Origin of the sequence: Rhodothalassium salexigens DSM 2132, assembly GCF_004341375.1 — a bacterium.
In the GTDB taxonomy this organism is placed as follows: Bacteria; Pseudomonadota; Alphaproteobacteria; order Sphingomonadales; family Rhodothalassiaceae; genus Rhodothalassium; species Rhodothalassium salexigens.
Window position 1 is genome coordinate 113,168 of the sequence record NZ_SLXO01000001.1, and the last position, 455,070, is coordinate 568,237.

The following is a 455,070-nucleotide window of genomic DNA, read 5'->3' on the forward strand; positions in this document are numbered from 1 at the left end:
CGCACGCTCGCCCACGCCGATCTGCGCGCCGGGCGCCTGGTGCGGCCGTTCCGTCACACCCAGTCGGTGGGCTTCGCCTATTTCATGGTCTGCCCGCGCGCCAAGAAGGACATGCCCAAGGTGGAAACCTTCATGAACTGGCTGCGCGTGGAGGCCGGTCACGATTGGGCCTACGAGATCTGACCGCGGCGCCGGCCTTGTCGCGCGTCCACTGCGCCCGGTGGTCGCGCCTGTACCGATCCGATGATCGCCAGCCGCCCCTTGGCGGCCGCTGGGGGGCGTGCGCGTCGCCGCCCGGCGGCTTGGGCGGCTGCGCGCGGTGCCAGCGGCAGGGTGCCCCGGGGGCCAGGGGAGCGCCGCGGCGGGAAACCGCGGCGCCCTGGTTGGTTAGTCGTCGGCCTCGGCGGTGGCTTCCGCCGGCGTCCGGTAGCGGTCGACGATGGTCGAGAAGAACAGGCTGTTCATGAACAGCTTGGACGTGCCGAGCATGGTCGCCCGGAAGTTCGGGTTGTCGGCGTAGAGGCTGACCGCGCCCTGGCCCATGCGCCGGTGCACCATCATCGGCGTGCCGGCGATCTCCGACTGGCGCCGCTCGGAGGCATAGCCCGAGACCAGCGGCGCGTCGGTATAGCGCGCCACCGTGGCGATCGGGCTGTCGGGCACGCGCAGGGTCTCGGCCGTGTTGCGATGGCTGGTCAGGTCGCTGTCCAGATAGCCGAAGCCCAGCGGGTGGGTGATATCCACCCGGGTCGCGAACAAGGCGCCGCCGATCACGTGGCGGGCGTTCTCGATCGCCAGATCGGCATAGGCGAACGGCTCGACCTCGGCGGTCGGCTCGCCGTTGGTGTCGGTCTCCTTGGCCGGGAAGAGCACATCCTCGGCCCACTGCGCACCCTGGCGCGAGGCGACCAGCGTGCCGCCCTCTTGCACCCATTGCTTGAGCCGCCGGGTATCCGCGTCCGACAGGCCGACGCCATAGCCGCCGGGCAGCACGATGTGGGTATAGCGGTCCCAGTCGAGCCCGCCGAGCTGGTCCTTCTTGCGCAGCGTCACCGGCATGCGCATGCGGTAGTCGAGCTGATACCACACCTCGCCAGCGTCATAATTGGCGATGCCGTCGTCGTGCAGCAGCAGCACGCTGGGCTTGGTCACCACCTTGAAGCTGTCGCGCCCGCCAAGGTCGGCGCCCGGCGTCGGCGTCCGCCCCGAGGTCACGGCGTGGACCCGGACGCCGTCTTCACCCGCCACGGTCGCCGCGATTTCGTGCAGGCGCTCGGCCGACACGCTCTGGCGCGCCAGGGGCACGAACACCGCCCCGCGCTCGAAGTCGACCACGCCGTCGCTGGTGTCCACCGACACCGGGCGTAACGCGGTGCGCGCGATGGCGCCGGCGTCGAGGAAGCGATAGAGCGCACGCGGCGCGTAATAGGGCGTCCACTCGAACATATAGCCATAGGACGACATCGGCGGCGCGTCATAGCGGGGGAAGGCCGGCTGGTCGATCGCGGTGCCCAGCAGGTCGTCGTCGAACCGGCGGCCGAGCGGCGCATAGGCCAGGTCATACGCTTCGGGCAGCGTCCAACCCGAAACGTCGTAGAAGACGTTCTCTTCGAACTCGGTCGCGGTGTCGAAGATGCCGGCGATCATGCGGTATTGCGGCTGGGTCAGCGGCACCACATAGGCCTCGCCCGCGCGGTAGCGGGTGTCGTCGACGGTCACATCCTCGGCCAGCGCGTGGACGCGGATGTCGTGGCGCTTGAGCACGTCGAGGAAGTGATAGGCGCGCGCCGCATCGCCCGGTGCTGCGAACACGAACGCCCGGCGGTCGTCCTTGCGCCCGGCCTCGACCGCGCTGTCGAAGAAGTCGCGCTGGAAGCGGTGCAACTCGGTGCGCTGGGCGATGGCCCCTTCGACCGTGGTCAGCGAGGTGCGGAAATGGGTGCGGATATTGTCGGCATAGGTGCGCAGGCCGTTGGGGCTTTCGATCTGGCCGCCGCGCGCCGCGCCGATCTCGAACAGAAAGCCCACCGAGCCGTTGATCTGGGGATAGGTCGAGCCCTTGCCGATGTAGAAGTTATCGAAGCCCTCCTCACCGAAATAGAGTTTCGCCTCGCTGTCCAGGAAACCCACATGGCTCTTGGCGATCTCCACCGCCAGCTCGCGGGTGCGCGGCAGGATCAGCGGATTGATGCGCGCGGGGATGCCTGGGTGGAAGTAGAAGGTCGAATTGGTGCCCATCTCGTGATAGTCGGCGGTCACCTGCGGCTTCCACTCATGCCATTTGGCCAGCCAGGCTTGCGATTCCGGCTGGGTCTGCAACAGCCATTGCCGGTTCAGATCGAACCAATAGTGGTTGACCCGCGCGGTGCCCCAGAGCTGGTGCTGTTGGTGGGCGGGGTCGGTCACCGGCACTTCGCTGCCATAGCGCCACACATGGTTGATGCGCCGGCTGTGGCCATCGGGATTGAAGATCGCGGTGATCAGCAGCACCGAGCGGTCGAGCATCGCGTCGATCGCGTCGCCTTCGGCGGCCGCCAGATGGTAGAGCATCGGGATCGCCGCATCCATGGCGGACGATTCCGCGCCGTGGACGCCATAGTTGAGCCACACCACGGCCGGGTTGTCGCGCGCGATGGTGCGGCTGTCGGGGTCGGTGCGCTTCAGGTGGGCGGCCTTGATCTCGTCGAGGCGGGCGTGATTGTCGGGCGAGGTGACCTGGAAGAACAGGATCGGCCGGCCCTCATGGCTGTAGCCCGCGGTTTCCACCGTGATCCGGTCGGAGCGTTGGGCTAGGTCGCGCAGATAGGCGACCATGGCGGCGTGGCGCACCGGGCGCTCGCCCAGGCCATAGCCGAAGGCGCTCTCGGGCGTCGGCACGGCGGCGTCATAGCGCACGCCTTCGACCTGGAAATAGTCGATCGGTTCGGCGACGGCAGCGCCGGTGGCGCCGGCAAGCGCCAGCGCGCCAGCGGCAAGCGCCGGCTTCACCCGTGCCATCGCCCGCAGGCGCGGTCGGAAAAGGGGTATCGGCATGGGGGCGTTTCTCCCTGTATCGTTGAAGCGCGGTCGAGCGGCCCCCGAGCAACCGGGAGGCTGAGGGGGCCGAGGTGGTCCCGACCGGCGCGGCTTGTGCAGCGCGCTTCGGGGGCCGAGCGCAGCGTTTGTTGGTGTTCGATCTCTAACACCGGCGGACGGGCAAGGACAAGTTGGCGCACCGGCCCCTGGCGCACGGGCATTTCGTTTAGCGGCTGGGCGTTGATGGGTTGGCCGCCCGACCGGTCGGCGGTTATGATAAAGTTGCGGCGGCCCATCGCGGCCGCCCGGTCGGATCGCGGAGGCGCCGAGCATGGATAGCACCGGGTTCGAACGACGGGTGGCGATCGCCGCGCGGCTGATGACCTTCGTCGCGGTGTTGGCGTCGACCATCGGCGCTGGCCTGATGATCATCATCGGCCTGAAGGAAACCCTGTTGGCGATCCGCTTGCAGGTCGCCGCCGACGGCGACGCCTTGCCGGCGGGGGACGCCACGGCGATCCATCTGGTGACCGCGCTCGACCGGTTTTTGATGGGCGTGGTGCTGCTTTACTTCGCCTATGGGATCTATCTTTTGTTCGTGCGTCCCGAGCGCAGCAGCGTCGAGATGGGCATTCCGCGCTGGTTGCATGTGGAGGGGATCGACCAGCTCAAACAGACCCTGGCCGAGGTGATCATCGTGATCCTGTTCGTGTTGTTCCTGCGCGTGGCGTTGGAGACGTTCATCGCCCAGGGGCCGGATATGTCCTGGTCGGAGATGCTCAAGCTGTTGACCCTGCCGGTGTCGATCTTCCTGCTCGCCGCCGCGCTCAAGCTGGCCGAGTTGCATCCCAAACCGCGGACGGCGGCGCGCCCGCCGGGGCTTGACGGTGGCCAGGGCGGGAGCGCGCCGCCGAGCCCCGGCGGTCAGTCCAGGTCGCCCGAGAGCCAATAGCGCACAACTGGCCACCTGTCCGCTGCCACGCGCAGGCGGCCTAGGGCGCCGATGAGCTGCGGCGGATCGCGCGGGGGCGCCGCGTCGGCGGTGCTGGCGGCTGCCGACCCTGGCGACCCGAGGCCAGCCGGCGCGCCGCCCGTGGCCCGATGGTCCGCCGCCTGGTCGCTTTAGTCGCCCATGCCAGACCGCCGCGCCGACTCGTCGCGCTTGGCGCGTGGCCGCGACATCGCCCACGACCTGGCGTGCATCGATCAGGATCGTCGGACTTGCCAGCATTTTTGAAGGCGCTCCTGGACCCACAAGCGGTTGATTGTCCGGTCTTCGGGGTTTGCACCGCCCGGTCGCCCGCCGGTCTTCTTGATGACCGTCAATCGGACCCGGGCGGGCATGCCCCAGACTGGACCGGCCAGCATCGCTTTGGGGAGATGGATGCTATGGAAGATGTCGTCGTCACCGCGGTCGCTCGCTATATGAAAAACGTGCATGGCTATCGCGCCGAAGCGGAAGCGACCCGCATTCAGGCCTTTTGTCGGCAATTGGGCGACCGTCAAGAAGTGGAACACTGGGGCCAGGTGAAACGGGCCCTCTATGATATGAGCCGCAGCCGTGCCGTTGTGCCTCCGCAATCGACGGCGGTCTGACGGGCGACGCGGTTCGCCATGATCCACAGGGCTTGGGAGCCGACAACGGCCCCCAAGCTCCTGTTTACCGCCACGACGGTCAAGAGCAGCGGGCATAAGCCGATCTGGGCCGAAAGCGCCGGGCGTCAGGTGGGGGCGCGCTATGGCACGCGGCCGGGCGGGCCGGGGTGCCGCGCGCGGCCGTGGCGCCGGCCTCTGCTCGGGCTCGCGTGCCGGCCTCTCTCTTGACGGCGCGCCGCTCTCGTACCGACGCGCCCTCTTACCGGCCCGCTCTCTTACCGGCCCGCTCTCTGACTGGCCCGTTGGCGGCGACCCTGGGAGCCTCGTTGCTGTCCGTCCTCTTGACGGCCGGCCTGACCGCGCCGCCTTTCCGGCTTGCCTCGCCGGGGGAGCGCACTCCGACGAGGCCGGTTCAACTGACGCCGGTTCAGGCCGCCTTGATGTGGATCTTGCGTTCGTGTTCCTTGGCCGCCGTCGATTTGGGCAGGGACACGGTCAGGACACCGTTTTCGAACCGGGCTTCAACCTGATCCTCGTTCACATCGCAGGGCAGGGCGACGCGCCGGTAGAAGGCGCCGTAGCGACGTTCCACATGGCGATAGTCGCGCGCCTTGTCTTCATGGCTGTCGACCCGCTCGCCGCGGATCATCAACGCCCCGTCGGTCAGGGTGATGTCCACGTCCTTGGGGTCCATGCCCGGCAGGTCGACGCTGATTTCGACGCTGTGTTCGGTCTCCATCACGTCGAGACGGGCCAGGTCGCGACCGGCTTCGTCGAAGCTGGAAAGGCTGGTCGACGGGAAATAGGTGTCGAACAGGTCCTCCATTTCCTGGCGCAGATTGTCGAAGGGATGAAACAGCGACCGCCGCTGCGGGACACCGCCGCGACGACGGACGGGAAGGGGGCTGGCTTCGTTCATCGGCTTGCTCCATTCATCGACTGGCTTCGTCGTCTGGTGCCGGGCCGCCTTGGCCCGACAGGCCCAATGTAGTGCCATCGAGCGGCGGTCGATTGACGGTCATCAACGGCGCCGGGCGAGCCCGGGTCTGCTGTCGTGCCGGTCTTCCGCCGGCCGGTCCGCCGCCCGGCGCCGCGGTCGGTCAGACGCGCGCCGCGCGCCCCAGGCGCAGGGTGTCGTCATCGGGATCGTCGGCGGTCTCGGCCGGCTCGGTCAGACACAGCGCTTCCAGTGCCGCCGGGTCGCGCAGCACCACCAGATCCCATTTCGGCGTGTCGATCACCCGTCGCGCCCGTAACCGGGTCAGGCAACGGCAAACGGTTTCGGTGGACAAGCCCAGATAGTCGGCGATATCGCGCCGGGTCATGGCGATGCGGAGGGTCGGGTGGCGGTTCTGGCCGCGATAGCGTGCCGCCAGGTCGAGCAGGAACCAGGCGACGCGCTCCATGGTCGGTTTGCGGCCGATGATCGCCAACTGGCGATAGGCATGGTCGAGCGCTGCGTGGGTGGCCCGCCACAGGTCGCCGGCGACGCGCGGGTCCTGGGCCAGCAGCGCATCGAGGCGCGCGCGCGGCCAGATGCGCAGCGTGGTCTGGCAGGTGGTCTCGGCGGTTTCCAGATGTCGACTATGGTCGAGCAGCCCGATCACATCATTGGCGAGTGCAAAGCGGGTGACATGTTCGCTGCCGTCGAGGTCGGTGCGATAGGTCTTCACCGCGCCCGACAGCACCTGATAGACACTGGTGCAGTGTTCTTCTTGCCCATACAGCACGGCGGCGCGGGGATACTCGCGCACCACGGCGGGCCCAAGCCGATGGTTGACCAATTGGCTCAAAGCGAGCGGGGTCGAGGCAGCGGCGGTTTTGCCTGAAACCGACGTGCCATAACAAATTTTGTCATTTTGTTTCATTTTCGTCCCTGCATTGCTCTCGGTTGAAAAGCAATCTCAGGATAAAGTCGTTTATCGCTGCGATTATGGTGGCGATGTTCGTTTATGGTGTATAAAATATGAACGAGGTGGTCTGCGCGCACACAGGGCGGGCACAAGGGACGGCCGGTGGCGAGGATTGCCGGTGGCAAGGTCGGCCATCCGCCGGACACGGCGATCAGCCGCTGCCAACGGTCGGAGGCAGGGATCATGGCGGCCAACCGCGCACAGCGCATCCTGGTGGTCGATGACGACGATCGGCTTTGTCGGCTGATCGCCGACTATCTGGGCGACGAGGGCTATCGGGTGGACGTGGCCCGCGACGCCGCCGCCATGTGGCAGGCCTTGGACGAGGCCGATTACCACCTGATCACCCTCGACCTGGCGCTGCCGGACGAAGATGGCCTATCGGTGGCGCGCGAGCTGGGCCGCCGGGCGCAAACGCCGATCATCATCGTCAGCGGCAAGGGCGATGTGGTCGATCGGGTCGCGGGGCTTGAGGTGGGCGCCGACGACTATATCGCCAAGCCGTTTCACATGCGCGAGATCCTGGCCCGCATCCGCGCGGTGCTACGGCGCAGCGCGCCGACGTCCGCCCCCGATGGCCCGGCCGAGGTCGAAGCGCCGGCGCGCGGGCGGCGGTTGCGGTTCGACCAGTGGGAGTTGGACCTGGATCTGCACGAGCTACAGGCCGCCGATGGCTTGCAAGTGGGCTTGACGGCGATCGAGTACGACCTGTTGCTGGCGTTTCTCAACCGTCCGCAGCGGGTGCTCACCCGCGACCAGTTGATGGATCTGACCCGCGGGGCGACCTGGGAGCCCTATGACCGGACCATCGACAGCCTGGTGGCCCGGCTGCGTAAGAAGCTGTCGGCCAAGAGTGCCGCACACGACCTGATCCGCACGGTTCGCGGCACCGGCTATGTCTTCAATGGCCTGGTCCAGCGGATCGGCCGCCCGGTCGAACCGTCTGCAGGACGTCCCTGACCGCGGCATCCAGATCGGCCCGGCTGAACGGCTTGAGCAGGATCGGAAAGGGCCGGGCGAGGGGGTTGGCGGCCTCGGCGGTCGGGCTTTCGCCGCCGGTATCGGCGGCCGGGCTCAGGTCCGGCGGGGCATAGCCGGAGATCAGCAGAACACCCAGCGTCGGCAGCATGGCCCGCGCCTTGTTGGCCAGGGCCACGCCGCCCATGCCGCCGGGCATGACCACATCGGTGACCAGCACATCGGGTTGCGGTGGGTCGGCGAGGCGCTCCAGCGCCTCGGCGGCATTGGCGGCCTCGCACACCGCGAAGCCCAGATCTTCCAGTTGCGCGGACGTGATGCGCCGCACCCGGTCGTCGTCTTCGACCAGGAGGACGCGTTCGCTGCCGCCTTGCGGGCCGAGGGCCGCCCGGTCGTCGTCGGCCGTGGGCAGTCTGTCGTGTCGGGGCAACAGGATGTCGACGCTGGTGCCGACGCCCGGCGTGCTGGCGATCCGCACATAGCCGCCCGATTGGCGGGCGAAGCCGTAGATGCTGCTGAGCCCGAGCCCGGTGCCGGCGCCTTCGCGCTTGGTGGTAAAGAACGGCTCGAAGGCGCGGGCCTTGATTTCGGGCGTCATGCCGACGCCGGTGTCGCTGACCCGCAGGCGCACCAAGCCCGGGGTCGATGACGGCCTCGCAGCGCCGGTCCGGCCCGGACCGCGCCCCGCGCCCTGGCTCTGGCCCTGATCCGGACCTTGGCCCTTGCCCTGGCCCATGTCCTGGCCCGTGCCCGGATCCTGGCCGCCATCGTCATTGCTCGGCTCGACCGATGTGGACACGGTCAGCGTGCCACCGTCGGGCATGGCGTCGCGGGCATTGATCGCCAGGTTGATCAGCGCGTTGCGCACCTGCGCGGGGTCTGCCTTGGTCCATGGCGGCACCGCCGACAGAACCGTCTCGACGGTGATCGCCTCGCCAAGCGTGCGCGACAGAAAATCCGACAGGGTGGCCACCAGGGTGTTCAGGTTGACCAATTCCGGGCGCAGCGATTGGCGTCGGCCGAAAGCCAGCAGATTGCGGGTCAGCTTGCCGCCCAGGTCGGCCGCTTCCCGGGCATCGGCGACGCGCCGGGCGAGCCGCGCGTCGAGATCGAGCCGCTCGGACAAAAACTCCAGATTGCCTTGGATGACGGTCAACAGATTGTTGAAATCGTGGGCGATGCCGCTGGTCAACTCGCCGATCGCTTCCATCTTGCGGGCCTGTTCGCTGTCGGCCTCCTGGGCCCAGCGTTGGGTGATGTCCAGGCCGGAAAAGACGTAATAATTGTCGACCGCGTCGGCGCCGTGCATGGGACTGACCGACCAGGCGAGCCGGATGCGCAGGCCGTCGCGGGTCAGCCAGACCGATTGGAAGCGCTGGACATAGCCGCCTTGGGCGTCGGGGTGGAAGGCTGCGGCCATGGTCGCGGCTTCGTCGGGCGGCAGCAGCAGGTCGGCCACGCGCCGGCCGCGCAGCGCGTCGAGGCGGTAACCGGTGAGCCGCTCGCAGGCCCGATTGGCGTGGACGATGCGCCCCGCCGCGTCGATCAACAGGATCAGCGCCTCGACCGTCTCCAGGATCGCCGCGTTCAGATCGGTTTCGTCGCGGAGCTTGCGCTCCGTCTCCACCTGATCGGTGACGTCGCGTTGGATGCCGATGAAATGGGTCAGGGTGCCGCTCACGTCGCGGACCGGCGAGATCTGGAGCGCATTGATGAACACGCGGCCGTCCTTGCGCCGGTTTTCGACCCGGACGTCGGCGGTGCGCCCCGCGCGCACCGCGCTGCGGACGTCGTCCAGGGCCGCCTGGTCGCCCAGATCGGCTTGCAGGAAGCGCGGATTGCGCCCGATCATCTCATCGGCGGGATAGCCGGTGATGCGCGACAGGGCGGGGTTCGCATAAATGATCGGATTGTCCGGCAGGCGCGGGTCGGTGATCATGATGCCGGTATCGGTCGCCTCGACCGCCCGGGTCAGCAGTCGGACCGGCATATCGCTCAGCTCGTCGGTCGCGGCGGCGTCCATGGGGGCTGCCTCCCGCCTCGCTTGGGTCGGCCAGCGATACCAGGCGGCCGCGATCACCAATGCCGACGCGACGATGCGGTCGATGGCCAGGTTGCCGTCGCCATGCCAGACCGCGCCGCCCCACAACAGGGCCAGAACCAGCGCTGCGACCCACAACGGCACCGGCAGCGGACGCGGCCGCCCGCGCGGCACCGCCAGCACCGCCAGCAGATAGGGAAAGCCATTGGCCGCGTAGGCCGGCGGGCCCACCAGGTCGAGCGCGAAGGTGGCGAAGATGGTCGCCGTACAGACCGCCCAAAGCGACAGGTGCCGCCACCGCCCGACCCTGGTCTGGCGTGGCGGCTGGATCGGTCGATCCCGATCGTCGGTCATGGCTCAGATGTCCCCCATGCCGGCTGGCGCAACCAGCCAGCGCGCGGTGTACATGGCCACCTTGTCGGGGACGGTCGCTGCCAAACCAAGGGCGCGAAGCGTTCGGTGACACGCGAAACGCGTTGACCGGGGCCGGGTTCGCGCCGGCCGTTCCAGCCTTACGCCACAGGCTATGGCGGTTGATTGACGGCCGTCAACAGGTGGCCGGTTTGGGCGCCTATGCTGGCGGGGCAAGTCTCGACCCGGGCGGTGGGCGTCCACCGCCGCCGGCGCGCCGCGAGATTCCAAAACGCCGCGAGATTCCAAAACCAAGACCAAAGGACGGACCTCGATGCCACAAGCAAAGACGAGCGCCACTGCCGAGAATAAGAAGACCGCCCCCGGTATGCCCGACATGTCGACCATGTTCGACAACAGTGCCATGCTGGAGATGGGCACCAGCCAGATGCGCACGATGACCGCGATGAACGGTAAATTGCTGTCAGGCTGGGTGAGCATCCAAGAGGAATTGGCCGAATTCGCTCGCCAGCGGCTGCAAAAGGACATGGACTTCCAGCACGCGTTGGAGACCTGCGCGTCTCCGGGCGATGCGTTCCAACTATATTCGTCGTTCATGCAGAATGCCATGCGCGAGTATTGGGACGAAGCCACGAAGGTGGTCAGTCTGGCCGCACGCAACGGCTTCGACAGCTATGGCGCGGCCACCAGACCGGCGGGCAAGCCGAACGGCAAACCGGCCGAGCCGAAAGCCGCCGAGTAGCTGGCCACGACCGGGATCACGCCCCACCGCGCGTCGGCTTGGTGGCGATCGCCAGATCGCCGGTCGGCGGCGGCGCGGCCCGCTTAGCGGCCTCGGGATCGGCTTCGGGACCGGCACCGGCCTCCGGGCCGGCCGCGCTCATGGTCTTGGCGGCGGTCTGGTTGGTGGCGGCTTCGTTGGCGGTGGCCTCTGGAGCACCGGTCTCTGGACCACCGGTCTCTGGGGCGCCGGTCGGCGAGATCCCAGGCGGCGCGGCCTGCAAGGCAGTGATCATCCGCTGCATGTGACCGATCAGAGCCGCCCGCTGCGGCTCATCCAAATCGCCCAATGCCGTGCGGTTGACCGCCTCAGCCGCGCCGAGCGCGGCGGTTTCAAGCGCTTTCGCGCGCGGCGTCAGGCGAACCCGTTGCACCCGCGCGTCGGCCTCGTCCCTGGTGCGGACGATCAAGCCGTCGCGCTCCATGCGCGACAGCGTGTTGGCCATGGTCGCCTGCTCGATGTCCAGGCGCTCGACCAATTGGCGCTGGGTCAGCCCCTCTTCGCGCCACAGTTCCAGCAGCACCGGAAACGTGCCGGGGCTGAGCCCCAAGGGCTTGATCCGGGCGTGCAGATGGCGCGCAAACAGCCGCGCCAGATGGTTGGCGAGATACCCCGCCGAGCGATCTTTTTCAAACTCCATGGTCCCATTCCAGCATTGAATAGCGAGCTATTCAATGATATATAGCTTGCTATAGAAATGTCACGACACGGAGGATCAACGATGCTCAAGACACTCCACGCGGTCGCCGGTGCGTTGGCGCTGGCGACCATCTGCACCTTCTGGGGCGCGACCGCGATCACCGAGGCGGCCGGGGCGACGGCGGCGGTGGTGATGGTCAAGACCTGGATACCCTGGGGCTTTTTCGTGCTGATCCCGGCGCTCATGGTGGCCGGCGGGTCGGGGTTCCGGCTCGGCCAGGGCTGGCGCGCCGGGCTCGTCGAGGCCAAGCGCCGGCGCATGCCGATCATCGCCATCAACGGCCTGGTGATCCTGGTGCCGTCGGCGCTGATCCTGTCGATCCGCGCCCAGGCCGGCCAGTTCGACACGCTGTTCTATGCCGTTCAGGGGGTCGAGTTGCTGGCCGGTGCGGCCAACATCGTGCTGTTGGGCATGAACATGCGCGACGGCCTGCGCCTGCGCCGGCGCGACGCCGTGCTGGCGCAAGCGGGGAGGGGCTGACCATGACCCAGACAATGGAACGCGCGCCCCGCTCTCGGGGCTTGGCACGGGTCTTGGCGCTGGCCTCGGCCACGGTCTTTACGGGCTTTCTGGCTGGCTGCGGCGCGCCGCACCTGCACACGGTGCGCGAGGCCAAGGCGGAGTTGGTGGGCCAGGATGTGGCCGTGCTCGAACAGTGCATCGGCGAGCCGTTGCTGGCCGATTGGACCCAGGGCGGCGGCGTGCGCTACGCCTATTCCTCGGCCCAGATGCGCGACGATGGCGGCCTGTTGCTGTCCGAGCCGGTGCCCGACGAAGCCGACCGCGAGCGCGCCTGCGTGTTCACGGTCCATGTGGACGGCGACGGCCGGATCACCGCGGTGCGCTCGAAAAACCACGCCGGCTGGGGCTTCGGCAGCATCAAGGCGTGCTCGCGCCTGGTCCGCGAGTGCGTCGAGGACGACGACCTCTATTGAGCCGCGGCGCCTTGGCGCCGGCTATTGCGGCCACGGTCAAACAAACGGGGGCGGCACCGGGTGCCGCCCCCTCGTTTTGGTGGTGAACCGCTGGTCGCGCGGCGTCAGGCGCCGGCCACCGCCCAGGTTTCGTTGGCGTGCTTGAGCAGGTCGGGCTCGGTCTTGCAGCGCTTGATGAAGTCGGCGACCTCGGGGCTGCGCCAGCCGCGCTTGTAGGACTCCCAGGCTTCCAGGATCGTCTGCCGGCGCAGGTCGCCCGGCGCGAAGGGCAGGGCGTTCAACAGCTTGGCGCGGCCGTTGGGGACGATCAGCATCATCGCCTGGGGGCTGTCCAGGCGTTGCTGGATTTCCGATTCGATATCCCAGGGGTAGATCGACAGCCGCGTGGTGTCCTGGCCATGGACGCGCGCTCGCGCTTCGAGGGCTTCGACCGTGCGCTGCCAGTCGTCGGCGTCGGGTGCCATATTGGCCCAGTCGAACGCCGCCCGGCCGATGCGCATCAACGGGCCGGTGACGAAGGCGTGGCAACCGATCTCCACCGCCTTGTCATAGGCCGCCACCGCCTCGTCGAGATTGTGGCGCGTGGGCACGAACACCCATTCCGCCGGGATGCCGCCTTCGGCCAGCAGCTTGAGCGCGTTGGTCGCCTGCTCGAACGTGGCCGAGCCCGGGCGCATGCGCGCATGGGCTTCGGGCGTGCCGCCGTCGACCGAGATCTGGGCGTTGTCGACCCGCAGGTCTTTCAGCCGTTGCACCGCCTCGGCGTCGATATACTGGCCGTCGGTCTCGATCTTGAGCGCCGCGCCACCCTTGTTGAGGGTTTCGAAAATGTCCCACACATGGGGCACGCCCATGGGCTCGCCGCCGCCGAAGGCCACATAGGGGATGCCGGCGTCGACAATCTCCTGGGCCACGCGCACGGTCTCGTCGCGGGTCAGTTCGTCCGGCCAGCCCTTGTCGGGGCCCGACTCTTCGCAACACGCCATGCAGCGGCCGCTACAGCGGTTGGTCAATTGCCAGGCGATGAACAGGGGGGCGCTGAAATCTTCGATCGTGGCTCCGGGAAGCATGGGCTAGCGAACCGTCCGTGAACTAAGGGTGGGCACCAAAAGGGGCGTACAAAGACGAAACAGCGCCGGCCGGTGCGCATCGGGGGCGACGGCTTGGGCGCTGGCATGGGGGGATCGGCGCGCGGGTGCGCTGCGATGATCCTGCACCGTCCCGGCGCCTTGTGGCAGCGGTCGTTCAGGCGACCGGCGCGGGGGACGAGAAAGTGGCACCGCCGGCGAACCGGCGGTGCCGAACGATCCGGATCAGGTGAACCGGATGTAGGGTTGGGCCATAACCTGCTCCGAGACGTCTTCCATCTTCGGAGTTTCCCAGGTCATGCCGTCCCGCGAAGCGGCCGGCTGGTCCTTGCGGGCCTCGTCCAGCGTATTCGCGGTTTGGGTCACAGTGCTTTCGCTCATTGCAAAGCTCCTTTTTTGCACTCGGTGCGGGGCACCGCCAACGCCCGCCAGGCATTGGCCGTGGCATGGTCGGCATTATCGCCGGCGGCCTGTTCGACTGCCGACAACAGTGCCGGATTTCGCCAAGCCTGACGGTAGTTTAGCCAAGCGTCCGCCAGGCTGTCCAGGCGGATGTCGGCGACGATGTAAGGCAACGCCGCCAACGCTTTCACTTGGCCATTCGGAAGCACGAGCAAGGTCGCCGGTGGCTCTGCGAGACACTGGCGCAGCCCGTCTTCCATCCGGAACGGGAGATAGCAAAGCTCCATCCCCGCGTCGCCGGACTCCGCCTCCCGCTCCAAAATGGACCGGAAGAGAGTGTATTGCTCGTCCGTGGGTTCGAGCTTGCGCCAATTGCGCGCCGCGTTCCCGATGCGCATCAAGGCGCCGGTGTTGAACCGGAACGCGCCCAATTCCCGCGCCCGGGCGATCGCGGCGGGCAATTGGGCGATGTTCACCCGGGTCGGCGCGAAGGTCACTTCCAGCGGCAGGCCCGCCGCGCGCACCGCCCGACAGGCGTCGTGCACCTTGTCGAGCGAGGCGCCGGGGCGTTGCCGCGCATAGATCGCCGGGTCGTCGGCGTCGAGGCTGATCTGGATCGAGCGCACCGGCAGGTCGGCCAGGCGCGCTGCGGTGTCGGCGTTGAAGCGCTGACCGTTGGTTTCGATCTTGAGCTGCACCCCGGCGCGGCCCAGGCGTTCGGCCACCTCCAGGAAGTGAGGCACCACCATGGGCTCGCCGCCGCACAGCATCGCATAAGGCACGCCCTGGTCGATGATCTGGTCGGCCAGGTTCAGCGCCTCGTCGCGCGACAGTTCGCCCGCCATCACCTTGCCCGGTGCGCTTTCGGTGCAGCAATGGATGCACGCCAGATCGCAATCCCGGGTCAATTGCCAGGACACGAACAGAGGCGCGCCGAGGCGCTGGATCTGTTGCGGGGGGGCGTTGTGGCCGGCGTCGGCCATGGGGGTCCTCCGTTCGGTCACAGGCTGAGGCCGAACAGCGGCTCGGCCAGCAGCCCCAGGGTGAACAACACGGTGGTCACCACATAGGTGCGCACGATGGCGCGCACCGCGGGCACAAAGGCGCGCGGGCTTTGCCAACTGGTCCGCGCCCGTTGCAGGCTTTGATAGAGCAACGGCAGGGCGATCAGGGCGGCGGCACAGGCGAGCGGGAACAGCCCCAGCGCCACGCCGAGGGCCACCACGCACAAGGCCGCCAGGGCCATGCCGTTGTAAACCCACACCGCGCGCTCGCGGCCCATGCGCACCACCAGATTGCGTTTTCCGACCAGCCGGTCCTGGTGATAGTCGGGGATCGCGTTGGTGACGGCGAGCGCCATGATCAGCAAGCCCGGCACCAGCGAGGCGAGCAGCGCGGGGCCGATCACCGCCCAGTCCATGGTGCGCGCGTGCAGGTGCAGGCTGCCCAACACCATCAACGGCCCATAGGACAGCGCGATCACCGCTTCGCCGAGCCCGCGATAGACCCAGCGAATGGGCGGCCCCACATAGAACGCCGCCGCCATGCCGCCAAGCCCGGTATAAAGCAGGATCGGCCAACCGGCGATGGTGGTGAGATAGATACCCACGGCCAGCGCCGCTGCGAACGCGGCGAGGCCCAGATAGAGCACCATCGGCGACATGGGCGGCAGGTCTTCGGGATCGAAAACCCGGTCGGTGCCCATGCGGCTGTCGAAATACTCGTTGAAGGTCTCGACCCCGATCACCGACAGCAGAACGCCGCCGAGCCCGATCCAGAACATGTCGGGCCGGAACACATCGACCATACCATGGGCCCAGGCGGCGCCCAGCAAGTACGGCAGCAAACCGGCATAGAGGAAGAAGCGATAGCGGATCAGGCTGGCCAGCCGACCCACCCAGACCGCCGGTCCACCCGCCGGCCGGGTCGCCACAGAGGCTTGATCAGTCATGAGCCGTTACACATAGATCCATTTGTGCAGGTCGGCGGTTTTCTCGGGGTCCTGTTCCAGTTCCTCGACGAACTCCGCCACCTTGGGGTTCTGCCAGGCGCGCTGGAAATTGCCCCAGACGTCGGCCAGGCTGTCCTGGCGCAGGTCACCGCACACGAAGGGCAGGGCGTTGATCAGCTTGACCAGGCCGTTGGGCAGCACGATCAACAGGGCGGCCGGGTTCTTGACCCGCTCGCGCATCTCGCTCAGCAGCCCCTGTTCGTGATAGTGCACGCGCAACAGGCCGCCATATTCGATCCGCTTCATGTAGAGCGTTTCGAAATATTGTTTGTACTGCTCATCGCTCGGCACCAGCTTGTGCCAAGTCTTGACCGCGTTGCCGGTGTACATGGTCCGGCCGGTATAGAAGCTGTGCGCGCCCAGTTCATAAGCCAGGTCGACCGCCTGGCCGATCTCATGGGTGTTGAACTTGGTCGGCGAATAGTTGATCTCCAGCGGCACATTGGCTTCGACCAAGTTGCGGATGCCTTCGACCACATGGTCGAAATCGCCGCGCACGCGCATCTTGTTGAAGGTCTCGCGGCTGGCGCCGTCCATGGACACCTGCACCGACTTGACGTTCAGATCGTGCAGGCGCCGGCACGCTTCCTTGGTCAGATAGTGGCCGTTGGTTTCGATCTTGAGCTGCGCGCCACGGCCGGCGGCATATTCGACGAACTCGAAAAAGCGCGGATGGACCATGGGCTCGCCGCCCGACAGCGAGATGTAGGGCACCGACAGATCGATCGCCTGACGCAGCACGTCGAACACCTGCTCGTCGTTCAACTCGTCCTTGAACGCCTTGCCCGGCCCGCTTTCTTCGATGCAGTGCAGGCAGGCATAATTGCATTCGTTGGTCAGCTGCCACGCCAGATAGAGCGGGGCGCCGAGCGTGCCCGACGTGGTGACGCCCGGGGTCGAGACCTCGACCTTGGCGCCGTCCGTCGGCTGGGGAGAGACATCATCCATCATATCAGCCTTCGACCAGGCCCTGGTCGCGCAGTTGCTGGGTGAAATCGGCCGCTTCGCGCGCCAGTTGGGCGGGGTCTTGGGCGGCGAATTCCGCTTGCAGCCGGGCCGGGATGTCGCCTTCCGCGGTGCCGGCGTCGATTTCGCGGATCACCGCGGCAGCCGTGGGGTTGAGGGTGAAGACTTTTTCCGACCGGGTCTCGAACAGCACGCCGCCGAATTTTTCTTGCCGGAATTTAACGTATTTCGCCAGTTTCATAGCACCGTCCATCGGTTGGGTCAGGGTGGTTGAGCTTGGTCGAGACGGAGCCGCCGAACTCATCTCACAGTACAAGGGTTTGCGCCGACGACGCAACAGCTTCCCCTAGCTGCCGTTGGGCCGCTAGAGCCTTGATATCGATCAAAGAGGGCCGGGGAGCAATTGTGGCACGCGGCCGCATTCCGGGCTTGGGGCGACGCCAAAGCGGCGCGGGTCCGGGCCGCCGGCTCAGAAATTCCGCCGCAGGGCGAAGAAGACATTACCGGCGTCTTGCAACTGGCCGAAGAAGCTGTCGTTGCGGGCGCCGAAGAACAGGTTGGCGCCGCCTTCCACCAGCCATTGGTCGGTGATCTTATAGCCGGCGCGCAGCCGCACATGGCCGTCCTTCTGGTTGGGGCTCCAGAAGGTGAACAGGGACAGCGTCAGCGTCTGGTTGAGCGCCTGCTTGGTCATCCGCAGGGTCAGCTGATGGCGGGCGCGGTCGGCGAACGGGCTCTCGGCGTCGATGAACGCCGGCAGGGCGGCGCGCAGGGCGGCCACATCGGTGTTGATCTCGGTATTGACCTGGGCGCCCACGGTCAGATTGGGCAGCCACTCCCATTCATAGCCGATAAGCGCGCGCCACTGGCTGTTCGGGGTGGTGAAGTCGGTGCCGCCTGGGTCTTCGCGGCTGTGGTAATAGGCCATCTCGGCGCTCAGGATGCCGGCGCCCACGGGCCCGCGCAGGCTGGCGCCATAGGCCGCGAGTTCGGGGAAGCGAAAGCCGCCGGCGGGCGTCAGCCCCTCGGGGTTTTTGTAATAGCCGCGAAAGGCATAGGCCGCCACCTCGAAGGCGCCCACATTGCGATAGAGGCGAAACGCCAGTTCGTCGTCGCCGAACCAGTCGTCGCGCGGCACCGGGCGCACCGCCCGGCCGCCGCCCACCAGCGCGTCGAGGGCGGGATTGTACAGCGACAAGCGCTCGCCGGTGATGAAGCGGTTGGGCTCGAAGCGCGGCATATAGACCATGTCCAGATTGGCCAGGCCGCTGAACAGCGACACCCGCACGGCGTCCGACGGCGCCTTGAGATACTCCGTGTCGCGGCCGATGAAGAACGACACGAAGTCCTTGGGAAACAGGTCGTTGAGAAACACCAGATCGCCCACCCCCCAGGTGAGGATCTGGCGGCCGACCTTGACGTCGGCGAAGTCGAGCGGGCGCAGCAGGATGTTGGCGGTGCGCAGATCGACGACGCCGCGCCCGCGCTCCAGATCGATGCTGCGGTCGCGGGCGATGGCGTCGCCCAGGAAGTCGACGGTCAGATTGAGCGTCGCCGGCCCGGTGTACCAGGTGCCGTCCAGTTGCAGCCGCGCCTCGCCCATGGCGAACGCATCCTGGCGCGGGTCGTCGGCCAGCCGCACCGCCGCCCGGGTTTCGGCAAAGCCGGTGACGCCATCCAAGATCCGCCCCCAGACCCGGTCGACCGGCGACGCTGCGTCGGTGGTCTGGGCCGCATCGTCGGCCGCCGCCGGGGCGTCGGGTCGGCCCAAGCCGGCCGGCAGTGCCGGCGGCGTCTCGGCGCGTGGGCTGGCGGGCTTTGCCGGCGCCGCCAAGCCCGGCGGCAGCGCCGGTCCCTCGGCGCTGGTCTCGCTTCGCTCGGCGGTCTCGCGGTTTGGGTCGGGCGGCGCGGCGAGCCCCGGTGGCAGCGGCGGCGGGTCGGCCAAGGCCGGCGCTGACACCAGCGCCGGGGCCGAGACCAGGGCCGCCCCGAACCCCACCACGAGCCCCGCGCCGGCAAGGCGTCGCCGGAGACGGCACGGACAAAAGCGGCGGCGGGTCGGCATGGCGGGCGATCCTCGGTCTTGTGGTCGGCGCCGCGTCGGGGCGGGGTTCGGGGCGGCGTCGGGGCCATCGGCGGCGGTGAGGGGGGGGCCGCCCGCTCCGTCCCGTTGCGGTGTCGTTTCCGCCCGACCGGTTGGCTGCGCGGGTCGGGTGCCGGTCTGGGGAGCCGGCGGCGCGGGGGGAGCGGACGGCGCCCGCCGCTCAGCGCAGATGCTGGCGCGGCGGGTTGCGCAGATAGCGTTCGGTGAAGACGTCCTGGGGCAGCCCCACATCATAGGCGACGCTGGAATAGCGCATCACCGTTGCGCCGCCGATCTGGCTGTCGGCCATGCGCGCGCGGGTCACCGTGGGGTGGCCGTCGATGGTTTCCACCTGCTCGACCGTATAGGTGCGATAGACCTTGCCCTGGCCGTCGAAATACTCGGTCTTCACCGGCAGGAACGTATCCTTGTGAATATAGTTGCGGTAGCGGGCGAATTCGGCCTTGGACGGGTCCTTGGGCTCGCTGTCGACCACATAATAGGTGTCGGTGGTCTGGGCGAGGCTGTGGGTGTCCTCGCGCGGGCCGCGGCCCGACACGTCCTCATAGAAGAAGTGCGAGCCCACGAAGCTGGTGCGTTCGTCCGACGCCGCGATGCGCTTCACCAGGTCGAGGGCGGGCAGATAGAGCCAGCGGTCGTCGTCGGCGCCCACATGCTTCCAGACCATGAACACCGTGCCGTTGACGTCGGCGGGGCGGCTGAAATGCACGTAGAAGCGCTGTTCGCCATTGTCGCGGTCGTCGATATCGGTGCGCAGGATGGTGAAGTCGCGGCTGCGCTCGCGCCCCTGGGCGTCGGTGATCGACATGTGCACCCGGGCCCGGCCGTCGGGGCCTTGATAGTAGGACGCGGCACTGGCGCGGTCGACGATCGCTTGCGCGTCGGTCAGGTCTTGCGCCACGGCGCCGGGGGTCAGGCCGCCGGGCAGGGCAAGGGCGGCCACGAAGGCCGCGCCAGCGATGGCGTGGGCGGCGGCGAGCGGTCGGCGGAACAAGCGGGTCATCATCGTCAGGCCCTCCTTTGCGCGGGTTGGCTGGCGGGGGCGTCGGCGAACAGCCACCGCCGGAACAAGGTGATCAGCGCCGGCAGACCGATCAAGGTGGCGATCCCGGCACAGACCAGAATTGCCGAGATCAGCGCGCCCACGGTCTGATACGGCACCAGGGGCGCGGCCAGCAGCGGCGTGAAGCCCGCCCCGATGACGATCACATTGCGGGCGATGGCGCGCGCCGGCTCGCCGAACACATGGGTCAAGGCCGCGTGCCAGTCGCCCAGGCGCTGCTGGATCTGGCGGCTGCGCACATTGAAGTGGATGGCATAGTCCACCGCCAGCCCCAGGCTCAGCGACGACAGCACCGCCACCGGCATGTCATAGGCTTTGCCCACCAGCCCGATCACGCCATAGATCAACGCGATGGTGACGGTCAGCGGGACCATGCTCAACAGCCCCCACAAGGGCGAGCGGAACAGCAAGGTCATCAGGATCAGCACCGCCACGAAGCCGCCGGTCAGCGCCTTGGCCATGCCGGCGACCATCTTCTCCTGCCACACCACATTGATGTAGGTGAGCCCGAACCAATCATGGTCGAGCGCACGGGGCGGCGGGTTCTGCGCCATATAGGCTTCGGTGGCATCGACCACCGCGCGCATATGGGCATTGTCGCCGCTGGTCAGTTGCAGCCACACCACCGCTTGGCGATAGTCGGGCGTGACCAGCTTGAACAGGTCCTGCGGGCGGTGGCTGTTCTGGAAGGTGATCAGCGTCTGCGCCACCCCGCCGGCGCTGTCGGGGATGCGGAACGCCTGGTCCTCGCCGCCCAGCAATTCCCGGTGCACGGTCTTGACGATATCGGGCAGCGCGTTGGTCTTGCCCACATCGTCGCGCGCTTCGAGGGCCGCTTGCAACTGCGCCACATAGCGCAGGACGGCGGGGTCCTTGAACACGTCACCGGCTTGAGCGGCGCGCTCGACCGCCATGGCGGCGTCTTCCCACGCCTGCCAGTCGGCGTCGCCGGCCGCAGCCTGGGCGTCGGCCACCCAGCCGGCCAGGTCGTCGAGCAGCGCCTGCGGGTCGGTCGCCGTTTCCGTCTGCTGGTCCAGGCGCTCGGCAAGCCGCCGGGCGGGGGCGCTGTCGAGGGCGGCGAGGCGCTCGCGCAGGTCGCCGGCGACGCTCGCCACCGTGCGCGGCTCGGCCGCGCCCAGGTGCAGATAGGCCATATAGGTGCCGCCGAAACGCTCATTGAGCGCGCGGTCGGCGACGCGGATTTCATGGTCGGCGCGGAACCATTTGACCGGGTTGTCGTTGATGGCGATCAGGCTGATGCCATAGCCGGCGACCGCGACCGCGGCGACGAACAGCGCCAGCACCAGCCGCGCCCGGCGATAGGCGACCCCGCCCACGCCCTGCAACAGCCGGCCGAGCCAGCCGATATGCTCGGGGTGCGCGGCGACGTCGGCGGCGTCGCGGCGGAACCGCTCGAACGCGCGCTCGGGCATCAGCGCGATATAGGCCGGCACCAGGGTCACCGTGGCGGCCCAGGCAAAGATCACCCCCAGCGCCACGAAGATACCGAACACCTGCACCGGCGGGATCGGCGTGATCGCCAGCGAGGCGAAGCCCGCTGCGGTGGTCAGGGTGGTGAACAGCATCGGCCGCCACAACTCCTCCATCACCGCGCGCACGGTTTTGCGCCGATCGCCGATCTGGGGATAGCGGTCGTGGAAGTCTGACAGGATGTGCACCGCGTCGAGCACCGCGATCGGCATCACGAAGATCGGGATCATCGACGACATGATGTGCACGGTCTGTCCGGTGGCGATCAACAGCCCCATGGCGCCGATCACCGACACCATGGCGACCACCATCGGCGACAGCACCAGGTTGAGATTGCGGAAGAACAGCCACATCAGCAGCAGGATCAGCGCCATGGCCGCGGGTGCCGAGATCGCCATCTGCTTGAACATCTCGACCCCGAACTGGTCCTGGGCGATCGGCAGGCCGGTGATGTGATAGGTGGCGTCGCTGTCGAAGCCGGCGATCCGGTCGCGCAGGGCGGCGGCGACCCGGTAGCTGTCGTTCTTCTCGCGGATCGGGATATAGAGCGCCAACGCCCGCCCGTCGCCCGACACCAGCGTGTCGTCGAGCATCGGCAGGGCGAGCGCCTTGTCGCGCACCGCCTGGGCCGCTTCCGGCGTCTCGGGCGCTGCCGGCATCAGCCAGTTGAAGCTGACCGAGCCGAGCCCCGCCTGGTCGATATTGTCCACCTTGTCGGGGGCGATGATGTCGGCTGCGATCACCCCGGCCGGCCCGTCCTCCTCGTCCCAGGTCAGCGTCTCGGCGGCCTGCGACAGGCGATAGACCTCGCCCAGCGTCTTCGGGTTGAAGACGCCTTGGGGGTGGTCTTCCTGGACCACCCCGACCACGATCAGATCGTTGAGCGAGAAGGCCGCCTTCATGCGGTTGTGGAACAGGCGCACCGGCTCGTCGTCGGCCAGCATGTTTTCAGGATCGGTGTCGATCTTGAGGCCGTGGAGCGCCGGGACCGCCTGCGGCCAGATCGACGGCACGGCGGTGAGCGCGATCAGCACGACGCTCAGAAACGCCGCCAGCCCCATGGCGCGGCCGGGGCGGGACATGGCGGCTTCGGACATGGTGACCATGGAGACCTCCGGGGTCGGGGAGCGTTGGGGCTTGGGCGACGGTCAGGAAAACGCCTGGCCCGGCTTGATGCCCAGGGTTTTCAGAACCCAGGCGAGCGGGCAGAAGCCGGTGAACGCGGCCTGGAGCATATTGAGCCCGACAAAGCCGGTGAGCGCGAACCACCAGGGATGGTGCAGCAGGCCCAGGGTCAGGCTGACCAGCACCATGGTGCCGGCGAAGGCAATCACATAACGGTCGATATTCATCGTCTGTCCTTTCGCTCGCGCCGTGGCGCCACGTCTGGTTGGCCAGATAAAGTCTGGACCGCCAGACCCGGCCCGCCTAGCGGCCCGGTCAAGTCTCGGTAATCGCGTATATGCGTATATACGAATATAAGGCCCGCCCACAAGAGGGCTTGATGGCACCCAGGGAGGGCGGCGCGACCCGCAGCCGACAGAGGCCCGCCCGCCGGCGTCGGTGGATGGCGTCACTTGCGCGCGCCATTGCAGCAGGCGTGACGCTTGGCCGGGCAGGCCGCTGCCTGGTGTCGCTGCACCCAAGCAACCGGCCGCCAGGATCGAGCCCCTGGCCGGTCGACCTGGCCATGGCACCGAAACCGGCGACCGTCGGACGGCCACTCCGACACGGTCATGGCGAGCGGAAGCGACGCCATCCACGGACGGGCGCTTACCCCGGACACCGCCGCCTGCAAGGCGGCCCGTCATCGGTTGGGGCGTTTAGCGCTCTTGATGAGCGCGGGGGGGGCGGCGGTCGGTCGCTCAGGCGGTCGCTTCGGCGGCCTCGGCCGGGGCGCAATAGAGCCGGTAGAGGGTCTCGATCACCTGGCGCGCGGCGGCGCTGTCGAGCGAGTAATAGATGGTCTGCCCGTCCCGGCGCGGGGCGACGATGCCGTCGCGCCGCAACAGCGACAGGTGCTGCGACACCACGGTCTGGCGCACGCCGAGCAGGTCGGCCAGGGCGCCGACGCTGCGTTCGCCGGTGACCAATTGGCACAGGATCATCAACCGGTGCTCGTTGGACAACAGGCGCATCAGGTCCGCCGCGGCGCGCGAGGACTGTTTCATCTCGTGCATATTCATGATTGCGAATATATGGTGCCGGACGGCGTCGGGCAAGCCATTGTGCGGCGCACCGCCGGTCAGCCCTCGCTTTGGCCGGGCGGTTGGGCCGTGGGCGGGGGGGCAATCCAGCCATTGACCCGCGCCCAGGTGCCGGCAACGCCGCCGGCCTCGTCGACCAGCCAATAGCCGTCATGGCCCGCAGCGGTGATGCAGGCGTGGTTGGGCAGGATGCGCACCGGCTGGCCCGCGGCCAGCGCGCCGGCGAGCAGTGTGGCGGGCAGGGCGCCGCCGCCGCGCCGGGCGACGAGCCCATGTTCCTGGGACACCGCGGTCACCACCACGTCACCGTCGCCCAAGGGGGTGCCATGGGCGTCGCACAGCAGCCCATAGCCCTGGTCGTCGGCTTGGGGACCGGTCGAGCGATCCTTCGAGAGCGCGAGCGCGCCGGCGTCGACGAACAGCCGGCCGGTTTCGCGCTGGTGCTGGACCACGCGGGCGAGCACCGACAGGGCGATGCGCGCGGGCTGGGCCACGCCATTGCCGCACTGGGCCAGGTCTTCGACCATGGCGACGCCGGCGCACAGGCTGTCGATGCCGGCGAGGTCGGCGGCCCGGGCCTCGGCCAACACCGGCGACCCGCCCAGCGCGCGGTGGCGCACGGTCCAGCCGTGGCGGGTCAGATGGTCGGCGGTCGCCGCGACGCCGCCGGCGATGCGGGCGACGAGCGCCTGGCGCGCCGGGCGCTCGGCCAGGTCATAGGTGCCGCCGCCATAGCCGTAGAGCCCGACGAGGTCGAGCGCGCGGGCCTGCCCGAGCACGCCCAACAAGTCGCCAAAGCGCGGGCTGTCGGGTTCAACGCCGCCGCGATGGCCGTCGATATCCAGTTCGATCATCGCGCCCAGGCGGACCCCGGCGGCTTGGGCCGCGGCGTCCAGTTGGGCGGCATGGGCGGGGTCGTCCAGCAACAGGGTCAGGGACAGGCCGTTGGCGACCAGCGGCGCGAGCAGGGCGGCCTTATGGGGCGCGAACGGCGCCGTGTACCACAGATCGCCGAGCCCGGCGGCGACACAGGCGGCGGCTTCGGCGGGCGTGCTGACCGCAGCACCGGTGGCGCCCAAGGCGCGCAGACGGGGCACGACGGCGGGCGCCTTGAGGGTCTTGAAATGGGGCCGCCAGGTGACGCCCAGCGCCCGCGCGCGCGCCGCCATGGCGCCCAGATTGGCGTCGAGCCGGGCGGTGTCCAACAGCAGCGCCGGCGTCGGGATCTGGTCGAGGGTGCGGATGGGCATGGACATCTCCGGCAACGGACGGCGGTCGAGGGCTTGCGGCTCGGCGCCCGGTCCCGGCGAGCATGGCGATACCGGCCCCGGCCGCCAGCCAAGGATGCCGCCGGGCGCGTGGCGCGGCCGGCGACGGGCTGGCGTCGCGTCGCTCTTTGTCCGGGAAGAGGGGGCCGGGCAAGGGGCGTGGGCACCCGGCCGGGGGCGGCTATTCCAGTTCGACCACCTCGACCTCGCCCTTGCCGGTGCCGGCGAGCGCCAGCCGGCCGTGCTTCATCTTCAGCGCCTCGTCGCCATAGATGCGGCGCCGCCAGCCCTTGAGCGCCGGCACGTCGGCCTCGTCGTCGCGCGCGATCGCCTCCACGTCGGCGGCGCTGGCGATCAATCGGGCCGCCACGCCCGACTCTTGTGCACGGATCTTCAAGAACAGCTTGAGCATGTCGGCGATCGGCGGCGTCTTGTCGGCGATGCGGCGTTTCTTTTCCACCCGCGGCAGGTCGTCCTCGGGCGTCTGGCGGCCGCGTTCGAGCGCGTCCATCAGCTCGCGCCCCGAGCGGTTGCCGGCCAGTTTGCGGCCCAGCCCGCGCACCGACGCCAGCGCTTCCTGGCTCGCCGGCGGTTCGGCGGCCAGTTCCAGCAGCACCTCGTCCTTGGCGATGCGGTTGCGCGGCTGGTCGGCGCGCTGCGCCTCGCGCTCGCGCCAGGCCGCCGCCTCGCGCAGCATGCCGAGGAAGCGCGGTGCCGTGGTCCGGGTCTTGATCCGGCGCCAGGCGTCTTCGGGCTCGACGCGATAGGTGGCCGGGTCGAGCAGGGCGTCGACCTCTTCGCTCAGCCACGACGCGCGGCCGTTGCGGCCCAGTTCCTCGGCCAGCCGGTGGTAGATGACCCGCAGATGGGTGACGTCGCCGAGCGCGTAGCTCACCTGGCGTTCGGTCAGCGGCCGGCGCGCCCAGTCAGTGAACCGGGCGGATTTGTCAAGGCTGTGGCGGGCCAGCTGGTTGACCAGCGACTCATAGCCCACCTGGTCGCCATAGCCGCACACCATGGCCGCCAACTGGGTGTCGAACAGCTTGTTGGGCAGCGTGCCGGTGGCCTGGTAGACGATCTCCAGGTCCTGGCGGCAGGCGTGGAAGACCTTGAGCGGCCGGCCCTTGACCATCAAAGACCAGAACGGCGTGAGGTCGAGCCCCTCGGCCAGCGGGTCGATGGCCTGGGCCTCGGTCTCGTCGGCGACCTGGATCAGGCACAGTTTGGGCCAGTAGGTGGACTCCCGCATGAATTCGGTGTCCACGGTGAGAAACTCGGCCTCGCTCAGGCGGTCGCACAAGGCGACGAGCGAGTCGGTATCGGTAATCAATGTGGAATTGGCGCGTGTCATGGCAACGGTCTAACCCCGCCGACCCAGGCTTGCAACGGCCTCGATGGTGCATCGGCGAGAAAGGGGACAAGACCCGCCGGGCGCGCCGGCCGGCCGCGACGCTTGACAAAAGCCGGCCGGCCATGCGCTTTAGCGGCGCTCGTGCGTGTGCCTCGCTCCGCCCGTGGGTCGGCGCGCGCCCCTTGCCTTTTTCATTGTCCGTGACCGACCGACCGTCCAGGAGAGAGCGCCCGTGCACGCCTATCGCACCCATACCTGCGCCGAGCTGACCAAATCCCATGTGGACGCTGCCGTGCGTCTGTCCGGCTGGGTGCACCGCAAGCGCGACCACGGCAATCTGTTGTTCGTGGACCTGCGCGACCATTACGGCATCACCCAGTGCGTGCTCGACGTGGACGCCGACGCCTTCAAGGCGGTCGAGGCGATCCGCTCGGAAAGCGTGGTGACGATCACCGGCAAGGTGGTCGCGCGCTCACCCGAGACCGTGAACGCCGACCTGCCCACCGGCGAGATCGAAGTGTGGATCAAGGATTTCGAGGTCCAGTCGGCAACCGGCGACCTGCCCATGCCGGTGTTCGGAGAACAGGAATACCCCGAAGACATCCGCCTGCGGCACCGCTATCTCGACCTGCGCCGCGAGACCATGCACAAGAACATCGTGCTGCGCAGCCAGATCATCCGCTCGATCCGCCGGCGCATGGAAGACCAGGGCTTCATGGAATTCCAGACGCCGATCCTGACCGCGTCGAGCCCGGAAGGGGCGCGCGACTTCCTGGTGCCGAGCCGGCTGCACCCGGGCAAGTTCTATGCGCTGCCCCAGGCGCCGCAGCAGTTCAAGCAGCTGATCATGGTGTCGGGCTTCGACCGCTATTTCCAGATCGCGCCGTGCTTCCGCGACGAGGACGCGCGCGCCGACCGCAGCCCGGGCGAGTTCTACCAGCTCGACGTGGAAATGGCCTTCGTCACCCAAGACGATGTGTTCGCGGCCATCGAGCCGGTGATGGCGGGGCTGTTCAAGGAGTTCACCGACCGGCCGGTGACCGACACGCCGTTCCCGCGCATTCCCTATCGCGAGGCGATGCTGAAATACGGCACCGACAAGCCCGATCTGCGTAACCCGCTGGTCATCGAGGACGTGACCGAGGTGTTCCGCGACGGCGGCTTCGGCCTGTTCGCCAAGCTGATCGACAAGGGCGCGGTGGTGCGCGCGATCCCGGCGCCGGGTGCGGGCGCCAACCCGCGCAGCTTCTTCGACAAGATGAACGATTGGGCGCGCAGCGAGGGCCATGCGGGCCTCGGCTACATCAATATCAAGGACGGCGTGCCGGGCGGCCCGATTGCCAAGAATCTGGGCGAGGAACGCCTGGCCCAACTGCGCGAGCAGATGGGGCTTGGGGACAATGACGGGGTGTTCTTCGCCGCCGGCGCCGAGGCCGACGCCGCCGCCCTTGCCGGTGCCGCGCGCACCAAGGTGGGCGAGGATCTGGGCCTGATCGACGCGGAGCGCTATGCGTTCTGCTGGATCGTCGACTTTCCCATGTACGAGTACGACCCCGACACCAAGACGCTCGACTTCAGCCACAACCCGTTCTCAATGCCGCAAGGCGGGCTCGACGCGCTGGAAACCAAAGACCCGCTCGATATCCTGGCCTATCAGTACGACATCGTCTGCAATGGCATCGAGCTCAGCTCGGGCGCGATCCGGAACCACCGGCCCGACATCATGTACAAGGCGTTCGAGATCGCCGGTTATAGCCCTGAGGTGCTCGAAGAGCGCTTCTCGGGCATGCTCAACGCGTTCAAGTGCGGCGCGCCGCCCCACGGCGGCATCGCGCCCGGCGTCGACCGGATCGTCATGCTGCTCGCCGACGAGCCCAATATCCGCGAGGTGATCCTGTTCCCGATGAACCAGCGTGCGGAAGACCTGATGATGGGCGCGCCCAACACGGTCGACCTCAAGCACCTGCGCGAACTGCACATCCGCGTGGTCGAGCCGCCGAAGAAGACGGCGGCGCCGAGCGAATAAGGCCGCGACCGACCGCCGCCGGCGTATCGAGGCGAACCGATGGCCCGCTTTCGCACCTTCGAGCCGCGCCCGTCGAAGGCCCTGATCTGGGCCTATCGCGGCTGGCTCGCCCTGGCGCTCGGCTATTGCCTGGCCAATGTCTGGCTGCCGATCGTCTGGGCGCAGGGGGCGGGGCAGGGGCTGTGGCTCGTGGGCCTGTTTCTGGCCCTGTCCATGCTGTTGACCGCGCTCGCCGCGCGGTCGGTCGGCCTCGCCGTGCGCGGCGCGGTGATCGTGGTGCTGGGCTTCTTCGCCCTCGGGCCGCAGGAGGGCGCGCCGGTGGTCTCCGCCGGGCTGCGTCTGCTGAGCAACCAGGGGGTCTATGAAGAGGCGCTCGCCGCCCACGCCTTGGGCGCGCCGGTGCGCTGCGATTGCCTGTTCACCAACGCCGCCGGCGCGCCGGTGGCGGCGTTTCGCTGGCGGCGCGGGTTCGGCGCCTGGGACGGCATCGCCCACGACCCCGACCGGGCGTTGACCGCCGCGCCGATCCGGCGCCTCCGCGACCGCGCCGCCAATCCCGGCGACCAAGCCGGCCCTGGCGAAGAGGGCGGGACGCCGGCAGCGAGCCAGGCACCGGCCAGCCCGCTCGGCGGGGCGCTGCTGGCGGTGCGGCCGGTCTTTGGGCCCTGGGTCTATGTGGTCGTCGCCCGCGACCGGCAGCCCGCAGGCGGGGCTGTCAAACCTTGAGGCCGGCGCGTGTCGCCGCTAGACTTTCAGTTATCCAGCCAAGACGGGGAAACCACCATGGACCCATTGACGGTGTCTTCCGAAACCGTGGAGTCGTTCCACCAGACGCCCATCGGCGGCATGGTCTGGTGCGCGGATGTGGTCGCCTTGTTGTTTGGTCCGGCAGCCTTCGCCCGCGATCATCACGACGGCGGCAGCGGCGGCCATATGGGCGGCGGGCTAGGCCATGTGGGTGGCTTTTTGATGGGGCATTGGTTGTGGCTGATCATCCTGGCGCTGTTGCTGTGGGTGGTGGTGGCGCTGGTCGGCCGCGGACGCCGGGACACGCGCGGCCAGGACTGACCGCGGTCCGGGGCCGGGGCTGACCCGGCGCCGGCCGCCCGATCCGAAGCGGGCCTGACCCGCCGGTCGCCCGATCCGAAGGGGGCCCCGATCCGAAGGCAGCCCCGCCCCGAAGGAGGGGCCGCGCGCCGTCCGTCCAGCCAAGGTCCTGCCCGCCATGTCGCAATCGTCGCCCACCGTGCCCCAATCAGCAGCCCATGCCGGGTTCGTGCATCTGCGCGTGCACACCGCCTTTTCGCTTTCCGAAGGGGCGATCCCGATCAAGGCGCTGGCCGAGGCGGTGACCGCCGACGCCCAGCCCGCCGTGGCGATCACCGATACCAACAATCTGTTCGGCGCGCTGGCGTTTTCCCAGACCATGGCGGGCAAAGGCGTGCAGCCGATCCTGGGTGTCACCCTCGGCCTGGAAAACCCGCAGATCGCGCCCGACCGCCACGGCCGCAAGCCGGCGCCCGACCCGCTGGTGCTGCTGGTCCAGAACCAGGTCGGCTATCGCAATCTGATGAAACTGGTGTCCAAGGCGCACCTGGACAGCGGCGACATGGACCCCGCGCACATCGCGCTTAGCGATCTCGACGGTCTGACCGCCGGCTTGATCGCGCTCACCGGCGGCGCGGCGGGGCCGGTGGGCCACCTGTTGCAGCAGGGCCAGGACGTCAAGGCCGAGCGGCTGTTGCTCGACCTGGCGCACCATTTCCCCGGTCGGCTGTATGTGGAGATCCAGCGCCACGGCCTGGCCTGCGAGGCGGCGACCGAAGAACGCTTCATCGAGTTGGCCTATGCCCATGACCTGCCGCTGGTGGCCACCAACCAGGCGTTCTTCCCCGACGCCGAGATGTACGACGCCCACGACACCCTGCTGTGCATCGCCGAGGGGCGCTATCTGCGCGAGACCGAACGGCGCCGGCTGACCCCCGACCACCGGCTGAAGACCGCGCGCGAGATGCGCCTGTTGTTCGCCGACCTGCCCGAGGCGGTGGACAACACGCTGGTGATCGCCCGGCGCTGCGCCTTCAAGGTGGCGCCGATCGACCCGATCCTGCCCAACTTCACCGAGGGCCAGGGCATTTCCGAGGCCGACATGCTGCGCAGCGAGGCCGAGGAGGGCCTGCGCCTGCGCCTCGCCACCCATGTGTTCACCGACGACATGGACGAGCCGGCGCGCGCGGCCGCCGCCAAACCCTATTGGGAGCGCCTGGAGCACGAGCTCAAGATCATCAACCAGATGGGCTTTCCGGGCTACTTCCTGATCGTCGCCGACTTCATCCAGTGGGCCAAGGACAATGGCATCCCGGTGGGGCCCGGGCGCGGCTCGGGGGCCGGCTCGCTGGTTGCCTTTTCGTTGCGCATCACCGATCTGGACCCGCTGCGTTTCACCTTGCTGTTCGAACGGTTCCTGAACCCCGAGCGCGTGTCGATGCCTGACTTCGACGTGGACTTCTGCCAGGACAAGCGCGAGCGGGTGATCCACTATGTGCAGGAGAAATACGGCCGCGACCGGGTCGCGCAGATCATCACCTTCGGGAAGTTCCAGGCCCGGATGATCCTGCGCGATGTGGGCCGGGTCGCCGAACAGGCGTACCGCGAGACCGACAAGCTGTGCAAGATGGTGCCCAACAACCCGGCCAATCCGGTGACCTTGCAAGAGGCCATCGACACCGAGCCGCGGCTGGCCGAGGCGATCCGCACGGACGAACAGACCCGGCTGATCGTCGACCGGGCGCTCAAGCTCGAAGGGCTCTACCGCCACGCCTCGACCCACGCCGCCGGGGTGGTGATCGGCGACCGGCCGCTCGACGAGCTGGTGCCGCTCTACCGCGACCCGCGCTCCGACATGCCGGTGACCCAGTTCGACATGAAGTGGGTCGAACAGGCGGGCCTGGTCAAGTTCGACTTTCTCGGCCTCAAGACGCTGACCGTGCTGGCCCGGGCGGTCGATTACATCGCCGAACGCGGCATCAAGGTGGACCTGGATACCGTCCCGCTCGACGACCCGGCCAGCTTCGCCATGCTGTCGGCGGGCGACAGCGCCGGCGTGTTCCAGCTTGAAAGCACCGGCATGCGCAAGGTGCTCAAGGGGCTCAAGCCCGACAAGTTCGAGGATATCATCGCCATCGTGGCGCTTTATCGGCCCGGGCCGATGGACAATATCCCCACCTATATCGAGCGCAAGCACGGCCGCGAGGTGGTCGAATACCCCCATGAGATGATCGCCCAGGTGCTCGAAGAGACCTATGGGGTGCCGATCTATCAGGAACAGGTGATGCAGATCGCCCAGGTCATGGCCGGCTATACGCTGGGCCAGGCCGACCTGCTGCGCCGCGCCATGGGCAAGAAAAAAGCCGAAGAGATGGACAAACAGCGCCAGATCTTCGTCGCCGGGGCGGCCGAGCGCGACGTGCCCGAGAAGAAGGCGCACGAGATCTTCGACCTGTTGGCCAAGTTCGCGGGCTATGGCTTCAACAAATCGCACGCCGCCGCCTATGCGCTGGTCTCGTACCACACCGCCTATCTCAAGGCCAATTACCCGGTCGAGTTCATGGCCGCGATCATGTCGCTCGACCTCAACAATACCGACAAGCTGGGCCAGTTCCGCGACGACGTGCGCCAGATGGGCATCGAGCTCAAGGGCCCCGACATCAACAAGTCCGGCCGCCACTTCCGGGTCGAGCCGGTCGACGACGCGATGGACGCCGACGACCCGCGCGCGGGCCTCGGGATTCGCTACGCGCTCGCCGCCATCAAGGGCGTGGGCGAGAAGGCGGTCGAACAGATCGTCGCCGAACGGCGCGCCAACGGGGCCTATAAGGACCTGTTCGACTTCGCCGAGCGGGTCGACCCCAAGCTGATGAACCGCCGGCAGTTGGAACAACTGGCCGCCGCCGGCGCCTTCGACAGCCTGAACGCCAACCGCGCGCAGGTTGCCGCCAGCGCCGAGATGCTCATGCGCCACGCCGCCGACGCGGCCGAACGGCGCAGCTCGGCGCAGGTCAACCTGTTCGGCGAGGCCGCCGACGACAGCCGGCCGCCCTTGCCCGACATGCAGCCCTGGCTGCCCATGGACCAGTTGACCTACGAACTCGGCGCGATCGGCTTTCACCTGTCGGCCCATCCGCTCGACAGTTATGACGAAGCGGTGCGCAGGCTCGACGCGGTGGCGGCGGAGGATGTGCTCGCCGGCAAGGTGCAGGGCGAGACGCTGCCCATGGTCGGCGCCATCGTCGACTTCGCCCAGCGCAAGAGCCGCAAGGGCAAGCCGTTCGGCATTCTGACCCTGTCGGACCGGACGGCGAAGTATGAGGTGATGGTGTTCTCCGACATGCTCGACGGCGCGCGCACCCTGGCCGAAGCCGGGGCGCCGTTGCTCGCCAAGGTCGAGACCCGGCGGCGCGAGGATGACGACATGGTGCGCCTGAGCGCCAAGGCGTTGCAGCCGCTCGACGACGCCATCGCGCAGAAGGCCGCGACCTTGAAGGTCTATCTGACCGAGACCGACCCCCTGGCCAATCTGGCCGAGTTGTTGGGCCGCTATCGCGGCGGCCGCGGCAAGGTGCAGTTGATCCTCGGGCTCGACGGTCAGCGCGAAGCCGAACTGGAACTGGACGGCGGCTATAAGATCGCGCCACCCTTGCGCCAGGCGCTGGCTCATATGCGCGGCGTCGTGGAAGTGGAGGAGGTCTGAGACCCATGGCGATGTCGGCGGTATCGGGACAGGACGGGCGGCCCACGGTTGAGACCGATCCGGAGGCGGAGCCCAAGAGCGGAGCGACAACCGGGCGGGCAGCCGGGCAGGTGGCAGGGCCGGTCCCGGCGCTGCCGGCTGCCTCGCTTCTGGTGGTGCGCGACGGGCCGGCGGGGCTGGAGGTGCTGATGCAGACGCGCGCCGCCGGGCTGTCGTTCGCCGGCGGACTGATGGTGTTCCCCGGCGGCCGGGTCGACCGCTTCGACGGGCCGGGCATCGAAGGCTTTCGCCGCGGTGGCGTGCGTGAGCTGTTCGAGGAGACCGGCCTTCTGCTCGCCCGCCCGCGCGGCGCCCAGGCGCCGGTGGGCGAGGCGCGGCGGCGCCAGGTGGCCCGGCGCTACCGCGACCGGGTCAGCCGCAAGCCCGGCCTGTGGCGGCACATGCTGCGCCGGGAAGGGCTGGTGGAGGGGTGTGCCACCGGTCTGGGCGATCTGGTGGCGTTCGCCCATTGGATCACTCCTGAGCCGGTGCCCAAGCGCTTCGACACCCGGTTCTTTCTGGTCCGGGCGCCACGCGGCCAGCGCTCCAGTCCCGACGGCGCCGAGGCGGTCGCCTTGCAGTGGCTGAGCCCGCACCGTCTGCTCGACGCCTGGGCGCGCGAGGAGGCATTGCTCATGTTCCCGACCCGGCTGATCCTGACCAAGCTGGCGCGCGCGCGCACCGTGGCCGAGGCCTTGGGCCTGGCGCGCGCCAGCGTCGACGCGGCGATCCTGCCCAAGGTGATCTCACGCGACGGCCGGCGCACCGTGACCATCCCGGCCGACGCCGGCTATGGCGTCACCGAGGCCAGCCATCTGGACGCCGAATTGCGCGTCCGCCGGCGCTGGTGACGGCTGCGGCCGGCAGCCGCTCAGCCTAGGGGTCCGGTCGTCCCGTGCGCGTCCGGTCCGGCACCGGGGTTGTGTACCATCGGGATCGCCGCCACTTAAGGCTTGCAAAGCGATCGGGCGACGGGTAAGACCGCGCCCGCGAAAGCAATCTCACACGCAGGGTTCGGGCCCGCCGGGGGAGACATCCCCGTCCGGCCCCTCCGGTGTCCATGGGATCGACCCATGGATCGCTAACCCTGCGGCGGATCAACCGGAAAAGGAGACAGGATATGGCCCTGCCCGACATTTCCATGCGCCAGCTTCTGGAAGCCGGCGTGCACTTCGGCCACCAGACCCACCGTTGGAACCCGAAGATGGCGCCGTTCATCTTCGGCGATCGCAACCGCGTTCACATCATCGACCTGTCGCAGACCGTGCCGCTGTTCGACCGCGCGCTGCGCGAAATGCGCGACGTGGCCGCCAATGGCGGGCGCATTTTGTTCGTCGGCACCAAGCGCCAGGCCGCCCCGGTGATCGCCGAGACCGCGCAGCGTTGCGGCCAGTACTTCGTCAACCACCGCTGGCTCGGCGGCATGCTGACCAACTGGAAGACCATCTCGCACTCGATCCGCCGCCTGAAGACGCTGGACGAGCGCTTGGGCGAAAGCGAAACCGGTCTGACCAAGAAGGAACGGCTTGACCTGACGCGCGAGCGCGACAAGTTGGAGTTGAGCCTGGGCGGCATTCGCGAGATGGGCGGTCTGCCCGACATGATCGTGGTCATCGACACCAACCGCGAAGATCTGGCGATCAAGGAAGCGCGCCGGCTGAACATCCCGGTGGTCGCGGTGGTCGACACCAACTGCGACCCCGACGGCATCACCTTCCCGGTGCCGGGCAATGACGATGCCAGCCGGGCGATCCGGCTGTATTGCGACCTGATGGCGGCGGCGGTGCTCGACGGCCTGCAAGAGTCGCTGCGCGCGCAGGGCATTGACCTCGGCGAGACTGACGCGCCGGTGGCCGAAGAGGCGCTGGCGCCGTCGGACGCCGCGGGCGACGGCGCCGCGGCCGCGCCGGCCGACGCGTCCTGATCGAACCACGGTCGGGGCGGTGCCCCGACCGTGCCGGAGCAAGCGGATTGAAGCGGTCGACCGGCTCGGCAGCGCTCAGGCGCGCGGCCGGCGGTCGAGACACAAGGACGATTGAAGATGGCTCAGATTACGGCGGCAATGGTGAAGAGCCTGCGCGAAAAGACCGGCGCGGGCATGATGGACTGCAAGAAGGCGCTGGCCGAAACCGACGGCGACGTGGACGCCGCGGTCGATTGGTTGCGCACCAAGGGGCTGTCGCAGGCGGCCAAGAAATCCGGGCGCGCGGCGGCCGAGGGCCTGGTGGGCCTGGCGGTTGACGGCACCCGGGGCGCGCTGGTCGAGGTCAATGCCGAGACCGACTTCGTGGCCCGCAACGAGCAGTTTCAGGGCTTCGTGGAAACCGTCGCCGGCCTGGCGCTGGCCGAGGGCGGCGACATGGACGGCTTGAAGGACAAGCCCTATCCGGGCAGCGACCGCACGCTGGGCGACGAGCTGACCCACCTGATCGCCACCATCGGCGAGAACATGGAGCTGCGCCGCGCGGTGCGGGTCGAGGTGGCGCAGGGCGTCATCGGCAGCTATGTGCACGGCGCGGTCAAGGCCGGCACGCTCGGCAAGATCGGCGTGCTGGTGGCGCTGGAAGGCGACGCGGCCGAAGACAAGATGCAGGAGTTGGCCAAGCATATCGCCATGCATGTGGCGGCGACCAACCCGGCGTCGCTCGACGTGGCCGATCTCGACCCCGAACTGGTCGAGCGCGAAAAGCAGGTCCAGCGCGACAAGGCCGCCGACAGCGGCAAGCCCGCCGAGATCATCGAGAAGATGATCGAAGGCCGGATGCGCAAATTCTACGAAGAGGTCTGCCTGATGAAGCAGATCTCGGTGGTCGACGGCGAGACCAAGATCGAAAAGCTGATCGAGCAGGCGGCCAAGGATGCCGGCGCGTCGATCACGCTCAAGGCCTATGTCCGCTACGAGCTGGGCGAGGGCAAAGAGAAGAAGGAAGACGATTTCGCCGCGGAAGTGGCGGCGGCTGCGGCCGGGTCCTGATCGCCCCGCCGGATCGTTCCGGGCCCGGTGACCTTGTCGCCGGGCCTTTTTCATGGCTGACCCGCCCGCGGCCGGGTCGCAACCCGCTGTCTGGCGGGCGCGATTGAGTGTTGGCAAGCCGCGGAGAACCTGACTATTGTGCGCCACTTCTTGAGCCAGGGGGGCTAAGGCCATGACCGAACCCGAACCGGTCCGACGCGTTCTGATCAAATTGTCCGGCGAGGCCCTGATGGGCGACCAGCAATATGGGATCAGTCCGGCGACGGTGAACCGGGTGGCCGAGGAACTGATGGCCGCGCACGATGCCAATGTGGAGATTTGCGCCGTGGTCGGCGGCGGCAACATCTTTCGCGGCCTGGCCGCCGCCGCCAAGGGCTTCGACCGGGCGTCGGCGGATTATATGGGCATGCTGGCCACGGTGATGAACGCGCTCGCGGTTCAGAACGCGCTCGAAAAGCTCGGCGTACCGACCCGGGTGCAATCGGCGATCCATATGGAAAGCGTGTGCGAGCCCTATCTGCGCCGCCGGGCGATCCGGCATATGGAAAAGGGCCGCATCGTCATCTTCGCCGCCGGCACCGGCAACCCGTTTTTCTCCACCGACACGGCCGCCGCCCTGCGCGCCGCCGAAATGGGCTGCCATGCGGTGTTCAAGGCGACCCAGGTGGACGGCGTCTATACCGCCGACCCCAAGACCGACCCGTCGGCCGAGCGCTATGAGCGGCTGACCTATATGGATGTCCTGCGCGACGACCTGAAGGTGATGGACGCCAGCGCCATCTCGCTGTGTCGCGAAAACGGGATTCCCATCTATGTGTTCTCCATCGAGGATCAGGGCGAACTCGGCCGGGTCCTGCGCGGTGAGGGGACTTGCACGATTATCGGAGAGGAAGTGGCAGCATGAGCGGAGCGTTCGACAAAAAAGACCTGAAACGGCGGATGGACGGCGCGGTGGACGCGCTGAAGCACGAATTCTCGGGCCTGCGCACCGGCCGGGCGAGCGCCAGCCTGCTCGACCCCGTAACGGTGACCGTCTATGGCAGCAGCATGCCGATCAACCAGGTCGGCTCGATCACGGTGCCCGAGCCGCGCATGCTCGCCGTCCAGGTCTGGGACCAGAACAATGTCGGCGCGGTCGAGAAAGCGATTCGCAATGCCGGCATCGGTCTCAACCCGATGATCGACGGCCAGACCATCCGGGTACCGGTGCCCGAACTCAATGAAGAACGGCGCAAGGAATTGACCAAAGTTGCGGGCAAATATGCCGAACAGGCGCGCATTGCCGTGCGCAACGTGCGCCGTGACGGCATGGAGGGCCTGAAAAAGTTGGAGAAGGATGGCGAGATCGGTGAAGATGACGCCAAGCGGCGTGCCGACGAGGTCCAAAAAATGACCGATTCCACCATCAAGGAAATCGACAGCCTGCTGGAAGCAAAAGAAAAGGAAATCATGCAGGTCTGACGATCGGGTCTGAGGATTGAGTCTTAGGATTCTGGCGCCATGTTGCACGCCAAGCCCCAAATCGAAGCCAGCGTCGCACAGCCGCGCCACGTTGCCATCATCATGGACGGCAACGGACGCTGGGCGGCGCGCCGCCGCCTGCCGCGCGCCTTCGGCCACCGTCAAGGCGCGGAAGCCGTGCGCCGGGCGGTGCGCGCGGCGGTGCGCCAGGGCGTTTCGGTGCTGACGCTTTATGCCTTCTCGTCCGAGAACTGGAAGCGGCCGCCCGACGAGATCGACGATCTGATGGGGCTGCTTCGCCACTATCTGCGCCGCGAGGTGGACGAATTGGACGCCCAGGGCGTGCGCGTGCGGGTGATCGGCTCGCGCGATCGGCTGTCGGCCGATATCCTGTCGCTGATCGACATGGCCGAGCGGCGCACTGCGGCCAACGGCACCATGCAACTGGTGCTGGCGCTGAATTACGGCGCCCAGGGCGAGATCGTCAGTGCGGTGCGCTGCATCGCCTCGTCGATCGCGCGCGGCGAAATGACCGCCGACCAGGTCACCGAAGAGACCGTCGCCCGGCATCTGTTCACCAACGATCTGCCGGACCCGGATCTGATCATCCGCACCAGCGGTGAAAAACGGCTGTCCAATTTTCTGTTGTGGCAGTCGGCCTATGCCGAGTTGGAGTTCATGGACGTGCTGTGGCCCGACTTTCAGGAAAGCCACCTCGATTCAGCGATCGAGGATTTCCGCACCCGCGACCGCCGTTTCGGCGCCCGATCCTGACCCCGCCCCGGACGCCCATGGCGCACCGTCTTTTCCAGGGTCTGTTGCCCCGCATCCTGTCGGCTTTGGTGCTGATCCCGTTGGCGTTGGGCGCGGTCAGCGCCGGCGGGCCGATCTTCGCCGCCATGGTCGCGGTGGCCGGTCTGGTCATGGCGACCGAATTCGCCCGCCTGTTCGCCGACGCCGGCTGGACGGCGCGCGGGCTCGGGCGCTTCTACCTGCCGCTCAACATCGCCATCGCGCTGGCGCTGCCGGCGTTGACCTGGGGCGGGCTCGAAGGCCAGGCGCTGGTGGCGGTGGCCGGGGGCGCCGGTCTGGTGGTCCTGCTGGGCTGGCTGTTCGACCGCACCGGGCCTGTTTGGGGCGGCGTTGCCGGGCTTTATGTCTGGCTGCCCTGTTTCTGTCTTGCCTGGATGCGTGGGCAGGAGGGCGGGCTTGGCTGGGTGGTCTGGGCATTCCTGCTGGTCTGGGCCACCGACATCGGCGGCTATTTTGCCGGCAAGCTGATCGGCGGGCCCAAGCTGATGCCCCGGGTCAGCCCGAACAAGACCTGGGCCGGGGCGGTCGGCGGTCTGGTTTGTGCGGCGGCGAGCTCTGCCGTGTGCGGTTGGGTCTTTGAGGCGTTGCCGCTGTCCCTTACCCTTGGTATGAGCCTGCCACTGGCGGCGTGGAGCCAGCTGGGCGACATGGCGGAAAGCGCCATCAAACGCCGGTTCGGTGTCAAGGATTCGGGGCGGTTGATCCCCGGCCACGGGGGTATGATGGATCGGGTCGACGGCTTGGTCTTCGTCACGCCGGTCCTTGCCGCCACGATCCTGTTTCTTTGAGCCAAGGCAGCACACAGCGATGAAAGACAGCAATCCGAGCCACGCACCGAAGGCGGTCACCATTCTGGGCTCGACCGGCTCGGTGGGGGCGAACACGCTGGACCTGATCGGCCGCGACCCGGATGCCTACACGGTGGTCGCCCTGACCGCCAACGAGAATGTGGCCGCGCTGGCCGACCAATGCCGGCGTTTCCGTCCGCAGATGGCGGTGATCGCCAACCCCGAGCGCTATGGCGACCTGGTCGCCGCGCTCGATGGCACCGGCATTGAGGTGCGCGCCGGCGCCGACGCGGTGATCGAGGCGGCGAGCCTGCCCGCCGACTGGCTGATGGGCGCCATCGTCGGCGCCGCCGGGCTCAAGCCGACCATGGCTGCGGTCGAACGCGGCACCACCGTGGCGCTGGCCAACAAGGAATGCTTGGTGTGCGCCGGCGAGTTGGTGACCGCCGCGGTGGAGCGCTGCGGCTCGATCCTGTTGCCGGTGGATTCCGAGCATAACGCCATTTTCCAGGTGTTCGACTTCGACAAGGCCGACGACGTGTCGCGCATCCTGTTGACCGCGTCGGGCGGGCCGTTCCGCACCCGCGCGCGCGACAGCCTGGCCCAAGTGACGCCCGAGGAGGCGGTCGCCCATCCCAACTGGTCCATGGGCGCCAAGATTTCGGTCGACAGCGCCACGATGATGAACAAGGGCCTGGAACTGATCGAAGCCTATCACCTGTTTCCGGTGCCCGAGGAGCGCATCGAGATCGTCGTCCACCCGCAATCGATTATCCATTCGATGGTGGAATATGCCGACGGCTCGGTATTGGCCCAGCTCGGGTCGCCCGACATGCGCACGCCCATCGGCTACACCCTCGGCTGGCCCGAGCGGATCGCTACACCGTCGCCGCGCCTTGATTTCGCCACGCTGGCCCGGCTGGATTTCGAAGCCCCGGACCCCGACCGGTTCCCGGCCCTGACCCTGACGCGCGACGCGCTGCGCGCCGGCGGCAGCGCGCCGGCGGTGATGAACGCAGCCAATGAGGTGGCCGTGAAGCATTTCTTGAACCGCACGCTGAGTTTCCTCGGCATCACCGACGTGGTTGCCGAGACGCTGGCGGCCATGCCGGCGCGGCCGCTGGCCGATTTGGACGATGTGATCGCCCTCGACGCCGAGGCACGGCGCCGGGCCGAGGAAGCCGTGATGCGGCGCGCCTGATCTGCCGACCCGCCCCAAACGCCCCTAGGAGCCGTCGCCCATGGAAGCCGACACGCCAGGCCTGCTGTACACGCTGGGCGCCTTTGCGCTGGCGCTTGGCGTGCTCGTGTTCATCCACGAGTGGGGCCACTACTATGTGGGCCGCCTCTTAGGGGTGGGGGCGGAGGCCTTTTCGATCGGGTTCGGGCCGGAGATCGCCGGCTGGACCGACCGTCGCGGCACTCGCTGGCGGGTCAGCCTGATCCCCTTGGGCGGCTATGTGAAGTTTGTCGGCGACATGAACCCGGCGAGCGTGCCCGACGCCCGCCAGTCGGCGGAAGACGCGCCGCCGGACGCCTTCCACACCAAGGCGCTGTGGCGACGGGCGCTGATCGTTGGCGCCGGCCCGGCGGTCAATCTGGCGTTTGCGGTGCTGATCTTCGCCGCCACCTTCTGGATCAACGGCCAGAGCGTCAATCCCGCGATCGTCGAGGATCTGGTGCCCGGGTCGGCAGCCGAAGCCGCCGGCATCCAGCCCGGCGATCGGATCGTCGCGGTCGACGGGGAGCGCATCGACCGCTTCACGGAGTTGAACCGGCGGGTGCGCATCAACGCCGGCACGCCCATGTCGGTGACCGTGCTGCGCGCCGGCGACCGGCGCACCCTGACCATCACGCCCGATCGGATCGAACGCGAGGATCGGTTCGGCAACCGCTACACCATCGGCCAGTTGGGCATTTATCGCCAAGCCACCGAGCAAGTGCGCCAGCTGTCGCTGCCCATGGCGCTGGTGGAAGGGGTGCGCGAGACCGGGCGAACCGCCCAGACCATGTATGTGGCTCTGCGCCAAATCATTCTCGGGCTGCGGCCGGTGGAGGATCTGAGTGGACCGGTCAAGATTGCGCAATATTCGGGCCAGCAACTTTCGCTTGGTGCCGAGACCTTCATCTTGTTCATGGCGTTGATCTCGGTCAATCTCGGGCTCGTCAACCTGCTGCCCATTCCGGTTCTTGACGGGGGGCACCTGCTCTTTTACGCCATCGAAGCGGTCACAGGGGGGCCGGTCCCGCCTCGGGTGCAGGAATTGGGCAATCTCATCGGTTTGGCGCTGGTGCTCAGTCTCATGCTCCTGGTCACCTGGAACGACGTTTCATCGCTATAGCGGCGGTCGCCGGGCATTGCGGCCGGTTTATCAATTGGGGGTTTTCTGCCGTGTCATTTTTTTGTCGGCTTGCGGCCTGGGGGGTGATCCTGGTGGGCTTGGGCGTGGTTGCGCCGCGCGCTGTGCCGCCGGCCAACGCTCAGACACAGACCGGCACGATCTCGCGCATCGAGGTGGTCGGCAACCAGCGCATCGAGGCGGGTACGGTGATTTCCTATCTGACCGTGCGGCCGGGCGACCGGTTCGACCCGCAGCGCCTGAACGACAGCCTCAAGGCGCTGGTCAATACCGGGCTGTTCGCCGACGTGGCGTTCCAGACCCGCGGCAGCGTGCTGGTGATCGCGGTCGAAGAAAACCCGATCATCAACCGCATTCGCTTCGACGGCAACGACAAGCTGGACAATGACGAGTTGCAGGAAGAGGCGCAGTTGCGCCCGCGCCAGGTGTTCACCCGCGCCAAGGTCCGCGCCGACGTCCAGCGGATGCTGGAGATCTACCGCGCCAAGGGCCATTTCGCGGCGATCATCGAGCCCAAGATCGTGTCGCTGTCGCAAAACCGGGTCGACCTGGTCTACGAGATATCCGAAGGCCCCAAGTCCAAGGTTCGGCGGATCAACTTCATCGGCAACAAGGCGTTTTCCGACGGCGAGTTGCGCGGCGAGATGGTCTCGGTCGAGGCACGCTGGTGGAAGCTGTTCACCTCGTTCGACACCTATGACCCCGACCGGCTGGCGTTCGACGCCTCGGAGCTGCGCGGCTTCTATCAGGATCAGGGCTATGCCGACTTCCGGCTGATCTCCCAGGTTTCGGAACTGACGCCTGACCGCAAGGATTTCATCGTCACCTTCGTGGTCGACGAGGGCGAGATCTACACCTTCGGCAACATCGAGGTGGAAAGCGAGATCCGCGACATCAATCCGCAACTGTTCCGCGGCTTCTTGAACATTCGCGAAGGCGGCACTTTTTCGGCCAGCGGGATTTCCAACAGTGTCGACAATCTGACCAACGCCGCCGGCGTGCTCGGCTTTGCGTTCGTCAACATCGCCGTCGACCAGACCCGCAACCGCGAAGACCGGACCATCGACGTGAAGTTCACCGTCGAGTCCGCGCCGCGGGTCTATGTGGAACGCATCGACGTGCGCGGCAATGTGCGCACGCTCGACCGGGTGATCCGCCGCGAAATGCGGCTGAGCGAGGGCGATGCCTTCAACCTGTCGAAGCAGGAACGCTCGCGCCAGCGCATCCAGCAACTGGGCTTCTTCCGCGAGGTGGAGATCGAGCAACTGCCGGGTAGCCAGAACGACCGTATCGTCCTCGACGTGTCGGTGCAGGAGGAGGCGACCGGCAGCGTCAGCCTCAGTGCTGCCTTCTCGTCGTTCGCCGCGTTCTCGTTCCAGTTCGGGTTGCAGCAGCGCAACTTCTTGGGCAAGGGACAGAATCTGGCGTTCAACTTCTCGATCTCGGCCTTGTCCACCAACACCAGCATCAGCTTCACCGAACCGTGGCTGTTCGGGCGCGAACTGCGCGGCGGGTTCGACATCTTCCGCACCGATATCAACAACACCGTGCGCGGCGTGCGGATCTCGGCGTTCGAGCAGACCAGCTACGGGCTGACCTTGCGCGCCGGCCTGCCGCTGACCGAATATGTGGGCCTGGGCGTCAACTACACGATCCGGTCGGACGACATCACGCCGCGAACCACCGGCGATGCGGTGTTCAACCTGTTGCTCAACCAGCAATCGGGCGATTTCCTGACCTCGCAGTTGGGCTATAATCTGGTTTACAACACGCTCAACCATCCGATCCGGCCGACCCGGGGCACGCGCGCCACGTTCAGCCAGAACTTTGCCGGTCTGGGCGGCGATATCACCCGGCTGACCACCCGCTTCGATTATGACCGGTTCACGCCGCTGTGGTACGGCTTCGTCTTCCGGCTTGGGCTCGAAGGCGGCTTTGTCGAAGGTCTGGGCCAGCCTGTGCGCACCCAGGACGCCTTCTTCATCGGCGGTCCGCGCATTCGCGGCTTCGATAACTCGGGCATCGGTCCGCGTGAGTTGCTGGTTGACGACGACGGCACCGTTTTGGATTCCAGCCGGCAATTCCCGCTCGGCGGCAACGCCTTCTATCTGGGCACGGCGGAATTGTTCCTGCCGCTTGGCGAAGGCGCGCGCGAGTTGGGCGTTCAGGCCAGCGCGTTTGCCGACGTGGGCTCGTTGTGGGATACCGATTTCGAGGAGTTCGCGACGACGCAGCAACAGCTCAACGCGCTCAACTTCGCGGACAGTTCGCAGCCGCGGCTGGCGGTCGGGTTCGGGGTCTCGTGGGAGTCGCCGTTCGGGCCGTTCCGCATCGATCTGGCGTGGCCGATCCTCAAACAAGAGAATGTGGACAACACGCAGACCCTTCAATTCAACGTGGGAACCTCTTTCTGATGACACGGATACCTTTTCTGACGACAGCCTTTGCCGTCCTGATGACCCTGGTGGCCGGCGCCGCCGCCGCGCAAGACACGCCGGTGGCCCGCATCCTGGTGGTCGACTTCCAACGGGTGAACAATGACAGCCTGGTGGGCCAGGATATCGCCGCCCAGATGCAAAGCTTCCGCGTCGACATGGAAGGCCGGCAGCGCGAATTGCAGGAGGCGCTGCGCTCCAAGGTGGAAGAGCTGCAAGCCCAGCGGAACATGCTCAGCGAAGAGGTGCTGCAAGAGCGCGTCCAGGGCATCCAGCAAGAAGAGCAGGCCGCCAACCAGGAAGTGCGCGACCTGATGAACCGCGGCCAGAACGCCATGCAGCAGGCCCGCCTCGAAGTGCGCCGGGTACTGCGCCCGATCATCAAGGGCATCATGGAAGAGCGCGACGCCACCATGGTGCTGGACAAGAATATCGTCAGCCAGCACGTCTCGGGCCTCGACGTCACCACCGCGGTGATCGAACGCCTGGACGCCGAAATGGCCAGCTTCGACGTCAACCTGCCCACCAAGGGCGAAGGCGGGAACTGACCGCACACCCGCGCCGATCCGCCCGGGCCGGACCGACCCCGGCGGATCGGCGGCGTCGAGACCGTTGATTGACGGGGCTGGGACGGGGCGTCCGGCCCCGTAGCGCGTTCCAGGCCGCCCGCCGCCGTTGGCCGCGTCGGGTCCCCAGCCCCTCGGGGCCCCCCACCGGTCCCCTGTGCCAGATAAGGAGAATAACGCCATGTCGCAGACCCTGGAGGTTCTGGAGATTCAGCAGGTGTTGGAACACCTGCCGCATCGGTATCCGTTCCTGCTGATCGACCGGCTGGAAGACATCGTGCCCAGCGAAAGCGCCACCGGCGTCAAGATGGTCACCATCAACGAGCCGTTCTTCCCGGGCCACTTCCCCGGCGCGCCGGTGATGCCGGGCGTGTTGATCATCGAGGCGATCGCCCAATCGGCGGCGGCCCTGGTGGTCCACAGCCTGGGCGACGACGGCTTTGGCCGGCTGGTCTATTTCATGACCATCGACAAGGCCCGGTTCCGCAAGCCGGTGCATCCGGGCAGCGTGCTCAAGCTGCACGTGCAGAAAGAACGCCAGCGCCGCGATGTCTGGCGCTTCGCCGGCACCGCCACGGTCGACGGCACGACGGTTGCCGAAGCGGTGATCTCGGCCATGCTGCTGCCCAAGGACGCCGCCGAGGGGTAAGCCCGCCGCGCCCGCGGCGTGGCGATGACCGGACAAAAAAGGCCGCGCCCGGAGACACCGGGCGCGGCCTTTGGTTTGACCGCTTGGCGGTGCGGTTGGCGCTCTTGGCTCAGCCGCGTTCGTGGATCGGCTTGATGTCGCGCCGGGTCGGCCCGGTGTAGAGCTGACGGGGCCGGCCGATGCGCTGGCTCGGGTCCTCGATCATCTCGTTCCACTGGGCGATCCAGCCCGAGGTGCGGGCGAGCGCGAACAACACGGTGAACATGCTGCGCGGGAAGCCCATCGCCTTGAGGATAATGCCCGAATAGAAGTCCACATTGGGGTAGAGCTTCTTCTCGATAAAGTATTCGTCTTCAAGGGCGATGCGTTCAAGCTCGCGCGCGGTTTCGAACAGCGGGTCGCTGACGCCCAGTTCGTCGAGCACCGCATGAGCGGCTTTCTGCATCACTTTGGCGCGCGGGTCGTAATTCTTGTAGACCCGGTGGCCGAAGCCCATCAGACGGAACGGGTCGTCCTTGTCTTTGGCCTTGGCGATGTAGGTCTGGATCTGGTCGGGCGTGCCGATCTCTTCGAGCATTTCGAGCGCCGCCTCGTTGGCGCCGCCATGGGCGGGGCCCCACAGGCTGGCGATGCCGGCGGCGATGCAGGCGAACGGGTTGGCACCCGACGAGCCGGCCAGCCGCACCGTCGACGTGGACGCGTTCTGCTCATGGTCGGCATGGAGCGTGAAGATCAGGTCCATGGCGCGTTCCAGCGTCGGCGAGGGATGGTAGGTCTCGCACGGCACCGAGAACATCAAGTGCAGGAAGTTGGCCGAATAACTCAGATCGTTGCGCGGGTAGGTGAACGGCTGGCCGATCGAGTATTTATAGGCCATCGCCGCGATGGTCGGCATCTTGGCGATCAGGCGATAGCTGGCGATCAGCCGTTGCTTGGGGTCACGGATGTCGGTGCTGTCGTGATAGAAGGCCGACAGGGCGCCGACCACGCCGACCATGATCGCCATCGGGTGGGCGTCGCGGCGGAAGCCGTTGTAGAAGTTCTTCAGCTGTTCATGGACCATGGTGTGATAGGTCACGCCATGGACGAAGTCTTCTTTCTCCGACGCGGTCGGAAGGTCGCCGAACAGCAGCAGATAACAGACTTCCATATAGTCGCACTGTTCGGCCAGTTGCTCGATCGGATAGCCGCGATAGAGCAATTCGCCCTTGTCGCCGTCGATATAGGTGATCTTGGATTCGCAACTGGCCGTCGAGGCAAAGCCCGGGTCATAGGTGAACATGCCGGTCTGGCTGTACAACTGGCGGACATCGAGTACCGCCGGGCCTACCGTTCCCTCGCGATAGGGTAGGTCGGCGCTGGTGCCGTTGGACCCGTTGAGCGTGTAACTCTGAGACATTCCCTTTCTCCTTACCTAGAGACCCCATCGGGGGTCGGTCGGCATGGCGCTGCACCCGCCATGCCGGGCAGTCAGCCGGCCGCGGCGTCGCGCAGCCGGGCCAAGGTCTCCTCGCGTCCGAACACCGCCAGCACCTGAAACACGCTCGGGCTGACCGTCGTGCCGGTGACCGCGGCGCGAACCGCCGGGGCGACCTTGCCGACCTTCAACTCTTCCTCCTCCGCAAAGGCCCGCACGGCAGCGCCGAGCGCGTCTTCGTCCCACGTCTCGACCGCATCGAGGCGCGGGATCAGCCGCCCCAGCATCGCCCGGGCGGTGTCGTCCAATTGGCGCGCCGCCTTGTCGTCCGGGCTCAGCGGGCGGCGGCCGGTATAAACCGTCGCCGCCTGGGCCAGATCGACCAGGGTCTTGGCGCGCTCCTTCAGCCCGGCCATGCCGGCGGTCAGGCGTGTGCGTTCCCGGTCATCGATCTTGCGATCGATATGGGCCTCAAGGGACGGCGTGACCAGGGTCAGCAACCGGTCGTCGTCGCTGGCCTTGATATAATGGGCATTAAGGCTTTCCAGCTTGGCGGTGTCGAAGCGCGCCGCGCCGCGTCCAATGGCGTCGAGGCGGAACAGCGCCTGGGCCTCGTCGCTGGAGAACACTTCCATGTCGCCATGGCCCCAGCCCAGACGCATCAGATAGTTGCGCATGGCCTCGGGCAGGAAGCCCATGTCGCGATAGGCTTCGACGCCGAGCGCGCCGTGGCGCTTGGACAGCTTCTTGCCGTCGGGACCGTGGATCAGCGGGATATGCGCGAACACCGGCACCGCCCAGCCGAGCGCCTGGAACAGCTGGCTTTGAATCGCCGCGTTGGTCAGATGGTCGTCGCCGCGGATCACGTGGGTGACGCCCATGTCATGGTCGTCGACCACCACCGACAGCATATAGGTGGGCGTGCCGTCCGAGCGCATGATGATCAGGTCGTGCAAGTCGCTGTTGGGCACCGTGACCCGGCCTTGCACCGCATCCTCGATCACCGTCTCGCCGTCGAGCGGGCAGCGAAAGCGGATCACCGGCGCGACGCCCTCGGGCGCCTCGGCCGGGTCGCGGTCGCGCCAGCGGCGGTCGTAGCGCCACGGCTTGCCGGTACCCTCGGCGGCGGCGCGCATGGCGGCCAGCTCGTCCTGGGTGGCGTAGCAGCGATAGGCGCGGCCCTCGGCCAACAGGCGCTCGGCCACCTCGGCGTGGCGGTCGCGGCGGCTGGCCTGGCTCACCGCTTCGCCGTCCCAGTCAAGCCCGAGCCAGGTCAGGCCGGCGAAGATCGCGTCCTTGGCTTCCTGGGTCGAGCGCTTGAGGTCGGTGTCCTCGATGCGCAACAGAAACTTGCCGCCATGGCCGCGGGCGAACACCCAATTGAACAGCGCCGTGCGAGCGCCTCCGATATGCAGGAAGCCGGTGGGCGAAGGCGCGAAACGGGTAACGACGGACTGTTCCTCGGTCATCGTACTGCGATATACTCTTGAATTGTCGGGATCCTGGCGGTTTGGCGGCGCCTGCGTTCCCGGCGCGTTGGACTGGCCGGTGCGTGTCGCCGCCGGGGCGTCCTAGCACAGCCCGGACGATGAAACAAACGCCGCGGTGCAGCATGTGTTGCCGAAATCCGGTGTTTCTCAAGACTTTTCGCCATTATTTCGTGTTTTCAATAGTTTAGCTTTGTGGTTCCCGGATACCGCATCGGCCCCAGGGGGCAACTGTGTTCAGGGTTAGAGGCGAATGGGCTCCCGATGTCGGATCATGGCGTTGAGTATGACGAGGAGCTGTCGGGCGATGGCGATTAGAATGGTCTTTGGCGCTTTGCCAGCGGCCCGCATGCGATCTCGCATTGCGATGAGGGTTGGGATCCGGCGCGAGGCGCTTAGGGCTGCGATGTAGAGGGCTTCGCGGACCTTGCGTCGGCCGCCCCAGATGCGTCTGGTTCCGCGCCAGGTTCCGCTCTCCCGCGGGTGCGGTGCGAGGCCGGCCAAGGAGGCGATCCGGCGGCGACAGAGGGTGCCAAGTTCGGGGAGTTCGCCGAGAAGCGTTGCCAGCACTGTTGGGCCGATGCCCGGAACGGCGGCGAGCAACCGGGCCTGTTCGGAGAGTTCTTGATTGGCCGCGATCAGGGCGGCGATCGTGCGGTCCATGTTGGCGATGCGTTGGTCGAGGAGCGCGATCATCGCTTCGATCTCACTTAAGATCGCAGGCTGGCCGGCATTGTGACGGCGGACCTTCTCGGCTTTGCGCATTTCAACCAACTGCTTGCGACGGCGCAGGAAGTCGGCCAGCCGCATGCGATCGGGATCGGGTGGCGCCGTGGCTTCGAGGGGTAGCATCCGCCCCATCTCAGCGAGAATGCGGGCATCGACCCGGTCGGTCTTGGCCAGCACGCCGAGAGCTCTGGCGAACTCTCGGGCTTGCCGTGGATTGACCCGCGCGAAGCGAACACCGCGGCTGGCGAGTGCCTCGATCAGGGTGCCGTCGCAGCCGCTCGTCGCCTCGAAGACGACAAGTGCGCCGTCCCCCCAGGATGCGATCCATCGCGCAATGCCTTCAGGCGTATTCTCGATCCTCGCCGTCGCGCCGGACGGCAGGACGTGCGTATCGATCCAGCCGCGTGCGAGGTCGCAGCCGATGACGGTTTGTGGCATGGTTAAGGCTCCTGTCCATGTCGTGCGGGATCGGGGCCAGCCGTCCCAAGCAACTGTTCAGGTTGATCGTTACGTGGAAGGGACCCTTGCTCCCACACGGGCTCATCGGCCCTGGGGGGGGACGGGCTCCCTTCCACACCTGCGATGCTACCTCATCAACAACAGACAGGGGGGGCGAGCCAGGGGCGGTCGGCGTGACCGTTTTCAGACCGTCGCGCCGGGCCCGGATGGCTTGGTCCCCGCTGTCGTCGAGGCACCGCGAACGGAGCGACCATGGCCCAGGGCAGGCAGGGGTTCAGCGCCGCCGACCGGATCGTTGCCGCATTGGCGCGCGATGCGCGGCGCTGGCGCGCCGGGCTGGCCCTGGCGGTGGCCGCTCAGGCGCGGCGGGGGCTGTTATGGGCGCCGGTGGCGCTCGGCGGCGGCGTCGCGGTGTATTTCGCGCTGCCGGTCGAGCCGCCGCTGGCGCTGACCCTGCTGGTCTTGGCGGCGGCGCTGGCCGGGGCGGTCCTGGCCGGGCCAGAGCGGCGCCCGTCGGCGCTGTTGCTGGTGCTGATGGCCGCAGGGCCCGCCGTCGGTGCCTGGCGCACCGCGCAGGTGGCGGCACCGGTGCTGAACCGCGAGACCGGCGCGGTGGTGGTGACCGGGCGGTTGCTGGCTCAAGGCGTCGACGCGGCGGGCGTCCGGCGCCTGACCCTGGCGCCCGACCGGCTGGGCGCGTTGGGCGACGCCGCGCGGCCGGCCCGGGTGCGGGTCTCGGTGCGCACCGAGGCGCCGCCCTTGCGCCCCGGCGACCGGGTGCGCCTGACCGCCGTGCTGGCACCGCCGCCGGGCCCTGCGGCCCCCGGGGCGTTCGACTTTGCCCGCCAGGCCTATTTCGCCCGCCTCGGCGGCGTCGGCTACGCGGTTTCGGCGGTCGAGCGGCTCGACCCGGGCGATCATCGGGCAGGGCGCGCCGCCTGGGGGCCGCGCGGACGGGCCTGGCTTCAGGGCTTGCGCGAGGGCGTGGCCAGCCGGGTCCGCGCCGTGGTGCCCGGCGCCGAGGGCGGCGTGGCGGCGGCCTTGTTGACCGGTCTGCGCGGCGGCATCCCGCCCGACACCGCCGAGGCGTTGCGGGTCGCGGGGCTGGCCCATCTGCTGGCGATTTCGGGGCTGCATGTGGGGTTGGTGGCGGCCGGGCTGTTCTTCACCGTGCGCGCCGGGCTCGCCTTATGGCCATGGTTGGCGCTGCATTGGCCGATCAAGGCGCTGGCGGCGGCGGTGGCGTGGGCCGGGGCGGGCGGCTATGTGCTGCTGGCCGGGGCGACGGTGCCGACGCTGCGCGCCTTTATCATGGTCAGCCTGTCGCTGCTGGCGTTGATGGCCGGGCGGCGGCCGATTTCGCTGCGCCTGGTGGCGGTGGCGGCGCTGGCGATCCTGGTCGCGCGGCCCGAGGCCCTGGTCAGTGCCGGGTTTCAGATGTCGTTCGCGGCGGTGGTGGCGCTGGTGGCGGTCTATGACCGCGCCGGCCCGGCACTCGCCCGCTGGCGCCGCGATGCCCCGCCCGGGCGGCGCTTGGCGCTCTATTTCCTGGCCGTGCTGCTGTCGACCCTGGTGGCCGAGCTGGCGATCGCGCCATTTGCCGCCTACCAGTTCCAACGCCTGGGCTTCTATGGCCTGGTCGCCAACATGGTCGCGGTGCCGCTGATGAGCCTGGCGATCATGCCCTTGGCGCTGGTGGCGCTGGTGCTCATGCCGCTGGGCCTCGACGCATGGGCGCTGCGGCCCATGGGCTGGGCGGTGGGCGTGGTGCTGGACACCGCAGCGGCGGTCGCCGCGTGGCCGGGTGCGGACATCGGCGTCAAGGCGTTCCCCGCCGCCGCTCTGGGGCTGATGGCGCTCGGCGGGTTGGTGGCAGCCTTGGGCGGCCAGCGCGCCCTCATGGTGCCCGCGGTCGGATTGGCGGCACTGGGGCTCGCCTGGGCCGCGAGCGCCGGCCGGCCGGACCTGTTCGTCGACCGCGAGGCGCGGCTGGTCGCCTGGGTCCATGACGGCCGCTTGTGGCTTAGCCACCCGGCGCGCGGCGCCTATGATCGGGAGCAATGGCGGCGGCTGTCGGGGCTCGGCGGCCGGCCGGGCGCGGGCCGCGACCGCGCCATGGCCGACGGCATCGGCCATGGTCTCGACCTGCGCTGCGACCCCTTGGGCTGTGCCGGACGCCTGGACGGGCTGCGGGATGCAAGACCGGGGGGATTTGGCGGCGGGCGCTGGATGGCGATTGCCTTCGACCGGGCGGCGCTCGCCGACGATTGCCGGCGCGCCGACGTTCTGATCGCGCTGGTGCCGGTGACCGGCAGCGCCTGTCCGGCACCGCGTCTGGTGGTCGACCGCACGGCGATCCTTGCCGCCGGGGCGACGGCCATCGACCTCGACGCCGAGCCGCCGCGCCTGGTGACCGCCGCCGGCGTGCGGGGCTTGCGCCCCTGGGTGCAGCCGCATCCGGCGCGGTCGCAGTGACCGGCGCGGGCCTCGGTCAGTCGGTACCGGGTTCCCTGCCGCTGTCGGGCGCGGCGTCGTTTTGCCGCTCGGCCAGTTCGACCATCACTTCGTTGCGTTTCAGAAACGGCGGCGTCCAGGGCGGGTTATAGAAGGCGAAGGTTGGCGGACCGGCGGTGTCGAGCCCTTCGCGCTTGAGCCACGCCATCAGCCGGTCGCGCTTCTCCGCCAGGGTGCTTTCCCAGTTGAAGCCTGAAAAGCGCAGCACCGCCACCCGGCGCGGCTGCAGCCGGCGCAGCTCGACCCGGCGCGAGCGCGGTTTGGGCAGGCTGGCCATGTCATAGCCCGGCGGCATGACGAACTGCACCCGCCAGCGCTCGGTAGCCGCCACGTCGGGCACGTCGGTGGCAGCCGAGGCCGGGCTGGGGGGCAGGCTGGGAGTTTGCAGCACCGGCGCGGTCATGGCGATTTTCTCCGACACCTGGTTGCCGCCGAAGATATAGTCGGCGAGGGCGCGGAAGCCGTCGCCCGCGGCTTGCGAGCGGCCGCCGCGCGCGTCCACCTCGGCGACCAGCAGATCGCCATAGCGGCGGATTTCGATGGCGCCGTCGGCAGCGGTGCGTTCCACGGTATAGTCGGGCGTCGGCGTCTCGGACATGGCACAGCCTGCAAGCGTTGCGACCAGAAACAGCAGAAAAGAAAAGCGCATCGGGATAAACCTCTTTTAACCCTTTCTTCAGGTACGCGGAAAGGGGTGGATCGGACCCGTCGCCTGGCGGTTTTGGCGATGATCGCGCCACGCCCGGGCGTGGCCGCTGGCCTCGGCAGGGTCCTTGAACCCCACCGCTGCGCTGGCTATGACAGAGCGCGCAATCGACGACCGACACGCCGTCTGGCGCACCCTGTCCGGCCCGCGACCTAGAACGACCCCAGAACGACTCTCGAACGACCCCCAACGATCCCAAAGGAGCTTGGCCCATGGCCGCCATCATCGACATCGTCGCCCGCGAGATTCTCGACAGCCGGGGCAATCCCACGGTCGAAGTGGATGTCTTTACCGAAGACGGCGGGTTTGGCCGGGCGGCGGTGCCGTCGGGGGCGTCCACCGGCGCGCACGAAGCGGTCGAGCGGCGCGACGGCGGCCCGCGCTACAAGGGCAAGGGCGTGACCCAGGCGGTCGAGGCGGTCAATGGCGAGATCTTCGACGCGCTGAGCGGCCTTGACGCCGCCCAGCAGGTGGAGATCGACCAGGTGATGCGCGACCTGGACGGCACGCCCAACAAGAGCCGGCTCGGCGCCAATGCGATCCTGGGCGTCAGCCTGGCGGTGGCGCGCGCCTCGGCCGACGGGCTCGGCCTGCCGCTCTATCGCTATCTGGGCGGGCCGATGGCGCGGGTGCTGCCGGTGCCGATGATGAACATCCTCAATGGCGGCGAGCACGCCGACAACCCCATCGACATCCAGGAATTCATGATCATGCCGGTGGCCGCCAGTTCGCTGGGCGAGGCGGTGCGCATGGGCGCCGAGGTGTTCCACACCTTGAAGGGCCAGTTGAAGGACAAGGGGCTGTCCACCGCGGTCGGCGACGAAGGCGGCTTCGCGCCTGCGCTCAACTCGACCCGCGCCGCGCTTGACGAGATCATGGCCGCCATCGCCGGCGCCGGCTACAAGGCGGGCGAGGATATCGTCCTGGCGCTCGACGCCGCGGCGACCGAGTTCTACAAGGACGGCCGCTATGTGCTGGCGGGCGAGGGCGCGACCCTCGATGCGGGCCAGATGGTCGACTATTGGGCCGACCTGATCGACAGCTATCCCATCGTGTCGATCGAGGACGGCATGAGCGAGGACGACTGGGACGGTTGGGCGGCCTTGAGCCAGCGCATCGGCGACCGCTGCCAACTGGTCGGCGACGACCTGTTCGTCACCAACCCTGCGCGGCTGGCCCAGGGCATCGAGCGCGGCGTCGGCAATTCGATCCTGGTCAAGGTCAACCAGATCGGCACGCTGACCGAGACCTTCGAGGCGGTGGACATGGCGCACCGGGCCGGCTTCACGGCGGTGATGTCGCACCGCTCGGGCGAGACCGAGGACAGCACCATCGCCGACCTGGCGGTGGCCACCAATTGCGGCCAGATCAAGACCGGCTCGCTGGCGCGCTCGGACCGGCTGGCCAAGTACAACCAGTTGATCCGCATCGAAGAAGAGCTGGGCACGGCGGCCCACTATGCCGGCCGCGCGATCCTCAAGCGCTGACCCAGACGCACAGCCCGGTCGCCCCGTTTCGGGGCGGCTCGGCGGGCGCTGCGGCCGCGCCACCGGGCGGCGCGCGGTCGGTCAGTGCAGCCGGCTGCCGTCGGGCACCGAATGGTCGGGGCGGACCAGCGAGATCGCGCCGGTGGCGTCGGAAAAGCCCAGAACCAGCACTTCCGACATCCACTTGCCGATCTGCTTGGGCGGGAAGTTCACCACCGCCGCCACCTGGGTGCCGACCAGCGCTTCGGGCGTGTAATGCTCGGTAATCTGCGCCGAGGTTTTGCGCCGGCCGATCTCGGCCCCGAAATCAACGATCAGCTTGATCGCCGGTTTGCGCGCCTCGGGGAAGGGCATCGCCTCAACCACCGTGCCGACGCGGATGTCGACGGCGAGAAAGTCATCGAACCCGATGGTCGACCGGGCGGTGTTGGATCGATCGTCTGCCATTGTTTTCTCCCGCGACTCAATGCTTCTCGCCGCTGGCTGATTGCGGCGGTTCGAGTCGCAATGATCGTTTTCCCGATGGATCGCGGCGTCTTTTCGTTGACGCGGCGATTCGCTTGTGATTCGCTAGGTCCATGATGCGTTTGAGGTCGATCAATCCCCGTTTGGTGCGCGCCCTGCCGGCTGCGGTGGCGCTGTTGGTGCTGGCCTATTTTGGCTATCACGCGCTGCACGGCAAGTATGGCTTTTTCGCCTATTCGCGCCTGGTTGAAGAGCATGCGCAGTTGAGCGCCGAGGCCGAGCGCCTGATGGCCCAACGGCGGGCGTTGGAGGCCAGGGTGGCGCTGATGCGCCCCGACCGGCTGGACGCCGACTGGCTCGACGAAGAGGCGCGCCGTTCGCTCGGTTATCTGCACGCCCAGGACGTGGTGGTCATCGAGCGGTAACACGCTCCCGAACGATCGTTCGGCGCATCGGCTTGCATCCCCGGCCCGGCTCTGTTTTAACGCAATAATAAGAGGCATGGCGGCGACGTCCGCCGGCGTGCCCAGATCCAGTTGGGGACAGTGCCATGGCCAAGACACCCGCCAAATCCGGTAGCCGGGGTTCCGCGTCGTCGCGGGGCAAAACGGCCCGGAGCGAAACGCCGGCGCGCTACGACGCCAGCCATGACGAGATGATGGACTTCTACCGCCAGATGCTGCTGATCCGGCGGTTCGAGGAGAAGGCCGGCCAGCTTTACGGCATGGGTCTGATCGGCGGGTTCTGTCATCTTTACATCGGCCAGGAAGCGGTGGTGGTCGGCCTGCAATCGGCGCTCAAGGACGGCGACCAGGTGATCACCGCCTATCGCGACCATGGCCACATGCTCGCCTGCGGCATGACCCCGCGTTCGGTGATGGCCGAACTGACCGGCCGGGTCGGCGGCGCCTCCAAGGGCAAGGGCGGCTCCATGCACATGTTTTCGGTCGCCCAGGGCTTCTATGGCGGCCACGGCATCGTCGGCGCGTCGGCGCCGCTCGGCACCGGCCTGGCCTTCGCCCAGAAATACAATGACACCGACAATGTGACGCTGACCTATTTCGGCGACGGCGCGGCCAACCAGGGCCAGGTCTATGAAAGCTTCAACATGGCCGTGCTGTGGAACCTGCCGGTGATCTTCATCATCGAGAACAACCAGTACGGCATGGGCACGTCGGTCAAGCGCGCCTCGGGCCAGACCGACCTATACAAGCGCGGCGAGAGCCTGGGCGTGCCCGGCCGGCTGGTGGACGGCATGGACGTGCTGGCGGTGCGCGCGGCGGCCGAGGATGCGATCGCCCATGTGCGCGCCGGCAAGGGGCCGTTGCTGCTGGAACTCAAGACCTACCGCTATCGCGGCCATTCGGTCTCCGACCCGGCCAAGTACCGCTCCAAGGAAGAGCTCAACGAGTATCGCGAGCACCATGACGCCATCGAGATGGTCAAGGCGCAATTGCTCGACGCCGGCGCGGTCGGCGAGGACGATTTGAAGGCGGTCGACAAGGAGGTACGCGGCGTGGTCAACGACGCCGCCGACTTCGCCCAGAACAGCCCCGAGCCCGACCCGTCGGAGCTTTACACCGACGTCCTGGCCGACGCCTGACGGCCCCGCCCGGTGGCCCGCCGCCGGGCCGGTTGCGGCCGGCCGATGGCGCGGACCCCCAAGGCGCCCCTGACAATCGAGAGTGCCCATGCCCAAAGACATCACCATGCCCGCGCTCAGCCCCACCATGGAGGTGGGCACGCTGTCGTCCTGGAAGGTCGGCGAAGGCGACCGGGTCGGCCCCGGCGACGTGATCGCCGAGATCGAGACCGACAAGGCGACCATGGAAGTGGAAGCCATCGACGAGGGCACCATCGCCCGGCTGCTGATCGACGCCGGCACCGAGGACGTGGCGGTCAACACGCCGATCGCCGTGCTGCTGGAGGAGGGCGAGGACCGGAGCGCGCTCGACGGCTACACGCCCGGCGGCGGCGCGCCAGCCCCGGCGCCCGCGGACGCCAGCGCCGAGCCCGCGCCCCAACCGGCTCCGCAATCGCCGTCCCCGGCGCCGACAGCAAGCGGCACGCCCGGCCCGATCCAGACCCCGCAGCCGGGCGAACGCCCCACCGGGGATGCCGACCCCGAGCCCCCCGCCGGCACCAAAATGAAGACGCAGACGGTGCGCGAGGCGCTGCGCGACGCCATGGCCGAGGAGCTGCGCCGCGACGGCCGGGTGTTCCTGATGGGCGAGGAAGTGGCCGAATATCAGGGCGCCTATAAGGTCACCCAGGGGCTTCTGGACGAGTTCGGGCCGAAGCGGGTGATCGACACGCCGATCACCGAATATGGCTTCGCCGGCGTCGGCGTCGGCGCGGCGTTCGGCGGCTTGAAGCCGATCGTCGAGTTCATGACCTTCAACTTCGCCATGCAGGCCATCGACCATATCATCAACTCGGCGGCCAAGACGCGCTACATGGCCGGCGGCGAGATCGGCTCTCCGATCGTGTTCCGCGGCCCCAATGGCGCGGCCGCGCGCGTCGCCGCCCAGCACAGCCAGAACTTCGCCGCCTGGTACGGCGCGGTACCGGGCCTGATCACCATCGCGCCCTACAGCGCCGCCGACGCCAAGGGGCTGCTCAAGGCGGCGATCCGCAACGAAAACCCGGTGGTGTTCCTGGAAAACGAGATCCTCTATGGCGACCAGGGCGAGGTGCCCGACTGGGACGACTGGGTGCTGCCGATCGGCAAGGCGCGCACCGTGCGCCGGGGCGCCGACGTGACCCTGGTCAGCTATTCCATCGGCATCCGCCACTGCCTCAAGGCCGCCGAGATACTCGCCGGCGAAGGGCTGGAGGCCGAAATCATCGACCTGCGCACGATCCGCCCGCTCGACATCGACACCGTCGTGGCGTCGGTCAAGAAGACCAACCGGCTGGTGGTGGCCGAGGAAAACTGGCCGCAGTTCGGCGTCGCCTCGGAGGTGTCGGCGCGGGTCATGGAGGCGGCGTTCGACCATCTCGACGCGCCGGTGTCCCGGGTCGCCAACGAGGACACGCCGACCCCTTACGCCGCCAATCTGGAGAAGCTGTGGGCCATTGACGCCGAGCGCATCGTCGCCGCCGCCAAGGCCGTTTGCTACCGGGACTGAGGCTCAAGGCGGTGCGGCGCGCGCCCCGTGCCGTTGCCGCGCTGACGCCGGCCCCAAGACGCCCGACCCACGCCGCCCGCCCGTCGCCCAGGGAGTGACCGAGGATGCCCATCGAAGTTTTCATGCCCGCGCTGAGCCCCACCATGGAGGTGGGCACGCTGTCGTCCTGGCAAGTGAAGGAGGGCGACAGCGTGGCCCCCGGCGACGTGATCGCCGAGATCGAGACCGACAAGGCGACCATGGAGGTGGAGGCCATCGACGAAGGCACCGTCGGGCGCCTGCTGGTCGCCGCCGGCACCGAGGACATCCCCGTGGGCCGGACCATCGCGCTGCTCCTTGAAGAAGGCGAGGACGCCGGCGCCCTCGACGGCTACGACACCGCCGCCGGGACGCCCGGTGGTCCGGGCGCCGGCAGCGCCGCGGATGGGCGGGGCGACCAGAACGGGCAGGGCGACCGACCGGCCCAGGCCGAGGCGCCCGCCGCTGTCTCGTCCGCGTCCTCACCGGCCCCGTCGCCCGCCCCGGTGGCGGACGACACCACCACCGCAGGGCCAGCGCCCACCGACCGCCGGGGCCGGCGGGTGTTCGCCTCGCCGCTGGCGCGCCGGATCGCCCGCCAGCGCGGCGTCGACTTGGCGACACTGACCGGCAGCGGCCCGCGCGGCCGTATCGTCCGCGCGGATGTGGAGGCGGCCGAGCCCGCCCAAACCCAGCCCGCAGCGGCCGAGGCCGGGCCCGCTGCGGCGCCTGCGCCGGCGGCCAAACCGGCGGCCGGGGAGCCCGCCGACGCGATCCTGCCGCCGCCCGCCGGCGTGCCCTATGAGGAGGTCAAGCTGTCGGGCATGCGCAAGGTGATCGCCCGGCGCATGACCCAATCGAAGCAGACCGTGCCGCACTTCTATCTGACCGTCGACGTGGGCCTCGACGAGCTGCTGGCGACGCGCAAGGCGCTCAACGCCAAGCTCGACGCGCGCGGCGTCAAGCTGTCGGTCAACGACTTTCTGATCAAAGCGTCGGCGCTGGCGCTGGTCCAGGTACCCGACGCCAATGTGCAATATGCCGGCGACACGCTCTACAAGTTCACCCGCGCCGACATCTCGGTCGCCGTGGCGGTCGACGGCGGCCTCATCACGCCGGTGATCCGCGACGCCGGCACCAAGGGCCTGGCGACCATCTCGGCGGAGATGAAGGACCTGGCGGCGCGGGCGCGCTCGGCCAAGCTGGCGCCCGAGGACTATCAGGGCGGCACCTTCTCGCTCAGCAATCTGGGCATGTTTGGCATCCGCGAGTTCGGCGCGGTGATCAACCCGCCGCAAGGCGCGATCCTGGCCGTGGGGCAGGGCGAACGCCGTTTCGTCCCCGACGCCGACGACCAGCCGGTGGCGCGCACCATGATGACCGTCACCCTGGCGGTCGACCACCGCGCGCTCGACGGCGCCATCGGCGCGCAATGGCTCGCCGCCTTCAAGGCGCTGGTGGAAGACCCGATGATGATGATGGCGTGAGGGGCACCCCGCCGCGGTGCTGAGGCGGCAGCGCGCACCAGGGCAAACCGCCACCGCCGCCCGACCCTACGAGGAGACAAGCCATGGCCACCGACCGTTACGACCTGATCGTCCTGGGCGCCGGCCCCGGCGGCTATGTGGCCGCGATCCGGGCCGCGCAACTGGGCATGAAGACCGCCATCGTCGAGCGCGAAAATCTCGGCGGCATCTGCCTCAACTGGGGCTGCATCCCCACCAAGGCGCTGCTGCGCTCGTCCGAGGTCTATCATCACCTGCACCGGCTGAAGGATTTCGGCTTGCACGCCGACAATCCGGGCTTCGACCTGGACGCGGTGGTCAAGCGCTCGCGCAGCGTCGCGGGCCAGCTCAACCGGGGCGTCGGCCACCTGCTCAAGAAGCACAAGGTGACCACCATCATGGGCACCGGCCGGCTGACCGGGCCGGGCACGCTGAGCGTCGAGACCCAGGACGGCACCCAAACGCTCGCCGCCGCCCATATCCTGCTCGCCACCGGCGCGCGGGCGCGCGAGCTTGACCATCTCAAGGCCGACGGCGAGCGCATCTGGACCTACCGCCACGCCATGACGCCCAAGGCCATGCCCAAATCGCTGCTGGTCATCGGCTCGGGCGCCATCGGCATCGAGTTCGCCAGCTTCTACGCCGACATGGGCGCCGAGGTGACGGTGGTCGAGGCGGTCGACCGCATCCTGCCGGTGGAAGACCCCGAGATCAGCCAGTTCGTCGCCAAACAACTGACCGCGCAAGGCTTGACCCTGCACACCGGCGCCAGCGTCGACGCCCTCACGGCCACCCGCGACGCGGTCGAGGCGCGGATCACACTTGCCGACGGCACCACCGAGACCCGGCAGTTCGACCGAGCGATCCTGGCCATCGGCATCGTCGGCAACACCGAAGGCCTGGGGCTTGAAGACCTGGGCGTCCGGGTCGAGCGCGGCCATGTGGTCACCGACCAATGGGGGGCCACCGGCATCGACGGCGTCTGGGCCATCGGCGACCTGACCGGCCCGCCCTGGCTGGCCCACAAGGCGAGCCACGAAGGCGTGGCGGCGGTCGAGCGCATGGCCGGGCTTGAGACCGCGCACCCGCTCGACACCGACAACATCCCCGGCTGCACCTATGCCCGCCCGCAGGTGGCCAGCGTCGGCCTGACCGAGAGCCAGGCGAAGGACGCGGGCTATGAGGTCAAGATCGGCCGCTTCCCGTTCATCGGCAACGGCAAGGCGATCGCGCTCGGCGAGCCCGAGGGCCTGGTCAAGACCGTATTCGACGCCCAGACCGGCGCGCTGCTCGGCGCCCATATGGTTGGCGCCGAGGTCACCGAGTTGATCCAGGGCTATGTGATCGCGCGACAGTTGGAGGCGACCGAGGAAGACCTGATGCGTACCGTGTTCCCACACCCGACGCTGTCGGAGATGATGCACGAAAGCGTGCTCGACGCCTTCGGCCGGGTCATTCACTACTGAGCGACGGGCGGCGCGGTGCGAGGTGGGGCGGCGATGGCCGGCGATCCACGGCGGTCAGGGCACCGTTAAACAGGGTTTTTTCTTGATCTTGTTGCCTTTCAGGAATGCGGTTAACATAACGTTAGGATTTAGCTGGCGCTGCAGCGGCCGATGACGCGACCGATGAATCAAGGACTGCGGAGTGACGGGTTGGCCAAGGTATAGAAGCGGTGGCTAGTCGTGCCACCGACGCGCAGGGGAGACCGGGCATGGGGGCAGATCGCGTGCCGATGCCGCAGCATGAGGGAGAGGCCGTCGGACCACGGACGACCTCTGCGCCGCAGACGCCTGACCAGCCGATAGCCGCCGATCCGCTGGGCGGGGCGGAGTTGGAGAGCGTTCAGCGGCAGGACGATCACGCCGAACTTGCCGCCCGGTTGGGCGAGGCATTGCAGGCCCGCGACCGGTTTCTGGCCAATATGAGCCATGAATTGCGCACGCCGCTGAACGCGATCATGGGGTATTCCGACTTGCTTCTGGCGGCCGACCTCAGCCCGCTGGATGCCCAGCAGCGCATCCATCTGGAGACGATCCACCAAGCCAGCCAGCACATGCTCAATCTGGTCAGCGACATTCTCGATTACGCCAAGGCCCAACAGGCCCGTCTGGGGTTGCGCTGTGGGGACCATCGGGTCAGCGACCTGGTGGACTATCCGCTGCGCTTGCTGCACGGTTTCGCCCACGATCGGGGCGTGACCATCGCGCTGGAAGGCGGCGGCGATCTGCCGGTCTATTGCGACCTGACCCGGGCCCATCAGGCGGTTTCCAACATGCTGTCCAACGCCATCAAGGTGTCACCACCGGGTGCCGTCGTCAGTCTGGTCATCGCCGCCCGGCCGGAGACCGGCGAGGTCCTGATCGCCATTCGCGACGAAGGCCCCGGGATGACGGAAGCGGAGATCCAACAGGCGCTCGAACCGTTCGTGCAACTGGAACACCCGCTGAAGAAAACCATCGCGGGCACCGGCCTCGGTCTGCCCTTGTCGGTCGAATTGATGCGGCTGCACGGCGGCACCTTGACGGTGCGCTCGGTACCGGGGCGGGGCACCGAGGTTCGGTTGACCTTCCCCTCCCGCCCCGCGTAGACAGGCGCTGGCAGCGCCCCGACTCTGGCGGCGGCCCGGATTGCAACCGGGCGCGCTGCCCCTTGCGCGGCTGTGTCACTTGCGCCCGCGCTGTCAACGGCTAAGTCTACACCTCATGACACCGGCCCGACCCCGTCGCCGCGCCAGCACGAAGGACCCGTCCCATGACCACGGCCAAGCCGACCCCCGATCGCCAGCGCCCCGATCCCCGGACCCCCGACCGCAAGCCCAACTGGCTGCGGGTCAAGGCGCCGATCTCGCGCGAGTATGGCGAGACCCGGCGGCTGATGCGCTCGCTCAAGCTCAACACCGTGTGCGAGGAAGCGGCGTGTCCCAATATCGGCGAGTGTTGGAGCCAGCGCCATGCCACGGTGATGATCCTGGGCGACACCTGCACGCGGGCCTGTGCCTTTTGTAACATCAAGACCGGCCTGCCGAATCCGGTCGACCCGGACGAGCCGGCCCATGTCGCCGAGGCTTGCGCCGACATGGGGCTCAAGCACATCGTCATCACGTCGGTGGACCGGGACGACCTGCCCGACGGCGGGGCGCAACACTTCGTCCGGGTGATCGAGGCCCTGCGCCGGTCGAGCCCCGAGACCACCATCGAGATCCTGACCCCCGATTTCCGCCACAAGCCCGGCGCCATCGAAACCGTGGCCGAGGCACGCCCCGATGTGTTCAACCACAATCTGGAGACCGTGCCGCGGCTGTATCCGACGATCCGGCCGGGTGCGCGCTATTTCCACTCCTTGCGGCTGTTGCAGCGGGTCAAGGAAGTGGCCCCCGACGTGTTCACCAAGTCGGGCATCATGGCCGGTCTGGGCGAACAGCGCCTGGAGGTGCAGCAGGTGATGGACGACATGCGGTCGGCCGATATCGATTTCCTGACCATCGGCCAGTATTTGCAACCCACCAAACGCCACGCCCCGGTCGCGCGCTATGTGAGCCCCGACGAATTCGCCGACTATGAGCGGCTGGCGCGCTCGAAGGGCTTTCTCATGGTCTCGGCGAGCCCGTTGACCCGGTCGAGCTATCACGCCGGCGACGATTTCGAGAAGTTGCGCGCCGCGCGCGAGGCCAAGCTCGCCCAGACCGGCCAGGCCGCCCCAGGCGCCCAAGCCGCGAAGACCGCGGCGGCCGCCGAGTAACCGGCCGGCGGCCGGGGCGGGGAGGGCGCCAATGGTGCAGTTCCGCCGCCGCAGCGCGCCGTCGTCCCTGCCGCTGGGCGGCTGGCGGGCGGCGCGCCTTGTTTTGCCGCTGCTCATGGTGACCGCGACCCTGCTGGCGCTCGACGCCTGGGTCGTCGGCTGGGTCAGCGCGGGCCTCGACGACCCGCGCCGCGCCCGCCGGGTGCTGCTGGCCTCGGCGCTGGGGTTGGGCGTCCTGGCCTGGACGGTCGACCGGCGCCCCCGGGCGTCCTGGCTTGCCCTGTTCGGCGGCATCGCGCTGTTTTTCGCCGGCCTCAAGGTTGCCGGCTTCGCGCGCCCCTGGCTCGACGTCGGGTTGGCGCTGGGGCTGGCGGCGGTTGTGGGGCTCGGGTCGGTGGCGGTGTTGCGGCTGGTCATCGGCCGCGGCGATTGACCGCGCCGGCGCCGGGCCCCAGGCCGGGCATCTCTAAGCGTCTGTCGAGGCTTGGGGAACGCTGGCAGCGTCGCGATGTCGGTTCGCCTTGACGCCGGCGCCGGGGCCTTCTATGTCACCGGCCATGCCGCGTCATCGTGAACGTCGAGTCTTACCCCACACGCCGGAACAGCTCTTCGATCTGGTGTCCGATGTGGAGAATTACCCGGACTTCGTGCCCTGGGTGGCCGGGGTGCGTATGCTGGACCGCCGGGACGACCTGATCGTCGCCGATCTGGTGGTCGGCTTTCGGATGATCCGGGAAAGCTTCCGGTCTCGGGTGACCCTGGAACGGCCCCATCACGTCCATGTGGACTATGTGCGCGGGCCGCTCAAATATCTTTACAACGACTGGCGTTTCCGCCCGGTCGACGGCGGCACCGAAATCGACTTCGAGGTCGATTTTCAGTTCAAGTCGAAGATGTTCGAGCGGCTGGCCGGGGCCCTGTTCACCGAAGCCGTGCAGCGCATGGTCTCGGCCTTCGAGCGCGAGGCGCGGCGCCGCTACGGCCGCAACAGCATCTCCAGCGCCACCTGAACGGTGGCCAGCCGCACCGCCGTGCGGCCCCGGTCGCCGAAGCGGTGCTCGGCGGTGCGTGTCGCCGCGCCCGAGCGCGCCAGGGCGAACCACACCAGCCCCACCGGCTTGGCATCGCTGCCGCCGCCCGGCCCCGCAACCCCGGTGACCGCCACGGCCATCTGCGCCCGGCTCCGCGCCAGGGCGCCCTCGGCCATGGCGCGCGCCACCGGCGCCGACACCGCACCGTGGGTGGCGATGAGATCCGCCGGCACGCCCAACAACTCGGTCTTGGCGGCGTTGGTGTAGGTGACGAAGCCGCGGTCGACCACCGCTGACGAGCCCGGGATCTCGGTCAGCAGGCCGGCGATCAGCCCGCCGGTGCAGCTCTCGGCGGTGGCGACCATGTGGCCCTGCGCGCCGGCGTCGGCCACCAGCCGGGACGCCAGGTCGCGCAACGGGGCCGGGAACAGGCTGTCGGGGAGCGGGCGATCGGCGGTCATCGGCGGCGCGCGCTCACAGGCTCGGCAGGCCGAGCGTCAGCCCCAGGGCGAGCACCAGCAGCCCGGCCACGGTACCGGCGAAGGCGTCGTCGACCATGGCGCCGACACCGCCCTTCAGCCGCCGGTCGAGCGCGCGAATGGGCCACGGCTTGGTGATGTCGAACAGGCGGAACAGCGCGAACGCCAGCACCAGCCCCTCCCAGCCCATGCCGCCGGCCAGGAACGGCAGCGGCAGCATGGTCAGCCATTGGCCGACCACCTCGTCGATCACCACCTCGGGCGCGTCGTCCCGGCCGGTGCTGTGACCGTGCAGGCCGGCGGCCCACAGGCCGGTGATGAACACCACCGCACAGCCGGCGAACAGCAAGAGCGGCCCGCCCCAGGTCAACAGGCCCCAGCCGAGGCCCACGGCCACCGCCGAGCCCCAGGTGCCCGGTGCCGGGCGCAGCTTGCCGACCCCGAACAGGGTGGCGATCAGCTTGGCCCAGCGAACTTCAAGATCATATCTCATTGGCTACATCCGAAACACGCCGAACCGGTCGTGGCCGACCGGGGCGTTGAGGCTGGCAGACAGCGACAGGCCGAGCACGCGGCGGGTGTCGGCGGGGTCGATGACGCCGTCGTCCCACAGCCGCGCGCTGGCGTAATAGGGGTGGCCCTGGGCTTCATAGCCGTCGCGGATCGGCGCCTTGAACGCCGCTTCGTCTTCGGCCGACCAGGCTTCGCCGCGCGCTTCAAGCCCGTCGCGCTTGACCTGGGCCAGCACATTGGCGGCCTGTTCGCCGCCCATCACCGAGATGCGCGCATTGGGCCACATCCACAAGAAGCGCGGCGAATAGGCCCGTCCGCACATGCCGTAATTGCCGGCGCCATAGGACCCGCCGATCAGCACGGTGAACTTGGGCACCCCGGCGGACGCCACCGCGGTGACCATCTTGGCGCCGTCCTTGGCGATGCCGCCATTTTCGTACTTCCGCCCGACCATGAAGCCGGTGATGTTCTGCAGGAACACCAGCGGGATGCCCCGTTGCGCGCACAATTCGACGAAATGCGCGCCCTTCAAGGCGCTTTCGCTGAACAGCACGCCATTGTTGGCGACGATGCCCACCGGATAGCCATAGAGGTGCGCGAAGCCGGTGACCAGCGTGGTGCCGTAGAGCTTCTTGAACTCGTCGAAGCGCGAGCCGTCGACCAGCCGGGCGATCACCTCGCGCACGTCATAGGGCTGGCGGGTATCGGCCGGGATCACGCCATAGATCTCGGCGGGGTCGTAGGCCGGCTCTTCGGCGGGCTGGAGCGCCAGATCGACCGCCTTGCGGTGGTTGAGGTTGGCGACCGCCCGGCGCGCCATCATCAGCGCCTGGGCGTCGTCCTTGGCCAGATGGTCGACCACGCCCGAGATCCGCGCGTGCACGTCGCCGCCGCCCAGATCCTCGGCGGTCACCTGCTCGCCGGTCGCCGCCTTCACCAGCGGCGGGCCGCCGAGGAAGATCGTGCCCTGGTTCTGGACGATGATGCTTTCGTCCGCCATGGCGGGCACATAGGCGCCGCCGGCGGTGCAACTGCCCATGACCACGGCGATCTGCGGGATGCCCGCCGCCGACATATTGGCCTGATTGTAAAAGATGCGGCCGAAATGGTCGCGGTCGGGGAACACCTCGTCCTGGCGCGGCAGGTTGGCGCCGCCCGAATCCACCAGATAGACGCAGGGCAGGCGGTTCTGTGCCGCGATCTCCTGGGCGCGCAGATGCTTCTTGACGGTCAGCGGATAGTAGCTGCCGCCCTTCACGGTGGCGTCGTTGCACACCACCATGCACTCGGTGCCCTCGATGCGGCCGATGCCGGCGATCACCCCGGCTGCCGGCACGTCCTCGCCATAGACCTCATGGGCGGCGAGTTGGCCGATCTCCAGGAACGGCGAGCCGGGGTCGAGCAGGGTGGCGATGCGGTCGCGGGGCAACAGCTTGCCACGGCCCAAATGTTTCTCCCGCGCGCGCTCGGGCCCGCCCTCGGCGATGCGCCCGGCCAGGGTCTTCAGGTCGTCGACCAGGGCGCGCATATGGGCGGCATTGGCCTCGAACGCGTCCGACGAGGGCGACAGGGCGGATTTCAACACGGTCATGGGGGCTGCTTTCCGGGAATTCGACGTTTGCCGGCTCAGGTCTACGTCATCCACGGCAATGAGGAAAGACCACGCCACGCCGATCGGCCGGCGGCACGCCGATGCGGGCCCGTCCCTGGCACGGCGCTTTACAAAAAATTTATTGTCACGCGGCTTATTCTACCGGGGGCAGTGATGTGTCAGGGCGTCAAGTCGCCAGGGGCGGTTCGTCGGGGTCGGGCCACGCGCGGGGCGACCGGCGGTTCGGGATAATGGCCGTCGTTTGAGGGGGAAGGGCATGATGAACTTTGTGTTGGACGGGTTTTCCGGGCGGGCGCGCGGCGGGGCCGGGCGAGCGGGCTCGGATCGCTGGTGCTGGGCGCATCTTGCGCACGACGGCCGGTTCGTCGAGGTGAGCACTGGCTTGTGCACGCTATTGCAACGGGAGCGTGCCGGTTTGATCGGCCTCGACCAGCGCGCCCTGCTGGAGTCCCAGGTGGTCCAGGACGCCGAGCCCGACGCGGTATGGGCCGAGATCCAGGCCGGCGTGGCCAAGCGGGTGGATTGGTGCTGGACGGCCGGCGATGGGACGCGCCGGTGGGTCTGCGCGGATTATTCGCCGTCGCCAACGGGGCGCGGCGGGGTCGAGATGATCGTTTGGGACGTGACCGAGCGGCGCGAGCGCGAACGGGCGGTGGCGATGCGATGGGAGGCGATCACCGCGGGCATCGCGATGATCGAATTCGATACCCAGGGCAATATCCTGGCGGCCAATGACACGTTTCTGGGGGCGGTCGGCTATGACCGCGACGAGGTGGTCGGTTGTCACCATCGGATCTTTGTCGAACCGCAGATGCGTGAGAGCGCCGACTATGCCGATTTCTGGCGCCGACTGGGCAGCGGCCAGCCGTTTTCCGACCGGTTCAAGCGCCAGCGCAAGGACGGTCGCCCGATCTGGATCCGGGGCAGCTACACGCCGGTTCGCGACCTCGACGGTCAACTGACCGGCGTGGTCAAGCTGGTCGCCGACGTGACCGACGAAACGCTGCGCGCCCTGTCGTTCGAGAGCCAGGTCGCCGCCCTGCATCGATCCATGGCGGTGGCGGAATTCTCCATTGATGGCACGATAGAAACCGCCAACACCAATCTCCTGTCGCTGCTCAGCTATGAGGCGTCGGCCCTGGTTGGACAGAGCGAGGCGGTGCTGGTCGGCGACGACGATGGTGGGCGCGCGGCGTTGGCCGACCTGTGGCAGACCTTGCGCAGCGGCGACCATTGGACCGGCGAGGTGGCGCGGCGAACCTGCGACGGCGGCACTGTCTGGCTGCAGGTGAGCTACAACCCGGTGGCCGGCGAAAGCGGTCAGATCGACAAGGTGGTCTTGGTCGCCAGCGATGTGACCGCCCAGGTGGCGGCACGCCAACGCGCCGAACGCACGGCGGCGGACCTGGAGCGCAAGCTGACCCACATCATCGCCGCGATCGGCGACGTCTCCGGGCGGTCGGACGGTGCCGCCGATGCCTCGCAGCAGGCCGAACACACGGTTCAGTCGATGGCCGGCGCCGCCGCCGAGATGCGCCAGGCGTTCGACCGCATCGCTCACAGCGTTCAGCAGTCGTGCAGCACGGTGGAGCAATCCATGGCCGACAGCGCCGCCGCGCGCGCGTCGAGCGACGCCATGGCCGAGGCGGCTACCGCGCTGACCGGAATTGTCGACATGATCCAGGCCATCGCGTCGCAGATCAACATGCTGGCGCTCAACGCGACGATCGAATCCGCCCGCGCGGGCGAGGCGGGTAAGGGTTTCGCGGTGGTCGCCGGCGAGGTCAAGCGTCTGGCCGGTCAAGTGGGCGGGGCGACCGAGCAGATCACCGAAGTGATCGGGCGGCTGCAAGCCTTGGCCGGCGACGTGGTCGCCACGCTGGAGCGGATGCGCGGCTCCATCGAGGGCGTCGGCAGCCATTTCGAGGACGTCAACGATCTGGTCGTCGCCCAGACCGCGGCTACCCAGGAGATCGCCGACAATATGCACGCCACCGCCGCGGCGGTGAGCCATATCAAGGACAGCCTGTCGACGATCTCGTCGGCGGCCGTGCAAGCGGAAAGCCGGGCACAGGAAGGATTGGCGGTTTTCAAGCTCCTGCGCGACCAATCCCTGGCTTGATCCGTCGGCGCTCCTGCGTATGGAGCGAGTATTGCGCGCCGGGCGGCCGACGCCGCCGCTCCGCTTGCGCCGCCCATGGGCCCCGAACGCCGCGCCTGGTTGACCAGGCTTGCCGCCCCCAACGGCGGTGTTGCGCGCTGCCGCCAGGTGGCGCGGCAATCCCTGGGCGCCGGTGGCCGGGGTGTGGCCCCGCTTTGTGGTCTGGCGCCCAGGGTCGGCGGCTGGGTGGCGCGGCTGCGGGCGCAAGGCCGAACGCGGGCAAGGGCTGCCTTTTCCGCCCATCCTAGTTTGCCGCACCACCAACAGCCAGCGGGGCTCGGGTCAGTCGACGAGGAACAGGGCGGTCAGGGTGGGCTGATCGGGCAGGCCGGTGGGTCGCAATTGGGCTTGCTCTTGCACCGCCTTGATCGCTTCGCTGGTCGCGGCGTCGTACTCGGTGTTCACGGCGCCGTCATAGAAACCGCGCTGCTTGAGTTTTTGTTTGATGCGCCGGACGGTCTCGGCATAGACCGACACCGCCTCGCCGCCTTCGCCCAGGGTGACCGAGGGGCTGAAGGCGGTCAGCCGGTCATTGCCCATCAGCGCGACCACTTGGCCCACCGCCTGGTGGAACGGGCGGTCCTCGACCCGGCTACAGTAAGCATCCACGGCGAGCAACAGCGACGTCACGCTGTGCCAGCCCATCAGATCGTAGGTCTCGGTCTCGGCCTGGTTGAGGCCGGTCACATAGCCGGCCACCCAGCCTGCATAGACGCCGAACTGAACCGATTTTTCCCCCAATGTTTCTTGGAATTCGGAACAGGCCATGTTGCCGGCGCCTTTTACGGCGAAACGGCCGTCGGCGTCGGAGAAGCCGGCCGCCGAGGGCGCGACAAAGGCGAGACAGGCGCACAGGGCCAAGCCCTTGGCGTGCGCGGACAGAGTGGCCAAACGGGGCATGCAAATCTCCTGAGGGAAGGACACGAAAAGGCCGGGATCATTGGAACGATCCCGGCCCGCCTTGTCGAGGTCCGAAGCAGCGGCAGCGACGGCAATCGACCGCCGCTGTCCGCCGCCGGTGCAGGCTCAGTCGCGTCGCATCTTGCGCCGGGCTGCGAAGGCGGCGCCGAACAAGCCGAAGGCGAGCAGAGCGTTGGTCGCCGGGGCCGGGATCAGCGCACGGTCGATGTAATCCTGCAAAGCGGAGACGCGCGCATTGCCCGAGAACTCGCCAAACGACGAATTGGTCACCCCGTCGCCGTCGGCGCCGATCGGAATGCCGGCGAGCGTGATGCCGTCGGACGTGATACCGAAAGACGTGATGCCGGCAATCATGCCGTTGATGAAGCTCGGTCCGCCGGAATCGCCGGGCGCGGTGTTGACCTCGTCCGGGCCAACGCCAAGCTGCTCAAGTCCCAGGGGTGGAAAGCCGAATGCCTGGTAAAGCTGATCGGTGGCGCCGAAGGCGTCCCGCTCGGGCGTGCCGTCGTCGAAATCGAACCACAGCACCGTGTCGGGATCGCCGATGCCGAAATCGAAAAAGAAGTCGTCGAAATAGTTGCGCCCGGCGCGCAGATCGGGGGTCAAAGTCGATTGGCCAATGGTGCCGCCGGTGTCGCCGGTCCCCGTCGTGCCCGATCCGACGATTTCGAACTCCGAACCGCGGTCATCGCTGCCCCGGAAGATGTCATAGGTCTCGACCAGGGAAGACGGCGTGGTCGTAAGGTTGAGCACGGCGACGTCATTGCCCCCGAGTAGGTTACCGGTGAAATCTGGATGCACCTGCCAAGGGCTGATGCCGTCGATGAAGTGCTGTTCGATGGTTGCCGTCCCGGTGACCGGGTCTTCCACCAGGAACGTCGCCAAGGCACTGTTGAACTGAATATCGGTGTTGCTGCTGCCGGCGACGCAGTGTCCGGCGGTCAACAGCTTGCGCGCGCCGATGCGCGAGCCGGTACAGCCGGCGCCGGGGATCAAGCCGTTTTCATCGCGGACGAAGCTGCCGTCGGGATTGCGGTTGAACAGGAACAGGCCGGCAACGCCAGAATACTCACCCGGGGTAACCCGCAAATCTTCCGGATTGACGGGCGTGGCGCCGGTAAGCGTCGTGGTGCCTTGGGTCACAATGCGCGAACGAACCTTGTTGACGTCGACGTCTAAAGGCGCACTGATCGTGGAGGCCGACGCCGTCGCTGTGGCGCAAATCGCTGCCGTGGACGCCAGCAAACCGAGCTTCAGTAGCTTTGTGAGCATATGCTCCCTCCCAAAATGATCATCTCTGCCGCGCTGGGCGCGACGGACAATATGCGACGGAACGGCAGCCGCATTCCGCGCTGGAGGTCGCTAAGCAAACATTATGCCGAGCTGCTATGTCATTGAAAATAAGCCAAAAGATGGTCTTGGCGCAGGCCTCGGAAGGGCCCCTGTTAACTATGCTTTACAGTCTTGTTGCAACCACGCCCGGATCGTAAAAAAAAGTGACAGTGTTGTAAAAAGAACGACTCACACGCTATACGGGATTTTTGCCGCGCCATGCCGTCAACGCTTGCAGGTCCAGTGCGCCCCCAGCCCGGCCCCGATGGAATCCGGCGTCCGCCAGCCTCGCGCGGCTGCGCCGGCTAGCCGAGAAGCCCGCCGGCCTTGTCGCGGGTTGCGGTCGGCAATGTGGCGTCGGTGGCGAGCGCCCGCAACGCCTCTCGGTCGCCGTCGGTCAGGCTGCCGGGGGCGAACTCCTGCATCAAGCGGTAACAATCCACCAGTGCGCCATTGCTCGCCAGCGCCTGACGCAGCAGCGGCACGCCCTTGGCCGGACCGCCGGTGCGGAGGTGGTATTCGCCCATCAACATCAGCGCCGTCGCCAGATCGGGCGTCCGTTTCAGTACCCGGTCGAGCGTGGCGCGCGCCGCCTCCAACTCGCCTTGGGGCAGGGCCAGACGGGCGAAGTCAACCATCACGCTCAGGGTGTCGGAGCCGCCCTGAACCAGCGCCTGGTAGAATTTGAGCGCCTTGTGATAGTCCCGGTTGGCTTCGAGCAACCGGGCGATGACGATGAACGCGCGCTCGAGCATCTCAGACGGCATGCGTTCGATGGTCGACAGGGCGGCCTGGGTTTCCTTCTGTCGGTCGGCGAGCATCATCGCCGCGGCATACGCCTCAAGCACGAACGGATCGAAGGGCAGCCGCTCATAGGCGCCGGCAGCCGCGGTGGCGGCCGCTTCGATCCGCGCCTGCGCCAGCAATGCCTTGGCAAGGGCGGCCTGAGTGCGCGCGTCGCCGGGGTGCGAGGTGGCGGCGGTTTCGGCCAGGGCGAGTGCGGCATCGGCACGGTCGAGGCGGATCAGATCGTCGACCACCATGACCAGCAGAAGCCCATTGTCCTCTGCGCCGCGGCCGGCGGCCAGCAGATGATCGACCGCGCGCGTCTGGTCGGCCCGTTCGAGCAACAGCGATGCCAGATGGTAGTGGATCGGCGCCTTGTCGGTCGCCATGTCGAGCGCGCGGTGGATGTCGGCGAGGCCGGCCTCCTGGTCGCCGGCCCAGAACTGGCTCAATCCGCGTTGGGAAAGGGCCTCGGCACTGTCGGGACGGGCCTCGAGCAGCCGGTTCCAGACGGCGATCGCGGCGTCATACTGGCCCGCCTGTTGGTGATTGAGTCCGGTCAGAAACTCGGCTTTGAAGGTGTCGGCATCCATGAGCGAGGGTCTCCCGTTGGCGGCGCATGCTGCCTGATCCCGCGCCGGCCGGCCCGTGTCAATGGCTGTGGCATGCGGCGATCGTCGCGGCCGCCAAACCCAGGCTCCCTGAACCTTGCCGGTTCAAGACCGGCGTTGCGCTCGCCCCGCCATTGCGCCACCTTATGCCTCAAAGCCAATGGGGTGGGAGACATGGCGATGCTTGGCCGAGGCTTGTGTCTGATCTTGGCGGCGTCTTTGGCGGCCTGTTCGACGGCACCGATCACCGGGCGGTCGCAGTTGAACGTGCTGCCCGAGGCCCAATCGGTGACCATGGGGCTCGACGCCTATGAACAGATCAAGCGCCAGACACCGATCTCGGGCGACCGGGCGGGCCAGGCGCGCATTCGCCGGATCGGCCGCGATATCGTCGCCGCCGCGCAGGACTTCGACCCCGGCTATGACTGGGAGTTCACCCTGTTCAAGGACGACAGCGCCAACGCCTTCGCGCTGCCCGGCGGCAAGGTGGGCGTCAATACCGGCCTGTTCGACGTGGCGCGCACCGACGGCCAGTTGGCCGCCGTGATGGCCCATGAAGTGGCCCATGCGCTCGCCAAGCACGGCTCGGAGCGGGTCAGCCAGCAGATGGTCATGCAGGGCGGGCTGGCGGTGCTCGCCGGCGCCACCAAGGCGTCGTCGGAAACCGCCGCGCTGATGGCCCAGGCGGCGACGCTCGGGGTCGTGCTGCCGTTTTCGCGCACCCAGGAGAGCGAGGCCGACCATATCGGCCTGATTTTCATGGCGCGGGCGGGCTATGACCCATCGGAAGCGGTCGACCTGTGGCGCAACTTCCGCGACGCCGGCGGCGAGCGCCCGCCCGAGTTCCTGTCCACTCACCCAAGCCCCGACAACCGCATCGCCCGGCTTCAGGCGCTGTTGCCCGAGGCGTGTCAGGTCTACCGTGACCACAACGGCCGGCGCTGCGCGGCGGACGCGGCCGCCGCCGGGCGCTGACGCCGGCCGCGCGCTCAGCCAAGCGGCGGGCGCGCGTCCGCCACACCGAGCGCCGCTTCGAGCGCCCGGCCCAGGGTCAGCAACCAATCCTCGCGGAACAGCGGCCCGGTCAGCGAGACATTGTGGGTCGTGCGCACCTTGGGCGCGTCGGGGTCTTTGGGGGCACCGAACAGCCCGCGCGGCGCCCGGTCCACAAAGCCGGCGCGCAGGCTGAGCGTCGGGTGGCCGGTGAAATTGCCGATCACCAGCAGGCTGGCGGCGAAATTGGGGTGGATCAGCGCGTCGACCCGCTCGAACCGTTCGGCCATGACGCGCATCACCCGGCGGCGCAGCCGGTCGGTCTGGATCATGTCCACGGCGGAGAAAAACCGGATCGTTCGGAAGCCGTTGGGCCAGGCGCGGTCGTCCTGCCAGCGCAAGCTGTCGTCGCGGTCGCTGAGCGTCAGCTCCTCGAACGCGGCGGCCGCCTCGGCGGTGACGATCCGGGTCAGCGCACCATAGGGCAGGTCGGGCAGGCGCACCTCGCGCAGGGTCACACCCAGGTCGCGCACCGCCGCCAGCGCCGCGCGGTCCACGTCATTGGCGCCATCGGCCTCGAACCAGGCCGGGTCGTAGCCGACCACCAGCTCGTCCACCGGTCGATCGCGGTCCCAGCCGAACGGCATGTCGAGACTGGACGGGTCGGCACGGTCGGCGCCGTTCAGGATCGCCAGCACATGGCCGGTGTCCTCGACCGAGCGGCAGATCGGCCCGACCTTGTCGAGCGACCAGCACAGCGCCATGGCGCCGGCCCGGCTGATCCGGCCGAAGCTGGGGCGCAGCCCGGTGGTGCCGCATCGTTGCGATGGCGAAACGATCGAGCCCAGGGTCTCGGTGCCGATGGCGAAGCCCACCAGCCCGGCGGCGGTGGCGCTGGCCGAGCCGGCCGACGAGCCCGACGAGCCCTCGACCGGGTTCCACGGGTTGCGGGTCACGCCGCCGAACCAGATGTCGCCATAGGCGAGCGCGCCGAGCGTCGTCTTGCCGAGCAGCGGGCAGCCCGCGGCGTCGAGCTTGGCGGCCAGGGTGGCGGTGTCGTCGGCGATGCGGTCGCGATAGGGCGTCGCACCCCAACTGGTGCGAAGGCCGGCGGTGTCGGCCAGGTCCTTGAGCCCATAGGGCACGCCGTGCAGCGACGAGCGCACCCGGCCGCGGGCCAGGTCGGCGTCGGCCCGGTCGGCCTGGGCGCGCGCCAGGTCGGCGGTGACGGTGACGAAGTTTTCAAGGTGCGGGCGGTGGCGCTCGATGCGCTTGAGGTAGATTTCCACCAAGGCGCGGCTCGACAGCTCGCCCGCCCGGATCCAGCGTGCCTGCACATGGGCCGGCGCGAACGCCACGTCGTCGTCGGCTGTGGGCAAGGCCGGCCGGGCCGGCTCGGCGCCCTGGACGCCGCCGCCGGGGCTTGCATAGGCGCGGTCGGGCAGGCGCGGGTCGAACACCAGCGCGGGCGCCAAGTCATTGGGGTGGTCGAGCGCGCGCAGGGCGGCGAGCCCGTCCACCTGGGCCTGGATGGTGTTGAGGATCTGCTCGCGCTCGTCGGCGGTGTAGCGCAGATCGTGCAGCTTTTCGGCCTGGGCCAAGGTCTCGGCGGTGATGCCGCTTCGCGCGCTCTGCGCGGCCGCTTCCTCGGCCGCCGCGCGGCTGAGCCCGGTGGCGCCGGCGGCGGTGACGGCGGCGGCCGCCAAGCCGCCGGACAGCAAGCCCCGGCGGGTCGTGGTGGTGTCGGTCATGGCTCCCTCCCTGATCGTGTCCTTGTTTTGCGACTATTGCCAACCACGCCCGCCTTGGCCAGTGCGGGCCACCGACCTTGGCCTCTGAGGCCGGGTTTTGCGGGCCCCGTCCGACCCCGGTTGTGGCGGACCCCGGCGGCCCTGGCCTGGCGCGGCTGGCGGTCGGTCGTTGGCGGTTCGGCCCGGCCCGTCGCGCCTTTTAAGCGATGACAGGGAACAATCCTGACGCTAATATCTGGGTCGCGTTTGGAGTGTGTTTTGCTCCCGAACCCGTCGACGACCGTGCCGCCGGCCCCCATGCACTAGGGGTGCGCGCATCCGTCGATCTCCCGTCCCTACGCCAGACAGTCGAGGAACCCCACCCATGTTGCTCAGACCCGCCGTGCTCGCGGCGTCGCTGTTGTTCACGGCCGCCGCGACGCTCCCAAAGGCGGCCGCAGACACCGCGCCGCAGATCGACCTGGAATACGAGAAATTCACCTTGGACAATGGCTTGCGGGTCATCGTTCACGAAGACCGCAAAGCGCCCATCGTGGCGGTGTCGGTCTGGTATCATGTGGGCTCGAAGGACGAACCCGAAGGCAAGACCGGCTTCGCCCACCTGTTCGAGCATTTGATGTTCAACGGCTCGGAGAACTATGATGACGAGTTCTTCAAGCCGCTCGAAGACGTGGGTGCGACCGGTTACAACGGCACCACCAGCTTCGACCGCACCAATTACTTCCAGAACGTGCCGACCCCGGCGCTGGACCTGGCGCTGTGGCTCGAATCGGATCGCATGGGCCATCTGCTCGGCGCGGTGACCCAGGAGAAACTCGACCAGCAACGCGGCGTGGTTCAGAACGAAAAGCGGCAGAATTACGACAACCAGCCCTATGGCGACCTGTTCCGCCTGCTGATGGATGGCCTGATGCCGTCCGACCACCCCTATCATCATCTGCCGATCGGCTCGATGGCGGACCTGGACGCCGCCTCGCTCGACGATGTGAAAAGCTGGTTCACCCAATACTATGGCGCCGCCAACGCGGTGGTGGTGCTGGCCGGCGACATCGACGCCGCCGAGGCGCGGGCCAAGATGGAGACCTATTTCGGCGACATTCCCGCCGGTCCGCCGCTGACCAAATGGCAGGCCTGGGTGCCCGAGCGCACGGTCAACACCTATCAGCTGGTCGAGGACGAGGTGCCCCAGCAGCGCGTCTACCGCTTCTGGGTCGCGCCGCCGCGCACCGACCGGCGCACCAAGCTGTTGCAACTGGCCACCGACGTGCTCGGCGACGGCAAGAACAGCCGAATCTACAAGGACCTGGTCTATGACCGGCAGATCGCCACCGGCGCCGGCAGCTTCTTGCTGGAAAACGAACTGACCAGCGTGGTCGGCGTGATCGTCGACGTGAAGGACGGCGAGGACCCGGCCGAGGTCAGCGCCCGGCTCGACGAGATCATGGCCGAGTTCCGCGCCGAGGGGCCGAGCCGTGCTGAACTGGCGCGCGCGGTCACCAAGATCAACGCCGCCGTGGTGCGCGGGCTTGAACAGGTGGGCGGCTTCGGCGGCAAGGCGGTGACCCTGGCCAGCGGCGAGATCTATGCCGGCGACCCGGATTTCATCGAAACCGAACTGGCCTGGATCAACAATGCCGAGCGCGACGAGGTGCGCGACCTGGCGCGGCGCTGGCTTGGCGACGGGTTCCACCAGATCACCTATCTGCCCTATGACGATTTCACCGTCGCCGATAGCGGCGCCGACCGCTCGGCCCTGCCCGAGGTGGGCGACACCCCGGACCTGAGCTTCCCCGAGGTGCAGCAGGCGACCCTGTCGAACGGGCTCAAGGTGGTGCTGGCCGAGCGCCACGCGGTGCCGGTGGTGGAGATGCGCCTGCAGGTGGACGCGGGCTATGCCGCCGACCAGGGCGCGCCGCTGGGCCGGGCCAGCTTCGCCATGGACCTGATGGACGAGGGCACGACGCGCCGCTCGGCGCTCGACCTGGCCGCGCAGTTGGAAGACCTGGGCGCCGAGCTGTCGACCGCGGCCGGCCTGGATGCTGTCACGGTGTCGCTGTCGGCGCTCAAGGCCAATCTCAAGCCGTCGGTGGAGTTGATGGCCGAGGTGGTCGCCGAGCCGGCCTTTTCCGAGGCCGAAATCGCGCGCAAGAAGCCCCAGCGGATCGCCGCCATCGGCCAGGAAATGGCCCAGCCGATCGGCTTGGCGCTGCGCGAATTGCCGCCGCTGCTCTATGGCGAGGATCACGCCTATGGGGTGCCGTTCACCGGCTCGGGCACGCCGCAGTCGGTGGCGGCGCTGACCCGCGCGGATCTGGTCGCGTTTCACCGCACCTGGGTGCGGCCGGACAATGCCACGCTGTTCGTGGTCGGCGACACCACGCTCGCCGACATCCAGCCGATCTTGGAGCGGGCGTTCCGCCGCTGGCAGGCGCCCGACGCGCCCAAGCCCACCAAGACGCTGTCGCAGGTTGCCTTGCCCGACGCCCCTCGGATCTTCGTGGTCGACCGGCCGGGCTCGCCGCAGTCGTTGATCCTGGCCGGCCATCTGGCACCGGCGCCCGACGCCGAACGCGACGTGGCGATCACCGCCGCCAACCAGATCGTCGGCGGCAGCTTCACCGCGCGCATCAATATGAACGTGCGCGAGGACAAGGGCTGGGCCTATGGCGCCAGTTCGTTCCTCTACAGCGCCCAGGCACAGCGGCCCTACATGCTCTACGCGCCGGTGCAGGCCGACAAGACCGGCGATTCCATCGCCGAGATCCTCAAGGAGTATGACGCCTATCTGGGCGACCAGCCGCCGACCCGGGAAGAGTTGACCCGCGCGGTCAACAACAATACCCGCTCGCTGCCCGGACAATACGAGACCGCCGGGGCGGTGTTGGGCAGCCTGGCGGCCAATGAGCTCTATGGCCGGCCCTATGACCATGCCGAGCGGCTGCCGGCGCTGTGGCGCGCGCTGACCACCCAAGGCGTGCAGGAAACCGCGCGTCAGGTGATCCAGCCCGAGCGTCTGACCTGGCTGATCGTCGGCGACAAGGATGTGATCGCCGCCGAACTGGCCGAGTTCGACCTGGGCACGGCGCAGGTGATCACCCCGGCGGGCGCCGAGCCCGCCGGCGGCAACTAGGCGCGGTTGCGCGGTCGGTCGGGTGCGCCCGCGGGCCACCAGGCCGGCCGCTGTCCACCGCGCCCGATGCGCCCCGGTCCGCCCTTGGTGTGTCGGGCCCCGCGCTGGACAATTCCCGCCCCGGCCTGCCGGGCCCCGCACTGAGACCGACCCCACCCCGGCCTGTCGGGTCCCGCGCTGAGACAAATCCCACCCCGGCCTGCCGGGGTGGGCTTCGTTTTGCCGCCGGGTCAGTGACTTGACCGGGCAGGGCCAGCCCCTAGAGTGGGCCGGCCCTGACCATCCCCGCCCCAACCCCCGGAGGTGAGCGTCCATGGATTTCGCCCTGTCGGAAGAACAGCGTTTGATCGTCGACACCGCGCGCGCCTTTGCCGCCGAGCATATGGCGCCCCACGCCGCGCGCTGGGACGCCGACAAGGTGTTTGCGAAGGACGCCCTGCGCGCCGCCGCCGATTTGGGCTTTGCCGCCGTCTATGTGGATGCCGACAAGGGCGGGGTCGGGCTCAGCCGCACCGACTGCGCGCTGATCATGGAACAACTGGCCTATGCCTGCCCGTCGACGGCGGCTTATCTGTCGATCCACAACATGGCCGCCTGGATGGTCGCCGAGTATGGCACGCCCGAGACCGTCGCCCGGCTGGTCCCCGACCTGGCGTCCATGGCGCGCTTCGCCAGCTACTGCCTGACCGAACCGGGCGCGGGCTCGGATGCCGCCAGTCTCAAGACCCGGGCCGAGCGCGACGGCGACGACTATGTGCTCAACGGCGCCAAGGCGTTCATCTCCGGTGCCGGGCCGGACGGTTCGGACGTTTATGTGGTCATGGCGCGCACCGGCGCGGGCGGGCCCAAGGGCATCACCGCCTTCGTGGTCGACAAGGACACGCCGGGCCTCAGCTTCGGCGCCCAGGAACGCAAGCTCGGCTGGCATTCCCAGCCCACCGCCCAGGTCAATTTCGACGATTGCCGGGTGCCGGTGGAAAACCGCCTGGGCGCCGAGGGCCAGGGCTTCGCCATCGCCATGGCCGGGCTCGACGGCGGCCGGCTGAACATCGGCGCGTGCAGCCTGGGCGGCGGCCAGTTCGCGCTCGACACCGCGCTCGCCTATGCCCGCGAGCGGCGCCAGTTCGGCCAGGCGATCGCCGACTTCCAGGCGACCCAGTTCAAGCTCGCCGACATGGCCACCGAGTTGGAGGCCGCGCGGCTGCTGCTCTACAAGGCCGCCGACAAGGTCAGCCACAAGGCCGCCGACGCCACCGCCTTCGCCGCCATGGCCAAGCGCCTGGCCACCGACACCGGCTTCAAGGTCGCCAATGAGGCGCTGCAACTGCACGGCGGCTATGGCTATCTGATGGACTATCCGATCGAGCGCGTGGTGCGCGACCTGCGCGTGCACCAGATCCTCGAAGGCACCAACGAGATCATGCGGGTGATCGTCGCCAAGCGCTTGCTGGGCTAGGCGGCGTGGCCCCCTCGGCGCGGGTGACGGTACCGTCAAGTCCGCCGGCAGCGCCCATGGATCGCCGCGCCGCCTGAGGGCGGCTCGCGATGACCGCAGACGATGGGACCAACCAGGGCCGGCGGCCAGCCGAGAGCCGGTGCCGGGGGATGGTCATGCGCCGGCGCAGCATCGGCTGCCAAGGCCCCAAAAACCGGCCAGAAACCGCCCGCACCGAAACCGGCCCCAAACGCGGGCGCCCCCCACCGAGCCCGGGCGGGATCGCGGGCCGGCGGGTGGCAGCGGTTGGTTAGACGCCGTCGATGAGGCGCGCGGCCTGGGGCGCGAAATAGGTCCAGATACCGTCACAGCCGGCGCGCTTGAAGCACATCAGGGTCTCCAGCATCACCGCGTCCAGGTCGAACGCGCCAGCCTGGGCCGCGTGCACCAGCATCGCGTATTCGCCGCTCACCTGATAGGCGTAGGTGGGCACCGCGAAGCGCTCCTTCACCCGGCGCACGATGTCCAGATAGGGCAGGCCGGGCTTGACGATCACGCTGTCGGCGCCCTCGCGGATGTCGAGCGCCACTTCGCGCAGCGCCTCGTCGGTATTGGCCGGGTCCATCTGATAGGTGCGCTTGTCGCCCGACAGCTTGGCGCCCGAGCCCACCGCGTCGCGGAACGGCCCATAATAGCAGGACGCATACTTGGCCGCATAGGCCATGATCTGCACGCCGTGATGGCCGTTCTTGTCCAACTCCTCGCGGATCGCGTTGACCCGGCCGTCCATCATGTCCGACGGCGCGACCATGTCCGACCCGGCCTCGGCCTGGACCAGCGCCTGGGCGCGCAACACCTCGACGGTCTCGTCGTTGAGAATCCGCTCGCCGTCCATCAGCCCGTCATGACCATGGTCGGTATAGGGGTCGAGCGCCACGTCGGTGATTACGCCGATATTGGGCACCGCCGCCTTGATCCGCCGGGTGGCGGTGTTGACCAGATTGTCGGGGTTGAGCGCTTCTTCGGCGCGTGCGGTGCGCCGGTCGTTGGGCGTCTGCGGGAACAGGGCAATCGCAGGGATGCCCAGTTCCGCGGCCTCGGTCGCCGCATAGACGGCGTTCTCGACGGTCAGCCGCTCGACGCCCGGCAGGCTTGCCACCGGTTCGTTGCGGTCGGCCCCGGTGACGAAGACCGGCCAGATCAGATCGTCGGTGGTCAAAGTGGTCTCGCGCACCAGGCGGCGCGACCAGGGCGTCGCCCGGGTCCGGCGCAGGCGGGTGAGCGGAAAACGGGGGGAGGGGGTAGCGGGCATTGCGAAACACTCTTGGAAAGGATGACGCGGGGGGCCGCGCCGGTCTATAACGGCGGCCAGACTAGGCGCACCACTGCGGCAAAACAATGGGGAGAGACCAGCCATGAATACCGACCTGGGCCACTTCATCGGCGGGCATCATGTGGCCGGCACGTCCGGTCGCCGGGGCGATGTGTTCAATCCGTCCACGGGCGAGGTGCAGGCGACCGTCGCCTTCGCTGCCCGCGCCGAGGTGGAAGCCGCCATCGCCGACGCCGAGACGGCCTTCGCCCACTGGTCGGCGACCCCGGTGGTCAAGCGCGCCAACACGATGTTCCGGTTTCGCGAGTTGGTGATGGGCGAGCAGGAGAGCCTGGCGCGTATGCTCGCCTCCCAGCATGGCAAGGTGTTCGCCGACGCCATGGGCGATGTGCGCCGGGGCCTCGACGTGATCGATTTCGCCTGCGGCATCCCGCACTTCATGAAGGGCGAGTATTCCAATAACGTCTCCACCGGCATCGACCTTTATTCCATGCGCAAGCCCCTGGGCGTGGTGGCGGCGATCACGCCGTTCAACTTCCCGGCGATGATCCCGATGTGGATGGTCGGCGTCGCCATCGCCTGCGGCAATGCGGTGGTGTTGAAGCCGAGCGAGAAGACCCCTGGCGTGCCGCTGCGTCTGGCCGAATTGATGGTCGAGGCCGGCGCGCCAGAGGGCGTGCTGAACGTGGTCAATGGCGACAAAGAAGCCGTCGACACGCTGCTGGAGGACCCGCGCGTCAAGGCGGTCAGCTTCGTGGGCTCGACCGATATCGCGCGCCACGTCTATGCCACCGGCACCGCCCACGGCAAACGCGTCCAGGCCATGGGCGGGGCCAAGAACCACATGATCGTGCTGCCCGACGCCGACATGGACCAGGTGGTCGACGCGCTGATCGGCTCGGCCTTCGGCTCGGCGGGCGAGCGCTGCATGGCCAATCCGGTCGCCGTGCCGGTGGGCGACGACCTGGCCGACGCGCTGGTCGAACGGCTGGTGCCGCGCATCCAGGCGCTCAAGATCGGCCCGTCGCTCGACGCCGAGATGGACTTGGGGCCTTTGGTCACCGACGCCCATTGGCAGCGCGTCAAGGGCTATATCGACCTGGGCGTGGAAGAGGGGGCCGAACTGGTGGTCGACGGCCGCGACTATCGCGTCCCGACTCAGGGCTATGAGAAAGGGTTCTATATGGGCGGGTCGCTGTTCGATCGGGTGACGCCGGCGATGACCAGCTACCAGGATGAGATCTTCGGCCCGGTGTTGCAGATCGTCCGCGCGGCCACGCCCGAAGCGGCCGTGCGCTTGCCGAGCGCGCACCGCTATGGCAATGGCACCAGCATCTTCACCAATGACGGCGACGCGGCGCGCGAATTTGCCGACAAGGTGGAGGTGGGCATGGTCGGCATCAACGTGCCGATCCCGGTGCCGCTGGCCTTCCACACCTTCGGCGGCTGGAAGGCGTCGGCGTTCGGCGACATCAACCAGCATGGCGAGGCCGGGGTGCGCTTCTTCACCAAGACCAAGACGGTGACCAGCCGCTGGCCCGGCGGCATCCGCGGCGGTGCCGACTTCACCATCCCCACCGCCTGAGCCACGGACAGACGGACCCGCGACCATGACCATCCTGATAACCGGCAGCAGCGGCCATCTGGGCGAAGCCTTGATGCGCCTGTGCGCGACCCGCGGCCTTGCCGCCCGGGGGCTCGACGTCAAGCCGGGCCCCTATACCGACCTGGTCGGCTCGATCGACGACCGCGCGGTGGTCGCGCGCGCCATGGCCGGCGTGCGCGGCGTGCTGCACGCGGCGACCCTGCACAAACCCCATGTGGTCACCCATGCGGCGCAGGCGTTCGTCGACGTCAATGTCTCGGGCACGCTGGCCCTGTTGGAAGCCGCGGTGGCGGAACGCGTCGCCGCCTTCGTCTTCACCAGCACCACCAGCGCCTTCGGCTCGGCGCTGACACCGGGGCCGGAGGCGCCGGCGGCGTGGATCACCGAGGACGTGATCGGCGCGCCCAAGAACATCTACGGCGCCACCAAGACGGCGGCCGAAGGCTTGTGCCACCTGTTCCACCGCCAGCACGGGCTCGCCTGTGTGGTGTTGCGCACCTCGCGCTTCTTTCCCGAACAAGACGACAACCGCGCTCACCGCCTGGCGTTCGACGACACCAATCTCAAGGCCAACGAGTTCCTGCACCGCCGGGTCGACCTGGAAGACGCGGCCGAGGCGCATCTGCTGGCCCTGAGCTGCGCCGGCGAGATCGGTTTCGACCGGCTGATCGTCTCGGCGACGCCGCCCTTTGCGCGCGCCGAGGCCCAGGCCCTGCGCCGCGACCCCACCGGCGTGGTCGCCGCCCATGTGCCGGCCTATCGGGCGGTTTACCAGCGGCTTGGCTTTCGCCTGCCCGACGACATCGCGCGCGTCTATGACAATGCCCGGGCGCGCCGGGTGCTCGGCTGGCGGCCGCGCTACGATTTCGCCCGCGTGGTCGCGCAACTGGATCGCGGCGAGACGCCGGGCAGCGCGCTGGCGCGCGCCGTGGGCGCCAAGGGCTATCACGACCAGGTGTTCGCGGACGGGCCGTTCCCGGTCAATTGAAAGTCGCGCGCCCGGCGCCGTTCCTGCTTGACCGCGCGGATGCTGGCCCCAAGCGTTCGGGCGATCTCGCGATCCGGGCGTCCGGCCTTGATCTCGGCCAGCATGGCGCTGCGGCGCAGGGCGATGAACACCCCGAACGCCGACGGCACGCTGATCGTGCCGCGCGCGTCGGTGCTGTCCAACAGCCGGCGATGCTCGGCCTCGGATAGCGACAGGTCATACTTGGCGTTGAAGCGGCCGCGATCCTGCGAGATGTAGATGTTGGCGCCGCTGTGGTCGAGCACGAAGCGGAAGAACCGCTCGAACCCGGAATTGTTGGACACCTCGGCGGCGGCGAACGGCAAGGCCGAGCGCACCGCCACCGGGTTCTTGTCGCAGAAGGTCACCAGCATCTCGAACGCCTGCGTTTCCGGCGCGGGCAGCCCCCGGAACAGTGTATTCAAGCCCCGACAATCATTGCTCATTTGGTTGAATCTCTTGGTACGGATGATGTCATCCGCGTATTCATCGCATTAAATGAAATAAAAGCTTAGCGATGAACGGTTCATCCATATTAGGGATTCGCGCATCGGTTCAGGGTGGCACCCGCGTTTCGGGTTTTTCGATCACGATTATCGGCCCCGGGGCGTTTTTCACCCTTCCTGTACGGAGACCGATATGAGCACTTACAGCCTTACCTGCATCAACGACACCGAAAGCACCTGGACCTTCGGCTTGTTTCAAAAGCTGCCGAATTTCGAGGGCCTGGTGTCGTTGGCCTGGAAACGCTCGGCGGTGCCCCCCAAGGGCCAGGCGATCCTGCAATGGGACGTGGTTTTCAACGTCTCGATCACCGACTACAAGCAGACCAACGGCGTCGGGGTTTACACCTCGGAGCAGGTTCTCGACACCAATCTCGGCCAGGTCTGGGAGTGCCAGTTCGTCGACGGGTGTCAGCAACTGGTGCCGGCGGCCGACCAGTCGGGGGTCACCGGCGACGAGCTGCTGATCCGCAATCGGTCGGGCCGTCTGGGCAATCTGGGCGTCGGCATGTCGGGCAGTTCGGCGGTGCTGCAACCCGATGTGGAGGATAACGCGTCGGCGCAGTTCGTGGTCAAGCCGAAATACTATCTCGGTCTCTTCAACCGGTTGAAGAAGGGCGAGGTGATCAAGTCCAATGTGGCAGTGGGGCCGATTAACCTGGTCTATGGCTCCGGGCGCACCGAGATGACCGCGACGGCCGCGATGGCGGGGGCGACGATCTCGTTGACCCACGACTGATCGGCTGATCCGGTCGGCGGCGGCATCCTCCCCCCGGTGCCGCCGCCCCTCTGGCGTTGTCATCGGCTGTCCGCGCCCCAATCTCGTCACAATGTCCCGGCACCTGCCGGTGACGGTTGCAACCCAAACGGTAGGACGCGCCATGACGGGAGTGAAAACGACAGTGATGGCCCTGGCCTTGGCCTCAATCCTGTGGTCGCCGAGCGCCGCGCGCGCGATCGACGATGGCGCGATGGCCGTCTTCGACGCGGTGATCGACGCGGCGCCTGCGGGCTATCGTCAGTTGGACGAACCGGACGACGACCCGCTCGAAGCGCAGCAAGAGCAGCTTGAGGCCCGGTTGGCGGAAGACGACAACCGGGACACCCGCTTGGCGCTGGTGCGTGTACTGCGCGACCGGGGCAAGGCGAAGAAGGGCCTCAAGGTTCTGAGTCCGTTGCTCGAAGCCGCGCCCAATGACGAGGCGTTGCAGCAGGTGCGCAACGATCTGATGGTCACCTGGGTGCGCAATGCCGGCGTGTTCGGTAAGATGCGTGCCGGCGGCCGGTTCAAGGAGGCGTGCGAGGCGGATCTGGCGCGCGATCCGGAAAACGGCACCGCGCTGTTGTGTCTGGCGCGCTATTACGAGAACGCGCCTGCGGTCGCCGGCGGTTCGCAAGACCAGGCCCGCGCCTTGCTCGACCGGCTCGAAACCGTCGACCGCCACGGATATTGGATGATGCGCGCCGAACTGTTGGGCGATGAGGATCTTGACGCCCGGTCGGCCGCCTATGCCAAGGCGATCGCCGCGCGCCCCGACCGCCAGGCCATGCTGTTCGCCGCCAAATGGCACATCAAGCAGGGGGTGTTCGGCGATGCCTTCACCTATCTCGCCCGGGTGCTCGACCAACAGCCCGACAACCGCATGGCGCTCTACCAATTGGGGCGGACAGCGGCCCGCTCGGGCGACCGGCTCGCCGCCGGCGAGGCCGCGCTTTTGCGGTTTCTGGCCGGCCCGACGCGGTTGCGCGGCGACGACTATCGCGCGCGGGCCCATGCCTATCTGGGCTATATCTATGGCCGGCAGGGCGATGTGGGCGCGGCCAAGCGCGCGTTCGACCGGGCGCTAGCGCTCGACGACAAGCTGGCCATCGCTGCGGAAGGCCGGGCTCGGCTGGCTCGTCAGGGCTAACCGCCACGGCCGAAGGCCGGACCAGCCGACCAGACGACGGATGCCCCGGGCGACGGATCGCCCCGGTCGGCGCAGCCGCGGCCACGCCGGCGCTGGGCGTAGCGGCGCCGGTCGCCTAGTTGCGCAGGCGCGGGCCCAGATCGTACATGTCGCCCTGCAACGCACCGAACATGTCGGGAACGTCGGGATGACTGACCGGCCGGCCGCTGGTGTCGGGCAACAGGTTTTGCTGGCTCACATAGGCGATGTAGGTGGTCTCAGCGTTTTCGGCCAGCAGGTGATAGAAGGGCTGATCCTTGGCCGGTCGCATGGCCTCCGGGATCGCCTGATACCATTCCTCGCAATTGTCGAATTCGGGGTCGACATCGAAGATGACGCCCCGGAACGGAAACAGGCGGTGTTTGACCACTTGGCCCAGAGAAAACAGGATCTCGCGGGTGATGATCGGCGTATCGGCTGAAACCATGACGGCGCCCACTCTTCTCTTGTTGACACGCAGGAGCGACAAACGGTGATCGCTGTCTCGGCTGCGAATGCGACCGCTTCCCCGTACCCAGGGTAGGGACGCATCGCCCCAGTTAAAAGAGATGGCGTTTAAGAAATCGTGGCCGAGCGGTCGACGGTGTCGGCCGCGCCCGCGTCGGGGCGCTTCAGGGCCGGTCAGAACCCGGCGTCGTCGATATCGAGCGCGCTGCGGTCGTGGCTTTCAAGAATCGCGGCCTGCGCGTCGGCGCGCGGGATTTCCTGGGCGGCGAAGAAGCGCGCGGCCGCCAGTTTGCCCTCATAGAACGCCCGGTCGCCCGCCGCCGGCCCGGCGTCGAGGGCGGCGGCGGCGACCAGCGCTTGGCGCAGCCACATCCAGCCGATCACCGTATGCCCCATCATGTCCAGATAGGGCGTCGAGTTGGCCAAGGCGGTGGCCACGTCGCCCCCAGCGGCCAGCCGACCGAGGTCGGCGGTGATCAGCGCCGCCCGGCGCGCCAGCCGCGCCAGGGCGTTTCGCAGCGGCGCCACCGCGTGGACCGCCTCGGCCGCGGCAAGCGTCGCCTCGATCTCCGCCATCAGCGCCTTGAACGCCGCCCCGCCGTCGATCATCGCCTTGCGCCCCAGCAGGTCGAGACCCTGGATGCCGTTGGTGCCTTCGTGGATCGGGTTGAGACGATTGTCGCGATAGAGCCGCTCGACCGGGTAGTCGCGGGTGTAACCATAGCCGCCGAGCACCTGGATCGCCAATCGGTTGGCGTCAAGGCAGTACTCCGACGGCCATGCCTTGGCAATCGGGGTCAGGATGTCCAAAAGCCGGACCAGCGCGGCGCGCGCTTCGGCGTCTTCGGTCTGGTCGCGCTGGTCGATCAGGCGGGCGCAGTGCAGGGTCAGAGCCAAGGCCCCTTCCACATAGACCTTCTGCTGCATCAGCATGCGCCGCACGTCGGCGTGTTCGATGATCGCCACCGGCGGGCTCGCCGGGTCCTTCTGATCCGGTCGCCGCCCCTGGGGTCGGTTGCGGGCATAGTCCAGGCTGTAGAGATAGCCGGCATAGCCCATCATGGTCGCCCCAAGGCCGACGCCCACCCGCGCCTCGTTCATCATGTGGAACATGTAGCTCAGGCCCTTATGGGGCTCGCCCACCAGTTCGCCCACGGCGCCGTCTCGTTCACCGAAGTTCAGCAGGCAGTTGGTGGTGCCGCGATAGCCCATCTTGTGGTTCAGCCCGGCCAACGCCACATCATTGCGCGCGCCGACCTGACCGGCGTCGTCCACATGGTGTTTGGGCACGATGAACAGCGAGATCCCCTTGACCCCCGGCGGCGCGTCGGGAAGGCGGGCCAACACCAGATGGACGATGGTCTCGCTCAACTCGTGGTCGCCGCCCGAAATCCACATCTTGGCGCCCTTCAGGCGATAGCGGCCCGCGCCCATCGGCTCGGCCCGGGTGCGGATGTCACCCAGCGACGACCCGGCCTGGGGCTCGCTCAGGCACATGGTGCCGAAAAATCGCCCTTCTAGCATGGGTTGTAGATAGCGCGACCGCTGATCCCGATTGCCATGGACGCTCAAAAGGTTCGCGGCGGCGATGGTCAGAAACGGATAGGCCGTGGTCGAGGCGTTGGCGCCGGTGAACAGGGCGGCGCAGGCTTGGGCGATGGTCCAGGGCAGGGCCATGCCGCCGTCCGCTTCGTCGCGATGGGCGGCCATGAACCCGGCGGCGACATAGGCATCGAGCGCTTGCCCGATTTCCGGGATCATGTGCACGCGCTGACCATCGAAGCGCGGTTCTTCGGCGTCGGCCTTGGCAGCATGGGGAGCGAATTTGTCGAGCGCCAGGCGCTCCGCCGTATCGATCACCGCGTCGAAGGTGTCGCGGCCGTGATCGGCGAACCGCGGGTAGCTGGTCAGCGCCTCGGCGTCGAGCACTTCGTAGAGCTGAAACGCCAAATCGCGCCGATTGACGATACGATCCATTTACCCTTCCCCTGCTATAACGTGCCCGCCATGGTTGTTTCGCCGTATCTCCCTGTGGTCGCTTGCCATGGTCTCGCTAAAGCTTCAAGTTTTTCAGTTTTTTGCCCGCGCTCTTGAGGGGGTTCCCATTCGAGAGTCGGGCCAGTGCGGAGGTTGCCGCCATGCAGCCTTGGACCAACAAGCCCGGGGCAAATGCCCAGCCGGCTGATTCGTTCGATTTCCGGCGCCTGTCGATCGACGAGGGCCGTCGCCATCCCGCCTTTGCTCTGATCGGCGAAAGTTACGACATCTGGCGCACCTTGGCGACCGCGGCCGGCGTGCCGCTGAGTAGCGCTGCGCGTCCGACGGTGTTCGCACGCCTGTTGCCGTTTACCGCGTGGATGACCGTCATCGACGACGGCGCGGACTTCGAATGGGTATCGCTCGGCGACCTCCAGGTTAATCACTTCGGCCGCGATATCGCCGGGCTGCGGATGTCCGAGGTGGTAGAGGTGCCCATGGACAGCAGCCGATTGGTGGCCGTGCACCGCACCGCGGTATTGGAGCGGGACGCGGTGTTTCTTCTGGCGCATCTCGACGATCAGGGCACGCACTACGAATGGGCGGGCGTGTTGTTGCCCTTGGCCGATGCTGCCGGCCGGGTGACCGACCTGCTGGGCGTCAGCAAAAGCCTCAACCGGCTGGAACGGCCGCGCGACGCGCTCGACTGAGCCAACCGGGGAGGGGCGCAGTAGCCATGGCTGGCAAACGGCGTCGCACCGCCCGCGCCCCCTTGCAAATCCGACCACGACGGTTCACATTGTCGGCGAAGAGACGTTCCTAGGGGAGCCCTTCGGGGCTGAGAGTCCGCCGGCCGCTTGCGGAAGCCGAGCGGAGACCCTTTGGACCCGACCAGGTTCGCACCTGCGGGGGGAAGGAACGGCCGCCCGCGTTGGTTGCCGGTGGGGGCTTGAGGGCTCCAGCGCCGGCGGCGCTGTGCGACCGGCCCGGCTGCCTCCCCCCGCCCTCGCTGCCAGAAGGAGGCCGCCATGCCCGACGATCCGCGCTCAACCCCCGACGACACCGACCAGTTTCATGTAACCACCGGTCCGATCCCGGGCAGCCGCAAGGTCTATCTGGAAAAAGACGGCCTGCGCGTGCCGCTGCGCGAGATCGCGCTGCACGAAAGCGCCGGTGAGCCGCCGGTGCGCGTCTACGACACCTCGGGCCCCTACAGCGACCCCACCGCCCGGATCGATATCGAGCGCGGTCTGGCACGCCTGCGCAGCCCCTGGATCGAGGCGCGCGGCGACACAGACGCCTATGACGGCCGCCAGGTCAAACCCGAAGACAATGGCCACGCCGCGGGCAAGACCTTGGCGCGTGAATTTCCCGCCGTGCCGCGCCCGCGCCGGGCCAAGGCCGGCCACCGGCCGACCCAGATGGCCTATGCGCGCGCCGGCATTGTCACGCCCGAGATGGAATTCATCGCCGTGCGCGAAAACGCCAAGATCCAGGGAAACCAGCCGGTCTATGACGATGGCGAACCCTTCGGCGCCGATATCCCGCGCGAGATCACGGCCGAATTCGTGCGCCAGGAGGTGGCCGCCGGCCGCGCCGTGATCCCGGCCAACATCAACCACCCCGAATCCGAGCCGATGATCATCGGCCGCAACTTTCTGGTGAAGATCAACGCCAATATCGGCAATTCGGCGGTGTCGTCGTCGATCGCTGAAGAGGTGGACAAGATGGTCTGGGCGACCCGCTGGGGCGCGGACACGATCATGGACCTGTCCACCGGGCGCAACATCCACAACACCCGCGAATGGATCATCCGCAACAGCCCGGTGCCGGTGGGCACGGTGCCGATCTATCAGGCGCTCGAAAAGGTCGGCGGCGTGGCCGAGGACCTCACCTGGGAGGTGTTCCGCGACACGCTGATCGAACAGGCCGAACAGGGCGTCGATTATTTCACCATCCATGCCGGCGTGCGGCTGCCCTACATCCCGCTGACCGCCAAGCGCGTCACCGGCATCGTCAGCCGCGGCGGCTCAATCATGGCCAAATGGTGCCTCGCCCACCATACCGAGAGCTTCCTCTACACCCGTTTCGCCGAGATCTGCGAGATCATGGCGGCCTATGATGTGAGCTTCAGCCTCGGCGACGGCCTGCGCCCGGGCTCGATCGCCGACGCCAACGACGCCGCCCAGTTCGCCGAGCTCAAGACCCTGGGCGAATTGACCCAGATCGCCTGGGACCATGACGTCCAGGTGATGATCGAAGGCCCGGGCCACGTGCCCATGCACAAGATCAAGCAGAACATGGACAAGCAGTTGGAGGCCTGCCACGGCGCGCCGTTCTACACCCTCGGCCCGCTCACCACCGATATCGCGCCCGGCTACGACCACATCACCAGCGGCATCGGTGCGGCGATGATCGGCTGGTTCGGCACCGCCATGCTCTGCTATGTGACGCCCAAGGAACATCTGGGGCTGCCGGACCGCAACGACGTCAAGGAAGGGGTCATTACCTACAAGGTGGCCGCCCACGCCGCCGACCTGGCCAAGGGCCACCCCGCCGCCCAAGCCTGGGACGACGCGTTGTCGCGCGCGCGCTTCGAGTTCCGCTGGGAGGACCAGTTCAACCTGTCGCTCGACCCCGAGACCGCGCGTCGCTACCACGACGAGACTCTGCCCAAGGAGGCGCACAAGGTGGCGCACTTCTGCTCCATGTGCGGGCCGAAATTCTGCTCCATGGCGATTTCCCAGGAAATCCGCGACTTCGCCGCCGCCAATCCAGGTGCCGGCGACGCGAATGCGCCGGCGATGAGCGCCGAAGAAGCACGCGCCGGCATGGCGGAAAAGGCCGACGAATTTCGCCAGAGGGGCGGGCGTTTGTATCTCGACAACAGCGGGCCGCGCTGACCCGGCCGGCACCGCCGGTCCGCCCCATGGGCCTGGCCACCAGCCAGCAACCGTTCGATCGACCGCATCGGGAACTCCCCGGTGCGGTTTTTCGTTGGAACGGCGCGGTCTGCGTCGAATGGGCGCCGGCCCAGGCACGGCCGGTCAGAGCATAGCGCGCGCCGGGTCGGGCACGCCGCGTCGGTAGCAATGTTACGGCCCGCGCCGCCAACCCATTTGAAGCTTCTACCTTCCTGGGCATTTGTGGCAAGTTAAGGAAAATGACCCCCTCAACGCGATCCGACCCGACATGCTGCAACAACCGAGTAACCGCTGGCTTTTGGAGCACTGGCTATCGCTACGCCCCGATGGCGCCCTGGTGCCGCCCAAATCCGCGTTCCGCCCCGAAGCGTTCGTCGAGCGGCGGTTGCTGCCCTATATCTCGGTGATCGAACTGGTCGACGACAGCTTGGCGATCGTCCGTCTTGCCGGGACCGCGCTGCGCGAACGCTATGGGTGGGAAACCACTGGACGCAACTTCTATGAACTCTACGACCCGCAGGTGCGGGCCCGGACCGCGGCGGTGCTGCGCCAGGTATTCGATTTTCCTTACGTCCAGGTGACCGAGATGAACCAACACCGATCCGACGCACCGGACTTGGTTACCCGGGTCGAAACCCTGACCTGTCCGATGCGCAATGACAGCAACGGCCGGCCGATCCTGCTCAGTTGCGAAACCGCACTCTATGACGACCCGTGGCTCGACGTGCGCGCGTCCGAGGTCAAGGTGGATCGTCTGGAGGTGTTGTCGCGTCGGTTCGTCGATGTGGGCGCCGGCGTGCCCGAAGCCGCACCGCCGCCGCGCCCAAACCGCGGGCCGACCCCAAAGGCGCCCCCCGAAGCGTCGCCCGAGGCGATTCCCGATGGGCCGATGCACCGACGGAGCCAGCAAGCCGATTGACCACGCCGGGCGTTTTGCCGGGCGGGCGCTAGGCCTGTTGCGCTGAAACGATCATTTCTGGCGTTAGATCAAGGGCCTCGGCCAGCCGCTTCAAGCGTCGCTCGACCATATCGCCGCTCAACGCCGCGATCGCCGGGTCGAGGCGCAACGTCAATGTCTGAGCCGACCGCTTGAGGCCGCTCTGGCGCAAGACCGGCTCGGTACCGCCGGATAGCCGCTGCGCCAGCCGCAGGGCGAGACCGAGCAAGCGCGCATAGCTCACATCGTCGTCGCTCAGCAAACGCCGGCAGGTGCGCGCCAGTCCGGTCTCGGCCGAGCCGCCATAATTGAGCAGCAGCGCCATGGCGATCAGAGCCCGGCCGCGATGGTCGATGCCCACGAAGCGGCCATAGAGCACTTCCATCACCGCGCGCTCGGCACGAAAGTCGGGGTGGCCGCGCCACGAGATGTCGGCCAGCAAGCAGGCGGCGAAGCGCAGGCGTCGGTGTTCGTCGTCCTCGACCACCGCGCCGGCGGCGAACACCGGGTCAAGCCAAGTCATCAGCGTCTCGGCATGGAGCGGGAAACGGCTGACCGTTTCGGCCCATTTGCGGCATTCGGACAGAAACGGGTCTTCGGCCTGAAGGGCCGGCGGCAGACGATCGAACACCAGACCCTCGCGCAGCCCGAACGACGACGTGACCAGGCGATCGGGTTTCATGCGGTCCAACGCCTTGGCCAGGATCAGCGCGGCGGTGGGCAACACGTCCAGCCGCCGTTGCGAGATCGCCTCGGTCCCGCGCAACCCCTCAGGATGCTGGCGCGACAGGAGGTGGGCGAAGTCGCGCGCGGTGCGGCCGGGCAGGGTGTAGCCGTGCAGGATTCCCAGCGGCCAGCGGTTCTGCGCCATATGCAGCCGCGCGATCGCCCGCCAGGCCCCGCCGACGATGTAGAAGTCGCCGGCCTGGCGCGCCGACAGCCATGACACGCCGTCAAGCGCCTCATCGATCAGCCGTGCCTGAGCCGCCATGTCGTCGCCCACATCGCCGATCAGGCGGACCGGGCCAATGGGCAGGGTGACCCGGTCGGTCAGCCCATCCGCGCCCGCGACGCGCATCAATTCCAGGCTGCCGCCGCCCAGGTCGCCGACGATGCCCGTCGCTTCGGGCGTCCCGGCGATGACGCCCAGGGCGGCCAGACGTGCCTCCTCTTCGCCCGGGATCACGTCGAGGGCGATCTCGGTCTCGGCCCGCACGCGCTCGATGAACGCCGCGCCGTTGCTGGCCTCGCGCACCGCGGCGGTTGCCACCGCGACCACCGCTTCCACCTGCATCGGCCCGAGCAAACCAGCAAACCGGCGCAGGGCGGCGACGGCGGCGGCCATGGCGTCTTCGTCCATGGCGCCGGTTTTCCCGACCGCCCGGCCGAGCCCGCACATGGCCTTTTCGTTGAACATCTGCATGGGGTGGCGGCGCAGCGCGTCGAACACCACCATGCGCACCGAATTGGAGCCGACGTCGAACACCGCGATGCGCCCGGGCACCGGGGCCGCGTCGCCGCGTCCCCGCGCGGCCCCCGGAACCGGTTGGGTGGCCACGCCATCGGCGGCGTTGCGCAGCGTATCGAGCATCAGCCGCGCCGCTCCCGATGGGCCGCAGCGCCGCGCAGCATGACCTCGGCCGGGCGCTCTTGTTCGAGGGCCGAGCCGCGCCCCGACAGGGACGGATTGGTCATGAAGAACTCGTGCGCCGAAAAACCGTCGCCCGAGGGTTCGCAGCGCTCATAGACGCCATCGGCGGTCAACAGCCAGCTTTGCCGGTCGTCCTTGAGGTTGGCGGCCATGACCTGGCCGACGATCTGTTCGTGGACGGTGGGGTTCTCGATCGGCACCAGCGATTCGACCCGGCGGTCGAAATTGCGCGGCATGAAGTCTGCCGACGAGATATAGCAGCGCGCATTGGGTCCGGGCAGCGGCTCGCCATTGGCGAACACGGCGATGCGCGAATGCTCCAAAAACCGGCCGACGATGGATTTCACGCGAATACGCTCCGACAACCCGTCGATGCCCGGTTTCAAGCAGCAAATGCCGCGCACCACAAGATCGATTTCGACCCCCCGGCACGATGCCTCGTAGAGTTTGTCGATGATCGTGCTGTCGACCAGCGCGTTCATCTTGGCCCAGACGGCGGCCGGCAACCCGGCTTCGGCATTGGCGATCTCGCGGTCGATCTCCTCGATCAACCGGTCGCGCAGACCGAAGGGCGACATGGCGATCTTTTCCAGCCCCTCGGGCTCGGCATAGCCGGTCAGATAGTTGAACATCCGGGCGGCGTCGCGCGCCCACGCGCCGGCGGCGGTAAAGAAGCTCAGATCGGTATAGATGCGCGCGGTGACCGGGTGATAATTGCCGGTGCCATAGTGCACATAGCTGTTGAGCGTGCCGCCCTCGCGCCGCACCACCAGCGACACCTTGGCATGGGTCTTCAGATCGAAGAAGCCATAGACCACCTGGACGCCCGAGCGTTCCATCTCGCGCGCCCATTTCATGTTCTGTTCTTCGTCGAAGCGCGCCTTGAGCTCGACCAGGGCGGTCACCGACTTGCCGGCCTCGGCCGCCTCGCACAACGCTTCGATGATGCGCGACTGGCTGCCGGCGCGGTACAGCGTCTGCTTGATCGCCACCACCGCCGGGTCGCGGGCCGCCTGGACCAGGAATTCGTGCACCACGTCGAACGATTCATAGGGGTGGTGGACGACGAAATCCTTGGCCCGGATGGCGCGGAAGATGTCGCCGCCCTGTTCCTTGACCCGCTCGGGAAAGCGCGGGTTGTAGGGCGTGAAGCGCAGGTCGGGCCGGTCGTCGACCACCAGTTGGTCCAACTCCTTGACGCCGAGGATGCCGTCGATGCGCACCACCTCGTCATGGGCCACGTCCAGATTGCGGGTCACCATGCGGCTCAGATCGTCGGGCATGTCGGCCGATATCTTCAGGCGGATCACCCGGCCGCGCTTGCGCCGCTTGAGCGCCGACTCGAAGACCCGCATCAGGTCCTCGGCCTCCTCCTCGATCTCGATATCGCTGTCGCGAATAACCCGGAACACGCCGGCGCCCTGGACCTCATAGCCGGGGAACAATTGTTCGACGAACAGGCGGATGATCTGTTCCAGGCTGATGAACCGGCCGTGGCCGCCGGGCAGGCGCACAAAGCGCGGCAATTGCTCGGGGATGCGCACCAGCGCCTGGATTTCCGCCTCGTCGCTGTCGCGGCGCAGCGACAGGGCGAACGAAAAGCCCAGATTGGGGATGAACGGAAACGGGTGCGCCGGATCGATCGCCAGCGGCGTCAGCACCGGCAGGATCTCGGTCAGGAAATGCTCTTCGAGCCAGGCGTGTTCGGCGGCGGTCAATTCCTCGGTGGTGACCAGGCTCAGCCCGGCCTTGCGCAATTCGGCGCGCAATTCGCGCCAGATCGACTGCTGACCGTCGATCAATTCGCCGGCGAAAGCGTCGATCTTGGCCAGTTGCTGCGCCGGCGTCAGACCGTCCGCCGACACCACGTCGATCTGGCCGTCCACCAGCCCTTTCAGCCCGGCCACCCGGACCATGTAGAACTCGTCCAGATTGGAGCCCGAAATGGCCAGGAAGCGCAGCCGCTCCAGCAGCGGATGGGTGGGATTGCGCGCTTCATCCAGCACCCGCATGTTGAACTGCAGCCAGCTCAGTTCCCGATTGCTGTATTTTTCGCGATCGGTCATGGCGGCCAACCGGGCGCGGATATCGGCGCCCGGGTCGGCCACGCGATCGCGCTCGGGGTCAGACTCGGGCGCACCGGGCTTGCCGGCAGCGGGAAGCGGGGGCGTGGGGCGGTCGTCGGCCATGGTTTTCGTCGTTCTCCGTTTCTCGCTCGGGCTCCGTTTCTCGCTCGGGCTGGGTTTCTCGCTCGGGTCCGCGCGGCGATCAGCCGGCGTCACGGACCTGGCCCAGAATCCGGGTTGCCAGGGGCCGGGTGATCGACCGGCCCTCGCGCAGCGACGCCTCGTCGAGGGCGGCGACCAGGCGCCGGGCGGCATCGAACGAGCGGTCCATATGGGTCACCAGATAACTGATCACCGGCGGCGCCACCCGCAACTGCCGGTCGGCGAATTGTTTGACCAACACGGCGGCCAACAGCCGGTCATCGGGCATGCCCATATCGGCCACCGGCACGGTAGCCAGGCGCGAGCGCAGGTCGGGCAGGGCCACGGGCCAGCGCGCCGGCGCCTCGCGCCCGGTCAGCATCAGATGACCGCGCTGTTCGCGCACCACATTATACAGATGAAACAGCGCCGTTTCATCCACCCCGCGATCGGCATCCTCGACCAGCACGGCGGGCGGTTCGTCGCCGAATTCGAAATCCACATAGAGATCGAGCGGGTCGAGCGTGCGCGCGCCGGCCCGCTGCGCCCAGACCTGAGCCAGATGGCTTTTGCCGCTGCCCGGCGGGCCGACCAGGGCCAGCGCCGGGCCCGGCCAGTCGGGCCAGGCGTCGACCAAGGCCACCGCCGCCTCGTTGGGTGGGGCGACCAGGAAGTCGGCCTGGCCCAGCGCCGGGCGGTGGGGCAGGGGAAAGGTCAGTTGCTCGGCTGTGGTCATGGCTTCGCCCTCCACGCGCCGTCGGTGTCGCGCGCGCCGGCGGTACCAGGCTCGTCGGGCGCGGGGTCGGTCTGTGACGGGTCGCTTTGGGCCGCCGCCGGCGCGGCCGCCGTCGGGCCCGCGCTCGGCCGGTCGGATCGGCGCCCGGTGGCCGGCCCGGCCGCTTCGGCCTCCTGCAAGTCGGTGAACTGGTCGACGGTGAAGCGCACCAGCACGCCGATCACCGCGGCGGCCGGCACCGCGGCCAGGACGCCCACGAACCCGGCCACCTCGCCGCCCGCGAACACCGCGAACAGCACCCATACCGGGTGCAGGCCGACCCGGTCGCCCATGATCCGCGGCGTCAGGAAGGTGCTGTCGGCCACCTGCACCACCACATAGACCAGAAACACCAGAAACAGCGCCAGCGGGTCGGCGCCGTACTGACCCAGCGCCACCAGCATGGCGATGCCGGCCGCCGCCACCATGCCGACGAACGGCACCAGCGCCAGAATGCCGGCCAGCAGCCCCAGAACCAGGGCATAGTTCAGCCCCACCAGCGACCAGCCCGCAGCATAGAGCACCGCCATGGCGGTCGACACCGTGATCTGGCCGCGCACGAACCCGGACAGCGCCCAATCGATCTCGCGCCACTGGTCCTCCACCGTGGCCCGGTAGCGGATCGGCACCAGCCGGTCCAACTGGCGGCCGATGCGGTCATAGTCGCGCAACATGTAGAACGCCACCACCGGCGAGATCAGCAGCAACGAGGCGAGCGAGAACAGCGCCACGCCCTGGGTCACCAGGCTGCCGGCGATCTGGGTCGCCTGGTTCAAGCCGCGCTCCACCAGGGTTGACACGAACCCCTGGGTGCCGGCTTCGAGGTCGATGTCGAGCCGCATCGACAGGTCGGCGAGCGCGTCGTCGAGCATCGGCCGCAGCTTGGACAGCGCTTGGGGCAGTTCGCTCACCAAGCCGATCAGCTGCGACTGTAACAGCGGCCACAGCGCCACCAACAGCCCCAGACCGCCGAGGAAAAACACCGCGATGATCGCGAACGCGGCCACGCCCCGGTGGATGCCCGCCGCTTCCAAACGGTCGGCCAGCGGGTCGAGCATATAGCCCACGGCGAGCCCGAAGATAAACGGCAGCAGGATGCCGCTGGTCAGATAGACCATCGCCAGGAAGGCCGCCAGCAGCCCCCAGGGCGCCCACCGGAACAACCGGTCGGTGCGCAGGGTTTGGTCGCCGGTGGGGGTGTCGCTCATGGCCGCGTCTCCGCGGCCTCGGTGGCGCCGGCCAGGGCGATCGCATAGCCGCGCGGCCCGGACACCAGGCGCAGGCCCGAGTCGGCGGCGGCGCTGCGCAGCTTGGCCTCGCTGCCCACGAAGCGGATCGTGAACAGCGACACCGGCACGCCCACGCGCACCACCTCGACCCGTTCAACGAGCGGCGTCTCGACCAGGCGGCGGCGGATTTCCTGCCATTCGGCGAGCGACTTGGCCGGCACCGACACGTCCATCTCGAAGGCTTGCTGGGCGCTGGCCCGGGTCTGACGCGCCCAGTGCGCGTCGATCCGGTCATAAACCCGCTGTGCAGCGCGGCCGAGCAGTTCCGCTTCGGTCTCGTCGGGGGTGGCGACCACGCGGCCATGTCCGGCAGCGCCGCGCGGCCAGGTGCTGAACTCATAGTCCACAACCCGCCGGTCGAGGCGATAGTCGCGGCCCAACCGCGCGCGCGCCAGCACCACATGCTCGACGCCATAGCGCTGCGCCAGATCGTCGAGCGCGCCGCCGTCGACCGCGTCGGCGCGGGCGGCCGGCAGGCGCCGACGGTCACCGGCGTCGCCGCGCGCGAAGCGATAGGGCACCAACCGGTTGCGCGCCAGATCGGACGCCAGTGCCGCGGCCCACGGATTGCCGTCGCGCCACAACTCCACCGCCCCGGCGCGTTCCAGCAAGGGCAGCACCAAGCGCGGTTTGGCCTCGGCCTGGGTATAGGCGACGCCGGCCCGATCCAGCCGCTCAGTCACCGCCTCGGGCGAGAACGACACCGCCACCGTGGCGATATAGCGGGTGGTGGAAAAGCGTTCCTCGACCACCGAGACCGACGAAACCAGCCCGCGCAGCGCATCGTCGTCGGGCGCCGGCACCCGGCCTTCGTCGCCGGCGGCCACCAACCGGTCGACCAGTTGGCGGAACGCGGCGCGCCGGGCCTGGACGAACGCTTGTTCGCGGGCGCGCTCGGCGGTGCGCGCGGTGACATCCAGATCGATCCCGGAGACGGTGAAAAGCCCGCTGCCTGCGCGCTCTGCGTGGGCCGCGGGGGCGATGCCAAAACCGGCCGCCAAGCTCGCCATCGCCAATGCCGCCAGCGCAACCGCCGGGGCGCCAGGAACCAGCGTGCGCCATGACCAGATCATCGGTTGCATCGCCGTCATCCTTGCCTTCGCCATGCCATCCCCAAAAGAACAAAACCAGCACAATAAAACAAGCCCGCGCCGCCGCTCGCCGCCCCAGCATCGCGCCATGGCCCAGTCAATGGCCCAGTCAAGCGGGCGACCGTGGCAGGGTCGTGACAACCAGCCACGATCGGCGGCCCGGCCTAAGCGCGTGGGGCCCGCCGCCTCGCGCTTGCGCCCAAGGCCCGGCGGCGGTAGAGACCGGGCATCATGACCGATAGCCCCTCGTCTTCTTATACCTATGCGGGCGCCGGCGTCGATATCGACGCCGGCGCCGCTCTCGTCGACCGCATCAAGGGTGCGGTCGCCGCCACCCGGCGCCCCGGCGCCGACGCCGATCTCGGCGGTTTTGGCGGTTTGTTCGACCTCAAGGCGGCGGGGTTCTCGGACCCGATCCTGGTCGCCGCCACCGACGGCGTGGGCACCAAGCTCGACATCGCCATCGCGCTCGACCGCCACGACACCATCGGCCAGGACCTGGTCGCCATGTGCGTCAACGACCTGGCGGTGCAGGGCGCCCAGCCACTGTTTTTCCTCGATTATTTCGCCACCGGCAAGCTGTCTGTGGACGCGGCGGCGGATGTGGTCACCGGCATCGCGGCGGCCTGTCGGGCCACCGGGGCGGCGTTGATCGGCGGCGAGACCGCCGAAATGCCCGGCAGCTATGCGCCCGGCCGCTATGACCTGGCGGGATTCGCCGTCGGTGCTGCCGAGCGCGGCCGGTTGCTGCCGCTCGACACCATCGCCCCGGGCGACGAGCTGGTCGGGCTGGCGTCGTCGGGCGTCCACGCCAATGGCTATTCGCTGGTCCGCCGGCTGGTCGCCGACAGCGGTGTGGACTGGCACGCGCCGGCGCCGTTCGACGCCACGCGCAGCCTCGGCGAGGCCCTGCTGACCCCGACCCGGCTTTATGCCCTGAGTTGCCTGTCGGTGCACCGCAAGGGGCTGGTCAAGGCGCTTGCCCATATCACCGGCGGCGGCTTGATCGAGAATCTGCCGCGGGTGCTGCCCGCCGGGCTGACCGCCGCCATCGACGCCAGCGCCTGGACGCTGCCGCCGGTGTTCGCCTGGTTGCAGGAAACCGGCCGTATCGCGCCGCTGGAAATGGCCCGCACCTTCAATTGCGGGCTCGGCATGGTGGCCGTGGCGCCGGCCGGCCAGGGCGCCGCTTGCGCCGCCGCGTTCGAGGCCCAGGGCGAACAGGCATGGGTGATCGGCCGCGTCGAGGCGGCGCCGGACCCGGCCGCCAAGGCGCGCTGTACCATAGCCCTGCCGGCCGGCCATTGGGGCCCGGGCGAGGCGGTCACCCTCGGCGCGGAGGGCTGACCGGACCATGGCGCATCTCTCTCTCGGCATTCTGATCTCGGGACGCGGCAGCAACATGGCCGCCTTGATCGAGGCGTGCACCGACCCCGCCTATCCCGCCCAAGTGGCGGTGGTGATCGCCAATGTGGCCGACGCACCAGGGCTCGACAAGGCGCGCGCCGCCGGCATCGAGACGGTGGTCGTCGACCACAAGGCCTATGACAACCGCGACGCGTTCGAGGCCGCGCTCGACAGCGCGCTCAAGGCGGCCCGGGTGGACCTGGTCTGCCTGGCCGGCTTCATGCGGCTGTTGAACGCCGATTTCGTCAAGCGCTGGCGCGACCGCATCGTCAATATCCACCCCTCGCTGCTGCCCGCCTATAAGGGCCTCGATACCCACGCCCGGGTGCTGGAGGACGGCGTGCGGGTGACCGGCTGCACGGTGCACTTCGTGCGGCCCGAAATGGACCATGGGCCGATCGTCATCCAGGCGGCGGTACCGGTGCTGCCCGACGACACGGTCGGGCGGCTGGCTGCCCGGGTGCTCGAACAGGAACACCGCATCTTCGTCGAAGCCGTGCGCCTGATCGCCAGCGGCCGGGTGCGCGTCTCGGGCGACAAGGTGCTGATCGAGGGCAGCGCGCCCGAGACCGCCGTCCTGGTCAACCCGCAGATCGTCTGACGCCGGCGCGATGCCGCCGGGCGGCGCCTTCGGACCCCGGATGATGGACGAAAAAAAACGGCCGCCCGAGTTGGTCTCGGGTGGCCGCTTTTGTCGGTCGATGACCGCTGTGGGTCAGCCGGTGATTTCCAGGTCCGAGAAGAAGAAGCGGATTTCCTGAGCGGCGTTCTCGGCGCTGTCCGAGCCGTGCACGGTGTTGGCTTCGATATTCTCGGCGAAGGTGCGGCGGATGGTGCCGTCTTCGGCGTCGACCGGGTTGGTGGCGCCCATCACGCGACGGTTTTCAGCAACCGCATTGTCGCCTTCGAGCACCTGCACCACCACCGGGCCCGAGGTCATGAAGCTGACCAGGTCGCCGAAGAAGGCGCGCTCCTTGTGGACCGCATAGAAGGCTTCGGCCTGTTCCTTGGTCAGTTGCAGGCGCTTTTGCGCGACCACGCGCAGGCCGGCTTCTTCCAGCATCGCCAGCACTTTGCCGGTGATGTTGCGGCGCGTGGCATCGGGCTTGATGATCGACAGGGTGCGTTCGGTCGCCATGGGGGAGTTCCTTCGGAAAACGGGAAAACAAATGATCGGGCCGGTGTATAGGGCGCGCGCGGATCGGTCGCAAGGGGCTGCGGGCGCACCGGCGGCGGTTTTTGGGCACTGCCGGCGGGCGTTTCCTGGGGGCTGCCCTTCGGCGATCGATCATGCTAAGTCGCGCCCCATGCTGCACATCAACGGGCTTACATACCGCATCGGCGACCGGGTTCTGCTCGACAACGCCACCGTCGCCATCCCCGCCGGCCACAAGGTCGGTATCGTCGGCCGCAACGGCACCGGCAAATCGACCCTGCTGCGCCTGATCATGGGCGAGTTGGAGGCCGAGGGCGGCGAGATCAACATCCACCCGCGCGCCACCGTGCGCATGGTCGCCCAGGAAGCGCCCGACGGGCCGCAGTCGCTGCTCGACACTGTGCTCGCCGCCGACCCCGAGTTGACCCGCCTTGAGGCCGCCGCGCGCACCGAGACCGATCCGCACCGGCTGGCCGAGATCCACACCCGCCTGGCCGACATCGACGCAGCCGCCGCGCCGGCGCGCGCCGGAGCGATCCTGTCCGGCCTCGGCTTCGACGCCGAGGCGCAGGCGCGCGCCTGCCAGACCTTCTCGGGCGGCTGGCGCATGCGCGTGGCGCTCGCCTGCGCGCTGTTCACCGCGCCCGACCTGTTGCTGCTCGACGAGCCGACCAACTATCTCGACCTTGAAGGCGTGATGTGGCTGGAGACGTTCCTGAAGACCTATCCGCGCACCGTGCTGGTGGTCAGCCACGACCGCGACCTGCTCAACAGCGGCGTCGGCCACATCCTGCACCTGTGGCACGGCCGGCTGTCGCTCTATACCGGCGGCTATGACCGGTTCGAGGCGCGCCGGGCCGAGGCCGCCGAACAGCAGGCCCAGTTCAAGGCCAAGCGCGACGCCGAACGGCGCCGCCTGCAAGCCTTCGTCGACCGTTTCCGCGCCAAGGCCAGCAAGGCGCGCCAGGCGCAGTCGCGGCTGAAGATGCTGGAACGGCTGAAGCCTGTGCAGGGCATCATCGAAGACGAAACGACGCCGTTTACCTTCCCCAAGCCCGAGCCCCTGTCGCCGCCGATCGTGGCGCTCGAAGACGTGGCGGTGGGCTATGCCGCCGACCGGCCGGTGCTCAAGCGGCTCAACCTGCGCATCGACATGGACGACCGGATCGCGCTGCTGGGCAAGAACGGCAACGGCAAATCCACCTTCGCCAAGCTGCTGTCGCGGCGCCTCAAGCCCATGGACGGGCGCATCACCACGCCCAAGACGCTCAAGGTGGGCTATTTCGCCCAGCATCAGTTGGACGAGCTACGCCCCAAGGCGACGCCTTACGACCATATGCGCGACTTGATGCCCGAACACCCCGAGGCCCGGGTGCGCGCGCGCCTCGGCGCGTTCGGCTTTTCCGCCGACAAGGCCGACCGGGCGGTCGAGACCCTGTCGGGGGGCGAGAAGGCGCGGCTGTTGTTTTCGTTGATGGCGTTCAACGCGCCGCAATTGATGATCCTCGACGAGCCCACCAACCATCTGGACATCGACAGCCGGGCCGCCTTGATGGAGGCGATCAACGCCTATGAGGGCGCGGTGCTGCTGATCAGCCACGACCGCTATCTGTTGCAGGCCTGCGCCGATCGCCTGTGGGTGGCCGAGGGCGGCGCGGTGCAGCCGTTCGACGGCGACCTCGACGACTATCGCGCCCATTTGCTCGACCGGCGCTCGGGCTCGGGCGGCGGGCGCAAGACCGGCTCGCCGCGCCATGCCGCCCGGCGTAAGTCGGCCGAGGCGCGCACCCGGCTCGCGCCGCTCAAGAAGCGCGTCGCCGAGGCCGAGGCCGAGCACGCCCGGCTCGCCGCCAAGCGCGAGAAGGTGGAAAAGGCGCTCGCCTCGCCCAAGCTCTACGACGGCTCCGACCCGCAGGCGGACAAGAAGGCGGCGATCCTGCGTGGCGAAGCGCGGCAGTTGAAACAGGCCGAGGACGCCGCCGAGGAGGCGTGGCTCGACGCCCTCGAAGCGCTCGAAGCAGCCGAGGCCGGGACCGTCGCCTGAGCCGCTCGGGGCCGCCGGCTCTCTCTGGCCAACGCGGCTTTGGGCAACGGGGCTTAGGACCGCGCGCCGCCGCCGCTCCTCTCGCGGCGCGCGGCGCTAATAGTCCCAAGACCAGCGGATCGACAGATTGTTGTCGAGGTTCGAGCGCAACTCGGTGGCCAGCGACAGGGTCGGCGTGATGTCCACTTCGACCCGGCCGGTGCTGTCGCCGCTCGCCGACGTGGTCAACTCCACATAGATGTTGTCGGTCAGATACTTGCCGCCGGTGACCGTGGTCGCGCCGCCGTCTTCTTCCGAGGCGCTGCCAAGGGCCAGCCGGTCGAGCCCCAGGCCGCGCCGGGTGGTGTCCATAAAGCCGGCGCCGCCCGACTGGGTGAGCGCGGCGACCGCCTGGGCCAATTGCAACGCCTCGAACGGGCTCAACTCGGTGACCGAGGTGCCGAATAACACCCGCGACAGGATCTCGTCTTCGGGCAGGGTGGGCGTCGACGACAGCGCCAGACGCGGCGCCGACGCCGGACCGGAGATGGTGATGCGCGCGGTCAGGTCGCTTTCGCTGTAGACCGCCACCAGATCCAGAATGGGATCGATCTGTTCGCGCCCGTCGAACGAGATGCGCCCGCGGGTCAGGTCGAACACCTTGCCGGCGAACTCGAAATTGCCGCGCACCAGGGTCGCGACGCCGCGCACGATCGGGGTTTCGGCGCTGCCGGTGACGGTCAGGTCGCTGCGCCATTCGGCCTCCAGCCCCTTGCCGCGCACGAACAACTGGTTGGGCGCCGTGATCGTCAGGTCGAGGTCGACCGGTAGCGGCGGCGCGGCGGTGTCCTCCACCGCTGCGGGGTCGCGCAACGCGACCGGCGTGTTGATCTCCTCGACGTCGAGCGTGACCACACCCGCCGGCAGGGTGTCGGCGATGACAAAGTCCAGATTGTCGATGGCGAGGTCGCCCGACAGCCGCGCGCGGCCATTGTCCTTGACCAACGAAAGCTGGCCCGAGGCGGTGGACTGCACATCGTCCATGCGCACCAGCGTGGCGCGCTCAAGCGTCACCGACGCCTCGGCCGGCATCCCCCCGTCCGCCGTCAAGTCGACATGGCCATGGGCCTCGACCCGGCCGTCGCCACCGTCGCCGGCTTCGAGGCGGTCGAGACGCACCGACCGGCCGGCAAGCGTCAGCCGCGCATCCAGGTCGGTCAGGACCGTGCCGGTGGTCGCGGTCTCGAACCGCCCGGCGCCCAAGCGCGCCGAGCCGTCGAGGCGCGGGTCGGCCAGGCTGCCCGACAGGGCCAGGTCGACCGCCAGGTCGCCGGCCAGGTGGAGCCCGGCCCCCGGCACCAACGCCCACAACGGCGCCACCGGGCCCGACAGGCGCACCGTGCCGTCCAGGTCGTCGGCGTCGCGCACGGTGAACGCCAGGTCCGGGCCCGTGAACGCGGCGGGCAGGGTGGCCTCGGCCCGGCCATCGAGACCGCCGCCGGACAGGGTGGCGTCGAGCCGGGCGTCGTCGGTGGTCATCGCGGCGTCGAGGGCGAGCGCGACGGGCTCGGTCTCGGGCGCGTCCGGGCGCGGCAGGAGCGGCGCCAAATCCGCCAGCGACAACTGCGCGCGTGCGGCCGGCCCGCCGTCTTCCGCGCCGAGGCGGACGCTGCCGCTGGCCCGTCCGGCCACCGGCCAGCCGGGCAGCACGGCGCCGAGGGCGGCCAGCGGCAGGGCATCCAGGTCCAGCGCCGCCCGGTTCTGCGCGGCACCGAAATGGGCTTCGGCGTCGAGCGCCCCATCGCCGAGCGTCAGCCGCGCGGGCGCCAGGCGCAGCCCGCCGGCGCCGCTTTCCACCACCCAGGGCTCGACCAGGCTCAGCGCCTGGTCGCCCAACCGGCCGTCGGCGGCGAGGCTTACGCGCAGCGTCTCGCCGGGCGTCACGACGCCGTCGAAATCGAGCGTGATCGGTCGGGCGGCGCGGCCGTCGAGGCGGCCGTCGAAGCGGGTGACGCCGCCCTCGACGCGGCTTTTCAGGGTCAGGCTGTCCAGATGCCACAGGCCGGCGGTCAGCGCCTCGACGGTGGCGTCCACATCGGCTTCGGGGCCTTGAGCGCCCAACAGCACCTGGCCGGCCAGGTCGGCGGCGCGCAGGGTCAGGATCTGGTCGTCGGCCAGCGGCAGTTGCAGCCGCTCGGCCGTCAGGTCGAGCGCGATGCGCTGCACGCCGTCGACGCCGTCAAGCGCCACATCGGCGCGGCCCACGCCGTCCCCCCGCCCCGGCGCCGAGATCGCGCGGCTGGTGTCCGCGTCGCCGTCGCCGAGGCCGTTGGTGCGCAGGCACAGGTCGCCGGTCACCGGGGCGCCCGGGGGCAGGGCCAAGGCGCCGTCGAGCGTCACCCGCGCCAGGGCACCGTCGATCCGGTCGAGCGCGAACACGCCGTCCGCGCGCCGGCCGCCGTCGAGCGTCAGGCGCAGCGGCCCGGCGTCGCTGTCGGCGGTCAGCGCGGCGTCGAGGCGCGGCCGGCGCACCACGTCGCGCGCCGAGACGCTGAGCGCCACGTCGCGCACCGCCAGCCCCTGCACGTCGAGCCCGGCAAGCCCGGTGGCCGCCGTCACGTCGGGCGAGGCGGCGGCCCCGGTCACCCGCCCGGCGACCGCCAGACCGCCGTCGAGGGTCAGATCGGCGCCGCCCACCAGGGCCGCCAGATCGTCGAGCGTCAGCCGATAATCGAGCGCCAGGGTCTGCTCGGCGGTGATCGCGCCGCTGGCGTCGACCCCCAGCCCGGCGCCCGAGAGCCGCGCGGTGTGCAGCGCCACCCGGCCGTCGGGCGTGCGGCTGGCCGCCAGGTCGAGCCTGGGTGCCGGGCCCAGCAGCGTGTCCGCCGGGCCGATCCCGAGGCCCAGGTCGCGCGCCACCGCTTGGGCGCCGAGGTCGAGGGCCGCATCGGCGTCGGCGCGCTCGGCCCGGGCGTCGACGGTGACACCGCCGGTCAGGGCGAGGCCGGTGGCCGGGGCCAGCGCGCCGAGATCGTCGGCGGCCAGTTGTGCCGTCGCGTCGAGCGCGCCGGTGGCCGGCGACACCTGCCCCCGGGCCGAGAGAGCGAGCCCGGCCAAGGCCGCGGTCAGGCGTTCGACCGTCAAGCGGCCGTCATCGCCGTCCCACACCGCCGCCGTGGCGACGGTCAAGCGCTCGTCCACCAGCGCAGCACCGGCGGCGTCGGCGACCCGAAGGTCGGCCACCAGATCGGCCTCGGCGCGCCAGCTTTGCCCGCCCCGGTCTTCGGGGCCATCGCCGCTGCCGATGCGCGCGGTCAGCCTGGGTGCGGTCAGGCGCGCGGCTCCAGCGGCCAGCGTCTCGGTGCTGAGCGTGGCGTCGAGGCGCGGCGCGGCGACGGTGCCGGCGGTCGCCACGTCGAGCGCGAAGGGCGCGAGGCTGACCGCGTCGCCGGCGAGCGCGGCGAGCGGCGCCAGGTCGGCCGAGCGGACGCTGAGCCGGCCGCCGTCGAGCCGGTCGAGGGCGTCGGCGCGGACCGGCAGCGCCAGATCGAGCCGGGCGCTGCGCGCGTCGAGCGCCAGCGTCAGGCGCCGCCACACCGCGCGCGCGTCGGCATCGGCGGGCTCGGGCGCCATCAGGGCGAGGCGCAGGCCGAGCTTGGCGCCGAGCAGGTCGCGCAGCTCGGCGGGCGCCCAGCCGGCGGTCAGCACACTGCCGTCGAGGCGCGCGCCGGCCCGGTCATGGGCCAGATTGGCGGCCACCACCGGCCGACCGTCCAACTGCGCGGTCAGCCGGCCGCGCCAGTCGGCGACCGGGCCGGCGCCGCTTACCGCCAGCGTGACGCCGTGGCGGGGCAGGCCCAAAAGCGGCCCGATCACGCCGTCGCGGGCCAGGGCCAGGTCAACCGCGACCGCCAGATGCCCCGCCGCGCGGCCATAGTCGAGGTCGATATCGATGCGGTCGGCGTCGCTGGCGAGCGGGCGCAGCGACAGCCGCAGGGTGTCGCCGGCGTCGAGGCCGAGCCCGACCCGGGCGTCGAGGCGGGCGGCGTAGGGCGTTTTGGCGTCGCCTGGGTCGCCGGCGCTGCGGTCGGGGGCGGCCGGGCCGGGCAGGGTCAGTCGGTCGACGCGCACCCGCCGGGCGTCGATGGCCACCGGCAGGCGCGGCAGGGCCAGCGGGCCGGCGTCGGTGTCAATGTCGGGGGCGGCCTCGGCTTCGCCCTCGGGCAGCCGGGTGAGCGCGATCGCCTCGGCCGACAGGCGGCGCACCGCCACCGTGCCGTCGAGCAGCCGGCGCGGCGACCAGGCCAGGCGCAGCGCGCGGGCGTCGAGCCAGACGCCCCGATCGTCGGCGACGCGCAGCCGGTCGACGCGCAGGGTGGCGAACAGCGAGCCGCCGAGCCCGTCGATATCGAGCCGGGCGTCGGGCGTGCTCAGCCGGGTTTCCAACTGGCGCGCCAGCCATGCCTTGCCCGGCCCGGTTTCAAGGGCCGCGACTGCGCCCGCCACGGCCAGCAGGGCGGCGCCGCCAAGCCCGCCGAGCGTCCACAAGCCGCGCCGCAGCCAGCGGCGGGCCGCGCCCTGCGACCGGCGAGCGGAAACGGGGGGCTCTGCGGGGTCGGTACGGCGGGCCATCAGAAGCTTTGTCCAATCGAGATGTAGAACTGCACCCGGCGATCATCGGGGCCGGGGTTGATCGGCGTCGCCACGTCGAAGCGGATCGGGCCGAAGCTGGTATAGTAGCGCACGCCGAGCCCGGCGCCGGCCTTGACCGAGCCGAAACCGGGTAGGGTGTCGTCATAGACGTTGCCGGCCTCGACGAACGGCACCAGCCCGAAGGTCTCGGCGAAGCGCCAGCGCAGTTCGAGCCCGGCCTCGGCCACCGAGCGCCCGCCCACCGGGTCGCCCTCGGCGTCCTTGGGGCCCACGTCCTGGAAGCCGAAGCCGCGGATCGACCCGCCGCCGCCGGCGAAGAAGCGCCGGTTGGCGGGGATCGTGTCGGTGTCGGCGCCGACCAGACTGCCAAGCCGGGTCCGCGCCGCCACCACCCAATGCGCCGCCGCGTCCAGCGGCCAATAGGCGCTGGCCAGGATCTCGTTGCGCTCGAAGAAGAAGGTGCTGCCACCGACGCCCAGATTGGGCGCCGTGCGCACGGTGACGCGATAGCCGTCGACCGGGTTCAACAGGCTGTCGGTGCCGTCGTAGCGCGCGTTGATCGGCAGCGCGGCCAGGCCGAACTGGTCGCGCACGCCGCTTTGGGTGATGTCGGAATAGGTCAGGTCCGCCGACGCGCCGATCGACCAGCGGCGGGTCAACTGCCGGTCGAGCCCGACGCCCACGGTCGCCGTGCGCTCGGTGAACGCGTCGGTGTCCTGGCGCTTGAAGCCCAGATTGGCAAGCAGCGACTGGTTGAGCCGGCGGAAATGCGGCTTGGTAAACTCGGCGGTCAGCGCCTGGCTGATCTGGGCGCCGCGTCCGGTCAGCCGCAGCCGCTCGCCGGCGCCGAGCCAGTTGCGGTGTTCCCAGGTCACGTCGGCCTCGAAGCCGGTGGTGGTGGCATAGCCGGCGCCGGTGGAGATGGTGCGGTGTTGCGCCTCGGTGGCGGTCACCACCATGGTCGCCGGCACCCGGTCGCCGGCCGCCCGCGCCACGCGCTGGCCCGCCGCCTGGCCGGCGGCGGTGTCGGTGCCGGCGTCGGGCGTCTTCGTGGGCGCGGCACCGGTGCTGTCGCCACGGCCAGTCGCAACGGGCGAGCCGCTCCCGGCGGCCCCGCCGCCGCCGTCGTCGGGCCCATCCTGGTCGGCCCCGGCCGGCGTGTCGGGCCGGCGTGCGTTGACCTCGATCAGGTCGAACAGGCCGGTGCGCGACAGCCGGCGCTGGTAGAGGTCGGCCTGGTCCTGGTCATAGACCGCGCCGGGCTGCCAGGGCTTCAGCCGGTCCAGATAGGCCGGGTCGATGCTGGTCAGGCCGTCGAAGCGGGTGGCGCCGAACGCCGCGCGGGGCCCCGACGCGATGCGATAGGTGACGGCGAGCGTGCGCACGGCGTGGTCGACCACCACGTCGCGCCCGGCCACCTCGGCGAACGGATAGCCCAATTCGGGCAGCGCGCGCGCCAACCGGCCCTGGCTGTCGATCACCGGCTTGGCGAGCGCCGGTGCATCTGCCTTGACGGTCAGGCGTTGGCGCAATGCAGCTACAACCTCGTCCGGCGGCCGGGTGTCGCCCTCGAACGCCAGAACCGGGTCGGCATAGGCATAGCGTGGCCCCGGGGCGACGACGATCTCGGCCACCGGCCGGCGCTCCTGGCGACGCACCCGGCCGGTCAGGCGGGCACCGTAATAGCCCTGCGACCGCAGCACGCTCGACAAGGCGTTAAGGTCGTCGCGCAGCCGCGATTGCAGCGTTGCGAAGGACAATAAGCGCTCCGATCGCTGCCTTTGCAAAGCGGACGCGGACAAAAGCTGCTGTTTTAGGCCAATGTTCTCGACACCCTGCAACTCGAACCCGTAGCGAAATCCGCGCGCTGAGCTGTCGTCCCGGGACGCTTCGCGTGCCTGGGTGTTGCTCTTTGCCCGGGTCTGGGCCTGGGTCTGGGTCTGCGTCTGGGCGGCGGGTTCGGGGCGGTCGGCGCCTCCGGCACAGCCGGCCAGCAGCAGCGACAGGGCGAGCCCGGCGCAGGCCACGGCAGGGGAAGAGGGCGCCCGGGCCGGGCCGGGCCGACGGTGATCGGCACGGGAACGGCGAGACGAAAACAACAAACAGGTCACGCGGCAGCTTGCTCCAACAACCACTGGGCAGCCCGGGTCAGCGCCGCCCCGGTATCGCCCGGCGCCCAGCCGAGCGCGCGGCGGGCGAGGGCGTTGTCGATCCGGGTCGGGTGGCGCACCAGGCGCACGCCTTCGATGGGCGCTTGGGGTGGCTTTTTCGTGACCGAGGCGAGACCGGTGTCGAGGCGCGCGAACCCCGCCGCCAGGGCATAAGGGATATGCCGGCGCGGCGCGGGCGCGCGGGCCAGGGGGGCCAGGTGCGCGGCGATCTGGTCATAGGTCCAATGCTCGCCGCCCAACAGGTAGCGCCCGCCCGGCACGCCGCGCTCGGCGGCCAGCAGATGCCCCTGCGCCACCGCGTCCACGTCGACCAGGTTGAACAGGCTGGCCAGGCTCGCCGGCGGCGGCGCGAACAGGATCTGCGCCAGCATGGCGCTCGGCGGCGTGCGCCAGCGGTCGCCGGGGCCCACCGGCACCGTGGGATAGACGATGCGTACCGGCGCGCCGTCGGCGGCCAGCCGCCGGGCGGTGCGCTCGGCGCGCCATTTGGAGCGGCAATAGGGCCCGGCGAGCGCCTCGGCCTCGGGCAGCGGGTCGTCCTCGCGCACCGGCTCGGGGCTCGGGTCGCGCCAGCCGCGCAAGATCACCTCGGTGGAGGTGTGGACGATCGCCTCGGCACCGGCGGCGGCCGCCGCGCCCAACACGGTCTCGGTGCCTTGGGCGTTGACCGCCTCATAGGCCGCCGGGTCGGGCACCCACAGGTGCGACAGGGCGGCCAGGTGAAACACCCGGCGCGCGCCCGCGACCGCTTGCGCCACGGCGGCCGCGTCGGTGACGCTCGCCTGCACCCACTCAAGTTGCCCGGCCTGGTCCCGCTCCGGCGCCTGGGGGTCGAGCACGCGCACCTGCCAGCCGGCGGCCAGCAGGTCCCGGCACAACAGACTGCCGATGAAGCCGCTGCCGCCGGTGACCAGCGCCAGACCAGGGCGCCGATCCGGCGCGGTCATGGTATGTCCACCGTGTCGGGGGCGGGCACATAGTCGGTGAACGGCGCCTGGCGCATCCAGATATTGACCGCCCACTTCTCGCCCTCGGTCACCGGGCAGCCGGCGTGGAAGGCGTGGTCATGGGGCAGCACGGTGTCGTCGTGGCAGAGCTGGAACATCAGCAGCCGACCCGGGCGCGGCGCCACCTCCAGGTCGAGCAGCGGAAATGCCGTGGCGCCGCCGGCGGCGACCTCGTTGAGATAGGCGAGCCCGGTCATCAAGCGCTGCCCGCCGGCGGTCCAATAGCGCCGGCCCAGCGCGGTGAACGGGTCGAAGCTGTCATAATGAGCCTTGTACTCGGTGCCCGGGGCGTAATGGATCAGTTGCAGCGGCTCGGCGTGGATCGGCGGCAGGCCGGCTAAGGCTGTCACCCGGTCGCGCAGGCGGCCGGCCTCGGCGCTGTCGCCGTCGCGGATATAGTGCACGCTGTTGGTGCGGCTGTCGTGGCGCACATCCTCTTGGAGCCCGGCGACGGTGGCGCGCTGCATGCCCGCACCGCCGAGCGCGATCAACGCCGCGCACGCCTCGGCCGACAGAAAGTCGTCGATGACGAAAACCAGGGGGTCGGTATGAAGGATCGTCCCGCCCGCGCGTTCGGCGGCGGCGGGATCGCCCGACAGGGTCAAGGCCATGCGCGCTTTATCCTCTACTGCACCTTTGCCGGCGCCGCGCTGGCTGCGCCGGTCAGGGCCGCCCGGTCGTCAAGCGGCAAACGTTTAAGCCCCTATCATAGCCCGACGCGATCACCAAATGCCGGTTGAGTTGGGCCGCCACCGTGGCCCCCGACAAGCCCGGCAAGGCGCCCGCCACCAGCGGCGTCACCCGGCCCTGGCCCGAGACATGGGCGACCGCGGAGGGCGTGGTGTCGACGCCCGCCCAACCGGCGCAGAACAGCGCATAACGCATCAGCCGCGGCGGCCCGGCGGCGATCAGGCCGCCACCGGGGGCGGGGGTCAGATTGTCGGGCGGGAACGGCAGGGGGACGTGCGTTTCCGCGCCCGGGAGCTTAGCGCCGGCGGTCTCGGTGTCCGGGGTCTCGGTGCCAGGGGCGGCGGCGCCAGGCTCCTGGCCCGACCTGTCCGGCGACACCAGGCGCAGCCGCCGGGCCCGGGTCTCGGCGACCGCCAGGCGTCCGTCCGGCATGCGCACCACACCGTTGGCGAACACGAACCGCTCGGGCGTCCGCACCAGCCCTTCAGGCCCGGCGATGGCAAGGCGCGCGCGGGGCAGTTTGAACACATCCTCCAGACCGCGCCGCCAGCCGTCGCACGCGCCATGGTCGAGCGTCACCGCGACCCGGTCAGGGCCCAGGGCGACCACGTCATTGGCCCGGCATAGCCCGGGATGGTCGAGCGTCCAGGCCGGGACCAGCCGGTCTGCCGCGATATCGAAGGCCCGCAGCCGGGGCGCAATCGCGGCACCGGCCGCTGCCGGGGCGTTGGCTCGATCGACCACGAACAGCCGCCGCCGGTCGGCGCTGAGGGCGATGCCGTGCGGACGGACCGGGGCGGCACCAGCCAGCGGTTCCAGCGTCAGCGGCCCGGCCCGCTCCAGGTCCGCCGCGCGGAGCCGATAGAGCGCCCCTTGGGTTTGCGCCCGGCCGGTTTGGGCCAGCTCGTGCGCCACCGCCCGGCGGTCGAAGGCCGACAGGTAGAGCCAGCCGGCGACCGGGTCGGGCGCCAAATCCTCGATGCCGGTGATCGCCCGGCCGGTGGTCGCGTCGACTAGATCGAGCGGGTGGCAGTCGGTGACGGCGGCGCCTAGGCGCAGATCGGTGGTCGGGCGCAACACCAGCCCGGCACCGACGCCCGCCGCCAGCACCAAAACCAACGCCAGCGCGCCGAGCCGCCAGGCCCGGCGGCGCGTTCCACGGTCCATCGGCCCTGTCATCAGGCGGCCGGCGCGGCGTAGGCCCATTGGTCGATGAACCGACCCCAGCGCGCGCGGATGCGGTCCTGCAACTCCTGGGGCATGGAGAAGACGTTTTTGCGATAATCGGCGACCGAGGCCAGATAGGCTTCGTAGCGCGGCCGGTCGGCGTCGAAGCCGTCGAGGCCCAGTTGCCCATAGAGCCGCGCCAATTGGGCCAGCGGTTCGGCGGCCAGATCGTCATAGCGCATCTCGACGAAGCGCTCGGGCGGCAGGTGCGCGGTGTCGGCGGCCAGCTTGTCCATCATCCGCTCATAGGTGGCGAAGACCACCTCGTCGATATCGACCGCGTCCCAGGGCTGAAGCGCGAACTGCTCGAACAGCTTTTGATAGAAGTTCCGCATCGACACGAACACCTTGTAGGGGTTGCGGTGGATGTGGACGAACTGCGCCTCGGGCCACATGGCGTCGAGCAGGTCGGCGCGCGCGGTATAGACCGGGTTCTTGATGATCAACCGGGTCTCGGGCTGGGCGATCTGGAGCTTGAGATAGAGATAGCGCAGCGTCTTCTGCCAGCGCGCGACGGCGGCTTGGTCGACGCCGTCGAAGAACACCCCCTCGGCCAAGAAGGCGTCGAAGCGGCGCGGGAAATAGAGCCCGTGATAGAAGCTGAGCGGCGTCATGTTGGCGAGCGCCAGTTCGTCCTCTTGGGGCGAATCGCTATCGACGCCGATATTGTCGATATAGCGGTGCTCGGGCAGCGCCTTTTCAAGCAAGGGGCTCACCAGGTTGCCGAGCAACAGGAAGTCCCACGGCAGGCCGGTGGCGAACGGCGACACATAGCCGAACTGCGGCGCCTTCGACAGGATGTTGTAGAGATGGGTGGTGCCGCTGCGCCAGTGGCCGAGGATGAAGATCGGCGGGCGTTCGACCGTTCCGGGGCGTTTGGCCGCCACATAGGCGCGCTCGGCCAGGCTGAACGGCCAGCGCCCGAGCGTCGCTAAGGCGGCGACGGTCACCTGGGGCAGGCTGCGCGCTTCGGGCGCCCCGGCCAGGGCGAGCACGCGCGCCAGGGTCGCGGGGTTGGCGCCGCTCAAGGGGTGGGACAGGCGACGGGGGCTATCGGACACGGCGCTGCGACCTTCCAGATCGGGTGGGCGAGGGTGGGCACGCTCGGCTGGCTAGCCAATTCTCCGCGCCAGCGCAATGCACCGACCGCAAGGTGCAAGGCAAATCATCTGCCCCCGTCCAACGCCAAAGCCGTCGCCCGCGACCCTCGTGGGCTTGCCGAACATGCGCCCCGGCGGTCGCCGGGACCACCATGGGGCCGGCCGCACCCGGCCAAGGGCAGGCGCTTTCGGTAAACCGATCTCGGCTTGATAGTCCTGCGACCAGTTATTATTCTCAAGCTAAATTGAAGGAAGGAAGAAAATGAAAGCGTCAATGGGGTCAATTCTCATGGCTGCTGCCTTGTTTGGCTGGCAAGAGCCGGCTTTGACGGAGCCCAGTGATCCGACAAAGCCCTTGCAAAAAGGCGCTGCCATGCGGGAGCGATTTGCCAACTACGCCCAAACCAATTTTATCGCCGAGCCTGTCTCCGCCCTAGAGGCGCTGAAAAAGGATGGCTGGGACTTTTTCATCAAAAAAACACCAGAAATATTTTTTACGGAAGACAGTATTGTTACAAATAAAAATCAAATTAAATAATTGGTATTTGAAAAAGAAAAATCAAATGACAGTTTTTCTTTCAACATCTATCTTATTTTTTTGGTTGAAAATGGCCTCATAACGATGGCCGATAGTGAGGCATTTTATAAAAGCGGGAATTTTTGTTCTGATAAAGAATTATTTTGCTGGAGATTATTTGAGAAAAGAGAACATATTTTCTCTGCACTAAGGTCTTTTAAGAAATGTACCTCCGGCTTCGATGGGGTTGTCAATTTAATGAAGAGAGGCGGATTCATTTTTGATGAAACGTCATCGAAAGAGAAATTTGATGAAATTTTTAATATTGTTGAGAAGACAGGTGAGATTCCCGAAGAATTATTGCCAACAAAAATGGCCGTATTTCTGATACCCAAATACCCAAAGGACTCATTGTCTGGCAAGCTTGGGGGAAATGCCGTTCCAGCAAGAGGGGCAATAATGATTCTGAATCTTGAAGGTGGCGATTTTTATGTGTTCAATGATCCGAAAAAATTGAAGTGAAAGGGCATAGGGCTATACTAGAGCAGATTAAAGGTGTTTTGGGAAAAATGTCTTTGCAATAAAATGTGTCCCGCCAGGCACCTTCGAGGAAGTTTTTCTGATAGGTGGTCATGTCATGGGGCTGCCATCGCTTCGCCTTCATCTGCGGGGCGCCCGCGCCGGCGGTTCCGTTAACCCGCACCGGCGGTTCCGTTAAAATGCCAGGGTCAATTGGACCGAGCCGATGCGGTTGCGCCCGACCTGGCCCTGGAATTCGCGGCTTTGCCACACATGGGTCGCCGAGGCCATGGCCGCCCAGCCGAACAGCGGGAAGGTGAAGGCGATGCCCGCCTCGCCGGTCCAGACCCAGGGCTTGCGGTCGACCGACGGGCCGTCGTGGAACAGGTTGCCGTCGAGGAACATGGTGCGCGCCACGCCGCGCCCTTGCAGGCCGCCGAACACCATCCAGTCGAGCCGGTCGCGGGGCGCAAAGTGCAGCGACAGCCCCGACAGGCCGGTCTGCATGCGCAACGGCAGGTCGCGCTCGGGCAGGTAGGAGCCGATGCGCACCAGGCCGCCGACGCCGCCCTCCACCGTCACCGTACCCGCCGAGGCGCCGGCGCGCGGCACCAGGTCCATATCGACCCAGGGGGTGTCAATCAGATCGACGAACCAACTGCGCCGATACATCGCCTGGATCGCCGGCTCGTTGCGCAACTGGTTGCCCCAGCCCCGGGGCCGCGGCGCACCGACGATGTCGTGGACGAAGCGTTGCGCCTCGCCCGCCAGCGCCCACGGGCCGACCACGCCGAGGCTGAGCGTCAGCGCCTCTTCAACGCCGGGGCGGTGGCTGGTCACCGACAGGTCGGCGTGCAGCCAACCGGCGAACGGCCGGTCGCCGGGCTGCGGCTCGGTCACCGTGTAGACCTCGGGTGTGTACATCTGCTGGGCGATGGCGACCGCATAGGCGCGGTCGGCGGCGCTGTCGGCCAGCGGCGTCAGGCGCCCCAGCCAGGCCAGCCAGCCCGGCTCCAGGCCGCGCGGCAGCCCCAAGGCCGCGCGCACGCCATTGGTATAGTGGCGGTCGCCGCTTTTGGCGTATTTGTCGTTTTCCGACATGCCTTGGAGATAGTAGCGGTCTTCGGCGTCGGGGGCGGGCTCGCTATCGCCGGCCACCGCCGGACCGGCCCACAAGGTGCAGGCGGCGGCCAGCGCCAGGACAAGGCCGCGCCAGCGCGGCGGATCGCAAGACCGACGGGGCATCGGCATCGGGGCAAGGGAACGCAGCATGGGCTCAAACTCGGCATACCGGCCGTCCGGCCGTCGGGCCGTTGGGTGCGGCCGGGGCAGGGGGCGGTTGTGGGCGGCGGATGCGCGGACTATAGGCACCGACACGCCACACGAGCAAGGACGGCAATGTGACGATTTTGGGCATCTTCATGGCGCTTTCGGGCGCCGTTCTGGGCAGCTTTTTCGGCCTCTTGGCCCATCGCTGGCCGGTCGGGCGCGCCGACCTTTTCGGCCGCTCGCGCTGCGACGCGTGCGGTCGGACCCTGACCGCCATCGACCTGGTGCCGCTGGTCAGTTGGCTGGCGCTCGGCGGGCGCTGCCGGCGCTGCGGCGCGCCGGTCAGCGGCTTCTTCGCCGTGGTCGAGGCCGCGGCGGCGGCGGTTGGCGCGGCCGCCGTGGCGATCGCCGAGGTGCGCGGGCTGGGGGCGGCCGGGCTGGCGGCCACGGCGATCTTCGGCTGGGCGCTGGTGGCGCTCGCCGCCATCGACTGGCGCCACACCCTGCTGCCCGACGCGCTGACCCTGCCGCTGCTGGTCGCCGGGCTGGCTTATCAGGGCTTGTGGGGACCGTTGGGGTTGCCGCTGTCGGCCGCCACGGCGGCGGTCGCCGGCATCGGTCTCTATGGCCTCGCCGAGGGCTATTGGCGCTTGCGCGGGCGCGAGGGGTTGGGGCTGGGCGACGTCAAGCTGCTGGCCGCCGGCGGCGCCTGGCTCGGGCCCTTCGGGCTCAGCCTGGCGCTGTTGATCGGCAGCCTGGCCGGCTTGGCGTTCATCGCCGCGCTGGCGGGTTTGGGCCGTCTGCGCGTGTCGGCGACCACCCAGATCCCGTTCGGACCGTTCCTAGCCGTGGGCTTGTGGACCGCCTATGCCCTTGGCCCCGCGCCCCTCATGGTGGCCGGCCCGGGCGCGTTTGCGGCAGCGGCGGGCGCCGGCGACGCTCAGGCGGTGCGCACGATGGTCTTGCCAACCGGGAACAAGGCGGCGCCGGCCAGCTTGATATGGGCATAGGCGAACGGCAGGCCGATGATGGTGATCGCGCACACCATCGCCCAGAACAGATGCCCCAAGGCCAGCCACCAACCGGCGAGAAGGAACCACACCAGATTGAGCAGCGGGTTGAAGGCGCGCAGGCCGAAGCCGTCCGTGTCGACCATGGTGCGGTCCACCGCCTCGGTCCCGAACGGCCATAACGAATAGAGCCCAAGCCGGAACGCCGCGGCCGCCCAGGGCAGGCCGACGATGGTCAGGGCGAACACCAACGCCGCCGTCCACCAGCCGAGCGCCGACATAAACCCGCCTAGCAAAAGCCATAAAACGTTCAATATAAAAGCCATGAGGCCGCGTCTCCCGCGCTGTCGTTATATCATATCGATATAGAAATTCTGCGCCGGCCCCGCAAGGCCCAGGGGGGCGACAGGCTGGACCGGGCGGCGGCTTGCCAGGGCTGGCCGGGCGGCGCCATAGTCCGAACACGGGGGACGGCGGTGCCGTGGAGCAACGTCAAGCAGGAGCGACCATGACCGGATCATCGCCGCCAAAACCGCGTGTGGAAATCACTGAAGACCCTGGCGAACGACGCGGCAAGCTGGGGCTGGCTCTCGGCGCCGGCGGCGCGCTTGGCTGGGCCCATATCGGCGTGATCCGCACGCTGATGAAGGCCGGCATCCTGCCCGATATCGTCACCGGCTGTTCCATGGGCGCGGTGGTGGGTGCGTGCTATGCCGACGACCGTATGGACCATCTCGAAGAGGTCGCCGCCGGGCTCGGCCTGTTCGACATGATGCGGCTGATCGACATCCGGTTCGGCAAGGGCGGCTTCCTGGGCGGCGACCGTATTCGGGAAATGATCGACGAGCCGTTTCGCGGCAAGACCATGGACCGGCTCAAGCGGCCGTTCGCGGTGGTGGCGAGCGACCTGTGCACCGGCGACTGCGTGGTGCTCGACCGTGGCCCGGTGGCCGAGGCGGTGCGCGCCTCGATCGCGGTGCCCGGGGTGTTCCGGCCGGTGGTGCGCGGCGACCAGATCCTGGTCGACGGCGGCATCACCGAGCCGGTGCCGGTCAACCTGGCCCGGCGCATGGGCGCCACCCGGGTGATCGCGGTCGACGTGATGGGCGACTATCCCGGCCGGGTACGCCAGTTGCGCCTGCGCGAAAAGCTCGACCAGCAGAAGGTGGACACCGCCTCGGTGGCCCAGGCGGCCTATGGCCTGCTGTTGACCCAGTTCGACGAGGCCAGGTTGACGATCCAAGACCCCGATATCGTCATCCGGCCGCAGACCGGCCACATGAACGCGGTGGATTTCCTGAAGGTGGAGGAACTGGTCCAGGAAGGCGAGGCGGCGGCGACCGACGCGCTCGCCGCGCTGCGCGCCATCGCCGCCGCCTGAGACGCCGCCCGACCCGCCGCCTGACCCCGGGAGCGGACCGCCGACCTGACCCGCGACCCGAGCTGTGCGGCCCGGGCCGTGGGCGCCTCAGCCGCGCTCGGGCAGCCGGATGGTCGCTGCCGCCTGGGCCGCAATGCCTTCCTCGCGGCCGGTGAAGCCAAGCCGCTCGGAGGTGGTCGCCTTGACGCTGACCCGGTCCACGGGCAGGGCCAAGATCTCGGCCACGCGCGCCTTCATGGCGTCCTTGTGCGGGCCGATCTTGGGCCGCTCGCAGATCAGCGTCACGTCCACATGGGCGATGCGGCCGCCGCGCGCGGCGACCAGCGCTGCTGCATGGGCCAGGAACTTGTCCGACGCCGCGCCGCGCCACTTGGGGTCGCTCGGCGGGAAGTGGGTGCCGATATCGCCGTCGCCGAGCGCGCCCAGGATCGCGTCGGTCAGCGCGTGCAGGCCCACATCGGCGTCGGAATGACCCTTGAGCTTGGCGTCGTGGGGCACCTTGACGCCGCACAACATGGCGTGATCGCCGGGTTCGAAGGCGTGCACGTCGAAGCCGGTGCCCAGGCGCACGTCGGTCAGCAGGGCGGCGTCGGCGCGGGCGAAATCATCGGGGGTGGTCAATTTCACATTCTCCTGTGCGCCGGCGACCAGACGAACCGGCCGGCCGGCGGCCTCGAAAATCGCCGCGTCGTCGGTCATCTCCTGGCCCGCTGCGGCGTGGTGGGCGTCCAGGATCGCGGGGTAGGGGAAGGCTTGCGGGGTCTGCGCGCGCCACAGCCCGGCGCGCGGCACCGTGCGCTGGATCACCGGGCGCTCGGCATCGCCCGGCGCCTGGGCCTTCAGCGTGTCGACCACCGGCAGGGCGGGGATGGCGCCGGTCTCGGGCGTCAGCGCGGCCAGGGTGCGGCCGATCAGGTCGGCAGAGACGAAGCAACGCGCCGCGTCGTGGATCAACACTGCCCCGGGTGCTGCACCGGCCAGCGCGTCGAGACCGTGGCGCACGCTGTCCTGGCGCGACGCACCGCCGGCCACCGGCTCGGCTAGCCCCAGATCGCCGACCGCCTGGTCATAGAGGTCCCGGTCGTCGGGATGGATCACGCAGACCACGGTGTCGACCGCAGGGTGGGCCAGGAACGCCTTGACCGAACGGCGCAAAACCGTCTCGGCGCCGACCCGGCGGTATTGCTTGGGCAGGCCTTCGCCGGCGCGCCGGCCGCGACCGGCGGCGACGATCAGGGCGGCGATGGGGCGGTGGGCGAGGAAGGCGGGCAGCGTTTCGGGGTTTTCCCGGGCAACGGGCTCTGGCATAAGGGTGCTCAATTTCCAGGCAACGAAAACGACAGAAGGGATCAGGCGCCCATGACGGCGATGCTGTCTCCTATACGCATAGGGCCGGTGGAGATCAAAGAGCCCGTGATCCTGGCGCCCATGTCCGGGGTGTCGGACCTGCCGTTCCGCCGCCAAGTGAAGAAGTATGGCACCGGGCTGTTGGTCACCGAGATGATCGCCAGCCAGGCGATGATCCGCGCGACCCGGGACTCGCTCGCCAAGGCCCGGGTGCTCGACGAGGAGCGACCCTGTTCGGTGCAACTGGCCGGCTGCGAGGCGCGCGTGATGGCCGAGGCCGCCCGGCTCAACGAGGACCTGGGCGCCGACATCATCGACATCAACATGGGCTGTCCGGTCAAGAAGGTGGTCAACGGCTTTGCCGGCTCGGCGCTGATGCGCGACCTGCGCCACGCCGCCGGGCTGATCGAGGCGGTGGTCAAGGCAGTGGACGTGCCGGTGACGCTCAAGATGCGCACCGGCTGGGACCATGACAGCCGCAACGCCCCCGAGCTGGCGCGCATCGCCGAAGACCTGGGCGTGCAGATGCTGGTGGTTCACGGCCGCACCCGTTGTCAGCTTTATCGCGGGCGGGCCGACTGGGACTTCATCGCCGAGGTCAAGGCGGCGACCCGGTTGCCGGTGATCGCCAATGGCGACATCGTCACCGAAGCCGACGCCGCCGCCTGCCTCGCCGCGTCGGGCGCCGATGGGGTGATGATCGGCCGTGGCACCTATGGCCGGCCGTGGTTCGTGGGCCAGGTGATGCACTATCTGCGCACCGGCGAAACCCGCGCCGACCCGCCATTGGCCGAGCAACTGGCGGTCATCCTCGACCATTACGACCATATGATCGAGCATTATGGCCCGATCGTGGGCGTGCGCATGGCGCGCAAGCATTTGGGTTGGTACGTCAAGGGGTTGCCGGGCTCGGCTAAGGCGCGCGATGAGCTCAACAAGCTGTCTGACCCGGCGCGGGTCAAGGACCGGCTGCGCGCCTTCTTCGGCCCCCATGTGGAGCAGGCGGCGGCGTGAGCCCGATCGCCCCCGGCCCGGACGACGCCAGCGCCGGCACCCCGCCCGCCGACGCGCCGGCACCCGATGGCCACCCCGTCAACGCTCAAGGCGCCGCCCCCCCACGCGTCGAGGCCCAGGCCGGCGAGCCTGACGCGCGGGCCCCGTCCCTGGACCTGGCCGAAATCTTGGACATTCTGCCGCCGGCGACCCTGGTGGTCGACGGCGTCAACCGCATCCGCTTCGCCAATGACGCCGCCGAACGGCTGCTCGAACGGTCGCAACGGCGGCTGGCGCGCTGCCGGCTGGAGGATATCGTCGGGCGCAGCGGCGCGCTGGTGGGCCTGGCGGCGCGCGCCCGGGTGTCGGGCGGCGGCGTCATCGGCGAGGCCGACATGACCCTGCCGAGCCGCGACGACGTGCGCATGAGCGCCCAGGCGGTGGCGGTCGACGGCGCGCCGGGCCATGTGGCGATCTGCATCACCCAATGGGCGTTCGGCACCCGCGACGACCGCCGCCGCGAAGTCCAGGGCGCGGCCCTGTCGGCGCGCGGCCTGGCGGCCATGCTGGCGCACGAGATCAAGAACCCCTTATCGGGCGTGCGCGGCGCGGCGCAACTGCTCGAAGCCAGCGCCCACGGCGAAACCGCCGGGCTGCCCGAATTGATCATCGCCGAGGTGGACCGCATCCGCGCCCTGGTCGACGAGTTGGAGACCTTCACCAACCCCGCCTTCGCCGAGGCCGGGCCGGAGAACATCCACGCGCTGCTCAACCATGTGCTCGACCTGGCACGCGCCGGGGTCGCCGCCGATGTGGCGATCCAGACCCGTTTCGACCCGTCGCTGCCGCCGGTGCTGGGCCAGCGCGACCGGCTGATCCAGGTGTTCTTGAACCTGATCAAGAACGCCGCCGAGGCCGCCGGCGCGCACGCCGGTGGCGACGCCCGGATCACCCTGACCACCGCCTATCGTCCGGGCTATGCGATCCGCCCGCGCCAGGGCGAGCTGGCCGGCCGCCGCGCCTTGGCGCTGGAAATCACCGTCGCCGACAACGGCCCCGGCGTGCCCGAGCACCTGATCGACCATATTTTCGACCCGTTCGTCAGCGACAAGGCACAAGGCGGCGGGCTCGGCCTCGCCGTCGCGGCCAAATATGTGGCTGACCATGACGGCCTGATCGAGTGCCGCAATACCGAAACCGGCGCCTTGTTCCGGGTGCTGCTGCCCTCGGCACCGCTCGACCCCGCTGCCCCCAGCGACAAGGATCAAGCCCCGTGACACCCGCGTCCGATCGACCCGCCGCCCCCCCCGTCGTCGGCGATCCGGTGCGCCCCCGCCCCGGCGGCGCGCCGTGCATCCTGGTCGCCGACGACGACCGCGCGATCCGCACGGTGATCGACAAGGCGCTGGCCCGCTCGGGCTTCGAGGTGCGGCTGTTCGGCACCGTGCGCGCGCTCATGCAGGCGGTCGAAACCGGCGCCGGCGATGTGGCCGTGCTCGACGTGGTGATGCCCGACGGCAATGGCCTCGACATCCTCGAAACCCTCGCCCAACGCCGCCCGGACCTGCCGGTGGTGGTGATCAGCGCCCAAAACACCCTGGCCACGGCGGTCAAGGCCACCGAACGCGGCGCCTTCGACTATCTGGCCAAACCGTTCGACATCAATGATGTGACCGCGGTGATCGGCCGGGCGCTCGAACAGGGGGGCGGACCGGTGGCGGGCGGCCCCGGCGGCGGCGACGAGTTGCCGTTGCTCGGCCGGTCGAGCGCCATGCAGGCGCTCTATCGGGCCATGGCGCGGCTGATGGCCACCGACCTGACCGTGCTGATCACCGGCGAGTCCGGCACCGGCAAGGAACTGGTCGCCCAGGCGCTGCACGATCTGGGCAAGCGCCAGGCCGGCCCGTTCGTGCCGGTCAATCTGGCGGCGATCCCCAAGGATCTGATCGAAAGCGACCTGTTCGGCCACGAAAAGGGCGCCTTCACCGGCGCCGTGCAGCGCGCCCAGGGCCGCTTCGCCCAGGCCGAGGGCGGCACGCTGTTCCTCGACGAGATCGGCGACATGCCGCTCGACGCCCAGACCCGGTTGCTGCGCGTGTTGCAGCAGGGCGAATATACCCGCGTCGGCGGCGCCGAGCGCTGCCGCACCGATGTGCGCGTGGTCGCCGCCACCAACCGCGACCTGACCCGGCTGATCCGCGACGGCGGCTTTCGCGAGGATCTGTTCTACCGGCTCAATGTGGTGCCGCTGCGGGTGCCGCCGCTGCGCGACCGGCTGGAGGATATCGAGGAACTGGCCGGCCATTTCCTGGCCCGCGCGGTCGACGACGGCCTGCCGCGCAAGCGCCTCGACGACGGCGCCGTCGCGGCGCTCAAGCGCCACCGCTGGCCGGGCAATGTGCGCGAGCTTGAAAACCTCATGCGCCGGCTCGCCGCGCTCTACCCCCAGGATGTGCTCGGCGCCGACGTGGTGGCAGAGGAACTGGCCGAGGCCAGCCCGGCAGTGGGGACGGCCGAGACCAGGGACGCCGAGGCCATGGGGCTCGGCGACACGGTGCGCACCCATCTGGCGCGCTATTTCGCCTCCCATGGTGACGGTCTGCCGCCGCCGGGGCTCTATGCCCGGGTGCTCGCCGAGGTCGAGGCGCCGCTGATCGAACTGGCGCTCGGCGCCACCCGGGGCAACCAGTTGCGCGCCGCCGAGATCCTCGGGCTCAACCGCAATACCCTGCGCAAGAAGATCCGCGCGCTCGATCTGTCGGCGACCGACCATCGAGACGGTTGACGACCGTGGCACCCTGGCGGCACTGTTGTGTTTATGTAACAGTACCGAAGGCCGGGGCGCCGCACCCGCGCGGCCCGGCCCGCACGGGCCGCCGCCGGGACGCCCGACCTGCTAAGACCGACCTGCTAAGACCGGCCCGCTGAGACTGGCCTGCTAAGATTGGCCCGCTGAGGAAGGAACCGCGCACCTTGGATCATTGCACCGCGACGCGGAGCGCGTTGCCGGCTTCCGCCAGCGCCGCCGCGACCACGCCGGAACGCACCGGGCCGGCCGACCGGTCGCTGGGCGCTCGCCTGCGCCGCTGGCAGGTGGGCCTGCCGCTGGAAGCGACCCTGGCGGCGTTGGCGCTGCTGTCGGGGCTGGCTACCTATGCCGCCATGTCGAGCCAGCCCGACCCAGGCAATCCGCAGACCGATCTGGTGTCGACACTGTTGACGCTCGACCTGCTGCTGCTGTTGCCGCTGACACTGTTGATCGGTCGTCGCATCGTCAAGGTGTGGGTGGACCGGCGCCAGGGCTCGGCGGGGTCTCGGCTGCACGTGCGCATGGCGGTGCTGTTCTCGGCCATCGCCGCGGTGCCGCCGGCGTTCATGGCCCTGGCCTCGGCGCTGTTCCTGCAGTACGGCCTGGAGGCCTGGTTCAGCCGCAATGTGCGCGACACCGTGCACAACAGCCTGGCGGTCGCCGAAGCCTATATGGAGGAACACCGCGAGGGCTTACGCCTCGATATCTCGCTGATGTCGTCGGATCTGGACAGTTCCACCTTGTGGCTGCAGGAAAACCCCGACGTGCGCATGCAGCAGTTCATCCGCCAGCAAGCGCTGGCGCGGTCGCTGTCGGAGGTGATCGTGTTCTACGGCACCGGCGACCAGCGCGGCCGGGTGCTCGCCAAGTGGAACCAGCAAGGCCTCGACATCGCCACCAACCGGGTGCCTGAAGACCTGCTCGCCTATGCCGAGACCGGGCGCCTGGTGGTCGCCACCAACACCAACGACAACAAGGTGTTCGGGCTGATCAAACCCAACGCCATGGCGGACGTGTTCCTTTATGCCAGCCGGCACATCGACAGCCGGGTGCTGAACCATGTCTCCAAGGCGCGCTCGGCGGTGGAGAAGTACGCCAATCTGGAGGGCAGCCGCAGCGGCCTGCACCTGCAGTTTAACATGATTTTCGTCACCGTGGCGGTGGTCTTGATGCTGGTCGCCATGCTGATCGGGCTGTTGGTCGCCGACCGCCTGGTCAACCCGATCTCCAACCTGGTGGGCGCCGCCGAACGGGTGCGCCGGGGCGATCTGGCGGCCCGGGTCGGCGGGCGCATCGGCGACGACGAACTGGGCATGTTGAGCCGCGCCTTCAACCGCATGACCCGGCAACTGGAACAGCAGCAGACCCAGTTGGTGGACACCAATCGCGAACTGGACGAACGCCGCCGGTTCCTCGAAGCGGTGCTGGGCGACGTGTCGGCGGGCGTCATCGGCCTGCGCGCCGACGGCACCATCCACCTGCCCAACCGCTCGGCCTGCCAATTGCTCGAAAGCGACGCCGAGACCCTGGTGGGCGCGCATCTGGGCGATGTGGTGCCGGAAATGGCCGGGCTGCTCACCGACGCCCTCGACGCCCGCGAGTGCACCGCGCAAAGCCACGTGACCGTGGAGCGCGGCAGCGGCGAGCGGGTGCTGCTGGCGCGCCTGACCGTGCAAAACCAGGACGGCACGGTGCTCGGCTTCGTGCTCACCTTCGACGACATCACCGATCAACTGGTCGACCAGCGCAACGCCGCCTGGGCCGACGTGGCGCGGCGGATCGCCCATGAGATCAAGAACCCGCTGACGCCGATCCAATTGTCGGCCGAGCGGCTCAAGCGGCGCTTCGGTGCCGCCGCTGCCGGGCAGGGCGACGCGCCGGCCCGCGACACCGATATCATCGAGAAATGTACCGGCACGATCATCCGCCAAGTGGACGATCTGCGCCGCATGGTCGACGAATTCTCGTCGTTCGCCCGCATGCCCGCGCCACGTTACGAACCGACCAATGTGGCCGAGGTGGTGCGCCAGTCGGTGTTCCTGCAGGAAGTGACAACGCCCGGTATCGCGCTGACGCTGGACAAGCCCGAGGGCGCGGTGATGCTGACCTGCGACGGCCGGCTGCTGTCGCAGGCGTTGACCAACATCATGAAAAACGCCGCCGAATCCATTTCCACCCGGATCGCGCGCGACAAGGAAGCCGGCCGCCAGCCGGCCAAAGGCGCGATCCATGTCTCGCTGTCCCAGGACGAGGGGCTGACGATCCTGCGCGTCGAGGACAACGGCCTCGGCCTGCCCAAGCAGCGCAACCGGCTGACCGAACCCTATGTGACCACGCGCGCCAAGGGCACCGGCCTCGGCCTGGCGATCGTCAAGAAGATCGTCGAAGAACATGGCGGGCGCCTGTTGCTGGACAACCGGCGCGACGGCGGCGCCAGCGTGCGACTGGAAATCGCCCACGCGGCATTGCATAAGCGCATCGCCAAGGCGGCCGAGGATCGCGGCGAGACCAACGACCCCCCCGCGACACCCGGCCGCTCGGAGCCCCCGCGCGCCGGGACCGCGCGAACCGACACCCGAGCCGAGTCCGCCGGGCCCGCGACCCAGCCGTCCGAGCCCGACGCCCCATCAGTAGAGAGGCCCCGCCCCCACCATGGCGCTTGATATTCTGGTCGTCGACGACGAAGCGGACATTTGCGATCTGGTTTCCGGCATCCTGGAAGACGAAGGCCATCAGGCGCGGACCGCCGCCAATTCCCAGGAAGCCTCGGCCGAAATCGTCAGCCGTCTGCCGAGCTTGGTGATCCTCGACATCTGGTTGCAAGACAGCGAGATGGACGGACTCGCCCTGCTCGAATGGGTCAAGCATGAGTATCCCGACTTGCCGGTGGTGATGATCTCGGGCCATGGCTCGGTGGAAACGGCGGTGGCGTCGATCAAGAAGGGGGCCACCGATTTCATCGAAAAACCGTTCAAGTCGGACCACTTGCTGTATGTGGTCGAACGCGCGAGCGAGGCCGAGCGGCTGCGCCGCGAGAACGCCGAGCTCAAGCGCCGCGCCGGCCTGGACCTGGAACTGCTGGGCCAGTCCTCGTCCATCAACACGCTGCGCCAGGCGATCAACAAGGTGGCGCCATCGAACAGCCGGGTGCTGATCCAGGGCCCGCCGGGCGCCGGCAAGGAAGTGGCCGCACGGCTGCTGCACGCGCGCTCGCGCCGGGCTCAGGCGCCGTTCGTGGTCGCCGCAGCGGCGAGCATCGAGCCCGAAGGCATGGAAGAGGCGCTGTTCGGCATCGAGGCCGGCGGCCGCCTGGTCAAGACCGGCCTGTTCGAACAGGCCAATGGCGGCACGCTGTTCTTCGACGAGGTCGCCGACATGCCCGGCCACACCCAGGCCAAGATCCTGCGCGTGCTGACCGAGCAGACCTTCGAGCGGGTCGGCGGCAACCGGCGCGTACAGGTGGACGTGCGCGTGGTCAGCGCCTCCAACCGCGATCTGCGCAGCGAGGTCGCCCATGGCCGCTTCCGCGAGGACCTGTTCCACCGGCTGAGCGTGGTGCCGATCGCGGTGCCGGCGTTGGCCGAGCGGCGCGACGACATCCCCGGACTGGTGGAGCACTTCCTCGACCTGATCGGCCAGACCGCCGGCCGCGCCCGGCCGCGCGTCGACGACGCCGCCATGGCCGCGCTCCAGGCCTATGAATGGCCCGGCAATGTGCGCCAGTTGAAGAATGTGGTCGAGCGGATGTTGATCATGCTCGGCGACGCGCAGGATGAAATCACCCTGGAGATGCTGCCGCCCGAACTGGCCGGCGACAGCGCCGACCTCTTGCGTCCGGACCATGAAATGTCGATCATGACCGCACCTTTGCGGGAAGCGCGCGAGGCCTTCGAGCGGGAGTATCTGCGTATTCAGATCAATCGGTTCAGCGGCAATGTGTCGAAGACCGCCAGCTTTATCGGCATGGAACGCTCGGCCCTGCATCGCAAGCTCAAGACGCTGGGGCTGACCGGCGTGATCCGCGGGCGCGACGCCTGAGCCAGCCCCGGCGCGGCCCTCGACCGGCGCGCCGGGCAGGGCCGGGCCAGCAAGCGACACTCTCAGAAAGCCATCCGTCATGAAAATCATCGTCTGCGGCGCCGGGCAGGTGGGCTTCAACATCGCCCGGCACCTGTCCGACCAACAGCACGACGTCACGGTCATCGACCGGTCGGGCGACTTGATCCGCAAGATCCAGGACAGCCTCGACGTCCAGGCGATCGAAGGCTATGCGAGCGATCCGGCCCTGCTGGACCAGGCCGGCGCCGAGGACGCCGAATTGCTGATCGCCGTCACCTGGTCGGACGAGGTCAATATGATCGCGTGCCAGGTGGCCGACACGCTGTTTCAGGTGCCCACCAAGATCGCCCGGGTGCGCAACCAGGCCTATCTTCAGCCCGCCTATAGCGACCTGTTCACCCGCGACAGCATGCCCATCGACGTGATCATCTCGCCCGAACGCGAGGTGGCCGAAGCGATCTTCCGCCGGCTCGAAGTGCCCGGCGCGTTCGACATGATCGCGCTCGCCGAGGGCGCGGTGCGGGTGGTTGGCGTCATGCTGCCCGAGGATTGTCCGATCCTGCTGACGCCGCTGCGCCACCTGACCGAACTGTTCCCCAGCCTGAGCATGCGCACCCTGGCGATCCGGCGCGAGGAACGCATCTTCCTGCCCACCGGCGACGACCATTTCGAGGCCGGCGACTCGGTCTATTTCACCGTGCCGCCCGATAGCGTCGCGCGCGCCATGGACACCCTCGGCCACAAGGAACAGGAAGCGCGCCGCATCATCATCGCCGGCGGCGGCAATGTGGGGTTGTTCCTGGCCCAGATGATCGAGGACCGCGCGCCTTATGTGAACGCCAAGGTGATCGAAAAGGACGAGGATCGCGCCGGCGCGGTGGCCGACGCGCTCGACCGCACGGTGGTGCTGCACGGCGACGCGCTCGACATGGACATCCTGCGCGAGGCCAATGTGCGCGCCACCGAAACCATCGTCACCACCGCCAATGACGACGAGACCAACATCCTCTCGGCGCTGCTGGCCAAGCGCCAGGGCTGCGACCGGGCAATCGCCCTGGTCAACAACCCGGTCTACAGCCCGCTGGTGGGCTCGCTCGGCCTCGACGTGGTGGTCGACCCGCGCGAAACCACGGTCAGCCGGGTCCTCCAACATGTGCGCAAGGGCCGCATCCGGGCCGTGCAAAGCCTGTGGGGCGGCGCGGTCGAGGTGCTCGACACCGAGGTGATGGAGACCTCGCCCCTGGCCGGCAAGACGGTGGAGACCGGCAAGCTGCCCGATGGCGTGATCGTCGGCGCCGTGGTCCGCGACGGCCGGGTGCTCGCCCCCGATCCCGACACCGAGTTCCAGGCCCATGACCGGGTGATCATGCTGGCCGAGCCCAAGGCGGTGTCCAAGGTCGAGCAATTGTTCTCGGTTCGGCTTGAATTCTTCTAGACGGACAGGGGAGCGGCCACCGTGCGCCTTGGACAGATCGCCCAGATTCTGGGCTGGGCCTTTCTTATTGTCGCCGGCGCCATGGTGCTGCCGCTGCTCGACGCGCTCTTGGGCGGGCCCGACCTGGCGGCGGGCTTTGCCGGCGGGCTGGTCGGTGCGGCGGCGGTTGGCGGCCTGGTGCTGGTGGCGTTTCGCGGCGTGACCAGCGGCGTGCCGGGGCGCAGCCGCCGGTTTGCGCTGGCGATGCCGGTGCTCGCCTTCGCCACCGTGCCGGCGGTCGCCGCGCTACCGCTGCTGCTCAGCGGTGTCGCCGGGCCCGGAACCGGCTATTTCATGATGGTCTCGGCATTCACCACCACCGCAGCGACACTGGCGCCGGCCGGCCAGTTGGCCGACCCGGTGCTGCTGTGGCGCGCCGAAATGGCGTGGCTCGGCGGCTATGCGGCGTTGTTGATGGTCGCCGCGGTGCTCAGCGTGCTCAATGTGGGCGGCATGCGCCTCACTCAAAGCGGCGTGATTCGCGGCGAAAGCAACAATCTCACCGGCACGCTGGTGCATGTGGCCGCGCCGCTGGCCTGGATCTATGTGGGCTTTACCGGCATCGTCTGGGTGGCGCTGTGGGTCGGTGGCGCCGGCCTGCGCGGCGGGCTGATCGGCGCGTTTCAGGCGGTCGCCACCGCCGGTTATCCCATGCCGGGCCCCGACGGGCCGGGCACCGCCATGACCGGCGGCGCGATCACCAGCGCGGTCGGGCCGCTCTTGCTGTTGGCCACCTTCCTGGCCGGCACCAACCTCACCTTGTTGTGGCGCATGTTCGAGCGCGCGACCTGGCGGGTTTGGCTGCGCGACCCGGAAATCCGCGGCTATGCGGGCTTGGTGTTCGCCGCCACCGGGCTGTTTGCGGTGTTGCTCGGCGACGGCGAGGGCGGTTTTGCCGGTTGGCTCGCCCGGCTCGACCGCGCGCTTACCCATGCGGTGGCGGCGATCTCGACCACCGGGCTGCCCGACGCCGCCTTCCTGCAGGACCGGCCGGCGGTCGGGCTGCTGATGGCGGTGCTGGCGCTCACCGGCGGCTGCACGGCGTCCACCGCCGGCGGCTTGAAGGTCATGCGCGTTCTTCTTCTGTTCCGTCAGGCGGACCTGGAATTGCGCCGTCTGGCGCACCCCAACCGGGTGTTCCGCCTGCGCTATGCCGGCCGGGCCATCGACCGCGACCGAGACTTGGGCGGTGTTTGGCAAGCATTTCTGGCGATCCTCGGTGCGTTTTCCATCGCCTCCTTGGTATTGAGCTTCACCGGGCTCAGCTATCGTGAGACCGTCGCCGTGGTCATCGCCAGCGTCGCGACGGCTGGCCCGATCGCCTTTTCCATCGACCCCGGCTGGGCCGGGTTCGGCGACCTCGACGGCCTGCAACGCGCCCTGGTGTGCGTGCTGATGATCGCCGGGCGGGTGGAACCGGCCCTGATCGCCAGTTTCTTCATCCGCCGCTATTGGCAAGCCTAACCGACCCGTATGCGGGCCTTGGGGTTGTGCCACCCCCCGGCCATGCGCATATTGAGACGGGTGTGGGATCGGTGGCTGCACCTGCTGCGGCGTGGTGTCCCCACAAGCCCCGAAATGACTGGGCAAAGCGACCGAGAACGATTAAAGTTCCCGAAAGAGCAACAAAAAGAAGTGCGACGAGTCATGTCCGAAAAATCACAAAATCTACAAGACGTGTTCCTGAATGCGGTGCGCAAGCAGAAAACGTCTGTCACGGTCTTCCTCGTCAACGGGGTCAAGCTTCAGGGCTTCATCACCTGGTTCGACAATTTCTGCGTGTTGTTGCGCCGTGATGGGCAAAGCCAGTTGGTGTACAAGCATGCCATCTCAACGGTGATGCCCGCCGGCCCGGTGCAGTTGTTCGAGCCGGAAAAACCCGATGAATGATCCGGTCGTCGCGCGCCGCATGGCCGGCCGCCAGGATCGGCCTGCAACGACGCGGCGAACCAACCCTTCATGGCGCTGAAAAGTTTTCTTCCCGATAGCGACGCCCCGGTGGCCGATGTCACCACCGGGGCGCGTGCCTTGATCGTTCATCCCTATCTCAAGCACGACACCGGCGCGCCTGGCGGCGCTGGCTTGCGCTCGCCCGACGCCCGGCTGGCCGAAGCGGTGGGCCTGGCCGCCGCCATCGCGCTCGACGTGGCCGACACCCGGCTGGTGGCGCTCGACCGGGTGCGGCCGGGCACGTTCCTGGGCAGCGGCAAGGTGGACGAACTGGCCGCCCTGGTGGCCGCGGCCGAGATCGAACTGGTGGTCATGGACACCGCGCTGTCGCCGGTGCAGCAGCGCAACCTCGAACGCGCGCTCAAGGCCAAGGTGATCGACCGCACCGGCCTGATCCTGGAGATCTTCGGCGAACGCGCGCGCACCCGCGAGGGCGAGATGCAGGTGGAGCTGGCCCATCTGGGCTATCAGCGCAGCCGGCTGGTGCGCTCCTGGACCCACCTGGAACGCCAGCGCGGCGGCTTGGGCTTCATCGGCGGCCCCGGCGAAAGCCAGATCGAAGAAGACCGCCGGCTGATCGACGGCCGCATCGCCAAGCTGCGCCGCCAACTGGCCGGCGTGACCCGCACCCGCCTGCTGCACCGCGCACAGCGGCGCAAGGCGCCCTATCCGGTGATCGCGCTGGTCGGCTATACCAACGCCGGCAAGTCGACGCTGTTCAACCATATGATCGAAGGCAACGGGGTTTTTGCCGCCGACCTGCTGTTCGCCACCCTGGACCCGACCATGCGCGGGCTCGACCTGCGCCCGGGGCGACGGGTGGTGCTGTCGGACACGGTGGGCTTCATCTCCGACCTGCCCACCGACCTGATCGCGGCGTTCCGCGCCACCCTGGAAGAGGTCACCGCCGCCGACCTGATCCTGCACGTGCGCGACGTGGCCCACCCCGAGACCGAGGCCCAGCGCGCCGACGTGCTCGCCGTGCTGCGCGACCTGGGCGTCGACCCGGGCGAGGAGCAGGGCCCGCCGATCCTGGAGGTGGCCAACAAGATCGACCTGCTCGACGCCGACGAGGCGACACGCTGGCAGGCGACCGCCGAGCGCGGCGACACCGGAACCGACGCGGGCACGCCCGGCGTGGCGGCGGTATCGGCGGCGACCGGTGCCGGCCTCGACGCGCTCGCCGACCGGATCGACGCGATCCTGGGCGCCGCCGACACCGTGGTCGAGGTGACCCTGGAGCCCGGCGACGGCGAGACCCGCGCCTGGTTGCACCGCCATGGCGATGTGCTCGACCAGCGCAGCGACGATGACGGCCGCCAGCATCTCACCGTGCGCATCGACCCGGCCGACCGCGGCCGCCTGGAAAAACGCCTGTCGGGCGCCCGGGTCGAAAGCTGAGGGCCGAGGGCTGGGGGCTGCGGGCTCTGAGGGCCGAAGACCGAGGGCCGAGGGCTGAGGCGGCGCCCTCGGTGCGACCGGTGCCGGCCGGGCACCCGCCGCCGCCCTCGGCTATCCCCGCACGGACTATCGCGCTTCTTCGGTCTCTACCTTCACTTCGCTGTGCAAGGTCCGGTGAACCGGGCACTTGTCGGCGATCTCCATGAGCTTGGCGCGCTGGTCGTCGCTCAATTCGCCTTCGAGCGCCACCTGGCGCCGGATCAGGTCGACCTTGCCCGACCGGGTCTCGCAGTCGGCGCAATCCTGGGCGTGGATCTTTTCGTGGTGCAGGCGCACCGACGCGCGGGTCAGCGGCCAGCCCTTGCGCTCGGCATACATGCGCACGGTCAGCGTGGTGCAGGCGCCGAGCCCGGCGAGCACCAGGTCATAGGGCGACGGCCCGGCATTGTCGCCGCCCATGGCCTCGGGCTCGTCGGCGAGCAGCCGGTGGCCGGCGGCGTTGACCACCTGGGTCAGCCGCCCCGGCGCCGCCTCCGACACCACCACATGGTCGAGCGACGGCTGCAGCGGTCCGGCGAGCGCCGGCGTGTCGAGCCCGTCCACATAAGCCTGCGCCCAGGCGACCAGCGTGCGCGCCACATAGGCGGCGTCTTCGGCACGGGTCAGAAGATGGTCGGCCTTGTCCAGCGAGATGAAGCTTTTGGGGTGCTTGGCGTGGCGGAAGATCTCGCTCGCATTCTCGATGCCGACCAGATTGTCGATCGGCGAATGAAAGATCGCCAGCGGCTTCTTGAGATTGGCGACCCGGCTCGCCTGGTCCTGGCTGCGGATATCGTCGAGGAACTGGCGGCGGACCCGGAACGGCCGGCCGGCGAGCGTCACCTCGGCCTCGCCGGCCTGTTCGATCTCGGCCACCTTGTCGGCGAAATGGTGGCTCACATGGGCCGGATCGAAGGGCGCGGCGATGGTGGCGACCGCCTGGACCTCGGGGATGTCGCCGGCGGCGGCAAGCACGGCGGCACCGCCCAGGCTGTGGCCGATCAGGATCTTCGGCGCCGCCAGGGTCTCGCGCATATGGGCGGCGGCGGTCAGCAGATCGTCCACGTTGGAACTGAAATTGGTGCTGGCGAATTCGCCCTCGCTCATGCCGAGCCCGGTAAAGTCGAAGCGCAGCACGGCGAGCCCCATGGCGGTCATCTCGCGGGCGATCCGGCTGGCGGCGAAAATGTCCTTCGAACAGGTGAAACAATGCGCGAACAGGGCATAGCCGCGCGGCTTGCCCACCGGCAGGTCGAGCCGGGCGGCCAGCTCGCCCTGGCTGCCGGGAAAGGTGATTTTCTGCGAACGCATGGGGCGCATACTCCTGACTGGGGTCGGCGAGGGCGGCCGGGTTGACACCGCCGACGCGACAGCCACCGCTTGGCGTGGTCGTCGCGGCCGTTATGATGGGCGGCAACGATAACAGGCGCACCGGCACACGCAACGCGGGCGCGCCCAACGGGGGAGGGCTGCCATGGGCGGACCACTAGCCGGCCTGCGGGTCGTCGAGATCGCGAGCTTGGGCCCGGGGCCGTTCTGCGCCATGATGCTGGCCGATATGGGCGCCGATGTGGTGCGTATCGACCGGCCGGGCAAGGGGTCGGCGGGGTTTTTGCCGCTCAAGCCCGAGGCCGATGTGCTCAACCGCAGCCGGCGGTCGGTCGCCCTCGACCTCAAGTGCGCGGCCGGCGCGGCCGCGGCACTCGACCTGATCGCCGAGGCCGACGCCCTGGTCGAAGGCTTCCGCCCCGGCGTCATGGAGCGCCTGGGCCTCGGCCCCGACGCCTGCCTGGCGCGCAACCCGGCGCTGGTCTACGGGCGCATGACCGGCTGGGGCCAGACCGGCCCGCGCAGCCACACCGCCGGCCACGATATCGACTATATCGCGCTGTCGGGCGCGCTCGCGGCGGTGGGCGAGGCGGGCGGCGCGCCGGTGCCGCCGCTCAACATGGTCGGCGATTTCGGCGGCGGGGCGATGCTGCTGGGCTTTGGGCTGCTGGCCGCGCTTGTGTCCGCGCGTTCGACCGGGCAGGGCCAGGTGGTCGACGCCGCCATGGTCGAGGGCTCGGCGCTCCTGATGGCGCCGGTGTTCGGCTATGCCGCCCAGGGCTTCTGGCGACCCGAACGCGGCGCCAATCTGCTTGACGGCGGCGCGCCGTTCTACGCCGTCTACGAGACCGCGTGCGGCGGCCATATGGCGGTCGGCGCGCTCGAACCGGCGTTCTTCGCCACCCTGGTGGCCATTCTGGACGTCGCCGACCAGGAGGCGGTGCAACAGCAGTACAATCCGGCCACCTGGGCGGCCATGCGGGCGCTGTTTGCCCAAACCTTCCGCCGCCGCGACCGGGCCGCCTGGACCGCCTTGTTCGACGGCTCGGACGCCTGTGTGGCGCCGGTATTGCGCTACACCGAAGCGCCCGCCGACCCGCACAACCAGGCGCGCGGCAGCTTCGTCACGGTCGACGGTGTGGTCCAGCCTGCGCCCGCGCCACGGTTCAGCGCCACCCCGGCGGCGGCGCCCAAGCCGGCGCCCAAGCCCGGCGCCGACACGCTCAGCGCGCTCAGCGACTGGGGCTTTTCGGCCGAGCGCATCGAGGCCCTGGCGGCGGCGGGCGCGTTCGGCGCCGACCCCGTGGCGCCGGCGTCCTAGCGGCTCGACCCGTCATGGTCGCGCGAACAGGTCACGCACAGGGGCGTCGCCGGATCGAGGTCGAGCCGGCGCACGTCGATGGGGTCGCCGCAGTGCAGGCAATAGCCGAACTCGCCCTCGTCGATGCGCGCCAACGCCGCCTCGATGCGGCGCAGGGCGGTGCGCCGGCGTTCGGCGACCGCCGACGACATGGCCTGCGCCGCCAGCGCGTCCATGCGCGACAGGCGGCCGACCCGGCTCTGGTCCAGCTCGACGGTCTCGCGGCTCTCGGCCGAGGCCGTGTGGTCGGCTTCGATCTCCGACTTCATGCGCATCAACAGCTCCTCAAAACGGGCCAAATCCAATTTCCGCGACATAAAATAAGCCTCTTTTGGCCAATCGTGAACGATAGCGCATGTTCGCATCCACTTCCAGACCTGAAACCGGGGCCTGTGCGGAAGGATCGAAAAACCATTTCACCGTGCAAGACCGGCACCCGACGGCGAGCCCCCGGTGCCGGTCGCCCCGACCCTAACCAGCGGAGGTCCCCATGGCCACCACGCCCTGTCTGATCGCCCTCGACCAAGGCACCACCAGCAGCCGGGCCATCGCCTTCGCGCCCACGGGCGAGATCCTGGCCCAGGCGCAGCGCGAACTGCCGCAACACTATCCGCGCTCGGGCTGGGTCGAGCACGACGCCGAACGCATCTGGGCCGACAGCCTGGCGGTGTTGCAGGAAACCGTGCGCGCCGTCCGCGCCACCGGGGCGGTGCCCGCCGCCCTCGGCCTGACCAACCAGCGCGAGACCGTGGTGGTGTGGGAGCGGGCGAGCGGCCGGCCGATCCACCGCGCCATCGTCTGGCAGGACCGGCGCACGGCCGAGACCACGCGCGCGCTGCGGACCGCCGGCCATGAGGACTTGGTGGCGGCGCGCACCGGGTTGCTGCTCGACCCCTATTTCTCGGCCTCGAAGATCGCCTGGGTGCTCGACCAGGTGCCGGGCGCGCGGGCGCGGGCGCGGGCCGGCGAGCTGGCCGCCGGCACCATCGACAGCTTCCTGATCTGGCAGCTGACCGGCGGCCTGCACGCCACCGACATCACCAACGCCTCGCGCACCTCGCTGTTCGACATCCACCGCCGCAGCTGGGACGAGGAGTTGTGCGCCCTGTTCGACGTGCCGGTCTCGCTGTTGCCCGAGGTGCGCCCCAATGCCGGCGATTTCGGCCACACCCGGCCCGACCAGACCGGGCTCGACCTGGCGATCACCGGCAGCGCGGGCGACCAGCAGGCGGCCGCCATCGGCCAGGCGTGCCTGGCCCCCGGCACGGTCAAAAGCACCTATGGCACCGGCTGCTTCCTGTTGCAGAACACCGGCGCCGCCCCCCAAGCCTCGGCGCACAAGCTGTTGACCACCATCGCCTTTCAGGTCGGCGACCGGGTCGACTATGCGCTCGAAGGGTCGATCTTCGCGGCCGGCGCGACGATCCAGTGGCTGCGCGACGGCTTGCGGCTGATCGCCTCGGCCGGCGAAAGCGCTGCCCTGGCCGCGCAACTGCCCGACAATCAAGGCGTCTATCTGGTGCCCGCCTTCACCGGCCTGGGCGCGCCGCACTGGGACGCCGAGGCGCGCGGGCTGTTGGTCGGCCTGACCCGCGATACCGGGCCGGCACATCTGGCGCGCGCCGCACTCGAAGCGGTCGCCTACCAGACCCGCGACCTGGTCGACGCCCTGGCCGCCGACTGCGGGGCGCGCGCGCAGACCATCCGCATCGACGGCGGCATGGCCGGCAATGACTGGTTCGCGCAGTTCCTGGCCGATGTCCTGGGCACCACCGTCGACCGCCCGGCGGTGACCGAGACCACGGCCTTGGGCGCGGCCTTGCTCGCCGGGGTCGGCGGCGGGCTGTTCGACAGCTTAGACGACGCCGCGCGCGCCTGGGTTTCCGAGCGCCGCTTTACCCCCGCCATGGCCGCGGGCGAGCGCGACCGGCTGCTGGCCGGCTGGGATGCGGCGCTGGCCCGCGCCTTGACGCCGCCGGCCTAAGCCGCCGCCGCCAGGGCCTGGTCCAAGTCGGCGCGCAGGTCGGCCTCGGCTTCGAGGCCGATGGACAGGCGCAGCAGCCCGTCCGACAGGCCGGCGCGGGCGCGCGCCTCGGCATCCATGGCGCGGTGGGTCATGGTCGCGGGGTGGGCGATCAGGCTTTCCACGCCGCCGAGCGATTCGGCCAGGGTGAACAAGCGCACCGACGTGCCGACAAGGCGCGCCGCCGCCAGCCCGCCGGCCAGGTCGATGCTGATCATGGCGCCGGGGCCGGCTTGCTGGCGGCGCACCAGGGCGGCGTCGGGGTGGTCGGGCAGGCCCGGATAGTGGACCCGCGCCACCGCCGGGTGCTGCGCCAGCCAGGCGGCCAGCGCCTCGGCGCTCGCCTGGGCTTGCGCCAAGCGGGCGTAGAGCGTGCGCACGCCGCGCAGGGTCAGATAGCCGTCGAAGGCGCCGCCGGTCAGCCCCAGGCAATTGGCCCACCAGGCATAGTCCTCGGCCGCCGCCGCATCGGCGCTGATCAGCGCGCCGCCGATCACGTCGGAATGGCCGTTGATGTATTTGGTGGTCGAGTGCACCACATGGTCGGCGCCGTGGGCGAGCGGGCGTTGCAGCGCCGGCGACAGGAAGGTGTTGTCCACCGCCAGCGCCGCGCCCACGGTCTGCGCCACTTCGGCCCAGGCGGCGATATCGGCCAGCCGCATCAGCGGGTTCGACGGCGTTTCCAGAAAGATCAGGTCGACGCCCGCGCCCAACTGGCCGGCGTCGGCGCGGGTCTGGTCGATATAGACCACATCCAGATGGCCGCGCCGGCGCTTGGCTTCCATCAGCCGGTAGGTGCCGCCATAGCAGTCATGGGGCACGGCGACCCGCGCGCCGGCGGGCAGGGGCGCGAGCAACAAGGTGATCGCCGCCATGCCCGAGGCGGTCACCGCCGCCCCGGCGCCGCCTTCGAGCGCCGCCAACGTCTCGGCCAGCACCGCGGTCGTGGGGCCGCCCGAGCGGGCATAGTCATAGTCCGGCACCGTGCCCCATTCGGTGAAGCGATAGTTGCTGGACAGGTGCAAGGGCGGCACCACGGCGCCGAAACCGGGGTCGCGGGCGATGCCGGTGTTGATCGCCCGGGTCCGCCCCGACCAGCCGTCCCGCGCCGCGCCGCCATGGCCGGCGGCGGGGCGGTGAGAGGCGGCGGATGTGTCGGTAGCGGGCGTGCCGGTGGCCGCTGTGTCGGTTGCCGGGGGGACGCCCGGCGCGCGGAGATCGTCGGTCATGACGCGGCGGCGCGCGCCGGGGCTTCGGCCGCCAGCACCTCGTCGAGGAACTGGCCGAGCAGATGGTTCATCTGCTCGGGCTCCTTGAGAAAGGCGTCATGGCCATAGGGCGTGTCGATGACGCAATAGCGGCTCGACCCCTTGGTGCGGGCGGCCAGGCAGACCATGGCGTCGGGGCTGACCAGCCGGTCGGTGCGCGCGGCGATCAGCAGCGTCGGCACGTCGATCGCCGCGGGGTCGACCCGGTGCCGGTCCAGGCTGTCGGACAAGGTCAGGAACCGTTCGGCGGCCATCACCTTGCAGAACGCCTCGCCGCGCGCGATCAGATACTCGCAGACGTCGAACGGGTCGCCGGCGTGCGCGCCCTGGGCCGTACAGTCGAAGCGCTGGTCGAGTTCGTTGGCCGCGCGGTAGGTGGTCATGGCCAGTTGCCGGGCCAGCGCCAGGCCGCCTTCGGGGTCGCCATGGTCGAGGCCGAAGCGCACCATGCGCCGCTGGATGCCGCGCCAGGCGGTCGCGGTGGCGTCCGGGCGGTGGGCGGCCGAGATCACCGCCAGCCGTCCGAGCCGGTGGCCATGGTCGGCGGCGAAGGCCAGGCCCACCATGCCGCCATAGGACGAGCCGATATAGGCCGCCAGACGCTCGACGCCGAGGCCGTCGAGAGCGGCGGCAAGCGCGCGCGCCTGGTCGTTGGTGGTGATGGTGGTGGCGGTTTCGCCGGCATTGGGCAGCATGTCGAACGACAACATGCGCACGGCATCCAGGTCGACGCCGCCGCCCGGGCGCGCCACTTCCGCCCACCAGGCGGTGGGGGCGTTGGCGCCGGCGTCGCGGGCGACCACCCGGCCGGCGGAAATGCCGCCGGCAACCGCCACCAGGGGCGCGTCGTCGGCCACCTGCGCCCCGCGGGTGATGCGCAGGGTCAGCCATGGCTCGCTCAAGCGTTCGCCGCTGTCGAGGGTGAAATCGGCGGGCAGGGGCAGGGTGACGTCGCGGGCGACCCAGTTGTGCTGCGTGGTTGCGCCCGGGGCTCTGGCCATCGCGCCCGATCCGTCCCCGGTCATGGTCCGGCGCAGATCGCCGTGGCGAATGCCGGTATTGGCCGAAGCGGTATCTGTCGAGATGTCCAGGGTCATGCTGTCCTCCGCGCCGACGAGCCTTGTCGCTCTCAAGACTCTGCGGAGTAAAGCGCGAGACGGGGTGTCTCTATCGCCTCATCTCTCGGGTCGCGCCGCCTGGCGCTTCCGCAGGAGTTGGCACCTTTCCGATCCACGACCCGCGTCGGCTTGGCGGTATCGCTCCGGTGGTTGCCCCGGCGTCAAAGGGCCCGTCCCTCAGCCGGTCTTGATGAGCATTACAAGGGGTACGTGATTCTGGCCGCTGGCGTCAAGCGCCCATGGGCACAGCATCTGCCCAAGGGCGCTGGTCTGCGCCGAGACCGACCGCAGGGGCCGACGCAGCTTAAGCCACGCCGCCTTGGGGCGGCGCGGCGCGGCATGGCAAGCGCGGTGTTGTGTGGGAGGGGAGCGGTGCGTTCAGGCGGCGCCGGCCTGGGCTTCGCAAGCCGCGCGGATGGCGCGCATATTGTCGCCATAGACCGCCGGCTGGTCGACCGAACCGCCCTTGAACACGGCCGAGCCCGCCACCAGCACGTCGGCGCCGGCGGCGACCACCTGGCCGGCGGTCTTGGGCGAAATGCCGCCGTCGACCTGGATGTGCACCGGCCGGTCGCCGATCAGGGCGCGCAGCCGGGCGATCTTGTCCACCTGGGAGGCCAGGAAGGACTGGCCGCCGAAGCCCGGATTGACCGACATCACCAGCACCATGTCGATCTTGTCGAGCACATAGCGCACCGCCTCTTCGGGCGTCGCGGGGTTGAGCGCCACGCCCACCTTGGCGCCGCGCTCGCGGATCTGCGCCACCAGCCGGTCGAGATGGTCGGTGGCCTCGGCGTGGACGGTCAGCATGTCGGCGCCGGCGTCGACGAAGGCGTCGACCAGCGGCTCGGGCGGCGCGATCATCAAGTGCACGTCCATCACCGTGCGGATGTGCGGGCGCAGGGCGGCGCAGACCGCCGGGCCGATGGTCAGATTGGGCACGAAATGGCCGTCCATCACGTCCACATGAACCCAGTCGCAGCCCTGGTCCTCGATGGCGCGACACTCGGGCCCCAAGGCCGCAAAGTCGGCCGACAGGATCGAAGGCGCGATCTTGACGCGGCGGTCGAAGGTGGCGGTCATGGGCGGTCTCCGCTGCTGGGTTGCGCGTCGAGCCCGCCGGAGAAGACCCGGCTGGCGCGGATATCGGCGGCGTCGATGGCCGACAGTGCGTCGGCGTCCACCGGCCCTTGGGCGGTCTCGAAGATGCGCTTTGCCTGACGCAGCCGGGCGCGGTCAAGCGCGTTGCGCAGCGATCGGGCGTTGGCGAAATGCGGCTGGGCGCGACGCAGCGCGATATACTCCGCCAGCGCCGTCTCGGCCGCCGGTGTCAGATGATAATTCATGTCGTCGAGCATGTGGCGGGCGATCGCGAACAACTCCTCCTCGCCATAGTCGGGGAAGTCGATATGGTGGGCGATGCGCGAGCGGAAGCCGGGATTGCTGGCGAAAAACTTGTCCATGCGGTCGCCATAGCCGGCCAGGATGACCACCAGGTCGTCGCGCTGGTTTTCCATCACCTGAAGCAGGATCTCGATCGCTTCCTGGCCATAGTCGCGCTCGTTCTCGGGCCGGTAGAGATAATAGGCCTCGTCGATGAACAGCACGCCGCCCATGGCCTTCTTGAGGATTTCCTTGGTCTTGGGCGCGGTGTGGCCGATGTATTGGCCGACCAGGTCGTCGCGGGTCGCGGTGACCACATGGTCGCGGCGGATATAGCCCAAGCCGTGCAGGATGCTTGCCATGCGCATGGCCACCGTGGTCTTGCCGGTGCCGGGATTGCCGGTGAAGCTCATGTGCAGGGTCGGCGTGTCGTGGGCGAGCCCCAGACGCTGGCGGGCCTTTTCAACCACCAGAAGGGCGGCGATCTCGCGCAGCCGCTGCTTGACCGGCTTGAGCCCGATCAAGTCGCGGTCCAGTTGGTCGAGAATGTCCTGCACGCCGCTGTCGGCCATTTCCCGGCGCAGGTCGACCGCGGTTTCGCGCGGGGGTTCGGGCGACGTGTCGGGCAGGGCGGTCTCGTCGGTCATCGGCTGGGGCATCCTGTGGTCGGGGGCGGTTCGGATCGGGGCAGTGCGGGCCGGACCGGGCCGGACCGGGTCAAACGATTTGGCGCTCCGGGCGATCTGGAGTGGCCCGGCGATCTTGGGGGACCGCCGGCGCATTTGCCCGCCGTCCTGGACGGCGGGTGCCTCCCCCTGCCGCGCTGGCAGGCACGCGACAGGGGGAGGGCGGGTGTCGCTGCGGTTTCTGGGCGTTACTGGGCGTTTCTGGGCGCTACTGGTAACGCTGGCCCGCCGGGCGGTCGGCCGAATAGGGGAAGGTGGCGTAGCGCATCTTGCGCCCTTCCATCTCCATCCGGTTGAGCCGGAAGCCCGGCTCGTCGGTCGGCCGGTTGACGATGAAGCTGAGCTTGACCGACTCCCAACCGTGGGTGGCGTCGAACGCGACCACACGGATGTAGCGATCGCCATAGGCCTTACGGCACGCGGCGAGTTCGGTCATCAGCGCCGCCGCGTCCGGATTGTCGAACATGGGATGGCCCCACATGTCCCAATAGGTGTTGCGCGGGTGCGGGTCGTCGGTGAACTCCAGGCTCACCGCCCAGCCATTGTCAATGCAATACTGGACCTGCTTGGTGATCTGCTCGTCGGTCAGGTCGGGCAGGAAGGAAAAGGTACCTTGGGTAACGCGCATCTGCCGTTCTCCAGATGAAGGGGAAACCGGGCGCCGGCACAGGCCTGAGCCTCGCCGGCGCCGCACGGATTGACGATCAGGCCGAAGCGGTCGGCGTGGGCACGAAGTCGGGCGTGTCGGTCGAGGTGTAGTCGAAGGTCACGTCCTTCCAGACCTCAAGCGCCTGGGCCAGCGGCTGGCAGTGGCGCGCCGCCGCCTGGAGGATTTCCGGGCCTTCGTTGAGATAGTCCCGACCCTCGTTGCGGGCCAGCACCATGGCTTCGAGCGCCACCCGGTTGGCGGTCGCACCGGCTGCGATGCCCATCGGGTGGCCGATGGTGCCGCCGCCGAACTGGAACACCGTGTCTTCGCCCAGATGATGCAGCAGCTTGTGCATCTGGCCCGCATGGATGCCGCCCGAGGCCACCGGCATGACCTTGTTCAGGCTCGCCCAGTCCTGATCGAAGAACAGGCCGTTTTCCAGCGCCATGGGGTTAAACTCCTCACGGCAGATGTCGTAATAGCCCTTGGTGGTCGCGGGATCGCCTTCGAGCTTGCCGACCACGGTCCCGGCGTGGATGTGGTCGACGCCGGTCAGGCGCATCCACTTGGTGATCACCCGGAAGCTGACGCCGTGGCTCTTCTGGCGCGTGTAGGTGGAGTGACCCGCCCGGTGCAGGTGCAGGATCATGTCGTTCTTGCGCGCCCAGTTGGCCATCGACTGGATCGCCGTATAGCCGATCACCAGGTCGATCATGATGATGCACGAGCCCAGTTCCTTGGCGAATTCGGCGCGCTCGTACATCTCCTCCATGGTGCCGGCGGTGACGTTGAGATAGGTGCCCTTGACCTCGCCGGTCTCGGCCTGCGCCTTGTTGACCGCCTCCATGCAATAGAGGAACCGGTCGCGCCAGTGCATGAACGGCTGCGAATTGATGTTCTCGTCGTCCTTGGTGAAGTCGAGGCCGCCCTTGAGCGCCTCATAGACCACCCGGCCATAGTTGCGCCCCGACAGGCCGAGCTTGGGCTTGACGGTCGCGCCGAGCAGCGGCCGGCCGAACTTGTCGAGCCGCTCGCGCTCGACCACGATGCCGGTGGCCGGGCCCTGGAAGGTCTTCACATAGGCCACGGGCAGGCGCATGTCTTCCAGGCGCAGCGCCTTCAACGGCTTGAAGCCGAACACATTGCCGATGATCGAGGCGGTCAGGTTGGCGATCGAGCCGGGCTCGAACAGGTCCAGGTCATAGGCGATATAGGCGAAGTACTGGCCCTCGGCGTTCGGCACCGGGTCGACGCGATAGGCCTTGGCGCGGTACTTCTCGGCCGCGGTCAGCCGGTCGGTCCACACCACGGTCCAGGTGGCGGTGGAGGATTCGCCGGCCACCGCCGCCGCGGCTTCGATCGGGTCGACGCCGTCCTGCGGCGTGATCCGGAACAGCGCGATGATGTCGGTATCGCGCGGCTCATAGTCGGGTACCCAATAGCCCATCTGGGCGTACTTCAGGACGCCGGCCTTGTAGCGCTCGGCGCCGGTCACCGGGGTATCGCTGGAACCTTCCATGGGTCTCTTCCTATGCTCTGTCGAGAGGGGAGGGGCTCAGGCCGCGGCACCGACCGAAATCTGCGGGTCGAGGGCGCCGTCAGCATATCGCTTGGCCATCTGTTCGAGCGACAGCGGCTGGATCTTGGACGCCTGGCCGGCCGCGCCGAAGCGCTCGAACCGGTCGCGGCACAGCGCCTGCATCTCGGCCATGGCCGGGATCATGAACTTGCGCGGATCGAACTCGGTGGGCTTGTCCTGGGCCAGCTTGCGCATGGCACCGGTCATCGCCATGCGGCAGTCGGTGTCGATATTGACCTTGCGCACGCCGTGGCGGATGCCGCGTTCGATCTCTTCCACCGGCACGCCGAAGGTCTGGGGCATCTCGCCGCCATGGGCGTTGATCAGGTCTTGCAGATATTGCGGCACCGACGACGAGCCGTGCATCACCAGATGGACGCCGGGCAGGCGGCGGTGGATTTCCTCGACCACGCGCATGGCCAGCACCTCGCCGGTCGGCTGCTTGGTGAACTTGTAGGCGCCGTGGCTGGTGCCCATGGCGATCGCCAGGGCGTCCACATGGGTGGCGCGGACGAATTGCACCGCCTCGTCGGGGTCGGTCAGCAACTGGTCCTCGGACAGCTTGCCCTCGGCGCCGTGGCCGTCTTCCTTGTCGCCCATGCCGGTCTCCAGCGAGCCGAGGCAGCCCAACTCGCCTTCCACCGACGCGCCGACCCAGTGCGCCATGCGCGCCACCCGGCCGGTGATGTCCACATTATAGTCGTAAGATGCCGGCGTCTTGGCGTCGGCTTCGAGCGAGCCGTCCATCATCACCGAGGTGAAGCCGCCTTGAATGGCGCTCAGGCAGGTGGCCTCGTCATTGCCATGGTCCTGGTGCAGGCAGATCGGGATGCGCGGATACTGCTCGGCCAGCGCGCCGACGATCGCCCGCAGCATCACCGTGCCGGCATAGTTGCGCGCGCCCTTGGAGGCCTGCAGGATCACCGGCGCGTCCACTTCGGCCGCGGCCTGAAGGATCGCCAGACCCTGTTCCATATTGTTGATGTTGAAGGCCGGCACGCCATAGCCCTGCTCGGCGGCGTGGTCCAGCAATTGTCGCAAACTAATCAGCGCCATAGCGCGTCTCCTTTCGGTCCTGTCTCATATCCCTGGGGCAGGGCGTCGGGGTCTTGTCACCGCCGTCAGGCGGGCGTCTTGTCGGCCTCCAGCCGGGCGCGCCGGCCGCGTTCGGCCAGCCGCCGGATCATCGGCGTGAGGATCAATTGCATGGCCAGGTCGAGCTTGCCACCCGGGACCACAATCGAATTGGCGCGGCTCATCCAACTGCCCTGGATCATCGACGTGAGGTAGGAGAAGTCGATGCCCTTGGGGTCTTTGAAGCGGATCACCACGACGCTTTCGTCGGCGGTGGGGATCCACCGGGCGACGAACGGGTTCGAGGTGTCGACCACCGGCACGCGCTGGAAGTTGATGTCGGTGCGGGTGAACTGCGGGCAGATCACGTGCACATAAGAGTGCATCCGGCGCAGGATCACGTCGCGGATCGCCTCGGTGGAATAGCCGCGCGCCGCCTTGTCCCGGTGGATTTTCTGAATCCACTCCAGATTGATCACCGGCACGACGCCGATTTTCAGGTCGGCATGGGCGGACACGTCCACATGGTCGGTCTTCACCGCGCCGTGCAGGCCCTCATAGAACAACAGGTCGCTGCCCGGCGCCATCTCCTCCCAGTCGGTGAAATGGCCCGGCGGCACGCCGTAACACTCGGCTTCGTCGGCCGAATGCACATAGTGGCGGGTCTTGCCGGCGCCGGTCTCGCCATAGGCGCGGAACACCGCCTCCAACTCCTCCAAACAGTTCGCCTCGATCGAAAAATGGCTGAAGGTATGGTCGCCGGCCTGGGTGCGCCGGGCCAGTTCGGCCTTCATGTCGGCGCGGTTATAGCGGTGGAAGGCGTCGCCCTCGATCGACACGGCGGTGACGCCCTCGCGCCGGAAGATCTGATCGAAAGCGTGCTTGACCGTCGAGGTGCCCGCCCCGGACGAGCCGGTGACGGAGATGATGGGGTGCTTTACCGACATGAACGCTCACTCTTAAGGGCTGGGCAGAGGGGGGATCGGGCGGCGCCGATTATTTGCGGAACAGACCGCGCTCGCGGAACAGCGGCGACACGTCCTGCACCAAACTGGGGTCGGCGTGATATTTTGCGATCCGATCGATCTTTTCCCGCGAACCGAATATGAGCGGAATCCGCGCGTGCAAATGATCGGGCGCAAGATCAAGGATCGGTTCCATGCCGTCGGTGGCGCCGCCGCCCGCCTGTTCGGTCAACAAGGCGATCGGCGCGGCCTCATAGAGCAGGCGCAAGCGGCCCTTGGCATAGCCCGGCCGGCTGTCGGCGGGGTAGAGGAAGACGCCGCCGCGGGTGAAGATGCGGTGCGCGTCGGCGACCATCGAGGCGATCCAGCGCATGTTGAAGTTCTTCTGGCGCGGTCCCTCGGTGCCCTCCAGGCAATCGTCGACGAAGGCGCGCACCGGCGTCGCCCAAAACCGGTAGTTGGAAGCGTTGATGGCGAACTCGCTGGTGGTCGGCGGGATCGCCAGCCCCTGCTTGACGCACTTGAAGGTGTCGTCGCGCGGGTCGAGCACGAACAGGTCGACGCCCGCGCCCACGGTCAACACCAGCGCGGTGTGCGGGCCATAGATCACATAGCCCGCCGCCAGTTGCTCGCGCCCGGGGCGCAGCAGGCTGCCGGTCGGGTCGCCGGGCTTGGCCGGGTAAAGCGAGAAGATCGTGCCCACCGACACGTCGACGCGAATGTTCGACGAACCGTCGAGCGGGTCGACGGCGACGGCGATCGTGCCGTCCTCGGCCAGGGTCTGGACCGTTTCTTCTTCTTCCGACGCGAAATAGGCCACCGGCGCCTGAGCCAGCGCGTCGCGCAGCAGGTCGTTGGCGCGCACATCGAGGGTGGTCTGGGCGTCGCCGTCGGCATTGGCCGCCCCGGTGGCATCGCCGAGCGCACCGGCCAGCGGCCCCTGGGCGACCACATGGGCGATGTCGCGGCACGCCTGGCCGACCTGCGACAGCGTCCGGGCGACCGCCGCGCGCGACGAGTCGGTGCCCGCCCAGTCGGCCAACCAGGCATCCAGGCTGAGCATCCACGGCGCGCTCGGGCGGGCGAGGGGCTGCTGGTCGGTCATCGGCGGTCACCTCCGGCTTGTGATGGTCTCTTGTGTCTTGTCATGACGGTCACACATTCGCTACGAAAAGGAAATTCAATAATCCCGAACCAGCATAAAGAGAATCTATGTCCGATCTCCGGGGCCTTTCATTCCGCCAGTTGCGCGCGCTGGCCGCCACCATCCACACCGGATCGGTGACCAATGCGGCCAAGCGGCTGTCGGTGACGCCCCCGGCGATTGCCGCCCAACTCAAGGGGTTGGAGGACGCGGTTGGGGCAGCGCTTTATGTGCGCGGGCCCGATGGGCTTGAACCGACGCCGGTCGGGCGCGAACTGATCGCGGCGGCGAACGAGATCGACGCGGTGGTCAGCGGCTGTGCGCATCGCATCGCGGCCTTGAACGCCGGCGCCGAAGGCTCGCTGGATCTGGGCGTGGTGTCCACCGGGAAATATTTCGCGCCCCGGCTGGTGGCGGCGTTTCGCGAGGCCCATCCGGGCATCCATGTGCATCTGTCGATCGGCAACCGGGGCGAGCTGCTCGAAGCGCTCTACCGGCGCGAATACGATCTGGCGATCATGGGCCGGCCGCCGGCCGATCTGGCGGTCGAACGCGACGTGCTGGGCGAGCATCCCTATGTGCTGATCGCACCGCCCGGTCACCGCCTGGCCGGGCGCCATGACGTGACCGCCGAAGACCTGCGCCACGAGGCGTTTCTGACCCGCGAGGAAGGCTCGGGCACGCGCAGCCTGACCGCGGCGTTCCTCGACGGCGTCGGCGACGGCTGGGCGTTCGACGTCTCCGAGATGGGCACCAACGAGACCATCAAACAGGCGGTCATGGCCGGCCTGGGCATGGCGATCATTTCGGCGCACACGGTCCATACCGAACTCGCCGACGGCAAGCTCGCCACCGTGCCGCTGCCCGGCCTGCCGATCATGCGGCACTGGTTCCTGATCCGGCGCACCGACCGCGAGGCGACCACCGCCACGCGCATCTTCCGCGATTTCGTGGTCCGCCATGGCGGGTCGTTCTTGCCCCGCCTGCCGGCCCCGGCCCCGCCGCCGAGCGACACCGAAGGCGCCGCGCCGACCGAAGCGCAAGGGGCGGCGAAGAGCGCCTGACCCGCCCGGGGTCTCGGCTGGGAAATCCCGCCGTCGCCGCCGTACGCGCGCACGGCGGCGGGATCGGTGGTTGCCGCCTCAGCCGGTGGCCGAAGCGGCGGACCGGCTTAGCGGTCGAGGTCGACCGGCGGCAGGGGCGCGCCCTTGACCCACGGCGCACCGGCATCCATCAGCGCGGTCTCCAGCGCCGGGATGGTCTCGCCGCGCAGCGTCTCGATGCGCGCGCGCAAGCCCTCGAACTGGGCCAGCGCCTCGTCGAACACGGCGCTGTGGGTCGCGGTCGGGCCATAGGTGGAGCGCGCCGTGCCCACCAGCACCTTACCCAGCCGTTCGGCCACGCTCGGGCCCTGAAGCGCCCCCACTTCCGCGCGCGCCTTGTGGCCGCTCAGACCGGCGTCGATCTCGTAAAGCTCGTCACGGATCTCGGCCCATTGCGCGTCCAACTCGGCCGGCGCGGCTTCGGAGCGCGCGATCGCGGTCTTGATCAGACCCAACCGGTCTTCGAGCAGACCGACCGCCTGCATGGCGCCGGTGACGCTGCGCTGCAGGGTGCTCAGGTCGCGCCAGAAGGCGACCACGGCCTCAGGCTCGGCGCCGTCGAGCGCGCCGTCGCGCAGCCGCTCGACCGTGAACGGCTTGGGGCTGACCAGTTGCTTGGTCTTGCCGTCCACGCGCGCCACCAAGGACACGGTGTAGTCGCCCGGTGCCGCCAGGAAGCCCTTGGGCTCGCGGTCGGGGTAGGAGGCCGGGGTGCCGATGGCGGTCTGGGCGGGGAAGCGCAGGTCCCAGCTGACCCGGTGGAAGCCCTTGGACGTGGGCCCGGCGACCCGGCGCACCACATTGCCGTCGGCGTCGCGGACCACCAGCCAGATCTCGGGCGTCTGCTCGCGCCGTTCCGCCTCGACCGCGTCGAAGCCGGGGAAGGGCACGTCCTCGCCGGCCTCGACGAGCGGCTTTTCGCGCGCCTGGCGCTGCTCCTCGCGGGTTTCGAGGCCGTCCTTCAGATAATAGGTGAAGGTGGCGCCGAACGGCGGATTGGGTGCCCGGAAGTAGCTGTGGCCCTGGCTTGCGCCCTCGGAGAAGCCCAGCCGGTGGCGCTCGATGTACCACCAGGCGCGGCGGCTCGGCGGGAACAGGAGCGCGTCCTCGTCTTCCAGATCGTCGGCTTCCACGTCGCGCAGGAAGGCATAGTCGTCGAGGATGAACATGCCGCGCCCGAAGCTGGCGCCCACCAGGTCGGTCTCGCGCTCCTGGATCGCCAGGTCGCGGAACGCGATCGTCGGCACGCCGCCGTCGAGTTCGACCCAGGTCTCGCCGCCGTCGACGGTGAAGAACAGGCCGAACTCGGTGCCAGCGAACAACAGGTCGGCATCCTGGCCATCCTGGACCACGCGCCAGACCAGATGCTTGTCGGGCAGTCCCTCCGCCAGCGACGTCCAACTGCGGCCGCGATTGGTGCTCTTCAGCAGATAGGGCTTGAAGTCACCATATTTATGGTTGTCGAGCGCCACATAGACGGTGTCGCGGTCGTGGCGGTCGGCCTTGATGTCGTTGACGAACGCGGTCTCGGGCACGCCGGGCAGGTCGCTGACCTCGATCTTGCGCCAGCGCTTGCCGCCATTGGTGGTCACCTGGATCAGCCCATCGTCGGTGCCCACATAAAGCAGGTCCTCATCGAGCGGCGATTCCGCGATCGACGTGATGGTGTTGTAGTTGGACATGGCGAACATGTCCCATGGCGCATCCCACGACCATTGCCGGCCCATGAAGGGCAGGGTCATCGGGTCCTGGTCGCGGGTCAGGTTGCCCGACAGGGCGGTCCAACTGTCGCCGCGGTCGTCCGAGCGCCACAGCCGCTGGCTGGCATAGTAAAGCCGGGTCGGCTGGTGGGCGCTGACCTTGATCGGCGCGTCCCAGTTGAACCGTTCGGGCGGCTCGCCGTCCTTGGCCTGGGGCTGGATGTGGACCAACTCGCCCGTGGTCCGGTCGACGCGCACCAGATTGCCCTGTTGCCATTCCGAATAGACGATGTCGGGGTTGCCGGGCTCGGTGGCCGGCTGGTGGCCGTCGGCGAACAGGTTGATGAACCAGTCCGAATTGGTGATGCCCTGGATGTCGTCGGTGCGCGACGGGCCGCCCTGGGTGTTGTTGTCCTGGGTGCCGCCATAGAGGGTGTAGAACGGTTCGGTGTCGTCGACCGCCACCTTGTAGAACTGGGTCACCGGCAGATTGTCGATGAAGCGCCAAGTCTTTTCGCCGTCATGGCTTTCATAGACGCCGCCGTCCGAGCCGACGAGGATATAGTCGGGGTCGTCGGGGCGGAACGCGATGGCGTGGTCGTCGCCATGCTTGTACTCATTGTTGATCGGCCGGAACGTCTTGCCGCCATCATCCGACACCTGGGTGGTGGCGTCGACCAGATAAAGCCGGCCCGGGATGTGCGGGTGGGCGTAGAGTTCCTGGTAATAGTGCGGACCGGTGCCGCCCGACACGGTGTCCGACTGCTTTTGCCACGACGCGCCGCGGTCGGTGGATTTCCAGATGCCGCCCTTGCGCCGGTTGGTCTCGATTGCGGCATAGACGATGTCGGGGTTTTCCGGCGCCAGCGCCAGGCCGATCTTGCCCAGATTGCCGGTCGGCAGCCCTTGGGTCAGCTTCTCCCAGGTCTCGCCGCCGTCCTCGGACTTGTAAAGCGCCGTTTCCGGCCCGCCGCCCATATAGCTGGCCACGGTGCGGTGGCGCTGCCAGGTGGCCGCATACAGTCGGTCGGGGTTGCGCGGGTCCATGACCACGTCGGTAACGCCGGTCCAGGGCCCCGCCGACAAGACCTGCGTCCAGGTCTCGCCGCCGTCGGTGGTCTTGTAGAGACCCCGGTCGCCGCCTTGCGACCACAGCGGGCCCTGCGCGGCCACGAACACGGTGTCGCCGTCGTCGGGGTGGACGACGATGGTCGAGATATGTTCGGACGTTTCCAGACCCATATTGGTCCAGGTCTGGCCGCCGTCGTCGCTGCGATAGACGCCGTCGCCGAAGCCCACATGGCGCCCGCCCACATTCTCGCCGGTGCCGACCCAGACCCGGTGCGGGTTGCTGGGGTCGAGCGTCACGTCGCCGATGGAATAGACCGGCTGGTCATCGAACAGCGGCGTCCAGGTGGTGCCGTTATTGACCGTCTTCCACACGCCGCCCGAGCCCACGGCCACATACCAGGTGGACACGTCTTGGGGGTCGATGGCGATGTCGGCGATGCGCCCGGACATCAGCGCCGGGCCGATATTGCGCACCTCGACGCCGGCGAAGGTCTTGGACGCCATCGCCCCGTCGGCCGCCGCCGCTTGCGGCTGGCCCGGCGCGGTGGCGAGCACCAGCCCCATGGCGGTGGAGAGGAGGAAACGTTTCATTGGTGTGTCGGCTCCCTGCTTTTTTGGGACGGCGCCGGCTGGGGCTCGGCGTGTCCGCTCGTTGGATTTGGTCCCTCTGAGGCAGTCGTTCAGCCGCCCACGGTCCAGCGTCGACGGCGCGTCGCCCAAACGGCCGCCGGAACGGTAGCCGGGCGGCAGCAAGGCGAGCAAGAACAATGGCCGTACAACCAACGCCCCAAGAGCCCCCCAGGTCAGCACAAAACCGCCGCTCAAGCGCAATTTTCCATGCCCCGGACGACCAATCGGCGAGCCGGGCGCTAAACCAAAGCACGAGCGCTCGGGCCGCCTTGAAAAGGGCGCCGCGGTATCCGGCCGGCGGTGCCACGACCTCTAGGCGACCAACGTCGACGCTCGACCGTGCAAAAGGGCGTATCGTCGCCCAATTCGCGGGTCTCGAACCCGTCGCCACCCGGTTGCCACACCGGGCGCGGCCATACCGCGATCCACCGCCGGGCTGCGATCGAAAACCGAGGGGACTTCAGGGCCGGCACGGCGACGGGTTTCGGGTTTCGATATCCGTCTCAAACTCCATCCATCTCGAACGCCAATACCGAAAGGGCGCATAATTTATATTATGCAAAATTCTTTACGCGACCCGGTGCACCAATTCACACCTTCCGTGACGGGTTTGTGATCGGCGTTCCGTCGATTGGGTCTTGCCGAGGTTGCCAGACGGCTTATCTGGCTCTTGGTTAAACAGTGTTCACTCCGGATCTGTTGGATGTATGCGTCACCATGGTTCGCACCGCTTTCCCTCGACTGCCCCTATCCCTGTTGTTCGCCGGCCTGATGGCCGGTGCGATGTCCACCGCCGCCGACGCGGAGCGGCGCTCGGACCGGGCCAACACACCGCGCATGGACGCCGCCGAGCGCGACACAATGGTTGCGCGCGACGCCCGCGTGAGCCGCGACGCCCCCGCCGGCCCGAGCCTCTATGGCGCGATTCAGGCCGGCTATGCCGATGCCAAGGCCATCGCCCAAACCGGTCCGGACGATCTGAATGGCGTCATGATCGGCGCGCTCTTGGGCTATGATTTCGGCCGCGTGCGGGTCGAGGCCGACTACGCCTATCGCGGCTTGAGCTTTCCCACCGACGGCGTGCCCGACAGCCTGTTCGGCCCACCGCGTCCGTCCGACGCCATCGATGTGCATACACTGATCGCCAATGTGGCGGTCGACCAGCCGCTGACCGACCGGGTCGAAGCCTATGCGCTCGGCGGCGCCGGGGTCGCGTTCGTCAACGATCTGGGCCCGGCCGAACAAGCCTTCACCTGGCAGGCCGGCGGCGGGCTGGTGTTCAAGCCGCGCGCCCACCTGGCGCTCGACCTGGGCTATCGCTTCCAGCGCACCGAGACCTTAGGCGTCGGCAGCCGGATCGAAACCCACAATGGCGTGGTGGCGGTCCGGCTCTATTTCTAACCGACTGATTCTAAACGACTGAACGCCCAAAGATTGGAAGACGACCAACAAAAAAGCCCGGTCGCTGACGATCAGCGGCCGAGCCCGATGTCTTGTGGCGCTTGAGGATCTTCAGGTCCCCCGGCGCCCGTGACCGTCGAAGGTCAGGCGCCGGGAGGACCCGCAGATATGCAGCCGGGCGTTCGATAGCGCCCGATCAGGCGCCTTGACGCGCCTGCGGACGGTTACCGCCCTGGCCCTGGCGGCCCCCGCCGGGGCGACCGCCGCCCTGCCCGGCGCGGCTGCGTTGGCCGTGGCCGGCTTTGGCGCCACCCGCATGACCGCCACCATGGGCCGCCTTGGCGCCCCCGTGACGGGCGCCGGCCTTGCCCGCGGCCTGGCGCGGCCGGCTGCCGGCGCCACCCTGGCCGCCATTGCTGCGACCGCTGCGGCCGCGACCGCCGCCGCCGGGGCGGCCCTTGCCGCGCCCGCGTCCGCCGGCGCTGTCGCTGACCGCGTCGGGGCCCTGACCGTCGTCAAGCAGGGTTTGGCCGGTCAGCCGCTCGATATCGCGCAACAGCGCGCGCTCGGCCGGATCACACAGCGCGATGGCGGTGCCGCTGCGCCCGGCGCGGCCGGTGCGGCCGATGCGGTGCACATAGACCTCGGGCACTTCGGGCAACTCGTAATTGACCACCAGCGCCACGTCGTCCACGTCGATGCCGCGCGCCGCCACGTCGGTGGCGACCAGGATCGGCGTGCGCCCGGTGCGGAACGCGCGCAGCGCCCGGTCGCGCTGGTTCTGGTTGCGGTTGCCGTGGATCGCGCCGGCCGACAGACCGGCCTTGACCAGATGGTCGCAGACCCGGTCGGCGCCGCGCTTGGTGCGGGTGAACACGATGGCCCGGCCCTTGGACGCAGCAGCCCCCTCGCCGTTCAGCAATTCGACCAGCCGGGTGCGCTTTTCGCTTGCCGGCACGGCCAGCGCCTGCTGGTCGATCCGGTTGGCGGGTTGCGCCGCCGGGGTGATCGCGATGGTCTCGGGATCGGTCTGAAACTCGTTGGCCAACGCCTTGATCGGCTTGGGCATGGTGGCCGAGAACAGCACCGTCTGGCGGGGCTCGGCGACCTGGCCCAGGATGCGCCGGATCGCCGGCACAAAGCCCATGTCGAGCATCTGGTCGGCCTCGTCGAGCACCACGATCTCGGTGTCGTCGAGCTTGACCGCGCCGGTGCCCATGAAGTCTTCGAGCCGGCCCGGGGTGGCGACGATCACGTCGGGGCTGGCGTTGAGCGCGCGCAGCTGCGGGCCGGCCTTGGCACCGCCCACCACCAGCGCCGAGCGCACGCGCAGGAACTTGCCATAGGTGCGGAACGCGTCGGCAATCTGCGCGGCCAGTTCACGGGTCGGCGCCAGGATCAGCGCACGCGCCTTGCCCGGCCCCATACGCCCGGGCTCGCGGGCCAATTGGTCGAGCAGCGGCAGCACGAAGGCGGCGGTCTTGCCGGTGCCGGTCTGCGCGATGCCGAGGACGTCGCGGCCCTCCATCAGCGCAGGGATCGCGGCGGCTTGCACCGGCGTCGGAGTTTCATAACCGGCAGCGGCCACGGCGCGTTGAACGGGTTGGGCGAGGCCCAGATCGGAAAAAGTGGTCAAAGCGTTTGCTTTCGTCAAAACGACCGCAGCCGGGGCGCCGATCGACACGGCACCGCACGCGCAACGCGGTCTATCATCAATGTTTGGAAGCCGGCGTAGAACAGCTGCCCGGTTCGGGTCCGCCGGAAGGCGGGGAGGATCGGCCCATTGAGGGTCTGACCGGGGGTCCGGTCCGCCGATAGCCTCGCATGGTCGGGCGCCTTCCGCGATGGTGTCTGCGGCCCACGCGCGCCCTGGCAATAGCGCCTTTCACCATATCGGCGCGCGAAATGCAAGCTTTATGTTCGATACGGTGAGTGCCACGGCCAGCCCGGTCGGTGGCCGGTCGGGGGCCGGGCGGCGGCTGGGCGGGTGTCGCGCCCGGGCTCAGCGCGTGGCCGCTTGTTTCAGGATCAGCCGGCCGTCGCGCACCTCATAGCCGTCGAGGGCGTTGAGAAAGCTTTGCCCCAACAGCGACTGGCCGAGCGCCCGGCCGTGGACCAGCGCCGGCACGTCGCGCACCACGATGTCGCCGACCCGGATGGCGTCGAGGCGCACCGGCGCCACCGCCACGGTGCCATTGGCGGTCTGGACCCGGCCGGTGAACGCGGCGCGCGGCGGGACCATGCCGATCCGCCGGGCGTCGGCGGGGCTCAACACCACCAGGCTCGCGCCGGTGTCGACCATGAACCGCAGCGGCGTCCCGCCGACCGTCGCGCGCACATAGAAATGACCGTCGGCGGCGCGCTCGAACGCCCGCGCGCGGTCCGGGCCGGCGTCGACGCTGTAGCCCTGGCCGGTGCCCAGATTGGCCGACACCCGGTCGCCGACTGCGCCGAGCTCGCGCCGGAAAGCGTAGCCGCCGGCGAGCACGGCGACGATCGCCAGCCACACCAAGGCGGGCCGGGCGAAGGCGCCGAGCGGCCGGCCGGCGAAAAACCGGCTGGCCATCAGCACCGCGAACCCGCCCCAGGCGAGCACGAAGACCAGCACGCCCAGGGACGCGCCGGCCAGCGGCCCGGTGAGGAGCCAGGCGCCCAGGCCCACGAGCGCCAATGGCAGCAGCCATCGGGGCATCCCGCGCCGGCCCGAGCCACGGCCGGTTTGCTGCCCACCGGTGTACCGGTCGGTGTGCCGGGGGGCGGACGACCACCCGGTGCGCGGGCGACGGTCCGCCCCGGCTTCCGGTGCGCGGTCATCGCTGGCGTTGCGGGCGCGCCGGCGGTTCTCGTCGCCGGCCGGGGCGCGTGCAGGCGCCGGGCCATCCTCGGGCACGCCGTGGCGCGAGCGCTTGTCTCGATCGGTCATCGGCTACCTCTCCCCGCGCGGTCGTCGCGCGCTCAGATCTCCAGCACCAGCCCGTCATAGGCCGGCTCGACCCCCGGCGGCAGTTGGGCCGTCAAGCTGGCATAGTCGAGCCATTGCGACAAATGGGTCAGATAGGCGCGTTCGGGCGCCACGGTGGCGATCCAGTCGAGCGTGCGCGCCAGATGGGCGTGGCTCGGGTGCGGCTTTTCCTGCACGCAATCGACGATCCAGATGCGCACGCCCGCCAGGGCCTCGATGCTCGCCGCGGGCAAGGCGTGGACGTCGGTGGAATAGGCGAAGTCGCCGACCCGCAGGCCGAGCGACTGGATCGGCCCATGGTCCTGGACGAACGGCACGATCTCGATATCGCCGATGGTCACCGGCGCCGACGACGCCATCGGCACCGCTCGCGCGATCGCGGGATAGCCGCGCTTGGGCTCGAACGCATAGGCAAAGCGCCGCGTCAGCCCGGCCAGCGTCTCGGGCGCGCCATAACACGGGATCTCGGCGCCCTGCGCGCGGTAGTAGCCGCGCAAGTCGTCGAGCCCGTGGGTGTGATCGGCATGGTCGTGGGTGTAGACCACCGCGTCGAGCCGGCCCACATGGGCGTCGAGCATCTGTTCGCGAAAGTCGGGGCCGGTGTCGACCACCAGCGTGGTGGTCTCGGACTGCACCAGGATCGACGGCCGGCGGCGCCGATTGCGCGGCTCAAGGGGGTCGCAGACGCCCCAGTCAAGCGGCGCGCGCGGCACGCCCGACGACGTGCCGCAGCCCAGAACCGTAACCTTCATGAGCCGCCGATATGCGCCAGCGTCGCCGCACCGGGCGGCGTGGCCCGGGTGAACAGGCGAAAGAAATTCTCCGCCGTGGTGCGCTTGATCAGGTCCAGATCCTGGTCCTTCAAGTCGGCCAGATAGGCCGCCGTGTCGGCCACGAAGGCGGGTTCGCAGCGCTGCCCCCGGTGCGGCACCGGGGCCAGGAACGGCGCGTCGGTCTCGACCAGCAGCTTGCCAAGCGGCGTCAGCCGCGCCGCGTCCTTCACGTCATAGCTGTTCTTGAACGTGACGATGCCCGAAAACGAGATGAAGAAATCATGTTCCAGCATCTGTTCGGCGAACTGCGGCGTGCCCGAAAAGCAGTGGATGACGGCGCGGAACGGTCCCTTGGCCATTTCTTCCGCCATGATCCGCGCGGTTTCGGCCTCGGCGTCGCGGGTGTGGACGATCACCGGCAGGCCGCTGCGCCGCGCCGCGGCGATATGCTTGCGGAAGCTGCGTTCCTGGGCGTCGCGCGGGGCGTTGTCGTAATAGAAGTCGAGCCCGGTCTCGCCGACCGCCACCACCTTGGGATGAGCGGCATAGTCGACCAGGGCGTCTTCGGGAATGTGCGCCTCGGCCTCCGCCTCGTGCGGGTGCACGCCCACCGAACACCACACATCGTCATGGGCCGCGGCGATGTCGCGGATCGCCTCGAACTCGGAGATCTTGGTGTTGACGGTCAGCAGGGTGGCCACGCCGGCGCGCCGCGCGCGCTCGATCGTGCCCTCAACATCGTCGGCCAAGCCTTTGTAATTCAAATGACAATGGCTATCGACCAGATAGGGTTGCGCGGTCATACGCCCGCCTCCACCTCGATCCGCGGGAACACGCCCTGGGGTTTGGCGATGGCGATACCCGGTGTCAACCGATGGCCGGCGCCCAAGCGCTCGAAGCGGCGGTCATCGGCCCCCTGCCCCAGTTGGTCGAGCAGCGAGGCGGCGGCCTCGGGCACGATCGGCTGCATCAGGATGGCGATCTGGCGCACCGCCTCGGCGGTCACATAAAGCACCGTGGCCATGCGCGCGGGGTCGGTCTTCTTGAGCGTCCACGGCGCCTGGGCTGAGATATAGCCGTCGCCCGCCGACACCCGCGCCCAGATCGCTTCAAGCGCCAGGTGCGGCGCCTGGGCGTCGATGTGCGGGCGGACATCGTCGAGGGCGCCATCCACCTGGGCCAGGAAGGCCAGATCGTCGTCGGTCAGCGGCCCCGGTTCGGGCACCGCGCCGGCGCAATTCTTGTGGATCATCGACAGGGTGCGCTGGGCCAGATTGCCGATACCGTTGGCCAGGTCGGCGTTGCAGCGGCCGACGAAGCCGTCGGTGGCGAAGTCGCCGTCATTGCCGAACGGCACCTCGCGCATCATGAAATAGCGCACCGGGTCGCGGCCGAACCGCTCGACCAGGTCGAAGGGGTCGAGAACATTGCCCAGCGACTTGGAGATCTTCTGGCCTTCCTTGGTCCACCAGCCATGGGCGAACACGCGGTGCGGCGGCTCCAGCCCCGCCGCCATCAGAAACGCCGGCCAATAGACGGCGTGGAAGCGCAGGATGTCCTTGCCGACGATGTGCAGCGCCCCGGGCCAGAAGCGGTCATAGGCGCTGCCCGCCCCGGTTTCGGGATAGTCGAGCGCGGTCAGATAGTTGGTCAACGCGTCGATCCACACATACATGATGTGGCCGGGCGCGTCGGGCACCGGCACGCCCCAGTCGAAGGTGGTGCGCGAGATCGACAGGTCGCGCAGGCCCCCGGCGACGAAGCTGCGCACCTCGTTGAGCCGGCTTTGCGGCTTCACGAAGTCGGGCCGGCGGTCGTAAAGGTCGAGCAGCGGTTGCTGCCATTTGGACAGGTCGAAGAAATAGCTCTCCTCCTCGACCCATTCCACCGGCGCGCCGGTGGGGGCAAGCAGGCTGCCGTCCTCGGCCTTGGTGAGTTCGCTTTCGGCGTAATAGGCCTCGTCGCGCACCGCGTACCAGCCGGCATAGCTGTCCAGATAGATGTGGCCATTGTCGGCGATCCGGCGCCACAGGTCTTGAGCCGCACGCTTGTGGCGGTCTTCGGTGGTGCGGATGAACTGGTCGTTGGAGAAGTTCATGGCGTCGAGCAGCACCTTGAACCGCCCGGACACCCGGTCGCAGAACGCCTGCGGGTCGACGCCCGCCTGCGCGGCCGATTTCTGCACCTTCTGCCCGTGTTCGTCGGTGCCGGTCAGAAAGAACACCTCGTGGCCGTCAAGCCGCTTGAACCGGGCCAGCATGTCGCAGGCCAGCGTCGTATAGGCATGCCCGATATGGGGCACGTCGTTGACGTAGTAGATCGGCGTGGTGACGTAGAACGGGGTCTTGTCCGCAGACATCGGCTCGGGCTTTCCGGGCTTAGAGGAACCAAACGATCGGTGGCGCCGACCGGGGTGAAGGGCGGCCGGGCATGGGGTGCCCGCGCAGCCACCGCAGGGGCAGACACCAGCCGGACCGGGCCGCCCGGCCGGGCCGGCAGCTATGCGTCACCGACGACCAGGCCCCGGGTGCGGCCAGGTAGCGGGCGCGGCCGGGGGCGTCAGGCCCGCCGGCCGGCGGCGGTCGCGGCCAGCGTCTCCAACAGCGCCAGGATCACCTGCCCGCGATCCAGATACACCCGGTCGGCGCGCGCGATCAATGCCCCTGCCTCCTCCCACACCGCGACCCAGCGATCAAGGGGCGCGGCGGCGGCCAGCCGGGTCATCGCCGCGGCCTCGCCCGCGACGATCTCGGCCGGGGCCGCGCCGCGCGCGGCGGTGCGCACCATGCGCCCGATCCAGTCGGTCAACAACCGGGTGAAGGTGCGATAGGCCGCATCGGCGGCCTTGCCCGACAATTGCCGGGCGAGCCCGTGGGCGGCGACCCGGTCGAGCCGGGGCAGCCCGGCCAACAGGCCCACCATGGCGCGATAGACGTCGAGCCCGCCGGCCGCGTGCAACGCCAGCGCGCGCCCCGGCGCACCCTCGGACAGCTGCGCGAGCGCGCGGCGGTCGGCGTCGTCGAGGTCGGGCAGATGCCGGCTGAGCACCGCCACCGTGTCGGCCACCGACAAGGGCTTGAGCGGCAATGCCCGACAGCGCGAGCGGATCGTCGGCAACAGCCGTCCCGGCGCGTGGGCGACCAGGAACAACACGCTGTCGCGCGGCGGCTCTTCGAGCGTTTTTAGCAGCGCGTTGGCGGCCGAGCGGTTCATCTCGTCGGCGGCGTCGACGATGGCGACCCGCCAGCCGCCTTCGGTGGCGGTGGCGGCGAAATGGGCCTGGGCCCGGCGCACATCGTCGACCACGATCTCGTTGCGCAGCGCCTTGCGCTTGTCGTCCCAGGCGCGGTCGATGACGCACAGATCGGGGTGCGCGCCCGCCGCCACCCGGCGAAACACCGGATCGTCGGGCGCCAGCCACAGGCCGTCATGCGCGCCCCCTGCCCCGCTTGCCGGCTCCCCGTCGGGGGCGGTCGCAGGCGGCAGGTCGTCACCGAACAGCCCCGGCCCGGCCGCGTCCGGCGCGGTGCCGCCCGGCGGCCGAGCCAGCAGCCAGCGCGCCACGCGATAGGCCAGCGTCGCCTTGCCGATGCCCTGCGGCCCGCTGATCAGCCAGGCATGGTGCAACCGGCCGCCAGCGACCGCTTCGCGCAGCGCCGCCTCGGCGGCGCCGTGGCCGACCAGCGTCTCGGCCGCCGCCGGCGACGGCGCTGCCGGGGCGTCTGCGGCGGCCGGCCTAGTCATGGTCGAGGCCGAAGCGGCGGGCCACGGCGTCGATCACCGCAGCGGTGACAGCCGCGGCCGGCTGGCCCGCGTCGACGACCCGGAAGCGCTGCGGTGCAGCCGCCGCCAGGTCGCGAAACGCCGTGTTGATGCGGTCGTGGAACGCGCCGTCGAAGCGTTCGTAGCGGTCGGCGTCGCCCCGGCCGGCGGCGCGCGCCAGCCCGGTCCTGGCCGGCAGGTCGAGCAGCACGGTCAGGTCGGCCACCTCGCCGGCGTTGGCGAGCGTATGGATCTGGCCCACCGTCGCCACCCCCACGCCCTGGCCCACGCCCTGATAGGCCAGGCTCGATTCCACATAGCGGTCGGACACCACCCAGGCGCCGCGCGCCAGCGCCGGGCGCACGGTGTGCGCCAGATGCTCGTGGCGGGCGGCGGCGTGCAACAGCGCCTCGGTCATCGGTTGCCAGCGGTCGACCGCGCCCTCGACCAGCAGCGCCCGGATCGCCTCGGCGCCCGGCGCACCGCCGGGCTCGCGCGTCGCCACCACCTCGAAGCCCCGGTCGCGCAGCCACGCCACCAAGGCCGCCACCTGGGTCGACTTGCCGGCGCCCTCGCCGCCTTCCAGGGTGATGAACCGGCCCCGGGCCGGCCCCGGGCCTGGCAGTTCGGAGGGCTCGGACGGCGCCGGGGTGTCGTGTCCCGGCGTCGCGTCTGGATGACCGGCGGTCACTCCTGGGTCGAGGCGCCGAACACGATGTATTCGAGCGCCGCCTTGACCTTGCCGAAGCCGCTGATCGGCGCCACCGCCTCGCCGGCGACCACCGGCACGGTCAGCGGCTCGCGGTCGGAGGTGGTGACGGTGAGGGTGGCGAGCGGCTGGCCGGGCTCGATCGGTGCCGGCACCGGGCCGTCATAGGCCAGCGTCACGGTCATGTCGTTGCGCTGCTTGCGCGACAGGGTCAGGGTGATGTCCTGTTCCACCACCAGCGGCACCTTGGGCGACTGACCGAGCCAGACGGTGGCGTCCTCGACCGTCTCGCCGGCCTCGAACAGGGTGTAGGTCTGGAAGTTGCGGAAGCCATATTCCATCAGCCGGCGGGATTCCCGCGCCCGCTGGCTCTGGCTTTCCAGGCCCGACACCACCAGGATCAGCCGCCGGTCGTCGCGCTTGGCCGAGGCGGTCAGGCCATAGCCCGCCGCGTCGGTGTGGCCGGTCTTGAGCCCGTCGGCGCTGTCCGACATGCGGAACAGCAGCGGGTTGCGGTTATACTGGGTGATCGGCTCGCCGGTGCGGAAATCCTTGCCATAGGTGAACTCGGTCTCGCCGTAGAAGCGATAGAGCTCGGGGAAATCCTCGATGGTGGCGCGCGCCAGCGTCGCCAGGTCGCGCGCGGTGGTATACTGGTCCTCGGCCGGCCAGCCCGAGGCGTTCTGGAACCGGGTGTTGGTCATGCCCAACTCGGCGGCCTTTTCGTTCATCCACTGGGCGAACAGGTCCTCGCTGCCGGCCACCGCCTCGGCCGCCACGGTGCACGCATCATTGCCCGACGACACGATGATGCCGTGGATCAGGTTGTCGAAATTCACCTCCTCGCCTTCGCGCAGGAACATCAGCGAGGCTTCCGAGCCCGCCCAGCGCTTCCACGCGTCGGTGGACACGCGCGCGGTGTCGTCGAGCGCGATGGTGCCGGCCTTGATCTGCTCGAACAGCAGATAGACGGTCATCATCTTGGACATGGAGGCCGGCGGAAACGGCTCGTCGGGGTCCTTGGCGAACAGCGTCGTGTCGGTCTGGGTGTCGAGCAGGAAGGCATGGGCCGCCGGCGTGTCGATGGTCTGGGCGTGGGCCGGCGTCACGGCCGCAGCCCAGGTCAACACCAGCCCGGACAGCATGGCGGACAAGCAAAGCGGCAAGCGCGCGAAAAGGGGCATCGGCATCATCCTATGGAATCGGTGAACACGCGGGCGCTGTAATAGCCCTGGTCGTACAGACGGTCGAGGGTCCGGGCGGCCAAACTGCGCCCATCATAGGGTCCCAATCGAACCCGATAGAAACGCCGCCCGTCCAGCCACACTTTTTGTATATGCGCCCGACCGAAGCGCGCGACCGCATCGCGCAGGCGGCGGGCATTGTCCAGACTGCTCATGCTGGCGATCTGGACGAAGAACGGCCCGCCGACCCCGGCGGGCGCCGGCACCGCGTCGGCGACCCGGCGGCTGTCGGCGGGCTGGCCGTTGGCGTCGAGCACCTGGACCCGCACCCGGGCGGTGCCCTTCTGCTCGAAGCCCAGAAACTGCGCGGCGCGGCGCGACACGTCGATGATCCGGTCGTCGACGAACGGGCCGCGATCATTGACCCGCAAGCGCACCGAGCGGCCGTTCTCCAGGTTGGTGACCAGCACGATCGACGGCATCGGCAGCGTCCGGTGGGCGGCGGTCAGCTTGTTCATGTCGAAGCGTTCGCCATTGGCGGTCGACCGGCCGTGGAATTTGGGCCCATACCAGGACGCCAGCCCGACCGCATCATAGCCCGGGTCGACGCGCGGATAATACCACACGCCGCCGATCTGATAAGGTCGGCCGACCTTCTGGTTACCGGTGCCACGGGTGTCGGGGGCCGGCACCGGCCCGACCGGGGCCGAACCGCCGGGAAACTCCACGCCCACGCAACCGGCCAGCAAGCCCGCCGCCAAGGCGACCGCCGCCCACCGGCGGGCGCCCCGCCCACGGCTCTGGCGACCGCAGGGACGTGGCTGCGGCCCCGGTGTGGCCCCGCCGGTCTCAGCCATCGCTGCCGCAACCATCGCCGCAGCCCCGGTCGCCGCCGCGCCGGCGCGCGCTTGTCTGACGCTGGTGTTTTTGGCCGTCATGCCCCGCCCGTCATGCCTTCGGATACTCCCACACGGGCGCCCTGCCCGCGCGCCGGCCTCGCCTGCCGCCCAGCCCCGGTCGGTGCCGCCCTCAGCGCAACACCGGCCACAGCTTGTCCGACAAGAGGCCGACACCGAGGGCATACTTGAACGCGGCATTATAAGCCATGGTGGTGCAGAAATTCTGATAGACCAGCCAGCCGCGCTCGGGGCGGTCATCGTCAACGATCAAGGCTGCGGCCAGATTGCGCCCCGGCAGGTCGCTGCCATCGGCCTTGCGCACGCCGATCTGTTGCCACTGCTCGATGCGCAGCGTCTGTTCCAGGCTCTTGTAGCGCGCGCAACGGCCGGGGGCCGGCGCCTGGTCAAGCTTGGCCGCCGCCGTGCGCACACCCGCCGGCACCTGCACCGCCCGGCCCCAGGTGATGTCCGAGCGCCAGCCCGAACGCGCCAGATAATTGGCGATCGACGCGAACACATCGGCCTGCGAGGTCCAGATATTGCGCCGGCCGTCGCCGTCGAAATCCTCGGCCAGGCGCAGATAGGCGCTGGGCAGAAACTGCGGCTGGCCCATGGCGCCGCCATAGGAGCTTTTCATCTGATCGAGGGTCGCATAGCCCTGGTCGAGGATCTCCAGGGCGGCGAACAGCTCGCGCCGATAGAAGCCCGAGCGGCGCGGGTCGTAAGCCAGCGTCGCCACCGCGTCGAACAACCGATAGCCCGGATCGACCAGGCCGTAATTGGTTTCCATGCCCCAGATCGCGGCGATGAAGCGCGGCTGGACATTATAGGCGGCGGCCACCTCGCGCAGCAGGTCGCCATGCTTGGCGGCCATCTCGCGGCCCTTCTCGATCCGCCAGTCGGAGACCCGCTTGTCGAGATATTGCTGGTAGGTCTCGACGAACTCGGCCTGATTGCGGTCGCGGCGCACCACCCGTTCGAGTTGCTGCACATCGCCCAGGGCGGCGTCGACCACCGCCTGGGCGATGCCACGCTTGGCCGCCTCGGCGCGCACATCGGCCAGCCATTGCTGGAAACTCGGCCGGCCGTCGCCCGGCGCATCCGCCGACGGTCCGGTGGTATCGGCGGTAGCGTCGGCTTCGGACGCGACTTTAGGGCCAGCTTTTTGGGCTTGGCCGGTTTCGCCAGGCGCGGCCTGAGCTTCGGTCTCGGCCCCGGTGTCGGGTGTGCCCTCAGCCGGCCCCTCAGGCGCGGCGTGTTGGGGGGCCGCCCAGGCTTCGGCCGGGCCTGACGGGACCGGGCCGAGGGCAAGGCCGGTCAACACGGCGAACAGCATAGCGGGCGAACGGGTCAAACGCATGGGCATCGGGCCTTGATCATCCTTTATGGGGCATGGGCGAGAACCGGGCGCCAATTTGGACTGACGGGCCGGCGATGACAAGACGCCGAAAGCCGGTTTCACACGGCGGGTGCCGTCGCCCGGGGCCACCTGACGCCGGCGATGCGGCAAGATGATGGCGGACCTTTACGGCCGGGGCCCGGCTGGGCTAGATCGGGGGGTCTTGGATGGGTGGCAGAGTGGTCGATTGCAGCGGTCTTGAAAACCGCCGAGGCGCAAGCCTCCGTGGGTTCGAATCCCACCCCATCCGCCATACGCCCCCGCCCGTTGAGGGCCATACTGCACGCACAGGGACTTGACAGATCTATCGCCACGCTCGCCGCGCGCTGCGACGGCGCTCGCGACGCGTGCTAGCGCCGATCCGGGGCCATCGTTGCGGCGGTGTGCCGGCGCCGCCGCTGATGCGGCGAAATGGATCGACCGCACCGCCCAGGCGACGCACCGGCAAGGCGCGGGGCCGGCCCGGTCAGAGCGGGCCGGCCCCGGGCGATTTGTTGGGATGACCTGCGGTCAACGGTGCCGCCTCAGGCGCCGCCGGTCCACATGGTGGTGTAGAGGCCATAGACGGTCAGCCAGCCAAGGCCGAACAGGGCCAGTCGGCCGACACCCAGGTCACCGACGGACACCCGCCGCCCGGGCTCGGTGCCGGCCTGGAGAAAGCTGAGCGCCACGCTGGCCATGAAAACGCCAATCATCGACGATGCCGCGAACGCCAAGTTGATGGTAATCGTCCAGACCGTGATCGGCGGGCTGAACAACCCGATCACCGGGAACACCGAGACGAACGGCCAAACTGCGAAAACCGGAACCGCCAAGCTCCATTTGATGATGTGCGGGACATCGATGTGCGAGGGTTGCGCCACAAAAGCCTCCTTGATTGAAAGGCCTTGGAGCTAATGGGTGCGGCGCGACAGCGGCATGTGGCAACCCAACCCAGCGGCAGGCTGCCGCAGCGCGCGCACGGGTCCGTGGCAGGGCGTCGCCCTGAGGACTTGCACGCGGTAGGTGCATGGGCGGTCGTGCCGTTCACATAAATTTACGGTTTTTTCTTGATCCTTGCGGTCGAGTTTTTTAAGGCAAAGCGGGTAAAAACAAAGCCGACAGGCAGCCGGGCCGCAGATTGCCCAGGCTGTAGCGAAGGACACGCGATCTCCCGCATGCCGCGAGCGGAAGGAGCCGATGCTGTCGACCTCAACGCCAAGCGCACCCGGCGACAAGCCGAGGGCCGAGCCAGAGATCCCGGCAGCCGTTCTGACCCGGCTTCGGGCCCTGGCGGCCCATATGCCTCAGGCATGGGTGGCGTTGCTCGACGCCGACGCCCGCCTGTTCTGGGTGTCGGGACCGCCCGCGCTGTCCGCCTTATCGCCCGCCGCCGAGGCCCTGCCCGCTGAGTTGCCCGTTTGCCTGCGCGGCGGCGATCGAAAGGCGCTTGGCAAGGCGGCCGCGGCGGTCATCGGCGGCACGATGCTGCGCGAACAGGTGACCCTGTCGCTGAGCGATTCGGCCGGCGATGCGACGGGCCCCACCGTCTGCCTTGAGGCCCATCTCACCCCGGCGGGCGCGGAAGCGCCCGACCGGGCGGTGCTGGTCGGCCACGATATCACGGCCCAATTCAGCGAAATCGGCCGCTTTCGCGAACTCGCGGAAAAGGCCGCAGAGGGCATCGTGGTGCTGAGAGATGATGAGGTTCTGTATGCCAATCCGCGCATGGCCTCGATGTTGGGCATGAGCCGCCCGGAAGATGTGCAACGCCTGCAATCGGTCAGCCATTTCGTGCATCCCGACGACCGCGCCGAGGTGATGGGCAACATCGCCGACCGGATGACCGGGCGTCGGGTCACGGCGGCGCCTTACGATTTCCGTTTGGTGAGCGATAAAGGCCGCTGCCTGTGGGTCAATTGCCACGCCGAGACGATCCTGTCCTGGCCCGGCGGGCCGGCGATCCTGGCCAGCTTCGTCGACGTCACCGCCCGGCGCGATGCCGACCGCGCGCGCACCGAGACCGAGTTGCTGTTCCAGCGCATTTTTGAATTGTCGCCCGAAATCATCACCCTGACCCGGTTCGAGGACGGCACCTATCGCTTTATCAACGATACCTTCACCCAATCACTCGGCTATCGCCGCGAGGAGGTGATTGGTTTCACGCCAGACGACATCGGCATCTGGTCGCCGGACAATCCGCGCGAGCGGTTGATCGCCTGCCTGCTCCGGGATGGCACGGTCCAAGACCTGTCCATGCGCGCACGCCGACGCGACGGCCAGATCCTGGACCTGTCGGTATCGGCGACGACGCTCGACTATGAGGGCGACACCTATATTCTTCTGGTCGCCCACGACGCCACCGAACGCCGCCGCCAGGAACGCCAATTGGAAGCCAGTCGCCAGCACGCCGAGTTGGCCAACCGCGCCAAGTCGGAGTTTCTCGCCAATATGAGCCACGAACTGCGCACGCCCTTGAACGCGATCATCGGGTTTGCCGAGGTCATGCAGACCGAAGCGTTCGGCCCGCTGGGCACCCCTCAATATCGCGACTACAGCAACGACATCCTCAATGCCGGCCGCCATCTGTTGTCGATCATCAACGAGATCCTCGACCTGTCCAAGCTAGAGGCGGGCCACCTGGCGGTCGATACCCTACCCGTGCCGGTCGGCGGTGTTTTCGACACCTGCGTGCGGTTGATCGGCGAAAAGGCGCAACAGGCCGGTGTGCGCGTTTCGGTCAAGCCGCACGATCCCGGGCTCGACGTGCTGGCCGACCCGGTGCGGCTCAAGCAGGTTATGCTCAACCTGCTGTCGAACGCGGTAAAGTTCACGCCATCGGGCGGTCGGGTGGAAATCCGCGCCGCCGCCGTCGACGACGAAATGGTCGAAATCCAGGTGGCCGATACCGGCATCGGCATGTCGAAGGCGGACCTGGCCCGGGCGATGACGCCCTTCGGCCAGGTGGACTCGTCGCTCAGCCGCCACCACGAGGGCACCGGCCTCGGCCTGCCCCTGGCCCGCGCGCTGATCGATCTGCAACACGGCACCCTGCACCTGGAAAGCGAACCGGGCATGGGCACCACCGCCACGGTCCGGCTGCCGACGCTATCGGAAAAAACCGTCGAAACCCTCAAATAAAGCGCGCGGGCCGAACACGCCAAGGCCCGCGCGCGGCGGCCGACAGGTCAGCGGGACATCTCCCGGTCGAGCGTTTCAAGCGCGGTTTTGACCGTCTCGGTCGCTGTGCGGATGTCGTCCATCGCCGTGATCACGCCGCTTGCCCCCTTGCCCGCGCCCTTCGAAGTGGTCACCGACTGGTCGACCAGGTCGGTGATCCGGTCGGCCATCTGGTGGCTGTTCTTGGCCAGCGCCTTGACCTCGCCGGCGACGACCGCGAACCCGCGCCCCGCTTCGCCGGCCCGCGCCGCCTCGATGGTGGCATTCAGAGCCAGCAGGTTGGTCTGTTTGGCGATCGCCTGAATCTCGCCGGTCAACTGGCTGATCTGGGTCGACAGATCGGCCATGGCGTCGACCGCCTGGCGGATCGCCTGGACCTGCTCGACACCGCTTTCCACCACCGTCACCGCTGAACGCGCGTCGTCGAGCGTCGCCCGCGTTCGCTCCAGCAAGGTCTCCAACAGATCGGACCGGCGCTTTTCGGTGTCGATATCGAAGGTGGAGCCGCAGGCGCGCAACGGGTTGCCGTCGCGGTCACGGCGCGTGCCGCACAACGCTCGCACCCAGATAAACTCGCCGGTCTTGCGCCGCAGTCGATAGCGGATGTCGAATGGCGTCCGATCGGTCTTGTCCATCAGGTGGGCGGCGAAGGCGGCCTCGACACGTTCCTTATCGTCAGGATGAAGACTATTGGAAAAAGAGCTGAATTCATTTGGGAAATCGGTTTCATCACGATAGCCCAGCATACGCCGCATCTCCGCCGAATAGGTGGTCTGAGGCTGCCCCGGCGCCAGCCGGGTTTCGTCCAGGATATGGTCGAACAGCCCGACACCCGAATGTTCGAAATAGAGACTAAGCTGCTCGTCCAAGAGACGACGGTCGCGGGCCAGCGTCTGGACGCGTTCGACCAGGGCACGGCTGCGGCCGTCCAGGGTGGCCAGGTCGGGGGACTGGCCGTCGAACAGTGCGTCGAGCACCGCCGCAAGGTCGGTGGAGACGGATCGATCGGACACGGCAACGGCTCCGCATGTATGGTTAAGCTTCTCTAAGGCTGTGCCGAAACGATCCCCGACAAGGGTTAAAAAACTTCTTAAAACAAGCTGGGCACCCCCCGCGCCGGCGGTCGAGACGGTACCGGGCGGCGGCGCCAACCGCACGCCGCCCGGCCCAAAGCCTGGATCGCCGGGGGCCGTCGGTCAGAACCGGTAGCCGACGCCGAAACCGAAGATCCACGGGTTGATGTCCACGTCGGCGGTGATACCGCCGCCATTGATGCTCACATCGGTGTCGAGGAACAGCCGCTTGACGTCCAGATTGACCATCCACGGCCCGCTGATCTGATAGTCGAAGCCCGCCTGGAGGGCGGCGCCGACGCTGGTGTCGGCGTCGATGCTGGTCACCGCGCCGCCGGCGGCGTCCTCGTCGATGAAGAAGGTGACGTTGATGCCGGCGCCCACATAGGGCTTGAACCGCTTGGTCACCGGCAGGTGGTACTGCGCGGTCAGCGTCGGCGGCAGCAGCAGCAATTCGCCAAGCGGCACGTCGCCGAGCGCGGTGCCGGTGGCGGTCACATCGTGCGGGGTCACCGCCGCGATCAGTTCGACAGCCAGGCGGTCGGTGAAGAAATAGCTGAAATCGAGCTCGGGCATCACCGCGGTCTCGATATCCACCGAGCCGCCGATGGGGTCGATGTCGGCGCCCTCGTCGGGCTCGACGACGATGCCGCGGGCGCGGATGACGATATCGCCGGCTTGGACGAAGCTGTCCTGGGCCAGGGCCGGACCGGCCGACGCGGTGATCGCCATGGACAGGGCACAGCCGGCAAGCGGCCAGAAGCGTGAGAGGAACATGGGCAAGGCACTCCGTATGTCTGTCGCTGATGCTTTCTGCCTAAAGGTCTTAGGCCGCACAGCGTTGATATACATCAAGCTTAAAACGTGCCCTGCCCTTTTTCGACACAGCCATGGCGGGAATCCGGCCGCTGTTGCGTGCGGGCAACGCTCGCGCGCGCGACGGGCGCCGATCGCAGCCCGCAGCAGGGCTTTAGCGGTCGCGGCGATAGTCCGTGAGCGCCGGGCCAAGCGCCTGTTTCAGCGGATCGAGCCACGGCTCGAAGCGCTGCCAGGCTTCCAGGCCGTCGGTGTTGATCGGCTGGCGCACCTGCTCGGAACTGGCGGTGCGCACCGCCCGGCGGGTCTTGTGGAAGTCCACACAGGCGGTCTCGAACGGCAGGCCGCAGAAGTCGAGCAGCCGGCGCACCTGGCCTTCGAGGTCGGCGACCACATCCTCGTGCTGGACGCGCAGAATGCGCCCGGGCAGCACCCGGTCCCAGTGGTCCATCAGATCCACATAGCCACGGTAATAGCGGCCCACGCGCTCCAGCCCGTAGGTGAACTCCTGGCCCTCGGCGAACAGTTGTTTGAAGCCAGAGAAACAGCAGGCCATGGGGTGGCGCCGGGCGTCGATGATCTTGGCGTTGGGCAGGATCAGCGCGATCAGCCCCAAGTGACGGAAATTGTTCGGCATCTTGTCGGTGAAGAAGGGCGCCGAACCGCGGTGGACGCGGGTTTCGTCCAGATAGGCGCGGCCGAGTTCGGCCAGTCGGTCCGCCGGCAGGTCGTGGAGCACGCGCGGATAGGGGCTGTCGGCGGTGATCCGCTGGCGTTTGCGCAAACCGTGCGACAGCGACAGAATCGACGCCAGTTCCATGGTGCCGTCGACCGCGGAGTGCGAGGCCAGGATCTGTTCGATCAGCGTCGAGCCGGCGCGCGGCAGACCGACGATGAAAATCGGATCGGGGGCGGGATCGCCTTGGCCGGCGCGGCTCTCGAACAGCTCGGCCGTGCAAACCGCCGCCTGGGCGGCCAGTTCCTCGTCCATATGGTCGATCCGGTACTTGCTCTGCGCGCGCTTGAGGGCATTGGCGCGGTCGTAATACTGGAACGACGTCTCATAAGCCCCTGCATCTTCATGCGCTTTTCCGAGCGCGAAGCCCAGGTGCACGCGGTCGGACCAGCCCGTCTCGGGGTCGGCCTCAAGCGCCGCCATGCGCGCCATCTCGGCGTCGGTGAAGCGATAGGTCTTGAGGTTGGCGAGGCTCCAAAAGGCGTCGCCATGGTCGGGCTTGGCGGTATACGCGGCGCGATAGGCGGTCACCGCCTCATCGGTGCGGCCGACGGTCTTGAGCGCGTGGCCCTTGGACATCCAGGTCACCGGGTCGTCGGGCACCTTGGCCAGCACCTTGTCGAACATGGCGAGGGCGGTGTCGGTGTCGCCGGCGATCTGGCTTTCGATGCCGAGGCTCGACTGAAACACCGGGTTGTCGGGGTCGCGGTCATAGAGGATGCGCGCTTGCGCCAGGGCGGCGTCCACCTTCTGACGCTTGCGCAGCACCTTGATATAGTCGAGCCGCACCTGGGTGTTGTCGGGGTCGAACTCGGCCGCGCTTTCGAGCAGAAACTCGGCCTCGTCGAGGGCGTTGAACCGCTCGCCGATCTCGGCCAGCAGGCGCATCGCCTCGATATGGTGCGGGTGGCGTTGCAGGAAGTGGCGGCACAGCGTCTCGGCCTTGCCCAGCTTGCCCTCGTGCAGGAAGCTGGTCACCGAGACCAACTCGCGCGGCAGGGCGGCCAGGCGCTCGGCCTGTTGCTCGGCCCAGCGCGCGCGGCCGGTCTGGCCGGCGGCGGCGAACAGGCGCGCCTGCTCGCGCCACGCCGCCATCAGGCCCGGATTGGCGGCTGTGGCGCGCTCATAGGCGGTCAGCGCACCGGCCGCGTCGCCGCGGTCGCGGCGCAGATGGCCGTCTTCTTGGTGAACGCGGCCCGATTGCGGGCTCAGCATCTTGAGCTTGGCCAGCACCGCGGCGGCCTCGTCGTAGTGCTTGAGAAAGCGCCGGGCCACCGCCTGCACATAGAGCGCTTCGGTGTCGTCCGGGCGTTCGGCGAGTACGGCCGCGGCGGCGGCGTCGGCCTCGGCCGGGCGGCCGGCCTGCAACAAGTGGCGCGCCTGGGCGAGCGGGTCAGCGTCGGCGGCGGGGCGGGCGGCGGTCTCGGGCGTCACGATCTGCTGTCTCCTCAGCGCGTTGGGCGAGCCGATGGCCTCCTTGGACGGTCGATGCATCGCCGAACCGCGCTCATTGTGTAAACCGCGGGTCTTTCGCGGCCAAACCGGATCATCCCATGCGCCGGCTTGATCGGCAAAGGCTGTCGTCGGCTGAAAACCCAAAAGGGCGTTAGAACGAGAAAGGGGCGGCCCTGCTCAGGCCGCCCCCGGGGATTATGGGGCGCGTCGGACGCCCGGCAAGGATCAGAAGTCGTAGCCGACCCGCAGGCCCCAGGTCCGCGGCCGGTTGGTGAAGATCCGCGGGATATCGTCCTGGGTGGAGATGAACAGCTCGGCCCGGGTGTCAGTGAGATTCTGGGCGAACAGTTCGGCCCGCCAACGGTCCTTACGGATACCGGCCGACAGGTTCCAGGTGGCGTAATCGTCCATCTTGCGCCGTTCGGCCAGCACGATGTCGCTGAACGCGCTCGACGAATAGTTCACCTGGGTCTGCGCATGCAGTTGGTAGTCACCCATGAACCAGGTGTAGCGGGCGCGGATATTGCCCTGGAAATCCGGCGCCGTCGACAGCTCGCTGCCCACCGGGGCAATGGCGATGCTGCCGGTTTCGGCCAGGTCGGTCAGCTCGGTGTTCAGGTACGTGAACGCGCTGCTGACGGTCAGGCCGGTGGTCACCGCCCAGGTCAGGTCGCCTTCGAGACCCCAGATCTCGGCATCCGCCGCATTGTCGTTGAAGGTCAGGTTCGACCCGACGACTTCCGGGGCGAACACCGACGCCTGGATGTTGTCCCACTTCATGAAGAAGGCGGCACCGTTGAACCGGACATTGCGGTCGAACAGGTCGATCTTCCAGCCCAACTCATAGTTGGTCAGTTCGTCGGTCTCGAACGCGCACGGCACGGTGTTGGTGGTCGACCCCGGCGCACACCCGCGGTTCAAGCCGCCGGGGCGGAAACCTTGCGACCAGGTGAAGAAGAACAGCAGGTCTTCGGTCGGCGTGAACGTGGTGCCGGCCTTGAAGATCACGTCCTTTTCCTCGGCCGGACGGAAGCCAGCCAGGGTTTCATCCAGATTGTTGCCGCTGTCGGAATCGCCGCCATCGCCGGCCAGATTGCCGAAGGCGAAGTTGGACGAGCCGACCAGGCTGACGTCGATGTCGAACCAGCGCGCGCCGAAGGTCACATCCCACAGACCCGGCACCACCTCGAAGGTGGCCTCGCCGAACACGGCGATCTGTTCTTCGGTGCGGGTGATATCGTTGAAGAAGGCGACGCCCGGATCCCGCGGGTTCGGGTCGATGGTGGTCGCACCCGGCAGCGGCGCGTTCTGGGCGAACCCGCGACGACCTTCCTTATCGAGCACGAATTGCGAGCCGAAATATTGGAAGTTGCCCCGGTCCTTCAGCTTCAGATCATCGTAGAACACGCCGAAAGTGGCCTTCAGGCGATACTCATCGGGCGTGTTGAAGCGCAGTTCGTGGGTGTTCTTGGTGATATCCTGCAGGTTCTGCGCACCCAGATTGGGCGCCTGACAGGTCCCCGAAGGATCGACGCCGGCATCCGGGTAGGTCACCGCCAGATCACAGATGTAATACGGGATATAGGGGCCCACATTGGCATAGCCGGTATAGTCGACCACCTGATCCACATTACGGTCCAGATAGCCACCGGTATAGACCACTTCCAGGAAGTTCAGGCGTCCGGTCAGCGTCCAGGCAGTGTTATGCCACTTCTCGTTCAGTTCGTCGGAGGAGAAGCGCTGCACGTCCAGATCGCCCACCGCCGGGTCATAGTCGAACACACCGTCGGCATCGAGATTCTGCCGCATGTGGACCACTTCCAGATCCCACTGGTCGGTGATGAACCACTTCCCGCTCAGGCGCAGACCGCGATAGAGCGCATCGTTGAAGTCATCCTCGACATATTCGGTGTTGCTGGCTTCGAGGAATTCCACGTCCGACAGGTCGGCGCCCGCCTGAAAGCCGGTGCGGCCCGGATTGAAACGCGGATTGACACTCGGGTCGAGCGTCTTGGTGCCGGCCACATTGTCGATATAGCCGCCCTGACTGTCATTGAACAGCGCCAGCCGGAAGGCCAGTTTGTCCTCGACCACAGGGGCGTTGATATAGGCTTCCTGCTTGTTGCTCATCTCGCCGTCTTTGGTGGTCGAGACGGTGGCGCTGAAGCCCGCTTGCCACTGGTTCATCACCGGCTTCTTGGTGATCAGGCGCACCGTGCCGGCCTGGGAACTGGCGCCAAAGAGCGTGCCTTGCGGCCCGGGCAGCACCTCGATCCGCTCCAGGTCGGTGGCGTAGACGTCCAGATTGCGCCCCGGCATGGTCACCGGCTGTTCGTCCAGATAGAGCGCCACATTGGGCGTCTTGCCGTTGGCCCCGGACAGATAGACCGGGAATGCACTCGACCCCAGTCCGCGCACGGTGATGAGCTGCTGACCCGGCCCACGACCCTGCGCGGTCACATTGGGGAGTTGCTGGAGATAGTCGGTGAAATTGCTGATGCGCAAATCTTCGAGTTGCGCGGACCCAAGCGCGGTCACGGTGACCGGCGCATCCTGCGTAGTCTGAACCCGCTTCGTCGCAGTAACGACGATTTCCTCGACTTGGCCATAAGCGGCAGTGCTGCCAAACGTGCCAGTAAGGGCGGCAAGTGCGGCCACCGAGACCGTACTTTTCCTAACCATTCGCAATCCTTTCTTAGCGTTATTGCTTCGCGGACCGCCTTCTATGAGCGAACGAGCGAGATTGCACGGACTTTTTCAATCTGACGCCACAAACCGCGCAAAAAAACGTCGCGGTGTTGTATTTATGTGACCCGTGACACACCGCCCCACCCCGACCAGCGACGGAAACGCGGATACGACGGCCGAATCGCCCCTCCCTGCGACCGCGGCCCGGCTGCGAAGCAACCGGGCAATAAACGGATGGATCTCGCCCGCCGAACGATAGAAGCGGCGTGGCTGCCGACCGTGTGGCGACAAATGGGCGTCATCCTCATTATTATTCTGCGCTCTTATACAAAAATCATATTCTATCGAGGCGCCACTATCAAGTGTCTAACCCAATCCTTTCTCATGTCAGCAATTGTATGCAAGCGTAACGATCTCTGGGCCGACACGTATCGCTGACGTGAAACCGCTGCCGCGTCCCCCTTGCGCCACCGCTTGGCCGCCCCTGATCCACCGCCGGGGACGCGGGGCATGGACATAGAAACGGGGCGACGCCATTTGGGCGCCGCCCCGCTTCGCATCGCTGCATCGGCCGCGTGTGCTGCCTGCTTAGAAGTCGTAGCCGACCCGCAGGCCCCAGGTCCGCGGCCGGTTGGTAAAGGTCCGCGGGCTGTCGTCCTGGGTCGAGATGAACAACTCGGCCCGGGTGTCGGTCAGGTTCTGGGCGAACAGCTCGGCGCGCCAGCGGTCCTTGCGCACCCCGGCCGACAGGTTCCAGGTGGCGTAATCGTCCATCTTGCGCCGCTCGGCCAGGACGATGTCGCTATAGGCGCTCGACGCATAGCTCACCTGGGTCTGGGTGTGCAGTTGATAGTCGCCCACGAACCAGGTGTAGCGCGCGCGCAGATTGCCCTGGAAGTTGGGCGCGGTGGACAGCTCGCTGCCCACCGGCGCGATGGCGATGCTGCCGGTGTCGGCGAGCGCGGTGATCTCGGTGTCGAGATAGGTGAACGCGCCGCTGAGCGTCAGCCCCTGGGTCACCGCCCAGGTCAGGTCGCCCTCGATCCCCCAGACCTCGGCATCGGCGGCATTGTCGTTGAAGTTGAGGTTCGAGCCGACGATCTCGGGCGCGAACACCGACGCCTGGACCTTTTCCCAATCCATGAAGAAGGCCGCGCCATTGAAGCGCACGGTGCGGTCGAACAGGTCGATCTTCCAGCCCAGTTCATAGTTGGTCAGTTCGTCGGTGGCGTAGGTGCACGGCACCTCGGTGTCGGGCGAACAGCCGCGGTTCAGACCGCCGGGGCGGAAGCCCTGCGACCAGGTAAAGAAGAACAACAGATTGTCGGTCGGTGTGAAGGTGGTGCCGGCCTTGAAGATCACGTCCTGCTCTTCGGCCGGGCGGAACGCGGCCAGGCGCTGGTCGAGATTGTTGCCATTGTCGGAATCGCCGCCGTCGCCGGCCAGATTGCCGAACCCGGTGTTCGACGAGCCGCGCAGGTCCACGTCGATGTCGAACCAGCGCGCGCCGAAGCTCACGTCCCACAGGCCCGGCACCACCTCGAAGGTGGCCTCGCCGAACACCGCGATCTGTTCTTCGGTGCGGGTCACATCGTTGAAGAACACCACGCCCGGGTCGCGCGGGTTGGGATTGATGGTGGTCGCGCCGGGCAACGGCGCGTTCTGCGCGAAACCGCGTCGGCCTTCCCGGTCGAGCACATATTGCGAGCCGTAATAGCCGAAGTCGCCCATGTCTTCGAGCTTTAGATGGTCGTAGAAGGCGCCGAAGGTCGCCTTCAGGCGATAGTCTTCAGGCGTGTTGAAGCGCAGCTCGTGGGTCTGTTTCCGGACCGACTGAATATTGTGGGTGTTGAGATTGGGCGGCTGACACGTCCCCGACGGGTCTTGACCGGCTTCGGGATAAGACACCGCCAGGTCGCAGATGTAATAAGGAATATAGGGCCCCACATTGGCATAGCCCGTATAGTCGATCGACTGGTCCACATCGCGGTCCAGATAACCGCCGGTATAGACCATCTCCAGAAACGCCAGGCGCCCGGTCAGCGTCCAGGCGGTGTTGTGCCATTTTTCGCCCAACTCGTCGGCGGTATAGCGGCGCACGTCCAGATCGCCGACCGCCGGGTCATAGTCGAACACGCCGTCGGCATCCAGGTTCTGACGCATATGGGTCACTTCCAGGTCCCAGGCGTCGTTGATGAACCATTTGCCGCTCAGCCGCAGGCCGCGATAGAGCGCGTCGTTGAAGTCCTCTTCCACCAGGTCGGTGTTGCTGGCGTCCAGAAACGTCACATCCGACAGGTCGGCGCCGGCCTGATGGCCCGCATTGCCGGGCAGAAAGCGCGGGTTGACGCTGGGGTCGAGCGCCTTGGTCCCGGCCACATTGTCGATGTAGCCGCCCTGGCTGTCGTTGAACAGCGCCAGCCGGAAGGCCAGTTTGTCCTCGACCACAGGGGCGTTGATATAGGCTTCCTGCTTGTTGCTCATCTCGCCGTCTTTGGTGGTCGAGACGGTGGCGCTGAAGCCCGCTTGCCACTGGTTCATCACCGGCTTCTTGGTGATCAGACGCACCGTGCCGGCCTGGGAACTGGCGCCAAAGAGCGTGCCTTGGGGCCCCGGCAGCACCTCGATCCGCTCCAGGTCGGTGGCGTAGACGTCCAGATTGCGCCCCGGCATGGTCACCGGCTGTTCGTCCAGATAGAGCGCCACATTGGGCGTCTTGCCGTTGGCACCCGACAGGAACACAGGAAAGGAACTGGACCCCAAGCCGCGCACGGTGATGATCTGCTGGCCCGGCCCGCGCCCCTGCGCGGTCACATTGGGCAGCTGCTGGAGATAGTCGGTGAAGCTGGAAATCCGCAGGTCCTGCAACTGCGCCGCCCCCAGCGCGGTCACGGTGACCGGCACATCTTGCGTGGTTTGCACGCGCTTGGTGGCCGTCACGACGATCTCTTCGACCTGACCATAGGCGCTGCCGCTGCCAAAGGTACCGGTAAGCGCAGCCAGCGCCGCCAATGAAATGGTTCTTTTTTTGATCATAAAATCTCCTTTCTTATCAGTATTTTTAGGCACCCGCCCTCTATCTTCATGAAGCGGAGAATGCACGCCCTTTTTTATTAGCGATTTCTTATTTTATAGCTTAAAAATAGCAATTTATATTTATTTGTTCATCCGGCTTGGTTAACCGCCTCAAGCCATAGCCCGCCACACGGCCGCCGCCGTCCGACGGCGAAGGCCGACAAATCGCCGTCTTGTGCGGTGTTGGCGAGGGTCCGGCAGGCTCTGGCGACTGCCATGCGGGACCGCCGACCGGGCGGGCGCCTTGATACGTCCATGCGCCACCCGCCTTACGGCCTGATAAACCCCGACCGTCAACCCCGACTTGTAGAAATGCTTTAGAAAAAGCCTTGTCACACAGGGCGGTTGCGACTCATGACCCAGCAATTGTGGCAAACATGACACAGTCGGAGGAAATCACGCTGCGGGCTGGTCTTAAGAGCGTGCTAACCGCGTGACAGCGGCCGGCCTCCTCGCTAGCCTTTGATCCGTCGCAGGCGATTTGCGGACTGGAGCGCTGCCCAAGTTCAGGGAGGCATTGCGGCAATAAAAGGGCCTCAAGAGCCCATATAACGATAATCACATTGTCGGGTGGAAGCGTCGCTTTCACCCGGCTTTGTTTGTCGTTTCTGCCAAGTGTGTGACGCAGGCGCCCGTCAGGCGAACACACCGCGCAGCGAAAACCAGCCCTGGGCCAAGCCGGTCAGATAAAGCGCAGTCACAACCGCCGCCACCAGGGTTGCCACCAGCGCCTTGGGCAGCAGGTGCGGGCGCACCGGCGCGCCGGGCTCCGCCCCCGCGACCGGGGTCACGTTGTCGTCTTCGTGGCGCGCGGTGACGCCGAACGGCAGGGCGGCGAAGAACGCCACCCACCAGACCACCGTGAACACCACGATCCCGCTGGCAATCACCGACCGCCCTCCCCGGCCTCAGGCCTGTTCCAGTTCGACCAGCGTGCCGCACATATCCTTCGGGTGCAGGAACAGGACCGGCTTGCCATGGGCGCCGATCTTGGGCTCGGCGGGGCCCAGGATGCGCGCGCCCTGTGCCACCATGCGGTCGCGCGCGGCGGCGATGTCGTCGACCTCGTAGCAGACATGGTGGATGCCGCCGGCCGGGTTGCGCTCCAGGAATTTGGCGATCGGCGAATTGTCGCCCAGCGGGTGCAGCAACTCGATCTTGGTGTTGGGCAGGTCCACGAACACCGTGGTCACGCCGTGGTCGGGCTGGTCCTCGGCCGGCGAGACCTGCGCGCCCAAGGTGTCGCGATAGGTGGCGACCGCCGCGCCCAAGTCCGGCACCGCGATGGCCACATGGTTGAGCCGTCCGATCATGATCGCGTCTCCCCTATATCTCTTCCTCTTCGAGGATGATCACCCGCACGTCCACGACGCTGTTCTTGCCCCGGGCATTGCGGCATTCGCGGCGCACGGCGATGCGCACCGCCTCGGCCACCGCCGCCTCGTCGTCGCGGCGCTTCTTGGGCATGCCCTTGACCGCGCGCTCGGCCGCGTCGAGCAGGCCGGTCTCCAACGAGCCACCGCGTTCATAGCGCGGCAGCCCGCGGACGACGATTTCGGGCTCGCCCAGCAAGTCGCCGGTCTCGTCGAGCAACACGGTCAGCACCACATGGCCTTCCGCGCCGATCTTGCGCCGGTCGTTGATGCCCGGATCGCCGCTCGGCACCAGGGTGGTGCCGTCGAGATACTGAAAATCGGTGGCGATCTCGTCGACCACCCGCGCCTCGCCCGGCGCCAGCCGGATCGCGCGGCCATTGGCCGAGTGGATCGCGGTTTCGACGCCCTGAGCCTTGGCGAAGCGCACATGTTCGCGCAGGTGGCGCGGCTCGCCGTGCACCGGCACCGCCACCTTGGGCCGCAGCCAGCGGTAGAGCTCGGTCATCTCCGGCCGGCCGGGGTGGCCCGAGACGTGCACCGCCGCGTCGCGTTCGGTGATCACGTCGATGTCGCGGATGGCCAGGCGATTGACCAGCGCGCCGACCGACTTTTCATTGCCCGGAATGACCTTCGACGAAAAGATCACCAGGTCGCCCTTGCTCAGCGACAGGTCGCGGTGGTCGCCGCCGACGATCCGCGCCAAGGCGGCGCGCGGTTCGCCCTGACACCCGGTGCAGCAGATCAACATCCGGTCGGCGGGCACGTCGGCGCCCTCGGCCGGCGTCAACGGCGCCGGCAGCCCGTCCAGATAGCCCAACTCGTCGGCGACCCGCCAGATCCGGTCCATGGACCGCCCGGCCAGCACCAATTCGCGCCCGGTGTCGCGCGCCACCTCGGCAATGCTCTTCAAGCGCCCGGCGTTGGACGCGAAGGTGGTCACCACCACCCGGCCCGAGCGGCCCTTGATCACCTCGGTCAGGCCCGCCTTGACCGTTGCTTCGCTGCCCGAGGCTTGGGCGTTGAACACATTGGTGCTGTCGGCCATCAGCGCCAGACAACCGGCATCGCCGATCTCGGCCAGCCGGTCGCCCGGGGTCGGCGCGCCAATGGGCGGCGCGTCATCGAGCTTCCAGTCGCCGGTGTGGAACACCGTGCCGTGGCGGGTCTGGATCGCCAGACTGTGGGCCTCGGGGATCGAGTGCGCCACGGGCACGAAGCGCAGGCTGAACGGCCCCAGGTCGAGCGGCTGGTCGGGCGAAATCAGCGTCAACGGCGCCTCGTCCATCAGCCCGTGTTCGATCAGCTTTTCGCGGATCAGCGCGCCGGTGAACGGCGTCGCATAGATCGGCACCCTGAGGCGCGGCCACAGATGCGCGATGGCGCCGATATGGTCCTCGTGGCCGTGGGTGATGACGATGCCGTCGAGCGCGTCGCGGCGTTCCTCGATAAACGCCGGTTCGGGAAAGATCAGGTCGACGCCCGGCACGCTTTCGCCGGTGAACGTCATGCCGCAATCGACCACGATCCAGCGCCCGTCCAGATGATAGAGGGCCATGTTCATGCCCACCTCATCGGTGCCGCCAAGCGGCAAAAAGATCAAATCGCCGCGTTCAAAACCGTCTAATGATGCCATGTGTTCAGGATACCGCCGGGGCTGTCACATTGCGTTCGTAGATCAAGCGCAGCCCGTGTAGGGTCAGATCGCCGTCGACCGCGTCGATGGCGTCCGTCCGATTGAAGAAAACCCGCGCCAGTCCGCCCGTGCCGAGCACGCGCATCTGCGGGTCGTGTTCCTGGCGCAGCCGGTCGACGATGCCTTCGAGCAGGCCCACATAGCCCCAGTAAATGCCCGATTGCATCGCATCCAGCGTGGTGGTGCCGGTGACCCGACTGGTCGACGGCTCCTCCACCGCGATGCGCGGCAGCTTGGCCGCCGCCTCGTGTAACGCCCAAAGCGACAAATTAATGCCCGGCGCGATCACCCCGCCCAGATAATCGCCGGTCTCGCCGATCACGTCAAAGGTGGTCGCGGTGCCGAAGTCGACGACGATCAACGGCCCGCCGTAAAGCTGGTGGCCGGCGACCGCGTTGACCAGGCGGTCGGCGCCCACCTCGCCCGGATTGGGCACCCGCACGCCGACGCCCAGGTCGACCCGCTCGTCGCCGACGATCAACGGGTCGCATTGGAAATAGTCGACGCACAGGCGCACCAGATGGCGCTGCACCGGCGGCACCACGGTGGCGAGGATCGCGCCGTTGACGTCCGCCGGGTCCAGATCGGCCAGCCGCATGAGCTGCGAGATCCAGACTGTATATTCGTCCGACGTGCGCTGCACCACCGTGGAAATGCGCCACTGGCGGACGATGGTCTTGCCGTCCAGCAGCGCAAACACCGTGTTGGTGTTGCCGGCGTCGATGGTCAGCAGCATCGCCGCCTCAAAGCCCGAACGCGCGCGACGCGTTGGCCGCGGCGGTGTTGAGCGGCCCGAACAGCAGCAGCGACAGCGGCGAATTGGCCACCGCGGTGGTCAAGATCACGCCCTTGACGCCGCGGTCGCGCTGCGGCTCGAAGCTGGCTGCCGGCTCGTCGAAGAACATCAGCTTGACCACCCGCAGATAATAATAGCCGCCCACCACCGACGCGATCATGCCGATGACCGCCAGCCACACCAGGCCGGCGTCGACCACCGCCAGGAAGGCGGTGTACTTGGCCCAGAAGCCCAGGAACGGCGGAAAGCCCAGCAGCGAGATCATCAAAATGCCCATGGCCACGGCGAGCGCAGGCCGGGTCTTCACCAGGCCGGCCAGATCGGCGATGTCTTCGGAATATTTCTCGTCCTGGCGCATGCACAGGACGACGGCGAAGGCGCCGGCGGTCATGGTGATGTAGATCGCCATGTAGTAGATCACCGCCTCGCGGCCGGCCTCGCCGCCGGCGGCCAGGGCCGCGAGCACGTAGCCCACATGGGTGATCGACGAATAGGCCAGCAGCCGCTTGATGTTGGTCTGGACCAGCGCGAGCCCGGTCCCGACCACCATGGACGCCACCGCCAGGAAGATCGCCACCTGTTGCCACTGGTCGATCATGTCGTCGAAGGCACCCATGGCGATGCGCACGAACAGCGCCATCGACGCCACCTTGGGCGCCGCCGAGAAGAACGCGGTGACGCTGGTCGGCGCGCCCTCATAGACATCCGGCGTCCACATGTGGAACGGCACCGCCGAGATCTTGAACGCCAACCCGGCGAGCACGAACACCAGACCGACGATCAGGCCGATATTGCCGGCCGCCCCGTCGCCGGCCGCGATCGCGGCGATGTCGGTGAACGCGGTCGAACCCGCGAAGCCATAGACCAGCGAAATGCCGTACAGCAGCATCCCCGACGACAGCGCGCCGAGCACGAAATATTTCAGCCCCGCCTCGGTGGAGCGCGCCCGGTCGCGCGCGAAGGCGGCGAGCACATAAAGCGCCAGGCTCTGCAACTCCAGGCCCACATAGACGGTCAGCATGTCGGTGGCCGAGACCATGATGAACATGCCAAGCGTCGACAGCACGGCGAGCACCGGATATTCGAACCGGTCCAGGTCGCGCTTGACCAGATAGCCCCGGCTCATCACCAACACGCCGGCGCTGCCGACGGCGATCAACACCTTGGTGAACACCGCGAAGCCGTCGAGCAGCAGCATGCCGCCGAACGCCTCCTGCACGCCGGGCGCCTGGTCCGACGACCACAAGACCGCCGCGCCGGCCAGCACCACCAGGGCCACCGACCCGGTCCAGACGGTCGACAGGGTCCGTTTGCCGCCATAGACGCCCACCAGCAGGAGCGCCATGGCGCCCACGGCCAGCAGGATTTCCGCCACCACCGGTGTCACAGTCAGCGTTGCCATCACTCAGCCCCCTCGCCCGCAGCGGCGGCCGCGGCCTCGGCCGCCTGCTCCGCCTCGCGCGCGCTTTCGATCGATCGTTCATAGGCCGTGATGGCCGCCTCGTGCTCGGCGAGCAGATTGTCGACCGTCGGCCGCATCACGTCGAGCACATTGTTGGGGAACACACCCAGCCACAACACCACCGCCGCCATCGGCACGAACAGGCTTTTCTCGCGCCAGTCCAGGTCAGCCAATGCCTTGAGGTCGGCCTTTTCCAGCGGCCCGAAGAACACCCGGCGATAGAGGTAAAGCATGTAGACCGCGCCCAGGATGACGCCAAGCGCCGCGACCACGGCGATCAGGCTGTCGCGCTGGAAGGCGCCCATCATGGACAGGAATTCGCCGATAAACCCGCTGGTCCCCGGCAGGCCCAGCGACGCCAGGGTGAAGATCATGAACACCGTGGCATAGGCCGGCATATTGTGCGCCAGGCCGCCATAGCGGGCGATCTCGCGGGTGTGCAGCCGGTCATAGACCACGCCCACGCACAAGAACAACGCCGCCGAAACCACGCCGTGGCTGAGCATCTGGAACACAGCACCATCAAGGCCCTGATGGTTAAACACGAACAGGCCGATGGTCACATAGCCCATATGGGCGACCGAGGAATAGGCGATCAGCTTCTTCATGTCGGTCTGCGCCAGGGCGACCAGCGAGGCATAGACGATGGCCACCATGGACAAGGCGAAGATCAGCCAGCCCAGTTCGACCGAGGCGACCGGAAACATCGGCAGCGAAAAGCGCAGGAAGCCATAGCCGCCGAACTTCAACAGCACGCCGGCAAGCAGCATCGACCCCGCGGTCGGCGCCTCCACGTGGGCGTCGGGCAGCCAGGTGTGCACCGGCCACATGGGCATCTTGACCGCGAACGACGCGAAGAAGGCGAGCCACAGCCAGGTCTGCGCCTCGGGCGGGAAGCGGGTCTGCAGCAAGGTCGGGATGTCGGTCGTGCCGGTGGTCGCGACGATATAGAAGACCGCCACCAGCATGAGCACCGAGCCCAGGAAGGTGTAGAGGAAGAACTTGAACGCCGCATAGACGCGCCGCACGCCGCCCCACACCCCGATGATCAGGAACATCGGGATCAGGCTGCTCTCGAACATCAGGTAGAACAGCACCAGATCGAGCGCCGAGAACACGCCGATCAGCAGCGTTTCCAGGATCAGGAACGCGACCATGTATTCGCGCACCCGATGCTGGATCGAGGTCCAACTGGCCAGGATGGCGATCGGCACCAAAAACGCCGACAAGACCACGAACAGCATGGATATGCCGTCGACGCCGAGCTTGTATTGGAACAGGCCGCCGAACGGGCTGTAGGTCTCGACGAACTGGAAGTCCGCTTGGGATGCGTCGAAATTGATCCACAGCAGGACCGCCAGGGCGAAGGTGAACAGCGACGCGTAAAGCGCGGTCGCCCGGATGTTGCGCGCGACGATCTCCTCGGGTCCGCGCAGGAGCAGGATGATGCCCGCGCCCAGCAGAGGCACGAACAGCATCACCGACAGGATGGGCCAATCGAGCATGGCTCAGAAGCCTCCGCTGTAAAACGCAATGTAGGACACCAGGATGACCACGCCGATCAGCATGGCGAAGGCGTAGTGATAGACATAGCCCGACTGCACCCGGCGCATCCGCTTGGCGCCGGCGACCAGCGTCCGCGAGACGCCGTCGGGCCCAAGCCCGTCAATGGTCTTCTGGTCGCCGCCGATCCACAACAGCCGGCCAAGCGCGAATATCGGCCGGACGATCAAGGCCCGGTAGAGCTCGTCGAAGTACCATTTGTTGAGCAGGAACTGATACAGCCCCTTGGCCGAGGCCGCCACCTGCCCCGGCAGCTGCGGCGAGCGGATGTAGAACAGCCAGGCCGCCCCAAGCCCCAGGGCCATCATCGCGGTGGGCAGCCACTCGACCCATTTGGAGACGTGGTGCGCCTTGTCGACCACATCGTGCTCGCCCTGGACGATGCTGCCGGCCCAGAATGCCAGCCGGCCGTCGCCGACGAACCAGTCCTGGAACGCAAAGCCCGCGAACACCGCGCCGCCGGCCAGCACGAACAGCGGCACCAGCATGACCATGGGGCTTTCGTGGATGTGGCTCATCACGTCCTTGGACGCGCGCGGCTTGTTCTCGAAGGTCATGAACATCAGCCGCCAGCTGTAGAAGCTGGTCATGAACGCGGCCGCCACGCCCATGACGAACGCGAACAGCGACCCGCCCACTTCGCCGGCATACGCCGCCTCGATCACGATGTCCTTGGAATAGAAGCCCGAAAAGCCGATCAGCCCGGGAATGCCAAAGCCGGTCAGCGCCAGGGTGCCGACCAGCATCAGCGCCCAGGTGGTTCGCAGGTGCGGGCGCAGGCCGCCCATCTGGCGCATGTCCTGTTCGTCCGACAGGGCGTGGATCACGCTGCCCGCCGACAGAAACATCAACGCCTTGAAGAAGGCGTGGGTGAACAGGTGGAAGATCCCGGCGCCATAGGCACCGACGCCGAGCGCGAAGAACATATAGCCAAGCTGCGAACAGGTCGAATAGGCGATCACCCGCTTGATGTCGTTCTGCACCAGCCCCACGGTGGCGGCAAAGAACGCCGTCGCCGCCCCGATCACCGTGACCACGGCAAGCGCGTCGGGCGCGGCCTCGAACAGCGGGCTCATGCGCGCGACCAGGAACACCCCGGCGGTCACCATGGTGGCGGCGTGAATGAGCGCCGACACCGGCGTCGGGCCTTCCATGGCGTCGGGCAGCCAGATATGCAGGATCAACTGCGCCGACTTGCCCATGGCGCCGACGAACAACAGCAGCGCCACCAAGGTCAGCGCCGGCACGTCATAGCCCACGAAGTCGAGCGTGGTGCCCTTCACCGCGTCCACATTGGCAAAAATGGTGTCGAACTGCACCGAGCCGAACAGCAGGAAGGTGGCGAAGATGCCCAGCGAATAGCCGAAGTCGCCGATCCGGTTGACCACGAACGCCTTGATCGAGGCGGCGTTGGCGCTCGGCTTCTGGTACCAGAAGCCGATCAACAGATAGCTCGCCAGACCGACGCCTTCCCAGCCGAAGAACATCTGCACCAGATTGTCGGCGGTCACCAGCATCAGCATGGCGAAGGTGAACAGCGACAGATAGGCGAAGAAGCGCGGCTTGGACGGGTCGTGGGCCATATAGCCCACCGAATACCAGTGCACCAGCGCCGAGACGCCGTTGACCACCACCAGCATCACCGCCGTCAGGGTGTCGACGCGCAAGGCCCAGTCGATGGCCAGGTCGCCGGACTGGATCCAACTGCCCAGCGTCACGGTGTGGAAGGCGTCGGGATTGCCCGAGACCTCGAAGAACAGCGCCACCGACAACAGCGCCGACACGGTGACGAAGCTTGACGTCAGCAGCATCGAGCCCCGGTCGCCGAGCGATTGGCCGGCCAGACCGGCGGCCAGGAAGCCGGCCAGCGGCAGGAAGACGATCAGTTCAATCATGGCGGCCCCCTACCCGTTCATCACGTTGATGTCTTCGACCTCGATACTGCCGCGATTGCGGAAGTAGACGACCAGGATCGCCAGGCCGATGGCCGCCTCGGCCGCCGCCACCGTCAACACGAACAGCGCGAAAACCTGGCCCACCAGATCGCCCAGATAGGACGAAAAGGCGACGAAATTGATGTTCACCGACAGCAGGATCAACTCGACGCTCATCAGGATGATGATCACGTTCTTCCGGTTGAGGAAGATGCCGAAAATCCCGAGCATGAACAGGATCGCGGCGACGGTCAGATAGTGTGCGAGGCCAATATCCATGGCGCGCCTCTCCGATTACCAACAGACAGGGCGGCGGGAGCGGGTTGCTGGGCGCGGGCGCGCCTCAAATACCCTCGCCCGTCTTGACTTTCTTGATCTCGATCGCGGTTTCCGGCGACCGGGCCAGTTGCTGGGCGATGTTCTGGCGCTTGACGCCGGGGCGCTTGCGCAAGGTCAGCACGATGGCACCGATCATCGCGGTCAGCAGGATCATGCCCGCAGTCTGGAACACGAACACATAGTCGGTATAGATCAGCTGGCCGAGCGCGCGGGTGTTGGTGACATCCTCGGGCGTCGGCTGGCGCAGGTTGCCGGCCATCTCAGGGGTCAGCACCCAGGTGCCGACCACGAACACCAGTTCCGCCGCCAGCACCGCGCCGATCAACACGCCGATGGGGAAATAGCGCAGAAACCCCTCGCGCAGCCGGACGAAGTTGATGTCCAGCATCATCACCACGAACAGGAACAGCACGGCGACCGCGCCCACATAGACAATGACCAACAGCATCGCCAGCAACTCAGCGCCGAGCAGCACGAACAGCCCGGCCGAGTTGAAAAAGGCGAGGATCAGAAACAGGACCGAGTGGACGGGATTGCGGGCGGCAATCACCATCACGGCGGACAGCACCGTCACGCTGGACAGCACATAAAAGACAATCGCAGTCAAACTCATGGGCGCAGGCCTCGTGAAGGCGGCGGGGAGTCGCGCGGAGCCGTTTGAAAAGGCCCCGGCGGGGTTCTAGCGGTACGGCGCGTCGGCGGCAAGGTTGGCCGCGATCTCGCGTTCCCACCGGTCGCCGTTTTCCAGCAGCTTTTGCTTGTTATACAGCAGTTCTTCGCGGGTTTCGGTGGCGAACTCGAAATTTGGCCCTTCAACGATCGCATCCACCGGACACGCCTCCTGGCACAAGCCGCAATAGATGCACTTGACCATGTCGATATCGTATTTGGTGGTGCGTCGGCTGCCGTCTTCGCGCGGCTCGGCCTCGATGGTGATCGCCAGCGCCGGGCAGATCGCCTCGCACAGCTTGCACGCGATGCAGCGCTCCTCGCCATTGGGATAGCGCCGAAGCGCGTGTTCGCCCCGGAAACGCGGGCTCAACCGGCCCTTCTCATACGGGTAGTTGAGCGTCGTCTTGGGCTTGAACATATACCGCAACGTCAAGCCCATGGCCTTGATGAATTCCAGCAGGAACAGGCTCTTGATGGAACGGTCCAGAAACGCCATGGCAGCCTCTCTCTTCGACCTCGCACCGTGCCCCCCACGCCCGCCGCCGGCGCGCGCCCCCTGGGCATCGCGGGCGGCCCCGGCATGGGGCCCATGGCCTCGGTCTCAATCCCGCCCCTGTACCCCAGGCGGCGGACGATGGCGGGGCCACTGCACCGGCCCCGGATTTCGGTCGTCATTGTCAGGCCAGGACCGGCGCGCACCCGCCCCGATCCCGGCCGCCTGCGGTTCAGCCGGCGGTCCCGGTCAGCAGTGCAACGCCCGAATAGACGAACACGCCAAGCAGCGACAGCGGCAGAAACACCTTCCAGCCCAAGCGCATGAGCTGGTCGTAGCGATACCGTGGCACGCTCGCCTTGACCCACGCGAAGCAGAAGAAGAACAGGCAGATCTTCAAGAACATCCACACCGGCCCGGGGATCATGTCGAGCGCCGGCACCGGCGCCATCCAGCCGCCGAAGAACAGCACCGAAATCATCGCGCACATGAGCAGGATGTTGGCGTATTCGCCAAGCCAGAACAGCGCGAAGGTCATCGACGAATATTCGGTCTGATAGCCGGCGACCAGTTCGGCCTCGGCCTCGGGCAGATCGAAAGGCGGCCGGTTGGTCTCGGCCAGTGCCGAGATGAAGAAGATCACCGCCATGGGCAGAAGCGGCCAGACGTGCCAGCGCCAGAAGCCGCCGGCCTGGTTCATCACAATGTCGCTCAGATTGAACGACCCGGTGAACACGATCACGGTCACCAGCACGAAGCCGATGGACACCTCATAAGACACCATCTGCGCTGCCGAGCGCAGCCCGCCCAGGAACGCATAGCGCGAATTGGACGCCCAGCCCGACATGATGATGCCATAGACGCCCAGGGACGACACCGCGAAGATATAAAGAACGCCCACATTGATGTCGGCGAACACCCAGCCCTCGTCCCACGGCACCACCGCCCACGACATCAGCGCCACGGTGAACGACAGGAACGGCGCCAGCAGGAACACGCCCTTGTTGGCGCCGGCGGGGATGATGTTTTCCTTGATGAACAGCTTGAGCGCGTCGGCAAACGACTGCAACAGGCCGAACGGGCCGACCACATTGGGGCCGCGGCGCAACTGCATGGACGCCCAGATCTTGCGGTCGGCATAAACCGCGAACGCCACCGCCGTCATCACCAGCGTAACCAGCAACACCATGCCCGAGGTCTTGAGCAGGATTTCCGCCTGCGGCTCGGACAGCGCCAGGGTCGCCATCATCCAATTCTTGAAACTCTCAACCATCGGTGCCGGTCGCTCCCTGTTCGTCGGCGGCGCCATACTTCAAGGCACTGCACTCGGCCATGGTCTTCGACGCCCGGGCGATCGGGTTGGTGCGATAGAAATCCGTCACCACCGGCGCGATCGGCCCCGCCTCGACGGTGCCCTGGGCGCCGAACTCGCCCCACTCGGCGGTCGGCTTTTCTTCCAGCACCGCCATGTGCGGGCAGCGCTCATAGATCGCCTGGCGCAATTGGGTCTGGTTGTCATAGGGCAGCTTGTGGCCCATCACTTCCGACAAGGCGCGCAGGATCTTCCAGTCTTCGCGCGCCTCGCCCGGCGGGCTGACCGCGCGGAAGCCTTCGACCACCCGGCCCTCGGTGTTCACATAAAGGCCGTTCTTCTCGGTATAGGCGGCGGCGGGCAGGATCACGTCGGCGGCCTTGAGCCCGGCGTCGCCATGGCTGCCGATATAGACCGTGAACGCCTTGGCCGCGCGGCTCAGGTCGACCTCGTCGGTGCCCATCAGGAACAGCGCCTTGACGCCGCCGCTCTCGGCCGCGTCAAGCAGGCCCGCCGCGCCCTCGGGCGTGGTCAGGCCCAAATCCAGCGCACCGACCCGCGCGGCCGCCGTGTGCAGCACATTAAAGCCGTTCCAGTCGTCGCGCACCAGGCCGTATTTCTCGGCCAGGTCGCGCGCGCGCTTGAGGATCTCGGCGCCGTCGTCGCGCACCAGCGCGCCTTGGCCGACGATGATCATCGGCCGTTCGGCGGCTTCCAGGCGCTTCGAGAACGGGTGCTTGCCCTGGCGGATCTGGGTCAGGATCGCGGCGTCGTCGCCCAGTTCCTCGACCGGATAGGTCAGATCGGCCTCGGGCCCGATATGCGCCACCTTCAGGCCCGAATGGCGCGTCGCCTTGAGCAGCCGGGCGTTGATGATCGACGCCTCGTGGCGCGGGTCGGTGCCGACCAGAAGGCACAGATCGGCCTGTTCGATCCCCTCGATCCCGGTGTTGAACAGATAGCCCGCGCGCACGCCGCTTTCGAGCTTGGTGCCGTCGGGCCGACCTTCCACCTTGTCGCTGCCAAGCGCGGCCAGCAGGTCGCGACACGCCGCCATGCCCTCCACATCGTTCAGGTCGCCCATGATGGCGGCGATGTCGCTGCCCTTGAGGCCCTTCAGACGCTCGGCGATGGCGGTGAACGCCTCGGCCCAGGTGACCGCGGTCAACGCGCCGTTCTTATTCACATAAGGACGGTCGAGCCGGCGATATTTGAGCCCGTCATAGGCGAAGCGGGTCTTGTCGGAGATCCACTCCTCGTTCACCGCCTCGTTGAGCCGCGGCAGGATGCGCATCACTTCGGTGCCCCGGCTGTCGACCCGGATCGACGAGCCGACCGCGTCCATCACGTCCACCGAAGGCGTCTTGGTCAATTCCCACGACCGGGCGGTGAACGCATAGGGCTTGGAGGTCAGCGCGCCCACCGGGCACAGGTCGATCACATTGCCCTGGAGCTCGCTCTTCATGGCGTGCTCCAGATAGGTGGTGATCTGGGTATCTTCGCCGCGATAGATGGCACCGAGTTCGGTGACCCCGGCCACTTCCTCGGCGAAACGGATGCAGCGCGTGCAGTGGATGCAGCGGGTCATGATCGTCTTGATCAGCGGGCCCATATGCTTCTCGGTCACCGCGCGCTTGTTCTCGGCGAAGCGGTTGGTGCCCAGACCATAGGCCATGGTCTCGTCCTGCAGATCGCACTCGCCGCCCTGGTCGCAGATCGGGCAGTCGAGCGGGTGGTTGATCAGCAGAAATTCCAGCACGCCCTCGCGCGCCTTCTTCACCATCTCGGTGTTGGTGCGGATGGTCATGCCATCGGCCGCGGTGATCGCGCACGAGGCGATCGGCTTCGGGCTGTTCTCCATCTCCACCAGGCACATGCGGCAGTTGCCGGCGATCGACAGCCGCTCGTGATAGCAAAAGCGGGGGATTTCGAACCCGGCCTCTTCGCAGGCTTGCAGGACCGTGGTCCCCGGTTCGACCTCCACCTCGATGTCGTTGACGGTCAGTTTCGGCATTGGCGATTGCCCCTCGGCTCAAACCCCGTCCCGGCCGCGCTCGGCGGGCCAGTCGGAGAAAGCGAAAATCCACAAGGCGATCAGGTTGACCACGGGGATCAGGAACAGCAACGACCACGGCCCGGCAAAGCCGGCGCGGCTGACCACCCGCCAGATCGGCGGAATGATCAGCACCAACACGATGGCCAGTTGCACCAGTCCCGACATGCCCGCGCCTCCTTGTCCTATTCCGCCGCGACGGCGGACGCCGCGGTATAGTGGTCGATCCGACGCTCGATCTCGTCGCGGAAATGGCGGATCAGCCCCTGCACGGGCCAGGCCGCCGCGTCGCCGAGCGCGCAGATGGTGTGGCCTTCCACCTGCTTGGACACATCCCACAGCATGTCGATTTCTTCGCGGCTCGACCGGCCCTCGGCCATGCGGTTGACCACCCGCCACATCCAGCCCGCGCCCTCGCGGCACGGCGTGCACTGGCCGCAGCTTTCATGCTTGTAGAAATAGCTGATGCGGGCGATGGCGCGGACGATGTCGGTGGATTTGTCCATGACGATCACCGCCGCCGTGCCGAGCCCCGACTGCACTTCCTTGAGCGCGTCGAAATCCATCAGCACGTCGTCGCACACCGATTTGGGGATGCACGGCACCGACGAACCGCCCGGGATCACCGCCAACAGATTGTCCCAACCACCACGCACCCCGCCGGCGTGCCGCTCGATCAGCTCCTTGAGCGGGATCGACATGGCCTCTTCCACATTACACGGCCGCTCCACATGGCCCGAGATGCAGAAGATCTTGGTGCCGGCGTTGCGCTCGCGCCCGAACGAGGTGAACCAGGTGGCGCCGCGCCGCAGGATCGTCGGCACCACCGCGATGGTCTCCACATTGTTCACCGTGGTGGGATAGCCCCACACGCCCACATTGGCCGGGAACGGCGGCTTGATGCGCGGCTGGCCCTTATTGCCCTCCAGGCTTTCAAGCAGCGCGGTCTCTTCGCCGCAAATATAGGCGCCGGCGCCCTGGTGCAGATAAAGGTCGAAATCATAGCCCGATTTGGCGGCGTTCTTGCCCAGCAGGCCCTTGTCATAGGCCTCGTCGATGGCCGCCTGAAGCCGTCGGGCCTCGGCCTGGTACTCGCCGCGGATATAGATATAGGCGTGCGGCGCGCGCATGGCGAAGCCGGCGAGCAACGCGCCCTCGATCAGCTTGTGCGGCTCGTGGCGCATGATCTCCCGGTCCTTGCAGGTCCCGGGTTCGGATTCGTCGGCATTGATGACCAGCGTGTTGGGCCGCGCCGGATCGGGCTGTTTGGGCATGAAGCCCCATTTGACCCCGGCGGGAAAGCCGGCGCCACCACGCCCGCGCAGACCCGCCGCCTTGATCTGTTCGACGATCCAGTCGGGCCCATTGGCCATCAGCTTGGCGGTGCCGTCCCAGTCGCCGCGCTTGCGCGCCGCGTCCACCTGCCAGCCCTGGAAGCCGTAGAGATTGCGAAAGATGCGATCCTTGTCGTCAAGCATGGTCGGCGGTTCCCCTCTCGCCGCTGTGTCCCGACGGGCTGCGGGTGAACACGTTCAGCCCCAGCCCGATAATCGCCAACAGGTTGGTCAGCGCCATGACCGCACACTTGACCGTCACCAGTTCCATGGCGATCGCGAACAAGCCCACGACCCCCGCAGCGTAAAACAGAAATCCCAGACGCTTCAGGGTCATTGCTCCACCTCGGTCAACGAGGTCAGGCCGCCCTCAGGCTCAGAGCTCCGACGGCCGCGCTGGCTGCCCGGCGGCGGCGTTTCACCCCTGGCCAGGCTCTCCAGGATGCGGGTCATGCCCTGATAGTCCAGGTCTTCGTAATAGTCGTCGTTGATCTGCACCGTGGGCGCGTTGCAGCAAGCGCCCAGGCACTCCACCTCGATCAGCGAGAACTGGCCGTCATGGGTGACCTTGCCCTTTTCGAGCCCGAAATCGTAGCACGCCTTGAGCACCGTGTCGGCGCCGCGCAGCCAGCACGGCGTGGTGCCGCACAACTGGATGTGATAGCGGCCCACCGGGCGCAGATTGTACATGGTGTAGAAGGTCGCCACCTCCAGCACCTTGATGGTCGGCATATCGAGCACGCCGGCCACATACTCGATCGCCTCACGGCTCAGCCAACCGCCATTCTGTCGCTGGGCCAGCCACAACAGCGGCATCACCGCCGATTTCTGGCGGCCGTCGGGATACTTGGCGATGTGCTTGTCGGCTTCGGCCCGGTTTTCGGCCGTAAACTCGAACGGTCCGCCATCCTGGGTCACGGTCATCATGGCGACTACTCCTTCACAAGCCTTGCAGGCAGGGCGCGGCGGGCGCTCACCGGTCGACCTCGCCAAACACGACATCCATCGCCCCCAGCACCGCCGGCACGTCGGCCAGCATATGGCCTTTCAGCATATGGTTCATCGACGACAGATGCACGAACCCCGGCGCGCGGATCTTGCAGCGATAGGGTTTGTTGGTGCCGTCCGACACCAGATAGACGCCGAATTCGCCCTTGGGCGCCTCGACCGCCGCATAAACCTCGCCCGCCGGCACCTTGTAGCCCTCGGTATAGAGCTTGAAATGGTGGATCAGCGCCTCCATCGAGCGCTTCATCTCGCCGCGGCGCGGCGGGCCGACCTTGCGGTCTTCGGTCATCACCGGGCCGTCGGGCATCTGCTCGATGCACTGTTTCATGATCCGCAGCGATTGGCGCATTTCCTCCATGCGCAGCAGGAAGCGGTCGTAGCAGTCGCCGTTCTTGCCCACCGGAATGTCGAAATCCATCCGGTCATAGACGTCATAGGGCTGGGCCTTGCGCAGGTCCCAAGCGAGCCCGGTGGAGCGCAGATTGCTGCCCGACATGCCGAGCGCCATCGCCTCTTCCTGGGTCACAACGCCGATGTCCACATTGCGCTGCTTGAAGATCCGGTTGTCGACCAGCAGCGTTTCCACGTCTTCGAGATACTGCGGAAACTGGTCGCACCACGCGTAGATGTCCTGCAACAGATCGGGCGGCAGGTCCTGGTGAACGCCGCCGGGGCGGAAATACTTGGCGTGCATGCGCGAGCCCGACGCCCGCTCGTAAAAGCCGAGCAGCATCTCGCGCTGGTCCATGCCCCACAGGATCGGCGTCAACGCGCCCACGTCCATGGCGTGGGTGTTGGTGATCAACAGGTGGCTCATGATCCGGGTCAGTTCGGCATAGAGCACCCGGATATACTGGCCACGCAGCGGCACCTCGATATCGGCGGCCTTCTCCACCGCCAGCGCGAAGGCGTGCTCCTGGCACATGGGCGCGCCATAGTCGAGCCGGTCGAAATAGCCCACCGCCTGAAGATAGGTCTTGTGCTCGATCAGCTTTTCGGTGCCCCGGTGCAAGAGGCCGATATGCGGATCGGCGCGCTCGATCACCTCGCCGTCGAGTTCGAGCACCAGCCGCAGCACGCCGTGGGCGGCCGGGTGCTGGGGCCCGAAGTTGAGATTGTAGGACTTGATGTTGATTTCGGACGCTTCGGACATCAGGACGGCTCCGCCGTATCGGCCTTCTCATCACCGGGCAGGATGTATTCCGCCCCTTCCCACGGGCTCAGAAAGTCGAACTCGCGAAATTCCTGACCCAATTGCACGGGCTCGTAGACCACCCGCTTGAGTTCCTCGGAATAGCGCACCTCGACGAAGCCGGTCAGCGGGAAGTCCTTGCGCAGCGGATGGCCCTGGAAGCCATAGTCGGTGAGGATGCGGCGCAGGTCCGGGTGGCCGGAAAACAGCACGCCGAACATGTCCCAAACCTCGCGCTCGAACCAGTTGGCGGACGGAAACACCCCGGTCACCGACGGGATCGGCGTCTCGTCGTCGGCCTTGAGCTTGACCCGGATGCGCTGGTTCAGGTGCATGGACAACAGATGGTACACAACGTCGAACCGTTTCGGCCGCTCGGGGTAATCGACCCCGCACACATCCACCAGGATGCGAAACCGGCACTCGGAATTGTCGCGCAGGAAGGTCATCAACTCGACCAACCGATCCGGCCCGGCCTCGACCGTCAGTTCGCCCTTGGCGATATGGAACCCGTCGACCGTGTCGCTGAACGCCGACTGGATCAATTCGCCCAATTGTCGCAACGCTTTGGACATCGCTGCTCCCTCACTCCCTTAACCCGGGACCGGCCGCCTGCGCGACCGCCGGACAGACCTTGCTCAGCGCACCAGGGTGCCGCTACGGCGGATTTTGCGTTGCAATTGCAAGATCCCATACAACAGCGCTTCCGCCGTCGGCGGGCAGCCGGGCACATAGATATCCACCGGCACGATGCGGTCGCAGCCGCGCACCACCGAATAGCTATAGTGGTAATAGCCGCCGCCATTGGCGCAACTGCCCATGGACACCACATAGCGCGGCTCGGACATCTGATCGTACACCTTGCGCAGCGCCGGGGCCATCTTGTTGCACAGCGTGCCGGCGACGATCATCACGTCCGACTGCCGCGGCGACGCGCGCGGGGCCGCGCCGAAGCGTTCGAGGTCATAGCGCGGCATGTTGGTGTGCATCATCTCGATGGCGCAGCAGGCGAGCCCGAAGGTCATCCACCACAGCGAGCCGGTGCGCGCCCAATGCACCAAATCCTCGGCATTGGTGACCAGAAAGCCCTTATCGGACAATTCTTTGTTGAGATCGCCGTAAAACTGGTCACGGGGCAAGTCGTCGGCCAGGACGGCACCGCCCTGAGCCGGCTTGGCGGTGTCTACTCCCATTCCAGCGCTCCCTTCTTCCACTCATAGGCAAAGCCGACCGTCAGGATGGTCAAAAAGACCCCCATGGACAACCAACCGTAAAGGCCGATGTCCTTGAGCGCGACCACCCAAGGAAACAGAAAGGCGACCTCCAAATCGAAGATGATGAACAGGATGGCCACCAGATAGAACCGCACGTCGAACTTGCCGCGTGCGTCCCCGAAGGCGTCGAAGCCGGACTCATAGGCCGACAGCTTCTCCGGATCGGGACGGTCTGGATAGACGGTCAGGGCCAGCACAATGAACAGGCCCGACACCACGACGGCGATCAACGTCAGGATCAGAATCGGCAGATAGTCAAAGAGAAAACCGTCCACGGCACTCACCTCTGGCTATACGCGGGCGGACGACCCGCGCCGTGCGTGCCGGGCCAAGGGTTGGCTCGTGCCTCGCACGGGATTGCGGCCTGCGGTGCACGCTGGACTGCGAAGCTTTTGGAAGGTCCCCAGGACCGTCCGGTAAGCCCCGGATCGTCGGGCAGACCCGACGGACGCTCCGCCGCGCACCCCGCATTGCCGCGGGTCGTATCAGCTTTCGCCGGTTCGGGAAAGCTTTTCCGACCCCTGAGCCATGGTGACGCAGAAAAGCACCCGGCCCGCCATACGGCGACCATACCGTATACCAGACCAAATTGGTATCATTGATTTCTGCGTGTCTCGGGAAAGACGACGGCAAGCCTTTCCATTAAGGAAAGTGGCGCGAGTGACGGGACTTGAACCCGCGGCCTCTGGCGTGACAGGCCAGCGCTCTAACCAACTGAGCTACACCCGCTTGCGTCGTCGTGGGGCGGTTTCTAGTGGGACCGGCGCAGCCTGTCAACGGCTTTCTGTCGAACTTTTTTCCGGCCACGGTTTTTTTCCGGAACAGCCCGGTTTTCAGGGACTTAGCCGTCGACCTAGGCATTCAAACGGACGGTCTCGGGATCGACCCGGGTCGACGGCAGGGTCAACTCGGCGCGGACCCCGGCGCCGGATATGGGGGTCAACGAAACCGAGCCGCCATGCAGTTCGGCCAGGCGTTTGGTCAGCGGCAGCCCGAGACCGATGCCTTCATGGGGCCGGGTCAAGCCCGAATGGGCTTGGCCGAACGCCTTCATGGCGCGGCGCAGGGCGGTCTCGTCCATTCCCTCGCCCTCATCTTCGACGACCAGCGCCATGGCGCCGTCCGCGTGCCGGGCCGCCGAAACCCGCACAAGCCCGCCCCGGGGGCTGAAGCGGATGGCATTCGACAGCATCTGTTCGAGCATCTGGAACAGCAGCACCCGATCCGCCAGAACGGTCAGGTCCGCGGCCGCCGGGGCGACCTCCAAACGCACGTCTCCGGCCTCCGCCTCAGGCGTCATTTGCCGGACCGCTTGCCCGAGCAGCGGCGCCACCGCGACGATCTCGTTTTCCAATTTCAGATCGCCCTGTTCGCACTGCACGAAGCCGAGCAACTTCTCGATGGTCTTGAGCAACCGACCGCCGCCATCGCCGATCGACTGGGCATAGTCGCGGACCTGATCGCTGCTTAACGGGGCATCGTGGTTTGAAATCAGATGGGCGAACCCCATGATGGCGTTGAGCGGCGTGCGCAGTTCATGCCCGGCCAGGGCGAGAAACTCTTGTTTCGCCTCGGCCGAGCGCCGGGCCGCCTCCTCGGCTTCGGCGACCCGGGCCTCCAATTCCGCCTCCCGCTTGAGCCGGTCGCGCCGGTCGACCAGCGCCGACACGGTAAGCCCGGCCAAATCCTCCAGCACCGCCAATTGGCGCGCATCCAACGGCGACCGCGGCTGGTGGTCGACCACGAACAGCGTGCCGATGGCCGCCCCTTCCGGCACGATCAACGGCGCACCGGCATAAAAACGGATATAGGGCTCGCCAACAACCAGCGGCGAGGTGCAGAACCGCGTGTCGGCGGTCGCGTCGGGCACCACCAGCGGTTTCGACTGTTCGATCGTGTGGGTGCAGAACGAAACCATGCGATCGGTTTCGCACATGTCCAGCCCGATCCGCGCCTTGAACCATTGCCGTTCGCCATCGAGGATCGACAGGGCGGCGACCGAGAAGCCAAGCGCGCTCCGGGCCAAACGCACGATCCGTTCGAACTCGGCTTCCATGCCGGTGTCGATGATCTGATAGTGACGCATCACCTGAAGGCGGCGCGCCTCCATATCGGCGGACACACGCCGCCTGTCTTCCGGCAAGGCCATGGGCTTCAACTCACACGCTATACCAGCCACCTGTTACACACTCTTATCAATTTACAGTCGAACAGGGGCCGCGGATCACTCAGTGGTAACGCCGGTGTCACTTCCAAGGGCGTCGGGAGATCCCACGGTCGCGACGGCGGGACGGCGCGCCGAGCGCACCGCTGTGGGCAGGAATTGAACATTGTTCGCTTGCTCTGTCCAGCGCTTTCGCCCGTCCCCGCGCGCCCGGCCGGTATAGCGGACGACTCAGCCGGCGTTTGCGGCCAGAAAACGGGCCCAAAAGCGCGTGCCGTGGTGGAAGCTCGACAGCTCGTATTTCTCGTTCGGGCTGTGCATCCGGTCGTCGTCGAGCCCGAATCCGATCAACAGGCTGTCGATACCCAGCACGTCCTTGAACGCGCCGGCGATGGGGATCGAGCCGCCGCTGCCGATCAACACCGCCTCGCGCTCGAACTCGGCGGTCAACTGGGCCCGCGCGGTGGTCAGGAACGGGTTGGCGATGTCGACCACGGTGGCCGGGCTGCCGCCATGCTCGTCGAACCGGGCGGTGCAGTCGGCGGGCAGGCGCTCGCGGACGAAACGGCGGAAGCCGGCGCGGACCGCCTCGGGGTCTTGGCCGGCCACCAGGCGGAACGAGATCTTGGCCCGCGCCTCGGCCGGGATCACGGTCTTGAAGCCGTCGCCGGTATAGCCGCCGATCATGCCATTGACCTCGGCCGTGGGCCGCGACCAGACCTGTTCCAGCACGCTGCGGTCGGCCTCGCCCGCCGGCACCGACAGGTCGACGGTGCCCAGAAACGCCGCCGGGTCGAAGTCGAGCGCCGCCCACTGCTCGCGGATCTCGCCCGGCGCGTCCTCGACGCCGTCATAAAAGCCCGGCACCTGAACCCGGCCCTGGTCGTCGAACAGGTCGCCGACGATCCGGCCGAGCACATGGTTGGGGTTGCGCGCGGCGTTGCCGAACACGCCCGAATGCAGGTCGCGGTCCGCCGCCTGGACGGTCACTTCCTCGCCCACCAGGCCGCGCAGCATGACGGTGATCGCCGGGGTGTCGCGGTCCCACATGGCGGTGTCGCAGATCAGCCCCACATCGGCGGCGAGCGCGTCGCGGTGGCTGTCCAGGAACGGCATCAGGCTCGGGCTGCCGCTTTCCTCCTCGCCCTCGAAGAACACCGTCACCGGGCACGGCAGCGCGCCATGGGTGGCGATCCAGGCCCGGCACGCCTCGACGAAGGTCATCAACTGGCCCTTGTCGTCGACCGCGCCGCGCGCGACGATCTGGCGCCGGCCGGGTGCCACCTCCTTGAGCCGCGGCTCGAACGGGCCGGTCTCCCACAGCTCCAGCGGATCGGCGGGCTGCACGTCATAGTGGCCGTAGAACAGCAGCCGCGGGCGCTCGGCGGCCGGGCCTTCGGGCGTGTAGTGGGCCAACACCATCGGCTTGCCGGTGGTCGGGTGCACCCGGGCCTCGAAGCCGAGGCCGGTCAACTCGGTGCACAGCCACTCAGCGGCCCGCACGCAATCGGCGTGGAAGGCGGGGTCGGTGGACACGCTGGGGATCGCCAACAACGCAAACAGGCGGTCGAGACTGGCGTCGAGGCCGGCATCGACGGCGTCGAGGACCGACGCCACGGCGTCGGCAGTGACGGGGGCAGATGGGGCGGTGCTCATGGACAGGGTCTCCGGGTCAAGCGTGGGGGCCGCGCGCCCGACCGGGCGGCGACCGCGACTATCCGGCCATGTCGCGCCAATCGCCGCGCCGGTCAAGCGCCGCCCACGCCGGCGCCCCGATCGCCCCCCCAAGCCGCCGCTTTACCGCCCCCCCTGCGATTGATGGCTCGGCAAGGGCACGCCCGCGCCCAGAAGTGCCCGGGCGCGCTCAGTCGGGCGGTTCGCAGGCGATCAGCCCGGCTGCGGGCAGCACATAGCGCCAGCCGTCCTCAGCCACCACCCGGACGCTCGCCCGGCGCACCAGCGCGCCATTGACCACCCCCTGCCCCGGCTCGGCGACCAGCCGCACCGCCACCTCGAAGCCGTCGGCGGCGAAGGTCTGGCGCAGGAACTGGCCGTAATAGGACGGTCCCTCGGCGGCGGTGCGCGGCAAGGTGCGCTCGCGCCCGTCGAGCATCAGCCGCGCCGTCGCCTCGCCGCTGAGGCTGAACAGCAGCAGCCGGGCGTTGACCTGCTTGGGCCACAGGAACAGCCCGCATTCGCCCGCCGGCAGTTCCTGAGCCGGGAGCATGCCGACCCGCTCAGCCCCGGCGACGCCGCCGGTCGCGGCCGGCGTCGCGGCATCCGACGGCTTGGCCGAGGGCTCGGGCGTCCGCTCGCCCGCGTCCACGCAGCCGGCCAGCGCGCCCAAGGCCGCCAGGGCCAGCACCCGCCGGGGTCGCCATTCGGTCATCGCCATGCCCTTTCCATCTCCAGCACATAGCCCCCGTCGCGCCGCTCGAACCCGACGAGCGGCAGGCTGAAGCCCAAGCGCGGGTCGTCGCCGGCCAGCCGCAGCCGGGCGCGCGCCAAGCCCTCGGGCGCCACGGACAGGGTCAGCCGGGCCTCGGTCGTGCCGGCGCCCGATGCCGGGTCGGCGGTGCCACCGGCCGGGGTCGCCCCGGTCAGCCGCGCCACCAGCCGGCCCGCCTGGCACTGGACCGGGCCGTCGAGGCGGGGGCCGCGCCAGTTGAGCGCCTCGGCATTGGCGGCCAGCACGTCGGTGCCGGCGGTCGCCTCGGCCGCCCCGCAGCCGTCGGCGCGCCAGACCAGCCGCTCGGCCTCCAGCCACGCCCGACCCAAGGGGGCGACCGGCAGCGGCAGCCCCATATCGGCCAGGTCCACCTGCAGCCGGGTGCGGCTGAGCGTCCAGCCGCCGCCCAGCAGGCCGGTTTCCAGCCGCCCCTGGCCGAGCGCCGACCGGCCGTCGGCGAACCAGTCGAGCCGCCAGCGACCGGACAGCAGCGCCAGCGGCCGCAGCGCCAGTTGCACCCGGCCCAGATCGGCGCCATGGACCCGCACCGCCTCCAGCCGGCCGCCCCAAACCGTGCCATGGGCGCCGCCATGGGCGACCCCGGCGGGCAGCCCGGCCAGCCGCACCGCCACCGACAGGGGCACGGTGGCCACAAGAGCCGCCAGCAACACAGCCACGAACACCAGCCCCAGCCGGACCGACCGTCGGCGCCACAGGCCCCTGCCGGCGCCGGTTTTCGCGACCGTTTCGGGGGTCGTTTGGGTCATCGGCGGTCTCCTGAGGTGCCGTCCGACACCGCGCCGGCTCGGGCAATCTGTACCTGGGCCGCCACCATAGCGCCGTCGTCGGCGCGGGTCAGGGTGGCGCGGCGCACCACCAGCCCGTGATCGCGGAACAACTCCACCAGCCAAGCGTGCAGCGTCGGCGCGCGCACCGCGTCGACCCAGACGGTCAGGCCGCCGGCCTCGTCGGGGCGCAACCGCGCGATCCGCAGCCCGTGTCGGCGCGCCGCTGCGTTGGCCAGTTGGCGCACGCTCGGCGCCTGCCCGGCCGCGGGCCGATCCCCGCCGGTCTCGGCCTGCCCGCCACCCGCGGCCTTGAGCCGCCGGGCCTCGGCCGCGCCGGCTTCGACCGCGCCCAGCAGCGCAGCGGCCGCGCGCGCGGCGGCGGCAGCCTCGGCGCGCGCGGCCATCAACGGCCGATAGACCAGCATCTGGCCGGCCAGAACAATCAGGATCGCCGCCGCCACGGCGATCAGCCCCCGCTCGCGCGGGCTTCGATCTTGCCAAAAACCGTTCATCGCCGCCTCACCGTGACGTCACCGATCACCTGGCCTGCCTCCTGGCGCGACGCGCCTTCGTCGAGCGCGCCGCCGCGCCGGTCCACCGCAGCGCGCAAGCGTTCGATCTGGCCGAACGAGCCGAGCCGCACCTCGGCGGTCAACGACCCCGCCGCCCCGTCATAGCGCAACCGCTCGATGCGCGCGCCGTCGATCTCGCCCAGGCTCTCGAACAGGATCGCCGCCAGGTCCAGATAGGAGCCCGCCGGGTCGGGCCCGGTGGCGCGCAGCGCGGCGACCCGGGTCGCCATCTGGGTGCGCGGATTGACCACCCGGCCGACCTCGGGGAAGGTCTCGCGCAGCACCGCGCCGGCGCGGGCGTGGAGCGCCTCGGCCCGGGCGTCGAGGCGCCAGGCTTCGAGCGCCACCGACAGGGCCAGCGTCACCAGCACCGCCGCCGCCAGCGCCAGCGCCGGGCGCCAGGGCGCCAGCGCCTCGTGCCACGACCCGCTCGGCGCATGGGCGCCCTGCAACAGCGACAAGGCCGGCGCCGTGCCACGGCCCAGGCGCCGTGCCAGCAGCGCCGCCAACGCCGCGCCCGGCTGGCGCACCACCGGCGTGTCGCCCCAGCCCTGGCTCGGCGCCGGCAGCCGGCCCGGGTCGCCCAGCAGATGGGCTTGCAGCGGCGCGCCGGCGGCCAGCGTCTCGTCGATCAGGGCGGCGGCCAGCCCGGCCTCGACCCGGTAGCCCTGGGCCACCGGTCGGGCGCCGACGCCCGCGCCCTCGCCCACCAAAACCGTGCCGTCGCCGGCGTCGGCGACCCAAAGCTCGCCCGGCGCCGGACAAAGCGCCAGATAGTCGGGCACCACCGCCTCGACCGACAGGCCGGTACGCGCCAGCATCTCCATCCACGCCGCCATGGCGGTGGCATCGACGGCGGCGGCAAGCCGGTCGCCGGCGCCTGTGCCGGTGCCACTGCTGTCCCCGGCGTCGGCCGGCGCCGACACCGCCAGGTGCAAATCCGCGCCCTCGACCGCCAGATCGTCTTCGAGCAGAAAGCCCAGCGCGGCGCGCGCCTGTCGGTCGGTGCGCGCGACCAGTTGAACCGGCCGGCACAACACCGCCTGGCCCGGCACCACCGCCACCAGCTTCGCGCGCGCGGGCCGGCCAGCGGCCTTGGCGCCCGCGTCTCCACCAATCCCGACCCCCGCCGCGCGCAAGGCGTCGGCCAGATCCTCGGGCCGGTCGACCCGGCCGCTCGGGCCCGGCGGCGCCCATGGCTCGGCAGCGGCGTCGGCGGCGGGGGGCACAGCGGGGGCGTCGGGCACCAGCGCCCAGGCCAGCGGCGCCGGGACCGGCGCTGTTGCGCGGTCGCCGGCGGCGTCACCGGGCGGCGCCGGGTCGGGCAGCATCACCACGATCTTGGCGGTCATTCGTCCTCTCCATAGCGGCGGGCCAACAGCTCGATCCGCCCCGACGGGCGCAGGCGGAACAAGGCGCTGCCCTCGGCATAGGCGTCGTGCACGATGACCCGCGACGACAGCGCATAGACCCAGGTCTGCACGTCGACCCGCGCCCGGGTGGCGGCGTCGAGCGCCACCTCGTCGAACGCGCGCTCGGCCCACAGTTGCTCAGCGCGGCGATAGCCGGCGGCCGGGCGCGCGGCGATCAGGTCGGCGGCCCGGTCGAGGGCCAGCCCCTCGCCCACCAGCGCGGCCAACAACGGCGCCTGGTCCACGCGCAGGGTATTGATGTTCAACACCGCCGGCGCGGTGCTGTCGAGCGCGCACACGAACGGCCGCAGCGTGCGGTAGAGCGCCCGGCTATAGCCGATCACGCCGCGCAATTCGCTGGCCTCGGCCATCAGCGTATTGCCAGCCCGGCCCGGCGGATCGCGCCGGGCGTACTGGATGTCTTCCGCGCCGCCGTCGCGTGGCGTCGTGTCGGTGTCGAGCCAGTCGACCGCAGCGTTGGCAAGCGCCGCCGCCTGGCCGGGCGAAACGCCCAGCAGGCGCAACAGCCGCCGGTATTCGTCGACGGCGGCGTCATTGGCCTCCAAGCGCCGGCCCGGCACGCCGTCCACCAGGCTGTTGAGGTTGAAGCAATTGCCGCCGTCGCGGATCGCTCCCTCCAGAAACCCGCCGTCCACGGGGAAGCGCTGGGGGGCGGTGGCCCAGGCGCTGCCCAGGGTCGAGATCGCCGGTTCGGCGCGCCAACTGGCCCGGATCGCCGCACGCGCCAGATCTTCGGTGGCCAGCAGGTGCCAGCGCGCCTGATCGGCCAGCCGCATGTTGAGCGCCCGGCGCACGCCGAAGCGCACATCGTCCAGGATCGTCGCCGCGACCACGCCCATGACCGCCACCAGCACCAGCACGGTGATCAACACCGCGCCGCGCTCGCCGCGCGCGGGGCACCCGCCACGCGCGGGGCGGCTGGGGCGCTGGCGTGGCTCGGTCCGGGCGCTCACGGCCGCGCCCCCGCGCCCGGCGTCGGGAACACCTGGCGCACCCGGCCCAGCCCCGCCACGGTCATCTCCACGGCCACCGCGCGCGGCAGGCGTGCCGGGTCGGTGCCGACCACGCGCCACTGCCCGACCCAGCCCTGATCGTTGCGAAAGCTGAGCGTCAGGTCCGCGACGCCCGACAGCAGCACCCGGTCGAGCGCCGGCGTGTCGGGCGTGGCGTGAACCCGGGCGCGGGTGGTGCGCACCAGGTCGCCGTCGCGCAAGGCATAGGTCACGAAGCCCAGCGAGCCGCGCGCCGCCCGGGCGTTGGGGTTGGCGACCCCCCGGCGGACGAAGGCAAGGATCGGCGCGTCGGCGTCCGGGCCGATGCCGCCCCGGAACCCCGCGGTCTCGACGCCGCCGAAGGCGCCGCGGACCGCCATGGGCGCGATCTGGCCCAGATCGTCCTTCAACAGCGCACGCGCCACCTGGAAGCGGCGCAACAGCCGGTCCTTGTCGGCGATGGCGTCGCGCGCCACCAGGGTCTGGCCCAACACGCCCGCCCCGGCCGCCGCAACCAGCGAAAACAGCGCCAGGGCGACCAGCATCTCCACCAGCGTGAAGCCGGCCGCAACGCCGCGCCCGGCGCCATGGGCCCGGCGCCTCATGGTCGCCGCAACCCGGTCAGGTCGACCAGCAGCCGGTCGCTGTCGGCCAGCGTCACCGCGACCTGGACGCGCACCAAGCCGGTCTGGGCCGCCGGCGACACCCGCTCGGTCCAGGCGAAGGCGCGGTCGGCCAGCACGGTTTCGCCGCGCCGGGTGCCGGGGCGCGGTGCCGCCGGCGCGACCATCGCCTCGGCGAGCCGGTTTTCGGCCACCACCTCGGCCAGCACCCGCGCCTCCAAGGCCGCCATGGTGCGCGCCTGGTGGCCCTGGGCGGCGAGCAGCGCCACCGCAGCGATGGCGAACACCGCCAGCGCCACCAGCACCTCGACCAGCGTGAAGCCGGCCCCGGTCGCCCCCCGGCTCGCCCGGGTCGCCCGGGCCGGTCCTGTCACCCGCACCGGTCCTGTGGTCCCGGGCGCTCGGCGCATTCGGGGCGGTTGCGGGCGCATCAGCGGCCGGGCTCCCGGCCATCGGCGACCCGTATGGCGCCTGCGGGGTCGCCTTCGATGACAAGGTCTTGGCCCCGGCGGCTCAGGCGCAGGGTGAAGGCGGTGGCGGTGCCGTCGGGGTAGAAGCGGATCGCCGGCGGGGTGGCGCGCGGGTCGGCGTCGGCGGCGATGTCGAGCGCGAACCAACCGCCGGCCTCGACCAGGTCGGCCTGGGTGCCGGCGTGCCAGGCTTGCGGCGCGAACAGGCCCTCGCCGGTGAACGCCAACCACTGGCCCTGGCGCCGGCGCCAGAAGCCGTAGCCGTGCGCGTCCACGCGCACGCCCAAGGCGGCGCCCGAGATCACCGCCTCGTCGCCGGCGCGGGACAGCCGGGCGACCAACATCCCCGCCTCGTCGGCCAGGCTTGCCCGGCCCGGCGGCAGGGTCAGCGCCACCGCCCCGCTGACCAGCCCCAGGATCACCAGCACCATCATGAACTCGACCAGCGAAAAGCCGGCGGCATGATCGCCACGCGCGCCCCCGGGCCCGGCCGGGGTCAGCCCTGTTGATCCGGGTCCTGCCAATTGCCGATATCCGCGTTCAGGTCCTCGCCGCCGACGCGGCCGTCGGCGCCGGTGGAATAAAGGTCATAGGCGCCGTGTTCGCCCGGGCGCACATACTGATAGGGATTGCCCCAGGGGTCGGCGGGCAGCCGGTCGATATAGCCGCCGTCGCGGTAGCGGCCCGGTTGCGCCAGCCCCTCGGGCCGGTCGACCAGCGCTTCCAGGCCCTGGTCGGTGGTCGGGTAGCTCAGATTGTCCAGCCGGTACATCTTGAGCGCGCTTTCCAGGTTGGCGATGTCGCTGCGCGCCTTGGTGACCATGGCGGTGTCCTGCGCCGGCAACACATTGACCACCACCACGGTGGCCAACAGCCCCAGGATCACCAGCACCACCATCAATTCCACCAGGGTGACGCCACGGTCGCCGCGCCGGCCGTGCCGGCCGCGCAGGCGCGGTGCCCGGTTCGGGTCGGTGTTGGGCGCCGGGGTTTGCGGCGGCTGTTGCAGCTTGTGTTCGGCCATGTCTCGTCTCTCCTTCGCCATCGCGGGCTAGAGCGCCAGCGTGTTCAGTTGCAGGATCGGCAGCATGATCGCCAACACGATCAGGCCCACCGCGCCCCCCATGACAACGATGATCGCCGGTTCGAGCAGGCTGAGCGCGGTGCGCGTCACGTCCTCGAACTCGGCTTCCATATAGTCGGCGGCCTTGCCCAGCATCTCGTCGAGCCGGCCGCCCTTCTCGCCCATGGCCGCCATATAGACCACCAGCGGCGGAAATGCGCCGGTCTTGCGCAGCGCGCCGGCCAGCCCCGAGCCCTCGCGCACCTGGGCGATCACTTGGGTGAGCGACGCCTTGAGATAGCTGTTGGCGAGCGTGTTGCGCGCCGCCGCCAGCCCTTCGAGCACCGGCGTGCCGCTGGCGATCAGGGTGGCGAGCGTGCGCGCCAGCCGGGCTGCGTTCATCTCGCGCGCCAGCCGGCCGACCAGCGGCAGCGCCAGCACCCAGCGGTCGACCCGTTCGCGCACGCCCGGCCGCTTGAGCGCCCGCACAGCCACCATCCCAAGCACCAGGAGCGCCACCAACGCCGCCGCGCCATAGGCCTGCAACGCCTCGGCCAGCGCCATCATCGCCCGGGTCAGCCAGGGCAGCGCCTGGCCCAGATGGTCGAATTGCTCGGCCACCTTGGGCACCACGAAGGCCATCAACAGCACCACCACCGCCAGCGCGGTGACCGCCAGAAACGCCGGATAGACCAGCGCCGAAACCACCTTGGCGCGCATCGCGTGGGTCCGTTCGAGATAGTCGGCCAGCCGCTCCATCACCGGCCCAAGGCTGCCCGCCGCCTCGCCCGCCGCGACCATCGAGCGATAGAGAGGGGAAAAGCTGTCGGGGTGGCGGGCGAGCGCGTCGCCCAACCGCTGGCCCTCCATCACCTGCGCGCGCACCGACAACAACACCTTGCGCACCAGCGGCCGGTCGCTTTGCAGCGCCACGGTGTTGAGCGCCTCTTCCACCGGCGCCGCCGCCGAGATCAGCGTCGCCAGCTGGCGGGTGACCAGCACCACCTCCTTGGCCGACAGCCGGGGGGCCGGGCGCAACCGGGCGAGCCGGGCACCCAGGCCCGGCGCGCCGCCCGCCTCGCCGTCGCCGACCCGCGCGCCCGGCCCTGCACCCACCCCTGCACCGACCCCTGCTCCTGGCCCTGCTCCTGGCCCCGCATCGGTGGCCACCAGCTTGAGCGGGACCAGTTGTCGGCGCTTAAGCTCACGCCGGGCGAGCCGGGCGGTGTCGGCCGAGACGACGCCGCGCCGGGTGCGCCCGCGCCCGTCGAGCGCCTCATACTCAAAGGCCGCCATCGCTCACCGATCCGTTCGCCCCGGCACCGCCCCCCGCCCGGTCGCGCCGGGTCACCCGCATCACCTCGTCGAGCGAGGTGGTGCCCGCCGCCACATGGCGCAGGCCGCTGCGCAACAGCGTGTCGGCGTCGCGGAAGGCGTGGTCGGCCAGGGCCTGTTCGCGGGCGTCGTCGTGGATCATGGCGCGCAGGGTCTCGTCCACCTCGACCAGTTCATAAAGCCCGACCCGGCCGGCGAAGCCGGTGCGGTTGCACGCCTCGCAGCCCACCGGGCGGTGCAGCACCGCGGGCACCGCGCTCCAGCCCTCGAACAACTGGGCTTCTCCCGGTGTCGGTGCGTGGGGGCTGCGACACGCCGGACAAAGCCGGCGCACCAGCCGCTGGGCCAGGATGACCTTGACCGTCGAGGCGAGCAGGAACGGCTCGACGCCCATGTCGCGCAGCCGGGTGATCGCGGCGACGGCGCTGTTGGTGTGCACCGTGGACAGCACCAGATGGCCGGTCAGGCTGGCCTGCACGGCGATCTGCACGGTCTCCAGGTCGCGGATCTCGCCGACCATCACCACGTCGGGGTCCTGGCGCAGGATCGCGCGCAGGCCGGCGGCGAAGGTCATGCCCACCTTGGGCTGCACCTGGGTCTGGCCGACGCCGTCGAGGGCGTATTCCACCGGGTCTTCGACGGTCAGGATGTTGCGGCTGGCGTCGTTCAAGCTCGCCAGGCCGGCATAAAGCGTGGTGGTCTTGCCCGAGCCCGTGGGGCCGGTGACCAGGATGATGCCGTTGGGCTCGGCGAGGCCGCGCTCGAACGCCGCCAGGGTCGCCGCGGGCATGCCCAACTGGTCCATGTGGAAATGCGCCTGGTCCTTGTCGAGCAGGCGCAACACCACCCGCTCGCCATGGCGCGACGGCAGCGTCGACACGCGCACGTCGAGGCTGCGTCCGCCCAGGGCGAGCGAAATGCGGCCGTCCTGGGGCACCCGCTTCTCGGCGATGTCCATGCGCGCCATCACCTTGATCCGCGACACGATCACCGGCGCCAGACGCACGCCCAGATCGGCCACCTCCTGCAACACCCCGTCGACGCGCAGGCGGATCGCGAGATGGCCCTCGAACGGCTCCACATGGATGTCGGAGGCGTTCTGGCGCACCGCCTCGCCAATCACGCCGTTGATCAGCCGGATGATCGGTGCATCGTCGTCGGCGTCCAGCAGGTCGGCGGTGCGCGGCATGTCTTCGAGCAGGCTGGACAGATCGTCGCCGGCACCGGCCTCGTCCTCGGCGGCGAAACCGTCGGCGTCGAAGCCGTCGAGGGCATAGAGTTCCGACAGCCGGCGGTCGAACTCGCCGGGCGCCAACGTCTCGATCGCCAGCGGCCGGCCGAGCGCGCGCCGCACCTCGATCAGCGGCCGGTGGCGGGCCCCCTGGCGCAGCCCCACGCGCACCGGCCCAGCGCCCCAATCGGCCCCCGGGGCCGGCGGGTCAAGCAGCAGCACCCCCTTCTCCTTGGCGAAGGGATAGCTCAGCATCGGATTGGGCTTATCGACCGTGGTTGCCATCGTCATTGCACTTTTTTCGGGCGCCCTTAGGGCTGCTCGCGGGCTGCCGCGTCGGGGGTGAGCACCTGATCGGTGAACAGGTCGAGCGTCGACTGGCCGTCGCCCGAGCGGCGGATCTGTTCCGAGCGGATATAGTTATACTTCTGATCGGTGACCCGGCGCACGTCCTCGACGCCGCGCACGATGCTCGGGCGCAGGAACACCATCAGATTGGTGCGCTGGCGGCTGCGACCCTCGCTGCGGAACAGCCGGCCGAGGCCGGGAATGTCGCCGAGCAACGGCACCGCGTCGACGGTGACCCGTTCGTCGTCCTCGATCAGCCCGCCGAGCACGATGATCTCGCCGTCGTCGGCGAGCACCGTGGTCTCGATCTCGCGCTGGTTGGTGATCAGGTCGACGGCGTTGGCGGTCGCCGGGCCTTCGACGCTCGACACCTCCTGGCGGATGAACAGGCGGATCGAATTGCCCTCGCTGATCTGCGGGACCACCTCCAGGATCACGCCCACATCCTGGCGCTCCACGGTGCGGAACGGGTTCTGGTTGTTGGCGCCGAGCGCCTCGCCGGTGGTGATGGGGATTTCCTGGCCCACATTGATGCGCGCCTCGGAATTGTCCAGGGTCATCACCGACGGCGTCGACAGCACGTTCGACTGCACGTCGCGGTCGAGCGCGTTGAGGATGAAGCCGAACAGCGTGCCATTGTCGGTCTGGCCCGCGAACCCGCCGATGAAGCCGTTGACGTTCAACAGCGAGTTGATCGCCGCCTGGCGCACATTGTCGAGCGCGTCGTCATCGTCGTCCAACTGGTCGTCGAGGGTGACCGCGCCGGTGGCGGCCAGGATGTTGGGCGCGCTTTGCGAGAAATTGGTGACCGTGAACGGCAGATTGCCGTCGCCGCCGCCGAGCACATATTGCAGGCCCAACTCGCGCGCGGCGGAGTCGGACATTTCGACGATGATCGCTTCGACGAGCACCTGCGGGCGGCGGATGTCGAGCTTGGAGATCACCTCGTCGAGCAATTTCTGCACGTCGGGCGGGCCGTTGACGATCAACGAATTGGTCTCGGCGTGGACGCCGATGCTGGTCTCCAGCCGGCCGCCCTGGCCCTGACCGTCGGGGCTGCGCTGGGCGGCCAGCTGGTTGGCCACCTGCTGCAACAGGCTGGCCATTTCCTCGGCCTTGGCGTGCTTGAGATAGACCACCCGGATGTCGCCGCCGGTCTCATTGTCGGCGTCCAGTTGGCGGGCGATCGGCAGATAGCGCTCGACCAAGTCGGGGCGGCCCTTGAGCACGATGCTGTTGGTGCTGGCCACGCCGACGATGCGCAACGCGCCCGGCCCGGCCGCCCCCTCGTCCTCGGCTTCGGCGGCGAGCGCGCGCAGCGTGTCGACCATCTCGCCGGCGGCGGTGTTGTCGAGCTTGAGCGTCCGCACCACCGACGGGTCGCGGTCCAGTTCGGCCAGCAACTCGGCCATGCGCGCCACATTGGCGGCGCTGTCCACGGCGATCAGCTTGTCGCTGCCGCGCGTCGCCACCAGCGTGCCGTCCTCGCCCACCAGCCCCTGCAACAGGCGCAGCGCCGCCAGATGGCCGATATGGCGCGGCGCGAATACCCGGGTGACCATGGTGTCGCCGGTGTCCGGCCCACCCATCGGCGCGCCGCGCCGGGCGACCCCGTCTCGGGGCACCACCTTATAGGCGCCGCTGGCGGTGGGCATTGCGGTGAAGCCGTTGACGTCGAGGGTGCTTTGCAAGACCTGGAACAGGCCCTCGGTATCCAGCGGCGTCTGCGAGATCACCGTCACCTCGCCGCGCACCGCCGGGTCGACGATGAAGGTGCGGCCGGTGAGCATGGCGATCTCCTCGATCACCGTGGCCAGGTCCGCGTCGCGGAAATTGAGCGTCTCGCCGCCGCCGGCCGGCTGTGCGGCCACCCCGAGGCTCACCGACAGCCACAGCGCCAGCGCCATGCTCCCTGCCAGAAGCCCGGCCGCCGCCGTCTTCGCCGCTCGTGCCATGGTCGTCCGCGCCGTGTCCATCACCATACTCATCCGTCCAAATCGATCGTCACGCGGGTGCGAGCACCGTCTCTTTCCACCGCGAACACGGCCCGTTCCGCCGCCCGCAGGGTGGCATCGAGCGCTGCCGGGTCGCGGATCTCGCCCACCGAGCGGCCGTTGAGCGCCACCACCACATCCCCCGGCACAAAACCGGCATAGCGGAACAACGCCGCCTCGCCGCGCGGCATCACCACATAGCCGGTCAACCGCCCGTCGGCGAGCCGGGGGCGAAACTGCACCGCCGCCATCAGCCGCTTGGCCGTCAACTCGGCCGCCCGCGCGTCGGCGACCGCCGGCCCCGCCGACCCCGGTTCGGGCGTTGCCCCCGGCCTCGGCTGGGGCGCCGGCTCGCCCGCTGGGGCGTCGGCAAGAGGGGCGCCGGCCGGGGCAGCCTCGGCCGCTGGCCGGCCGCGCCGGTCGCGCACCGCCCGGTCGACCAGATAGAGGCTTTCCAACCGGCCGCCGCGTGCCAGCACCACCCGGTAGGGCAAGATGCGCTCGACCCGCACGCCGTCGAGCACCGTGTCGCCGGGGCCATAGCGGCCCTGGTCGCCGGTGCGCTTGGCGATGATCGCCGAGCCGCCGTCCGGCCCCAGCCGCACGCCGGTCAGGGTCAGATCCAGATCGCTTTCGACCGCACCGGCATCGGCCGCGACCGCCGCCGGCACGGCGTCGTCGCCGGGCGCGGGCGCGGTGTGGAAGGGGTCGAAGGCGGTCAGGATTGTGGTGTCGAGCGTTGCCTCGACCGCCGGTGCCGGCCCCCCGCGCGCGGCCATCGCCGGCCCGCCGCCGCCCGCACCATCGCCGGGCGCCGCCAGCATCCACACGGTGTCGGCGACGATCAGCGCAAGCGCCGCCACAGCCGCCACCTCGACCGTCCCGGCCAGGCGGGGCTGACTGATCGCCAGACCGCGCCGCCGCAGCGCCGCCGCAGCCGCCGAAGACGATGACGACAAAGACGACGACGCCTGGGCCAGCCGTGCAACAAGCGCGGCCCCGCGCCGGGCGGGGCCGCTTTCACCAAGACCGGACTGTGCCTTCAATGGTCCCTCGATCCGCCGTTAAGGCGGCGTGTCCGCGTCAGAATTCCGCCGACAAGCTGATGGAGAATGTGCGACCGATCTGGAAATTCTCGGTCGTCTCGCCACCTTGGCTCAGGAATTCTTCTTCGTTCAAGAGATTCTGCGCGCTGAACCGCACCTGCATGGGCGTCTCACCCAGATCGAATTCGCGCGAATAGACGAAGTCGACCATGATCGGCGGGCGTTCGAAGATGTCGGGTCGGCCGAGCGTGCCCACCTCTTGCAGGCGTTCGGACTGCCAGTTCAGCACCACCGCCAGCTTCTCGCCGGCCAGGAAATCCTCGAAGCCGATCTGGGCATTGACGATGATTTCCGACTGGCCCTGAAGGCGCCGGGTCGCGCTGCTCAACTGCAGCTCGTCGACCACGCTCTCGTCGATGTTCACTTCCGAGTCGATGTAGCTGAAGTTGCCGATCAGGTAGAGCTCGCGGTCCTCGAAGAACTGCCAGTCGACCAGATCGGACACATCATAGTATTTCACCAACTCGAACTCGACGCCGATCAGGTCCGCCTCGGTGTCGAAGATCTCCACATCGGCCAGATCCTCGGCCTGGACCAGCCCGCCTTGCAGGCGCACGTCGGTGCTGCCGGTGCGGGTATCGACGAACGCCCGGTTGAAGAAGCTGATCACCCGGTTGCTGCCCTCGATGCGGATCGCCCGTTCGATCGGATTTTTGATCTCTTTGTAGAAGGCGCCCAGGGTCATCTGGTCGCGGCGGCCGAAATACCACTCCCAGCGGACATCGAAGTTGGTCAGTTCCGAATTCACCAAATCGGGGTTGCCGCGGATGAAGCGGTTGCGCTCGGGGTCGAGGAACTGGGTGTCGGCGATCTCGCGCAGGTCGGGGCGCGAGATGGTCTGCGAGAACGCGCCGCGCAGCTGCATGTTCTGCGCGAATTCCCAGGTCACGGTCACCGCCGGCAGGAAGTAGGTCTCGTCGATATTGGCGCTGAGAACGTCCTGCTCGTTGACCAGCCCGAAGCTTTCGGCGGTCTGCACCGAATCCTCGAAGCGGCCGCCGAGCGCCACGCGAACCGTGTCGATCACCTGCGCGTCGAGGCCGATATAGGCCTGGTGGTTGCGGAAGTCGGCGGTGAACGCGTCCGACGGCTGGAAGATCGGGAACAGGGTCAGGCCATCGGGACCGATATTCTCTTCCGTGAAGATGAACTCGGGGATCACCTGCCGGTTCAAATCGCCGAAATTGTCGAAGAAATAGCGACGGAACGCCGATTCGCGATCTTTCTTCTCATAGGCATAGCCGAGTTTCACGTCGACCGGCCGGCCGAACCAGTTCATCGGCTGGATGAAATCGAGGCCCGCGCCATACTGGTCGTCGGACAGTTCGCCGAACACCGTGCGGTTGCCCTCGGTCTGCGGGTCGAAGCTGAGCAGACCGGTGGCCTCGTTGAGCACATAGTCATAGGTGCGCCGGAACGGCGTATCCCGGTCGGCCGCCGCATAGGACGCCCGCCACTGGATCTCCAGGTCGCCGCTGAAGGCGTCACCGCCGAACAGATTGACGAAATGGTCGCCGTTCAACTGGCTGAACCAGACTTGGCGTTCGATCCAGTCGTTGCGGACGCTGCTGCGCGGGTCGCCCTCGAAGTCGATGCCCTGCTCGATGACGCTTTCGCGGGTGGTCTGGCGCAGCAGAAGCTGCGTCGCCTTGATCGAATGGTCATTGCCGAAATCGACGCCCACATTGAGGAAGCCGTTGAGACCGATCTCCCAGACCGTCGAGCGCACGCCGCAGCCGTCGACGAAGTCGGCGACCACGCCGGGCTGGGTCCGGTTCAAGGGCGCGAGGTTCTCCACGCACGCCTCGGGCGTGTAGGATTCGTTCACCGCCACTTCGCCCTGTTCAAGGGCGAACACCTGGCGAATCCCGTTCCGGTTCTGCAACGAACTGTCGTAGCTCAGCCCCAGTTGCACGCCGACGCTTATGTCCGAGAAGTCGAACCGGTCGTCATAGTTGAAGGCGAGACCGACGCCGGGCGGCAGCGGCTCATTGTCCGGCGACCAGGCATTGGGCAGCGCCTCGCCGATCGCCTCACGCTCGGCCGAATTGGTCGGGAACTGCTCCAGATTGGGGTCTTGCGCCAACAGATCCGGGATCGACCGGTAGCCATTGTCGATGCCGAGAAAGTCGAGGCTGCCCCCCTTGAGCGCCAAACCGTCGGAGAAGGTGGTGACGCTGTTGGCCTCGGCCGACACAGACACGCGGAACCGCCGCTCTTCGGGCAGACGCTTGGTGCGCAGGGCGATGATGCCGCCGCCGAACTGGGCCGGGTATTCCGGCGAGAAGGTCTTCTGCACCAGCGTGTTGCCGATGAAGGACGTGGGGAAAATGTCCAACGGAATGACCCGGCTCAAGGGCTCGGGGCTGGGCAGCGGCGAGCCGTCGAGGGTGGCATTCGAATAGCGTTTGCCCAGGCCCCGGACAAACACATACTTGCCCTCCACCAGGCTCAGACCGGTGACCCGCTGCAACGCGGCGGCCATGTCCGAATCGCCCGTGCGGGTAAAATCGTCGGCGTCGAGCACATTGGCGATTTCCGAGGTGCCGCGTTTCTCGTCGGGAATGAAATCCCCGGTGACGACGATTTCCTCGACCGGTTGCTGGCTCCCCGCTGGCTCGCTTTCGCTCTGCGCGACCGCCGCGCTCCCCGAGGCCAGGATGGTGGTTGTCAAAAGGGCCGTCTTTGTCAGCAGGCGCGATGCCATGGGGCTGTCACCTTGTAAGTCTTGTCACTGAAAAAAAAGCCGCACGGGCGCCGCGGCGGTGGCCGCCGCAGCGCCCGACAAGAGCGGTTTAGTTGGCCTGCGCGTCGAGGATCGATTGCACTTGCTGATCCAGGAACACGGTCCAACCGGCGGTGAAGTCGTTATCCGCACCGGTCACGGCGCCGACGAAGGGCGCGGCTTCGAAGAAGCCCCCGAGCGTCGTCGGGTCGGCCGCGGTCAGCGCCACTTCGGTATTGCCGCTGATGAACGGCACCTGGCCCGAAGCCCGACCGCGAACCGTGTTCACGTAGGGGTCGGTCGGCTGGCTGCCGTCGAAGCGCTGGCTGAACACCGTGTCGGTGCCGGCGGTGAACGCGTCTTCGGTTTCCTGGCTTTCGAAGTCGATCGCGCTATCGAGTGCCACCGAGGTGAAGCTCAGATTTGCGAAGGTGGCGTCGTCGCTGATCTCCAGGCTTTGGGCGTTGTCGAAGCCGACGACCACCGAGTTGACGATCTCGGCGCCGGTGCCGCGACGCAGGTGCCAGCCTTCGCCGCCCACGTCATTGTTGACCGCATTGGGGTCAAGCGCGCTGGCGCCGACGAACACGCCGTTGGCGATGCGGGCATTGGCGCGCGGCGTGGCGTCGAAATTGTCCGAATTGTTATCGGCTTCGATGCCGCTGTCGGAGGCCAGTTGGCGCGGGTTCTGGACCACGACCACAAACTGAAGGTTGCCGCGCCAGCCCTGGGTCCAGTCCACCGAGTCGTCGTCCGAGCCGGTCATCACCAGACGCTTGGCGCTCACCGCACCGCCGAAGAACTCGATGCCGTCATCGTCGTTATTGTGAACCTGGACGTTGTTGACCGACGTCCCGCTGCCCACGCCTTGCATCGCGACGCCGTTCAACTCGTTCTCAGGGGTGATCTCGAAGCCGGCGCCGATCAGGCGCAGATAGGAGATCGAGCCGCTATTGTCGGTGTCGTCGACACCGCCATACAAGCCCGAATCACCCTCACCCTGGGTTTCGAGGCCCACATTGATCTGAGCGCGACCGTTGACGATCAAGCCGCCCCAGCGGCCCGACACGGTGGCCAAGTCGTCGACGCTGTTGACGTCGATGGGCTCGCCATTGGCCTTCAGGCCGATCATGGTGATCGGCGCGGTGGCGGTGCCGTTGGCGAAGATCTGGCTGCCGCGACTGACCACCAGGCGCGACTGCTCGTTGACGCCGATCACGGTCACGCCGGGCTCGATGGTCAGCGTGGCCGTATCGGCGTCAGGGGTAGGGTTCGCCGGGTCGGCGCCGGCGTCTTCACCCACGAACACACCGCCATCCAGATAATAGTCGATGCCGGCTTGGAGGCGCAGATTGTCGGTGATCGTGCCGGTGATCGTGCACTGGCCGTCGACGTCGGACACGGCAGAGTTTTCCACCGGGCACTCGGGCGCCGGGTTCAACTTGAACGTCCAATTGAGCGTCCAGTTGCCGGTGACCCCGTCCGCCGACGGGCCGGTGTCGCTGACGCCGCCGACGAACGGCGCAGCGTCAAAGAAGCTGCCGAGCGCGGTGGTGTCGGCGGCCGGAATCGCCGCTTCACGGGCACCGCTGATGAACGGCAACGGACCACGCAGCGAATTGACGTACGGGTCGGCCGGCTGGCTGCCGTCGAAGCGATTGCTGAACACCGTGTTGGTGCCGGCAAGGAACGCGTCTTCGCTTTCCTGGCTTTCGAAGTCCACCGCGCTGTCCAGCGCGATCGACTGGAAGGTCAGGTTCGGGAAAGTGGCGTCGTCGCTGATTTCCAGGCTTTGGCCATTGTCGAAGCCGGTGACAACCGCGTTGGCGATGGTCAGGCCGGTGCCGCGCCGCAGGTGCCAGCCTTCACCGCCGACATCGTTGGCCACCGCGTCGTCGCCGTCGGGCGTGCCGCTGGCGCCGACGAACACCGCATTGGCGATGGTCGGGTTGGAGCGTGGCGTGATGTCGAAATTGTCCGAATTGTTGTCGGCTTCGATGCCGCTGTCCGACGCCAGTTGTTCGGGGTTCTGGACCACCACGGCGAACTGCAGATTGCCCTGCCAACCCTGGGTCCAGTCGATCGAATCGTCGTCGGCGCCGGTCACCACCACGCGCTTGGCGTTGACGGTACCACCGAAGAATTCGACGCCGTCGTCGTCGTTATTGTGGATCTGGATCCGGTCGACCGACGTGCCCGAGCCGACGCCTTGGAAGGCGATGCCATTCAACTCGTTCTCGGGCGTGATCTCGAAACCGGCGTAGCGAACCTGCACATAGTTGAGCACGCCACTGCTGTCGGCCGCATCGGTGCCGCCATAGAGGCCGCTATCGCCCTCGCCCTGGGTTTCGAGGCCCACATTGATCGGCGCGCGGCCGTTGAGGATCAGACCGCCCCACTCGCCGCTGTGCGGATCGCGCGTTGCCGACCCGGCCGGGAACGAGCGCTGGCTGCGGCCGAAGCTGCCGGCGATATTGGCGTTGGGGAACTGGGTATCCACGTCCTCGGCGCTGGTGAACACGATCGGCGCGTTTTCGGTGCCGAGCGCGCGCAGTTCAGACCCGCGCGAGACCACCAGGATCGAGTCCGTGTCCTGACCATAGACGGTGGTGCCGGGCTCGATGGTGAGCACGGCGCGCTGGCCGTCGGGGTTGGCATTGTCCGGGTCGGGCCCCAGATCCTCGCCGATGAACACCGCCCCGTTCAGGGTGTAGATGGTGCGCGTGCCGTCCGTCTGACTCGCGGTCAGGGTCAGATTCTCGGTGATGGTGCCCGAGATCTGGCACTGCGGTGTGCCGCCGACGGTCACCTCAAGGGTCCCCGTGGGGCACTCGAAATTGGCGAAATCGCGCGGCTCTGCGCCGTCGGTGGGGGCATCGGGGGTCTGGCCACCGTCGCCGCCGTCGCCACCATCACCGCCGTCGCCGCCATCGTCGCCGCCGCCAGGATTGGGCGCCGGGTCCACGATACCGGGGCCGGCCGGTTCGGGGACGTCGTCACCGCACGCTACCAGTGCCGACGTTGCCAGAAGAGCTGCAAGAGCCCTCTTCGTCAGAGTCGCGCTTATCATCATTCCCCCTGGGGATATGGGTCAAAGAAAACCATGGCGCCCACCGCGCCGATGACGCAGAGCCGGACGCCCTCGCCGTATAAACGCGCTGTGTGACACTTTTTTTGAATTTCCGAGAAAGTCCTGACACACGGACGACCGGCTTAAGGCGTGACGACGCAAAAAACCGCCGTTGAACCCAAAATTTCCATCCCCGAATGCTTGAAAACAAAAAGGGCCTGCCAATAAACGGCAGGCCCGGCCAGTCATGTCGTTCGCGTTAACCCGAAAAATACGCTGAGAAATCCTATTCGATCCCGGTCCGCGCACCCCGATCCGATCGGTCGGACAGCTAATACTGCCTCTCGGGCTACATGTTAGAAAAAACCAGGGTAGGTTCGACGGAACCCCTTTTCGGCATCCTTAACATTTTCGAGGCGCACCCATCGACCGGAGGGGACGATCGCGCGCCCCAGGTCGAACAGACGCCACGCCAGATCGGGCCGATCGCTGAGCAGGTGAAAGTCGCCATAATCCCGGTAGAGATTGGCATTATGGGGGTCCGCCGCCAGGGCCGCCGCGAACAGCCGGTCGAACGACAGGTCGGGCGGCAGGGCGGACCCACCCCGGTCATCGTTCCCGGCGTTGTCGTCCGTGACACCGGCGGCTGCGATCCGTTGCTGCAATCGCCAGCCAAGCCGGGCCAGGGTCAGGCCAACGCGCGGACGATGCGGGTCGTCGGCCGCCATCGCTTCGTAGATCGCCGCGACCGCCTGGACGCTATCGGCCAGGGCGTCCCGGTTCTGCGTCGGCCGGGTCATCGCCCGGCGCAGCGTCGCCACACGCGGGTCGTTGGTGTGCGCCCGGTTCTGCCAGCGGATCAGCGCGCGACAGGCGGGCACGGTGGCCGGGCCGTTGCAGTCCACGCGGTAGGGTATCTGGGTCTGCGATGCGATCAGGAACACGCCCAGCCAGTCGCCCCGCTCGGCGGCGGCCTCAACCGACGGCAGCAACGACACCGGATCGATCCACGGCCGCTTGCCCTCGCCCACCAGGCCCACAAGCTGCTCCACCAACGGGCGCAACGCGTCACTGGCCACCGACCAATCCGCGGCCAAGCCGGCGGGCAAGGGATAGTCCTGCTCGATCTCCGCGCGCGCCGTCACCCGCCACTGAGCCATGCCGCCGGCGTCGCTGGTGAACGTCCGATATCGGATCTGCGTCGGCATCGCCTCGTCCGCGACAATCCGCGCCACCAGCGCCGGCGCCAGCGGCAGTTCATAGGCCAGATACCGCCGCAGCATCGCGCGGTGACGCGGCGCCAGGGCGACCTCGCCATAGGTCACGGTGACCACGGTCTCGCCGCGGACCCGCCCGGTCAGGCTAGCCCCTTGGCGTTGCCAGGACACCGGGGCCACCCGGTCGGCCGCCTTGTCGCGCAAAAAGCCCGTCTCACTGGCGATCGAAAACACCGCCCACGGATCGGGGGCGGTGCCATCGGCGCTGGCAACCGCCGCCATGGCGCGGTCGAAGCGCAGACGCTTGGCCGCGATCAGCGCATAAAGGCTGTCATTGGCAACCGTCGCGCCGCCGTCGGCAAACCGCAGCACCCGCCGCAGGGTCACATCGTAGAGCGTGCGGGCGCCGGCCCGGTCGACGCGCACATAGCCGTCGCCCAACACCACATGACTGGCAACCCTCGCCGTCCCGTCGGCCGCCGAGCGCTCGACCGACAGGCGAACCGCCGCGCGATCGATCTCGGCGCGCCGGGCGCGCACGGCATCGGATCGGGCGTGTGGGCCATAGAGCGCCAGCCCTGTGGTCGCCGGCGTGGCCTCGGTCTGCGCCGCCACCGGTTCGCCGGCAACTGCGCAAGAGACCGAAAGCAAGACCCAGAGACCCAGGCCGAACGCCCCGGCCATGGCGCGAACTGCTGGCATTGTATGCAGCCTTTCATCCGATCAGACATCACCGACCCGCACCGCGGCCATCACCGGCCCGGAGCAGCGGTCGGGGGCTCGGGTACACCGGCGATGTTACGGTTTCTTGACAAACGCCCCGCGGCGAGCGCGCGCCGGGCTTGCCGGGCGCCGGCGCCAATGGTGTCGAAGAACGGCGTTGGTGATCACGGGATGGTGGGCGGTGACGGGCTCGAACCGCCGACATTCTCGGTGTAAACGAGACGCTCTACCAACTGAGCTAACCGCCCTGAAGCGCCGCGCCCCTGATCCGCGGGCGGATCGGGGGTGGCGCTCGGATCGCCGATCGGACATGCTCGGCGCGCGCCTGCTTTAGCGCCCCATCGCGCCACAGGCAAGCGGGCGATTGCGCGCCAGCCGGCGCAGTCGCCCGTTTCCCCTTGTTTATCGGACCGATGGCGCCCGGACTATCCGTGTCCGGCCCCTATGCGTCGGGTCCGCATGGGTGTGGCCACCTTGGTGTGGCCGTCTTTGTCTACCCTTTTGTGTCGCCCGGTGTGGGCCACTTATGGGCTCACCCGTCGCCGCTGACGCCAAACGGCCTGACCGCGGCTGGCAGAGGCGCGCCGGGCAAGGCCGCACCGTGGCGGATGCGACCCGACCGCCGGCTGCGGTCTTAGTTCACCGAATCCTTGAGCGCTTTGCCGGCCTTGAACTTGGGCTGCTTGGACGCCGGGATCTGGATGGTTTCGCCGGTCCGCGGATTGCGGCCTTCACTGGCCGCGCGCTGCGACACCGAGAAAGTCCCGAAACCCACAAGACGCACTTCATCGCCGCTCTTGAGCGTGTTGGTGATGGTATCGAAAACCGCGTCCACCGCTTTGCCGGCATCCGCCTTCGACAAATCGGTCATTTCGGACACCGCTGCGATGAGATCGTTTTTATTCAAGATAGCCCCCTTTTTTGGTTGGCGTTTCCTAGAGCTAGTGGCCCTTAAGCCGGGGCGCAGTTTAGGGGCGCCCCGCGAAGAGTGTCAAAGAGAAAGTCGCAGAAAACCGCGATTTTCTTTGGCCTTCATAAACGACCGCAATAAAAAAGCGGTCCGACCCCGATGCGGGGCCGGACCGTTTCTCTGTGCCATGGCCGGACCTTAATGGGTCATCGGCACGCCGCTCTCGTCGGGCTTTTCGTCGCTGCCGGGCGAGGGCGAGGGATCGTCAACGTCCTCATCCCAATCGATCGGCACCAAGGGTCGGGTCAGCGCGTGTTTGAGCACCTCGTCGACCGTACTGACCGGGATGATCTCCAACCCGCGCTTCACATTGTCGGGGATCTCGGCCAGGTCCTTTTCATTGTCGACCGGGATCAACACGGTGCTCAGGCCGCCGCGCAGCGCCGCCAGCAGCTTCTCCTTCAACCCGCCGATCGGCAGCACCCGACCGCGCAGCGTCACCTCGCCGGTCATGGCGATGTCGCGGCGCACCGGCACGCCGGTCATGACCGACACGATCGAGGTGACCATGGCGATGCCGGCCGACGGCCCGTCCTTGGGCGTGGCGCCTTCGGGCACATGCACGTGGATATCGCGGCGGTCGAACACGGTGGGCTTGATGCCGAACGTCACCGCGCGGGACAGCACATAGCTGCGCGCCGCCTGGATCGATTCCTGCATCACGTCGCCGAGTTTGCCCGTGGTCTGGATCTTGCCCTTGCCGCGGGTCAGCAGCGCTTCGATGGTCAACAACTCGCCGCCCACCTCGGTCCAGGCGAGGCCGGTGGTCATGCCGATCTGGTCCTCGCGCTCGGCCTGGCCGAAGCGATACCGGCGCACGCCGGCATAATTGGCCAGATTCTGCTGGCTGACCGCCACGCGCTTCTTCTTGCCCTGGACGATCTCGCGCAGCGCCTTGCGCACCAGGCGCGCCAGCATCCGCTCCAGGTTCCGCACCCCGGCTTCGCGGGTGTAGTAGCGGATCAGGTCGCGCAGCGCATTGTCCGAAATCGACCATTCGCTCTTGCGCAGACCGTGATCCTTCATCTGCTTCGGGATCAGGTGGCGCCGGGCGATGCCGAGCTTTTCGTCCTCGGTATAGCCCGACAGCTGGATGATCTCCATGCGGTCGAGCAACGGCCGCGGCATGGCCAGATTGTTCGCCGTGGTCAGGAACATCACGTCCGACAGGTCATAGTCCACTTCCAGATAGTGGTCCTGGAACTTGGCATTCTGTTCGGGGTCGAGCACTTCGAGCAGCGCCGAGGCCGGATCGCCGCGGAAGTCCTGGCCCATCTTGTCCACTTCGTCGAGCAGGAACAGCGGGTTCGACGTACCGGCCTTCTTCATGTTCTGCATGATCTTGCCGGGCATGGAGCCGATATAGGTGCGCCGGTGGCCGCGGATTTCGGCCTCGTCGCGCACACCGCCCAGGCTGAAGCGGATGAACTCGCGCCCGGTGGCGCGCGCGATCGACCGGCCGAGCGAGGTCTTGCCCACGCCGGGCGGCCCGACCAGGCACAGGATCGGTCCCTTCAGCCCCTTGGCGCGCTGCTGAACGGCCAGATATTCGAGGATCCGTTCCTTGACCTTTTCGAGCCCGTAATGGTCTTCGTTGAGCACCTTTTCGGCGCGCTTGATGTCGCGCCGAACCTTGGAGCGCGCCTTCTTGCCCCACGGGATCGACAGCATCCAGTCGAGATAGTTGCGGATCACCGTCGCCTCGGCCGACATGGAGCTCATCTGCTTGAGCTTCTTGAGTTCGGCCACGCACTTGTCGTGCGCTTCCTGAGTCAGGTCGGTCTCGGCGATGCGCCGCTCCAGCTCGCCGATCTCTTCGCGACCATCGTCGCCCTCGCCCAGCTCCTTCTGGATCGCCTTGAGCTGTTCGTTGAGATAGTATTCGCGCTGGGTCTTTTCCATCTGGCGCTTGACCCGGCCGCGAATCCGCTTCTCCACCTGCAAGACGCCGATCTCGCCTTCCATGAAGGCATAGATCTTTTCCAGGCGCGCGCCGACGTCGGCCGACGCCAACAGGTCCTGCTTGTCGGCGATCTTGATCGCCAGGTGCGAGGCGATGGTGTCGGCGAGTTTGGAGGCATCCTTGATCTGGTTGACGTGGACCAGGGTCTCGGACGGGATCTTTTTGTTCAGCTTGACATATTGCTCGAACTGCGTGGTCACCGAGCGCGACAGCGCCTCGACCTCGTCGTCGTCGCGCACCTGTTCTTCCAACGCCTCGGCCGCCGCTTCGTAATACTCGTCGGTGCGGGTGAAACGGTCGATCCGCGCCCGACGCTGGCCTTCCACCAGCACCTTGACGGTGCCGTCGGGCAGCTTGACCAGTTGCAGAACGCTGGCAACCGTGCCGATTTCATACAGGTCGTCCGCCCCCGGATCGTCGTCGCTGGCGTCCTTTTGGGAGACGAGCAGGATTTCCTTGTCCTCCTCCATCACCACTTCAAGCGCCCGCGTGCTTTTTTCGCGCCCGACGAACAGGGGCGCAATCATATGCGGAAAAACGACAATGTCGCGCAGGGGCAGAACAGGATAAACGTCACTCATAGGGCATTCCGATCATGTGGGGTGAACCCAGGATGCGGGCTTCGGGGCAGCCCACGATTTTTCCTGATGTGGCCACCTGTGGAAGCGGTTCAAGGGCAACGTCGAAACAAAAACAGAACATCACCCTGTTCAGGATACCCGGTCCCGACCCCTCCATCCGGCCGATGGCGTCGTGCGGGCGCCGGCAAAGCCGCGCCCGCGCGCGCCATCACGCCTGGTGTCCGGCCTCGTCGCGCCGATCACTGTAGATGTGATAGGGCTTGGAGCGACCGTCGACGGCGTCGTCATTGACCACCACCTCTTCGACGCCCTCAAGCGACGGCAGGTCGAACATGGTCTCCAGCAAAATGTCTTCCATGATCGAGCGCAGGCCGCGCGCGCCGGTGTTGCGCGCGATCGCCTTGCGCGCCACCGCGAACAGCGCCTCGTCGGTGAAGGTGAGCTTGGTGTTCTCCATCTCGAACAGCCGTTGATACTGCTTGAGCAGCGCGTTCTTGGGCTGCGAGAGGATCTCGACCAGCGCATCCTCGTTCAGGTCGGTGAGCGTGGCGATCACCGGCATCCGGCCGACGAATTCGGGGATCAAGCCGAACTTCAACAGGTCCTCGGGCTCGCTTTCCAGCAGCAATTCGCCGGTCTTGCGCTCGTCCTTGGACTTGACGTCGGCGCCGAAGCCCATGGCCCGGCCCTGCAGGCGGTCGGCAATGATCCGGTCGAGCCCGGCGAACGCGCCGCCGCAGATGAACAGGATGTTGGTGGTGTCCACCTGCAGGAACTCCTGCTGGGGATGCTTGCGCCCGCCTTGCGGCGGCACCGAGGCCACCGTGCCCTCCATGATCTTGAGCAGGGCCTGCTGCACGCCCTCGCCCGACACGTCGCGGGTGATCGAGGGGTTGTCGGCCTTGCGGCTGATCTTGTCCACCTCGTCGATATAGACGATGCCGCGCTGGGCGCGTTCCACGTTATAGTCGGCGGCTTGCAGCAGCTTGAGGATGATGTTCTCCACATCCTCGCCCACATAGCCGGCCTCGGTCAGCGTGGTGGCGTCGGCCATGGTGAACGGCACGTCGAGAATGCGCGCCAGGGTCTGGGCCAGCAGCGTCTTGCCGCAGCCGGTGGGCCCGACCAGCAGGATATTCGACTTCGACAATTCGATGTCGCTGTTCTTGCTGGCGTGGTTGAGCCGCTTGTAGTGGTTGTGGACCGCCACCGACAGGACCCGTTTGGCCTGGTCCTGTCCGATCACATAGTCGTTGAGAACGTTCAGGATTTCGGTGGGGGTCGGCACGCCGTCGCTGGATTTGACCAGGCTGGACTTGTTCTCTTCGCGAATGATGTCCGTGCACAGTTCCACGCACTCATCGCAGATAAAGACGGTCGGCCCGGCAATCAGCTTGCGCACCTCGTGCTGGCTCTTGCCGCAGAACGAGCAGTACAAGGTGTTTTTGGAGTCGCCGCCGCTCAATTTCGTCATGGCCATTCCGCTGCTTGGTCTACATTTCCGGTTCGACCGGCCGGTCCATTTGGACCACCTCGGCCTGCGGGTCTGTGGGCGCTGGCCCAAAGACCGTCGAGGCCGCGGGGATCGGGGCGAACCGACCGATCCGGTCGTCGGGCCGGCATGGGTCGTGCCGCCGGCCTCGGCGAGGCATTATCAAAGGTTTGCACAGCCTCGCCACCGATGCAACGCATCAACGCGAACGCCGATGCGGCAGGCTTGAAGCATCTAGTGTTGCCGGCGCGTATCAACAACGGGTTAATTTGCCGCCGGTTCGTCATCTGCGCCTTCCCGGCGCGCCAGAATCTGGTCAATCAACCCAAAGGCGATGGCCTCCTCGGCATCCAGATATTTGTCGCGCTCCAGCGCCGCCTCGATTTCGTCGAGTTCGCGGCCGGTATGGTGGGAGAAGATCTTGTTCATACGCTCGCGCTGTTTGAGCACCTCGCGCGCCTGGATCTCGATGTCGGAGGCTTGGCCACGACCGCCGCCCGAGGGCTGGTGCACCATGACCCGGCTGTGCGGCAGAGCATACCGTTGGCCCGGCGCACCGGCGGCCAACAACAACGCCGCCGCCGAGGCCGCCTGGCCCACGCACAAGGTGGTCACCTTGGGCCGGATGTACTGCATGGTGTCATAGACGGCGAGGCCCGCGGTCACGTAGCCGCCCGGCGAATTGATATAGAAATTGATGTCTTTCTTGGGGTTTTCGGCTTCGAGAAACAGCAATTGCGCGGTGATCAGGCTCGCCACCTCGTCCGAGATCGGCCCGGTGACGAAAATGATGTTCTCTTTCAGCAGCCGGGAATAGATGTCGTAAGACCGCTCACCCCGGTTGGTCTGTTCGATGACCATGGGCACGAGCGTGTTGTTGTAGGTCTCAAAAATGTCGGTCATGACCCCTCGCAAGCAAGCTGTTGGTGCGCCGGACCGCGGCCGGGAGACACACAGGATGCCGGGTCCGACGTCAGAGAAAGGACGGCGCGTCCGGCCGGACGCGCCGCCCCCTGTCTTATTTAGGCCGCCGCGGGCGCGTCCGCATCCTCTTCCTGGAGTTTGCGCAGCGCCTCTTCCAATTCGTCGCGGCTGACGCTCTTCTCGTCAACCTCGGCGATTTCGAGCACATAGTCGACCACTTTGTCCTCGAAGATCGGCGCACGCAACTGGGCCTGGGCATCCTCGTTCTGCTGGTAGAATTCCAGCACCTCGCGCTCCTGGCCGGGGTATTTGCGCACTTCCTCGATGATTTTGCTGTTCACTTCCTCGCGGGTGATCTGGATGTTGTTGGCAACGCCCAGCTCCGACAGCAAAAGACCCAAGCGCACCCGCCGCTCGGCCAGGCGCTGGAACTCGGCCTTTTCGTCCGCGTCCTCGGGCTCGGACAGGGCCTGAAGCTCTTCGATCGACTTTTCGCCCGAGCGCAGCATGTCCTGGCGCACCTGGCCCCAGATCTGCTGGAATTCCATGTCCACCATGCTGTCGGGGACCGGGAAGTCGTAGGTCTCGGCCAGATGGTCGAGCAATTCGCGCTTCAATTTGGCGCGGCTCATCTGCTCGTTCTCGGAGCCGATCTGGTCGCGGATCGCGGTGCGCAACTGCTCCAGGTCTTCCATGCCGAAATTCTTCGCGAACTCGTCGTCGGGCGTCACCGCCTCGCCGGGGCGCTTGATGCCCTTCACCTTGACCTCGAAGGCGGCTTCCTTGCCGGCCAGATCCTCGGCGCGATAGTCCTCGGGGAAGGTCACGGTGACGGTCTTTTCGTCGCCCGCCTTGACGCCCACCAACTGCTCTTCGAAGCCGGGAATGAAGGTGTCCGAGCCCAATTCCACCTGGGCGTCTTCGGCCGTGCCGCCCTCGAACGCTTCGCCGTCGATCCGGCCGACGAAGTCGCACACCACCCGGTCGCCGTCGGCCGCCGCGTGATCCTCGGGCGCATCTTCGAAGCCGCGCTGGTTCTTGGCCAGTTCGCCAAGGCGCGCGTCCACTTCCGCGTCGGTCACCTCGGCGACCAGCTTTTCCATCTTGGGCGCCTTGAAGTCGTCGACCGAAATGTCGGGCAGCACCTCGACGCCAAGGGTGTAGACCACCTCGTCGCCGATCTGGGTCTGCTCCTCTTCATTGGGCAGGTCCACATCGGGCCGGGTCGCCGGGCGCACCTCTTTGTCCGCGAACAGCTTCTCGCTGGTCTCGGAGATCACCTCCTGGATCGCCTGGCCGCGCGCCGCCTTGCCGTGCAGTTGCTTGAGCAGCGACAAGGGCGCCTTGCCCGGGCGGAACCCCTTCATGGGCGCGGTGCGGCCGAAATCGCGTAGGATCTTGTCGACCCGCCGGGTCATCTCATCGCCTTCGATGGTGACCTTGTACTCCCGGCGCAGGCCCTCGTTCTTCAACTCCTCAACGTGCATCAGCTCAGCTCTTTTCTAATCTCTCAACGTCGCCAGCCCCACGGGCGTCCGAAACGGCCGCAGGGGGTGAAGTCACCTCGACAAGCGCTTGGTGCGGGCGGAGGGATTTGAACCCCCACGTCACGAGGACACTGGTACCTAAAACCAGCGCGTCTACCAATTCCGCCACGCCCGCCCGGTGCGAAGTCTGCATCGCCGTGCCCTGTCGCGGGCTCGACACTCAACTGCTTTCGGCGGTGTGACCGCAAAACCGACCCATTGCAAGACCAAAATGGGCGCCGAAAGCCGGCGGACCCTATCGCAGCGTCGGCGCCTTGAAAACCCCGAACCCGTCGCCCGCGCCCGGCGTCTGCACACCGCGACTCAGATCGGCCCGCCGGGCCAGCCCTGGCGCACCCCGGGCAAGGCATCGACAAGGTCGCCGGCGATCAGGCCGTGACCGGCGCGGTGGGCGGCAAGACGCTGCATACGCACCGCGACGCCGGCCGCCGCCATGGGCGCCAGACCGCGCGCCAGAAGCCCGGCGATCAGGCCGGCGAGCACGTCGCCCGACCCGGCGGTGGCCAGGCGCGGCAGGGCCTCGCTGTCGACCACGGCGACGCCATCGGGGCCGGCGATCACGGTGTCCGCACCCTTGAGCAAGACCACCGCCCCGGTGCGTGCCGCCGCCGTCCGCGCCCGGTCCACCTTGGTCGCCTCGGCGGCGCCGTCGGCGCCGAACAGCCGGCCGAACTCGCCCTCGTGGGGGGTCAGCACCAGCGGGCCACACACCGCCCGCGCCAGGGCGCCCACATCGCCCGCAAAGGCGGTCAACGCACCGGCGTCGAGCACCAGCGGCCGGCCGAGCGCCAGCAGCCGCAACGCCCGCCCGCGCGTCGCCGCGTCGGCCGGCGCGCCCGGCCCGAATACCAGCGCGGCCTTGCGCGGGTCGTCCAGGAATGCATCGAGGGCGGCATCGTCGGCCACCGGCGCCACCATCACCTCGGCCAAGGCCGCGGCCTGGATGGCATAGCCGTCTTCCGGCGTCGCCAGACTGACCAGCCCGGCCCCCGCGCGCAGCGCCGCCAGCGCCGCCAGTCGCCCAGCGCCGAGCCCCGGCGCCGCGCCGCCCACCACCACCGCATGGCCCTGGGCGTATTTGTGGTCGGTGGGGTCGGCTGCAGGCCAGGCGGCGCGCCACAGATCGGCATGATTGTCGGCCAGCGGCTCAGCCTCGGCCGCGAGCGCCGCCGGGTCGAGCCCGATCGGCCGACAAATCAGCCGACCGGCGAGCCGCGCCCCCGGAAACAGCCGATGGCCGGGCTTCAGCCGCTCGAAGGTCACGGTGGCGGCGGCCTCGACCGCCACGCCGCGGACCCGGCCCGTGGCCCCGTCGACGCCCGACGGCATGTCGACCGCCAAGACCGGCACGCCGGCGGCGTTGACCGCGCGCACCACCGCCGCCACGACGCCGTCGAGGGGCCGCGACAGACCGGCGCCGAACAGCGCGTCGATCACCAGATCGACCCGGTCGAGCGCAGCGAGCGTGGCATCGGCGTCGAGCGCCATCACCGGCCCCGACCATTGCTGTGCCGCCCAGGCCGCATCGCCCGACAGCGACGCGCGCGCGCCCAACAGCGCCACCTGGACCCGGTGCCCGGCCCGAGCCAGGCGGGCCGCAGCCACGAAGCCGTCGCCGCCGTTATTGCCCGGGCCGGCCAGCACCAGCACGTCGCCGGCCGCGCCATCGCGCCGCCGCTCGCAAAGCGCCGCGCGCGCCGCCTCGGCGACCGCGGCGCCGGCACGGTCCATGAGCACCACGCCCGGCGTACCCGCAGCGATGGTCGCACGGTCGACGGCGGCCATGCGCGCGGGCGCGACCAACAAGTGAGGCAACAAGTCGACCGACAGCGCTTCCGAGCCGCCGTCGGCGGTCGCAAGCGACCGATACCGCCGGCCCTGGACGGTCTGGAACGATCGGGGGTCTGAAGGCGTTCCGGTCATCATGGCCCGTCGGAGTTGGCTCCTGGGTCGGCCACCGGGTGCGATGGGGCGAGCGAGGGGACTTGAACCCCCAACCTCTGGTACCACAAACCAGCGCTCTAACCGGTTGAGCTACGCCCGCCGCAAGGTGAGCCGGCATATGTCATGCAGGCGCGCCGGCGTCAAGCACCCAAAACGCCGACGGCGCCGACATCCGCTGCCTGATCGTCATTTGACCACGGCGCCTAAAGTTTGGGCAAGGTCCGACATCGGAGCCCTGCCCCGGTTCGCCGGGGCGGCGCCGCGGCCGGGCCTTTCGTCGGCCCGGGGCGTCTGGCATGGTCCTTGCCGATAGCACAGCAAAGGCGCCGGCCCCGGCGCTGACCACCGGGCGTCCCTGCCGGGCGATGGGAGACACCATGAAGAAAATCGAAGCCGTCATTAAGCCGTTCAAGCTCGACGAGGTGAAGGAGTCGCTCCACGATGTGGGCGTCACCGGCATCACGGTCGTCGAGGCCAAGGGCTTCGGCCGCCAGAAAGGCCATACGGAACTGTATCGCGGGGCCGAATATGTGGTCGACTTCGTGCCCAAGGTGAAGCTGGAGATCGTCGTCGACGACGACACCGTCGAGCAGGCGGTCGAAGCGATTCAGCACGCCGCGCGCACCGGCCGCATCGGCGACGGTAAGATCTTCGTCAGCCCGGTGGAGAACGTGATTCGCATCCGCACCGGCGAGACCGGCGTCGACGCCGTCTGACCCGACACCATCTGGGCGCGGCGAGCGCGGCCTGCATCCCGTGGCTGCCGACCGCCCGCGCCCGCCCCTTCCCCTGCCACCGGTTCCGGTGGCGCAAGACCGATGGAGAGACACCCCATGCCCAAATACACCGATCTGGACGGCGACGCGCTGCTCAAGCTGGTCAAGGACGAGGATTTCGACTGGATCGACCTGCGCTTCACCGACCCGCGCGGCAAGTGGCAACATCTGACCATGCTGGCCGAAGCGGTCGACGCCGACGATCTGGACGAAGGCTTCATGTTCGACGGCTCGTCGATCCAGGGCTGGAAGACCATCAACGAGTCCGACATGATCCTGAAGCCGGACTTGAGCCATGTGACCGTCGACCCGTTCGCCGCCCAGCCGACGCTGGTGGTGTTCTGCGACATCCTGGAGCCGACCACCGGCCAGGCTTATGAGCGCGATCCGCGCTCGACCGCCCGGCGCGCCGAGGAGTATCTGAAGTTCTCCGGCATCGGCGACACCGCGTTTATCGGCCCCGAGCCCGAATTCTTCGTGTTCGACGATGTGCGCTTCAAGGTCGGCTATGACGGCGCCATGTACGCCATCGACGACATCGAAGGCCCCTACAACTCCGCCAAGGAATACGAAGACGGCAACCCGGGCCACCGCCCGCGGGCCAAGGGCGGCTATTTCCCCGTGCCGCCGGTTGATTCGGCCAATGACCTGCGCGGCGAGATGGTCACCATGATGCGCGACATGGGGCTGGTGATGGACAAGCACCACCATGAGGTGGGCGCGTCGCAGCACGAGTTGGGCATGCAGTTGGGCACGCTGACCGCCACCGCCGACAAGGTGCAGATCTACAAATATGTGGTCCACCAAGTCGCCCACAGCTTCGGCAAGACCGCCACCTTCATGCCCAAGCCGGTGGCCGCCGACAATGGCTCGGGCATGCACGTGCACCAGTCGATCTGGCGCGACGGCAAGCCGTTGTTCGCCGGCTCGGGCTATGCCGATCTGAGCGAAACCGCGCTCTATTACATCGGCGGCATCATCAAGCACGCGCGCGCCATCAACGCGTTCACCAACCCCTCGACCAACAGCTACAAGCGCCTGACGCCGGGCTTCGAGGCGCCGGTGCTGCTGGCCTATTCCAGCCGCAACCGCTCGGCCTCGTGTCGGATTCCCTATGGCGCCGGCGCCAAGGCCAAGCGCGTCGAGGTGCGCTTCCCCGACGCGGTCGCCAACCCCTATCTGGCGTTCGCCGCCATGTTGATGGCCGGCATCGACGGCATCGAGAACAAGATCCATCCCGGCGACCCGATGGACAAGGATCTCTACGCCCTGCCGCCCGAGGAATTGACCGGGGTACCCACCGTCGCGCGGTCGCTGCGCGAGGCACTCGAAGCGCTGCAGACCGACAACGACTTCCTCAAGAAGGGCGACGTGTTCACCCAGGATCAGATCGACGCCTACATTCACCTCAAGTTTGAGGAAGTGGAACGGTTCGAGTTGACCCCGCACCCGGTGGAATTCGACCTCTATTACAGCGCCTGACCGACGCTCAGGCACAGAAACCTGCCCCGTCCCGGCCCGCCAAGGCGCTGCCGGGACGGGCGTTCCCGCGCCCCCACCCGCACAGCGCCGCCCGCGGCTTCGATGGCACGCCAGGCCCCGACCTCTGACGGTTTGGGTGATGTTTGTGTGCCCGCAATCGATTGCAGCCCCGTTGTCGCCATTTCTTCGCTTGATTGTGCGGCGCAAAGTTAGCTAATCGCAAAATCATGCCCGGTCCGGTGGACCGTGCGGCAATCCGGCCAGACCGTTTTGGGGAGGGTCGCCTTGGCCGGCATGTGTCGTATTGACCCGGATCATCCGTGTGGGCTGCCCTGCGTCTGGCCGACTTCGCGCCGCGGCTGACCTGGCCGAACCAACGGTCGGCGGCCGAAACCGAGCCTGAAAAGGGAGCGGCGCGGCGGGGGGCGGAGCAAACGGGGCGCCCGCTGACCGGACAAGGCTGGCGTTTCGCTTGCGGGCCGGGCCCAGCGGCTGACGCCAGGACAAATCCCGGCGGCTGACGTCCGGACAAAAAAAGACCGGGCACAAGGCCCGGCCAGTTCATCCTTTGGGGAGGATCGCCTCGCGATGAGGCGGTCTTTATATTGCATCGCAGCAAAGCCGTTTGCAATGGCAAAATGGCGCACTGCCACATTCCGCCGACACCGTGCCCGCCCTGGCGGTCCGCCGCGACAGAGCGCCGCGGCGGCGGCGGTGGCGGACCACAACCACCCAGCGGATCGAAAAGACCCCACGGCCTCCGCCCACAGCCCCTCCTTGCCGCACCCTCGCGCCCATCCTGCGCCATCGCCCGTCTCTGCGCCCGCACGGACGGACGGCCGAGCGACCACCCAACTGCCCGCGCGGGCGTCACAATCCCGCCTTTGCCGGCAAAAAGCCGGCTCGTCCACGTCTTGTTAAATTCTGGCCGGTTAACCTATAAGCCTTCTTGTCGTATCCGTTTGAAGGCGTGGTATTGTGATGACCGACTGGGCGAACCGAGCCGCAACATGGGCGGCCGCGGCCGATTGGGCCGCCGATCCGCCGCCCCCGGCTGCGAGCGTCGATTATGGGGCACTTCCTGACCTGGAAACCCGGCTTGTGGAGGCGAACGTCAACCCCGAGACCTATTTGGCGACCGACTATCTGAACCATTTCAACCAGATCACCATGGTGCTGGATTTGTCGGCCGCCGACCGATCCCTGCTCGACGAAGCCGGCGACTGGGCGCCCAAGTCGTACCACCAGCATTTTTATGATAGTGGTTTTAAAGAAACCGCTCTAATCAACTGGGCCTTCGACCATGCGCCACTGTCGGTGCGGGAGTTGTTCGACCCGGCCGTGGTCACTCTCGACCATTATATCGAGGAGGCGCTGTGGGAGGCGCGCAACCCCGCCTGCCCCGCCGACATCATCGCCGACCGGGTGGCGCTGATCAACGCGCAGATCGGTCTGCTCTACGCCATCATCAACGGCCGCAAGGCGATGGCCCAGGACGCGGTGGACGGCAATTTCGACGCCGGGTCGGCCAGCCAGGACGATATCGACAGCCTGTTCGATTGACGCCATCCTGGGCGCGGCGTAATCCAGGCTCCCGGCCGCTGCCCGCGCCCATCGGGCCGCGCCGTCCACCGTTTCGAGGACCCGAGCGCCCATGTCCGACCTGTTTTCCACGCCCACGCCCGACGACTATTCCGCCAAGGATATCGATGTCCTGGAGGGGTTGGAGCCGGTGCGCAAGCGCCCGGGCATGTATATCGGCGGCACCGACGCCAACGCCCTGCACCATCTGGTGGCCGAAGTGCTGGACAACGCCATGGACGAGGCGGTGGCCGGCCACGCCAGCCGCATCGAGGTGGCACTCGACGCCGAAGGCCAGGTCACGGTCAGCGACAATGGCCGCGGTATCCCGGTCGATCCGCACCCGAAATATCCCGACAAATCCGCCCTTGAGGTGATTCTCACCACCCTGCACTCGGGCGGCAAGTTCAAGGCCGGCGCCTATGCCACCTCGGGCGGCCTACACGGCGTCGGCATCTCGGTGGTCAACGCGCTGAGCGAGACGCTGGAGGTGGAGGTCGCCCGCGACCGCAAGCTCTACGCCCAACGCTTCACCCGCGGCCGGGTCGAAGGCCCGATCGAAGACCGCGGCGCGGTGCAGAACCGGCGCGGCACGACGATCCGGTTCCGCCCCGACGCCCAGATTTTCGGTGCCGAAGCCCGGTTCTCGCCGGCGCGCCTTTATGCGCTGTGCCGCTCCAAGGCCTATCTGTTCCGCGGCGTCCAGATCCGCTGGCGCTGCGCGGGCGACCTGCTCGGCGATGCCAAGGCGCCGCCCGCCGAGGCCGAGCTGCACTTCCCCGGCGGCCTGGCCGACTATCTCGAAGAGGCGCTGGCCGGCCGGACCACGGCGACCGGCGAACTGTTCGCCGGCCAGGCCCAGTTCCCAGACAATAAGGGCCGGGTGGAATGGGCGATCGCCTGGCCCGAGTTCGGCGAGGGCTTCGCGCACACCTATTGCAACACCGTGCCCACGCCCCAGGGCGGCACTCACGAGGCCGGGCTGCGCATGGCCTTGCTCAAGGGCCTGCGCGCCTATGGCGACCTGACCGGCACCAAGAAGGCCGCCCAGTTGGTCAGCGAGGATGTGACCGGCGGCGCGGCGGTGATGCTGTCGCTGTTCATCCCCGAGCCGCAATTCCAGGGCCAGACCAAGGAAAAGCTCGCCACGCCCGACGCCAACCGGCTGGTCGACCAGGCGCTGCGCGACCCGTTCGACCACTGGCTGACCGAGGCGCCCGATCGCGGCAAGGCGCTGCTCGGCTGGGCGCTCGACCGGCTCGACGAACGCCAGCGCCGGCGCGAGGAACGCGAGGTCAAGCGCAAGACCGCCACCTCCAAGCGCCGCCTGCGCCTGCCCGGCAAACTCGCCGACTGCGCCCGCGCCGGCTCGGCGGGCACCGAAATCTTCATCGTCGAGGGCGACAGCGCCGGCGGCTCGGCCAAGCAGGCGCGCGACCGGGCGACCCAGGCGGTGCTGCCGATCCGCGGCAAGATCCTCAACGTCGCCAGCGCCAGCGCCGCCAAGATCGCCCAGAATCAGGAGGTCTCGGACCTGATCCAGGCGCTCGGCTGCGGCACCCGCGACCGCTTCGCGCTCGACGATCTGCGCTACGAAAAGGTCGTGATCATGTGCGACGCCGACGTGGACGGCGCCCACATCGCCACCTTGTTGATGACCTTCTTCTTCCAGGAGATGGCCGGCCTGGTGCGCGCCGGCCGGCTGTTCCTGGCCCAACCGCCGCTCTACCGGCTCGCCAAGGGGCCGACGGTCGCCTATGCGCGCGACGACGCCCACCGCGAGGAATTGCTGGCCAGCGTGTTCAAGGGCCAGTCCAAGGTCGAGGCGTCGCGGTTCAAGGGCCTTGGCGAGATGCCGCCGGCGCAACTGCGCGAAACCACCATGGCGCCGCATAGCCGGACGCTGTTGCGCGTCACCCTGCCCGAAGACCCCGGCGACGTGCGCAGCACCGCCGCCCAGGTGGACCGGCTGATGGGCCGCAAGCCCGAAGCGCGCTTCGACTTCATCCGCGACAATGCCGATCTGGTGGACAGCCTGGACATTTGACCTGCCTCAATGTGCCCCGGACACCGCCGGCGCCATGCTCGCCCCTCGCTTGAAAGGGATCGCAAGGGCCCCGGGGCTCAGATGGCCAAAACCGCACTGATCGTCTATTTCACCATGACCGGCGAGACCGGGCTTCTGGCCCGCAGGCTCGGCGTCGCGCTCGACGCGGCGGTGGAACGGATCGAGCCGCGCGGCCCGGCCCCCGACCAACCGGGCCTGGGGCTCGCCACCCGGCTGCGCACGCGGGCCGAGGCGATCGTCGGCCTGCGCCAGCCGATCCGGCCGGTGCGCCTGAGCCCCGCCGACTATGGTCTGGTGCTGATCGGCTGTCCCGCGGTGCTCGGCCGCGTGCCCTCGCCGGTGCGCCAATGGCTGAGCGACCATGGCGAGGACCTGCCGCCCGCCGTCGGCTTTTTCGCCAGCACCGGCGGACCCCGGCCCGAGGCCATGTTCGCCGATCTGGCCCGGCACGCCAACCGCCCGCCCTTGGCCACGCTCGCGGTGCCGCGCGCCTGTCAGGGCAGCGAGCGCGAGGACGCGCTGATGATCGGATTCGTCAAGGAACTGCTGCCCGCCCTGCCGCTTTTGCGCCAGCAGCGGGTCATGGTCTGAAAATGCCACCGTGCGCCGTTGACAGCGGCGACTTTACCCCTATGCTGCCCCCGGACATCGCGGACGGCGCCGAGACGCCGCCCGCCCGTATTGCCGTTCGGCCGGCCCTGCGTGACAAGAAGGGCGCCGGCGGGTCCGGCGGCCTTTCTGGGTGACGCCTTCGTGCGGCGGCAACCCCTCTGGGTGAGAACAAGGAGCCCCATGGCCAGCGACGCCAGTGCTAATAGTTTCGAGCATCTCGGGCTGAGTGCCGACCTGCTGAAAGCGGTTACCGAAGCCGGCTACGAAACGCCGACACCGATCCAGCGCCAAGCGATCCCGGCGGTTCTCCAAGGTCGGGATGTGCTCGGCATCGCCCAGACCGGTACCGGCAAGACCGCGTCCTTTGTGTTGCCCATGCTCGACGTGCTCGCCCAGGGGCGGACCAAGGCGCGCATGCCGCGCTCGCTGATCATCGAGCCGACGCGCGAGCTCGCCGCCCAAGTGGCCGATAATTTCGAGATTTATGGCAAGCACCACAAGCTGTCGATGGCACTGCTGATCGGCGGCGTGTCGTTCGCCGACCAGGAAGCCAAGCTCGAACGCGGCGTCGACGTGTTGATCGCCACCCCGGGCCGCCTGCTCGACCATTTCGAGCGCGGCAAGCTGATGCTCAACGGCGTCTCCATCTTCGTGGTCGACGAAGCCGACCGGATGATGGACATGGGCTTCATCCCGGATGTGGAGCGGATCTTCAAGCTGCTGCCGTCGAAAAGCCAGACGCTGTTCTTCTCGGCGACCATGCCCAAGGCGATCAAGCGCCTGACCGACCAGTTCCTGAACGACCCCAAGACCATCGAAGTCTCGCCGCCGGCCAGTGCCGCCGAAACCGTCGAGCAACGGCTGGTCATGGTGTCGCCGCGCAACAAGATGAAGGCGCTCAAGACGGCGCTCGGCGAGCCCGACGTGGCCACCGCCATCGTGTTCTGCAACCGCAAACGCGACGTGGACACGGTGACCAAGGGGCTCAAACGCGACGGCCACCCGGTGGGCCAACTCCATGGTGACATGTCGCAGCCCGAGCGTATGGACACGCTCCAGTCGCTGAAAGACGACACGATCTCGGTGCTGGTGGCCAGCGATGTGGCGGCGCGCGGGCTCGACATCGCCGCCGTTAGCCATGTGATCAATTTCGACGTGCCGCACAACAGCGACGACTATGTGCACCGCATCGGTCGCACCGGCCGCGCCGGGCGCAGCGGCATCGCGATCACCATCGCAACCCCCGACGACCAGCGCGGCGTCGACGATATCCGCAAGGCGCTCGGCGTGGCGCTCGACCCCGTCAAGCTGCCGGGCGTGCCCGCTGCCCGCCTGCCAAGCGACGCCACCGGCGAGCCGGCGACCGACGCCAAGGACGACGAGGCGACGACCGGGGCCGCCGAAGCCAAGCCGACCCGGCGCCGCCGACGGCCCAAATCCCGCGACGGCGACACCGCCGCTGCGACCGGGGAAACCCCGGCCGCCAAGACCGACGCGGCACCGGCCAGCAGCGCCAAGGCTGACGCGGCGAGCGCGCCGCAGCCGGCCCGTGAGCGCGACACCCGCAGCCGGTCGAGCGATGCCCGCCGCAGCGATCAATCCCGCAGCGACAGCACCCGCGACGACGGCGGGCGCAACGGGCGCGGGCGTCGCGGCGGACGCGACGACGACCGGCCGGTGGTCGGCCTCGGCGACCATGTGCCGGCCTTCTTGCTGCGCCCGGTGCCCAAACGGCCCAAGACCACCGCCGCCGACGAGGCCGACCTGGCCGAAGCCGACGCGCTCGTCGACGATGACGAGGATCTGGACAGCACCGAAACCGACGCGCCCAAGACCAAGAAGGCCCCGGCGCGCAAACGGACCACCAGCCGCCGGACCCGCGCCAAGGCCAGCCCCGAGACCGCAGACGCCCCCGACACGACGGCGACCGAGACCAGCCCGCAAGCGGACAGCGCCCCCGATACCGGCGCCGAGACCGCCCCCGATACCGCTACCGACGCCGCCGCGACCGATGCCACGGCGGCAGACAGCGGCGATGCGGACAAGCCCAAGAAAGCGCCCCGCAAACGGACCCGGCGGCCCGCCAAGGCCAAGACCGACCCCGGCACCGCCGCCAACGCTGACGCCAAGGCGACCGACGCCGGCGACGCCGGTGCCCCGTCCGAGGCCGGTCCCGCGCCCGGCCCCAATCCGGGCCCAGACAGCCCCGCCGAGCCGACCGGCAACGCGGCACCGTCGGTGGCCGATCCGGTGAGCGAACCGGGGGCCGACGCCGACCAGCCGGCACCGTCGGACAGTCCCGCCACGTCCTGATCCCCATCACCGCCGCGGGAGAGCGCCCATGACCGCCGAGCCATTGATCTATGAGTGTCAAGACAAGGTGGCGGTCATCACGCTCAACCGGCCCGAGGCGCTCAACGCCCTGACCGTCGAGTTGCTCGACGCGCTGGCGTCGGCCCTCGACCGGGCCGGCGAGGAGGCGCGCGCGGTGCTGTTGACCGGCGCCGGGCGCGGCTTCTGCTCGGGCGCCGACCTCGCCGCCCAGCAGCAGCGCATGATGCAGCCCGACCGCGACCTGGGCGCGCTGCTTGATGATCACTATCACCCGGTGCTGCGCAAGCTGCGCAACCTGCCCTGCCCGGTGGTCGCCGCGGTCAATGGTGCTGCCGCCGGCGCGGGCATGAGCGTCGCCCTGTCGGCCGACATCGTGCTCGCCGCGCGCTCGGCCTATTTCCTGCAAGCCTTTGTCAATATCGGCCTGGTCCCCGACGCCGGGTCGAGCTATCTGCTGCCGCGTCTGGTGGGCCAGGCGCGCGCCACCGCCATGATGATGCTGGGCGAAAAGGTGCCGGCCGAGACCGCCGCGCAGTGGGGCATGATCTACAAGGTGGTCGACGACGCCGCGCTGATGGACGAGGCGCACAACGTGGCGACCCGGCTGGCCGGGGGCGCGCCCATGGCGCTCGACCGCATCCGCCAACTCGCTCAGGCCGCCCCCGACAGCGGCTTCGAAGACCAGATCGCCATGGAAGCCAATCTGCAACGCGAAGCGGGCCGCACCCACGACTTCCTAGAAGGCGTCACCGCGTTCATGCAAAAGCGCCCGGCCGCGTTCAAGGGTCAGTAAGCGCCCACGCCACCCCTACATCCGCCACACCACCCCTCAGCGGTCCAGCGCCCAGCCCCGGGTCCTGGCGATCCTGCCCCCGATCATCGTCATCGGCGGCCGGGCGGCGGCGGGGTCGCGCTCAGCAGGGGCCGAGGCGCGCTTCGAGACCGTCGAGCGCCTCGGTGACGACGATCTGGCAGCCGAGCCGCGAGCCCGGCTCCACATCGGGCGCCAGCGCCAGCATATCCAGTTCCTCGTCGCTCGGCGGCGGCACGGCGTCGATCCAGGCGTCGCCCAGGATCACGTGACAGGTGGCGCAGGCCATCTGCCCGCCGCACGTGCCTTCCATGTCGACGCCCTCGAAATGCGCCAGCTTGAGCAAGGTGATGCCCGGCGGCGCGTCGACCGTGCGCCGCTCCGCCCCGTCGGGTGAGATGAAGGTGATTTGGACCATGGCGGGATACCACTCGAAGACAGGAACGCCGAACCGGCGCGGCCCCTTCTAGACCGCCGCCGGCACCGCCGTGTCAAGCCCGCCCAGGCTGTGCACCGTGCGCACCAGGGTCTGTGCCGCCCGGTCGACCTCGTCGGCCGTGGTGAAGCGCCCGAAGCCGATGCGCAGCGACGCCCGGATCGCCGCCTCGTCCAGGCCGATGGCGCGCAGCACATAGGACGACCCCTCGGCGGCCGAGGCGCACGCCGCCCCCGACGACACCGCCAGACCGCGCAGCCGCGCCAACAGCAGGTCCCCGTCGAGCCCCGGGAACGACAGGTTGAGATTGCCGCGATAGCGCCGCGCCCAGCCGCCGTTGAGCCGCACTCCGCCCAGGTCGGCGCGCACATGGGCCAGAAAACGTTCGGCCAGGGCGGCGATGCGCGCTTCGTCCGCGTCACCGTCGGCAGCGGCGATCGCGGCGGCGGCGCCGAGGCCCACCGCCAGCGGCGCGGCCACGGTGCCCGAGCGAAGCCCGTGTTCCTGGCCGCCGCCCGACATCTGCGGCGTCACCACCACCTCGGGCGCGCGCCGCTTGTAAAGCGCGCCGATGCCCTTCGGCCCATAGATCTTGTGGCCCGACAGGCTGAGGAAATCGACGCTCTGCGCGGTCACGTCGAGCGCGACCTTGCCGAACGCCTGAGCCGCATCGGTGTGGAACAAGACACCCGCCGCCCGGCACAGAGCGCCGATCTCGGCCAGCGGCTGGATGGTGCCGATCTCGTTATTGACCGCCATGATCGACACCAGCGCGGTGCGCGGGGTCAAAAGGCCCGCCAACTGCTCCAGGTCGATCAGCCCGTCGGCGTCCACCGGCAGCACGTCCACGCGCCAACCGCGCGCCTCCACCGTGCGCAGGGATTCGAGCACGCATTTATGCTCGGTCGCGGCGGTAATCATATGGTTCTTGGTCGGCCCGAGCGCGTCGGCGACGCCTTTGATGACCAGATTATTGGCCTCGGTGGCGCCCGAGGTGAAGGTGATCTCGTGCGCCGCCGCACCGATCAGGTCGGCGACCTGGCGCCGCGCGCGCTCGACCCCCGCCTCGGCCTCCCAGCCATAGCGGTGGGTGCTTGAATGCGGGTTGCCGAACCGGCCCTCGAAATAGGGCCGCATGGCCTCGACCACGCGCTGGTCCACCGGCGTGGTCGCCTGATAATCCAGATAAATCGGCGTGCGCGCCGTCGGTCGCTCGGTCATGGTCAGGCGACCTCCCCCGCTGTTGGGCCCGCTGCTGGGGCCGATGATCCCGCCAGGCGCCGATAAAGCGCGCCCCAGGCGGCCGCCGCCCGGTCCACCTCGGCTTCCGTCGTCGCCCAGCCCAAGCTGATACGCAACGCACCGTCACACAGATCGGCGTCGGCGCCCATGGCCGCCAGCACATGGCTGGGGCTGACCTTGCCCGACGAGCAGGCCGAGCCCGAGCCCACCGAGACCCCGGCCAGGTCCATATGCATCATCTGGGTTTCCGCCTTCAGCCCCGGCACGGCGAAAGCGCTGGTATTGGCCAGCCGCTCTGCCTTCCGGGCGAACACCACCGCCTCGGGCGCCGTCGCGACCACCGCCGCTTCCAGCCGGTCGCGCAAGGCGCCGAGCCCGGCCATGGCGTCGAGCCCCGCCGCTGCCGCCTCGGCCGCTGCGGCGAACCCGACGATGCCCGGCAAATTCTCGGTGCCCGAGCGGTAGCGGCGTTCCTGGCCGCCGCCGGCGATCAGCGGGTCGAGCGCCAGCCCGCCACAAAGCACCAACGCACCGACGCCCGGCGGGCCGCCGATCTTGTGGGCCGACACGCTGAGCGCGTCGACGCCCAAGGCGGCCATGTCCAGCGGCGTCTTGCCCGCCGCCTGCACCGCGTCGGTGTGGACCAGCGCGCCCCGCGCCCGCGCTTCGGCCGCGATCTCGGCCACCGGCTGGATCGTCCCCACCTCATTGTTGGCGACCATCACCGAAACCAGCGGCCGGCGCGCGCCTCGGGCCGCCAGGTCGTCGAGCGCCGCCGCCACCGCCGCCGGCGTCACCACGCCATCGCCGTCAGCGGCAATCTCGACCAATGGCAAGCCTTCCGCCGCCGCGCGGGCGCGCGCCGGGGCGAGCACGCTGTCATGCTCGATGGCCGAAACCGCGAGCCCGTCGACCGGCGCCCGCGCCAGCACCCAGTTATTGGCCTCGGTGGCGCCCGAGACGAACACCAGATCGGCGGGTTTTGCCCCGACCAGGGCGGCGACGCCGGCGCGCGCGTCTTCCAACCGCTTGCGCGCCGCCCGGCCGTCGGCGTGCACCGACGACGGGTTGGTGCCGGCGCCCGCCGCGGCCTCGAACAGCGCGGTCATGGCACGCGCCGCCTCGGGCCGCAGGGGTGCGGTCGCGTTATAGTCCAGATAAACTCGGGTGCGGGTCATGCCGATGGCTCCGCTTGCTTTCGCCTGCGCCACGTCTATATAGAAATTGGAGTCTCATGTGGGTTTTGTGCCCACCGGTTTTCCCATTTAGGTCTTCACACGCCCCATATCCATGCCAGACATTATTTTCAACGGTCCCGATGGCCGCCTGGAAGGGCGCCATAAGGCGGGTGCCAGCGCCACGTCGCCGGTCGCCCTGATCCTGCACCCGCACCCGCAATATGGCGGCACCATGAACAACCGCTTGGTGTACATGCTTTATCACGCGTTCGCCGAACGCGGCTTCGCGGTCATGCGCTTCAACTTCCGCGGCGTCGGCCGCAGCCAGGGCGAATTCGACGGCGGCACCGGCGAATTGTCCGACGCCGCCTCGGCGCTCGACTGGATGCAGACCTTCTACCCCAACGCCCAGGGCGCCTGGATCGGCGGTTTTTCGTTCGGCGCCTGGATCGCCATGCAGTTGCTGATGCGCCGGCCCGAGGTCCAGGGCTTCATCTCGGTGTCGCCGCCGGCCAACAATTACGACTTCTCGTTCCTGGCGCCCTGCCCCAGTTCCGGGCTGATCGTCAACGGCGCCACCGACGATGTGGTGCCGCCAAGCGCGGTATCCAAGCTGGTCACCAAGCTGCGCCAACAAAAGGCGATCACCATCGACCATGAGGTGATCGAGGGCGCCGGCCACTTCTACGAGGAGAGGCTCGACCGGCTCAACGCCACGGTCGGCGCCTATCTCGACCGCCGGCTCGCCGAGCCCGCGGTCTGACCGACCGCCCGCGTCAGCCGACCGCGTGATAGCGGCCGCCGACCACCGGCTGCACAGCCCCCGTGGTCGCCGGCAGGCTGGTATAGAGGCCCTTCAGGTGGCGCACGGCCAGAAAACCGAACGCCTCGGCCTCCAGCGCGTCGGCGCGCCAGTTGAGCGCGTCGACGGGCTCGACCATCACCGGCAGCCGCCGCGCCAACCCGCCTAGCAGGACCGGATTGTGCCGGCCGCCGCCGGTCACATACCAGGCGCCGGGTGGCCGGGGCATGTGCGCCTGAGCCTCGACGATGGTCTCGATGGTGAACGCGCTGAGCGTCGCGGCACCGTCCTCAAGGCTCAGCCCGCGCACCGCTTCGAGCGCGAAATCGTTGCGGTCGAGCGACTTGGGCGGCGCCATGTCCAGATAGGGGTGGTCGAGCATCAGCGTCAGCACACCGCTGTGCACCTCGCCCGAGGCGGCGAACCGGCCGCCATCGTCATAGGCGCGGCCGGTGTGCAGGCGCACCCAATCGTCGACCAGCGCGTTGCCCGGCCCGGTGTCGAAGGCCAGGATCTCGGGCTCGCCGCCGTCGGCCGCCGGCGCCACCCAGGTGACATTGGCGACGCCGCCGATATTGACCACCACCCACGGCGCGCCCGGCGCCCGACGCGGAGCGCCGGCGGGCGCGCCATCGCCGGCGAGCCGCGCCGCGTGATAGAGCGGCGCCAGGGGCGCGCCCTGCCCGCCGGCGACCATGTCGGCGCTGCGAAAGTCATTGACCACCGGGATGCCGAGCCGGTCGGCCAGCCGCGCGCCGTCGCCCACCTGCCAGGTCAGGTGGCGGTCGGGCCGGTGCAACAGCGTGTGGCCGTGGAAGCCGACCACATCCACATCGGCCGGGCCGAGCCCGGTCTCGGCCAACAGCTCCTCGACCACCCCGGCGTGGGCGTCGGTGATGCGGGCTTCGATATCGGCGAACCCGTCGCGCGTGGCGCCGGGCTTGGCGGCGGCGCGCACCGCGTCGGCCAGGGCGGCGCGCAGGCGCGGCTGGTATGCCCGGCTGATAAACGCCCCCAGACCGGTGATGGCGCGGCCGTCGGTTTCGACCACCGCGGCGTCGACGCCATCCTGGGAGGTGCCCGACATCAGGCCGATGGCGCGCAGCGCGCCCTGGCGCCGGGTCGCGGCGCGCTGGCCCGGCCGGCTCGCCGACGCCGAGCCCGCGGGCGGGATCGAAAACGGCCGGGACGGCGACGCGGCACTGGCCGGCCAACCGCCACCGGGAAAGAGATCGGGACGGGGGCCGAGACCGGGATCGGGGGGGGCCGGAGGCACCGGGGCAAAGGGGTGAGACCCAAGGCGGAAAGCGTCAGGACGGGCGGGGACTGTGGGCCGGCGGCCGGGTGCGGACATGAACGAAACGGGGCCTTGTGACAGCGTTGTTGCCATTCAAGGGATATGCTACACGGCACTGCGGCGTTGCCAACCCCTGACGGGCGCGGCAGACGCCGCTTTTTTCGTTTCATCCCCCAACGCATGAGTAAGCCGATGACCCAGCCGCGTTCCCCCTTGATGCAGGAACTCACCGCTCGCGGTTTCGTGTTCCAGTCGACCGACCCCGAGGGGCTCGACCAGAAGCTTCAAGCCGAGCGGGTGACGGGTTATATCGGCTTCGACCCCACGGGCGACAGCCTGCATGTGGGTCACCTGGTGTCGATCATGCAGTTGCGCTGGCTGCAACGCCACGGCCACAAGCCGATTGTGCTGCTCGGCGGCGGCACCGCCAAGATCGGCGACCCGTCGGGCAAGGACGAACAGCGCCAATTCCTGTCCGACGAACAGATCGAGATCAACAAGGCCGGCATCCGGCGCGTGTTCGACAAGTTCCTGAGCTTCGGCGACGGCCCCACCGACGCGATCCTGGTGGACAATGCCGAATGGCTGGACGAGTTGCGCTACATCCCGTTCCTGCGCGACATCGGCCGCCACTTCACGGTCAACCGGATGCTCACCTTCGACAGCGTGAAAAGCCGTCTGGAGCGCGAACAGCCGCTCAGCTTTCTGGAATTCAACTACATGATCCTGCAGGCCTACGACTTTGTCGAACTGGCCCGGCGCTACGGCTGCGTCCTGCAACTGGGCGGCTCGGACCAGTGGGGCAATATCGTCAACGGCATGGAACTCGGCCGCCGGCTCGACGACCGGCACTTGTTCGGCCAAACCAGCCCGCTGATCACCAACGCCGACGGCGCCAAGATGGGCAAGACCGCCAAGGGCGCGGTGTGGCTCAACGAGGACCGGCTGAGCGCCTATGACTACTGGCAATTCTGGCGCAACACCCAGGACGCCGATGTGGGCCGCTTCCTGCGCCTGTTCACCGACCTGCCGCTCGACGAAATCGCCCGGCTCGAAGCGCTGGAGGGCCAGGAGGTCAACGACGCCAAGCGCGTGCTTGCCAATGCCGCGACGACGCTCGCCCACGGCCCCGATGCCGCCCGCGCGGCCGAGGAAACCGCCCAAGCCACCTTCGCCGCCGGCGGTGCCGGTGCCGCCCTGCCGACCCTCGAACTGACGCCCGAGCGGCTGGCCGGGGACGGCGTCGGCGTGCTCGACCTGTTCGTCGAAGCCGGGCTGGCGGACTCGAAGAAAGAGGTGCGCCGGCTGATCGCCCAGAACGGCGCGCGGGTCGACGGCCAGCCTGTGGGCGAAGACTATCGCCTGACCGCCGACGCCCTGCCGGGCGACGGGCTCAAGCTGTCGGCGGGCAAGAAACGCCACGCCGTGGTCCGCCCGGCCGGCGCCTGAGCGCCCCCCTCAGCGCCAGACAGCGCGACAGCGGCACCGCTCAGGCGCCGCTGTCGTCCACCCCGGTGGCGCCAGCCGCGCCGGCCGGGTCGCGGCCATAAAGGTCGTCGCGGCCCTCCAAGCGGCCGTCGGCGCGCACCCGCAGCGTCCAATAGACCAGATAAACCGGCACCGGGGCGGCCAGATCGACCCGCTGCGGCGTACGGCCGGCCAGCACGGCGGCGGTCTCGGCCGGGCGCCAGCCCTGCGGCGCCAGCAGCCATTCCACCAGCGCCAACGCCGCCTCGACCCGCGCACAGCCGGCGCTCAACGCCCGCTCGGCGCGGTTGAAATCCCACCGCTCGGGCGTGTCGTGGATGTAGATATGGTGGGCGTTGGGGAACATGATCTTGACCCGGCCCAAGGGGTTGCCGCCGAGCGGCGCGCGGATCACACGATAGGGAAAGCGGCCCGGGTCGACACCCTGCCAGTCGACCGTTTCGGGGTCGACGCGCACCGGGTCGCGCCAGCCGCGCAGCAGGTGATAGCCGTGACGCGCCAGATAGCCCGGATCGGCGCGCAGCTTGGGCAGGATTTCCGCCGCCGCCATGGACCGGGTCATCTCCCAGGCGGGGTTGAACACCACATACTCGATGCGGTCGGCGAACGCCGGGGTGGCATGATCGCGCCGGCCCATCACCGCGCGGTGACGCACCACCTGGCCAGGGTCGGGCCCGTGGCGGCTGACCGCGAAGCCCGCGATATCCACCAGCACGAAGCGCCGGCCCAAATCATCCGGCAGCTGCGCCCGGCGGGCCAGATTGGCCTCGATCAGCGCGATCCGCCGGGCGTTGGCGTCCGAGTGCTCGGCGCGCCTCAGCCGGTCGAGATGCGCGACCAGCGCCGCGCGCTCGGCCGCCGGCGCCAGATAGCGCGGCGGCTCCGCGGCCCCGTCGTCCGCGCGCACCCCGCCGCCAAAGGCCAGCGCGCCAAGCCACGCCCACAGCCACAGCACCGCCCGCCAACTCATCGAGCGCCGCGCCCCGCCGCCGCTGGCGCGTCCGTGTCGGGTGCCGCACGCGGCTCTGCGCCGGGCGGATCGGCGGGCAGGCCTTGCGCCGGCGCGTCCGGGTCGCCGGCATCGGCGTCGGGGGTGGCGACCGACGGGTGCGGCGGCTCGGGCTCGCTCTGAGGTTCGGAGGGCGGCTCGGCCGGCGATGTCTTGGGCGGGGCAGCGTTTGGGTGCGCCGCCTGCTCGGTCTGCGCGGCCGGCGGCGGGGCGTCCTCGGCCGTCTCCAGATCGTCGATCCGGCCCTTCGGTCCGTCCATCAACCGGCGCAGCAGGCCCGGCGCCAGGACCGACAGTTGGTTGATGCTCACCTGCGGGTCGTCCATCGGACCCGAGATGCGGTAGTTGAGCGCAAACAGCCCCTTGCCCTCGCCGCCCAACAGAAAGTCGCCGACCAGCGGAATCCGGTTGAGGATCGCGTTCAGTCGGTAGAGCGGCACCAGCGTGCCATTGACATTGAGCCGGCTCATGTCGCGCGCCACCTCGCCCTCCATGGTGACCCCGAGGCGCGGGCCGTTGGCGATCACCTTGGAAAAGTCGATCACCGTCGGATCGGCGCGGAACGGCAGCACCAGCCGCTTGAAGCGCAGCCCATCGGGGCCGACCAGGTCCGACAGGTCGCCCGCCGTGCCGGTATCGATCCGCTCGGCCAGTGTCTCGGTGCGCAGCAGGCGAAAATCGCGCACGGTCACTTCGCCCTCGGCAAGGGTTTGGCCGGCCTGCCGGCGGAGTGTCGCCTTGCCCTGCAAGCGCCCGCCCAGAACATTGGCGAACAACCCCAGCCCGCGCAGCAGCGCACCGGTGTCGGCGGCGTCCAGGCGCACTTGGCGGCGCGCGTCCGGCAGCGGCGACAGGACCACGCGCGCCGGGCCCTCGCCGGCGGTAAACCCGATGTCGGCAACGGTCCACAGCCCGGCATCGCGATGCGCCGCCACGGTCAGGTCGATGAAACTCATGGCGTTGGCGACCAGCACCCGGTCGGCGGCCACGGCCACGTCAAGGCGCGCGGGCAAGCCGTCGGCCGCGCCGTTCGGCGCCCGCGATTCCGTGTCCGGCACACCGCGCGGCAACACCCCACGCAGATCGATCCGCCGACCGGTCAGTTCCAACCATGGCGCGCCGTCGCGCGTGCGCCCGAACCGCGCGGCGATGTCCTGGTCGCGAGAGCGCCAATGGTCGAGCGTCGCCCACGCCACCCGACCGTCGCCGTCGAGGCGCAACGCCCCCGCGGCGTCGAGCGTCCAGCCGGTGAGCACCAGGCGCTCGACGGTCACGCCGCCGGCTGCGGGCAGGACCAGCCGCGCGGTCGCCCGCGCCGGCACCCCCACCGGCTTGGCCCAATTGAGCGGGTCGAGGGTGAGTGAGGCAGGCGTCAACTCCACCTCCACGTCGCCCGCCGAGACGCCGCCGTCCGCGCCGGTCAGCCGCGCGGTGAACGGTGCCGAGCCCTCGAATGCGCCGTCGACGCTCAGCCCCAAGCCCGCCAACGCCTCGCCGGTCAACGCGCCCGCCAGATCGTAGCGGGTGGTGGGTTCGCCGGGCGCGGGCTCGAAATCCTCGTGCCAGGCCAGGTCGAGCGGCAGCCCCCGGACCCGGCCGGTGCCTTCGAGCGCCAACTCGGTATTGGTGACCCGCAAGCTCAGCTCGCCATCGTCGAGCGCGCCGTCGGCGGCCATCAAGGGCAGGTGTACATCGCTCAGATCCGCGTCCACCACCACTTGAACGTCGTCGATCAACAGGTCCGACAGCAGCGGAAACGCCAACTCGGCCCGGGTCTGGGCGCGGCCGGAGACCTGGGCCGGGTCGATGCCCATCTCGGAGGGATAGCCGAGCGGCTGCCGGTCCACCAGCGCCAGCACCGCATCCAGATCGGCGTCGGTGGTCAGGCTGACCCGCGCGCGTTCAATGGGCGCGTCGAAATCGTAGAGATAGACGTGCGAGCCGGCGAAGTCGCGCCCGTCGATGAACGCGGTGTCCAGCGCCAGGTCCAGGTCGCGCGTGGTCAGGCGGCCGCGCCCGCTGATCGCCTCGGCCGGCGGCAGACCGTCGATATAGGTGGTCACCAGGCCCTCATAGCCGAAGTCGAGGCCCAAGGCGTCGGCGGGCAAGGCGGCCGCCTCCCAGGCGGCGCGCGGGATCGCCACGCTCAGCGCGGCGTCGGTGACATGACCGGCGGAGATGTTCTCGGCGATCCAGTCGCGCCCGCCGGCGGCCAGACCGGCCGGCCAGTAGCGCACCAGATCGGCGACGCTCAACCGGGTGAAGCCGCCCTTGAGGCTGACCCCCGGTCGGTCGCTGAGCGGCGCGCGCACGCGGCCCGACAGCGACAGGTCGGTGCCGGCAAAGCGCAGCGCCGCCTCGTCGAGCGCCAGCAGCCCCGGGGTCAGGCGCGCGCGAAGCCGCACATGGGCGACCGGCAAGGGCGTGTCGTAGAGCCCGGCGATCGCCATGCGCCCGGGCCCGCCCTCGGCGGTCAGGCGCAGTTCCGGGGGCGCGTCATCGGCCAGGTCAAGCCGGGCAGCGAGCGCCACCGGCACCGCCACGCCCGCCAGGCCGGCCAGTTCGGGGATGCCGGCGGCGAAGCGGTCGGGGCGAAAGCGCCTCACCGTCACATCCAGGTCGCGCAAGCCGGCGCCCACCGCGAGCCCCGCCGACAGCGAAAACGGCGTCGCCCGGTCGGCGACAGCGGGGCGCACCTCGCCGGCGACCCGCGCCGTCAGCCGCGCGCCGCGCCGGCGCAGGTCGGCGCGGTCGACGGTGATGTGCCAGGCCGCGCCGCTGCCCTGTTCCAGCAGCCGGATCGCGGCGTTGCGAATGCGCACCCGGTCGAGCGACGGCATGGCGCCGTTCAGCGGGTCCAGGTCGGCCAGATCGCGGATCAGCGCCAGCACCGCCTGGCCGCTGTCGCCGCGCCCCTGGGGCGACGTCAAGGCCGGCAGTCTCGCGGCCTGCGTCGGCTCCCGCCCCGACGGTCCCGTCGACCCGCCCCCCGTTGCGCCGGCGTCAGACGATCCGGCATCCGTCGGGCGGGCATCGGCCGGTGCGGTCAGGCGCGCCGCCGACCAAAGGATGTCGACCGCCGCGTTGACCAGTTCGATGCGTTCGACCTCGGCGCGACCGGATAGCAGCGGCCGGATGCGCAAGGTCATGCCGACCCGTGGCAGGCGCAGCACCTGGCCGTCGCCCGGCGCCACCAAGGTCACCCGGTCGAGCGCCAGTCCGGCCAGGCCGTCGCGATAGGACAGCACGGTGCGGTCCACATCCACCTGCCAACCGGGCAGCGCGTCGTCGAGCGTCTGGGCCAGACGCGGCGTCACCCACGGCACCACCATAGGCCCCAAGGCCAGCCGCACGGCGACCGCCAAGGCGGCCAGCACAGCCACCCCGGTGACCCCGGCGAGCCCCCAAAGGGTGCAACGAAAACAGGCTTTGACAAGCGCCATGGATGATCCACACAAAAGATGGCGTTGCGTCTTCGCCCCGCTCCCTGCGCACATAATGCGCCCGTTTCAAGGCTTCAGGTTTCTCTACATGACATGCCCGCCAGCCCCAAGCCAGCCGGACCGCGCCGACGAGATGGTCGCGTTGGTGGCCGACACCATCGCGCAATCCTGTGACGCCGCCGAGCCCGACGCCCCCCGTGCATCTGGGTCGCTCGACCCGGCCGCGCGCGCCGGCATCGCCGCGCTTGCCGGCAACAGTCCGTTCCTGGCCCGGCTGATCCGCCGCGACCCGGCGTTCATGGCCCGGGTGGCGACCGAAGCGCCCGACGCCCTGTGCGCCGAGATGTTGGAGACGCTGGCCGCGCGGGCGCCCGAGATCGACGACCGGCGCGGGTTCATGGCCCTGTTGCGCAACGCCAAGGCGCGTCTTGCGCTGCTGATCGCCCATGCCGACGTGACCGGCGCGTGGGATCTGGCGCGCGTCACCGCCGGCTTGAGCGACTTCGCCGACCTGGCGCTCGACCTGGCGGTGGCGCACCTGTTGCGTCGGGCCATGCGCCGCGGCCGCCTGCCCTGGCCCGACGGCAGGGAGGACGCACCCGCAACGCCGGCGCTGTGCCGCGGTTCGGGCTATGTGGTCCTGGCGCTGGGCAAGCACGGCGCGCGCGAGCTCAACTATTCCAGCGACATCGACCTGATCGTCTTGTGGGACAATGAGACGGTCCGGCCGCTCGGCGACACCCTGCCCGGCGACCTGTTCGTGCGCCTGACCAAGGATCTGGTGCAGATCATGGAAGAGCGCACCGGCGAGGGCTATGTGTTCCGCACCGACCTGCGCCTGCGCCCCGACCCGGGCTCGACGCCGGTCGCCCTGTCCATGGCGGCGGCCGAGACCTATTATCAGTCCATGGCGCTCAACTGGGAGCGCGCCGCCCACATCAAGGCGCGCCCGGTGGCCGGCGACATCGCCGCCGGCGAGGCTTATCTGGACCGGCTGCGGCCGTTCGTCTGGCGCAAGAGCATCGACTATGCCGCGCTGGAAGACATCCACGCCATCAAGGACCAGGTCCAGCGCCACTATGGCGCGCGCGCGCTGACCCTGCCGGGCTTCGACGTCAAGCTCGGCCCCGGCGGCATCCGCGAGGTGGAGTTCTACGCCCAGATCAACCAGTTGCTGGCCGGCGGCCGCGACCCGAGCCTGCGCCCGCGCGCCACCGTCGCCGCCCTCGACGCGCTGGTGGCGGCCGGCCGGCTGGCGCCTGCGGTCCGCGACGAGCTGGTCGCCGCCTATGGCTTCCTGCGCATGGTCGAACACCGGGTGCAGATGGTCGACGACCAGCAGACCCAAAGCCTGCCGCGCGACGACGCCGGGCTCGACCGGATCGCCCTGTTCGCCGGCTTCGACGACCGCGCCGGCTTCGAGGCCGCGCTGCTCGGCCATCTGCGCACCGTCCAGGCCCATTATGACGCGCTGTTGCCGCGCGGCGAGACCCCGGCCGGCGGCGACGGGCTCGACACCACGCGCTTCGCCGACCCCGACAAGGCCGAGCAGATCGTCGAACAGTGGCGGCGCAGCCGCTATCGCTGCCTGCGCACCGACCGCGCCCGTCGCTTGCTGGCCCAGGTCTTGCCGGCGCTGACCGACGCGCTCGCCGCCACCGCCGACACCGACCGCGCCCTGGTGCGCTTCGACGCCTTCCTGGCCAACCTGCCGGCGGGCGTGCAGATCTTCTCGCTGTTCCAGGCCCAGCCGCAGTTGATGAAGCTGATCGCGCGGCTGATGGGCACCGCGCCGGCGCTGGCCGACACGCTGGCCAAGCGCCCGGCCCTGCTCGACGCCGTGCTCGACCCGGGCTTTTACGAGCCCTTGGCCGACGCCGACGCCCTGGAGACCGAGTTGGCCGCCGTGCTGGCACGCGCGCCCGACTATGAGGAAGCGCTGGAGAGCGCCCGGCGCTGGCTGGCCGAGCGGCGGTTTCAGGTCGGCGTGCACATCCTGGAGGCGCTGACCACGGTGGAGGACGCCGCCGCCAGCCTGACCGACCTGGCCGACGCCACCTTGCGCGCGCTTCTGCCCGTGGTCGAAGCGCACTATGCCGAGCGCTACGGCCGCATCGCCGGCGGCGGGCTCGCGGTGATCGCCATGGGCAAGTATGGCGGCCGCGAATTGAGCTTCACGTCCGACCTGGACGTGGTGCTGGTCTACCGCGCCGACGACCATTTGAGCGAGTCGGACGGCCCGCGCCAGGTCGGCCCGTCGCGCTATTTCAGCGGTCTGGGCCAGGCGCTGGTGATCGCGGTCACCGCCATGACCGCCGAGGGCCGGCTTTACGAGATGGACACCCGGTTGCGCCCGCAGGGCCGGCAGGGGCCGCTGGCCGTGCACCTGACCACCCTCGACGCCTATTATCGCGAAGACGCCTGGGCGTGGGAGCATCTGGCGTTGACCCGGGCGCGCATCGTCACCGCGCCCGGGGCCATGAACGCGGACCTGAACCACATCCTCACCGACGCGCTCGGCCGCGCCCGGGACGCCGAGGCGTTGCGCACCGACACCCTGGCCATGCGCGACAAGCTGGCCAAGGAGTTTCCCAACCGCTCGCCCTGGTCGCCCAAGCACGCGCAAGGCGGGCTGTTGGACATGGAATTCGCGGTCCAATATCTGGTGCTGGTCCACGCCCACGCGCACCCCGAAGTGGTGTCGCCCAACCTCAAGCACATGATCGAGCGGTTGACCGAGATCGGCGCGCTGTCGGCTGACGCCGCCGCCGTGCTGGTCGACGCCTACCGCCTGCAACACGCGGTTCAAAGCGTGATCCGGCTGTGCCTGGACGACGACCGGATCGAGGCCGACTTCTCCGCCGACCTCAAGGCGGTGCTGGTCAAGGCCACCGGCGCCGACGATTTCGACGCCCTGTCGGCGCGCCTCGCCCGATCCTTGGAGCAAGTGCGCGAAATCTATGATCGGATCCTAGGGGTCGCTGCGTAAGAGATTGGACAGCCACAAGAAACCCTCTCGACATCCAAAGGAGACGCCGATGGCCCCAGAAGCCGGCGATGCCGCCCCCGCCTTCACCCTGCCCGACGACACCGGCGGTCAGGTCAGCCTGGCCGATTTCCAGGGCACCAAGCTGGTGCTCTACTTCTACCCGCGCGACGACACGCCCGGCTGCACCAAGGAGGCGATCGCCTTCACCGAGCATCTCGACGCCTTCAAGGCCGCCGACACCGCCATCGTCGGCGTCTCGAAAGACACCGTGGCCAAGCACGGCAAGTTCCGCGCCAAGCATAATCTGGGCATCCCGCTGGCCTCCGACGCCGAGGCGACGGTTTGCGAAGACTATGGCGTGTGGGTCGAAAAGAACATGTATGGGCGCAAATCCATGGGCATCGAGCGCGCCACCTTCCTGATCGACCGGAACGGCAACGTCGCCCGGGTGTGGCGCAAGGTGAAGGTGCCGGGCCACGCCGAAGCGGTGCTCGACGCCGCGAAAGCGCTCGCCTGAGCCGCGCGCTGGGCGCCCCCGACTCGTTTCCCCGGTCGCGTTTTCCAGCCCCGGTGGCGTTTTCGGGCGTTCTGCTGCGCCCGGAACCGCGCCCCCGCACAGCCGCCCGTCGCACAGCCCCGCCCGCCTTGACCCGGCAGCGGCGCGCGGCAGCGGCGCGCGGCAGCGGCGCGCGGCAGCGGCCACCGGTCGCGGCGACACGCGTCGCCCTAGCGATCAATGGCGATCATTTGACAAACAAAGATTGCCGTCCCACGGCGGTAAGGGATGTTTTGCGCGCCTTTCATTGTCGCGGCTGTTGACGGCGAGGGGGGCGACAGGCTTAATGCACCCGAGCGTTGAAAGGCGTCATCGACGAGGACTTGTCGTGACGCGAATTTAATGAAAATGACCGCTCAATCTTTGAGGTTTATTTACCATGTCGATCTCAGGCGAGCGGCGCGGTATTGGAAAGCTGATACTTCGGGCTTTTCCGGAACGCCAATTGTTGATCCGGGCGCAGGGTAATGTCTCCTATGTGCGCCTGCCGACCCGTGTGCAATTGCTGGGCACGGCGTCGTTGATTCTGTTCGTCGGCTGGACCGGCTATTCGTCGCTGAAACTGATCGGCCGCGACGCCGAGTTGGACGCCAAGAACGCCCGCATCGAAGAGATGCGCCGGGCCTATGGCGGGCTGACCGGCGAGGTGTCGGACTTGCGCTCGCAATTGCTCGACCGCGCCGAACGGCTCGAAGAGCGGCAACGCTTCCTCGAACAGGTGCTCGGCACCGACCCCTTGGTGCTACAGGACCCGGCCGCGACCCCGATCGAGGCCGGCCTGGAGACCGAGGTCGCCCCTGCCGACGCCTCGGCCCCGGCAGCGGACGCCTCCCCTGCCCCGTCCTCCCCGGCAACGGGTGACGACGGCGCCCCGAGCGACACCGAGCCGGCCGTCGGCGACGGTGCGATCGTCCCGCGCACCAAGCCCCAGCCGCCGGCCGACGGCGACACGCTTAGCCGGCTGTTCGGCGGCGCTGGTGCCCATGCCGCCACCGGTCTGTCCCGCGACCCGTCCGACCGCTTGCAGCAGGAAGTCTCGGCGCGTCTCGACCGGATCGAACGCGCGCAGACGTTTCAGGCCAACGAGATCGCCCGCAACGCCCAGGACCGCATCGACCGGATCATGGGCGTCATCGCCAGCACCGGCACGCCCATTGAACGGCTGATGGAACTGACCACCCAGCAGATGGCCGAAGCCGGTCGCGGTCTGCCCTCGCCCGGCGTCGGCGGACCGTTGATCGAAACCGACGGCCCGGCGAGCGCCCTGCCCAAAACACTCGGCGGCGGCAGCGCAGACAGCGAGGCCGGTCGCGACCGGCAAGCGTTGCGCGCCGCCTTCGATGCCCAGCAGCATCTTGAAACCGTGCTCGACGCCGTCGCCGCGATCCCAAGCGCGATCCCGGTGAAGGAAGGCGAGTATTACATTTCCAGCGGGTTCGGCACGCGCATCGACCCGTTCACCAAGCGCCGCTCGACCCACTATGCGCTTGATCTGGCCGGCTGGCCGGGTACCGACATTTTCGCCCCGGCGCCGGGAAAAGTGGTGACCGCGGAGAAGAACTGGCCCTATGGCTGGATGGTCGAGATCGACCACGGCAATGGCTTTCGGACACGATACGGCCACATGCGCAAACTACACGTGAAGGCGGGTCAGCGCGTCGAGCGTCTGGACCGGATCGGCGAGATGGGCAGCACCGGGCGCTCGACCAGTACCCATCTGCACTATGAGGTCTGGTTCGACGGCGAACCGCGCGATCCCAAACCATTCATCGAGGCAGCAGATGATGTTTTCCAAATCCAAAAGCGAGAAAACGGCTAGCACCATGGGGACCGGTTCACGAACCACGCGCACGGTCGGCGGCGGCAGCCCGTCGATCATCGGCGCCGACGTCCATATTCAGGGCAATCTGACCACCGCCGGCGAACTGCAGATCGACGGCCAGGTGGAAGGCGACATCAAGTGCGGCAGCCTGACCATGGGCGAAAACGGCAGCGTGTCGGGCTCGATCGACGCCGACAGCGCGGTGATCAAGGGCCGCATCGAGGGCAAGGTACAGGCCAAGCAGGTGCGGCTTGAAAAGTCGGCCCATGTGGACGGCGACATCTTCCACGAGACCCTGTCGGTGGAAGCCGGCGCGCAATTAACCGGCAAGGTGATCTACGCCAGCCGCGAACCCGAAGCGCCGGCCAAGCTGACCGCCAGCAGCGACACCAGCAAGAAAGTGTCGAGCACCGGTGGCAGCAACAAGGCGTTGCTCGACAGCCCAACCGCCGACACCGGCAAATCGAGCCAGGCTGCGGCCAGCTGACCACAGCCGCACGGCGGCGCTGCGCACGCGCGCAGCCGCCACCGAGCGACCGAACAAGTAACTACACAGATGAACACGCGCGCGCCCCGCGACTTCGGCCCGAAAGGGTCGACGCGGGGCGTTTTGCGATGCCGCTGGGGAGCCTTCCCGACGGCCCCGGCACGCGCCGCTTTGGCGCCGCCCGGCTAAGGCGGGAACATGCCGACACCGCACGGCGTCGCGCCTTGAATAGCCCCGCGCCGTCGCCCTCGCCGGTCTTCGCGAGCGCCGCGACGCAATCCCATCGCCGCCGGCGGTGAACCGCCGGACCCGCCCGGGTCGCGGCCCGGCCGGCCAACGCCCAAGGGATTGCCGCCCCGCCTTGGGGCGGCGGGCACGACAGGGTCTGTAGGCGTCAGCCGCGGCGTTTGTTGGCCTTGCGTTCGCGCGCGGTGCGCCGACCGGTGGCATAGGGGTTTTCGCCCTTGCGCAGGTACAGCCGCAGCGGCACCCCCGGCAGGTCGAAGTCGCGGCGCAACTCGTTTTCCAGATAGCGCATGTAACTGGCCGGCAGGTCTTCGGGCTTGTTGCAGAACAGCACGAAGGTCGGCGGACGGCTCTTGATCTGGGCCCCGTAGCGCAGCTTGATGCGGCGGCCGCCGGGCGCCGGCGGCGGGTTGGTGTCGACCGCCGCGGTCAGCCAGCGGTTGAACTCGCCGGTGGGGATGCGCGCGTTCCAGTCGTCATAGGTCTCGAACGCCGCCGGCATCAGCTTGGTGACCCCCTGACCGGTCAGCCCCGACAGGGTGATCGTCGCCACCCCGCGCGCTTGCGGCATGGAGCGTTGCAGGGCGTCGCTCAACTGGCGCTGGACCGCCAGCCGGTCTTCGACCAGATCCCACTTGCTGAGCGCCACCACCAGGGCGCGGCCCTCGTCGACCACGTCGCGCATGATCTTCAGGTCCTGCTTCTCGACCCCGAGGGTGGCGTCGATCAACAGCACCACCACCTCGGCGAACTGGATCGCCCGGCGCGTGTCGGCCACCGACAGGGTTTCGAGCTTTTCCTGCACGCGGCTCTGGCGGCGCAGGCCGGCGGTGTCCCACAGCATGATCGGCCGGTCGTCCCACTCCCAGGGCACCGCGATGGCGTCGCGGGTCAGGCCGGCCTCGGGCCCGGTGATCAGCCGGTCTTCGCCGACCAGATGGTTGATCAGCGTCGACTTGCCGGCATTGGGCCGGCCGACGATGGCCAGGCGCAGCGGCCGGGCGCGTTCGGCCTCGCCTTCGCTGTCGTCGAACTCGAAGTCGAGATCGCCCTCTTCCGGCTCGCCGTCATCGTCATCGTCGGCCGGCCCAAGGCCGTCGTCTTCGGGGATCAAGGCAGCGTCGCCGAGCGCCTGGCGGATGGCGTCATAAAGCTCGCCCATGCCGCCGGCATGTTCGGCCGACACGGCGATCGGCTCGCCCAACCCCAGCGCATAGGCCTCGTACACCCCGCTGTCGGCGGCCGCGCCCTCACACTTGTTGGCCAGCAGCACGGTGGGCGTCGATTTTTCGCGCAGCCAGGCGGCGAAATGCTCGTCGGCCGGGGTGACGCCGGCGCGCGCGTCAATCATCATCAAGGCCAAATCGGCCTGATCGACGGCGGCGGCGGTCTGGTCGTGCATACGCTTGGCCAGGCTGCCGGGTCCGCCCTGTTCCAGCCCGGCGGTGTCGACCAGACGAAAACGCAGATCGGCCAACCGGCCCTCGCCCTCGCGGCGGTCGCGGGTGACGCCCGGCGTGTCGTCGACCAGCGCCAGACGGCGCCCGACCAGACGGTTGAACAGGGTCGACTTGCCCACATTGGGCCGGCCGACGATGGCGATAAGGGGCGGAGACGCTGTCTCGGTCATGGGGTCCACTGGACTGCCCGGCCCCACCGGCGGATTACCGGAAGGCGAGCAGCTCTCCTTCGGAGGTCAAAATATAAAGGGTCTGGTCGGCGACCACCGGGGCCACCGTGGTACCGGCGGGCAACGACCGGGCCGACAGCACCTCGCCGGTATAGGGCGACAGCGTCAGGGCATAGCCGTGCGACGACACCACCACCAGCCGGTCGCCGGCCAACACCGGCCCGGTCCAGCGGATAATGCCTTCGCGCTTCTCCTGGTCCTCGAAGCGCTGCAACTCGGTCACCCAGCGGATACGGCCGCCGGCACGGGTCATGCCCACCACTTCGTTATCGGTCGTAACCAGATAGATATTGTCGCCGGCGACCCAAGGGGTACTGACGCCGCCCAGATTCTTTTCCCAAATCCGCTCGCCCGAGCGCAGGTCGATGGACACCATGCGGCCGGAATGGCTGATCGCGAACACCCGGCCGCGGTCGACGACGGGGTGGCCGTCGATGTCGCTGAGCGTCGCCAGGGGGGTCATGCGGCGGGTGCGGCTGAGCACGTCCTGCCAGACCACGGTGCCGTTCTCGACCCGATAGGCGTTCAACTCGCCCGAGCTGAGCGCCACCATGGCGGTGTCGTCGGTGAGCACCGGGCTCGACGCGCCGATCACCCCGGCCTGTTCGGCCAGGCCCAATTGCTCCCACAAGACCTCGCCGGTCTCGGCGTCGAGCGCGAAGATCTGATTGTCATGGGTGACCGCGACCACCCGGCCGTCGCGCGCGGTCGGACCGCCGCGCATGGGCACGCCGGCGTCGAACTGCCAGTCGACGCGGCCGGTCTCGGCGTCGAGGGCGGCCAGGATGCCGTGGCCGGTGGCGGCATAGATCCGCCCCTGCCAATAGGCGACGCCGCCGCCGAAGCCCAACCGGTCGGGCTCGCCCTTGCGGGTGATCTGGGTGCGCCAGAGCTGGCGGCCGTCGGCGGTCGCGAACGCGGTGATCTGGGCGTGGGTGTCGATGGTGAACACGCGCTCGCCATAGACCACCGGCTCGCCGATCAGGCGGGTATCGAACGACTCGCCACGGCCGATATCAGCGCGCCAGGCCAGGTCAAGCCCCTGGGGCAGCGCCAGGTGATAGATGGCATGGGACGGCACCGCGCCCGGCTGCGGCCAGTGCAGGTTGCGGTAGGGCCGGGGCAGGAATACCCGTTCGTCGGCCGCCTCGGCGTCCACTTCCAGCTTCTGGTCGGTGGTCAGCACCGGCACCCGGTCGCCCGAAATCGGTTCGGGCAAGCCACGGATTTCCACCTCTTGTTCATCGCCCCCGCCGCACGCGGCGAGCAGCAGACAGGCGACCAAAACCCCACGCCGTGCGCTCATCGGCCGGAACCCTCGCCGCCTTCTTGCCCGGAAGCGCCTTGGGTCGCCTCGTCGGTGGGGCCGGTGTCCGCCCCGGGGGCTTCCACGTCCCCAGCGGGTGCAGCGTCTTCCGCCGCTGCGCCTTCGGGCGCCATCGCGGCCTGAGCATCCCGGACCAACGCCATCAACTCGCCGCGCCGCTGCTGCACCCCGAAGCCGGGCAGATCAAGCTCGCCCAGACGCTCCAGATAGGCTTCGGCCGCCGCCCAGTCGCCAAGCTCCATATGCACCACCGCCAGGAGTTCGAGCGCCGCGCCGGCCATCACACCGGTGCCGCCCGACAGGGGTTCAAGCCGTACGATCACCCGGTCGGCCACCGCCTGGGTATCGCCGTCGGACAACAGGGCACGGGCCGCCTGAAGCCGCGCGAAATCGCGCATCACCGGATCTTCGGTGCCGCCAGCCGCCAGCCGGTCATAGACCGCCACCGCGGCGGTCGCGTCGCCGGCCGCCAGGTCCGCCGCCGCCATGCGCAGGCTCAAAAGCGCGCCATAGCCGGCATCGAGCTCGGCCTCGGCCACCGCCTCAGGGACCGCACCGGCATCGGCGCTGGCCAGCGTTTCGACCAGGCTCACATAGCGATCACTGGCGGCGCGCAATTGCGCCTCGCGCTGGCTCTGCCAGATCTGCCAGCCGGCAACCCCGGCGACGATCAGCACCGCCAGGATGCCTAAGATCGGACCATAACGCTTGAGCAGGGCCACGGTCTGGTCCTTGCGGACCTCCTCGTCGACCTCGCGAAAAATATCGGACATGCAAAACCCCCGCCCGGCATCAGGCCGGCGCCGCCAACGGTGACCGTCAGGAAAGCGGCGCCGGACGGCAAAAGCCTGCCCCGGCGCCCAAAGTCATCCAGCGCCCTAACCCATTTCTCGGGCCTTGACTACCCCTCTAGCGGCAACCGCCCGGCTAGGAGCGGCCGCCATCGTCCTTGAGACCATAGGTCTGGTCGGGCCCGGGAAAACGGCGTGCGCGCACATCCTCGGCATAGGCGCTGACCGCCCGGGTGATCTCGTCGCCAAGCGCCGCATAGCGTTTGACGAACTTGGGCGCGCGGTCGAACATGCCGAGCATATCGTCGATCACCAAAACCTGCCCGTCGCAAGCCGCCGACGCGCCGATGCCGATCACCGGCACCGCCAGCGCCTCGGTGATTTCGCGCGCCAAGGGCTCGGCCACCCCCTCGACCACCACACCGAAGGCACCGGCATCGGCGACCGCATAGGCGTCGTCGATGATCGGCTGCCAATCCTCGCGGTTGCGGCCGTGGGCGCCGTAGCCGCCATAGAGGTGGACGCTCTGCGGGCGCAGACCCACATGGCCCATGACCGGAATGCCCCGGTCGACCAGGAAGCGCACGGTGGCGGCCTGGGCGGTCCCGCCTTCCAGCTTGACCGCCTGGGCGCCGGTTTCCTTCATCACCCGACACGCGGTCTCGAACGCCTGGGTCGGCGACGCCTCATAGCTGCCGAACGGCAGGTCGACGACCATCAGCGCGGTTTCCGCGCCGCGCCGCACCGCGCGGGCGTGGGCGAGCAACAGATCGAGATCGAGCGGCACGGTGCTGTCCAGCCCATGCACCACCATGGCCAGGCTGTCGCCGACCAGCAAAAGGTCGCACAAGGGGTCGAGCAGCCGCGCCATGGGATAGGTATAGGCGGTCAGGCAGACCAGCGGTTCGCCGCGCTTGCGCGCCCGGAAGCGCGGCACGGTCATGCGCGGCTTAGACGCGGCCGGCGGGTTTGTGTCCTTGGTGGGGCCGCCGCCTTCGCTACCGTCCTTGGCCGCCGCATCGGGGCTGGGAGCATGCCTGCTCATCGCCTTGGTCCTTCCCTTCGCCGGGCGACGTCGCCGCCCGGGGCCCGCTGTCGGGCTCGATCCTTGCCTAATCCCGGCGGGCCATGACACGGGCGCCGGGCGGGTTTCTTCGCCTTGTACACGATCGCCGCCGCGGTGCAAAAGCCTGCCGGCACGCAAGACCGGCGCCGCTCGGGTGCACGTCCCCCGGACAAGGATCGGGCCCGGCGGTCACGAAATCGCCGCATCCGTCGGGCAATGTCGAGCCCATGATGGATCGACGCAGACGAGGCCGACAATGACGCGCTTGCCCCGCCCGGTGCCCCTTGGCGTGACGCTGATCGTCGCCGGCGCGCTCTGGCGCACGGTGGAGATGCTGGTCCATGGCGTCCGCTTCGACGCCGGCGACCTGCTCCCCGGCGCGCCGGTTTTGCCGCTGTCGTTCGCGATCAGCGGTACGGGCGTCGCGCTGTTGTTCGCCGTCGGCGTGACCCGGGCCGTGCGCCGCCGCGCCGGTCGCCGCAGCGTCGCGCACGGCTGATCGCGGTCCGCGCCCCCGTCTTGTGCGGGGCCGGCCTGTGCGGGACCGGCGAGAGCGCGCCGGACACGATCCGTCAGACGTGAACCGGTGCCAGCGGCGGCCCGCCTGGAGCGGCGGGACTTGCATTCGCGCCGCCCGCGCCCGACCATCCGCGCCGTGTCCAAGCCAAGAGAGGAGACATGACGCCATGCGATGGCTGATCCCGCCGGTTTTGTGGTTTCTGTGCGCCGGGCTGATCTTTGGCCTGGCCCGCCTGGCACCGGCCTTAGGGCTGCCCGACCTGGCGCTGGCGCCGGGGGCTTCGGCGCGCACCATGCTGGTGGCCGGGCTGGCGCTGATCGCCCTGGCCGGTCTGCTCAAGCTGCTGGCGGCTTATGAGTTCCGCCGTGCGCGCACCACCATCCACCCGTTCCACGACCCCGACCATCTGATCACCCGCGGCGTGTTCGCGCGCAGCCGCAACCCGATCTATCTGGGCCTGGTGATCTCGCTCGCCGGGGTGGCGGTGATCGCCAATACCGCCTGGGGGCTCGCCGTCGTGGCGCTGTTCTGGCTGGTCTGCGACCGCTGGTACGTGGCGGTGGAAGAAGCCGCCGCCCGGCGCCGCTTCCCCGCCGACTTCGACGCCTATTGCGCGCGCGTCCGGCGCTGGATCTAAGCCCGACGCGCCGGGCTTAAGCCGCCGCCAGGGCCGCTGCCGCCAGGTCGCGCATCTTCACCGAGGTGTCGGCCACCGCCGTCGCGTCGAGCCGCGCACCGGCCGGGATCAGCTTCTTCGCCGCCAGAAATTCCGGCGCTGAATTGACCGCCTCGACCGCGCGCAGCCGGTCGCCGGCGAAATAGAACAGCGCGAAGCGGCCGGCCTCGGGCTCGCCGCGCACCACCGTGTGGTCGGAACCGGCGGCAAGCCCGGCGATCTGAAGCTTCAAGTCGTACTGGTCGGACCAGAACCACGGGCAGTCCTCGGCCGGGCGCGGCTGGTCGAGGATCGCGGCGGCGGCCAGCTTGCCCTGCTCGACCGCATTGTGGACGCTCTCCAGCCGGCCATGGCCGCCATGGTGGACCAGCGGCCGGCGCGTGCAGTCGCCGGCGGCGAAAATCAGCGGGTCGCTGGTGCGCGCGTCGCGGTCGACGACGATGCCTTCGGCCACGTCGAGCCCGGCCTCGGCCGCCATCTCGGCATTGGGCAGGATACCGATGCCGGTCAACACCAAGTCAGCGGCCAGGCGCTCGCCCGACGCCAGCACCGGCGTGACAAGGCCCCCGTCGCCGCCGGCCTCGACCGCCGTCAGTTGCGCCCCGGTGCGGATGGCGACGCCGCGCCGGCTGTGCTGCTGTCGATAAAACTCACTCAAGGTGGGGCTGGCAACGCGCGCCAGCAGCCGCTCGGCGCGTTCGAGCACGGTGACGTCGAGCCCCAGGCTATGCGCCACCGCCGCCGCTTCGAGGCCGATATAGCCGCCGCCGACGATCACCAGACGCCGCCCGGCCTGCAGGCCGGCGCGAATGCCCTCCACATCGGCCAGGCTGCGCAGGTCGAACACCGCGTCCGGCGCCGCCACGGGGACCGGCAACGGCCGCGGCCGGGCGCCGGTGGCCAGCACCAGCCGGTCATAGGCCAGCGCGCCGCCGTCATCGAGTTGCACCCGGCGCGCGCTGCGGTCGATGGCGGTGACCCGGCGGCCGAGCAACAGGTCGACCCGGCGCTCGGTATACCAAGGCTCGGGGCGCAGCGGCAGGCGCTCGGCCGGAAGCTCGCCCAACATATAGGCCTTGGACAGCGGCGGACGCTGATAGGGCAAGACCGGCTCGTCGCCGACCAGGGTCAGCCGGCCGTCGAAGCCGCCCTGGCGAAGCGAGGCGATGGTTTGTTGCGCGGCCTGTCCGCCGCCGACGATGACCACATGCATGGGCAACCCTTTCCGCTTGGCGCCGACCCGGCCCAGGTCCCCAGCCTATAGCATATCCGCACGCCGCCGCCACACGCCCCCGCCCGCCGCGCCGCCACGGCGAGACACCAGAGCCCCGACCGCCTGTCCACGGACAGCGCCGAAAGCCCTTTCCCTTGATACCGATTAATGTAAAGTCGCATCCGTTGTTCAGAACCAGAAAGCCATGGCCATGCCCCGTTACCGTCCGTCAGCCTCTCGCCCTGCCCTCTGCCGGTGCCGTGCCCTGGCGGCGGGGCTGTTTCTCGGCATCGGCGGGGCCATGGCGGCCACCGCACAAGACAACGCGATCGACGCCCATGACGTCTATGGGCGCTGGCTGACCGAGGATGACGCCGCGGTGATCACCGTGCGCGACTGCGGCGACGGCAGCCCGTGCGGCACCATGACCTGGCTCAACCCCGACACCACCGACGCCTGCCGCGACCGCGCCAACCCCGAGGCCGCGCTTCAGGACCGCCCCCTGCTCGGGCTGGTCATGCTCGACGGCTTCGAGCGCGGCGAGGACGGCTGGCGGCGCGGGCAGATCTACCATGCCGAGCGTGGCAAGACCTATCGCGCCCTGATCCGCCGCACCGGCGCCGACAGCGCCCAGGTCAAAGGCTGTCTGGCGTTTTTCTGCCAAAGCCAGGACTGGACGCGCGCGCCCGACACGCTGGCCCAGAGCGCCTGCGCCGCCGAGCCCGGCGCCCGGCCGGCCGACCCGGCGCGCTGAGCGCCCGGGCGGTCGCCCGCACCGGGGCCAGCGGCAGACGCCCCAAGCGGCTCAGTCGCCCGTACGCGGGCCGGCGGTCATATCGAAGCTCGCCGTGTCGATGGTGTTGGCATAGAGGTAGAAGCCCGCGAGCCCCGGCGTGGCATTGTCGGGGATGTCCAGGCTGGGCACCGACAGGGCGTGAACGCGGAAGGTGTAGCGGTGCTGGCGCCCCACCGGCGGGCACGGGCCCACATAGCCGGGCGCGCCGGTGTCGGTGACCGTCTGCTCGGCGGCGGCGGGCAGGCTGTCGCGGATTTCGCGGGTGTCGGCGGGCAGGTTGTAGACCACCCAGTGCCAGAAGCCGCTGCCGGTGGGCGCGTCATGGTCGTACATGGTGACCGCGAAGCTTTCGGTGCCCGAGGGCACGCCCGACCAGACCAGATCAGGGCGCAGATTGTCGCCGTTGCAGCCGAAGATATCGGCGTAATAGGCATCGGGGAACGCCCCGCCCTCGTCCAGATCGGGGCTGGCGAGCGTGAAGGCATCGTCGTCGGCAAACGCGAGCGGGCCGGCCATGGCGGTGACCAGAGCGGCGGCGATCCAGTGGCGTGTCATGGCTTGCAGTCTCCTGTTCACTAGTTCGGGCGGCCGTACCGGCTCTCCGGCCGGCCGCCCCAAGCTAAGCCAAGCCTAGATCTAGCGAAAACCGCTGCGCGACAAAAGCCGCCACAAGCCCGATGTGCCGGCGGCGGGCCGAGCGACCCACCGCCGGGACCGGTCAAGCCCTAGCGCTTAACGCTGTTTGGCTTGCTTCTTGACTTCCTTCTCCGACCCAGCTTGGCGTCGCGGTTGGGCCTGCTGGGCTTGTTTCTTCTCTTCGGGTTTGCCGGCTTGTTTCTTTGCCATGGGAGGGCTCCGTTTCGCTGATCGGGGGCTGGACCATCCGCCCCACATCCCAGATCTAAGCGCGAACGAATGTACCGCAATATGGCCGGTCCGCAATATTATCTTGTCTATAAAATATCAATACAATTTTTTCTTATCCATCGCAAAGGCCGGCCGGACCTCGGACGGCGGTCAGGGCGCCGCCTCGCCGGGCCGGTGTTCAGCGTCTTCGAGCACGCTTTCCACCTGGCGCACGGCGTCGAAAAAGGCGCGTCGGGCCTCGGGCGCAAACGGGTTTTCCAACTCGATGGCGCGGAACAGATCCGCACTGTCGTCGGCGATATAGCCCACCGCCCGGCGCAACAGGTCGTAACTGACCGTGGTCTGATCGAAATCGTCGAGCGCCATGGTCAACAGGGTCTTGCCGATCAGGTGGGTGACGCCTTGGACATAGGCCAGTTCGCGGTCATGGTCGGCGGGCGTGGCCTCGATCACCTTGAGCCCCAGGACGTCGCCACAGAAGCGCGCGACACCGTCCGCCCGGTCGCCGCGCACCGGGCACAGCGTGATCTTGCGCCCGGCGATGGTGTCGGCAGCACTTTGCGGGCCGAACAGCGGGTGGGTGCACACGATATCGACGGTTTCGGGCAACGCCTCGGCCAGCAGCCGGGCCGGCTTCACCTTCACCGAGCCCACGTCGAGCACCAACGCCCCAGCCGGCAACCGGGTTGCCAGGGCGTGTGCCACCTCGCCGATGGCTTGGACGGGCACCGCCAGGATGGTGATCCCGGCGGCGGCGGCCTCGTCCAAGGTGCCGGCGCGCGCGCCCAAGCGGCCCGCGATGGCGTCCAGGTCGGCGCGCGGATCGGCCAGCACCAGATCGAAATGGGGCACCAGGTGGCGAGCCATGAAACGACCGAACGCACCGGCGCCGACGATGCCCAGGGACGGCAGGGAAACTGGGGCAGACATGCAACATACTCCAATGAGACCGGCCCGGCAGCGTCCGGGCCCTGTGACCCACGCGCGGCTGGCTGCTCAGTGCAACTTGAGCCGCGGCCGGACGATCTGGTTGACGTGGCCGAGAACGATGAGCGTCCAGCCCTTCAGCCAGCCATGGACGGCGATCAGGTGCAGACGATACAGCGACAGATAGGCAAACCGCGCCACCCGCCCCTCGACCGCCATGCGCCCGCCGACCAGATTGCCCATCAGACTGCCGATGGTGGAATAGCGACTGAGCGACACCAGCGAGCCCCGGTCGCGATAGACGAAATCCTTGAGCGGCCGGCCTTCCTGGATGCGTTTCAGGTTCTCGAACGCGGTCTCGGCCATCTGATGGGCGGCCTGGGCGCGCGGCGGCACCGGTCGGTCGCGGCCCGGCAGCAGGCAACTGGCGCAATCGCCAAGCGCGAAGATGCGGTCGTCTACCGTGGTCTGCAAGGTCGGCCGAACGACGATCTGGTTGAGCCGGTTGGTCTCCAGGTCCAAGTCGCTCAGAAAATCGGGCGCCTTGACGCCGGCGGCCCAGACCTTGAGATCGGCGCGGATCGCCCGCCCGTCCTTGGTGTGTACGTGGGTCTCGTCCATCTTCGTCACCATGGTGCCGGTCAGCACCTCGACGCCGAGATTCTCCAATTCTTCATGGGCAGCGCCGGCGATATCCTCCGGCAGTGCGGGCAGAATGCGCGGCCCGGCCTCGATCAGGGTCACGTCCATGCGGCTCTCGTCGAACACTTCGAGGCCGTAATGACGCAGTGCCGCCGCCGCGTTGTAGAGTTCAGCCGCCAGTTCGACGCCCGTTGCCCCGCCGCCGACGATGCACACGCGCACCCGGGCGTCGTCGGCACCCTGGTTGGCGGCCAAATGCGACACGCGCAGGCAGGCATTGAGCAGCCGACCGCGGAAATCGTCCGCCTGGCGCCGGTTTTCCAGGAACAGCGCGTGTTCGGCCACGCCCGGCGTGCCGAAATCGTTCGACACGCCACCCACCGACAAGACCAGATAATCGTAGCGGATATGGTGGCGGCCGACCACTTCGCGACCTTCGGCGTCGAACATCGGTTGGGTGACGATCTGGCGTTTGTCCCGATCGATACGCTCCAGCGCACCGTTGAAGAAGCGATAGCCCCAGCGCACCGCGTGGCCGCCATAGCCGACCTCGTCCATATTGGCGTCGAGCGAGCCGGCCGCCACCTCGTGCAACAAGGGCTTCCAGATGTGGGTGCGGTTCTTTTCCACCAGGATGATGTCGTGATCGTCGCGGCCATACTTGGCGCCCAGCCGACGGACCAGTTCCAGCCCGCCGGCGCCACCGCCGACCACCACAATCTGCTTCTTCTTGGCCGATGCCATGCTCGTCTCCCGTCTGTGCGTGCGCAGCATAGCGCCCCGCCCGGGCGGGCGCGAGGGGGGCGCAAGAATATACCACCCGAAAATGGGAAATGGTCGGGGCGGGTGCGGCGTGGCGTCAGGCGCGTTGTCGCCAGCCGCCCTGGTCGCCCTGCTGCCAGTAACTGAGCGTGTGGCCGGCCTCCTTGAGCCGCTTCCAATGGCCGCGGGCGTCGGCCACGGCGGCCTCGTCGCGGCCGTCGAACATCAGGCAACAGCGCGCGAACTGGCCCACATCCTGGTCCGGGGCGACGCCGTCCACCAAGATCAGCACACCCGCGCCGTTGGGCACCTCGCGCCCGGCCGTCACATAGACCGGCTGGCGTTCGGCGAAGCCGGTTTCCGGCGTACCATGGGGCAGGAAGGATGCCGGGTCATAGGTCCACAACAGTCGATCCAGGTCGGCGACGCGCGCGTCCGACACGGTGCGCACCAGCGCGCGCTGGCCGGCCTGCAACACCTTCTCCAACAATTTGGGCAAGGCGCCGGTCAGGTCGGTGCGCTGCAAATGATAGAACCGCACCTCGGTCATCTCGGGCTCTCCGGCACGGCCGGGCGCCGCTCAGGGCGCCCGGCCGTTCTCATGGCACAGGCCAAAGACAGGCCCAGGATCAGACGGAGCCTCAGACCTCGTAGGTCTCGGCGACGAAACGGTCCATCAGGCGCACGCCGAAGCCGGTCGCGCCCTTCTCCCACAGGTCGCCGTCCTTGTCCGACCAGACCATGCCGGCCACGTCCACATGCGCCCAGGGCGTCTCGCCCACATAACGCTTGAGGAACTGGGCCGCGGTGATGGTGCCGGCCGAGCGACCGCCGGTGTTCTTCATGTCGGCGATCTGGCTGTCGATCTGCTTGTCATAGTCCTTGTCCAGCGGCAGGCGCCAGACCCGGTCGCCGGTGACCTGACCGGCCTCGAACAGGCCCGTGGCCAGCGCCTCCTCGTCGGTCAACAGCGCCGCATGATGGTGGCCCAGGCCGACGATGGCGGCACCGGTCAGGGTGGCGAAATCGATCATCGCGGCGGGGTTCATGGTCTCCTTGGCGTGCCACAGACAGTCGGCGAGCACCAGCCGGCCCTCGGCGTCGGTGTTGATCACCTCGACGGTCTGGCCCGACAGCGTTTCCAGCACATCGCCGGGCCGGTAGGCGGTACCCGACGGCATGTTCTCCACCAGGCCGATGACGCCGACCACGTCCACCTTGGCGCGGCGCTTGGCCAGCGCATAGAGCGTGCCGGCGACGATGCCGGCGCCGCCCATGTCCCACTTCATCTGGTCCATGTTTTCGGCCGGCTTGATCGAAATGCCGCCGCTGTCGAAGGTCACGCCCTTGCCGACAAGCGCCAGGGGCTCTTGCATCTCGGCGCCGGCGCCCGACTTGCCGGCCCATTTGACCACCACGAGCTTGGACTCGTTGACCGAGCCCTGGCCGACCGCCAACAGCGCGCGAAAGCCCATCTCCTCGAGCTCGTTTTCGCCATAAACGGCGACCGAGCAGCCGAGCGCCGCCAAACGCTCCATGCGCTCGGCAAACCCCGCCGGGGTCAGCACATTGGCCGGCTCGCTGGTCAATTCGCGGGTGAACGCCACGCCGTCGGCGACCGCGGCCAAGTCGGCGAAGCGCACCGCGGCCGCCCCTTGAGCGTCGGTGGTGACCACCACCGATTTGAGCGTCGGCTTCTTCTCGGCCGGCTCCTTGGTGCGGTACTTGTCGAACCGCCAGGCGCGCAGCTGAGCGCCGAACGCCAGTTCCGCCGCGGCCTCGTGCGCGGGCACGCCGCCGGTCTCGTCATCGTCGAGCGCGATGGTCAACGCCCGCGTGCCGCCGGTCGAAAGCCGCGCCACCAGCTTGCCGCCCAACTCGGCGAAATCACGGGTCTTGAGGTCGCCCGCGCCGCCATCGTCGCCAAGGCCCACGAGCACCAACCGGTCCACATCGAGCCCCTGGGGCACCAGAAGATCAATCATCTCGCTTTTCTTGCCGGCGAAGCTGGACGCCTGGACCGCACGGGTCAGTGCCCCGCCGGTGGCGTCGTCGGCCTCACGCGCCGCCCGGGTCAGTCGCTCGCCGCGTGCGAACACCGCCAGCGCGCCGGCCTTGGGCAGGGCCGGCTTTTCGATTTTCACATCCATGATACGCCTTTGCCTTTCGGGTCTTGGACCTTGATCTTGGCCCGCCGGCGCGACCGCCGGGCGGTGCCGGGCGGCCGCGCCGGGTCCGGGCGGTTCGATCGCTCCCTCTGTCATAAGAGCGCGACTGGACGAAGAAAAGATGTTGCGCCCGCGTGTCGCCTTTGCCAGTTGTGGGCGCCACCCGCACCACCCGTTCAGGCGGGCGGGTTCGATTTCGTCTTCACCGCCCGCATCGACGCGGATGCCAAGGCCCCGTGATGCCCCGCCAACACCCCCGTTCCCGTCCGCTTCGCCGCGCCCTGCTCGCCGCCGCCACCGCGCTGGCCAGCGGCGGGATGGCGTCCGCCGGCCCCGTCGAAGCCGCGCCGCTTGACGCCACCCCGCTTCACGCCACCCCGGGGCCGATCCCCGAACTGCCGCAAAGCCCGGCCGAACGCCTGCAGGCCAAGCTGGACAGCCTGGGCGACGATGTCACCTTCTCGGCACGACGACTGACCTACGAACCGGCGGAGAACAAAATCTATGCCGAGGGCCGGGTGCGCGTGGAACAGAACGGTTATGTGCTTGAGGCCGGCGCGCTTACCTACGACCGCGATGCGGGCACCATCACCGCGCGCGACGGCGTGCGCATCACCGATCCCGACGGCAATCTGATCGCCGCCGACCGCGCCGTGGTCGCCGACAGCCTGGCCGAAGGCACGATCGAAAACGTCACGCTCCTGCTCGAAGACGGCTCGCGCGCCCGTGCTGCCACCGGCGAACGGCTGGCCAATGGCGACGTGCTCCTCGACCGGGCGGTGTACAGCCCGTGCGTGGTCTGTCAGGGCGGCGACACCCCGGCCTGGCGGCTCAAAGCGGCGAGCGTGGTGCACGACAAGAGTGCCAAGCGCATCGTCTACCGCAACGCCACGCTCGACGTGTTCGGCGTGTCGGTGGCCCCCCTGCCCTATCTGTCGCACCCCGACCCGACGGTCAAACGCGCCTCGGGGCTGTTGGTGCCCGAGGTGGGCCAGCGCAACGAACTGGGGCTCTACGCCGACATCCCGTTCCACTGGGCCATTTCCGACCGGCAGGATTTTACCGGCAGCACGCTGGTGTCGACCCGCGAGGCGCCGATCGCCATCGGCGAATACCGCCGCCATCTGGGCTTCGGCCGGCTGCGCGCCGGCGGCAGCCTCACCTACGACACCGACGCCGAAGACGCCACCGGCCAGGATACCGCCAATGGCGAGTTCCGCGGCCATTTCTACTCCAATGGCCGGTTCGTGTTGAGCGACGCCTGGTCGCTCGACCATCAGATCCAATGGGCGTCGGACGACACCTTCCTGCGCCGCACCGGGCTCAGCGACGCCGACACGCTGGTCACCTCGTTCGACGCCACCGGCGCCTATGGGCGGTCGTCGGTGCGCGCGCGCGGCTTCGCCTTCCAGGGCCTGCGGGTCGAGGATGTGGCCGGGCGCACACCGTTCATCCTGCCGCTGGTCAACGCCGAGTGGGTATCGGACCCGGGCTTTTTGGCCGGCACCGCGCGGCTCAGCGGCAATGTGCAGTTGCTGACCCGCACCGGCGGCCAGGACAGCCGGCGGATCTCGGCCGGTGCGTCCTGGACCCGCCGGTTGACCAGCGACTGGGGCCATGTGGTGCGGCTCGACGCCCAGGTTCGCGGCGACCTCTATGACGTGCGCGACGCCGACCGCCCCGACCTGATCGCCGAGGCCGGCGGCACCAACCCGTTTGCCGGGCGCGACGGCACCCATGCGCGCGGGCTGGCGCGCGCCGGGATGACCGTCAGTTGGCCGTTCGTGTCGAGCCGCGGCGGCGTGCGCCAGGTGATCGAACCCATCGTGCAAGGCGTGGCCGCGCCGCAAGGACTCAACGATACCGCGATCCCCAACGAGGACAGCCGGGCGTTCGAATTGTCGACGCTCAACCTGTTCGACCTCAACCGCACCCCGGGCCTCGACGCCATCGACAGCGGCAGCCGGCTGACCTATGGCCTCAAATACCGGGTCTTGACCGACCTTCTGGACCTGCAGGTGATGGCCGGCCATTCGCTGCGCACCGAGGCCACGCCGGCGATCTTCGCCGACGGCACCGGGCTCGGCGGCACCGCGTCGGACATCGTCGCCGGGCTCGAAGCGCGGCTCGGCGACCGGCTCGACCTGGTCTATCGCGGCCAGTTGGACAACAAGACCCTGGAGCCCGAGCTGACCGAGGTGGAGACCCGGCTCGACCTGCACCCGGTGACGCTCAACGCCGGCTATCTGCGTATCGACCGCGATCTGGTGCTGCCCGACCGCCCGGACCGCGAAGAGGTCCGCATCGACGGCCAACTGGCGGTCACCGACCACTGGACGCTGTTTGGCGGCATCATCCGCGACCTGAGCGACCGCACCGATATCGCCACCATTGAGTATGAGACCGGCGTGGTCTATTCCAATTGCTGTTTCGAGCTCAGCCTCGGCGTGCGCGACAGTAACATCATCGACCGCGACGTGGACCCGGGCACGTCGTTTATCCTTCGATTGCGGTTGAAGTCGCTGGAATAAACCGCCGGGCCTTTCCCACCGGGCAGAAAATCGATAGGCATGGGACACGCCGCGACCGGTTCGTCGTGGCCGCGTTGAGAGTGAAGGATGGATGCCGCCAATGATGAACCCGACCACCCCCAGGCCGCCGCGCGCTGAGCGGCACGCCCGGCCGGGGCGGATGTTGCGCACGACCCTGGCGGCCGGGCTGGGCCTGTTGGCCGCCCTGTGGGGACCCACCCACGCCCCGGCCAGCGCGCAAAGCGGCAGCGAATATGACCAACCCACGGCACAATTGCCCGGCGGCGTGAGCAATCGCGACGACGCCGCGGTCAACCGGGTCGCCGTGTTGGTCAACGACAAGCCGATCACGCTCTATGATATCTCGCAACGGCTGCGTCTGTTGCTGGCCACCACCGGCGGGGTCGAGAACGAGGACCAGTTGCGCGTGTTGCGCCGACGCGTGGTGCAGACGTTGATCGACGACAAGCTCAAGCTCAACGAGGCGCGCGAGCTCGACTTCCTCGACCAGTTCCCCGAAGAGGCCTTCGAGCAGCAATTCGCCCGCCAGGCCGCACGCTTCAACGCCACACCCGAACAGTTCGAACAGGTGCTGGTCCAGGTCGGCTCCAGCCGCGAAGCGATGATGGAACAGATCAAGGCGCAGTTCGTCTGGGACCAGTTGGTGCGTGCGCGCTATGGCAACCGGGCGGCGGTCGGCGGCGACGAGGTCGACGCCTATCTTGAACGCCTCAAGGCGTCGGCCGGCATGTACGAATATCGTCTGGCCGAGATCCAATTGCTGGTCCAGGATCCGCGCGATCGGCCGCGCATCCGCTCGACCGCCGCCCAACTGGTCAACCAGATCCAGGCCGGCGAATTGGATTTCGCCACCGCCGCGATCCAGTTCTCGCAATCGACCACGGCGGCCAATGGCGGCAATCTGGGCTGGATTCCGCAAGACCAGTTGCGCCCGGCCTGGGCCGAGGTGGTGCCGCAGATGGAGCCCGACACCATCGCCGGCCCGGTGGCCACGCCCGGCGCCTTCTTCATTCTGCAATTGCAGGACCGGCGGCGCATCCTGTCGGCCGACCCGCTCGACGCCCAGCTTGACTTGGCGCGCGCGCTGACCTCGTTCGACGAGACGACGACCCAGGAGCAGGTGGAACGGATCGTCGAGACCCTGAACAAGGAACTCGACGGCTTCGGCGGCTGCGACGACCTGCCGAGCATCGCCCAGCGCGCCGGCCTCGACCAGGTGTTCGAACCGAGCGCCATTCCGCTGCGGTCGCTGCGCAAGGGCATTCGCGACCGGGTCAAGGATCTGGATGTGGGCCAGGCGACCCGGCCGATGGTCGGCAATGACGGCATCATGGTCATGGCGGTGTGCGGCAAGTCGGCGCCCGAGGTGCAGATGCCCGCGTTCGACGAAATCCGCAACCGTATGGAAGGCGAGCGCTTGGCCGCCTTCGCCCGGCGCTATATCCGCGACCTCAAGCGCGACGCCGTGATCGACTATCGCGTGCCCAAGGACCAATTGTTCTGACCGCCTTCGATGGCGGTCGACCATCCGACCAGCCAGGACCGAACCGACGATGACCGAGGCCGTGCCCGCCGCGCCCGTTGACCCTGCCCCGTCCGGCGGTGGCGACCGCGACCGGCCGCTGGCGCTGACCATGGGCGACCCGGCGGGCGTCGGCCCGGAACTGGCGCTCGCCGCCTGGCACGCGGCGCGCGCCGCCGGCGACGCGCCATTCCTGGTGGTCGGCGCGGCCCAAGCCTTCGACGCCGTGCCCGGCCGGGCGGTGCCCATCGTGGCCATCGACGACCCGGCGAAGGCGGCTCAAGCCTTCGCCACCGGCCTGCCGGTGCTCAAGGCTGCGGATCTGGCGGCCCAACCGGTGCCCGGCCGGCCGGACGTGGCCAACGCCCCGGCGACCATCGCCGCCATCGACCGCGCCGTGACCCTGGCGCGCGCCGGCGCGGTCGCCGGCCTGGTCACCAATCCGATCGCCAAGCATGTGCTGCGCGCCTCAGGCTTCGCCCATGCCGGCCACACCGACTATCTGGCCCATCTGTGCGGCCGGCCCGCCGACGCCGCGGTGATGATGCTCGCCGGGCGGCACTTGCGCACCGTGCCGGTCACCGTGCACCTGCCGCTGGCGCACGTGCCCGCCGCCCTGACGCCCGAGCGGCTGACCCATGTGCTGCGCACCACCCATCGCGAGCTGCAAACCCGCTTCGGCATCGCCGCGCCGCGTCTGGCGGTCACCGGGCTCAACCCCCATGCGGGCGAGGACGGCATGTTGGGGTATGAGGAGCAACGGGTGATCGCGCCGGTGCTCGACCGGCTGCGCGGCGAGGGGCTCGACCTTGCCGGGCCGCTGCCCGCCGACACCCTGTTCCACGCCGAGGCGCGGGCCGGCTATGACGCCGCCGTGGCCATGTATCACGACCAGGCGCTGATCCCGGTCAAGGCGCTAGACTTCTTCGGCACCGTCAATGTGACGCTGGGGCTGGAGATCGTGCGCACCTCGCCCGATCACGGCACGGCGTTCGACCGCGCCGGCACCAACAGCGCCCGGCCCGACAGCCTGATCGCCGCATTGCGCCTGGCCCGCGCCATGGCCGCGCGCGCCGACGCCACACCGGTGGCGTCGTGATGGCGCCGGCGCCGACCATGGGCGATACCCCGCCGGCGGGCGACGCCGCCGCCGACCAGACCACCGCCGCCGATGGCCTGCCGCCGCTGCGCGCGGTGATCGCCGCGCATGGGCTGGCGGCGCGCAAGAGCCTGGGCCAGAACTTCCTGCTCGACCTCAACCTGACGCGCCGGATCGCGCGCGAGGCCGGGCCGCTCGACGGCGCCCTGGCGATCGAGGTCGGCCCCGGCCCCGGCGGCCTGACCCGGGCGCTGCTGGCCGAGGGCGCGGCCCGCGTCCACGCCATCGAACGCGATCGCCGCTGTCTGGGCGTGCTCGACCAGATCGCCGCCGCCTATCCCGGCCGGCTGACCTGGACCGAGGGCGACGCGATGGATGTGGATTATGCCGCCCTGGCGTCGAGCCACAGCGGGCCGGTCAAGATTGTCTCCAATCTGCCCTACAATATCGGCACCAGCCTGGCGGTCGGCTGGCTGACCGCGCCCTGGCCGCCCTATTGGTCGAGCCTGACGCTGATGTTCCAGCGCGAGGTCGCCGACCGGCTGGTGGCGCGCCCGGGCACCAAGGCCTATGGCCGCCTGTCGGTGCTGGCGCAGTGGCGCGGCCGCGCGCGGGTGCTGTTCAACGTGCCGCCGCGCGCCTTCACGCCGCCGCCCAAGGTGTCGTCGAGCGTGGTCCACATCGAGCCCACCGACCCGCTCGACCCGGCGGTGGAACCGGCGGCCCTGGAGCGTGTGGTCGCCGCCGCCTTCGGCCAGCGCCGCAAGATGCTGCGCGCCGCGCTCAAGCCCTTGGGTGTCGACACCGCCGCGTTGCTGGCGCAAGCGGGCCTGGCCGAGACCGACCGCGCCGAACGGGTCGACGTGGCCGGCTTCTGCCGCCTCGCCCGCGCCTATCAGGCGCTGCGCTGAGGCCATGGCCCGGATCGCCGTCCGGGCGGGCTCGGGTCAGGACGATTGCGCGCGCGCCGCGCCCTCTTCGCGCAGCTTGGTGACGAAGGCCGACAGCCAGGGTTGCCGGCGGCGGCGCCAGCGCTCCGCGTTCAACACTTGGCACAGACGGTCGTAACACGCCTCCAGCGCGTCATTGACCAGCACATAGTCATATTCCGCCCAGTGGCTGATCTCTTCCATCGCGCCGTCCATGCGCCGGGCGACCACCTCGGCGCTGTCCTGGGCGCGTTCGCGCAGCCGGCGCTCCAACTCGTCGATGCGGGGCGGCAGGATGAACACCCGCACCAGGTCGTCGGCCATGGTCTCGGCGATCTGCTGGGTGCCCTGCCAGTCGATATCGAACAACACGTCGCGCCCGGCCTGCAAGGCGGCTTCCACCGGCCCGCGCGGCGTGCCGTAGCGGTTGCCGAACACGGTGGCATGTTCCAGGAACTCCCCGGCCTCGACCATGCGCGCGAACTCGTCGGCGCTGACGAAGAAATAGTCGCGGCCGTCCACCTCGCCCGGGCGCGCCGGCCGGGTGGTCGCCGAGACCGACAGCGAAATGCCGTCGTCGGCGGCCAGCAGCTTGCGCGATAAGGTACTCTTGCCCGCCCCCGACGGCGAAGACATTACCAACATCAAACCCCGTCGGGTGGTTGCCGCCATGGGCCTACTCCACGTTTTGAATTTGTTCGCGCCATTGGTCGATGACCGTCTTGAGCTCCAGCCCGAGCGCGGTCAGATCGGCGTCCTGTGCCTTGGAACACAGGGTATTGGCTTCACGGTTGAACTCCTGGGCCAGGAAATCTAGGCGCCGGCCGACCGGGTCGTCGGCGGCCAGAAGCGCGCGGCCTGAGGCCAGATGGGTGTCGAGCCGGTCGAGCTCCTCGCGCACATCGGCCTTGATCGCCAGCAGCGCCAGTTCCTGTTCCAGCCGCTGCGGGTCGACGCTGTCGCTGCCGCCCAAAAGCTCGGCCAGCCGCGCCGCAAACCGCGCCTTGACCGCCTCGGGCCGCGCCGCCGCCGCAGCGCCCGCGCGCGCCACCAACTCGGCCATGGTGTCCAGATGGCCGGCCAATTGCACGCCCAGGCTCGCGCCTTCCTGTTCGCGGGCCGCGACCAGGGCGTCGAGCGCCTGGTCGAGCGCCGCCAGCGCGGCGGTTTCCAAGCCAGCGCGGGTGGCGTCGTCGAGGGCGCGGGTCTCGGCCTCCATGACGCCGCGCAGGGCCAGAAGCTCGCCGATGCTCGCCGGACGCACCGCGTCGCCATGGGCGGCGGCCAGGCGAGCGCTGGTCTCGATCAGCGCGGCCAGGCGCGCGTCGTTGACGCCCGGCGCGCTGTCGGCTTCGTCGCGCTCGACGTTCAGGGTCAGATAGACGCTGCCACGGCCCAGGCGCTGGCCGGCCCGCTTGCGCGCCGCGAGGTCAAGGCCGTCGAGCATGGACGGCACCCGCGCGCGCACGTCGAGGCCCTTGCCGTTGACGCTCTTGGCCTCCCAGGCGAGCCAGAAGCCATGCGCTTGCGCTTGGGCGCGGGCGAAGCCGGTCATGCTTTTCAGGGCCATGGGCGCTCCGGGACAGGGGTTTCGGGCTGAAGAGCGGCGCACTATAAGGAGGCCGCCGGCGCGGTTCAACGCTGCCGGTGACGGCGCCCGCCGCCGTGCCCGCTTTTTTCCCGTCCGAGGTTTTCCGATCCCATGGACCACCCCCGCACCATCGTCATCACCGGCGCGTCGAGCGGCATCGGTGCCGCCCTCGCCCGCGCCTATGCCGCCCCCGACGTCGTTCTGGCGCTCACCGGCCGCGACGCCCAGCGCCTTGAAGAGACCGCCGAAGCCTGCCGGCGCAAGAACGCCACCGTCGAGACCGCCACCGTCGACGTCACCGACGCGCCCGCCATGGAACGCTGGCTCAAGGACCTGGACGCGCGCCAGCCGGTCGATCTGGTGATCGCCAATGCCGGCGTCAGCGAGGACCGGGTGACCCTCGACACCCTGGCCGACGCGACCGCGCGCACCTTCGCGATCAATGTCCAGGGGGTGTTCAACACCATCCTGCCGCTGTTGCCGGCCATGAAACAGCGCGGGCGCGGCCAGGTGGCGATCAATGCGTCGCTCGCCGGCTATCGCGGCCTGCCCACGGCGGTGCCCTATTCGGCGTCCAAGGCGGCGGTGAAAAGCTATGGCGAGGCGTTGCGCGGCGCGGTGGCGCGCCACGGCATCGCGGTCACCGTGGTCTGCCCGGGCTTCGTGGCCAGCCGGATCACCGACAAGAACCGCTTCCCCATGCCGTTCATGATGACCGCCGACCGCGCCGCCGGGATCATCCGTCAGGGCCTGACCAAGAACCGCGGCGTCATTGCCTTCCCCTGGCCCACCTTCGCTGCGGTGCGCCTGATGACCCTGCTGCCCGCTCCGCTGGTCGACCGCCTGCTACGCCGGAAGTAACCCGTCGGCGGGCGGCGGCCGGCGTCGGGGCGTCTGCGGCCGGTCAGCCGTCGCGGTCGGCGTCGTCGGCTGCGGCGGTGTTGCGTTGCAGCCGACGCCAGCGCGCCACATTGGCGTTGTGGGCGTCGAGCGTGCGCGCGAAGGCATGACCGCCGCTGCCGTCGGCGACGAAGTAGAGGTCGTCGGTGTCGGCCGGGCGCACCGCCGCCAGAAGCGCCGCGCGGCCGGGATTGGCGATCGGGCCCGGCGGCAGGCCGCGCCGGGTATAGGTGTTGTAGGGGTGGTCGGTCTCCAGATCGGCCTTGCTCAACGGCCGGTCGAGCCCGCCCGGCCCCGCCACGGCATAGATCACCGTCGGGTCCGATTGCAGGCGCATGCGCCGCGCCAGACGGTTGTGGAACACCGCCGCGACCCGCGCGCGCTCCGCCGCCACGGCGGTTTCCTTCTCGACAATGGACGCCAGCGTCAACGCCTCATGGGGGCCGGCCAGGTCGAGGCCGGGCGCGCGCTGGGCCCAGGCATCGAGCAATGCCTGATCCATGGCGCGCTGCATGCGTCGCACCAGCCCCGTCCGGCTGTCGCCGGCCACATAGAAATAGGTTTCGGGCAACAGCGCGCCTTCGGCCGGGACCTGAGCCACGGTGCCGCGCAGCCCGGGGGCGGCGCGCACCAGGGCGACCACCGCCGCGCTGGTCAGCCCCTCGGGCACGGTCAACCGGCGCTGGATCGGGTCGGCATGGACCAGCGTGTCGACGACGCCGAGCAGGCTGGCACGGGGCGGGATTTCGTATTCGCCGGCGCGCAATTGCCGCCCGGCACCGCGCACCCGCACCGCCAGGCGAAACAGGTGCGGCGCCTCGACCACGCCGGCGGCGTCGAGGCGCTGGGCGATACGCGCGACGCTGTCGCCGCGTTCGATCAACACCACCGTGGCAGCGTCGGCCGGGCCGTCGGCAGTCAAGCGCCACCAATAGGCGCCGCCAAGCGCCAGCGGTGCCGTCACCAGCACCGCCACCAGCACGAACAACAGGGTCCAACGGCGTCGGGTCATGGGCCTCACTTTACGCCGGCGCGGTGCCCGGCGCTACTGGCGACGCCGAGCCGGGCTCAGCCCTCGAAGCGCTTGAAGATCAGCGACGCGTTGGTGCCGCCGAAGCCGAACGAATTGGTCAGCGCGGCATTGACGGTCTTTTCCTTCGCCTTGTGCGGCACCAGGTCGACGCCCTGGCACTGCTCGGACGGATTGTCCAGGTTGAGCGTCGGCGGCACGATGCCGTTTTCGATCGCCTTGATACAGAAGATCGATTCGACCGCACCGGCAGCCCCCAACAGGTGGCCGATGGCCGACTTGGTGGACGACATGCACAGCCGGTCGACCGCATCGCCGAACAGCCGCTTGACCGCGCCAAGCTCGATCTCGTCGCCGAGCGGCGTCGAGGTGCCGTGGGCGTTCACATAGTCGATGTCCTCGACCGTCAGCCCCGAACTGCGCAGCGCCGCCTGCATCGAGCGATAGCCGCCGTCGCCGGTGGGTTCGGGCGCGGTGACGTGATAGGCGTCGCCGGACATGCCGTAACCGACCAGTTCGGCGTAGATCTTGGCGCCGCGCGCCTGCGCGTGTTCGAGCGATTCGAGCACCGCAATGCCCGCGCCTTCGCCCATGACGAAGCCGTCACGGCCGGAATCATAGGGGCGCGAGGCCTTTTCCGGGGTGTCGTTATAGCGTGTCGACAGCGCCTTGGCCTGGGCGAAGCCGGCGATGCCCAGCCGGCAGATGGCGCCTTCGGCCCCGCCGGCGACCATCACGTCGGCGTCGCCGAGCATGATCATGCGCGCCGCATCGCCCAGCGCATGGGCGCCGGTGGAGCACGCGGTGACTGCGGCGTGGTTGGGGCCCTTGAAGCCGTAGCGGATCTGCACCTGGCCCGAGGCAAGGTTGATCAATGCCGACGGGATGAAGTGCGGCGACACCCGGCGCGGGCCCTTTTCGTGCAGGGTGATGGCGGAATCCTGGATCGCGCGCAGACCGCCGATGCCGGCGCCGATCATCACCCCGGTGCGCAGGCACGCCTCTTCGCCGGGCTCGATCCAGTCGGCGTCCTTGAGCGCTTCGTCAGCGGCGGCGAGGGCGAACAGGATGAAATCGTCGACCCGGCGCTGTTCCTTGGGCGGCATCACCAGGTCGGCGTTGAAGGTGTGGTCGCTGCCGTCGCCGCGCGGTACCTCGCCCGCCACCCGTGCCGACATGTCCGACACATCGCAGCGCGTGATCGGCCCGATCCCCGTCTGTCCGGCGATCAGCCGTTCCCATGTGGCGCCGACCCCATTGGCCAGCGGCGACACCATGCCCAAACCCGTAACGACGACCCGTTTCATGACCTGTTCTGCCTTTCCAGCGCCGGAACTGCCGGTCGCTGCGTCGGGCCGTCGCCGGCGGCGGCCCTGAGAGGAATGACCCGGCACCCAGGGCCGGGGCTGTCTTCGATGCCCGAGGGTCCGCCGCGGCGGGTCGCAACCCGGCCGCGGCGACTGCTGTCCGCAGGCTTAGCTGGCGTTTTCCTGGATGTAGGAAATCGCGTCCTTCACGGTCTGGATCTTCTCGGCGGCATCGTCGGGAATTTCGATCCCGAACTCTTCCTCGAACGCCATCACCAGTTCGACGGTATCGAGACTGTCCGCGCCCAGATCGTCGATGAAGCTGGCCTCTTCGGTGACCTTGGCGTCTTCCACGCCGAGATGTTCGATGACGATTTTCTTCACGCGGTCGGAGATGTCGCTCATGACTCTGTCCTTGTTTTGGTGGCCGCTTTCACGGCTCAGGGCTTAACGTTGAAGGAACGGCGGCGCCAGCCGCCAAGGTCGGATCGGCGTGACGCCGGAGGTCTTTCAAGCCGCCGAAATACGCCAGTTTTCGGGGCAGGAACCCGAAATCGCGTGGGCCTTATCATATCTTCTTCGCCATGGGAAGCGGCCCGGAAATGGTTTGGCCAACGGGCCTACACCATGGCCATCCCGCCATTGACGTGCAAGGTCTGACCGGTCACCCACGCCGCTTCGGTCGACGCCAGATAGACCACCGCGGCCGCCACGTCGTCGCCGGTACCAAGCCGGCCAGCCGGAATCTGACCGGCCAGCGCCGCCTTTTGCTCGTCGCTGAGCGCGTCGGTCATGTCCGATTTGACGAACCCCGGCGCCACCGCGTTGACGGTGATGCCGCGATTGGCCACTTCCTGCGCCAGCGACTTGGACATGGCCACCAGCCCCGCCTTGGTGGCGGCATAATTGGCCTGGCCCGCATTGCCGGTGGTGCCGACGATCGACGCGATGTTGACGATGCGGCCCCAGCGCGCCTTCATCATGGTGCGCAGCACGCCGCGCGACAGCAGGAAGGCCGCGTCCAGATTGACCCGGAACACCGCCTGCCAGTCCTCGGGCTTCATGCGCAGGGCCAACTGGTCGCGGGTGATGCCGGCATTGTTGACCAGGATGTCGACGCCGCCCATGGCCTCAGCCGCCGCCTTGGGCAGGGCTTCGACCGCGTCCAGGTCGCTGAGGTCGGCGGGCGTCACATGGGCGCGCGCGCCCAACTCGGCGGCCAGGGCGTCGAGCTTTTCGCGCCGGGTGCCGTGCAGCGCCACCTCGGCCCCCTGGGCGTGAAGCGCCTTGGCGATGGCGCTACCGATGCCGCCCGACGCGCCGGTGACCAGGGCGCGCTTGCCGGTCAAATCGAACATGACAGTCTCTCCTTGCTGACGGACGGCGCGGCCTCGCCCCGCCCGGTCCTGGAATGGTCTGGTGCGCGGCTGGGCTTAAAGCGTCGCCAGCCAGGCGTCGAAGCTTTCGGGGTCGGACACATTGGTCAGCGCCAGCGACCGGTCGATGCGCTTGACCATGCCGGTGAGCACCTTGCCCGGCCCGACCTCGACCACGGCGTCGATGCCGAGACCGGCGAACGACGCCACCGACTCCCGCCACCGCACCGGCGCGGTGACCTGCTCGACCAACAGCCGGCGAATCGTCTCGGGCTCGGTGACCGGCTCGCCAGTCACATTGGCGACCACCGGCACGGCCGGCGCAGCGATGCGCGCGCCCGCCAACGCCTCGGCCATCTCTTCGGCCGCAGGCTGCATCAGCGGGCAATGGAACGGCGCCGATACCGCCAGCGTCATCGCCTTCTTGGCCCCGGCTTCCTTCGCCAGCGCCACCGCGCGCTCGACCGCCACGGCGTCGCCCGACACCACCACCTGGCCCGGCGCGTTGTCATTGGCCGGCGCACAGACGCCGCCGTCGGCCGCCGCCCGGGCGGCCACGTCGCGCACCGCGTCGAGGTCGAGCCCGAGGATCGCCGCCATGGCGCCCTCGCCCACCGGCACGGCGCGCTGCATGGCCTGACCGCGCCGCTTGAGCAACCGCGCCGTCTGGCCCAGGTCGAGCGCACCGGCGGCGGCCAGGGCCGTGTATTCGCCGAGCGAGTGGCCGGCCACGTGCGACGCCAGGTCGGCGACGCTTTTGCCGCCGTCTTCCAAGGTGCGGATGATCGCCATGGACACCGCCATCAAGGCGGGCTGGGCGTTCTCGGTCAGCGTCAGCTCGTCGGCCGGACCGTCGAACATCAGCCGGCTCAGATGCTGCGACAGCGCCTCGTCGACTTCCTCGAAAACCTGGGCGGCGGGCTTGTAGGCATCCGCCAACGCCCGGCCCATGCCAACCGTCTGGGCGCCCTGGCCCGGAAACACCAATGCGCGGGTCATCGCGGGTTCGTCTCCCTACTCGGAACCGGTGCCGCCGGGCTGACCGACGGCACCAATGAGGTGAAAGCCTGTTTCGATACTGCCCCGTTAAGGTCGGTGCAAGATCGACCGGGATAAATTGGCGCCGACGACGCCGGCCGCGCCGGCCGCTTTTTCCTTGAAAGGCGCCGGCGGGATGCGTATAGGACCGCCTTTCGGAGCGTGCCGACCGCCGGTCGCGCGGCAGCGGTACCGAAAGAAGGCTGGAGACGGTGCGCATGGGGCGCCCCGATCGATCAGCACAAGGAGCATCGAGAACATGCCGTACTATGAGCATGTCTTCATCGCGCGCCAGGATATCAATGCGTCGCAGGTGGAGACCCTGATTTCGGATTTCGGCAAGGTCATCGAAGACCAGGGCGGCAAGGTCGCCAAATCCGAATACTGGGGGCTGAAGTCCCTGACCTACCGTATCAAGAAGAACCGCAAAGGCCATTACGTCCTGATGAACCTGGACGCCCCGGCCGCCGCCGTGTGGGAAATGGAGCGCCAGGCGCGCCTGCACGACGATGTCCTGCGGTTCATGACCGTGCGGGTGGACGAATTGGAAGAAGGCCCCTCGGCCGTGGTGCGCGCCAAGTCCGAGAAGGACAACAAGCGCGGCGGCGGTCGTCGCGGCCAAGACCGGTAAGGAGACGAGATCATGGCACAACGCGGTCCTGCACGCCGTCCGTTCTTCCGGCGCCGGAAGTCCTGCCCGTTCTCGGGTCCCAACGCGCCGAAGATTGATTATAAAGACGTCAAGCTGCTGCAACGGTTCGTATCCGAGCGCGGCAAGATCGTGCCGAGCCGGATCACGGCTGTCTCGGCCAAGAAGCAGCGTGAGCTGTCCCGGGCCATCAAGCGCGCCCGGTTCCTGGCCTTGCTGCCCTATGTGGTGAAGTAAGGGGACAGCCGATGGATATCATTCTGCTTGAGCGCATCGAAAAACTTGGCCAGATGGGCGACATCGTCACGGTCAAGAACGGCTATGCGCGCAACTTCCTGCTGCCCCAGCGCAAGGCGCTGCGGGCGACGGACGCCAACAAAAAGTATTTCGAGGCCAAGCGCTCCGAAATCGAAGCTCAGAACCTCAAGCGCCGCCAAGAGGCCGAGGAAGTGGGCAAGCGCGTCGACCAGTCCAAGGTGGTGCTGATCCGCCAGGCCGGCGAATCGGGTCAGCTTTATGGCTCGGTGGCGACCCGCGACATCGCCCAGGCGCTGTCCGACGAGGCGATCAAGGTGGAACGCAGCCAGATCGAGCTCAACCGCCCGATCAAGACGCTGGGCCTGTTCGACGTGGCGGTGCGTCTGCACGCCGAAGTGGCGGTGACGGTGATCGTCAACGTGGCGCGCAGCGCCGAAGAAGCCGAGCGGCAGTTCGAATCCGGTCGCGCCATCGTCGGCGACGAGCCGGAAGAAGACGAGGTCCTCGACGCCGAAGCGATTGTGGAAGACCTTGTGGAAGACGAGAGCATCGTCGAGGAACTGGCCGCCGAAGCGGACGCCGAAAGCGGCGACGATGGCGACGACGAGGCGGCGTCCTAAGCGTCCCGCCAGGGCGCCGACCGGCCGGTCGGTTGCGATAAACTTTGGCAGTTTTGCGGGCGGTCCCAATCGGGGCCGCCCGTTTTTTAGCTGTTATCCCCAGGCGCGCCGGCCCCGCCCGCCAGCCGTCCGCCGACGCCCGGGCCAGGCTTTCCACGCCGCCGGCGCGCTTCTCCCCGAAGTTCACAGCTGTGGATAAGGATAACGGTAAAAGGGGCGTGGGCGCGCTTGGCGACCGCCCCGGGCTGTGGTCAAACGGGGTCATGAACCAGCCCACGCACCTTCCGGCCAACGACCGTGGCGACGACAGCGCGGACACGGCCTATCGGCAGCCGCCGCACAACAGCGAGGCCGAGCAGGCCCTGCTCGGCGCCATGCTCGTCAATAACGAGGCCGCCCAACAGGTCTCGGAAATCCTGACCGCCGAGCATTTCTATGAACCGGTGCACGGGCGGATCTATGACGCCATCCAACGCCTGGTGGACCGCAACCAGATCGCCGACCCGGTGCGCTTGCGCCCGTTCTTCGAGCATGACGAGGCGCTGGCCGAGGTGGGGGGTGCGCAGTATCTGATGCGCCTGGCGTCCGCAGCGGCGACGATCCTCAACGCGCGCGACTATGCCGAGGCGATCTATGACCTGGCACTGCGGCGCAAGCTGATTTCGATCGGCCAGGACATCGTGCTGACCGCCTATGACGCCGATGTGGACGACAGCGGCGTGGGCCAGATCGAGACCGCCGAACAAAAGCTGTTCACCCTGGCCGAGGAAGGCAAGGCCGACGACCAGGCCAAGCCGTTTCACCAGGCGCTCGCCGTCGCCGTGGGCAATATCGAGAAAGCCTATCAGGACCCGGACAAGCTGTCCGGCGTGACCACCGGGTTGCAGGCGCTCAACGACCGCATGGGCGGCCTGCACCCGTCCGACCTGGTGATCCTCGCCGGCCGTCCGGCCATGGGCAAGACCGCGCTGGCCACCAACATCGCGTTCAACGCCGCGCGCCGGTTTCTCGACGACAAGCAGCGCGGCGTGCCGGCCGAGGCGTCCAAGGGGGCGGTGGTCGCCTTCTTCTCGCTCGAAATGTCCGCCGACCAGCTGGCGGCCCGGATTCTCGCCGACCGCGCCGGGGTGCCGTCGGAAGACATGCGCCGCGGCAACATCTCCAAGGACCAGTTCGACGAGATCGCCCGGGCGTCGTTCGAGCTTGAACAGATGCCGTTCTTCATCGACGACACGCCGGCGCTGAGCATCGCCGGCCTGCGCACCCGGGCGCGCCGGCTCAAGCGCCGCAACCCCGACGGGCTCGGCCTGATCGTGGTCGACTATCTTCAGCTTCTGCGCGGCACCGGACGCGGCACGGCGGGCGAAAGCCGGGTTCAGGAAATCTCCGAGATCACCCGCGGGCTCAAGGGGCTGGCCAAGGAATTGCACGTGCCGGTGCTGGCGCTGAGCCAGTTGAGCCGGATGGTCGAACAGCGCGAGAACAAGCGCCCGATGCTGTCGGACCTGCGCGAGTCGGGCTCGATCGAGCAGGACGCCGACATGGTGATGTTCGTCTATCGCGAAGAATATTATAAGGAAAAGGAAAAACCCACCGAAGGCACCGATGCGTTCCTGAAGTGGCAGGACGAGATGCAGAACCTGATCGGCAAGGCCGAGGTGATCGTCGGCAAGCAACGCCACGGCCCCACCGGCACCGCGCATCTGAGCTTCTTGAAAGAAAGCACACGCTTCACCGACCTGGCCGACGACAGCCACCTACCCGACCGATTCTGAGCGGCCGCCAAACCAGCCCCAATCCGCGGTTCGCCGGGCCCGGCGCCGGGTAACGATCATCTGTGGGGTGTTTGACGGCGCGAGAGCGGTTGTTTCGGTGCCAGGGGGACAGCCCGCGGCCGGGACATGGGCGGCCGACGCTGCGGGGTCAGTTGAGCAGGTCTTGCAAGGTCTTGGGTTTCCACTGGCTGAGCAGTTCCTCGACCCGCTTCCATTCCTCCCAACTGGTCCACCAGCGGGCGCGTTGCAGCAGGTCGGCGATCTCGCGGCGCCGGTCGCGGTCATAGACCCGGTTGTTGGCGAGTTTGAGATAGAGCACGGCGCGGACAATGTCGGTGTCGACCCCGGTGCCGGTCAGGTAGAGCTTGGCAATGGCGAACTGCGCCAGCCCGTCGCCCATCTCGGCGCCCAGTCGATACCACCGCGCGGCCGCCCGCATATCGCGCGCCACGCCAACGCCGCGGGCATAGGCGTCGCCCAGCACATAATAGACCGGCGCCCCCTTCAAGGCGGCCTTTTCGAGCCAGGCGACGCCTTCGGCCGCCGTGGCGTCATCGAGACTCTCCATCAACCGGCTGCCGAGCGCGACCTGTGCCGCCATGTCGCCCGACTCGGCCCGGTCGCGCAACGCCGTCAGCGCCGCCCGGTCCGGCTCGACGGGGCGAACGCGCTCGGGCGACGGCTCCCCCTCCGGCCCGGGCACAGCTGACAGCGGCGCCGATTGGCCCGCATCAGCCGCCCCCGACACGCAAAGGCACGATATCCACAAGCACGATACCCACAGGCACGACAGGCTCCCATATCGGCCCCGAGACCGGCTCAGAAACCGACCAAGGGACAGGCACAGGGTTGCACTGATCGGGGCAAGGCGCGTCATCCCCAAACCTCCAGGCCACAGTCGCCAAAATGCACATGGCTCATGCCGGAACGGCGCGGCAGGCACTCCCGACCTTCGCTCTCCCGGATCAAGCCGCCATGGGATCACAGCCGCCCGCCAATGGCAACTCCCAAGCCGCCGCAGGTCCAGGCACGCAAAAACCGCGCCGGGGGTGACCGGCGCGGCTCGGGAAACGTTTCGGTACCGAAGCGTTTTCAGCTTAGCGCGAGTAGAACTCAACCACCAGATTGGGTTCCATGCGCACCGGGTAAGGCACTTCGTCCAGCGACGGCACGCGCAGGAAGGTGGCTTTCAGCCCGTCGGCCTGGATGTATTCGGGCACGTCGCGCTCATTCGACTGCTGGGCCTGGATGACCATGGGGATTTCGTGGGCCTTGCGGCGCACTTCCACCACGTCGCCCTCGCGCACCACGAAGCTCGGCACGTCCACCTTCTGGCCGTTCACCGCCACATGGCCATGGTTGACCAGTTGGCGCGCGGCGAACACGGTGGGCACGAACTTGGCCCGGTAGACCACAGCGTCGAGACGCTGTTCCAGAATGCCGACCAAGTTTTCGCCGGTGTCGCCCTTGCGACGGTCGGCTTCCTGATAATACTTGCGGAATTTCTTTTCGCTGATGTTGGCGTAATAGCCCTTCAGCTTTTGCTTGGCGCGCAGCTGCGTGCCGAAGTCGCTCATCTTGCCTTTGCGGCGCTGGCCGTGTTCGCCGGGGCCGTATTCACGCTTGTTGATGGGGCTCTTGGCGCGGCCCCAAACATTCTCGCCCATGCGGCGGTCGAGTTTGTACTTCGCGCTGACGCGTTTGGTCATCGTTGATCGCTCCTGGTCGATACGCCGCGCGGCCGTCGCTGCCGCGCGCGGACACGGTGTCGCTCCCGCGCCCATCTTGGAAAGAGCGCGCAGTATCGCCACGCGCGCCCCGCTGTCAAGCCCGAAGGCGGCCGCGCCGGGCTACCGGTCAGCCCCGGAACCGGCGGATCAGGCTGGAGGTGTCCTGGCGGTGGCCGCCCATGGCCTGAACGTCGGCGTAGAATTGGTCGACCAGCGCGGTCAGCGGCAGGCTGATGCCCAAACGCCGGGCCTCGTCGAGCACGATGCCCAGATCCTTGCGCATCCAGTCGACCGCGAAGCCGAAGTCGAACTCGCCGCGCACCATGGTGTGGGCGCGATTGTCCATCTGCCAGGACTGGGCCGCCCCCTGCCCGATCACATCGACCACCGCGTCGGCGTCGAGCCCGGCGGACTGGCACAGGTGCAAGGCTTCCGACAGCCCCTGGACGATACCGGCGATGCACACCTGGTTGACCATCTTGGCGGTTTGCCCCGCGCCGGCGTCGCCGAGCCGGCGCACCCGCTTGCCATAGGCGGCGAGTGCCGGTTCGGCGGTGTCGAAAGCGCCCTGGTCGCCGCCGCACATGATCGTCAACTGGCCCGCCTCGGCCCCCGCCTGGCCGCCCGACACCGGCGCATCGACGAAGCCGAGACCGCGTTCGGCGGCCGCCTCGGCCATCTCGCGCGCCAAGGCGGCTGAGGTGGTGGTGTGGTCGACGAACACCGCGCCCTCGGCCATGGCGGCAAACGCGCCGTCGGCGCCGGTGCACACCGCGCGCACGTCGGCGTCGGCGCCCACGCAGGCCATCACCAGATCGCACCCGCGCGCGGCGTCGGCGGGCGTGGCGGCATGGGCGGCGCCGGTTTCCGCTGCCCAGCGCTCGGCCTTGGGCGCCGTGCGGTTGTAGGCGGTAACCCGGTGACCGGCCCGCACCAGATGGGCGGCCATGGGATAGCCCATCACGCCGAGGCCGAGAAATGCCACTTTGAGAGTCATGCGAACCTCGCTAAAGTCTTGGTCCAAAACCGAACGGCGGCCGGTCGACCGGGCATACCGCATCGCGCGAGCCGGCGCAAAGACCGGCCGGGCGCGCCCGCCAGGGGGGCCGGCACACACAGCCAACGATAAAACCGATAACCGAAGATCGGGGGGAAACGATGAAGCTTTTCGTGCGCTTGACGCTGGCGGCGCTACTGGTGGTGGCGGCACTGGCCGGGACCGCCGTCTATGTGATCAGGGACTCGCTGCCGCCCCATGAAGGCACGCTCGACCTCGACGGCCTGGAAGGCGAGGTCACGGTGACCCGCGACCGTTGGGGCGTGCCGCATATCGAGGCCGGGTCGCTGCACGACCTTTATTTCGCGCTCGGCGTGGTCCACGCTCAGGACCGCTTGTGGCAGGTGGACGTGCACCGCCGTATCGCCTCGGGCCGCCTGGCCGAGCTTTTTGGCCCCGCCGCGCTGCCCACCGACAAGTTTCTGCGCACGCTGGGCTTTCGCCATCGCGCCGAGGCCGCACTCGGCGGCCTGTCGGCGCAGACCCGCGCCGTGCTCGACGCCTATGCCGCCGGCGTCAACGCCTATGCAGACCAGGCACCACACCTGTTGCCGCCCGAATATCAGATCCTGCGCGCCGACTATGACCCCATCGACGCCGCCGACACGCTGGCTTGGCTGAAGGTCATGTCGCTCGACCTGAGCCGCAATTACGGGCTCGAACTGGATCGGCTGGCGCTGCTCGGCCGGTTGAGCCCCGAGCAGGTGGCGGCGTTCCTGCCCGCCTATCCCGGCGACGACCGCCCGCCCCTGCCCGACCTGGCGGCGCTTTATGACGGCGCCAGCCTGGCCCGCCTGGACAGCAGCGAAACCGCGCCGCCGCCGCCCGACGCCGGGTCCAACAACTGGGTCGTCGACGGCAGCCGCACCGCCAGCGGCAAGCCGATCCTGGCCAACGACCCGCATCTGGGGCTCAACACGCCGTCCTTGTGGTATCTGGCCCATCTGCGCCTGACCCGCGCCGACGGCACGGTCAAGAACGGCGTCGGCGTGACCATGCCCGGCGTGCCGGCGATCATCCTCGGCCGCAACGACCGGCTGGCCTGGGGGTTCACCAACACCGGACCCGACACCCAGGACCTGTATCTGGAAAAGCTGCTGGGCGACGACGGCTATGCCGCGCCCGACGGCCCGGCCACGTTCAGCGTGCGCGAAGAGATCATCGCGGTCGACGGCGCCGAACCGGTCAGCTTGCGGGTGCGCGAGACGCGCCACGGCCCGGTGATCTCGGACGTGCTGCCGAGCGCGGCTGAGACCCTGCCCGAGGGCCATGTGCTCAGCCTGCGCTGGACCGCGCTGGCCGACGACGACAGTTCGGGCGAGAGCGCCCACCGCATGCTGGAAGTGACCAATTTCGACGATTTCCGCCGGGTCATGGCCGACTATGTGACCCCGCAGCAGAACATCGTCTATGCCGACGTGGACGGCAATATCGGCTATTATGCCCCGGCGCGCGTGCCGGTGCGCCCCGACACCGACACCACCCACGGCATGGTGCCCAAGCCGGGCTGGAAGCCGGGCTTCGACTGGTCGGGCACGATCCCCTATGACGAGTTGCCAAGGGTCTATAACCCGCAAGACGGCATGATCGTCACCGCCAATTCCAAGGTGGTCGGCCCCGACTATCCCCACCATCTGACTTGGCGCTGGGCTGAGCCCTTTCGCACCGACCGGATCACCGACCTGCTGACCCGCCGGCGCGACCACACGCTGGACAGCATGGCGGCGATCCAACTGGACCACCACTCGCCGGTGGCCGACGCCCTGCTCGGGCGCATGTTGACCCTGGCCACCGAGGCCGACGCCGGCCACGACGACGTGCGCACGGTGCTGACCGCCTGGGACCATGAGATGGATGCCAGGCGCCCGGCGCCGCTGCTGTTCGCCGCCTGGCACCGGGCCCTGGCGCGCGCCGTCTATGCCGACGAGTTGGGCGACCGGTTCGACGAATTCTTCAGCCACAAGACCCGCTTCCTGGCCACCGTGCTGGCCGAGGACGCCGGCGCCGAGGCGCGCGCCTGGTGCGACGACGTGACGACCCCCGACGCCACCGAGAGCTGCGCCGAGCGGGTTGCCCTGGCGCTCGACGACGCCATGACGACGCTGAACGCGCGCTTGGACGGCGACTGGCGCGGCTGGGCCTGGGGCGATGTGCACCGGGTGATCCAGGAACACCGGCCGTTCTCCAACGTGGCCCCGCTCAAGGACTGGTTCGAGCTCAGCGCGCCGATCGGCGGCGGCAGTTATACGGTCAATGTGGCCAGCGGCACGTTCCGCGGTCCCGAGCCGCACGCCAACCGCGCCGGCGCCGGCTATCGCGGGCTGTTCGACCTGGCCATGCTGGATCGGTCGCGCTACGTGATCGCCACCGGCCAGTCGGGCCACTTCCTGTCGCCGCACTATGACGATCTGTTCGAGCTGTGGCGCGACGGCCGCTATATCCAGATCCCGGCGCGCATACCCGAAGGCCCCGACGCCAAACGACTGGTGCTGAGCCCGGCGGGCGACCCGGCGGACTGAGCCGTCCGGCCACCGCCGACACGCCACGACCGGGGTGCGGGCGACCCGTCCGCCCCCGGTCCGCCCCCCGGTCTGCCAGCGCCCCGCGCCCCGGTCGATGCCCCGGTCAACGCAATGTTAACCGCACTCTGCGAGCGTGCAGCCTCGTCACAACAGCTAGGGCCGCGCCATGGCGCAGATCAACAACCGCCCGATCATCAAGAAAAAGAAGATCATCCAGGCCGACGGGCACCATGGCGGTGCGTGGAAGGTGGCCTATGCCGACTTCGTGACCGCGATGATGGCCTTTTTCATGCTCCTGTGGCTGTTGAACGTGTCGGACAAGGAGACGCTGGAGGGGCTGGCCGACTATTTCTCGCCCACCTCGGTGTCTGAGAGCGGCGACTCCGGCTCGGGCAAACCGTTGGCCGGCACGTCCCTGTCGGCGCAGGGGGTCCAGGCTTCGGGTTCGGTCGCGGTAAAAATCCCCGCCCCGCCGCCGACCTCCACCGAAGATTCCCAGCAGGTGGCGCGTGCCGCCCAGGAATCGGGCCAGGATCGCGCCGACTATGAGAACAAGATCAACGAACAACCGAGCGAAATCCTGCAATCGCTGACCCAGCAGATTCGCGTCACGCTCCAGGAATCGGCCGAACTGAGCAAACACCAAGACCAATTGATCACCGAGCAGATCGAAGAGGGTGCGCGCATCCAGTTGATCGACAAAGATAACCGGCCGATGTTCAAGTCCGGCTCGGCGGACCCTTACGAGTTCACGGAAAAGCTTCTGCGGGTCATCGGCGAGGCATTGGGGCAGTTGCCCAATCGCATCGAGTTGATCGGCCATACCAACCGCGGCGATGCCGACAGCGTCGGGCGCGCGGCCTATACCAACTGGGAACTGTCGTCAGACCGCGCCAATGCCGCGCGTCGCGTGCTCGCCGGGTCGGGTGTCGCCAACGACCGTTTTGCCGCCGCCATCGGCAAAGCGAACAGCGAACCGCTCTACCCCGATGCGCCGTTCCGCCCGGAAAACCGCCGCATCGCCATCACCGTGCTCCGCGAGGCGCCGGTGGTCCCACGCGCCTCGGACGGCGGCTTCTGATCCCACCCGACGGCACCGCCGACCGCAGCCCCGTCAACCGCTTCGACAGCCTCCCCGCCAGCCCCCCGGCAGCAGCTTGACCAGCAACGCTCTGGACACTCAGCACCTTTTGCGGTTTTGATGGCGGGTGGGTGGCGCGCCGCCGGGGCCATTTGGCGGCCGGTCCGGCTGGGCCATGCGCTTGCCCTCTCTTTCATCTGTCCCAAGGCGCCGGAGAGAGCCGGACACTCCATGGTCACACTGGACCCGTCTTTTCACATGTGGGTGACGTTCGCGATCATCCTCGCCGCCATCGTGTCCTACGCGCTGGACCGGGTGGCGTTGGAGATGACGTCGCTTGCCACGTTGGTCACCCTGTTGGTGTTCTTCAACCTGTTCCCGCTTACCGGGTCGGACGGCCACATGGCGCTCACGTCGCGCGATTTGCTGGCGGGATTCGCCGACCCTGCGCTGGTCGCCATCCTGTCGCTGATGGTGATGGGCCAGGGCATCGTCCAGACCGGCGCGCTCGACAACACGATCAAGCGCGTGGTCGATCTGGGTGCCGCGTCGCCGGTGCTGATGACCGCTGTGGCGCTGCTGATCGTGGCGCTGTTGTCGGGGATGCTCAACAACACGCCCATCGTGGTCATCTTCATCCCGATCATGGCGGCGTTCGCCAAGCGCGCGCAACTATCGCCGAGCCGGGTGATGATGCCGCTCAGCTTCGCCGCCGTCCTGGGCGGCAACCTGACGCTGATCGGCTCGTCCACCAACCTGCTCGCCGCCGGCGCCTACAAGTCGCACACCGACAACACCATCGGCTTTTTCGACTTCACCATCGCCGGCGCCATGATGGCGGCGGTGGGCTTGGCCTATGTGATCTTCATCGCACCGCGCCTGTTGCAGGATCGCGCCGGGCTGCGCGCCACGGTGGCCGGCGGCGGCCGGCAGTTCATCGTCCAGCTCGAAGTCACGCCGGGCAGCACGCTCGACGGCCAGACCGCCAAGGCGGGGCTGTTTCCGGGCTTGAAGGACATGACCGTGCGGATGATCGTCCGCCGGGAAGAGGCGCTGTTGCCGCCGTTCGACGACCTGTCGCTCAAGCCGGGCGACCAGTTGATCGTGGCGGCCACGCGCCAGGCGCTCACCGACCTGCTCAAGGCGTCGCCCGGCCTGCTGAAAGGCGCGTCGGAACAGGGCACCGCGCATGCCGGCGACGACGAGCCCAAGGCGCTGCCCGACGTGGCCGACCGGGTGATGGCCGAGGTGGTGGTGGCGCCGGCGTCGCGCATGGTCGGCCGGTCGCTCAGCCAAATCGGCTTCTATGCCCAGACCGGCTGCGTGGTGCTGGGCATCCAGCGCCGGTCGCGCATGATCCGCCAATCGATGAACACGATCCGGCTCGAAGCCGGCGACACGCTGCTGGTCATGGGCTCGCGCGCCGACGTCAAGAACCTGCGCTCCAACCGGGACGTTCTGTTGCTTGAATGGTCGGCCGAAGACATGCCCACCTCGCACCAGGAATGGATCGCCACCGGTATCTTTCTGGGCATCGTCGGCGTCGCGGCGACCGGCGTGCTGCCGATCGCCATCGCCGCGCTGACCGGCGCGACGCTGTTGTTGGCGGTGGGCTGTTTGAACATCCGCCAGGCCGCCCGTGCGGTCGATCAGCGCATCGTCCTGATCGTCGCCGCCGCCCTGGCCATGGGCCGGGCCATGGAAGCCACCGGCGGGGCGCAGTTCCTAACCCATTCCATGCTCGGGCTGTTGCAGGGCTCTGGCCCGCTGGTGGTCATCTCGGCGTTCTTCTTGATGGTCGCGCTGATGACCAACATCCTGTCGAATTACGCCACCGCCGTGCTGTTCACGCCGATCGGCGTGTCGATCGCCCAGAGCCTGGGCGTCGACCCGTTCCTGTTCGTGATCGCGGTGATCTTCGGTGCCAATTGCTGCTTCGCCACACCGCTCGGCTACCAGACCAACCTGCTGGTCATGGCCCCCGGGCACTACCGTTTCGCCGACTTCCTGCGCGTCGGAACGCCGATGATCTTGGTGATTTGGTTATTTTTTACCGCTATGATGTGGTTCTACTTCGGACTTGGCATTTGACGCGCAATTTTTTGGCTCTCGGACAAGAAAACCGTGACGGATCAGTCGCTTCAGTTCCCCCGCTTCTACGTGACCACGCCCGCGCCGTGCCCCTATCTGGCCGGCCGGGAAGAACGCAAGGTGTTCACCGAACTGCACGGTGACGACGCCGAATCGCTCAACGAGGCGCTCAGCCGGGTCGGCTTCCGGCGCAGCCAGTCGGTCGCCTACCGTCCGGCGTGCGAGGGCTGCTCGGCCTGCATCTCCGTGCGCGTGGTCGCGCCCGAGTTCCGACCCAACCGATCCATGCGCAAGGTCGCGCGCCGCTGCGGCGACCTCAGCCGCACGCTGGTGGCACCGCGGGTCAGCGAGGAACAGTACGACCTGCTCAAACGCTATCTGGAGACCCGCCACGGCGACGGCGGCATGGCTGAGATGAACTACCAGGAATTCGCCGATATGGCCGAGAACAGCCCGGTGCGCACCGCAATGATCGAGTATCGCGACCCGGCGGCCGAGGGCGCACTGGTCGGCGCCGCGCTGACCGACGTGATGGCCGACGGCCTGTCCATGGTCTACAGCTTCTTCGATCCGGCGTCAGATCGGCCCAGCCTCGGCACCCATATGATCATGGACCATATCGCCATCGCTCAGGAAATGGGACTGCGCAACGTCTATCTGGGCTACTGGATCGCCGAAAGCCGCAAGATGGCGTACAAAGCCCGCTACCGCCCGCTGGAGCGCCTGGGCCCCGACGGCTGGTACCGCTTCGACCCCGACCGGCCGGACCCGTCGGCCGGTCGGCGCGGCACGCTGCCCGACCGGCTGTCGCCGAGCGACGATCCGGGCTCGGTCGCCTCGCGCATCGCCCGCAGCCAATACCGCACCCCCTGAGGCGGTCGCGCACGCGATGACGCCCGAGACGGCGACGGCGACCGCGGCGGCGACCGGCCTCGCAGGCCAAGCCGACGCGTGCCGGACCGCCGCACGCCGCAGCCGGCGTCAGATAGCGGCCGGTCAGCCCATCTCCTTGAGCAGGCGGCTTTTCTCGCGCTCCCAGTCGCGCTTTTTCTCGTCCTCGCGCTTGTCGTGCTGCTTCTTGCCCTTGCCGAGGCCGAGCGCCAGCTTGGCGATGCCCTTGGAATTGAAATACAGCCGCAGCGGCACCAGGGTGTAGCCGCGCTTTTGCACATAGCCGCCGAGCTTGTCGATCTCGCGCCGGTGCAGCAACAGTTTGCGCGGCCGGCGCGGTTCGTGATTGAAGATATTGCCGTGGCTGAATTCGGGAATATGGGCGTTGATCAGCCAAGCCTCGCCGTCGCGGATTTCGGCGTAAGACTCCTTGATGTTCGCCTTGCCCTCGCGCAGCGACTTCACCTCGGTGCCCTGCAGCGACAGCCCGGCTTCGACGGAATCCTCGATATGGTAATGATGGCGGGCGGGGCGGTTGTCCGCCACCAGGGTGATCCCGCCGTCGGTCTTCTTGGTCATGCCGAGCCTGCCTCTTGCCGCTTGCCGTCGATCGTATCCGCGTCGAGCGCCGCCAGCGCGGCATCCACCGCCGCGCGCGCCGCCACACCCGCCGGGGTAATCGGCAAGCGAACCTCCGCGCGGCATCGACCCAGGCGTTCAAGCGCATATTTAGTGGGTCCGGGGCTGGCGTCCAGAAACAACGCCCGGTGCAGCGGCGTCAAGCGATCCTGTAGCCGGCGAGCGGTGCCGTAGTCGCCGGCCAGGGCTGCGCGCTGCAGGGCCGCGCACAGCCCTGGCGCCACATTGGCGGTGACCGACACACAGCCCTGCCCGCCCATGGCATTGAAGCCGACCGCGGTCGGGTCCTCGCCCGACAGCTGGACGAAACCGGGGTCGGTCAACAGCCGCAAACGGGCGACCCGTGCCAGATCGCCGGTGGCGTCCTTGACGGCCACGATCCGCTCATGGGCAGCCAGCTCCGCCAGCGTTTCCACATCGATGTCGGCCGCCGACCGGCCGGGGATGTTGTAGACCATGATCGGCAGCGGCGAGGCGTCGGCGACGGCCCGGAAGTGGGCCAGAAGCCCTCCGCGGCTGGGCTTGCTGTAATAGGGCGTGACCACCATGGCGGCGTCGGCGCCCAGGTCAGCGGCGCGCGCCACCCGGTCGATGGTGCCGGCGGTGCTGTTGGTGCCGCAGCCGGCGACGATCGGGACCGCCCCGGCCGCGCCGGCGACGCCTGCAGCGATCACCGTGTCCCATTCGGCAGCCGACAGGGTCGGCGCCTCGCCGGTGGTGCCGGCCAGAACCAAAGCACTGCTGCCGGCGTCTATCTGCCAGGCGATCAGCGCGTCAAGCGCCGCCCGGTCGACCGCTCCGTCGCGAAACGGCGTCACCAGCGCCGGCATCGAGCCTTGCAAGATCATCGCAGACACTTTCAATCGGTTCGGCGAAAAAGTTGGCGCAAGCTAACGGCTTTCCCCCGGCCCCGCAAGCCGCCCCCATTCCGGGGACCGCCAGCCCGTCACCGTCAGCCCACGCCCAGCTTGACCACGCCACCATGGCCGCAAAACGGCGTGCGCAAGGCCCGGTTAGGGCGGCTCATCGGCGCTTGGCGCTCGCCAGGCGCTCGCCCGCGCCGAGGCCGAAGCGGAAAAACGCGCCGGGAAACGAGCACCGAAACGTCACCCGCCGCGATTTCGAGCCCGCTTCGACCATCGCTGGATCGGGCTGCCCTGGACCGCGCGTCGGCGAGGGCTTAGGCTGGAGCCTCCTACCGACAATGAGGGAGCGGCAAGGGCATGAACGGACGGGTGTTTGTGGTCGGTGTTTCGGCGCTCCTATGGCTCATGCCGCTCGCCCCGATCAGCCCCACCGCAAGCAGACCGTCGCCGCCCAACTCAGCCGAGACCGGCTTGGTCCGCACCGCCGCCGCCCTGATCCAGCCGGTCCGACTGACGCGCACCGCCCAGGCCCGGCCGCTGTCGGACACCGCCCGCGGCGGGCTCGACGTGCTGCCGCGACGCAAACCGGCACCGCCCGAGCGGTTGATGCCGACCGCCCACGCCGCCGCCTTCCGCGACGCCTTCGACCATGCCCGCGCCGGCCGCCTGACCCGCGCCCGGGCAGCGGTGGCGGGGCTCGACTATCCGGCGCTGCAAACCGCGCTCACCTGGATGGCGCTGCGCCGGGCCTTCGCCGCTGATTTCGACACCTATCAAGGCTTCCTCGCCAACCATCCCGATTGGCCCAGCCGCAACCGCATCCTGGCCAGCGCCGAGGCGATGGTCGACGGACGGGTGCCGCTCGACCAGCGGCTTGCCTGGTTCGGTGCCCACCCGCCGCAGACCGGCCGCGGCCGGCTTGCCTATGCCGAGGCGCTATTCGAGGCGGGCAGGCCCGACGACGCCACGCCCTATCTCAAGGCCGGCTGGCACAGCGCGCCGCTGACCGGCGCCGCGCAGCGCCGCATTCTGGCGCGATGGGGCGACCGGCTGAGCCCGGCCGATCATCAACAGCGCGCCCATTACTGGCTGTGGCAACGCAACCGCTCGCAAGCCTACCGGATATCCGGGCAGTTGTCGCCCGACCAGCGGAAGCTGGTGCAAGCCCGGCTGGCGCTGATCGGCTTTGCGCCCGGCGTCGATGCCCGGATCGCCGCAGTGCCCGAGGCGCTGCTCGACCATGCCGGGCTGGTCTACGACCGGGCCTATTGGCGCCGGGTCAAGGGCAAGGACGACAGCGCGCGCGACCTGCTGTTATCGGCGGATGTGGACGGCGCGGACATCCTGCGGCCCAGCCGTTGGTGGCAGGAACGCCACTATCAGGCGCGTCAGGAACTCAAGGCCGGGCGCTATGACACTGCCTACCGGCTGGCCGCCGAACACAAGCTCTACGGTGCGATCGCGCCGCAGACCGAGATCGAGACCCTGCCCGAGATCGACAGCACCGACGTGCCGCGCCGGCTGCGCGCCCAGATCGCCGAGGCGGAATTCCTCGCCGGCTGGCTGGCGCTGCGATTCCTCGACCGGCCCGGCCAGGCGATGGACCATTTCCGCCGTGTCTACGACATGGTCAACTTCCCCGTGTCGATCGCCCGCGCCGGTTATTGGACCGGCCGGGCCGCCGAGGCGCGCGGCGACCCGGTCTCGGCCAGCCTGTGGTACCAACGCGCGGCCGAGCACGGCGCCTTCTTCTACGGCCAGTTGGCGGCCAGCCGGCTGGGCCAGTGGCCGGCGCTGGCCAACGATGGCGAGGCACCGGTGACCGACCGCGACCGGGCCGCGTTCAAAGCCGACGCCCGGGTTCAGGCGGCGCGCTATCTGGCGCATTTGGACGAACAGGTGGCGTTGCGGCTGTTGCTGTCGCACATGGTGGAGACCGCCGCGACGCCAGGGCTCCGGCGGCTCTATCTAGATCTGGGCCCGGCGATCGACCGGCCCGATGCCTCGCTCGCCGCGGCCAAGCGACTGGCGCGTACCGGCCGGCTGGTGCTCGACGCCGCTTATCCGGTGATCGACGTACCCGACCGGCACCGTCCGCGCCTGCCGCTGATCCTGGCAATCACCCGCCAGGAAAGCGCCTTCAACGCCGGCGCGGTCAGCCATGCCGGCGCCATGGGATTGATGCAACTGACCCCGCCGACCGCCAATCTGGTCGCCCGCCGGCTCAACCGACCGTTCGATCGCCAGCGCCTGGTCTATGACCCGACTTACAATCTGGACCTGGGGGCGGCCCATGTCCGCAGTCTGCTGGAACGCTATGACGGCTCCATCGTGCTGGCGCTGGGGGCCTATAATGCGGGTGGGCGGCCGGTGGGACGCTGGATCGACACCTATGGCGACCCGCGCAAGCCCGGCGTCGACGTGGTCGACTGGATCGAGACCATCCCCTATTCGGAAACCCGCAACTACATCCAGCGGGTCATGGAAGCGGCGGTGGTCTACCACGCGCGCCTGTCACCGGGCGACGGTGCGGCGGTATCGCTTGACGAGATGTTGCATTATGGCCGCCCCAACGCCGCGCGCCCGACCCTGATGCGCTGATCGACCGACGCCAACTTGCATAAGCCGATCGGCGCCGGTGCGCGCCGCGACCGCGCCACACGACCGAGCGGTGGCCGCGCCAGCGCCACGAAACCGCGCCGGCGATCGGCTCACCCCGGCCGCGGCCACCGAAGCCCCGGAACACCGGCCCCTGGATTAGCAGGCCGAGCCCCCTCAGCGCGGATCATTCCGCGGCACGGCTTTGGGTGGCGAATTGCAGGTCGGCCAGCCGCCGATAGACCGGGCTTGCGGCCAGCAGTTCCTCATGGCTGCCAAGGGCGATCACCCGGCCCTTGTCAACCACCACGATGCGGTCGGCGGCGCGCACGGTGGCCAGCCGGTGGGCGATGATCAGCGTGGTGCGCCCGGCCATCAGGGTATCGAGGGCGGCTTGCACGGCTTTCTCGGTCTCGCTGTCGAGCGCCGAGGTCGCCTCGTCGAGCAGCAGCACAGGGGCATCGCGCAACAGCGCCCGGGCGATCGCCAAGCGCTGGCGTTGGCCGCCCGACAGGCGCACGCCGCGCTCGCCGAGATTGGTGTGGATGCCGTCGGGCAACTCGCGGATGAAGTCATCCGCACGCGCCGACGTCAGCGCGCGCTCGACCTCGGCATCCGAGGCGCCCGGCCGGCCGTAGCGCACATTCTCCAGCACCGAATCGGCAAAGATCACCGTATCTTGAGGCACGAACGCCACCGCCTTGCGCAGATCGGCCGGGTCGAGAGCGCGCAGGTCGAGCCCGTCGAGCCGCACGGTGCCGGTCTGCGGATCGAAAAAGCGCAGGATCAACTGGAACAGCGTCGACTTCCCGGCCCCCGACGGTCCGACCACCGCCACCGTTTCGCCCGGCGCGATATCGATCGACAGGCTGTCGAGCGCGGCGGCGTCGGGGCGCGAGGGATAGCGGAAGGTCACGTCTTCGAACGACACCCGGCCCGACACCGGCGCAGGCAAGGCCTGCGGGTCGTCGGGCGCGGTGATTGCGGCCTCGGCCTTGAGCAGTTCGCGCAACCGCCCCGACGCGCCGGCGGCGCGTTGCAGGTCGCCATAGACTTCGGCGATGGCGCCAGCGGCCCCGGCCACCAGGACCGCATAGGCCACGAAGGCCGCCAACTGGCCGCCGGTCATGGTGCCGCCGACCACATCCTTGGCGCCTTGCCAGAGCACGAAGTCGATGGCGCCGAACACCAGGACGATGACCACCGCGGTCAACAGCGAGCGCACCCAGATGCGCTGGCGTGCCGCCTCATAGGCGCCTTCGACCGAGTGCGAAAAACGCCCGCGCTCGCGGTCTTCCTGGGTGAATGCCTGAACCACATTGATGGCGCCGAGCGTCTCGCCCGCCAGGGTGCCCAGATCCGCGATACGGTCCTGCGACGAGCGCGACAACCGCCGCACCCGCCGGCCAAGCACGAAGATCGGCACCAACACCAACGGAATCGCGATCGCGATGGTCGCCATGAGCTGCGCATTGGTGACGAACAGCATGATCACGCCACCGAAGAAGGTAAGGATATTGCGCAGCGCGATCGATACGCTCGACCCGACCACGGTCTGGATCACCGAGGTGTCGGCGGTCAGGCGCGAGACGATCTCACCGGGGCGGTTCGCCTCGAAATAGGATGGATGCAGCCCGACCACACGGTTGTAGACCGCCTTGCGCAGGTCGGCCACGACCCGCTCGCCGAGCGTCGTGACGGCAAAGAACCGCACCGCCGTGGCCAGTGCCAGCACCATGGCGACGATGAACAATTGCAGAAAATAGCGATCCACCGCGCCGGCCTGCCCCCCGGCAAAGCCTTTGTCGATCAACGGCTGGAGGGTGTAGACCAGCGTGAGCGACGCAATCGTCGACATCACCAATGCCACCACCGCCAGCACCACCCGACCGCGATAGGGCCGCGCATAGTCCAGCAGCAGCGTCAAGCGCCGCAACCGTTGAGAATTCTGCGCGCCGCCCTCGTCCTCGGGTTGTGCCGCGTCGGGGTATGTCGACCCCGGCGCGTCCGGGGCTTTGCGGCCATCATCGGCGGTCATGGGGGCGTTGCCGGACCACTTGGCCTCGGCGGAATTGGGTTGGGATCGTGACACGGTGGCCCTCTTGGCAACTGTTTGGTGGCTTGTAGCAAGTTGCCAGGGCGGGAGCAATGCGGCGCCGGCGCCGAGCCCCCCCAAAACAGCCGAGAAAATCCGGCTCAAACATCAGCGAGGCCCTTGCATCGACCGGTTCGATACAGTACGAGCCGGGTTTCTTCTGCGCGGAGAGAGTCCATGAAGGAAGGTATTCATCCGGAATATCACACCATCAAGGTGGTGATGACGGACGGCACCACGTTTGAAACCGGCTCCACCTGGGGCAGCGAGGGCGACACCATGCAATTGGAAGTCGACCCCAAGTCGCACCCGGCGTGGACCGGCGGTGCCCGCAATCTGATCGACAAGGGCGGTCAGGTGGCGCGCTTCAAGAAGCGGTTCGGCAACTTCACCTTGAAGAAGTAAGCGGCCTGCCGCGGCCGGGCGATCGTTCGCCCGGACCGGCAGCCCTCAGACGACCAAAGGCGGCCCGGGTCAATGCACCCAGGGCCGCCTTTCTTGTGGCCCCGCCGTGCTCGGCGCGCCCACTTCGGCCCCGTCGAGCGCCAGCGGATCGCCGGCAATCAACTCGGCCTCCAACCGCTGCACGCGCGCGTAAAGCCGTTCCGCCTCGTCCATCAAGGCGCCGACGCCCGGCGGCACCAGGTCCGGATCGATGCGCGCCGCGGCGGCATTGTCGTTCACCGTCATGCGGCCGAGCCGGTGGTCGGGTTCGGCAGCCTGTTCGGGTGTCAACTCGCCGTCCAGCACCGCGCGCCGGGTCATCAACCAGGCAACGGCGTACATGATCCGGGTCGACAGCCGCATCAGTTCGGCGGTGTAGAGCAACCGATCGGTCCGCGACAGCAGGTTCGCCGCCGCCTGATTGCGGCTCAACGACAAGCATCCATAGGTCCGCTCGGCCAGGCCGACGGCGTCGCGATACGTCTTCATCAAGAACAGATGTCGCGCATTTTCGACAGGCATGACACGCTCCCCTCCCAGCCGGACCGGTTCGACAACCCACAAGTCGAAACGGTGCGGCCGACCACTCCGTCACACGAGCATGGCAGCGCCGATCCTAAAAGGCGACCCCACGGTCAATCCGGCCCCTTGAAAACGGGCGGGTTTCTCATAGATCAAAACTGTTCGGGCGCCGATTTCGGGTCCGAACGGATCGTGCCGATGTCTGGCTTGAAAAAGCAGGCAGATTTCTTTTCGCTCACAAGGAGGAAGAGACATGAGACGCTTTGACCTAACGCCCCTGTTGCGGAGCTCCGTCGGGTTCGACGACCTGTTCCGACTGACCGACTCGCTGACCGGTCTGGAGCAGGAGGGTGGCTTTCCGCCCTATAACATCGAGCGGATGTCCGACGACGATTACCGCATCGAAATGGCGGTGGCCGGGTTCGCGCCCGACGAATTGGATGTCCAGGTGCAGGAAAACACGCTGACCGTCTCGGGCCAGGCGGCCCAGCAGGACGATGACCGCACCTATCTCCACCGCGGCATCGCCAAGCGCGCGTTCGAGCGAACCTTCCGGCTGGCGGATTCGATCCGCGTCCAAGGCGCCCGGTTCGAGAACGGTCTGCTGGTGATCGACCTGGTGCGCGAGGTGCCGGAACACAAGCGACCGCGTCGGATCGAGATCGCCTCGGCCCACGCCAACGCCGCCAAAACACCGCGGGTCGAGCAGAAAGACCGCGACGACACCGCGCAAGCGGCCTGAGCCGCGGCTCACCCCCGCAGGCTGGACAGCGCCTGTCGCGCCGGTCCAGGGCTGAAATGACAACCGATCGTCCCGTCCCCTGACGCCCGCGGCGGGCCGGGGGCCGGGACCCTTACACCGGGCCGCTCAGGCGCGCCCGGTGTTGTTCGTCGCGGTACGGCGTCGCGACCGTGGCCGTCGGCGCGTCAGCGACGCTTGGAAAACAGCGCCTCCGCGTCCGACAGACTGCCGCGCTTGCTGCTCAGCGCCGCCCGGGCGCGCGCGATCTCGCCCTCCAACCGGACGATCCGGGCTTCCAGTTCATCGACCGAAAACCGGTCGAGCGGTTCGCGTTCCACCGTCGCCAACAGATCGCTGGGCGCCCGCGGTGTGTCGTCCGGTTCCATCGCGCCGTCCTTTCCCCTGATCGCTACTGCCCTTGTCACGACCCCGCCGGTCACCACCGCGCTTGGCGGTCGCCCGGAAATCGTTTCGTTTCCGTCACGATTGATCGCGGGCACAGGGGCTGGCAAAGCCGGATCGGCGAGGTATCAAGGGGACCTTATCGCCTTCCCCGCTGGCCACAAAAGAGGCTCCGTCATGAAATGCATCGAAATCGCCCAACCCGGCCCGGCCGAGGGACTGGTCCTGGCCGAGCGGCCCGATCCGACCCCGGGACCGGACGAAGTGGTGATCGAGGTCATGGCCGCCGGGGTCAACCGGCCCGACGTGCTGCAGCGCCTGGGCGTCTATCCGCCGCCGCCCGGGGCTTCGGACATACCCGGTCTTGAGGTGGCCGGGCGAATCGTCGCGCTGGGCGCCGATGTCGTCGGCTGGCAGGAAGGCGCGCCGGTGTGCGCGCTGGTCGCGGGCGGCGGCTATGCCGAGCGCTGCGTGGCGCCGGCCGCGACGCTGCTGCCCTGGCCCGAGGGGTATGATGCGGTCCAGGCCGCCGCCCTGCCCGAGACGGTGTTCACCGTATGGTCCAATGTGTTCGAGCGCGGTGCGCTGGCGCCGGGCGAAACGCTGCTGGTGCATGGCGGCACCTCGGGCATCGGCACCATGGCGATCCAGTTGGCCAAGGCGTTCGGGGCCCAGGTGGCGATCACCGCCGGATCGGACGAAAAGTGCGCCTTTTGCCGCGACCTCGGCGCCGATCTGGCGGTCAACTACAAGACCGACGATTTCGTCGACGCGGTCAAGGCGTTCACCAATGGCGACGGCGCCGATGTGATCCTCGACATGGTCGGCGGCGACTATGTGGCGCGCAACATGAAGTGCCTGGCGGTCGGCGGCCGTCATGTCACCATCGCGTTTCTCAACGGCGCCAAGGCCAACATCAATCTGGCCACCTTGATGATCAACCGCCAGACGTTGACCGGATCGACCCTGCGCGCGCGCGAGATCGCGTTCAAGGCGGCCATCGCGGGGCAGGTTTCGCGCCTGGTCTGGCCGCTGTTGGCCGCCGGTCGGGTCCGCCCGGTGATCGATTCCACCTATCCCCTGGCGTCGGCGGCCGAGGCCCACCGGCGCATGGAATCCAGCGCCCATATGGGCAAGATCGTGCTCACGCCGTGACCGGCGCGCACGCCGCGGCCGTCGGTCGGCCAGGCGAGCCGTCTGAGGGGTGGGCCGCCGGGTGGCCGCTCAGCGAGGCCGGCGGACGGTTCGGCGACCGGGCGGGCCACGCCCGGACAAGTCGTCCATATAATCCTGTGCGCCCCTAGCTTTGCGCTTGATTTCGTCCCACGGAATGAGCGACATTGGCGATTGCAACGAATTCCACTACATGTGTGGGTAAGATGGCGCCGCGCGGGAGGCATGATCCCGCGCCCAGGCGTTTTTTGCCGTTTCACCCATGAAGGAGCCGGCACCATGACACAGCCGCTGATGCCCATGGCGACCGCCGTCTGGCTGGTCGACAACACGTCCCTGACCTTCAAGCAGATCGCCGATTTCTGCGATCTGCACGAATTGGAGGTACAAGGCATTGCCGACGGGCTGGTGGCCAGTAACATCGTCGGTATGGACCCGGTGGCCAACAGTCAGTTGACCCAGGCCGAACTGGACCGCTGTCAGGGAGACCCCAAAGCCCATCTGCAACTCAAGCAGGACGACGTGCCGACCGCGCGCCGTACCAAGGGCCCGCGCTACACCCCGGTGTCGAAGCGCCAGGACAAGCCCGACGCCATCGCCTGGCTGTTGCGCCACCATCCCGAACTGTCGGACGCCCAGGTCTCGCGCCTGGTCGGCACGACCAAGCCGACGATCCAATCGATCCGCGACCGCTCGCACTGGAACAGTGCCAACATCAAGCCGGTGGACCCGGTCGCGCTCGGCCTTTGCAAGCAGCTCGAACTGGACGAAGCGGTGGCCAAAGCCGCCGGCCGGCGCGCCGAAGCGACCGCCGAAGCCGGCACCATGACCGCCTATGAAAACGACCCCAGCCCGGCCCCGGAACCGGCGCCCAGCGACTTCCTGTCCACCGGCCGCTCGACCGAGACCGACCAGGAAGACGACGCGCCGACCGTCGAATCGGTGTTCGGGCCGCAGCAGCCCAAGGACTGACCCGCACGCCCGATGCAGCGACCGTCGCGCGCGCCGGCCCGGCGGCCGGGATGGCAATACCATCGGCGCTACAATCGCGCTCGGGCTGTGTGAAGAGCGTGGGCGGCGCCGGGTCCGGACCGGTCGAAGCAGCCATGATCAGGGAAAAGCGCACTGAGCAACGGCACGGGCCGCGTAGGCGGGCACGAAAAGACGGCGGCGTGTGGCGACGGGGCCCCGCTGGGGACGACCGGGACCGGCGAAAACCGGACCCGGAAAAAGATTACGTAAGGACCGAATGCAGGTCGTCGATCAATGAGTGGTCAACCTGGACAGGGTGTCCTTGAGTTTTAGCTTCTGTCGCTTGAGTTCAGCGATCTTTGCGTCATCAGGCATAGGGCGGGCGGTCTCGCGGGCCAGGGCCCGGTCGATCTGCTGGTGCTTGGTGCGAAGTGATTCCATATGAGCATGGACAGACATCGCGCGCCTCCTGTTATTGACGAAGATCAACAGTAGATCATGATCGCCCCGCGCCTGTCACGAGCGAACAAGGGTCAACGGGGCAATTGTGAACGGCGTATCGGGTAAGTCGTTAACACCGCACGGTTCTGTCTTTCTGAGCCAAACAATATTTCAATTGAGGCGATCGCCTGTTAGGCAGGGCCGGGCTTGGCGTTGCACGGCTATGCCCTGTACGGGCGCGTGTGGTATGACGCCAAAAACCCCTTTCAGGAGACCGGCGGGCATGAACACGCCCCCTATCATGGATAAGAAGAGCCTGGAGGCGTCGCTGGTGGCGCTGCGCGAGGAGCACCGGGACCTGGACCTGGCGATCCATACCCTCGCCGACGCCGGGTCGGGCGACATTCTCCAACTTCAGCGACTCAAGAAGCGCAAATTGGCGCTGCGCGACCGCATCGCCTGGCTCGAAGACATGCTGACCCCTGACATCATCGCCTGACCGCGCCGGCCGCCGCCTCCCCATCGTTGCGGTGCCGCCGACGCGGCCCGCGCTTTTTGTCGAAACTCGGATCAACCTCAATGACACATCCCGCTCCGCTCGTAGGACTGATCATGGGCAGTCGGTCCGACTGGCCGACCATGGAACACGCCGCCGCCACGCTCGACCGGCTCCACCTGGCCTATGAGGCGCGCGTGGTCTCGGCCCACCGCACGCCCGACCGGCTCTACGACTATGCCAAGACGGCACGGGCGCGCGGGCTCAAGGCGATCATCGCCGGCGCCGGCGGGGCGGCGCACCTGCCGGGCATGGCCGCCGCGCTGACGCCGGTGCCGGTGCTCGGCGTGCCGGTGGAAAGCCGCGCGCTGAAGGGCGAGGACAGCCTGTTGTCGATCGTCCAGATGCCCGGCGGCGTGCCGGTGGCCACCTTCGCCATCGGCAAGGCCGGGGCAATCAACGCGGCGCTGTTCGCCGCCGCCATGCTGGCCACCGACGACGCGGAGATGGCGAGCCGGCTCGACGCCTATCGCGACGCCCAGACCGCCGGCGTGCCGGAGACCCCGAGCGATGACTGAGCGCCGCGCCCCCACCCCAGCCATCGGCACACCGGGCGACGCCCAGACCACGACCCCAGATCCGGGCGATCCCGAGACCCCGACGGTGCCCCGGCTGCAGCCCGGCGACACGGTGGGCATTCTGGGCGGCGGACAGTTGGGGCGCATGCTGGCCATGGCGGCGGCGCAATTGGGCCTGCGCAGCCATGTCTACTGCCCCGACCCCGACAGCCCGGCGTTTCAGGTCGCCAGCCACGCCACCTGCGCCGATTATGACGACCAACGCGCGCTGGCGCTGTTCGCCGACCAGGTCGCCGTCGCCACCTACGAGTTCGAGAACATCCCCGCCGAGGCGATCGCTTACCTGTCGACCCGCTCGCACCTGGCGCCGTCGGAAATGGCGCTGATGACCGCCAACGACCGGCTGGTGGAGAAGGAATTTCTCAACGCCATCGGCGTCGCCACGGCCCCCTACCGCGCCGCCGAAACCCGCCGCGAGCTGGCCGAAGCCGCCGACGCCGTGGGCTATCCGTGCATCGCCAAGACCCGCCGCTTCGGCTATGACGGCAAGGGCCAGGCGCGGCTCGACGGGCCGGGCGACCTGGACGCGGTGTGGAACCAGCTCGGCCCGGCGCAGTTGATCGTCGAAGGGGTGGTGGCGTTCGACAAGGAAATCTCCGTGGTCACCGCGCGCACCGCCGACGGCCGCTCGGCGACCTTCCCGGTGAGCGAAAACAGCCATGAAAACCATATTCTCGCCCGTTCGGTGGCGCCGGCGCGAATCCCCGACGCGGCCGCCCGCACCGCCGCCGACCACGCCCAACGGATCGCCGCGGCGCTCGACTATGTGGGCGCGCTCGCGGTCGAATACTTCTTGACCGCGGACGGCGGCGTGCTGGCCAACGAAATCGCGCCGCGGGTCCACAATTCGTTCCACTGGACCATCGAAGGCGCGGTCACCAGCCAGTTCGCCCAGCACATCCGCGCCATCGCCGGCTGGCCCCTGGGCGCCACCGACCTGCTCGGCGCGGTCGAGATGCAGAACCTGCTCGGCGACGCCGCGCTCGACTGGCTCGGCGTGCTGGCCGACCCGACCGCCCATCTGCATCTCTACGGCAAAGGCACGCCGCGACCGGGGCGCAAGATGGGCCATGTCACCTGGGTGCGCCCCCACACCGCCCCCTAACCCGCAACCGACCCCGAAACCGACGCCGAAACCGACACCGCGGCCGGGACCGGCTGCGCCCCGCGCCGGCGGCGGTCGTCGCCGCCGGTTACGGGGCGGCGCAGGCGATCCAGCGGTCGATCTTGGCTTCCAACAGGTCGAGCGGCAGGGCGCCGGTGTCGAGCAACTGGGTGTGGAAGGCGCGGATGTCGAAGGCGTCGCCGAACGCCGCCTCGGCCCGGTCGCGCAGGCGTTGCAGCACCGCCTCGCCGATCTTGTAGGCCAGCGCCTGGCCGGGCATGGAGATATACCGATCGATCTCCAGCGTCACGTCCTTGGGCGCCATGGACGTGTGGGCGAGCATATAGTCGATGGCCTGCTGGCGCGACCAGCCCTTGTGGTGCAGGCCGGTGTCGACCACCAGCCGGATCGCCCGGATCATCTCGTAGTCGAGCCGACCGAACCACTGATAGGGGTCGTCGAACATCCCCAGGTCGCGACCCAGCGATTCGGCATAGAGCCCCCAGCCCTCGGTATAGGCGGTGAATCGACCATAGCGCAGCTTGTCCGGCAGGCCCGGTTGTTCACGCACCAGCGACAACTGATAGTGGTGGCCGGGGATACCCTCGTGGAGCAGCAGGGTCTCCATATAGTATTTGGGCCGCGAGCGCATGTCGCTCACATTGACGAACAGGATGCCCGGCGCCGAGCCATCAGCAGGCGGCGCCTGATAATAGCCAGCGCCCCGGTTCTCCCCCGCCACCGGCAGCGGCCGGATCGCGAACCGGGCCGCCGGCATGGCGTCGAACAGGCGCGGCATGGCGGCGCGCACATCCGCTTCGATCTCCTTCCAGCCGGCGAACAAGGGCGCGGGGCGATCGAAATAGAACCGGTCGTCGGTGCGCAGGAAGGTGAAGAAGTCTTGCAGCGAGCCGTCGAAACCGGCGCGCGCACGGGCGTCTTCGAGCGCCTCGGTCAGCCGGGCGACCTCGGCACGGCCAAAGGCGTGGATCTCGTCGGGCGTCAGGCGGGTGGTGGTGTAGCGCTCGACGGCCAAACGATAGCGCATGGCCCCGTCGGTCATGGCCGAAAGCCCCGGCCGGGTCCGCGCCCGCGCCCGGTAGGTATCGGCCAGAAAAGCACGCAGCCGGGCATAGGCGGGGCGGATCGCCTGCGCCACCTTGGCCTCGTAGGCGGCTTCGAGGCGGGCGCCGGCCTCGGCGTCGAGGGTCAGCCCCGGCGCGTCGAACGGCTTGAGGAACGGGCTGTCGGCCAGCGGGCTGGCCAGCATGGCGTCCAACTGGCCGATCACTTGGTCGACGACCAAGCGCGCCTGCACATGGCCGCTATCGAGCCCCTGGCCGAGCCGCGCGACCATCCGGTCCAGATGCGCCACATAGCCGTCCATGCGCGCCAAGCCGGCCTCGAAATCGGCGGCGGTCTCGAAGCGCACGGTGCCGCTGCCGGTGGACAGGTCGGGAAACGACACCTGGGCGCCATAATAGGTGTCGAGCGGGGTCAGTTGATCGATCCGCGCCGCGCCCGAGCGGATGGTCTTCAAGGCGTGCTCGGTCTCGTAGCGCAACACCCGATAGGCCAGCCGATCCGCCTGCCCCAGCGCCTCGGGCTCGATGGCGTCGAGATCGGCCAGCGTCGCCGCGTGCGCCGCGCGGCGGGCCTCAAGGGTGGCGTCGGCGAGCGGCGCACCGAACGACGCGGCGCGCGACCGGTCGCCGCGGCGCAGCGCGCCCAATGGGTCGAGCGAAACCAACCGCGCGTCGGCGGCGTCCAACGCTGCGGCGAGCGCCGCCGCCACCGCCGGGTCGCTGGCCCGGTCGGCACACACGTGCGCGCCCGCGACCGGACCGGATAGAGACAGGCTCAACGCAACGGCAAGCGCCGCCGTCCGGCCTCGAAGGATCGACATGGAACGAACGATGATCGCCTCCCTTTGATCTGTCGGTTTTGTTGATCTGACGTTTTGGGCCGGCGTCGGCTGACACCGCCACGACCCGACGTCGCACTGCTGCCCCCTTGCACGCCCCCGATCCTCTGCTAGGTTTAGATTTGCATCAAGAGGGGTGTTTTCCTCATATTGTTGCGCTTGACGCACCAGATTATTCGAGGCGATATGCGATCGGTCGACCAGAAGCGTCTGCTCTATTTCCACGAGGCGGTGACGGCGGGCACCATGCGCGCAGCCAGTGAGAAGCTCAATCTGGCGCCGTCGTCGATCAGTCGCCAGATCGCGCTGCTCGAACGCGAGGTCGGCCTGCCGCTGATCGAGAAGGGGCGGCGCCAGATTCTGCCCACCGAAGCCGGTGGCCTGCTGCTGGACTATTTCCGCGAATGCCGGGCGCATGACGAGGTGTTCGCGTCACGGCTCGAAGACCTGCACGGCCTGCGCGAGGGCACCATCGCCATCGCCATGGGCGAAGGTTTCATCAGCCACCGCATGAACGCCACGCTCGCCACCTTCAACCGCGACTATCCGGGCCTCAAGGTCAAGGCGACGATCGCCAATTCCAACGAAATCGTCCGCCAGGTGACCGAGGACGAGGCGCATTTCGGGCTGGTCATCCAGGCACCCCACGAACCGCGCTTGCAGGTGCGGTGGTCGAACGCGTTGGAGATTACCGCCATCGTGGGCGCAGGTCATGATCTGGCCGGCGCCGAGCGGGTCAGCCTGCGCCAGTTGCAGGACTATCCCATCGGGCTGGTCGACGGTGCGTTTCGCATCCGCCAGGTGATTTCTGCGGCCGAGGCGCGCGACGAGATCTTCCTGAGCCCGGTGCTGACCACCAATTCGCTTTACATGCTGCGCCGGTTCGTGACCGCGGGCGCCGGCATCACCATCCTGCCGCAGACGGTGTTCAGCCGCGAGATCGCCGCCGGCGAGGTTCACGCCGTGCCGCTCGACAATGACGCGCTGGTCCGGCCCACCGCGCACATCATCACCCGCGCCGGGCGCCAGCTGCCCGCCGGGGCGCATCGTCTGTTGGAGATGATCAAGCGCTCGACGCCGCTGTAACCGCCGCGGCCATGGGCGCCGGCACGGCGCCGCTCAACGCTGCGCCGTCGCCTCGATCTCGATCAGAAACTCGGGCAGCGCCAGGGCCTGGACGCCGATCAGCGTGTTGGCCGCCGGTGTCGCGTCGCCATAGAAGGTCTTCAGCGCGGGCAGGATCGCGGCCATTTTGTCGGGGCTGTAGTCGACCACATAGGTGCGCAGGCGGACCACATCCGCCGGCCCCGCCCCTTGCGACGCCAGCACCGCGCCCAGATTGGCCAGCACCTGACGCGCCTGGGCGGCCAGATCGCCGGGCCCCACCACCCGGCCCTCGCCGTCCCACGCCACCTGCCCCGCCAGATGCAGAAGCGTGCCGCCATGCGCGCGCACGGCGTGGGAAAAACCATAGGCCACCGCATCGTAGAGCTCGGGCGGATTGACAGCGCGGTTGGTCATGGCGGGCCTCCTGTGGCCGGATGGGGTCGACGCGGCAGATACCGGGTCAACTCGATATAGTTGCCCCAAGGGTCGCGCAGATAATGCGAGACCATGGCCGCCAGCGGTCCCTCCTCGGCGGTGATCGGCCCAGCGAGCGGTGTGCAGCCATGGGCCGTCAGATGGTCCACCGCCGTGTCGAGGTCGCGCACCCGGAGGTTCAGATGGTGCCCGCCGGCGTCGCAGTTGCGCGGCGGCACGCGCACGCGATCCGCCGGCGCGTCGTACTGGAACAGCTCCAACGCCAGATTGGGCGGTGCTTCCACCAGCGCCATGTGCAGGCGCGCGCCGGGCACATCGATATGGGCGGCGGTCCAGTCACGCCCGTCCGCCGCCATGGGCATGGCGGCGCTGTCGAGCGGTCCGAGACGGTAGACCACGCGCACACCGAACGCCGCCTGGTAGAACGCGATGGCGCCATCCAGATCGGGCACCGTCAAGCCCATATGGGCCACCCCCTCGAACCCGGGAAACGGGCCTTCTCGCTCGGTGGCGGTGTCGGTCGGCTCGGTCATGGTCCGGTCCCTCGTCACAGGTTCAACACCAGCACGGCACCGATCGCGAACGGCACCAGATAGCGCACGGAAAAGCGCCACAATCGGTAGAGGACGCCGTCACCGAGCCCGGTCTGGCCCAGCGTCACCGGACGGTGCATCAACCAGCCGGCGATGATCGCCACACAGATGCCGCCGCCCGGCATGATGATGTTGGAGACCACATAATCCAGGATTTCGAACACGTTGCGCTCGGCGAACACGGGCAGAAAACCAAGCGGTCGGGCGTCCTGCCAGCGGTTGAACGACAACACGGTCGCCAGCCCCATGACCGCCAGGGCGAGCGCCAGCAACCAGGTGACCGGCCCGCGCCGCCAGCGGCCGCGGTCCTCGAAATTGGCGACCACCGATTCCAGGATGGTGACCGTGGAGGTCAGCGCGGCGAGCGCCATCAACAGAAAGAACGCCGGCCCGATGATCCGGCCCATGGGCATTTCCGCGAACGCGATGGGCAGGGTCTCGAACAACAGCCCCGGTCCCTGGGCGGGTGACAGGCCGTAGTGCAGCACGATGGGAAAGATCGCCAAGCCGGCGACCAACGCCACCCCGCCGTCGGCGAGCGCAATCACCGTCGCCGAGCGGGCCAGATTGACCTCGCGCCGGGTATAGGCACCGATGGTCAGGATCACGCCGAGGCCGACGCCGAGCGAGAAAAAGCTCTGCCCCACCGCCATCAGGACGATCGACGGCGTTAGCTTGGCGAAGTCGGGCGCGAACAGGAACGCGGCCCCCGCCAGAAAATCCGTCGTGGCGATGGCATAGACCAGCAACAGCCCCAAGATGACGAACAGCCCCGGGGTCATCACGGCCAGGAACCGCTCAACCCCGCGCTTGAGTCCGAGAGCGACGATGATGGCGGTCAACGCGATGAACAAGGCCATAAAGCCGGCCATGCGCACCGGGTCGCCGGTCATGGCAGCGAACAACCGCGGCGACGCCTCGGCGGTCAGGTCGTCGAAACGACCGCTCACCCCCAGGGTGAAATAGTCGATGGTCCAGCCGGCGATCACCGCATAGAAGCTCATCGCCAGGAACACGCCGATCATGCAGACGAGGCCGAAGAGCCGCCAATGGCGGTGCACCTCGCCCTGATGCGCCATGGTGTCCAGAGTGCCGACAACGCTGCGCCCGCCGTGCCGGCCGATCGTCAACTCGGCGATCAAGGCGGGCAGTGCGATCGCCAACAGCGCCAGCACATAGACCAGCACGAACGCCCCGCCGCCATGGGCGCCGGCCACATAGGTGAACTTCCAGATGTTGGAGATCCCCACCGCGCTGCCGATCGCGGCGGCCAGAAAGGTGAAATTGTTGGTCCACTTGGGCACCGCTCCGGTGCCCGTGTCGGTCCCGGTCTCAGACCCGATCTCAGTCCCAATCTCAGTCAACGCCACGATGACGAACCTTCCCGGCGGGGGGCAGGACAAGGCGCGGCCGCCAAGGGCCACGCCGACGGCACACGACGCACGACCACCGGCGCCGACTACCCAAGCGCCACCGCCCGTGCCGTCCGGCCGCAGGGCGCCGTCATCCTGGCACCGGCCCGGCCCGATCCATGACCGAGAATACCGACCAATCCGCCGTCCCATCGCCCGCCGGCGCGGTCGCCGGTCCAAGCTTGTCGCATCTGTCGCTCCCTGGCTCCGCCGGCTTGGGCGCCGGCCTCTGTTTATCGTTGCCCCCGAAGCCTGTGCGCGGCCCCTGTTCGCTGTCAATTCCCATCGATCGCCGATGGTGTTGCGTTCGGTGCACCTTGGCCCGGCTGACTGGGCCCAAACCGGGCGGGGCGTGCGCGGTGGGCGTTGCCTTGAACGCAACGACATCGAAACAACCTTGCTATTGATCGCCGATCGCCTTTCGCCCGAGGATCGGCCCCGGCCCCGCGGGTGTCTCCGAACCGCGCGGGCCAGTCGTTGACGATCAAAGGACCGCCGCCCATGGATCGCACGTCCGTCGACTGGAAAGGCTACTTTCCCGCGCTCACCACCCCTTTCCACCCCGACGGCAGCCTCGACCTGGAGGGCTGGACGCGCCTGTTGCGCTGGATGGGCGACCAGCGCATGCACGGCGTGGTGGTCGCCGGCACCACCGGCGAATGGTTCTCGCTCAGCGATCGCGAACTGGCGGCGCTGTTCCGCCGGGCGGGCGAGATCCTGGCCGGCCGGGTGACCTTGATCGCCGGGGTCAACAGTTTCCACGCCCAGACCAGCCTGGCCAAGGCGCGTCTGGCCGCCGACAGCGGGTTCGACGGCCTGTTGCTGACCCCACCGCCCTATGTGAAGCCGAGCGCGCGTGAAATCGCCGTCTTCTATGCCGATGTGGCGGCGGCGGCACCGCTGCCGATCTGCCTCTACAATTGGCCGCCGGGAACCCATGTGGACATGACGCCCGACCTGCTGGCCGACCTGGCCGAGATCGACACCGTGGTGGCACTCAAGAACTCGACCCCCCACTGGGACCGCTTCCTGACCACGGTCGAGCGCCTGCACACCCGGCTGCGGTTGTTCGGCATCCCCACCAACGACGAGGGCATCGCGCTGTTCCAGGCCGGCAAGGCCGATGGGCTGATGGGCGCCGGGGCGGTGCTGGGCAGCGACCATCCCGATTTCTTCGACGCCATCTGGGACGGCGACATCGAGCGCGCCCGCCGGCTCGGCCAGCGCGATCGCAAGCTGATGACCGACTGGTTCACGCCCGGCTTCACCGGCCGCTTCGGCTCGGCCCAGGCGATCCTCAAGACCGCGCTCGACCTGCGCGGCCTGCCCGGCGGCCCGGTACGCCGGCCGCTCCTCGACCTGGATCGCGCCGGCCGCGACGCTGTGCGGCGGACGCTCGTGGACCTGGGCCTGCCGGTCGCGGACGCCGACGCGACGCCTTGACAGCCGGTCTCCTTTGCCGCCGACTGGTGCACCCATGAGCTATGACGTGGCGATCATCGGCGGCGGTCTCGCAGGCACGGCCGCCGCCTATTACCTGACCGGCCACGGCCTCACGCCGGCGGTGCTGGAGGCGGGCGAGTTGAACGCCGAGGCGTCGGGCGCCAATGCCGGGTCGCTGCATTTCCAACTGGAACACCGGCTGATCGCCCATGGCGACGCACTCGCCCAGCAGGTGGCGGCGATCATCCCGCTGGCCAAGCGCGCCATGGCGCTGTGGCGCGGCCTCGAAACCGAGCTGCGCGCGCCGCTCGACGTGGTCATGGACGGCGGGCTGATGCTTGCCGAGACGCCGGAGGACATGGCGCGCCTGGAGGCCAAGCAGGCGGTCGAGGCGCGTTGGGGCCTGGATACACAGATGCTGGACCAGGCGCAGGTGCGCGCACGCCTGCCCGGCGTCGCCGACACGGTCCTGGGCGCCGCCCACTGCGCCGACGAGGGCCACGCCAACCCGCGCCTGACCACCCTGGCCTATGCCCGCCGGGCGGCCGAGCGCGGCGCGCGCTTCTTCCCCCATGCGCGCGTGACGGCGACCGAGCGGCGCGCCGGCGCGTGGAGCCTCACGCTCGCCGACGGCCGGCGGATCCGGGCGCGGGTGCTGGTCAACGCGGCCGGCGCCTGGGCGCGCGACGTGGGCCAGCTGGCCAATGTGCACATCCCGATCGTGCCGGTCGCCCTTCAGATGACCGTTACCGAACCGGTCGCGCCGCGCCTGGGCCACCTCATCCAGCACGCCGGCAAGGCGCTGTCCATGAAGCAGGTGGAAGCCGGCAACATCCTGGTCGGCGGCGGCTGGCCGGCGCGCCTCGGCGACCCGGGGCGGCGGCCGCGCGCCTTCCCGCGCACCATCGCGCGCAACCTGGCCACCGCCTGCGGCGTCTGGCCCGAGCTCGGCCGGCTGGCCCTGCTGCGCACCTGGACCGGCACGGTGGGCGTCAGCACCGACCAATTGCCGCTGATCGGCCGCTTGAGCGCCCTGCCCGATTATTATGTGGTCGGCGCCGGGTCGGGGTTCACCCTCGGCCCGGCCTTCGCGGCCACACTGGCCGACCAGATCGCCACCGGCCGCAGCGACCCGCAGGCGACCGTCTACAGCCCCGACCGGTTCGCTCATCTCAACATGTTCATGGGATTGTGAAAGGGAGGGCTCGCCCATGCCGACGCGCATCGACCGAGGCGTCACCCGCGGCCCCCGCATCGCCCTGCGCTTCGACGGCCAGACGGTGGCGGCCCATGCCGGCGACAGCATCGCCGCCGCCTTGATCGCCGCCGGCATCCGCGCCTGGCGCGTCGACCGCCATGGCCGCCCGCGCGGGCTCTGGTGTGGCATGGGCGTCTGTTACGACTGTCTGGTGGGCGTCGAGGCCGCCGACGGCACGGTGCGCCGGGTGCGCGCCTGCACCACCCCGGCCGAGGACGGCATGACCCTGCACACCGACCGGGAGGCCAGCCGATGAGCGGCGATGACCCGACGGCGACCGCCGCGCCGGTCGCCATCGTGGGCGCGGGGCCGGCGGGTCTGGCCGCCGCAGCGCTGTTGGCCGACCATGGGGTGCGGCCGCTGCTGATCGACGAAGCGCCCCGGCCGGGCGGTCAGATCCTGCGCCAGCCGCCGCGCGAGACCACAGTCGAGCGCTGGCTGCCGGGACCGCTCTACCGCGCGCCCAAGGCGGCGCTGCGGGCGGTCGAGGACCGCGCGGACATCGCCTGGCTGGGCGGCGCGACGGTGCTGGGTATCGACCCGCCCGACCCGCTGGCCGGGCGCGACGGGTTCGAGCTGTGGGTCGATACCGGCGCCCGGGGCCATCGCCTGATCGCCGCCGAGCGCGTGCTGCTGGCCACCGGCGCCTACGAATTGCCGGTGGCGTTTCCGGGCTGGACGCTGCCCGGCGTCATGGGCGCCGGCGCGCTTCAGACAGTGCTGAAAAGCCAGCAGATACTGCCCGGCAACCGGCTGGTATTCGCCGGCAGCCACCCCTTGCAACTGGTGGTCGCCGACCAGGCGCTCGACGCCGGAGCGGAGGTGGCGCTGGTCGCCTTCTCGCAATCGCGCCCGGCGGTGTTGGCGGCGGCCGCGCGCAGCCTGCGCCACTTAGGCCGCCACTGGCCGAAAGTCTGGACGCCGGCGCGCATCCTCGCCCGACTGGCCGCCCGGGGCGTGGCGGTTCGGTTTAACACCGTGGTGGCCGAGGCGCACGGCAGCCACTCGGTCACGGCGGCGACGCTCGCCGGGCTCGACCGCGCCGGCGGCCGAGCCCCCGACATGACCGCAGACCGCCGCGCGCGCGTCGCCTGCGACACGCTGGCGCTCTGCTATGGCTTTCTGGCCGGCACCGAGTTGGCGCGCGCCACCGGGGCGGCGTGGACCTGGGATCTGGACGCCGGCGGCTGGCTGGTCGCCCATGACGGCGCCTTCCGGTCGAGCGTGCCGGGCCTTTATGCGGCCGGCGAGGCCACCGGCGTCGACGGCGCCGACGCCGCCCTGGCCAAGGGCCGGCTGGCCGCCCGCGCGATCCTGGCCGATCGGGGCTGGGCGACAAGCGATAGCACCGATGCCGCCCGGCGCCGCGACGCCCGCGCGCTGGCCCGGGCGCTCGCCTTCGCGCGCGATTTGCGCCGGTTCGCGCGGCCGCCGCATCGCGCGCTCGACCGGATCACCGGCGCCGACACCCTTGTCTGCCGCTGCGAGGCGATCACCCGCGCGGGCGTCGAGGCCGGCCGCCAGCCGCCGCTCGCCCTGGCCGACATGAACGCGGTCAAACGCGCCACGCGGGTCGGCATGGGCGCCTGCCAGGGCCGGCTGTGCGGCGCGATCCTGGCCCGGCTGGCGCGCCCGGGCACCGGCGGCGGCCAGCCGCCCCGGCCGTTCACCGCGCGGATGCCGGTCAAGCCGGCGTCGATCGCCGCTGTCGCCGCCCTGGCCGAGCACGCGGACGCGGCGGACGACGACCGAGGCGACCAGACCGACGACGGCTAGAACAGCCCGTCGATCTCGCCGGCGTCGGTCAGGGTGATCGCCTCGGCGGCGGGTTGGCGCGGCAGGCCGGGCATGGTCATGATATCGCCGGCGAGCGCGACCACGAAGCCGGCGCCGGCCGCCAGGCGCACCTCGCGCACCGGCAGGGTGTGGCCGGTGGGCGCGCCGAGCCGGCCGGGGTCGGCGCTGAACGAATACTGGGTCTTGGCGATACACACCGGCAGGCGGCCATGGCCCTGGGCTTCCCAGTCGGCCAATTGGCGTGCGACCCGCGGCGCCAGGGCGACGCCGTCGGCGCGGTAGATCTCGCGCGCCACCCGCTCGATCTTGGCCTGAAGCCCCAGATCGTCGGCATAGAGCGGCGTGAAGTTGGCCGCACCCTGGTCGGCAAGGGCCGCCACATGCTCGGCCATGGCGCGGATACCGGCGCTGCCCTCGGCCCAATGGGTGTTGAGAAACGCCGGCACGCCCCGAGCCTCGCAATAGGCGATGACCGCATCGGCTTCGGCGTCGGTGTCGGTGGCGAAGCGGTTGAGGCCCACCACCACCGGCAGGCCGAACTTGGCGATATTCTCCATGTGGCGGCCCAGATTGGCGCACCCGGCCTCGACCGCGGCGACATTCTCGACGCCCAGATCGCCCTTGGCGACGCCGCCGTTCATCTTCAGCGCGCGGATGCTGGCCACCAGCACCACCGCGTCGGGCGCCAGTCCGGCTTGCCGGCACTTGATATTCAGGAACTTCTCAGCGCCCAGGTCGGCGCCGAAACCCGCTTCGGTGACCACATAATCGGCCATCGACAGCGCCGCCTTGGTGGCGATCACCGAATTGCAGCCATGGGCGATGTTGGCGAACGGCCCGCCATGGACCAGGGCCGGGTTGTTCTCGATGGTCTGCACCAGATTGGGCTGCATGGCCTCCTTGAGCAGCGCGGCCATGGCGCCGTCGGCCTTCAGGTCACGGGCAAAAACCGGGCTCTGGTCGCGGCGATAGCCGACGATGATCGCGCCAAGCCGGCGTTCGAGATCGTCCAGATCCTCGGCCAGGCAGAGGATCGCCATCACCTCAGACGCCACGGTGATGTCGAAGCCGGTCTCGCGCACGAAGCCGTTGGCCGCCCCGCCGAGCCCGGTGGCGACCTGGCGCAGCGACCGGTCGTTCATGTCCAAGACCCGGCGCCAGGTGATCCGGCGCGGGTCCAGGTCAAGCGCATTGCCCCAGTGCAGATGATTGTCGATCATCGCGGCGAGCAGGTTGTGGGCCGCGGAGATGGCGTGGAAGTCGCCGGTGAAGTGCAGGTTGATGGCGTCCATGGGCACCACCTGCGCGCGACCGCCGCCGGTCGCCCCGCCCTTCATGCCGAAACAGGGACCAAGCGACGGCTCGCGCAGGCAGATGGCGGCGTTCTTGCCGATGGCGTTGAGGCCGTCGCCCAAGCCCACGGTGGTGGTGGTCTTGCCCTCGCCCGCCGGGGTCGGGTTGATCGCGGTGACCAGGATCAGCCGCCCGCGCTGGCCGCCGCCGGCGCGGCGCGCGGCCAGGGCCCCCGCGCCGAGCTTCGCCTTGTCGTGGCCATAGGGCAGCACCTGGTCGGGGCGCAGGCCGAGCCGGGCGGCCACCTCGGCAATGGGCTTCTTATGGGCGTTGCGGGCGATTTCGATATCGGACGGATGCGACAAGGCGGTCCCCCTCCCCTGGGTCTGCTGGTTAAAACACGGCCCTCGGCCGCCGGACGAGCCCCTTGCCTACTCATCCGGCGACCGAAAGACCATGGGCGGCGGCCTCACATTCGCGCTAGACCCCGGCCCGGGGCGTGCGCGCGTCGGGCTCGGCGAACCAGCGATAGGCCGCCGGCAGCACCAACAGCGTCAGCAGGGTCGAGGTGACCAGACCGCCCACCACCACGGTGGCCAGCGGGCGTTGGACATTGGCGCCGATGCCGTCGGCGAGCAACAACGGCACCAGTCCCAGCACCGCCGTGACCGCGGTCATGCACACCGGACGCAGGCGCCGCTCGGCGCCGAGCCGGACGGCCGCGTCGCGGTCGTGGCCGGCCCTGCGCATCTGGTTGATATGGCTGACCAGCACCACGCCGTTCATCACCGCGACGCCGAACACCGCGATGAACCCCACCGCCGCCGGCACCGACAGGTAAAGCCCCGACAGCCACAGGGCGACGATGCCGCCGGTGGTCGCGAACGGCACATTGAGGAACACCAGCGCGGCATAGCGTGCGCTGTTGAACGCGCCATAGAGCATCAGAAAAATCAGCGCCAAGGTCACCGGCACCACCAGATAGAGCCGGGCCATGGCGCGCTGCTGATTCTCGAACTGGCCGCCATATTCCACATAGACGCCGGCCGGCAGGTCCACCTCTGCCGCCACGCGGCGTTTGAGCTCGGCGACCACGCTGCCCATGTCGCGGCCGCGCACATTGAGTTGGACGATCAGCCGCCGGCTCGCCTTGGCGCGCGCGATCTGCTTGGGCCCGGTCAACACCGACACATCGGCGACCCGCGACAAGGGCACCATCGCGCCGTCGGCGGTCGGGACGGCCAGATTGGCGATCGCGTCGACGCTGGCCCGGTCGTCTTCGGCCAGCCGCACGAAGATGGGAAACCGGCGGATGCCGTCGAACACCTGGCCCGCGACCGCCCCGCCGACGCCCGCCTCGACGGTCGCCAGCAGTTCGTCGATGGCGATGCCGTAGCGGCTGAGCGCGGCGCGGTCGGGCCTGACGACGATCTGGCGCTTGCCGCCCTGTTGCTGTTGGCGCACGTCGACGGCCCCCGGCACGGCGCGCGCGATCGCCGCCACCTCGCCGCCGAGGCGCGCCAGCGTGTCCAGGTCTTCGCCATAGATCGACACCACCAGCTCGGCCATGACGCCCGACAGCAATTCGTCGGTGCGCAACTGGATCGGCTGCGAGACATTGTTGGCAAGCCCCGGCACCCGGGCCGCCAACCGCTCGGCCATGGCGCTTTGCAGCGCCTCGTAGGACCGGCCGCTTTGCCACTGGTCGAGCGGCTTGAGCGTCACCACCGTGGCGACCACATTGACCGGCTCGGGGTCGCCGCCCACCTCCGCCCGGCCGACCCGGGCATAGGTGCCGGTGACCTCGGGAAAATCGCCGAGTGCGGTCTGGATGCGCCGGGCATAGTCCTTGGCGGTGGGCAGATTGGCGCCCGGCGGCAGGGTCGAGCGGATCTGAAACGTGCCCTCGCGCAACGACGGCACGAACTCGCTGCCCAACAGCGGCACCAGCGCCAAAGCGCCGACAAACCCCACCACCGCCGCGGCCAGAACCGCACGCGGCCGGGCCAATGCGGCGCCCAGGAGCGGCCGGTAGCCCCGCTTCAGCCGACGCACCAGCCACGGCTCGGAGGTCTCGGGCGGCCGGCGGAACGCCAGCGTGGCCAGGGCCGGCACCAGGGTGAGCGCCACCAGAAGCGCGCCCAAGAGCGCAAACGAGATCGAAAACGCCATCGGCTTGAACATCTTGCCCTCGACGCCTTGCAGCGTGAACAAGGGCAAAAAGACGATCACGATGATCGCCACGGCGAACGCGATGGGCCGCGCCACCTCGCGCGCCGCGCGCTCCACGCGGGCGCGCGGGGACGGGTCGTCGGCCGGTCCTGCACCCTCGCCCGCCTCCGCACCGGGGCGGTCGCGGCCCAGATGGCGAAAGATATTCTCGATCATCACCACCGCGCCGTCGCCCATCATGCCGATGGCGATCGCCAGACCGCCGAGGCTCATCAGATTGACCGACAGCCCGGTACGCTCCATGGCCACGAAGGCAACCAGGATCGACAGCGGCAGGCTGGCGATGACGATCAGGGTCGAGCGCAGATTGCCCAGGAACAGATACAAGAACACCAGCACCAGGACGGCCCCCTGGACCAGCGCCGTGCGCACCGTGCCGACCGCCTTGTCGATCAGCCCGGCCTGGCTGTAATAGGGCTTGAGCACCATGCCCTGGGGCAGTGCGTCGTTGATCGCCGCGACCCGCTCGTCGAGCGCGGCGAGCACGTCTTGAGTGTTGGTGTGGATCAGCTTGAGCACGAAGCCGCCGACCGCGTCGCGGCCATTGGCCACCAGGTCGCCGCGCTTGATCGCCGGGCCGTAGGACACGCTGGCCAGGTCGGCGACGGTCACCGGCGTGCCGCCGGCCTCGGCCACCGGAATCCGCCGGATGTCGTCGAGGCCCGCGTCGCCCGGCGCGACCCAGCCAAAGCCGCGCACCACATATTCCTCACCGCCCCGGTTGATGAACGAAGCCCCCACATTGCGGTTGTTGGCGGCCAGCGCCCGGCGCACGTCGGCGACCGACAGGCCGCGCGCCATCAGCGCCTCGGCGTCGAGGGTCACCTGATACTGGCGCGCCTCGCCGCCGATCGACAGCACGCCGGTGACCCCCGGCACCGTGCGCAGCATGGGCTTGACGATCCAGTCCTGGGCGGTGCGCAGCGCCATCGGCGCATGCTCGGCGCCGGCTCGGTTTTCGACCGTGTACATCAACACCCGCCCGACGCCCGAGCTGATCGGCCCCAGTTCGGGCTCGCCCAGGCCCTCGGGGATCTCGCGCCGGGCGGCGGCCAGCCGCTCCATCACCAGACGCCGGGCGAAATAGATGTCGGTGCCGTCCTCGAAATAGACGCTGACCCGCGACAGCCCGAAGATCGACGTGCTCTGCACCCGGTCCAGGTGCGGCAGTCCGTACATGGAGATTTCCACCGGATAGGTGATCAGCGTCTCCACATCCACCGGCGACAGCCCCGGCGCCTGGGTGAACACCTGGACCATGGTCGGCGTCACGTCGGGGAAGGCGTCGATGGGCGTGCGCTTGACCGCCAGCGCGCCGGCGACCACCAGGGCCGCGGTCAGCACCAGCACCATCAGCCGGTTGCGCAGGCTCCATCCGATCAGTCGTTCGATCATGGTGCGCCCCCTCAATGGCTGTGGGCGGCGCTGCGGCCGGCCGCCGTCAGCGCGGATTTGAGCGCAAAGGCGCCGACCAGCACCGCCCGGTCGCCGGGGTCGAGGCCGCGCCGGATCTCGACCCGGCCATGGGCCTCGGCACCCAAACTCACCGGCTGAGCGCGGAACGCATCGGGCGTATCGCCGGGCACGAACACCACCGGCTGGCCGTCGAGGGTCTGGACCGCGTCCACCGGCATCAGGGCGGTGCGCGCCGCGGCCTCGGTGTGCAGGCGGGCGGTGCCGAACTGGCCGTCGCGCAACCGGCCGCCGGAATTGTCCAGATGACCGCGCACCCGCACCGTGCGCGTGGTCTCGTCGAGCGACGCCGACACCCAGTCGACGGTACCGGCGACCAGACGCCCGCCCACCGCCCGACCGGTGAAGTCGATGCGCTGGCCGGGCGCGATGCGCGGGATGTCTTTTTCATAGACCTCGGCGACCACCCACAACACGCGCGTGTCGACGACCAGAAACGGCGTATCGTCGGGGCGCAGGGTCTGGCCCGGCACCGCGTCGCGCGCCTGCACCATGCCCGCCTGCGGGCTGGTCAGCGGGTAGCGCGACAGCGGCCGGTCGCCGCCCGCCTCGATGGCGGCGATGGCGTCGAGCGACAGCCCATAAAGGCGCAACTCCTCGCGCGCGGCGTCCAGCGCGGCGCGCGCCTCGATGAACGCGGCGTGGGCGGCCAGCTTCTCGGCCTCGCTCGATATCTGCTCGGCGGCCAGGCGCTTTTCGCGGTCATGCTCGGCGGTCGCGGCCTCGAAGCGCGCGGCCGCCGACAGGTAGCGCGCCTTGGCCTTGCCGAGGGCAACGCTGTCGAGCCAGGCGAGCACCTCGCCGGCCTCGACGCGCTGGCCCAGATCGGCGACCACGCGCAGCACCTTGGCCGGCAGGCGCGGGCCGACCCGCACGGTGCGGTCGGCGTCGAAGCGCAGGCTCGCCGGCGCCTCGATGAGCGCGCGCGCCGACCCCGCCGGCACCGGCCCCACCTGAAGGTCGAGCGTCGCACGCTCTCCGGCGGTCAGGTGAACGGTGCTGGCCGACGCCTCCTGCGCGGCGCCCGCCTCCTGCGGGCCAAGCACCGGGGCGAGGCCAAGGGCCAGAAGACCAGCGGCAAGCGTGCGGGCCAACCGGACCCGGGCCATGGGCATCTGGTTCGTAAGCGTGTGTGCGATGGTCATCGGGCGTCTCCCGGCCGTTCTGCAGGCGCCTTGCGGGGCGCGCTGTCGGGCGTGGTATGGGGGTCGTTGTCGGGGGCGGCGGGGGCGGCGTGGATCAGCCCGCCGGTGGCGCGTTCCAGGGCGGCGGCGGCGTCGATCAGGTCGCCGAGCGCGTCGAGATAGTCGCGGCGCACGGCGAGCAGATTGTCCTGGGCCGCGGTGATCGCCGGCGCGCCCACCTTGCCGGCGGCGAGCGCCGTTTGCAGGCGGCGCACATTGTCCTCCGCCCGGTCGAGCACCGGCCGGCCGACGGCGTCGGCCGCCGCGCGCGCGGCGCGATAGTCGGTGAGCGCGCGCAGCACCGCGCCGCGCACGGCAAGCCTCTGGGCATCGCGCGCCAGGGTTTGTTCGCGCAGCCGCGCCCGCGCAGCGTCGCGGTCGCCGCCGAAGCGGTGGCCGATCGGCAAGCGCAGTTGCAGACCGCCGCCGGCAATGTCGAAATCCTCTTCCTGACCATAAAGGCCGAAGACGGTCAGATTGGGGATCAATTGCCGCCGGCTGAGCGCCAGGTCGGCGCGCGCGGCGGCGACCCGCGCCCCGGCGGCGGCCAGATCGCCGCGCCGACGCACCGCCGCGTTCAGCAGCCGCTCTTGCGATGGCACCTCGATGGCGTCCGGCAGGGCGAGCCGGCCGGTCAAAACCAGATCCCGGGCTGGATCGGCGGACAGGAGCTCAAACAGGTCAAGCTCGGCCCGGCGGGCATTGCGCACCGCGCGGGCGTGTTGGGCGGCCGCCCGGCCGCGCGCGATCTCGGCGGTGTTGACCGTCTGCACCGTGGTCTTGCCGGCGTCGAGCCGGCGGACGGCATAGCGCGCCAGATCAGCGGTAACGGTCAGGGCGCGCTCGGCACTGCGCACGCCCTCGCGCGCCACCAGGGCGCGCAGATAGGCGGCCCTGGTGCGCGCGGCGGTGGTGGTGCGCAGAAAATCGAGGTCGCCCTGCGCGGCTTGGGTGCGGGCGTCGGCGGCCCGCGTCATCACCCGGCCCTGGCCGCCGATCCACAGCTCCTGGGCCAGTTGGATGGACATATCGCGGGTCGCCGCTTCTCCCGGGCGTTTGCGCCGGGCACTGCGAAAGGTGACCAGCGGGTTCGACGGCACCAGCCGGCGGGCGTGGCGCGCGTCGCCCCGGTTCTGCTCGACCCGGGCGGCAGCGCGCCGGACGGCGAAATTGCGCGCCAGCGCCCAATCGACGGCGCCGGCCAGGTCGAGCCGGTGCGGCGGTTGCTCGGCCGACGCCAAGAGCCCCGGCGCCTGCACGGCGCCACCGGAACCGACCTCGGCGGCCGACACCGGCGCCGTCAGGAGCATCAAGCAAAGGCTATGGGACAGGCTGCGGCGAACGGACCCCGGCCGGCGGCGCGGGTCCACGCCCGGTGGGCCGCCGGCGGGCCGGGCCCGCGACGGAGGAAAAACAGACATGGGCTGACTCCGAAAGACGAACGATCACCGGCGACGCGGGCGAAAAGGCCGCGCGTCGGCGAGACAACGGGTTGGGACGGAGGTCAGGCTTTGGGTGGGAAGACCGGCGGGTCGACGGTGCGCGAGGGCGCCCGGTGCGGCGCCTGGGCGAACCGCTCGCCTTGGCCCACGGGCGCGCTCAGACCCATTTCCGGGGTCACGATGGCCAGGATGTGGCAGTGCATCGCCTCACCCGCATGGGCCGGCCAGGGCGTGCCGGTCTGGTCCGCGGCGGACGCGTCGTCGGCGGCCGCGCCGGGCCCGTAATCGAGCGTCGGGGCGCTATCCTGGGCGTGATGGTGGAGGTGCGATTCCACCAGCCCCGCGCCGTCGTGCAGCGACTGCACGAGCAGCAGGCAAAACGCCGTCATCAGGTGGAGCACGGGCCGGACCATGACGCGGACCCTAACGCGGGCGGGCGGCCGAGACAAGCATTGCCGGAGCGCCAAGCGGCTCAGGCCAGGCGGCCGCGCTTGAGCGTCACCGTGCGGTCCATGCGCTCGGCCAAGCCGCGATTGTGGGTGGCGATCAGGGCCGCCAGCCCCTCGGTGCGGACCAGCGACAACAACTCGTCCATGACCACCGCGGCGGTGTCCTCGTCGAGATTGCCGGTCGGCTCGTCGGCGAGCAGCAGCGCCGGGCGGTTGGCGAGCGCGCGGGCGATGGCGACGCGCTGCTGTTCGCCGCCCGACAGCTTGCCCGGCCGGTGGTCGAGCCGATGGTCAAGGCCCAATTGGCCGAGCAGATGGCGCGCCCGCGCCTCGGCCTGGTGCCGGGGCGTCCCGGCGATACGCTGCGGCAGGACGACGTTTTCCAGCGCCGAGAACTCGGGCAACAGGTGGTGGAACTGATAGACGAAGCCGATCGCCCGCCCGCGCAGGTCGGCGCGCCGGCGTTCGGACAAGGCGCCCGCATCGTCGCCCGCGATCACCACCCGGCCGGTCTCGGGCCGCTCCAACAGCCCGGCGACGTGCAAAAGCGTCGATTTGCCGGCGCCCGACTGGCCGATGAGCGCGGCGATCTCGCCGGCCCCCAGGCGCAGCGACACGCCCTGCAACACGTCGACGCGGGCGGGCCCGCGACCGTAGCCATGGGCGATGCGGTCAAGGTCGAGAACAAGGCTCATTGGTAGCGCAACACCTTCACCGGGTCGATGGAACTGGCCCACAGCGACGCCGGCAGGGTCGAGACCAGCGAGATGACGAACGCCACCGCGACCACCGCCGCCACTTCGAGCGGCTGGATGACCGCCGGGATCTCGCTCAGATAGCGCACCTCGGCGTCCCACAATTGCGCGCCGGTCAACCGTTCGAGGCCGCGCTGGATGGCCTGGATGTTGGCGGCGAACAGCGTGCCGGCGCCGGCGCCGAGCAGCGTGCCGGTGACCCCCACCAGCGCCCCGCAGGCCATGAAGATGCGCAGGATCGCCCCGCGCCGGGCGCCCATGGTGCGCAGGATCGCCACGTCCGCCGACTTGTTCTTCACCAGGATGATCAGGCTGGTGACGATATTGAACGCGGCGATGACGATGATCAGGGTCAGGATCAGGAACATCACCTTGCGTTCCAGGTCGAGCGCCGAGACCAGATTGCTGTTGATGTCGCGCCAGGTGGACAGGCTGCCCACCGGCCGCTCGCCGCCCAAGGCCGCGCGCAGGTCGGGGGCGACCCGGTCGATGCGGTTGGCGTCGTCGAGAAACAGAGTGATGCCCGACACGGTGTCGCCGCGCCGGAAGAAGGTCTGCGCGGTGTCGAGCGGCATGACCAGCAAGGTCTCGTCGAACTGGAACAGGCCGGTCTCGACCACCGCCGCCACGGTGAAGCGCTTGAGCCGCGGGGCGACGCCCATGGGGGTCGCCCGGCCCTTGGGCAGCACCAGGGTCACCGGGTCGCCGGCGAACGCGCCGAGCCGCTCGGCGATGGTCGAGGCGAGCACGATGCGGTCGTCGCCGAAAGCGTCGAGCGAGCCCTGGGTGACCATGTGCGGCTGCAGCGCGGTCTTGGTCAGGTCGCCCGGCGCCAGCCCGCGCACCAGGGCAAAGGCGCCCTGCCCGCCCGGCCGGGTCACGCCCACCTGCGCCTCGACGAACGGCACCACCCGCTCCACATGGTCGACGGCGGCCAGGTCGTCGGCGACGCGCTGATAGTCGCGCATCTCGCCGCCGAAGCCCATGGCGATGGCGTGGCCGTTGACGCCGACGATCTTGGACACCAGTTCGACCCGGAAGCCGTTCATCACCGACATCACCACGATCAGCACGGCGACGCCGAGGAAGATGCCCAGAAAACTGAAGCCCGCGATGACCCCCACCGACAGGCCCGAATTCCACGGCAGGATGTAGCGCAACGCGACCGTGCGCTCGAACCCGCGGATCATCAGCCGGCCAACGCCTCGGGCGACGCCGGCGCCTGGGTGCCGGTGCGCTCGGCGATGCGGGCGAGCGCGCTTTCCAGGCTGATCTCGGCCTTCTCGCCCGACGCCCGGTCCTTGAGTTCGACCACGCCCTGGTCGAGCCCGCGCGGACCGATGGTCAGCGACCAGGGCAGCCCGATCAGGTCCATGGCGGCGAACTTGGCCCCCGGCCGCTCGGCGGTGTCGTCATAGAGCACGTCCAGGCCGAGCACGCCGAGCTTGGCATAGACGTCGTCGCAGACGCCGGTGCAGCGCTCGTCGCCGGCGCGCAGGTTGATCAGACCGCCGTCGAACGGCGCGACGCTGGCCGGCCAGACGATGCCGGCGTCGTCGTGGCTGGCCTCGATCACCGCACCCACCAGGCGCGAGATGCCGATGCCGTAGCTGCCCATCTGCACCGGCACCATCTGGCCGTCGGGGCCCTGCACGGTGGCGCCCATGGGCTCGGAGTATTTGGTGCCGAAGTTGAAGATGTGGCCCACCTCGATGCCCCGGCCGGTGACCAGGCGCTCGGCCGGCACCGGGCAGGCGGCCGCGTCATGGACCTCGTCGGTGGCGGCGTAAAGGCTGGTCCAGCGCTCGCGGATCGCGTGCAAGGTGGCGGCGTCGGGGTCGTCCGACTGGTCGGCCAGCGGATCCAGATCGTCGAAGCCGCGGTCGAAGAACACCGCGCTTTCGCCGGTCGGCGCCAGGATGATGAATTCGTGGCTGAGGTCGCCGCCGATCGGGCCGGTGTCCGCCTTCATCGGGATCGCGCGCAGGCCGAGGCGCGAGAAGGTACGCAGGTAAGCCGCGAACATGGCGTTGTAGGAGCGCACCGCGCCATCATGGTCCAGGTCGAAGGAGTAATTGTCCTTCATCAGGAATTCGCGGCCGCGCATGACGCCGAAGCGGGGGCGGATCTCGTCGCGGAACTTCCACTGGATCTGGTAGAGGTTGAGCGGCAGATCCTTGTAGCTCTTGACGTGGCGGCGGAAGATGTCGGTGATCTGCTCTTCGTTGGTGGGCCCGTAGAGCATTTCGCGGTCGTGGCGGTCGGAAATGCGCAGCATCTCCGGGCCATAGGCGTCATAGCGGCCGGACTCGTGCCACAGCTCGGCCGACTGCACGGTCGGCATCAAGACTTCAAGCGCGCCGGCGCGGTTCTGTTCCTCGCGCACGATCTGCTCGATCTTCTGCAACACCTTCAAGCCCAGCGGCAGCCATACATAGATGCCGGCGCTCGATTGCCGGACCATGCCGGCGCGCAGCATCAACCGGTGCGAGACGATCTCGGCCTCGGCGGGGGTTTCCTTCAGAAGCGGCAGAAAATAGCGGCTGAGGCGCATGGGGCCCTCGGAGTTGGGAACGGGACAAGGCGTCCCGTGTCCTTAGCGGAGCCCCAAGCCCTCACGCAATCGCCTTTTCCGCTTGCGGCCCCATGGCCCAGCGCGTCGCCTCGTCGACCACGCCGTCGGGTTCGAGCCCGGCGTCGGCCTGAAAGGCGCGCACAGCGCCCGCGGTGACCGGGCCATAGATGCCGTCGGTCTCCAACTCAGCGCCCATGCCGGCGAGCGCCTGCTGTACCGCCAGCACGTCCCAGCCCTGCGGCCACGGCCGGCGGGCGTCGAGCCGGCGCGGCTCGGCGGCCGGGTTCATGCCCGCCTCGGTGATGATCACCCCGTCGACGGTCAAGGGCGGCGCCAGATCCCAATGGGCCTGGTCGATCAGGTCGGCGAAGGCGTCCATGCGGCGCGCTGTGGCGTGCAACACCGGGTTGGGGTGCTCGGCCAGCCAGGTGCGGCGCATCTGCACATAGACCCGAGTCCAGGCGCGCGGGCCCAGCCGTTCGGGCGGGCCGTAGGCGTCGACCGTGCGGTCGCGGCACTGCGCCCAGGAGCCGTGAATGTGCGAGTCGTACACCACGGCGCGCGACAACGGCTCGTCGAGCCCCATCTGGGCCGCCTCGGCGCAGGCCGGCGCCCAATAGAGCGCGTCGACCACCCGGTCCTGGGCGCGGGTCATCGCCGGGTCGGTGCCGGCCCGGCGCAGCGCCTGGTGAAACGCCGCGTCATAGTCGAGATCGGGGTCACGGGTCGCCAGCCGGTCGAGGAACGGCCGCAACAGCCCCGCCGCGCGCGCGCCGGGCTCGGCCAGATAGCGCTCGACCACCCGATAGAGAGCGCCCGACGCGCGGGTCGCCTGGGCGCGGCCATAGCTCAAGCCGCCGCGATCGCCGGGGATCACCGCGATGCGGCCGGGGTCGCCGACCAGACGGCCGGTTTCGAACAGGTGGACGAGCGCCCGGGCGACGATGTCGGCCACAGGCGGCGGGGCTTGATCGGTCATGGGCGTTTAATCCCTGGGCAATGGACGGCGGGCCTCGGCGACGGGCCGGGGCCGGCCGCAGTCGGCGGCAGCGGGTCCCGCACAAGCGCCCCCCCCGGCCACAGGCCGGGCGCTTTGCAACCGCGCCGTTTCCGGTCTATGAGACAAATAGGGGCTCGGCGGCGCGAAACAAGGCTGGACAGCGCCGCGATGCCCGGCAAAGTTTCATTTCAGTTCTCAAGGACATGAGCCCATGAGCAGCCCGCAGTCGCGCTATTCCCTGGACGATCTTCTGGCGATCATGGCGCGGCTGCGCGACCCGGCGGGCGGCTGTCCGTGGGATCTGGAACAAAGCTTCGCCACCATCGCCCCCCACACCATCGAAGAAGCCTATGAGGTGGCCGACGCCATCGCCGAGGGCGACATGGCCCATCTGTGCGAGGAACTGGGCGACCTGTTGTTGCAGGTGGTGTTCCACGCCCAGATGGCGGCCGAGATGGGCGCGTTCGACTTCGCCGACGTGGTCCAGGCGATCGCCGCCAAAATGGTCAAGCGTCACCCCCATGTGTTCGCCGACGCCAGCATCGACGACGCCGACGCCCAAACCGCCGCCTGGGAAGCGCAAAAGGCCGCCGAGCGCGAGGCCGCGGCGCGCGCGGCCGGCCGGGTGCCGAGCGCGCTCGACGATGTGGCGCGCGGGCTGCCGGCATTGATCCGGGCGATCAAGCTGCAAAAGCGCGCCGCGCGGGTCGGCTTCGACTGGTCGGAGGCGGGCGAGATCCTGGCCAAGATCCGCGAGGAACTGGACGAGGTGGAAGACGCCCTGCCCCGCTCGCCCGAGCGGGTGCGCGAGGAGGTGGGCGACCTGTTGTTCGCGGTCACCAATCTGGCGCGGCGCTTGGATGTGGAGCCCGAGACCGCGCTCGCCGACGCCAACCGCAAATTCGAACGCCGCTTCCGCCATATGGAGGCCGCCCTCGACGCCGAAGGCCGCGCCCCCCAGGATGCCGACCTCGCCGATCTGGACGCGCTGTGGGACGCCGCCAAGGCTGCCGAAGCCCAAGCCGGGTGACCCCCCTTTGAACTGCCCCTGAGCCGCCCCTGGGGTGCTGAGCCGCGTCGAGCCCGATCGGCTGGTGCGCCCGGGGGGAAGCGCATGGGTTGAGGTGGGCGACCCGATCGCTCACCTATCGGACCGCACCAACGCCAGGAGACGAGCCCTTGGACACCGCGCATCTCGCCCTGCTCTACGCCCTGATGGCCGGGGCGGCGATCCCGGTGGGCGGCGCCATCGCCCGGATCGAGAGCGTGGCGCCCGAATGGCTCGACCGCGAGGTGCGCCACAGCGTCACCGCGTTCGGCGGCGGCATCTTGATGGCCGCCGTGGCGCTGGTGTTGGTGCCCGACGGCCTGGACAAGACCCCCGGCTGGCTCGGGCTGCTGGTGTTCGCGGCCGGCGGGCTGGCGTTCGCCCTGCTCGACGCCTGGGTCAAGCGGCGCGGCGGCTCGGCAGCCATGTTCATGGCCATGGTGCTCGACTTCGTGCCCGAGGCGATCGCCTTGGGCTCGCTGCTCGCGGTGTCGGAAAAACGCGGGGCGTTGATGGCCTTGCTGATCACCGCGCAGAACCTGCCCGAAGGCTTCAACGCGTTCCGCGAACAGCAGGCCAGCGGCTCGATCCGCGCCGGCCGGCTGCTGGTTTTGTTCGCCGCCCTGGCGTTGCTGGGCCCGCTGGCCGCCGGGGCGGGGCTGTTGTGGCTGGTCGACCGGGACGCGATTTTGGGCGGGCTGATGCTGTTCGCCGCCGGCGGCATTCTCTATCTGACGTTCGAGGACATCGCCCCCGGCGTGCCGCTCGACGGCCGGTTCGCGCCGCCGCTTGGTGCTGTCGGCGGCTTCGCGCTCGGCATGGCCGGCCAGGTGCTGCTCGGCTGACCCCGGGGGCGGGGTCGGGGGCGGCGACGATGGCGGCGCGTCGCTGCGGCGCCTGGCTCCTGGCCGGCCGAGCGCCCAGGCTCAGCCGCCGACGCGGCGCAGGAACTCGGTCATCAAGGCGCGCATGCCGTCATAGGCATTGGCGGCCTCGTCCATGGTTTCCTGGTGGGTCAGTGCCACGGGCGAGATGCCGGCGGCCAGGTTGGTGACCAGCGACAGCCCCAGCACCCGCATCCCGCAATGGCGGGCGACCAGGCATTCGGGCACCGTCGACATGCCCACCGCGTCGGCGCCGAGGCGCGCGAAGGCGCGGATCTCCGCCGGGGTCTCGAAATTGGGGCCGGCCACCTGGATGTAGACGCCTTCGTGCAGGGTCTGGCCCAGGTCGGCCGCCGCCGCCTTCATGGTCGCGCGCAATGCCGGGTCATAGGCCGCCGTCATATCGACGAAGCGCGGGCCCAGGGCGTCGTCATTGGGGCCGATCAACGGGTTGTGGCCCGACAGGTTGATATGGTCGGCGATCAGCATCAACGACCCCGGGCCCCAGTCCTCGTGCAGGCTGCCGGCGGCGTTGGTGATCACCAGCGTTTCGACGCCCAGCAGCTTGAAGGTGCGGATCGCCACCGCCAGACGTTGCGCGGCATAGCCTTCATACAGGTGCATCCGTCCCTGCATGGCGACCAGCGGCACGCCGGCCACGGTGCCGATCAGCAGCCGGCCGTCATGGCCGGCCACGGTGGACACCGGAAAGCCCGGAATCTCGCCATAGGGAATGCTGGTTTCCACCGCCATCGCCTCGCCGAAGCGGCCCAGGCCGCTGCCGAGGATGAGGGCGATCTTCGGGAACCCGCCGGGGTGGCGGCGGCGCACCGCGTCGACGGCGGCGCTCAGATCGTCGTTGGTCGTGGTGGTGGCGGTCATGGCAGGGGGGCTCGCTGTGGGAAGGGGGGCGGCACGGGCTCAGACCTGGCGGGCCTTGAGCCAGATGCGGTCGTCGGAGGGCTTGTAGGCATCCATGGCGTCCAACAGGGACGCCGGCGCGTCGGCCACGGTCACCAGGTCGCGATGGTCGCGCTCGATAAAGCCTTCGACGGTGGCGTGGTCGAGGAACGCCAGCAACGGGTCATAGAAGCCGCCGGCGTTGAGCAGCCCGACCGGCTTGCGGTGGACGCCCAGTTGCGCCCAGGTCCAGACCTCGAACAGTTCCTCCAGCGTGCCGAGCCCGCCGGGCAGCGCCACGAAGCCGTCGCTCAGCACCGACATGATGTTCTTGCGCTCGTGCATGGTCTCGACCACGTGCAACTCGGTCAGGCCGCGATGGCCCACCTCGCGGTCGTCGAGGGCGCGCGGGATGACGCCGATCACCTCGCCGCCGCCGGCCAGCACGGCGTTGGCCAGCGCCCCCATGACGCCGATCGACGCGCCGCCATAGACCAGGCCCACGCCCCGCTCCGCCAGCAGCCCGCCAAGCGTCCGGGCGGCTTCCAGATACGCCGGCTGGCGCCCGTCGCGCGACCCGCAATAGACACATATTCGCTTCATGGTCACTCCTCGATCCCTGTCACCGTTCCGGGGCGATGCGCAAAAGGGTGTGGACGCGTTTTGGTCGCGTGGTCAATACTCCGCCGCGTCATCGAGACGTCACACCCGGGCGCCCCCCGGTGCGGCACCCGGGTGGCGGCGAAACAGGTGCGCCAAGCACCGCGCCGGGCGCCCCGGACCCGCCGGCGCGCGCCCTTTTCGTTCGCGTAGACGCCCCGTGGCTCCGGCCGCCGCCCGCCAACAGCGGCCGCCGGATCGGACCGCCGCCGGGCGCCAAGGGGGGAAGCCATTCCATGATCGCCTTTGCCGGCGTCGCCGTGTTGTTCGCCATCGCGGTCGCCCTGTCCGCCAACCGCCGCGCCATCAACTGGCGGATCGTGCTGTCGGCGTTCGCGCTGCAGGCCGGATTCGCCGTCATCGTGCTCTACCTGCCCTGGGGTCAGGCGGCGCTGGGCTCGGCGGCCCTGGGCGTGCAGGAAGCGATCAACTTCACCGACCGCGGCACGCGGTTTCTGTTCGGCGACCTCTACCCCGAACGCGAGGGCTTCTTCTCGGTCGCCCTGAACGTGCTGCCGGTGATCGTGTTCGTGTCGTCGCTGGCCTCGGTGCTCTATTATCTGCGCATCATGCAGGCGATGATGACCGTGATCGGCGGCGGCCTGCGCCGGGTGATCGGCGTGACCCGGGTCGAGGCGGTGTGCGCGGCCGCCAACATCTTCATCGGCATGGTCGAAAGCCCGCTGGTGATCCGGCCGTTCCTGGCCCGGCTGTCGCACAGCCAGTTGTTCACGGTCATGGGGCTGGGGCTGTCGTCGGTGTCGGGGGCGATCCTGATCGGCTACGCCTCGCTTGGCATCGACAGCGGCTATCTGGTCGCCGCGGCGTTCATGGCCGCCCCGGGCGGCATCGTCATGGCCAAGCTGCTGCACCCCGAGGACGACGCCCCCCATGCGATCGACCAGGACGATGTGCGCGCCGACAGCTTCGACCCCGACAACCCGCCGGCCAATCTGGTCCAGGCAGCCGCCGACGGCGCCATGGCCGGCCTGCGGGTGGCGGTCGCCGTGGGCGCCATGTTGATCTGCTTCGTCGCCCTGTTGGCGATGGCCAACGCCCTGGTCGGCTGGGTTGGCGGGCTCGCCGGGCTCGACGGGCTGACCTTGGAGGCGATCCTGGGCTGGCTTCTGGCGCCGTTGATGTTCCTGCTGGGCATCCCGTGGGAGGAAGCGGTCGCCGCCGGCAATCTGGTCGGCCAGAAGACGATCCTCAACGAGTTTATCGCCTTCGTGCAACTGGCCGAAATCCGCGACACGCTGTCCGACCACACGGTGGCGGTGGTGACGTTCGCCTTGTGCGGGTTCGCCAATCTGACCGCGTTGGCGATCATCATGGGCGGGCTTGGCAATCTGATCCCCGAGCGGCGCGGCGAGGTCTCGGCCTTGGGCCTGCGCGCGGTATTGTGCGGCAGCTTGTCCAACCTGATGAGCGCCGCCCTGGCCAGCATCCTTCTGTCGCTGTAAGACGGCGGGCGAAGCTTCCCGTTCCGTTTTGCCCCAGGAGGTGTTGTTGTCCGTGCCCGAAGACACCGTGCTGATCGACACGTTGGCCGCGCGCGTGCCGGCCGACGACCTGATGCTGCACGACCAGATCGACGCCGCGCTCGACCGGGTCGAAGCGCTGTACGACGCCAGCGTCGCCCGCGTCGCCGCCGAGTTCGACCGCTATGCCGCCGGCGCCACCGACATCGACACCTCGGCCGCCACCTACCCCTATCTGGGCGTGGCGCTGGACGAGACCGACCCCGCCCGCCATAGCGACACCGCCTTCGGCAAGGTGTCGCACACCGGCCTCTATGGCGGCACGCTGACCCAGCCGGCGCTGTTCCGCGACTATCTGGCCGACCAGATGGCGCTGATCCTGCGCCACCATGGCGGCCGGCTGTTCACCGGCGCCAGCCGCTCGCCGCTGCCCTTGTCGTTCGCGCTCGAACAGGCGTCGGCGGACCTGGCACCGGACCGGCGCCGGGCGCTGGTGCGCCACTTCCACATGCCGCCCATGGCCGAGATCCACGACGACCTGGCCGACGGGCTGATCACCCGACCCGACGAGCGCGGCGCGCCCAACCCGTTGTCGCTGTTCTCGGCCGAGCGGGTCGACTATTCGCTGCACCGACTGCGCCACTACACCGCCACGGCGGCGGAGCATTTCCAGGGCTTCGTGCTGTTCACCAACTATCAGCGCTATGTGGACGAGTTCATCGCCTTTGCCCACGCGCAGGTGGCCGCCGGGCGCTATGAGCGGTTCGTCGAACCGGGCAACCGGGTCTCGACCCCCGGCGCGCCGACCCAACAGCCGCCGCTGGCCAAGGCGCCGCCCATGCCCGCCTATCACCTGGTGGCGCCGGAAGGCATGGGCATCACGCTGATCAACATCGGCATGGGACCCTCGAACGCCAAGACCATGACCGACCATCTGGCGGTGCTGCGCCCCCATGTCTGGTTGATGATCGGCCATTGCGGCGGCCTGCGCGCGTCGCAGCAACTGGGCGACTATGTGCTCGCCCACGCCTATCTGCGCGACGACCATGTGCTCGACAGCGCGCTGCCGGTGGAAATCCCGCTGCCGACGCTGGCCGAGGTGCAGGTGGCACTGGCCGACGCGGTCAGCGAAGTCACCGGCCTGTCGGGCGCCGAGCGCAAGCAACGCCTGCGCACCGGCACCGTGGTCACCACCGACGACCGCAACTGGGAACTGCGCTATGACGAACTGGCGCGGCGCTTCAACCAGTCGCGCGCCATCGCCATCGACATGGAGTCGGCGACCATCGCCGCCAATGGCTACCGCTTCCGGGTGCCCTATGGCACGCTTTTGTGCGTGTCCGACCGGCCGCTGCACGGCGAGATCAAGCTGCCCGGCATGGCCAACGCCTTCTACGAGGCGCGGGTCAGCCAGCATCTGGACATCGGCCTGCGCGCGGTCGATCTGTTGCGCCAGGCGGCGCGCGACGGCACGCTGCACTCGCGCAAGCTGCGCAGCTTCCTGGAACCGCCGTTCCGTTGACCGCCCTTGGCACCGGCAGCGGCCACCGATCCAGACCGTTTCGCCGACGACACGAACCGCCGGCGGCGGCCATGGTAACCGTTTCTATACCCTTCGCGCTGCACCCTCTGGCGCGAAGTTTGCTTACCCCTTAGCCGAGGCGCACGGCCCATGGACGCCCATTCCCGCATCCTGATCACCGGCGGCACCGGCTCGTTCGGCCAGAAACTCACCGAGACCCTGCTGCGCGAGCACGACCCCGAACGGGTGATTATCTACTCGCGCGACGAGTTCAAACAACTGACCATGCAGCGGCGCTTTCCCGACCCGCGCATGCGCTTTTTCATCGGCGACGTACGCGACCGCGACCGGCTGGTCATGGCCATGCGCAATGTGGACGTGGTGGTCCATGCCGCGGCGCTGAAGCATGTGGAGGTGGCCGAGTACAACCCGTTCGAGGCGGTGCGGACCAACATCGAAGGCGCCGAAAACGTGGTCTGGTCGGCGATCCAGGCTGGCGTGCGCAAGGTGGTGGCGCTGTCCACCGACAAGGCGGCCAACCCGATCAACCTCTATGGCGCCACCAAGCTGGCGTCCGACAAGATCTTCATCGCCGGCAACAATCTGGCCGGCGGGGCGGGCGTGCGCTTTGCGGTGGTGCGCTATGGCAATGTGGTCGGCTCGCGCGGCTCGGTGGTGCCGTTCTTCAAGCAACTGGCCGCGCGCGGCACCGGCGCGATCCCGATCACCGACCCGCGCATGACCCGGTTCTGGATCACCCTCGACGAGGGCGTGCGCTTCGTCCTCAACTGCCTCGGCGACATGGCCGGCGGCGAGATCTTCGTGCCCAAGATCCCGTCCATGGCGATCCCCGACCTGGCGCGCGCCATCGCGCCCGACCTGCCCCACGAGGTGGTGGGCATCCGGCCGGGCGAAAAGCTGCACGAGGTGATGATCACCGCCGAGGATTCGCGCACCACGCTCGACATGGGCGACCACTTCATCATCGAACCGACGATCGCCAAATGGGGCTACCAGTCGCGGCGCGCCGCCACGCCGCCGGCGCGACCGGTGGCCGACGGGTTCTGCTATGCCAGCAACACCAACGACCATTGGCTCAATGTGGCCCGGCTGAAGGAGATTACCGCGTCGATCCCGGCCGAAGGCGACGACGCGGTCTGACACAGGAGCGACCATGGCGCCCTCCCCGCTTTCCGACCCACCGGCAGCGGCCGCCGCCGTCGACCCGATCCCCTATGGCCGCCAAAGCATCGGCCCCGAAGACCGCGACGCGGTGGCCCAAGCGGTCGGCCAGGCTCTGTTGACCACCGGGCCCACGGTCCAGGCGTTCGAGGACGCGTTCACCGGCTTTCTGGCGCCGGGCCGGGACGATCTGCACGGCGTCGCCTGCGCCACCGGCACCGCCGCCCTGCACCTGATGATGGCGGCCCTGGACCTTGGCCCCGGCGACCAGGTGATCGTGCCGGCGCTGACCTTCGCCGCCACCGCCAATGCCGCGCTTTATGTGGGCGCCGAGCCGGTGTTCGCCGATGTGGACGCCCGGACGCTGCTGATCGACCCGACCTCGGCGGCCCGGCTGATCGGCCCGCGCACCAAGGCGTTGGTGGGCGTCGACTATGCCGGCCAGCCGTGCGACTGGGACGCGCTCGCAGCCCTCGCCGACGCCCACAAGCTGCACCTGCTGGCCGACGGCTGCCACGCGCCCGGCGCCGCCCACCGGGGCCGGCCGGTCGGCACGCTGGCCAAGGCCACCAGCTTTTCCTTTCACCCGGTCAAGCACATCACCACCGGCGAAGGCGGCATGGTCACCACCACCGACGCCGCGCTCGCCGAGCGGCTGCGCCACCTGCGCCATCACGCCATGGCCCGCCACGACGCCGACAACCCGTTTCGCTACGACGTCACCGCGCTCGGCTTTAACTACCGCTTGAGCGACATCAACTGCGCGCTCGGCCTGGCCCAGGTGGCGCGGCTGCCGCAATGGCTCGACCAGCGCCGGGCGCTCGCCGCGCGCTATGACGCCGCCTTGGCCGGCATCGAGGGGGTGAGCCCGCTGGCCCGCCGAGACGACACCAGCCATGCCTATCACCTCTATGTGATCCGCACCGACGGCGCGCTGGCGGCGAAGCGCGACGCGCTCGCCGCGGCCTTGCGCGCGCGCGGTATCGGCACGGCGGTGCACTATCCCCCGCTGACCCAGACGACCTTCTACCGCGAACGGTTGGGCACCCGGCGCGGCGATTGTCCGGCCGCCGACCGCGCCTATGAGACCATTCTGTCGATCCCGCTCTATCCAGGCCTGACCGACGCGCAGGCCGACCGGGTGGTGGCAGCGATCGCCGAGGCGGCCGCCGCGCTTTCTTGAGCGGTTGCGTTTTCATCCGCAGACAGTTGGGTTATGCTGCCCGCGTTCTTTACCTTAACCCCTTGAAACACAAGGATCGGCCGCCATGCACGACCGCCGAACTTTGCTCATTGCCCTAGCCGGGCTCTTGGGCATTCTGCTTCTCGTCTATTTGATTCCGTCGAACGAACCGAGCCCGGTCAAGGGCGCCTATCAGGTCAGCGGCGACCCCTGGTTCACCGGCGGCAAGGCGGCGATCGAGCGGCGCGAGGCGCAACAACCGATCACCAAGCGGGCCAAGAACGTGATCGTGTTCATCGGCGACGGCATGGGCGTGTCGACGGTGACCGCCGGCCGCATCTATGCCGGCCAGAAGAAGGGGCTGCAGGGCGAAGACTATGATCTGGCGTTCGACACCCTGCCCTACACCGCGCTGGTCAAGACCTACAACACCAACGCCCAAACGCCCGACAGCGCCGGCACCGCCTCGGCGATCATGACCGGCGTCAAGACCAAGATCGGCGTGCTCAGCCTGTCCGACGAGGCGACGCCCGGTCACTGCCCGGGGCCGGAGCAATTGCAGCAACTCAGCCCCGCCACCCTGCTGGAACTGGCCGAAAGCGTCGGCATGGCGACCGGCATCGTCACCACCACCCGGCTGACCCACGCGACACCGGCCAGCACCTACGCCCACAGCCCGAGCCGCAATTGGGAAGACGACAGCGTCATGCCGCCCGAGGCCCTGGAGGCCGGCTGCACCGACATCGCGTCGCAATTCGTCGATTTCCCCTATGGTGACGGCGTCGACGTGGCGTTCGGCGGCGGCCGCCGGCACTTCCTGCCCGAAGACCAGGTCGACCCGGAAAGCGACGGCGCCTATGGCCGGCGCGTCGACGGACGCGACCTGATCGAAGACTGGCGCCGGCGCCATGGCCCGGGCGCGCGCTTCGTCTGGAACACCGAGCAATTCCGCAGCCTGTCGCCCGAAACCGACGGCCCGGTGCTCGGCCTGTTCGAGCCCAGCCATATGCGCTATGAAGCCGACCGCGACGACGATCAGGCCGGTGAGCCGCCGCTGTCGGAGATGGTCGATAAGGCGCTGGGCTTTCTCGAAGGCCATGGCGACGGCTATTTCCTGCTGGTCGAGGGCGGCCGCATCGACCACGCCCACCATGCCGGCAACGCCGCCCGGGCGCTGGAAGAAACCCGCGAATTCTCCAAGGCGGTGCAGGTGGCGCTCGACCGCACGAAGGTGGAGGACACGCTGATCCTGGTCACCGCCGACCACTCCCACACCTTCGTCATGGGCGGCTATCCCCCGCGCGGCAACCCGATCCTCGGCCTGGTCCACAAGGTCAATCCCGACGGCACGCCGAGCGACGAGCTGCAACCGGCCGAAGACGGCAAGCCCTACACCACGCTCGGCTATCTGAACGGCCCGGGCGCGATCGACGGCGAGCGGCCGACCCTGACCGACGAGACCGTGCTGGCGGTCGACTATCGCCAACAGGCCGCCGTGCGGGCCCGGTCGGAAACCCATGGCGGCGAAGACGTGCCGCTCTATGCGCGCGGGCCCTGGGCGCATCTGGCCACCGGCACCATGGAACAGAACGTCCTGTTCCATATCGTCGACCGGGCCACCGGCCTCGGCGACCGCGCCGGCCGCGACTGACGCCCGCTTCGGTCGACCCCGATCACGCCGGTGGTCCGGGTCGGCCGGAAAAGCCCCGGCACGACTTGGTCAATCGGGCACCGGGCCGGGATAGAGGCGCAGCCACGTGGCGGCCGCGCCGCCGAGGTCGGTGGCCATGCCCAAACCGGGGCCCTGCGAGCTCAGCCATGGAGCTCCGCCCGCGGCCCTGGGCGGACATCTTACCGGCTACCCATCAGAGCGGGCGCGGTCACCCAGGTACCGGTCGCAGCGGCGCGCGCGAGACCGCATCGTCCGGCGCGCCGCCCACCGGCGGACCGGACCGATCCTGTTACGGCAATGACAACCAAGCTCGACCATTGGTGCGCACCGGCCGGCCTGCCGCGCGGGATGCGCGGCCACTCTCGGCGACCGGATCTCCACCCCGTGGGACGCGCTGGCTGAACCGGCCCGTGGCGGCGTCGTCAAACAGTTTTGATCAGGGAGCCGACCCATCGGCGCCGTTGTCGCCGCCGCTAGACGGGTCTGGGCGACGGTTGTCGTCGTCGCTGCAGCCGCGCCGCTCATGGTCGGCGACCGCGCGGCGGACCTCCCGGATCGCGGCGGCGGCGGTCTTGAGCGCTTGGATTTCGTGGGACAGGGCGCGCAAGCGGGCTTCATGGGCGCGGACCAGCGCCGCATCCGCCTGCGAGCCCGAGGCGGCGAACTGGGAGCGCACGGCTTCCAAAGCGGCTTGGCGCTGCTCCTGTTCGCGATAGAGGGCATGAAGCGCCGCGCGCGTGGCGTTCATCGACGCCAGTGCCGGCGGGCCCTTCGGCCAGGCAGCAGCGTCGTCCGGTTCGTCGTGATCCGCTTGGTCTGTGCCGTCCGCCTCGGCCACGGCGGCGGGCAGATCGGCGTCCGGCGCGCCCAGCAATCGATTCATGAACCGGGTATAGGGGTCGAAATCATCGGTGCCGCCGCTGGGCTGGCCCGCAGAGGCCGCGGCCGTCGCCAACAGCACGGCGACAAACGCGCTCGCCTTGATTGGGCTTCTGGCGACAATGCGGCGCACGATCTCCTCCCTGCTTCCCGAATGCTTAGCATGAGCGGGAGCGAGAAACAATGCTGCACCGGGGGCGGTCCGCCCTAGTGACGGTCGTCCGGGCGTGCCGGCCGGTGCGGCGGCTCTACGGGGGTCGCCGGCAGTGCGCCCCCGATCCCCAATTGATCCAGAAGCTCTGCGCGTTCCTTGGCCAGTTCGGCGTGGGCCTGACGAAGCGCCCGGCGTACCTGGGCCATGTCGCGCTCCACATCGGCCAGGGTTCGCGCCCGTTCGGCCTTCTGACGTGCCAATTCCGCCCGCACGCGATCCAGGTCCACCCAATCGCTGCCCTTGATCCGATCAAGCGCCCGGCGCATGGCCGTCAGACCGGCTTCGCGCTCGGCACGCGACCGCTCAAGCGCCTCGGCCGCCTCGGCCATGGCGGCGCGCCGCGCCGCTTCAGCCTCCGCGAACGCTGCGCGCATGGCGTCGAGCGCCCGGTGCACGGTCGCGGTCAGATCCGCGTCGACGGCGACCGGCGACTGCGGCGCACGCGGCGCCTCAAGCGCCCGGACCAAGGCGTCCAGATCCACCGGCGCATCCAGATCGTCGGGCGTGTCGGGCACGGCTGGCACACCCGACCCCGGCATGCGCCAGTCCACCGCGCTGCTGTTCAGGGCTTCCAACTCCAGCAGCAAGCCGGTGGCCACCGCGCGGTGGTCGTCGAGGCCGAGGATCAGTTCGGGCGACTTAGGCGTCCCCGGTGCATTGGACGCCGTGGGCGACGGCGCGCCGCTCCCCGGCGGGTCGGCAGCCGGCGCGAACGCCACCGCGCCGACCGTCGCGGGAAGCGCGGCGGCGGCGGCCGGCGCCATGCCGACCACCGCCAACGCAAGATAGAAAAGGACGGGTCGTCTTGCTGTCATCACTCGGGTCCAGATGGGCGCCGTTCTTGTTATGCCCACAAGGTGACGCCAAGCCGCGGTCCTTGGCAACCGCGCTGCGACGAGCTGCGGGGCCGGCGCGACAAGCCGTGCGGCGCGTTCCTGGGGGCGTCCAAGGGCGGCGCTGGCGGTAAGCGTGAGCGGCCTGTCCCGGGCGGGGTCAGAGCGGCAGCAGAACCGCACCGACGCGGCGGTCTTCGGCGACCAGCACGTTGAAGGTGCGCGCCGCCGCCCCGCTGTCCATGGGATCAGCGCTCAGCCCACGCGCGGCGAGCGCAGCCCGCATCGCCGCCGGCACCGGCAAGAGCGAGGCACCGCCGCCGAACAGCACGATATCGGCCGGGTCCGAAGCGTCCCATAAGGGCGCCAGCCGCGCCGCGTCGATCTCTGCGGGCGCGACCGCCCCAAGCGCCACGCAGCGCCCGGGCAGCACCAGCACGGCGCCTGCGTACCAGGTCTGGCCGACCCGGAAGCCGCCGCGGCCATAGCCCGCGACGGTGACCAGGCCCGGGCGCGCCTGTTCCTTCATTTCCATCGCCAGGCGCGGGGCTGCGGGGTCGTTGTCGCCTTGCGGGCCCGGGGGGTGGGGATCGTCGGACGCCATGGGCTTGCCTCTGCGGGGGCCGGATGGGAAAGCGACGGCGCGGGATCAGGGCGCCGAGGATTTGGCCTCGTCGGGCAGCAGGTTCTCGCGCTTGACCTTGAGCATCAACAGCACCGGCGCGGCGACGAAGATCGACGAATAGGTGCCCACGAACACGCCCCAGATCATCGCCGCGGTGAAGCCCTGAATGACCGCACCGCCGAAGAAGAACAGCGCGAACAAGGCCAGCAACGTGGTCAGCGAGGTCATCAAGGTGCGCGACAGGGTCTGGTTGAGCGACAGGTTCAACAACTCGACCATCTCCATCTTGCGAAACCGCCGGATGGTCTCGCGGATGCGGTCATAGACCACCACGGTGTCGTTCAGCGAATAGCCGATGATGGTCAGGATCGCCGCCACGATCGACAGGTTGAACTCCAGCCCGGTCAACGAGAAGAAGCCGATGGTCAGCAACACGTCGTGGACCAGGGCGATCACCGCGCCGAGGCCGAACTGCCATTCGAACCGGAACCAGATATAGACCAGCACCGCGATCACCGCCAACGACATGGCCATGATGCCGTCGCGGAACAGCTCCTCGGAAATCTTCGGGCCGACCACCTCGGTGCGCCGCCATTCCAGATTGTCGAACCGGTCGTCGAGGGCGCTTTTGACCCGGTCGACGGCGGCCTGCTGGGCCTCGGCCTCGCCCGGCTGGCGGGCGATGCGGATCAGCGCCTCATTGGCCGAGCCGAACGCCTGGATCGACGCGTCGCCCACGTCCTGGCCGTTGACCACGGCGCGCATGGCGGCGATGTCGATGGGTTGTTCGGCGCCCACCTCGATGGTGATGCCGCCCTTGAAGTCGATGCCCAGATTGAGCCCGCGGGTGAAGAACAAGGCCATCGAGGCCGCGATCAGAATCGCCGACAGCGCATAGGCCACATAGCGGGCCTTGAGAAAGTTCACATGGGTGTCGGCAGGGATCAGCTTAAGCAACATCAGGCGAACTTTCTCAAAGCGGGAGCTTGGCGGGACGGGTGCGACGCAGCCAGGTGGCCAGCAACAGCCGGGTCAGGACCACCGCCGTGAACACGCTGGTGACGATGCCAACGCCGAGCGTGACGGCGAAGCCGCGCACCGGCCCCGAGCCGAACTGGAACAACAGGACTGCCGCAATCAGCGTGGTGATATTGGCGTCGAGGATGGTCGACAGCGCCTGGCGATAGCCATTGTCAACCGCTTGGAACGGCTGGCGACCGGCCTTGACCTCCTCGCGGACCCGCTCGAACACCAGCACATTGGCGTCGACCGCCATGCCGATGGTCAACACGATGCCGGCGATCCCCGGCAGGGTGAGCGTCGCCCCGATCGCCGACAAGGCGCCCAGGATCAACACGATGTTGAGCAACAGCGCGGCATTGGCGAGGACACCGAAGAGCCCGTAGCTGGCGACGATGAACACGACCACACCGGCCAGGCCGATCACCGCGGCGAGCTTGCCGGCCTCGATCGAATCCTGGCCCAGGCCCGGGCCCACCGTGCGCTCTTCAAGGATACGCAGCGGCGCGGGCAAGGCGCCGGCGCGCAGCAGCACCGACAGGTCCTGGGTTTCCTCGATGGTGAAGCTGCCCGAGATCTGCGCCTGGCCGCCCAGGATCGGCTCGCGGATCACCGGCGCCGACAGCACCTCGTCGTCGAGGACGATGGCGAACGGCTTGCCGACATTCTGCCGCGTCACCTCGGCGAAGGTGCGCCCGCCGGCCAAATCGAAGCGGATCGACACCACCGGCAGCCCGTTCTGGTCGAAGCTAGGCTGGGCGTCGACGAGGTTTTCGCCGGTCAACAGCGGCCGGCGTTCGACGACGATCTGACGGGTCTGGTCGGCGAACGACAGCACCATGGTGCCGGCGGGCGGATTGGACGGCTCGGCATTGCCGGCGACCATGTGGAAGCTCAGCCGCGCCTCGGCGTTGAGCACCTCCTTGAGGCTTTCGGTCTCGCCCACGCCGGGCACCTGCAACAGGATGCGCTGTTCGCCGACGCGCTGGATGTTGGGTTCGCGGGTGCCCAGTTCGTCGATCCGGCGGCGCACCACCTCGATCGACTGGGCGACCGCGCTGCGCGCCCGGGCGTCGATGCCTTCCTTGGTCAGCGCCGCGCGCACCCGGGTGCCGTCGACCGAGACGGCGACCGCCTGGATGCCGCCGCCGAACACACTCGACGCCACCGGCTGGGCCAGCGCCTCAAGCGCTTCGCGCGCCGCAGCGGCGTCTTCGGCATTGGCGAGCGTGGTGGTCACCGCCCGGGCGTCGCGATCCAGCACCGGCCGGCGCGCCCGGATGCGCGCCTCGCGCAGGCTTTCGCGCACATCTTCGGCCAGCCCCTCCAGGCGTTCCTCGATCACCGTGTCGGTGTCCACCTCAAGCAACAGGTGCGCGCCGCCCTGCAGGTCCAACCCCAGGGTCACCTGGCTTTTGGGCAGGAACCCCGGCAGCGACTGAAGCTGCTCCTTGGTCAGCAGATTGGGCACGGCCGCCAACACGCCGAACACACACACGGCGATAATGGCGACAATGGAAAAACGCGAAAACTGGAGCATGGGGCTCTCCGCAATGGCGCGCTCGGCGCCCGGACGGTCGGGTCGGTCGGGTCGGTCGGCCCGGCGCGCGCGGCGCCGAACCAAACGACAGCCCCTGCGACCGGCTCAGGGTCGCAGGGGGCGCATGGGCAATCAGGTCTTCGGCTGCTCGTCGCCCTTGGTCGCGGTGTCGCCTTGACTGGCGCTGTCGGAGGCAGTGTCGGGGGCGGTGTCGACGTCATTGGCCGGCGCCGGCTTGGTGTCTGCCTTGGCTTCGGTCTTGGCCGGCGTCTTGGCTTGGCCGCCCTTGGCCTTGGCCGGGCGCTGGCCGCCCTTCTTGGCCTGGCCCTTGTCGGCGGCGGGCTTGTCGCCATTGCCCTTGACCGGTTCGGTCTTCGAGCGCACGTCGCTGATCGCGTGCTTGAGCATCTTGACGCGCACGCCGTCGGCCAGATCCACGTCGACCTCATTGTCGTTGATCCGGTGGATTTTGCCGATGAACCCGCCGTTGGTCACCACGGTGTCGCCGCGGCGCAGGTTTTCCAGCATGGTGCGATGTTCCTTGGCGCGCTTCTGCTGGGGCCGGATAATCATGAAATAGAGAAGCACGACGAACAGGGCCAGGAACACCAGCGTGCTGCCGGCACCGCCCTGTGGCGGCGCGGAAGCCCCGTTCTGCAGAATCGTCAGCGCGTCGAACATGGTCACTCCTTTAAGGAACCGCCGCTTAAGGGCGCGGCTGGCCGTCGGATCGGCCCGGGGGGCGAAGGCGCCTGTGCGACGCACGGACACCTTTGTGGGGGACTATAGTAGCCGCCGGCATGAATTCAACCGCATCGCAGCGCCAACCGGCCCGTTCCGGCGACGGCTAGCGCGCCGCCGTGACCTGTTCGAGGCGGCTTTTCGGATCGACGGGGCGGTTGTTGCGGCGCAGTTCGAAGTGCAGTTGCGGGCTTTCCACCAGGCCGGTCTGGCCCACATGGGCGATGATCTGGCGCCGGCGCACCTGCTCGCCCTTCGACACCAACAGCCGCTGATTATGGGCGTAGGCCGACACCCAGCCGCCGGCATGGCGGATCAGCAACAGCTTGCCATAGCCGGCCAGCCGGTCGCCGGCATAGACCACCGTGCCGGCTTCGGTGGCGCGCACCGGCGTGCCGGCGGGCGCGGCGATGTTGATGCCGTCGTTTTGCAGCCCGCCGCCCTTGGCGCCGAAGCTGGCGATGATCGTTCCCTCGACCGGCCAGGCGAAGCCCTGGCCGCTGCGCGCCGGCGGGTCGGGCAGATCGACCGTCCGGCGCACCACCGCCGGCTGTGCCTGCCCCGCCCCCGACGGCAGCCGGAGCGTCTGCCCCACCGCCAGCGTATAGGGCGGGCGCAGATCGTTGACCCGCACCAGCGAGGCGAGCGTGACGCCATAGCGCTCGGCGATGCCATAGCCGGTCTCGCCGCGCGCGACGGTGTGGAAGCGCGCCTCGGGCACCGCCAGCCGGTCGCCGGGGTGCACGGTATAGGGCGGGCTCAACCGGTTGGCGGCGATCACCTCGCGCACGCCGACCTTGTTGCGTTGGGCGATGGCGTAGACGGTATCGCCCTTGCGCACCATGACCACGCCGGTGGCACTGGTGGGCTTGGCGCGCGGCAACGGCCCGCCGCTGACCACCCGATAGCTGCCGGCCATGGCCCGCGGGCGGATGGCCGCGGCGCTCGCCCGGCGGCTCGGTGCGGGCTCGGCGCGCCGGGACCGGCTGGCCGCCAGGCTGCGGGCCGGCCGCGCCGGTGCCGCCTGGGAACTGGCCTGAGCCAGTCGGCGCGGGTCGGGCTTGGGGCGCGGCAGCGGCACCGGCTTGGGGCTGTTGCGGATCTTGTAGACCGGCTTGATGGTGGCATAGCGCGGCAGATTGGTGCCCGAGGCACACGCCGCGAGCAGCCCGGCCAGGGTCATGGCCAGCCCGATCCGCCACACGCGCCGGGGCTTACAATCGCTCCAGTCCACCATGGGCAGGGACTATAGGCGAGTTGACCGAATCAGTCTAGCGCCAGACAAACGGGGGCGGACATTTTCACAAAACATCGATGACCGGGATTTTATCTAATGATCGCCCACCGAATCCTTGCTGCGACTATTTGAACGGCCGCTCCAGGCGGTCGTTCAAGATCTTGCGGGTCTCGTGATGGGTCAGGTCCATATGCAGCGGCGTCACCGAGATCCAGCCCTCGCGCACATAGTGCAGGTCGCTTTCATGGCCCGGCCGGTCGACGGTGCGGGCCAGCCCGAACCAGAAATAGGTGAAGCCGCGCGGGTCCTTGCGCTCTTCGATCTGCATGCCGCCGATATCCCGCCGGCCCTGTTCGGTGACCCGGATGCCCTGGACCTCGTCGGGGTCGATGGCGGGGAAGTTGACGTTGATGAACACGCTCTCGGGCCAGCCGGTGGCCAGCAGCTCGCGCAGCAGACCGGGCGCGTGGGTGCGCGCGGTGTCCCACGGCGTGCGCGCCGGCCGGCGCAGGGTCTGGCTCAACGCCACCGACGGGATGCCGGCCAGCGTGCCTTCCATGGCGCCGGCGATGGTGCCCGAATAGGTCACGTCCTCGGCCAGATTGGCGCCCCGGTTGACGCCCGAGAGCACCAGGGTCGGCCGCGCCTCGGCCATGATATGGTTGACCGCCATGGTCACGCAGTCGGTGGGCGTGCCCTGGACCGCGAAGCGCCGCTCGTCGAGCCGGCGCACGCGCAACGGCGTGGTCAGGGTCAGCGAGTGCCCGGCGCCGGATTTTTCGGATTCCGGCGCCACCACCCAAACATCGTCGCTCAACTGGTGGGCGATCTCTTCGAGCACGGCGAGGCCCGGTGCGTTGATGCCGTCGTCATTGGTGATCAGGATGCGCGCGGGCGAGACGGGCTGGCTCATGACGCGGCGATCCTTTCCAGGCCGCCCATATAAGGCTTCAGCACCTCAGGGACGGCGATCGAACCGTCGGCGGCCTGATAGGCTTCCATGACCGCGATCAGCGTCCGGCCCACGGCGAGGCCCGAGCCGTTGAGGGTGTGACAGAAGCGCGTCTCGCGCTCGCCCTTGGGGCGGCAACGCAGGTTCATGCGCCGGGCCTGATAGTCGCCGGCCCACGACACGCTGGAAATCTCGCGATAGCGCTGCTGACCGGCCAGCCACACCTCGATGTCGTAGGTGCGGCGCATGGTGGCGCCCAGATCGCCGGTGCACAGGGAGACCACCCGATAGGCGAGCCCGAGTTTTTGCAGGATCGCCTCGGCGCAGCCCACCTTGCGCTCCTGCTCGGCCTCGCCGGCCTCGGGCGTGGTCACCGACACCAGTTCCACCTTGTTGAACTGGTGCTGGCGGATCATGCCGCGGGTGTCGCGCCCGGCGGCCCCGGCTTCCGAGCGGAAACAATAGGTCAGGGCGGCATAGCGGCGCGGCAGGCTCTCTTCCTCGACGATCTGTTCGCGGTGCAGGTTGGTCAGCGTCACCTCGGCGGTGGGGATCAGCCAGCGGTCGTCGGTGGTGCGGAACAGGTCGTCGGCGAACTTGGGCAACTGCCCGGTCCCGAACAGCGCGTCCTCGCGCACCAGCACCGGCGTGGTCACCTCTTCATAGCCGTGGTCGGCGGTCTGCACGTCGAGCATGAACTGGCCCAAGGCCCGTTCAAGCCGGGCGAGCGCGCCCTTGAGCACCACGAAGCGGCTGCCCGACAGCGCCGCGGCAGCCTCGAAATCCATCTGGCCCAGCGCCTCGCCGAGCGCGAAATGCTCGCGCGGCTCGAAGTCGAAGGCGGCCGGCGTGCCCCAGCGGCGCAACTCCACATTGTCGTTCTCGTCGGCGCCGTCGGGGACGTCGTCGGCCGGCGTATTGGGCAGCCAGGCCAGCGCCTCGGTCAACTGGGTCTCGACCCGGTCGCGCTCGGCCTCCAACTCGGCCAGGCGGGTCTTGAGCCCGGCCACCTCGTCGATCAGCGCCTGGGCGTCCTCGCCCGCCTTCTTGGCCCGGCCGATGTCCTTGGACGCGGCGTTGCGGCGGCTTTGTGCCTCCTGCGCCTCGGTGATCAGGGCGCGGCGGCGCGCGTCCAGGTCCAGCAGGTCCGCCGACCGGGGCTCCAGCCCGCGGCGGGCGAGCCCGGCGTCGAAGGCGGCGGGATTGTCTCGGATGGCCTTGATATCGAACATGGGCGGAACAGCACTCGGGATGCGTGGGCGGGACCCCTCGCGCCGGCCCGGTCAGCCGTCGCCGGCGTCCGCGTCGTCCTGCGACGCCTGCCGGCGGGCCGAATAGGCGATGGCGAGGATGGACAACTCATAGAGAAGCAGCAGGGGCATGCCAAGGGCGATCTGGCTGATCACGTCGGGCGGCGTGATCAACGCGGCGCCGGCGAACACCAGCACGATGGCGTATTTGCGCCAACGCCGCAGGGTAACGGCGGTGATCAGCCCGGCGCGCCCCAACAGCGTCAGCAGCACCGGCAACTGAAACGAAATCCCGAACGCCAGGATCAGCTTGGTGACGATGTCGAAATACTCGATGACGCGCGGTTCCTGCTCGACCGGCAGGGCGTCGTTGCCGAGCCCGCGACCCTGGGCGATCAGGAAATCCCACGCCAGCGGCATGATGAAATAGTAGACTAGGCCGGCGCCAAGCGCGAACAGCACCGGCGTCGCCAACAAGAACGGCAAAAACGCCTTCTTCTCCCGGCGATAGAGGCCCGGTGCCACGAACCGCCAGACCTGGAAGGCGAATAACGGAAACGCGATCACCACCGCGCCGAAGAAGCCGATCTTGATCTTGACCAGAAAGCCCTCGTGCAGGCCGGTGAAGATCATCCGCCCGCTGCCCTGGTCGGCCAGGATCTGGCGGTAGGGCTCGACCAGGAAGCTGAAGATCGGCCCGGCAAAGGCATAGGCGACGCCAAAAGCGATCAGAAAACCGATCAGCGCATAGAGGAGGCGCTGGCGCAACTCGACCAGATGGCTCAACAGCGGCGCACGGCTGGCCTCGATCGCGGCCTGGTCGTCGGCAGGGCGCGCACCATTGGGGCTTCGGGTCCCGGTTCTGGGGCTGGCCATGGTCTAGCGGCCCTCCCCGGCCCGGTCGGCTGCGGCGGGCGTTTCGGCCCCGGTTCCGGGCCCCGCCTCCGGCCCCTTCTTGGGCGCCGGCTCGGTCATGGGCGCCGTTTCGGCATCGCCGGTCGCCTCGGTGTCGCGGATCGGCGCGGCGTCGCCCGACCCGTCGGGCCAGGTTTCCCCCGGCGTTGCGGCGGCCGGCTGGGGCGCCCCGGAGGTCGGGTCATAGCCGCCGTCGGGCGTGGCGATACCCGGCGTGGCGGGCGCCGCCGGTGCCGCCGATGTCTGGGGACCGCGCGGCAGATCCTTGCGCTGTTCGGTGGCGCGCGCCTGGGTTGCGGGATCGTCGATGCGGTTGTTTTGCAGGGCCTGGGCCTGGCGCTTGAGCTCGTCGAGCTCGGCCTCGCGCGCGATCTGGTCGAGCCCCGACTGAAACTCGCCGGCGAAGCTGCGCAGCTTGTGCATCAACGCGCCCACGGTGCGCATCACCTTGGGCAGGTCTTTCGGGCCCACCACCAGCAGGGTGACGATCATCACCAGGATCAATTCGGTCCAGTGCAGGTCAAACATGCCGCATCATCCTCCCCGACCGGCGGTCTCGACGCGCCGGCGGTCAGGAACGGGCGTTGTCCTTGGTCTCGGCCCGCTGCTCGGCCACCGGCGTCTCGCGCGCGTCGGTGATCGACTTGGCCTGGTCGGCGCGGTCGGCCGCCTCGCCGTCGTCGGCGTCGCCCTCGCGCAGGCCCTTGCGGAAACTGGTAATGCCCTTGGCCACATCGCCCATCAACTCGGAGACCTTGCCCCGGCCGAACAGCAACAGCACCAAGACGGCGATCACGATAATCTGCCAAACGCTGACACCCATCTGGTCTTCTCCTTGTGCCGGCCAGTTGCGCCGACTCCTTGTGCCGGCCGGTTGCGCCGACGCCCTATGCCGGCTGGTTGCGCCGACGTTCGTGTGCCGGCCCTGGTCGGTGCGGGCGGCGCCGATGGCGCCCGGCCCGCCGCGCCGGCGTTCTCGCCGCCCCCGCTTACGCCGGTTCGCCCGTCTCGTCCATGGGAAAACAACGCAGGCTGCCCGGTTCGGCGATGACGCCCAAGGTTTCGCCGGGGCGGACACCGAGCCGCCGGTCGACCTCCATCATCGCGTCGCCGGCGCCTTCGGGCAAGGCCAGCGTCACCTGCTGCACCGGCCCGACCAGGCGCACGTCCCTGACCCGCGCCGGCACGCCCCGTCCGGCGAGGTCGCTGTGGCTTGCGTCGGCCGGCGCGGGGCGCAGGTCGCCGCCGCGGATCATCACCCGGCAACGGGTGGGCGGCGCACCGGCGGCCATGGCCGGCGGCAGCGCCACAGCACCGAACGGGGTCCGCGCCGCGCCGTTCTCGACCGGACAGATCAGCGTGTTGGTGCGGCCCAGAAAGGTCATCACGAACGCGTCCGCCGGCTGGAAATAGACCGCCTCGGGGGTGCCGCTTTGCACCACCCGCCCGGCGCGCATGACCACCAGCCGGTCGGCAAGCGCCATGGCCTCTTCGGGGTCGTGGGTGACGATCAGCGTCGGCACCCGGCGCCGCGCCAGCACCGCCAGGGTCGCCGCCCGCACCTCGGCGCGCAGGGTCACGTCGAGGCTGGAGAACGGCTCGTCCATCAGCATCACGTCGGGCTCGGGCGCCAGCGCGCGTGCCAGCGCCACGCGCTGCTGCTCGCCACCCGACAGTTCATGCGGGAACGCCTGCGCCTTGTGCGCCAGCGCCACCTGGTCGAGCAAGGCGGCGACCCGAGCGCGCCGGTCGTCGGCCGGCAGGTGCGCGATGCCGAACGCCAGATTGCCGGCCACGGTCAGGTGCGGAAACAGGGCGAAATCCTGCAGTACCAGGCCCACACGGCGCTTTTCCGGCGCCACGAAGCGCCCGCTGGCGGCGTCGGCGACCACCCGCCCGCCAACCAGCACCCGGCCCCGGTCGGGGCGTTCGAGCCCGGCGGCCAGGCGCAGACAACTGGTCTTGCCGCAGCCCGACGGCCCCAGCAAACACACCACTTCGCCCTCGCCCACATCGAGCGTGACACCCGCCACCGCCGAGGGGCCGCCGCGCGTGTAGCTGAGCGCCACATCGTCGAGCGCCAGCCCCGCCGCCGGTTTCGGCGCTGGCCGCGCGGCCGCCCCCGCCGCATCATCGGACACAAACCCCGGCCGCCCGTTCAGTGCATCGGCTGCGATCATGATCCCTCCTGCCCTGGCGCCGGTCCCCGACGGCCCGCCGCCAGGTCGCCCAAAGTCGCCTCGTCTTGGTGGCTCGTCTCGGTCACGGCGTCGCGCTCATCGTCTGCCTCGTCGTCTGCGTCATCCGCGTCGTCTGCGTCGTCTGCGTCGTCCGCCGCGTCGGGGCCAAGCCGGTCGAACGCCGCGTCGACGCTGTCGAGCAGGCCGGCCGCCTTGAGGTCGGCAAGACCGGGCAGCGCGTCAAGGCTGTCGAGGCCGAAATCGACCAGAAACGCGTCGGTGGTGCCATAGGTGAGCGGCCGGCCCGGCGTCTGGCGCCGACCGCGCGGCTTGATCCAGCCGGCGGCCAGGAGCACGTCGAGCGTGCCCTTCGAGATCGACACGCCCCGGATATCCTCGATCTCGGCGCGGGTCACCGGCTGGTGATAGGCGACGATCGCCAGCGTCTCGACCCCGGCGCGGCTAAGCTTGCGGGTTTCGTCCACCTCGCGACGCATCAGATGGGCCAGGTCGGCGGCGGTGCGGAACTGCCAGCGCCCGCCCACGCGCACCAGATTGATGCCCCGGTCGGCATAGTCGGCTTCAAGCCGTGCCAGGCAGGCGGCCACATCGACGCCGGCGCCCAGGCGCTGCGCCAGATCGGCGACGCTCAACGGCGTCTCGGCGGCGAACAACAGGGCTTCGCAGCGGCGCACCGCCTCCATCCGCTCGGACGCCGCGTCCGGGTCGGTGGCGCCCGGCGACGCAGTGGACGAGCACTCGGATCGGGGCGGTTCGGGATCGGGCGACGGGTCGGTCATCGGCGGTCCGCTCTCCCTGGCGGTGGGCGTGGCACAGGCCGCGGTCAGGTCCGCGACGGCGGCTCGGCCGGCGGGGGCGGCCCGGCCGGCTCGCCGGTATCGGGCTCGCCGGTGTCGGGCTCGCCGGTGTCGGGACCCGCACCCGGGCGCCCGGCCTTGAGATAGAGCGGCCCGAACACCTGGCCCTGGTGCAGGCCCACGCGGCCCTGCTTGGCCAGTTCTAGACTGGCGGCGAACAGCGAGGCAACGGCCGACTGCCGGATCGGCCCGCTGGCGTGTTCGGGGGGCAGAAAGTCCTTGAGCAGGGTCCAGTCGAGCGCCTGGCCCAACAGCGACGACAGCCGCGCCAGCGCCTCGTCGAGCGTATAGACCGGGCGCCGGGCGATGTGCATGTGCCGCGCGGTCCGGCGCCGGTCGATCTGCGCATAGGCGCGCAGCAGATCGTAGAGCGACACCTGGTAGCGCGCCTTGGCGACGGTCACCACGCCTTCGGGCGCGCCCCGGGCCAGCACGTCGCGCCCCAACCGGTCGCGCGCCAGCAACCGCGCGCCGGCCTCGCGCATGGCCTCCAGCCGTTGCAGGCGCAATTGCAAGCGCAACGCCAGATCCTCGGCCGACGGCTCTTCGTCGTCGGCGTCGGGCGGCAACAACAGTCGCGACTTGAGATAGGCGAGCCAAGCGGCCATGACCAGATAATCGGCGGCCAGTTCCAGATTGAGCCGCCGCGCCTCGGTGACGAAGGCCAGATACTGTTCGGCCAGATCCCGGATCGACAACCGGGCCAGGTCCACCTTCTGCCGCCGCGCCAGCACCAGCAGCAGATCGAGCGGCCCCTCGAAGCCGTCCAGGTCGACCACCAAGGCGGCCCCGGCCCCCTCCCCAGCAGCACCCGACGCAGCGTCGGCCAGGGCCCAGTCGGCGTCTCTGCCCGCCCCGGCCATCAGCCGATCGGCACGCCCGACAGCGATGCGAACCAGCGGGTAAGCGCCAGCGTGGGCTTGAACACCAGCGTGATGAACGGGTTCCAATCGCTCAGCAGCGGCGGCAGGAAGAACAGGCCCAGGACGATCAGAAAGCCATAGCGATCGAGCCGGGTATAGTGCCACGCCCACCGCGGCGGCAGCAGCGCGGCCAGGACCCGGCTGCCGTCGAGCGGCGGGATCGGCAGCATGTTGAACACCGCGATCAGGCAATTGAAGAACACCGACACGCGCAGCATGTTGACCGCCCAACTGGCGAAGGCGCCGCCGATCGGCATCAACACAGTGATCAACAATACCGACAGCAAGGCGAGCGCGATGTTCATCGCCGGCCCGGCCAGCGCCACCCAGGCCATGTCGTCGCGCGGGTTCTTGAACCGGCGATAGTCCACCGGCACCGGCTTGGCATAGCCGAACAAAATGCCACCGGCGCCGAGGAAATAGGCGACCATCAACAGGCCCGGCAACAGGATCGTGCCGACCGGGTCCACATGGGCCAGGGGGTTGAGCGTCAGCCGCCCGGCGCGCTTGGCGGTATCGTCGCCGAGCCGGTAGGCGGCAAAACCGTGGGCGGCCTCGTGCAGGGTGATCGCCAGCAGTGCGGGCAAGGCCCAGATGGTCAATTGGGTGACGATCTGGGCGACGGTGTCGGGCACGCAGTCTCTCCTAACCTAAACGTCGCCCAACAGCACCGAGAGACGCCGGCGGGCGTGAGCGATATCGACGGTGTCGGCGGGTCGGCGCGCGGCCTTGGCGTCGGCCAGCCGCCGCGCCGAGACCTCGGCCAGGGGCGGACAGCCGTTGGCCGCATCCGCCACGCCGCCCAGGTCGCCCGAACAGTGCAGCGCCAGGTCGCAACCGGCGGTCAGCGCGGCGGCGGCGCGCTCGGCCATGGTGCCGTCGAGGGCGGCCATCTCCAGGTCGTCGCTGAGCAGCAGATTGTCGAAGCCGATCTGCCCGCGGACCACCTCGGCGATGACGCGCGGCGAGCAGGTGGCCGGCCGCGCGGGGTCAAGCGCGGTATAGACGATATGCGCGGTCATCGCCATGGGCGCCCGGGCCAGTGCGGCAAACGGCGCGAAATCCATCCGTGCCAGCGTATCCAGGTCGGCGGTGACGCGCGGCAGCGCCTTGTGGCTGTCGACCCCGGCGCGGCCGTGGCCGGGGATATGCTTGATCACCGGCAGCACGCCGCCGGCCAGCAAGCCGTCGACCGCCGCGCCGCCCAGGTCGGCGACCACGTCGGCGCGCTCGGCGAACGCGCGGTCGGAGATCACCGGGTCGGCCTCCAATGTCGGCACGTCGAGCACCGGCGCGCAATCGACGGTGATGCCCAGGCTCGCCAGATCGTGGGCGATCAGCCGCAGCGCCAGCCACACCGCCTCGCGCGCCGCCGCCGGATCGCGGCCATAAAGGCCGCCAAAGCGCGCCATCGGCGGATAGCTGGGCCAGTGCGGCGGCTTGAGCCGCGCCACCCGGCCGCCTTCCTGGTCGACCAGCACCAACGGGTCGGGATCGTCGAGCGCGGCGCGCGCCGCGTCGACCAGCTTGCGCACCTGGTCGGGCGTGTCGACATTGCGCGCGAACAAGATCAGCCCCACCGGCCGGGTCTCGCGCAGGAATGCCGCCTCGTCGCGGTCGAGCGCGGTGCCGGCAAGGCCGACGATCAGCGGCAGACGCGACGCCGCCATCAGGGCTCGACCACCAGACAACCCCGCCCGGCGCGGTCGAGCGCGGCGCAGAAATCGCGTGCCGCCTGGCGCGTGGCGAACGGCCCGGTGCGCAGCCGGTAGAAGGTCCGGCCCTGGCGCTCGGTGGCCATGATATAGGCGCGCAGATCGCCGAACAGGGCAGGATTGTCGGCCTTGATCGCCTCCCAATAACCCTTGACGTCGTCGGCGTCGGTCATGGCGGTCAACTGCGCCTGCCAGATACCGGCCGCAAACGGCGTACGGTAGCGCCCAGCCAGCGCCTCGGCCACCTGGCGGTCCAGTTGCGCCACCAGATCGTCGCCGGCGCCGCGATCGGTGCTGCCCGGCCGTTCGCCGTCCGGCACGCGATCCGCCGCACTCGCGGGGGCAGTAGCGACGGTCGGGCGCGCTGGTGCCGCCGGCTTGGGCCGCAGCACCACGCCGACGCCGTCGAGGTCCAGTTCGGCCACCACGGTCTTGGCCGCTGGCGACGCGGCATCGGGCGCGGCGTCCGTCTCCCGGCCGGTCTCGGAGCCGGTCTGGGGGGCAATGTCGGTGCCCGCTTCGACGGCCGGCGCCCCGGCGGTCTCGGTCTTGGCAGATCTGGGCGCGGCAGACTGGGGCGTGGTGGCCTGGGACAGGGCGGGGCCACCCTGCCCGGCTTGGCCCGGCTCGGCACCGTCGGCCGCCGGCGCAGGCGTTTCCGGCTCGGCGGCTTCGGGCGGCGGTACGACGGGCGCTTCGGGCAAGGCGCGCAGGGCCTGTTCCACCGGCCGGCGCTGTTCGGTCAGGCCGTCGAACACCAGCTTGTCGGTGTGCGGCACGTCCATGCCGCCGGGGTCGGCCGGGCGCACCTTGATCGGCCCGTCGGGCGCGCGCACCACCGGCAGCGGCCCTTCGGGCGGCTTGCGCGCCTCATAGATGGTGTAGAGCAGCCCGGCGAACACCAACAGCGTCACCACGGCAACACCGGCGAGCACACGGCGGATGCCGCCGTGCACGTCGTCGCCCTCGTCGAACAGAATTTCAGAGTCGCGGGTCATCGCTTCCGCCCGTCACGCACATTTCCGATCGCCCGATTTCGATCACCTGGTCAGGTCTGGCTTGGTCAGGTCTGGTCTGGTCTGGTCTGGCCTGGCTTGGTCAGGTCAACTCGTCCACCGGCTCGACGCCGAGCACGGCGAGGCCCGAGGCGATCACCGTTTGCACGCTGCGCACCAGCTTGAGCCGCGCGGCGGTCAGGCCTGCGTCGTCGTCGAGCACGAACCGGCGGCCAGGGTCGTCATTGCCCCGGTTCCAAAGGGTATGGAAGTCGCCGGCCAGTTCATAGAGGTAAAAGGCCACCCGGTGCGGTTCGTGGGCGCGCGCCGCCTGTTCGACCACGCGCGGCCACTGCGCCAGCCGCTGCACCAGCGCCAGTTCGTCGGCCTCGACCAGCCCGGCCGGGTCGAGCGCGCGCAAGGCGGCGTCCGACAGGTCGAGGTCCGGGTGACGCTCTGCGGCGCGCGCGAACGCCGAATGGGCGCGGGCATGGGCGTATTGCACATACCACACCGGATTGTCGCGCGACTGTTCGAGCGCCTTGGCGAAGTCGAAATCCAACGGCGCGTCGTTCTTGCGGGTCAGCATGATGAAGCGCACCACGTCGCGGCCGACCTCGTCGACCACCTCGCGCAGGGTGACGAACTGGCCGGCGCGCTTCGACATCTTCACCGGCTCGCCGTGGCGCATCAGCTTGACCAACTGGCAGAACTGGATCGACAGCCGGGCCTGCCCGCCCGACACCGCCTTGACCGCCGCCTCCATGCGCTTGGCATAGCCGCCATGGTCGGCGCCCAGAACCAGCACCATATGGCTGAAACCGCGCTGGAATTTGTCGTCGTGATAGGCGATGTCGGCGGCGAAATAGGTCGCCGAGCCGTCGGACTTCTTGAGCGGCCGGTCGGTGTCGTCGCCGAACTGCGACGCCTTGAACAGCAATTGCGGGCGCGGCTCCCAATCCTCGGGCTTCTTGCCCTTGGGCGGTTCGAGCACGCCTTCATAGACCAAGCCCTCGCCCTTCAACCACTCGATGGTCCGGTCGACCCGGCCCGAGGCGTGCAGGTCGCGCTCGGAGAAGAACAGCTCGTGCTCGACGCCGAGCGCCGCCAGGTCGGCGCGGATCATCTCCATCATCGCCTCGGTGGCGACGCGGCGCACCGGTTCAAGCCACACCGTCTCGGGCTGGTCGAGCCAGGCGTCGCCGTGGATGTCGGCCAGCTTCTGGCCCACCGGCACCAGATAGTCGCCGGGATAAAGCCCTTCGGGGATCGCCCCGATATGGCGCCCGCGCGCCTCGCAATAGCGCAGATAGGCCGACCGGGCGAGCACGTCGATCTGCGCGCCGGCGTCGTTGATGTAGTATTCGCGGGTGACCGAATAGCCGGCCTTGTCGAGCAGATTGGCCAGCGCGTCGCCGACCACCGCGCCGCGACAGTGCCCCACATGCATCGGCCCGGTGGGGTTGGCCGACACATACTCCACATTGACCTTCTCGCCCGCCCCGATGGCCGAGGCGCCATAGCCCACGCCCTCGCCCAGCATGTCGTCGAGCCGCGCGCGCCAGAAGGCGGGCGTCAGGGTGATGTTGATGAACCCCGGCCCGGCGATGTCGACGCGCGCCACCGCGTCCAGGGCGGCCAGTTCGGACGCCAGGATCTCGGCCAGGTCGCGCGGCTTCATGCCCGCGGGCTTGGCCAGCGCCATGGCGGCGTTGGTGGCCATGTCGCCGTGCGACGGGTCGCGCGGCGGCTCCATGGTCACCGCGTCGGTGGCGAGACCGGCGGGCAACCGGCCGGCGTCGACCAGGGCGGCGATCCGGTCGCACAGGTCGGCATGCAGGGACGCAAAAACATTCATAACGGCATATCCGAGGTATCGAAGAGTTTCTGGTGTTCGCGCACGGCGTAGCGGTCGGTCATGCCGGCGATGAAATCGGCGACCGCGCGCGCGGTCGCCGGCCCCTTCGCCCGGTCGCATTTGGCCGCCCATTCGCCGGGCAGGACATTCGGTTCGTTCGTATACAGGCCGAACAGGTCCCTGACCACCCGGCGTCCCTTGCTGGTGGCGCGATTGACCAGATAGTGGTTGTACATGCGTGCGCGCAAGAAGCTCTTGAGCTCGCGGTCTTGGGCCGCCATGGCGTCGGAGAAAGCGATCGCCGGCCGCCCCGCGCCCCGAAGGTCCGCAGCCGTGTGCGCGGCCATGGCGCTGAGCCGCGCCCGGCTTTCGGTCAACACATCCTCGACCATGCGGCGGATCAGCCGGCGCACCAGTTCGTGCACGAACACCGTCTGCGGCACCGCCCCGCACGCCTCGCGCACCTCGCGGCAGGTCTCGCCCACCAGCGGCACCTCGGCCAGGGCGTCGAGCGCGAACAGCCCGGCGCGCAGGCCGTCGTCGATATCGTGATTGTTGTAGGCGATGTCGTCGGACAGCGCCGCCACCTGCGCCTCGGCGCCGGCATAGCTGTGCAGCGCCAGGTCCCAGCGCGGCACGAAGCAGCGCAACGCAAACGGCAGCGACAAGGGCGGGGCGGCCGGGTCGATGGGCGCTGAGACCACCGGGCCATTGTGCTTGGCCAAGCCTTCGAGCGTCTCCCAAGTCAGATTGAGCCCGGTGAAGGCGGCGTAGCGGTGTTCCAGCTCGGTCACCAGGCGCAGGGTCTGGGCGTTATGGTCGAAGCCGTCATAGGCCGCCATCTCGGCGTCGAGCGCGTCCTCGCCCGCATGGCCGAACGGCGGGTGGCCCAGATCGTGGGCCAGCGCCAGCGCCTCGGCCAGATCCTCGTCGAGCGCCAGGGCGCGCGCGATCGACCGGGCGATCTGCGCCACCTCCAGGCTGTGGCTGAGCCGGGTGCGATAGTGGTCGCCCTCGTGATAGACGAACACCTGGGTCTTGTACTTGAGCCTGCGAAAGCCGGTGCAATGGATGATCCGGTCGCGGTCGCGTTGATAGACCGTGCGGCTGGCGCTCTCGGGCTCGGCGACCAGCCGGCCACGGGTGGCGCTCGGGCGGCAGGCATAGGGCGCCAGGGCGGCCTCCAGGTCGGGGCGGGTCCAGGGCGCGGGCGGGGCGGAGGGGCTGGGATCGGTCATGGCCGCCGAGCCTATCGCCGCCGCCCCGGCCGGACAAGCGCCCTGCGAGCCTGTTGCAATCGCCCCCGGCCGCGATTGACAGGCCGCGCCGAAATCCCACATTGTCGGTCAGGTATCGCTCCGAACCGTCCGACGAGGGAAACGACGATCATGGCAGACGCCCCGCCCCCCGTGGTGTTGACCGAACGCGCCGCCGACCGGCTGAAAACGCTGATCGCGCGCGAAGGCAATGACAATCTCAAGTTCCGCGTCAGCGTCAGCGGCGGTGGCTGTTCGGGCTTTTCCTATGGCTTCGACTTCGCCGAAACCGGCGAACCCGGCGACCTGGAAACCGAACAGCACGGCGTCAAGGTGCTGATCGACGGCATGGCGATGATGTACGTGCTCGGCGCCGAAATCGACTATAAGGAAAGCCTGGTGGGCGCGGCGTTCAGCGTCTCGAACCCCAATGCGTCGAGCCATTGCGGCTGCGGCTCGTCCTTCTCGATCTGACCGACGGGCTCGGTCTGACCGGTGGGCGGGGGCCCGGCCGAGCGGCGCCGTGCCGCTGGCCGCCGATCGGGCCTAAGGTTTAACGGCGGGCCACGTCGCTCCGCGCCCCTTGGGGCTCCCTCCCCCTTCGCGATCCGATCCCTCCTCGTCAACCTCCTCCCTGTCCGCCGCCGACCGCGGCGGACGGCGCGCCATCGCCTGTTGCCATGGCTTGGTGACGGCGCTCTTGCCTCCCGGCGCATCTTTTTCATTGCGATAAAAACGACTCGATCTGCGGACGTTACTAGGATACCGTGTGTCCAAAGGGTCAGACTGCGCGGCGACGGCACAACCCGGCCGACCGGGGGCCGCACGGCTCGGACCAGGATTTGGGGGAGGATGGGCCATGGGCCTTGGTCGCGTCGTTGCCAGCGTCGGGCGGAGCGCACGGACGATCTGCTGTGTTGCCTTGGCGTGCCTGCTGTGGCTGCCGGCCGCACCACCGGGTTGGGCGCAGGATCGTCTTACCGTCGCACTCTACCCGTATGTGCCGCGGCTCGCCCAATTCGAAAGTGCGATCCGCGACGCCTGGGCGGCCAAGCATCCGGATGTGGCGTTGACGTTCGCCGACGACTGGGACGGCGGCTATAGCGACAATCCGAACGACGCCTATGACGTCTTCGTGTTCGACGCCATGTACTTCCACTATTTCCGCACCCAGGGCTATCTCGACGCCCTGGCGCCCGACGAGATCGACGACCTCGACGATCTGGTGGCCTATGCGCGCCAAGGGCTCGAAGTCGACGGGTCTTACTATGCCGTGCCCCTGCTCGGCTGTGGCAACATGCTGTTCTACCACGAAAACAATGTGGCGCTGGCGGCAGCCGAGACGCTCGGCGCGGTCAAGGCGGCGCTCGGCACCTGCACCTATACCAGCCAAGTGCCGCCGGGGCCCATGGGCCTGACCGTCGACATGGCCGGCGGCACCACCAACGCCACGCTCTATCTGGACGCGCTGCACAGCGACAGCGGCACCTATCCCCCGCCGCTGACCCCCGAGCTCGACGACGAGGCGATCGGCGACATGCGCGACATGATCCGCATGGCCAGTTTCTACAACGCCACGGCAGAGTTTCCCGGCGCCTATGACCGCCAGGTCGAGTTCAGCGACGGCTATGGCGAAGCGACCGTGGGCTTCACCGAATCCCTGTCGCAGATGAGCGCCGAAACGCGCGCCACCATCGCCTTCAAGCCGCTGCCGATCTCGGACCAGACCGGCAACCCGCCGCTGTTCTACGCCGACGTGATCGCGGTCAACACCAAGGCCGAGGCGCGCGGCACCCGCGCGCTGGCGGTGGACCTGGTCAATGTGATGGCGGCCACCGACACCGTGGTCGCCGCCACCGGCCCCGCCGAACCGGGCGGCACGCCGCAATATCTGATGGTCAACCGCACCAGCGCCTTCGAGGCCCTGGCCGCGATCGACCCGCTTTATACCCCGTTGCACAAGCTGATCACCGACTATGATCCGCTGTTGTTCTCGCTCGGGGCCGATGCCCGCACCTGGGTGGCCGACAACAAGGCGCCGATCCGGGCGGCGGTGCGGGCGAACTATGCCTGCGGGTGCGATTATCCAAGCGGCCAGCCGATCGCCGACAATGACGACGCCCAGGACATCTGCCCCGGCGTCTGCGCCGACCATGGCGCCTGGACCGGCCAGTGGACCAACCAGCCGCCGGCGGCCGAAGGCGGGTCGGTGTGCGGCTGCACCGTCTGCCCGGTGGCGCAGGCGGCCCAGGCAACCGGCGCCCGCTGAGCACCGCTCAGGCGGCGCCCAAGCGCGCCCGGGGCCAGGTCCGCTCCCCCGCCCCACCAACGCATCCACCGGCGCACCGATCGAGCGACCGGGATGGCTATCAAGAGCATGGCCGACCAGCAGAACGACGGGGCCCCCGAACCGCTCAAGGGAGCCGGTGACACCGGCGAGGCCCACCAAAAGGAGCGGTTCACGCGACGATTGACACAAGACGCCGGGCCGCGCTCTATGCGCCCTATGCGCATCGCCACCTTCAACATCAATGGCGTCAAGGCCCGCCTGCCCCGGCTGCAGGAATGGCTGGCCGACGACCCCGCCGACCTGGTCTGCCTGCAGGAGATCAAGTCGGTGGACGACAATTTCCCGCGCGCGGCGTTCGAGGACGCTGGCTGGCACGTGGCGACCCACGGCCAGAAGGGTTTCAACGGCGTCGCCATGCTGTCGCGCCGGCCGCTCGACGACGTGATGACCGGCCTGCCCGGCGACGACACCGACACCCAGGCGCGCTACATGGAGGCAACGCTCGGCGGCGTGCGCGTGGCGTCGATCTACCTGCCCAACGGCAACCCCGTGGGCACCGAGAAGTTCGACTACAAGCTGGCCTGGATGCGCCGGCTGACCGCGCGCGCCAAAGAGCTGCTGGCGACCGAACGGCCGGTGGTGCTGTCGGGCGACTTCAACGTCATCCCGGCGCCCGAGGACGCCCACGACCCGGCCGCGTGGGCCGACGACGCGCTCTATCAGCCCGAAAGCCGCGCCGCCTTCCGCGCACTCGTGCATCTGGGCTTCACCGACGCGATCCGTCTGGTCCAGCCGCACGGGCCCGCCTACACCTTCTGGGACTATCAGCGCGGCGCCTGGCAGCAAGACCACGGCATCCGCATCGACCACCATCTGCTGAGCCCACAAGCGGCCGACCGCTTTGTCGACGCGCGTGTCGACCGCGCGCCGCGCGGTCAGGAAAAGGCCAGCGACCATACCCCGGTGATCGTCACCCTGGCCGACGGCTGACTGGCCCTGCTGCCTGGCCCCATTGATGGGGAGGGTGCATGGGCGAACCGACCCACGCGCCGGCCCGGTGGGGGCACGCCCGATCGCCCCGCCCGCGCAACGGCGGCGGGCTCAACGCTCGGGATTGCCCTCGTAGAATTCGCGCAAGAACCGGTCTTCGCGATCCGGGTCATAGCGGCACAAAAACACCGCGTTGGAGATCGGCAGATAGGCCACCGGCAGCGAGCCGAGCGCCTTCTTGACCAGTCGCTTCCAGCCCTGCCCGGGCACCGCCGCTTGCTCGACCCGAAAGCCGAAATAAGCCAGCGCCTCGCGCAGACCCCGCTCGTTGAAGAAGGCGCAGGCATTGCCGCCGCGGCTCTTCTGGGGCGAATCGTCGGGGCTTGGCGTGCTCAGCACGGCACGGTGGCCGAAATCCTCGAAGATCCCGGTCTCCAGAACCAGGTAGCCGCCCGGCGCCATCAGGTCGCGGATCACCTGAAGGCCGCGGAACGGATAGCGAAGATGGTACAACACGCCGGCGAAGACGATCAGGTCGAACCGACCGTGCACCTCGGGCGTCATGTCCAGCATGTTGACGTGGTGCGCCCGAACCCGCGACTTCAAGTGCAGCGCCAAGATATCGTTGATGCAATCGATATTGTTCTTGGTGTGATCGACCGCGACCACCTCGCCAGCGCCCCGCTTTTCCGCCGCGAACGAGAACAGGCCGTTGGCGCAGCCCACGTCGAGCACCCGCTTGGCCTTCAGGTCCAGGCTGTCGATGAACCGCAAGACCTGGCGTTGTTTCGGCCCCGTGGGCAGGCCCGGTGTCTTAAGGCCACCGCCCAGGTCCACCTGCTGGTAGAAGGTGTAGCTGTCAAGCCGGGCCATCAAATCTTCTTGTTTCATGGTCTGTCTTTCTTCCCTTCCGCCAGGCCGCCGACCGGCCAGGTCAAACGGCGCCCGATCCACCATCGGGGTCGGGGCAATCCGGGGTCAGGACGCGACGCCACCGGACATAGCCCAGCACACACGTTATAGTATTGTTATAAAGCCAGGGTGATAGCGCTAGCAGCGGGGACGTCGAAAGGCAAGTTTCAACGCTCGATGGAAAACGGCGTAAAATTCGTATCCGTGTCGTAATAATCTTCCTTTTCCAGCCGCTTGAGCCGGGCGACAACGCGATAGGTCACCGGCGTCAACAAGGCTTCCCAGGCCACCTTGAGGCCGAAATTGGTCACCGCCACGAACACCAGGGTCGAGGTGTCCCAGACGCCCAGAAACGCCACCGGATAGAACAGCAAGCTGTCGATGCCCTGGCCGACCACCGTCGACCCGATGGTGCGGGTCCACAGATACCGCCCGCGGGTCAGCACCTTCATGCGCGCCATGACAAAGGCATTGGCGAATTCGCCGGCCCAGAAGGCGCACAGCGACGCCAAGACGATGCGCGGCGTCTGACCGAACACCTGCTCATAGGCCGCCTGGCCGGACCAACTGGGATCGGGCGGCATGGACACCACCGCCCAGCTCATGAACGCCATGAACACCAGACCGCCGAACCCGGCCCAGACCACCCGGCGCGCCCGGGCATAGCCATAGACCTCGGTCAGCACGTCGCCGAGCACATAGCTCAAGGGAAAGAACAAAACCCCCGCGCCGAAGGGATAACCGGCCAGATTGGCCACCTTGGCCGCGCCGATCAGGTTCGACAAAATCAAGATGACGACAAAAGCCGCCATGACGAAATCATAGTATCGATAAACACGCGGTGCCGCCGCATCGGTCATGGCATCCCCCCTTTGTCTTGCGACGCAACATGACGGGCCCTGCTTAACGGCACACGCGCCAGCAAACCAGGGACAAACTGTCGGCTCTACGATGGCCCGGTTCAGCCCATGGGCCGCCGCGCCGCTTGTCGCAGCGCACAAACGCCGTTGAGTGCGCGCCGCGACCGTGCCACACAGAAGCCACACGTGATCGGATCGCGGCCCCCGTGACCGCCCGGACGCGGCCGCGCTTGCATTCGCCAGCCCGATTGCCGACGGTAGCCAAGTGGATGTCCCATGCGCGTTCGCCCCTCGATGCTAGCTTATTCCCCCGCCTCACAGCCCGCTTGTGCGCCCCAGAGCCGCCGGAGCGGCAATCGCCGACGCCCCCATGGCGGCCCGCCCGCAAGTCGATCCACCGGCCCATTCACTGGCCCACTCACCGGCTTGCGCCCGCCCCGCCGCCGCCGCCAGCCAAGCCGGGCGATGGCGACGTTGGTGGCCACATTGTTGCCCATGGTGCTGCTGGCCGGCTGCGCGGTCGGGCCTGACTATAAGAGGCCCGAGACCGAAGCCATGCCGGTATGGCGCCAGGACCTGCGCGGCCAATTGACGCCGGGCGACGTGCGGCTGGCCGGCTGGTGGCAGCAATTGGGCGACGACACGCTCGACGCCCTGATCGACCGGGCGACCGAGGCGAGCCCGTCCCTGGCCCTGGCCCGCGCCCGGCTTGGCGAGGCGCGCGCCGATGCCGGCGTGGCGCAAAGCCTTTTGTTCCCGACCGTCAATGTGGGCGGGCTCGGCGTGCGCAGCCGCCAGCCGCGCGCCTTGTTCCCGCTGACCGGCGGCCAGGGCGCGACGGTCAGCGCGCTGGCGATCCAGGGCGCCTGGGAGGCCGACCTGTGGGGCCGGGTCGTGCGCACGATCCGCTCGGCCGAGGCGGCCGAGGCGGCGGCGGTGGCCGGCTATCAGGACGCGCTGGTGGTGCTTTATGCCGAGATCGCCAATCGCTATGTGTCGCTGCGCATCCTGCAACAACGCCTGGCGGTGGCCGAGCGCAATGTGGCCGCCCAGCGCCAGTCCCTGGCCCTGGTGCAAAACCGCCTGGCCGCCGAACTGGCGCCCGAGTTGGAAGCGCACCAGGCGACCCAGGCGCTGGCCACCTCCGAGGCGACCATCCCGCGCCTGAGAAGCGCCATCAAACGCACCCGCAACGCGCTCGCCGTGCTGGTCGGCGCCCAGCCCGGCCGCCTCGACCCGGCCTTGGCCGAGCGCCTGGACCAGCCAGCGCCGATCCCGCGCTTTGGCGGCCCGGTCGGCGTCGGCATCCCCGCCGACACGCTGCGCCAGCGCCCGGACATCCGCCGCGCCGAGCGGCTCCTGGCGGCGCAGACCGAGCGCATCGGCGCGCGCCAGGCCGAGCGGCTGCCGCGCCTGACCCTGTCGGGCGTGTTCGGCACCGCGGCGGTGGGCACCGGCCTGTTCGACGCCGCCAACCGGTTCTTCTCGGTCGGCCCGAGCCTGGCGGCCAATCTGTTCAGCGCCGGCGCGCTCAGCGCCCGGGTGGACGCCGAACGCGCGCGCACCGCCCAGGCGCTGGCCGCTTACGAGCAAACCGTGCTGGTCGCCTTGCAGGACGTGGAGGCGGCGCTGATCGCCTATGGCGAGGAATTGGACCGGCGCCGGGCGCTCGAACGGGCGGTCGCCGCGTCGCGCCAGGCGGTCACCCAGGTCAAGGAACTGTACGAGATCGGCCTGACCGACTTTCAAAACGTGCTCGACAGCGAACGGTCGCTGCTGTCGAGCGAGGATCAACTGGTCCAGAGCCGGGGCCTGCTGGTGACCAGCCTGATCGCGCTTTATCGCGCGGTCGGCGGCGGCTGGCAAAGCGTGCCCGTGCCGGGCCAGCCCCCCGCAACGGGGGCCACGGACGAGGACGAAACGCCATGAGCCTGCCCGCCCAAGCCCCGCTCCCGCGCCGACGCGGGCTCGCCAAAGCCGCCGCCCGCGCGCTGTTCGCCGTGGCGCTGACCGGGCCGCTCCTGGCCTGTGACGCCGGGTCCGACGACCCGGCGCCGGCGGCCGCCCCGCGACCGGTCAAGACGCTGACCCTGGCGCGCGAGGCGGCCGCCGACACGCGCTCCTTCCCCGGCGTCACCGCGGCGGTAGAGAGCGCCACCCTCGCCTTCACGGTGCCCGGCACGGTGCTCGACCTGCCGGTGGAGGTGGGCTCGACACTGGCCGAGGGCGAGTTGCTGGCCCGGCTCGACCCGCGCGATTTCGAGAACCGGGTCGCCCAGGCGACCGCCGAACGCGACCGCACCCGCGCGCAATACCAGCGCGTCGCCCGGGCGGCCGAGACCGGTGCGGTGTCCAAACAGGCGCTGTCCGACGCCCGCGCCGCCTTCGACGCCGCACAGTCGCAGCTGAACATCGCCCAGAAGGCGCTCGACGACACCGAGTTGCGCGCGCCGTTCGCCGGCGAGGTGGTGGCCACCTTCACCGAGGCCTATGAGAACATCCAGCCGACCCAGCCGATCGTCCGGCTGGTCGACCGCTCGCGCCTGGAAATGACCGTCGACGTGCCCGAGCGCCTGCGCCTCAGCCTCGACCGGGTGAGCGCCAGTTGGGTGCGCCTCGACGCCTATCCCGACGCGGCGGTGCCCGCCGAGATCACCGAAGTGGGCAGCGAGCCCTCGGCGACCACGCGCACCTATCCGGTCACGCTCACCTTCGCGCCGCCGGCCGAGCGGCTGGTGCTGCCGGGCCAGGCCGGGCGCGCCGGCTTCACGCTGCGCCGCGCCGACCGGGGCGACCTGTTCACCCTGCCCACCGCCGCCCTGGTCCAGACCGATAGCGGCACCGCCGTGTGGACCCTGCGCGCCGAGGCCGACGGCACCGCCACGGTGACCCGGGTGGCCGTCACCGTCGAGGCGCGCACGCCGCTGGCCGCGCGCGGCGCCCGGGTGCGCGGGCTCGGCCCCGGCGACCGGGTGGTCATCGCCGGCGCCCAGTCGCTGAGCGAAGGCCAACGCGTGCGCCCGCTGCCCGAAGCGGCCCAACCGGGCGAGGCCATGCCATGACCGGGCGCGAGACCGGACGCCAAGACGCGGCCGCCGCCGACCGGCAAACCGCCCCTGGCAATGGCGATGCCGAACCGCCGCGCGGCGCCATAGCCGCCTTGGTGCGCGCCGCCATCGCCGCGCGCACTACCACGGTGTTCGCGATCGCCGTGGTGGCCTTGGGCGGGCTGTTGAGCTTTTTCCAGTTGGGCCGGCTTGAAGACCCCACCTTCACCATCAAGACCGCCCTGGTGCTGACCCCCTATCCCGGTGCCGCGCCCGAGGAAGTGGAACGCGAGGTCAGCGAGAAGATCGCGCTGGCGGTCCAGGAACTGCCCGAATTGCGCTATGTGCAGTCGACCAACCGGGCCGGCCTGTCGATGGTCAAGGTGGATATCCAGGAACAGTTTCGCGGCACCGACATGCCGCAGATCTGGGACAAGCTGCGCAAGCGCATGCGCGACGTGGCCGGCGACCTGCCGCCCGGCGCCGGCCCGCCGGTGGTCCGCGACGACGATTTCGGCGAGGTCTATGGCCATGTGCTGGCGCTGACCGGCGACGGCTTCGACCGCGCCGCGCTCGAAGACCGGGGCGAGGATATCAAGCGCGCGCTGTCGCTGATCGACGGCGTGTCGCGGGTCGACTTGTGGGGCGTGCAGCGCAAGGCGATCTATGTGGACATCTCCGACGCGCGCATCCGCTCGCTCGGGCTGTCGGCCGAGACGGTGTTGCAGACCCTCGCCACCCAGAACGCGGTGGTCGACGCCGGCGCGCTCGATGCCCAAAGCGGCCGGCTGCGCGTCGAGGTGGCGGGCGCGTTCGACAGCCCCGAAGACATCGAAAACCTGATCCTGCGGCCGTCGCCGCGCGACCTGCAACAGACGCCGGGCGCCCGGCCCGGGCTCGAAACCGTCAGGCTCGGCGACGTGGCGCGGGTCAGCCTGGGCTATGTGGAACCGCCCTTAAACCGAATGCGCCACAACGGCCTGCCGGCGATCGCCATCGCCGTGTCCAACCAGGCCGACGCCAATGTGGTCGATCTGGGCGTTCGGCTCGGCGCCGCCGTCGAGCGGCTGAACGCCCAGTTGCCCGTGGGGCTGGAGTTGCACCGGGTGGCCTGGCAGGCCGACCTGGTGGACAAGGCGGTCAGTGGCTTCTTGTGGTCGCTGGCCCAGTCGGTGGCGATCGTCACCGTGGTGTTGACGCTCGCCATGGGCTGGCGCATGGGCGCGATCATCTCCAGCGCGCTGGTGCTGTCGATCCTCGGCACGCTGATCGTCATGGGGCTGTGGGACATCGACCTGCACCGGGTATCGCTCGGCGCCATGGTGGTGGCGTTGGGCATGATCGTCGACAACGCCATCGTGGTGTCGGAGAATATCGCCGTGCGGCTCGACCGCGGCATGGGCCGGTTCGAGGCCAGCGTGCGCGCCACCGTCAGCAACGCCTGGCCGTTGCTCGGCGCCACGGTGATCGCGGTATTGTCCTTCTATCCGGTCTACGCCGCGCCGTCGAACGTGGGCGAGTTTTGCGCCGCGCTGTTCCAGGTGATCGCGGTGTCGCTGCTGCTCAGCTGGGTGCTGTCGATCACCTTCACGCCGCTGCAATCCATGGGGCTGTTGCGCGCCACACCGGCCAGCGCCGGCCGCAGCCCCGGCGACACCCGGCTGACCCGCGCCTTCGACGCCACGCTGCGCGCCGCGCTGGCCCGGCGCTGGGCGGTGCTGGCGGTCATGGTGGTGGCGTTCGCCGGCTCGGTCTACGGCTTCGCCCAGGTGGAGCGGAATTTCTTTCCGTTCGCCAGCCGGCCGCAGTTCACCATCCATTATTGGGCCGAAGAGGCGCAGACCCTCGCCCAAGTGGAAGCCAATCTGGCTCCGCTCGCCGAGCGCGCCCGCGCCCACCCCGACGTGACCGGCGTGTCCACCTTTCTCGGCCGGGGCGCGCCGCGCTTCTACCTGCCGGTGGAGCCCGAACCGCTCAACCCGTCCTATGGCCAGCTTCTGGTCAATGTGGCGGACCCGGCGGCGCTCGACCGTGCCTATGCCGACATCAAGGCGTGGGCGCGCGCCAATGTGCCCGGCATCGTGCTGGTCAAGCGCTACACCGTGGGCCCGGGCAACACCTGGCAGTTCGAGGGGCGGTTCACCGGACCGGCCGACGCCGATGTGGCGGTGCTCAAGGCGCTTGCCGCCGAAGCCGAGGACATCCTGCGCGCCAGCCCGCTGACCGAGGACGTGCGCACCGACTGGCGCCACCCGGTGCCGAAACTGGTCGCGCGCTACGACCAGAAGCAGGCGCGCTGGTCCGGGGTCACCCGCGACGACGTGGCGTCGAGCCTGCGCCGCAGCCATGACGGCGTGCCGGTGGGGCTGTACCGCGACGGCGACGACCTGCTGCCGATCCTGGCGCGCAAGGACGGCCAGAACGGCGAGACGCTGGACACGCTCGGCGCGCTGTCGGTGCGGCCCACCTTCTCCACCGCCACGGTGCCGCTCGACCAGGTGACCGACGGGCTCGACCTGGCGTTCGAGGACCCGGTGATCCAGCGCTTCGACCGGCGCCGGGCGATCACCGTGCAGACCAACCCCATCGACGGCGTCACCTTCCCAAGCCTGTGGGCGTCGGTGCGCGACCGGATCGAGGCCATCGACCTGCCGCCGGGCTATGCGTTCGAGTTGGACGGCGAGTATGAAAGCGCCACCACCGCGCAACGCTCGCTGTTGCCCGGCCTGGTGCCGGCGGGTGCGGCGATGTTGTTGATCATCGTGGCGCTGTTCAACGCGCTGCGGCCGATGCTGATCATCGTCGCGGCGATCCCGTTTGCGCTGATCGGCATCACGGCGGGCTTGCTGGCCACCGGCGCGGCGTTCGGCTTCATGGCGCTGTTGGGGGCGCTCAGCCTGACCGGCATGATGATCAAGAACGCGGTGGTGCTGATCGACCAGATCCGCGCCAACCGCCGCGACGGCCAGGACGCCCACGAGGCGCTGGTGGACGCTGCCAAGCTGCGTCTGCGGCCGGTGTTGCTGGCCGCCAGCACCACCATCCTGGGCATGACGCCGTTGCTGAGCGATCCGTTCTGGGTCTCGATGGCGATCACCATCATGGCCGGGCTGGCGGTCGGCACGCTGATCACCATGGTGTTCGTGCCGGTGGTCTACGCCCTCGCCCACAACATCCAGCCGCCCGCACGCTGACGCGCGGGCTCTCGGCCCCTCTGGGGCACGGCTCGACGCTGGCAAGGCTGGTCGGGGAGACAGGATTCGAACCTGCGACCCTCTGCTCCCAAAGCAGATGCGCTACCAGGCTGCGCCACTCCCCGCCTGCTTTCCTCCTAGGGGCTCCGCCCCCCGGACGCAAGCCCCAAAGCGGTCGGCAAAATCGACACCGCGACCGCATGACCAACCGGTCGCAAAAAAAACGTGGCGGCCGGGCGGAGACGGACATGGGCTCAAGCGCTGCCAATGGGCGTAGACACAGCCTGCTCCCCGGTCGGCTGGGAGAGGGTTCAGTGGCAGGTCACACCGACCGGCTCAGGCCACCACGACGAGGCTTCCGACCGACAATCGGCCGCAGACCGTTGCCGAGCCATTCCATAGCCCGGCACGTGTCCGAGCCGGCGTTTCCGCTAGAACCCGCCAGCGTGTCCCGCAGTCCTCATTCCCACTCTATCGCTTCGGCTAACCATAAAACATTGGTTTCATGGGAGTTTTCCATTGTCTTTCTAAGAATCGTCCGTCAACGAATCCGTCAAATATCCTCGGCTTATGATTCTAAAGGTGAATTCGACCAAGCAAATAGATCCTCGCTTTCATGGACAATCGACACCGATCGGACGATTTTTATTCTCGATCTTGGGGACGCCCTCAGCAAGCGGGCGACAAAAGATACAGTCAGCGCCTATTCAAGGCGCCTACACGAGACAGCACTTCTTGTATTTTTTCCCGCTACCGCATGGACAGGGTTCATTGCGGCCAATCTTGTGATCTTTCTTTGCTGCGGCCACTCGCTGCCGCCTTAGTTCAATTGCAGCTTGCTCCACCTCGGCCCTCTCGTCCGCAGAGAGCCCATCGAGATTCACATGCGACCAATGGATATCTTCAACCTTCCCCCTCGCATCGAATTCAAGCTCAAGCATCAGTCGCCGTTCTTCATGCGCAGCCGCAACCACGGCCATCGTATGTCTCAAGGCGAAGACTGAGTCTCGCTGAACCGGTGGAGACCAGGTCCAAAGCGTAAATGCGTGGTCTCCATATGTCGAAAACGGCTTCGGACGCCCGAGTTTCGAATTCCCTTTGATCTGCTCATCAATGAGCTTGGCGATCGTCTCGCGATGATCACCTGCCGCATCGAGAAGAAAGCTTGCGACGGCAGATCGCCCAGGCTTTTGCGACTTGTTCAAGAAGTCAATAATCTCGGCGATCCGAACCGGCTTCTCCTGGCGGGGCGCTCCCGCAGGCTCGCCGCGAATTACCGCTGAGTAGTAGTCGTCGATCGGCGTGCGGTAGCCGTCAAACTGCAGCTTCGCCGTGTCGCCCCCGACCAACTCAGCGGCATACATGGCGTAATTGTTCTCCTTCAGATACAAGCCAAGGTGATCCATTTCGTCGTTCAGATCGACAAGCTCTGACTGCGCTGCGGTCATTCGTTGTTCGACAAAATGCAGGAATGTCAGCGGATCGCCGATGAGGTCCGCATACACTCGCAAGTCATCGACCGACAGCAGCCAGACGGGGCGCTTGCCGATGTCCACTCCAATTTTCTTGAGGTGCTGCGCCCGAGCGGCCAGCTCCGTGAAGGGATCGAGCGTAACTGCACAGATGGTGACGTGCCTGAAGGTGGACCGCCGTAACCTGCCGATCTCGTTATGATCGCTATCAGCGATGACGACTTCGGATGCGCTCTCAAAATAGTCGACGAAGCGGTTGCCCTGTGAGGCGGGGCTGCGGGCCAGGTTTTCAAGCGACGCAATATGTGCAGGTAAGTCGGTTGCCGGCGACGTGTAGGTGAAGGCGCCAGCCTTCACTTCAACAACGATCAGGTGGTCGTCGTAAATAACGAGCCCGTCGGCCTCGTGCCATTGGGCCGGCCCGTCACCGGATTTCCAACGGTAGTATACGGGCCGAACTATCTGTGCCCCAGGTAAGAGACGGGACAAGTATCTGAAAGGCAGCTCTTCGGAGACAGTCTTTTGCCGCTCATTCCAGTTTGTCCGGTAGTCGGGTTCTAGGCGAAACACGATGCGTTGTATGACGCGATAAAAGCCGTCGAACAGCGTAAACATGTCGAAGCACAGCGTGCGGCCCTGCAAACGGATAAAGGGCCGTTTCATGGTTGGCCACAACCGCAACGGCCAGCCCCGGAACGGGCCAGGCGCGAAGAAATCTTCTTCTTCACCCGGAGCCCAGGTCAGCTCGTCGAGCAGCGCCTTGGGGATATCCGTGTTCTTCCCGACATCGTACAGGTCGAGGCCAAAAAGCTCTCCGCCGATGCGCTCACGCCTCGCTTCAAGCGAGGGATCCTTGAACACCTCATCGCGAAGCGATTCTATGTCGGTGGAACCAGTATTCTTGGCGAGTTCGTCCAGCCGGTTCAGCGTGTCTGCTCGAAAGCTCTCAAACTCGACCGTCAAGTCCATAAGACCGCGCGAAAGCTTGGCGAGTATCTTGTCCAGCTCGTCGATCAGCGCTCTTGCATCGATCCCAAAAAGGCGAACCAACACGTCGGAGTGAGGTAGTAGAATATCTTCGAGCGCCTGCCTCTCGTGGCATTGATAACGTTCGCCTCGGACATTCATCCACATGACCTCGGCCCGAAGACGGAACTCTTCGAGCTCCATGTCGAGGTCCTTGTTGTCTTTCTTTTTGGAGGCTGTCAGCGCTATCTGATATCCGAGAGTAAGGCGCGCAAACAGGGTTTCGACGCGCTCGGACAGGAGCGCCCATTCTTCTTCACTGACCTCGCTCGCTACGTTTTCTACGGGTTTGACTGATGCTATGACGCTTTGGACATAGTCGATCATTCGCATGGCAGCGATCGACTCTGGGGCGTCTTGGCCATCGCCGGTGATGTTTTTTGCCGCGAACTCCCACCAAGCACGATGAAGCAGGCGCTCGCCTGGAAGCCTTGCGACCTGCTCGGCAATTTGCGCCACGAGTTCATCGATCTCAGAAGTGATCGTCGGGAGCGGAGCGGCGGCCCTCGCGTTTGCTTCCTCCCAGTCCGCGGCGCTAGCTCGCGAACGACTTACGATAAGGCGCCCAAAACGCGCGAATTCAAATGGACCCGCAGCGAAATGATCGTCTGGCGTCGCGGTTCGAAGTTTCTGCTTTCGCCTGCGTTTTTTCGCCATGACGCCTCGCGAACAGCCGAAGGGCTTTAGCAAAAGTACCGTCACACCCAGAGCAGCAAATTGCTGATGGTCCTTTCAGGAGCCGGCCTCACTAAAACACCGTCAGAAAGTCCGTCAAAATTCTTCTATAGGCACGAGCGGGGCAGCGGCAAGTCGAGATGAGAGTCTGAAAAATCATAAGCTTGGCGCAAAGCGAACGCGGATCGACAGTTCAAGTCAGATGATTCACTGAAACAGGCATAAGGCGCTGCCTGTTCTACGATATTCCCCGCCACAGCCCGCCAGAGCATCCTTTTTCCCTACTCCCACTCGATGGTACCGGGGGGTTTGGAGGTGACGTCGTAGACGACGCGGTTGATGCCGCGCACCTCGTTGATGATCCGGGTCGCCACTTGCGACAGGAAGGCGTGGTCGAAGGGATAGCTGTCGGCGGTCATGCCGTCGACCGCGGTCACCGCACGCAGCGCGCAGACATGGTCGTAGGTGCGGCTGTCGCCCATCACGCCCACCGTCTTGACCGGCAAAAGCACCGCAAACGCCTGCCAGATGGCGTCGTAAAGCCCCGCCTTCTCGATCTCTTCCAGATAGATCGCATCCGCCTTGCGCAGGATGTCGGCCTTGTCCGCCGACACCGGGCCCGGAATGCGGATCGCCAGACCCGGCCCGGGGAACGGGTGGCGGCCGATCATCCGCTCGGGCAGACCCAACTCGCGGCCGAGCGCGCGCACCTCGTCCTTGAACAATTCGCGCAACGGCTCGACCAGTTCCAGGTTCAGCCGCTCGGGCAGACCGCCCACATTGTGGTGCGACTTGATGGTCACCGACGGGCCGCCGGCGAACGACACGCTCTCGATCACATCCGGGTAGAGCGTGCCCTGGGCCAGCAGGCCGGCATTCTCCACCTTCTGGGCCTCTTCCTGAAACACGTCGATGAACAGGCCGCCGATGATCTTGCGCTTGCGCTCGGGGTCGTCGACGCCGTTGAGCGCGCTCAAGAACAGGTCGCTGGCGTCGCGCGCGATCAGCGGGATATTGTAATGGTCGCGGAACAGGCGCTCCACCTGCTCGGCCTCGCCGGCGCGCAACAGGCCGTGGTCGACGAACACACAGGTGAGCTGGTCGCCGATCGCCTCGTGCAGCAGCACCGCCGCCACCGAGCTGTCGACGCCGCCCGACAGGCCGCAGATCACCCGCCGGTCGCCCACCTGGGCGCGGATCTCGGCGATCTTGGTGTCGCGGAACGCCGCCATGGTCCAATCGCCCGCACAGCCGCAGACGCCAAGCGCGAAATTGCGCAGCAACTGGCCGCCATGGGGCGTGTGGGTCACCTCGGGGTGAAACTGGACGCCGTAGAAGCGCCGCGCGTCGTCGGCGATGAAGGCGAACGGCGCACCGTCCGACTGGGCGACCACCCGGAAGCCCTCCGGCAGCCGGTCCACATGGTCGCCATGGCTCATCCACACCTGTTCGCGGCTGCCGGGCTCCCAAACACCCTCGAACAAGGCGCAGGGCTCCTTCAGGTCGAGAAAGGCGCGGCCGAATTCCTGATGGTCAGACGCGGTAACCGAGCCGCCCAACTGCGCGACCATGGTCTGCTGGCCATAACAGATGCCGAGCACCGGCACGCCCATGGCGAACAAGGCGTCGGGAGCGCGCGGCGTCTCCGCCTCGGTCACCGAGGCCGGGCCGCCCGACAGGATCACGCCCCGGGGCGCGAACGCCGCCATGCTGCGGTCGTCGACCTTGTTGAACGGTTGGATTTCGCAGTAGACGCCGGCTTCGCGCACCCGGCGCGCGATGAGCTGGGTTACCTGGCTGCCGAAATCGACGATGAGGATGCGGTCTTGAGTATCGGTCACGGTCATGATGACCGGCCTTGTAGCGAGCACCGGGGGCGCCGTCCAGCGCGCATTTGCCCGCCGCTGCCAAGCCCCGTGGGACCGCGCGGCCGGCGCCCGCTGGCGCCCCTTAGCGTCACCGATCAGCCGCCCCCGGCGGTGGCGGCACGCGCGGCGTCGAGCGCCCGACGCATCGGCGCCAGCCGCCCGCAGGCGTCGTCGATCCGGGCGCACAGCGTGTCGAGCCGATCGAGCGTGGCGTCCGCGCCGTCCAGGTCGCGCAGGGTCATCTGCGCCTCCATCTTGGCGGCCAGCACCGTCACATTGACCGGGTTGAGCGCCAGCGCGCGGTCGAACAGGCGCAGCGCCGCCTCGCCCTGCCCCGCCGTCGCGTTGAGCCGGCCCAGGCCGACCAGTGCCGCGACGCTGCGCGGGTCGGCGACCAGCGCCTGCTGATAACGCAAGCGCGCATCCTCGGTGCGCCCGGCGACCGACGCGGCCTCGGCCGCCTCGACCAGGCGGGCGCTGGCGGCGCGGAACCGGTCGGCGGTGGTCGCGGCCTGGGCGGCCGGCGGCCACACCAGCGTCATCGCCAGCAGCAGCCCGGCCACAGCCATAGCGGACACCCCCGCGGACCCTGCCGGGGACGCCGTTGCAGATGCCCCCGAAGCCCCCCTCGGGGGCCGCCCCAAGGACACCATCGGGCGCGGAAACGCGCGGGTCAGCGACGAAAACGGCCAAGCGGTCATGATCGCGAAGACATGGGACAGCCGGCGCGCCGCGTCAAGCAGCCGCCGGCCGGCGGTCAGGCGTCGGCCGGGCAACGGACCAGGAGCGCCGCGAAGAAGCCGTCGCCGCCATCGGCGTCGGGCGTCCAGGCGTGCGGCCCGCCCGCCGGGTCGGCCAGGGCGAAGTCCGGCCGGCGGTCCAGGAAGGCGGCGATCTGGGCGTCGTTCTCGCCCGCCAGGATCGAACAGGTGGCGTAGACCAGCCGGCCGCCGGGCTTGACCAGCGCCGCCGCCTCGTCGAGCAGGCGCGCCTGACGCTGGCGCAACTCGTCGAGCCACTCGGCGTCGAGACGCAGGCGCAATTCGGGGCTGCGCCGCCAGGTGCCGGTGCCGCTGCACGGCACGTCGGCCAGCACCAGGTCGGCGGTTTCGGCGTGGGCGCCGAGCCAGCGCAGGCGCGGCTTACCGGTCGCCGGCAGCGCCACGGTCTCGGCCACGGTGACGCCGGCGATTGCGGCGCGCCGGGCCAGGGTCTTGAGCCGCTGCGGCGCGATGTCGACCGCCCACAGCCGGCCCTCATTGGCCATGGCGGCGGCCAGCGCCAGGGTTTTACCGCCAGCGCCCGCGCACAGATCGATGACCGTCTCGCCGGGTGCGGCGGCGGCCAGGGCGCAAGCGCGCTGGGCGTTGGCGTCCTGCACCTCGACGGCGCCGTCGCGCATCAGCGGCGACTGGTGCAGCGATACCGGCGGGTCGACGCGCAGCGCCGTGGCGGTGCCCGCGACCGGCACGGCGGTCACGCCCTGCTCGGCCAGGGCGGCACGCACCGCCTCGGGCTCGGCCTTGAGCGTGTTGACCCGCAGGTCGAGCGGCGCGCGCCCGACCAGGGCGGCGAGCACCGGCGCGGCGGCGTCCAGGTCCAGATGGTCGGCGAGCCAGGCCGGGCATTCGAGCCGCGCGGTGGCGCTCAACCGGTCGGCCGGCAGCGCCCGGGCGGCGGCCAGCGCGGCAGCCTCGGCCGCGTCGGGCGCATGGGTGGCGTGCGGACCGGCGAACAGCGCGGCGTTGCCGCTGCCCTCCGCGTCCGCCGTCTCCGCGTCATCGAGCGCGCACAGCGCCAGGGTCCGCCCGGTCGCCGCGAGCCCCACGGCGGCCAGCCGCTCGGACAGCGACACCGCGTGGCGCAGGGTGTCGAACACCTGGTCCTGGATGGCGCGCCGGTCCTTGGACCCGGCATAGCGCCGGGCGCGGAAATAGTCGTTGACCAGCCGGTCGGCGGGCGGGCCATTGTCGCGCGCCGCGCTCAGGATCACATCCAACAGGTCAATGGCCGCAGCCAGGCGGGCGGCAGGGGTCATCGCCGACGCCTCAGCGGGCGGGGTAGTTGGGCGATTCGCGGGTGATCGCCACGTCGTGCACATGGCTTTCGGCGAGGCCCGAATTGGTGATGCGCACGAACCGGGCGCGTTGTTGCAGATCGGGGATGGTGCGCGAGCCGGTATAGCCCATGGCCGCGCGCAGGCCGCCGCCCAGTTGGTGCAGCACGTTCTTGGTCGGCCCCTTGAACGGCACCTGGCCCTCGACGCCCTCGGGCACCAGCTTGAGCGTGTCCTTGACCTCTTCCTGGAAATAGCGGTCGGCCGAGCCGCGCGCCATCGCCCCCACCGAGCCCATGCCGCGATAGGCCTTGTAGGACCGGCCCTGATACAGGAACACCTCGCCCGGCGCTTCGGTGGTACCGGCGAGCAGCGAGCCGATCATCACCGCGTTGGCGCCGGCGGCGATCGCCTTGGCCACGTCGCCCGAGGTGCGCACGCCGCCGTCGGCGATCACCGGAATGCCCGCCTTGGCGGCCTGTTCCGCGGTGGTCATGATCGCGGTCAGTTGCGGCATGCCGACGCCCGCCACCACCCGCGTGGTGCAGATCGAGCCCGGGCCGATGCCCACCTTGACCGCGTCGGCGCCGGCGTCGATGAGCGCCTGGGCGGCCTCGGGCGTCGCCACATTGCCGGCCAGCACCTGGGTGGCGTTGGAGCGTTTCTTGACCCGCTCGACGGTGTCGAGCACCCGGCGCGAATGGCCGTGGGCGGTGTCGATCACCACCAGGTCGGCCTCGGCGTCGATCAGCGCCTCGGCGCGGGCAAAGCCGTCCTCACCCACCGAGGTGGCGCCGGCGACCAACAGCCGGCCGGTGGTGTCCTTGGCGGCGTCCGGGTGGGCCACCGCCTTGTCCATGTCCTTGACCGTGACCAGCCCGATACAGCGATAGTCGGTGTCGACCACCAACAGCTTTTCGATCCGGTGCTGGTGCAGCAGCCGCTTGGCTTCCTCGCTGGTGACGCCGGGGGTCACGGTGACCAGCCCCTCAGCGGTCATCAGTTCGGCCACCGGGGTCGCCTTGTTGGTGGCGAAACGCACGTCGCGGTTGGTCAGAATGCCGGCCAGCTTCTTCGGCCCCGGACCGGCGCCGCGTTCGACCACCGGAATGCCGGAGATCGCGTGGCGGTCCATCAGGTCGAGCGCCTCGGCCAGGGTCTGATCGGGGAACATGGTCACCGGGTTCACCACCATGCCCGATTCGTACTTCTTGACCCGCCGCACCATCTCGGCCTGTTCCTCGATGGTCAGGTTGCGGTGGATAACGCCGATGCCGCCCATCTGCGCCATGGCCACGGCCAGGTCGGTTTCGGTCACCGTGTCCATGGCCGAGCTCAACAGCGGCAGTTTGAGTTTCAACGTCCTGGTCAGTTGCGTGCCCGTGTCCACCTGCCCCGGTAGCACGTCCGACTCTGCCGGTACGAGCAATACATCGTCGAAAGTCAATCCCAGGCTGATATCCATGGCGGCGCTCCGAAACTCTGCGGTGGCGGGAATGGGGCGCGTATAGGGTACACGCCCCCGCCTTGTCCAACGGCTTTCTCGCCCGAGCGCTTTCTTGTCCGATGAGCATGGGCTCCCTGGCCGGCGGGAGCGGTGGGGCCAGCGGGGCGGCGGGGCCGGCAGCCACGCGCCGATCAATCGCCGCGGCCGCGAAAGCCCTTTGCCACCACATACCATTCGACCGATTCCGGGCGCGACGCGGCGGGCTTGACGTGCTTGACCGTCTTGAAGCCCGCCTTCATGCGCCGCAGCAAGGCCTCCTCCGCCCCGCCTTGCAGCACCTTGGCGACGAAATGCCCGCCCGGCGCCAGATGCGCCTCGGCGAAGTCGAGCGCCGCCTCGCACAGCGCCATGGTGCGCAGATGGTCGGTCTGCTTGTGGCCGGTGGTGTCCGCGGCCATGTCCGAGACCACCAGGTCCACCGGGCCGCTCAGATGCTCGCCCAGGGCCGCGTCGGCGGCGGGGTCGAGGAAATCCATCTCCAGGATCGCGGCACCGGCCACCGGGTCGGTGGCCAGCCGGTCGATGCCGACCACCTCCGCGCCGTGGCCCAGGCGCTCGACCATCACCTGCAACCAACTGCCCGGCGCACAGCCCAGATCCACCGCCCGGCGCACGCCGCGGAACAGGTGCAGCTTTTCGTCCAGTTCCAGAAGCTTGAACGCCGAGCGCGCGCGATAGCCGCGGCGCTGCGCCTCGGCCACATAGGGGTCGTTCAACTGGCGTTCGAGCCAGCGGGTCGACGACAGCTTGCGCCCGCGCGCCGTGCGCACCCGCACCTTCGGCCCCCGGCTGCGCCCGCGCGGGTCGCCGCCGGTGCGGTTGGCCCGCCGGGCGCCGCGCCGGCGCTCATTGCCGCTGCCATCCCTGCCGCCGCTGCCGCCGCCGCTTTTGCCGCCACCGCTACCGGCCCCGCCGTCGCCGCGTCCGTCGGTCATGGATCGTCGTCCTCCCTGCTGAGCCCCGCCCGGTCGTCTCGGACCGTCGCGTGCTCCAATCCTTCAAACACCCGCTGGTCAGAGCGTCGCGGCCACGCTCGGCGGCATGATCACCTCGGGGCCCTGCTCCATCAGGCCGCGCAGGATGCCCTCGCGGATACCGCGGTCGGCCACCCGCAGGCGCTCGGCCGGCCACAGGGACAGGATCGCCTCCAGGATCGCACAGCCGGCGACCACCAGATCGGCCCGGTCATCGCCGATGCACGGTTGGGCGCGCCGCTGGTCATAGCTCATGCGCGCCACCGACCAGGTCAGGTCGCGCACATCGCCCGAGTCGATCCACAGCCCATCCACCTTGGCACGGTCATAGGCCGGCAGTTGCAGATAGACACTGCCAAGCGTGGTCACCGTCCCCGAGGTGCCGAGCAACTGCACAGCCCCCCGGGCCACCACCTCGTCGAGCCCATGGTCGCGCCCGAAGGCCTGGAGGGCGCGCCGCATCTCGTCCACCATGGTGCGGAACAGCGCTTCGTCGGCATGGCGCACGTCATAGCGCTCGGCCAGATTGATCACGCCCCACGGCATGGAGATCCACGCCATAATGCGATAGCCGCCCGAGGTGCGCCGCACATGGATCAATTCCGTCGACCCGCCGCCGATGTCGAACACCAGCGCATCGGAGAGATCGTCGACCAACAAAGACTGACAGCCGAGCACCGCCAGACGCGCCTCCTCGCCCGCCGAAATCACATCCAGCCGCAGGCCGGTCTCGTCATAGACCCGGGCGATGAAGCGGTCGGCATTGTCGGCGATCCGGCATGCCTCGGTGGCGACGCTGCGCAGGCAGGTGACGCGACGCCGGTCGATCTTGTGTGCACAGACCTTGAGCGCGTCCACCGCGCGATCCATCGCCGCATCCGACAAGCGCCCGGTACGTGACAACCCCTCGCCCAAGCGGACGATGCGCGAAAAGGCATCGATGATCCGAAACCCGCCACCCTGCGGCCGGGCCACCAGCAGCCGGCAATTATTGGTGCCCAGGTCCAGCGCGCTGAACACGGCGCGCGACGGACGTCGGTCGGCGTTGGCCTCGGCCGTCTTGTCCGCCGGCCGCGCTGCCCCGAGGCTGTCCGTCCCCGAGACGCGTGCCGGTTTGCCCGGCCCGGGGTTTTTTATGTCACTCATCACGCTCACGATTCGGTTGTGATAACCGTCCTTGTGTTCCTGCTTAGCGGTCGCGCCCGGTTCGGGCAAGCGGCCCGGTCTCCCGCACCGCCAACACGGCGTCGCGGACGGCACCGGCGTCGTGCCGGTGTTTTTGATTTGTTCTTTACCGCAGCAGCCGAGTCGGATATAAGAACAAAAGACGAACCATTCAGGGGAGGATCGGATGACCGACCTGATCGTTCACGCCTTGGGGGCGGCCTATTTCGCCGGGCTGCTATGCTTGGCCGCCGCCGGGTTACGCGGCACCGGCCGGGTCTGGGCCACGCTTAACGCGCGCCGCCGACGCCCGGTGCGTGCCGGGCGCCGGCTCGCCCCCCCGGCCCCCTTTCCCCCCGCCCGCTGACCGCGTGGCCAACCGGTGGGCTCCAGGGGAGACCGGCCGGCACCAGCCCGGCACCGGCAGAGACAGCCGCGTCGGCCAACGCGGGACACACCGACCGACCCGCGGCGCATCGACCGACCCGGGGCCGGTGCGCGCTTCCAGGCGACCGACATTCCACGGCGACGCGACGCCGCCGTGGCGCTTGCGGCGCCGGCCCGCCGTTCGCCCGCCCATGCCGCCGGGCGTGTCCGCCCTTCAGGCGGTCGGGCGCGCTCTGTCCGCTGCGTCGGCCGGGTCAGATCGCTTCGCCCTGGAATGCCTGAACCTCGCAGAACAGTTCGCGCGCCCGGGCTCTGGCGCACAGATCGCTGGCGCCGTCGGGCGTCGCGAACGGGCCGACGATCAAACGGTGGAACTGGCCGCCGAAATCGTCCAGGCGGATGGAATCGACCCGCGCCGTCAAACCGTCGAACAGGTCGGGATACTCGCGCTGCAGCTCGGCCCAACCGCTGCTCACATCGCCGCGCTCACGGTACGAGACCAGATGCGCGCCGTAGCGGCCGCCGCCCTCGCCGCCGGCCACCGGCTGGCCGAGGGCGTTGAGCACCTCCGCGGCCTGCTCACGCACCACCGCCTCCTCCGCCTCGGCGACCTTTTCCAACTCGGCCACGCGCCCCGCCATGGCCTCCAATTGCCCGCGCAGCGTGGCGATCACATCGGTTTCCAGACGCGCCAGCGTCTCGCCCATGGCCTGCTGGCGCTTGGACAGCGCAGCCGGCGCCGGCCCCGCCTCCAACGCATCGAGCGTGCGCGCCATGGCGTCCACCCGATCGGCCAGATCCTTGACCCCGCGCTGGGTGTCCGAAAGCCGTTCGCCGACCCGACTCACCTGCGCCTCAAGCGCCGCGAACTTGTCTTCCAATGCCGCTTGCCGGGCCAGCAGCGTGTCGCGCATGGACATCAACTCGCTGCGCTCGATCTCGGCGCGCGCGGCCTGACCGGCATCCGCCACCAGCGTGTCCGAGACGCTGGTATTGGCCCCCATGAACCCCTGCCCGTCCGCACAGCCGCCCAATGCCAGCAACGCCGCCAGCGACACCAAAAGGCCGGACCGAACCGCCATCGTCACGACTCCCATCAGTTCGTTTCCGGTCCGACTGTGCGCCGCCCTTTACAAACGACCGGTTAAAGCGCATCTAATGTATATCGTGTCGATACTATCCGGGTAGATTATTATGGACGTGCGGACGCTTTGCCTGGGCATTCTTTCGCTCGGCGATGCCACCGGCTACGAGATCAAAAAGATGGTCGCCGAGGGCAGCTTTTCGTTTTTCAGCGAGGCCAGCTATGGGTCGATCTATCCAGCGCTCACCAAACTGACCCAGGACGGCCTGGTCGCCTGCCGCACCGAGCATCAGGAACGCCGGCCCGACAAGAAGGTCTATTCGCTGACCGACGCCGGGCGCCAGACGCTTGAGGGCACGCTGCGCGACGGCCCCGAACCGGATCGCAACCGGTCAGACTTTCTGGCCTCGCTGCTGTTCGCCGAAGCGGTGTCGCCGGAGCGCTTGGGCGGCCTGATCGACGCCCGTATCGGCCAGCACGACGAGAAGATCGACGCATTGAACCGCTTGCTCGCCCAGGATATGTCCCCCGCTTCACGATTTGTGATAGAATACGGGGTTGCAACCCAGAAGGCCGCACGGCACTTCCTAGTCAGCTATCGTGACCGGTTGACCGCCGACGCGCCCTTGTCCACCAAGGCGGCCGAGTAGGCGCAATCGGCAGCCATCGACGGGCCGGATCGACGGTCAGCGGGCAAGGGACGGGGTTGGATGCGAAAATCTTTCATCAGCGCAGCGGCGCTTGCGCTGCTCATCATTGCCTGGATGGCCAGCGGGCTGCTCGGCGGCGGCGCGCCCCCACGCGACGACACCGGGTCCGACGACCGGTCGGCCGACCGCCCCGGTGCCGCCGAAGAAGACGCCTTGTTCGCGGTCCGCGCCCGACGCTTCCGAGCCGAACCCTATGCCTCCGAGATCAAGGTGAGCGGTCGCGCCGAAGCCTTGCGCGTGGTCGACGTGGCGGCGGAAGTCGAAGCGCGGGTCATCGAAACGCCGCACGACCGGGGCCAGACGGTGGCCGAGGGCGACCTGTTGTGCCGGCTCGATCCGGGCGAGCGGCCCGAGCGGCTGGCCGAGGCGCGCGCACTGGTCGACCAGCGCCGGCTCGAATACCGGGCCAACAAGGAACTGGCCGCCAAGGGAAACCGCTCGGAAACCCAGCTCGCCGCGGCGCTTTCCGCGCTCAAAAGCGCCGAGGCGCAAGCGCGGCAATGGCAATTGGCGGTCGACCGGCTGACCATCGAAGCGCCGTTCGCCGGGCTGGTCGAAGAGCGCCCGGCCGAACTCGGCGATCTATTGCGCGTCGGCGACATCTGCGCGCGCATCGTCCTGCAATCGCCGTTCCTGGTCACCGGCCAGGTGAGCGAAGCTCGGGTGCCGCACATCCATCAGGGCGCGGCCGCCGAAATACGTATCGAGAGCACCGGCGAGGCCCTGTCAGGCACCGTGCGCTATATCGCCGCGATCGCCGACCGACGGACCCGCACATTCCGCATCGAGGTGGCCGTGCCCAATGAAGACCGCACCTTGCGCGACGGTATGAGCGCCACCATCCGCCTGCCGCGCGATCCGCGCCCGGCGCACCGCCTGCCGGCCAACGCCATCGTGCTGGCATCGAGCGGCGCCACCGGCGTGCGCACGGTGGACGAGACCGGCCAGGTACACTTCCGCCCGGTGCAGGTGTTGGCCAATCAAAACGACATGCTGTGGGTGGACGGTCTGCCCGAAACCGCGACGGTGATCACCGTCGGCCAGAACTTCGTCAGCGAGGGCGAACGGGTCGACGTGACCATGGAGAGCGCGGCGTGAACGCGATCATCGCCGCCGCCATCGAGTACAAGCGGGTCATCATGACCCTGCTCGTGCTGGTGCTGGTCGCCGGCCTGTGGGGCTATGACCGCATCCCCAAGGAGAACAATCCCGAGGTTCAGGTGCCGTTCTTTTCGGTCACGCTGACCCACACCGGCATCTCGCCCGAGGACGCCGAGCGGCTGCTGATCAAGCCCATGGAGAAGGAGCTCAAGACGCTCGAAGGGCTCAAGGAGATGATCGCCACGGGCTATGAGGGCGGCGCCTCCATCTCGCTGGAGTTTCTGATCGAGGCCGACCCCGATGTGGCGCTGGCGGAAATCCGCGAAAAGGTCGACCTGGCGCGCTCCGACCTGCCCGACGAGACCGAGGAACCGGTGGTCGAGGAATATTTCGCCGCCGACGAACCGGTGGTCGAGATCGTACTGTCGGGCGCCCTGCCCGAGCGTCAGATGGTCGCCCTCGCGCGCGACCTGAAGGACCGGCTGGAAGGCATCCCCATGGTGGTCGAGGCCAAGCTGACCGGCGACCGCGACGAGGTCATGGAAGTGCTGGTCGATCCGGTCAAGCTGGAGACCTACGACCTGTCGCTGACCGAGGTGGTCGGGGCGGTGCAGAACAACAACCAGTTGGTCGCCGCCGGCGCGCTGGAGCTGGGCCCGGCGCGCTATCCGGTGAAGATCCCCGGCCTGATCGAAGGGGTACCCGATGTGGCCGCGCTGCCGATCAAGGTGTCGGACGACGGCGACGGCGTGGTGACGCTGGCCGACGTGGCGACCGGGCGACGCACCTTCAAGGACGCCACCTCCTACGCCCGCTTCAACGGCCAGCCGGCGCTGCGCCTGGAGGTCTACAAGCGCGCCAAGACCAATGCGCTGGCCACCGCCAACCAGATCAAGGCGGTGACCGAGGAGGCGCGCAGCCTGTGGCCCGAAACGCTGGCGGTCACCTACAGCTACGACAGCTCGGAATATGTGGTCGATTTCATGGGCACGCTGCGCAACTCGGTATTGTCGGCGGTGTTGCTGGTGGCCGTGGTGGTGGTGGCGGCCTTGGGTGCGCGCTCGGCCGGGCTTGTCGGCGTGTCGATCCCGGGGTCGTTTCTGTTCGGCATCCTGGTGCTGCACGCGTTCGGCTATTCGATCAATGTGGTGGTGCTGTTCGGGCTGATCCTGGCGGTCGGGCTGCTGGTCGACGGCGCCATCGTGGTCACCGAATATGCCGACCGAAAGATGCTCGAAGGGCTCGACCGCGAAGCGGCGTTCCGCATGGCCGCCCAGCGCATGGCCTGGCCGATCACCGCGTCGACCATGACCACGCTGGCGGCGTTCTTCCCGATCCTGTTCTGGCCCGGCATCCTGGGCGAGTTCATGAGCTACATCCCGCTGACGCTGATCTTCGTGCTCACCGGCTCGCTGCTCATGGCGCTGGTCTTCCTGCCCACCGTGGGGTCGATCATCGGCCGGCCCGGCGAAGGCGACCCCAATGTGATGGAAAGCCTGTCGGGCAATGCCGCGTTCGACCCGCACAAGCTGAGCGGCCTGACCGGACGCTATGCACGCCTGCTGGCCCGGCTGGTGCGCCATCCGTGGAAGCTGACCGGCGCCACCTTCGTGGTGCTGATCGGCGTTTGGGTTCTGTTCGCCACCGACAATCAGGGCATGAAGCTGTTCCCGGAGATCCCGCCCGAGGCCGCGGAAGTGGTGGTCCACGCGCGCGGCAATCTGTCGATCGACGAAAAGGACCGGCTGGTGCGCGACGTGGAGGCACGGCTGCAAGGCATCGCCGGCGTCGAACATATCTCCACCCGGGTCGGCGCCGGCCGCGCCGAGGATACCATCGGCGCGATCCGGCTGATCTATTACGACTGGGACGAACGCGCTCAGAGCTCGGCGGCCATCGAAGCCGAGGTGCGCCGCCGCATCGCCCATGTGCCGGGCGTGCGCGTGCAGTTCCGCGCCCAGCAAGGCGGGCCGGTGCAGGGCAAGGATATCGCCATCCAGGTGCGGTCGGAACAGGCCAAACTGGTGGAGCCGGCGGTGGCCAAGCTGCGCGGCTTCGTCGACGCCGAGATGGACGGCCTCGTCGACGTGGAAGACAGCCGCCCGGTGCCCGGCATCGAATGGGAGTTGAGCGTCGACCGCACCGAAGTGGGCCGCTATGGCACCGACGTGGCGACCGTCGGGCGGTTTCTGCAACTGGTCACCAACGGCGCGCTCGCCGGCACCTACCGCCCCGACACATCGGAAGACGAGGTCGACATTCGCGTCCGCCTGCCCGACGACGCGCGCGGCCTCGATGCGCTCGACACCATCCGGGTCGCGACCCCGCACGGCCAGGTGCCGGTGTCCAATTTCGTCGTCCGCGAAGCCCAGAACCAGGTCGGCGAGATCGAGCGCGTCGACGGCAAACGCATGATGAGCGTCTCGGCCAATGTGGCCGAGGGCGTGCTGCCGCCCGAACAGGTGGCCCGTATCCGCGACTGGCTGGCGTCGCAGGACTGGGACCCGCGGCTGTCGTTCGAGTTCAAGGGCCAGGACGAACAGGAACAGGAAACCACCGCCTTTCTGTCCGAAGCGTTCATCGGCGCGGTGTTCCTGATGGGGCTGATCCTGATCGCCCAGTTCAACAGCTTCTACCACGCCTTCCTGATCCTCACCGCGGTGGTGTTGTCGACCATCGGCGTGGTGTTCGGGCTGTGGGCGATGGACCGGCCGTTCGTGCTGGTGATGAGCGGCATCGGCATCATCGCGCTGGCCGGCATCGTGGTGAACAACAACATCGTGCTGATCGACACCTATGCCCGGCTGGTCAAAAGCGGCTGCGAACCGCTCGACGCCATCGTGCGCACCGGCGCTCAGCGCCTGCGCCCGGTGATCCTGACCACGGTGACCACGATCATCGGCCTGACCCCGATGATCTTCCAGGTCAATATCGACCTGTTCACCCGCAGCATCGAGTATGGCTCGCCGACCAGCTTCTTCTGGGTCGACCTGTCGATCGCCATCGCCTTCGGGCTCGCCTTCGCCACCCTGCTGACGCTGCTGGTCACACCGGGGCTGCTGGCCCTGCGCATCCAGGTCAAGGCGCAACTGGCACGCCGCCGGGCCCGCAAGCGCCCCGTCCGCGGCGCCGACCAGGGCGACGACCAAACCCGATTGGCCGAGGCGGCGGAGTAACCCCACCCGCACACGCCCCCGTGGCGCCATCGTTCATCGCCGGTTCAGCCGGGCGCCCCGGCGATGACACCGTTTCGCCTCAATCCGGCCGCGCGATAACCGCCTTTGGCGCCGAGCTTGCCGCTGTCCCGCAGAACGCCCCGACACAGGCGTTCGTGACAGAGGAAAGCATCTATGGTGAGCACGCAAATCCTGGTGGGGACGATCGGCGGCGCCTGGGCCTTTCTGGTGGTCTTTTTGGTGCTCGAAGCCAGCTATCACCGCCGGACGCTCAAACAGATTCCGATCCGCATCCACGTCAACGGCACCCGCGGCAAGACCAGCGTGGTGCGGCTGATCAATGCCGGCCTGCGCGCCGGCGGCTATCGGGTGGTGGCCAAGACCACCGGCTCGTTCGCCGCCTTCACCGGCCCTGATGGCATCGACTATCCGATCCACCGGCCCGACCACCCCAACATCATCGAACAGATGCGGGTGATCTGGCGCATGCGGCGCTTCGATCCCGAGATCGCGGTCATCGAGTGCATGGCGCTGCAACCCACCTATCAATCGCTGACCGAACGCATGATGGTCAAATCGACCCACGGCGTGATCACCAACGCGCGCGCCGACCATCTGGACGTGATGGGCCCCGGCCCGCGCGATGTGGCGTTGGCGCTGGCCGGCTCGACGCCGTTCGGGGCCCGCCTCTATACCGCCGAGCGGCGCTATCTCGATGTGTTCGAAGACGCCTGCGCCGACCGCGGGTCCGAGCTGTGCGCGGTCGGCGAGACCGAGGTGGCGGCCATCGACGACGCCATGCTGGCGCCGTTCGACTATGCCGAGCACGCCGAGAATGTCGCCCTGGCGCTCAAGGTCTGCGAGGATCTGGGCGTCGACCGCGCGGCTGCGCTCGCCGGCATGCAGGCCCTGCCGCCGGAAGTGGGGGCGACGCGGATCCTCGACGTGCCGTTCTTCGGCCGCAGCCTGGTGTTCGTCAACGCCTTCGCCGCCAACGACCCCGAATCCACCGAGATGATCTGGAAAAAGGTCGTCGCATCCCACGGCGCCGGGCGCGACAAGATCGCGGTGGTCAACTGCCGCTTCGACCGGCCGCAACGCTCGCAACAACTGGCCGACGTGGCGGCGCAATGGACCCCCGCCGAGCATTATATCCTGATCGGCTCGGGCACCATGCACTTCGCCAACCGCGCGGTAAAGCGCGGCCTGTCGCCCAACGCCATGACCATCGCCGAAGGGCTGGCATCGTCGGAAATCTTCGAGACCATCGTCGAACACTGTCGCGGCGACGGCCTGATCGTGGGCATGTGCAACGTCCACGGCGGCGGCGTCGAACTGGCCCGCTATTTCGCCAACCGCGCAGCGAAAGTGGAAGAACTATGACCCTGTTGAACCTGCTTGCGGTTTCCATCGGCATCGGGCTGGTGTTTACCGTGTTGCTGACCGAGGCGTTCGGCCTGGCCGCCGGCGGTCTGGTGGTGCCGGGCTATGTGGCGCTGAAGGTGCTGCAACCCTGGGACCTGGTGATCACCCTGCTGGCCGCCTATCTGGCATTCGTGGTCGTGCGCACGCTGTCCGGCTTTCTGGTCATCTACGGCCGCCGACGCACCGCGCTGACCATCCTGACCGGCTATCTGATCGGCAGCCTGGGCGAATTGGCGTTCGGCGGCGGGCTGATCGTGCCGGCCGCCACCGCCAATCCAGGGCTCGACGCCATGGACGCCATGAACGCGGGCCTCGGCCAGGACGCGCCGCTCAAATATCTGGAATTGGGCGTGATCGGCTACATCATCCCCGGCCTGATCGCCATCTGGTTCGACCGTCAGGGCGTGGTGCGCACGCTGACCGGGCTGATCCTCACCGCCTCGCTGGTGCGGCTGAGCCTGGTGGTGATCATGCCCGAAGCGCTGGCGGCCTACGAACTCAACCAGGCCGCCCACATGCCGTCGCTTCAAGACACCCTCAATTCGGTCACAGGAGGCAGCCAATGATCAAGCGGGGCCAACAACTCTATTGGCGGCCGTCGCGGGTACCGATCCCGGTCATGGTCGCCCTGGCGGTGGTGTCGATCCTGTGCGTGACGGCGGTCGAGACCTTCAAGGGACAGGACGACGTGGCCGACTATTACGATGTGATGCTCAAAGCGTCGCGCCAGGCCGAGCAAGGCATGGAGTATCTGCGGCCGCTCCGCGGCCGGGTCGAGCCCATCGACCCCTCGGTCGACCCGCGCCGCACCGGCATGATCGGCGTCGCCTCGTCGCGGGTGACCAGCAATAGCGGCCACCTGCCGGCCAAGCTGACCAGCGTCAACCCGAATTGGGCGGCGGTGGCGGTCAAGCTGCTGGTCAAGGCCGGCGTGCGCGAGGGCGACGTGGTCGCGGTCGCGGTGTCGGGCTCGTTCCCGGCGATCAATCTGGCGGTCTACAGCGCGCTCGAAGCACTGGGCGCCGAACCGGTGGTGATCGCCTCGGCCTCGGCCTCGCAATGGGGGGCCAATGTGCCGGGCTTCGTCTGGCTCGACATGGCGCGCGAGTTGCGCGACGGCGGCATCATCAAGACCAAGGCGCGGGCGGCCACGCTCGGCGCGCGCGAGGATATCGGCGGCGGCCTGTCGCAAACCGGCATCGCCTCGCTCAAGAGCAGCCTCTCCAAGGCCGAAGTGCCGTTGCTCGACGTGTCGGGCTACCGGCAATCGGTGGCGCGGCGCATCGCGCTCTACCGCGAGGAGGCCGACGGCCGGCCGATCAAGGCGATGGTCAATGTGGGCGGCGGCGTCGCCACCACCGGCCCGCCGGGCATCGACCATTTGTTCGAAAGCGGGCTGAGCTATGCGGCGCCCAAGCGCGCGTTTGCCGCGCCGTCGGTGCTGGGCTACTTCCTCGACGAGGGCGTGCCGGTGATCCATTTCTCGGGCATCGCCGGCCTGGCGGCGCGCCACGGCCTGCCCGAGGTGATGGCTGAGGACCCGGCTATCGGCGAAGGCGGCGTCTATACCGCGCGCCAATACCGGCGCTGGCTGGCCGGCACGCTGATCCTGGTGCTGCTCGGTGTCACCACGCTGGCGATGCGCTCGGCCAATCTGGCGCTCAACGTGGACCAGCCGGGCGAAAAGCCCAAGGGCCTGCTGCGTCCCAAGGTCTAAGCGGCTCCGGGCCACAAAACCACCGTGCCGCGCCCGTCCTGACGGAATTGGGCGCGGCGCGCCGCCACGGCTCGATCACCCCGCCCCCGCCCTGCCCCAACCGTCATGGCAAGCGCCGCGACGCCATCCAGCCGACGCCCAGGCCATGCGCGGCCGGCGCGCGCCCCAGCCCGCCAAGCGCGATAACGGCAACGGTGCGGGGGGCGCGCGCCATGGCTGGCTGCCCTAACTGATCGGTTCCAGGCGCGCGGCCAAGCCGTCGGCCTCGATCGTGCGGTCGAACTCCTCGGCCAGGCGTTCGGTCGCGGCCACCGTGCGCCGCCACAGGTCTTTGCGCGTGGCATTGTCATGGCGCTCGAAATCGTGGCGGTCGGGGATCTTGCCCATGGGCAAGCTGGCCAGGAAGGCGTCGGAGGGACAGACGATCAGCGTGCGGTCGAGCACCCGGGCGTCGGCGCGCCGGCCTTTGAGCGCCTTGTCGAACCAACCGGGCGTCACCTCGGCGGAAAAATGCGGGTAGAACACCATCTCGCCCGCTGCCGCCAGGTCGGGCACCGCGAAGTGATAGTCGACGATGCCGCCGTCGCGATAGCGCCCGCGCGGCGCATAAGGGATCTCGCGCGCGTCGATCAGAAACGGGATCGCCACCGTGGCCATCAAGGCGTCGAGCAGATTGTCGGCGCGCAGGCTCGCCCGCCGGGTCGGCAGGGGCCGCCAGTCGCCGGGCACCCGGCCGCGCGGGTCGCTCAGGATCGTGCGCTCGAAAAACAGCCCCAGGGTACGCCGGTCGACCAGGTTGAGCCCCGCGGTGGCGGCGAGCCCGGCGCCGAAGCCGAGCCGGCCGAGCGTGCGCTTGTCCGACAGGCTCGCCAGGCCGCGACCGCGCGCCGCCACCACATGCAGGCGCATATAGGGATGGGCGAGGATCTCGGTGCCGCCGGTGGGGCCGAGCACCCGCTCGATCAGCGCCTCGGTGTCGGCGGTGACGCGCGCGCTATCGTGGGCCCGGGTCCATTCATAGTCGCCATAGAGCGCCCACAGCCGGTCGAAGGCGGCGACCGGATCGCGGCGGGCATAGTTGGCGAAACGCCAGGCACCGATCGACGAGCCCAGCAGGTGCAAGGGCCGGGTGCGCCCGGCATACCAGCGCTGGAAATGGCGTAGGATCGCCCGGTCCAGATGATAGAGGCCGAGAAACTTGGGCCCGCCCGAAGCGCCCACCATGGCGGTGATCGCTTGTGGGTCGAAACCGTGCTGGCGGATCGCCGCATAAGCCGACGGACCGGCCAGAAAACGAAGGGCCGGCGCGCTCATGGCCGCCGGCCCGGGCCGTGGGAGTGGATCATGCCTTAGCGCTCGATCTTGGAAATCTTGCTGCCTTCGAGATTGGCGTTGAACATCAGCCCGCCGCGGGTCATCACGAAGCCCAGCACCGGCCGGTTCATGGTGGTGTTGTTAACGTCCGAGCCGGCGCCCACTTCAACCAACGCCACGCTGCCGTCGACGCCCACTTCCCAACCGTCGGCATTGCGAAAGCTGGCCAGCGCGTCTTCGGTCATGAACAGCAGAATCTGGGTGCGCCGCTGGCCGCCCAACTGAAAGCCGATCGACGCCGACACGGTGGAGTAATAGTCAACGGTTTCGCCGTCGACGATCAGGGCGCCCTCGCCATACTCGCCGCCGATGCCGATGCCCGCCTTGGTGACGCGCGGAAACACCAGCACGCCGGCGGCGCGGCGGGCCAGGGATTGGCCCTGGTCCACCTTGTCGTAAAAGGTCATCAACGCCTCTTCGACGCGGGCGTCGATCTGTTCGCGGCTTGCCGCGTCCGCCGGCGTCGCTGCGCCGGCCCAGGCCAAAACGGTCAGCATCAGCACCATGGTGACGTATCGCATCGCTCAGATCTCCTCGCATATGCCAGTGGACCGGGGCCCCTCTTTCACGCAACGCAACACGCGCGCCCCGACCGGTTCAAGCGGTTTTTCAACGGCCGCCGGCGGTCCGGCTTGCCGGGCCATGGGCTTGTGGATATGGTCCGCGCCCATGACGTTTTACTCTGACAATACCGCGCCGGCCACGCCCGAAGTGATGGCCGCGCTTAACGCCGCCAATGCCGGCTTTGCCGCACCCTATGGCGACGATACTGCAACACACGGCCTGAATGCGGCCTTTTCAAGACTGTTCGAAACCGATGTGGCGGTGTTCCCGGTGCCGCTGGGCACCGCGGCCAACGGTCTGCTGCTGTCGTGCCTGACCCGGCCCTGGGGGGTGATCCTGGCCAATGGCGCGGCCCATGTGCTGGAGGACGAAAGCACCGCGCCTGAATTGTTCACCGACGGCGCGCGGCTGGTCGGCCTGCCGGGCGACCGTGCCAAGCTCGACGCCGCGACGCTGCGCCAGCGGCTGGTCGACTGGCCGTGGGACTTCATCCACACCGCCAAGCCCCAGGCGCTGGCGCTGACCCAGTCCACCGAACAAGGCACCGTCTATACGCCCGACGAGGTCGCGGCCCTGTGCGACGCCGCCAAGGCGCACGGGCTCAAGACGATGATGGACGGCGCCCGGTTCGCCAACGCGGTCGCCCATCTGGGCTGCGCGCCGGCCGACGTCACCTGGCGCGCCGGCATCGACGCCATGGTGTTCGGGGTCACCAAGAACGGCGGCATGGCCGCCGAGGCGGCGGTGCTGTTCGACCGCTCGCTGGCCGAGGAATTCGCCCTGCGCCAGAAGCGCGCCGGCCAGTTGATCTCCAAGATGCGCTATCTGTCGGTGCAGATCGCCGCCAGCATCGCCGACGATATGTGGCTCAAGCGCGCCGCCCATGCCAACGCCATGGCGACGCGGCTGGCCGCCGGTCTGCAGGCGGTGCCGAGCGTCAAGCTGTGCCACCAGCCCCAGGCCAATGCGGTGTTCGTGCGCATGGCGCCGGCGCTGGCCGATGCGCTGTCGGCCGCCGGTTGGGGCTTCAACCCGTGGCGCTCGCTGGGCCAGGACAGCTATCGCCTGGTCACCGCCTGGAATACGCCGGCCGAAACCGTCGACGGCTTCCTGGCCGCGGTACGGGAGCAGGCCGCGGCCTGAATTCCCGGCGCCGAGGGCGGAAGCGAAAAAGCCACGCAAGGTCAACAGCCCGACGACTTGATAACGACAGGGGGGCACCTCACCTCAATAGGACTGCCATGTTGCGGTGCAATGATCGGCGCGCGGATGGATCACCCCATGTCGGCCGATCCGCTTGACCCACACCGCCGGCAGTCCAACGGAGCGTGCCCCCGATGACCCAGATGACCGACCTTGCCGGCAAGACCGGCCTGATCCTTGGCATCGCCAATGCGGAGTCCATCGCCTATGGCTGCGCCAAGGCGTTTCGGGCCGCCGGCGCCGACTTGGCCGTTACCTATCTCAACGCCAAGGCCGAGCCCCATGTGCGGCCCCTGGCCGAAGCCCTCGACAGCCCGCTGATCCTGCCCTGCGACGTCACCGACGACGCCCAGCTTCAAGCGGTGTTCGACGGCATCCGCGCGCGCTGGGGGCGGCTCGACTTCGTGCTCCATTCCATCGCCTTCGCGCCCAGGCAAGACCTACACGGCCGCCTCGCCGATACCAGCCGGCCGGGTTTTCTCAAGGCCATGGACATCTCGTGCCATTCGTTCATCCGCTGCGCCCGGCTGGCCGAGCCGTTGATGGATCGCGGCGGCGCGCTGATGACCGTGACCTTCTACGGCTCGGCCCGGGTGGTCGACGGCTATAGCGTCATGGGGCCGGTCAAGGCCGCCCTCGAAGCCAGCGTGCGCTACCTGGCCGACGACCTTGCCCCCCGACGCATCCGGGTGCACGCCATTTCGCCGGGTCCGATCCGCACCCGCGCCGCTTCCGGCATTCGCGCGTTCGACCGCCTGATCGAAGAATCGGTCGCCGACACCCCCGATCACCGCCTGGTCACCATCGACGAAGTGGGCGACGTGGCGGCGTTCCTAGCCAGCCCGGCCGCCCGCGCCATGACCGGCACCACCGAATATGTGGACGCGGGCCTGCACCTGACCGACTGACCCGACGCTTTTTCCGACAGCGAATGAGAGAGACGCACCCCATGAAGATGATCGAGAACAAGACCTATGACGAGTTGGCGGTGGGCGACGCCGCCAGCCTGACCCGCACGCTGTCGGAAAAGGACATCCGCCTGTTTGCCGCGCTGACCGGCGACATGAACCCGGTGCATGTGGACAAGGCCTATGCCCGCGACAGCCAGTTCCACAAGATCATCGCCCACGGCATGTGGGGCGGCTCGTTGATCTCGGCCGTGCTGGGCACCGAACTGCCCGGCCCCGGCACCATCTATCTGGGCCAGGATCTGCGCTTCAAGGCGCCCATTGGCGCCGGCGACACGGTCACCACGACGGTACGCGTGGCCGAGAAGAAGGATCGCAACCGGCTGACGCTGGATTGCACCTGCACCGGCGCCGACGGCACCGTGCTGATCGAGGGCCAGGCCCATGTGATCGCGCCGACCACCAAGGTGCGCCGGGAACGCGCGCGCCGGGCAAGCGTCGAACTGCACGGCGGCGGCGCCCGGCTCGACGCGATCATCGACCAGGCCGCAGAGGTCGCCGGGCGGCTCGGACCGGTCAAACTGGGCGTGGTCCACCCGGTGGACGGGCCGTCGCTGAGCGGCGCGCTCGACGCTGCGGCCAAGGGATTGGTCGAGCCGGTGCTGATCGGCCCGGCGGCCAAGATCCGCGAGGCGGCGCGCGCGCTCGACCGGTCGCTCGACGGCTGCGCGCTGGTCGACACCGAACACAGCCACGCCGCCGCCGACCGCGCCGTCGCCATGGCCCGGGCGGGCGAGGTCGCAGCGCTGATGAAGGGCAAGCTGCACACCGACGAGTTGCTGGGCGCGGTGGTCCGGCGCGACGGCGGCCTGCGCACCGAACGGCGCATCTCGCACGTGTTCGTCATGGACGTGCCGAGCTACGAACGCCCGCTGCTGGTCAGCGACGCGGCGATCAACATCCGCCCCGACCTCGACGCCTTGAAGGACATCGTCGCCAACACCATCGACGTGGCCCACGCGCTCGGCACCGAGCGGCCCAAGGTGGCGCTGTTGTCGGCGGTGGAGACGGTCGACGCCAAGCTCGACAGCACCCTCTACGCCTCGGCCCTGTGCAAGATGGCCGACCGCGGCCAGATCACCGGCGCCGAGTTGGACGGCCCGCTGGCGTTCGACAACGCGGTCTCGGAACAGGCCGCCGCCATCAAGGGCATCCGCTCAGGCGTCGCCGGCCACGCCGACGCGCTGATCGTGCCCGACCTGATCTCGGGCAACATTCTGGCCAAGCAGTTGGACTATCTGTCGGGCGCGGTCGGCGCCGGCATCGTCATGGGCGCCCGGGTGCCGATCGCGCTGACCAGCCGCGCCGACGAGGCGCTGGAGCGGGTCGGTTCGGCGGCCCTTGCGGTGCTGCTGCACGCCCAGGCCCTGGGCCGCGGAGCCGCGACGGTTGCCACGCCCCAAGGAGACCTGCGGTGAGCCAGTCGATCCTGACCGTCAATGTGGGCTCGTCGAGCATCAAGACCGCCCTGTTCCATAGCGACGACGGCAACGCCTTGCGCCGGATCGGCGGGGCGAGCGTCACCGGCCTGCCCGACCGACCGCAGCTGACGGTGAAAGACGCCGCCGGCACGGTCACCACCGACCGGGCGCTGGCGCCGCCGGCAGCCGGTCGCGACGCGCAGGACGCCGCCCTCGATCCGCTGATGGACTGGCTCGACCGGGTCACCGCCGACGCGCCGCTGGCCGCCATCGGCCACCGGGTGGTCCATGGCGGCCCCGACTTCGCCGAGCCGGTGCGGGTCGACGACCAGGTGCTCGACCGGCTGGCCGCGTTCGTGCCGCTCGCGCCCTTGCACCAGCCGCACAATCTGGCCGCCATCCGCGCCTTTCGCGCCCGGGTCGCCGACGTGCCCCATATCGCCTGCTTCGACACCGCGTTCCACCAGGGCAAGCCGTGGCGGGCCAAGACCTTCCCGCTGCCGCCGGCCTATTTCGCCCGCAACATCCGCCGCTATGGCTTTCACGGCCTGTCCTACGACTATATCGCCCGCACCCTGCCCGAGGTCGCCGGCCACCTGCCCCGGCGCACGGTGGCTGCGCACCTGGGCAACGGCGCCAGCCTGTGCGCCCTGCTCGACGGCCGCTCGGTGGCCACGTCCATGGGGCTGACGGCGCTCGACGGCCTGCCCATGGGCACCCGCACCGGCGCCCTCGATCCCGGCCTGGTGCTCTATCTGATCCAGGAAGAGGGCATGAGCCCGGACGCGGTCGCCGACCTGCTCTACCACCATGGCGGGCTCAAGGGCATGTCGGGCTTGAGCAACGACATGACCGTGCTGCGCGCCAGCGACGACCCCCAGGTGGTGCGCACGCTCGACTATTACGCCTATCGCGTGGCCCAGGGCATCGCCGCGCTGGCGGTCGACCTCGGCGGCCTCGACGCGGTGGTGTTCACCGCCGGCATCGGCCAGAACGACCCCGGCGTCCGCGCGGGCGTCGCCCGTCACCTGGCCTGGATGGGCGCCGAGTTGGACGACGCCGCCAATGCCGCCGGCGGCCCCTGCCTGCACAGCCCGGACAGCCGGGTCGGCCTGTGGGCGATCGCCACCGACGAGGCGGGCATGATCGCGCGCCACACGCTGGCGCAGGCGCGACGCTAGAGCCTACCGGGTTGGTGGTTGTTTCGGCCGCGTAAAGCGCTCACATTCCTGTCGTCGGGCCGCCGTGCAAGGGGGCCCGACGCTCGCAATCAGGGAGGGCTGGCGATGTTCAAGAACGCCATATCGCTGTTCAAGATTTTCGGTTTCGATATCCGCGTCGACCCCAGCTGGCTCTTACTGGCCTTCCTGATCACCTGGTCCTTGTCGACCGGCTATTTCCCGCTGCAATACCCCGACCTGACCGCGGCCACCTATTGGAGCCTGGGGCTGCTTGGCATGCTCGGCCTGATGGTGTCGCTGATCCTGCACGAGATGTCGCACTCGGTGGTGGCACGACGCTATGGCCTGCCGGTGGGGCGCATCACCTTGTTCATCTTCGGCGGCGTCGCCGAGCTTCAAAACGAGCCCGAAAGCGCCAAAAGCGAATTCTGGGTCGCCATCGCCGGGCCGATCGCCAGCTTGGTGCTGGCCGGACTGTTCTGGGGCCTCGCCGCCCCGGTCGAAGCCTTGGCCGGCGCGCCGGCGGGGGCCTTGTTCGCCTATCTGGGGCTGGTCAACCTGATCCTGGCGATCTTCAACCTGATTCCGGCGTTTCCGCTCGACGGCGGGCGGGTGCTGCGCGCCGCCCTCTGGCACTGGCGCGGCAGCCTGCTGGCGGCGACCCGCACCGCCACCGATGTGGGCAAGGGCTTCGGTCTGGTGCTGATCACCTTTGGCGTCTTATTCATCCTGACCGGTAATCTGATCGGCGGAGCCTGGTGGATCGTCATCGGCCTGTTCGTGCGGGCCGCCGCCGACGGCTCCTACCAGCACATGATGACCAGCCGCATCCTGGCCGGCGAACCGGTGTCGCGCTTCATGACCCGCGATCCGATCTGCGTCAGCCCCGAGACCAGCCTGGCCGACTTCGTCGACAACACGCTCTATCGCTATCACCACGATATGTTCCCGGTGCTGCACGGCCGGCAGGTGCTGGGCGCCATCGGCCCGCGTCAGGTGCGCACGATCGCCCGCGAGGACTGGTCCGGAACCGCCGTGGGCGACGCCATGACGCCGCTCAGCGACGATATCGTCCTCGACCCCGACACCGACACCGCCGAGGCGCTGACCCGGATGCAGCGCAGCGGCCGGTCGCGCTTTCTGGTCGTCCGGCGTGGCCGGCTGGTGGGCTTGGTGACGCTCAAGGACATCGTCGCCCTGTTGCAGCTCAAGATGGACCTGGGCGACCAGGGCGAGCGCTGACCGCCACGGCGCGCCCGGCCGCGCCCGGCGGCTGACGATCAGCCCCGCGCCCCGGCCACAGCGGCGTGGCTGTCGGGGCTCGCCGGGCGGATCAAGCTGAGCGGCTGGACGATCAGGCCGCCGTCATGGTGGCTCAGATGCGCCTTGACGCCATAGACCCGGGCCAGCACCTCGGGCGTCAACACCGCCTCGGGCGCCCCGTCGGCGACGATGCGGCCCCGGTCGAGCAGCACCAGACGGGTGCACCAACGCGCCGCCAGCCCCAGATCGTGCAGCGAGGCGACGACACCGCGACCGTCGGCGGCCAGCGACGCCAGCATGCTCATCAACGAGATCTGGTGCGCCGGATCGAGCCCCGCCGTGGGTTCGTCGGCGAGCATCAAGGGCGTGTCCTGGGCCAGCGCCCGGGCGATCAGCACCCGCGCCCGCTCGCCGCCTGACAGGTCGGTTGCCGGACGGTGGCGCAGCGCCGCGATGTCCATGTGGGCGATGGCGCTCTCGATCATGGCCCGGTCGTGGGCCGAGAGCGCGCGCCCTGCCTTGCGGTAGACGTCGCGGCCCAGGGCCACGATCCGTTCCACGGTCACCGGCCAGCCGATTTCACGCTCCTGCGCCACATAGCTGATCCGCCGCGCGCGCTCGCCCGGGCGCAGGCTGGCCACCGGGTCGCCGCCCAGCAGGCACCGGCCGCGCGCCGGGATCAGCCCCATCATGGCGCGGATCAGCGTCGACTTGCCGGCGCCATTGGGGCCGATCAACCCGACCAATTCGCCGGCGCCAACGGTCAGATCCAGGCCGCTCAACACCTGTGTGCGCCCCAGCGACACGGACAGGTCTTCAAGGGTCAGGCAGGTCATACCAGGTTCCGCCGCGTACGATAGATCAGCCACAGGAAGAACGGCGCGCCCACCAGCGAGGTCAATACGCCGAGCTTGAGATCCTTGTCGGGTGCTACCAAGCGCACCGCCACATCGGCGGCGAGCAGCATCGCCGCCCCGCCGAGCGCCGAGGCGAGCAACAGCCGCGACGGCCGGGCGCCGACCAGCGGGCGCAGAATGTGCGGCACCACCAGGCCGACGAAGCCGATGGCGCCGGCGACCGCGGTCGCCGCGCCGACCGACGCAGCGGTGCCGACCACCGCCAGATTGCGCACCCGCAGCACGTTGACGCCCATGGACGCGGCGGTGTCGTCGCCCACCGACAGCGCATCGAGCGCCCGACCGAGCGAGCCCAGCATGATCCAGCCGGCGACCATGAAGGGGGCGGCCAGTTGCACATGAACCATCGACCGGTCGGCCAACGAGCCCAGCATCCAGAAGACGATTTCCAGCGCCGCGAACGGGTTCGGCGACAGATTGAGCGCCAGCGAGGTAAGCGCGCTGGCGAACGCCGAGACCGCGATGCCGGCCAAAATCAATGTGATCGAGCCACCACGCCCGGCCATCGCCTGCACCGCCATCACCGCCACCAACGCGCCGCCGAGCGCCATCAACGGCAAGGCGAGCGCGAACTGCGCCGACAGGCCGGTATAGATCGCCAGCACCGCGCCCAAGGACGCGCTGCCCGACACCCCGATCAACCCGGGCTCGGCCAGCGGATTGCGCAAATAGCCCTGCAACACCGCGCCTGACAGGCCCAAGGTGGCGCCGATCATGGCACCGAGAATGGCACGCGGCAGGCGGATCTCCTGCATCACCAGCACCGCCGCGTCGCCGCGCCCGGTGAACAGTGCCTCCAGGCTTTCGCCGAGCCCCAAGGCCGCCGGCCCGACCAGCAGCGACACGCCGAACAGCACCACCACCGCCAGCACAAGGGCGGCAATCAACCACCAAAAGCGGTCGCGCGGCACCGCCGCACGCCCGGTCGTATCGGGGTCGCCAGCGGCGACGTCCGCAGCGCCGGTCTTGACCGCGCCAGTGGCCGCCTCGGACCGGCGGCCGGCAATCGCGTCGGAGCGCCCGCTCATGCGCCCGGCTCCTGATCCGTCGCGGCCAGCGTCTGGTGGGTCTGGGACAACAGTTCGACCGCGCGCACGGTCGCCGGGGTGCCGCAGATCCAGTAATAATCACCCACCTGGGTGCGATCCACATGGGCGAAGGCGTCCAGCGCTGGGTGGCGGAAATCCTCCTGCGCCAGCGCCGGGCTGGTGAACCGATTGCCCGAAATGATTGCATCGGGTTCGGCCATAACCATGAGTTCCAGCGGCAACCGGGCCAACCCGCTATAACCCAATTCGTCGGCCACATTGCGCATGCCCGCCGCCTCCAAGACCTCCTGGACCAAGGTATGCCGTCCGGAGGTGTAGTTGTTTGAGCCGTGGACGATGGCGCGCACCGGGCGCTGGCCCTGGCGTGCGTCGCGCACCGCATCAAGCCGGGCGTCGAAATCGGCAATCAGTTGGTTGGCCTGCCGCTCGCGCCCCAATAGCGCCCCCATGCGGCGCACATTGGCGCGGATATCGTCGAATGACGAGGCGGGCGAGAACTGTTCGACCCGGAACCCGAGCCGGCGCAGCATGGCGACCGCCTGGCGCTTGGAATAGCTGCCTGCCACCACCAGGTCGGGGTCGAGCAGGAACACCTCCTCGGCCTGGCCCTGATTGACCGGATACTGGCGCGCTTCCTCATGCATCACCGACGACCGCGGATCGCTCGCCAGATAGCTGACCGAAACCAGTTGGTCCGGCCCGGCCATCATCATCGCCAGTTGATCGGTGCACAGGTTCAGCGACACAACGCGCGTCGGCGGCGTATCGGCTTCGGCGGCACCCGACCGGGTGTCACCGGCCTGGGCGATGCCAGCCCAGCCGAGCGCCAGGCAAGCCGCCAGCGCACCGGCGAGGCGGCGCCGCGTGGGGGGGCGGGGGCGCAAGAAAGGCACCAAGGGGATTTGGGCCATGGCCGACACTCCGGTTCGGTGGACCGGCGGTGCGGCGTCGATTGCGCTGGTCAAAGCCCATCTCGCCGACCGGCCCGTCCACGGGCTTCGAGATGTCGCCACGACGGCTGCGCGCTGCCTTCGGTTCACCCGCCCGACGGCAAGGGCGACGCGATGGCAGGTCTCCTGGCTTGCGGGTCACGGCGATCCGCCCGGCCTTCCCAGGGTTCGGACCCCAGTGGCCGCTCAAACGAGCGCGGACGATCGCTACCGCTTACAGTTGCGGGGACAGCGTCGGACTTGACCCGGGACACCCCAAAGCCGCACCGACTTCCCTTTTCAGGCCCGCTTATCGGGCCGCCATCGACATCCTGCTTAGTCGTCAACCTCAGGTGCGTCAAGATCGCCCGTGAGCGCGGTCGGTCACCGTTCGGGGCTTGCCAAACCGTTCCGGGTCGGTTTGGCTGCCGATCCGGGAGCCGGGTCATCCGGCCCGACCCCAACCGCATGCTTTCGCCGAGACATTGCCCGATGCCGGACTCCGCTCCGCCCACCGCTTTCGACCCGGCGCCGCCCTCCTTGCCGCCGATCCGCCATGGCGGCGACGATGCGGCCGCCGCAGCCTGGCCCGACGCACCGCGACCGTTGCTCGACCTGTCGACCGGTCTGAATCCCCGGCCCTATCCGGTGGGGACCGTCGCGCCCGACTTGTGGGCCCGCCTGCCCCAAGCCGCCAACCAGGTCGAGCTGCTGGCAGCAGCGCGCCGCTATTTGGGGCTGGCCCGACACGCGCGCCTGGCCACGGCGCCGGGGTCGCAAATGCTGATCGGCCAATTGCCACACCTGGTGCCGCCGGGCCCAATGGCGATCCTGGGCCCCACCTATGGCGAACATGCCCCGGCCTGGGCGCGCGCCGGGCACCGGGTCGAGACGGTCACCGGCCTCGACGCCGCGCGCGCCACCGGTGCCACCACCCTTTTGATCACCAATCCGAACAATCCCTGCGGTCGGGTGTTTTCACCCCACGCCCTGCGAGCGCTGCTCAATGCCGCCAATGGGCCCCGGCTGCTGGTGGTCGACGAAGCGTTCGCCGACCTGGACCCGACCAACAGCCTGGCGCCCTATTGCGACCATCCCGGCATCATCGTGTTGCGCTCGTTCGGCAAGTTCTTCGGGCTCGGCGGCCTGCGCCTGGGGCTGATGGCGGCCGCGCCGGTGTGGGTCGAGGCGATGAGCCAACGGCTTGGTCCCTGGTCGGTCTCGGGCCCCGCCCTCGCCATCGCTGCGCGCGCCTATGCCGACACCGCGTGGATCACCGCCACGCGTGCGCGCCTGCACCAGGATGCCCGGCGGCTCGACACTCTGTTGACCCGTGCGGGCTTCCGGGTCGTCGGCGGCACCGTGCTCTATCGCCTGGTCGAGCATGACGACGCCGCCGCCTGGGTCGACGGGCTCGGCCGACGCGGCATCCTGGTGCGGCGCTTCGACTATCAGCCGCGCTGGTTGCGCTTCGGCCTGCCGGGCGACGAAGCCCAATGGCACCGCCTATCCACCGCGTTGAAAGCGGCAGAGCCCCATAGGCGATCTGTCTGACCGGCTGATCGGCGATGGCCACAAGCGCCGCGACTGGCCGCACTACGGGCCGAACACCGCCGCCCAAGCCGCGCTGCCCAGGCCGCTGCCCCGGTCAGCGAGGCGGCCGCCCTGTGCGATCCCCCGGGGCCGGGGCATCAAGGCCAAGCGCGGCATCGACTTTTAAGCAACACCCTCGCGAAACTTGGCCAGCGACTGTCAACAAGGCTTGTCGCGGGCTGTCAACTGCGGTTAACACCCGGACCCAGATGGTGCCTCTTCGGAGGGTAAAAGGGAAGCCGGTGCGGTCTTGGAACGCGAGTTCGGGGCCCATTCCGGCGCTGTGCCCGCAACTGTGAGCGGCGAGCGGTCATTCCACAGTCCACTGAGGCCTCGGGGCCTTGGGAAGGCCGGGATGATGCGGCGACGACCCGCGAGCCAGAAAACCTGCCATCGCGTCGCCCTGTTCGCCGACCGGGACCAGTCGGGGGACGCGGACACCGTTCGTGGCGACATCGGAACCGTTTAACGGACCTGTCGCCGCGACGGGCTTAAGGTGCAATGCGCGCGCTTGCCCGCCCCGATCTGATCAGCAGACCCCGCGGTCGGCGTGACCTGCGGGGGCGGCGGCCGGTCCTTCGTCAGATAAGGACTGCGCCATGAAGACAGTTTCTCTGCTTGCGTCCACCTCCCTGCTGGGGCTCGCCGCGTCGGCCGGCGCCGTGGCCGCCGATGCCATGCCCGCGGGTGCGGACGACCCGGTCGAAGAAATCCTCGTCACCGGCACCCGCTTCGAATTGTCGCTCGACCAGATCGGCCGCGCCGTCTCGGTGCTGACCGAAGAACAGATCGAGTTGCGCCAGCAACGCTTCGTGTCCGACGCGCTGCGCGTGCTGCCGGGCGTCCAGATCACCCAGACCGGTGCGGTCGGCAGCACCACCAGCGTGTCGCTGCGCGGCCTGCCCAGCAACCAGACCCTGGTGGTCCAGGACGGCATCGTGCTGAACAACCCGGCCCAGTTCGGCACCAGCTTCAACTTCGCCAATTTCGACACCAACGATGTGGAGCGCCTGGAAGTGATCCGCGGCGCGCAATCGACCCTGTGGGGTTCGGACGCCATCGGCGGGGTGATCAACATCGTCACCAAAAGCGGCGCCGACGGGGTTGCCGGCAGCGGCTTCTTCGAGGGCGGCTCGTTCGGCACCTTCCGCGGCGGCGCCAATGTGCGCGGCGGCAACGACATCGTCTCGGGCCGGGTGTCGCTGAGCGGCGTGCGCGTGCGCGGGTTTTCCAGCGCCGACGAAGCCAATGGCAACACCGAAGACGACGGCTACGAGAACTATACCGTCTCGGCCAAGGGTCTCTACAAGCCGCTCGACAATCTGAGCTTCCAGACCGTGCTGCGCTACCAGGACAGCCAGAACGAGTATGACGGCGTTGTCAACGGCGTGGTCACCGACGCCGACGAAGTGGCCAACACCGAGGAACTGACCGTCGGGGCCTTCGCCACCTACACCATGTTCGACAACCGGTTGAGCCACCGCGCCTCGGTCACCTATGTGCAGACCGACCGGCTGTTCTTCTCCGACGCCGGCATCAGCTTCGACAATTCGGGCAGCCGCCTGTCCTATGAATATCAGGGCAAGGGCCGGCCGATCGACCAGGTCGAAGTGATCTACGGCATGGAGTATGAGGAACAGGAAAGCCAGACCAAGGTGGGCTTCGGCGGCGACCAGGCGATCGACACCTGGAGCGGCTATGGCCTGGTCCATCTGCGGCCCCTGGAGGGCGTGTCGCTGACCGCCGGGGTGCGCCACGACGATGCCGACGCATTCGGCGCCGAGACCACGTTCAGCGGCTCGGGCCGGATCGAGATCCCTTATATCGGCGGCGCGTTGCGCGGCAGCTATTCCGAAGGCTTCCGGGGCCCGTCGGTGGGCGAACTGGGCTTCAACCCCGACCTGCGCGCGGAATATTCCAACAGTTGGGACATCGGGCTTGAACGCGCCTTCCTGGACCAGCGTGTGCGCCTGGGCGTGACCTATTTCGACCAGGAAATCGACGACCTGATCTCGTTCGACCTCAACGCCTTCACCTATCGCAACGTGCAGCGGTTCGAGACCAGCGGCGTCGAGGTGTCGGGCGACTTCCGGTTCACGTCGAAGCTGTCCATGAACGCTGCCTACACCTATCTCGACGCGTTCAACGCCACCACCACCATCGCCGCCAACAACCAGCCCGACCACCGGTTCAACGCCGAGATCGCCTATCGCCCGATCGACAAGTTGACCCTGTCCACCGGCATCTGGTTCAACGGCCGGGAAAACGAAGACGGCACCCAGCCGCTCGACAGCTTCACCGTGGTGTCGCTGCGCGCCGAATACGCCCTGACCGACTATATGGACGTGACGGTGCGGATCGAGAACCTGACCGACGCCGACTATCAGGACAATTTCGGCTATGGGACGGCGCCGATCTCGGCCTATGGGGGCTTGCGCGTCCGGTTCTGACCGGCGCAGCCTCCGCGTTCATCAACCCCAGCCGCCGGGGCCGCGCGCCCCGGCGGTTTTCGCACTACCCGGAGACCGCCCATGACCAGCGTTGCGCCCACGCCGGCCTTGATGATCCAGGGCACCGGCTCGGATGTGGGCAAGTCGTTCCTGGTCGCCGGCCTCGCCCGGGCGCTCGCCAATCGCGGCCTCAAGGTGGCGCCGTTCAAGCCCCAGAACATGTCCAACAATGCCGCCGTGGTCGCCACCGGCGAGGCGGGCGACGGCCCGGACGGCGAGGGCGAAATCGGCCGCGCGCAATGGGTCCAGGCGCTGGCCGCGCGGGTCGCGCCCACGGTGCACATGAACCCGGTGCTGCTCAAACCGCAAAGCGACCGCACCGCCCAGGTGATCGTCCAGGGCCGCCGCCACGACATCCTCGACGCCCTGCCCTATCAGCAGCGCAAGGGCGCCCTGCTCGCCCATGTGCTGGACAGTTTCGAGCGGCTCAAGGCCAGCGCCGACATCGTTCTGGTGGAAGGGGCCGGCAGCCCGGCCGAGGTCAATCTGCGCGCCGGCGACATCGCCAATATGGGCTTCGCGCGCGCCGCCGGCGTGCCGGTGATCCTGGCCGGCGACATCGACCGCGGCGGCGTCATCGCCGCCCTGGTCGGCACCCACGCGGTGGTCGACCCGGCCGACGCGGCGATGATCCGCGGCTTTCTGATCAACCGGTTTCGCGGCGACGTGACCCTGTTCGACGACGGCCTGACGTTCATCGAACGGCGCACCGGCTGGCCCGGCTTCGGCGTCCTGCCGCACCTGGACGCGGCGCGCCGGCTGCCGGCCGAAGACGCGGTGGTGCTGGAACGCCCGCAAGGCGGTGCTGGCGGCCGGCGGCTGACCGTGGCCGCGCCCATGCTGTCGCGGATCGCCAATTTCGACGATCTCGACCCTTTGAAGGCCGACCCCGGCGTCGACGTGGTGTTCGTGCCGCCGGGCGAGGCGATCCCGCCCGCCGACCTGATCGTGCTTTTGGGCACCAAGGCGACCGTCGCCGACCTGGACTTCCTGCGCGCCCAGGGCTGGGACGTGGACATCGCCGCCCATGTGCGCCAGGGCGGCCGGGTGCTCGGCATCTGCGGCGGCTTCCAGATGCTCGGCCGCCGGGTCGCCGACGCCGAGGGCCATGAAGGCGCGGCGGGCGAGCGCCCCGGCCTCGGCCTTCTGGACATCGACACCGAGATGGCCGGCGACAAGACCGTGCGCACGGCCCGGGGCCACTGGACCCCGCCCGCCGACGCGACCGGCCGGCCGGCCGGCGGCCCGCTGCCGGTCGAAGGCTATGAGATCCATATGGGGCAAACCCGGGGGCCGGGGCTCGACCGGCCGCTCTTGACCCTCGACGGCCGGGCGCACGGCGCGGTGTCCGCCGACGGCCGGGTCATGGGCTGCTATCTGCACGGCCTGTTCACCGCCGACGGCTTCCGCCAACGCTTTCTGGAGACCCTCGGCCTGCCCGCCGGCGCGGCCGCCGGGTCTTATACACAAGCCCTCGACGCCGCCCTCGACAGCATCGCCGAGGCGTTCGAACGGCACCTGGACGTGGATGGGCTGTTGGCGGTGGCGCGCGCCGGCGTGGGCGCGGCCGTTTCGGCCACCGCCACGGCGGATGCCGCCACCGACGCCGCAGACGCCGCAGACGCCCCTGGCGCGCCATGATCGGCACCGTGATGGGCATGATCATGGGCGCCGGCCTGCTGGTGATCGCCCTGGTGCTCGACGCGCTGGTCGGCGACCCGCCGCGGCTGTGGGGCCGGCTGGGTCATCCGGTGGTGTGGATCGGCGCGCTGATCGACCGCGCCGATCGCTGGCTCAACCGCGAACGCTGGCCCGAGCCGGTGCGTCGGGTACTCGGCGCGGTGGCGCTGGCGGCGCTGGTGGCGCTGGCCGGCGGGGTCGGCTGGGGGCTCGAAGTCGCTGCCGCCCGGCTGACCGGCGGCGCGCTGTTGGTGGTGCTGGTGGTCACCGTGTTCCTGGCCTGGCGCAGTCTGGCCGACCATGTGGCCGCGGTGCCCCAAGCGCTCGACGCCCCGGGCGACGAGGCCGGGCGCCTGGCCGCCGGGCGACGGGCGACGGCGATGATCGTCGGGCGCGACACCCGGCCGCTCGACCGCGCCGGGCTGTGCCGCGCGGCGATCGAAAGCCTGGCCGAGAACTATGCCGACGGCGTCATGGGCCCGGCCCTGGCGTTCCTGGTCGGCGGGCTGCCGGGCTTGTTGATCTACAAGACCGTCAACACCGCCGATTCGATGATCGGCCACCGCACGCCGCGCCACCGGGCGTTCGGCTGGGCGGCGGCGCGCACCGACGACCTGTTGAACCTGGTGCCGGCGCGGCTGACCGCGCTGTTGATCGCGCTCGCCGCCGGCACCCGGGGCCTGCGGGCGCTCGCCACCGCCTGGCGCGACGCCGGGCGCCATCTGTCGCCCAATGCCGGCTGGCCCGAAGCCGCCATGGCCGGTGCCTTGGGGCTGGCGCTCGGCGGCCCGCGCCGCTATGGCGCCGAGACCGTGGACGGGGCCTGGTTCGGCGACGGCCGGGCGCAGGCCGAGACCGCCGACGTGCACCGCGCGCTGGCGCTCACCGGCCGCGCCCATCTGATCCTGGGTGCCGCCGCCGGCACCCTGGCGTCGGCACCGTTTCTGCTCTGAGCGCTCAGCCGGCCGGTGCCTTGAGCGTCAGGGGCAGCCCGGCGACCGCCAGGATCACCTCGTCGGCGGCCGCCGCCACGCGTTGGTTGAGCCGCCCGGCCTCGTCGCGGAACGCTCGCGCCAGCGCGTTGAGCGGCACGATGCCCGCGCCCACCTCGTTGGTCACCAGCACCACCGGCACCGGCGCCTCTGCCAGCCAGCGACACAGACCGTCGGCCGCCGCGTCCACATCGGCCTCGGCGTGCAGCAGGTTGCTCAGCCACAGGGTCAGGCAGTCCACCAGACACGCCCGCGCGCCCGCCGCCACCGCAGCGTCGAGCCCGGCCACCAGATCCAGCGAGGCCTCGACCGTCTGCCAGCCGGCGCCGCGCCGTGCCCGGTGGTGGCGGATGCGCTCGGCCATCTCGCCATCCCCCGCCTCGGCCGTCGCCACATAGCCCCAGGGCGCCGGCTGCGCCTCGACCCGCGCCTCGGCGATCCGGCTCTTGCCCGACCGCGCGCCCCCGGTGACCAAAACCACACTCGCCATACTCGCCATACTCGCTCCCGCTCGGTGTCCTCTGTGCACTCGGTCTAAAGCCTCGGCGCACCCCGGTCACGCCCTGAGGCGTCGGTTGCGCACAACGCAACAAGTTTTACAGACCGATGTTATTGCGATCGAGAAGGTTTCCAACCATCATCCCGAGCAAGACCGGAGGCGTCGTGCCACAAACACTCATAAAGGGCAGATTCCATGCGGGTTTTGATACTGACGGCGGTCTTGACCATGGCGATGGCGACCGGCCCGACCCAGCGCAGCGCCCAAGCCGACCAGATGTCCCCCCAAGACCCGACGGTTTTGAGCGCCATGTTCCGCTGGTGGAATGACGCCATCGACCAGGAGGGGGCGTTCACCCGCGACGCCTTCGCCCGCGACTACACCGACGACGCCCGGCTGGTCATCAACAACCGGCTGGTGTTGAACGGTCTGGATCAATGGGTCAGCCACTTCCGACGCATTCAAGACGAGACCGAGTATGTGGAGATCCGTCTGCCGTTCGAAGAAGAGTTCCAGGCCGGCGACAAGGTCTTCACACATCACATCATCTGGTCCGGTTCTCCTGACCGACCCGACAAGATGCAGGTCATGGGCTATGCAGAGCTGAAAAACGAAAAAATCAGCCTGATCAACTTCGTCCGTGTCCCGCTTACCGGAAGCCGGCCCTGACGAGACGGCACAAAAGCCGCCGGCGGCTTCCGCACCCACGCCCGCGCCACACCCATACGCCCGACGCCCCGACCACCACGTCCAACAAGAGACAGAGGCCGAAATCGATCCGTCAAGGAAACACACCACGGAGGGTTCCCATGTCGTTGCGTTTTCATCACCCCTCGGCGGGTCTTTGCGTCTCTTTGTCTGCTCTCTCCTTGTCCGTTCTCGCCTTGGCCGCCCCGGCTGGTGCCCAGACCGAAGACCGGACATCCGCAACCCCCGCCAGCACCACGGAAGACAGCGCCCAAGGCACGGGCGTCGCCCTCGAAGAGATCATCGTCACCGCCCAACGCCGCGAGCAAAGCCACCGCAACGACCGGCAGGCAGACTGACCGCACGGCGTCGCCACGCGCCCCCCGCCAGCGCCCCAGCCGGGCGCCGTCTTCCGGCCAAGCCGGTCAGGTTCGCCGCCCCACCGCGCCGGCGGAAAAGACCGCCGCCGCGGCCAGCGGCAGGCCGGCGGTGCCCAGAAACGCCCAGGTGAGCCCGGCCGCGTCGGCAACCGACCCGGCCAGGATCGGGCCGCCGACGCTGCCGGCGGCGACCCCCACCAGGGCGGCCGTGAAACCGAGCGAGCCGCGCCCGGGAAACAGCCGCAGGCTCCAGAAAGACAACAACGCGCTGATCGTCATCACCGCCGCCCCGTGCAGCCCGGCGGCCAGCAAGACGGCCCCCCAAGCGCTCGGACGCCAGGCGATCAATGCCAGCGAGGCGGCAAAGGCGGCGAACAAGAGGCCCAACAGGCGGCGCAGCCCCAGGCGCGCCTCGATCCAGCCGGTGGCCAGACCGACGATGCCGCACACGCCATAGCTCAGGAAGATCACCGCTGCGGCGGCGCGGTCGGGCACGCCGACGAGCCCGCCCCGTGCCACCACATGGTCGGCGGCAAAAGACAAAAACACCGCGTTGCTGGCGCCGAAACACAGGGCTGCGGCGTAGAGCGGCACCACCGCTCGGCGGAGCAGCGCGGGCCGACCGCTGACCGGGATCGGGTCGCCGGCTCCCTCGGCGGCGCGTCCGCGCGGCACGCCGCGCCCGGCAATCACCGCCGCCGCAAGGCCGGCCACCGCAAACCCGGTCCACGCCGCCCGCCAGTCGGTCGCGCCATAGGCGACACCGAGGAACAAGGCGCCGGCCGCCGCCACCCCCACCGTGGTCCCGGTGGAGACCACCGACAGCGCGCCGGGCCGGGCATCGACCGGGACCACACGTTCGGCCGCATCATTGAACGGCACCCAGCAGAACCCCGCGCTGGCCCCGGCCAACGCGACGCCGGCGCCGAGCGCCGCGCCGGTCGCTGCGGTGGCGACGACCAGAAAGCCGAACGCCGCCGACGCGGCGCCGATCATCACCGGCACCCGTTGGCCGGCGCGCGCGTCGAGCCAGGCGGTCACGGGCAGCGCGGCGAAGAAAGCGAGAAAGCCGAGGCTCGCGATCAGGCCCGCCTGGGTGGTGGACAACGCAAACACATCGCGAAACGTGGGCAGGAACAGGCCGAACCCCATCCGCGCCGGCCCGAAGCTGACGGCGGTGGCCACGAACCCGGCGGAGGACAGCCAGACGGTGGGGCTTATCGAGGTCGTCACGGGCGCCGCGGCATGGTCGTCGCTCCGGCCGGTCACGGGCTGGGCGCTTGTTGGCCCTCTATCACGCCCTACCTGACGCCGCGCCGGGCACGCAAGACAACACAGAGCGCGCCGGCGGGGTCATGTCAGAACGTCGCACCGGCGCGCGGCCTAGCCCGGCAGGCGCTCGACCAGGCGAAACAGCAGCCCCGGGAACCAGCGCTTGAGCCACAGGGCGTGCATTTCCAGCCCCTTGCCGACCGCGATCTCGCGGCGCCGGCGGCGCAGGCCTTGGGCGATGCGCTGGGCGCAGGCGTCCACGTCCATGCCGCGGGCATTGCCCTTGCTGGGCTTGGCGTGGGCGCTGCCGTCGCCGGTCAGCGCGGCATAGGCGATCGGCGTGTCGATATAGCCCGGCACGATGGTGGTCACGCGGATGCGGTCGCGGGCGTGTTCGGCGCGCAGGGCGTCGAACCAGCCCATCAGCGCGTGCTTGGCGGCGCAATAGCCGGCCCGGCCCTGGCTGCCGAGCTTGCCCGACACCGACGCGGTGACCGCCACATGGCCGCCGCCCTGGGCCAGCATCAGCGGCAGCACCGCCCGGGTCAGCGCCACCTGGGCGAAGAAGTCCACCTCCATCAAGGTGCGCAGGGTGTCCATCTCGGTGTCCAGCACCCGCGCGCGCTGCGAGATGCCGGCATTGTTGACCAACAGGTCGATGCGGCCGAAGCGGGTCTGCATCTGGTCCACGGTGGCGGCGCGCGCGTCCGCGTCGGTGATGTCGAAGGGCAGGATCATCACGTCTTCGCCCGGCAGCCCGGTCTGTTGGGCGACCCGACGCAGCGCGTCCACCTGGCGCCCCGACAGCACCAGCTTGGGCCCGTCGGCGGCCAGGGCGCGGGCCAGCGCCGCGCCGATCCCCGACGACGCGCCCGTGATCCAGATCACCGATCCCTTGAAACTCATCTGCGCCGTTCCTTCCCGTTCGCTTGGCGCCGCAGCTTAAGAGCCCGGCGCGTCCGCGTCCAACGCCTTGAGCACCGCCTCGGTATCGGCGCCGAGGCGCGGCGGCGCGCGGCGATAGTCGGGCGGCGTGGCCGAAAAGCGCATCGGCTGGGCCAGGGTCTCGACCAGCCGCCCGGCGGCGTCGGGCAGCGCCACCCGCAGCCCCCGCGCCGCCACCTGATCCTCACCAAGGGCGTCGGCGATGCTGTTGACCGGGCCATTGGGGATCCCCGCGCCATCCAACAACGCGCGCCAATGGCCCGTGGTCTCGCCGGCCATCGCCCGGGCGATCAAGGGCACCAGGGTCTCGCGGTTGGCGACCCGGTCGGCGTTGCGGGCGAAGCGCCGGTCGCCGGCCCAGTCGTCCCGGCCGAGGAGCGCGGCGAAGCGGGCGAACTGCGCGTCATTGCCAACCGCCACGATCAGCCGCCCGTCGAGGGTCGGGAAATCCTGATAGGGCACGATATTGGGGTGGGTGTTGCCCATCAATTCCGGGCTGCGCCCCGAGACCAGATAGTTCTGCGCCTGGTTGGCAAGGCACGCCAATTGGGTGTCGAACAGCGCCATGTCGATGTGCTGGCCCTGGCCGGTGGCGTCGCGGTGGCGCAGGGCGGCCAGGATCGCGATGGTGGCATAAAGCCCGGTGGTGATATCGGCGACCGCCACGCCGGCCCGGACCGGCCCGCTGTCGGGGCTGCCGGTGACCGACATCAAGCCGGCCATGCCCTGGATCATGAAATCATAGCCGGGCTTGTCGCGGTTGGGGCCGGTCTGGCCGAAGCCGGTGATCGAACAATAGACCAGGCCCGGATGCTCGGCGGCCAGGCTGGCATAGTCGAGCCCCCATTTGGCCGCCGTGCCGGCCTTGAAATTCTCCACCACCACATCGGCGCGGGCGGCCAGCCGCCGCGCGGTGCGCTGGCCCTCGGCCGACCCCAGGTCGAGCGCCACCGACCGTTTCGAGCGATTGGCGCACAGATAATAGGCGGCGGTCTCCTCGCCGTCGTCATGGACCACCGAGGGCGGACCCCAGCCGCGGGTGTCGTCGCCGCCGCCGGGGCGCTCCACCTTGATCACGTCGGCGCCCAGATCGCCGAGGATCTGCGTCGCCCACGGTCCGGCGAGCACGCGGCTAAGGTCGAGAACGGTCAATCCGGTCAGCGGGCCGGCCATGGGTGTCTCCCGGTCGAGTGAGCGTGAGGGCGCGCCCCGGAACCGGGGCACGCGGCGTGCCAGGGCCGTTATGGTGCGGTGCGGTGCGGTCGCTTGCCCGCCGGCGCCGGCCTCTCTACGCTAGCCAACGAAAACGCTTTGTAAAACCAACAAGGAGGCGGCGGCCATGTCCTGGTCCCACGAACAGGTCGGGGAAAACCGGTATCGCGAGAGTTTCGGGCGCTATCTGGAAGACTTCAAGGTCGGTGACATCTACGAACACCGGCCCGGCCGGACCATCAGCGAAACCGACAATACCTGGTTCACGCTGTTGACCATGAACACCCACCCGCTGCACTTCGACGCCGAATATGCGTCCAAGTCCGAGTTCGGCCGGCCGCTGGTGGTGTCGTCGCTGACCGTGTCGATCCTGCTCGGCATGAGCGTGTCGGACATCTCGCAAAAGGCGATCGCCAATCTGGGCTGGACCGACATCAAGATGACCGCGCCGGTGTTCTGCGGCGACACGCTTTACGGCGAGTCCGAGGTGGTCGAGGTGCGCGAATCCAAATCGCGGCCGACCCAGGGCATCGTCACCGTCAACACCAAGGGGCTCAACCAGCGCGGCGAAACGGTGTGCACCTTCACCCGCTCGGTCCTGGTGCCCAAGCGCGGCCACGGCGTCGACGACTGATCGCGACCGATCCGCCGGCCCGACGATTGAGACCGGCCCGGCGATCCCCTAAATTGACGCAAGAGCGGCGAGCCTTGGCGCTCGCCCTCATTCGCCATGCTGCCGCCCGCGCCGGTCGGCCGCCCTGCCCTGTCTTCGGCCGCACCGCATCCGCGCCGCCCCCAGAAAGGAACGTCCCCCATGAGCCTGAAAACCGAGGCCGTCGCGCTGGTCAAAGCCGGCCTGACCGAGGTGCGCAGCAATGTGGAGGTGGTGTTATTGTCCGCCGGTCTGGTGGTGATCGCGCAACTGGTGGCCGCCAGCCTGCTGGTACTGCTGTTCGCCGACGTGCAGATGGACCGGGTGGCCGAGGCGGTGGCGACGCTGCAAAGCCAGATGCAGGTCGCCGAGCCCGACGCCGGCGCCATGCAGGCCGCCCTTGGCGCGCTGTTGCCACTGGTCGCCGCCGGCATCCTGTCCTATCTGGTGGCCTTTCCGCTGTTTCCGGTGGTCTGGTCGCGGGTGGTGATCAAGGGCCGCGCCGGCGCGCGTCAGATGGACCAGGGCGAAGGCTGGCTCGGTCTCTATGCGGGCGCGCTCGGCCGGGTGTTGATCGGCCTGGTGCCGTTTGTGCTGCTGCTGATCATCGCCCTGATCGGCGTGCTGATGCTGAGCGGCCTCGTGGGGCCGGTGTTCATGCTCCTGGGCCTCGGCAGCGCCGGCGGCTTCATCCTGCAATTGCTGCAAAGTGTGGTACTGGCTGCGGTATTCTCGTTGTTTTATGCCGGCCTCGGCCTGTCGCTGGCGGGGGCGTCGGTACGCCAGGGGCCGGGCGTGTTCGGCGCCCTGCGCCATGTGGTCGACCATGACCGGCGGCTGTTGGTGGCGGTGGTGATCGTCTCGGTGGCGGTGACGCTCGCCAACCAGGTGGCGGTGCTGGCCGGCGCGCTGCTGCCGCTCGCCGCCGTGCTTCTCTATCTGGCGTTTTGGGTGGTCAGCACGGCGCTCAATCTGGCGGTGTGCGCGCTCGCCTGGCGCGACGAGGCCGAGCGCGACACGGCAGCCTTTTGACGCTCGCCTGACGGTCTGACACACTTAGCCTTCGCGTAAATCATCCGGCGCGGACCCCGCCGGGCGAAGGGAGTAGCCATGGCCGGCACGGCCTCGTCCAAGCACAGCGATCTGAGCCTGCGCGCCCGGCTTGGCGACGGGTTGGGTCTGGTTGCCGCTCATGCCCAGGCGGCGCTGCTGATGGCGGCGTCGTTCGCGTTGCTGAACCTGTTCTTCGTCAAGCTGGCGGTGGTGATCGCACCCGACTATGCGGCCTATCTCAAGACGCCGCCGGGACCGCCCGGCGCGCGCGCCGGCGGTCATGTGCTGCTGGACCTGATGGTGCAGACCTTTTCGGTGATGAACCTGTTGGGCCACGCGGTGATCTGGGCGCGCATCTGTCTGCTCGGCGAGGGCCGCGCGCTCGCGGGCGGGCTCGACGCCTTCCTGCGCCGCTTCTCGGTGTGCCTGAGCCGACTGCTGGTCGGCGGCTTCATGAGCGTGCTGTTCGCCCTGCCGGCGATCATGGTCGGCGCGATCCTGGTTGCGGTGCTGCGCGGCCTTCTGGGCGTCTATGGCAACACCGTGGGCAGCGCCGCCATGCTGGTCATGGTGTTGATCCCGGTGGGTGCGGTGGCCGCCGCGCTGATCCTGTCGGTGATCGCCGAGGCCGCCGACCGGCGGCTGAGCATGTTGAACGCGATTCGCCAAACCCAGCCGGCCTGGACCCGGCTGGCGGTGATCATGCTGGTGTTGAGCGCCATCTACGCGGTGGCCGCCGTGGCGGTGGCGGTGGCCGCCGGCGACGGCCGCGTGGCCGCGGGCGAAGGCGTCACCGGCGCCGGCGCCTTTTTGGTGCGCGACGCGCTCGGTTTCCTGACTCTGGCCACCGCGGTCGGCGGCCTGGCGCCGTTGCTGCGCGACAAGAAAAAGCGCCCCGACGGCGGCGCCGATCAGAACAACGAGCCCTGGGCCGACGACGACCCGTCGCCCTGAGCCTGGCCCGAGCCCTGGCCCGACCCCTGGCCCGAGCCCTGAGCCGAGTTCTGACCTGAGCCCTGGGGCGGACCATCCCGCCCGGCTTCGACCGGGGCGATCAGTTCGGCGTCATCATTGCGCACCGCATTGACCCGGCGCGACACCGGCCAGGCCCGGAAGGCGCCGTCCGCCTTGACCGCGCCGCGCCGCGCCACCTGGACCGGATCGACGGCAGGGCCGGTGTCGCCGAGCCAGGCATCCTGGCCGCCCGGGCTCAGCACCACCGGCATGCGGTCGTGGATCGCCGCCAGGAACGCCACGGCGGGCCGGGTCAGGATCGCCACCGTCTCCAACCAATCGTCGCCGCCGGGGCCGTGCCAGCGCTCCCAAATCCCTGCAAACGCCAATGGCCGCGCCCCCGGATCGCTCGCTCGGTCGTTGGCTTGGTCGGCGGCTTGGGGCATGGACCGGGCGGCGGCAGGAACGCCGGCTTGGGCGGCGGCGATGGCGAAGGGCTGCTTAGGCGCGTCGCCCCGTGCCTGCCATTCGTACCAGCCGTCGGCGGGGACCAGACAGCGCCGACGGCGGAACGCGGCGCGGAACGCCGGTTTCTCGCCCACGGTCTCGACCCGCGCGTTGATCATCGCCCGGCCGCCGGGCCGCTGCTTCATCCAGCCGGGCACCAGCCCCCAGACCATGGCGACCAGTTCGCGCCCGCCCTCGGGCGTCGCCGTGCCGCTGTCCTCGTCGGCCAGACGCACCGCCAGGATCGGCTGGCCGGGCGCGATGTTGTAGCGCGGCGGCACCGGCGTCGGTGCCGCGACCCGGAACGCCCGCGCCAGGGCGTCGGCCGGGCTGGCGAGCCAGAACCGCCCGCACATCAATCGACCACCCGCAGCCGCGCGCGCCGGCGGCCGGTGCCAGTACCTGTGCCCTCTTCCGGGGCCGGCCCGATGCCTGGCCCGCCGCCGGGGCCCCGCCCCGATCCCCCGACGCGCGCATCGGCCACCGCCGCCCAGCGCCACAGCCGGTAGATCACCAGCCCGCCGAAGGCGACCCAGGCGAAGGTCCAGACCCGCGGCGCCACGCCGGTCGCTTGCGCCAGGAACACGGCGTCATTGTGCCGCGCCGCCTCGGGCAGCCGGCGCATGCCCATCACGCCGTGCAGGTCGAGCGCCAGGTCGAGCCCGCGCACCAGCACATAGACGCCGAGGAACATCACCAGAGTGCGCGCCCAGCCCCGGTCGCCCTGCCACAGGCCGCCGGCCAGCACCGCCATCATGATCGCCAGGATCGCATAGGTGCCCAGGTCGCCCGGCACCACCCAGGCCACACCGGTCAGGACCATGAAAGCGAGCAACCCCAACGCCACCCCGATGCCGGCGACGTGGCCCACCCGGCCCAGCCGGTAGAGCAAGGCGCCCCAAAGGAACGCCCCGGCATAGCCGGCCAGCAGCGTCGCCACCCGCGCACCGCCCGACGACAGCACAAAGCCCGAACCGTTGGGCAGCAGCGCCAGCCGCTCGACCCGCCCGCCGGTGGCGACCGACACCAGAGCGTGGCTGATTTCGTGGAAATAGGTGACGAACCAGTCGAGCACGGCACCGACCAGGGGCACGCTGCCGGCCACCCAGGCCAGCACCATCATCAACAACAAGCTGCCGCGCGCGCTCGGCGCCCGGCCAGATCCGGCAATCCCTGTCATGACCGAAACTGTGGCCATCGGGCGCATGCCTTGCAAGCCTCGGTGCGGCAGGGCACATAAGCGGCGTCATCGAATGCCCCGGTTGCCCGGGCCCGGAAGGAGCGCGACCCTCATGGACCAGCCGAGCCCGCTGCGCCCGATCATCGGCGTCGGCACGGTGATTTTTCGCGACCACAGCGTGCTGCTGGTGCGTCGGCGCCAGCCGCCCAAGGCGGGCGAATGGTCGCTGCCCGGCGGCCGGCAGGAATGGGGCGAAAGCGTCGCCCAGGCGGCGGTGCGCGAGATCACCGAAGAGACCGGCGTGAAGGTGACACTTCTGGGGTTGGTGGACGTGGTCGACCTGCTGCCCGACGCGGGAGCGCCCTATCACCTGACCCTGATCAACCTGGCTGCGCGCTGGACCATGGGCGAGCCCGCCGCCGGCGACGATGCCGCCGACGCGCGGTTCTGGCCGCTGGACGCCCTGCCCGGCACCGATCTGTGGGATGAGACCCGCCGGGTCATCCACAAGGCCCGGGCGCTGTTCCCGGCCGCCCACGATCTTGGCGCGGGTCCTGCCGAGCCGCTTGGCGCACCGCCCGCACCTTCCGAAGCCTCTGGCGAGGCTGCCCCGTCATCGCGAAAGGACCGCCCGTGACGCCCGAACGCCCCAACAATCGCAATCTGGTCGGCATGCTGGCCCTGGTGCTGGGTCTGACCATCTATGCCGGTATCGTCGCCTGGCTCGCCGAATGGATCGGGGCGATGCCGCTGCTGATCGAGGTGCTGTTCTATCTGATCCTCGGCACCGCCTGGCTGTGGCCGGCGGGGCGCCTTTTGCGCTGGATGGCCGCCGGGCGACGCACCGACGGCGACTGACCCCGGACCCCGGCGGCCAAGCCGCGGCCCCCAACCGGGCGGCGGCCCTGCACCGCCGGCGATCACCGCTCACACGGTTGGCAACACATGGTCCTTGAACCGCTCGCGCAGCGCGGTCTTCTGGATCTTGCCGGTGGCCGAGTGCGGCAATTCGTCGACGAACACGATGTCGTCGGGGAGTTGCCACTTGGCCACATGCTCGCCCATGAAGGCACGCACCTCGTCGGGCGCCACCGCCGCCCCGTCGCGCGGCACCAGCACCAAGAGCGGCCGTTCGTCCCATTTCGGATGCGGCAGGGCGATCACCGCCGCCTCCAGAACGCCCGGATGGCCGGCGGCGAGGTTTTCCAGGTCAATGGACGAAATCCATTCGCCGCCCGACTTGATCACGTCCTTCGACCGGTCGGTGATCTGCATATAGCCCCGGTCGTCGAGGGTCGACACGTCGCCGGTGTCGAACCAGCCGCCATTGTCCAGAATCGGCGGGCCGTCATAATTGTAGTAGGTCTGCACCACCCACGGCCCGCGCACCTTCAGATGGCCCTGGCTGCGGCCGTCGCGGGGCTTCTGCTCGCCGTTTTCGTCCTCGATCTTGAGTTCGACGCCGAAGATCGCCCGGCCCTGCTTGCATTGCAGATCAAGCTGCGCCGCCTTGTCCCATTCGGCGGTCTCGGCGGTCATGGTGCCCACGGTGCCGAGCGGCGACAGCTCGGTCATGCCCCAGGCATGGTTGACGCGCACGCCGTATTCGTCCTGGAACGCCTGGATCATGTGGCGCGGGGCCGCCGACCCGCCGATGGTCACGGTATGCAGCCGGTCGATGCGCTTGCCCGAGTTGCGTAGATAATCCAACAGCCCCAGCCACACCGTCGGCACCGCGGCCGACAGGGTCACCTGCTCGTCCTCGATCACCTGCTGCAGGGTTGCGCCGTCATGGTGCGGGCCGTTGAATACCAGCCGCGAGCCCATCATGGCGGCAGCATAGGGAATGCCCCAGGCATTGGCGTGGAACATCGGCACCACCGGCAGGATCGAATCGCGCTGCGCGATGCCCAGCGTGTCGGTGGTACAGCAGGCCATGGTGTGCAGCACCGTCGACCGGTGCGAATAGAGCACGCCCTTGGGGTTGCCGGTGGTGCCCGAGGTATAGCACAGCCCGCAGGCGTCGTGCTCGTCGAGATCGGGCCACTCGAAGCGCCCGTCTTCCGCCGCGATCAGATCCTCATAGCATAGCAAACCGTCGATCTTGGCATCCCGGGGCATGTGCGCGGCGTCGGTCATCACCACCACTTGGGGGGCGGAGGACAAGGTCGGCATCACCGCTTCCATGATCGGCACGAAAGTCAGGTCGACGAACACCACCCGGTCGCCGGCATGGTCGAAGATATACTCCAACTGCTCGTGAAACAGGCGCGGGTTGACCGTGTGCATCACCGCGCCCATGCCCGAAACACCATACCACAACTCCAGGTGGCGCCAGGTGTTCCACGCCAGCGACGCCACCCGGTCGCCATGGCTGACGCCCAAGCGTGTGAGCGCCTGAGCCAATTTGCGCGCCCGTTCCTCCACCTGGAGATAATTGGTGCGGTGCACGCCGCCCTCGACGGTGTAGGTGACGATCTCGCGATGACCATGGTTGCGCGCCGCGTGCTCGACCACCTTGTGGGTCAGCAACGGCCAGTCCTGCATCAAGCCTTTCATGGCTTTCTCCCCAAAGGTTTTTTGTTTGATTGCCAGTAGCATAACCGGCCCCGGGCACAATGCAACAAACGGTGATGCGGCGGCGCAACATGAGGGCTGCGGATTTGAACCGCACGGGCCCCGGCAGCGTATGCTGTGACAACGCCAACAACGCCATTTCATGGGGAAAACGATGCGCGGTCTTCTTTTCGCGGCCCTGGCGGCCGGTGCGGTGAGCGCTTGTTCGGGGACCAAGCTGTCCCAATTCAAGGACGCCGAGCCCAAGCTGGACCTCTATCAGTATTTCCGGGGCGAAAGCGTCGCCTATGGCATTTTCGAGGACCGGTTCGGCAAGATCCGCCGCCAGTTCCGGGTCGACATCACCGGCTCGGTCGACGATGGCGGTACGCTGGTACTCGACGAGCGCTTCCAGTACGCCGACGGCGAGACCGACCGCCGGGTCTGGCGGATCAATCGCGCCGGCCCCGACCGCTACCGGGGCGAGGCCGGCGACATTATCGGCACCGCTCAGGGCCGGGTGGTCGGCAATGCGCTCAACTGGTCCTACCGGATGGATTTGAAGGTCGGCGACGGCACCTGGCGTGTGGGCTTCGACGACTGGATGCTGCTGCAAGACGACAAGGTCCTGATCAACAAGGCCACGGTGACGCGCTTCGGCCTTGAGATCGGGCGCCTGTTCATCACCTTCCGTAAAACCGGCGACACCGCCGACGACGCCATGGCCGAGGCAAGCCCCCGGTCGCCCGGCACCCCCTCACCCAATGGCCGACGCGCCGATTAGGGCACCGACCGGCGACGGGCCTTGGTGACAGTCCGGCCCGGCGCCATAGAATGGCTGGTCTGGCGGCGCGATCCGGCGCCCCGCCGGCACGGATACCGGCCGGGGTCGGGGCCACGCTCCGAGGCAATGAGGGGCCGGCGCTGGGGCCGGATCAGGGGCCGCCAGAGGCCGCGTCGCCGCCGTCGGAGGCCGCCGCGCTGGTATCGACGGCTTCGGCCAGCGACTGTTCCGCGAATTCGCGACGGTAGGCGTCGAGGAACGAGCGGAACGAATCCACATCGGCGATCTTCTGCGCCAGTTCCTTGGTCGAGCCCGCACTTCGGGTGCGGTCGGTGGTCAATTGCTGGAACACCTGTTCGAACGGGCCGCCGTTCATCATCACGCCCCAGGTGTCGCTGAGCTCGCGCAGCGCCGCCTGATCGTCCTGATACATCAGCGCCACAGCCCGGCGCACCACCCACAGCCGTTCCTCGGCCGAGAGCTCCGCCGCGTCGGTGTGTTTGGCCAGCAACCCCGCATGGTGGCGGGCGACCATGGGCCAATCCTTGGCATCCCAGTAGATGTCGGCGCGCAGCACCTCGGCCTGCGGCCCCTGGAAGCCTTCGAGCATGGCGATCGCTTCCTCGTAGCGGTCCATCTCGGCCAGCGCCCGCGCCTCGACGAAGCGGCGCTGGCGTTCGATCTCGTCGGGCAGGCCGCCGCTGCGGGTGGCGCGCAGGATGTCGAGCGCCTTTTCGGGCTCCTTGTTGAGCAGATGCACCATGGCCAGGCGGCCGGCGATCTGCGCCTGTGCCGCCCCTTCCAGGCGATAGGTCACCTGATAGCGCAACAGGTCGGCAGCGCGGTCGAGCAGGTCGACCGCCACCAAGCGGTCCACCAGCCGGCGGATGATCCGGTCGCCGGCCGCCCCCTGGGGCGTCAGCTCGCGAAAATCCTGGAACAGCGCCACGGCATCGAACGGCGTCAGGTCCTGGGCATTGCTTTCCAGGAAGATGGTCTCGAACACGCCCTGCATCCGGCGCACCACCTGGCCGGTGCGCGGGTCGTCGGGATAGTATTCGACCACCTGACGCATGGTCTTGAGACCTTTGCGATACTCGCCGATCGAGACATAGAGCTGGCCGAGGGTCGACAGGACGTCGATCTCGAAATCCCGGCCGCGCCAGTCGAAGCGCAGACCCTCAAGATCCTCGACCGCCTCGCGCTTGGTCAGACCCTCGTGGCGCAGGGCGAAGCGTACCCGTTCGAGCCGCGCCATCGCCGAGGTACGCGGATCGTCGAAGGCGATCGCGGTCTCGAACAGGTCGAGCGCCCGGGCGATGTCGCCCTGTTCGGCGGCCAGACGGGCCTTGAGCACCAAAGCCTCGCCCGCGATGGGCTTGTTCACGTCCAACTGGTCGATCAGGTCCAACAAGCGGCGCGTCTGATCCACCTGGTCGAGCAGCAGCGCCGAGCGCGCGGCGGCGAGTAGAAACCGGCCCTGCCACTGGGGCTGGTAATAGCCCAGAATGTCGCGGCCGACGCGGAACGCGTCGAGCGCCGCCATGGGGTCACCCTCGGCCTCGGCGGCCAGGGTGCGCCAGATCGACGCGTCGGGGTCCTCGCGCAGTTCCGGATGGTTCAGGTCTTCGAGCGCCGCGGCGGTCCGGCCGAGCATCTGGTTGACCACCCCGCGCACGGCCCGGAAACGTGGCGTCTCGGCCAGCGCTTGGTCCTCGGCCGCCATCAATTCCAGCACCCCGCGCGCCTCGGCGGCCTGATCGTGGGCCAACAGAAACCGCGCCAGATCCCAGCGGCCCTCGTTGCGCTCATTGTCGGGCAGGGCGGCGATGGCGGCGACCAGATCGGCGCGCCGGTCGCCGAACGACCGGCCGTCGTCGAGCCGCCAGGCCTGCAGGTCGATCAGCCGGCGCGGCGCCGGACCGGCCAGATCGCCCATGGCGGCGAACGCCGCAGCCGCCTGGGGCTTGGCGAATTCGCCCACGTCGCGCGCGGCGATGGCAACGCCATTGTGAAAGCGCTGAACCTGGGCGCGGTCGGACTGCGGCACCACCACCAGCCCCTGGGCGGTGCGCGGGATTGCGAAATCGGCGAACTCACGGCCCTCTCGGACGCCGCGATTGGGCTCGCGCACCGCCACCAGCAGCAACTGGTCGCCCACCGACGGGTCGGTCACCATGACCTTGCGAAACGTCTCTTCCACCGGCACGAACACCTGGGTACCGGCGCCGGTGCTCTGTTCGACCAGGCGCAGCGGGCGCAGCGGCGCCGTCGGCTTGTCCTTGAGGGTCACGCGCCAGCTATTGCCGTCGCGGTCGGCGGCCACGCTCTGCGGCATCGCCAAGTTGAAGCGCAGCGCCGACACGTCGTCGGTGCGCAAGCGCTGGACCGCGTTGACCCGGCCGGTCAACACCGGACTGTCGAAATCGAGGCCGCTCAGATCATAGGCGACACGCCCCGAGAACACGACCCACAGATAGCCGCTGCGGATGAACACGGCGGCAAAGCGCGGATCGTCGAACGCGAAGTCGAAGGCGAGCCCGTCGGGCAACGATTCCGCCGCCACCGCCACGCGCGCATAGGACGCGGCCTCGGGGGCGATGCGCTGGGCCTCGAACCGTTCGGGGAATTCCTCGGCCGCCGATTGCTGGCCGTCGGGGACGCCACCGCGGCTTTGCGGATCGCGGTCGACCGACGCCTCGGCGGCTGCGGCCGGATCGGCCGCCGGCGCCAACTCGCCAACCCGGCCGCCCGCCCCCGCCGACACCGGTGCCACCAGGCCGGCCAAAGCCGGTCGGCCCAACTCCTCACGCCGCCGGCTGCGTTCGTCGGCGGCAGCCTCGGCCGTGTCCACCGCGCCATAGATGTCGATCACCAGACGATTGCCGAGGCGAAACACGTCAAGCCCGCGACCGCCCGCGGTCGCCACGCGCAGGCCGGCAGCGCCGAACTGGGCCACGCCGTCGACGCGCGACAGGGCGTCGGTGTCCACCGCCGACACGTCGAACCGGGTCGGCGTGTCGACGCGCAGGACGACACCGTCCTCGGCACCTTCCACGGTGACGTCGCGGGCGTTGGCGAAATCGATCACCAGACGGCTATAGTCGTCATGTTCGCCGCCGCGCACGCCGATGGCCTGCTGGGCGACTGCCGCCGGCGTCATCAGCGCAAGCCAGACACCGCCCGCCACGAGCAGGCGGGGCAGAAGCCGAAGCATCGAAAAGCCGCCGCGCGGCATTAGCTTAAAAGGACAAGGCATCGTTTCTGCTTCGTTCAAATCGCATCACAATGATATCGACCCGGCGGCTGGCGAGGCGCGATGCGCCCGCCGAGGCCACAGCGTCGCTGCTGGCGCCGGAACCGCCATTGCGGGCGTCACCGAACCCCACCGCCGACAGCGCCCCGGGAAACCCTGCCCGGCGCAGACCATCGGCCACCGCCATCGCCCGGTCGACGGTCCATTCCCACTTGCTGGGATGGCGTTCGCCGGCCACGTCGGCGCGCTCGTCATGCACCGCCACCAGCACCCGGTTGGGCACAAAGCGCAACCGATCGGCCAGCCGGCCGAGCAGCGCGTCCGCCCCGGCCAACAGCGCCGTGCCGTCGCCCGCCAACAGCCGATCGGCAGGCACCGAGATGACCAGCCGATCATAAAGACGGCGCACCTGAAAGACCGCATCGCCATTGCGGCCGGACATGTCCAGCTCGCGGAACAGCGCTTCCACATAGTCGAGATCGACGCCCTCGGGCACCACCGGCAACAACGGCTCGGCCGACTGGCGCGCCCCTTCTGCCTCGCCCCGCTCCCTGGGCGACAACGGCGTGCGCATCTGTTTGCGCACCCCCTCGACGAACGGCTGCCAACTGTTCACTTCCACCTCCTTCATGGCGAACAGCAGCACGAAGAAGGTCAACACCAAAGACAACAGGTCGGAAAAGCTGATCATCCAGTCCTGACCGCCGCCACCCGCACCGGCCCCACGACCGCCGGGATAGCGCGCCCCATGCCCCGCCTTGGGGACATCGTGGCGAGCACCGGGCCCCCGGTGCAGGCGCGAGCGCGGCACGGTCACCGCCCGCCCCCGCGCGCTTCGGGCCCCAGGCGGCTGCCCAATTCCGGCCGGCTGAGGAACACGAACGCCGCCTGGTCGGCGCGCCCCGGCGTCAGGCCGATGCCATAACCGCCGGCGGGAAAGCCCGTCTCGGCCAGGGCCCGCGCCAGGGCGCCGCTGCGCAGCAGGGCGATCCGGCCCGCGCCCTCGGGCTGGGGTTGCAGGTGGGTGGTGCCGCTGCCCAGATAGATACGCATGTCGCGGCGGGTGCCCGACGGCGCCCGCGCCGCCAGCGCGGCCAGGCTGTCGAGCACCGGGCGACGGTCGCGCCGCACGGTGACGCGGCCGCTGTCGAACAGCGCCTCGGTGGGCACGATAATGGTCAGTTGATCGGTCTGCGGTCCGCCGCGCGCCTCGGCCACCGGCAACGCCTTCGACATCAGGTCGGCGGCCGCAGCCAGATAGCTCGGATCGCTGTCAAAGGTGCCGGTGTCGCGATCGTCATCGCGCTCCGACGGACGCGGCAAGGCGAAACGCGAAAAGGTCGCGCTGACGCTTTCCAGGGCCTGACTCTGGCGCACCGCCTCGATATCGGCATAGCGGTTCAGAACGAAAAAAAGCGCAATTAGAACCAAATACAGCGAAATGAAAATGGGTAGAAGGGTATCGACGCTGGCGCTCCACGACCTGCTCGATCGATCATTGCCCATACCGCCCTCTTAGTCGAACGATGCCAGAAGCGCGTCGATATCGTCCTGGCTGTTCCCTTGCCCTTCCAGTTGCGGCCCGTGGGTCAGCAAATCGGGATTGATGACCTCGCCGGTCTGTTCGTCGAACACCTGGTCGTCCCGGTCTTCCACATAATCGTCGCCGATGGTGGCGGCGAGGGCGCGCAGCCGTTCTTCCAGCGTCCGCATGACGCCGATCACCTTGGTGACCCGCTGGCCGGTCAGATCCTGGAAACTCGACGCCTCGAAGATCTGCGACGCCAGCGCCATCAGCTTTTCGCCCTGCTCGCCGCCGATGTCGCCCGACATCTCGGAAATCTGATCGGCGGCGTCCATGATCTTCTCGGCCGAGCTTTCGGTCGACTTGATCACCGAGTCGAGTTCGTCCTGAGCCTCGGGCAGGTCGCGCTCGGACACGCTCTTGGGGCGGATCGAGGCGATCTCGCTCTTGGTCGCGCCGATTTCGTCGAGCAACGCCCGCAGTTCCCGGCTGATGCGCACGCGGTCCAGGGTCAATTCGCCCTCGGCCGAGGAAATCAGGCTGCCGACCACCTCTGCCACGTCATCGACGGCGACCTGGTCGCCCTGCCGTTCCTTGATCGACTGGACGTGTTGTTCCAGCGTCGCCGCGATATCGCTCGCCATGAGCTTCTCCTACGCCCGAGAGGGGTCTCTTGCCCCTTGTCAAAGCCTTATCGACCCAAGCTTAAAGCCCCGTTAAGCGCCCTGTTCGCCGGGCGCCGGTTCGGGCAGGTTGGTCGGCAGCGGGTCGCGTTCCGCCAGTTCGACGGTCAGCGATTTGGCCTTTTCCGGGTCCATTTCGGAAATGATCGCCGACATCTTCCGGGGCATGATCCGGGTCGCCAGGTCGATCTGGGTGGTCAATTCCATCCGATTGAAGATATCGGCGGCGTCCTTGGCTTTCATGCTCTCATAGATTTGAACCAGATTCTTGAGCCGTTCGTCTTCCTGCTGGGAATAGCTGTCGACCAGATCGCGAATCGACGTTTCAAGCAATTCGAGCCGCGAAATCTTCTTCTCGATCTGCTTTTCCTTGGCGTCCAGAATGGTGCGTTGCAGTTCGATCTCGTCCTCGCGCCGGTCCAGCGCCTCGCGCCGCCCGCGCAGTTCCTGCAGGAGCTCGAACTCGGTCCGGCTCAGCCGGTCCACATCGCGCGGCCGGCGCGCGGTCTTCGCCGCTTCCGCCGCCGCGGCCGCGTCGTCGGTGGCCGCCGGCTCCGATTGCCGGTCCGGCGTTGCCTCGGCCGCACCATCGGGTTCCTGCGCGAACGCCGCCGGCGTGGTCATGCTGTCGTTCCATCCGGCGAAGATCACCGACGACTTCATGACCAGCAACAAACCGGTAAGCCCCAAAAAGATCGGCAACAACTTGACGCCCTTCATTGGCGCAATCCTTCCGCTTTCTGCGTCGACACTTAACGAACGTTTCGCAACGCCGCCATGATCGCTTCCTGGGGCGAGACGTCGGTGTCGTCGCGCCCGAACAGATCGTCGTCGGCGGCGTCGTCGAAGCCCCGATCGTCTTCAGCCGGCGGCGCGCCGCGCGCCGACGACCGGGCCGGCACCTCGCCGCGCGGCGCCGCGCTGCGCTCCCCGGCCGGGGCGCGGCGCCCGCCGGACGGCGCGCTCTTGTCCTGGGCGCGGATATGCCGGCCGGCCTCGGTCAGCCGGGTTTCCAGCCGGGTCGCCAGATTGTCGCCGGCCTCCGCAATCAGGCTCAATTCGTCGGCCAGAGAGCGCGCCCGAGCCATGTCGCTGGTCAGGATCTCGCGGGCCTCGGAACCCGCATGCTTGAGTTCGCCGACCGCATTGCGCGCCTTTTCGGTCGCCCGGTCCAACTGCACCACCAAATCGGCCAGCTCGCTTTGCGCGCGGCGGACCTCGGCCAACCGGCGGTGAACGCGCAGGCCGACGACGATGGCGGCAAACAGCATGATGGCCAACACCGCATCGATCGCCAGGCCCAGCGCAATACCAGACATCATTTCATTCGCCCTTCGAGCTGCGGCCGGCCCTGGCCATCGATCCGCCCCTCGCCCGGGCGCGGCCAACCTGTACGTGTACCATGGCCATCGGCATCATTCCGACCGAGTATATTGAGCGGCCGTTTCATCAACCTTAATGGCCATATATTTGCCCGACCGCCCCATGCGCCCGCGCACCAGCGGGATATCGCCACAGCGCAGCAACACCCCGTCGGTGGGCCGGGCATTGAGCGGCAGGGTCTGGCCGACCTCCAGATTCATGATATCGCGCAGGCTGATCTCCTGCTCGTCCAGAACCGCCTCCATGACCACGTGCGTGGACCATAATTCGGTCGCCAGGTGGGTTTCCCAGATGCTGTCGCGGCCGAACTTCTCGCCCATGAAGCGCTGCAACAGCAATTCGCGGATCGGCTCCAGCGTCGCATAGGGAAACAGGATTTCCAGCCGGCCGCCGCGATCTTCCATGTCGACCCGCAGCTTGACCAGCACCGCCGCGTTGGGCGGCCGGGCGATGGTGGCGAAACGCGGATTGGTCTCCAGCCGGTCGAAGGTGAAATTGACCGGCGACAGCGGCTCGAACGCACCGCACAGGTCCTTCAGCACCACCGCGATCATGCGCTCGACCAGCGATTGTTCGATGGTCGTGTAGGGCCGGCCCTCGATGCGCATGGCCGCAGTGCCGCGCCGGCCGCCGAGCAGCACGTCGACGATCGAATAGATCAACGAGCTGTCGATGGTCATCAGGCCGTAATTGTCCCACTCCTCGGCGCGGAACACGGCCAGCATGGCGGGCAGCGGGATCGAATTGAGATAGTCGCCGAAGCGCACCGACGTGATGTTGTCGAGGCTGACCTCGATATTGTCGGAGGTGAAGTTGCGCAGCGAGGTGGACATCATCCGCACCATGCGGTCGAAGATGATGTCGAGCATGGGCAGGCGTTCATAGGAGACGAGCGCGCTGTTGATCAGCGCCTGGATGCCGTGAACCTCGCCCTCGTCCTCGTCGCCCTCGAACCCCAGCAGGCTGTCGATCTCGTCCTGGTCGAGCACCCGGCCGGGTGCCGACCCGCCGGCCATGGCGGCATCCTCGGGCTCGTCGGCGCCGGCCATGGCTTCCCATTCGGCCGCCACCGCCTCGTCGTCGATGCCCTCATTGCCGGCACCGCCTTCGGCCATCGCCGCCCATTCGGCGGCCATGGCCTCTTCGTCGACCGGTGTGTCGTCGTCTTCTGCCATGGACGAGCTCGCCTATTGGACCAGGAATTCGGTGATGTGCACGTCGCGCACCGTGCCCGCCGGCACCGCGCGGTTGACCCGCACCAGCAACTCTTCCTTCAGCCGGTAATTGCCGGCCGAGCCGGACAGTTCTTCCGGCCGCAACTCGCGCAGAAACGCCTGGAAATTGTTCTTGACCACCGGCATGGCCGCCTCAAGCGTCCCGCAGGCGGCCGGTGCGCCGACCTCGAACTGCACCTGGAGCTTGAGATAGGTGGCACGGCGGCCGCCGGTATTCAGATTGACCAGAAAGTCATTCGGGTCGCAGTAGACGATCCCCGGCGCCGCCTCGGTGCCGTTCGCAGCCCCCTCGCCCTTGGCGTCGCCGCCATGGTCGTCGCCATGATCGTCCTCGCCCTGGTCCTTGTCCTGAGACGGCGGCGCCGACTCCGTTCCCGGCGCCGACGCCATGTCGGGCGCGTCGCCGCCGCCCAACAGCAGCATACCGCCCACCAGGATCACGGTCACTCCAAACACCATCGGCAGCCCCAGTATTACCAATCGGCGGCCGCTCAGCCGGCGCCGTTCCAGTGTGGCCAGTTCTTCATCCGCTCCGGACGGGTCCTGCGCTTCGACTTCCATAACCATCCTGATTGGCTAAGCATCGACCAAGCCGCCACCGCCCCGGGGGGACGGCGACACCTTCCCTCATTCGGCTTTTAACGGCCTTAGCGTTAACAGGAAGTGAAACGCCTAACAACTTGAGGGCACGTGGGTTTAAGCACCCGCCCACCAACCCGGCAAGAGCCTTGTCACGCGCGCCCCCAGACCGCCGCGCCAGCCGCCAAGCCCGCCGCGGTCGCGGCGCCCATGAGCGGGCGAGCGCTATCGGCCGCCAGGAGCCCGGAACCTGCCCCAAACGCGACCTGACCAACCATGGCTGCCCCTCCCCGGACGGGCGCGGGCGGCGCCCGCCTGAGCCGGCCTCAACCCGGCCTTGCCCCGGCCGGTGCCCGGCAAAGGCTGCCGCACCGGCACCGCCGCGAGCCCAGTTCGGCAGGGCCCGACAAACCAACCCTCTGAATTCCAGCGATTTTTTCGCCTCTTAAAAATTGGCACGATGTCTGCTTAAAGGCCGACCAAGAGCGGATGCCCCAAAACGGAGCCCAACCCATGGAAACCATGCTGCTTGTCAATGCCTCTCAACGTTCGGCGCTGGAACGGCAGATGGACGTGATCGCCAACAATCTGGCGAACCTGTCGACCACCGCCTACAAGGGCGAGCGCGCGGTATTCAGCGAATACCTGGTCGACACCGGCGGCCGCGACGCGCCGCGCGGCGGCGACGAGACCAGCTTCGTCCTCGACTATGGCACCATCCGCAGCACCGAGAACGGGCCCATTCAGATCACCGGCAACGCGCTCGACATCGCGCTCGAAGGGCCGGGCTTCATGCAGGTCCAGAACCAAGACGGTGAACTGCTCTATACCCGGCGCGGTCACCTGACCAAGGACGAGCAAGGCTTTCTGGCCCTGCCCACCGGCGAGCGCGTGCTCGACGACGACGGCAACCCGATCGACCTCAACACCCTGGTCGACAAGCCGGTGATCAACCCCGACGGCACCATTTCGCTGCCCGACGAGACCATCCAGATCAACCTGGTGCTGTTCGATAATGACCGGGCGCTCGAACGGCGCGAGAACTCGCTGTTCGCCCCGGGCACCCAGCAACCCCGCCCCACCGACCAGATCCAGGTGGTCCAAGGCGCCCTCGAAGGCTCCAACGTGAACGCGATCAAGGAGACCACGCGGATGCTTGAGGTGATGCGCGCCTATCAATCTGCCCAACGCTCGACCGACAGTCTGAACGACGTCCGCGACAAGGCCATCGACGCCCTGCCGCGCGCCAACTGATCGCCAGCAAACGAGGCTTAGGAGAGACCCAATGAAAGCGTTGACCACCGCCGCCACCGGCATGCTGGCCCAGCAACTGAACGTCGAGGTGATCTCGAACAATCTGGCCAACCTGAACACCACCGCGTTCAAGCGCCAGCGCCCGGAATTCCAGGACCTTCTCTACCAGAATATCGAGCGGGTCGGCGCCAACACCTCGGCCCAGGGTACCGTGGCGCCGTCGGGCCTGCAGGTGGGCGTCGGTGTGCGCGCCGCCTCGACCGTGCGGATGATGGAACAAGGCGGCATGGACCGGACCGAGAACACCCTAGATATCGCCATCAACGGTCCCGGTTTCTTCCGCATCCAACTGCCCGACGGCCAGGAAGCCTATACCCGCGGCGGGTCGTTCCAACTGGACCAGAATGGCGGGCTGGTCACCGCCGACGGCTTCATCGTCCAACCCAACATCGTGATCCCGCAAGAAGCGCGCGACATCACCATCAACCAGGAAGGCGAGGTGCAGATCATCCTCGACGGCCAGGTGCAGCCGCAGATCGTCGGCCAGTTGGACCTGGCGACCTTCGCCAACGACGCCGGCCTCGAAGCCCAGGGCGGCAATCTGTTCCTGGAAACCCAGGCGTCGGGCCCGCCCAACGTGGCGGTACCGGGCACCAACGGCTTCGGCACCGTGCGCCAGGGCTATCTGGAACGCTCGAACGTCAACCCGGTGATCGAAATCACCAACATGATCACCGCCCAGCGCGCCTATGAGCTGAACAGCCGGGTGATCCGCGCCGCCGACGAAATGCTCAACGCCGTCAACTCGATCAGCTAACGCCGCCGGCTCAGAAGGAGACCAAGCCCATGACCCGCCACCAGATCCGCCCGTCGACCCGCCGCCGCCCGATCCGTTTTCCGGCCGTCCGGCTCGCCGCCGGCCTGATGGCGGGACTGGTCGCTGCGGGCGCCGCCCAGGCCGCGTCGCTCAAGCCCTATGCCCGGGTCGAAGGCGCGGAAATCCGCCTCTCCCACGTGGTCGAGGGTGCCGGCGACGCGGGCGCCATGATCATCGGCGCGGCACCGCCGCCGGGCGACGAACTGGTGCTGTCGGCGTCGAACGTGGTGCGCCTGGCGCGCGCCAACGGGGTCGAACTGGCCGAGGTGCCGGCGATCACCCGCATTCAGGTGGAGCGGCCGGGCCTGCCCGTGGGCCGGGACGAAATTGCCGACCGGTTGCTTCAGGCGCTGCGCGACCTGGGCTATGACGACGACTATGAGGTGGGCCTGTTGAACACCCGGCTGACCGTCTACATGCCGGTCAACGCCGACCTGGCCGATCTTAAGGTGGACAATGTTCGGTTTACCGAACACACCGGGCGGATCATGGCCGAACTGGTGGTCCCCCAAGGCCAGGGCCGCACCGAGCGGGTGACGCTGAACGGCATGGCACAGCGCATGCAGCATGTGCCGGTGCTGACCCGCGCGCTGTCGCCGGGCGACACCATCGAACGCGCCGACCTGGAATGGGAGCGCCAGCCGGCCCGCCGGGTCAACCGCGGCGCGGTGCTGGAGATGGAAGACCTGTTGGGCATGAGCCTGCGCCGCCGGGTCCGCCCGGGCCAGACCCTGCGCGCCACCGACGTGGAAACCCCGCAATTGGTCGAGCGCGGCCAGTTGGTCGCCATGGTGCTGCAACGCGGCGCGCTGACGCTCACCGCCACCGGCAAGGCGCTTCAATCGGGCGGCGACGGTGACCTGATCCGCTTGCAGAACACCGCCACCCACCGGGTGGTCGAGGGACGCGTTACCGCCGGCGGCCGGGTTGCCGTGGGCGCCATGGGCCCGATCCGCACCGCACAACGGGGCTTCTGATCCGGTCCGCCCCGTCGCCCACGCCCCGATCGCCATCGCCGGCCCCGCCGGCGGCGCCGAAAACGCCAAGAGCCGACGCCGCAGACCATCGCCAAGCCCCAGAGAGCCAGGCCAGAAACACGGCCCGTCAGAGGATAGAAGATCATGACCGCGCACCGTTCGAGCCTTACCACCGCCCCCCGCCTGCGGCCCCGCACCGCCGCCAGGCTGACCGCCGCCGCCCTGGTCTCGGCCCTGCTTGCCGGCTGCGGTGCGGCCGACCGGGTCGCCAATATCGGCCGGGCGCCGGACATGCGCGCGGTGGAAAATGTTGCCGCACCGCCGCGCGAACGCTCGCTCAGCCTGCCGATGCCGTCGACCCAGCCGACCCAGCGCACCGCCGGCAGCCTGTGGCGTACCGGCGCGCAGGCGTTCTTCAAGGATCAGCGCGCCGACGAAGTGGGCGACATCGTCACCGTGCGCATCAACATCAACGACCAGGCGGACCTGGAAAACGGCACCCAGCGCAGCCGGTCGAGCACCGAAGACGCCTCGGCCGAGGCGCTGTTGGGGCTGGTCAACAATCTGGCCGCCGCCGGCATCCCCACCAACCCCGCCTTCGGCACCGCCGCCGACAGCGTCTACAGCGGCAGCGGCGCGATCCAGCGCGACGAACAGATCACCACGACCCTGGCGGCGATCGTCAAGGACGTGCTGCCCAACGGCAATCTGGTGATCGAAGGGCGCCAGGAGGTGCGGGTCAATTTCGAACTGCGCGAGGTCTATATCGCCGGCGTGGTGCGCCCGCAGGACATCGCGTCGGACAATACCATCAACCACACCCAGGTGGCGGAGGCGCGCATCTCCTACGGCGGGCGCGGCCAGATCACCGATGTGCAGCAACCCCGCTACGGCCAGCAGCTCTACGACATCATCTTCCCGTTCTGAGCGGTCGCCCGAGCCGGCGGCCCCGCAACCGACCGCCGCAATCGATCGCCATCGCGCGCGCCCCGGCACAATCTGCCGGGGCGTTGCGATGGCCGGGGCTGCGGACGAAGCTGCGGAAGCGCCGATTATCCCATCGACCCGATAGACTTATCTGGCAGCGTTGCGTAAACACCGGTCATAAACCCGCCCGCCGATCGGAGTGCGCCGCCGATGATCTCGCAAAAAGCCCGCTATGCCCTGCGTGCCTTGATCCTGTTGGCCCAGGCCCATGGCCGCGGCGAGGCGCTGATCATCGCCGAGATCGCCGAGCGCCAGTCGATCCCGCACAAGTTCCTCGAACAAATCCTGCTCGACCTCAAACGCCAGGGCCTGCTGGAAAGCCGGCGCGGCAAGAACGGCGGCTATGCCCTGCTCAAGCCCGCCGACCGGATCACCTTCGGCGAGGTGCTGCGCATCGTCGACGGACCGCTCGCGCCGTTGCCGTGCCTGAGCCGGGTGGCCTACCGCCCGTGCGAGGACTGCGACAGCGAAGAGGCGTGCGAAATCCGCCGGGTGTTCGCCCGGGTGACCGAAGCGACCCGCGCCGTGCTCGACACCACCACCCTGGCCGACGCGCTCGCCGGGCGGGCCCCCGCTGTCGACCCGCTGCCCGCAGCCCCCAAGGCGACCCGCGCCGCCGGGCAAGGCTGACGCCGACCGCCGGGGCCGCCTGATGACCGCCGAACAGGGGCTGATCGTGGCGCTGCTGGTGGCCACCCTGGCGGCATTGGCCTGGGGGCGCTGGCGCACCGAATTGGTGGCGCTCAGCGCGCTCGCGGCGGCCTTGGCCACCGGCCTGGTGGCGCCCGACGACGCCTTCGCCGGGCTCGCCGACCCCGCGGTCATCACCGTGGTCGAGATTCTGATGCTGGCCGGCCTGTTGGCCCGCTCGGGCCTGGTCGACCGGCTGGCGACGCCGGTGCTGGCCCGGCTGCGCACCGAGCGCCAGTTGGTCGGCATGCTGTGCCTCGGCGGCGCCGGGCTGTCCATGGTCATGAACAATATCGGCGCGCTGGCGATCATGCTGCCGGTGGCCTATGCGGGCTGTCGACGCCAGCGGCTGGCGCCGGGGCGGGTGCTCATGGCGCTGTCGTTTGCCACCCTGCTCGGCGGCATGTGCTCGTTGATCGGCACGCCGCCCAATCTGGTGGTCAGCGCGGCCAAGCAGGAAGCACTCGGTGCCGGCATCGACTTTTTCGCCTTCGCCATGGTGGGCGGGCCGGCGACCCTGGCCGGGCTCGCCTGGCTGTGGCTCGGTCGCCGGCCCACCGCCAGCCGCGCCGCCCCCGACGCGGATGCCGACCGCCCCGGGGCCGACGGTGGCGACGCCGGCGAGACCGCCTGGGCCGGCAAGGTCGCCCAGGCCGACGATGACCGGCCGCTGCGCGACGACGCCGGACCGGTCTTGTTCGAGGCCCGGGTGACCCCGGCCACCGGCTGGGCCGGACAGCGGCTGCCCCGGGTCGAGGCCGAGGCCCGTATGGAGATCGTCCATGTGGTGCGCCAGGGCCTGTTCGTGTTCCAGCGCCGCGACACGATCCGCCTGGAAGCCGACGACATTCTGGTCCTGCGCGGCCCGCGCCCGCTGTTCGACCGGCTGGCGGCCGCCGGGGCGGTGATCGGCGGCGCTGGGGCGGGTGATACCATCGTCGAGGCGGTGGTCGCACCGGCGAGCCTGGCGCTCGGCAGCCCGACGGCGGCGGTGCTGGCGTTCGAGGCCCGGGGCGTGCGGGTCGCCGGGCTGCGCGGCGGTCACCCCCGCGCCGACGCCCGGCTGGGCGATGTGCGTTTGTCGGTGGGCGACGTGGCGGTGCTGGCGGGGCCTGCGCACCGGGTGCGCGCCGCCGTCGACGACGCTGGCTTGCTGGCCCTGGCGCACTCGGGCACGCCGGTTGCCGGCCCGCTCGACCCGCTGGCGGCGGTGGCGTTGCTGGTCGGCGTGCTGCTGGCGGGATTTCAGATCCTGGCGCCCGAGCTGGCGTTCGGCGCCGCCTTGCTGGTCGCCGGGTTGAGCGGTGCCGCCGCCCTGCCCGACCTGATCCGGCGCATCGACTGGCGCGCGGTGTTGATGTTGGCGGCTCTGATCCCGGTCGCCGAGGCGTTCGAGCACACCGGGGCTGCGGCGCAACTGGCGCGACCGCTCTTGGCGCTGGCCCATGCCGAACCGATGCTGCTGATCGCCGGCGTCTGGCTGATCTCGGCGTTGATCACGCCGTTCGTCAACAATGTGGCGGCGGCGGCGATCATGGCGCCGGTGGCGCTCAACGCCGCGCAGTTGGGCGGCACCGAGCCCGACATCCTCCTGCTCGCCGTGGCCGCCGGCGCGTCGACCGACTTTCTGACCCCGTTCGGCCACCACAACAACACCATCGTCATGGGCGCGGCGGGCTATCGCCTGCGCGACTTTCTGGTCCAGGGCGCGCCGCTGACCCTGATCGTCGGCGCCACCAGCATCGCCATCCTCAGCCTCGCCGCCTGACCCAGCCCCACGAGGCACGCCCCCTGTCTGTTGTCGATGCGGTCGCATCACAGGTGTGGAAGCGAGCCCGCCCTCCTCAGGACCGATAAAGCCCCGTGTGGGTGCCAAGGCGCCCCTGCGGTGTCCTCGCCGGTCATGAGCCAGGCACAGCACCCGGCTCGGTCATGGCACCCAGAGCACCGCCCAGACCAGAGCCCGGCCGCCACCGATCCCATGGCTTGCCGCGCCGCCTGAAGGCGGATCGCAACGACGGCCGAGGCGGCGCATGGGGGTGAGCGCCGGGCCAAACGCCCAAACCGGCGCGCCAGCGGCCGGGTCGGGCGACCGGCGAAAAGCGCCGCCGCCGCCCGCCCGCGGTGGGCGTCGCCGGCCGCGTCGCAAGGCTCTTGATAAAGTCGATCAATCCGATAGAGTTAAGTTGTTCGATAGGAGATTTACCATGACCCATAGCCCCGTTGCCCGCCGATCTGGCGGGCGTCGCCGCACCCGGCGGGCCGTCGTCGGCTTGATCCTGGCCGCCGGCACGCTGATGGCGCCATCGCTCGCCGGCGCCCCGGCGGCACAGGCCGCCACGCCCACGCTGCTCAACGTGTCCTACGACCCGACGCGGGAATTCTATCGCGACGTCAACGCCGCCTTCGCCGAGCAGTGGCGCGCCGAGACCGGCGACCGCGTGCGCGTGCAGCAGTCCCACGGCGGGTCGGGCAAACAGGCGCGCGCGGTGATCGACGGGCTGATGGCCGACGTGGTCACCCTGGCGGTGCCGGTGGACATCGACGCCATCGCCCACCATTCGGGCCGGATCGCCGCCGACTGGCGCACCCGCCTGCCCCATGGCAGCGCGCCCTACACCTCGACCATCGTGTTCCTGGTCCGCGCCGACAACCCCAAGGAGATCGCCGATTGGGACGATCTGGTGCGCGCCGACGTGGCGGTGATCACCCCCAACCCGAAAACCTCGGGCGCCGCGCGGCTCAACTATCTGGCCGCCTGGGCGCACGCCCTGCGCCGCTTCGACGGCGACGAGGCGCGGGTGCGGGCGTTCATGAGCCGGCTGTTCGCCAATGTACCGGTGCTCGACACCGGCGCGCGCGGCTCGACCACCACCTTCGTGCGCCGGGGCATCGGCGACGTGCTGCTGGCCTGGGAGAACGAGGCCCATCTGGCGCTGCGCGAACTGGGCGCCGACGCCTTCGACATCGTCCGGCCAGCGCGGTCGATCCTGGCCGAACCCACGGTCGCCTGGGTCGACGGCCATGTGGACGCGCGCGGCACCCGCGCCCTGGCCCAAGCCTATCTGCGCTATCTCTACAGCGCCGAGGCCCAGACCCTGGCGGCCCGGCACTTCTACCGCCCGGCCCGACCCGAGGCGGTGGACTGGACGCGCGCGGAACGCCTGCCCGCCATGGAGCTTTTCTCCGTCGACGCGGTGTTCGGCAGTTGGTCGGCGGCGCAAGCGACCCATTTCGACGATGGCGGCGTGTTCGACCAGATCTACACGCCCGCCGGGAAGGGCGCGCGATGACCGCGCCTCGCACCGTTACCGCCGCCGCCTCCCCCGGCCCCGGCCCCGGCCCCGGGCCGGCCCGCCGGGGCTGGCGGGCACCGAGCGTGATCCCGGGCTTCGGTCCGACGCTCGGGATCACGCTCGGCTATCTGGGGCTGGTGGTGCTGATCCCGCTGGCCGCCCTGGTCTGGCGCAGCACCGAGTTGGGCGCGGCGGCGTTCTGGGACCTGGCCCGCGACCCGCGCACTCTGGCCGCCCTGCGCACCAGCTTCGGCGCCGCGCTTATCGCCGCCGGGGTCAACGCGGTGTTCGGGGCGCTGGTCGCCTGGGTGCTGGTACGCTACCGGTTTGCCGGCCGGCGGCTGCTCGACGCCGTGGTCGACCTGCCGTTCGCCCTGCCGACCGCGGTCGCCGGCATCGCCCTCGCCGCCCTCTATGGCCCGCAAGGCTGGCTTGGCAAGCCGCTGGCGGCCTTGGGCATCCAGGTCGCCTATGCCCCGGCGGGCATTGTCGTGGCGCTGGTGTTCGTGGGCCTGCCGTTCGTGGTCCGTACCCTTCAACCGGTGATCGCCGAAATCGACCGCGAGTGGGAGGAGGCGGCGGCCAGCCTGGGCGCGCGCCGCGCCCAGACCGTGCGCCGGGTGATCGCGCCGAGCCTGCTGCCCGCCTGGGCAACCGGCTTCGCACTCGCGCTCGCCCGCGGCGTCGGCGAGTACGGCTCGGTGATCTTCATCGCCGGCAACCTGCCCCATGTCTCCGAGATCGCGCCGCTGCTGATCGTCATCAAGCTTGAAGAATTCAATTATCCCGCCGCCACCGCGGTCGGCGTGATGATGCTGTCGATCTCGTTCGCCCTCTTGCTGGTGATCAACCTGCTCCAGGCCTGGAACCGGAGGCGCCTGACCGATGCCCGCTAACCCCACCGCTCCCCAAGCGCCACCGCCCCCGACCGGCGAACCGCCGCTGGTCCGCGCCGGGCTGATCGCCGTGGCCATGGCGTTCCTGGCCGCTTTCCTGCTGATGCCCCTGGTGAGCGTGTTCGCCGAGGCGTTCGCGCGCGGGCCGGCGGCGTTCCTGGCGGCGATCGCCGAGCCCGACGCGCTGGCGGCGATCCGGCTGACCCTGACCGTCGCCGCCATCGCCGTGCCGCTCAACATCGTCTTCGGCCTGGCCGCAGCCTGGGCGGTGACCAAGTTCGAGTTTCGCGGCAAGGCGCTCCTGGTCACCCTGATCGACCTGCCGTTCTCGGTCTCGCCGGTGATTTCCGGGCTGATCTATGTGCTGTTGTTCGGCGCCGGCAGCGCGCTCGGGCCGTGGTTGCAGGGCCACGGCCTTCAGGTACTGTTCGCGCTGCCGGGGATCGTCCTGGCCACTGTGTTCGTCACCCTGCCGTTCGTGGCGCGCGAGTTGATCCCGTTGATGGAGGCGCAGGGCACCGCCGAGGAAGAGGCCGCCCTGACCCTTGGCGCTGGCGGCTGGGCCACCTTCCGTCGGGTCACCCTGCCCAATGTGCGGTTCGCGCTGCTCTATGGCGTGTTGCTGTGCAACGCCCGGGCGATGGGCGAGTTCGGCGCCGTCTCGGTGGTGTCGGGCCACATCCGGGGCGTCACCAACACCATGCCGCTGCATGTGGAGATTCTTTACAACGAATACAATTTCCTCGCCGCGTTCGCCGTGGCGACGCTGTTGGCGCTGTTGGCGCTGGTCACCCTGGCGGCCAAGACCGCGCTCGAATGGCAACGCAGCCAGCGCCGCCGCGCCGCCGGCGCCTGATCCCCGGCTGATCCCCACCTGTCCCCGCCGCCACCCTACCGGCCTGGTTCACGGAGATATCCAATGGACGTTCGCATCGACCATGTGCGCAAGGAATTCGGGCGCTTCGCCGCCCTCGACGACACCTCGTTGACCATCCACGACGGCGAGTTGGTGGCGTTGCTCGGCCCCTCGGGCTCGGGCAAGACCACGCTGTTGCGGGTGCTCGCCGGGCTCGAACGGCCCAGTGCCGGGCGCATCCTGTTCGGCGACCAGGACGCCGCCTCGCTGAGCGTGCAGGAGCGCAATATCGGCTTCGTGTTCCAGCACTATGCCCTGTTCAAGCACATGACCGTGCTCGACAATGTGGCGTTCGGGCTGAGCGTGTGCCCGGCCCGCCGGCGCCCGCCCCGGGCCGAGATCGCCGCGCGCGCCCGCAGGCTGCTCGCCCTGGTGCAGATCGACGGGCTCGACCGGCGCTACCCGGACCAACTGTCCGGCGGCCAGCGCCAGCGCGTCGCCCTGGCGCGCGCGCTCGCCACCGACCCCCGGGTGCTGCTGCTCGACGAGCCGTTCGGCGCCCTCGACGCCCGCGTGCGCAAGGACCTGCGCCACTGGCTGCGCGGCTTTCACGACCGCACCGGCCACACCACCGTGTTCGTCACCCACGACCAGGACGAAGCGCTCGAACTGGCCGACCGGGTGGTGGTGATGAACGCCGGCCGGGTCGAACAGGTGGCCGACCCCGACACCCTCTACGACCGGCCGGCGAGCCCGTTCGTGTTCGCGTTCATCGGCGATTCCTCGTCGCTGCCGGCCACGGTGCGCGCCGGCCGCCTGTGGGTCGCCGGGCGCGCGCTCGGCCCGGTGCCGGCCGCCGACGGGCCGGTGCGGCTGTTCTTCCGGCCCCACCATGCACGCCTGGCCGACACCGGCGCGCTGGTCGGTCGGGTCGTGGCCAGCCGCCGCCAGGGCGACCGGCGCCGGCTCGACGTGGCGCTTCGCCCCGATGCCCCGTCCGACGCCCCGTCCGATGCGCCGCCCGACGCCCCGTCCGACGCCGCCGGTCCGCCCCATAGCGCCGACCTGCCCCGCCCGGGCGATGCTCCGGCCGCCAGCACCCCGGTGGAGATCGACGTGGCCACCGACGCAGCACCGCCGGTGGGCGCGTCGATCCGCTTCGACATCACCCGGCCGAGCCTGTTTCCCGCCCCGGCGGCGCCACGCCGCCCGATCGTGGTCGCGCCCCGGCCAGGCACCGCCCTGGCGCCCCCTGGCCCAAAGCCCGACCGCGCACACGCCGCCGGCTGACCGCCCGACCGCACCAGCCGACGCCAGACAGGTGGCGGACCCGAGGGCGCCGCCCCCCCGTCTCTGCCACCTGTCTCCGCCGCCGGTCTCTGCCACCTGTCTCGGGCTCCCGTCTCCGCCACCCTGGGGCTCGCGTCCCCGCCGGGCCACAAGCCCGCGCGCCGGCGCCCCCCATCCAATCCATGTCTCTTGATCGGCGCTCAACCTGGCCGCGCACCTACCGAGACCAATAAAGTCTCGACTCATTTTTCGACCAATCTTACTACTTTCAAAATCTGGATTGCTCGAAAAAATTTTAGCCTTCACCTATTTGGTATCGAGGCTGCCCATGTCCGCACTGTCTTTTCCATCCGCGACGCGTCCCCCATCGAAGCGGCGCCCCCACGGTCGCCGGAGGATCGCCGGGACCATCGGCCTGGCGACCGCCGCCTGGGCGAGCGTCGCAGCCCTCGCCCCCGGCCCCCAGGGCGCCGCCATGGCCGCCGACACGGCCGTGTCCGACCAGCCCTGGCGGCTCGACCGGGCGCTCGCCACGCCCGACTGGCTGACCCTGTCGGGCGAGCACCGGCTGCGCTATTCGACCCTGGTCAACCAGTTCCGGCCGGGGCTCAGCGGCCGCGACGAGGCGCTGTCGCTGCGCACCTTGGTGCGCGCCGACGTGCGGGTTGGCCCGGCCTGGTCGCTGACCGCCGAATTGCAGGACAGCCGCGCCTATCTGACCGGCGACCAAAGCTCGGTGAACACCAGCATGGTCAACGCCGTCGAGCCGATCCAGGCGCATCTGCGCTATGACGGCCGCGACCTGTTCACCGCCGGCGACCGGCTCGACCTGCGCTTCGGGCGCCAGACGCTCGACATCGGCAGCCGGCGGCTGGTGGCGCGCAACCGGTTCCGCAACGCGATCCAATCGTTCAACGGCGTCAGCGGCCACTGGCGCGGGGCGGGCGGCGGCGAGGTGCGCGGTTTCTATTTCCTGCCGGTGCGCCCGCGCCCCAGTGGCTTCGACGCCGTGTCCGACAACCGGGTGCGCTTCGACCGGGAGGATTTCAACCTGCAATTCTGGGGCCTGTGGCTGCACCGACCGGACCTGATCGCCGGCATCGGGGTCGAGACCTATGTCTACGGCCTGCACGAACGCGACCAACCCGGCGTCTATGACAGCCGCGACCGGCAGATCTATACCCCCGGCCTGCGCCTGGTGCGCCCGCCGCGCCCCGGCGCCGTCGACCTGGACCTGGAAACCAACTTGCAATTGGGCCACCGCCATGCCGGGCGCTCGCCCCTCGACACCGAGCGCCTGTCGGTGTTCGCCCACGCCCACCATGCCGCCATCGGCTATACCTGGGCCACACCGTGGCGGCCGCGTCTTGGCCTCAATCTGGATATCGGCAGCGGCGATGGCGACACCGGCAACGGCCGCCACACCCGCTTCGACTGCCTGTTCGGGCCGCGCCGGACCGATTTCGGGCCGACCGGGCTTTATGGCCTGTTGGGCCGCGAGAACCTGATCTCGGCCGGCCCACGGCTGTCGATCCAGCCCACCGACCGGCTGAGCGCGCACGTCATCTGGCGCGCCAATTGGCTTGAAGACCGCGCCGACGCCTTCGCACGCTCGGGCGTGCGCGACCCTGGCGGCCTGTCCGGCCGCTTTGCCGGCCACCAGGTGGAGGCGCGGCTGCGCTTCTGGCTGCTGCCCGGTCAGGTGCGCCTGGAAGCCGGTGCGGCGGTGTTCGCCAATGGCCGCTTCCTCGCCACCGCCCCCAACGCCACCGGCGCCGGCACCCCCGCCTACGCCTATACCGACATCCGGCTGCTGTTTTGACCGCGGCGCCAGAGCGCTCACCACAGCAACGCCCAGCCCGGATCACGACGATCGCCCTGCTTCGAGGCATCGCGCAGCAGCCATGACGCGGCGGTTTTCCACCCCCCGCGCCGACCGGCGGACAGTAATCCAGTCCATCGGGTCGCTGCCACCTTGGCGCCGCCACCGTTTCCTTTTATCAAGGTTCTACACGGGGTATCTCGGTCAAATAGGGGGCACGTCATGACATATGCCTATGGCTCGAAAGGGTTTCGGGTCCCGAACCGGTTCGTACCGCACGGCATCGCGCAACTGGCGGTGGGCGTTGTGGCACTGACCCTTGGCGGGCTGTTACTCATTGACGTTCAAGCGGTGGTCGCGCGCGGTGGCTCCGCATTGGGATGGGTTCGACTAGGCGTCGGCGCGTTGATGCTGTCGATCGGCTTCGCTGCCGTGGGCGTGGCGGTCATGAGGTTGACCCGCCTCTACATGGGCCGCTCGGCGCCCGCCGATCTGACCGACACGACCCCGCCCGCGGCCCTGGCAGACGCCTTGCGCCATCGAACCAATCCCCATATCGGCGAACCCCAAGGCGCCGTCGACCGGCTGATCGCGGCGGTTTTTCACCGCTTGCAATTCATCCCGGAACCATTGCGCTATGCCGCCCTGATCGCCGGACATAGCGCCCTGCGCGTGCTCGCCATCGCATTGGTGACCGGTCTTGTTTATCTGATCGCCAGCAGCAATCTGCTGCCATTGTCCGCCACCGAATGGAACTGGTTCGCGGCCCTGGTCGCGCTGGGCCAGTTGCTGGCCCTGATCGGCTGGGCGCGCAGCCTGGGACAACCGACCCGCACCGTCCGCACCGGCCCCGGTGCGCTGGCCCTGTCGGTGGTGTTGGCGTTGCTGGCCCCGGCGGCGATCGTCTGGGTATCGCAGAACCCCACCCTGACGATCCCGGCATTGCCGATCGACGGTTTGCCCTGGCTGATCGGCCTGACGGTGTTGGCCATCGCCGCCCCGGCGCTGGTCTTCGCCGCCGTGCTGGTCCGCGCCGCCAGCGCCGACCCACAAACCGACGTCAGCGAATGCGCGGGTCAGCGCCAAGTGACCCGTCAGCCATTGGACCTGGTGTTCCGGTTCGATCAGAGCATGTTGGAGTTTCGCCTGCTGGAAATCCCCAACCGTCAATACGCCGCCATCGACCCGCACCTGCAACGCGAAGGCGACGGCAGCCGCGGCTCGTTCACCGGCTTGCGTCTGGTGGAAACACAGCCCGAGCCGCTGCTGCTGCGCGAAAAGCCGCTCCTGTTCGGATGGATTCTGGCGCTGACCGCCCTGGCGACGGCGGTCTCCATTGCGGCACTGGCGGTCTTGTTCATCGGCGCCCGGGAGCTGTCGCCGGCCGCTTGGCCCGAGGCGGGACAAGCGGTGCTGGGCTTCGTCGCCTTGTGGGTCACCGGCCTTGGATTGTTCCGGGCCGCCACGTTGCTCCGCGCGGAGATGTGGTTCCGATCGAAGCTGGTCCTGCTGGAACTGCAAGGAACGTTCCAGGAAACCCGCATGGTGGTGGGCAAGGGCGTGCACGACAGCACCATGTCGGAGAACCAGATGATCCGCGCTGAACTGACCGAACGGATCTGGTGCGCCGAGTTGTTGTCCAGCAGCTTCGTCGGCGTCACTGCGGCCAGCTTTCGCCGCCCACGCCACATGCTGCGCCTTGAGATGGACGACGCCACGCTCGACGCCATCAATCGGTCTCTGCATGAGTATGAACAAGGCACGCAAAATGTCGCCGGCCTGCAATCGCAAACGGACGTCGAGACGGTCCAGCAATTCCAGGCGCTGAACGCCGAGGCGCTAAGCCAGCGCCACCGGGTGACCGGCCCCAACGCCGCCGGTGGCGCGCCCCCGTCCTCGGATGTGGAAGCCGTGACCTACAACGCCCCGCACGCCACCCCGCAGCGCGACAACCAGTAGACCGTAGAACGCGCCAGGCGACCAAAGGCGGCGGGGGCCCGCTCACCCGCTCACGCCGCCAGCCGGCGCATAAGGCCCCTGTCGGTCGCCTTATGCGCTGCGATCGGTGGGGCCGCCCGGCCAAGAGAGCGAAAACCGGCCTTCCCGACCGGACCGCATGAGCCTTGCCGCCCGGGGCGTGTTCAGGCGAACACGCGGGGCAGATCGGCGAGGCGCGGTTGGGTGCGGTCCTTGTCGGAGACGATGGCGGCCTCGGGGCTCACCGGCCAGTCGATGCCAAGCGCCGGGTCGTGCCACAGCAGCCCCCGGTCATGGTCGGGGGCGTAGAAGGCGCTGACCTTGTAGAGCACCTGGGTATGGGGGGCGAGCGTCACCAGGCCATGGGCGAAGCCTTCGGGCACCAGGATCTGGTCGCCGCTCTCGGCGCTCAGTTCGAGCGCCACATGGGCGCCATAGCTGGGCGAGCCGACGCGCAAATCCACCGCCACGTCCCAGATCGCCCCCGACAGCACGCGCACCAGCTTGGCCTGGGCGTGGGGCGGGGTCTGGAAGTGCAGCCCGCGCACCGTGTGGCGCGCCGCTGAATAGGCGTGATTGTCCTGCACGAAGGTCAGGTCGATGCCGGCGGCGGCGAAATCGCGGGCGTTGTAGGTCTCGCTGAAGAAGCCGCGGGCGTCGCCGTGCCGGCGCGTGCGGATGCGCTTGACGTCGGGGATCGCCAGCGGCTCGACGACGACACTCACGCCGCGCCCTCGCCCGGTCCGCCCTGCCCCGCCGGGCTTTCGGCACCGCCCGGGTGACGGCCATAGCCGTCCTCGAAGCGGACGATATCGTCTTCTTCGAGATAGCTGCCCGACTGCACCTCGATCAGATGCAAGGGCAGCTTGCCCGGGTTTTCCAGCCGGTGCACCTCGCCCATGGGGATGTAGGTGGACTGGTTCTCGCCCAGCAGAAAGGTCTCAGAGCCGCGGGTGACCCGCGCCGTGCCGCTGACCACCACCCAGTGTTCGGCGCGATGGTGGTGCATTTGCAGCGACAGGCGCTCGCCCGGCGCCACGGTCAGGCGCTTGACCTGGAACCGCTCGCCCCGGTCGACGCCGCGATAGCTGCCCCACGGCCGGTGCACGGTGGTGTGCAAATCCTGTTCGCTGCGCCCGTCGGCCTTGAGCCGCTCGACCAGCGCCTTGACGTCCTGAGCGCGCCGGCGGTCGGCGACCAGCACCGCGTCGTCGGTGGCCACCACCACCACGTCGTCGAGCCCGGCCACCGCCACCAGCCCGTGTTCGGCGCGCACATAGGCGTTGCGGGTGTCGTGCAGGATCACGTCGCCGCGCGTGGCGTTGCCGGCTGCGTCCTTGGCGCCGGCGTCCCACACCGCCGACCAGGCGCCCAGATCGCTCCAGCCCATGGCCACCGGCACCACGGCGGCGTGCGCGGTCCGCTCCATCACCGCATAGTCGATGGAATCGGCCGGCGAGCGGGCGAAGGCCTCGGCGTCGAGCCGGCAGAAGGTCAGGTCCGCCGCGGCACCGTCGAGGGCAGCGCGACACGCCGCCACCATGTCCGGACACCAGGCGGTCAACTCGTCCAGATAGCGGCGCGCCGAAACCAGGAAGATGCCGCTGTTCCAGTGATAGCCACCGGCGGCCAGATAGCCCGCCGCGATCTCGGCGTCCGGCTTCTCGACGAAGCGCTCGACCGCCGAAACGCCGTCATGGGCCCCGAACGGCCCGGCGGCCTTGATGTAGCCATAGCCGGTCTCGGGCCGGTCTGGGGTGATGCCAAACGTGACCAGGGCGCCCGCAGCGGCGGCCGGGGCGGCGCGGTCGACCGCGGCGCGGAACGCGTCGGGCTCGGCGATGCGATGGTCCGACGGCATGATCAGCATCACCGGGTCGTCGCCATCCTCGGTCTCGCCCACCAGGTGCAGGGCGGCGATGGCGGCCGCGGGCGCGGTGTTGCGCCCGACCGGCTCCAGCACGATGGCGCGCGCCTCGGCGCCGGCGCTGCGCAGCTGTTCGGCGACGATAAAGCGATGATCGTCGTTGCAGATCACCAGCGGCGCGGCAAACCCGGGACCGGCGACCCGCGCCACCGTGTCCTGAAACAAGGTGCGGTCGCCGGCCAGGGGTAGAAACTGTTTCGGGTATCCCGCCCGCGACAAGGGCCACAACCGGCTTCCGGTCCCGCCCGACAGGATCACCGGACAAATCAACCTCGACGCCCCATCGGTATCCACGGGCGGCCCCCCTTGCTTGGCCCCGTCACGACGGCAGTACGGCCCCGGGGTGCGGCTGCGACCCTGGGGCGGCGCTCAATCGTCGCGATAGACCTTTTCGCGCTTTTCGTGACGCTCCTGCGCCTCGATGGTCATGGTGGCGATGGGCCGCGCGTCCAGCCGTTCGAGCGCGATCGGCTCACCGGTCACTTCGCAATAGCCATACTCGCCGGTCTCGATGCGGCGCAAGGCCGCGTCGATCTTGGCGATCAGTTTGCGCTGCCGGTCCCGGGTACGCAGTTCCACCGACCAGTCGGTCTCGGACGAGGCCCGGTCGGCCACATCGGGTTCCTTGAGGCTTTCGCGTTGCAGATTGGACAGGGTCTCCTTGGCCTCGCGCATGATGTCTTCGCGCCAATCCAGGAGTTTACGCCGGAAATACTCGAGCTGCCGGGGGTTCATGAACTCTTCGTCCTGGCTCGGACGATACTGTTCGGGCAGATCGATCGCCATGGCCACTCTCCGCACAGTTGGTCCAGCGGCGACGCCCACGGTGAGATGGCCGCGGACGCCACTATGCGGCGCGGTGTATAATGCCTTCAGGGTTAACGAGCAAGCGCAATTGCGTTATCAGCGGCGCTCGGCGCAGGGTACCGACGCTAGATCTGTTCCAGCTTGGCCAGTTCCACCTCCGCCCGTAACTCGATCTCGTCGAGCAGAGCATTGAGGCGCGGGTCGGTGAACGCCTCGCGGTTCTGCCGCGCCATACGCGCCAGTGCCTCAAGGCGGTTTTGCGGAATGGCCCCGAGCAGCAGGCCCCGGCGCACCTCTTCGAGTTGATCGAGCAGCGAGCGCGCGCGCATCATGCCCTTGGCCCGCCCTTCCTCGGCCGGATCGGGGGCCTCTTGCAGGGCGAGCAACGACCCGGTCGCGGCCACCGGCGCGGCAGCCGACGCCGGCGCCTTGGCCTCGGTCGCCGCGGTGTCGGCGGTTTCGTCGAGCGTCGGCTCGAACCGCGCAGCGCCGCTGCCTTTGCTCTTGCCGGTCTTTTTCGTCGTCTGCGGAGCGTTGGTGCGCCCCGGTCCGTCCACACGCATGGTCTTGCGGTCCTTCCGCCAGTGCTGGCGTCAATCTGGGCAGCCGTGGGGCGCCGCCGGACGCGCTGGCCGATCCGCCGTGCGGGTCTGTGTCACCTCGCCGGCTTGGCACGATATTCGCATATTTGGCCTTGAGATCAAGCCCGCCAAAAGGGCCGGGCGCTTTCTCGAACGAGGAACCAACCATGATTTTCCATCCTGTGTTGCGAATTGCAACGATGCTCGTGGGGCTGTTTGCGCTCGCCAGCGTCAACGCCGAAGGGGCCAGAACGCGCCTCAAGGACATCATTGACGTGGAGGGCGTGCGCGAGAACCAGTTGATCGGCTACGGCCTGGTCACCGGTCTCAACGGCACCGGCGACTTCCTGCAAAATGTGCCGTTCACCCAGCAAAGTTTGACCGCCATGCTGGAGCGACTGGGCACAAATATCCGCGACACCCGGATTTTGATCGAAAACACCGCCGCCGTCATGGTCACCGCCGACCTGCCGCCGTTCGCCCGGCCGGGCTCGCGCATCGACGTGCAGGTCTCGGCGATCGGCGACGCCGAAGACCTGCGCGGCGGCGTGCTGCTGGCGACGCCGCTCAAGGCGTCAGACGGCGAGGTCTATGCGGTCGCGCAAGGCCCGGTGGCGGTGGCCGGCTTTTCAGCCCAAGGCAATGCCGCGTCGATCGTCCAGGGTGTGCCGACCTCGGGCCGGATCGCCAATGGCGCGATCGTGGAAAAGCAGGTCGACTTCGAATTCTCGCAGCTCGAAAGCCTGAAGCTGGCGCTCAAGAACCCCGACTTCACCACCGCCAAGCGCATCGAACAGGCCATCGACGGCTATTTCGGCCAGGACATCTCCCAGGCCATCGACCCGGCCACCGTGCAATTGTTCCGCCCGGTCGGTTTCGAAGAGTCGCTGATGGACATGGTGGTCGGCATCGAGCAGTTGCAGGTGACCACCGACCAGCCGGCCCGCATCGTCATCGACGACCGCGCCGGGATCATCGTCATGGGCGCCGACGTGCGGGTGTCCACGGTGGCGATCGCCCAGGGCAATCTGACCATCCGCATCGCCGAGACGCCGCAGGTGTCGCAGCCCGACCCGTTCGGCGGCGGCGAGACCCAGGTGGTGCCGCGCACCGACGTGGAAGTGGACGCCGGCGACCAGAACCGGCTCGCGGTGGTGCCCGAGGCGGTGACGCTTCAGGAACTGGTCGACGGCTTGAACGCGCTCGGCATCGGGCCGCGCGACATGATCTCGATCCTCCAGGCGATCAAGGCGTCTGGCGCCCTGCAAGCGGAGATCGAAATCCAATGACCGACGCCCTCAGCCATATGAACGCCACCCTCGACCTGGCCCGGATTCAAAAGGGCCAGTCGGCCGCCGAGGACATCACCCGACGCTTTCAACCCGGCGCCAATGTGGACGTGGACAAGGCCGCGACCAAGTTCGAGTCCATGTTCCTGGCCCAAATGCTGGCGCCGATGATGGACACCATCCCCACCGACGGCCCGTTCGGCGGCGGACCGGGCGGCGAGATGTTCCGCTCCATGCTCACCGAGGAACTGGGCAAGGAAATGGCCAAGGCCGGCGGCATCGGCATCGCCGATATGATTCGCCAGGAATTGTTGGCCCTGCAAGAGAGGTAAGCCAATGGATCAAAGGACCAAGGACCCGCACGCGCCGCCCCCCCAAGCGTCGACCCCCGACGCGCCAACCCATGGCGCAGCCGGCGATGGCGCAACCGCCGGCGCCCCGCCGATGGCCGGACCGGTGGCGCTGTTCGTTCAGGTGACCCAGAGCCTGATGGATCTGATCACCCGCGAGACGCAGCTGCTGGAGAGCCGACGGCCGAGCGAGGTGCAACCGCTGCAAGGCGAGAAGGCCCGACTGACCGCCGAGTATCAGAAGCTTCTCAACGTGCTGAAGGCGCATGAAAGCGCCCTCTTGGGTCCCAAGGACAGCGCCGTGCGGCGCCATCTGCGCCAGGTGATGGAAACATTCCGCCGGGTGGTCGCCTATCACGCGCGGCTGGTCGGGCGGTTGAAGAGCGTCTGCGAAGGCGTGGTCAACGCGATCAGCGAAGAGGCCAACCGCCAGCGCCGCGATAGCGTGCCCCACTATGGTCGCGACGCCCGCATGGCCTATGGCCGCGCCGGCTCGGTACGGTCGCTGTCCTTGGACAGCGAGGCGTGAGCCAACCACCGGCGACGCCCGCGCCATGACCGTGGCCGCGGCGTCGCCGACCCTCTCCGGCCCGCTGCCCGACGTCGGCGCCTACCGATCCGCTACCCACCAAGGCGCCGGCTCTGGCTCGGCCGGTCCCGCCCCGTCTGGCGGCCCGGCCGCGGCGATCGCCCCCGGGACTGGCAGCGGGACGGGCCGCGAGACTGGCACCGGGACCGCACGCCCGGGCGCCGGGACACCGCCGGCCGTCATCCGCGCGCGGCCAATCGCGCCGCCAGGCCCGGTCGTCGCCGCCGCCTGGGGCGCCTGTCTCGTGCGCTTGGCCCAGAACGGCGGCCCCGTCGCCACACCGCGCAGCGCCACCGGCTCCGCACGTCCCGCGAACGCCGGCAGCAACACAGCGTCAGACGCCCGACGCGGCGCCCGGCGCCTGGTGTGCCACCCCCGGCCCGACGCCCGCCCAGCGCAACCACCCCCGCCGCCCGGCCCGGCGCCGTGCCTGGACGTGGCCCCGCTGTCGCCAGCCATCGCCGCTCCCCGCCCCTGCCCTGACATACCGGCGGCAGTCGAACCAGCGTCGATGATCGAGTGCCCGGGCGCGGTGCCGGCGGTGGCAGAGACCGGCACCGCCTCCGCGATCGCTTGTCCGATCGGCCCGGCAACCGGCGCGCCCGAGGGCGCCACGGCGACGCCGCCAGCACCGGCCCACCCCGCACCGGCCCACATGGCCAGGGCCACCGATGCCGCAGATCCGGCCGCAACGCTGGGCGGCGTCCTGATAGCGGCGCTCAACCTCTATGGACCGGGCCGCCCGAGCCCCCCGACCACGCGCCGCACACGCCGACGCCGACCTATGGGCAGCACCAAGGGCGACCGCATCGCCCCCTCCCCTGCCATGCCACCGCGTTAAGGCCCTGGGCGATCCCCTGACGGACCTAGGGGCTGTTGACGAAGTGGCGGAACCAGAGGCGGATCGAGGTGAGATGGATGAAGCCGAGATAGCTGTCGGCGGTTTTGTCGTAGCGGGTCGC

At 68.8% G+C, this 455,070-nt stretch carries 381 protein-coding genes, 6 tRNA genes, 2 pseudogenes and 4 riboswitches (1 of these 393 running past the window's edge); of the genes and pseudogenes, 161 read left to right on the top strand and 228 right to left on the bottom strand.

The genetic code is table 11. The features are described from left to right. Window positions 1-183, top strand: partial view of a transcriptional regulator GcvA gene (gcvA, locus tag EV659_RS00525; RefSeq protein ID WP_242463475.1) — the 3' portion only. Its footprint begins 678 nt before the window's first position; only the last 183 of its 861 coding nucleotides appear in the window; its start codon lies beyond the left edge, outside the window; its stop codon occupies window positions 181-183. Between the two features lie 204 nt (window positions 184-387). Here gcvA and EV659_RS00530 read toward each other — a convergent pair whose 3' ends face one another. Then, window positions 388-3,033: a M14 family metallopeptidase gene (locus EV659_RS00530; protein ID WP_200287348.1), complete on the bottom strand. Its 2,646-nt coding sequence runs from the start codon at window positions 3,031-3,033 to the stop codon at window positions 388-390. 313 nt (window positions 3,034-3,346) lie between these two features. Here EV659_RS00530 and EV659_RS00535 point away from each other — a divergent pair, with 313 nt between their 5' ends. After that, window positions 3,347-3,967 (top strand): YqhA family protein, encoded by a 621-nt coding sequence (locus EV659_RS00535; RefSeq protein ID WP_132706495.1) that lies wholly within the window; start codon window positions 3,347-3,349, stop codon window positions 3,965-3,967. A 437-nt stretch (window positions 3,968-4,404) separates the two neighbouring features. Further along, a complete protein-coding gene (locus tag EV659_RS00540; RefSeq protein ID WP_132706497.1) occupies window positions 4,405-4,611 on the top strand; it encodes a hypothetical protein in 207 nt (68 codons plus the stop codon). Window positions 4,612-5,038: 427 nt separating this feature from the next. Here EV659_RS00540 and EV659_RS00545 read toward each other — a convergent pair whose 3' ends face one another. Together EV659_RS00545 and EV659_RS00550 are read right to left on the bottom strand one after the other, a co-directional pair. Then, window positions 5,039-5,530: an Hsp20/alpha crystallin family protein gene (locus EV659_RS00545; RefSeq protein ID WP_165878627.1), complete on the bottom strand. Its 492-nt coding sequence runs from the start codon at window positions 5,528-5,530 to the stop codon at window positions 5,039-5,041. A 181-nt stretch (window positions 5,531-5,711) separates the two neighbouring features. Then, complete coding sequence (locus tag EV659_RS00550) at window positions 5,712-6,479, bottom strand: helix-turn-helix domain-containing protein (RefSeq protein ID WP_132706501.1); 768 nt, start codon at window positions 6,477-6,479, stop codon at window positions 5,712-5,714. 228 nt (window positions 6,480-6,707) lie between these two features. On the opposite strand from EV659_RS00550, the gene EV659_RS00555 reads away from it, so the two are divergent. Then, a complete protein-coding gene (locus EV659_RS00555; protein WP_132706503.1) occupies window positions 6,708-7,484 on the top strand; it encodes a response regulator in 777 nt (258 codons plus the stop codon). Here the strand turns inward: EV659_RS00555 and EV659_RS00560 are convergent. Beyond that, on the bottom strand, window positions 7,426-9,897 hold the full coding sequence (locus tag EV659_RS00560) for a PAS domain S-box protein (RefSeq protein WP_132706505.1): 2,472 nt from the start codon (window positions 9,895-9,897) through the stop codon (window positions 7,426-7,428). The genes EV659_RS00555 and EV659_RS00560 overlap by 59 nt on opposite strands. Before the next feature lie 331 nt (window positions 9,898-10,228). Between EV659_RS00560 and EV659_RS00565 the strand changes: the two genes are divergently transcribed. After that, complete coding sequence (locus EV659_RS00565) at window positions 10,229-10,657, top strand: phasin family protein (protein WP_132706506.1); 429 nt, start codon at window positions 10,229-10,231, stop codon at window positions 10,655-10,657. Between the two features lie 16 nt (window positions 10,658-10,673). Here EV659_RS00565 and EV659_RS14800 read toward each other — a convergent pair whose 3' ends face one another. Beyond that, complete coding sequence (locus EV659_RS14800; protein WP_200287347.1) at window positions 10,674-11,336, bottom strand: MarR family winged helix-turn-helix transcriptional regulator; 663 nt, start codon at window positions 11,334-11,336, stop codon at window positions 10,674-10,676. Window positions 11,337-11,417: 81 nt separating this feature from the next. On the opposite strand from EV659_RS14800, the gene EV659_RS00575 reads away from it, so the two are divergent. Both EV659_RS00575 and EV659_RS00580 read left to right on the top strand, forming a co-directional pair. Next, window positions 11,418-11,876: a hypothetical protein gene (locus tag EV659_RS00575; RefSeq protein ID WP_132706508.1), complete on the top strand. Its 459-nt coding sequence runs from the start codon at window positions 11,418-11,420 to the stop codon at window positions 11,874-11,876. A gap of 2 nt (window positions 11,877-11,878) precedes the next feature. Continuing rightward, the gene (locus EV659_RS00580) at window positions 11,879-12,331 is read left to right on the top strand and encodes a hypothetical protein (protein ID WP_200287346.1); all 453 of its coding nucleotides are present in this window, start codon (window positions 11,879-11,881) and stop codon (window positions 12,329-12,331) included. A gap of 104 nt (window positions 12,332-12,435) precedes the next feature. On the opposite strand, the gene EV659_RS00585 is transcribed toward EV659_RS00580, so the two are convergent. The 13 genes from EV659_RS00585 to rnd form a co-directional block, all read right to left on the bottom strand. After that, the gene (locus EV659_RS00585; RefSeq protein ID WP_132706510.1) at window positions 12,436-13,401 is read right to left on the bottom strand and encodes a radical SAM protein; all 966 of its coding nucleotides are present in this window, start codon (window positions 13,399-13,401) and stop codon (window positions 12,436-12,438) included. Window positions 13,402-13,644: 243 nt separating this feature from the next. After that, window positions 13,645-13,800, bottom strand: a complete 156-nt coding sequence (locus tag EV659_RS14605) for a hypothetical protein (RefSeq protein ID WP_165878628.1) — start codon at window positions 13,798-13,800, stop codon at window positions 13,645-13,647. Continuing rightward, entirely contained in the window at window positions 13,797-14,804 is a 1,008-nt protein-coding gene (locus tag EV659_RS00590) for a radical SAM protein (protein ID WP_132706512.1), read from the bottom strand. Before EV659_RS00590 ends, EV659_RS14605 begins: the two co-directional genes overlap by 4 nt. Before the next feature lie 17 nt (window positions 14,805-14,821). Further along, window positions 14,822-15,772: a prenyltransferase gene (locus EV659_RS00595; protein WP_132706513.1), complete on the bottom strand. Its 951-nt coding sequence runs from the start codon at window positions 15,770-15,772 to the stop codon at window positions 14,822-14,824. Between the two features lie 6 nt (window positions 15,773-15,778). Next, the gene (locus EV659_RS00600) at window positions 15,779-16,780 is read right to left on the bottom strand and encodes a radical SAM protein (RefSeq protein WP_165878629.1); all 1,002 of its coding nucleotides are present in this window, start codon (window positions 16,778-16,780) and stop codon (window positions 15,779-15,781) included. A gap of 4 nt (window positions 16,781-16,784) precedes the next feature. After that, window positions 16,785-17,039 (bottom strand): PqqD family protein, encoded by a 255-nt coding sequence (locus tag EV659_RS00605; RefSeq protein WP_165878630.1) that lies wholly within the window; start codon window positions 17,037-17,039, stop codon window positions 16,785-16,787. 228 nt (window positions 17,040-17,267) lie between these two features. Further along, a complete protein-coding gene (locus EV659_RS00610; protein WP_132706519.1) occupies window positions 17,268-18,863 on the bottom strand; it encodes a hypothetical protein in 1,596 nt (531 codons plus the stop codon). Window positions 18,864-19,062: 199 nt separating this feature from the next. Beyond that, the gene (locus EV659_RS00615; protein ID WP_200288125.1) at window positions 19,063-19,908 is read right to left on the bottom strand and encodes an outer membrane lipoprotein-sorting protein; all 846 of its coding nucleotides are present in this window, start codon (window positions 19,906-19,908) and stop codon (window positions 19,063-19,065) included. Between the two features lie 2 nt (window positions 19,909-19,910). Continuing rightward, window positions 19,911-22,562: an efflux RND transporter permease subunit gene (locus EV659_RS00620; protein ID WP_132706521.1), complete on the bottom strand. Its 2,652-nt coding sequence runs from the start codon at window positions 22,560-22,562 to the stop codon at window positions 19,911-19,913. A 42-nt stretch (window positions 22,563-22,604) separates the two neighbouring features. Beyond that, window positions 22,605-22,808, bottom strand: coding sequence for a YgaP family membrane protein (locus tag EV659_RS00625; RefSeq protein WP_132706523.1), 204 nt, complete (start codon window positions 22,806-22,808; stop codon window positions 22,605-22,607). A gap of 513 nt (window positions 22,809-23,321) precedes the next feature. Further along, window positions 23,322-23,627, bottom strand: a complete 306-nt coding sequence (locus EV659_RS00630) for an ArsR/SmtB family transcription factor (RefSeq protein WP_132706525.1) — start codon at window positions 23,625-23,627, stop codon at window positions 23,322-23,324. A gap of 74 nt (window positions 23,628-23,701) precedes the next feature. Then, window positions 23,702-24,913 (bottom strand): alanine racemase, encoded by a 1,212-nt coding sequence (locus EV659_RS00635; RefSeq protein WP_165878631.1) that lies wholly within the window; start codon window positions 24,911-24,913, stop codon window positions 23,702-23,704. Window positions 24,914-25,112: 199 nt separating this feature from the next. Beyond that, window positions 25,113-26,282, bottom strand: coding sequence for a ribonuclease D (gene rnd / locus EV659_RS00640; protein WP_132706529.1), 1,170 nt, complete (start codon window positions 26,280-26,282; stop codon window positions 25,113-25,115). Window positions 26,283-26,514: 232 nt separating this feature from the next. On the opposite strand from rnd, the gene aspS reads away from it, so the two are divergent. The 16 genes from aspS (at window position 26,515) to fabZ (ending at window position 45,143) form a co-directional block, all read left to right on the top strand. Then, window positions 26,515-28,308, top strand: a complete 1,794-nt coding sequence (gene aspS / locus EV659_RS00645) for an aspartate--tRNA ligase (RefSeq protein ID WP_132706531.1) — start codon at window positions 26,515-26,517, stop codon at window positions 28,306-28,308. Between the two features lie 39 nt (window positions 28,309-28,347). After that, complete coding sequence (locus EV659_RS14610) at window positions 28,348-29,034, top strand: hypothetical protein (protein WP_165878632.1); 687 nt, start codon at window positions 28,348-28,350, stop codon at window positions 29,032-29,034. Between the two features lie 57 nt (window positions 29,035-29,091). Further along, window positions 29,092-29,376: a hypothetical protein gene (locus EV659_RS00655; protein WP_132706532.1), complete on the top strand. Its 285-nt coding sequence runs from the start codon at window positions 29,092-29,094 to the stop codon at window positions 29,374-29,376. A gap of 157 nt (window positions 29,377-29,533) precedes the next feature. Next, window positions 29,534-33,058: a DNA polymerase III subunit alpha gene (dnaE, locus tag EV659_RS00660; protein ID WP_132706533.1), complete on the top strand. Its 3,525-nt coding sequence runs from the start codon at window positions 29,534-29,536 to the stop codon at window positions 33,056-33,058. A gap of 110 nt (window positions 33,059-33,168) precedes the next feature. Continuing rightward, window positions 33,169-33,948, top strand: coding sequence for an NUDIX hydrolase (locus EV659_RS00665; RefSeq protein WP_132706535.1), 780 nt, complete (start codon window positions 33,169-33,171; stop codon window positions 33,946-33,948). Window positions 33,949-34,217: 269 nt separating this feature from the next. Further along, a complete protein-coding gene (gene rpsB, locus EV659_RS00670; protein WP_132706537.1) occupies window positions 34,218-35,021 on the top strand; it encodes a 30S ribosomal protein S2 in 804 nt (267 codons plus the stop codon). 117 nt (window positions 35,022-35,138) lie between these two features. Then, on the top strand, window positions 35,139-36,071 hold the full coding sequence (gene tsf, locus EV659_RS00675; protein WP_132706539.1) for a translation elongation factor Ts: 933 nt from the start codon (window positions 35,139-35,141) through the stop codon (window positions 36,069-36,071). A 172-nt stretch (window positions 36,072-36,243) separates the two neighbouring features. Further along, complete coding sequence (gene pyrH / locus EV659_RS00680) at window positions 36,244-36,975, top strand: UMP kinase (protein WP_132706541.1); 732 nt, start codon at window positions 36,244-36,246, stop codon at window positions 36,973-36,975. After that, window positions 36,972-37,532 carry a ribosome recycling factor gene (gene frr / locus EV659_RS00685; RefSeq protein WP_132707141.1) on the top strand — a complete coding sequence of 187 codons (561 nt, stop codon included), beginning with the start codon at window positions 36,972-36,974 and terminating at the stop codon, window positions 37,530-37,532. The genes pyrH and frr overlap by 4 nt, the downstream gene beginning before the upstream one ends. A gap of 39 nt (window positions 37,533-37,571) precedes the next feature. Then, window positions 37,572-38,306: an isoprenyl transferase gene (locus tag EV659_RS00690; RefSeq protein ID WP_132706542.1), complete on the top strand. Its 735-nt coding sequence runs from the start codon at window positions 37,572-37,574 to the stop codon at window positions 38,304-38,306. 17 nt (window positions 38,307-38,323) lie between these two features. After that, window positions 38,324-39,133, top strand: a complete 810-nt coding sequence (locus tag EV659_RS00695) for a phosphatidate cytidylyltransferase (RefSeq protein WP_132706543.1) — start codon at window positions 38,324-38,326, stop codon at window positions 39,131-39,133. A gap of 19 nt (window positions 39,134-39,152) precedes the next feature. Continuing rightward, the gene (locus tag EV659_RS00700; protein WP_132706545.1) at window positions 39,153-40,334 is read left to right on the top strand and encodes a 1-deoxy-D-xylulose-5-phosphate reductoisomerase; all 1,182 of its coding nucleotides are present in this window, start codon (window positions 39,153-39,155) and stop codon (window positions 40,332-40,334) included. A gap of 40 nt (window positions 40,335-40,374) precedes the next feature. Beyond that, the gene (rseP, locus tag EV659_RS00705; RefSeq protein WP_132706547.1) at window positions 40,375-41,475 is read left to right on the top strand and encodes an RIP metalloprotease RseP; all 1,101 of its coding nucleotides are present in this window, start codon (window positions 40,375-40,377) and stop codon (window positions 41,473-41,475) included. Window positions 41,476-41,525: 50 nt separating this feature from the next. Continuing rightward, window positions 41,526-43,907 (top strand): outer membrane protein assembly factor BamA, encoded by a 2,382-nt coding sequence (gene bamA / locus EV659_RS00710; RefSeq protein ID WP_165878633.1) that lies wholly within the window; start codon window positions 41,526-41,528, stop codon window positions 43,905-43,907. After that, complete coding sequence (locus tag EV659_RS00715; RefSeq protein ID WP_132706551.1) at window positions 43,907-44,476, top strand: OmpH/Skp family outer membrane protein; 570 nt, start codon at window positions 43,907-43,909, stop codon at window positions 44,474-44,476. Before bamA ends, EV659_RS00715 begins: the two co-directional genes overlap by 1 nt. Window positions 44,477-44,675: 199 nt before the next feature. Continuing rightward, window positions 44,676-45,143 (top strand): 3-hydroxyacyl-ACP dehydratase FabZ, encoded by a 468-nt coding sequence (gene fabZ / locus EV659_RS00720; protein ID WP_132706553.1) that lies wholly within the window; start codon window positions 44,676-44,678, stop codon window positions 45,141-45,143. A 109-nt stretch (window positions 45,144-45,252) separates the two neighbouring features. On the opposite strand, the gene gltA is transcribed toward fabZ, so the two are convergent. The 3 genes from gltA to EV659_RS00735 all read right to left on the bottom strand — a co-directional run bounded on the left by gltA (window position 45,253) and on the right by EV659_RS00735 (window position 49,214). Further along, window positions 45,253-46,542, bottom strand: coding sequence for a citrate synthase (gene gltA / locus EV659_RS00725; protein WP_132706555.1), 1,290 nt, complete (start codon window positions 46,540-46,542; stop codon window positions 45,253-45,255). 71 nt (window positions 46,543-46,613) lie between these two features. After that, a complete protein-coding gene (gene gltX / locus EV659_RS00730) occupies window positions 46,614-48,029 on the bottom strand; it encodes a glutamate--tRNA ligase (RefSeq protein ID WP_132706557.1) in 1,416 nt (471 codons plus the stop codon). Window positions 48,030-48,290: 261 nt separating this feature from the next. Continuing rightward, window positions 48,291-49,214 carry an IS110 family transposase gene (locus EV659_RS00735; RefSeq protein ID WP_132706559.1) on the bottom strand — a complete coding sequence of 308 codons (924 nt, stop codon included), beginning with the start codon at window positions 49,212-49,214 and terminating at the stop codon, window positions 48,291-48,293. A gap of 273 nt (window positions 49,215-49,487) precedes the next feature. Between EV659_RS00735 and EV659_RS00740 the strand changes: the two genes are divergently transcribed. Further along, entirely contained in the window at window positions 49,488-51,710 is a 2,223-nt protein-coding gene (locus tag EV659_RS00740; protein WP_132706560.1) for a ComEC/Rec2 family competence protein, read from the top strand. A 16-nt stretch (window positions 51,711-51,726) separates the two neighbouring features. Here the strand turns inward: EV659_RS00740 and EV659_RS00745 are convergent, their stop codons facing one another. Beyond that, complete coding sequence (locus EV659_RS00745) at window positions 51,727-52,398, bottom strand: SOUL family heme-binding protein (protein ID WP_132706562.1); 672 nt, start codon at window positions 52,396-52,398, stop codon at window positions 51,727-51,729. Between the two features lie 269 nt (window positions 52,399-52,667). Between EV659_RS00745 and eno the strand changes: the two genes are divergently transcribed. Continuing rightward, entirely contained in the window at window positions 52,668-53,942 is a 1,275-nt protein-coding gene (gene eno, locus EV659_RS00750; RefSeq protein WP_132706564.1) for a phosphopyruvate hydratase, read from the top strand. A gap of 81 nt (window positions 53,943-54,023) precedes the next feature. Here the strand turns inward: eno and EV659_RS00755 are convergent, their stop codons facing one another. Further along, window positions 54,024-54,389 carry a tRNA-binding protein gene (locus tag EV659_RS00755; protein WP_132706566.1) on the bottom strand — a complete coding sequence of 122 codons (366 nt, stop codon included), beginning with the start codon at window positions 54,387-54,389 and terminating at the stop codon, window positions 54,024-54,026. 131 nt (window positions 54,390-54,520) lie between these two features. Here EV659_RS00755 and EV659_RS00760 point away from each other — a divergent pair, with 131 nt between their 5' ends. From EV659_RS00760 to EV659_RS00800, 9 genes are all read left to right on the top strand, one after another. After that, window positions 54,521-54,832 carry an FtsB family cell division protein gene (locus tag EV659_RS00760; RefSeq protein WP_200288105.1) on the top strand — a complete coding sequence of 104 codons (312 nt, stop codon included), beginning with the start codon at window positions 54,521-54,523 and terminating at the stop codon, window positions 54,830-54,832. A gap of 230 nt (window positions 54,833-55,062) precedes the next feature. Next, window positions 55,063-56,010 carry a pyruvate dehydrogenase (acetyl-transferring) E1 component subunit alpha gene (gene pdhA / locus EV659_RS00765; protein WP_420877617.1) on the top strand — a complete coding sequence of 316 codons (948 nt, stop codon included), beginning with the start codon at window positions 55,063-55,065 and terminating at the stop codon, window positions 56,008-56,010. 88 nt (window positions 56,011-56,098) lie between these two features. Next, entirely contained in the window at window positions 56,099-57,538 is a 1,440-nt protein-coding gene (locus EV659_RS00770; RefSeq protein ID WP_132706570.1) for a pyruvate dehydrogenase complex E1 component subunit beta, read from the top strand. Window positions 57,539-57,642: 104 nt separating this feature from the next. Beyond that, window positions 57,643-59,043, top strand: a complete 1,401-nt coding sequence (locus EV659_RS00775; RefSeq protein WP_132706572.1) for a pyruvate dehydrogenase complex dihydrolipoamide acetyltransferase — start codon at window positions 57,643-57,645, stop codon at window positions 59,041-59,043. A gap of 83 nt (window positions 59,044-59,126) precedes the next feature. Continuing rightward, window positions 59,127-60,527 (top strand): dihydrolipoyl dehydrogenase, encoded by a 1,401-nt coding sequence (gene lpdA, locus EV659_RS00780; protein WP_132706574.1) that lies wholly within the window; start codon window positions 59,127-59,129, stop codon window positions 60,525-60,527. Between the two features lie 368 nt (window positions 60,528-60,895). After that, complete coding sequence (locus EV659_RS00785; RefSeq protein WP_165878634.1) at window positions 60,896-61,651, top strand: sensor histidine kinase; 756 nt, start codon at window positions 60,896-60,898, stop codon at window positions 61,649-61,651. 164 nt (window positions 61,652-61,815) lie between these two features. After that, window positions 61,816-62,802: a lipoyl synthase gene (gene lipA, locus EV659_RS00790; protein WP_132706578.1), complete on the top strand. Its 987-nt coding sequence runs from the start codon at window positions 61,816-61,818 to the stop codon at window positions 62,800-62,802. Window positions 62,803-62,833: 31 nt separating this feature from the next. Next, window positions 62,834-63,235 (top strand): hypothetical protein, encoded by a 402-nt coding sequence (locus EV659_RS00795; RefSeq protein ID WP_132706579.1) that lies wholly within the window; start codon window positions 62,834-62,836, stop codon window positions 63,233-63,235. A 124-nt stretch (window positions 63,236-63,359) separates the two neighbouring features. Then, entirely contained in the window at window positions 63,360-63,812 is a 453-nt protein-coding gene (locus EV659_RS00800; RefSeq protein ID WP_132706581.1) for a type II toxin-antitoxin system RatA family toxin, read from the top strand. On the opposite strand, the gene EV659_RS00805 is transcribed toward EV659_RS00800, so the two are convergent. From EV659_RS00805 to EV659_RS00815, 3 genes are read right to left on the bottom strand one after another with little or no spacing between them, the layout of a single operon-like run. After that, window positions 63,779-64,294 (bottom strand): CinA family protein, encoded by a 516-nt coding sequence (locus EV659_RS00805; RefSeq protein WP_132706583.1) that lies wholly within the window; start codon window positions 64,292-64,294, stop codon window positions 63,779-63,781. The genes EV659_RS00800 and EV659_RS00805 overlap by 34 nt on opposite strands. A gap of 13 nt (window positions 64,295-64,307) precedes the next feature. Continuing rightward, a complete protein-coding gene (locus EV659_RS00810; protein WP_132706585.1) occupies window positions 64,308-64,805 on the bottom strand; it encodes a phosphatidylglycerophosphatase A family protein in 498 nt (165 codons plus the stop codon). Window positions 64,806-64,808: 3 nt separating this feature from the next. Further along, window positions 64,809-66,416 (bottom strand): carboxyl transferase domain-containing protein, encoded by a 1,608-nt coding sequence (locus EV659_RS00815; RefSeq protein ID WP_132706587.1) that lies wholly within the window; start codon window positions 66,414-66,416, stop codon window positions 64,809-64,811. 280 nt (window positions 66,417-66,696) lie between these two features. Between EV659_RS00815 and EV659_RS00820 the strand changes: the two genes are divergently transcribed. After that, a complete protein-coding gene (locus tag EV659_RS00820; protein WP_165878635.1) occupies window positions 66,697-68,559 on the top strand; it encodes a methyl-accepting chemotaxis protein in 1,863 nt (620 codons plus the stop codon). Window positions 68,560-68,880: 321 nt separating this feature from the next. Here the strand turns inward: EV659_RS00820 and EV659_RS00825 are convergent, their stop codons facing one another. The 3 genes from EV659_RS00825 to EV659_RS00835 form a co-directional block, all read right to left on the bottom strand. Continuing rightward, window positions 68,881-69,498 (bottom strand): peptidoglycan-binding domain-containing protein, encoded by a 618-nt coding sequence (locus EV659_RS00825; RefSeq protein WP_132706591.1) that lies wholly within the window; start codon window positions 69,496-69,498, stop codon window positions 68,881-68,883. Between the two features lie 126 nt (window positions 69,499-69,624). Then, complete coding sequence (locus tag EV659_RS00830) at window positions 69,625-70,791, bottom strand: trypsin-like serine protease (protein ID WP_132706593.1); 1,167 nt, start codon at window positions 70,789-70,791, stop codon at window positions 69,625-69,627. A gap of 365 nt (window positions 70,792-71,156) precedes the next feature. Continuing rightward, entirely contained in the window at window positions 71,157-72,230 is a 1,074-nt protein-coding gene (locus EV659_RS00835; RefSeq protein WP_132706595.1) for a tetratricopeptide repeat protein, read from the bottom strand. Between the two features lie 192 nt (window positions 72,231-72,422). Between EV659_RS00835 and EV659_RS00840 the strand changes: the two genes are divergently transcribed. Beyond that, window positions 72,423-73,223 carry a M48 family metallopeptidase gene (locus EV659_RS00840; RefSeq protein ID WP_132706596.1) on the top strand — a complete coding sequence of 267 codons (801 nt, stop codon included), beginning with the start codon at window positions 72,423-72,425 and terminating at the stop codon, window positions 73,221-73,223. Between the two features lie 14 nt (window positions 73,224-73,237). Here EV659_RS00840 and EV659_RS00845 read toward each other — a convergent pair whose 3' ends face one another. Next, window positions 73,238-74,992: an amidase gene (locus EV659_RS00845; RefSeq protein WP_132706598.1), complete on the bottom strand. Its 1,755-nt coding sequence runs from the start codon at window positions 74,990-74,992 to the stop codon at window positions 73,238-73,240. A 364-nt stretch (window positions 74,993-75,356) separates the two neighbouring features. On the opposite strand from EV659_RS00845, the gene EV659_RS00850 reads away from it, so the two are divergent. Both EV659_RS00850 and EV659_RS00855 read left to right on the top strand, forming a co-directional pair. Further along, complete coding sequence (locus tag EV659_RS00850) at window positions 75,357-78,122, top strand: M16 family metallopeptidase (RefSeq protein ID WP_132706600.1); 2,766 nt, start codon at window positions 75,357-75,359, stop codon at window positions 78,120-78,122. 313 nt (window positions 78,123-78,435) lie between these two features. Then, on the top strand, window positions 78,436-79,578 hold the full coding sequence (locus EV659_RS00855; RefSeq protein WP_132706602.1) for an acyl-CoA dehydrogenase family protein: 1,143 nt from the start codon (window positions 78,436-78,438) through the stop codon (window positions 79,576-79,578). A 289-nt stretch (window positions 79,579-79,867) separates the two neighbouring features. Here EV659_RS00855 and hemB read toward each other — a convergent pair whose 3' ends face one another. Continuing rightward, window positions 79,868-80,869 (bottom strand): porphobilinogen synthase, encoded by a 1,002-nt coding sequence (gene hemB, locus EV659_RS00860; protein ID WP_132706604.1) that lies wholly within the window; start codon window positions 80,867-80,869, stop codon window positions 79,868-79,870. Window positions 80,870-80,972: 103 nt separating this feature from the next. Between hemB and EV659_RS00865 the strand changes: the two genes are divergently transcribed. Both EV659_RS00865 and EV659_RS00870 read left to right on the top strand, forming a co-directional pair. Then, window positions 80,973-82,475 (top strand): CoA-acylating methylmalonate-semialdehyde dehydrogenase, encoded by a 1,503-nt coding sequence (locus EV659_RS00865; protein ID WP_132706605.1) that lies wholly within the window; start codon window positions 80,973-80,975, stop codon window positions 82,473-82,475. Between the two features lie 25 nt (window positions 82,476-82,500). Further along, window positions 82,501-83,484 (top strand): NAD-dependent epimerase/dehydratase family protein, encoded by a 984-nt coding sequence (locus EV659_RS00870; RefSeq protein WP_132706606.1) that lies wholly within the window; start codon window positions 82,501-82,503, stop codon window positions 83,482-83,484. Here EV659_RS00870 and EV659_RS00875 read toward each other — a convergent pair. Then, window positions 83,442-83,927 (bottom strand): hypothetical protein, encoded by a 486-nt coding sequence (locus tag EV659_RS00875; RefSeq protein ID WP_132706608.1) that lies wholly within the window; start codon window positions 83,925-83,927, stop codon window positions 83,442-83,444. The genes EV659_RS00870 and EV659_RS00875 overlap by 43 nt on opposite strands. Window positions 83,928-84,141: 214 nt before the next feature. Here EV659_RS00875 and EV659_RS00880 point away from each other — a divergent pair, with 214 nt between their 5' ends. Beyond that, window positions 84,142-84,744 carry a hypothetical protein gene (locus EV659_RS00880; RefSeq protein ID WP_132706609.1) on the top strand — a complete coding sequence of 201 codons (603 nt, stop codon included), beginning with the start codon at window positions 84,142-84,144 and terminating at the stop codon, window positions 84,742-84,744. Window positions 84,745-84,886: 142 nt separating this feature from the next. Next, window positions 84,887-85,915, top strand: a complete 1,029-nt coding sequence (locus tag EV659_RS00885) for a tetratricopeptide repeat protein (RefSeq protein ID WP_132706611.1) — start codon at window positions 84,887-84,889, stop codon at window positions 85,913-85,915. 115 nt (window positions 85,916-86,030) lie between these two features. On the opposite strand, the gene hspQ is transcribed toward EV659_RS00885, so the two are convergent. Further along, window positions 86,031-86,381 (bottom strand): heat shock protein HspQ, encoded by a 351-nt coding sequence (gene hspQ, locus EV659_RS00890; protein ID WP_132706612.1) that lies wholly within the window; start codon window positions 86,379-86,381, stop codon window positions 86,031-86,033. A 194-nt stretch (window positions 86,382-86,575) separates the two neighbouring features. After that, window positions 86,576-88,378, bottom strand: coding sequence for an acyl-CoA dehydrogenase (locus tag EV659_RS00895; protein WP_132706614.1), 1,803 nt, complete (start codon window positions 88,376-88,378; stop codon window positions 86,576-86,578). Between the two features lie 101 nt (window positions 88,379-88,479). Between EV659_RS00895 and EV659_RS00900 the strand changes: the two genes are divergently transcribed. From EV659_RS00900 to EV659_RS00910, 3 genes are all read left to right on the top strand, one after another. Then, window positions 88,480-89,088: a PAS domain-containing protein gene (locus EV659_RS00900; RefSeq protein ID WP_132706615.1), complete on the top strand. Its 609-nt coding sequence runs from the start codon at window positions 88,480-88,482 to the stop codon at window positions 89,086-89,088. A 101-nt stretch (window positions 89,089-89,189) separates the two neighbouring features. Continuing rightward, window positions 89,190-89,309, top strand: a riboswitch (TPP riboswitch). A gap of 97 nt (window positions 89,310-89,406) precedes the next feature. Continuing rightward, window positions 89,407-91,281, top strand: a complete 1,875-nt coding sequence (gene thiC / locus EV659_RS00905) for a phosphomethylpyrimidine synthase ThiC (RefSeq protein WP_132706617.1) — start codon at window positions 89,407-89,409, stop codon at window positions 91,279-91,281. Window positions 91,282-91,570: 289 nt separating this feature from the next. Beyond that, window positions 91,571-92,221 (top strand): PAS domain-containing protein, encoded by a 651-nt coding sequence (locus EV659_RS00910; RefSeq protein WP_132706618.1) that lies wholly within the window; start codon window positions 91,571-91,573, stop codon window positions 92,219-92,221. A gap of 28 nt (window positions 92,222-92,249) precedes the next feature. Here the strand turns inward: EV659_RS00910 and EV659_RS00915 are convergent, their stop codons facing one another. The 5 genes from EV659_RS00915 to EV659_RS00935 form a co-directional block, all read right to left on the bottom strand. Then, on the bottom strand, window positions 92,250-93,830 hold the full coding sequence (locus EV659_RS00915; protein ID WP_132706620.1) for a Ppx/GppA phosphatase family protein: 1,581 nt from the start codon (window positions 93,828-93,830) through the stop codon (window positions 92,250-92,252). Then, window positions 93,830-96,079: an RNA degradosome polyphosphate kinase gene (locus tag EV659_RS00920; RefSeq protein WP_200287527.1), complete on the bottom strand. Its 2,250-nt coding sequence runs from the start codon at window positions 96,077-96,079 to the stop codon at window positions 93,830-93,832. The genes EV659_RS00915 and EV659_RS00920 overlap by 1 nt, the downstream gene beginning before the upstream one ends. 79 nt (window positions 96,080-96,158) lie before the next feature. Continuing rightward, entirely contained in the window at window positions 96,159-96,833 is a 675-nt protein-coding gene (locus tag EV659_RS00925) for an HdaA/DnaA family protein (RefSeq protein WP_132706623.1), read from the bottom strand. Then, window positions 96,830-98,080 (bottom strand): AI-2E family transporter, encoded by a 1,251-nt coding sequence (locus tag EV659_RS00930; RefSeq protein ID WP_132706624.1) that lies wholly within the window; start codon window positions 98,078-98,080, stop codon window positions 96,830-96,832. Before EV659_RS00930 ends, EV659_RS00925 begins: the two co-directional genes overlap by 4 nt. Continuing rightward, window positions 98,077-99,243 (bottom strand): DUF2066 domain-containing protein, encoded by a 1,167-nt coding sequence (locus tag EV659_RS00935; RefSeq protein ID WP_165878636.1) that lies wholly within the window; start codon window positions 99,241-99,243, stop codon window positions 98,077-98,079. Before EV659_RS00935 ends, EV659_RS00930 begins: the two co-directional genes overlap by 4 nt. 240 nt (window positions 99,244-99,483) lie before the next feature. Between EV659_RS00935 and purM the strand changes: the two genes are divergently transcribed. After that, a complete protein-coding gene (gene purM / locus EV659_RS00940; protein WP_132706626.1) occupies window positions 99,484-100,599 on the top strand; it encodes a phosphoribosylformylglycinamidine cyclo-ligase in 1,116 nt (371 codons plus the stop codon). 7 nt (window positions 100,600-100,606) lie between these two features. After that, on the top strand, window positions 100,607-101,260 hold the full coding sequence (purN, locus tag EV659_RS00945; RefSeq protein ID WP_132706628.1) for a phosphoribosylglycinamide formyltransferase: 654 nt from the start codon (window positions 100,607-100,609) through the stop codon (window positions 101,258-101,260). Between the two features lie 114 nt (window positions 101,261-101,374). Here the strand turns inward: purN and ndk are convergent, their stop codons facing one another. Then, complete coding sequence (gene ndk / locus EV659_RS00950; RefSeq protein ID WP_132706630.1) at window positions 101,375-101,797, bottom strand: nucleoside-diphosphate kinase; 423 nt, start codon at window positions 101,795-101,797, stop codon at window positions 101,375-101,377. 169 nt (window positions 101,798-101,966) lie between these two features. Between ndk and EV659_RS00955 the strand changes: the two genes are divergently transcribed. Continuing rightward, on the top strand, window positions 101,967-103,859 hold the full coding sequence (locus tag EV659_RS00955; protein WP_132706631.1) for an ABC-F family ATP-binding cassette domain-containing protein: 1,893 nt from the start codon (window positions 101,967-101,969) through the stop codon (window positions 103,857-103,859). 96 nt (window positions 103,860-103,955) lie between these two features. On the opposite strand, the gene EV659_RS14615 is transcribed toward EV659_RS00955, so the two are convergent. The 6 genes from EV659_RS14615 to EV659_RS00985 all read right to left on the bottom strand — a co-directional run bounded on the left by EV659_RS14615 (window position 103,956) and on the right by EV659_RS00985 (window position 114,647). Then, window positions 103,956-108,470 (bottom strand): translocation/assembly module TamB domain-containing protein, encoded by a 4,515-nt coding sequence (locus tag EV659_RS14615; protein WP_165878637.1) that lies wholly within the window; start codon window positions 108,468-108,470, stop codon window positions 103,956-103,958. After that, the gene (locus tag EV659_RS00965; RefSeq protein WP_132706633.1) at window positions 108,470-110,251 is read right to left on the bottom strand and encodes an autotransporter assembly complex protein TamA; all 1,782 of its coding nucleotides are present in this window, start codon (window positions 110,249-110,251) and stop codon (window positions 108,470-108,472) included. The genes EV659_RS14615 and EV659_RS00965 overlap by 1 nt, the downstream gene beginning before the upstream one ends. Before the next feature lie 347 nt (window positions 110,252-110,598). Further along, entirely contained in the window at window positions 110,599-111,609 is a 1,011-nt protein-coding gene (locus EV659_RS00970; protein ID WP_132706634.1) for an NAD-dependent epimerase/dehydratase family protein, read from the bottom strand. Next, a complete protein-coding gene (locus EV659_RS00975) occupies window positions 111,606-112,280 on the bottom strand; it encodes a prolyl hydroxylase family protein (RefSeq protein WP_132706636.1) in 675 nt (224 codons plus the stop codon). The genes EV659_RS00970 and EV659_RS00975 overlap by 4 nt, the downstream gene beginning before the upstream one ends. Before the next feature lie 52 nt (window positions 112,281-112,332). Further along, window positions 112,333-113,526, bottom strand: coding sequence for a hypothetical protein (locus EV659_RS00980; protein ID WP_132706637.1), 1,194 nt, complete (start codon window positions 113,524-113,526; stop codon window positions 112,333-112,335). Between the two features lie 11 nt (window positions 113,527-113,537). Beyond that, window positions 113,538-114,647 (bottom strand): sulfotransferase family protein, encoded by a 1,110-nt coding sequence (locus EV659_RS00985; protein WP_165878638.1) that lies wholly within the window; start codon window positions 114,645-114,647, stop codon window positions 113,538-113,540. Window positions 114,648-114,948: 301 nt separating this feature from the next. On the opposite strand from EV659_RS00985, the gene EV659_RS00990 reads away from it, so the two are divergent. Together EV659_RS00990 and EV659_RS00995 are read left to right on the top strand one after the other, a co-directional pair. Then, complete coding sequence (locus EV659_RS00990) at window positions 114,949-115,224, top strand: hypothetical protein (protein ID WP_132706639.1); 276 nt, start codon at window positions 114,949-114,951, stop codon at window positions 115,222-115,224. An 84-nt stretch (window positions 115,225-115,308) separates the two neighbouring features. Next, window positions 115,309-115,725 (top strand): hypothetical protein, encoded by a 417-nt coding sequence (locus EV659_RS00995; protein ID WP_132706641.1) that lies wholly within the window; start codon window positions 115,309-115,311, stop codon window positions 115,723-115,725. Between the two features lie 192 nt (window positions 115,726-115,917). On the opposite strand, the gene EV659_RS01000 is transcribed toward EV659_RS00995, so the two are convergent. Next, window positions 115,918-116,994 carry a lipid A deacylase LpxR family protein gene (locus EV659_RS01000; RefSeq protein ID WP_132706643.1) on the bottom strand — a complete coding sequence of 359 codons (1,077 nt, stop codon included), beginning with the start codon at window positions 116,992-116,994 and terminating at the stop codon, window positions 115,918-115,920. Between the two features lie 128 nt (window positions 116,995-117,122). On the opposite strand from EV659_RS01000, the gene EV659_RS01005 reads away from it, so the two are divergent. Then, window positions 117,123-118,001, top strand: a complete 879-nt coding sequence (locus tag EV659_RS01005) for a prepilin peptidase (protein ID WP_132706645.1) — start codon at window positions 117,123-117,125, stop codon at window positions 117,999-118,001. On the opposite strand, the gene EV659_RS01010 is transcribed toward EV659_RS01005, so the two are convergent. Then, window positions 117,932-118,327 carry a YccF domain-containing protein gene (locus tag EV659_RS01010; RefSeq protein WP_132706647.1) on the bottom strand — a complete coding sequence of 132 codons (396 nt, stop codon included), beginning with the start codon at window positions 118,325-118,327 and terminating at the stop codon, window positions 117,932-117,934. The two genes, EV659_RS01005 and EV659_RS01010, sit on opposite strands and share 70 nt — an antisense overlap. Before the next feature lie 182 nt (window positions 118,328-118,509). Here EV659_RS01010 and EV659_RS01015 point away from each other — a divergent pair, with 182 nt between their 5' ends. Further along, window positions 118,510-119,382, top strand: a complete 873-nt coding sequence (locus tag EV659_RS01015) for a patatin-like phospholipase family protein (protein ID WP_132706648.1) — start codon at window positions 118,510-118,512, stop codon at window positions 119,380-119,382. Between the two features lie 87 nt (window positions 119,383-119,469). Here the strand turns inward: EV659_RS01015 and EV659_RS01020 are convergent, their stop codons facing one another. Continuing rightward, complete coding sequence (locus EV659_RS01020; RefSeq protein ID WP_132706650.1) at window positions 119,470-120,690, bottom strand: bifunctional 2-C-methyl-D-erythritol 4-phosphate cytidylyltransferase/2-C-methyl-D-erythritol 2,4-cyclodiphosphate synthase; 1,221 nt, start codon at window positions 120,688-120,690, stop codon at window positions 119,470-119,472. A gap of 51 nt (window positions 120,691-120,741) precedes the next feature. On the opposite strand from EV659_RS01020, the gene dusB reads away from it, so the two are divergent. The 9 genes from dusB (at window position 120,742) to hflX (ending at window position 133,415) form a co-directional block, all read left to right on the top strand. Further along, window positions 120,742-121,743, top strand: coding sequence for a tRNA dihydrouridine synthase DusB (dusB, locus tag EV659_RS01025; protein WP_132706652.1), 1,002 nt, complete (start codon window positions 120,742-120,744; stop codon window positions 121,741-121,743). Then, window positions 121,740-122,999, top strand: a complete 1,260-nt coding sequence (locus tag EV659_RS01030; protein WP_132706654.1) for a two-component system sensor histidine kinase NtrB — start codon at window positions 121,740-121,742, stop codon at window positions 122,997-122,999. The genes dusB and EV659_RS01030 overlap by 4 nt, the downstream gene beginning before the upstream one ends. A 47-nt stretch (window positions 123,000-123,046) precedes the next feature. Beyond that, window positions 123,047-124,507, top strand: a complete 1,461-nt coding sequence (gene ntrC, locus EV659_RS01035) for a nitrogen regulation protein NR(I) (RefSeq protein WP_132707147.1) — start codon at window positions 123,047-123,049, stop codon at window positions 124,505-124,507. 188 nt (window positions 124,508-124,695) lie between these two features. Continuing rightward, complete coding sequence (locus EV659_RS01040; protein ID WP_132706656.1) at window positions 124,696-127,194, top strand: sensor histidine kinase NtrY-like; 2,499 nt, start codon at window positions 124,696-124,698, stop codon at window positions 127,192-127,194. Continuing rightward, window positions 127,184-128,569 carry a nitrogen assimilation response regulator NtrX gene (gene ntrX / locus EV659_RS01045; RefSeq protein ID WP_132706657.1) on the top strand — a complete coding sequence of 462 codons (1,386 nt, stop codon included), beginning with the start codon at window positions 127,184-127,186 and terminating at the stop codon, window positions 128,567-128,569. The genes EV659_RS01040 and ntrX overlap by 11 nt, the downstream gene beginning before the upstream one ends. A gap of 79 nt (window positions 128,570-128,648) precedes the next feature. Then, window positions 128,649-130,025 (top strand): Trk system potassium transporter TrkA, encoded by a 1,377-nt coding sequence (trkA, locus tag EV659_RS01050; protein WP_132706659.1) that lies wholly within the window; start codon window positions 128,649-128,651, stop codon window positions 130,023-130,025. Window positions 130,026-130,046: 21 nt separating this feature from the next. Next, window positions 130,047-131,528 carry a potassium transporter TrkG gene (locus EV659_RS01055; protein WP_132706661.1) on the top strand — a complete coding sequence of 494 codons (1,482 nt, stop codon included), beginning with the start codon at window positions 130,047-130,049 and terminating at the stop codon, window positions 131,526-131,528. Window positions 131,529-131,711: 183 nt separating this feature from the next. Then, window positions 131,712-131,954, top strand: coding sequence for an RNA chaperone Hfq (gene hfq / locus EV659_RS01060; RefSeq protein WP_132706663.1), 243 nt, complete (start codon window positions 131,712-131,714; stop codon window positions 131,952-131,954). Window positions 131,955-132,023: 69 nt separating this feature from the next. Next, window positions 132,024-133,415, top strand: coding sequence for a GTPase HflX (hflX, locus tag EV659_RS01065; RefSeq protein WP_132706664.1), 1,392 nt, complete (start codon window positions 132,024-132,026; stop codon window positions 133,413-133,415). Window positions 133,416-133,541: 126 nt separating this feature from the next. Here hflX and EV659_RS01070 read toward each other — a convergent pair whose 3' ends face one another. Further along, window positions 133,542-134,765, bottom strand: a complete 1,224-nt coding sequence (locus tag EV659_RS01070; protein ID WP_132706666.1) for a bifunctional alpha/beta hydrolase/OsmC family protein — start codon at window positions 134,763-134,765, stop codon at window positions 133,542-133,544. Between the two features lie 163 nt (window positions 134,766-134,928). On the opposite strand from EV659_RS01070, the gene EV659_RS01075 reads away from it, so the two are divergent. After that, the gene (locus EV659_RS01075) at window positions 134,929-136,104 is read left to right on the top strand and encodes a CaiB/BaiF CoA transferase family protein (protein WP_132706668.1); all 1,176 of its coding nucleotides are present in this window, start codon (window positions 134,929-134,931) and stop codon (window positions 136,102-136,104) included. Here the strand turns inward: EV659_RS01075 and EV659_RS01080 are convergent. Continuing rightward, the gene (locus tag EV659_RS01080) at window positions 136,101-136,460 is read right to left on the bottom strand and encodes a TraR/DksA family transcriptional regulator (RefSeq protein ID WP_132706670.1); all 360 of its coding nucleotides are present in this window, start codon (window positions 136,458-136,460) and stop codon (window positions 136,101-136,103) included. The two genes, EV659_RS01075 and EV659_RS01080, sit on opposite strands and share 4 nt — an antisense overlap. Window positions 136,461-136,633: 173 nt before the next feature. Here EV659_RS01080 and glpK point away from each other — a divergent pair, with 173 nt between their 5' ends. Beyond that, a complete protein-coding gene (glpK, locus tag EV659_RS01085; protein ID WP_132706672.1) occupies window positions 136,634-138,127 on the top strand; it encodes a glycerol kinase GlpK in 1,494 nt (497 codons plus the stop codon). Here glpK and EV659_RS01090 read toward each other — a convergent pair. From EV659_RS01090 to EV659_RS01130, 9 genes are all read right to left on the bottom strand, one after another. Further along, entirely contained in the window at window positions 138,124-139,395 is a 1,272-nt protein-coding gene (locus EV659_RS01090; RefSeq protein ID WP_132706674.1) for a PLP-dependent transferase, read from the bottom strand. The genes glpK and EV659_RS01090 overlap by 4 nt on opposite strands. Next, window positions 139,392-140,531 (bottom strand): homoserine O-succinyltransferase MetX, encoded by a 1,140-nt coding sequence (gene metX, locus EV659_RS01095; protein ID WP_132706675.1) that lies wholly within the window; start codon window positions 140,529-140,531, stop codon window positions 139,392-139,394. Before metX ends, EV659_RS01090 begins: the two co-directional genes overlap by 4 nt. 75 nt (window positions 140,532-140,606) lie before the next feature. Beyond that, window positions 140,607-140,749: riboswitch (SAM riboswitch) on the bottom strand. Window positions 140,750-140,930: 181 nt separating this feature from the next. Then, complete coding sequence (gene rpe / locus EV659_RS01100) at window positions 140,931-141,635, bottom strand: ribulose-phosphate 3-epimerase (RefSeq protein ID WP_132706677.1); 705 nt, start codon at window positions 141,633-141,635, stop codon at window positions 140,931-140,933. Next, window positions 141,632-142,582, bottom strand: coding sequence for a CbbX protein (cbbX, locus tag EV659_RS01105; RefSeq protein ID WP_132706679.1), 951 nt, complete (start codon window positions 142,580-142,582; stop codon window positions 141,632-141,634). Before cbbX ends, rpe begins: the two co-directional genes overlap by 4 nt. A 247-nt stretch (window positions 142,583-142,829) precedes the next feature. Then, the gene (locus tag EV659_RS01110) at window positions 142,830-143,249 is read right to left on the bottom strand and encodes a ribulose bisphosphate carboxylase small subunit (protein ID WP_132706681.1); all 420 of its coding nucleotides are present in this window, start codon (window positions 143,247-143,249) and stop codon (window positions 142,830-142,832) included. 76 nt (window positions 143,250-143,325) lie between these two features. Further along, complete coding sequence (locus EV659_RS01115) at window positions 143,326-144,789, bottom strand: form I ribulose bisphosphate carboxylase large subunit (protein WP_132706683.1); 1,464 nt, start codon at window positions 144,787-144,789, stop codon at window positions 143,326-143,328. Between the two features lie 36 nt (window positions 144,790-144,825). Further along, window positions 144,826-145,905 (bottom strand): class II fructose-bisphosphate aldolase, encoded by a 1,080-nt coding sequence (gene fba, locus EV659_RS01120; RefSeq protein ID WP_132706685.1) that lies wholly within the window; start codon window positions 145,903-145,905, stop codon window positions 144,826-144,828. Between the two features lie 65 nt (window positions 145,906-145,970). Next, window positions 145,971-146,870, bottom strand: coding sequence for a phosphoribulokinase (locus tag EV659_RS01125; RefSeq protein ID WP_132706687.1), 900 nt, complete (start codon window positions 146,868-146,870; stop codon window positions 145,971-145,973). 49 nt (window positions 146,871-146,919) lie between these two features. Further along, entirely contained in the window at window positions 146,920-147,993 is a 1,074-nt protein-coding gene (locus EV659_RS01130; protein WP_132706689.1) for a class 1 fructose-bisphosphatase, read from the bottom strand. Window positions 147,994-148,100: 107 nt separating this feature from the next. Here EV659_RS01130 and EV659_RS01135 point away from each other — a divergent pair, with 107 nt between their 5' ends. Next, complete coding sequence (locus tag EV659_RS01135; protein WP_132706691.1) at window positions 148,101-149,096, top strand: LysR family transcriptional regulator; 996 nt, start codon at window positions 148,101-148,103, stop codon at window positions 149,094-149,096. A gap of 107 nt (window positions 149,097-149,203) precedes the next feature. Here the strand turns inward: EV659_RS01135 and EV659_RS01140 are convergent, their stop codons facing one another. Further along, complete coding sequence (locus EV659_RS01140) at window positions 149,204-152,497, bottom strand: VPS10 domain-containing protein (RefSeq protein ID WP_132706692.1); 3,294 nt, start codon at window positions 152,495-152,497, stop codon at window positions 149,204-149,206. A 756-nt stretch (window positions 152,498-153,253) separates the two neighbouring features. Between EV659_RS01140 and EV659_RS01145 the strand changes: the two genes are divergently transcribed. Beyond that, the gene (locus EV659_RS01145) at window positions 153,254-153,937 is read left to right on the top strand and encodes an outer membrane protein (RefSeq protein WP_132706694.1); all 684 of its coding nucleotides are present in this window, start codon (window positions 153,254-153,256) and stop codon (window positions 153,935-153,937) included. Window positions 153,938-154,133: 196 nt separating this feature from the next. On the opposite strand, the gene EV659_RS01150 is transcribed toward EV659_RS01145, so the two are convergent. The 10 genes from EV659_RS01150 to EV659_RS01195 form a co-directional block, all read right to left on the bottom strand. Further along, window positions 154,134-155,573 (bottom strand): DEAD/DEAH box helicase, encoded by a 1,440-nt coding sequence (locus EV659_RS01150; RefSeq protein ID WP_132706696.1) that lies wholly within the window; start codon window positions 155,571-155,573, stop codon window positions 154,134-154,136. 366 nt (window positions 155,574-155,939) lie between these two features. Continuing rightward, window positions 155,940-156,860: a retropepsin-like aspartic protease family protein gene (locus EV659_RS01155; RefSeq protein WP_132706698.1), complete on the bottom strand. Its 921-nt coding sequence runs from the start codon at window positions 156,858-156,860 to the stop codon at window positions 155,940-155,942. 32 nt (window positions 156,861-156,892) lie between these two features. Then, window positions 156,893-157,651, bottom strand: a complete 759-nt coding sequence (locus EV659_RS01160; protein WP_132706700.1) for an MBL fold metallo-hydrolase — start codon at window positions 157,649-157,651, stop codon at window positions 156,893-156,895. Then, window positions 157,648-158,475 carry a TatD family hydrolase gene (locus tag EV659_RS01165; RefSeq protein WP_132706702.1) on the bottom strand — a complete coding sequence of 276 codons (828 nt, stop codon included), beginning with the start codon at window positions 158,473-158,475 and terminating at the stop codon, window positions 157,648-157,650. Before EV659_RS01165 ends, EV659_RS01160 begins: the two co-directional genes overlap by 4 nt. After that, window positions 158,472-160,031, bottom strand: a complete 1,560-nt coding sequence (gene metG, locus EV659_RS01170) for a methionine--tRNA ligase (RefSeq protein WP_132706704.1) — start codon at window positions 160,029-160,031, stop codon at window positions 158,472-158,474. The genes EV659_RS01165 and metG overlap by 4 nt, the downstream gene beginning before the upstream one ends. A gap of 200 nt (window positions 160,032-160,231) precedes the next feature. After that, window positions 160,232-161,416, bottom strand: coding sequence for a DNA polymerase III subunit delta' (locus EV659_RS01175; protein WP_132706706.1), 1,185 nt, complete (start codon window positions 161,414-161,416; stop codon window positions 160,232-160,234). After that, window positions 161,409-162,059: a dTMP kinase gene (tmk, locus tag EV659_RS01180; RefSeq protein WP_132707148.1), complete on the bottom strand. Its 651-nt coding sequence runs from the start codon at window positions 162,057-162,059 to the stop codon at window positions 161,409-161,411. The genes EV659_RS01175 and tmk overlap by 8 nt, the downstream gene beginning before the upstream one ends. A 62-nt stretch (window positions 162,060-162,121) precedes the next feature. After that, entirely contained in the window at window positions 162,122-163,327 is a 1,206-nt protein-coding gene (locus EV659_RS01185; protein WP_200287591.1) for a D-alanyl-D-alanine carboxypeptidase family protein, read from the bottom strand. A gap of 5 nt (window positions 163,328-163,332) precedes the next feature. Next, entirely contained in the window at window positions 163,333-164,076 is a 744-nt protein-coding gene (locus EV659_RS01190; protein ID WP_200287588.1) for a septal ring lytic transglycosylase RlpA family protein, read from the bottom strand. Between the two features lie 280 nt (window positions 164,077-164,356). After that, the gene (locus EV659_RS01195; protein WP_165878639.1) at window positions 164,357-165,586 is read right to left on the bottom strand and encodes a lytic murein transglycosylase; all 1,230 of its coding nucleotides are present in this window, start codon (window positions 165,584-165,586) and stop codon (window positions 164,357-164,359) included. Window positions 165,587-165,790: 204 nt separating this feature from the next. On the opposite strand from EV659_RS01195, the gene EV659_RS01200 reads away from it, so the two are divergent. After that, window positions 165,791-165,878 (top strand) — tRNA-Ser (locus EV659_RS01200). A 271-nt stretch (window positions 165,879-166,149) separates the two neighbouring features. Here EV659_RS01200 and EV659_RS01205 read toward each other — a convergent pair. Continuing rightward, the gene (locus EV659_RS01205) at window positions 166,150-166,488 is read right to left on the bottom strand and encodes a hypothetical protein (RefSeq protein ID WP_132706711.1); all 339 of its coding nucleotides are present in this window, start codon (window positions 166,486-166,488) and stop codon (window positions 166,150-166,152) included. A gap of 418 nt (window positions 166,489-166,906) precedes the next feature. Between EV659_RS01205 and EV659_RS01210 the strand changes: the two genes are divergently transcribed. Further along, the gene (locus EV659_RS01210; protein ID WP_165878640.1) at window positions 166,907-168,745 is read left to right on the top strand and encodes a PAS domain-containing hybrid sensor histidine kinase/response regulator; all 1,839 of its coding nucleotides are present in this window, start codon (window positions 166,907-166,909) and stop codon (window positions 168,743-168,745) included. A 47-nt stretch (window positions 168,746-168,792) separates the two neighbouring features. On the opposite strand, the gene EV659_RS15110 is transcribed toward EV659_RS01210, so the two are convergent. From EV659_RS15110 to EV659_RS01475, 53 genes are all read right to left on the bottom strand, one after another. Further along, window positions 168,793-169,797: a methyl-accepting chemotaxis protein gene (locus EV659_RS15110; RefSeq protein ID WP_132706715.1), complete on the bottom strand. Its 1,005-nt coding sequence runs from the start codon at window positions 169,795-169,797 to the stop codon at window positions 168,793-168,795. 183 nt (window positions 169,798-169,980) lie between these two features. Then, a complete protein-coding gene (locus tag EV659_RS01220) occupies window positions 169,981-170,634 on the bottom strand; it encodes an OmpW/AlkL family protein (protein WP_132706717.1) in 654 nt (217 codons plus the stop codon). Between the two features lie 193 nt (window positions 170,635-170,827). Further along, a complete protein-coding gene (locus EV659_RS01225; RefSeq protein WP_132706718.1) occupies window positions 170,828-172,903 on the bottom strand; it encodes a tetratricopeptide repeat-containing sulfotransferase family protein in 2,076 nt (691 codons plus the stop codon). A 186-nt stretch (window positions 172,904-173,089) separates the two neighbouring features. Further along, window positions 173,090-175,546: a TonB-dependent receptor gene (locus EV659_RS01230; RefSeq protein WP_132706720.1), complete on the bottom strand. Its 2,457-nt coding sequence runs from the start codon at window positions 175,544-175,546 to the stop codon at window positions 173,090-173,092. 594 nt (window positions 175,547-176,140) lie between these two features. Beyond that, complete coding sequence (locus EV659_RS01235) at window positions 176,141-178,588, bottom strand: TonB-dependent receptor (RefSeq protein ID WP_132706722.1); 2,448 nt, start codon at window positions 178,586-178,588, stop codon at window positions 176,141-176,143. Window positions 178,589-179,262: 674 nt separating this feature from the next. After that, entirely contained in the window at window positions 179,263-179,517 is a 255-nt protein-coding gene (locus EV659_RS01240; protein ID WP_132706724.1) for a DUF1467 family protein, read from the bottom strand. A gap of 18 nt (window positions 179,518-179,535) precedes the next feature. Next, window positions 179,536-179,940: a methylmalonyl-CoA epimerase gene (gene mce, locus EV659_RS01245; RefSeq protein ID WP_132706725.1), complete on the bottom strand. Its 405-nt coding sequence runs from the start codon at window positions 179,938-179,940 to the stop codon at window positions 179,536-179,538. Window positions 179,941-179,953: 13 nt separating this feature from the next. Beyond that, window positions 179,954-181,564, bottom strand: a complete 1,611-nt coding sequence (locus EV659_RS01250; RefSeq protein ID WP_132706727.1) for a ribonuclease J — start codon at window positions 181,562-181,564, stop codon at window positions 179,954-179,956. 76 nt (window positions 181,565-181,640) lie between these two features. Further along, window positions 181,641-182,432 (bottom strand): type III pantothenate kinase, encoded by a 792-nt coding sequence (locus tag EV659_RS01255; protein WP_132706729.1) that lies wholly within the window; start codon window positions 182,430-182,432, stop codon window positions 181,641-181,643. Window positions 182,433-182,439: 7 nt separating this feature from the next. Continuing rightward, window positions 182,440-183,894 (bottom strand): NADH-quinone oxidoreductase subunit NuoN, encoded by a 1,455-nt coding sequence (nuoN, locus tag EV659_RS01260; RefSeq protein WP_132706730.1) that lies wholly within the window; start codon window positions 183,892-183,894, stop codon window positions 182,440-182,442. Beyond that, window positions 183,894-185,459 carry an NADH-quinone oxidoreductase subunit M gene (locus EV659_RS01265; protein ID WP_132706732.1) on the bottom strand — a complete coding sequence of 522 codons (1,566 nt, stop codon included), beginning with the start codon at window positions 185,457-185,459 and terminating at the stop codon, window positions 183,894-183,896. The genes nuoN and EV659_RS01265 overlap by 1 nt, the downstream gene beginning before the upstream one ends. Before the next feature lie 3 nt (window positions 185,460-185,462). Beyond that, window positions 185,463-187,412, bottom strand: a complete 1,950-nt coding sequence (gene nuoL, locus EV659_RS01270; RefSeq protein ID WP_132706734.1) for an NADH-quinone oxidoreductase subunit L — start codon at window positions 187,410-187,412, stop codon at window positions 185,463-185,465. A gap of 9 nt (window positions 187,413-187,421) precedes the next feature. Further along, window positions 187,422-187,730, bottom strand: a complete 309-nt coding sequence (gene nuoK, locus EV659_RS01275; protein WP_132706736.1) for an NADH-quinone oxidoreductase subunit NuoK — start codon at window positions 187,728-187,730, stop codon at window positions 187,422-187,424. Window positions 187,731-187,794: 64 nt separating this feature from the next. Continuing rightward, window positions 187,795-188,403 (bottom strand): NADH-quinone oxidoreductase subunit J, encoded by a 609-nt coding sequence (locus tag EV659_RS01280; protein ID WP_132706737.1) that lies wholly within the window; start codon window positions 188,401-188,403, stop codon window positions 187,795-187,797. A gap of 66 nt (window positions 188,404-188,469) precedes the next feature. Further along, window positions 188,470-188,958, bottom strand: a complete 489-nt coding sequence (nuoI, locus tag EV659_RS01285) for an NADH-quinone oxidoreductase subunit NuoI (RefSeq protein WP_132706739.1) — start codon at window positions 188,956-188,958, stop codon at window positions 188,470-188,472. Between the two features lie 229 nt (window positions 188,959-189,187). Next, on the bottom strand, window positions 189,188-190,228 hold the full coding sequence (gene nuoH, locus EV659_RS01290) for an NADH-quinone oxidoreductase subunit NuoH (protein ID WP_200287584.1): 1,041 nt from the start codon (window positions 190,226-190,228) through the stop codon (window positions 189,188-189,190). Beyond that, a complete protein-coding gene (gene nuoG, locus EV659_RS01295) occupies window positions 190,221-192,281 on the bottom strand; it encodes an NADH-quinone oxidoreductase subunit NuoG (protein ID WP_132706740.1) in 2,061 nt (686 codons plus the stop codon). Before nuoG ends, nuoH begins: the two co-directional genes overlap by 8 nt. Before the next feature lie 18 nt (window positions 192,282-192,299). Then, window positions 192,300-192,488 (bottom strand): hypothetical protein, encoded by a 189-nt coding sequence (locus tag EV659_RS01300; protein WP_132706742.1) that lies wholly within the window; start codon window positions 192,486-192,488, stop codon window positions 192,300-192,302. A 17-nt stretch (window positions 192,489-192,505) separates the two neighbouring features. Then, window positions 192,506-193,798 carry an NADH-quinone oxidoreductase subunit NuoF gene (gene nuoF / locus EV659_RS01305; protein ID WP_132706744.1) on the bottom strand — a complete coding sequence of 431 codons (1,293 nt, stop codon included), beginning with the start codon at window positions 193,796-193,798 and terminating at the stop codon, window positions 192,506-192,508. Next, window positions 193,791-193,991, bottom strand: a complete 201-nt coding sequence (locus tag EV659_RS01310) for a hypothetical protein (RefSeq protein ID WP_132706746.1) — start codon at window positions 193,989-193,991, stop codon at window positions 193,791-193,793. Before EV659_RS01310 ends, nuoF begins: the two co-directional genes overlap by 8 nt. Continuing rightward, the gene (gene nuoE / locus EV659_RS01315; RefSeq protein ID WP_200287582.1) at window positions 193,988-194,581 is read right to left on the bottom strand and encodes an NADH-quinone oxidoreductase subunit NuoE; all 594 of its coding nucleotides are present in this window, start codon (window positions 194,579-194,581) and stop codon (window positions 193,988-193,990) included. Before nuoE ends, EV659_RS01310 begins: the two co-directional genes overlap by 4 nt. 46 nt (window positions 194,582-194,627) lie before the next feature. Then, window positions 194,628-195,815 (bottom strand): NADH-quinone oxidoreductase subunit D, encoded by a 1,188-nt coding sequence (locus EV659_RS01320; RefSeq protein WP_132706748.1) that lies wholly within the window; start codon window positions 195,813-195,815, stop codon window positions 194,628-194,630. Continuing rightward, window positions 195,815-196,429, bottom strand: a complete 615-nt coding sequence (locus EV659_RS01325; protein ID WP_132706750.1) for an NADH-quinone oxidoreductase subunit C — start codon at window positions 196,427-196,429, stop codon at window positions 195,815-195,817. The genes EV659_RS01320 and EV659_RS01325 overlap by 1 nt, the downstream gene beginning before the upstream one ends. Window positions 196,430-196,492: 63 nt before the next feature. Then, window positions 196,493-197,047, bottom strand: coding sequence for a NuoB/complex I 20 kDa subunit family protein (locus EV659_RS01330; protein WP_132706752.1), 555 nt, complete (start codon window positions 197,045-197,047; stop codon window positions 196,493-196,495). Beyond that, window positions 197,038-197,403, bottom strand: coding sequence for an NADH-quinone oxidoreductase subunit A (locus tag EV659_RS01335; protein WP_132706753.1), 366 nt, complete (start codon window positions 197,401-197,403; stop codon window positions 197,038-197,040). The genes EV659_RS01330 and EV659_RS01335 overlap by 10 nt, the downstream gene beginning before the upstream one ends. Window positions 197,404-197,780: 377 nt before the next feature. After that, window positions 197,781-197,857 (bottom strand) — tRNA-Asp (locus EV659_RS01340). 124 nt (window positions 197,858-197,981) lie between these two features. Beyond that, complete coding sequence (locus tag EV659_RS01345; protein WP_165878641.1) at window positions 197,982-199,250, bottom strand: GAF domain-containing sensor histidine kinase; 1,269 nt, start codon at window positions 199,248-199,250, stop codon at window positions 197,982-197,984. Between the two features lie 273 nt (window positions 199,251-199,523). Then, complete coding sequence (locus EV659_RS01350; protein WP_132706757.1) at window positions 199,524-200,948, bottom strand: M20/M25/M40 family metallo-hydrolase; 1,425 nt, start codon at window positions 200,946-200,948, stop codon at window positions 199,524-199,526. Between the two features lie 208 nt (window positions 200,949-201,156). Further along, on the bottom strand, window positions 201,157-201,681 hold the full coding sequence (locus tag EV659_RS01355) for a hypothetical protein (protein WP_132706759.1): 525 nt from the start codon (window positions 201,679-201,681) through the stop codon (window positions 201,157-201,159). Next, window positions 201,678-202,508 (bottom strand): type II secretion system protein N, encoded by an 831-nt coding sequence (gspN, locus tag EV659_RS01360; RefSeq protein ID WP_132706761.1) that lies wholly within the window; start codon window positions 202,506-202,508, stop codon window positions 201,678-201,680. Before gspN ends, EV659_RS01355 begins: the two co-directional genes overlap by 4 nt. Further along, on the bottom strand, window positions 202,505-203,041 hold the full coding sequence (gspM, locus tag EV659_RS01365) for a type II secretion system protein GspM (protein ID WP_132706762.1): 537 nt from the start codon (window positions 203,039-203,041) through the stop codon (window positions 202,505-202,507). The genes gspN and gspM overlap by 4 nt, the downstream gene beginning before the upstream one ends. Beyond that, entirely contained in the window at window positions 203,038-204,453 is a 1,416-nt protein-coding gene (gene gspL, locus EV659_RS01370; RefSeq protein ID WP_132706764.1) for a type II secretion system protein GspL, read from the bottom strand. Before gspL ends, gspM begins: the two co-directional genes overlap by 4 nt. Then, window positions 204,450-205,487, bottom strand: coding sequence for a type II secretion system minor pseudopilin GspK (gene gspK, locus EV659_RS01375; RefSeq protein ID WP_132706766.1), 1,038 nt, complete (start codon window positions 205,485-205,487; stop codon window positions 204,450-204,452). The genes gspL and gspK overlap by 4 nt, the downstream gene beginning before the upstream one ends. Next, window positions 205,484-206,131: a type II secretion system minor pseudopilin GspJ gene (gene gspJ / locus EV659_RS01380; protein WP_132706768.1), complete on the bottom strand. Its 648-nt coding sequence runs from the start codon at window positions 206,129-206,131 to the stop codon at window positions 205,484-205,486. Before gspJ ends, gspK begins: the two co-directional genes overlap by 4 nt. Beyond that, entirely contained in the window at window positions 206,128-206,523 is a 396-nt protein-coding gene (gspI, locus tag EV659_RS01385; protein WP_200287620.1) for a type II secretion system minor pseudopilin GspI, read from the bottom strand. The genes gspJ and gspI overlap by 4 nt, the downstream gene beginning before the upstream one ends. Window positions 206,524-206,579: 56 nt before the next feature. Then, entirely contained in the window at window positions 206,580-207,143 is a 564-nt protein-coding gene (gene gspH, locus EV659_RS01390) for a type II secretion system minor pseudopilin GspH (RefSeq protein ID WP_132706770.1), read from the bottom strand. After that, entirely contained in the window at window positions 207,116-207,643 is a 528-nt protein-coding gene (gene gspG, locus EV659_RS01395) for a type II secretion system major pseudopilin GspG (RefSeq protein ID WP_132706772.1), read from the bottom strand. Before gspG ends, gspH begins: the two co-directional genes overlap by 28 nt. A gap of 27 nt (window positions 207,644-207,670) precedes the next feature. Beyond that, entirely contained in the window at window positions 207,671-208,978 is a 1,308-nt protein-coding gene (gspF, locus tag EV659_RS01400; RefSeq protein ID WP_132706774.1) for a type II secretion system inner membrane protein GspF, read from the bottom strand. Continuing rightward, window positions 208,965-210,533, bottom strand: coding sequence for a type II secretion system ATPase GspE (gene gspE, locus EV659_RS01405; protein WP_132707157.1), 1,569 nt, complete (start codon window positions 210,531-210,533; stop codon window positions 208,965-208,967). Before gspE ends, gspF begins: the two co-directional genes overlap by 14 nt. A gap of 26 nt (window positions 210,534-210,559) precedes the next feature. Then, on the bottom strand, window positions 210,560-212,584 hold the full coding sequence (gspD, locus tag EV659_RS01410) for a type II secretion system secretin GspD (protein WP_132706776.1): 2,025 nt from the start codon (window positions 212,582-212,584) through the stop codon (window positions 210,560-210,562). Further along, a complete protein-coding gene (locus EV659_RS01415; RefSeq protein ID WP_132706777.1) occupies window positions 212,581-213,549 on the bottom strand; it encodes a type II secretion system protein N in 969 nt (322 codons plus the stop codon). The genes gspD and EV659_RS01415 overlap by 4 nt, the downstream gene beginning before the upstream one ends. 124 nt (window positions 213,550-213,673) lie before the next feature. Further along, complete coding sequence (locus EV659_RS01420) at window positions 213,674-216,370, bottom strand: TonB-dependent receptor domain-containing protein (RefSeq protein WP_165878642.1); 2,697 nt, start codon at window positions 216,368-216,370, stop codon at window positions 213,674-213,676. A 121-nt stretch (window positions 216,371-216,491) separates the two neighbouring features. Then, window positions 216,492-219,386, bottom strand: coding sequence for a hypothetical protein (locus EV659_RS01425; protein WP_132706781.1), 2,895 nt, complete (start codon window positions 219,384-219,386; stop codon window positions 216,492-216,494). Window positions 219,387-219,847: 461 nt separating this feature from the next. After that, complete coding sequence (locus tag EV659_RS01430) at window positions 219,848-221,410, bottom strand: hypothetical protein (RefSeq protein WP_132706783.1); 1,563 nt, start codon at window positions 221,408-221,410, stop codon at window positions 219,848-219,850. Window positions 221,411-221,603: 193 nt separating this feature from the next. Further along, window positions 221,604-221,679 (bottom strand) — tRNA-Val (locus EV659_RS01435). A gap of 386 nt (window positions 221,680-222,065) precedes the next feature. Further along, the gene (locus tag EV659_RS01440) at window positions 222,066-222,338 is read right to left on the bottom strand and encodes an HU family DNA-binding protein (protein WP_132706785.1); all 273 of its coding nucleotides are present in this window, start codon (window positions 222,336-222,338) and stop codon (window positions 222,066-222,068) included. 201 nt (window positions 222,339-222,539) lie between these two features. Beyond that, on the bottom strand, window positions 222,540-224,945 hold the full coding sequence (gene lon, locus EV659_RS01445) for an endopeptidase La (RefSeq protein ID WP_132706786.1): 2,406 nt from the start codon (window positions 224,943-224,945) through the stop codon (window positions 222,540-222,542). A gap of 208 nt (window positions 224,946-225,153) precedes the next feature. Beyond that, entirely contained in the window at window positions 225,154-226,419 is a 1,266-nt protein-coding gene (gene clpX / locus EV659_RS01450) for an ATP-dependent Clp protease ATP-binding subunit ClpX (RefSeq protein WP_132706788.1), read from the bottom strand. Window positions 226,420-226,701: 282 nt separating this feature from the next. Beyond that, window positions 226,702-227,340 (bottom strand): ATP-dependent Clp protease proteolytic subunit, encoded by a 639-nt coding sequence (locus tag EV659_RS01455; protein ID WP_132706790.1) that lies wholly within the window; start codon window positions 227,338-227,340, stop codon window positions 226,702-226,704. A gap of 119 nt (window positions 227,341-227,459) precedes the next feature. Beyond that, window positions 227,460-228,848: a trigger factor gene (tig, locus tag EV659_RS01460; protein WP_132706791.1), complete on the bottom strand. Its 1,389-nt coding sequence runs from the start codon at window positions 228,846-228,848 to the stop codon at window positions 227,460-227,462. A gap of 89 nt (window positions 228,849-228,937) precedes the next feature. Then, window positions 228,938-229,023 (bottom strand) — tRNA-Leu (locus EV659_RS01465). Window positions 229,024-229,211: 188 nt separating this feature from the next. Further along, the gene (locus EV659_RS01470) at window positions 229,212-230,831 is read right to left on the bottom strand and encodes an NAD(P)H-hydrate dehydratase (RefSeq protein ID WP_132706793.1); all 1,620 of its coding nucleotides are present in this window, start codon (window positions 230,829-230,831) and stop codon (window positions 229,212-229,214) included. A 44-nt stretch (window positions 230,832-230,875) separates the two neighbouring features. Then, window positions 230,876-230,952, bottom strand: a tRNA-His gene (locus EV659_RS01475). A 277-nt stretch (window positions 230,953-231,229) separates the two neighbouring features. Between EV659_RS01475 and EV659_RS01480 the strand changes: the two genes are divergently transcribed. From EV659_RS01480 to EV659_RS01510, 7 genes are all read left to right on the top strand, one after another. Then, on the top strand, window positions 231,230-231,568 hold the full coding sequence (locus EV659_RS01480) for a P-II family nitrogen regulator (protein ID WP_132706795.1): 339 nt from the start codon (window positions 231,230-231,232) through the stop codon (window positions 231,566-231,568). A gap of 117 nt (window positions 231,569-231,685) precedes the next feature. After that, window positions 231,686-233,110, top strand: coding sequence for a type I glutamate--ammonia ligase (gene glnA, locus EV659_RS01485; RefSeq protein WP_132706797.1), 1,425 nt, complete (start codon window positions 231,686-231,688; stop codon window positions 233,108-233,110). A gap of 981 nt (window positions 233,111-234,091) precedes the next feature. Then, window positions 234,092-234,673 (top strand): hypothetical protein, encoded by a 582-nt coding sequence (locus tag EV659_RS01490; protein WP_132706799.1) that lies wholly within the window; start codon window positions 234,092-234,094, stop codon window positions 234,671-234,673. Between the two features lie 91 nt (window positions 234,674-234,764). After that, a complete protein-coding gene (gene parE, locus EV659_RS01495; RefSeq protein ID WP_132706800.1) occupies window positions 234,765-236,738 on the top strand; it encodes a DNA topoisomerase IV subunit B in 1,974 nt (657 codons plus the stop codon). 81 nt (window positions 236,739-236,819) lie between these two features. Then, on the top strand, window positions 236,820-237,350 hold the full coding sequence (locus EV659_RS01500; protein ID WP_132706802.1) for a flavodoxin family protein: 531 nt from the start codon (window positions 236,820-236,822) through the stop codon (window positions 237,348-237,350). 201 nt (window positions 237,351-237,551) lie between these two features. Beyond that, the gene (locus tag EV659_RS01505; RefSeq protein ID WP_132706803.1) at window positions 237,552-239,684 is read left to right on the top strand and encodes a DEAD/DEAH box helicase; all 2,133 of its coding nucleotides are present in this window, start codon (window positions 237,552-237,554) and stop codon (window positions 239,682-239,684) included. A 28-nt stretch (window positions 239,685-239,712) separates the two neighbouring features. Then, window positions 239,713-240,498, top strand: a complete 786-nt coding sequence (locus EV659_RS01510; RefSeq protein WP_132706805.1) for an enoyl-CoA hydratase-related protein — start codon at window positions 239,713-239,715, stop codon at window positions 240,496-240,498. A 121-nt stretch (window positions 240,499-240,619) separates the two neighbouring features. Here the strand turns inward: EV659_RS01510 and EV659_RS01515 are convergent, their stop codons facing one another. Genes EV659_RS01515 through EV659_RS01525 form a run of 3 tightly spaced genes read right to left on the bottom strand, consistent with a single transcriptional unit; the run spans window position 240,620 to window position 243,372 of the window. Then, the gene (locus EV659_RS01515; protein WP_132706807.1) at window positions 240,620-240,934 is read right to left on the bottom strand and encodes a 2Fe-2S iron-sulfur cluster-binding protein; all 315 of its coding nucleotides are present in this window, start codon (window positions 240,932-240,934) and stop codon (window positions 240,620-240,622) included. 48 nt (window positions 240,935-240,982) lie between these two features. Further along, window positions 240,983-242,173: a cysteine desulfurase family protein gene (locus tag EV659_RS01520; protein WP_132706809.1), complete on the bottom strand. Its 1,191-nt coding sequence runs from the start codon at window positions 242,171-242,173 to the stop codon at window positions 240,983-240,985. Between the two features lie 2 nt (window positions 242,174-242,175). After that, window positions 242,176-243,372 (bottom strand): cysteine desulfurase family protein, encoded by a 1,197-nt coding sequence (locus EV659_RS01525; protein ID WP_132706811.1) that lies wholly within the window; start codon window positions 243,370-243,372, stop codon window positions 242,176-242,178. A gap of 112 nt (window positions 243,373-243,484) precedes the next feature. Between EV659_RS01525 and EV659_RS01530 the strand changes: the two genes are divergently transcribed. Then, window positions 243,485-244,135, top strand: coding sequence for an alpha/beta hydrolase (locus EV659_RS01530; RefSeq protein WP_132706813.1), 651 nt, complete (start codon window positions 243,485-243,487; stop codon window positions 244,133-244,135). A 13-nt stretch (window positions 244,136-244,148) separates the two neighbouring features. On the opposite strand, the gene EV659_RS01535 is transcribed toward EV659_RS01530, so the two are convergent. Further along, window positions 244,149-245,348: an anhydro-N-acetylmuramic acid kinase gene (locus EV659_RS01535; RefSeq protein ID WP_424511434.1), complete on the bottom strand. Its 1,200-nt coding sequence runs from the start codon at window positions 245,346-245,348 to the stop codon at window positions 244,149-244,151. A gap of 315 nt (window positions 245,349-245,663) precedes the next feature. Here EV659_RS01535 and tyrS point away from each other — a divergent pair, with 315 nt between their 5' ends. Then, window positions 245,664-246,920 (top strand): tyrosine--tRNA ligase, encoded by a 1,257-nt coding sequence (gene tyrS / locus EV659_RS01540; RefSeq protein WP_132706816.1) that lies wholly within the window; start codon window positions 245,664-245,666, stop codon window positions 246,918-246,920. Window positions 246,921-246,960: 40 nt separating this feature from the next. Here the strand turns inward: tyrS and EV659_RS01545 are convergent, their stop codons facing one another. Beyond that, entirely contained in the window at window positions 246,961-247,929 is a 969-nt protein-coding gene (locus EV659_RS01545; protein WP_132706818.1) for a L,D-transpeptidase family protein, read from the bottom strand. After that, complete coding sequence (locus tag EV659_RS01550) at window positions 247,926-251,411, bottom strand: YhdP family protein (RefSeq protein ID WP_165878644.1); 3,486 nt, start codon at window positions 251,409-251,411, stop codon at window positions 247,926-247,928. Before EV659_RS01550 ends, EV659_RS01545 begins: the two co-directional genes overlap by 4 nt. 88 nt (window positions 251,412-251,499) lie before the next feature. On the opposite strand from EV659_RS01550, the gene EV659_RS01555 reads away from it, so the two are divergent. The 4 genes from EV659_RS01555 (at window position 251,500) to EV659_RS01570 (ending at window position 257,265) form a co-directional block, all read left to right on the top strand. Then, on the top strand, window positions 251,500-254,400 hold the full coding sequence (locus tag EV659_RS01555; RefSeq protein WP_165878645.1) for a bifunctional [glutamine synthetase] adenylyltransferase/[glutamine synthetase]-adenylyl-L-tyrosine phosphorylase: 2,901 nt from the start codon (window positions 251,500-251,502) through the stop codon (window positions 254,398-254,400). Between the two features lie 49 nt (window positions 254,401-254,449). Next, window positions 254,450-254,917 carry a thioredoxin-dependent thiol peroxidase gene (bcp, locus tag EV659_RS01560; RefSeq protein WP_132706824.1) on the top strand — a complete coding sequence of 156 codons (468 nt, stop codon included), beginning with the start codon at window positions 254,450-254,452 and terminating at the stop codon, window positions 254,915-254,917. 487 nt (window positions 254,918-255,404) lie between these two features. Next, entirely contained in the window at window positions 255,405-256,775 is a 1,371-nt protein-coding gene (locus EV659_RS01565) for a M23 family metallopeptidase (RefSeq protein WP_132706826.1), read from the top strand. A 4-nt stretch (window positions 256,776-256,779) separates the two neighbouring features. Beyond that, window positions 256,780-257,265 carry a bactofilin family protein gene (locus EV659_RS01570; RefSeq protein ID WP_165878646.1) on the top strand — a complete coding sequence of 162 codons (486 nt, stop codon included), beginning with the start codon at window positions 256,780-256,782 and terminating at the stop codon, window positions 257,263-257,265. Between the two features lie 394 nt (window positions 257,266-257,659). Here the strand turns inward: EV659_RS01570 and der are convergent, their stop codons facing one another. The 4 genes from der to panB form a co-directional block, all read right to left on the bottom strand. Continuing rightward, window positions 257,660-259,141: a ribosome biogenesis GTPase Der gene (gene der, locus EV659_RS01575; RefSeq protein WP_132706830.1), complete on the bottom strand. Its 1,482-nt coding sequence runs from the start codon at window positions 259,139-259,141 to the stop codon at window positions 257,660-257,662. 34 nt (window positions 259,142-259,175) lie between these two features. After that, entirely contained in the window at window positions 259,176-260,507 is a 1,332-nt protein-coding gene (locus EV659_RS01580) for an outer membrane protein assembly factor BamB family protein (protein ID WP_132706832.1), read from the bottom strand. Further along, the gene (locus tag EV659_RS01585) at window positions 260,504-261,301 is read right to left on the bottom strand and encodes a tetratricopeptide repeat protein (RefSeq protein WP_132706834.1); all 798 of its coding nucleotides are present in this window, start codon (window positions 261,299-261,301) and stop codon (window positions 260,504-260,506) included. Before EV659_RS01585 ends, EV659_RS01580 begins: the two co-directional genes overlap by 4 nt. Window positions 261,302-261,455: 154 nt before the next feature. Then, entirely contained in the window at window positions 261,456-262,262 is an 807-nt protein-coding gene (panB, locus tag EV659_RS01590; RefSeq protein ID WP_420877594.1) for a 3-methyl-2-oxobutanoate hydroxymethyltransferase, read from the bottom strand. A 379-nt stretch (window positions 262,263-262,641) separates the two neighbouring features. On the opposite strand from panB, the gene EV659_RS01595 reads away from it, so the two are divergent. Together EV659_RS01595 and EV659_RS01600 are read left to right on the top strand one after the other, a co-directional pair. Then, entirely contained in the window at window positions 262,642-262,884 is a 243-nt protein-coding gene (locus EV659_RS01595) for a hypothetical protein (protein WP_132706838.1), read from the top strand. 187 nt (window positions 262,885-263,071) lie between these two features. After that, window positions 263,072-263,542: a methyltransferase family protein gene (locus EV659_RS01600; protein ID WP_132706839.1), complete on the top strand. Its 471-nt coding sequence runs from the start codon at window positions 263,072-263,074 to the stop codon at window positions 263,540-263,542. Between the two features lie 16 nt (window positions 263,543-263,558). On the opposite strand, the gene EV659_RS01605 is transcribed toward EV659_RS01600, so the two are convergent. Next, on the bottom strand, window positions 263,559-264,794 hold the full coding sequence (locus EV659_RS01605) for an NAD(P)/FAD-dependent oxidoreductase (protein WP_132706841.1): 1,236 nt from the start codon (window positions 264,792-264,794) through the stop codon (window positions 263,559-263,561). Between the two features lie 301 nt (window positions 264,795-265,095). On the opposite strand from EV659_RS01605, the gene EV659_RS01610 reads away from it, so the two are divergent. Beyond that, window positions 265,096-265,548: a DUF2147 domain-containing protein gene (locus EV659_RS01610; protein ID WP_165878647.1), complete on the top strand. Its 453-nt coding sequence runs from the start codon at window positions 265,096-265,098 to the stop codon at window positions 265,546-265,548. Between the two features lie 51 nt (window positions 265,549-265,599). Here the strand turns inward: EV659_RS01610 and EV659_RS01615 are convergent, their stop codons facing one another. The 5 genes from EV659_RS01615 to EV659_RS01635 all read right to left on the bottom strand — a co-directional run bounded on the left by EV659_RS01615 (window position 265,600) and on the right by EV659_RS01635 (window position 270,938). Further along, on the bottom strand, window positions 265,600-266,145 hold the full coding sequence (locus EV659_RS01615) for a YbhB/YbcL family Raf kinase inhibitor-like protein (protein ID WP_132706845.1): 546 nt from the start codon (window positions 266,143-266,145) through the stop codon (window positions 265,600-265,602). 462 nt (window positions 266,146-266,607) lie between these two features. Beyond that, window positions 266,608-267,387: a prephenate dehydrogenase/arogenate dehydrogenase family protein gene (locus tag EV659_RS01620; protein ID WP_132706847.1), complete on the bottom strand. Its 780-nt coding sequence runs from the start codon at window positions 267,385-267,387 to the stop codon at window positions 266,608-266,610. A 66-nt stretch (window positions 267,388-267,453) separates the two neighbouring features. Then, the gene (locus tag EV659_RS01625) at window positions 267,454-268,770 is read right to left on the bottom strand and encodes an NAD(P)/FAD-dependent oxidoreductase (protein ID WP_132706849.1); all 1,317 of its coding nucleotides are present in this window, start codon (window positions 268,768-268,770) and stop codon (window positions 267,454-267,456) included. A 115-nt stretch (window positions 268,771-268,885) separates the two neighbouring features. Further along, window positions 268,886-269,338 carry a DNA polymerase III subunit chi gene (locus EV659_RS01630; protein WP_132706850.1) on the bottom strand — a complete coding sequence of 151 codons (453 nt, stop codon included), beginning with the start codon at window positions 269,336-269,338 and terminating at the stop codon, window positions 268,886-268,888. A 91-nt stretch (window positions 269,339-269,429) separates the two neighbouring features. Further along, complete coding sequence (locus EV659_RS01635) at window positions 269,430-270,938, bottom strand: leucyl aminopeptidase (RefSeq protein WP_132706852.1); 1,509 nt, start codon at window positions 270,936-270,938, stop codon at window positions 269,430-269,432. Window positions 270,939-271,195: 257 nt separating this feature from the next. Between EV659_RS01635 and EV659_RS01640 the strand changes: the two genes are divergently transcribed. From EV659_RS01640 to rsmA, 4 genes are all read left to right on the top strand, one after another. Then, window positions 271,196-273,487, top strand: coding sequence for an LPS-assembly protein LptD (locus EV659_RS01640; protein WP_132706854.1), 2,292 nt, complete (start codon window positions 271,196-271,198; stop codon window positions 273,485-273,487). A 100-nt stretch (window positions 273,488-273,587) separates the two neighbouring features. Continuing rightward, entirely contained in the window at window positions 273,588-275,012 is a 1,425-nt protein-coding gene (locus EV659_RS01645; RefSeq protein WP_165878648.1) for a peptidylprolyl isomerase, read from the top strand. A 49-nt stretch (window positions 275,013-275,061) separates the two neighbouring features. After that, window positions 275,062-276,129 carry a 4-hydroxythreonine-4-phosphate dehydrogenase PdxA gene (gene pdxA, locus EV659_RS01650; protein ID WP_132706858.1) on the top strand — a complete coding sequence of 356 codons (1,068 nt, stop codon included), beginning with the start codon at window positions 275,062-275,064 and terminating at the stop codon, window positions 276,127-276,129. A 17-nt stretch (window positions 276,130-276,146) separates the two neighbouring features. Further along, window positions 276,147-277,040, top strand: a complete 894-nt coding sequence (gene rsmA, locus EV659_RS01655; RefSeq protein ID WP_132706860.1) for a 16S rRNA (adenine(1518)-N(6)/adenine(1519)-N(6))-dimethyltransferase RsmA — start codon at window positions 276,147-276,149, stop codon at window positions 277,038-277,040. Window positions 277,041-277,076: 36 nt separating this feature from the next. Here the strand turns inward: rsmA and gmk are convergent, their stop codons facing one another. Both gmk and EV659_RS01665 read right to left on the bottom strand, forming a co-directional pair. Continuing rightward, window positions 277,077-277,703 carry a guanylate kinase gene (gene gmk / locus EV659_RS01660; RefSeq protein WP_420877593.1) on the bottom strand — a complete coding sequence of 209 codons (627 nt, stop codon included), beginning with the start codon at window positions 277,701-277,703 and terminating at the stop codon, window positions 277,077-277,079. A gap of 31 nt (window positions 277,704-277,734) precedes the next feature. Beyond that, entirely contained in the window at window positions 277,735-278,628 is an 894-nt protein-coding gene (locus EV659_RS01665) for a YicC/YloC family endoribonuclease (RefSeq protein WP_132706864.1), read from the bottom strand. 132 nt (window positions 278,629-278,760) lie between these two features. Here EV659_RS01665 and EV659_RS01670 point away from each other — a divergent pair, with 132 nt between their 5' ends. After that, window positions 278,761-279,510: an SDR family NAD(P)-dependent oxidoreductase gene (locus tag EV659_RS01670; RefSeq protein ID WP_132706865.1), complete on the top strand. Its 750-nt coding sequence runs from the start codon at window positions 278,761-278,763 to the stop codon at window positions 279,508-279,510. Between the two features lie 43 nt (window positions 279,511-279,553). Here the strand turns inward: EV659_RS01670 and mltG are convergent, their stop codons facing one another. The 5 genes from mltG to fabD all read right to left on the bottom strand — a co-directional run bounded on the left by mltG (window position 279,554) and on the right by fabD (window position 284,261). Next, window positions 279,554-280,561 (bottom strand): endolytic transglycosylase MltG, encoded by a 1,008-nt coding sequence (gene mltG / locus EV659_RS01675; protein WP_132706867.1) that lies wholly within the window; start codon window positions 280,559-280,561, stop codon window positions 279,554-279,556. 56 nt (window positions 280,562-280,617) lie between these two features. Then, on the bottom strand, window positions 280,618-281,886 hold the full coding sequence (gene fabF / locus EV659_RS01680) for a beta-ketoacyl-ACP synthase II (RefSeq protein ID WP_132706869.1): 1,269 nt from the start codon (window positions 281,884-281,886) through the stop codon (window positions 280,618-280,620). Between the two features lie 168 nt (window positions 281,887-282,054). Then, on the bottom strand, window positions 282,055-282,291 hold the full coding sequence (locus EV659_RS01685) for an acyl carrier protein (protein ID WP_132706871.1): 237 nt from the start codon (window positions 282,289-282,291) through the stop codon (window positions 282,055-282,057). Between the two features lie 215 nt (window positions 282,292-282,506). After that, complete coding sequence (fabG, locus tag EV659_RS01690; protein ID WP_132706873.1) at window positions 282,507-283,244, bottom strand: 3-oxoacyl-[acyl-carrier-protein] reductase; 738 nt, start codon at window positions 283,242-283,244, stop codon at window positions 282,507-282,509. 75 nt (window positions 283,245-283,319) lie between these two features. Beyond that, on the bottom strand, window positions 283,320-284,261 hold the full coding sequence (gene fabD / locus EV659_RS01695; RefSeq protein ID WP_132706875.1) for an ACP S-malonyltransferase: 942 nt from the start codon (window positions 284,259-284,261) through the stop codon (window positions 283,320-283,322). Window positions 284,262-284,559: 298 nt separating this feature from the next. On the opposite strand from fabD, the gene rpsF reads away from it, so the two are divergent. From rpsF to EV659_RS01715, 4 genes are all read left to right on the top strand, one after another. Beyond that, a complete protein-coding gene (gene rpsF / locus EV659_RS01700) occupies window positions 284,560-284,931 on the top strand; it encodes a 30S ribosomal protein S6 (RefSeq protein WP_132706876.1) in 372 nt (123 codons plus the stop codon). A gap of 12 nt (window positions 284,932-284,943) precedes the next feature. Continuing rightward, the gene (rpsR, locus tag EV659_RS01705; RefSeq protein WP_132706877.1) at window positions 284,944-285,186 is read left to right on the top strand and encodes a 30S ribosomal protein S18; all 243 of its coding nucleotides are present in this window, start codon (window positions 284,944-284,946) and stop codon (window positions 285,184-285,186) included. 11 nt (window positions 285,187-285,197) lie between these two features. After that, entirely contained in the window at window positions 285,198-285,827 is a 630-nt protein-coding gene (rplI, locus tag EV659_RS01710; protein WP_132706879.1) for a 50S ribosomal protein L9, read from the top strand. Between the two features lie 263 nt (window positions 285,828-286,090). Then, window positions 286,091-287,602: a replicative DNA helicase gene (locus EV659_RS01715; RefSeq protein WP_132706880.1), complete on the top strand. Its 1,512-nt coding sequence runs from the start codon at window positions 286,091-286,093 to the stop codon at window positions 287,600-287,602. 148 nt (window positions 287,603-287,750) lie between these two features. Here EV659_RS01715 and EV659_RS14620 read toward each other — a convergent pair whose 3' ends face one another. The 3 genes from EV659_RS14620 to EV659_RS01730 all read right to left on the bottom strand — a co-directional run bounded on the left by EV659_RS14620 (window position 287,751) and on the right by EV659_RS01730 (window position 290,329). Then, window positions 287,751-288,203 carry a tetratricopeptide repeat protein gene (locus tag EV659_RS14620; protein WP_165878649.1) on the bottom strand — a complete coding sequence of 151 codons (453 nt, stop codon included), beginning with the start codon at window positions 288,201-288,203 and terminating at the stop codon, window positions 287,751-287,753. A gap of 496 nt (window positions 288,204-288,699) precedes the next feature. After that, window positions 288,700-289,311, bottom strand: coding sequence for a 30S ribosomal protein S4 (gene rpsD, locus EV659_RS01725; protein ID WP_132706883.1), 612 nt, complete (start codon window positions 289,309-289,311; stop codon window positions 288,700-288,702). 148 nt (window positions 289,312-289,459) lie between these two features. Continuing rightward, window positions 289,460-290,329, bottom strand: coding sequence for an NAD(P)-dependent oxidoreductase (locus tag EV659_RS01730; protein ID WP_132706884.1), 870 nt, complete (start codon window positions 290,327-290,329; stop codon window positions 289,460-289,462). Window positions 290,330-290,490: 161 nt separating this feature from the next. Between EV659_RS01730 and EV659_RS01735 the strand changes: the two genes are divergently transcribed. The 4 genes from EV659_RS01735 (at window position 290,491) to EV659_RS01750 (ending at window position 296,956) form a co-directional block, all read left to right on the top strand. Next, window positions 290,491-292,908: a penicillin acylase family protein gene (locus EV659_RS01735; protein WP_132706886.1), complete on the top strand. Its 2,418-nt coding sequence runs from the start codon at window positions 290,491-290,493 to the stop codon at window positions 292,906-292,908. 169 nt (window positions 292,909-293,077) lie between these two features. Beyond that, window positions 293,078-293,992, top strand: a complete 915-nt coding sequence (locus EV659_RS01740) for a flagellar motor protein MotB (protein ID WP_132706887.1) — start codon at window positions 293,078-293,080, stop codon at window positions 293,990-293,992. 231 nt (window positions 293,993-294,223) lie between these two features. Beyond that, complete coding sequence (locus tag EV659_RS01745; RefSeq protein WP_132706888.1) at window positions 294,224-296,083, top strand: SLC13 family permease; 1,860 nt, start codon at window positions 294,224-294,226, stop codon at window positions 296,081-296,083. Window positions 296,084-296,116: 33 nt separating this feature from the next. Continuing rightward, window positions 296,117-296,956: an arginyltransferase gene (locus tag EV659_RS01750; RefSeq protein WP_132706890.1), complete on the top strand. Its 840-nt coding sequence runs from the start codon at window positions 296,117-296,119 to the stop codon at window positions 296,954-296,956. Between the two features lie 123 nt (window positions 296,957-297,079). On the opposite strand, the gene smpB is transcribed toward EV659_RS01750, so the two are convergent. Then, on the bottom strand, window positions 297,080-297,553 hold the full coding sequence (gene smpB, locus EV659_RS01755; RefSeq protein WP_132706891.1) for an SsrA-binding protein SmpB: 474 nt from the start codon (window positions 297,551-297,553) through the stop codon (window positions 297,080-297,082). Further along, window positions 297,550-298,458 carry a 4-hydroxy-tetrahydrodipicolinate synthase gene (gene dapA, locus EV659_RS01760; RefSeq protein ID WP_132707159.1) on the bottom strand — a complete coding sequence of 303 codons (909 nt, stop codon included), beginning with the start codon at window positions 298,456-298,458 and terminating at the stop codon, window positions 297,550-297,552. The genes smpB and dapA overlap by 4 nt, the downstream gene beginning before the upstream one ends. A 492-nt stretch (window positions 298,459-298,950) precedes the next feature. Here dapA and EV659_RS01765 point away from each other — a divergent pair, with 492 nt between their 5' ends. Next, a complete protein-coding gene (locus EV659_RS01765) occupies window positions 298,951-301,080 on the top strand; it encodes a lytic transglycosylase domain-containing protein (protein WP_132706892.1) in 2,130 nt (709 codons plus the stop codon). A gap of 184 nt (window positions 301,081-301,264) precedes the next feature. Here EV659_RS01765 and EV659_RS01770 read toward each other — a convergent pair whose 3' ends face one another. After that, window positions 301,265-303,169: an ABC transporter transmembrane domain-containing protein gene (locus tag EV659_RS01770; RefSeq protein WP_200287805.1), complete on the bottom strand. Its 1,905-nt coding sequence runs from the start codon at window positions 303,167-303,169 to the stop codon at window positions 301,265-301,267. A gap of 180 nt (window positions 303,170-303,349) precedes the next feature. Between EV659_RS01770 and rpmE the strand changes: the two genes are divergently transcribed. Then, on the top strand, window positions 303,350-303,577 hold the full coding sequence (gene rpmE / locus EV659_RS01775) for a 50S ribosomal protein L31 (protein WP_132706894.1): 228 nt from the start codon (window positions 303,350-303,352) through the stop codon (window positions 303,575-303,577). Window positions 303,578-303,646: 69 nt separating this feature from the next. Here rpmE and EV659_RS01780 read toward each other — a convergent pair whose 3' ends face one another. Continuing rightward, window positions 303,647-304,138, bottom strand: coding sequence for a DUF1465 family protein (locus tag EV659_RS01780; RefSeq protein ID WP_132706895.1), 492 nt, complete (start codon window positions 304,136-304,138; stop codon window positions 303,647-303,649). A gap of 253 nt (window positions 304,139-304,391) precedes the next feature. Between EV659_RS01780 and EV659_RS01785 the strand changes: the two genes are divergently transcribed. Next, entirely contained in the window at window positions 304,392-304,880 is a 489-nt protein-coding gene (locus EV659_RS01785) for an Hsp20 family protein (protein WP_132706896.1), read from the top strand. Window positions 304,881-305,065: 185 nt separating this feature from the next. On the opposite strand, the gene EV659_RS01790 is transcribed toward EV659_RS01785, so the two are convergent. After that, window positions 305,066-305,266 carry a DUF1192 domain-containing protein gene (locus EV659_RS01790; RefSeq protein WP_132706898.1) on the bottom strand — a complete coding sequence of 67 codons (201 nt, stop codon included), beginning with the start codon at window positions 305,264-305,266 and terminating at the stop codon, window positions 305,066-305,068. Window positions 305,267-305,459: 193 nt separating this feature from the next. Here EV659_RS01790 and EV659_RS01795 point away from each other — a divergent pair, with 193 nt between their 5' ends. Both EV659_RS01795 and EV659_RS01800 read left to right on the top strand, forming a co-directional pair. Then, entirely contained in the window at window positions 305,460-306,437 is a 978-nt protein-coding gene (locus EV659_RS01795) for an NAD(P)H-quinone oxidoreductase (RefSeq protein ID WP_132706899.1), read from the top strand. Between the two features lie 297 nt (window positions 306,438-306,734). Further along, window positions 306,735-307,427, top strand: coding sequence for a DUF1013 domain-containing protein (locus tag EV659_RS01800; RefSeq protein ID WP_132706901.1), 693 nt, complete (start codon window positions 306,735-306,737; stop codon window positions 307,425-307,427). A gap of 291 nt (window positions 307,428-307,718) precedes the next feature. Here the strand turns inward: EV659_RS01800 and EV659_RS01805 are convergent, their stop codons facing one another. Further along, window positions 307,719-307,886 (bottom strand): YdcH family protein, encoded by a 168-nt coding sequence (locus EV659_RS01805; RefSeq protein WP_132706902.1) that lies wholly within the window; start codon window positions 307,884-307,886, stop codon window positions 307,719-307,721. A 265-nt stretch (window positions 307,887-308,151) separates the two neighbouring features. Here EV659_RS01805 and EV659_RS01810 point away from each other — a divergent pair, with 265 nt between their 5' ends. From EV659_RS01810 to EV659_RS01820, 3 genes are all read left to right on the top strand, one after another. Beyond that, window positions 308,152-308,367, top strand: coding sequence for a YdcH family protein (locus EV659_RS01810; protein WP_132706903.1), 216 nt, complete (start codon window positions 308,152-308,154; stop codon window positions 308,365-308,367). A gap of 80 nt (window positions 308,368-308,447) precedes the next feature. Then, window positions 308,448-308,942: a 5-(carboxyamino)imidazole ribonucleotide mutase gene (gene purE / locus EV659_RS01815; protein WP_132706905.1), complete on the top strand. Its 495-nt coding sequence runs from the start codon at window positions 308,448-308,450 to the stop codon at window positions 308,940-308,942. Then, on the top strand, window positions 308,935-310,107 hold the full coding sequence (locus EV659_RS01820) for a 5-(carboxyamino)imidazole ribonucleotide synthase (protein ID WP_132706906.1): 1,173 nt from the start codon (window positions 308,935-308,937) through the stop codon (window positions 310,105-310,107). The genes purE and EV659_RS01820 overlap by 8 nt, the downstream gene beginning before the upstream one ends. Window positions 310,108-310,195: 88 nt before the next feature. Here EV659_RS01820 and EV659_RS01825 read toward each other — a convergent pair whose 3' ends face one another. After that, entirely contained in the window at window positions 310,196-312,013 is a 1,818-nt protein-coding gene (locus EV659_RS01825) for a DUF885 domain-containing protein (RefSeq protein WP_132706908.1), read from the bottom strand. A 204-nt stretch (window positions 312,014-312,217) separates the two neighbouring features. On the opposite strand from EV659_RS01825, the gene EV659_RS01830 reads away from it, so the two are divergent. Beyond that, window positions 312,218-313,117 carry a LysR family transcriptional regulator gene (locus EV659_RS01830; protein WP_132706910.1) on the top strand — a complete coding sequence of 300 codons (900 nt, stop codon included), beginning with the start codon at window positions 312,218-312,220 and terminating at the stop codon, window positions 313,115-313,117. Between the two features lie 33 nt (window positions 313,118-313,150). Here the strand turns inward: EV659_RS01830 and EV659_RS01835 are convergent, their stop codons facing one another. From EV659_RS01835 to EV659_RS01845, 3 genes are read right to left on the bottom strand one after another with little or no spacing between them, the layout of a single operon-like run. Then, on the bottom strand, window positions 313,151-313,552 hold the full coding sequence (locus tag EV659_RS01835) for a RidA family protein (protein WP_132706911.1): 402 nt from the start codon (window positions 313,550-313,552) through the stop codon (window positions 313,151-313,153). Continuing rightward, window positions 313,549-314,106, bottom strand: a complete 558-nt coding sequence (locus EV659_RS01840) for a VOC family protein (protein ID WP_132706913.1) — start codon at window positions 314,104-314,106, stop codon at window positions 313,549-313,551. The genes EV659_RS01835 and EV659_RS01840 overlap by 4 nt, the downstream gene beginning before the upstream one ends. 14 nt (window positions 314,107-314,120) lie before the next feature. Beyond that, entirely contained in the window at window positions 314,121-315,536 is a 1,416-nt protein-coding gene (locus EV659_RS01845) for a sodium-dependent transporter (protein ID WP_165878650.1), read from the bottom strand. Window positions 315,537-316,079: 543 nt separating this feature from the next. Between EV659_RS01845 and EV659_RS01850 the strand changes: the two genes are divergently transcribed. From EV659_RS01850 to EV659_RS01865, 4 genes are read left to right on the top strand one after another with little or no spacing between them, the layout of a single operon-like run. Beyond that, the gene (locus tag EV659_RS01850; protein ID WP_132706917.1) at window positions 316,080-317,021 is read left to right on the top strand and encodes a dihydrodipicolinate synthase family protein; all 942 of its coding nucleotides are present in this window, start codon (window positions 316,080-316,082) and stop codon (window positions 317,019-317,021) included. 34 nt (window positions 317,022-317,055) lie between these two features. Beyond that, complete coding sequence (locus EV659_RS01855) at window positions 317,056-318,216, top strand: NAD(P)/FAD-dependent oxidoreductase (RefSeq protein WP_132706919.1); 1,161 nt, start codon at window positions 317,056-317,058, stop codon at window positions 318,214-318,216. A gap of 16 nt (window positions 318,217-318,232) precedes the next feature. Then, window positions 318,233-318,535 (top strand): (2Fe-2S)-binding protein, encoded by a 303-nt coding sequence (locus EV659_RS01860; RefSeq protein ID WP_132706921.1) that lies wholly within the window; start codon window positions 318,233-318,235, stop codon window positions 318,533-318,535. Next, entirely contained in the window at window positions 318,532-320,055 is a 1,524-nt protein-coding gene (locus EV659_RS01865; RefSeq protein WP_132706923.1) for an FAD/NAD(P)-dependent oxidoreductase, read from the top strand. Before EV659_RS01860 ends, EV659_RS01865 begins: the two co-directional genes overlap by 4 nt. Here EV659_RS01865 and EV659_RS01870 read toward each other — a convergent pair. From EV659_RS01870 to EV659_RS01910, 9 genes are all read right to left on the bottom strand, one after another. Next, window positions 320,052-321,734 carry a formate--tetrahydrofolate ligase gene (locus EV659_RS01870; RefSeq protein ID WP_132706924.1) on the bottom strand — a complete coding sequence of 561 codons (1,683 nt, stop codon included), beginning with the start codon at window positions 321,732-321,734 and terminating at the stop codon, window positions 320,052-320,054. The genes EV659_RS01865 and EV659_RS01870 overlap by 4 nt on opposite strands. A 115-nt stretch (window positions 321,735-321,849) precedes the next feature. Next, a complete protein-coding gene (locus EV659_RS01875; RefSeq protein WP_132706926.1) occupies window positions 321,850-324,996 on the bottom strand; it encodes an efflux RND transporter permease subunit in 3,147 nt (1,048 codons plus the stop codon). 11 nt (window positions 324,997-325,007) lie between these two features. After that, entirely contained in the window at window positions 325,008-326,219 is a 1,212-nt protein-coding gene (locus EV659_RS01880; RefSeq protein ID WP_132706928.1) for an efflux RND transporter periplasmic adaptor subunit, read from the bottom strand. Then, a complete protein-coding gene (locus EV659_RS01885; protein ID WP_165878651.1) occupies window positions 326,216-327,568 on the bottom strand; it encodes a TolC family protein in 1,353 nt (450 codons plus the stop codon). The genes EV659_RS01880 and EV659_RS01885 overlap by 4 nt, the downstream gene beginning before the upstream one ends. Window positions 327,569-327,762: 194 nt before the next feature. Beyond that, on the bottom strand, window positions 327,763-328,113 hold the full coding sequence (locus tag EV659_RS01890) for a hypothetical protein (RefSeq protein ID WP_132706932.1): 351 nt from the start codon (window positions 328,111-328,113) through the stop codon (window positions 327,763-327,765). A gap of 59 nt (window positions 328,114-328,172) precedes the next feature. Then, window positions 328,173-328,844, bottom strand: coding sequence for an ABC transporter ATP-binding protein (locus EV659_RS01895; RefSeq protein WP_132706934.1), 672 nt, complete (start codon window positions 328,842-328,844; stop codon window positions 328,173-328,175). Beyond that, window positions 328,841-330,094, bottom strand: a complete 1,254-nt coding sequence (locus EV659_RS01900) for a lipoprotein-releasing ABC transporter permease subunit (RefSeq protein ID WP_132706935.1) — start codon at window positions 330,092-330,094, stop codon at window positions 328,841-328,843. Before EV659_RS01900 ends, EV659_RS01895 begins: the two co-directional genes overlap by 4 nt. Continuing rightward, on the bottom strand, window positions 330,094-331,458 hold the full coding sequence (proS, locus tag EV659_RS01905) for a proline--tRNA ligase (protein WP_132706937.1): 1,365 nt from the start codon (window positions 331,456-331,458) through the stop codon (window positions 330,094-330,096). Before proS ends, EV659_RS01900 begins: the two co-directional genes overlap by 1 nt. Window positions 331,459-331,519: 61 nt before the next feature. Continuing rightward, window positions 331,520-332,458, bottom strand: coding sequence for a chitosanase (locus EV659_RS01910; protein ID WP_132706938.1), 939 nt, complete (start codon window positions 332,456-332,458; stop codon window positions 331,520-331,522). 232 nt (window positions 332,459-332,690) lie between these two features. Here EV659_RS01910 and mazG point away from each other — a divergent pair, with 232 nt between their 5' ends. After that, window positions 332,691-333,509 carry a nucleoside triphosphate pyrophosphohydrolase gene (gene mazG, locus EV659_RS01915; RefSeq protein WP_132706940.1) on the top strand — a complete coding sequence of 273 codons (819 nt, stop codon included), beginning with the start codon at window positions 332,691-332,693 and terminating at the stop codon, window positions 333,507-333,509. 149 nt (window positions 333,510-333,658) lie between these two features. Further along, window positions 333,659-334,372, top strand: a complete 714-nt coding sequence (locus EV659_RS01920; protein WP_200287969.1) for a ZIP family metal transporter — start codon at window positions 333,659-333,661, stop codon at window positions 334,370-334,372. An 81-nt stretch (window positions 334,373-334,453) separates the two neighbouring features. On the opposite strand, the gene EV659_RS01925 is transcribed toward EV659_RS01920, so the two are convergent. After that, window positions 334,454-335,293, bottom strand: a complete 840-nt coding sequence (locus tag EV659_RS01925; RefSeq protein WP_132706942.1) for a purine-nucleoside phosphorylase — start codon at window positions 335,291-335,293, stop codon at window positions 334,454-334,456. A 39-nt stretch (window positions 335,294-335,332) separates the two neighbouring features. After that, window positions 335,333-335,914, bottom strand: a complete 582-nt coding sequence (locus EV659_RS01930; RefSeq protein WP_132706944.1) for an LOG family protein — start codon at window positions 335,912-335,914, stop codon at window positions 335,333-335,335. Window positions 335,915-336,207: 293 nt separating this feature from the next. Here EV659_RS01930 and EV659_RS01935 point away from each other — a divergent pair, with 293 nt between their 5' ends. The 5 genes from EV659_RS01935 (at window position 336,208) to EV659_RS01955 (ending at window position 342,990) form a co-directional block, all read left to right on the top strand. Further along, the gene (locus tag EV659_RS01935) at window positions 336,208-337,434 is read left to right on the top strand and encodes a NupC/NupG family nucleoside CNT transporter (RefSeq protein ID WP_132706946.1); all 1,227 of its coding nucleotides are present in this window, start codon (window positions 336,208-336,210) and stop codon (window positions 337,432-337,434) included. Between the two features lie 112 nt (window positions 337,435-337,546). Next, window positions 337,547-338,974 (top strand): AMP nucleosidase, encoded by a 1,428-nt coding sequence (locus tag EV659_RS01940; RefSeq protein ID WP_221400781.1) that lies wholly within the window; start codon window positions 337,547-337,549, stop codon window positions 338,972-338,974. Between the two features lie 150 nt (window positions 338,975-339,124). Continuing rightward, window positions 339,125-340,135, top strand: coding sequence for a UDP-N-acetylglucosamine 4,6-dehydratase (inverting) (gene pseB, locus EV659_RS01945; protein WP_132706950.1), 1,011 nt, complete (start codon window positions 339,125-339,127; stop codon window positions 340,133-340,135). Between the two features lie 13 nt (window positions 340,136-340,148). Further along, the gene (locus EV659_RS01950) at window positions 340,149-341,339 is read left to right on the top strand and encodes a DegT/DnrJ/EryC1/StrS family aminotransferase (RefSeq protein ID WP_132706951.1); all 1,191 of its coding nucleotides are present in this window, start codon (window positions 340,149-340,151) and stop codon (window positions 341,337-341,339) included. An 85-nt stretch (window positions 341,340-341,424) separates the two neighbouring features. Further along, window positions 341,425-342,990 carry an alkaline phosphatase family protein gene (locus tag EV659_RS01955; protein ID WP_132706953.1) on the top strand — a complete coding sequence of 522 codons (1,566 nt, stop codon included), beginning with the start codon at window positions 341,425-341,427 and terminating at the stop codon, window positions 342,988-342,990. A 457-nt stretch (window positions 342,991-343,447) separates the two neighbouring features. On the opposite strand, the gene EV659_RS01960 is transcribed toward EV659_RS01955, so the two are convergent. The 20 genes from EV659_RS01960 to EV659_RS02055 form a co-directional block, all read right to left on the bottom strand. Then, window positions 343,448-344,074 (bottom strand): hypothetical protein, encoded by a 627-nt coding sequence (locus tag EV659_RS01960; RefSeq protein ID WP_132706955.1) that lies wholly within the window; start codon window positions 344,072-344,074, stop codon window positions 343,448-343,450. A gap of 23 nt (window positions 344,075-344,097) precedes the next feature. Next, window positions 344,098-344,868, bottom strand: a complete 771-nt coding sequence (locus tag EV659_RS01965) for an OmpH family outer membrane protein (RefSeq protein WP_132706957.1) — start codon at window positions 344,866-344,868, stop codon at window positions 344,098-344,100. A 229-nt stretch (window positions 344,869-345,097) separates the two neighbouring features. Continuing rightward, window positions 345,098-345,541 (bottom strand): Mth938-like domain-containing protein, encoded by a 444-nt coding sequence (locus EV659_RS01970; protein ID WP_132706959.1) that lies wholly within the window; start codon window positions 345,539-345,541, stop codon window positions 345,098-345,100. 45 nt (window positions 345,542-345,586) lie between these two features. Further along, window positions 345,587-346,522 carry a protein translocase subunit SecF gene (gene secF / locus EV659_RS01975; protein WP_200287704.1) on the bottom strand — a complete coding sequence of 312 codons (936 nt, stop codon included), beginning with the start codon at window positions 346,520-346,522 and terminating at the stop codon, window positions 345,587-345,589. Between the two features lie 13 nt (window positions 346,523-346,535). Then, window positions 346,536-348,122 (bottom strand): protein translocase subunit SecD, encoded by a 1,587-nt coding sequence (secD, locus tag EV659_RS01980; RefSeq protein WP_132706962.1) that lies wholly within the window; start codon window positions 348,120-348,122, stop codon window positions 346,536-346,538. A 132-nt stretch (window positions 348,123-348,254) separates the two neighbouring features. Continuing rightward, entirely contained in the window at window positions 348,255-348,803 is a 549-nt protein-coding gene (gene yajC / locus EV659_RS14805; protein ID WP_184409776.1) for a preprotein translocase subunit YajC, read from the bottom strand. Between the two features lie 166 nt (window positions 348,804-348,969). Further along, on the bottom strand, window positions 348,970-350,100 hold the full coding sequence (locus tag EV659_RS01990; RefSeq protein ID WP_132706964.1) for a M23 family metallopeptidase: 1,131 nt from the start codon (window positions 350,098-350,100) through the stop codon (window positions 348,970-348,972). A gap of 124 nt (window positions 350,101-350,224) precedes the next feature. After that, window positions 350,225-351,013: a 5'/3'-nucleotidase SurE gene (gene surE, locus EV659_RS01995; RefSeq protein WP_132706966.1), complete on the bottom strand. Its 789-nt coding sequence runs from the start codon at window positions 351,011-351,013 to the stop codon at window positions 350,225-350,227. Next, on the bottom strand, window positions 351,010-352,284 hold the full coding sequence (serS, locus tag EV659_RS02000) for a serine--tRNA ligase (protein WP_132706968.1): 1,275 nt from the start codon (window positions 352,282-352,284) through the stop codon (window positions 351,010-351,012). Before serS ends, surE begins: the two co-directional genes overlap by 4 nt. A gap of 51 nt (window positions 352,285-352,335) precedes the next feature. Further along, the gene (tatC, locus tag EV659_RS02005; RefSeq protein WP_132706969.1) at window positions 352,336-353,178 is read right to left on the bottom strand and encodes a twin-arginine translocase subunit TatC; all 843 of its coding nucleotides are present in this window, start codon (window positions 353,176-353,178) and stop codon (window positions 352,336-352,338) included. Between the two features lie 3 nt (window positions 353,179-353,181). Next, window positions 353,182-353,745, bottom strand: a complete 564-nt coding sequence (gene tatB, locus EV659_RS02010; protein WP_132706971.1) for a Sec-independent protein translocase protein TatB — start codon at window positions 353,743-353,745, stop codon at window positions 353,182-353,184. A gap of 43 nt (window positions 353,746-353,788) precedes the next feature. Then, window positions 353,789-354,040, bottom strand: coding sequence for a twin-arginine translocase TatA/TatE family subunit (locus tag EV659_RS02015; protein WP_132706973.1), 252 nt, complete (start codon window positions 354,038-354,040; stop codon window positions 353,789-353,791). Window positions 354,041-354,206: 166 nt separating this feature from the next. Further along, window positions 354,207-355,397: an ABC transporter ATP-binding protein gene (locus EV659_RS02020; protein ID WP_132706975.1), complete on the bottom strand. Its 1,191-nt coding sequence runs from the start codon at window positions 355,395-355,397 to the stop codon at window positions 354,207-354,209. Continuing rightward, window positions 355,394-356,197: an SMC-Scp complex subunit ScpB gene (scpB, locus tag EV659_RS02025; protein ID WP_132706977.1), complete on the bottom strand. Its 804-nt coding sequence runs from the start codon at window positions 356,195-356,197 to the stop codon at window positions 355,394-355,396. Before scpB ends, EV659_RS02020 begins: the two co-directional genes overlap by 4 nt. A 44-nt stretch (window positions 356,198-356,241) precedes the next feature. Beyond that, window positions 356,242-357,138 carry a segregation and condensation protein A gene (locus tag EV659_RS02030; RefSeq protein ID WP_132706979.1) on the bottom strand — a complete coding sequence of 299 codons (897 nt, stop codon included), beginning with the start codon at window positions 357,136-357,138 and terminating at the stop codon, window positions 356,242-356,244. Continuing rightward, window positions 357,138-357,833: a site-2 protease family protein gene (locus EV659_RS02035; RefSeq protein WP_132706981.1), complete on the bottom strand. Its 696-nt coding sequence runs from the start codon at window positions 357,831-357,833 to the stop codon at window positions 357,138-357,140. Before EV659_RS02035 ends, EV659_RS02030 begins: the two co-directional genes overlap by 1 nt. A gap of 15 nt (window positions 357,834-357,848) precedes the next feature. Next, window positions 357,849-358,868, bottom strand: a complete 1,020-nt coding sequence (gene nagZ / locus EV659_RS02040; RefSeq protein WP_132706983.1) for a beta-N-acetylhexosaminidase — start codon at window positions 358,866-358,868, stop codon at window positions 357,849-357,851. Further along, the gene (locus EV659_RS02045) at window positions 358,868-359,911 is read right to left on the bottom strand and encodes an SPOR domain-containing protein (RefSeq protein ID WP_132706984.1); all 1,044 of its coding nucleotides are present in this window, start codon (window positions 359,909-359,911) and stop codon (window positions 358,868-358,870) included. The genes nagZ and EV659_RS02045 overlap by 1 nt, the downstream gene beginning before the upstream one ends. Before the next feature lie 100 nt (window positions 359,912-360,011). Beyond that, window positions 360,012-361,766, bottom strand: coding sequence for an arginine--tRNA ligase (argS, locus tag EV659_RS02050; RefSeq protein ID WP_132706986.1), 1,755 nt, complete (start codon window positions 361,764-361,766; stop codon window positions 360,012-360,014). Beyond that, window positions 361,763-363,004 (bottom strand): deoxyguanosinetriphosphate triphosphohydrolase, encoded by a 1,242-nt coding sequence (locus EV659_RS02055; RefSeq protein ID WP_132706988.1) that lies wholly within the window; start codon window positions 363,002-363,004, stop codon window positions 361,763-361,765. Before EV659_RS02055 ends, argS begins: the two co-directional genes overlap by 4 nt. Before the next feature lie 150 nt (window positions 363,005-363,154). Here EV659_RS02055 and erpA point away from each other — a divergent pair, with 150 nt between their 5' ends. From erpA to xth, 3 genes are all read left to right on the top strand, one after another. Further along, window positions 363,155-363,496 (top strand): iron-sulfur cluster insertion protein ErpA, encoded by a 342-nt coding sequence (erpA, locus tag EV659_RS02060; RefSeq protein WP_132706990.1) that lies wholly within the window; start codon window positions 363,155-363,157, stop codon window positions 363,494-363,496. Window positions 363,497-363,881: 385 nt separating this feature from the next. Beyond that, a complete protein-coding gene (gene bcmE, locus EV659_RS02065; RefSeq protein ID WP_132706992.1) occupies window positions 363,882-365,291 on the top strand; it encodes a thiamine pyridinylase in 1,410 nt (469 codons plus the stop codon). A 237-nt stretch (window positions 365,292-365,528) separates the two neighbouring features. Next, entirely contained in the window at window positions 365,529-366,302 is a 774-nt protein-coding gene (xth, locus tag EV659_RS02070; RefSeq protein ID WP_132707164.1) for an exodeoxyribonuclease III, read from the top strand. A gap of 111 nt (window positions 366,303-366,413) precedes the next feature. On the opposite strand, the gene EV659_RS02075 is transcribed toward xth, so the two are convergent. Next, entirely contained in the window at window positions 366,414-367,193 is a 780-nt protein-coding gene (locus EV659_RS02075; RefSeq protein WP_165878653.1) for a class I SAM-dependent methyltransferase, read from the bottom strand. A gap of 188 nt (window positions 367,194-367,381) precedes the next feature. Then, on the bottom strand, window positions 367,382-368,074 hold the full coding sequence (locus EV659_RS02080) for a queuosine precursor transporter (protein ID WP_132706996.1): 693 nt from the start codon (window positions 368,072-368,074) through the stop codon (window positions 367,382-367,384). Window positions 368,075-368,551: 477 nt separating this feature from the next. On the opposite strand from EV659_RS02080, the gene EV659_RS02085 reads away from it, so the two are divergent. The 3 genes from EV659_RS02085 to EV659_RS02095 are packed head-to-tail and all read left to right on the top strand — an operon-like array spanning window position 368,552 to window position 374,315. Further along, window positions 368,552-370,003: an efflux transporter outer membrane subunit gene (locus EV659_RS02085; RefSeq protein WP_165878654.1), complete on the top strand. Its 1,452-nt coding sequence runs from the start codon at window positions 368,552-368,554 to the stop codon at window positions 370,001-370,003. Continuing rightward, window positions 370,000-371,136: an efflux RND transporter periplasmic adaptor subunit gene (locus tag EV659_RS02090; protein WP_132707000.1), complete on the top strand. Its 1,137-nt coding sequence runs from the start codon at window positions 370,000-370,002 to the stop codon at window positions 371,134-371,136. The genes EV659_RS02085 and EV659_RS02090 overlap by 4 nt, the downstream gene beginning before the upstream one ends. Then, window positions 371,133-374,315, top strand: coding sequence for an efflux RND transporter permease subunit (locus EV659_RS02095; protein ID WP_132707001.1), 3,183 nt, complete (start codon window positions 371,133-371,135; stop codon window positions 374,313-374,315). The genes EV659_RS02090 and EV659_RS02095 overlap by 4 nt, the downstream gene beginning before the upstream one ends. Before the next feature lie 48 nt (window positions 374,316-374,363). Here EV659_RS02095 and EV659_RS02100 read toward each other — a convergent pair. The 8 genes from EV659_RS02100 to EV659_RS02135 all read right to left on the bottom strand — a co-directional run bounded on the left by EV659_RS02100 (window position 374,364) and on the right by EV659_RS02135 (window position 385,039). Continuing rightward, window positions 374,364-374,440 (bottom strand) — tRNA-Pro (locus tag EV659_RS02100). Window positions 374,441-375,031: 591 nt separating this feature from the next. Then, window positions 375,032-377,470 carry a YecA family protein gene (locus EV659_RS02105; protein ID WP_132707003.1) on the bottom strand — a complete coding sequence of 813 codons (2,439 nt, stop codon included), beginning with the start codon at window positions 377,468-377,470 and terminating at the stop codon, window positions 375,032-375,034. A 299-nt stretch (window positions 377,471-377,769) separates the two neighbouring features. Continuing rightward, entirely contained in the window at window positions 377,770-379,335 is a 1,566-nt protein-coding gene (guaA, locus tag EV659_RS02110) for a glutamine-hydrolyzing GMP synthase (RefSeq protein WP_132707005.1), read from the bottom strand. A 116-nt stretch (window positions 379,336-379,451) separates the two neighbouring features. Next, window positions 379,452-379,925 carry a tetratricopeptide repeat protein gene (locus EV659_RS02115; protein ID WP_132707007.1) on the bottom strand — a complete coding sequence of 158 codons (474 nt, stop codon included), beginning with the start codon at window positions 379,923-379,925 and terminating at the stop codon, window positions 379,452-379,454. A 188-nt stretch (window positions 379,926-380,113) separates the two neighbouring features. Continuing rightward, the gene (locus EV659_RS02120) at window positions 380,114-381,394 is read right to left on the bottom strand and encodes an RsmB/NOP family class I SAM-dependent RNA methyltransferase (protein ID WP_132707009.1); all 1,281 of its coding nucleotides are present in this window, start codon (window positions 381,392-381,394) and stop codon (window positions 380,114-380,116) included. Between the two features lie 10 nt (window positions 381,395-381,404). Next, the gene (gene guaB, locus EV659_RS02125; protein ID WP_132707010.1) at window positions 381,405-382,877 is read right to left on the bottom strand and encodes an IMP dehydrogenase; all 1,473 of its coding nucleotides are present in this window, start codon (window positions 382,875-382,877) and stop codon (window positions 381,405-381,407) included. 173 nt (window positions 382,878-383,050) lie between these two features. Continuing rightward, on the bottom strand, window positions 383,051-383,854 hold the full coding sequence (locus EV659_RS02130) for an RlmE family RNA methyltransferase (protein WP_132707012.1): 804 nt from the start codon (window positions 383,852-383,854) through the stop codon (window positions 383,051-383,053). 78 nt (window positions 383,855-383,932) lie between these two features. Further along, window positions 383,933-385,039 (bottom strand): Ppx/GppA phosphatase family protein, encoded by a 1,107-nt coding sequence (locus EV659_RS02135; RefSeq protein WP_132707014.1) that lies wholly within the window; start codon window positions 385,037-385,039, stop codon window positions 383,933-383,935. A gap of 205 nt (window positions 385,040-385,244) precedes the next feature. Here EV659_RS02135 and EV659_RS02140 point away from each other — a divergent pair, with 205 nt between their 5' ends. After that, window positions 385,245-385,424: a hypothetical protein gene (locus EV659_RS02140; RefSeq protein WP_132707016.1), complete on the top strand. Its 180-nt coding sequence runs from the start codon at window positions 385,245-385,247 to the stop codon at window positions 385,422-385,424. 274 nt (window positions 385,425-385,698) lie between these two features. Here EV659_RS02140 and EV659_RS02145 read toward each other — a convergent pair whose 3' ends face one another. Beyond that, window positions 385,699-386,526 (bottom strand): hypothetical protein, encoded by an 828-nt coding sequence (locus EV659_RS02145; RefSeq protein ID WP_132707017.1) that lies wholly within the window; start codon window positions 386,524-386,526, stop codon window positions 385,699-385,701. Window positions 386,527-386,638: 112 nt separating this feature from the next. On the opposite strand from EV659_RS02145, the gene EV659_RS02150 reads away from it, so the two are divergent. The 6 genes from EV659_RS02150 (at window position 386,639) to pgsW (ending at window position 394,657) form a co-directional block, all read left to right on the top strand. Further along, on the top strand, window positions 386,639-387,178 hold the full coding sequence (locus tag EV659_RS02150; protein ID WP_132707019.1) for a PadR family transcriptional regulator: 540 nt from the start codon (window positions 386,639-386,641) through the stop codon (window positions 387,176-387,178). A 60-nt stretch (window positions 387,179-387,238) separates the two neighbouring features. Then, entirely contained in the window at window positions 387,239-388,336 is a 1,098-nt protein-coding gene (locus EV659_RS02155) for an efflux RND transporter periplasmic adaptor subunit (RefSeq protein WP_132707021.1), read from the top strand. Then, the gene (locus EV659_RS02160; protein ID WP_132707023.1) at window positions 388,333-391,515 is read left to right on the top strand and encodes an efflux RND transporter permease subunit; all 3,183 of its coding nucleotides are present in this window, start codon (window positions 388,333-388,335) and stop codon (window positions 391,513-391,515) included. Before EV659_RS02155 ends, EV659_RS02160 begins: the two co-directional genes overlap by 4 nt. A gap of 174 nt (window positions 391,516-391,689) precedes the next feature. Next, window positions 391,690-392,898: a poly-gamma-glutamate synthase PgsB gene (gene pgsB, locus EV659_RS02165; protein ID WP_132707024.1), complete on the top strand. Its 1,209-nt coding sequence runs from the start codon at window positions 391,690-391,692 to the stop codon at window positions 392,896-392,898. After that, complete coding sequence (gene pgsC, locus EV659_RS02170) at window positions 392,895-393,506, top strand: poly-gamma-glutamate biosynthesis protein PgsC (protein ID WP_132707026.1); 612 nt, start codon at window positions 392,895-392,897, stop codon at window positions 393,504-393,506. The genes pgsB and pgsC overlap by 4 nt, the downstream gene beginning before the upstream one ends. Further along, entirely contained in the window at window positions 393,503-394,657 is a 1,155-nt protein-coding gene (pgsW, locus tag EV659_RS02175) for a poly-gamma-glutamate system protein (protein ID WP_132707028.1), read from the top strand. Before pgsC ends, pgsW begins: the two co-directional genes overlap by 4 nt. Window positions 394,658-394,882: 225 nt before the next feature. Here pgsW and EV659_RS02180 read toward each other — a convergent pair whose 3' ends face one another. Both EV659_RS02180 and EV659_RS02185 read right to left on the bottom strand, forming a co-directional pair. Beyond that, a complete protein-coding gene (locus EV659_RS02180) occupies window positions 394,883-395,971 on the bottom strand; it encodes a hypothetical protein (RefSeq protein ID WP_132707030.1) in 1,089 nt (362 codons plus the stop codon). A 35-nt stretch (window positions 395,972-396,006) separates the two neighbouring features. Beyond that, window positions 396,007-396,552 (bottom strand): BPSL1445 family SYLF domain-containing lipoprotein, encoded by a 546-nt coding sequence (locus tag EV659_RS02185; protein ID WP_132707031.1) that lies wholly within the window; start codon window positions 396,550-396,552, stop codon window positions 396,007-396,009. A 148-nt stretch (window positions 396,553-396,700) separates the two neighbouring features. Between EV659_RS02185 and EV659_RS02190 the strand changes: the two genes are divergently transcribed. The 5 genes from EV659_RS02190 to EV659_RS02210 all read left to right on the top strand — a co-directional run bounded on the left by EV659_RS02190 (window position 396,701) and on the right by EV659_RS02210 (window position 402,610). Further along, complete coding sequence (locus EV659_RS02190; protein ID WP_132707033.1) at window positions 396,701-397,738, top strand: threonine aldolase family protein; 1,038 nt, start codon at window positions 396,701-396,703, stop codon at window positions 397,736-397,738. A 194-nt stretch (window positions 397,739-397,932) separates the two neighbouring features. Next, the gene (gene fabI, locus EV659_RS02195) at window positions 397,933-398,706 is read left to right on the top strand and encodes an enoyl-ACP reductase FabI (protein WP_200287597.1); all 774 of its coding nucleotides are present in this window, start codon (window positions 397,933-397,935) and stop codon (window positions 398,704-398,706) included. A 41-nt stretch (window positions 398,707-398,747) separates the two neighbouring features. After that, window positions 398,748-400,184: a bifunctional enoyl-CoA hydratase/phosphate acetyltransferase gene (locus EV659_RS02200; protein WP_132707035.1), complete on the top strand. Its 1,437-nt coding sequence runs from the start codon at window positions 398,748-398,750 to the stop codon at window positions 400,182-400,184. Continuing rightward, entirely contained in the window at window positions 400,181-401,368 is a 1,188-nt protein-coding gene (locus EV659_RS02205; RefSeq protein ID WP_132707037.1) for an acetate/propionate family kinase, read from the top strand. Before EV659_RS02200 ends, EV659_RS02205 begins: the two co-directional genes overlap by 4 nt. 105 nt (window positions 401,369-401,473) lie before the next feature. Next, window positions 401,474-402,610 (top strand): site-2 protease family protein, encoded by a 1,137-nt coding sequence (locus tag EV659_RS02210; protein ID WP_132707039.1) that lies wholly within the window; start codon window positions 401,474-401,476, stop codon window positions 402,608-402,610. A gap of 38 nt (window positions 402,611-402,648) precedes the next feature. Here EV659_RS02210 and EV659_RS02215 read toward each other — a convergent pair whose 3' ends face one another. The 3 genes from EV659_RS02215 to EV659_RS02225 are packed head-to-tail and all read right to left on the bottom strand — an operon-like array spanning window position 402,649 to window position 405,481. Then, entirely contained in the window at window positions 402,649-403,467 is an 819-nt protein-coding gene (locus EV659_RS02215; protein ID WP_132707040.1) for an ABC transporter ATP-binding protein, read from the bottom strand. Further along, window positions 403,464-404,576 (bottom strand): FecCD family ABC transporter permease, encoded by a 1,113-nt coding sequence (locus EV659_RS02220; RefSeq protein WP_132707042.1) that lies wholly within the window; start codon window positions 404,574-404,576, stop codon window positions 403,464-403,466. The genes EV659_RS02215 and EV659_RS02220 overlap by 4 nt, the downstream gene beginning before the upstream one ends. After that, the gene (locus EV659_RS02225) at window positions 404,573-405,481 is read right to left on the bottom strand and encodes an ABC transporter substrate-binding protein (protein ID WP_165878655.1); all 909 of its coding nucleotides are present in this window, start codon (window positions 405,479-405,481) and stop codon (window positions 404,573-404,575) included. Before EV659_RS02225 ends, EV659_RS02220 begins: the two co-directional genes overlap by 4 nt. A gap of 165 nt (window positions 405,482-405,646) precedes the next feature. Then, window positions 405,647-405,867, bottom strand: a riboswitch (cobalamin riboswitch). Between the two features lie 151 nt (window positions 405,868-406,018). Here EV659_RS02225 and cobD point away from each other — a divergent pair. The 4 genes from cobD to cbiB all read left to right on the top strand — a co-directional run bounded on the left by cobD (window position 406,019) and on the right by cbiB (window position 412,262). Next, window positions 406,019-407,080, top strand: coding sequence for a threonine-phosphate decarboxylase CobD (cobD, locus tag EV659_RS02230; protein ID WP_132707046.1), 1,062 nt, complete (start codon window positions 406,019-406,021; stop codon window positions 407,078-407,080). Between the two features lie 232 nt (window positions 407,081-407,312). Beyond that, window positions 407,313-407,527, top strand: a riboswitch (cobalamin riboswitch). 191 nt (window positions 407,528-407,718) lie between these two features. After that, a complete protein-coding gene (locus EV659_RS02235) occupies window positions 407,719-409,569 on the top strand; it encodes a TonB-dependent receptor plug domain-containing protein (protein ID WP_132707048.1) in 1,851 nt (616 codons plus the stop codon). Between the two features lie 81 nt (window positions 409,570-409,650). Beyond that, the gene (locus EV659_RS02240) at window positions 409,651-411,270 is read left to right on the top strand and encodes a cobyric acid synthase (protein WP_132707049.1); all 1,620 of its coding nucleotides are present in this window, start codon (window positions 409,651-409,653) and stop codon (window positions 411,268-411,270) included. Continuing rightward, a complete protein-coding gene (cbiB, locus tag EV659_RS02245; protein WP_200287601.1) occupies window positions 411,267-412,262 on the top strand; it encodes an adenosylcobinamide-phosphate synthase CbiB in 996 nt (331 codons plus the stop codon). Before EV659_RS02240 ends, cbiB begins: the two co-directional genes overlap by 4 nt. 4 nt (window positions 412,263-412,266) lie before the next feature. Here the strand turns inward: cbiB and cobU are convergent, their stop codons facing one another. Then, complete coding sequence (gene cobU / locus EV659_RS02250) at window positions 412,267-412,800, bottom strand: bifunctional adenosylcobinamide kinase/adenosylcobinamide-phosphate guanylyltransferase (RefSeq protein WP_420877588.1); 534 nt, start codon at window positions 412,798-412,800, stop codon at window positions 412,267-412,269. 195 nt (window positions 412,801-412,995) lie between these two features. Here cobU and EV659_RS02255 point away from each other — a divergent pair, with 195 nt between their 5' ends. Then, window positions 412,996-413,469, top strand: a complete 474-nt coding sequence (locus EV659_RS02255) for a hypothetical protein (protein WP_132707052.1) — start codon at window positions 412,996-412,998, stop codon at window positions 413,467-413,469. A gap of 140 nt (window positions 413,470-413,609) precedes the next feature. After that, complete coding sequence (locus tag EV659_RS02260; RefSeq protein WP_132707054.1) at window positions 413,610-413,846, top strand: hypothetical protein; 237 nt, start codon at window positions 413,610-413,612, stop codon at window positions 413,844-413,846. 66 nt (window positions 413,847-413,912) lie between these two features. Here the strand turns inward: EV659_RS02260 and EV659_RS02265 are convergent, their stop codons facing one another. The 3 genes from EV659_RS02265 to EV659_RS02275 all read right to left on the bottom strand — a co-directional run bounded on the left by EV659_RS02265 (window position 413,913) and on the right by EV659_RS02275 (window position 417,257). Further along, window positions 413,913-415,100, bottom strand: coding sequence for an MFS transporter (locus EV659_RS02265; protein ID WP_132707055.1), 1,188 nt, complete (start codon window positions 415,098-415,100; stop codon window positions 413,913-413,915). Window positions 415,101-415,250: 150 nt separating this feature from the next. Continuing rightward, window positions 415,251-416,045 carry an SDR family oxidoreductase gene (locus tag EV659_RS02270; RefSeq protein ID WP_132707057.1) on the bottom strand — a complete coding sequence of 265 codons (795 nt, stop codon included), beginning with the start codon at window positions 416,043-416,045 and terminating at the stop codon, window positions 415,251-415,253. A gap of 36 nt (window positions 416,046-416,081) precedes the next feature. Beyond that, on the bottom strand, window positions 416,082-417,257 hold the full coding sequence (locus EV659_RS02275) for a CaiB/BaiF CoA transferase family protein (protein WP_132707059.1): 1,176 nt from the start codon (window positions 417,255-417,257) through the stop codon (window positions 416,082-416,084). Between the two features lie 166 nt (window positions 417,258-417,423). On the opposite strand from EV659_RS02275, the gene EV659_RS02280 reads away from it, so the two are divergent. From EV659_RS02280 to EV659_RS02290, 3 genes are all read left to right on the top strand, one after another. Beyond that, window positions 417,424-417,930, top strand: coding sequence for a MaoC family dehydratase (locus EV659_RS02280; RefSeq protein WP_132707061.1), 507 nt, complete (start codon window positions 417,424-417,426; stop codon window positions 417,928-417,930). A 180-nt stretch (window positions 417,931-418,110) separates the two neighbouring features. Then, on the top strand, window positions 418,111-418,980 hold the full coding sequence (locus EV659_RS02285; RefSeq protein ID WP_132707062.1) for a hypothetical protein: 870 nt from the start codon (window positions 418,111-418,113) through the stop codon (window positions 418,978-418,980). A gap of 78 nt (window positions 418,981-419,058) precedes the next feature. Beyond that, window positions 419,059-419,955: a hypothetical protein gene (locus EV659_RS02290; RefSeq protein WP_132707064.1), complete on the top strand. Its 897-nt coding sequence runs from the start codon at window positions 419,059-419,061 to the stop codon at window positions 419,953-419,955. Here the strand turns inward: EV659_RS02290 and EV659_RS02295 are convergent. Further along, a complete protein-coding gene (locus EV659_RS02295; protein WP_132707066.1) occupies window positions 419,913-420,818 on the bottom strand; it encodes an SOS response-associated peptidase in 906 nt (301 codons plus the stop codon). The genes EV659_RS02290 and EV659_RS02295 overlap by 43 nt on opposite strands. After that, window positions 420,818-421,660 (bottom strand): M50 family metallopeptidase, encoded by an 843-nt coding sequence (locus tag EV659_RS02300; protein ID WP_165878656.1) that lies wholly within the window; start codon window positions 421,658-421,660, stop codon window positions 420,818-420,820. The genes EV659_RS02295 and EV659_RS02300 overlap by 1 nt, the downstream gene beginning before the upstream one ends. A gap of 94 nt (window positions 421,661-421,754) precedes the next feature. Here EV659_RS02300 and EV659_RS02305 point away from each other — a divergent pair, with 94 nt between their 5' ends. Together EV659_RS02305 and EV659_RS02310 are read left to right on the top strand one after the other, a co-directional pair. Next, on the top strand, window positions 421,755-422,279 hold the full coding sequence (locus EV659_RS02305) for an NUDIX hydrolase (protein ID WP_132707069.1): 525 nt from the start codon (window positions 421,755-421,757) through the stop codon (window positions 422,277-422,279). Continuing rightward, entirely contained in the window at window positions 422,276-422,500 is a 225-nt protein-coding gene (locus tag EV659_RS02310; RefSeq protein ID WP_132707070.1) for a DUF2842 domain-containing protein, read from the top strand. The genes EV659_RS02305 and EV659_RS02310 overlap by 4 nt, the downstream gene beginning before the upstream one ends. A 69-nt stretch (window positions 422,501-422,569) precedes the next feature. Here EV659_RS02310 and EV659_RS02315 read toward each other — a convergent pair whose 3' ends face one another. Further along, the gene (locus tag EV659_RS02315) at window positions 422,570-424,201 is read right to left on the bottom strand and encodes a long-chain-fatty-acid--CoA ligase (RefSeq protein ID WP_132707072.1); all 1,632 of its coding nucleotides are present in this window, start codon (window positions 424,199-424,201) and stop codon (window positions 422,570-422,572) included. Between the two features lie 172 nt (window positions 424,202-424,373). Between EV659_RS02315 and EV659_RS02320 the strand changes: the two genes are divergently transcribed. Further along, window positions 424,374-424,982 carry a DUF3833 domain-containing protein gene (locus EV659_RS02320; protein ID WP_132707074.1) on the top strand — a complete coding sequence of 203 codons (609 nt, stop codon included), beginning with the start codon at window positions 424,374-424,376 and terminating at the stop codon, window positions 424,980-424,982. 151 nt (window positions 424,983-425,133) lie between these two features. Here EV659_RS02320 and EV659_RS02325 read toward each other — a convergent pair whose 3' ends face one another. The 8 genes from EV659_RS02325 to EV659_RS02360 form a co-directional block, all read right to left on the bottom strand. Next, on the bottom strand, window positions 425,134-428,199 hold the full coding sequence (locus EV659_RS02325; protein ID WP_132707076.1) for a tetratricopeptide repeat protein: 3,066 nt from the start codon (window positions 428,197-428,199) through the stop codon (window positions 425,134-425,136). A gap of 25 nt (window positions 428,200-428,224) precedes the next feature. Next, complete coding sequence (locus tag EV659_RS02330) at window positions 428,225-429,055, bottom strand: OmpA/MotB family protein (RefSeq protein ID WP_338110854.1); 831 nt, start codon at window positions 429,053-429,055, stop codon at window positions 428,225-428,227. Continuing rightward, window positions 429,052-429,744: a hypothetical protein gene (locus EV659_RS02335; RefSeq protein WP_132707079.1), complete on the bottom strand. Its 693-nt coding sequence runs from the start codon at window positions 429,742-429,744 to the stop codon at window positions 429,052-429,054. Before EV659_RS02335 ends, EV659_RS02330 begins: the two co-directional genes overlap by 4 nt. Window positions 429,745-429,753: 9 nt before the next feature. Then, window positions 429,754-430,407, bottom strand: coding sequence for a protein phosphatase CheZ (locus EV659_RS02340; RefSeq protein ID WP_132707080.1), 654 nt, complete (start codon window positions 430,405-430,407; stop codon window positions 429,754-429,756). A 72-nt stretch (window positions 430,408-430,479) separates the two neighbouring features. After that, window positions 430,480-431,166: a MotE family protein gene (locus tag EV659_RS02345; protein WP_132707082.1), complete on the bottom strand. Its 687-nt coding sequence runs from the start codon at window positions 431,164-431,166 to the stop codon at window positions 430,480-430,482. 32 nt (window positions 431,167-431,198) lie between these two features. Beyond that, window positions 431,199-431,768 carry a DUF6468 domain-containing protein gene (locus tag EV659_RS02350; RefSeq protein ID WP_132707084.1) on the bottom strand — a complete coding sequence of 190 codons (570 nt, stop codon included), beginning with the start codon at window positions 431,766-431,768 and terminating at the stop codon, window positions 431,199-431,201. 93 nt (window positions 431,769-431,861) lie between these two features. Next, entirely contained in the window at window positions 431,862-433,004 is a 1,143-nt protein-coding gene (fliM, locus tag EV659_RS02355; protein ID WP_132707086.1) for a flagellar motor switch protein FliM, read from the bottom strand. Between the two features lie 12 nt (window positions 433,005-433,016). After that, window positions 433,017-433,625 (bottom strand): flagellar basal body-associated FliL family protein, encoded by a 609-nt coding sequence (locus EV659_RS02360; RefSeq protein ID WP_132707088.1) that lies wholly within the window; start codon window positions 433,623-433,625, stop codon window positions 433,017-433,019. Between the two features lie 531 nt (window positions 433,626-434,156). Between EV659_RS02360 and flgF the strand changes: the two genes are divergently transcribed. The 12 genes and pseudogenes from flgF (at window position 434,157) to EV659_RS02420 (ending at window position 448,547) form a co-directional block, all read left to right on the top strand. Next, window positions 434,157-434,897, top strand: a complete 741-nt coding sequence (gene flgF, locus EV659_RS02365; protein WP_165878657.1) for a flagellar basal-body rod protein FlgF — start codon at window positions 434,157-434,159, stop codon at window positions 434,895-434,897. 31 nt (window positions 434,898-434,928) lie between these two features. Beyond that, window positions 434,929-435,714, top strand: coding sequence for a flagellar basal-body rod protein FlgG (gene flgG, locus EV659_RS02370; RefSeq protein WP_132707092.1), 786 nt, complete (start codon window positions 434,929-434,931; stop codon window positions 435,712-435,714). Between the two features lie 29 nt (window positions 435,715-435,743). After that, complete coding sequence (gene flgA, locus EV659_RS02375; protein ID WP_132707094.1) at window positions 435,744-436,751, top strand: flagellar basal body P-ring formation chaperone FlgA; 1,008 nt, start codon at window positions 435,744-435,746, stop codon at window positions 436,749-436,751. A 144-nt stretch (window positions 436,752-436,895) separates the two neighbouring features. Then, a complete protein-coding gene (flgH, locus tag EV659_RS02380; RefSeq protein ID WP_132707096.1) occupies window positions 436,896-437,678 on the top strand; it encodes a flagellar basal body L-ring protein FlgH in 783 nt (260 codons plus the stop codon). Between the two features lie 210 nt (window positions 437,679-437,888). Beyond that, window positions 437,889-438,368 (top strand): RrF2 family transcriptional regulator, encoded by a 480-nt coding sequence (locus EV659_RS02385; RefSeq protein WP_132707098.1) that lies wholly within the window; start codon window positions 437,889-437,891, stop codon window positions 438,366-438,368. A 22-nt stretch (window positions 438,369-438,390) separates the two neighbouring features. Next, on the top strand, window positions 438,391-440,196 hold the full coding sequence (locus tag EV659_RS02390; protein ID WP_132707100.1) for an SLC13 family permease: 1,806 nt from the start codon (window positions 438,391-438,393) through the stop codon (window positions 440,194-440,196). 439 nt (window positions 440,197-440,635) lie between these two features. Next, a complete protein-coding gene (locus EV659_RS02395; protein WP_132707102.1) occupies window positions 440,636-441,721 on the top strand; it encodes a sulfate ABC transporter substrate-binding protein in 1,086 nt (361 codons plus the stop codon). Continuing rightward, window positions 441,718-442,620 (top strand): sulfate ABC transporter permease subunit CysT, encoded by a 903-nt coding sequence (gene cysT, locus EV659_RS02400; RefSeq protein WP_132707104.1) that lies wholly within the window; start codon window positions 441,718-441,720, stop codon window positions 442,618-442,620. The genes EV659_RS02395 and cysT overlap by 4 nt, the downstream gene beginning before the upstream one ends. Continuing rightward, window positions 442,610-443,476 (top strand): sulfate ABC transporter permease subunit CysW, encoded by an 867-nt coding sequence (cysW, locus tag EV659_RS02405; protein WP_132707106.1) that lies wholly within the window; start codon window positions 442,610-442,612, stop codon window positions 443,474-443,476. The genes cysT and cysW overlap by 11 nt, the downstream gene beginning before the upstream one ends. Before the next feature lie 63 nt (window positions 443,477-443,539). Further along, a pseudogene (locus tag EV659_RS02410) lies at window positions 443,540-444,562 on the top strand (sulfate/molybdate ABC transporter ATP-binding protein); the annotation flags it as partial. A 679-nt stretch (window positions 444,563-445,241) separates the two neighbouring features. Beyond that, entirely contained in the window at window positions 445,242-446,588 is a 1,347-nt protein-coding gene (locus EV659_RS02415; RefSeq protein WP_165878658.1) for an alginate export family protein, read from the top strand. 222 nt (window positions 446,589-446,810) lie between these two features. After that, window positions 446,811-448,547, top strand: a complete 1,737-nt coding sequence (locus EV659_RS02420) for a hypothetical protein (protein ID WP_132707112.1) — start codon at window positions 446,811-446,813, stop codon at window positions 448,545-448,547. Between the two features lie 182 nt (window positions 448,548-448,729). Here the strand turns inward: EV659_RS02420 and rfbC are convergent, their stop codons facing one another. The 4 genes from rfbC to EV659_RS02440 form a co-directional block, all read right to left on the bottom strand. Beyond that, window positions 448,730-449,290, bottom strand: coding sequence for a dTDP-4-dehydrorhamnose 3,5-epimerase (rfbC, locus tag EV659_RS02425; RefSeq protein WP_132707114.1), 561 nt, complete (start codon window positions 449,288-449,290; stop codon window positions 448,730-448,732). Continuing rightward, window positions 449,287-450,786, bottom strand: coding sequence for a mannose-1-phosphate guanylyltransferase/mannose-6-phosphate isomerase (locus tag EV659_RS02430; RefSeq protein WP_132707116.1), 1,500 nt, complete (start codon window positions 450,784-450,786; stop codon window positions 449,287-449,289). The genes rfbC and EV659_RS02430 overlap by 4 nt, the downstream gene beginning before the upstream one ends. 75 nt (window positions 450,787-450,861) lie before the next feature. Beyond that, window positions 450,862-451,278: an RNA polymerase-binding protein DksA gene (gene dksA / locus EV659_RS02435; protein ID WP_132707118.1), complete on the bottom strand. Its 417-nt coding sequence runs from the start codon at window positions 451,276-451,278 to the stop codon at window positions 450,862-450,864. Window positions 451,279-451,424: 146 nt separating this feature from the next. Then, window positions 451,425-451,862 (bottom strand): flagellar assembly protein FliX, encoded by a 438-nt coding sequence (locus EV659_RS02440; RefSeq protein ID WP_132707120.1) that lies wholly within the window; start codon window positions 451,860-451,862, stop codon window positions 451,425-451,427. A 185-nt stretch (window positions 451,863-452,047) separates the two neighbouring features. Between EV659_RS02440 and EV659_RS02445 the strand changes: the two genes are divergently transcribed. From EV659_RS02445 to EV659_RS02455, 3 genes are read left to right on the top strand one after another with little or no spacing between them, the layout of a single operon-like run. Beyond that, a complete protein-coding gene (locus tag EV659_RS02445) occupies window positions 452,048-453,169 on the top strand; it encodes a flagellar basal body P-ring protein FlgI (RefSeq protein ID WP_132707122.1) in 1,122 nt (373 codons plus the stop codon). Then, a complete protein-coding gene (locus EV659_RS02450) occupies window positions 453,166-453,501 on the top strand; it encodes a rod-binding protein (RefSeq protein WP_132707123.1) in 336 nt (111 codons plus the stop codon). The genes EV659_RS02445 and EV659_RS02450 overlap by 4 nt, the downstream gene beginning before the upstream one ends. Window positions 453,502-453,505: 4 nt before the next feature. Beyond that, a complete protein-coding gene (locus tag EV659_RS02455) occupies window positions 453,506-454,048 on the top strand; it encodes a hypothetical protein (protein ID WP_132707125.1) in 543 nt (180 codons plus the stop codon). 926 nt (window positions 454,049-454,974) lie between these two features. Here EV659_RS02455 and EV659_RS15185 read toward each other — a convergent pair. Beyond that, window positions 454,975-455,070 (bottom strand): annotated as a pseudogene (locus EV659_RS15185) (IS5 family transposase); the annotation flags it as partial.

Bases quoted from the DNA above. Each gene is read 5' to 3' on its own strand.
- EV659_RS00530 (WP_200287348.1), bottom strand. From the start codon at position 3,033: ATGCCGATACCCCTTTTCCGACCGCGCCTGCGGGCGATGGCACGGGTG.
- EV659_RS00535 (WP_132706495.1), top strand. From the start codon at position 3,347: ATGGATAGCACCGGGTTCGAACGACGGGTGGCGATCGCCGCGCGGCTG.
- EV659_RS00540 (WP_132706497.1), top strand. From the start codon at position 4,405: ATGGAAGATGTCGTCGTCACCGCGGTCGCTCGCTATATGAAAAACGTG.
- EV659_RS00545 (WP_165878627.1), bottom strand. From the start codon at position 5,530: ATGAACGAAGCCAGCCCCCTTCCCGTCCGTCGTCGCGGCGGTGTCCCG.
- EV659_RS00550 (WP_132706501.1), bottom strand. From the start codon at position 6,479: ATGAAACAAAATGACAAAATTTGTTATGGCACGTCGGTTTCAGGCAAA.
- EV659_RS00555 (WP_132706503.1), top strand. From the start codon at position 6,708: ATGGCGGCCAACCGCGCACAGCGCATCCTGGTGGTCGATGACGACGAT.
- EV659_RS00560 (WP_132706505.1), bottom strand. From the start codon at position 9,897: ATGACCGACGATCGGGATCGACCGATCCAGCCGCCACGCCAGACCAGG.
- EV659_RS00565 (WP_132706506.1), top strand. From the start codon at position 10,229: ATGCCACAAGCAAAGACGAGCGCCACTGCCGAGAATAAGAAGACCGCC.
- EV659_RS14800 (WP_200287347.1), bottom strand. From the start codon at position 11,336: ATGGAGTTTGAAAAAGATCGCTCGGCGGGGTATCTCGCCAACCATCTG.
- EV659_RS00575 (WP_132706508.1), top strand. From the start codon at position 11,418: ATGCTCAAGACACTCCACGCGGTCGCCGGTGCGTTGGCGCTGGCGACC.
- EV659_RS00580 (WP_200287346.1), top strand. From the start codon at position 11,879: ATGACCCAGACAATGGAACGCGCGCCCCGCTCTCGGGGCTTGGCACGG.
- EV659_RS00585 (WP_132706510.1), bottom strand. From the start codon at position 13,401: ATGCTTCCCGGAGCCACGATCGAAGATTTCAGCGCCCCCCTGTTCATC.
- EV659_RS14605 (WP_165878628.1), bottom strand. From the start codon at position 13,800: ATGAGCGAAAGCACTGTGACCCAAACCGCGAATACGCTGGACGAGGCC.
- EV659_RS00590 (WP_132706512.1), bottom strand. From the start codon at position 14,804: ATGGCCGACGCCGGCCACAACGCCCCCCCGCAACAGATCCAGCGCCTC.
- EV659_RS00595 (WP_132706513.1), bottom strand. From the start codon at position 15,772: ATGACTGATCAAGCCTCTGTGGCGACCCGGCCGGCGGGTGGACCGGCG.
- EV659_RS00600 (WP_165878629.1), bottom strand. From the start codon at position 16,780: ATGGATGATGTCTCTCCCCAGCCGACGGACGGCGCCAAGGTCGAGGTC.
- EV659_RS00605 (WP_165878630.1), bottom strand. From the start codon at position 17,039: ATGAAACTGGCGAAATACGTTAAATTCCGGCAAGAAAAATTCGGCGGC.
- EV659_RS00610 (WP_132706519.1), bottom strand. From the start codon at position 18,863: ATGCCGACCCGCCGCCGCTTTTGTCCGTGCCGTCTCCGGCGACGCCTT.
- EV659_RS00615 (WP_200288125.1), bottom strand. From the start codon at position 19,908: ATGATGACCCGCTTGTTCCGCCGACCGCTCGCCGCCGCCCACGCCATC.
- EV659_RS00620 (WP_132706521.1), bottom strand. From the start codon at position 22,562: ATGGTCACCATGTCCGAAGCCGCCATGTCCCGCCCCGGCCGCGCCATG.
- EV659_RS00625 (WP_132706523.1), bottom strand. From the start codon at position 22,808: ATGAATATCGACCGTTATGTGATTGCCTTCGCCGGCACCATGGTGCTG.
- EV659_RS00630 (WP_132706525.1), bottom strand. From the start codon at position 23,627: ATGAAACAGTCCTCGCGCGCCGCGGCGGACCTGATGCGCCTGTTGTCC.
- EV659_RS00635 (WP_165878631.1), bottom strand. From the start codon at position 24,913: ATGCCCATCCGCACCCTCGACCAGATCCCGACGCCGGCGCTGCTGTTG.
- rnd (WP_132706529.1), bottom strand. From the start codon at position 26,282: ATGACACGCGCCAATTCCACATTGATTACCGATACCGACTCGCTCGTC.
- EV659_RS14610 (WP_165878632.1), top strand. From the start codon at position 28,348: ATGGCCCGCTTTCGCACCTTCGAGCCGCGCCCGTCGAAGGCCCTGATC.
- EV659_RS00655 (WP_132706532.1), top strand. From the start codon at position 29,092: ATGGACCCATTGACGGTGTCTTCCGAAACCGTGGAGTCGTTCCACCAG.
- dnaE (WP_132706533.1), top strand. From the start codon at position 29,534: ATGTCGCAATCGTCGCCCACCGTGCCCCAATCAGCAGCCCATGCCGGG.
- rpsB (WP_132706537.1), top strand. From the start codon at position 34,218: ATGGCCCTGCCCGACATTTCCATGCGCCAGCTTCTGGAAGCCGGCGTG.
- tsf (WP_132706539.1), top strand. From the start codon at position 35,139: ATGGCTCAGATTACGGCGGCAATGGTGAAGAGCCTGCGCGAAAAGACC.
- pyrH (WP_132706541.1), top strand. From the start codon at position 36,244: ATGACCGAACCCGAACCGGTCCGACGCGTTCTGATCAAATTGTCCGGC.
- frr (WP_132707141.1), top strand. From the start codon at position 36,972: ATGAGCGGAGCGTTCGACAAAAAAGACCTGAAACGGCGGATGGACGGC.
- EV659_RS00690 (WP_132706542.1), top strand. From the start codon at position 37,572: ATGTTGCACGCCAAGCCCCAAATCGAAGCCAGCGTCGCACAGCCGCGC.
- EV659_RS00695 (WP_132706543.1), top strand. From the start codon at position 38,324: ATGGCGCACCGTCTTTTCCAGGGTCTGTTGCCCCGCATCCTGTCGGCT.
- EV659_RS00700 (WP_132706545.1), top strand. From the start codon at position 39,153: ATGAAAGACAGCAATCCGAGCCACGCACCGAAGGCGGTCACCATTCTG.
- rseP (WP_132706547.1), top strand. From the start codon at position 40,375: ATGGAAGCCGACACGCCAGGCCTGCTGTACACGCTGGGCGCCTTTGCG.
- EV659_RS00715 (WP_132706551.1), top strand. From the start codon at position 43,907: ATGACACGGATACCTTTTCTGACGACAGCCTTTGCCGTCCTGATGACC.
- fabZ (WP_132706553.1), top strand. From the start codon at position 44,676: ATGTCGCAGACCCTGGAGGTTCTGGAGATTCAGCAGGTGTTGGAACAC.
- gltA (WP_132706555.1), bottom strand. From the start codon at position 46,542: ATGTCTCAGAGTTACACGCTCAACGGGTCCAACGGCACCAGCGCCGAC.
- gltX (WP_132706557.1), bottom strand. From the start codon at position 48,029: ATGACCGAGGAACAGTCCGTCGTTACCCGTTTCGCGCCTTCGCCCACC.
- EV659_RS00735 (WP_132706559.1), bottom strand. From the start codon at position 49,214: ATGCCACAAACCGTCATCGGCTGCGACCTCGCACGCGGCTGGATCGAT.
- EV659_RS00740 (WP_132706560.1), top strand. From the start codon at position 49,488: ATGGCCCAGGGCAGGCAGGGGTTCAGCGCCGCCGACCGGATCGTTGCC.
- EV659_RS00745 (WP_132706562.1), bottom strand. From the start codon at position 52,398: ATGCGCTTTTCTTTTCTGCTGTTTCTGGTCGCAACGCTTGCAGGCTGT.
- eno (WP_132706564.1), top strand. From the start codon at position 52,668: ATGGCCGCCATCATCGACATCGTCGCCCGCGAGATTCTCGACAGCCGG.
- EV659_RS00755 (WP_132706566.1), bottom strand. From the start codon at position 54,389: ATGGCAGACGATCGATCCAACACCGCCCGGTCGACCATCGGGTTCGAT.
- EV659_RS00760 (WP_200288105.1), top strand. From the start codon at position 54,521: ATGATGCGTTTGAGGTCGATCAATCCCCGTTTGGTGCGCGCCCTGCCG.
- pdhA (WP_420877617.1), top strand. From the start codon at position 55,063: ATGATGGACTTCTACCGCCAGATGCTGCTGATCCGGCGGTTCGAGGAG.
- EV659_RS00770 (WP_132706570.1), top strand. From the start codon at position 56,099: ATGCCCAAAGACATCACCATGCCCGCGCTCAGCCCCACCATGGAGGTG.
- EV659_RS00775 (WP_132706572.1), top strand. From the start codon at position 57,643: ATGCCCATCGAAGTTTTCATGCCCGCGCTGAGCCCCACCATGGAGGTG.
- lpdA (WP_132706574.1), top strand. From the start codon at position 59,127: ATGGCCACCGACCGTTACGACCTGATCGTCCTGGGCGCCGGCCCCGGC.
- lipA (WP_132706578.1), top strand. From the start codon at position 61,816: ATGACCACGGCCAAGCCGACCCCCGATCGCCAGCGCCCCGATCCCCGG.
- EV659_RS00795 (WP_132706579.1), top strand. From the start codon at position 62,834: ATGGTGCAGTTCCGCCGCCGCAGCGCGCCGTCGTCCCTGCCGCTGGGC.
- EV659_RS00800 (WP_132706581.1), top strand. From the start codon at position 63,360: ATGCCGCGTCATCGTGAACGTCGAGTCTTACCCCACACGCCGGAACAG.
- EV659_RS00805 (WP_132706583.1), bottom strand. From the start codon at position 64,294: ATGACCGCCGATCGCCCGCTCCCCGACAGCCTGTTCCCGGCCCCGTTG.
- EV659_RS00810 (WP_132706585.1), bottom strand. From the start codon at position 64,805: ATGAGATATGATCTTGAAGTTCGCTGGGCCAAGCTGATCGCCACCCTG.
- EV659_RS00815 (WP_132706587.1), bottom strand. From the start codon at position 66,416: ATGACCGTGTTGAAATCCGCCCTGTCGCCCTCGTCGGACGCGTTCGAG.
- EV659_RS00820 (WP_165878635.1), top strand. From the start codon at position 66,697: ATGAACTTTGTGTTGGACGGGTTTTCCGGGCGGGCGCGCGGCGGGGCC.
- EV659_RS00825 (WP_132706591.1), bottom strand. From the start codon at position 69,498: ATGCCCCGTTTGGCCACTCTGTCCGCGCACGCCAAGGGCTTGGCCCTG.
- EV659_RS00830 (WP_132706593.1), bottom strand. From the start codon at position 70,791: ATGCTCACAAAGCTACTGAAGCTCGGTTTGCTGGCGTCCACGGCAGCG.
- EV659_RS00835 (WP_132706595.1), bottom strand. From the start codon at position 72,230: ATGGATGCCGACACCTTCAAAGCCGAGTTTCTGACCGGACTCAATCAC.
- EV659_RS00840 (WP_132706596.1), top strand. From the start codon at position 72,423: ATGGCGATGCTTGGCCGAGGCTTGTGTCTGATCTTGGCGGCGTCTTTG.
- EV659_RS00845 (WP_132706598.1), bottom strand. From the start codon at position 74,992: ATGACCGACACCACCACGACCCGCCGGGGCTTGCTGTCCGGCGGCTTG.
- EV659_RS00850 (WP_132706600.1), top strand. From the start codon at position 75,357: ATGTTGCTCAGACCCGCCGTGCTCGCGGCGTCGCTGTTGTTCACGGCC.
- EV659_RS00855 (WP_132706602.1), top strand. From the start codon at position 78,436: ATGGATTTCGCCCTGTCGGAAGAACAGCGTTTGATCGTCGACACCGCG.
- hemB (WP_132706604.1), bottom strand. From the start codon at position 80,869: ATGCCCGCTACCCCCTCCCCCCGTTTTCCGCTCACCCGCCTGCGCCGG.
- EV659_RS00865 (WP_132706605.1), top strand. From the start codon at position 80,973: ATGAATACCGACCTGGGCCACTTCATCGGCGGGCATCATGTGGCCGGC.
- EV659_RS00870 (WP_132706606.1), top strand. From the start codon at position 82,501: ATGACCATCCTGATAACCGGCAGCAGCGGCCATCTGGGCGAAGCCTTG.
- EV659_RS00880 (WP_132706609.1), top strand. From the start codon at position 84,142: ATGAGCACTTACAGCCTTACCTGCATCAACGACACCGAAAGCACCTGG.
- EV659_RS00885 (WP_132706611.1), top strand. From the start codon at position 84,887: ATGACGGGAGTGAAAACGACAGTGATGGCCCTGGCCTTGGCCTCAATC.
- hspQ (WP_132706612.1), bottom strand. From the start codon at position 86,381: ATGGTTTCAGCCGATACGCCGATCATCACCCGCGAGATCCTGTTTTCT.
- EV659_RS00895 (WP_132706614.1), bottom strand. From the start codon at position 88,378: ATGGATCGTATCGTCAATCGGCGCGATTTGGCGTTTCAGCTCTACGAA.
- thiC (WP_132706617.1), top strand. From the start codon at position 89,407: ATGCCCGACGATCCGCGCTCAACCCCCGACGACACCGACCAGTTTCAT.
- EV659_RS00910 (WP_132706618.1), top strand. From the start codon at position 91,571: ATGCTGCAACAACCGAGTAACCGCTGGCTTTTGGAGCACTGGCTATCG.
- EV659_RS00915 (WP_132706620.1), bottom strand. From the start codon at position 93,830: ATGCTCGATACGCTGCGCAACGCCGCCGATGGCGTGGCCACCCAACCG.
- EV659_RS00920 (WP_200287527.1), bottom strand. From the start codon at position 96,079: ATGGCCGACGACCGCCCCACGCCCCCGCTTCCCGCTGCCGGCAAGCCC.
- EV659_RS00925 (WP_132706623.1), bottom strand. From the start codon at position 96,833: ATGACCACAGCCGAGCAACTGACCTTTCCCCTGCCCCACCGCCCGGCG.
- EV659_RS00930 (WP_132706624.1), bottom strand. From the start codon at position 98,080: ATGAGCGACACCCCCACCGGCGACCAAACCCTGCGCACCGACCGGTTG.
- EV659_RS00935 (WP_165878636.1), bottom strand. From the start codon at position 99,243: ATGCAACCGATGATCTGGTCATGGCGCACGCTGGTTCCTGGCGCCCCG.
- purM (WP_132706626.1), top strand. From the start codon at position 99,484: ATGACCGATAGCCCCTCGTCTTCTTATACCTATGCGGGCGCCGGCGTC.
- purN (WP_132706628.1), top strand. From the start codon at position 100,607: ATGGCGCATCTCTCTCTCGGCATTCTGATCTCGGGACGCGGCAGCAAC.
- ndk (WP_132706630.1), bottom strand. From the start codon at position 101,797: ATGGCGACCGAACGCACCCTGTCGATCATCAAGCCCGATGCCACGCGC.
- EV659_RS00955 (WP_132706631.1), top strand. From the start codon at position 101,967: ATGCTGCACATCAACGGGCTTACATACCGCATCGGCGACCGGGTTCTG.
- EV659_RS14615 (WP_165878637.1), bottom strand. From the start codon at position 108,470: ATGGCCCGCCGTACCGACCCCGCAGAGCCCCCCGTTTCCGCTCGCCGG.
- EV659_RS00970 (WP_132706634.1), bottom strand. From the start codon at position 111,609: ATGACCGCGCCGGATCGGCGCCCTGGTCTGGCGCTGGTCACCGGCGGC.
- EV659_RS00975 (WP_132706636.1), bottom strand. From the start codon at position 112,280: ATGGCCTTGACCCTGTCGGGCGATCCCGCCGCCGCCGAACGCGCGGGC.
- EV659_RS00980 (WP_132706637.1), bottom strand. From the start codon at position 113,526: ATGGACCGTGGAACGCGCCGCCGGGCCTGGCGGCTCGGCGCGCTGGCG.
- EV659_RS00990 (WP_132706639.1), top strand. From the start codon at position 114,949: ATGAAAGCGTCAATGGGGTCAATTCTCATGGCTGCTGCCTTGTTTGGC.
- EV659_RS00995 (WP_132706641.1), top strand. From the start codon at position 115,309: ATGGCCGATAGTGAGGCATTTTATAAAAGCGGGAATTTTTGTTCTGAT.
- EV659_RS01000 (WP_132706643.1), bottom strand. From the start codon at position 116,994: ATGCTGCGTTCCCTTGCCCCGATGCCGATGCCCCGTCGGTCTTGCGAT.
- EV659_RS01010 (WP_132706647.1), bottom strand. From the start codon at position 118,327: ATGGCTTTTATATTGAACGTTTTATGGCTTTTGCTAGGCGGGTTTATG.
- EV659_RS01015 (WP_132706648.1), top strand. From the start codon at position 118,510: ATGACCGGATCATCGCCGCCAAAACCGCGTGTGGAAATCACTGAAGAC.
- EV659_RS01020 (WP_132706650.1), bottom strand. From the start codon at position 120,690: ATGCCAGAGCCCGTTGCCCGGGAAAACCCCGAAACGCTGCCCGCCTTC.
- dusB (WP_132706652.1), top strand. From the start codon at position 120,742: ATGACGGCGATGCTGTCTCCTATACGCATAGGGCCGGTGGAGATCAAA.
- ntrX (WP_132706657.1), top strand. From the start codon at position 127,184: ATGGCGCTTGATATTCTGGTCGTCGACGACGAAGCGGACATTTGCGAT.
- trkA (WP_132706659.1), top strand. From the start codon at position 128,649: ATGAAAATCATCGTCTGCGGCGCCGGGCAGGTGGGCTTCAACATCGCC.
- hfq (WP_132706663.1), top strand. From the start codon at position 131,712: ATGTCCGAAAAATCACAAAATCTACAAGACGTGTTCCTGAATGCGGTG.
- hflX (WP_132706664.1), top strand. From the start codon at position 132,024: ATGGCGCTGAAAAGTTTTCTTCCCGATAGCGACGCCCCGGTGGCCGAT.
- EV659_RS01070 (WP_132706666.1), bottom strand. From the start codon at position 134,765: ATGCGTTCGCAGAAAATCACCTTTCCCGGCAGCCAGGGCGAGCTGGCC.
- EV659_RS01075 (WP_132706668.1), top strand. From the start codon at position 134,929: ATGGGCGGACCACTAGCCGGCCTGCGGGTCGTCGAGATCGCGAGCTTG.
- EV659_RS01080 (WP_132706670.1), bottom strand. From the start codon at position 136,460: ATGTCGCGGAAATTGGATTTGGCCCGTTTTGAGGAGCTGTTGATGCGC.
- glpK (WP_132706672.1), top strand. From the start codon at position 136,634: ATGGCCACCACGCCCTGTCTGATCGCCCTCGACCAAGGCACCACCAGC.
- EV659_RS01090 (WP_132706674.1), bottom strand. From the start codon at position 139,395: ATGACCGACGATCTCCGCGCGCCGGGCGTCCCCCCGGCAACCGACACA.
- metX (WP_132706675.1), bottom strand. From the start codon at position 140,531: ATGACCCTGGACATCTCGACAGATACCGCTTCGGCCAATACCGGCATT.
- rpe (WP_132706677.1), bottom strand. From the start codon at position 141,635: ATGACCGCCACCTTCGACCGCCGCGTCAAGATCGCGCCTTCGATCCTG.
- cbbX (WP_132706679.1), bottom strand. From the start codon at position 142,582: ATGACCGACGAGACCGCCCTGCCCGACACGTCGCCCGAACCCCCGCGC.
- EV659_RS01110 (WP_132706681.1), bottom strand. From the start codon at position 143,249: ATGCGCGTTACCCAAGGTACCTTTTCCTTCCTGCCCGACCTGACCGAC.
- EV659_RS01115 (WP_132706683.1), bottom strand. From the start codon at position 144,789: ATGGAAGGTTCCAGCGATACCCCGGTGACCGGCGCCGAGCGCTACAAG.
- fba (WP_132706685.1), bottom strand. From the start codon at position 145,905: ATGGCGCTGATTAGTTTGCGACAATTGCTGGACCACGCCGCCGAGCAG.
- EV659_RS01125 (WP_132706687.1), bottom strand. From the start codon at position 146,870: ATGTCGGTAAAGCACCCCATCATCTCCGTCACCGGCTCGTCCGGGGCG.
- EV659_RS01130 (WP_132706689.1), bottom strand. From the start codon at position 147,993: ATGACCGACCAGCAGCCCCTCGCCCGCCCGAGCGCGCCGTGGATGCTC.
- EV659_RS01135 (WP_132706691.1), top strand. From the start codon at position 148,101: ATGTCCGATCTCCGGGGCCTTTCATTCCGCCAGTTGCGCGCGCTGGCC.
- EV659_RS01140 (WP_132706692.1), bottom strand. From the start codon at position 152,497: ATGAAACGTTTCCTCCTCTCCACCGCCATGGGGCTGGTGCTCGCCACC.
- EV659_RS01145 (WP_132706694.1), top strand. From the start codon at position 153,254: ATGGTTCGCACCGCTTTCCCTCGACTGCCCCTATCCCTGTTGTTCGCC.
- EV659_RS01155 (WP_132706698.1), bottom strand. From the start codon at position 156,860: ATGACCGATCGAGACAAGCGCTCGCGCCACGGCGTGCCCGAGGATGGC.
- EV659_RS01160 (WP_132706700.1), bottom strand. From the start codon at position 157,651: ATGAAGGTTACGGTTCTGGGCTGCGGCACGTCGTCGGGCGTGCCGCGC.
- EV659_RS01165 (WP_132706702.1), bottom strand. From the start codon at position 158,475: ATGACCGCGCAACCCTATCTGGTCGATAGCCATTGTCATTTGAATTAC.
- metG (WP_132706704.1), bottom strand. From the start codon at position 160,031: ATGTCTGCGGACAAGACCCCGTTCTACGTCACCACGCCGATCTACTAC.
- EV659_RS01175 (WP_132706706.1), bottom strand. From the start codon at position 161,416: ATGACTAGGCCGGCCGCCGCAGACGCCCCGGCAGCGCCGTCGCCGGCG.
- EV659_RS01185 (WP_200287591.1), bottom strand. From the start codon at position 163,327: ATGCCCCTTTTCGCGCGCTTGCCGCTTTGCTTGTCCGCCATGCTGTCC.
- EV659_RS01195 (WP_165878639.1), bottom strand. From the start codon at position 165,586: ATGCGTTTGACCCGTTCGCCCGCTATGCTGTTCGCCGTGTTGACCGGC.
- EV659_RS01210 (WP_165878640.1), top strand. From the start codon at position 166,907: ATGCCTCAGGCATGGGTGGCGTTGCTCGACGCCGACGCCCGCCTGTTC.
- EV659_RS01220 (WP_132706717.1), bottom strand. From the start codon at position 170,634: ATGTTCCTCTCACGCTTCTGGCCGCTTGCCGGCTGTGCCCTGTCCATG.
- EV659_RS01225 (WP_132706718.1), bottom strand. From the start codon at position 172,903: ATGCATCGACCGTCCAAGGAGGCCATCGGCTCGCCCAACGCGCTGAGG.
- EV659_RS01230 (WP_132706720.1), bottom strand. From the start codon at position 175,546: ATGGTTAGGAAAAGTACGGTCTCGGTGGCCGCACTTGCCGCCCTTACT.
- EV659_RS01235 (WP_132706722.1), bottom strand. From the start codon at position 178,588: ATGATCAAAAAAAGAACCATTTCATTGGCGGCGCTGGCTGCGCTTACC.
- mce (WP_132706725.1), bottom strand. From the start codon at position 179,940: ATGATCGGACGGCTCAACCATGTGGCCATCGCGGTGCCGGACTTGGGC.
- EV659_RS01250 (WP_132706727.1), bottom strand. From the start codon at position 181,564: ATGAACATGGCCCTCTATCATCTGGACGGGCGCTGGATCGTGGTCGAT.
- EV659_RS01255 (WP_132706729.1), bottom strand. From the start codon at position 182,432: ATGCTGCTGACCATCGACGCCGGCAACACCAACACGGTGTTTGCGCTG.
- nuoN (WP_132706730.1), bottom strand. From the start codon at position 183,894: ATGGCAACGCTGACTGTGACACCGGTGGTGGCGGAAATCCTGCTGGCC.
- EV659_RS01265 (WP_132706732.1), bottom strand. From the start codon at position 185,459: ATGCTCGATTGGCCCATCCTGTCGGTGATGCTGTTCGTGCCTCTGCTG.
- nuoL (WP_132706734.1), bottom strand. From the start codon at position 187,412: ATGATTGAACTGATCGTCTTCCTGCCGCTGGCCGGCTTCCTGGCCGCC.
- nuoK (WP_132706736.1), bottom strand. From the start codon at position 187,730: ATGGATATTGGCCTCGCACACTATCTGACCGTCGCCGCGATCCTGTTC.
- EV659_RS01280 (WP_132706737.1), bottom strand. From the start codon at position 188,403: ATGAGTTTGACTGCGATTGTCTTTTATGTGCTGTCCAGCGTGACGGTG.
- nuoI (WP_132706739.1), bottom strand. From the start codon at position 188,958: ATGGCGTTTCTGGACCGTTCCATCAAGAGCCTGTTCCTGCTGGAATTC.
- nuoH (WP_200287584.1), bottom strand. From the start codon at position 190,228: ATGGTTGAGAGTTTCAAGAATTGGATGATGGCGACCCTGGCGCTGTCC.
- nuoG (WP_132706740.1), bottom strand. From the start codon at position 192,281: ATGCCGAAACTGACCGTCAACGACATCGAGGTGGAGGTCGAACCGGGG.
- EV659_RS01300 (WP_132706742.1), bottom strand. From the start codon at position 192,488: ATGTCGGGACTGGTGCAACTGGCCATCGTGTTGGTGCTGATCATTCCG.
- nuoF (WP_132706744.1), bottom strand. From the start codon at position 193,798: ATGCTTGACGACAAGGATCGCATCTTTCGCAATCTCTACGGCTTCCAG.
- EV659_RS01310 (WP_132706746.1), bottom strand. From the start codon at position 193,991: ATGACCCTGAAGCGTCTGGGATTTCTGTTTTACGCTGCGGGGGTCGTG.
- nuoE (WP_200287582.1), bottom strand. From the start codon at position 194,581: ATGATGACCGTGACCCAGGATGGCGGACCGTTCGAGTTTACGGCCGAA.
- EV659_RS01320 (WP_132706748.1), bottom strand. From the start codon at position 195,815: ATGTCCGAAGCGTCCGAAATCAACATCAAGTCCTACAATCTCAACTTC.
- EV659_RS01325 (WP_132706750.1), bottom strand. From the start codon at position 196,429: ATGTCCAAAGCGTTGCGACAATTGGGCGAATTGATCCAGTCGGCGTTC.
- EV659_RS01330 (WP_132706752.1), bottom strand. From the start codon at position 197,047: ATGGGAGTAGACACCGCCAAGCCGGCTCAGGGCGGTGCCGTCCTGGCC.
- EV659_RS01350 (WP_132706757.1), bottom strand. From the start codon at position 200,948: ATGAGCACCGCCCCATCTGCCCCCGTCACTGCCGACGCCGTGGCGTCG.
- EV659_RS01355 (WP_132706759.1), bottom strand. From the start codon at position 201,681: ATGACCGAATGGCGACCCCGGCGGGTGCTGGCCCTGGCGGCCTTGGGC.
- gspN (WP_132706761.1), bottom strand. From the start codon at position 202,508: ATGACCCAAACGACCCCCGAAACGGTCGCGAAAACCGGCGCCGGCAGG.
- gspM (WP_132706762.1), bottom strand. From the start codon at position 203,041: ATGAACGGTTTTTGGCAAGATCGAAGCCCGCGCGAGCGGGGGCTGATC.
- gspL (WP_132706764.1), bottom strand. From the start codon at position 204,453: ATGACCGCCAAGATCGTGGTGATGCTGCCCGACCCGGCGCCGCCCGGT.
- gspJ (WP_132706768.1), bottom strand. From the start codon at position 206,131: ATGAGGCGCCGGGCCCATGGCGCCGGGCGCGGCGTTGCGGCCGGCTTC.
- gspG (WP_132706772.1), bottom strand. From the start codon at position 207,643: ATGGCCGAACACAAGCTGCAACAGCCGCCGCAAACCCCGGCGCCCAAC.
- gspF (WP_132706774.1), bottom strand. From the start codon at position 208,978: ATGGCGGCCTTTGAGTATGAGGCGCTCGACGGGCGCGGGCGCACCCGG.
- gspE (WP_132707157.1), bottom strand. From the start codon at position 210,533: ATGGCAACCACGGTCGATAAGCCCAATCCGATGCTGAGCTATCCCTTC.
- gspD (WP_132706776.1), bottom strand. From the start codon at position 212,584: ATGAGTATGGTGATGGACACGGCGCGGACGACCATGGCACGAGCGGCG.
- EV659_RS01430 (WP_132706783.1), bottom strand. From the start codon at position 221,410: ATGCCAGCAGTTCGCGCCATGGCCGGGGCGTTCGGCCTGGGTCTCTGG.
- lon (WP_132706786.1), bottom strand. From the start codon at position 224,945: ATGAGTGACGTTTATCCTGTTCTGCCCCTGCGCGACATTGTCGTTTTT.
- clpX (WP_132706788.1), bottom strand. From the start codon at position 226,419: ATGACGAAATTGAGCGGCGGCGACTCCAAAAACACCTTGTACTGCTCG.
- EV659_RS01455 (WP_132706790.1), bottom strand. From the start codon at position 227,340: ATGACCGACATTTTTGAGACCTACAACAACACGCTCGTGCCCATGGTC.
- tig (WP_132706791.1), bottom strand. From the start codon at position 228,848: ATGCACGTTGAGGAGTTGAAGAACGAGGGCCTGCGCCGGGAGTACAAG.
- EV659_RS01470 (WP_132706793.1), bottom strand. From the start codon at position 230,831: ATGACCGGAACGCCTTCAGACCCCCGATCGTTCCAGACCGTCCAGGGC.
- EV659_RS01480 (WP_132706795.1), top strand. From the start codon at position 231,230: ATGAAGAAAATCGAAGCCGTCATTAAGCCGTTCAAGCTCGACGAGGTG.
- glnA (WP_132706797.1), top strand. From the start codon at position 231,686: ATGCCCAAATACACCGATCTGGACGGCGACGCGCTGCTCAAGCTGGTC.
- EV659_RS01490 (WP_132706799.1), top strand. From the start codon at position 234,092: ATGACCGACTGGGCGAACCGAGCCGCAACATGGGCGGCCGCGGCCGAT.
- parE (WP_132706800.1), top strand. From the start codon at position 234,765: ATGTCCGACCTGTTTTCCACGCCCACGCCCGACGACTATTCCGCCAAG.
- EV659_RS01500 (WP_132706802.1), top strand. From the start codon at position 236,820: ATGGCCAAAACCGCACTGATCGTCTATTTCACCATGACCGGCGAGACC.
- EV659_RS01505 (WP_132706803.1), top strand. From the start codon at position 237,552: ATGGCCAGCGACGCCAGTGCTAATAGTTTCGAGCATCTCGGGCTGAGT.
- EV659_RS01510 (WP_132706805.1), top strand. From the start codon at position 239,713: ATGACCGCCGAGCCATTGATCTATGAGTGTCAAGACAAGGTGGCGGTC.
- EV659_RS01515 (WP_132706807.1), bottom strand. From the start codon at position 240,934: ATGGTCCAAATCACCTTCATCTCACCCGACGGGGCGGAGCGGCGCACG.
- EV659_RS01520 (WP_132706809.1), bottom strand. From the start codon at position 242,173: ATGACCGAGCGACCGACGGCGCGCACGCCGATTTATCTGGATTATCAG.
- EV659_RS01525 (WP_132706811.1), bottom strand. From the start codon at position 243,372: ATGACCCGCACCCGAGTTTATCTGGACTATAACGCGACCGCACCCCTG.
- EV659_RS01530 (WP_132706813.1), top strand. From the start codon at position 243,485: ATGCCAGACATTATTTTCAACGGTCCCGATGGCCGCCTGGAAGGGCGC.
- tyrS (WP_132706816.1), top strand. From the start codon at position 245,664: ATGACCCAGCCGCGTTCCCCCTTGATGCAGGAACTCACCGCTCGCGGT.
- EV659_RS01545 (WP_132706818.1), bottom strand. From the start codon at position 247,929: ATGAGTTGGCGGGCGGTGCTGTGGCTGTGGGCGTGGCTTGGCGCGCTG.
- EV659_RS01550 (WP_165878644.1), bottom strand. From the start codon at position 251,411: ATGGCGCTTGTCAAAGCCTGTTTTCGTTGCACCCTTTGGGGGCTCGCC.
- EV659_RS01555 (WP_165878645.1), top strand. From the start codon at position 251,500: ATGACATGCCCGCCAGCCCCAAGCCAGCCGGACCGCGCCGACGAGATG.
- bcp (WP_132706824.1), top strand. From the start codon at position 254,450: ATGGCCCCAGAAGCCGGCGATGCCGCCCCCGCCTTCACCCTGCCCGAC.
- EV659_RS01570 (WP_165878646.1), top strand. From the start codon at position 256,780: ATGGGGACCGGTTCACGAACCACGCGCACGGTCGGCGGCGGCAGCCCG.
- der (WP_132706830.1), bottom strand. From the start codon at position 259,141: ATGACCGAGACAGCGTCTCCGCCCCTTATCGCCATCGTCGGCCGGCCC.
- EV659_RS01580 (WP_132706832.1), bottom strand. From the start codon at position 260,507: ATGAGCGCACGGCGTGGGGTTTTGGTCGCCTGTCTGCTGCTCGCCGCG.
- EV659_RS01585 (WP_132706834.1), bottom strand. From the start codon at position 261,301: ATGTCCGATATTTTTCGCGAGGTCGACGAGGAGGTCCGCAAGGACCAG.
- panB (WP_420877594.1), bottom strand. From the start codon at position 262,262: ATGACCGTGCCGCGCTTCCGGGCGCGCAAGCGCGGCGAACCGCTGGTC.
- EV659_RS01595 (WP_132706838.1), top strand. From the start codon at position 262,642: ATGACGCGCTTGCCCCGCCCGGTGCCCCTTGGCGTGACGCTGATCGTC.
- EV659_RS01600 (WP_132706839.1), top strand. From the start codon at position 263,072: ATGCGATGGCTGATCCCGCCGGTTTTGTGGTTTCTGTGCGCCGGGCTG.
- EV659_RS01605 (WP_132706841.1), bottom strand. From the start codon at position 264,794: ATGCATGTGGTCATCGTCGGCGGCGGACAGGCCGCGCAACAAACCATC.
- EV659_RS01610 (WP_165878647.1), top strand. From the start codon at position 265,096: ATGGCGGCCACCGCACAAGACAACGCGATCGACGCCCATGACGTCTAT.
- EV659_RS01615 (WP_132706845.1), bottom strand. From the start codon at position 266,145: ATGACACGCCACTGGATCGCCGCCGCTCTGGTCACCGCCATGGCCGGC.
- EV659_RS01620 (WP_132706847.1), bottom strand. From the start codon at position 267,387: ATGTCTGCCCCAGTTTCCCTGCCGTCCCTGGGCATCGTCGGCGCCGGT.
- EV659_RS01625 (WP_132706849.1), bottom strand. From the start codon at position 268,770: ATGGCATCGGCCAAGAAGAAGCAGATTGTGGTGGTCGGCGGTGGCGCC.
- EV659_RS01630 (WP_132706850.1), bottom strand. From the start codon at position 269,338: ATGACCGAGGTGCGGTTCTATCATTTGCAGCGCACCGACCTGACCGGC.
- EV659_RS01635 (WP_132706852.1), bottom strand. From the start codon at position 270,938: ATGGATGTGAAAATCGAAAAGCCGGCCCTGCCCAAGGCCGGCGCGCTG.
- EV659_RS01640 (WP_132706854.1), top strand. From the start codon at position 271,196: ATGCCCCGCCAACACCCCCGTTCCCGTCCGCTTCGCCGCGCCCTGCTC.
- EV659_RS01645 (WP_165878648.1), top strand. From the start codon at position 273,588: ATGATGAACCCGACCACCCCCAGGCCGCCGCGCGCTGAGCGGCACGCC.
- pdxA (WP_132706858.1), top strand. From the start codon at position 275,062: ATGACCGAGGCCGTGCCCGCCGCGCCCGTTGACCCTGCCCCGTCCGGC.
- rsmA (WP_132706860.1), top strand. From the start codon at position 276,147: ATGGGCGATACCCCGCCGGCGGGCGACGCCGCCGCCGACCAGACCACC.
- gmk (WP_420877593.1), bottom strand. From the start codon at position 277,703: ATGTTGGTAATGTCTTCGCCGTCGGGGGCGGGCAAGAGTACCTTATCG.
- EV659_RS01665 (WP_132706864.1), bottom strand. From the start codon at position 278,628: ATGGCCCTGAAAAGCATGACCGGCTTCGCCCGCGCCCAAGCGCAAGCG.
- EV659_RS01670 (WP_132706865.1), top strand. From the start codon at position 278,761: ATGGACCACCCCCGCACCATCGTCATCACCGGCGCGTCGAGCGGCATC.
- mltG (WP_132706867.1), bottom strand. From the start codon at position 280,561: ATGACCCGACGCCGTTGGACCCTGTTGTTCGTGCTGGTGGCGGTGCTG.
- fabF (WP_132706869.1), bottom strand. From the start codon at position 281,886: ATGAAACGGGTCGTCGTTACGGGTTTGGGCATGGTGTCGCCGCTGGCC.
- EV659_RS01685 (WP_132706871.1), bottom strand. From the start codon at position 282,291: ATGAGCGACATCTCCGACCGCGTGAAGAAAATCGTCATCGAACATCTC.
- fabG (WP_132706873.1), bottom strand. From the start codon at position 283,244: ATGTTCGATTTGACCGGCAAGCGCGCCCTGGTCACCGGCGCGTCGGGC.
- fabD (WP_132706875.1), bottom strand. From the start codon at position 284,261: ATGACCCGCGCATTGGTGTTTCCGGGCCAGGGCGCCCAGACGGTTGGC.
- rpsF (WP_132706876.1), top strand. From the start codon at position 284,560: ATGCCGTACTATGAGCATGTCTTCATCGCGCGCCAGGATATCAATGCG.
- rpsR (WP_132706877.1), top strand. From the start codon at position 284,944: ATGGCACAACGCGGTCCTGCACGCCGTCCGTTCTTCCGGCGCCGGAAG.
- rplI (WP_132706879.1), top strand. From the start codon at position 285,198: ATGGATATCATTCTGCTTGAGCGCATCGAAAAACTTGGCCAGATGGGC.
- EV659_RS01715 (WP_132706880.1), top strand. From the start codon at position 286,091: ATGAACCAGCCCACGCACCTTCCGGCCAACGACCGTGGCGACGACAGC.
- EV659_RS14620 (WP_165878649.1), bottom strand. From the start codon at position 288,203: ATGGCGGCACAGGTCGCGCTCGGCAGCCGGTTGATGGAGAGTCTCGAT.
- rpsD (WP_132706883.1), bottom strand. From the start codon at position 289,311: ATGACCAAACGCGTCAGCGCGAAGTACAAACTCGACCGCCGCATGGGC.
- EV659_RS01730 (WP_132706884.1), bottom strand. From the start codon at position 290,329: ATGACTCTCAAAGTGGCATTTCTCGGCCTCGGCGTGATGGGCTATCCC.
- EV659_RS01735 (WP_132706886.1), top strand. From the start codon at position 290,491: ATGAAGCTTTTCGTGCGCTTGACGCTGGCGGCGCTACTGGTGGTGGCG.
- EV659_RS01740 (WP_132706887.1), top strand. From the start codon at position 293,078: ATGGCGCAGATCAACAACCGCCCGATCATCAAGAAAAAGAAGATCATC.
- EV659_RS01745 (WP_132706888.1), top strand. From the start codon at position 294,224: ATGGTCACACTGGACCCGTCTTTTCACATGTGGGTGACGTTCGCGATC.
- smpB (WP_132706891.1), bottom strand. From the start codon at position 297,553: ATGACCAAGAAGACCGACGGCGGGATCACCCTGGTGGCGGACAACCGC.
- rpmE (WP_132706894.1), top strand. From the start codon at position 303,350: ATGAAGGAAGGTATTCATCCGGAATATCACACCATCAAGGTGGTGATG.
- EV659_RS01780 (WP_132706895.1), bottom strand. From the start codon at position 304,138: ATGCCTGTCGAAAATGCGCGACATCTGTTCTTGATGAAGACGTATCGC.
- EV659_RS01785 (WP_132706896.1), top strand. From the start codon at position 304,392: ATGAGACGCTTTGACCTAACGCCCCTGTTGCGGAGCTCCGTCGGGTTC.
- EV659_RS01790 (WP_132706898.1), bottom strand. From the start codon at position 305,266: ATGGAACCGGACGACACACCGCGGGCGCCCAGCGATCTGTTGGCGACG.
- EV659_RS01795 (WP_132706899.1), top strand. From the start codon at position 305,460: ATGAAATGCATCGAAATCGCCCAACCCGGCCCGGCCGAGGGACTGGTC.
- EV659_RS01800 (WP_132706901.1), top strand. From the start codon at position 306,735: ATGACACAGCCGCTGATGCCCATGGCGACCGCCGTCTGGCTGGTCGAC.
- EV659_RS01805 (WP_132706902.1), bottom strand. From the start codon at position 307,886: ATGTCTGTCCATGCTCATATGGAATCACTTCGCACCAAGCACCAGCAG.
- EV659_RS01810 (WP_132706903.1), top strand. From the start codon at position 308,152: ATGAACACGCCCCCTATCATGGATAAGAAGAGCCTGGAGGCGTCGCTG.
- purE (WP_132706905.1), top strand. From the start codon at position 308,448: ATGACACATCCCGCTCCGCTCGTAGGACTGATCATGGGCAGTCGGTCC.
- EV659_RS01820 (WP_132706906.1), top strand. From the start codon at position 308,935: ATGACTGAGCGCCGCGCCCCCACCCCAGCCATCGGCACACCGGGCGAC.
- EV659_RS01825 (WP_132706908.1), bottom strand. From the start codon at position 312,013: ATGTCGATCCTTCGAGGCCGGACGGCGGCGCTTGCCGTTGCGTTGAGC.
- EV659_RS01830 (WP_132706910.1), top strand. From the start codon at position 312,218: ATGCGATCGGTCGACCAGAAGCGTCTGCTCTATTTCCACGAGGCGGTG.
- EV659_RS01835 (WP_132706911.1), bottom strand. From the start codon at position 313,552: ATGACCAACCGCGCTGTCAATCCGCCCGAGCTCTACGATGCGGTGGCC.
- EV659_RS01840 (WP_132706913.1), bottom strand. From the start codon at position 314,106: ATGACCGAGCCGACCGACACCGCCACCGAGCGAGAAGGCCCGTTTCCC.
- EV659_RS01850 (WP_132706917.1), top strand. From the start codon at position 316,080: ATGGATCGCACGTCCGTCGACTGGAAAGGCTACTTTCCCGCGCTCACC.
- EV659_RS01855 (WP_132706919.1), top strand. From the start codon at position 317,056: ATGAGCTATGACGTGGCGATCATCGGCGGCGGTCTCGCAGGCACGGCC.
- EV659_RS01860 (WP_132706921.1), top strand. From the start codon at position 318,233: ATGCCGACGCGCATCGACCGAGGCGTCACCCGCGGCCCCCGCATCGCC.
- EV659_RS01865 (WP_132706923.1), top strand. From the start codon at position 318,532: ATGAGCGGCGATGACCCGACGGCGACCGCCGCGCCGGTCGCCATCGTG.
- EV659_RS01875 (WP_132706926.1), bottom strand. From the start codon at position 324,996: ATGATCGAACGACTGATCGGATGGAGCCTGCGCAACCGGCTGATGGTG.
- EV659_RS01880 (WP_132706928.1), bottom strand. From the start codon at position 326,219: ATGACCATCGCACACACGCTTACGAACCAGATGCCCATGGCCCGGGTC.
- EV659_RS01885 (WP_165878651.1), bottom strand. From the start codon at position 327,568: ATGCTCCTGACGGCGCCGGTGTCGGCCGCCGAGGTCGGTTCCGGTGGC.
- EV659_RS01890 (WP_132706932.1), bottom strand. From the start codon at position 328,113: ATGGTCCGGCCCGTGCTCCACCTGATGACGGCGTTTTGCCTGCTGCTC.
- EV659_RS01895 (WP_132706934.1), bottom strand. From the start codon at position 328,844: ATGAGCCTTGTTCTCGACCTTGACCGCATCGCCCATGGCTACGGTCGC.
- EV659_RS01900 (WP_132706935.1), bottom strand. From the start codon at position 330,094: ATGATCCGCGGGTTCGAGCGCACGGTCGCGTTGCGCTACATCCTGCCG.
- proS (WP_132706937.1), bottom strand. From the start codon at position 331,458: ATGCGCCTCAGCCGCTATTTTCTGCCGCTTCTGAAGGAAACCCCCGCC.
- EV659_RS01910 (WP_132706938.1), bottom strand. From the start codon at position 332,458: ATGACCGATCAAGCCCCGCCGCCTGTGGCCGACATCGTCGCCCGGGCG.
- mazG (WP_132706940.1), top strand. From the start codon at position 332,691: ATGAGCAGCCCGCAGTCGCGCTATTCCCTGGACGATCTTCTGGCGATC.
- EV659_RS01925 (WP_132706942.1), bottom strand. From the start codon at position 335,293: ATGACCGCCACCACCACGACCAACGACGATCTGAGCGCCGCCGTCGAC.
- EV659_RS01930 (WP_132706944.1), bottom strand. From the start codon at position 335,914: ATGAAGCGAATATGTGTCTATTGCGGGTCGCGCGACGGGCGCCAGCCG.
- EV659_RS01935 (WP_132706946.1), top strand. From the start codon at position 336,208: ATGATCGCCTTTGCCGGCGTCGCCGTGTTGTTCGCCATCGCGGTCGCC.
- EV659_RS01940 (WP_221400781.1), top strand. From the start codon at position 337,547: ATGCTGCACGACCAGATCGACGCCGCGCTCGACCGGGTCGAAGCGCTG.
- pseB (WP_132706950.1), top strand. From the start codon at position 339,125: ATGGACGCCCATTCCCGCATCCTGATCACCGGCGGCACCGGCTCGTTC.
- EV659_RS01950 (WP_132706951.1), top strand. From the start codon at position 340,149: ATGGCGCCCTCCCCGCTTTCCGACCCACCGGCAGCGGCCGCCGCCGTC.
- EV659_RS01955 (WP_132706953.1), top strand. From the start codon at position 341,425: ATGCACGACCGCCGAACTTTGCTCATTGCCCTAGCCGGGCTCTTGGGC.
- EV659_RS01965 (WP_132706957.1), bottom strand. From the start codon at position 344,868: ATGGCGCCGGCCGCCGCCGCCGCGCTTCCCGCGACGGTCGGCGCGGTG.
- EV659_RS01970 (WP_132706959.1), bottom strand. From the start codon at position 345,541: ATGGCGTCCGACGATCCCCACCCCCCGGGCCCGCAAGGCGACAACGAC.
- secF (WP_200287704.1), bottom strand. From the start codon at position 346,522: ATGTTGCTTAAGCTGATCCCTGCCGACACCCATGTGAACTTTCTCAAG.
- secD (WP_132706962.1), bottom strand. From the start codon at position 348,122: ATGCTCCAGTTTTCGCGTTTTTCCATTGTCGCCATTATCGCCGTGTGT.
- yajC (WP_184409776.1), bottom strand. From the start codon at position 348,803: ATGTTCGACGCGCTGACGATTCTGCAGAACGGGGCTTCCGCGCCGCCA.
- EV659_RS01990 (WP_132706964.1), bottom strand. From the start codon at position 350,100: ATGGTGGACTGGAGCGATTGTAAGCCCCGGCGCGTGTGGCGGATCGGG.
- surE (WP_132706966.1), bottom strand. From the start codon at position 351,013: ATGAGCCAGCCCGTCTCGCCCGCGCGCATCCTGATCACCAATGACGAC.
- serS (WP_132706968.1), bottom strand. From the start codon at position 352,284: ATGTTCGATATCAAGGCCATCCGAGACAATCCCGCCGCCTTCGACGCC.
- tatC (WP_132706969.1), bottom strand. From the start codon at position 353,178: ATGGCCAGCCCCAGAACCGGGACCCGAAGCCCCAATGGTGCGCGCCCT.
- tatB (WP_132706971.1), bottom strand. From the start codon at position 353,745: ATGTTTGACCTGCACTGGACCGAATTGATCCTGGTGATGATCGTCACC.
- EV659_RS02015 (WP_132706973.1), bottom strand. From the start codon at position 354,040: ATGGGTGTCAGCGTTTGGCAGATTATCGTGATCGCCGTCTTGGTGCTG.
- EV659_RS02020 (WP_132706975.1), bottom strand. From the start codon at position 355,397: ATGATCGCAGCCGATGCACTGAACGGGCGGCCGGGGTTTGTGTCCGAT.
- scpB (WP_132706977.1), bottom strand. From the start codon at position 356,197: ATGACCGACCCGTCGCCCGATCCCGAACCGCCCCGATCCGAGTGCTCG.
- EV659_RS02030 (WP_132706979.1), bottom strand. From the start codon at position 357,138: ATGGCCGGGGCGGGCAGAGACGCCGACTGGGCCCTGGCCGACGCTGCG.
- nagZ (WP_132706983.1), bottom strand. From the start codon at position 358,868: ATGGCGGCGTCGCGTCTGCCGCTGATCGTCGGCCTTGCCGGCACCGCG.
- EV659_RS02045 (WP_132706984.1), bottom strand. From the start codon at position 359,911: ATGACCCGCGACTCTGAAATTCTGTTCGACGAGGGCGACGACGTGCAC.
- argS (WP_132706986.1), bottom strand. From the start codon at position 361,766: ATGAATGTTTTTGCGTCCCTGCATGCCGACCTGTGCGACCGGATCGCC.
- EV659_RS02055 (WP_132706988.1), bottom strand. From the start codon at position 363,004: ATGACCGATCCCAGCCCCTCCGCCCCGCCCGCGCCCTGGACCCGCCCC.
- erpA (WP_132706990.1), top strand. From the start codon at position 363,155: ATGGCAGACGCCCCGCCCCCCGTGGTGTTGACCGAACGCGCCGCCGAC.
- bcmE (WP_132706992.1), top strand. From the start codon at position 363,882: ATGGGCCTTGGTCGCGTCGTTGCCAGCGTCGGGCGGAGCGCACGGACG.
- xth (WP_132707164.1), top strand. From the start codon at position 365,529: ATGCGCATCGCCACCTTCAACATCAATGGCGTCAAGGCCCGCCTGCCC.
- EV659_RS02075 (WP_165878653.1), bottom strand. From the start codon at position 367,193: ATGAAACAAGAAGATTTGATGGCCCGGCTTGACAGCTACACCTTCTAC.
- EV659_RS02080 (WP_132706996.1), bottom strand. From the start codon at position 368,074: ATGACCGATGCGGCGGCACCGCGTGTTTATCGATACTATGATTTCGTC.
- EV659_RS02090 (WP_132707000.1), top strand. From the start codon at position 370,000: ATGAGCCTGCCCGCCCAAGCCCCGCTCCCGCGCCGACGCGGGCTCGCC.
- EV659_RS02095 (WP_132707001.1), top strand. From the start codon at position 371,133: ATGACCGGGCGCGAGACCGGACGCCAAGACGCGGCCGCCGCCGACCGG.
- EV659_RS02105 (WP_132707003.1), bottom strand. From the start codon at position 377,470: ATGGCGAAAAAACGCAGGCGAAAGCAGAAACTTCGAACCGCGACGCCA.
- guaA (WP_132707005.1), bottom strand. From the start codon at position 379,335: ATGACCGTGACCGATACTCAAGACCGCATCCTCATCGTCGATTTCGGC.
- EV659_RS02115 (WP_132707007.1), bottom strand. From the start codon at position 379,925: ATGGCTGTGGCCGGGCTGCTGCTGGCGATGACGCTGGTGTGGCCGCCG.
- EV659_RS02120 (WP_132707009.1), bottom strand. From the start codon at position 381,394: ATGACCCCTGCCGCCCGCCTGGCTGCGGCCATTGACCTGTTGGATGTG.
- guaB (WP_132707010.1), bottom strand. From the start codon at position 382,877: ATGGATATCAGCCTGGGATTGACTTTCGACGATGTATTGCTCGTACCG.
- EV659_RS02130 (WP_132707012.1), bottom strand. From the start codon at position 383,854: ATGACCGACGGACGCGGCGACGGCGGGGCCGGTAGCGGTGGCGGCAAA.
- EV659_RS02135 (WP_132707014.1), bottom strand. From the start codon at position 385,039: ATGAGTGACATAAAAAACCCCGGGCCGGGCAAACCGGCACGCGTCTCG.
- EV659_RS02140 (WP_132707016.1), top strand. From the start codon at position 385,245: ATGACCGACCTGATCGTTCACGCCTTGGGGGCGGCCTATTTCGCCGGG.
- EV659_RS02145 (WP_132707017.1), bottom strand. From the start codon at position 386,526: ATGGCGGTTCGGTCCGGCCTTTTGGTGTCGCTGGCGGCGTTGCTGGCA.
- EV659_RS02150 (WP_132707019.1), top strand. From the start codon at position 386,639: ATGGACGTGCGGACGCTTTGCCTGGGCATTCTTTCGCTCGGCGATGCC.
- EV659_RS02155 (WP_132707021.1), top strand. From the start codon at position 387,239: ATGCGAAAATCTTTCATCAGCGCAGCGGCGCTTGCGCTGCTCATCATT.
- pgsB (WP_132707024.1), top strand. From the start codon at position 391,690: ATGGTGAGCACGCAAATCCTGGTGGGGACGATCGGCGGCGCCTGGGCC.
- pgsC (WP_132707026.1), top strand. From the start codon at position 392,895: ATGACCCTGTTGAACCTGCTTGCGGTTTCCATCGGCATCGGGCTGGTG.
- pgsW (WP_132707028.1), top strand. From the start codon at position 393,503: ATGATCAAGCGGGGCCAACAACTCTATTGGCGGCCGTCGCGGGTACCG.
- EV659_RS02180 (WP_132707030.1), bottom strand. From the start codon at position 395,971: ATGAGCGCGCCGGCCCTTCGTTTTCTGGCCGGTCCGTCGGCTTATGCG.
- EV659_RS02185 (WP_132707031.1), bottom strand. From the start codon at position 396,552: ATGCGATACGTCACCATGGTGCTGATGCTGACCGTTTTGGCCTGGGCC.
- EV659_RS02190 (WP_132707033.1), top strand. From the start codon at position 396,701: ATGACGTTTTACTCTGACAATACCGCGCCGGCCACGCCCGAAGTGATG.
- fabI (WP_200287597.1), top strand. From the start codon at position 397,933: ATGACCCAGATGACCGACCTTGCCGGCAAGACCGGCCTGATCCTTGGC.
- EV659_RS02200 (WP_132707035.1), top strand. From the start codon at position 398,748: ATGAAGATGATCGAGAACAAGACCTATGACGAGTTGGCGGTGGGCGAC.
- EV659_RS02210 (WP_132707039.1), top strand. From the start codon at position 401,474: ATGTTCAAGAACGCCATATCGCTGTTCAAGATTTTCGGTTTCGATATC.
- EV659_RS02215 (WP_132707040.1), bottom strand. From the start codon at position 403,467: ATGACCTGCCTGACCCTTGAAGACCTGTCCGTGTCGCTGGGGCGCACA.
- EV659_RS02220 (WP_132707042.1), bottom strand. From the start codon at position 404,576: ATGAGCGGGCGCTCCGACGCGATTGCCGGCCGCCGGTCCGAGGCGGCC.
- cobD (WP_132707046.1), top strand. From the start codon at position 406,019: ATGCCGGACTCCGCTCCGCCCACCGCTTTCGACCCGGCGCCGCCCTCC.
- EV659_RS02235 (WP_132707048.1), top strand. From the start codon at position 407,719: ATGAAGACAGTTTCTCTGCTTGCGTCCACCTCCCTGCTGGGGCTCGCC.
- EV659_RS02240 (WP_132707049.1), top strand. From the start codon at position 409,651: ATGACCAGCGTTGCGCCCACGCCGGCCTTGATGATCCAGGGCACCGGC.
- cbiB (WP_200287601.1), top strand. From the start codon at position 411,267: ATGATCGGCACCGTGATGGGCATGATCATGGGCGCCGGCCTGCTGGTG.
- cobU (WP_420877588.1), bottom strand. From the start codon at position 412,800: ATGGCGAGTATGGCGAGTGTGGTTTTGGTCACCGGGGGCGCGCGGTCG.
- EV659_RS02255 (WP_132707052.1), top strand. From the start codon at position 412,996: ATGCGGGTTTTGATACTGACGGCGGTCTTGACCATGGCGATGGCGACC.
- EV659_RS02260 (WP_132707054.1), top strand. From the start codon at position 413,610: ATGTCGTTGCGTTTTCATCACCCCTCGGCGGGTCTTTGCGTCTCTTTG.
- EV659_RS02270 (WP_132707057.1), bottom strand. From the start codon at position 416,045: ATGAGTTTCAAGGGATCGGTGATCTGGATCACGGGCGCGTCGTCGGGG.
- EV659_RS02275 (WP_132707059.1), bottom strand. From the start codon at position 417,257: ATGGCCGGCCCGCTGACCGGATTGACCGTTCTCGACCTTAGCCGCGTG.
- EV659_RS02280 (WP_132707061.1), top strand. From the start codon at position 417,424: ATGTCCTGGTCCCACGAACAGGTCGGGGAAAACCGGTATCGCGAGAGT.
- EV659_RS02285 (WP_132707062.1), top strand. From the start codon at position 418,111: ATGAGCCTGAAAACCGAGGCCGTCGCGCTGGTCAAAGCCGGCCTGACC.
- EV659_RS02290 (WP_132707064.1), top strand. From the start codon at position 419,059: ATGGCCGGCACGGCCTCGTCCAAGCACAGCGATCTGAGCCTGCGCGCC.
- EV659_RS02295 (WP_132707066.1), bottom strand. From the start codon at position 420,818: ATGTGCGGGCGGTTCTGGCTCGCCAGCCCGGCCGACGCCCTGGCGCGG.
- EV659_RS02300 (WP_165878656.1), bottom strand. From the start codon at position 421,660: ATGGCCACAGTTTCGGTCATGACAGGGATTGCCGGATCTGGCCGGGCG.
- EV659_RS02305 (WP_132707069.1), top strand. From the start codon at position 421,755: ATGGACCAGCCGAGCCCGCTGCGCCCGATCATCGGCGTCGGCACGGTG.
- EV659_RS02315 (WP_132707072.1), bottom strand. From the start codon at position 424,201: ATGAAAGGCTTGATGCAGGACTGGCCGTTGCTGACCCACAAGGTGGTC.
- EV659_RS02320 (WP_132707074.1), top strand. From the start codon at position 424,374: ATGCGCGGTCTTCTTTTCGCGGCCCTGGCGGCCGGTGCGGTGAGCGCT.
- EV659_RS02325 (WP_132707076.1), bottom strand. From the start codon at position 428,199: ATGCTTCGGCTTCTGCCCCGCCTGCTCGTGGCGGGCGGTGTCTGGCTT.
- EV659_RS02335 (WP_132707079.1), bottom strand. From the start codon at position 429,744: ATGGGCAATGATCGATCGAGCAGGTCGTGGAGCGCCAGCGTCGATACC.
- EV659_RS02340 (WP_132707080.1), bottom strand. From the start codon at position 430,407: ATGGCGAGCGATATCGCGGCGACGCTGGAACAACACGTCCAGTCGATC.
- EV659_RS02345 (WP_132707082.1), bottom strand. From the start codon at position 431,166: ATGAAGGGCGTCAAGTTGTTGCCGATCTTTTTGGGGCTTACCGGTTTG.
- EV659_RS02350 (WP_132707084.1), bottom strand. From the start codon at position 431,768: ATGATGTCTGGTATTGCGCTGGGCCTGGCGATCGATGCGGTGTTGGCC.
- fliM (WP_132707086.1), bottom strand. From the start codon at position 433,004: ATGGCAGAAGACGACGACACACCGGTCGACGAAGAGGCCATGGCCGCC.
- EV659_RS02360 (WP_132707088.1), bottom strand. From the start codon at position 433,625: ATGGAAGTCGAAGCGCAGGACCCGTCCGGAGCGGATGAAGAACTGGCC.
- flgF (WP_165878657.1), top strand. From the start codon at position 434,157: ATGGAAACCATGCTGCTTGTCAATGCCTCTCAACGTTCGGCGCTGGAA.
- flgG (WP_132707092.1), top strand. From the start codon at position 434,929: ATGAAAGCGTTGACCACCGCCGCCACCGGCATGCTGGCCCAGCAACTG.
- flgA (WP_132707094.1), top strand. From the start codon at position 435,744: ATGACCCGCCACCAGATCCGCCCGTCGACCCGCCGCCGCCCGATCCGT.
- flgH (WP_132707096.1), top strand. From the start codon at position 436,896: ATGACCGCGCACCGTTCGAGCCTTACCACCGCCCCCCGCCTGCGGCCC.
- EV659_RS02385 (WP_132707098.1), top strand. From the start codon at position 437,889: ATGATCTCGCAAAAAGCCCGCTATGCCCTGCGTGCCTTGATCCTGTTG.
- EV659_RS02390 (WP_132707100.1), top strand. From the start codon at position 438,391: ATGACCGCCGAACAGGGGCTGATCGTGGCGCTGCTGGTGGCCACCCTG.
- EV659_RS02395 (WP_132707102.1), top strand. From the start codon at position 440,636: ATGACCCATAGCCCCGTTGCCCGCCGATCTGGCGGGCGTCGCCGCACC.
- cysT (WP_132707104.1), top strand. From the start codon at position 441,718: ATGACCGCGCCTCGCACCGTTACCGCCGCCGCCTCCCCCGGCCCCGGC.
- cysW (WP_132707106.1), top strand. From the start codon at position 442,610: ATGCCCGCTAACCCCACCGCTCCCCAAGCGCCACCGCCCCCGACCGGC.
- EV659_RS02415 (WP_165878658.1), top strand. From the start codon at position 445,242: ATGGCCGCCGACACGGCCGTGTCCGACCAGCCCTGGCGGCTCGACCGG.
- EV659_RS02420 (WP_132707112.1), top strand. From the start codon at position 446,811: ATGACATATGCCTATGGCTCGAAAGGGTTTCGGGTCCCGAACCGGTTC.
- dksA (WP_132707118.1), bottom strand. From the start codon at position 451,278: ATGGCGATCGATCTGCCCGAACAGTATCGTCCGAGCCAGGACGAAGAG.
- EV659_RS02440 (WP_132707120.1), bottom strand. From the start codon at position 451,862: ATGCGTGTGGACGGACCGGGGCGCACCAACGCTCCGCAGACGACGAAA.
- EV659_RS02445 (WP_132707122.1), top strand. From the start codon at position 452,048: ATGATTTTCCATCCTGTGTTGCGAATTGCAACGATGCTCGTGGGGCTG.
- EV659_RS02450 (WP_132707123.1), top strand. From the start codon at position 453,166: ATGACCGACGCCCTCAGCCATATGAACGCCACCCTCGACCTGGCCCGG.
- EV659_RS02455 (WP_132707125.1), top strand. From the start codon at position 453,506: ATGGATCAAAGGACCAAGGACCCGCACGCGCCGCCCCCCCAAGCGTCG.